The sequence below is a fragment of the Burkholderia sp. JKS000303 genome (assembly GCF_002563755.1).
GTDB classification, from domain to species: domain Bacteria; phylum Pseudomonadota; class Gammaproteobacteria; order Burkholderiales; family Burkholderiaceae; genus Burkholderia; species Burkholderia anthina_B.
Map to the genome: position 1 here is coordinate 340,780 of NZ_PDBZ01000003.1, position 459,522 is coordinate 800,301.

Below are 459,522 nucleotides of genomic sequence, written 5' to 3' on the forward strand. Positions count from 1 at the left end.
GCGTGCCGCGCAGCGCGGCGAGCCGCGCGGCTTCGGTCTCGAGCATCCCGCGTACCTCGAACAGGTCGTACAGCGTGCGCGGCTGCGAGCCGAGCAGATGCATCATCGGCGAGACTTCGCGCTGCGGGGTCAGGCTCGCGACGAACGAGCCCTTGCCGTGCGTCGTATCGATGATCCCGCGCGCACGCAGCAGTTTCATTCCTTCGCGCACGGCCGTGCGCGACACGCCGAGCTTCTCGGTCAGCCGCCGCTCGGACGGCAGCGCCTGGCCGGCCTTCAGCACGCCGTCGACGATCAGTTGCTCGATCCGCTCGGCAACGACGTCGGCCACATTGCGCGCGGGCGCCTGTCGATCCTGCATTTCCATACTGGTATGACCACTTCGGACGAATTGCGTCGATTTTCGCACAAGCCCTTGTCGTTGTTATGTTTTTCGACTTCATCGAGATCTGCTTCCGGACCCTGTTCCAAAAACTGGTATGACCACTCGCGCGACGTCTGGACACGCCCGCACGTCCCGCCAAGAATGCCGTCCATCCGGCGCGCCGCCACCCACGCGGCTGCCTGCATGGTGGAGACGGAGACACACGATGAGTTTCACCTACGACGAACGGATCGACGGCCCGCTGGCGACGGTCGATCGCGACACGCTCGTCGCCGCGCTGAACGCGGCGGCGCCCGGCCTCGACGTGCTGCACGAGCGCGAGGCGCTGAAGCCGTTCGAGTGCGACGGCCTTGCCGCGTACCGCACGGTACCGCTCGCGGTCGTGCTGCCCGATACGGTCGAGCAGGTGCGCGCGGTGCTGCGCGTCGCGGCCGCGCTCGGCGTGCCGGTGGTCGCGCGCGGCGCGGGCACGGGGCTGTCGGGCGGCGCGATGCCGCTTGAAAAAGGCATCCTGCTCGTGATGGCGAAGTTCAACAAGATTCTCGACATCGACGCCGATGCCGGCATCGCGCGCGTGCAACCCGGCGTGCGCAACCTCGCGATCTCGCAGGCGGCCGCGCCGTACGGCCTCTACTACGCGCCCGATCCGTCGTCGCAGATCGCGTGCTCGATCGGCGGCAACGTCGCCGAAAACGCGGGCGGCGTGCATTGCCTGAAATACGGGCTCACGGTGCACAACATCCTGAAGGTCGAGATCGTGACGATCGACGGCGATACGCTGACGCTCGGCGCCGACGCGCTCGACGCACCTGGCTTCGATCTGCTCGCGCTGTTCACCGGCTCCGAGGGGATGCTCGGCATCGTCACGGAAGTGACCGTGAAGCTGCTGCCGAAGCCGCCGAGCGTGAAGGTGCTGATGGCGAGCTTCGACGACGTCGCCGAAGCGGGCGGGGCGGTCGCGCGCATCATCGGCGCGGGCGTGATTCCCGGCGGCCTCGAGATGATGGACAACCTCGCGATCCGCGCGGCCGAGGACTTCATCCACGCGGGCTACCCGGTCGACGCGCAGGCGATCCTGCTGTGCGAACTCGACGGCGCGGCGACCGATGTCGAAGAAGACGCCGAACGCGTCGCCGCGCTGCTGCGCGACGCCGGCGCCTCGGAGATCCGCGTCGCGCGCGACGAAGCCGAGCGCCAGCGCTTCTGGGCCGGCCGCAAGAACGCGTTCCCGGCGGTCGGCCGCATGTCGCCCGACTACTACTGCATGGACGGCACGATCCCGCGCCGCGAGCTGCCGCGCGTGCTCGAAGGCATCGCGGCGCTGTCGGCCGAATACGCGCTGCCGGTCGCGAACGTGTTCCACGCGGGCGACGGCAACATGCACCCGCTGATCCTGTTCGATGCGAACCGTCCCGGCGAACTCGACCGCGCGGAAGCGCTCGGCGGCAAGATCCTCGAGCTGTGCGTCGCGGTGGGCGGCAGCATCACCGGCGAACACGGCGTCGGGCGCGAGAAGATCAACCAGATGTGCGTGCAGTTCAACGCCGACGAAATCACGTTCTTCCACGCGGTGAAGGCCGCGTTCGATCCGCAGCGCCTGCTCAATCCCGGCAAGAACATCCCCACGCTGCATCGCTGCGCCGAATTCGGCGCGATGCACGTCCATCACGGCAAGCTGCCGTTTCCCGAACTGGAGCGCTTCTGATGCGACGCGAACGCGAAATCGAATCGATCGACGACAGCGCGGCGCTCGTCGCCCAGGTCGACGCCGCGATCCACGATTGCCAGCCGCTGCACATACGCGGCGCGGGCACCAAGGCCTTCGTCGGCCGCGCGGTCGAAGGCCGCACGCTCGACGTGCGCACGCACCGCGGCATCGTCGCGTACGACCCGACCGAACTCGTCATCACCGCCCGCGCGGGCACGCCGCTCGCCGAACTCGAAGCGATGCTCGACGCGGCCGGCCAGATGCTGCCGTGCGAGCCGCCATCGTTCGGCGGCACGGCGACCGTCGGCGGGATGTTCGCGGCCGGGCTGTCGGGGCCGCGCCGCCCGTGGGCCGGCGCGGTGCGCGATTTCGTGCTCGGCTGCCGCGTGATCACCGGCCACGCGAAACACCTGCGCTTCGGCGGCGAGGTGATGAAGAACGTCGCGGGCTACGACGTGTCGCGGCTGCTCGCCGGCAGTTTCGGTTGCCTCGGCGTCGTGACCGAGGTGTCGCTGAAGGTGCTGCCGAAACCGCGCTCTACCGGCGATCTCGCGTTGCCGCTCACGGCGGCCGAAGCCGTGCAACGCATTGCCGGATGGCGGCGCGCCGGGCTGCCGCTCGCTGGCGCCTGCCACGCGGACGGCGTGCTGCGCGTGCGGATCGAAGGCGGCGAGGGCTCGGTGAAGGCCGCGCGCGACACGATCGGCGGCGAGCGGCTGGACGATCGCGACGACCGGTTCTGGGCGCGCCTGCGCGACCTGTCGCTGCCGTTCTTCGACGATCCGCGCCCGCTGTGGCGCGTGTCGGTGCCGGCCGCCGCGCCGCTCGACGCGCTGCCCGGCGCGCTGCTGGTCGACTGGGGCGGCGCGCAGCGCTGGCTGAAGAGCGATGCCGCGCCGGCCGACGTGCAGCGGTTCGCCGCGCAGTGGGGCGGCCACGCGACCTGCTTCACGCCGGGCGTCACGCCCGAGCCGTTCCAGCCGCTGCCGGCCGCGCTGTTGCGCGTGCATCGGCAGTTGAAGGCCCAGCTCGACCCGCATGCGATTTTCAATCCCGGCCGCCTGTACGCGGACGTCTGACGCCACCCGATTCCGAACCGCCGATGCAAACCAATCTCAGCGAAGCCAGCAAGGCCCTCGACCGGGCCGACGAAGCGGAAGCGATCCTGCGCGCATGCGTGCACTGCGGCTTCTGCAATGCGACCTGCCCGACCTACCAGGTGCTCGGCAACGAGCTCGACGGGCCGCGCGGACGCATCTACCTGATCAAGCAGATGCTCGAAGGCGAGCCGTGCGGCGAACGCACGCAGCAGCATCTCGACCGCTGCCTGAGCTGCCGCAACTGCGAAACGACGTGCCCGTCCGGCGTGCGCTATCACACGCTGCTCGACATCGGCCGCGCGGAAGCGGAAAAGCGCGCCCGCCGCCCGGCGCGCGAGCGCCTGCTGCGCGCGGGCCTGCGCCACGTCGTGCCGAGGCCGGCCACCTTCGCCGCGCTGCTGAAGGCCGGCCGCGCGTTGCGCCCGCTGCTGCCGGGCACGCTGCAGGACAAGATCCCTGCCGCCGTGCCCGCGGCCACGCCGCGCCCGCCCGTGCGCCACGCACGGCGCGTCCTGATGCTGGAAGGCTGCGTGCAGCCTTCGCTGTCGCCGAACACCAACGCAGCCGCCGCGCGCGTGCTCGACCGGCTCGGCATCAGCGTCACGCCGGCGCGCGAAGCGGGCTGCTGCGGCGCGACCGAATATCACCTGAACGCACAGGACGCCGGCCTGGCCCGCGCACGCCGCAACATCGACGCGTGGTGGCCCGCGATCGAGGCGGGCGCGGAAGCGATCGTGCTGACGGCGAGCGGCTGCGGCGCATTCGTGAAGGAATACGGCGACCTGCTGCGCTCCGACCCCGTCTATGCGGACAAGGCGCGACGCGTCAGCGCGCTCGCGCGCGACCTCGCGGAAGTGATCGCGGCCGAGCCGCTCGACGCGCTGGCCGATGCCGCGCCGCGCCGCGTCGCGGTCCATTGCCCGTGCACGCTGCAGCACGCGCAGCGGCTCGGCGGCGCGGTGGAGCACATCCTGACGCGGCTCGGCTTCGATCTGACGAATGTCGCCGACGGCCATCTGTGCTGCGGCTCGGCCGGCACCTATTCGCTCACGCAACCCGAACTCGCGACGAAACTGCGCGACAACAAGCTCGATGCGCTCGAAGCCGCACGGCCAGACCTGATTGTCACGGCCAATATCGGCTGCCAGACTCACCTGAACGGCGCGGGCCGCACGTCCGTGCGCCACTGGATCGAGCTCGTCGACAACCGACTCGTCAACTGACCGCTGATTCCGGAGGATTTTCATGAAAACGAAACCCGAACTCGAACTCGCCGACGTCGAACGCATGCTCGCCGCGGCCCGCGCCGAAGCCGAACGTCACGGCTGGGCCGTGTCGATCGCCATCGTCGACGACGGCGGCCACCTGCTCGCGTTCGCGCGCCTGGACGGCGCGTCGGCCGCCAGCACGTACATCGCGCAGGACAAGGCGCGCGCAGCGGCGCTCGGCCGTCGCGAGACGAAGGCGTATGAGGATATGATCAACGGTGGCCGCACGGCGTTTCTGAGCGTGCCGCTGACGGGGTTGCTCGAAGGCGGCGTGCCGGTGACGGTGGACGGCCGCATTGCGGGCGCGATCGGTGTGTCTGGCGTAAAGTCCGAGCAGGACGCGCAGATCGCCCGCGCCGGCACACAAAGCGTCGCGGGATAACCAGCCAGGCCACGCGCGCGCATTTTTCCCCGGGAGGATTCACGATGATCGACCAAGCAGGACTGCAAGTCGCGCCAGCGCTCAGCCAGTTCATTGAAAACGAAGTACTGCCGGGCACCGGCATCGACAAGGCCGCGTTCTGGAGCGGTTTTTCGGCCCTGGTGCACGACCTGGCGCCGCGCAACCGCGAACTGCTCGCGGAACGCGACCGCCTGCAACAGGAACTCGACGCGTGGCACCGCGCGCACCCCGGCCCGGTGCGCGACCATGCCGCGTATCGCGCGTTCCTCGAAAAGATCGGCTACCTCGTGCCGGCCCCGTCGAACGTCGCGGCAGCCACCGCGAACGTCGACAGCGAGATCGCCACGCAAGCCGGCCCGCAGCTCGTCGTGCCGCTGTCGAACGCGCGCTATGCGCTGAACGCCGCCAACGCCCGCTGGGGCAGCCTGTACGACGCGCTGTACGGCACCGATGCGCTGCCCGAAGACGGCGGCGCCGAACGCACGTCGGCCTACAACCCGACGCGCGGCCAGCGCGTGATCGACTACGCGCGCAACGTGCTCGACAACGCGGCGCCGCTCGCGAGCGGCTCGCACCGCGACGCGCTGCGCTACCGCGTGCAGGACGGCCAGCTCGCCGTCGAAACGGGCAAGGGCGTCACGCACCTCGCGCAGCCGGCGCAGTTCGTCGGCTACCAGGGTGCGGCCGATGCGCCGTCCGCGATCCTGCTGAAGCACAACGGCCTGCACCTCGAGATCCAGATCGACGCATCGACCCCCATCGGTCGCGCCGATCTCGCGAACGTGAAGGACGTCGTGCTCGAAGCCGCGGTCAGCACGATCATCGACTGCGAGGATTCCGTCGCGGCCGTCGACGCCGACGACAAGGTCCAGCTCTACCGCAACTGGCTCGGCCTGATGCAGGGCACGCTGGTCGAAGAAGTCGCGAAGGGCGGCAAGCACTTCACGCGCCGCCTGAACGCCGATCGCGAATACACGACGCCGGCCGGCGGCACGCTGTCGCTGCACGGCCGCTCGCTGCTGTTCGTGCGCAACGTCGGCCATCTGATGACGATCGGCGCGGTGCTCGACCGCGACGGCAACGAGATTCCGGAAGGGATCCTCGACGGCGTCGTCACGACGCTGTGCGCGCTGCACGACCTGAAGGCCAAGCGCAACTCGCGCACGGGCTCGATCTACATCGTGAAGCCGAAGATGCACGGCCCGGTCGAAGTCGCGTTCGCCGATACGCTGTTCGCGCGCATCGAGGATCTGTACAACCTGCCGCGCAACACGTTGAAGATGGGCATCATGGACGAGGAGCGCCGCACCAGCGTGAACCTCGCCGCCTGCATCGCCGCGGCCGCCGCGCGCGTCGCGTTCATCAACACCGGCTTCCTCGACCGCACCGGCGACGAGATGCACACCGCGATGGAAGCGGGCCCGATGATCCACAAGGGCGACATGAAGTCGTCGGCGTGGATCCAGTCGTACGAGCGCAACAACGTGCTGGCGGGCCTGTCGGCCGGCCTGCGCGGCCGCGCGCAGATCGGCAAGGGCATGTGGGCCATGCCGGACCTGATGCACGCGATGCTCGAGCAGAAGATCGCGCATCCGCGCGCCGGCGCGAACACCGCATGGGTGCCGTCGCCGACCGCCGCCACGCTGCACGCGCTGCACTACCACCTGGTCGACGTGCAGGCCGTCCAGCAGGAACTCGAGAAGACGCCGTACGCGAGCGAGCGCGACACGCTGCTCGAAGGGCTGCTGACCGTGCCGGTCGTCGAGCGCGCCGCCTGGAGCGAAAGCGAGATCCTGAGCGAAGTCGAGAACAACGCGCAGGGCATTCTCGGCTACGTCGTGCGCTGGGTCGAACAGGGCGTCGGCTGCTCGAAGGTGCCCGACATCCATGACGTCGGCCTGATGGAAGACCGCGCGACGCTGCGCATCTCCAGCCAGCACATCGCGAACTGGCTGCGTCACGGCGTGATCACCGAAGCGTTCGTGCTCGACGTGTTCAAGCGGATGGCGCGCGTCGTCGACCAGCAGAACGCGGGCGATCCGAACTATCGCCCGATGGCGCCCGGCTACGACCAGTCGACCGCGTTCAAGGCCGCATGCGCGCTGGCGCTGCAGGGCACGTCGCAGCCGAGCGGCTATACCGAGCCGCTGCTGCATCAGTTCCGGCTCGCGTTCAAGGCACAACAGCACGGCGGTTAAGCCCGTGCATGCGGGACTTCCCGCATGCCGGCTTCACTCGAAACGGGCGGCCATCACGGCCGCCCGTTTTTCATATCCGGTTCACGCGAACGCTGAAACGGATAATCGGTGCGTATCGCACGACTTCGCCGTCCGGGTTCATCCGAGGTTAAAGCGTGAAAATCGGTGGGTGGGCCGCGCGCATCGCGCCCGCGATGGCGCCGGCCCTTGCGCTGCAACGCTTTGCCGGTTATCCGCAAGTATCGGACAACGCGATAATTTGATCCGGATCAATGAGTCGCAACATTTTTCGCGCGCGCGAATACGCGCGCTATACTCGGACCAATTCGCGCCGCCCGGTTCTCCGGATCGTCGAATCGCGGCAGATCTTGCCGGTGAACAGGTGATTTAACGGTTTATCCGACCCGCAATTACCGATAATCGGCGCCCGCTTTCCCGGTCGGTCGGGCGAAATCCGCACGGGAGAGCCGCGTACCGGATCGCCGCCAGCGAATCATACGAACAATCGCATCGGCATGCCGCCCGGCGACGATGCCACACGATCCTCGGACCATGGCAGAAACCGACTACGCAATGCCCGGCGAATCCGGCCTGTCAGGCCGTACCGCCGCTCGGCTGCGCCGGCTCCTGCTGCCGCACCTGATCTTCTACTCCGGGCTGCTGATCGCGCTGCTGCTCCTGCTGCTGTGCGGCATCGTGCTGTACGAGGGCCGCATCGACGCTCTCGACCGCGCGCGCACCACGCAGCAGAACATCGCGCTGATGGCGTCCTGGGATATCGAGCGCAACATCGAGCTCTATTCGCTGTCGCTGGATGCGGTCGTCGAAGGCGAGAACGACCCCGAGGTCGTCCGCCTGCCGATGGCAATGCGCCGCCAGGTGCTGTTCGACCGTGCGACGACAGCCAAATATCTCGGCGGCATCTACGTGCTGAACGCGAAGGGCGACATCTCGGTCGACGGCAAGAGCGACGTGCCGCGCAAGGCCAACTTCGCCAACGAGCCGTACTTCGCCGTGCATCGCGACCACCCGGACATCGGCCTGTACGTCAGCGATCCGTATCATTCGCGGCTGCGCGGCGGCTCGCCGAGCATCGCGCTCAGCCGCCGGATCACGCGGCCCGACGGCTCGTTCGGCGGCGTCGCCGTCATGTCGATCCGGCTCGAATACTTCCAGAACCTGTTCTCGCGCCTGACGCTCGGCGATCGCGGCTCCGTCGCGCTGATCAATACGGACGGCCTGATGCTCGCGCGCCAGCCATACGACCCGACGATCGTCGGCCGCGACATCAGGCGCGCCAGCACGTTCCGGCAGTTCATGACCGCCAACGATGGCAGTTTCCTCGATACCGCGTCGATCGACGGCGTGCAGCGCATGTACGTGTTCCGGCACCTCGACCACCTGCCGCTGATCATCATGGTCGCGCGCTCGGAAGCCGACATCTTCGCGGCATGGTACGACCGTGCCATTCCGATCGGCTCCGCGATGGCCGTGCTCGCGCTCGGCTTCCTCGGCCTGTCGCTGCTGCTCGACGTGCAGTTGCGCAAGCGTCACCGCGCGGAAACCGAGCTGCAGGCGCTCGCGCGCACCGACGGCCTGACCGGGCTCGACAATCGCCGGATGCTCGACGTCACGCTCGCGCGCGAATGGCGCCGCGCCGCGCGCTCGCAGCACGCGCTGTCGCTGCTGTTCGTCGACGTCGATCACTTCAAGCGCTACAACGACACGCAGGGCCACCAGGCCGGCGACGACGCGCTGTCGGCGGTCGGCCGCTGCATCGCCGGGTGCCTGCGCCGGCCGGCCGACTACGCGGCCCGCTACGGCGGCGAGGAGTTCGTCGTGGTGCTGCCCGACGTCGACACGAACGGCGCCGTGTCGATCGCCGAGACGATCCGCACGGGCATTCTCGATCTCGGCATCCGGCACGATGCGGACACGTCCGGCCGCCTGACCGCGAGCATCGGCGTGACGACCTGCTATCCGGAACGCGACGACAGCATCCAGGCCGCGCTGAAGCTCGCCGACGATGCGCTGTACCGTGCGAAGGAGCGCGGCCGCAACCAGATCGTCGTGCAGAACGACGCGGGCGCCGAATCCGGGGCGCGCCGGGCCTGAGCGCCGGTCGACCTGCCGCGGGGCGCCGCCGTCCGTACGCGAAATCGCCGACAATGTCGGCTCGCCGCGCCCCTCGCGCGGCGCCCGCCCGCCGGGTCGCGCCCGCCACACCACCATGAGACTCAAGGCAAAGATCTTCCTTCTGGCCATCGTGCCGTTCCTGCTCGCGATCGCCGGCATCGGCTTCGGCGTACGCCAGCAGGCGACGTCGCTCGCGCGCACGCAGCACGCGACGATCCAGGCCGCGTACCTGTCGAGCAAGGAAGTCGAGCTCAAGCACTATGTCGAGCTCGCAACCAGCGCGATCATGCCGCTCTACGACGCGAGCGGCCGCAACGCGCGCGACGACGGGATGCTGCGCACCCAGGCGCTCGCGATGCTGCAGAAGATGGATTTCGGCCCCGACGGCTATTTCTTCGTGTACGACCTGCACGGCAATTCGCTGATGCATCCGCGCGAGCCCGAGCGCGTCGGTCACAACTTCTGGTCGATGCGCGATCCGAAGGGCGCGCTGACGATCCAGCAACTGATCGGCGCCGCATCGCACGGCGGCGGCTTCGTGCGCTACACGTGGCAGCGGCCGTCCACCGGCAAGCCCGCGCCGAAGCTCGGCTACGTCGTCGCACTCGAACGCTGGGGCTGGATGGTCGGCACCGGCATCTATCTCGACGACGTCGACACCGCGCTGCAGCGCATCGACACGCGTGCGTCCGCGAACATCGAGCGCACGATGAGCTGGCTCACCGCGATCGCGCTGACCGGCGCCGCGGCGATCGCGGTGTGCGCGCTGGTGCTCAACGTCAGCGAGTCGCGCAGCGCCGATGCGAAGCTCAAGCAGCTCGCGCAGCGCGTCGTCGAATCGCAGGAGCAGGAGCGCGAGCGGCTGTCGCGCGAGTTGCATGACGGGATCAGCCAGATGATGGTGTCCGCGAAGCTGATGCTCGAATCCGCGCTCGCGCGCTTCGAGCGCGGCGCGACGCGCCTGCCCGACGCCGAGCAGGCGCTCGCGTCGGGCGTCGGGCGGCTCGGCGACACGCTGCGCGAAGTGCGGCGCATCTCGCATGCACTGCGTCCGGCGATGCTCGACGATCTCGGCCTCGCCGCCGCGCTCGAACAGCTCGTGCGCGAGCTCGGCGCCGAAAGCGGGATCGACATCGGCTATACGCAGGTTGCGCACAGCGGCGCGCGGCCGTTGCCCGCCGCCGTCAACACGGCGCTGTTCCGGATCGCGCAGGAAGCGCTCAGCAACATCGTGCATCATGCGCAGGCATCGCGCGCGGCCGTCACGCTCGACGTCGGCGCGCAAGCCGTCACGCTGACCATCGCCGACAACGGCTGCGGCTTCGACGCAGAACGGTCGCAGACCGATGCGCGGCGTGGCATCGGCCTGCGCAACATGCGCGAGCGCCTCGATGCGCTCGGCGGCATGCTGACGATCACGTCGCAGGTCGGCCACACCGTCGTGGCCGCGCGCGTGCCGCTGCGCGCCGCCTGACGACGCCCCCATCACCGGAGACCTTTGCCCATGAGCGCCCCCGATACGACCCGGCCCGCCGCCCGCCTGCTGCTCGTCGACGACCACCCGCTGGTGCGCGACGGCTTGCGGATGCGGCTCGAAGCGGCCGATCTGTCCGTGGTCGGCGAGGCCGGCAACGCCGACGAAGCGCTCGCACTCGCCGCGTCGCTCGAACCCGATCTCGCGCTGATGGATGTCGGGATGAACGGCATGAACGGCATCACGCTCGCCGGCGTATTCCACGAGCACTTTCCGGGGATACGCGTGCTGATGCTGTCGATGCATGACAACATCGAATACGTGACGCAGGCCGTGCGCGCCGGCGCGAGCGGTTACCTGCTGAAGGATTCGCCCGCGAGCGAGATCGTGCGCGCGATCGGCGCGGTGCTGGCCGGGCAGACGTTCTTCAGCGAAGGGCTCGCCGTGCGGATGATCCAGGCGAGCGCGGCCGCGTCGCCGCTCGACCGGCTGACGCCGCGCGAACGCGACATCCTCGACGCGCTGGCCGAGGGCTTGTCGAGCAAGCAGATCGCGCAGCAGACGGGGCTGTCGGTGCGCACGGTCGAGACCCATCGGCTCAACCTGAAGCGCAAGCTCGAGATCGAAGGGCAGGCGGAGCTGATCAAGTTCGCGGTCGAGCATCGGCGGCGATAGGGCGGAGCGGCGACATCATTCCGGCCGCGAAGCCGCCACGCGCGACACCTGCTCGAGCCCCGGCCGCTTCCGCTTTTCACGCCGCAGCACCAGCATCGCCGCAATCGCCATACTGAGGATCCCGGAACATCCCGTCGCGATCGAGAACCCGTGCGACATCGCATCCCGATATGCGCCGAGCATGTCCGTCCGCCCCGCCGCGAACACATGTTCCATCACCGCCTGCCGCGCCAGCGTACCGGCTTCGGCATGACCGGTCGCCTGCATCGCCGCCGTCATCCGGTGCACCGCGCCGACGCTCATCAGGCTGCCGAGCACCGCAATCCCCATGCTCATCCCGGTCTGCCGCAGCGCGTTCATCGTCGCCGATGCCATGCCCGCGCGTTCGGCCGGCGCCAGGTCCATCACGGTCATCCCGGTTGCCGGCACCGCGAGCCCCATGCCGATGCCAAGCAGCGCCAGCGCGAAGCCGACCGGCACGTAGGGCGTGCCCGCACCCAACCCGGCCATCACCGCGAGCACGATTCCGGTCAACCCATATCCGGCCACCATCAGCCGATGCAGCGGCACGCGCGCCGCAATGCGCCCGAACAGCATCGACGTGATCGCCGTCATCACGAACTGCGGCATCAGTTGCCAGCCGGCTTCGGCCGGCCCGCGCCCCTGCGCCTGCTGCAGAAACAGCGACAGGAAAAACAGGCTGCTGTACCCGGAAAAGCCGAGCACGAACGAGGCGAGATTGGCCCGCACCAGCCGCCGGTCGTGAAACAGCCACACCGGCAGCAGCGGTCGCGCGACACGCATCTCGACGCGAACGAACGCGACGAACGCCAGCGCCGCGCCCGCGAGCGGCGCGAGCACCTTCGTGTGCGACACGCCGGCCTCGCCGATACCGATCAGCCCGTAGGTCAGCAGGCCGAGCCAGATCACGCTGAGCGCCTGTCCGAGCGGATCGAACGCCGCGTGCTCGGGATGCCTGCGCTCCGGAATGCCCCACGCGCCGAGCAGCACCGCCCCGATGCCGATCGGCACGTTGACGAGGAAGATGTTCTGCCAGCCGCCGTGCTCGACCAGCAGGCCGCCCAGCAGCGGCCCGAGGATCAGCGCGAGCGCACTGAACGCGGACCAGCCGCCGATCACGCGAGCCCGCTCGCGAGGGTCCGGAAACGCATGCGTGAGGATCGGCATCGCGCCGGGAATCAGCAGCGCGCCCGCCAGCCCCTGAATCGCGCGCCCGACGAGCAGCGGTTCGAGCCGGCTCGCGCACGCACAGACCACCGACCCCGCCGTGAACAGGACCACGCTGCCGAGCCATACGCGCTTGTGCCCGTAGCGGTCGCCGAGCGGCCCCGCCGACAGCATGAACGCCGAGAGCGCCAGCGCATACGCGTTCACGACCCACTGCAGGCCGCCGATGTCGGTGTCGAGCGCGGTCTGCAGCGTCGGCAGCGCGACGTTGACGATGCTGATGTCGAGCGTGGCAAGAAACGTCCCCAGACAAGCGGCCAGGACGAGGGCGGCGCGGCGAGAGCGAGGCATGGCGGTCGGCCCGCAGTGGGCATATTGATGAGAATGATTCTCATCTTATATTTCGACTGACCGTCGGTCAATGGATTGAATTGGCTGCGCCCGAGTCGCTGCCCTAAACTGCGGGCTTTGCATGAACGGGCGTTGAGCCACGCGATGACGGACAGGACCAGCACCAGGACCACGACGACACAAGACGATGCCCCCGCGGGCAAGACGCCGCGCACGAAGCCGGCGGAAGTCCGCCTCGAGGAGTTGATGGCCGCGGCCGAAACGCTGTTCCTCGCGCAAGGCGTCGACGCGACGACCATCAGCGAGATCGTCGAGCACGCGCAGGTCGCGAAAGGGACGTTCTATCACTACTTCGAATCGAAGTCCGACATGCTGGCCGCGCTCGCGCAGCGCTACACGACGTCGTTCCTCGAGCGGCTGCAGCAAGCGGTGGACGCATGCGCGGAAGGCGACTGGCTCGGCCGCCTGCGCGTATGGATCCGCACCAATATCGAGACGTACGCGGCGACCTACCGCACGCACGACATCGTCTACGCGAACCATCACCACCACGATCGCACGAATGCCGACCGGAACGCGATCGTCGAACAGCTGCGCGCGATTCTCGAAGGCGGCGCACGGGCCGGCGCATGGCGGCTCGCGCATCCGACGGTCACCGCGCTGCTGATCTACGCGGGCGTGCACGGCGCAACCGATCACATCATCGCGGCGCCGGACACCGATCGCGCGACCTTCATCGAAGCCGTCGTCGCGGACTGCCTGCGGATGCTCGGCATCGACGCATAGCGCGCGGCACGGCTGACAGGCCGCGAACCCGCAACGAAAAAGGGCGCCGCGAGGCGCCCTTCATGCGTGAACCACGGACCGCCCGACGGCGATCAGTTCGTCCGCGAGTTGTGCTTCTGCAGATACGTGATCAGCCCGTCGATGCCGCCCGACGCGAGCTGGCTCTTGAACTGGCCCTGGTAGACCTGGATCAGCCACGCACCCGACATGTCGATGTCGTAGATCTTCCAGTCGTTGCCGACCTTGCCGAGCCGGTAACCGACCGACTGGCTGTCCCCCGGCGTCGCCACCGTCGACTGCACCAGCGCATCGGCACCCGACGCGCCGCCGGCCTTGAACGAGAACTTCGCGTCCTGGCTGCCGAGCTGCGCGAGCGACGCGGCATAGGTACGCGTCATCAGCAGCTTGAACTGCTTGTACAGCTCCTGCTGCTGTTGCGGCGTCGCCTGTTTCCATGCATCGCCCACGGCGATGCGGGTCGTGCGCTCGAAATTGGTCGCCGGCAGGAAGCGCTGCTCGACGACTTGCGTGACCTTCGCCATGTCGCCGCCACGCGCGGTCGGATCGGCCTTCATCGCGTTGACGGTGCCTTCGACCGCATTGCGGACGACGTCGACCGGCGCGCTCTGCGCGAAAGCGGAAACCGACACGGCGGCCGCCGCGACGAAAGCAAACAGATGACGTTTCATACGGATATCGCACTCGATGAGAAAAAACGGCCGGCGGATTGCATCGGCCGGTGGGTCGAAGTATAGCGGCCCCGACGCCGGCCTGCCGTGCAGTGACCGACTGTTACCTTTGAGCCCCTTTTGTCACAAGGCCCGCCGCAGCGCGGTCCCGGCCGATTATGTAAATATCCCCATACAAATCGCCAGCCGCTCCGCACCGATTCCTGCGCTGCAGAGCAAATATCCTTCCCGCCCCATAACGCGCCAACGTCGCGACCGACGGCACGTTGCGCCGGTATACTTGTTCCTTTGTCCCTTCCCAGCCCCCACCCGCACCGCCACATGGTGACCTCTCTCATCGTCCGACTCGTTGCATGGTCGGTACGTCGGCCCGTCTGGGTCGTCGTGCTGTCGTTCATCATCGCCGCCTTCAGCGGCGTCTATGTCGCGCAGCACTTCAAGATCAATACCGACATCAGCAAGCTCGTCGATGCCGAGCCGCAATGGGCCGCGCTCGGCCAGGCCGTCGACAAGGCGTTCCCGCAACGCAACGGCACGATCCTCGCGGTAGTCGAGGCGCCCGCGCCCGAGTTCGCGACAGCCGCCGCGCAAGCACTCACCGACGCACTGCAGAAGCAGGCCGACGCCGGTCGCATCGGTCAGGTCGCCGAACCGGGCGGCGGCCCGTTCTTCGAGCACAACGGGCTGCTGTTCCTGTCGCCGCAGGAAGTCTCGGATACGACGTCGCAGCTCGCGAGCGCGCGTCCGCTCGTCAACGAACTCGCGAAGAACCCGAGCCTGACCGGCCTCGCGACCACGCTGTCCACCACGCTCGGCCAGCCGCTGCTGACCGGCCAGGTGAAGCTGCCGGCGATGGCCAAGCTGCTCGCACGCAGTGCGGCCACGGTCGACGACGTGCTGGCCGGCAAGCCGGCCGCGTTCTCGTGGCGCGCGCTGGTCGACGCCGATGCCGCGCGGCAACCGGCGCGCGCATTCGTCACGGTGCAGCCGGTGGTCAACTACGGCGCGCTGAAGGCCGGCGCCGAAACGACCCAGGTGATCCGCGACACCGCGAAATCGCTCGGCCTCGAGCAACGCTACGGCGCGGTGGTGCGCCTGACCGGCGAACAGCCGCTCGCCGACGACGAATTCGCGTCGGTGGAAGACGGCGCGGCACTCAACGGCGCGCTCACGCTGCTCGTCGTGCTCGGCATCCTGTGGCTCGCGCTGCGCTCGAAGCGGATGATCGGCTCGGTGCTGGTCACGCTGTTCGTCGGCCTCGTCGTGACCGCCGCGCTCGGCCTCGCGATGGTCGGCTCGCTGAACATGATCTCGGTCGCGTTCATGGTGCTGTTCGTCGGCCTCGGCGTCGACTTCTCGATCCAGTACGGCGTGAAATACCGTGAGGAACGCTTCCGCGATCCGCGCATCGATCACGCGCTGATCGGCGCCGCACACTCGATGGGCATGCCGCTCGCGCTCGCCACCGCGGCGGTCGCGGCGAGCTTCTTCTCGTTCATCCCCACCGCCTATCGCGGCGTGTCGGAGCTCGGCCTGATCGCGGGCGTCGGGATGTTCGTCGCGCTGCTGACCACGCTCACGCTGCTGCCCGCGCTGCTGCGCCTGTTCGCGCCGCCGGGCGAATCGAAGACGCCGGGCTTCCCGTGGCTCGCCCCCGTCGACGACTTCCTCGACCGCCATCGCAAGCCGATCCTGATCGGCACGCTCGCGGTCGTGATCGGCGCACTGCCGCTGCTCATGTTCCTGCACTTCGACTTCAACCCGCTGCACCTGAAAGATCCGCACAGCGAATCGATGGCGACCCTGCTCGCGCTGAAGGATTCGCCCGAAGCGGCCGTCAACGACGTCACGCTGCTCGCGCCGTCGCTCACCGATGCCGACGCCGCCGCGAAGCGTCTCGATGCGCTGCCGGAAGTCGGCCGCACGACGACGCTGTCGACCTTCATCCCGCCCGACCAGCCGGCCAAGCGCGCCGCGATCGCCGCGGCCGCGAGCGACCTGCTGCCCGCGCTGACGCAGCCGGCCGCGCCGCCGGCAACGGACGCGCAGCGCGTCGCCGCGCTCAAGCGCGTGTCGGACCTGCTGGGCTACGCCGCGGAAGATCACCCGGGCTCGGGCGCCGCCGCCGCGCAACACCTGTCGGCGTCGCTCGCGAAGCTCGCGGCCGCCGACAGCACGACGCGCGACCGCGCCGAGCGCGCGTTCTCCGACACGCTGCGCATCGCGCTGAACCAGCTCGCGACGCTGCTGCAGCCGCAGGACGTCACGCGCGAATCGCTGCCGCCGCAGCTCGTGCGCGACTGGATCGCGCCGGACGGCCACGCGCTCGTGCAGATTTCGCCGAAGGTGCCCACGGGCGTCGACCCGAACGACGACACGATGCTGCGCCACTTCGCGAAGGCCGTGAAGGCAGCGGAGCCCGGCGCGATCGGCGGCCCGATCTCGATCCTGCATTCGGCCGACACGATCATCAACGCGTTCCTGCACGCGGCGCTGTGGTCGATCATTTCGATCACGATCCTGCTGTGGGTCACGCTGCGCCGTTTCGGCGACGTGCTGCGCACGCTGATACCGCTGCTCGTGTCGGGCATCGTGACGCTCGAGATGTGCGTCGTGCTCGGCATGTCGCTCAACTTCGCGAACATCATCGCGCTGCCGCTGATGCTCGGCGTCGGCGTCGCGTTCAAGGTGTACTTCGTGATGGCGTGGCGCGCAGGCCAGACGGGCCTGCTGCATTCGAGCCTCACGCACGCGGTGCTGTTCAGCGCCGCGACGACGGCGACCGCCTTCGGCAGCCTGTGGCTGTCGCATCATCCGGGTACGTCGAGCATGGGCAAGCTGCTCGCGCTCGCACTGACCTGCACCCTGATCGGCGCCGTGGTGTTTCAGCCCGTCCTGATGGGCAAACCGCGCGTCAAACGCGCCAAGAACCAATCGCAAGGAATCAATGAATAAGGTGCGAATCATTGCGGCGACCGTCGCTGCCAGCGCAATGCTGAGCGGCTGCGCGACGGGCCCGAACCGCAACCCCAACGACCCGCTCGAGCCGATGAACCGGGCGATGTACAAGTTCAACGACACGGTCGACACGAACATCGCCGTGCCGATCGCGAAGGGCTACCAGAAGATCACGCCGACGCCGATGCGCACGGCGATCAGCAACTTCTTCTCGAACCTCGGCGATCTCGGCAACATGGCGAACAACCTGTTGCAGCTGCGCATTACCGATGCGACGCAGGATCTGATGCGCGTGGCGATGAACTCGCTGTTCGGCGTCGCCGGCCTGATCGACATCGCGACGCCGGCCGGGCTGCCGAAGCATCACCAGGACTTCGGGCTGACGATGGCGCGCTGGGGCGTGCCGTCCGGTCCGTACCTCGTGCTGCCGGTGTTCGGGCCGAGCACGATCCGCGACGGCGTCGGCCGCGCGGTGGACGTCCGCTTCAACCTGCTGAACTACATCGAGCCGGCCGCGCGCAACCCGATGTACATCGCGCAGTTCATCAGCGCGCGTTCGGACCTGCTCGGCGCGACCGACCTGCTGAAGCAGGCCGCGCTCGATCCGTATTCGTTCGTCCGCGATGCGTACCTGCAGCAGCGCAAGTCGCTGACGTATCACAGCCAGTCGTCGTCGGCCACGCTGCCGAACTACACCGAGCCGGGCGAATCGGGCGCGGTGCCGGCGGCCACGCCGGCCGTGCCGGGGCTGCCGAACTACGAGGATCCGGGCGAGTCGGGCGGCGCATCGGGCGCGACGCCGGACAATGCACCGGCCGCGCCGGGCTTGCCGCAGTACGACGATCCGGGCGCGGACAGCGCGGCGCCCGCGAGCGCGCCGGCGGCACCTGCCGCGGCCTCTGCAGCCTCTGCGGCCGCCCCGGCGTCTGCACCGGCCGGGGCGACGACGGCGCCGGCCGCCAACGGCGCGCCGATCGCGCCGGCCATGCCGACGCTGCCCGCGAGCACGCCTGCCGCGCAGTAACGCGGCACGGCACCCGCGAGCAGGACCAGGAGCGCTGCATGATGCAGCGCTCTTTTTTTGCGCAGTCGAAAAAGAAAGGGAAAGGGGAGTAGCGGCGAACGCCGCTCAGACGATCCGCAATGCGCCCGCACGCTCGAATGCGTGCCGCGCCTGGATCAGCGTCGTGCGTGCCGCACGCGCGTCGCTGGCGACCTGCAGCAGCGGGCCGAGTTGCGACGGCTGCTTCAGCAGCTCGCGCAGGATCGGCAGGATGGCCGTGCTGCCGTCGTCACGCAGGCCGGCCGTCGCCGCACGCGGCAGCGTGCGCCACGCCGGGTCGACGATCGCGCGGCATACCGCGAACGGCACGCCGCGCGCCGCCGCGAACGCGGCCGCGATGTGCGATTCCATGTCGACCGCGAGCGCGCCTTTCGCACGATGCAGCGACGTCTTTTCCTGCTCGCTGATCACCGGCGCGCCGACGGCCGCCATCGTGCCGCGCGTGACGCGCGCCCACACCGGCGTGTCCTGCAGCGCCGCGACGAGCCGCGCGCTCCAGCCCGTGTCCGTCTGCACGCGGCCGAACGGCCCGTCGACCGCATCCGCGATCACGAGCGCGCCGGGCGCCAGATCGGGCGCGAGCCCGCCCGCCGTACCGAAGCTGACGATGCCCGCGCAACCGCGTGCGGTCGCTTCGGCCAGCGCCCGTTCGAGCCGGTCGGCCCGCGCGGCGAACACCGCCTCGACGCCGTGACCGCGCGCGATGCGCGCCTCGAACGCCATCCCCGTGACGGCGATGACGGGCAACGTGCCGTTGTGCTGCGTCGCGGCCACGCGTCAGATCCCGACCGTCACGCGCGTCGCGTTCGCGCGCTTCAGGTTGCGATAGCGCGCGAGCGCCCACAGCGGGAAGAACTTGCGATAGCCGTGATAGCGTAGATAGAACACGCGCGGGAAGCCGGTCGCGGTGAAGCGCGTCTCGTCCCACAGGCCTTCGTCGTTCTGCTGCGCGATCAGGTAATCGACGCCGCGTGCAACGGCCGGGTTGTTCACCTCGCCGGCCGCCATCAGGCCGAGCAGCGCCCAGGCCGTCTGCGACGCCGTGCTCGGCGCCTGCTCGAAGCCGCGGTAGTTCAGCTTGTAGCTGTCGCCGTCCTCGCCCCAGCCGCCGTCCTTGTTCTGGATCGACAGCAGCCACTGCGCGCCGCGCTTCATGCGCGGGTCGTCCGGCGTCAGGCCGGCCGCGTTCAGCGAGCACAGCGCCGTCCACGTGCCGTACACGTAGTTCATCCCCCAGCGGCCGTACCAGCTGCCGTCCGGCTCCTGTTCCTTCAGCATGTAGTCGAGCGCGCGGCGGGCCGGATCGCTGTTCAGCGGCGTCTCGCCGAGTTGCGACAGCATCGACAGGCAGCGGCCCGACACGTCGGCCGTCGGCGGATCGAGCAGCGCGCCGTGATCCGAGAACGGGATGTTGTTCAGGTAGTACTGCGTGTTTTCCGGTTCGAACGCGCCCCAGCCGCCGTCGCTGCTCTGCATGCCGACGACCCATTCGCGCGCGCGCGCCATCGAATCGCGATACGTGTCCGTGTGCCGGAGCTTCTGCGCGCGGTCCATCGCCATCACGACCACGGCCGTGTCGTCGACGTCCGGATAGTGCGCGTTCGCGTACTGGAATGCCCAGCCGCCCGGCCGCACGTGCGGGCGGCGCGAGATCCAGTCGCCGCGCACGTCGAGGATCTGCAGCGGGCGCAGCCAGTCGAGGCCGCGCATCACCGCGTCCTCGGCACGCGCGTCGCCGGTTTCGAGCAGCGCATGCGCGGCGAGCGACGTGTCCCACACCGGCGACAGGCACGGCTGGCAATACGCTTCGTCGTCGTTCACGACGAGCAGCTTCTCGACCGACTGGCGCGCGATCGCGCGATTCGGATGATCCTCCGCATAGCCGAGCACGTCGTACATCATCACCGAGTTGGCCATCGCCGGATAGATCGCGCCGAGGCCGTCCTCGCCGTTCAGGCGCTCGTCGACGAACGACACGGCCTGACGGATCGCACGCTCGCGCGTGTAGCTCGGGAACAGCCCGTCGGCCGCGCGCAGCGCATGGTCGACCACGCGGAAGAACGCGAACCAGCCGGGGCTCTGGTGGCCCTGGCGCGGCAGCAGCCCGGCGTTGACGGGCGGGTCGATGAACAGCTCGTCGATGCGCACGCCGCGCGGATTCTTCGCGAGCGGGCGCTTCGCGTTCAGCACCAGCAGCGGCACGATCACCGTCCGCGCCCAGTACGACACCTTCGACAAATGGAACGGGAACCACTGCGGCAGCAGCATGATCTCGACCGGCATCATCGGCACCGCGCGCCACGGAATCGCACCGTACAGCGCGAGCTGGATGCGCGTGAACACGTTCGACATCTCCGCGCCGCCCATCGCGTGGATCGCACGGCGTGCACGCTGCATGTGTTCGGCGTTTTCGTCGTCGCCGATCACCTTCAGCGCGAAATACGCCTTCACGCTCGCGCTGATGTTCGGCGCGCCATCGGTGAACAGCGGCCAGCCGCCGTCGGCCTGCTGGATGCGGCGCAGATAGCGGCCGATCTTCTGTTCGAGCTCGAGGTTCGGCGTCTCGCCGAGATAGTGGACGAGCAGCACGTATTCGGCCGGAATCGTCGAATCGGCCTCGAGTTCGTAGACCCAGTGTCCGTCCGCTTTCTGTGCGGCCAGCAGCGCGTCGGTTGCGCCGGCGACGGCCGCGTCGAGCCCGGCCGGCGTGGTGCCGGCGGACAGGGTAGCCATATCGGTGAGATCGTTCATCGGTCCCTCTGTTGCTTACTGTGTCTGGAGCACGTCCGCGGCCAGATGGCCGGAACGGATCGCGCCCTCGATCGTGGCGGGCAGGCCGGTGGCAATCCAGTCGCCTGCCAGCACGAGATTGGTCCAGCGCGTTCGCACGGCCGGGCGTTTCATTTCCTGCGACGGCACCGCCGCAAAACCCGCGCGCGGCTCGACGACGAGCTGCCACGCGGGAAGGGTGTCCGGGTTCGCGCCGCTCACGCGCGCGACGTCTTCCCAGATGCGCCGCGCGAGCTCGTCGCGCGGCATGTCGAGCCAGCGGCCCGCGTCCCGGATCGTCGCCGCAAGCGGGCCGCCACCGGTACGCACCGCGTCGACCACGCCGTTGACGACGCTCGTCTGCAGCGGGCTGCCGGCCGGCGTGTCGACCGCGAAATAGGCGGTCACGACCGCGCCGAACGTGTCGGGTGCGGTCAGATCCGGTACGAGCGGCTGCGCGACCTCGGGCGGCACGGCCAGCACGACCGCGTCGCCCGGCGCGAGATCGATGCGCTCGCCGCCGATCGCAACCGCATCGACCGCGTTGCCGTGCGCGCCGAATTCGAGCGCGTCGAGCCGCGAGTTCAGCCGGATCTGCGCGCCGCCATGCTGCAGCATCCGCAGCGCCGGTTCGACGAACGCGCTGCCGAGCCCGTGGCGCGCGACGAGCGGACGGCAACCGGCGCCGCCCGCGGCGAACGTGCCGCACAGCGCCGCGCGCGCGAGCTCGGCGCTCGCGTGACGCGGCTCGACGTTCAGCACACCAAGGAAAAACGGCCGCAGCCAACGTTCCCACAGCACGCCGTCGCATCGCATCGTCTGTGCGAGTGAGCGGCCCGTGCGCGCGAACGCGAGCGACGCGAGCACGAGGTAGTCGAGCGGCGTCGTACCCGGCGCGCGCGATGCCGCGTCGAACAGCCACGACGGCCAGCGTCCGTTGCCGAAGCGCAGCGTCCAGCGCTGCTGCGACGCGACGTCGACCATCGCAAATTCAGGCAGCGCGGGCCCCGCGAGCTGATCGGCCGCACCGATCGCGCGCAGGTAGCGCTGCATGGCGGGTTGCTCCGCGAAAACCTGGTGCAATCCGCTGTCGAGCGTCGTGTTCAGCGTCCCGTCGAACCATGAGCGGCAGCGGCCGCCCGCGTGCGCATGCGCGTCGTGCAGCACGATGCGCCGCCCGCGGCGTTGCAGCTCGACGGCAGCCGACAGGCCCGCGAGTCCTGCACCGATCACGTGGACGGTTCTGGGCATCGGCTCAGAACAGCGCGTAGCGCGCGGCGATCATCAGCATGCGCGCCTTCGGCTTGCGCAACGGCGCGCGTGGCGCGGCGAAGCCGCGCGCGATCGCGGCGTCGAGAATGCAGCGATACGCGCCCGACATGATGCGCGGCGCCTTCACCTGCGCACGCGTGCAGGTGTCCATCACCGCGTCGGCCTGGCGGAAGTGCTCGATGGCACGCTCGACCAGCGTCGCGCACACGCGCGGCAGCGCCGGATCGCGCACGATCGTGGCCGGATCGGTGATCGCGATGCCTTCGCGCGCGAGCAGTTCGCGCGGCAGGTAGCAGCGGTTGATCGCCGCGTCGTCGTCGATGTCGCGCAGGATGTTGGTCAATTGCAGCGCGCGGCCGAGGTGGTGCGACAGCGTGATTCCTTCCGCTTCCGGGATCCCGAAAATCCTCACCGACAGACGACCGGCCGCGCTCGCCACGCGATCGCAGAACAGGTCGAGGGTCGGCTCGTCGGGCGCGCAGATGTCTTCGGCGGCGTCCATCGCCATCCCGTCGATCATCGCGTGGAAGTCGTCGCGCTGCAGGTTGAACGCGCGGATCTCGCGCTCGAGCGCCACCAGATGACGCGGCGGCTGGCCGGCGAAACATGCGTCGATGTCCGCGCGCCAGCGATCGAGGCCCGCGTTGCGCTCGGCGCGCGGCAGGTCGCTGTCGGCGATGTCGTCGACCGCGCGGCAGAACGCGTAGACCTGGAACATCGCGTCGCGCTGCACGGCGGGCAGGATGCGCATTGCCAAATAGAAAGAACTGCCCGATGTGACGGCAGCGGCGTCGGTTTCTTGTTCGTCCACGACGAGATTGGAAACGGCCAAGACGAGCTCCACGGAGACACCCACGCGGGGCGATTGAAGAAGCCATGCCCGGCTGGGTTGGTCAGGGCGTCAAATGCGTGCGAGATATGCTAACGATCGACGCAGACAGGCACAAATTACCGGCCGGAAGCCGGAATTGGGCGAAAGTATAGCAATCTTTGAAGTTCGATGGCGGACACGCACCACGCCTGGCGGGCCGCTCAAGGCTGCTCGGTGCCACTCGGGGCAGCGCCGGGTCGGCAGGGCGGGCCGCGGCGGCGAACGGCGTCGCGCCGCCCGTCAGCCGTAGACGATGTCGCCCTGCAGATCGAGCGCGATGAGCCCCATTTCCCGGGTCAGCTGAAGCATCGAGCGGCGTTCGAGACGCGAGCCCATGAAGCTCGTCACATGCCCGTCGGATTCCGCCGTGAACTGGAACGACGGGCCGCCGGTGCCGAACCATGCGCCCGGCACGTCAGGTGACTCCTGCCAGTCGATCTGCTCGAATACGCGCGCGATTCCGGCACGCACCGCGTCGCTCAGGCCGATCGGCGGCGCGATCTCGCCCAGGTCGTCGAGGGAATAGGGGCCGGGCTTGTCCGGCTTCCGATAGAAGAGGTAGTCGACGTTCATGGGCGCAATCGTGAACAAAGCGTCAAATTAACGCGCTTCCGCGCAAAATCAAATCAGATCCGGACGAAATGTGGCCTGTACGAGACAAAAGGGCGCGATCGTGACAGCCGGTACGAACGTGCGCGGCATCGGGCCGCCGCGTTGATGCTTGAACGCGCGCAGCATCGTCTAAGATGAACGTCTTTCTCAAAAAAACACGGACACCATGGAGACGAACGTAACCGCCACCCCGCAGTCCGGCCATCCCGTTTTCGTGCTGGTGCACGGCGCATGGCACGGTGCGTGGTGCTACGCGCACGTCGCGGCCGCACTGGCCGCGCGCGGCTATCTGTCGATCGCGCGCGACCTGCCGGCGCACGGCATCAATGCCCGTTTTCCCGCGTCCTATCTCGAACGACCGCTCGACAAGGAGGCGTTCGGCGCCGAGCCGTCGCCGGTCGCGAACACGACGCTCGACGACTACGCGTCGCAGGTGATGCAGGCCGTCGACGACGCTTACGCGCTCGGCCACGGCAAGGTCGTGCTGGTCGGCCACAGCATGGGCGGCCTCGCGATCACGGCCGCGGCGGAGCGTGCGCCGGAGAAGATCGCGAAGGTCGTGTATCTCGCGGCGTTCATGCCCGCGTCCGGCGTACCGGGCCTCGACTACGTGCGCGCGCCCGAAAACAAGGGCGAGATGCTCGGTCCGCTGATGCTCGCGAGCCCGCGCGTCGCGGGGGCGCTGCGGATCGATCCGCGCAGCGGCGACGCCGCGTATCGCGAGATGGCCAAGCGCGCGCTGTACGACGACGTGTCGCAGGCCGACTTCGAAGCGGTGGCGAACCTGATGACCTGCGACGTGCCGGCCGCGCCGTTCGCGACCGCGATCCCGACGACCGCCGCCCGCTGGGGTGCGATCGACCGTCACTACATCAAGTGCCTGCAGGATCGCGTGATCCTGCCCGCGCTGCAGCAGCGCTTCATCGACGAAGCCGACGCGTTCGCGCCCGGCAACCCGACGCACGTGCACCAGCTCGACAGCAGTCATTCACCGTTCGTGTCGCAGCCCGCCGTGCTGGCCGGCGTGCTCGCGGACATCGCGAAAAGCTGACCGCCACCGCCCTCGCGAAGCAGCGGCGCGACGCTCACGCGTACGCGATCGACCGGTCGCGCCCGAGCCGCTTCGCACGATAGAGCGCGGTGTCGGCGTCGTTGACGAGCGCGTCGCTCGCGGGCGCGCCCGCCGTCGCGCATGCGGCGCCGACGCTCGCCGTCACCGGCACGCTGACGCCTTCCGCGTCGACCGGCGTGCTGCCGATCGCATCGCGCACCTTGTCGGCCACCCGCACCGCCTCGTCGAGATTGGTACACGGCAGCAGCAGCGCGAATTCCTCGCCGCCGAAACGGCCGAACGTGTCCTGTGCGCGCACGACCGACGCGACGCGGCGCGCCGTCTCGCGCAACACCGCATCGCCGACCGCGTGCCCGAACCGGTCGTTGATCGTCTTGAAGTGGTCGAGATCGAACAGCAGCACCGACAGGTCGCCGCCGTAGCGTTGCCAGCGCGCGAACTCGTCGCCGAGCCGCGCCTCGAAGAAACGCCGGTTCGCGATGCCGGTGAGGCCGTCGCGATTCGCGTGTTCGCGCAGCTTCGCAACCGCCTCCTCGCGCTCGCGCTGCATCACGCTCACGTGCGTGACGTCCGAGATCGTCACGCACACGGCTTCGACTTCGCGGCCGCGTGTGAGCGGCATGAACGTGCAGTCCTGCTGCATGTAGTCGACGCCGCCCGTGATCGGCCGGTCGTGCTCGAAGCGAAACAGGTAGGGCCGCTGCTCCCACGAGCTGAACGCGAAACTGCCGAGCTGGAACACGCTCTCGAGCTTGCGTTCGAGCCATGCGCGCGGCAGGTCCGGGAAGCAGTCGAACAGGTTGCGGCCGATCACGTCGTCGGCCGCAATGCCGCTGTGGTCCTGCATGAAGCGATTCCACATCAGCACGGTCATCGCGCGATCGAGCACGAACAAGCCGAAGCCCACCCGCTCGATCACGAGATCGCTCAGCGACGCAGCAGCGGTGGTGGTGGCGGTCATAGCGCGGACAACAACGCGTCGAGCGCGTCGCCCATCAACCGGATCGAATCCTCGGCCATCAGCATCACGAAATGTGCGCGAAACGCGCGATCCTCGAGCCCGAAATTCACTTCGAGCAGCAGTGCGACACTCCACGCGAGCGCGTTCGGCTGGAACACGTCGTCGAACGACACGTTCGCGCCGAGCAGCCCCGGCGGGAAGAACACCGGCTTGCGGCCGAGTTCGTCGAGGATCGACGCGACGCATGCGCTCATCAGCACGTTGGCGACGTCGAACACGAGTTCGTCCTGGGTCGCCATGCCGCCGTATACGCCGTCGCCGAACGTGCGATCCATCAGCGACATCAGCCGCGCGACGCCCGCGCTTCGGCACAGCACGATCGCCTCGCCCTTGATGTCGGAACGGAATCCCTGGCGCACCGCCGTCACGTTGTCGTGAATGCCGGTCATGTCGCGCAGCGCGGCGCCCGCGTCGGCGGCCTTCACGACGCGCACGCGCGGTACCGACAGCTCGATGAAATGCCCGAGCAGCAGCGCGAGCCGCGCGGCGGCGCGGCCCATCGCGAGGTTGGCGATTTCCTGCAACGCGTCGCGTTGCTCCGCCGTGAACACCGATTCAGGCATACAACCCATACTCCTTGAGAATGGGCAGCAATGCCTCCGACGTCACGGGCTTGGCAACGAATGCGATCGCGCCCAACTCGCGCACGCGGACTTGCGCCTGCGGCTGGATATCGGCGGATACCACGATCACGAACGTGTTCAGATCTTCGTGGCGCAGTGTCTCCAGGACCTGATAGCCCGTCATGTCGGGCATCGTCAGGTCCAGAAACATCACGGAAGCCTTGCCGTCACGATAGAGCGCCAGCGCCTCAAGACCATTCGCCGCATACGCGACGTCGACGTCCCAGTCTCCCGGCAGCGCCTTTGTCAGAAGTTTGCGAGCGAGCAGGGAATCGTCGGCAATCACAATCGGCAAAGGCATGGCGTGCAGCGGTATACGGAATGGTCTCTCTCGCGTTAACGACCGCACGGCGCACTTCTTGAGCCGTGCTGCAATCAAGCGCGGGCAACCGCCGGGCGGCCGGGCGCGGGCGCCGCGCACGAACACGCGACGCACCGCGCGGCAAACGCCGGCGGGCGCATATATCTGTCATAGGGAAAGCAACGCGCGATTCTCTGAGTAAACCGGAGGCGGTGCAACTCGCCATTTTCACCATTTCGAACAAAATCGGTCCGATCCCCCGACATTCCGAAAACAGCCGCGCCTGTTTTAAAGATAAGTACGCAAAATTTTTCTTTGTGTACGTTTGCGCTGCCGGATTTGTCGCGTTTTCAATCTTTCATTTAGCCCCTGTCGGAATCGTCAGGTCGGGCACGCGTGCGGCGGCGCGGCGGGCGCACGCAACTCGTTTATGATTGCATGCACCTTTGCTTCACCCGCTTCCTTCGATGACGTCCGAACGGCCTGCCGACTCCCGCACACCCGCCTCTCCGCCCGCCGATGACTGGCAGGACGACGGCAGCTATGCGTCCGGCGCACCCGAACACGATTTCGCGGTCCGGCGCGTCACGCTGATCGTGCTGCTCGTCGCGGCGATCGTGCTGCCGTGCATCTACGTGTCGGTCATGGCATACAACGACCTGAAGGCGCGCGAAGCCGCGGCGAGCGACGTGACGATGCGCACCGTGCGCGTCGCCGAGGAACATGCACTCAAGGTGTTCGACCTGACCGAAAGCCTCGATGCGCGCATCGTCGACCTCGTGCAGGACATGGACGACGCCACCGTGCGCCGCGACGAGTCCGACATTCACGACGCGCTGAACACGATCGGCGGCGGCTATCCGCAGGTCGCGGCCGTGTCGATCTTCGGCGCGAGCGGGATGCTGCTCGCGAACAGTCTCTACTATCCGGCGCCGTATGCGTCGATCGCGAACCGCGACGACTTCGCCGGCATCCGCGACGGCAAGGTGATCGAACACATCTCGCGGCTGATGATGGGGCCGCTCAAGCTCGAGAACATCCCCGTGTTCAACACCGGCGTCGCGCGACGCCACAGCGACGGTTCGTTCGCCGGCATGGTGTCGATCGCGTTGAAGTCGTCGTATTTCAACGCGTTCTACCGCGACCTGCTCGGCGGCGTGAGCACGCCGATGACGATGGCGCTCGCGCGCTCCGACGGCGCGGTGATCGCGTCGTATCCGCCGCCGCCGGCGCTCGCGCACACCGATCGCCTCGCCACCTTCGGCAACCCGCACAACGACCCGCGAGCGGGCGTGGTGCGGGTGCGCCATGAAGGCGCCAGCAGCGAGATCGTCGCGTACCGCCAGGTCGGCAGCTATCCCGTGTACGTGACCTGCGCATACCGCACCTCGGCCATCTGGCGCGAATGGTACGAACACCTGAGCGTGCTGTTCATTTCGATGTTCGCGCCGTCGATCGCGCTGTGGTCGGTGATCTGGCTGTCGCTGAAGCGGCTGAAGGCGGAAGAGCAGGCGTGGGACCGCTGGCAGGCGGAAGCGTCGATGCGGCGCTCGATCGAATCGGCGTACCGGCAGTCGCGCAAGATGCAGGCGCTCGGCAACCTGGTCGGCAGCGTCGCGCACGACTTCAACAACCTGCTGATGATCATCTCGAGCAACGTGCAGATCGTGCGGCGGCGCGAAGTCCAGCATCTCGACAAGGAGCTGGGTGCGATCGAGCGCGCGCTGAAGAACGGCCAGTCGCTCACGCGCCAGCTCCTCGGCGTCGCACGTAAGCAGCCGCTGCACAACGAGACGATCGACGTCGGCCAATGGGTCGGCACGTGCCGCGAACTGCTGAAGACGTCGCTCGGTTCGAAGTCGTCGCTGGTCGTCGCGATCGAGCCCGGCGTGTGGCCGATCCGTATCGACGTGGCGGAGCTCGAGCTCGCGGTGATCAATCTCGCGGTCAATGCGCGCGATGCGATGTCGACCGGCGGCCGCTTCACGGTCGGCGCGCGCAACGTGACGCTGCGTCGCGAGGACGGCTTTCCATTGACCGGCGATTTCGTGCAGATCTCGCTCGACGATACGGGCTCGGGCATGGCGCCCGACGTGCTCGCGCGCGCGTTCGAGCCGCTGTTCACGACGAAGGCGCACGGGATGGGGACGGGGCTCGGGTTGCCGCAGGTGTTCGCGTTCTGCGAACGCTCGGGCGGCCTGGCGACGATCGACAGCGCGGTCGGCGCCGGGACGTCGGTACGCCTGTACCTGCCGCGTGCACGGGTCGAGGACATCGTCGCGCGGCCGCAGCCCGTCGCGCACGATACCGGCGCGCTCGCCGGGCTGCACGTGCTGCTCGTGGAAGACAACGGCGAAGTCGCGGCCGGCACCGAAGCGCTGCTCACGCTGCTCGGACACCGCGTGACCTATGCGCCCACCGCCGACGACGCGTTGCGCCTGATCGAAGGCGCGGCCGCGAACGATGCGTTCGACCTGGTGATCTCGGATATCCACATGCCGGGCCGCCTGAACGGCATCGACCTCGCCGAAGCCATTGACCAGCGGCCGGGGAAGCTGCCCGTGATTCTGGTCACGGGTTATGCGGAAGAACTCGACCGCACGCGGACCGTCAACGTGCGCGTGCTGTCGAAGCCGTTCGACATCGCGCTGCTCGACGAGATCCTGCTCGGGATTCGCGAAGCGCGCGATGCGCGGCATGCCGGCGCCTGAACCGCAGCGCGCGAGTCAGGCACCGGCAGCGTGCTGGAGGCGGCGATCAGGCCGCCTTCAGCACGCGGACCCAGTCGACGTAGCGATCGACGAAGCCCTGCAGGAACTTGCGGGTGTCCTCGCTGACGATCTGGCCTTGATCGTCGATGCGGGCCGGGTCGTGCTTGATGAACATCTCGGGCTGGCCGAGCGTCTTCACGTCGAGATACGCGAGCACGTTGCGCAGGTGCTGCTGCGCGAGCGCCGTGCCGACCGCGCCCGGCGACGTGCCGAGCACCGCCCCCGGCTTACCCGACCACGAGTTGTGGCCCCACGGACGCGAGCCCCAATCCAGCGCATTCTTCAGCACGCCCGGAATCGACCGGTTGTACTCGGGCGTGACGAACAGCAACGCATCCGCCGCTTCGATCGACTGCTTGAAGCGCTTCGCGACTTCCGGATAGTCGGCGTCGTAGTCCTGGCTGTACAGCGGCAGTTCGCCGATCTCGACGAATTCGAACGAGAAGTCGGCGGGGGCGAGCGAAACGACGGCATGCGCGAGCGCACGGTTCGTGGAACCGCGACGCAGACTGCCGACGACAACCGCAACACGATAGGACATGGCTTTCTCCTTCCGGTGAGTGAGGAATCGAATTGATTGATTCCGGACAAGCGACAAAGGTCTGTTTATAGGCAAGCCAGCCCGTGAGCCGCCCCACGGGGCCACCCGGCCGACTTTCCACAAGGTTTTCCACAGAAATTGTGGATAACTTGACCGTTATGATCTGACGTTACAAACCGCCCGCGTTGCGATTTCGCGGCGCGCGGCGCGGGGTTCCGGCAAGCATAGCGCAGCGCACCGGACGCGTTCGTGAATTCGCGACGGAACATGCGTTGCGGGCCGACGCGGCGCCCAGTAAGCTGCTCGCACGGCGACGCGCCCGCCCTGTGGCGCACTCGCGATCGCTTCATGAGGCTTCCGATCCACCATGCCGTCCGCGTACGACGACCCTGCCTACCTGGCGCAACTGCGGCGCGACCTGCTGCGATTCGCGCGACTTCAGCTCCGCGACGCCGACACCGCAGAGGATGCCGTGCAGGAAGCACTGACCGCCGCGTGGTCGCACGCCGGGGAATTTGCCGGACGGTCCGCGCACAAGACCTGGGTATTCGGCATCCTGCGCAACAAGCTGATCGACGTCCTGCGCGCACGGCAGCGGATGGTGAGCCTGTCCGCGCTCGATGCGGAACTCGACGGCGAAGCTGTGCTCGATCGCGAGTTGTTCAAGGAAAACGGACACTGGGCCGCGCATACGAAGCCTCGACCGTGGCCGCGCCCCGAGACGCTGTTGCAGCAACAGCAGTTCTGGACGCTGTTCCAGGCCTGCCTCGACCATCTCCCCGAGCAAATCGGACGCGTGTTCATGATGCGCGAATTCCTCGATGTCGAGATCGCGGACATCTGCAGCGAATTGACGTTGACGACCAATCATTGCAGCGTGCTACTGTACCGGGCGCGCACGCGCCTGCGCACCTGCCTCACCGAACAAGGACTGACGACCGAAGATGCTGCCTGGGAAATGTAGCGACGTGACGCGACTGCTGTCGGATGCGCTCGATCGGCGTTTGACGCTGCACGAGCGGATGCAGGTGCGTGTGCATTTGCCGACTTGTAGCGGATGCCGGGCTTATCGCGGACAGATCGGGATGCTGAGGGTTGCCGCGCACGTGGCGGCGGGGCGGGATGGGGTGGACGCGATGGGGGATGGTTAGGGGTGTCGCGTGGATGTCGTTCCGGCCGGGTGGTGAGGGGGCGCTCGGTGACGATGGTGATGTGGGTGGGGTGGTTGCTGCTTTGCGCTGCGGCTGGTTTGCGCGGCGTGCGGTGATGGTGGCTGCGTGATGTGAGCGGTGGATGGTCCGTGGTCTGCGGACGTGCTCGGGTAATCCGGTGCGCTTGGCTGTTGTAGCTTGTGCGTTGCCGGCGGCTGCGGTTTTCGAGCTGCGGGAAGGGCGGTGTGGTGAGGTGTCAGCGGTGCGCGACTTCGGTTGGCTGATCCGGTGCGTTTTTTAGGTGTCGCGGATAGGCGATGTCCGGGCGGTGCGTCGCGCAGAGCGATCCCAACCGATCAACCCGGTGCTCATGCGCCGGGCTGATGCGATGCGATCAGAAAAATACGCCGAACAACAATTATTCGAACAGCGCGCGCACCGATTCAGGCGGTCGCCCGATGGCTGCCTTGCCTCGATACACGACGATCGGACGCTGCAGCAGAATCGGATGAGCGGCAATCGCTTCGTATGCCTGGGCATCGGTGAGATCCGCGCGAGCCAGATCCAGCGTCTTGTACGGCTCCTCGCCATCGCGAAGCATGTCGCGCACCGGACGCCCCAGCTGACGATGCAGTGCTTCAAGCTCCCCAACGGTCGGCGGCGTCTTCAGATACTCGACTACGTTCACCGGCGTGCCAGTCGTGTTCAGCGTATCGACGAGCGCGAGCGTCTCGCGAGACTTCGAGCATCGGGGGTTGTGATAGATCGTGATCATCTTTCAGGCCTGGATGGTAGAGGCCCGTATTGTAGCCAGTCTGATTGTGGGTGTTTCGGCGGGGTGGGAAAGAGGTCGCGCGGGGGCAGGGGTTCGGCGGGATCGAGGCGCGAGTCGCCGGGCCCCGTACGAGCGAAGCGTGTTTGAAATGTTTATGCGCATAAAGCGTGTTGCGCAGTCGAGCACCAAGACGCTCGAGGCCGGCGAAGGAACGTGGCTAACAATGGCTCCGCGCTATGGCACACCGAGAGCGGCAAAAGCGGACAGCCTCGCCGCGCACGAACGCATCTCGCAGGGCGGCGGCTACACCATGCGGATACGGCCGCCGGCCAGGATCGTGTCGAACATGAAGATGGCCAAACGCGCTCTGCCTCGTTGAGTTTATGCGCATAAAGCTGCGCGCATTCGGGCAGGTCTAGTGGCGCGCTCGTCGCGTGGCCTGCGCCTGAGTCCTGCAGCAATCAGCGGGGCAGCGCTCGATAGCATCCCGATGCGGCGGCGCTCGTCGCCCCTATGTTCACCGTCAGCGCGCGACCCTTGCGGTCGCCACCTTCGACGGGTTTATGCGCATAAACGTTGGGGGGGGACAACATGCAGCGGCCGCGCTATCCCGAGCATCCCGAGCATCCCGAGCATCCCGAGCATCCCGAGCATCCCGAGCATCCCGAGCATCCGCGGCAGTCTGCGCAGAGCAAGCGTACCCGTCCAGACGCAAGATCGAGTGGTGCCCCTCTGGCGAATACCCGCCGCAGCGCCGAAGTTTATGCGCACAAACTCGCCCTCGAAGGCAGCAAGCATCCTGAACAAGCGAGAGGGCAGGTGCCTCCACATCGCGGCGAGCAACCGACTTCTTCCGACGTGAAACCGCCCCGTCTGCGGGTCCACTACCCAGCCAATCATCGACCGTTCATAGCCGCACAACTGCGGCGCCTCAGCCACCCGATATTCGCCGCCTCGTTTATGCGCATAAACCGATATCCCGAATGGCTAACGCGTAGTTGGTGAACGACAATTTCATTGAAATATAAATATCGTCCTGTAGAATTCCAACGACCAAAAACAGGAGTGAAAATTGGCCGCAGAAATCATTGCAGTCACTCAACAAAAAGGTGGCGTCGGCAAAAGCACGATTGCCATGCACCTCGGCGCTGCATTCCACGAGAAAGGAAAGCGCGTCCTCGTCATCGACGCTGACGGTCAAAACACACTGGTTCACTGGTCGAGCGCGTCTGGCGATAGCGACGCCGGCATTCCTTTCCCGGTCGTCAACCTCGCCGAAGCCGGCGGCCAGATCCATCGCGAGATCAAGAAGTTCATCAACGACTACGACATCATCGTCGTCGATTGCCCGCCGTCGATCACCGAGAAGGTGTCCGGCGTCGTACTGCTGGCCGCATCGATTGCCGTGATCCCGACTTCGTCGTCGCCGGCCGATTACTGGTCGAGCGTCGGGCTGGTCAAGCTGATCCAGCAGGCGCAGGTGATGAACGAAGACCTCCGCGCCGTCTTCCTGCTGAACAAGACCGAAGAGAAGCGGATGCTGACGCGCGAACTCAAGCGCGCGCTCGAGGAACTCGGCTTCCCGCTGTTGAAGACGCAAATCCCGACCCGGGAAGCGTACAAGCAGGCGATGGCACTCGGTCAGACCGTGCTGCAGATGAACGATCGTGGCGCCAAGCTGGCCGCTGCGGAAATCCGCGCATGTGCCGACGAAATCGTCGCCATGCTGCCCTGACTTTATGCGCATAAAGGAGTCACATGAAGCCCTCCCAATTTGCAAAAGGATTCCAAGCGCGCCCGGATATCACGACGAGCGAAAAACGCACGGCACTTGATCGGCTGAATGCCATCGACGGCATCGTCAAGTCCGAGACGGCTACGCCGGCCCCGACGAAGTCGGCGAAGAAAGACATCGCACCGCCGCCCGTTCCGGAAGTCCTGCTCGATCCGTCGACCGACGAGTCGGCGCAATACCGCGCGTGGCGTCTCGAGAACCGCTATGCACCCGGTCAGGTGATCGAGCTGCCGCTGAAGACGATCAAGCATAGCCCGTTCAACCCGCGGCACTTCTATCTGAAATCGTCGATTGCCGAGCTCGCGGTCAACCTCGCGAAGCAGGGGCAACAGCAGGCAATTCACGTGATTCCGGACTACGACAATCCGGGCACGTATTTCGTCAGCGACGGCGGCCGCCGCGTACGTGCACTGAAGGAAGCGAACAAGGAATCGGTGAAGGCGATCGTGATCGACGTGCCGATCGGTATCCAGAGCTACAAGCTCGGTTACGACCTGAACGTGCAACGCGATTCGCAGACGGTATTCGACAACGCCGTCGTATGGCGCCGCTTCCTCGACGACAAGCATTTCCAGAGCCAGAAGGAGCTGTCCGAACATCTTGGCCTCGACGAGTCGACGGTCGCCGTTGCGCTGTCGATCGGCAAGCTGCCGGAAACCGTCATGCAGGAGATGGTCGCGCGTCCCGATCGCTTCGGTTCGAACATGGCGTATCAGGTCGGCCGTTATCACAATGCGCGCGGCACCGAGGCCACGCTGCGACTGATCAACAAGATCGTGTCGGACGACCTCAGCACGCGTCAGGTGTCGGACATCGTCAAGGGCCGTGTCGCGGCACAAGAGACGCCGAAACCGGCGGGGCGGCAGCGCTATGCGCAACGTCTGGAGATCAAGCTCGGCGGCAAGTCGGTCGGCGACCTGAAGTCGTATGGCGAAGACCGCATCGAACTGCGCCTGCGCGGGCTTCCGAAGGAAAAGCGCGACGCGATCCTCGAGCAGCTCGAGCGGATGCTGTTGTCGGAGTGAGGGAAGCGGCCGGCAGGGCCTGGCGATGCGCCGGGCCCGCCGATCAGGCGGGCGGCCGGCGGCGGCCCGTCAGAGGGCCTGAGCGGGCCTCAGGCGGCCCGCGATTGATTCAGGGTGAACGACAGCAGGTCGCCGTCGGTCGGCTCGCCCCAGGTCTTCCGGGCCAGCCAATCGAAAAATGCCGTCTCGGCCAGCTTGGACTCGAGGCCGCGCTTGCGCCAATCGTCACGCAGGTGCGAGCCCATCGTCGGCAACACCTCCGACTCGAACGACTCGCGCGCCACTTCGCGCTCGGCGTCACCCTGCTCGTCGTACAGCACCTTCGCTTCCTTGCGGCGGAACGCCGCGAATTCGCTCAGCAGACGCGCCTTCAAATCGTCCGGCTGCGCCGCGACGACCTTCGCCGACGGCGTGCCGGCCGGCAGCGCATCGACGGACTCGACCGGCGGCGCATAACCCTTCTTCAGCGCGTCCTTGAACAACGCCGGCGCACTGCGCACCGGCGGCAGCGTCGTGCTGCGCAGCCGCTGCTCGGTCATCTGCAGCGCCGCGCGAATCCGGTTTTCCTCACTGTCCGCGTAGAGCGTCTGCGCTTCCTTGAGCGGGATCCCGAGCTTCACCATCCGGTCGACCAGCGTGCTGTCGAACACGTTCGGGTGCTCGTCGAGTGCGAGCATCGGCTGCTTGCGCTCGGTCACACGGAACTGGATCTCCGCGACCCGCCGTCCTTCACGATGCTCGATCAGCTCGACGAAGATGTTGGTGACCGCGTTGACCTCGGCGATCGCCGGACGCAGATAGTCGCGCTTGAAGTACTTGTACTCGCGCTTCGCCTCGTCGCCGGCTTCCGTGTCCGGCGTGCCCGACAGAATCGGACGCCACCATTCCCACGGCTCGCGCATCGTCAGATGGCTCGGGTTCGTCAGATAGCGCACGCAGATTTCGTACAGCGCCAGACCGGCGCTGCTGCGCAACTGGCTCTGGAACTGCAGGCTCAGGCGTGCGTACTGGACCGGGTCGAGCAGCTTCTTCTTGATCTTCGGTGCGAACGAGAATTCGACCCACACGCGGCGGGTGGCCGGATCCTCGAGAATTTCGGCATCGGCGATCAGCGTCGAGATGCCCCACTTGCGGCCCGGCTTCTGGCTCGACGTGCCCGTGCTCCATTCGACCTGGACCGACACCATGCGGCGCAGGTGTTCCTTCACCAGCGCGGTGTCGTTCGAATCAAAAGCGGAGTTGGCGACGATGTCCGACAGCAGCGCGCGATAGGTATCGCCCGAGTCGTCGGCCTGCTGCGCGACGGCGAGCAGGACGTTGAACAGCTTGCGGGTCAGGAGCGTGATCTTGCCGCTCTTCGGCTGAATTGCGATCGCCTCGACGGCCTTACGCAATTCGGCTGAACTGGCACTCACCACATCCACATCGGTTTTCTTGGCGCGCTTCGTGGCCATGCGTCGGGTCGGAGGAGAAGTTTCCCGGAAGGATAGCGCCTGTGGTGATGTGCGTCCAGAACGACATACTCACCATAGCCGGTGAAGCACGCGTGCAAAGCGGCACTCACCCCAACGGCCTCCCGAAAACGCTCACCGGTCCGAAATCCGGGCGTTCCGGACTCTTCCAGACGTGTCGCGGGATGCGCCGGCTCACAGATTTTTGCCTGTGCACGACACGTGCGAAACCGGCTCCCGTATCACCTCACCTTTCGATTTGTCGTAATTTTACGACTGCCTCGACGTGCACCGGTCACAGCGTCGCCACTGCATGTCACGGCATCGCTTCGGCAGCCCTGTGCGAGCCTGTATGCATGTACAGGCGCGGCTGTCCGGCCGATCGCGATCATGTCCGGCATCCGGAAACACAGCCCGAAAAGCGGCTCCGAAGCGTGAAGCGAGCCTGCTTCACAAGCCCGGGCGCGCATTGTACAGCGCACAGAACCCGTTCGGTCCCGAAAATCCTCACCCGACCAACCCATAATTCTGTGACCCGCATGTCGACGAATCCCCGACACACGCGGGATTGGCCGCCAAGACCTCCCGAAAAGTCTCACCTTATTGAAAAAAACGGCGCTGCAACGGACGCAAAAGCGACTCCCGAAAAACCTCACCGTAACCGTCGCGGTATCAAAAATCTCAATGCCATCCGATACTTAGGTGAAACTGGCGTTCCGCTGTGTCCGGCGATCGCCCCCCGAAAAGCCTCACCTTTCAGGCAGCGAAGCGAATGCGACAGCTGTGTGTCGACCCCTGAAAAACCTCACCTGTGCCGAAAAGTGGCACAGAAAAAATCGGATTTCGGCCAGTCCTGGCGGGCTTTTCAGCGAATTCGTCGGATCACAGGTCCTGAAAAGCCTCACCTTTGACCATTTTTCGGGCAAACAGGGATCCCGAAAATCCTCACCTGTGAGTACGATCGCCGGCTGTGATTTAGCCCCCGAAAAACCTCACCTCAACGGGATCCGGGCAGGAAAACCCGGATTTCCCTCCCGAAAAGCCTCACCTTTCGGACTTCACAGGCCCCACAGGGCACTTTTGCTGTGCAAAATGGCGGCCGGTTCCCGGAAATCCTCACAGCAAATCCGCTGCGAGTCCCGTGAAACCTCACCTTTCGGGAAAAATGCCTAAAAGATGGGCAGAATCGGGGCAGGAAGAAGGTCCCGCAAAATCTCACCTATGTCTGCACAGGCAGAAATCTGTGCATGTAGGCACCGCGCGGGTTCTGTGGCTGTGTGGCCCCGAAAAGCCTCACCTTTGGGAAAACGCGCGTTTCACTGTGATCCCGAATCCGCTCACGACCTTTCCTGCATCGGCTCACGCAGTTCCCCGAACCCCATCACTTCTGCTCCCGCAAAAGATCACCTTGGTTCCCGTAAAACTTCACCTTGTCGTCCGGAAAGCCTTGCTACATAAGGCTGTGCCGTGGCGTTAACGTTTTTAACTAAGGGTTCAAGGGTGTTTACTTCTAATACTCTCAAGACATTCGTTCCCGAGTTTTCCACAGACACCCCAACCCCTGAACACCCACAGGCTCCGGTGTCCGTTGTCATGTGAAACAAATGCCCTTTTTCGTGGGATGCAGGAAAACACTTGCAATACAATGACTTGACGGACCTTCTTCGCTTTGTTTCACGGAATTTGAAGCATGGATCGCCTGGAACGGCTCACAGACCCGATTTCTGTGCGAAGCGACGTAAATTCGCGACGGTCGACGAAAACAAGTATCAAAAAATACGTATTTCGTTATGATCGCAACATATCAATGTCTGTGAGCCACGTCATGACGCTGGATGAAATTCGTCACGCCATCCGGGAAGAACTCGAATCACTGCGTGCGAGCGGCGCTCGACGTCAGGAATTGTCGCTGCATGCGTGCAAGCGTCTGTTCTTCGATCTCGGCATTCGGCCGTCAGCCGCCAATGTCCGGGATCTGACCCAGACCGGCAGCGCCAGCGACATTCCGAAGGACATCGATCACTTCTGGGAGCGCATCCGCTCCGCGTCCAAGGTCAGGCTCGACGGTGCGGCGATTCCAAAAGCTGTGGAGGAAAAGGCCGGCGCGCTGCTCGGTGCCCTTTATGAAGAAGCGCTGAAAGCCGCCCGGGAAAGCCTCGACGTCGACCGCGAGCAAGTTCGCGCGGGCGTGACCGACGCCGAGCAGCGCCTGCGCGACGCCACGGTTCGCCAGGAAACGCTCGAAGGCGCACTGGCCCGCAGCGAAACCCGCAACGACCAGCTGCAGACGCGTGTGACCGAACTCGAAGTGCAGCTCGTGTCGCAATCGACACACGGTTCGGCAAACGAAGCGACGCTGCTCACCACAGTCGCCCGACTCGAAAAGGAATTGGCTGCAATGGCTGGCCGGGTCGACGCCGAACAGACACAGAACGCGGCGCTACGCGATCGCATCGATACGCTGCAGGCCGAATTGCAGCAGCGCACCGAACACTATGCGCAGCAGATCAAGGACGCGGTGGCCGAAGCCGAACGCCGCGTCAAACCGATGCTGGTCGAACTCGATTCGCTGCGTAGCATGGCATCGACTTACCAGAGCGGCCTGCGCGACGTGCAGCGCAAGGAATTCGATTTCCTTCAGCAATTGAGTTCGGCCAAGGCCCGTGCAGACCGGCTCGAAGAGCAGTTGCGCACCCAGAGCGACGAACTGGAGCGCGCAACGCGCGATGTGAATACGCTGCGTGCGAGCCGCGGGATGAATCCGGAAATTTCGGCACTGATTCGGCGGCTGGCCGAGGCTGGCCAACTGGACGCAGACGCGTTTTCCGCGATCGGGACATCGCTGGATCACGAGATTCCGGTCCCGAATCAGTGCCCGCATTGCGACGGAGAGCCGGAGCTGTCACACGGCGACGACGGTTTCGAAGTGTCGTGTCCCGAATGCGAGCATGCGTCGGGGCCATGGCCTTCCCGATTCGAGGCGGTCGCGCGCTTTGCGCGAAGCTGAGCCGTCGACTGCCGGCGCGGCATCACAGGTGAGAGTGTCCGGGAAGCTTGAGGTGAGGTTTTTCGGGAGCTGTGAAACGGTGAGGCTGCGCCACACAAGGCTGCTCACGGATCATGTCGCGTGAGCAGCCAGTTCCGAATCAGTGAGTTTCGTCCTGCTCGGACGCATCACCGTTGGCAAGATCGTCGCGCCAGTTTTTCCATGCGCGATGCAGGCGGTTCGACGAGATCGGGCGCATGAAGCCCAGCCATTTGCCGACCCGCTCGGGCGGGACGTCGTGTTCGAACAGTTCGGCCGCATAGGTGTTGCGCAGCGTTTGCGGACTCGCACGCGCGGTGCGCGACGACGTGAGTCCGGCGGATTCGACGATCGCGTCAATCGCGCGCAGCATCGTCGCCTTGTGCATCGGCCGCCCGGCATGCGATGCGGGGAACACGAGTTCGCCCGGAATTTCCTGACGCTTGCGTTCCACGAGCCATGCTTCGAGCAACGCGATTGCGAACGACGCGAGATGGGTTTCGCGCGCGAAATCGGGATGCGTCGACTGGATCTGCAGCGAGGTGCCGCTCGTATTGATGCAACTAATCGTAAGCGCACGCGCTTCGCCGGTTTTCACGCCGGCGCCCAGAAATGCGGCAACGAGCGCGCGATCGCGCCGCTCCTTCCAGTACGCGGAACCGGATACGCCGATCGGCGAAAACAGGTAAGCCAGCAACTTCGCGCGTTCGGTCGGTGTCAGGAAACCAGTCGGCTCGTTGTCACGGGCCTTTCGCCAGGTCGCTTCGCCATCCTGAGCGATGAAGCGCGCAGGGTTGGTCGATGCGAACTCGGTGCGCCGGATGTGATCGAGTACGCGCTCGATCAATCGCAAATAGCGCATTCGTTGCGTTTTCCGGATCGGAAGTTCACCGACGAAGTGAGCGATCGACGCGGTATCGACCGTGGCGAGGTTTTTCTGATGAATACGCAGCCAGGTGAGAAACGCGCCCCATTGCGCGCGATAGACATCGGCCGACGAGCGACGGTAGTCCTGCATGGCAAGCCATGCGTCGAATGCGGTTTCGGGCGAGAGGATCCAGTCGGACGCGCCGCGGTCGAACAGGTCCTTTTCTTCAGGCCGTACGGGGATGTCGGGGGGCGTGGGAAGAGACATGTTATTTATTCCGTTAGTTGCGTGTATGGTAGCCCTTTCCGCAACGTCTCGGGCAGTAAGCAGGATGTTGGAGCAGGTCAGCCATGCTGGACGGCCGGGCCTGATGTCAGTCGCCCCAAGCCTTCGACGGACGGGGAGCGCGCTCGCGCGGCGACGCGTTCTGCGACGCTGCCGCTGCTTCATATGCGAGCACCGCGAACGAGAAGACGGCGGGGAGTGCGTTCGATCGGCCGAAGTCGATCGGATCGTCCGTTTCGGGAAAGGTCATGTCCGACGGGCGTTCGAACAACTGACGCATGCCGACTTCATGCCGGCTGGCAAAGCCGAGATCGGCGAGCGCCTCTGCTTCGATGGCGTGCAGCAGACGCCACGACAGCGGGACACGCTGCCGGATATAGCGCCCGGCAATATGGTGGACGATCAGCTCGAGGTCGTGCGCGGCAGCCTTGAAGCTGAGCGCGGCCAAATCTTGTTCTTCTGTCATCGCAGGCTCCTGTCGACCGAAGCAGGCGCCTCGGTGCGCCGACCCCGGCCATGCATGGCGGAATGTCCGTATACTGTACAAACATACAGTATTTTCCGCAACTGGCCTTTTGGCCAGCTACACGCATCGTCAGCGATGAATCACGATCAGTAGTGCGCGTGCCTCGGCCTTGCCGGGGTTGCGGATGGCGTGCGGCGTGTCGGCCGGATAGCGGGCGGTGTCGCCCGCTTTCAGGCGGCGGCTCGCGTCCGCGGCTTCGATTTCCATCGCGCCCTGCAGCACGGTCAGGTGTTCGCGCGTGCCGGGTTCGTGCGCGTTCGAGACGAGCGCGCCGCCGCCCGGCAGCGTCAGCTCGTACCACTCGAACTTGCCGGCCAGGTCGATCGGGCCCCATACACGCAACTGATAGCGGCCGTCGTGGCCGGCGAGCGTCGGAATGTCGTGCGGGCCGTCCACACGGATCGTCTCGGGGGCTTTGGGTTGCGAGAACAGTTCGTCGAGCGTGATGCCGAGCGCGTTCGTGAGCCGCCACGCCACCGCGATCGTCGGATTGGCCTTGTCGCGCTCGATCTCGGAGAGCATCGATTTCGATACGCCGGCGGCTCGCGACAGGTCGTCGAGCGTGAGCTTGCGCTCGTTGCGCAGGCGCTGGATCTGCTCGCCGACGCGCGGCGGCGTCACGGCCGGCTGCTGCGGTGTGGCGTCGGCACGCGTGCGCCGCGACGCGGAGGAACTTGCCATTTGGTTTCCGTTCGCTTAGAGTTGTTCGGTATTTCGAATTCTAGTTCGGAATATCGGATAAATGCGGTCAACCGAACGACCGACTATAACAGTAGCAGGCCGTTGCGCTGCCGCCACGAGTGGCGCGCGACGGAATGCGAAACCCTGTCAGGAGCTTTGCGATGCGTGATGCCTTTCTCGCCCAGGTGCGCGGGACGCTCGACCAGATCCGCGCGGATGGTTTTTACAAGACCGAGCGCGAGATCGCGAGTCCCCAAGCCGCGGCCGTGCGGCTCGCCGGCGGTGCCGGCGTGCTGAATTTCTGCGCGAACAACTATCTGGGTCTGGCGAACGATCCGCGCCTGATCGCCGCGGCGCAGGCCGGTCTCGATCAGGACGGCTTCGGCATGGCGTCGGTGCGCTTCATCTGCGGCACGCAAACCGTGCACAAGCAGCTTGAAAGTGCGCTGTCCACGTTTCTCGGCACCGAGGACAGCATCCTCTATTCGAGCTGTTTCGATGCGAACGGCGGCCTGTTCGAGACGCTGCTCGACGAGAACGACGCGGTGATCAGCGACGAGCTGAACCACGCGAGCATCATCGACGGCGTCCGTCTGTGCAAGGCGAAGCGGTTTCGCTACAAGAACAACGACCTGTCCGACCTCGAGGCGAAGCTCAAGGAGGCCGACGCAGCGGGCGCGCGCCACAAGCTGATCGCGACCGACGGCGTGTTCTCGATGGACGGCATCATCGCCGACCTGAAAGGCATCTGCGACCTCGCGGATCGCTACGGCGCGCTCGTGATGGTCGACGATTCGCACGCGGTCGGCTTCATCGGCGCACATGGCCGCGGCACGCCCGAGCATTGCGGCGTCGACGGCCGCGTCGACATCATCACCGGCACGCTCGGCAAGGCGCTTGGCGGCGCATCGGGCGGCTACGTCGCGGCCCGTCGCGAGATCGTCGAGCTGCTGCGTCAGCGTTCGCGCCCGTACCTGTTCTCGAACACGCTGACGCCGAGCATCGCCGCAGCGTCGCTGAAGGTGCTGGAACTGCTCGGCAGCGACGAAGGCGCGAAGCTGCGCGAGCGCGTGCGCGAGAACGGCGTGCGTTTCCGCGAACAGATGACGGCCGCGGGCTTCACGCTCGTGCCGGGTGCGCACCCGATCATCCCGGTGATGCTCGGCGACGCGCAGCTTGCGACGAACATGGCCGACCGGTTGCTCGCCGAAGGCATCTACGTGATCGGCTTCTCGTTCCCGGTCGTGCCGCGCGGTCGCGCGCGCATCCGCACGCAGATGAGTGCCGCGCACACCCCCGAACAGATCGATCAGACGGTCGCCGCGTTCGTGCGCGTCGGCAAGTCGCTCGGTATCGTCTGACGGAGGCGCGATCATGAAAGCACTGGCAAAGCTCGAACGCGGCCCGGGCCTCACGCTCACGCGCGTGAAGCGTCCCGAAGTCGGACACAACGACGTGCTGATCAAGATTCGCCGCACGGCGATCTGCGGCACCGACATCCATATCTGGAAGTGGGACGACTGGGCGCAGAAGACGATTCCCGTGCCGATGCACGTCGGACACGAATACGTCGGCGAGATCGTCGAGATGGGACAGGAAGTGCGCGGCTTCGCGATCGGCGATCGCGTGTCCGGCGAAGGTCACATCACCTGCGGTTTCTGTCGCAACTGTCGCGCCGGCCGCCGACATCTGTGCCGCAACACCGTCGGCGTCGGCGTGAACCGCGAGGGCGCATTCGCCGAGTATCTGGCGATTCCCGCGTTCAACGCGTTCAAGATTCCGCCCGAGATCTCCGACGATCTCGCGTCGATCTTCGATCCGTTCGGCAACGCGACGCATACGGCGCTGTCGTTCAACCTCGTCGGCGAGGACGTGCTGATCACCGGCGCAGGCCCGATCGGCATCATGGCGGTCGCGATCGCGAAGCACGTCGGGGCGCGCAACGTCGTGATCACCGACATCAACGACTACCGCCTCGAACTCGCGCGCAAGATGGGTGCGACACGCGCGGTCAACGTCGCACGCGAGTCGCTGCGCGACGTGATGGCCGACCTGCGGATGACGGAGGGCTTCGACGTCGGTCTCGAAATGTCGGGCGTGCCGAGCGCGTTCACGAGCATGCTCGAGGCGATGAATCACGGCGGCAAGGTCGCGCTGCTCGGCATCCCGCCCGCGCAGACGGCGATCGACTGGAACCAGGTGATCTTCAAGGGGCTCGAGATCAAGGGCATCTACGGTCGCGAGATGTTCGAGACCTGGTACAAGATGGTCGCGATGCTGCAAAGCGGCCTCGATCTGTCGCCGATCATCACACATCGCTTTGCAGCCGACGATTTCGAGAAAGGCTTCGATGCGATGCTGTCCGGCGAAAGCGGCAAGGTGATTCTCGACTGGACCGTCTGAGCGCCGGCGGGGCCGTCCGCGTGTTTTCCGGCTGTCCTGCCGGTGTTTGCTCGAGCGTTCGTCGAGGCCGGTTGGCTTCGACGAACGCGTAAGGTGAGAATATTCGGGAGCTGTGTTTGGGTGCCGAATGGCAACTCGATCACGCTTTCGCGGCACACGTGGACGCTGAATTCAACGGCTACACGCAGCTTCCCGGCTGCGATGCGAGGACGAACGCTTCGATTCCTTGGGCCGCTTCGGTGACATGCCGTCACACATGCACCTCACCCATCAGAGTCGCCCTTCTGTCACGCCGTTCGGTGTGCGTCTTTCTTCCTATCCTTCCGTTTTTTGTCTGCGCGTTCACATGCGGGTTTGAGTGGCTGCCCCAGGCTGGATAACTCGCGTGCCGAGGCTTGAGTCATGTTCCCATGACAACCTTGAGCGTGAGGCGAGCAACCAGAGGCGAACTCACCGTTCAACCTCTCACTCGACATTGATCGGTGCGCCGCCCGCTATTCGATCCACTCACCGCTCAACCATCGCGGTTCGAGTAGCAGACATCCCAACATCCAGACATGTCCTGAACACCACCAGGGCCTTTTCACACGGACGTTGACGACGGAGAACGATCGTTCTACCGTAAACGCATGAACACACCCCATGAACTCTCCGGCGAACCGGCCGTTCGCGACCGGCTGCTCGATGCGGCCGAAGCGCTGATCTACTCGGGCGGGATCCACGCCACGGGTGTCGATGCGATCGTGAAGCGGTCGGGTGCGGCGCGAAAGAGCTTTTATTCGCATTTCGAATCGAAAGAGGCGCTGGTCGTCGCTGCCCTCGAACGTCGCGACGAGCGCTGGATGCGCTGGTTCGTCGAGGCGACGCTGGCGCGCGGCAAGTCTGCGCGCGCGCAACTAATCGGCATGTTCGACGTACTGCGCGACTGGTTTTCACAACCCGATTTTCACGGCTGTGCGTTCCTGAACGCGTCCGGCGAGATTGCCGACGCGCACGATCCGGTGCGGGTCGTTGCGCGCGAGCACAAGGAACGCTTGCTGATGTTCGTGCGCGAACGGTTCGACGCGTATGCCGACGAAGCCGGGATCGAGCGTCGCGGGCTCGCCCGCCTCGCGCGTCAATGGCTGGTACTGATCGACGGCGCGATCGGCGTGGCGCTCGTCAGCGGCGATGCCAATGCCGCGCGCGACGCGCGCGCAACCGCCGAGCTGCTGCTCGACACGGCGTCCCGATCATCGAAGTAGTCCGTCCCGACGGCCGCGCTCGTGCGCGGCCAGAACCCTGAACAGGAGCATCCCATGTCCGCTTCCCCGGAAGTTCGTCCGCCCGTTCCGCCCTTCACGCTCGAAACGGCGCGCCAGAAAGTGCGCGCCGCGGAGGATGCATGGAACACGCGCGATCCGCAGCGTGTGTCGCTTGCCTATACGCCGCAAAGCCGGTGGCGCAATCGCGCGGAGTTCGTGACGGGCCGCGACGAGATCGTCGGCCTGCTGCAGCGGAAATGGACGCGCGAGCTCGACTATCGGCTGATCAAGGAGCTGTGGGCGTTCGGCGGCAATCGCATCGCGGTGCGGTTCGCGTATGAATGGCATGACGATGCCGGCAACTGGTTCCGGTCATACGGAAACGAAAACTGGGAGTTCGACGAAAACGGACTGATGGCGCATCGCCACGCGAGCATCAACGATTTGCCGATCCGTGAAGCGGATCGTTTGTATCACTGGCCGCTTGGTCGTCGTCCGGACGATCATCCCGGTCTGTCCGATCTCGGGCTGTGACAAACACGATGATGTCGCGCCCGATCGCACGTCGAGCGCGATGCCTGTGTTCAAAGGTGAGGAAATACGGGGCAGCGCGTTGAGGTGAGGGTTTTCGGGAGAAGGCGCTTTCCGTACCTGCGGTGTGACGTTTTACGCGCCGCACCTCACCGATCGCTTGCGCGGACAGAAGTACGAACGCACGCGCATTCGCAAAACGCACGGTGAGGTTCGATCGGTGGGTATCGACACCTGATGCAACTCACCGACCGCCTTCAACGCGATACAACCGTGTGTGCCATCGAATCACATCGCTCACCGTTCGACATCGAAACGCATGCACTGACACACACGCACCAAAATCGCCTGGGTGCGCAGCGGCATGTCGTGTCGCTCACCGCTGAACACGACATGCATCGACTCGGATTCAACTGCGCACCGCCCGCCGCGATCGATCAGCCGGCGATCCGCGCCGCGATTGCCTCGCCCACTTCCCGCGTCCCTGCCTGACCACCGAGATCGCGCGTGCGCGGCCCCGTGCGCAGCAGGTCCTCGATCGCCGCGACGATCGCGTCGTGCGCTTCGCGTTCGCGTCCCGCGCCGTTGCCGAGGAAGTCGAGCATCATCGCCGCCGACCAGATCATCGCGATCGGATTCGCGACGTACTGGCCCGCGATGTCGGGCGCGGAGCCGTGCACCGGTTCGAACAACGACGGGAACGTGCGATCCGGATTCAGGTTCGCCGACGGCGCGATGCCGATCGTGCCCGTACAGGCCGGGCCGAGGTCGGAAAGAATGTCGCCGAACAGGTTCGATGCAACGACCACGTCGAAGCGGTCCGGCTGCAGCACGAAGCGCGCGCACAGGATGTCGATGTGCTGCTTGTCGACGGCGATCTCGGGATAGCGTTCGGCCATCTCGGCCGCGCGCGCATCCCACCACGGCATGCTGATCGCGATGCCGTTGCTCTTCGTCGCGACGGTCAGGCGTTTCGCCCGACGCTGCGCGAGATCGAACGCGAACTTCAGCACGCGCTCGGTACCGTGACGCGTGAAGATCGACTGCTGCATCACCACTTCGCGCTCGGTACCTTCGAACATCGTGCCGCCGACCGACGAATATTCGCCCTCGGTGTTCTCGCGCACGATCATGAAGTCGATGTCGCCCGCCTTGCGACCGGTGAGCGGCGACGGCACGCCATCGAACAGGCGCGCGGGCCGCAGGTTGATGTACTGGTCGAATTCGCGGCGGAATTTCAGCAGCGAACCCCACAGCGAAATGTGATCGGGCACCGTCGCGGGCCAGCCGACCGCGCCGAACAGGATCGCGTCCATGCCCGACAGCTGCGCCTTCCAGTCGTCCGGCATCATCTTGCCGTGCTGCGCGTAGTACTCGCAGCTGGCCCACTCGATCTGCTCGAACGCGAAGCGGATGCCGAAACGCGCCGTGACGGCGTCTAGCGCGCGCAGCCCCTCGGGCATCACTTCACGGCCGATGCCGTCACCGGGAATCACGGCAATCTTGTAGGTTCTGTCGCTCATGCAAGTCTCCTTGGCTGGTCGGGCCGCTGGCAGCATGCGCAGCGGAACATGACGCCATTCTATTTATTTCCATTCGGATTAAAATCCCGCGAAAGGTTAATCGACTTTCCACGAATCGTGAACAAATCGCCGAATCTCGACGACCTGCGCGTGTTCAGCCTGGTCGTCCGTCTGACGAGCTTCAGCGCGGCCGCCGAGCAGCTCGCGGTGTCGCCTGCCTATGTCAGCAAGCGCATCGCGCTGCTCGAGGCGCAACTCGGCACGCGGCTGCTGCATCGGTCGACGCGTCGCGTGACGGTCACGGAAGCCGGTGAGCGCGTATTCGCGCGCGCCGAGAAGATTCTCGACGACGTCGACCATCTCGTCGAAGACGTGTCCACCACGCGCACGGTGCCGCGCGGCACGCTGCGAATCTCGAGCAGTTTCGGCTTCGGCCGGCATGTCGTTGCGCCGGCGCTGCTCGACTTCTCCGCGCGCTACCCGCAACTGAACGTGCGGCTCGATCTGTTCGACCGGCTCGTCGACGTCGCGGGTGAAGGCTACGACCTCGATGTGCGCATCGGCGACGACATCGCCGATCACCTGATCGCGCGCCGCCTCGCGGCGAACTATCGCGTGCTGTGCGCGTCACCCGACTATCTCGCGCGACGCGGCACGCCGCGCTCGCTCGCGGATCTCGCGTCGCACGACTGTCTCGCGATCAAGGAGCGGGACCATCCGTTCGGTGTCTGGCGGCTGAACCTGCGCGGCGAAACGGCAACCGTGAAGGTGGGCGGCGCGCTGTCGACGAACCACGGCGAGGTGGCCGTGCAATGGGCGCTGGCCGGGCGCGGGATCGTGTTGCGTTCGATCTGGGAAGCGGGGCCGCTGATCGAACGCGGCGCGCTGTGCCGCGTGCTGCCGGAAGCGCACCAGCCGGCGAACATCTGGGCCGTGTATCCGGAACGCGTCGCGGCATCGGCGAAGGTGCGCGTGTGCGTCGATTTTCTGGCCGAGACGTTCACCGGTCTGAATGCCGCGGCGAACGACGATGCGGGCTGAAATCGGCTAAAGGTGAGCTTTTACGGGGGCGGGTTCCGGGCATCGGTTGATGCGCGCTTGCGGCTCGCAACAGCGTCGTGAGCCGTAAACGCGATGGCACTGCCGATCTGTTTGCCGAGGGCAGGCCCGCGACGATCTCCACTGGCGGCTTACGCCGCTTCCGCGACGTTCGTTGCACCGAGCATCAGATCGAGATTCTGTACAGCCGCGCCGGATGCGCCTTTGCCGAGATTGTCGAACACGGCGGACAGCAGCACCTGACCGTGCTCGTCGTTGACGAACACGCTGAGCCGCAGGTCGTTCGTACCGTTCAGCGCCTCGGGATCGAGATGCGTGATCGTGCGCGCGTCCGCGAGCGGCGTGACGTCGACGTGGCGCGCGCCGGCGTAATGGTGCGCGAGACATGCATGCAGCAACTCACCGGTTGTGCCGGCCGGCAGAAGGCGCAGGTCGATCGGCACGGTCAGCACGATGCCTTGCCGATAGGCGCCATAAGCCGGCACGAACAGCGGACGGTGCGCGAGCCCGGCATGCAGCTGGATCTCGGGCACGTGCTTGTGCGCGAGCGCGAGGCCATAGACCTGCAGCGGTTTCGCGCGAGTGGCACCGTTCGACTCGAATTCGTCGACGGCGCTGCGTCCGCCACCCGAGTAACCGGACACGGCATGGATGCTCACCGGGTAGTCGCGCGGCAGCAGGCCCGCCTGTTGCAGCGGCCGAAGCAGGCCGATCGCGCCCGTCGGATAGCAGCCCGGATTGGTGACGCGCCGTGCGCGTGCGATTTTCTGCGCGTGCCCCTCCACCATCTCGGGAAAGCCGTAGACCCATTCCGGGTCGGTGCGGTGGGCCGAGCTCGCGTCGATCACGCGTACCGCCGGATTGCGGATGAAGCCGACCGCTTCGCGCGCGGCTGCGTCGGGCAGGCACAGAATCGCGATGTCGGATGCGTTGATCGCTTCGGCGCGCCGCACGGGGTCCTTGCGTTCCGCGTTCGGCAGCGTGACGAGCCGCAAGTCGGTGCGATCGCGCAGGCGCTCGTGGATCTGCAATCCGGTTGTGCCTTGATTGCCGTCGATGTAGACAGTGGGAAAGCTCATGATGGTCGCGCTCCTTGCTTCGGACGTCGGGAAAACCGTATCGTCCGTCGAACGCCTAGAATAGGAAAAGTTGAATTTCCTGATTGCTGGATTCAGTTTTCCTGAATGAGAGGTAGGCATGCGCGAGATCAGCCTGGACCGGCTGCGTACGCTGGTCGCCATCGCGGACCAGGGATCCTTCGTGGCTGCGGCGCAACTGCTTCATCTCGCGCCGCCGACCGTTAGTCTTCACGTCGCCGAACTCGAAAGCCGCATCGGCGCGCCGTTGCTGTCCCGCACGCGCGGCAACGTGCGGCCGTCGACCATCGGTGAAGTGCTGGTGGAGCGGGCGCGCCGTCTGCTGGCCGAGGTCGAGTCGACACTCGACGACGTGCAGCGGCAGGTGCAGGGGCTGACCGGACGGGTGCGCCTCGGTGCGTCGACCGGGGCGATCGCTCATCTGTTGCCGCAGGCGGTGGCCCGGTTGCGCGAGCAGCATCCGGATATCGATGTCCAGATCGCGGTGCTCACGTCGTCCGATACCCTGGCGCGCATTGCGCAGGGCACGCTCGACGTCGGGCTGGTTGCGCTGCCGCAGCCGGCGGTCGCGGGGTTGTCGATCCGCGCATGGCGGCGCGATCCGGTGCTGGCCTTTCTGCCCGTGGACTGGCAGCTCCCGGCGCGCGTGACGCCGGCCTATCTGGCCGCGCGTCCGCTGATTCTCAACGATGCGACCACGCGCCTGTCGCGGCTCACGACCGAATGGTTCGCGCTCGGCGGCCACCGGCCCGAACCGCGTATCGAACTCAACTACAACGATGCGATCAAGAGCCTGGTTGCCGCGGGTTACGGCGCGACGCTGCTGCCGCACGAGGCGGGCGCGCCGCCGCCCGACGCGCGGATCGTGACGCGGCCGTTGCGTCCGGCGTTGTGGCGCGAACTGGGCATCGCGCATCGGGCCGGGCCGGTCGAGCGACCGACACAGCACGTGCTCGACGCGTTATGGGCGCTCGGCGCGCGATAGGGAATGGTGGTGTGGGAGGTTCGCTCGCCATCGTGCGTGAGCGGGGGGCGTTGTGTGGAACATGCGCCGCAGGTGAGGCGCGGCCGGACGCATCATGCGTCGCGCGGGGCCGTGCCGGTGCCCGCCCGCTGCCGCAGTCCGTTACAGCCGGTTGTCCTTCGCGAGCATCAGCACGCGCGCCCAGCGCTGCGCGTCGCGCTTGTCCATCATCGGCAGTTTCCATTCGCCGCGCACGCCATCGCGTACGCGCACGACGAGATGCCAGCGGCCATCGATCGGCGCGGCCTCGCAGCCGTCGAGTTGCGACAGCGTATAGCGGCCGTCCGCGCCGTCATGCGACAGCCACAGCAACCCCTGCGTCGCGGACACGCGCAACTCGCCCCACGCGCGATGCACGATGTGGGTCCAGCCTTGTTCTTTCGTGTTCGGTGCGATGTCGCGGCGGCGTTTGATCCACCACGCGATCAGCGCGATCAGGATCGCGGCGGCGAGCACGGCGGCCGCGATCGCGACCGGCTGGCCGAACTGCGCTGCGATGACGTGAAACAGGTGAACGGCGCCCCATCCCAGGGCGATGAGCGCGAATAGCGCAATGAAAATCGGCATGTCGAATCGATAAGAAAGGCGGCCCGGCGCATCCATCGCGCCGGGCCGTCGCACACGGCATTACCGGCGGCGGTGAATGTCGTGCGTCACGAAGCCCGCGTCGTTCACGGGCAGCGCGAGGCCGTCCTTGACTGCGAGCGTCTTGCGGATGTCGTCGAGCCCCGCGGACCAGTGGTCGCGCATCGTCGACAGACCGAACTGATAGTCCTTGTAGTGGTGCTCGTACGCCTTCTGCTGATAGATCAGATGCTGGATGTTGTACTTCTTCCCGCTCGACATCGCATCAGCCTCGATGCACCACGGGTCGTTCTTGCGCTGCTCTTCCGGCACCTGATCGAGCACGTGGCGCAGCACGTTGCGATAGCGCTGTTCGCGCTGCAGCGTGTCGGTGACGAAACGCGTGCGGCTCGAATACTGCACGTCCTTCGTGCGTTCCGCGACGTCGGCCATCGTACGCGGCAGCGGCCCGCGTGCGCTCCACAGATCGACCTGGAACGCGAGCGTGTCGCGGCGCGGACGCGCGCGCAGCACTTCCATCAGCGGCGTGTTCGACACGACGCCGCCGTCCCAGTAATACTCGCCGTCGATCTCGACCGGCGGGAACGCGGGCGGCAGCGCGCCGGACGCCATGAAGTGCTCGGGCGCGAGGCGAACGCGCGAGTTGTCGAAGTACACGAAGTTGCCGGTGCCGACGTTGACCGCGCCGACCGATACGCGCGTCTCGCCCGAGTTGATCCGGTCGAAATCGCACAGCTTGAGCAGCGTCGCGCGCAGCGCGGACGTGTCGTACCAGCTGATCTTTTCCGGATGATCGGCGACGCCCGGCAGCGGCGGCGGGAAGCGCGGCACGAAGAACCCTTGCTGGCCCTGCATCATCGCGCTCGCGGCCTGCGACGCGGTGAAGAACGTGCGGACCTGGTCGATGCTGTTGAACAGCGCGAATTCGAAGGCGGCCGGAATCGCGGGAAAGAACGCCGGCTGACAGATCGTTTCCCAGAATTCGCGCAGCCGTTCGACGCGATGTTCGGGGGCATTGCCCGCGATCAGCGCGGTGTTGAGCGCGCCGATCGAGATGCCGGCGATCCAGTCGAGGGGAACGCCCGCCTCGTGCAGACCTTCGAACACGCCGGCCTGATACGCGCCGAGTGCGCCGCCGCCTTGCAGGACGAGCGCGATCGTTTCGTACGGCAGCGACCGCGCAGCGGCCGGCGCACCGGCTTCGTGATGCAGGTCCGCCGCATCGACGGCCTGCTTTTCTGTACGCGCGTGCGGTTTCATCAATGACTCCGAGAAATCCCGCCATGGATGGCGGAGAGGAACGGAGTGACGCCGATCGGCGGCACTCCACGTTCCATCGTGACAATGAGCGGTGATGCGGGAATCGCCTCCCGTCCGGGAGGCGGGGGCGTTACTGCATGAACCAGCCGTGGCTGACGACGAACGACTGGCCGGTGAGCGCAGCGCTCGGGAACGCCGACAGGAACAGCACCGTCTGCGCAACGTCCTGCACCGTCGTGAACACGCCGTCGACCGTGTTGCCGAGCATCACCTTCTTGATCACGTCCTCTTCGCTGATCCCCAACTCCTTCGCCTGCTCCGGAATCTGCTTGTCGACCAGCGGCGTACGCACGAAGCCCGGACACACCACGTGCGAGCGCACGTTGTGCTTCGCGCCTTCCTTCGCCAGCACGCGTGCCAGGCCAAGCAGGCCGTGCTTGGCCGTCACGTACGCCGACTTCAGCGGCGACGCTTCGTGCGAGTGCACCGAACCCATGTAGATCACGACGCCGCCGCGATCGTCCTTGTACATGTGCTTGAGCGAGGCCTTGGTCGTCAGGAACGCGCCGTCGACGTGGATTGCCTGCATCTTCTTCCAGTCGGAGAACGAGTAGTTCTCGATCGGGTTGACGATCTGGATGCCGGCGTTCGACACGAGGATGTCGATCGAGCCGAACGCTTCGGCCACCTTGTCGATGCCGCTGTTGACCGCGTCCTCGTTGGTCACGTCCATCGCGACGCCGATTGCCTTGCCGCCTGCCTTGTTGATCTCGTCGGCAACCGCGTTCGCGCCGTCCTGGTTCAGGTCGGCGATCGCGACGGCCGCACCCGCTTTCGCGAGTTCGAGCGCGATTTCCTTGCCGATGCCGCTTGCGGCGCCCGTGACGACTGCGGTCTTGCCATTCAGGTTGCTCATTTCGAATTTCCCGTGGTGAAAGGATTGACAGGGAGAAAGGACTGCGGACGTGTTACTGAGCCAGGTAATCGTAGACGACTTCGCCCAGGCCGAGTGTCAAATCTGCTACGAGGTGGCGTGCTTCGACGATCTCGAGGACCGGCAGATCGGCCACCGGCGCGAGCGCGTGCGGCGCCAGTTCGAGCGATGCGGGGCCCGTCCACGCGCCCTTCATCTTGATGTCCTGCATGTAGTAGCGCACCAGTTCGCACACGCGTGCGGTGCCGTCGACGTGCGGGATGATCTTCAGCAGGAAGTTCGGGCCGGCGAGACGCTTCAGCTGCTCGTCGATGTCGAGTTCCTTGTGCTTGTAGCCCATCGTGCCGGTCGCGACGCGCACCTTGCCGTAGTCGAGCGTGCCCAGGATGTGATCGGTGTTCACGTGCAGCGTGGGCGATGCGAGCTTCTTCGGGAAACCCCACAGCTCGCGGCCGCCGGCGATCGGCGGGTGATCGTCGAGATACATCGCGAGCGTATAGCCGCCGGCCTGGCCGTTGTATTCGACGGGGATCACCTGGCCGCTTTCGGTGTAGTCGCCGAAGCCGGTCGAATCGGCCATGCGAATGAATTCGTAATGAACGAGCGGCTCGGTGATCTTCAGCGGCTCGGGGACAATTTCGCGGAGGCGATCCGGATCGGTGCGATACGTGATGATCAGAAACTCACGATCGACGAAACGGTACGGGCCCATCGGGAACGCGGGGCTGGTCAACGGCATCGCAAACGCTTTCGATCGGACATCGCTGGGTTTCATGCGGACTCCTTGTTGTTGATCGCTTCGTGGATGAGTGGTCGTAATCGTATGCCTGTGCGTTGCCGTTGTGCGATGCCGCATTTGGAATTAATTGTTGCCGATTTCGATGTATCAGCGATGTAAATGTTGAGGCGAGCGACACAAACGGCGCGGATTGCGCCCGGCGGCCCGATATTCGCACATGTGAATGACGCCACGATGTGAAAAAGGTGAGCCTTTACGGGATGGGCGGTGAGGTTTTACGGGAGACAGTCGCGCGGGAGTGTGACAATTGTGTGAACTTATGTTGCAGTGCAGGCTCTAAGTGCGTTCGCCGCGGCGAACTGGCGTCGGTTCAGGCTACCCGAACACCGGCGCAGGTCGCCCGGCGCATTAAGCACCACTTAAGCGAGTGAGCACTAGCATCGTTCGCATTCGACCGGCACGACCGGTCCCCCACTCACGTTCCACCCAACCGGATTCATGCAGAACCTCAATCTCACCCTGTTTTCCGCCATCAATGCCGGCGCCGCGCCGAACCCCGGCGTGGCCCGCCTCGCGATCTTCGCCGCCGACTGGCTCGTCTATGCGCTGCCCGTCATGCTGTTGCTGACCTGGATCTTCGGCGAGCGGCCGACGCGGCGTCAGGCGATCGAAGCCGGCGTCGGTACTTGCCTGGCGCTCTTGCTCGCGCAGGTGCTCGGACATTTCTGGTTCTCCCCGCGGCCGTTCATGGCCGGCGTCGGCACGCAACTGATTTCGCATTCGCCGGACAGCTCGTTTCCGAGCGATCACATGACGTTCGCATGGAGCCTCGCGGTCGGCATGCTGCTCGCCGGTACGACGCGGCTGACCGGGTTCGTGATGATCGCGCTGGCCGTGGCGATCGCGTGGGGCCGTGTGTATGCGGGCGTGCACTGGCCGTTCGACATGGCGGGCGGCGTGCTGGTCGGCACGGCCGGCGCGCTGGCCGCGCACCTGTATGGGCAACGTGTGGTCGAGCCGCTCGAACGGATCGGTGACGCGGTGCACGCAGTCATGATGGGGCGCGAGCGCGCGCCGTAAGCGGGACAAGCAGGAGAAGTACGGGCCGGACGCCGTCAGCCAGGCGTCCTGGCCGATTCGGCCGAAGCGGAGGTGCCGCCGCCGGCTTCGTGCAGTTCGGGCGTCTCGCCCGGGTGTTGCGCGGCGTCGCGTTCGAGCGAGCTTTCCTTCAGGATCGCGCACATCGCGACGAACAGCGCGAGCACGACTGCGGCCAGGCCGCAATATCCGACGATCTTCAGGTTGCGAAGGAAAGGCGACGCGTGGCTTTCTTTTGTCATGACCGGGCGCTCCTGTACGGGCTGCGGCGGCTGTCGTCCGACAGCGGCGTCGCAGACATACATATATACCAGCCGCGCCGCCGATGCCAACCCCGCCGGCGCGCGCCCTTTCCCGGTCAGTCTTCCAGCGTCTCGTGCACGGCCGCCGCGCCGCGCTTCCAGTATGCCGCCGCGCGGATTCGCGACTTGTGGACCCCGCGCTCGCCGGTCAGGTGCAGGCGCACCGCGCGCATTGACTGCGCTTCGCCCGCCGCCCACACGTAACCGTCGCCGGACGACGGCAGCGGCAGCTCGCGCACGGCGGTCAGCAGCACGTCTTCGTCCGCAACATCCGCTTCGGCGCGAAAGCGCCAGATTTCATGCACGTCGGCGCGCGTATCGAACGCGATCTGCGCGGTGCGATCCGCGACTTCCAGCACCACCGCCGCACGCGAGCCGGCCGGCAATTGCTCGAGACGCCGCGCGATCGCCGGCAGCGCCGTATCGTCGCCGATCAGCAGATGCCAGTCGAAATCGATCGGGACCACGAACGAACCGCGCGGGCCGCCGATGCCGAGCCACTGGCCGACGCGTGCCTGCGCGGCCCACTGCGAGGCGGGGCCCGGATGGTTCAGCACGAATTCCAGATCCAGTTCGCAGGCGGCGCGGTCGAAGCGGCGCGGCGTGAAGTCGCGCGCGACGGGTTTCGGTTCGCCTTCCGGAAACTCGGGACCGTTCTCGCCGAGGGTCGGCAGCGCCGGTCGATCGGCGCCGGGCTGCGGGAAAAACACCTTCACGTGATCGTCGAACGACGACGATTCGAAATCTGCGAGGTCGGGGCCGCCGAGCGTGACGCGCAGCAGGTGCGGCGTCACCGCGTGCACGCGCACGACCTGCAGCAGGCGGAACTTGAGGGTATGGCGCACGCGGGTGACGGCGCGTTCGGATGTGTTTTGCATCAATCCGTTCTCCTGGGGTTGTGACGGGGCGGCGCGGGTTACGCGCCGGTGCCGCCTTCGATTTCGGCCGTCGCGCGGCGCATGATGGCCGCGATGCGACGCTGTTCGTCGGCATCGGCGGCGCTCTTGTGCAGCAGCGCACGCTTCAGGGCGAGCCGGGCTTCGACGAACTCCGGCAGCCAGCCGGGCTGTGTTTCGTCCGGTGTTTCGCTGCCCGCCGCTTCGCCGGCGAATGCGCGGCGCATGAATTCCATCTTGCGCGCGAGATGCGTGAGCCGCGCGAACAGGGTGTCGACGCGTTCGCGCTGCGCATCGAGATGCGCGCGGCCGGCGTCGGTGAGGGCGTAGCGCTTGCGGTTGCCTTCCGCCTGCGACGCGACGAAGCCGACTTCCTCGAGATACGTGAGGGCCGGGTACACCATGCCGGGGCTCGGGCTGTAGAAGCCGTTCGAACGCGTGTCGAGCGCCTTGATGAGCTCGTAGCCGTGGCTCGGCTGCTCGGCGACGAGCGCGAGCAGCAGCAGTTGAAGATCGTCGGAGCTGAACTGGCGGCCGCGCGGCATGCCGTCGTCGCCGAAATCGCCAAAGCCGCCGCGTCCGCCACGGCCACCGAACGGGCCGCCACCGAACGGATCGTGGCCGCGCCGATGGCGGCCGATCGCGTGCCAGAGACCGGCGAACCATTCAGGGCCTGCATGCGCACCATGACCGTCGCATCGGGCATGGCCGCGGGAGGAGTTGTGTCGCATGATCGTGTCCTATATGTCGTAAAACATATCTAAAGATATATATCGAAAGATAGGGTGTCAAGGGGGATTATTTGGGGTTGGATGATTGCGCAACGAGCCAGGATTCCCCTGCCGCTTCCCCGTATCGAACTGTCCTTCCGGCTCGATATGCCGAATGCGCCGGCATAGGGGTCAACCCTCAAACACCCGAACTCCCGGGGTTCGGCGGCCGGCATTCTGCGCTGTTCCGCACCCTGCTGCTGGAACACTGCATATTTAGACAGCCGCTAACCCCCGGTTTCGCACAATCAAATTCCGAGCCGTTTTTGGCGTAGGCAACCTGCGTTCACTCGTGCCTGGCATGGGTGTCTCACGACGGTGGCGGCCAATGACCAAGGCATGCCCCACATCGAAGCCTGCTCTTGGAGATGGTTATGAATGGCCGGAAAAAATTGAAAGGGATGAGTGCGGCAATCGGCGTCGGCGGAGCGGCGCTGCTTTATGCCGCATCGGCAAGCGCGAGTCTCAACGTTGCGGTCGCGGGACCGATGACGGGCGAGTACGCATCGGGTGGCGAGCAGTTCAGGAAGGGCGCCGAGCAGGCGGTAAAGGACATCAACGCGGCCGGCGGCGTTCTGGGCCAACAACTGAACCTGATCGTCGGCGACGACGTGTGCGATCCGAAGCAGGCGGTGTCGGTCGCCAACGACTTCGTCAACAAGAAGGTCGCATTCGTCAACGGCCACTGGTGTTCCAGTTCGACGTTGCCGGCGTCCGATGTGTACAACGACGCGCAGATTCCCGAGATCACCGTTTCGACAAACCCGAAGATCACCGAGCGCGGCATCAAGGGCTTGTTCCGCATTACGGGGCGCGACGATCAGCAGGGCTCCGTTACGGCCGCGTATATCGCGGACCACTTTAAAGGCAGGAAGATTGCCGTCATCGACGACAAGACCGCATACGGCGGCGGTCTCGCCGACGAAATCGCCAAAGGGCTCGCGGCAAGGCAGACGCCTGTCGCATTGCGTCAGTCCATCACTGCGGGCGAGCGCGATTACTCCGGGTTGATCAGCAAGATGAAGGTGGCCGGCGTGCAGGTTCTGGCCTACGGCGGCTACTACCAGGAGGTTGCGCTGATCCTGCGTCAGGCCGCGCAGACCGGTCTCGATCTGACGGTAATCGGCGGCGACACGCTCAGCAACAACGAGCTGGTCAATGCGGCGGGCCCGCAGATCAACAAGGTGCTGTTCACGTTCCCGCCCGATCCGCGCAAGAGCGCGGCAGCATCGAAGGTCGTTGCCGCCTTCCGCGCGCAGAAGATCGAGCCCGAAGGCTACATGCTCTATTCGTACGCGGCCATGCAGGCATACGCAGACGCCGCGAAGCGTGCGAAGAGCACCGACTACGCCGCCGTCGTGAAGCAACTCCATGACGGTACGTTCGACACCGTCGTCGGTCAGCTGAAGTTCGATTCGAAAGGCGATCTGAAGAATCCGGGCTACGTCGTCTACAGATGGAACGGCAACAGCTACGACTACGTCAAGTGATGCGGACGGCAACGCATATCGCATGAAGGGCGCGGCGGGCCGCACCGGGCGGGCCGCCGTGCTGCAACGAGATGTATCGGAGAAGCTATGAGTCAGGCGCTACAGCAGCTGATCAACGGTTTGACCCTGGGGGCGATATACGGTCTGATCGCAATCGGCTATACGATGGTCTACGGCATCATCGGCATGATCAACTTCGCTCACGGAGACATCTACATGGTGAGCGCGTTCATTGCCGTGACGTGCCTGACGCTGCTCGGTTCAGGCGGCGTTTCTTCCGTGGTGCTCGCGATCGGCGTGACGCTGATGGTCACGATCGTACTGACGTCCGCGTTCGGCTGGACGGTCGAACGGGTGGGCTACCGCCCGCTGCGCGGCTCGAATCGTCTGGCGCCGCTGATTTCGTCGATCGGCCTGTCGATCTTCCTGCAGAACATGGTGCAACTCACGCAGGGCGCACGCGTCAAGTCGGTTCAACCTGTCGTGACGGGCGGCATCAATATCCCGATGGGCAGTGCGGGTCACGATGTCTATCTGTCGAACATCCAGATCCTGATCGTCATCGTGACGATTGCGCTGATGGGCGCATTCACGTTGTTCATCCACAAAACCTCGTTCGGCAGACAGCAGCGCGCGTGCGAACAGGATCAACGCATGACGCGATTCCTGGGCTACGACGCGGACCGCATTATTTCGGTAACCTTCATGATCGGCGCCGGACTTGCCGCAATCGCCGGCGTGATGGTCACGCTTTATTACGGCGTTGTCGACTTCTCGATCGGCTTCATTGCCGGCATCAAGGCGTTCACGGCGGCGGTGCTCGGCGGCATTGGCTCGATTCCCGGCGCGATGCTGGGCGGCGTCATTATCGGCCTGATCGAGGCGTTCTGGTCCGCTTACCTGTCGCCGGAATACAAGGACGTGGCAACGTTCGTGATTCTGATCGTGTTCCTGATGTTCCGGCCGTCCGGGCTGCTCGGCCGCCCAGAGGTGGAGAAAGTCTGATGAGTACGACGATGTCCAAGCAAGTCAATCTTCCGTTTCGCATTCGCGACGCGCTGGGCGCGGCGATCGTTGCCGCGGTTGTCGGGCTGCCGATGCTCGGGCTGACGACGCACGACGGCTCGGGTGGCCTTCAGGTGCAGACCCGCTGGCCGTTGCTCGGTGCGTTCGTGATCGCCGCGTTTGTCGGGCGCATGGCGCTGCAGTGTCTGCTGGAATATGTCGCGACTATCCGGAAGAGTCGCATTCAGAAGGGCAAACAGGCCACGGCGTCTTCTTCGAGACTGACGTGGATCGGGACGTGCGCCGTCGCCTTCGCGATCGTGCTGCCGGCGATGTTCTCCGGCAATCGCTACGTGGTCGACACGGCGACGACGGTGCTGATCTACGTGATGCTCGGCTGGGGGCTGAACGTGGTGGTCGGCCTCGCGGGCCTGCTCGATCTGGGATACGTCGCGTTCTATGCGGTCGGGGCTTATTCGTACGGATTGCTATCGACTCATTTCGGTCTCGGATTCTGGGAAGTCTTGCCGATCGCGGGCGGTCTCGCCGCCGCTTTCGGGATGATCCTCGGCTATCCGACGCTGCGGTTGCGAGGCGATTATCTCGCGATCGTCACGCTCGGTTTCGGCGAGATCATCCGGCTCATACTGATCAACTGGGGCGACCTGACAGGCGGGCCGAACGGTGTCTCCTCGATTCCGAAGCCGACGTTTTTCGGGCTGCCGATGCAGGCGTCGGCGGACGGTCCGACCTTCTCCAGTCTGTTCGGCATCGAATACTCGCCGCAGCAGCGGATCGTGTTTCTCTACTACCTGATCCTCGGCATGGCGCTGCTGACGAACCTGTTTGTTTCCCGTCTGCGCCGGCTGCCTATCGGCCGGGTGTTGATTTCCACCGAGTCTTAACCCACCGATTTCATCTAAATCTGACCCACCCTGAGACAGCGTAGTACATCTATTCCGGTGTGGATAACTCTTCGTTACCCGCTGGTTTTGCTGCTCTTTTTCTTGTTGTCTTTGCCTTGGCAGAACTGGTCCTGAAGCGCCACGATTCATTGCCCGTTTCGACGATGTGGCAGTGATGGGTGACGCGGTCCAGCAGCGCTGTCGTCATCTTTGCATCCCCGAACACGCTCGCCCACTCGCCGAAGCTGAGATTGGTCGTGATCGCGACGCTCGTGTGCTCGTAAAGCTTTGAGAGCAGATGGAACAGCAATGCACCGCCGGTCTGGCTGAACGGCAGATAGCCCAGCTCATCGAGAATCACCAGATCGACGTACATCAGCTTGTGGGCGATCTGGCCTTGTTTGCCGATGGACTTCTCCTGCTCCAGGGCGTTGGTCAGCTCGACGGTCGAGAAGTAGCGCACACGCTTGCCGTGGCGCTGTACGGCTTCGATTCCGATCGCTGAGGCGAGGTGCGTCTTGCCAGTGCCCGGACCACCGATGAACACGACGTTGTGCGCGCTTTCGAGGAACGACAGCTCGCTCAGTTCGCGCACCAGCGCTTCGTCGACGTGTGCCTGCGCGAAGTCGAAGCCCTTCAGGTCGCGGTGGGCCGGGAAGCGCGCAGCGGTCATTTGATAGGCGATCGAGCGCACCTGCCGTTCGGCGGTTTCAGCCATCAACAGCTGCTTCATGAAGCGCTCCGGCTCGAAGTCAGTGTGGCGCGACTGCGCGAGCAGCTCCGGCCACGTGCTCGCCATGCCGTGCAGTTTAAGACCCTTGAGCTGGGCCGCGATATCGTTAGACATGACGATCCTCCGGTGGGTTGGCGCGCAGCGTCTCGTAACGGCTCACGTCGGCCGCGGGCTCTTCCTTGAGCTGGAGTTTCGTCGTGGCGAGGCTGCCATTCGTGACGGGCGCCTTCAGCCGGCTCAGCACGTTCAGGACGTGCTCTGCGCTGGGGCGTCCTGAATCCAGCGCAGCCTGTACGGCGAGCAGCACCGCATCGAGCCCGTGTTCGCGCACCGCAGCGAGCACCTGCGTCATGACGCGATCGCCGCCCGGGTGTTTCAGCAGATGCCGCTGCAGCAGTTGCAGCGGCTGCGGCATCGTGATGAACGGTGCGCCGTTGCGCAGTGCGCCGGGTTTGCGCTCGACCAGCGTGACGTAGTGGCGCCAATCGTAGAAGGTCATGTGCCGCTCGAAGCTGCGTTCGTGGCGTGCGATCTCCTGGGCGTTGGCGACGACGCTGAGATATGCCGGATAGCAGCGCACGCTCACCAACTGGTTCGTGTACTCGGTGGGCACGCTGTAGCGGTTGCGTTGGAAGTGAATCAGGCTGGTCGACGAGACTCGCAGGGTCTGCTCGATGTAGCCGTCGAACGGCCGTGGATTGGGCATCAGCCGGGTACGCTCGTCCTGCAGCACATCCTCGACTGTCAGCTCAGGCCACTGCGGGTGCCGCATGTGCCACGCCTCACGACACTGACCAGCGACCCATTCGTTCAGGATCTCCAGCGTTTCCCAGCGCCGTAGCGCTGCTTCGTGCCAGATCTGACGTCGCCGGTCCTGAACGTTCTTCTCGACGATGCCTTTCTCCCAGCCTGCAGCCCGGTTGCAGAACTCCGGCTCGAACAGGTAGTGACTGCACATCGCTTCGAAGCGCGCGTTGACCGCACGCTCCTTGCCGCGGCCAACCTTGTCCACGGCGGTCTTCATGTTGTCGTAGATGCCGCGCCGCGGCACGCCGCCGAACGCGGCGAATGCGCGGGCGTGCGCATCGAACAGCATCTCGTGACTCTGTGTGGGATAGGCGACGAGCCAGAACGCGCGGCTGGAGTTAAGTTTGACGTGGGCGACCTCCAGGCGTCGCCGTAGCCCGCCAACAAACGCGTATTCGCAGCTCCAGTCAAACTGGAAGGCTTCGCCGGGTTCGAAGGCGAGCGGCACGAAGGCCTTCCTGCGAGGCGCCTCAGCCTGCTCCTCGTGCCAACGCCTCACGAACGCGCTTACGCGGCCGTAGCTGCCGGCGTAACCCTCGGCGCGGATCGCCTCGAACATGAACCGGGCGGTGCGCCGGTCACGCTTCGGGCGATGACTGTCGGCACGCAGCCAACCTGTCAGCTGTGCGGCCCAGTCGTCGATGACGCTCGGGCTGACGCGCTTCGGATACTTCGGCTCGACAGCATCAGTCTGCCGCAGCCAGCGGCGCACCGTGTTTCGGGACAGGCCCGTACGCCGCGCAATCTCGCGCAGTGGGACCTTCTCGCGGAAATACATCCGCCTGATCTTGGCCAATATGCCCACCGTGATCACCTTTGTATCCCCTGCTCAAAGATTGAGCAGGGCATTCAATCACGTGGGTCAAAATTCGATGAAAATTTTCAGCTCTAGTGGGTCAGTTCTGTGCGGACATCAACAATCCAGCGGTTGCGCCTCGAAAAGTGCTACGAGGTGCTGTCGCAGACCGGGGCCGACGGTGCGAGCATTACGCGCCTCGCGTTGCAGTCCGGCTTTTCCGATCCCGCGTATTTCGCGCGGCTGTTTCGCCGGCGCTTCGGTGTCACGCCGTCGCAATGCCGCGATGCGGCGATGCAGGGCGTAGGCGGCGCGGCGTCGATGCGCTAATCGTCGACCGGTGCGTCGCGTTTCGGCGGTACCGCGCAATGGCGCGCGTCACTCCCCCGGCATCGTTCGGTATGCGACACGATAAGCCCTTGGACTACACCCGAACCGCGCCTTGAACGCTCGCCCGAAATGCGTGATGTCCGAAAACCCGCACGCGATCGCGAGTTCCAGCAGCGTGCGGTGGGTATCGGCCGGATCTTCCAGCGCGCGCCGGCTCGCCTGCAACCGGTATTCCTGAATCAAACTCCGTGGCGTCCGCTCGGTCGCGGCCAGCGCGCTGTACAACGTGCGTCGCGACACGTTCAGCGCGCTCGCCAGCTTGTCTGGCGACAAATCGGGATCGCTGTAGTGGTGCGACAGATAGCGTTCCGCATTCATCCGCAGCGTCGCGCTGCGCGCATTGGCGCCGGTCAGCGAATCGCTCGCCTCGCGGCGGATCACCGAATCGAGCAGCATCAGCGTCGACTGCTCGAAGCCGAACAGGCTTTCCGGATCGTTCGGCACCTGCCCGTCCATCAGGTAATGGATGGATTGAAGCGCCAATTGCGCATTGCCGACGGTTCGACGCACCTGCACGCCCGCCCGCTCCACGAACCAGCGCCACATCGTGCTGCTTCTCGGCGGCGTCAGTGCGGCGACGAAGCGCGACGCGTTCGCCGATTCGATCATGTACGGCTGCGTCGCATCGTAGATCACCCACTCGCCGGGATTGACGGTCGACGTCGCGTTGCGCTGCGTGACGCGGCTTTGTCCGGCGATCTGGAACAGGATCTTGTAGCAGTCGCTGTCGGCGCGCGATGCGAGCGAGCGGTCGCGATCGACGCGGATCGCGCTGGTGTCGACGTCGGCCATTCGCAGGCCGCCCACGGTCGCCACCCGCACCGACATCCGGAACTGCGGGCCGGTGTCGTGAAAGATCAGCGGCAGGAAGCTGTCCGCGATCAGGGCGCGCAGGTTCGTGTTGCTGTTGCTGGCGTCGACGACGAGTTCGTGTGCCATTGCCGGAAGAGGAAGTGGGCCGGGGAGCGCGTCAAGGGTAATGCAAACGGCCGCGACGCGGGTTCAGACGCCGCCATTGTCGGGAGCCCGGCCCCACGGCGTCAATCGTGGTTTCTCCACGTTTTGCCGTGCTGCCGCCATACGGCCTCGATCTGCACGCTGAGGCCAAAAGTGTGCACGCAACGCCGATCGGCGCGCGCGGCGCGTCCCTAGAATCGAACAGCGGTCGGCACGCGGTCCTGTCGAATCGCACCGGCTGGCTCGCGCCACGAAAAACCACCCCCTCTTCAAGGAGACCCTGCCGAAGGCCGGCGACGGACGCATGCGGCGGCAGCGCACGCCGGCGACCGTGGCGCGGCCGACCGCGGGCGCATATCAGGATGTCCGATAGAACTTTCGACTACATCGTCATTGGCGCCGAAAAGGCGTCGGACCTGATCGCCCGCGCGGCCTGATCGGGCCTTTCACACCCACCTTCACATTCAACGGAATTTCCGGAGGAACACAGATGGCACTGGTTCGGATGCAGGACGAAGTCAAAACGTTTCTCGCGCGCGAACACGGTCACTACATCGACGGCCGCGCGGTGGCCGGCCGCGGCGAACGGATCGACGTGCGCGATCCGTCGACGCGGGCGGTGATCGGCTCGGTCGCGCAGGCGACCGACGACGACGTCGAAGCCGCGATCGCGTCGTCGCATCGCGCGTTTCGCGGCGAATGGGCCAGCCTGACGCCGGCCGATCGCGAGCGCATCCTGTTGCGCTTCGCCGACCTGATCGACGCGCACGGTGAAGAGATCGCGCAGATCGAAACCGCGCAGTCGGGCAAGCTGATCGGACTGTCGCGCGTGATCGAGGTCGGCTGGTCCGCGCGCTGGCTGCGCTATTACGCGGGCTGGGCCACGAAGATCGCGGGCGAAACGCTCGCGCCGTCGTTTCCGAGCATGAACGGCGAGCGCTACACGTCGTTCACGCTGCGCCAGCCGCTCGGTGTCGTGTTCGGCATCATTCCGTGGAATTTCCCGGTGATGATCCCGGTGTGGAAGTTCGGCGCGGCGCTCGCCACCGGCAACACGGTGCTGATCAAGTCGTCGGAGTTTACGCCGCTCACGATGCTGCGCATCGCCGAGCTGGCGACCGAAGCCGGCCTGCCGCCCGGCACGCTCAACGTGATCAACGGCACCGGCCAGGTCGGCGCGAAGGTGATCCGCGATCCGCGCGTGGCGAAGGTGTCGTTCACGGGGTCGGTGCCGACCGGCCGCATCATCGGCGAGGAAGCCGTCAACGCGAACTTCACGCGCTTCACGCTCGAGCTGGGCGGCAAGAATGCCGCGGCGTTCCTGCCGGATACGCCGGTCGACAAGATTCTCGATGGCATCGTCGAGGCCGGTTTCCTGCACAGCGGGCAGGTGTGCGCGTCGGCGGAACGCTTCTTCGTGCATCGCTCGACGTTCGACGAGGTGGTCGAGAAGATGAAGGCACGTCTCGACAGCTTCCAGCCGGCCGACCCGATGGACGACGCGGGGATGATCGGCCCCGTCTGCAACGAGCCGCAGTTCCGCAAGTGTCTCGACGCGTTCGAGCTCGCGCGCACGGAGGGCGACACGATCGTCACCGGCGGAGGCGCGTATGCGCGTGACGGCTTCTACGTGAAGCCGACGATCGTGCTGCCGCGCTCGCTGGAATCGGCATCGTATCGCAAGGAGATCTTCGGGCCGGTCGGCGCGTTCGTGCCGTTCGACGACGAGGAAGCGCTGATCGCGATGATGAACGACACGCCGTTCGGGCTCACCGCGAGCCTGTGGACGAACGATCTGTCGAAGGCGCTGCGCTACGTGCCGCGCATCGAAGCCGGCACCGTGTGGGTGAACATGCATACGCTGGTCGACCCGGCCGTGCCGTTCGGCGGCGCGAAGGGGTCCGGTATCGGACGCGAATACGGTTCGTCGTTCATCGACGCTTATACCGAACCGAAATCGGTGACCATTCGCTTCTGAGCGGCGTAGCGCCAATGGAAATGCCCGCCCGGGACGACCCGGGCGGGCATTTTCGTCAAAGGGTGCGGCGCGTCAGAACCGCGTACTGAACCCGATCCGCGCGATCGACTGCGCCGTGCCACTCGCCGCGCCATCCGCATCCATCACGCCATTGATCTGCGCATTGCTGCCGTGGCTCGCGCGCTGATGCACGCCGGCCACATACACCATCGTGCGCTTGGACAGCCAGTACTGAACGGCGGCCAGGAACTGGTGCGCGTGCGCGTTGTCGAGCGTGTCGTTGCCCTTCATGTACGTGTAGCTCGCGCCGACCACCCAGGCCGGCGACGGATGCCACGCGGCGCCGGCTTCCGCCGACCACGCGCCCGCGCCGTTCCACGCGTTGTGCACGGTCGTGAAGAGCGCCTTCGCGGTGACCGTGCCGAGCGTGTAGTGCGCGCCCGCGCCCCAGTTGCGCACGCTCGTGGCCGGCATCCCGTCCGCCGCGCCGTATTTCTGGTTCGTATAGGCAGCGCCCGCGCCGAACGGGCCATTGTCGTAGCTCGCGCCGACGCTGACCGTGTTGTTCGCGCCGATCGACCCCGCGACGTTGCCGAAGCCGTACAGCGCACCGAAGGTCAGTCCCGAGATCGACGCGCTCGTGTACTTCACGGAATTCGCGACGCGGTTGCTGCCCGCGACGCGATCCCAGTCGAAGGCGCCGGTCGGGTTGTTCGGCAGCGCGAGCTTGTCGAACGGCCCGTTGCGAAAGCCGTACAGCCCGACGAGATCCTGCGCGATCTCGTTGCCGCTCGCGGCCAGCGAATCGACCATGAACTCGTACTGGTTGCCGAGCGTCAGCGTGCCGTAGCGGTCGTTCTGCAGCCCGACGTAGGCCGTGCGCGCGAACAGCCCGCCGCCGATCATCGACCCGTTCGCCAGCGAGAATTGATTGACGAGCCGGAAGATCGCATGCGTGCCGGCGCCGAGGTCTTCCTTGCCTTCGAAGCCGAGCAGGTTCGGGAAGAATATGTTGTCGTCGAATTTCGCGTTGCCGTGGCCGCCTTCGTTGCTGACATAGCTGATGCCGGCGTCGAGCAGCCCGAACATCGTCACGCTGCTCTGCGCGAACGACACGGCCGGAATCGTGCAGGCCGCGAGGGCCAGCAAGGTCTTTTTCGTCATCTCCAATGTGCTCCTCACATGCTTCCGGTCATGCCGGAATATTTTTGATGGGACTACTGATTTATATGAAGATAAGATGTTGCGAAGCGACCGATTCGATCGCGCCCGGAACGGAATCGGTCGATCCCGCGGGCGTCGGCGATGTCGATCGCTCGCCGATGCCCGCGGGTACTGCGTCGGCTAGACCGTCGAATACCCGCCGTCCACCGGTACGATCGCGCCGGTGACGAACGACGCGGCGGGCGAGCACAGGAACAGGATCACGTCCGCGACCTCGTCGGCCGAGCCCCAGCGCCCGAGCGGCGTGCGCTCGAGAATCCGCTGCGATGCCTGCGTGTCGGCCATCAACCCGCTGCTGAGCGGCGTGTCGATCCAGCCGGGCGCGACCGCGTTCACGCGGATGCCGCGTTCGGCCCACGCCTGCGCGAGCGAGCGCGTGAGCTGCGCGATGCCGCCCTTGCTCGCGCTGTACGCCGGGCGATCCTTGCTGCCGAAGTACGTGTACATCGACGCGACGTTGACGATGCTGCCGCCGTTTGCCGACAACGCCGGCAGCGCGGCATCGGACGCCCGCATCACCGACGTCAGGTTCACGTTCAGCACGAGCTCGAACTGGTCCATCCGGTATTCGTCCGCGTGCCGGCTGATGCCGACGCCGTTGACGAGCGCATCGACGCGCGGCAGCGTGCCGATCGTGCGCGTCAGTGCGGCGCTGTCGGTCACGTCGAGTTCGATGCAGCGAACGCCCGGATGGACCGGGGCATGCGGGCCGGCAGCATCGAGCCCGAGCGAGACGACCGATGCGCCCGCTTCCGCGAACCGCAACGCGGTGCGCGCGCCGATGCCGGACGTGCCGCCCGTCACGATGATGGTCTTGCCGTCAAACGACCACTGGCGGCTCATGTTCGATACTCCCGATGGTGTGAAGGGGCCGCGCCGGCCGGTGCGACGGCGCAACGAGGATCTTGATCTGCGCGCGATCGGCGAGCAGCGCATCGAAGCCGTCGGCGACGGCGTCTTCGAGCGATACGGTTCGCGTGACGATCGACGTGAGGTCGAGCGCGCCCGAGCCGATCAGCCGAAGCAGGTCTTCGTACACGTGCCGGTAGCCGACGCTGGCCGTGAAGGTCAGCTCGTCGTTGACCGCGCGGAATGCGTCGAAGCCCACATGCGGCATCAGGCCGACCATCACGAGACGGCCGCCCTTGCGCAGCCCCTGCATCGCCGCTTCGAACGTGGCCGGCAGGCCGGCCGCCTCGAAGCTCACGTCGACGCCGAGCCCGCCCGCGGCTTCGTGGATTGCGTCGCGCAGCACCGGCGCGTCGAGCGCGCGCGCATCGAACGCATGCGTCGCACCGAAGCGCGTGGCGGCCGCGAGCCGTTCCGGCGACACGTCGACCGCGACGATCGTCGTCGCGCCCTGCAGCTTCGCGAGCAGGACCAGCAGCAGGCCGATCGGCCCGAGCCCGAACACCGCGCAGGTGTCGCCGAGGCGCAGCTCGCCGCGCCGCAGCGCGTGCAGCGCGACGGCGGCCGGTTCCATCACAGCCGCCTGTTCGAGGCTCACGTCGTCGGGCAGCCGGTGCAGCATATAGGCCGGCACCACCGCGAAGTCGGCCATCCCGCCGTCGCCCATCAGCCCGGCGAAGCCCATCGACACGCACAGGTTGTACGACCCGGAGCGGCAGTATGCGCACTGGTGGCAGCGATACTCGGGTTCGATCGCGACGCGATCGCCCGGGACCAGCGTCGTCACGCCCGCGCCGACCTCGACGACGGTGCCGCTGAACTCGTGGCCGAGCGTGAGCGGTGCGGTACGGCCCGACAGCGGATGCGGCGTGTCGACCGGAATCGCGTGCGGGCCGTCCGCATATTCGTGCAGGTCGCTGCCGCAGATCCCGCAATAGGCGACCGCGATGCGTACCTCGCCGGGCCCGGCGCGCGGCGTGTCGAGATTGACCAGGCGGATGTCGCGCGGGCCATGCCATTGAAGTGCACGCATGTCAGCGTCCTCCGAGGTTCTGGGTATCGAGGCGGGCGCCGGCACCGGCCAGCGCGCGCTTGCGCAGCACGGCCGGCGCGGTTTCGACGAGACCGAACGACAGCACGCACGCGAGGATCGCGCCGGCGGCCGACGTCCACATCGCGAACTGCAGGCCGTACTTGTCGGCGGCGAAGCCGGCGACGGTCGGCGCGACGAAGCCGCCGATCAGCTCGCCCGCGCCCATGATCAGGCCGAGCGCGCTGGCGATCGCGCGCGGCGGCACGGTTTCGGCCGGGATCGTCGCCATGAACAGCGTGAAGCAGCCGAGGCCCGTGTACGTGACGAACACGAGCACGCCGAGCGCCCACAGCGCGTTGACGTGGATCAGCACGATCGGGCAGGTCGCGGCGATCAGCGCGAACGCGATCATCGTCGGCTTGCGGCCGATCCGGTCGGAAATCGCCGGCACCGCGAAACCCCAGAACACCCATGCGGCACCGAGGCAGGTCATCACGACGCCCATGTCGGCCGGCGACAGGTGGCGGCTCTCGACGAGGAAGACCGGCGCGAACGAGATGATCACGACGAACCACGTGAGGAAGAAGCAGCTGATCAGCATGCACAGCAGGATGTTGCGTTCCTTCAGCAGTGCCCAGCGGCTGACCTGCGCGCCGGGCAGGGCCGCGCTGTCGGCCTGGGCATGCCGTACGCCGCCGGGCGGCACTTCGCGAACCCAGCGCCAGATGCAGAACGCGATCAGGAAGCCGGGAATGCACGACACGTAGAACGCTTCGCGCCAGCCGTACGTGGTCGCGATGCCGATCACGACCGGCGGCCCGATCATCGCGCCGAGCAGGCCCGCGGCCGAGCCTTGCAGCAAGCCCATGTTCAGCCCGCGGCGGCTCGGCGTCGAACTCTCGACCATCAGCGATTGCGACAGCGGCAGCACCGGGCCTTCGGCGATGCCCATCAGCGCGCGGAACGCGATCAGGCTCGCGAAGCCGCCGACGAGGCCCGACAGCGCCGAGCAGACGGAAAAGCCGAGCACGGCCGCGATCAGCAGCGGCTTGCGGGTGCCGCGCGCGTCGGACCAGGCGCCGGTGGCGGCGCCCGACAGCGCCCACGTCAGCGCGAGCGCGGACGACACCATGCCGAGCTGCGTATTCGACAGGTGCAGCTCGGCCGACATGAACGGAAACAGGAACGACAGCGCGAGGCGGTCGAAGAACACGAAGCCGAACGTCATGAACAGGATCAGCAGCAGCCTGTTCTCGTACGTCCATGCGCGTTGGGGGGAGGGGTGGGATGTCATGGGCGGCCTCGTCGCGCGTCAGCGGAACAGCTTCTCGATCGCGTCTGCGCCGAGGCCGACCTTCTCGTAGTGCGCCTTGCACATCGCGATGTACGAATGCACGTCGAAGTAGCCGTCGGGATTGCCATCTTCGTCGAGCCAGATCAACGGACCCTTGACGATGAAGAACGCGCGCATCGGTTCCGGATGATCGAACGCGACGAGCGTATGGCCTTCGCCCGGCGTCTCGTACACGAAATCGCCGCGCGTCGCGGTCCATTCGTGCTCCAGATAGCCCCACTTGCCGGACAGCGTGTACGCGAACACCTCGTGCGGGTGATAGTGCCGGTTCACGAGCCCGGCTTCCTTCGCCATCAGGATGTCGCACCATTTGTTCTGCGACGGCGAGATCCACAGCGGCCGCGATGAAACCGTTTCGGTGAACGGAACGTAATAGCGCTCGTCCTCGGTGGCCGCGTTCGGGATGTAAGCTTCGGGCAGCGCATCGGGCTTGAACGGATTGGCAATCGGCGCGATGTTTTGCCAGAATTCGGATACGGCTTTGTCGACCACGGTTTGTCTCCTTGCAGGTTGGTGTCGTGGGGACGACTTTAGCCAGCCGGTGCGCGGCGCTCTTGACTGGGCTGGACGAATTGCTTGACCGGGCCGGACATCGCACCGCACCAACGACAAGACGCACCCTTCCCCAATCCGTGCCGCTCCGCACGACAGGCGCCCGCAGGAGGCGACGTGACGAATTCGACCGTTTTTTCACGCACGCGAGGCTCGACGGCCGACGTGCCGGTGCGCGACCGGATGGCGTACTGGGATGCGTTCAACGCCGCGACGCTGGTCGGGTTGCGCTGTTCGTCGCTGTCGCCGGCCGGGCTCGAGGTCGAGAAAACCAATCTCGAGCTGCCGGGGCTCGGCGTCGCGGACATCAGCGGCCGCGATCACGTGATCGAGCGCAGCCCCGCGCTGGTGCGCCAGTTGCCGAAGGAGTCGCTGTTTGCGTGCCAGATCCTGAGCGGGCGTGCGTATTTCATCCAGCGCGACCGGTGCCTGCTCGCGGAAGCCGGCGACGTGGTCGTGTACGACACCCGTGTGCCGTATCTGTTCGGATTCCTCACGCCGATGCGGCAGCTGCTGATCGACATGCCGGTCACGACGTTCGACGACCGCTTCGATGCGGAGCTGGCGGCGCTGCCGCTGCGGATCGCGCCGAAGCCAGGGGCGGGCGCGATGCTCGGCGCGACGCTGCGCGCGAGCGTCGAGCGCTTCATGAAGGATCCGGTCGAGGGTGATGCCGCGCGCTTCGCCGAGCGCACGCGCACGCTGGTCGCCGAACTCATCGACGTGGAAGTGAACGGTGCGGGCGCGTCGCGCGCGTCGCTGTCGTATCTGCTGACCGCGAAGCAGTACATCGCGACCCATCTCGGCGACCCGGAGCTTGGGCCGCAGGCGGTCGCCGATGCGGTCGGGCTGTCGTTGCGGCACCTGAGCCGGCTGTTTGCCGCCGAAGGCAAGTCGATCACGCAGCACATCTGGTCCGAGCGGCTGTCGCATGCGCATCGCGAGCTGACCGATGCGCGGCTGCGCAAGACGAGCATCGGCGAGATCGCGTTTCGCTGGGGCTTTTCGAGCCAGGCACACTTCAGCCGCGCGATTCGCGAACGCTACGGCGCGTCGCCGATGGCGCTGCGCAGTGCCTGTTGAGGCTGCGGAATCGACGTTGAAACGGCGCGTGGCTTACGCGCCGTTTTCATTTTCATTGCCGCGCAACGTGCGCCGTCAATCCGCCAGCATGAATTCGGCGCAGCGCTCCGCGATCATGATCGTCGGCGCGTTCGTGTTGCCCGACACGATGCGCGGCATCACCGACGCATCGCAGATCCGCAATCCGTCGATCCCCTGCACGGCGAGACGCGGCGTCACGACCGCGTTTTCATCGCTGCCCATCCGGCACGTGCCGGCCGGGTGGTAGACGGTTTTCGCGCGGTGCCGCACGTAGTCGGCCAGCGCGTCGTCGGTCAGCGTCTCGGCTTCGCGCACGACGCGCGCGAGCGACGGCGCACGCAGGATCTGCCGCGCGAGCGCGACGCCGCGCACGAGGCCGTCGACGTCGGCGGGGTCGGAGAGCGCGCCGCTGTCGAAGCGGATCGGCGCGGCGGGATCGTTGCCGCGCAACTGCACCGAGCCGCGCGAGCGCGGCCGCAGCAGGCACGGGTTGATCGACAGGCCGTGGCCGGGCAGCGGTTCGCGATCGACGTCGCCGACGAGCGTCGGCAGCACGTGGAACTGGATGTCCGGGCGGCCTTCGCCCGTCGTATCGACGAACGCGCCCGATTCGACGACGTTCGACGTCAGCAGGCCCGTGCGGCTCAGCATCCACTGCACGCCGTGGCGCAGCGCCTTCAACCCGCGATCCTCGCCGAACAGGCTGATCGGCGCGTGGCTGTAGCCGTAGATCGACACTTCGAGATGGTCCTGGTAATTCGCGCCGACCTCGGGGCTGTCGTGCAGCACGTCGATGCCGTGCGCATGGAGATGCGCTCCTGGCCCGATGCCCGACAGCATCAGCAGCTTCGGTGTACTGAGCGCACCGGCGGCCAGCACGACGTCGGCACGCGCGGCCGCCGAACCGGTCGCGCCGCTTTCCGTGCGCCACTCGACGCCGGTCGCGCGCCGGCCGTCGAAGCGCACGCGCGTCACGCGGCAGCCGGTCAGCACGCGCAGGTTCGCGTGGCCGAGCACGTCGGCGAGATAGGTCGCCGACGTGCTGCCGCGCTGTCCGTTGAAAATCGTCGTGTGATAGAAGCCGGCGCCGTGCTGCGCGGCGCCGTTGAAATCGTCGTTGTACGCGATGCCGGCTTCCTGCGCGGCCCTCACGAACGCGAGGCTCAGCGGATGCCGGAAGCGTGTGTCGCCGACCTTCAGCGGCCCGTCGGTGCCGTGGAACGGCTCGGACAGCCGCAAGTGCGATTCGGCGCGCTTGAACACCGGCAGCACGTCGTCCCAGCCCCAGCCGGCGCAGCCGAGCGCGGCCCATTCGTCATAGTCGGCGCGCGTGCCGCGCACGTACAGCATCGCATTGACCGAACTGCCGCCGCCGAGCGTGCGGCCCTGCGGCACGTAGGTCTTGCGCCCCGCCGCGCCGGCTTGCGGCTCGCTTTCGAACGTCACCGTGCGCTGCGTACCGAGCACGCGGATGAACGTCGCCGGAATCCGGATGAACAGGCTGTCGTCCTTCGGGCCGTCCTCGAGCAGCAGCACGCGTTTGCCCGCCTTCACCAGTCGATGTGCCACCGTGCAGCCGGCCGAACCGCCGCCGACGACGATATGGTCGTACGTCTCCATCCCGCTTCTTCTCCTTGCTGTCGGGCGGCGGAACGAGTGCCGCCGCACAAGAAGCCAGCTTATCGACGGGGATGCGGACCTATTTGACCGGGACGGCCGCCGTGCTTGCCTCGCATGGACACGGCGGCGGTGCTTGCGGGGCACGCTGATAGCGGGCTTGGTTCCCCAACGGGACTTCGTCCAGGCGCATGCCACGACGAACGACGCCGCAATGCGACTGGAAAGGTGCGCTTTCCTGTCCTGGAAAAGTTATTCGTGGCCCACGCAATCCCGCTATCAGCGTGAACTGGCCCTAGCGTGCTTCGGCCGGCGCGCGCGCGTCGCTCGGCGTTTCGCCGAAGCGCGCCCGATAGCTGCGGCTGAAGTGCGCGCTGTTGTTGAACCCCCAGCGGAACGCGATCTCGCTGACCGTCAGGTGTTTCAGCGACCGGTCGCGCAGGTCGGCGCGGCAGCGTTCGAGACGCCGCGCGAGGATGTAGCGCGTGAGCGGCATTCCTTCGATCTCGAACACGCGCGCGAGCTGGCGCGGCGACAGGTTGAGCGCGCGGCTGACCGACTGGCTGTCGAGATCGTCGTCGGCGAGATGGCTGTCGATGAACGTCTTCGCGCGGGACAGCGTATGGACGGTCGATTTGGACGGCGACGCGTCGCCGTCGCGCAGCCGCAGCATCGACTGCATCACGTCGAGCATCGTCGCGGCGCGCCGTTCGCGCGCATCGGGCGTCGCTCCGTAAGGCTCGGCGAGCAGCGCGTACATCCGCTGCACGGCCCACGACGTGACGCCGTCGCCGCGGTCGATCTTGACGACGCTGCGGTAGCGCCACGGGCCGACGCGCGCCTCGAAGATATCGCGCGGCACGTCGAGCACGGTCATCGCCATGTTGGCCGGGAAGCCGTGGCCGTACGGCATCGACGTGTCGTACAGCACGATGTCGCCGGGCGCATGCTGGATGCATTCGACGTCCTGGAACGTATAGCCTTGTCCTTCGTGCATCAGGCAGATGAATACGGCGTCGCGCTGGTCCGCGTGGATGTTGTGCGGCGTGCGCACGACCGCGTGCCGGTTCGCGACGATGTCGCACACGCCGAGCAGGCCCAAGTCGCGCTTGCGCAGCGTCGCGTCGATGCCTTCGGACGATTTTCCGCTGCACTCGATGCGCACGAGCGAGCGGGCGACGTGGTCGACCCAGAAGTCGACGCGTTCGTCGCCGCGTACGGTACGCGTCGAGATCGTGACGCTTCCCGTGCTGATGTCCGGCATGACGTTCTCCCAATGACCGCCTGAGCGGCGCAGTCTCGGGTACGTCGACGGGCGCGGTCAATCGGTAAAAGACCCGGGGCCGGGGCAGGAGGCGCGAGGGGCGGCGGGTTGCGGGCGGATGTCCGTCTGAGTCAACGATGGTGGCCGTTGCAGGCAAAACAGGTGAGCGTATTCGCGCTAGGTTGTCGGGTTGACGCGGGCTTACTTCGACGAACCGGTCGGCAGTCCGAGCGAAACATCCTGCTCGTAGCCCATTTTGCTGTCGCGGAACTCGACGGTCACGTGGCCGGCACGCTGCGCATCGGTGACGTTTGCGTAGATCGACGTCATCACCATCCCCGCATCGCAGCCGAGCGCGATCGTGCGATCGGTGCGACCCGTCGCGATGTTCACCGCGCGCAGCGATCGCATGGCGATGCCGCATTGGCCGGACAGCGTGTAGACGCCGACCAGCATGTGCGTCTTCGTACGGGACCACATCGGGACGTCGACGGTGCCGTCGAGCTGAAGGTGATCGCGATCGTTGTCGTTCAGGCGTCCGACTTCGTTCAGCGTGACCGGAAGCGTCTTGCGGCCATCGTCCCAGAGGCCGGTTGCCGTTTTGCCCGTGACGGTGATCGTGATCGGGCAAGGCTTCGGCCGCGACGGCGATGCGGGCGGCACGACCGGCGATTCGGCAGCCGATGCGGGTGGCGACGCTTCGCACAGCGTCATGCGGCCGTTGGGTTCGCGATGGCCCTGCAGCGGAATCGGCTTGCGATGCGCGTCGTAGTAATAACTGCCGTCGACGCGCCAGCGGCCTGCGTCGTTGTGGTCGAGCGCGTCGTAGGTCTGCAGCGACACGTGGACGGGGGCACTGCCGATCGTGCCGGTGTAGTTCACGACTTCGTACCAGCCGGCATGCGACACGACCGGCGCGCACGCGAGCAGTGCGGCGACGGTTGCGGAGAACGGGTGGACGTAGCGGGGGCGGCGGGTGTTCCGGGGCATGGGTGGTTCCGTGCGTGGTGTTCGTCCGGTTTCACGGATATCGGTTCGACCGGGTCGAGCCGCTCAGCCGTCGGGACGCACGCCATTGTATCGAGCCGCCACGCGCGAATTTCATGCGTCCGCGAATGCGGCAACACCGGAACGCAGATGACGCAGGCCGGTCGGTGGAACCGCTGCACGACGCGATTCCACCGACCGGCCTGTGCTGTTGCAGGCGACGTCAGGCCGCGCTGGCCTCGTCGATCTTGCGGATATCGTCGTTGTCGAGCTGCACGCGGATCGCTTCGCCGAGCAGCGCGAGCTGATCGAGCGACGTCGCACTGGCGATCGGCGCGGTGATCGTCGGCCGTGCGATCTGCCAGGCGAGCGCGATCGCGGCCGGCTTCGTGCCGTGCTTGGCCGACACGTCGTCGAGCGCCTTGAGAATGCGCAGCCCGCGTTCATTCAGATAGCTGGCGACGCGATCGCCGCGCACGCTCTTCTTCAGGTCGGCTTCGCTGCGGTACTTGCCCGACAGGAAGCCGCTCGCGAGCGCGTAGTAGTTGACGACGCCGAGCTTCAGGTCGCGCACGACCGGTTCGAGATCGCGTTCGTACTCGGCGCGGTTGATCAGGTTGTATTCGGGCTGGATCACCTGATATGCAGGCAGGCCGTTGCGCTGGCTAATGTCGGCGGCTTCGCGCAGGCGCGCGCCGCTGTAGTTCGACGCGCCGATGATGCGGACTTTGCCCGCGTCGATCAGCGTCTGGTACGCGGCGAGCGTTTCTTCGAGCGGGGCCGTGTCGGCGAGATCGCGGTGCGAGAAATACAGGTCGATGTAGTCGGTCTGCAGGCGGCGCAGCGAATCGTCGGCGGCCTTCAGGATGTTGTCCTTGGTCAGCCCCGCGCGCGCGGCGAGCATGCCGACCTTGGTCGCGATCACGACCTGTTCGCGCTTGCCGGAGCGCTTGAGCCACTTGCCGATGATCGTTTCCGATTCGCCGCCGCTGTGGCCGGGCGCCCAGGCCGAATAGACGTCGGCCGTGTCGATGAAGTTGATGCCGGTGTCGGCGAGCGCGTCGAGTAGCGCAAACGACGTGGGCTCGTCGGCCGTCCAGCCGAACACGTTGCCGCCGAAGGTGAGTGGTGAAACCTGGATGTCCGACGTGCCGAGGGTGCGTAGTGCCATGCTTCTCTCCGAAATCTGCGAGGTGACGGGATCGAACTACGGGATGGGACGAGATGACGGCGACGAGACGGCGCGGGGGCGACGTGTTTTCGCCGTTGTCGCGGGACTCGGGACATTCTCGCCGATCTCCCGGAATCGTGCAGTCGGCACGCGGCCGTGGCGGCGGAGGAATCGCACGGATAGCGGACGTGTCGTCCGTTGCGTGGTGATCCGGTCGGTTGCGTTCGATCTGGAACCAAATGTTGCCGCGGATGCTGGCGGGAGGAACGGGGAAGAAGCGGAGGGAGGGCTGCTGCGCGCGGGCGGCACGCTGCTGCCCGCGCTTCGATCGGCGAACGTGTTATCGCAACTGCACGGCCGCCAGGAACAGCACCATCCCGCCGATCGCGCCGTCCAGCACGCGCCACGCCACGGCCTTGCGGAACCACGGTGCGAGCAGTCGCGCACCGTATCCGAGACCGAGGAACCATACGACGCTGACCGACATCGCGCCGACGGCGAATGCGAAGCGCGCGCCTTCCGGCTCGCGTGCGCCGGCCGTGCCGATCAGCAGGAACGTGTCGAGATACACGTGCGGGTTGAGCCACGTGAACGCGAGCGTCATCAGCACGATCGCGGCCGCGCTTTGCGGCGGCGGCGCGACTGCGTCGCCGCGGACGTCGAGCGTTGCGTGCCCCGGCTTGAACGCGCGGCGCAGCGCGTTGATGCCGAACCACGCGAGATACGCGAGACCGACGTACAGCACCGCGTGGACGAAGGTCGGATAGCGCTCGACGAGCACCGACGCGCCGCCGACGCCCGCGCCGATCAGGATCATGTCGGACAGCGCGCACAGCAGCACGATCTTGCCGACATGCGAGCGCATGATGCCTTGCCGAAGCACGAACGCGTTCTGTGCGCCGATGGTGACGATGAGCGACGCGCACAGGGCCACGCCGTGAGAAAAAGCGATCCAGTTCATGATGGGGAATTGACAGCAGTAGACGGGTGAATCGGTTAGCGCTAGTCTGCGGTCAGCCTTGGAATAAGAGAAGCTAATTCACCTAATGTCGATTAAGGAAATCTAATGCTGGACTACGCGTTGCTCGACGCCCTCGCGGCGGTGATCCGGCACGGCTCGTTCGAACGGGCGGCCAAGGAGCTGAACGTCACGCCGTCGGCGGTATCGCAGCGCGTGAAACTGCTGGAGGAGCGCGTCGGCAGCGTGCTGGTCAAGCGCGGGCAGCCGTGTGTCGCGACGACGTCGGGTGCGCTGCTGTGCCGGCATACGGAGCGCGTGCAGTTGCTCGAAGCCGAGCTGGGCGGCCGGATGCCCGCATTGCCGGGCCAGATCGCGAGCGCGTGGCCGACGCTGCGCGTGGCCGTGAACGACGACAGCGTCGCGACGTGGTTCATCGACGCGGTCGGGCCGTTCTGCACGGAGCGCGAAACGCTGCTCGACCTCGTGATCGACGATCAGGACTACACAGCTGCGCGGATTCGCGACGGCAGCGTGCAGGGCGCGGTGACCGCGCAGGCCGAGCCGATCCAGGGATGCCGGTCGACCCGGCTCGGGCACATCCGCTATCGCGCGGTGTGTACGCCGGCGTTTCACGAACGCTATTTCGGCGCGGGCATCACGCGCGACGCGCTGCGCCGCGCGCCGTGCGTGATGTTCAATCCGAAGGACGGGCTGCAGGCGCGTTTCATCCGGCGCGTGACGCGTGCGGATCTCGATCCGCCGCAACACTGGATACCGCACGTCGCCGGTTATCTGCGCGCATGCGAAACGGGGCTGGGATGGGGAATGTGCCCGGACCGGATGGTCGATCGCCAGCTGGCAGCGGGCGAACTGGTCGACATGTCGCGCGGACGGACGGTCGACATCGAGCTGTACTGGCAGAGCTGGCGCCTGTCGATCGGCTGGCTCGACGATTTCAGCGCGGCGCTGAAGGCGCGCGCCGCACTGTTTCTCGACTGATCGGGGGCAGGGAAGGCGGGCGGCGCGTCTTGCACGCGCCGCGCCGGGTCAGACGTGATGCAGGCCGTCGAAGTCGACGATCTGTACGAGGCGGCCCTGCATTTCGATCAGGCCGCGCTTCTGGAACTTCGACAGCGTGCGGCTGACCGTTTCGAGCGTCATGCCGAGGTAGCTGCCGATGTCTTCACGCGTCATCCGCAGGTTGAATTCCGACGGCGAGTAACCGCGCTTCAGGTAGCGCTGCGACACGTCGAGCAGGAACGCGGCGACGCGCTCTTCGGCATTCAGCGAACCGAGCAGCATCGTCTGCGACGTTTCACGCACGATCTGCTCGCTCATCAGCTTGTGCATGCGCAGCTGCATCGTGCCGGCTTCCGAGCACAGCGACTTGAGCGCGCTGTACGGAATCACGCAGACCGAGCTGTCTTCCAGCGCGACCGCGGTGCGCGGGTGGGAGTCGTCGCAGATGCCGTCGAGGCCGAGCGCTTCGCCCGCGAGGTGCAGGCCGGTGACCTGCTCGCGGCCGTCATGGCGCGTGGCGACGGTTTTCAGCGAACCCGAGCGCACGGCGTACAGGTTGTCGAACGCGTCGCCTTCGCGGAACAGCGCTTCGCCGCGCTTGACCGGGCGAGCGGCGCAGATGACCGATTCGAGGCGGCTGAGCGCTTCGGGGGCGAGGCCCTGCGGCATGCACAGATGACGCATCGAGCACGACGAGCAGTGAGGGGCCTGGCGGGGCGCCCAGCTGGCTGCATGGGAAGGGGCGGCGGGCCGTGTGGCGACGGGCGTCAGCATGATCGTTTACTCCGGCGTTGAATCGACAGAATCATTGTCCCACCGCAAGTTGGCGCTGTCGGGTGACAAAACGTCGCGACCGCGCGCGCATGCCGCGGCGCGTCGAACCGGCATGCGTGCATGCCGGTCGTTGCGGGTGCACGGTGCGCGCGCCGGCATGTTCAGCCCTCCTGCTCATCTGTTTGCGAGGCAGCCGGGATCAGCAGCACGGGCAGCGTCGCATGGCGCACGCACTGCTCCGCGATGCTGCCGAGCACGAGGCGGCGGAACCCGCGGCGGCCGTGCGTGCCGAGCACCAGCAGATCGGCGCCGAATGCCTTCGCGCCATCGAGGATCAGTGTCGATACGTCGTTGAGCGACGACGCTTCGCTCATCAGCGCTTCGCCCTTCACGCCCGCCGCCTGCATCAGCTTCGTGAAATCCGCCGCGAGTGCGTTGCCCTGCGCGACGAGCTGGTCGCGCAGCACGGACGGATCGTAGCCCGGCACGTTGTAGTAGATCGCGGCGTTCTCGACGACGTAGAACGGCTGCAGTTCCGCGCCGTGCTCTTTCGCGAGTGCGAGTGCGGCATCGAATGCATGGCGGGACGTGTCGCTGCCGTCGATGGCAACCAGAATGCGCTTGTACATAGTGTCTCCGAGTGGCGGGTTGAACGGAAGTCGGCCGAACGGCCAAACGGCCGAGCAGGCCGTACGTTGCTGCGAGGCAGAGTAAACGAACGGCAGGGACTTTGCAGCGACGTGCCGGTTGTCGCGATCGCGACGCTTGCGTCGTTGCGGCGGTGTACGACGCTCGCGCGTCATGCGCGCATCGCATGTTGCACTGCGTGACGGGCGAGGCAGATCGTGCGTCGCGTCGGCCGTCCGGGCGGCGCGTGGCGGCAAGCCGCGGCGCGACGACGGCGCACATGCACCGTGCGGATACCGCATCGTCACCGGCAGCGGCCGCACCGGCGTCAGCGGTGCCGTCCGCCGCTGCACGACACCGTCCGCATCGGCGAACCTCGCGCGCGCACCCCCCATTGAATCGCAACCGCGTCGCGAACGTCCTGATTTCGATCAACATCGATGCATTCACATCGATCGACATTCGCGGCGCACCCGCGCGTCGTCACAAACCGGCGCCGGTAGCGATACCGATACGCAAGCGTACCCGCGTGCGCACCGAACACAAGTCGGGCGCACGCGGACCATCGGCCCGCGCGTCACGCCGGCAAACGAACGATCGATTCAAACGCCGCGCGCTACTTCGGCACCGCGGCGATCTCGATCACGCGTTCGGGGCGGCGTCCGTGTCCGGGCCAGTACGCACTGCCGTACATCCGGTGAACCGGGCCGAACAGTTCGTCGCCTGTGGGCGGCGGTGCATCGAAACCTTTCTCGATCACCGTGTAGCCGGCCCGCAGCGCGAACGCCGGGTGATTGCCGCCGGGGCGGCTGTCGAACCCCGCGAAGCCGTCGCCGGCTTCGGGCATGGCGTTGACGAGCGACGCGTTGCTGCGCGTGATCTGGTCGGGCGAGATCGCGCCGCCGCCTGCCAGACGCGCCGCCTCGCGATGCTTGCCGTCGGTGTCGACGGTGCTGTCGTGCGTGTCGTCGTTGTCGAGTTCGATGCTGCGTGGATGCGCGGTGTGCGCTTGAGCTGACGATTCCATCGCGGTTCTCCTGGCGGCGAAGCGCTCCGGATCGAAGCAAGTCCCGTTCCGGGCACGACGGGAAAAAGGCGCGCGGGCGATCGCCGCGGTCGCGCGACGCGCACTGATTTGTCATGATTTATTTCAGCTAGAACACGCGTTTTCTACAGAGTATGATTCTTTTCCTGCGAAGCGGCGACAGGGGAAGTGATCTCGCCGTCTCTGCCCGCGCCGGGGCCGCAGCACCCTTAAAGACGGGTAGTGAACAACAAAGCAAGGGACTAGAGGTGGCGGATTCATGCAAGCGACTACTGCCTTCACGCACCGCGGTTATCTGTTGAATTGCGCGCCCGCGCGCGCCACTGACGGGTCGTTCAAGCCCTATGTCGTGATCTCCCGATCGAGCGACGGGGAACTCGTTGCCAATCGTTTTTTCCCGATCGAACTCCAGTTCAACGACGAAGGCGACGCGATCGCGCACGCGCGCGACTGGGCCGTGCGCTGGATCGACGCGAGCAGCATCACGATCTGACGCCGTTGCGCACCGGCAGCCTTGGCCATCCGGCCGATCCGCAGCGGGCCGCTGCCGGACGAAAAACGCGGTAATCTTGCGGAACCCGTCACTTTATTAGCGGCCGTGCGACTGCGCGCGGCTGCCCGCATTGGCATATGTCGACATCACCCGCCCGTCAGTGGGGCCTCGAAGAAATCGTCTCCGGTTTGCGCGAGTCGCGCGAGGAACTCCATCGCACGCGTCATCCGCGCGGCATTCGTGAGCTGCCGTCGCGCGACGCGATCTGCAAGATTGTCACCGGCCTGCGCGCGTCGATGTTCCCGACGCATTACGGCGCGCCCGATCTCACCGACGAAAGCGTCGACTATTACGTCGGCCATACGCTCGAAAGCACGCTGCGCGTTTTGTCCGAGCAGATTCGCCGCGCGCTGCCGTTCCTGCCCGAGCATGTGGACACGCCGTTCGCGGAACTCGACGAGCGCGCGTTCGAGATCGCGCGCGAGTTCGGGCGGCAGTTGCCGTCGATTCGCGCGCTGCTGGTCAGCGACATCCAGGCTGCGTATGCGGGCGATCCGGCCGCGCAGCACATCACCGAAATCCTGCTGTGCTACCCCGGCGTGCTGGCGATGATGCACCATCGGCTCGCGCATGCGTTGCACGGGCTCGGTGTGCCGCTGCTCGCCCGGTTCATCAATGAAATCGCGCACTCGGCTACCGGCATCGACATCCACCCGGGCGCGCGGATCGGCCCGAGCTTCTTCATCGACCACGGCACCGGTGTCGTGATCGGCGAAACCGCGATCATCGGCGAGCGCGTGCGCGTGTACCAGGCCGTCACGCTCGGCGCGAAGAGCTTCCCGGCCGACGGCGAAGGCACGCTGGTCAAGGGCAACGCGCGGCATCCGATCGTCGAGGACGACGTCGTGATCTACGCGGGCGCGACCATTCTCGGTCGCGTGACGATCGGGCGCGGCTCGGTGATCGGCGGCAACGTGTGGCTCACGCACAGCGTGCCGCCCGGCACGAGTGTCGCGCAGGGCAAGGTTCGGGAAGGCGGGAGCGGCGAGAAGCCGTAACGCGGCGTGCGAACGCGCGGGCGTCGCGCTGCGCCACGCAGCGGATGACGCAGGATGGATCGGCGGCCGGGCCGCCGTCGGGCGCTATCGTGCGTGGGCGGCGCGCAGCCCGGTCGACCCGGCGCACGTGGGCGGCGCGCAGCCGCCTTCGTTTATCGAAGCCTCAGTGCTTGCCGGCCGGCGAGCGATGCTTGTACAGCACGTCCTGATCGACGCGGATCAGGTTCTGCCCCGCATCGACGACGAAATCCACGCCGTTGTACGCGCTGCCCGTGAGCAGCAGGATCGCGCTCGCGACGTCGTCGGGGCCGGCGATGCGCGCGAGCGGCGTCGAGGCGCGGCTCGCGTGTTCGAAGTCGGCCTGCGTCTGGTCGTCGCTCGGCAGCATCAGACCGGGGAACACCGCGTTCACGCGCAGCACCGGCGACGACGACAGCGCGAGCATCTGCGTGAGGTTGCCGAGCGCGGCCTTCGCGACCGTGTAGCTGAAGTGGTCGCGGTGGAAGTTTTCCTTGATCTTCTGGTCGACCACGTTGACGACCACGCCCTGCGTGCCGGCCGCGCGGGCCCGCTCGTAGAACGCACGCGTGAGCAGGATCGGCGCACGGCAATTGACGGCCCACGCCTGGTCGAACGCCGCGAGGTCGAAGCTCGGGAAGTGGTCCTGCCAGAACACCGACGCGTTGTTGACCAGCACGTCGAGGCGGCCGAAGCGCGCATAGACCTGATCGATCAGCGCGGCGATCTGCGCGGCATCCGACAGGTCGGCCTGCAGCGCGACCGAATCGTGCCCGCGTTCGGCGATCGCGCGGGCCGCTGCCTGCGCGGCATCGGCCGAGCGGTCGTAGTGCACCGCGGTGCGATAGCCGTGCGCGGCGAAATACTCGGCGAACGCGCGCCCGGCCCGGCGCGCGGCGCCGGTCACGAGCACGACGGGCGCGTGCGCCGCTTGCGTCGTAGACTGCATTACGTATTCGTCAGGTTGACTGAAGAAGGATTCGCGACGATCGACAGGAATTCGCGCCGCGTCGACGGATCGCTGCGGAACGTGCCGAGCATGCGCGACGTGACCATTTCGACGCCCGGCTTGTGCACGCCGCGCGTCGAGATGCACTGGTGCGCGGCTTCGAGAATCACGCCGACGCCCTTCGGCTGCAGCACGTCGAACAGCGTGTCGGCGATCTGCACGGTCATTTTTTCCTGGATCTGCAGGCGTTTCGCGAACGCGTCGACGAGGCGCGCGAGCTTCGAGATGCCGACGACGCGATGATTCGGCAGATACGCGACGTGCGCGCGGCCGATGATCGGCACCATGTGGTGCTCGCAGTAGCTCTCGAAGCGGATGTCCTTCAGCACGATCATCTCGTCGTAGCCGTCGACTTCGCTGAAGGTGCGCGCGAGGATGTCGCGCGGGTCGAGCGCGTAGCCGGCGAAGAACTGTTCGTACGCGCGCACGACGCGTGCGGGCGTGTCGTGCAGGCCTTCGCGGGTGGGATCGTCGCCGGCCCAGCGCAGCAGCACGCGAACGGCATCCTCGGCTTCTTCCCGGCTCGGTCGGGATGCGGCCGGCTCGGGCCGCGCGGATTTTTTACCCATCAGGTCGCTCCATCGAATTCAGCCGCCCGCGGCGGCGCGATCCGGCCATTGTTTCATGCTTTCGCGGGTCGTGCGTGCGGCCGGCCGCTCACCCGGCGTTCACCTTTCCTCACTTCGGCCATTCGTCCTGTTCGTCGTTGAACAGCGACGCGACGACCCCGCGCAGCCACGCGGTGCGCGGGTCGTTGTGGAACTTGCGATGCCAGTGCTGCTTCAGGTCGAAGCGCGGCAGCGGCAACGGCGGCTCGACCGGCACGATGAACGCGTGCTCGGCCGCATACGCATAGCCGATCGCGTGCGGCACCGTCGCGATCAGGTCGGTGCGGCTCAGGATGAACGGCAGGCTCATGAAGTGCGGCGTCTCGAGCACCGCGCGGCGCTGCATGCGCTGCTTCGCGAGGTATTTCTCCAGCACCTCCTGGCTGCGTCCTTCGGCGCGCACCACCGCGTGCCCGCACGAGAGGAACTGCTCGGCCGTGAACGGGCGCGCCTGTTCGAGCGGATGGCCGCGCCGCATCAGGCAGACGAACCGGTGCGTAAACAGTCGCTGCTGGAAGAAGTTGTTGCCGTCGAGATCGGGGAAGTAGCCGACCGCGAGATCGATCGAACCCGCTTCGAGACCGCGGCCGACTTCATCGTGCGCGAGCGAGACGGAGCGCAGGTTCGCATACGGCGCACGTGTCGCGAACGCCTGCAGCAGCTTCGGCAGGAACACGATCTCGCCGACGTCCGACAGCGCGATCGAGAACGTGTGCGTGCTCGCCGCCGGGTCGAAGTCGTGCGGCGCGACGAGGCCGCGCTCGATCTGCGCGAGCGCGTCGCGCGCGGCCGGCAGCAGCGCGAGCGCACGCGGCGTCGGCTCCATCCCGCGCGACGTGCGCACGAACAGCGGATCGCCGAAATAGTCGCGCAGGCGGCCGAGCGCCGTGCTCACGCGCGGCTGGCTCACGCCGAGCAGGTCGCCGGCGCGACTCACGTTGCGCGTGTCGTCGAGCGCGACGAGGTAGGGAATGAGGTTCAGATCGAGGGCATCCATCGCCAGGCCAGTATCCGGAAAACGTATACAACTTATCTCCTAAATCGCGTTGCCGCATAGTCGGGAAAGCGATCAAATGCATTACACGATTCGAATTAATGTTCAGGAGACGAACAATGCGTACCCAAGTCGCCATCATCGGCGCCGGTCCGTCCGGCCTTTTGCTTTCCCACCTGCTGCGCCTGCAAGGCGTCGATGCCATCCTCGTCGAGGCGCGTTCGCGTGAATACTGCGAGAACCGCATCCGCGCCGGCGTGCTGGAACAGGGCACGGTCGACACGCTGAACGAAGCCGGCCTCGGCGAGCGGATGCGTCGCGAAGGGCTCGAGCATCACGGGATCGAACTGCTGTTCTCCGGCCAGCGCCATCGCATCGATCTGAGCGCGCTCACCGGCGGCCGTGCGATCACCGTCTACAGCCAGCATGAAGTCGTGCGCGACCTGATCGCGGCCGGCGACGCGCATGGCCACCCGATGCATTTCGACGTCACGGACGTCGCGCTGCACGACGTCGAAAGCGAGCGCCCGTTCGTCACGTTCAAGCACGCGGACGGCCGCGCCGACCGCATCGACTGCGACTACATCGCCGGCTGCGACGGCTTCCACGGCATCGCGCGGCAGACGATTCCCGCCGAGCGGCTGAATACGTTCGAGCGCGTGTACCCGTTCGCATGGCTCGGCATCCTCGCCGACGCGGCGCCGTCGCTCGATGAACTCGTCTATGCGCATCACGAGAACGGCTTCGCGCTGTTCTCGATGCGCTCGCCGACGGTCACGCGCCTCTATCTGCAGTGCAAGCCCGATGAAAACCTCGCCGAATGGTCCGACACGCGGATCTGGGATGAACTCCACACGCGTTTCTCGAACGACACCGGCTGGACGCCGACCGAGGGCCGGATCACGCAGAAGAGCGTGACGCCGATGCGCAGCTTCGTGTCGGAGACGATGCAGCACGGGCGGCTCTTCCTCGCCGGCGACGCCGCGCACATCGTGCCGCCGACCGGCGCGAAGGGGATGAACCTCGCGGTCGCCGACGTCCGCGCGCTGTCCCGCGCGCTCGGCGCACGCTACCGCAACGGCGACGCGACGCCGCTCGAGCGTTATTCCGCGACCTGCCTCGAGCGCGTGTGGCGCGCCGAGCACTTCTCGTACTTCATGACGAACATGCTGCACTCGTCGCCGGACGACACGCCGTTCGTCAATCGCCTGAAGTTTGCCGAACTGAAGTACGTGACGCGCTCGCGCGCTGCCGCGCAGTCGCTGGCCGAAAACTACGTCGGGCTGCCGTTCGACGACCAGACGACCCCCGAGGCATCCCGCCTTGACAACGCGCTGTGCACGACTCTATGATCGGCCCATCGTTCGCTAATCGAATCTAGGTTCGAATAGCGAACAAATGCCGAAGGCCGACGATGGTCTTCGGCGCGGCACGCGACACGCGCGTGTCCCCTCGACAGGCCGCGCATCGTGCCGCGGGTTCGTATCAGGAAGAGACATGGTCAACAAGATTTTCGAATCGCTTCAGTCGGCCGTCGCCGACGTCCACGACGGCGCGACAATCATGATCGGCGGTTTCGGCACGGCAGGCATGCCGTCCGAGCTGATCGACGCGCTGATCGAGCAGGGCGCGCGCGGCCTGACGATCGTCAACAACAACGCGGGTAACGGCGAGACCGGTCTCGCCGCGCTGCTCAAGGCCAAGCGGGTGAGCAAGATCATCTGCTCGTTCCCGCGCCAGAGCGACTCGCAGGTGTTCGACGCGCTGTACCGCGCGGGCGAAATCGAGCTGGAGCTCGTGCCGCAGGGCAACCTCGCGGAGCGCATCCGCGCGGCGGGCGCCGGCATCGGCGGCTTCTTCACGCCGACGGGCTTCGGCACGAAGCTCGCGGAAGGCAAGGAAACGCGCGTGATCGACGGCAAGTCGTATGTGTTCGAGACGCCGATCCACGCCGATTTCGCGCTGGTCAAGGCGTACAAGGGCGATCGCTGGGGCAACCTGGTGTATCGCAAGACCGCGCGCAACTTCGGGCCGATCATGGCCAGCGCCGCGAAGGTCGCGATCGTGCAGGTGTCGGAAGTCGTGCCGCTCGGCGGGCTGAACCCGGAGCACATCGTGACGCCGGGCATTTTCGTGCAGCGCATCGTCGAAGTGCCGCAGGCCGCGCATGCGGCCGAGCTGGCCGCCGAACGTGCCGCATCGCAAGCCGCCTAAGGAGACCGACATGAAACGACTGACCCGCGATGAAATGGCCAAGCGCGTCGCCCAGGACATCCCCGAAGGCGCGTACGTGAACCTCGGCATCGGTGTGCCGACGCTGGTGGCGAACCACCTCGATCCGAGCAAGGAAATCTTCCTGCACAGCGAGAACGGCCTGCTCGGCATGGGCCCGGCGCCCGCGCCCGGCGAGGAAGACGACGAGCTGATCAACGCCGGCAAGCAGCACGTGACGCTGCTCACCGGTGGTGCGTATTTCCATCACTCGGATTCGTTCGCGATGATGCGCGGCGGCCACCTCGACTATTGCGTGCTCGGCGCGTTCCAGGTGTCGGCGAACGGCGACCTCGCGAACTGGCATACCGGCGCCCCGGATGCGATTCCGGCCGTCGGCGGCGCGATGGACCTCGCGATCGGCGCGAAGCAGGTGTTCGTGATGATGGAGCACCTGACGAAACAGGGCGAGAGCAAGATCGTCGCGGCGTGCTCGTATCCGGTGACCGGCGTGCAGTGCGTGAGCCGCATCTATACGGATCTCGCCGTGCTCGACGTGACGGCCGACGGCCTCGCGGTGAGCGAGATCTTCACCGACCTGTCGTTCGACGAACTGCAGAAGCTGACCGGCGTGCCGCTGATCGACGCGACGCGCAAGGCTGCGGCCTGACCCGCGAGCGTGCCGGCCCGCTCGTTCGAGCGCATGCCGGCACGCTTGGGTAGACAATAGGCGCACGCCGTTTCCCTACTCTGATGCCATGCTCGAAGACAGCGCCCGCCTGACCTCCCTGATCTGCGGCACCGAGCCGCTCAACCGGATCTGGTCGCCCCGCGCGACGATCCAGCGCATGCTCGACGTCGAAGCCGCGCTTGCGCGTGCGCTCGCCGCGCAGCAGGTGATTCCCGCCACCGCGGTTGCGCCGATCGAACGCGCATGCGACGCCGATCGGCTCGATGCCGACGCGCTCGCGCATGGCGCGGCGCTCGGCGGCAATCTCGCGATTCCGCTCGTCAAGCAGCTCACCGCGCAAGTGAAGGCCGACGACCCCGAGGCGGCGAAGTTCGTGCACTGGGGCGCGACGAGCCAGGACATCATCGACACCGCGACCGTGCTGCAGCTGCGCGATACGCTCGACGTGCTCGAGCCGTTGCTCGACGAAGCGTGCGCGTCGCTCGCGACGCTCGCGCGCACGCATCGCGCGACGCCGATGATCGGCCGCACGTGGCTGCAGCAGGCGTTGCCGATCACGCTCGGTCTCAAATTCGCTCAATGGCTCGATGCGCTGCTGCGCCATCGCGCGCGCTTCGCCGAATTGCGCGAGCGCGTGCTGGTGCTGCAGTTCGGCGGCGCCGCCGGCACGCTCGCGAGCCTGCGCGAACGGGCATCCGGCGTGACCGCCGCGCTCGCCGCCGACCTGAAGCTCGCCGTGCCGGCCGTGCCGTGGCATACGCAGCGCGACCGCATCGCGGAAGCCGCGTCGTGCTTCGGCATGCTGACCGGTACGCTCGGCAAGATCGCGCGCGACGTGTCCCTGCAGATGCAGACCGAAGTCGGTGAGCTCGGCGAACCGGCTGCCGCCGGCAAGGGCGGCTCATCGACGATGCCGCACAAGCGCAACCCGGTCGGCTGCGCGGCCGTGCTGACCGCCGCGGTGCGCGCGCCGAACCTCGTCGCGACCGTGTTCGCGGGGATGGTCCACGAGCACGAGCGCGCGCTCGGCGGCTGGCAGGCCGAATGGGATGCGTTGCCCGATCTGGCTCGCCTGACCGGCGGCGCGCTCGCGCAGATCGCGCAGATCGTCGCGGGCCTCGACGTGAATACCGAGCGCCTCGCCGCGAACCTCGACCTGACGCACGGGCTGATTCTCGGCGAAGCCGTGATGCTCGCCCTTGGCGACCGGATCGGCCGGCTCGATGCGCACCATGTCGTCGAGCACGCGTCGAAGGAAGCCGTGCGCACGGGCGCAACGCTGTTCGACGTGCTCGCGGCCGATGCGACCGTGTCTGCCCACTTGTCGCGCGATGCGCTCGCGCGGCTGCTCGATCCCGCACATTACGTCGGCGAGGCGCAGGCCTACGTCGACGCCGTGCTCGCGCTTCACGCGCGCGCGCAATAACCAGGAGAACATTGATGCCCTTCGCCACTGTCAACGGCGTGAAACTGCATTACCGGATCGACCGTGCCGCGCGCGACGACGCGCCGTGGCTCGTCTTCTCGAACTCGCTCGGCGCCGACCTGCAGATGTGGGCGCCGCAGATTCGTCCGCTCACGCAGCACTTCAACATCCTGCGCTACGACACGCGCGGCCATGGCCATTCCGAAGCGCCGGCCGGCGCGTACACCGTCGACCAGCTCGCGGGCGACGTGATCGGCCTGCTCGACCACGTCGGTATCGAGCGCGCGCATTTCTGCGGGATTTCGATGGGCGGCCTGACCGGCGCCGCGCTTGCCGCGCGCTTCCCGTCGCGCATCGTGCGCGCCGTGCTGTCGAACACCTCGGCCAAGATCGGCTCGCCGGAATTGTGGGGGCCGCGTGCGCAGAAGGCGCGTACCGAAGGGATGGGCGCGCTGGCCGACGCCGTGCTGCCGCGCTGGTTCACCGACGCGTTCGTCGGGCGCGAGCCGCGCCTGTTCGACGCGATCCGCGACACCTTCGTGCATACCGACAAGGACGGCTATGCGGCGAACTGCGACGCGCTGAGCGCGGCCGACCTGCGCGAGGAAGTGAAGGGCATCGCGCTGCCGGTGCTCGTCGTGACCGGCGAGAAGGACATGTCGACGCCGCCCGACCAGGGCCGTGCGCTGGCTGCCGCCATTCCCGGCGCGCGTCACGTCGAATTCGACGCCGCGCACATTTCGAACATCGAGTGCACCGACGGTTTCAACCGCGCGCTGCTCGAATTCCTGACCGCGTGAGGCACCGACGATGGATGATCAGCAACGTTACGAAGCAGGGATGAAGGTGCGCCGCGCGGTGCTCGGCGACGCGCACGTCGATCGTTCGATCGAGAACCGCACCGAGGTCACCGAGGAATTCCAGAACCTGATCAGCCGCTATGCGTGGGGCGAGATCTGGACCCGCGACGGCCTGCCGCGCCATACGCGCAGCCTGCTGACCATCGCGATGATGGTCGCGCTGAACCGCGGCGAGGAGCTCGCGCTGCACCTGCGCGCCGCGCGCAACAACGGCGTGACGCGTGACGAGATCAAGGAAGTGCTGCTGCAGACCGCGATCTATTGCGGCGTGCCGGCCGCGAACTCCGCGTTCCATCTCGCGGACAAGATCTTCAAGGAACAGGATGGGGCCGCCTAGGTGGGGCTGCCTAGGTGCGGCTGAATAACACGACCGGCTCGCGCCGGACGTGACCCGATCGCGACGCCTGCCGCAGCCGGCAGGTGTCGACGATGCATGACGCGCCGGCGGCGAATCGGCGCGCGAACAAGGAAAGACGCGGCCAAGAGGCCGCGTTGTTCATATCAGCGTTACATGGGACCGGGAGCGCGCGGAAGCGCCACCTCCGGTCGACAAGGAGACTCGCGATGAATCGCGCACCCGTGGTCGATGTCCAGACCTTCATCAACGAGCAGCCGTTCGGCGGCTTTCAGTGGCTCGTGTTTCTGATGTGTTTCGTGATCGTGCTGCTCGACGGCTTCGATACGGCCGCGATCGGCTTTATCGCGCCGTCGCTGCTCGGCGAATGGAACCTGACCAAACCCGATCTCGCCCCCGTGCTGAGCGCCGCGCTGTTCGGCCTCGCGTGCGGCGCGCTGGTGTCGGGTCCGCTGTCCGATCGACTCGGGCGCCGCTCGCTGCTGATCGGCTCGGTGCTGCTGTTCGGCGTCGCGTGTTTCGTGTCTGCATTCTCGACGACCATCGGACACCTGACGATCCTGCGTTTCGTTACCGGCGTCGGCCTCGGTGCCGCGATGCCGAACGCGGTCACGATGATGGGCGAGTTTTGCCCGGACAAGCGCCGCGCGACCGTGATCAACCTGATGTTCTGCGGCTTCCCGCTCGGTGCGGCGTTCGGCGGCTTTCTCGCCGCGTGGATGATTCCGCATTTCGGCTGGCGCAGCGTGCTGATGCTCGGCGGCGTGACGCCGCTGCTGCTCGGCGTGTTGCTGCTGCTGAAGATGCCCGAATCGGTGCGTTTCATGGTGGCGCACGGGAAGAGCGTCGACCGGATCCGCGCGACGCTCGCGCGCATCTCGCGCGATGCGATGAACGCAGGCTCGTTCGCGATGACCGAAGCGGCGCCGCAGACCGGCAGTCAGGGCCTCGGCGTCGTGCTGTCGCGCTCGTACATCGTCGGTTCGGTGATGCTGTGGATCGCGTACTTCATGGGCCTCGTGATCTTCTACGCGTCGATCAACTGGATGCCGATCCTGCTGAAGGATGCGGGCCTGACGCCGAAGAGCGCGACGCTGATCTCGGCACTGTTCCCGCTCGGCGGCGTCGGCGCGGTGCTGTGCGGCGTGCTGATGGACCGCTTCAACGCGAACCGCGTGATCGCCGTGTGCTATGCGCTGACCGCGATCAGCGTGTATGCGATCGGCCAGGCTGCGGGGAACGTCGGGCTGCTCGTGCTGGTCGTGTTCGTGGCCGGCGTGCTGATGAATACCGCGCAATCGTCGATGCCGGCGCTTGCCGCCGCGTTCTATCCGACCGAAGGGCGCGGCACCGGCGTGGCGTGGATGCTGGGTGTCGGCCGCTTCGGCGGGATCGCCGGCTCGTTCCTCGTTGCGGAACTGACGCGCCGGCACTTCTCGTTTGCCGGTGTGTTCGCGACGATCGCGGTCGCCGGCCTGCTCGCATGCGTTGCGTTGCTGATCAAGCAGCGGGCACGCCCGCACGGCGTCGCGCAGGTGGCCGGCAAGATCGAATCGCTCGGGCATTGAGCGGGAGCGGGGCCGGGGCGATGCGCCGGCCCCGTGTGGATGGACGTTGCCGCGGTGGGTCGCAAGACGGCTGACACGCAACGACGGGACGGGCTGCTTCGGCGGCCCGTCGTCATTTTGGCCGTCGCGCCGTTACTCCTCTGCGTCGTGTTCCTTGACGAAGTTGCGCAGATACGCGCGCAGCGCGGCTTCCTGGCTGCGATGATCGGCATGATTCGCGGCGCCCATCTCTTCCTCGTCGCCGAACAGCGTGGGCGGCGCGCAGTAGGTGCCCACTTCGACGTTTTCGCGCAGGACGCGGATGTCGTGCGTGAGCGGGTGATACTCCGCCATCCAGTGCATGCCCTCGATGTGTTCGCCGGCTTTCAGCATTGGCTTCATCGACACTCTCCATGCAGCGACGGTGCAACCGCCGAAGCGGTTGCACGCGCCCGTACCAAAAGGGTACGCCTGCATGGGGCGAAGCTCAACGGGTGCGCTGTGAGTGCCTACTGCGGGAGCAGGTGCGCGATGAGCGGATACAGCGACAGAATCAGCAGCACGGCCATCGTCACGTTGAAGATGCGCAGTGCGCGGGTGTTCGACAGGAAGCGGCGCAGGCCGAGGCCGAACGCGGCCCACAGGCTGATGCACGGAAACCCGATCAGGATGAAGACGACGGCCATCCACGCGGCGTTCATGCCGTAATCGGCGGACAGGCGGATCGTCGTCGCGGCGGTCAGTACCATCATCCACGCCTTCGGATTGACCCACTGGAACGCGGCGGCTTCGAGGAACGTCATCGGCCGCGGCTTGGCGCCTTGCGCCTTCACTTCGCCCGACGTGCCGATGCGCCACGCGAGGTACAGCAGGTACGCGACGCTCGCGATTTCGAGGATCGTGTACAGCACCGGTACGCGGCGGAACGCTTCGCCGAGGCCGAAGCCGACGCACAGCATCAGGATCGCGACACCCGTGCTGATGCCGAACAGGTGCGGCATCGTGCGGCGGAAGCCGAAATTGACGCCGGATGCGAGCAGCATCGTGTTGTTCGGGCCGGGCGTGATCGACGTGACGAGCGCGAACAGCATGCCGGCGGGCAGCGCGCTCAGGGTGAGGAATTCCATCGCGGATTCTCCATTCGTGTTCGGGACTGGGATGGAGTCAGTGTAGCGACGGTTTTCGGTACGGTACCGGTACAGTTGGTTTGACGATTACCGGTACGGGGTGGGGGTGGCTGGGGCGGGGTGGTTTCTGTTTGTGGTCCCCAAACCGCAGAGGCTAGTTGATCACTATCGTTCAAAGTTTATTGGCAGGGACGAGACGGCGCGTGCGCAGTGACGGAACGCTAGCGTCTTGGCGCTTCCTTGGATCCTGCCGGCCGGCTAGATTCTCTTCACCGGGCCGCTGGTGGTTCCCATCTTGTGCTCTGGAATCCAGAACCGCTGCGAATGTTCCGGGGAGGGGACACGTCGTCGACTGGGAGGGCGTCCCGCAAGTATTTATCGCCAAACTTTCTGCCGGGATATGTGGACGTGGAAGGACGATGCTCCGAAAGATGACTTTTCCGAGAATTTCCGTGACCCAAGCTCCCTTTTCGGAGAGCCCGCAATCAGTCGTTGCATATCCATGGCAAGGCGTGTGGCATACTCCGAATTCTGTCAATTGCCCTACAGCGTCACTCCCGGACAACTGACGCAGAGCGAGAGACCGGCATTCAGGCGAATCGCCGTCGATGGTTCGCGAGACGAGTAAATCTGGACCTAACTCTGGGGGCGGCTACAGGGTATCCGTCAACAGAACGACAAGATGATCGGGGAGCGACGTTGTGTTGAACTCGGTTCAATTTCGACGCGCGATGGATGCCGTCGAGCGGATCACCGATGACGTGCCGCCGTGGCAAGACATTCTCGTGACGGCACGCGAACTCATCGGTGCGGATAGCGGGTCGCTCGTCATGGTGGACGGCTTGGGAAACCCGCTGGACATCAATCAAGTCGATGCCCCGGCCGCGGCGATGCAGGAATACCAAACGCGCTTCCACAAGCTCGACTTCATGGTGCACGCCGCCTCCAACTTTCCTGTCGGTACTTGGTTCGACAGCAACGAAATCGTTCCCAAGGCTGCCCTGCACCGCACCGAGTACTACGCGGATTTTCTTCACAAGCATCGTTTTGCTCAGGTCTTCGCGCTGGTTCTCGAACGCGGCCCGAAGCGCATGATCGGACTCAGCTTTCAACGATCGTCGATCGTTGAAGGCGTGACGAAGCATCTGTCCGACGGTGCTGCCGGTGCGTATATCCACAGTTTCAGAGCCGCCGTCGAGCGACGACGTCAAGCGACGGCCCACCATCTCGACTTGATCGAAGCGACATTCGGTGCGATGGGCGAGGCAACGTTTCTTTTGTCGAATTCGGGCATCGTCGTGCATGCCGCCGCCCTTGCGAAATCACTGCTCGATGACTCGCGTGGCCTTTGCATCAAGCAGGGCAAGCTATGGCATCCGAGCACGGCCGTCCTGGACCGTTTATCCATGAACGTCGCGGCGACACTCCGAACCGGACGGCGCTCCACCATGACGGTTTCGCGCTCATGGGGCGAGACCTTGCGTCTGGATATGACGGTAGCGGATCCGCGTATTCGCCTCTCCAACGAGACGATGGTCTTTGTCCGGATGCGCCGCAACAGCGCGTTGAATGAAGCGAGCGCCGAGAATCTGGTTACGACATTCGATATCACCCAAGCGGAAGCCAAAGTGCTCGTCGCTCTAGTCGCGGGACTTGTCCCCTCGGAGCTTGCCGTCCAGAACGGCGTCTCGGAGAACACGGTGCGCACGCAGATAGCGAGCTTGAAAAGGAAGATGCACTGCAATCGGATCGTCGACCTTGTCAGGCTCGCCTTGCAGGCGCAAACCTAAGACTCCCGTCCATGCAACGCGCCGCCAGACCGGCCGGTTAGATCGACCTCGTGATTTTGCGGGCGACGTCACCAAAATTGATGACGTATCTGTAATGAAATTCCCGCATGCTGGTTACGGACGAAAGCAGGTGCCGCGTTTCTACGGGATCCTGTCACGGATTGAGCGTGGCGGGTTGCGTGGCATTTCATCAGCCATGAGCGTCAGCACAAGTTGGACATCCAAATATGAATAAGATGTTTCTGAGAATCATTGGAATCGCGCTCCCGCTGAAGATGCTTGTTATAGCGTCAGCAATTCTGAGCGGCTGTGCGCTTTCTTATAAGTCACCATACTTTTATTCCGGCCAGGTGACGGTTGAGACAGTGGAAGATTGCAGGCTCGAATCGGTAGTTTACAAATATAGCAGCAGCGATTCGTCATATGACGAAAAGCGCGATGCCGAGAAGGTGCAGGAAGAACAGGCTCGTCGCTACTCGTGGTCTGGCGCCTGCGAAGGCGGATATATCAGCGGTCCGGGCTACCTGAGTTACGACGTGATTTTCCCCAACGATAAGGTTTTTCATATAAAGAAATTTGCGGTCATGAAGCCGCGCAAGCCCATGGTGTTCTTCATGTATATCGGGGAAAAAGGCGCCTCCGGGTATTCGCAGCAATTCATTGGATCCCTCTCCGCCGGGCGTGACCGCTTTGAGAAAAGTTTGACCGAATCCGAATGCGTCGCCATGGAGGACTGCAAGCGTATGCACGACGCCTATTTCGCATTGGTAGGCGTCGAGCAGCAAGCCAAAGTCAATACCAACGCGAGCGATCTTGCGGAAAGAGAGCGGGCGCAGATCGAGAAGCAGGCTGAAGCAGACGCCGCTGCGAAGCAGCGTATTGACGCGATGGAGCGCCAGTTCAAAGAGGAGACTCGTGCCAAGGAGCGGCAATGGCTTGCCGAGAAAGAACAGGCTCGCAGCGCAGACACGTCGTCCGGCACGTTGGCGATGCTCGGCTCCGTGGTCAAAGGTGTGGCTTCGATTAGCGGAAAAAACGCGACACAACTTCAGGCGCTGGGCGCGGCGATGCAAGGCGATACGCAGGGGGCGTCACGCTATATCGCCCAATCGGCCGCGCAATCTGCGCAGTCGCCAGCGGCAAGCTCAGGTGCGTCGGCGTCTTGTCGCAATACGATCAATCAAGCAGAAGCGTGCTGCCGGAAGGAAGGGGGCGTACCCGCCAGATCGGCAAACAACGATGGAACGGAAAGTCTGTATTGCAGAGTAGCTGCGACAGGACCTGGAACGGGAGTCCAATGGGGCTGTCGGTATAGCGGCGGGGTTTTGCAGGGTTCTTGCGCGGTACGGTAGTTGAGAATCGCGACGTACCGATGCATGTGGACCATTCAATCATGCGACATCGGCGTGCTGCGGTATGAAGTCCAGTTTTCGACCACCTTGAAGAAGAGAAAGATGAGAGCGCGTAGCACTCTCGCGTTTGTCGTGCTGCACATGCTGTCGTTATCGGATCGTGCCGCCCACGCCTTCTTCCAGGCGTGACCGACGGCCAAAGCGCAACCAGGACGGGAGCGCTTGTGGCCTGTACGCATGCCCACGTGGGACGCTGATCGCGAAGTCCCGCCAGCACGCTCGGACACGGCCGCGATTTTCCGGGAGTTCCGGTACCAAAGGACAAGCACACCGATAATGCCGGCGAGAGCGAACGCGCCAATCGATGCATGTAAGCGGTCACTGAGCAACGCCGTTTTCGTGGCGGAGCTGAATGGCGGGAGCTAGTCTTAAAAGCTCATGGGGTTGTCTTTTCTGTGCAAGCTATTGTCGATTGAAAATAGAGTAGTAAAGCTAAGATAACGCGCATGCCATCGGGGCTGAAGCTGTCCGAATGGAGACCACATGAAACTGCATGCAGCCGCAGGGGCGATACTGCTCGTTGGTATATTTGCGAGCGGATGCTCGACCGATGGCGAAGTAAGTCGAAAGTGGTCGAGCAATATGCGGGAACTCGGAATTTATCCGATCTTTCCGCCGAGCGCGGACTATCGCGTCGGGGATGTCAGAACGCTTCCGCTTTGTGAGTTCGACGATCGGAAGAGCAAGTATCCAGGCATTGGCCTATTGACCGGCTCGCTCGAGCCGTTTCTTTTGGATACCTCGACGTCGGGTTCGGGGCCGGAACTCAGCCAGCGCCTCACGCAACGCAACGTCAATCACGCCGCGTTGCCGGACTATCCGCAACCCGTTGCAGGCGCGAGCGGCGTCAGTGCAACCTACGTCGCAGCAACGGCGCCCCGAGCAGGTTCAAAGGAGCTTCCACTGGCGCAGGTCGCGTTCCCGGGGTTCGTGAATGTCACTGCGCACGGCGGCGAAATTTCTGCGTTGCTTCCCATCGGCAATTTTCCGTTGCCGATGGGAACCACCTTCTCGAGAAACGCGTCGGCAAACGTCAACATCAGTGTTGCGGATTCCTATTCGATGCCCGCGAGTTCACTTCTCAAGCTGTTCGAGGCCAGGAAAGCCGATATCCTGCTTTCGCAGCTATTTTATGGGAGCGATGCCTACGAGGGGCGGCCGTGCAACGGGAAACTGGTCGTGACGCTTATCAACGAGGTTTTCTACGGAAGAGTGTTCGACGTTACCTTGAATGAGGAGGCTGCGGTGGCGCTCAGCGGTGCGGCCAAGCGTGCGGTGCTTCACTCTGCAGAGCTGCCGATTGCCGCTACGACTGCCACCGCCGCATCCGGGCCGCAGGCAACCAGCGACGCGATTGTCGCCGCGAGGGACGCGGCAGCCTCCGCTGCGTCCGGCATCGCGGCCAATCTGTGGAGCGGAGCCGCAACTTCCATCGCATTGAGGCGCACATATCAGCAACCAATCGCGGTCGGCTACCGTGGGGTACGGCTGATTTACGAGTGGAAGGGAACGGAAGCACGGATCGTCGGTTCGGTCGAATCCAACAGCCGGAATAGCGCACATCCCGCCGGCGCATCGAGCGGCACTCGACCTGCGCCGAAAGAAAATGGCAACGGTCCGGCGAGTGGTGGTGCGCCGTGACGGATCATAGAACCGAGCGAGGCTATCGCGCCGCCGCATCCGCATCGGCTCGAACACGCAAGAGGGGCTTCGCGCTCGATCGACGCGCGGGATGCATCATCGGCTTGGTCGTTTCGATCGCGGCACCGTGGTTTTCCTGCGATGCTGCCCGCGCCGCAGCCCAGGGCGATCAAAGCGCGCCGGCGTTCGGCTATCCGGTGTCCGATGGCAGAACCACAACGCTCGATTTGCCGGAATTGGCGCCCTCCAATCCGGCCACACGGCGTCGGCTTTTTCAAGACCCAAATGGGCCACTGCTCGATCCGGCGAAGCAGTCCGGGATTGACGATCGGTTTTCGGCGCTGATGAAGCGATTGCACGACGATGAGTTGACGCTTCCCGGAACCGATGTGCCGGGCGCATTTTTTGAAAGTGAGGGCACCCGCAGGATAGCGACAGCTCGTGAGTTGGCTGCAAAGGCGGTATCGACGGCGAGGCTGGGCGCGCTATATGACTCACTCGGTTTTCAGGAGGCCGTCTATTTGTTCGGTGGCGACGAGTTGCCGAATTGCAGTGGCGTGCTGGTGGATCGTTCGTGGGTACTGACATCCGCACATTGCCTCGAAAAATGGCAAAACGAATATGAGTTGCTGGTAAGTCTGAGTCAAACCGTTCTGGATCGCCATGCGAGCGCCGGAAAGCAATGGGAAGCGGTGGTCGATCGAGTCGAGATACCGGACGAGTATCGAAATCGACAATCGGATCTTGGCCGGAACTCGACCGAACTCGCAAGATACGACATCGGGCTCGCACATATTGCTCAACCGCTCGATGTCGAGTCTCGCGCTACTTTGAAGGGTCCGGATACATTGCCGCCTGTATTTAAGGCGGCGATCGCGAGCTTCGGCGCCAACAGGGATACGCGGCCAGTCGGAGCGGGCGCATCGCTAGATGTCGGCTGGAGCAACGTGACCGCGAATTCGGATGTACTGAGGTTGGAGCCTGTCGATGCGAACGCGGCTGGCGCGACGTCTACGGGAATTTGTCCCGCCGACTCGGGAAGCCCGGTTTATCTGAACGCGAAGATCGATAACGGTACTCCCGTGTGGTTGCCGCAAGTGGGCGCAATCGGCGCAAAGATCGAACACCGCCGCGTCGTAGGCATCGTCTCCCGTTACGTGCTCGTCGAGGGAGCGTCGATCGACAATGTCTGCGCATTGAAGACTGAAGGTTACGCGACACGCCTTTCCGGTGATCGCCTTCAGTGGATCTGCGCGCGGGTTGCAGCAGCCTGCAAATGAATCGCGACGAATGCTCGGAAATCGCAGGCATACGAGTACGGAAGGATCCGGATTTAGCGCGGCTAACCGGGGCCGCGTAGTCCGCATTGCCCGGATACCGGAGTGGATTGGCACCGCACCGGTTGCCGCGACTTTTTGTCGAACGCGTTGACGGTAAGTCATCGCCGCTCGGTTGGTTGGAGCATTTCTACGTGCTGTCGAAATCGGGGAGATCAGCGATGTTGTGTAAAAAGCATGGATACGCAGTGGCTGGGATGGCTATAGCAATATTGCTCGGGGGCGCAGCCGCTCGCGCGGCTGAGTTGCGCGGAGAAGCGATCTCGGAAGAATATCGTGCGAAGTTTCGTGGTTGCGACGAAACCGATCAGTTCGGCGACGTGAAGTTGCCGATCAAGAAGAACGGCAGGACCATCTGGTACGCGTGCAGGACGGACCCGAGCCGCCTCGAACGTCTGGAAAGGATTGGCGCTACGGGGAATGCGCCTGAAGCGGTTCTATTCGAGGCCAAACTCGCACATGACCTCGACGGCTCGCCAAGAGCATGCACGACACCCGGAAAGACCGATCAATGTGGCACGTCTCTCATGCTCAAGCCTACCCGCGATCAGCCTTGCCCGGCTGCGTTGAAGAAGACGAGCGGCAAATACTGCCTGCCGATCGACGCGTCGAAAATTGCGTACATCGCTGTACCCGGATTTGGGCCCCGCGGCATGGATGGAAAGGCATTCGGGAAAAAGACGAACATCGCGTTGGGCGACCTCGGCGTCGTGATCGCGAACGGAAAGGTGGTGCCCGTCATCGTTGCCGACTACGGTCCGGCGTACAAGATTGGAGAGGGGTCGACCGCGCTGTTGAGCAAACTGTCACAGGGTGGCGACCCCAGGACCATTGATGCGGGTGTGAAGTACATCGTCTTTCCAGGCACTTCAATGGGCAGGAATATGTCAGCCGACACGCTTGCCGATGACATTGCGCAGAAGGGGATGGCACTCTACGAGCGACTCGGCAAATAGCGTATGCGTTTCGACGAGGTCGTCATTGACGCGCATGTTCGATCGCCGAGCGAACGCTGACGACCTCGCCTGCGCCGACGCGGTCACACGTTCGTCCACGTTGACTCCCGTGGCGAACGTGCCGCCACGACACAGTCGATCGCCACGGCGGGTGCGAACGACCCCGTCACCGACGAACTCGCGGAAGCGATCGACTGTATCCGTCGACTGGCTCACTCGACGACATACAGGCAATGCGCAAGACAGCTATACGCAGGTGTGGAGATTTGCGCTCCAACGGAAATCGACGGTGCATGCGAGCTTGTCGAATGGTGCCTGGAGAACACCATAAACAGTAATTCCTGGGGCACTCGTCACCATTCGACACAGCTCCAAATTCATCCGCAATTTCAATTCCGGTATCTTGCTGCAATTTTTTCTTGAAGGTCAGTTACTCGACACTTCGATCTGCAAAAAGTCGCTTAAACTACGGTAGGCCCTGGTGAATGTGCCCGATTTAGGCGCGGGATTTGCATTCTCGCCGATTGAGTCGAGGGCCTTATCCGTAATGTCGGAGATCATTCCGAAAACGCGGTCTGATTCCTGCAGATTACGTGTCAGGTATGCGGTCAAGCGTATTTTTCGAATCTTGCCGTCTGATCCGATGATTCTGAACTCGCTGAAGTACTCCAGCCTGGAGACCGAAGGCCCTTGGGTGATCGACGTTACGCAAACCGTTTGCTGTATGTCTTCGGGGTGAACAAGCGCGCCGAGGTCACCAATTGATCGGGAGTCGTCCGTGGGGTTGAGAGACAGGATTTTGTGGCAATGGTCGTCAAGGGTGATCTGCTTTGTTTGAACATCGCATTCAAAAAAACCAATATCGCCAAACCGCGCCACAATATCCAGCCGATCTCGAAGTTGATGATTTTCATTTCGCGATTCGAGTTCCCCGGTCACTTCCCGTGAAATACAGAGAATCGTTGTTACCTGGCCGGCAGGACCGATTACAGGGGTCAACATATTATCCCAGTGCTGGACCCGACCATTGGAATCTACGCTGCGTCCCGGGAATCGGCCGGACTTCCCATCCTTTGCCAGACTCAATGCAACCCTGCCGGCAGGTTGAATATCCGCAGGCAACAAATCTAACCAGGGCATGCCAAAAGCAGAATTTTCCGGAATACCCAGTGCCTGGCAGCCAGCCTTGTTCATATGCAGCAACATGCCATCGGTCGCGACCAGCTTGATGCAGTCGACGCTGATGTCCAGCATGTCGCTCTGAATGGATGCTCGTCTCTCCAGGGAAATCTCCCGGGTCTTTAATTCATCGATATCGAAGAAAATGCACAGCCACTCCAGGTTTTTAGTCGGCTGAAGGGTTGCGATATACCAGCGTTTGCTGTCGATGTCGCTGCCGTTCAATCTGCATTCGAACGAAATGCAAGTTCCCTTCACCAGCGCTGCGCAGAAATTGGAGACTGCGCGATATCTGTCCGAAGGATTGATTAACTCGGCCCAGGGGTTGTATTTTTTGCGGATCGATGGACGGATTTATCAATTTCCGCCATGGATCATTCAGCGAAACAACATAGCCTCGGCCATCGATAATGCATGCCGGCAGGCAGATCGTGGACAAAACCACCTTCGGGTCGGAAACGGGTTTGTCTTTGGGTTTGTTGTTTTCTATGTTTTTGATGTCACTTATCGTATCTGCAATCATGGGTGTCTTCTCCATTTGATGCTCGATCGTGAAAATTTTATCGATGGATGTCGGAAAATACGAGGTATTGCCTTCGTTGTGCACCGGTCCGACTTGTGGGATGGAGAAACACTTCGTATTCGCATTCTGAGGTTAGAGCGCGGGTGATCGTTCTTTTGAGAAGCAGATTAAATAATCCTGATCGACTTGACTGTAAATAAATTGAAGGGGTTGCCTGAATTGTTAATACATTCAGGCTATTTGGGTGGAATGTCAAGTGGCGCGCAGTAATTTGCGTTTATATCGAACGTGTCTTTATCACGAGTCCGTATAATAATCAGACAAATGCCGTGATTGACGAACTATTGATGACTTGTGGTTGATAATAGGCGCGAGAATAAAGCCCCGGTTGATATTTTCTATGCGGGTGCCGGAGGGGGGCGTGTTGGTTATTGCGCCTCTGGCCGTCAGTAACGGATGGGCAAGCTATAGCCCCGCGCATTGCAGGCGGACATGTGCTCAATTTACCGGCACCGTCCTCGGCACGATCTCGGTGCCATTGCTGAACTGCTTGCCGCGGGCATGCCGGCGAGCTCATATCCGTCTCTCGGTTTTGCGTTCGCCAGATGCTGCGAACTGTGACCGGTTATGGGGCTGCAGAGCGCACCGCTGTCAACGAAAGCAGTGCGATCGGCAACAGGTATGGGGCCGGATATTCGCTATCCGGTCTTCGACGAGGGGCGAGGCGCCGCTCGACACGTCCTCACCGCCCCTCTCACATGCCCGGCCTCCCGTCCGTGACATTCGCCGAGAACACCGGCCGGGCCGGCACCTCACTCGTCGTCGTCGTTCCCTGGACGCGTCGCTTCATCCAACTGCTTCATGTTCTCGAGCAGTTTCAGCAGGTAATGCAGCGCATGCGTGACGTCGTCGGTCGAAAAGTCCTGCAGGACATGCTCGTAATAGTCGTGAATCTTCGGCGTCACCTGATGCAGCCACAGCTCGCGACCGGACGGCGTCATCGTGATGAGTCGCGAGCGCCGGTCCTGGCTGCTGGCGACGGCGACCACGTGCCCGTCACGTTCCATGCGGCTGATTAATCCAGACAAATTCTGTCGGCTCACCATCAGGTAGCGGGCCAGGTCGCCCACGCTCATCCCCTGTTCGACCTGCGATCGGGACAGCGCGCCCAGGACTGCCCACTGCTGTGTCGTCAGTCCCTCGGCTTCGACCGCCCGTGTCCCTGTTTTATGCAACATATTTGCGCATTGATAGAGGCGAAAGAATAGCCGGTTCGCGAGCTCCATTCGTGCGTATTTGCCTGTATTTTCCGCTTTTACCAAGGGATTCTCCTAGTGTCGTCGTTCTTGTTTCCGAAGCGGTGCCCGCCTAGTATACGTCAATACATTGACATATATGGGTCCCTGAAACGGTGCGGGAAAAAGGGCAATGGTAACGCTTGCAACTGATGGAGACGATTGTGCAAAGACTCGAAGGCAAGACGGTCATCGTGACCGGTGGCGGCGGCGGTATCGGTGGTGCAACGTGTCGTCGCTTCGCGGCAGAAGGCGCGCGGGTGGCCGTGCTGGATCTATCGATCGAGGCGGCCGGAAAAGTGGCGGACGAGATTCAGGCGGCGGGCGGCATCGCCCGCGCCATCCGCTGCGACATTACTGACCGCAATGACGTCGACGGGGCGGTGGCCGCAACCGAGGCAGAACTCGGTCCTGTCGACGTACTGGTCAACAACGCCGGCTGGGACGTATTCAAACCGTTCACGAAGACGGCGCCGGCCGAATGGGCGCGCCTGATCGCGATCAACCTGACGGGCGCGCTTCACATGCACCACGCGGTGCTGCCGGGCATGGCGCAGCGCAAGGGTGGCCGAATCATCAACATCGCATCCGATGCCGCGCGTGTCGGCTCGTCCGGCGAGGCGGTGTACGCGGCATGCAAAGGCGGACTGGTGTCGTTTTCCAAGACGATCGCACGCGAGCATGCGCGTCATGGAATCACGGTGAACGTCGTCTGCCCGGGCCCGACCGACACGGCGCTGTTTGCCGAATACAAGGAAGGGGCGGGCAATCCGGAAAAACTGATGGAGGCGTTCCAGCGCTCGATTCCGCTCGGGCGGATCGGCCAGCCCGATGATCTGCCGGGCGCGATTCTCTTCTTCGCCAGCGGCGACGCCGGCTTCATCACGGGGCAGGTATTGAGCGTGTCCGGTGGCCTGACCATGGCGGGCTGATCCCGCTTTCTGCAAGGAATCAATCATGAACTACGAAGACATTCTGTTCGAAGTACGAAACGGCGCGGCATGGATCACGATCAACCGGCCCGACAAGATGAACGCATTTCGCGGGCGCACCTGCGACGAGTTGATCCATGCGATCAACAAGGCCGGCTACTCGCGCGAGATCGGCGTGATCGTGCTCGCGGGCGCGGGCGACAAGGCGTTCTGCACCGGCGGTGACCAGTCGGCCCACGAAGGGCAGTACGACGGTCGCGGAACGATCGGCCTGCCGATGGAGGAGCTGCACAACGCGATCCGTGACGTACCGAAACCGGTGATCGCTCGTGTCCAGGGCTACGCGGTCGGCGGCGGCAACGTGCTGTGCACGATCTGCGATTTCACGATCGCGTCGGAGAAGGCGATTTTCGCGCAGGCGGGGCCGAAGGTCGGGTCGGTCGACCCGGGCTACGGCACGGCGTTCCTGGCGCGCGTGGTCGGCGAGAAGAAGGCGCGCGAGATCTGGTACCTGTGCCGTCGCTACCCGGCATCGGAGGCGCTCGCGATGGGCCTCGTGAATGCGGTCGTGCCGCACGACCAGCTCGACGCGGAAGTGCAGAAGTGGTGCGACGAGATCATGGAGAAGAGCCCGACCGCGCTCGCGATCGCGAAGCGCTCGTTCAACATGGACACGGCACACCAGGCCGGCATCGCCGGGATGGGCATGTATGCGCTGAAGCTCTACTACGATACCGAAGAGTCGCGCGAAGGCGTCAAGGCCTTCCAGGAGAAGCGCAAGCCCGAGTTCCGCAAGTACGCGAAATAACCGCACAGCCCTGACAGCGCAGCCCGCGCCGGCACGTTGCGGCGTGCGCGGGCTCGCCCGATCACCGGAGACGACATGAATCCCTATCTCGATGAAGACCTCGTTGCGCTCGGCGAACATGCGCGACGTTTTGCTGAAGGGCGCATCGCCCCAGGCTTTCTGGAGCGCGACCGCTCCCGCGTGCTCGATCGCGAGCTGATGCTCGAGATGGGGCAGATGGGGTTCATCGCACCGGAATTGCCCGAGCAGTACGGCGGCCAGGGGCTCGGTTGCATTGCGGCGGGCGTCATCCACGAGGAGATCGCGCGGGCCGATCTGAGCCTGTCGTACATCAACCTCCTGGCGTCGCTGAACGGACAGATTCTCGCGCAGCACGCCGCGCCGGAAGTCGCCAGGCCGTGGCTGGAACGATTGACCCAGGGCAACGCGCTGCTTGCGATCGCATTGACGGAGCCGCGCGGCGGCTCGGATGCCGCGAACCTGCGTCTGCGCATGGAGCGGGTCGGCGACCACTACGTGCTGAACGGCGAAAAGACCTCGATCTCGGCTGCCGATCAGGCGGACGCGGCCGTGGTGTTCGCCCGCACGGGCACGGTCGAGGCCGGCGCGCGCGGGGTTTCCGCGATGCTGGTGCCGATGGACCTGCCGGGGATCACGCGTAGCCGCTTCGATTGCCACGGTCAGCGCGCGATCGGCCGCGGGTCGATCTTCTTCGAGAACGTGCGGGTGCCCGCCGATCACCTGCTGGGCGAAGAAGGAAAAGGTTTCGTGCAGGTGATGCAGGGCTTCGATTTCTCGCGCGCGCTGATCGGCTTGCAGGTGCTGGCCGTCGCCAAGGTCAGCCTCGAGGAGACGTGGGAATACGTCGCGCAGCGCGAAGCGTTCGGCAAGCCGCTCGCGGCATTTCAGGGGGTGTCCCATCCGCTGGCCGATTTCGAGACCCAGGTGGCGGCCGCACGCCTGCTCTGCCTGCAGACGCTCTGGCTGAAGGACCGACACCTGCCGCATACGGCCGAGGCGGCGATGTGCAAGTGGTGGGGGCCGAAGTTGGCCTATGACGTGGTGCACCAGTGTCTTCTGTCGTTCGGCCATGGCGGTTACGACCGCGGGCCGATGGAACAGCGCCTGCGCGATGTGCTGGGTTTCCAGATCGGCGACGGCACGGCCCAGATCATGAAGACGATCATCGCCCGCACGCGGGCCGGACGCGATGCCGTGCCGGCATAAGCACGGTATCGACGCACCAGACAATTTCGGAGACACGACATGGAGTTCGACGCCGTTCTGATCCCCCCGCGACGATCGACGAGTATCGCCCGCGGATGGTGGCGGGACCGGACCATCAACGACGCGCTTGACGCATGTGTCGCCGCGTGCCCGGACAAGATCGCGCTCATCGCGACTTCCGTCGAGGACGGCGCGACGACCCGCTTCACCTACCGCGAAATGGCGACGCTGGCGGACCGGATTGCGGTCGGGCTCACGCGCCTCGGCGTCGGCCGTAACGATGTCGTGTCCGTGCAGCTGCCGAACTGGTGGCAGTTCACGCTGACGTATCTGGCCTGTTCGCGCATCGGTGCGGTCATGAATCCGTTGATGCACATCTTCCGCGAGCGTGAGCTGTCGTTCATGCTGAACCACAGCTGCAGCAAGGTCATGATCGTGCCGAAGCGGTTTCGCGGCTTCGATTTCGAACGGATGATGCTTGGCCTGAAAGGCGATCTGCCGCACCTGCAGCACGTGGTGGTGGCGGGCGGCGAGACCGACGGGCAGCCGGGCGCGAACAGCTTCGAAGCCTTGCTCTCCGGTCCCCGGTGGGAGCAGGAGTCCGACGCCGGAACGATCCTGGGCCGCCATCGGCCCGGGGCCGACGACGTCACGCAGTTGCTCTATACGTCCGGCACGACGGGCGAGCCGAAGGGCGTCATGCATACGGCGAACACGTTGCTGTCCAATATCGTTCCGTATGCCGAAGCGATGCGACTCGGTGGCAGCGACGTCGTGATGATGGCTTCGCCAATGGCACATCAAACGGGCTTCATGTACGGGCTGATGATGCCGATCGTGTTGCATGCGACGGCTGTCCTGCAGGACGTATGGCAACCGAAGACGGCGCTCGAAGTCATTCGCGCCGAGCGTGCGACCTTCATGATGGCATCGACGGTATTCCTGACCGACCTCGCCAATACGGCGAACGAGACCGGCGAAACGGTGCCGACGCTGCGCACGTTCCTGTGTGCCGGTGCGCCGATCCCGGGCCCGTTGGTCGAACGCGCGCGCAAGGCGCTCGACGTGAAGATCGTGTCGGCCTGGGGGATGACCGAGACGGGGGCCATCACGCTGACCGGGCTCGACGACGAAGACGAACGGTCGATATCGACCGATGGCCGTCCGCTGCCGGGCGTAGAAGTGCGGATCGTCGACGAGAACGATGTGCAACTGCCTGCCGATACGGTAGGTCGACTCATGGCGCGCTCCTGTTCGAATTTCGCCGGCTATCTGCGCCGCCCGGAACTCAATGCAACCGACGCCGATGGCTGGTTCGAGACGGGCGATCTCGCGCACGTCGACGCCCGCGGCTACATCCGCATCGACGGGCGCAGCAAGGACGTGATCATCCGCGGTGGCGAGAACATTCCGGTGGTCGAAATCGAGGCGCTGCTGTACCGCCATCCGGCGATTGCGGCGGCGGCGATCGTGGCCTATCCGGACGAACGTCTCGGCGAGCGGGCCTGCGCCGTGGTCGTGCCGCGGGAAGGCGAGTACGTCGACCTGCCGGGCATCGTCGATTTCCTGAAATCGCACAAGGTCGCGATGCACTACATCCCCGAGCGCTTGCTGGTGCTGGACGCGATGCCCGTCACGCCGGCCGGAAAGATCCAGAAATTCAGGCTGCGCGACGCGCTGCGGGAAGCCGGGACATCGAACTGACGCGGTGTCGCGCACGGCACCGATCGCAACGGAACAGGATACGTAAGCCATGGAAGACCAACTGGTTGTGACCGAAACCGTCAGGCGGGTCGGCATCATCTCGCTGAACCGGCCGAGGCAGATGAATGCACTGAACGATGCTCTGATGGATGCGCTGGGCGACGCGTTGCTGCTTTTCGACGGCGACGACGACATCGGCGCAATCGTCGTGACAGGTAACGCACAGGCTTTCGCCGCGGGCGCCGACATTGCCGCGATGGCGGACTGGGACTACATGGATGTGTACCGCGGCGATTTCATTACCCGCAATTGGGAGACCATCCGCCGGGTGCGCAAGCCGGTCATCGCATCCGTGGCCGGCGTGGCGCTCGGTGGCGGCTGCGAGTTGGCACTGGCATGCGACATCGTGATCGCGGCCGACGATGCCAGGTTCGGCTTGCCGGAAATCAGGTTGGCACTCCTGCCGGGCGCGGGCGGCACGCAGCGCCTGCCGCGTGCGATCGGCAAGGCCAAGGCGATGGACATGTGCCTGAGCGGACGCCTGATGAGCGCGGCCGAAGCGGAGCGCAGCGGCCTCGTGTCGCGCATCGTCGCGGCCGATGCGTTGCGAGACGAAAGCATCGCGCTTGCGACGACGATTGCCGGCTACTCGTCGCCGGCGTTGATGGCGATCAAGGAGTCGATCAACCGCGCGTACGAAAGTGCGTTGTCGGAAGGCGTGCTGTTCGAGCGCCGGCAATTGCATGCGCGATTCGCCAGTCAGGATGCCCGGGAAGGGATGAGGGCATTTCTCGACAAGCGCAAACCGGTCTTCGGGCATCGCTGAACCGAAATCGGCGAGAACGATATACAGGAGAACTTAAATGGCGCTCGATAAAGAGTCGTTCGATTTGCTGCTGGCATCGGTCCAGCGCTTCATTGCCGAACGGCTGGTGCCGGCGGAGGATCTCGTCGAAGCGCTCGACGACGTGCCGGTCGATATCGTCGAAGACATGAAGCGGATGGGGCTGTTCGGTCTGTCGATTCCGGAGGAATACTGCGGCATCGGCCTGTCGATGGCGCAGGAATGCGCGGTGGCTTACGAGTTGGGTCAGACCGCACTGGCGTTCCGCTCGGTGTTCGGCACCAACGTCGGGATCGGCTCGCAAGGGATCCTGATGGACGGTACCGAAGCACAACGGCGCGAGATTCTGCCGCGTGTCGCGAGCGGGGAATTGATCATGTCGTTTGCATTGACGGAACCTGATGCCGGCTCGGACGCAGCGGCGCTCCGGACCCGCGCCGAATTCGACAAGGACGGCGACTGCTACGTCCTCAATGGTTCCAAGCGCTTCATCACCAACGCGCCACGCGCCGGCGCCTTCACGTTGATGGCGCGCACCGGTGACGAAGGGGCGAATGGTATCTCGGCGTTCGTCGTGCCGTCGGACCTGGCCGGCATCAGCCTGGGCAAGCCGGACCGGAAAATGGGGCAGCGCGGGACCAAGACCTGCGACGTCATTCTGGAGGACGTACGGGTGCCGGCCGGCAACATCATCGGCGGTACGCCGGGCATGGGCTTCAAGACGGCGATGAAGGTGCTCGACCGCGGGCGTCTGCATCTGTCGGCACTCGCGTGTGGCGTCGCGCAGCGGGTGCTGAACGAGTCCGTCGGGTATGCGCGCGATCGCAGGCAGTTCGGACAGCGCATCGGCGATTTCCAGCTGATTCAGGCGATGCTGGCCGACAGTCAGGCCGAACTGTATGCGGGCTGGTCGATGGTGCAGGACTGTGCGCAACGCTACGACCTGAAACCGTCGGGTCAGAGCGATCCGGACGTCAGCATGCGCGCGTCGTGCGCGAAGCTGTTTTGCAGCGAGATGGTGGGCCGCGTGGCGGATCGTGGCGTTCAGATTCACGGCGGTGCCGGCTATATCGCCGAATACAAGGTCGAGCGCCTGTACCGCGACGTGCGTTTGCTGCGTCTGTATGAAGGCACGACACAGATCCAGCAGCTCATCATCGGTCGTGCACTGATGCGTGCCGACTGACGATTCCCTTCCTGTTCCGCAAGTCGATTGGAAAATCATCATGAATTCAGCCACCCAGCATCCTGCGTTTCAGTGGAGTGATCCGTTGTTGCTCGATCAGCAGCTCGACGAAGACGAGCGGCAGGTACGCGATGCCGCGCGGGCGTATTGTCAGGAGCAGCTTGCGCCGCGCGTATTGCACGCGTTTCGCCACGAGCAGACCGATCCGGCGATTTTTCGGGAAATGGGCGCGCTCGGCTTGCTGGGTTCGACGATCCCCGAGACCTATGGCGGCGCGGGCCTGAACTACGTCTGCTATGGCCTGGTGGCACGCGAAGTCGAAATGGTCGACTCCGGCTACCGGTCGATGATGAGCGTGCAGAGCTCGCTCGTGATGGTGCCGATCCACGCATTCGGCAACGAAGCGACGAAGCAGAAATATCTGCCCGGGCTCGCACGCGGCAAGTTGATCGGTTGCTTCGGCCTGACGGAGCCAAACCACGGTTCGGATCCGGGCGGCATGATCACGCGCGCGAAGAAGGTGGCAGGCGGCTATTCGCTGACGGGCGCGAAGATGTGGATCACCAACAGCCCCATCGCAGACGTATTCGTCGTGTGGGCCAAGGATGACGAAGGCCTGATTCGCGGCTTCGTGCTGGAAAAAGGCTGGAAGGGGCTGTCGGCGCCGGCCATTCACGGCAAGGTCGGGTTGCGCGCGAGCGTGACCGGCGAGATCGTGATGGACGAGGTGTTCTGCCCGGAAGAAAACGCGTTCCCGGATGTCAGGGGCCTGAAGGGGCCGTTCACCTGTCTGAATTCCGCGCGCTACGGGATCGCATGGGGCGCGCTGGGCGCCGCCGAAGACTGCTTCCAGCGCGCACGCCAGTACGTGATGGATCGTATTCAGTTCGGCAAGCCACTGGCGGCGAACCAGCTGGTCCAGAAGAAGCTGGCCGACATGATGTCCGAGATCGCGCTCGGTCTGCAGGGCTGTCTTCGTCTGGGCCGTATGAAGGACGAAGGTCCGGCGGCCGTCGAGATCACGTCGATCATGAAGCGCAACAACTGCGGCAAGGCGCTGGATATCGCCCGCACGGCGCGCGACATGCTCGGCGGCAACGGCATCAGCGACGAGTTCGGCATCGCGCGTCATCTCGTGAACCTCGAGGTCGTGAACACCTACGAAGGGACCCATGACGTGCACGCACTCATTCTCGGCCGCGCGATCACCGGCATTGCCGCGTTCTGAGCGGGCTGGCGCGACCGCTGCATCATCCACAGGGGACAACACGTGAAGGCAGCGTTCATCACCGGGCATGGCGGCAACGAGGTGGTCGAGGTCGGCGAGCGGCCACGGCCGGCGCGAAGTGCCGGCAACGTGCTGATCAGCCTGAAGGCCGCGACGCTCAATCGGGTCGATCTGTACATGCGCGACAGCGGCGCGGGGATTACGCATCGTCTCCCGCAAATCATGGGCATCGATGGCGCCGGGACGATCGAGGCGGTCGACGAGTCGGAAACCCGGCTGTCGCCGGGGCAGCACGTCGTCGTGCATCCCGGTATCGGGTGCGGGCGCTGTGAATATTGCCTGCGCGGGGAGTCGGTGTTGTGCATGTCGATCCAGTATCTCGGCGAACACCGCGACGGCACGCTGGCCCAATACGTCAGCGTGCCGGCGACGAACGTGTTTCCGATGCCTGCGGCGCTGGATTTCGCAGAAGCGGCGGCGTTGGGTGTCGGTCACCTGACGGCGTGGCGGATGCTTTTCACGAAAGCGGCGCTCAAGCCATGGGAAACGGTGCTGATCTTCGGGGTCGGCGGCGGCGTGTCGCTGGTGACGCTGCAACTGGCGAAGCTGGCTGGTAGCCGCGCGATCGTCACGTCGCGCGACGATACGAAGCTGCAGCGTGCGGTGTCGATGGGCGCCGACCATGCGATCAACGGCGCGACGCAGGACGTCGTCAAGACGGTCATGGCGCTGACGGATGGCCGCGGCGTGGATGTCGTGATCGAGAACGTCGGCGCGTCGGTGTGGGCGAGCGCGTTGAAGTCCGTCGCGCGAGGTGGCCGGATCGTGACGTGCGGCGCGACGACTGGCGATCAGCCGCCAGCGGATCTGCGCCGGATCTTCATCCGGCAGTTGCAGATATTCGGTTCGACGTTGGGCACGCTCGATGAATATCGCGATTTGCTCGCGCTGACGGCGCGCGGCGGATTACGCCCGGTGATCGATTCGCGCTATCCGCTGGACGACGTGCACGCGGCGCTCGACCGGCTTGCATCCGGTGCGCAGTTCGGCAAGGTCGCGATCGAGATCGACGCATGACGGCGAACCGGTCGACATTCCATTCAATGAAAGGGAGGGGCACATGAAATTACTGGTCGCAGTCAAGCGGGTGGTCGACGCGAATGTGAAGGTCGGTGTGAGGTCCGATCAATCGGGCGTCGACATCGCGAACGTGAAGATGTCGATGAACCCGTTCGACGAAATCGCGGTGGAAGAAGCCGTGCGCCTGAAGGAAGCGGGCGTGGCGACTGAAGTGATCGCCGTGTCGGTGGGCGTTGCGCAAGCGCAGGAAACGCTGCGTACGGCGCTGGCGATCGGTGCGGATCGCGCGATCCTCGTCGAATCGAACGACAGCGTCGAACCGCTGGCCGTCGCGAAGATCCTGAAGGCGCTGGTTGACAAGGAGCAGCCGCAACTGGTGATCCTCGGCAAGCAGGCGATCGACGACGATTCGAACCAGACGGGGCAGATGCTGGCCGCGCTGGCTGGCCTGCCGCAAGCGACGTTTGCGTCGAAGGTGACGATCGCCGACGGTAAGGCAACCGTTGCACGGGAAGTCGACGGGGGTGCGGAAACGTTGTCGCTTCAACTGCCCGCGGTCGTGACGACCGACCTGCGCCTGAACGAGCCGCGCTATGTGACGCTGCCGAACATCATGAAGGCGAAGAAGAAGCCGCTGGAAAACGTGAAACCGGAAGACCTCGGTGTGGATGTGACGCCGCGTCTGAAGACGCTGAAGGTGGTCGAGCCGCCGAAGCGGGCGGCCGGCGTGAAGGTGCCGGACGTGAAGACGCTGGTCGAGAAGCTGAAGACCGAAGCCAAGGTGCTGTAAGAGGGAGCGGAAAGAAATGACGATTCTGGTGATTGCAGAACACGACAACGCGTCGATCAAGGCCGCGACGCTGAACACGGTGGCAGCGGCGGCGAAGATTGGCGGTGACATTCACGTGCTGGTGGCAGGCCACAACGCGCAAGCGGCTGCGGACGCAGCGGCAAAGATCGCAGGCGTGTCGAAGGTGCTGCTGGCCGACGCACCGCAACTGGCCGCAGGCCTGGCGGAAAACGTCGAAGCGACGGCGCTGAACATTGCGAAGAACTACTCGCACATCCTCGCGCCGGCGACCGCCTACGGCAAGAACATCACACCGCGTATCGCTGCGAAGTTGGACGTCGCACAGATCTCGGACATCACGGCGGTTGTATCGGCCGACACATTCGAGCGTCCGATCTACGCGGGCAACGCGATCGCGACGGTGCAGTCGAGCGACCCGATCAAGGTCATCACGGTGCGTGCGACGGGTTTCGATCCGGTTGCGGCAGAAGGCGGCAGCGCATCGGTCGAGAAGATCGAAGCGGCAGCAGACGCAGGCAAGTCGCAATTCGTGAGCCGTGAAGTGACGAAGCTGGACCGTCCGGAACTCACCAGCGCGAAGATCATCGTGTCGGGCGGCCGTGGTCTGGGCAGCGGCGAAAACTACACGAAGGTGCTGGAGCCGCTGGCGGACAAGCTGTCGGCAGCACTCGGCGCATCGCGCGCGGCAGTCGACGCGGGTTACGTGCCGAACGACTACCAGGTTGGCCAGACCGGCAAGATCGTCGCACCGCAGCTGTACATCGCGGTGGGCATCTCGGGTGCGATTCAGCACTTGGCCGGCATGAAGGATTCGAAGGTGATCGTCGCGATCAACAAGGATCCGGAAGCGCCGATCTTCAGCGTGGCCGACTACGGTCTCGTCGGTGATCTGTTCGCGCTCGTGCCGGAGCTGGCCGACTGCCTGTGATCGCAGGGTAGAACGTCTGCATCGGCATAGGCCGATTTCGGCATCCAGAAATGCCGACCACGCGGGTGGAGCCGGCAGGGTTAAAGGCGGCACCGCGCAAGGTTGAATGCATCGGGATCAGACGTTCCACACGCGACGATTCCGATCCGGAAGAACTGCTGCATATCCAAAAATTGTTGGGCTGAAATCAGCCATGAATCGAGCAAAAAATCAGCAATTTAATTCGGATTCCTGTTTTGAAATGAGGTTGCGAGATTTGCAGTATCCGTGCTGGCCGATCTGGCTGAGCGGCCGATCAGTGCGTTGATCGAGAGCAATCAAGATGATAGCCGGCGCACCTTGAGCGCATCTGAAGAGGAAGGGGGCGCGTTGCTGGTGGATGCGGGAAAGCGAGTTGAAGATCCGTTTTATAAAGGTAGTAATACTAATTATGTGAATGCGTCTGAATGGAGTCGCATAAAACCTGGAGCAGCACATGAAATCGAACCAAGTATTAAGAAAAGTTCTGACCGGCCTGGTGTGTGCGTCATCTGCCTCCTGCATGGTTCCCCTCGCACACGCGGGCTCGCAGCTACTGCCGGGGATTTCGACCGGCTTGCCGCTGGGCGCGCCGCTGCCGCCGGGTATCTATAGCGTCACGCAGCTCAACTACGGCTGGCGCGGCAGCTCGCCGACGGTCGGCGTCGGTGTCGGGATCCCGAGCTGGCTGATCTGGTCCACGCCGTGGACGGTGGCCGGCGGCCGCTTTCTGCTCGATACGGTGACCGCGGTCGCGGACGTCGACGTGAAGGGATATCACAGCTATACGGGGGTTGGTAACACCTATATCGACGCCCAGCTCAAGTGGGATCTCGGCGGCGGTCTGTCGGCCGGCTTGCAGAGCGGCGTGTTTCTTCCCGTGCGCAACGACCTGACTGCGCTTGGCGTGACGCGCAATTTCTATTCGTTGATGGAAATCGCGGCCTTGACCTACGAGCGCAACGGCTGGGAGTTCGATGCGACGGGTATTTACGGTACCGGCAAGCATGGCACCGAGCTGGGCGAGAACGCGGCGCCGCAGTGGAGCAACTTCGATCTGACCGCATTCAAGCGGGTCGGCAAGTGGGAAGTGGGCGCGATCGCGTTTGGCTCGAACGACCTGACCTCACCGGTGGCCGGTTACCAGAAGCAGTCGCAGGTCGCGCTCGGCGGGCTGGTCGGCTACAAGATCGGCCACGACACGCTGCAACTCAAGGTGTCGCGCGACGTCACCGAAACCGGCTATACGGGACACGAGACGCGGGTCTGGATGAATCTGATCGTGCCGTTGTGGAGCCAGAAATAAGGCGACGTGTCGGGTGGCGGGCGCATCGGCGCGTGCCCGTCACGGTAGAGCCCGGTGGCGAAGAAGCTGTCGAGTGTTCGCAGGAGCGTGATCCCATGACTTTACTCGATCAAATGCGCGTCGCCAGACAGGCTGCCGCGCAAGCGGCCAATGCCGTCGATGCGGATATCTGGAGATGGTTCTCGACGATGGTGGAGGACCGACGCATTCGCTGGTGTTTCGCCGGCAATGCGTGGCTGGTCAGTGTCGATCATCGGCACGTTGCAACCGACCCGTGCTTTGACAGCGCTATTCGTGTCGCCAAGAGTGAGTCCGAGCGTCGCGGGCTGCGTTTGGTGCGACGTCGTAACGAGCCCCAATACGCCGACGCCCCGTCGTCCCTGTGCACCTGAGCGGCTCCGCGCACTGAGCGACGGTTCAGGATTTGAATGCGCGGTTGACAGCCGTTCACGCATTGACTAGATTCGTCACATGAGCGCACTTTTCGTCACGACTGCCACCACCACCACGACCGCCCATGGCGGGCCGGGGGGAGGTCGCACGTCGTAGGTCAGTGCCTCGAGCGATCCCCAGGCCCCGCCGGAAACGGACGGGGCCTTTTTCATGCTCCGTTCGACCGGTACCCCACGTCAACGGAGAGCAGCATGGATGATTTCGATCACCGCGTACTCGGTAACAAACTCGATTTGTTTCACCAGCAGGATGAAAGTCCGGGCGCCATTTTCTGGCATCCGCGCGGCATGGCCTTGTATCGCGTCGTCGAGGAATATATTCGCGTCCGGATGCGTCAGGCGGGCTTCTCCGAAGTGCGGACGCCACAGATCGTCGCGCGCGAGCTTTGGGAGCGGAGCGGCCATTGGGAGAAGTTCGGGCGAAACATGTTTTCGCTCGAGAGCGACGACCATCCGTACTGCCTGAAGCCGATGAGTTGCCCGTGCCACGTGCAGGTCTTCAAAAAGGGCACGCGCTCGTACCGCGATCTCCCGATTCGCTATTCGGAATTCGGCGTGGTCCACCGGGCCGAACCGTCCGGCGCGCTGCACGGCCTCATGCGTGCCCGTGCGTTCACGCAGGACGACGCCCATGTGCTTTGCATGCCCGATCAGGTCGAGGTTGAAGTCGCGCGATTCTGCGTGTTGCTGAAGACGATCTACGTGGATTTCGGATTCGGCGCATTCGACGTGGCGCTGTCGACGCGACCCGCGATCCGCGCCGGCGACGATGCGGTGTGGGATCGCGCGGAAGCGATGCTGGCGTCTGCCGCGCGGGCGGCCGGGCTGGACTTCGCGATCCAGGCGGGTGAGGGCGCGTTCTATGGCCCGAAGCTCGAATTTCATCTGCGCGACCGTCAGGGCCGGACGTGGCAGTGCGGGACGATCCAGCTCGACTTCGTGCTGCCCGAGCGGCTCGGCGCCGCCTATGTCGCCGAGGACGGCGCGAAAGCGACGCCCGTGATGTTGCACCACGCGGTGCTGGGCAGCCTCGAACGGTTCATCGGCATTCTGCTCGAACACTACGCGGGGTGGTTGCCGACGTGGCTCGCGCCCGACCAGATCGTCGTGGCGAACATCGGGCAGGACGTCCGCGCCTTTGCCGAGGAGACGGCGTTCGCATTCGAAGACATCGGGTGTCGCGTGCTGCGGGATTTTCGTGCCGAGCGCTTGCCGCGCAAGATCTTCGATGCAAGGGAGCTGGCCGCGCCGATCGTCGCCGTGACGGGGCGGAAGGAGGCACTCGCCGGCGAGGTGTCGCTGCGCATGAGGAACGGGGAGCAGCACGTGCTGACGATCGACGATGCGCTCGTGTACCTGAAGCAGCATGCGCGGGCGCCGTCCGCGACGCGGGTATCAAGCAAGCCGCAAGCGTAAGTGACCATTCACTCTCGCGCAGTCGCGTGCGCCGTCGGCCGGCCGGGCCTGCAATTTTTTTCGATTTAAATAACGCTATTCTCGGCGATGCCGATGATCGAATGCACGTCCGATGTAATACCGACCGCGCCGGATGATTCAGCGGAAGTATTGACGCATTGCCGATTTCAAACCATCCGGCCGTCCCTCATGTGAATGATTCCACCATTCAGGAGAGCATCAGCCATGGTCGCCAGACAACCGATTCAGGCCGTGCTGCTCGCCGCCGCGATCGCTGCGATTGCGCCGGCCGGATACGCGCGCAACACCACCGACTGGATCGCGAACACCTACGGCACGCTCGCCGCGCACGTCGGCAACGTCGCACGCTCGATGTGGGTCGCGCCCGAAGGCGTGATCTACACGTCGTCGATGTGGGACGAGGATGAAGGCGGCGTCGCGATCTACCAGAACGGCAAGAGCCTCGGCTCGATCGGCACGCATTCCGAATTCCAGGGCAGCGCGATCACGGGCAACGCGACGTCGCTGTTCGTCGCGCTGCAGCCCGGCAGCGGGTACGGCAGCGGTGCGGTCGGGCGCTACAACCGCGCGACGCGGTTCCGCGACAAGCTCATTCAGGTCACCGCGGCGACGAACCAGCCGCGCATCGACGTCGTCACCGGGCTCGCGACGGCCGGCTCACTGCTCTATGCGAGCGATTTCTACGGCAACCGCGTGCGGGTGTTCACGACCGACGGCGTCTGGCAGCGCGACCTCGGCGTGACCGCGCCGGGCGCGCTCGCGGTGGATGGCGCGGGCAACGTGTGGGTCGCGCAGAAGGGCGCGGGTTCGATCGTCGAATTCAGCGCGACCGGTGCACTGCTGAACACGATCCGGATGGCGGCCGGATCGCAGCCGTCGGCGCTCGGTTTCGATGCGGCGACGGGGCAGCTGCTGGTCGGCGACGAAGGCCCCGACATGAACATCAAGCGCTATGCCGTGTCGGGCCGGCCGGCGCTGGTCGACACGTTCGGCGTGCGCGGCGGCTATCTCGACACGACGACGGGCATCAAGGGGCAGGTGGGCGCGAAGCGCTTCACGCGTGTCGTCGGCCTCGGCAAGGACAGCGCCGGCAACCTGTACGTGCTCAACAACCCGTGGGGCGGCAGCTGGGATCTCGGCCGCAACGGCGCGACCGACCTGCACGCGTACAGCAGCGCGGGCAGCCTGCGTTGGACGCTGCAGTCGCTGAACTTCGAAGGCATCGCCGCGCCCGACCCGGTGACGGATGGTTCGCTGTTCTACAGCGCCACGCACGTGTACGGCGGCACCGCGGGCGGCACGTTCGTCGCGAACACCGTCGATCCGTTCGCGTATCCGTCGGACCCGCGCATCGACATGAACGATCCGCAGCGCGACGAGCACTTCGGGCTGCTGACATCGGTCGGCGCAAACCGGATCCTCGTCGCGGCGGGCCAGAATCCGCCGGTCTACTACTTCTTCCACTTCAACGCGGCCAATGGTTACGTGGCGATTCCCGACGGCTCGATCCCGGGGCCGGCGTTCGACACGACGCGGCGCGTGTCGGCCGGCTTCAGTCTCGACAGCAAGGGCGGCGTATGGGCCGGGCTCGACAAGACCGGCGCGATTTATCACTACCCGCTGACCGGTTTCGATGCGAGCGGCAAGCCGTCGTGGGGGCCGGGCGTGCCGACGCCGGTGCCGGCCAGCATCCTGCCGCTCACGCGCATCGTCTATCTCGCCGACAGCGACACGATGGTGCTCGCGCAGGGCGTCGTCGGGAGTACCGACTGGACGTCGATCGGCACGCGCATCGAGGTGTATCACGGCTGGCGCGCGGGCAACACGACGAAGCCGAATCCGGTGATCACGCTGCCGCACGGCGGCGCGAAGTCGATCGACGCGGCCGGCAATCATCTGTTCGTCGGCTACTGGTTCAGCAGCAGCGGGCCGCTGTGGCCGAACATCGACGCATTCAACCTCGACACCGGCAACCTCGACACGACGCTCGTCAACGCGAGCCCCGCGACGGTGGACACCAGCAGCGCGATCGACGCGATGTACAGCGTGCGCGCGTATCGCCGCTCGAACGGCGAGTACGTGGTCACGAAGAACAACGTGAAGGGGAACAGCATCACCGTTTATCGGTGGACGCCTTGAGGGCCGGCGACGCGACCGTTCGCGGGCGGCGGTCGAGACCCCGGCATCGTCGCGGATGTCCCGCTCGCCCGACGCGTCAGTTCAGCTCAGCCCGCTTGCGCGTGACGCGATAGCGCATCTTCCCGTTGCGCAGATGCCCGGTCGTGGTCACGAGCCAGTCGCCGTCGGCGGACAGGCTTTCGTCCCAGTTCGCGATCTCGACGAGATGGCCGCCTTCGTAATGCCACGTTTGCGACGAGTGGCTGCAGCAGCTGTTGCGTTGCGCGGAAGTGACCTGTTTCCTGCGTGCGTCGAAGCCGATCTGCGGCAGGTCGGACAGCGCCTGGTCGAAGACGAAGCGCCGGGTCTTCGGGTCGAACAGGAAGAAGTTGTCCGTGCTGTTCGGCCCTGCGCCGCCGGAGCTGCCACCGATCATCAGGTCCGGATGACCGTCGAAATTGGCGTCGACCAGCGTGAGGCTCGTATCGCTCTCGCCCCATGGGTCCGCGTAGAAATCGCGGATGACCTGCACCCGTTTGCCGGTCGCGCGATCGAGCACCTCGATGGCGACCGCCGTCGCGGGATCATTGTCGCTAGCTCCCGCCGTGAAGGCGACGCGGAAGCGAAACTGCTTCGTCTGAGCCTGCTGATCGACCCATTTGACGTCCTCGAGATCGTCGCGATCGATCCAGCCGCGCGTGGGCGTGCCGTCCTGCGCGAAGCGCTCGACTTCTTCCCATTCCGAACCTGACGCGACGACGGCCACGTAGCTGCCTGCGGGCAGCACGCCGGGCGATGCGCTGCGGCTCGCATTCGGGAAGAACGGCACGTCCTTCGTCAGGTACTGCACGCCCTGATATGCACGCGGCGTCGCGAGTTCGAAGCGATCGCCATGGTGCGTGATCGCGTAACGGGGATGCGACTCGCCCTTGTCGTCGTAGTCGGTGCGCAGGTACTTCCTGTCGCTGCCCCAGCTGACCGTGAAGGTGTCGGTCGTCCAGCGGAATGCCGCTTCGTCGCCGGAGATGTTGGTGCGGCAGAACGGTTGCACATCGGAGTAATCGTTCCAGCCGGGAAACGCATACGCAGGGCAGAGCCTGTTCGGGCTGTTGACGTCGTAGCGATACCGGCCGTCGACGAGGAACAGCACGCGATTCTGCGTGCGACCCGGATCGCGGGCGACCACCGCGTAGCTGATCCGGGCCGCCGGCGGCAGCGCGCGCTCGAACGTGTCGTCGTCGATCTCGCCATAGCTTGCCGGCTGCGCTTTCGGCATCTCGCGGTAACCGTCCGGATCGAGCCGGTAGATGCCGGGTTCGAGCAGGGTGGGCGTGGCTGCGCCGGCGTCAGCGCAGAGGAATGGGGCGGCGAGCAGAAGCGCGAGGATCGAGGACTTCACGGCGTCGGGAGGGCGGGCATGAACTGTGAGAGGAATGGCCGGCGATCGATGCGGGACGACATCGCCGTCGCCGAAGCAGGTCGGGTGCGGCAGGGTCATCCTCACGCGCGCCAGATCATGTTGGTTCCGGTGCCGGTTTCCGTTTCCGATACGAACCGGAACCCGAGCCGTTCGTAGAGCCGCCGCGCCGGGTTGCCGTGGAGGACGCCGAGCGAGACGGCCATGTTCGCGCGCGTCGCTTCGGCCAGCAGTTCGCTCAGGACCGCCTGGCCGATGCCCTGGCCCTGTCGGTCGGGGAGCAACTGGATCTGGTGGACGTGCCATTCGTGCGCGGCGCGCGTCACCTTGAGCAGGCCGATTTCGGTGGCGTCGGCTCCTTCGCAGATGATCGATGCGTCTTCGAAGTGCGCGCGGATGCGCTGGTCGTGCGTATGGTCGTCGGTGGGCACGCCGGCCCGCTGCAGGTGCGGCGTCATCGTGAGCCGACGGAGTCGCAGCAGGAAGGGCAGATCGGCCAGGGAAGCCGGGCGCAGGCGGATGATGGGTCTCATGATCGGCGATCGTTCGCGGGGGAAGGTTGGGCCACGAAACGCATGATTGCCGAATTCGCGGCGCGAATCAAAGGCCAGGCCGCCGAATCTGCAGGCCGGGCGATGCGCGAGGACGCCCGTGACCGCGTATTCGGTTTTGGCGTCGCCCCGTCATCCGTGACGCGCAACGGTTCATGGCGTCGAGGCTGGCCGAGCCGGCGCTGTTACCGGGTATCGCCGAGCGGATGCGCGCGAGGAAGGCGACCCGTTCGGCATCAAGAACGCGACGATCCGCGCGATCGTGAAGAAGAAGTTACGCCGCTTCCGGCTTTCGGGCGATCCGCTCGCGAATCTCCGGCGATGCCAGGCACGTCGTCACGGCTTCATAGCCGGGCGCACCAGGGTACGGCGCCACGCGGGAAGGCGGACTGTGATTCGCCGGACACAGGATGATCGCTTCATCGGACCCGACCGTCGACAGATCGAGGATCGCCGATGAGCGCGTCATCAGGAACAGCGGCCGCGCGCCGGCCCCGGCGCGTTCACGCAGCCACGCGATCAGCGCCTGTTGCGTGGGCCGGTCGAGATCCTGTTCGATCATGTCGACGACCCGCGCGCCTGGACCATCCGCTGCGAGGCTGGCAAGCAGCGCGGTCAGCGCCGGCGAGCGCGTCGCGCCGGCGTCGGCAAGCGATGCCGATGCGCGCTCGACACGCGCGTTCAACGCCGGGTCGGCATGCAATGCGTCCAATGCCGCGGCAGCACCGTTTTCCAGCCGGTCGAGTCCCACGAACACCGCGCCGGGCAGCGCGTCGGCGAGCCGCATCGCGAGCCGCGTCTTGCCGCTTCCCAGCGAGCCGATGATGTAGTTCAACGGCCGGATCTCGCGAAACTCGAACCATTCGCCGCCCCACGGCCACGGCAGGCTGAACGCGATCCCGGCACCGCCATCGTCGAGCAGCCGCGTCAGTTCGCCGCCGTCGGGCAGCCGGCCGCGCGCCAGGCCGGCGCGGATCGCGCGCACGCGGTCGAGCTTGCGGACGAGATCCTGAATGCCGTGGTCGAGCGCCGCTTCATGAGAGGCGAGCGCGTCATCGAGGCTGCGCGGGGCGCCGTCGAGCACGCTTGCGACCTGCGCGACGCTCAGGCCGAGCGCGCGCAGCGCGACGATGTCGGCCGCGCGCGCGAGATCGTCGGGGCCGTACATGCGGTATCCCGCCGGCGTCCGCTCCGGCGCGACGAGACCGTGCTGCTCATAGAGCCGCAGCGCCTTGACCGATACGCCGAGCCGCGCGGCGGCGGCCGACGCGCTCAAGCGAAGCGTGGACGTGCCCATTCGTCACCCCTGTCTGCTGTCGATTCGTTGCGTCCAGCATAAAGGCGACCCCAAGGGCCGGGTCAAGCCCGTTCACGCAATCCGGTACACGCGCATCGCGTTGTCGTGCCAGATCGCGTCGCGCGCGACGTCGTCGAGGTCGGCCATCGCGCGCGCGAACGTGCGCAGCAGCGCCGGATACGACACGCGCAACCCCGCCACCGGAAAATTGCTCGCGAACAGGCAGCGCGCCCAGCCGAAGATCGCGATCGTGTCGCGGATGATCCGCGCGTTGTCCGCGTCGTTCCACACGGCGTCGCGCAACCCGAGTTCGGAGATCTTCACGCTCACGCGCGGCAAGGCCGCGAGCGCTTCCATCCCGCTGCGCCAGCGCGCGAGCCCGGCGTCCGACCGATCCCACGGCAGCCCGGTGTGTTCCAGCACCACGTCGACGGCGGGCGCATCGGCCAGCAGCGCGGCCGCTTCGCCGAGATGCCAGAACGGCACGCGCAGATCCCAGCTCAGGCCGTGCGCGGCTAGCCGTTCGAGCGCGGCCGGCCAGCGCGGGTCGCGCAGCGTGCCGGGCCCGTCGACGGCTGCATCGGCCGATGCAGCGGTGCGCGGCTTGAAGCGCACGCCGCGCACGCGCGGCCACGCGGCCTGTTCGGCGAGCCGCTCCTGCGCGTCGCCGGCGAGCAGGTCGACCCACGCGACGACCGCCGACGGCAGCCCGTGCGCGGCCGCGACCTCGTGCAGCCAGCGCGTTTCCGCGAGCGCCTCGTCATGCGCGCGTTCGGCCTCGACGTGCACGCTCGCGACGATCGGCGCCCCTTGCGCCGCGTGGCGCAAATCGGCCACGCCGAAATCGCGGCGCAGCGCCGCGTAGTCGCCGAACATGAAGCGCGCCGGATCGTACTGCTCCTGCAGCCACGGATAGTGCGCCCCCGTGCCGAGCTGCCACAGGTGGTGATGCGCGTCGACGAGCCTGGCCGGCGGCGCGTCGCCGTGCCGCTCAGCGCGGGCCTGCTGCGAGCACATACGACGCATCCGGTTCGCGCAGCGTCGGCAGCGCACCGACGAAGCGCCACGCATCGAGATCGAGTTCGCGGACGTAGTCGTCCTGGAACGACACGTACGCGACGCGCCGCGACGGATGGAACGACAGCGCGGTCGGATTCGCGGGCAGCGCGACACGTTCGATCTCCTCGAGCTGCCGCGCGTCGAACACCGAAATCGACCGTTCGCCGGAATTGGTCAGCAGCAGCAGGTCGCGGCCGTCCGGCGCGGTGGTGCGGTAGATGCGGTTCGGATCGCTGCGCGTCTTCACGCGGCGGCCGCAGGTCATCGTGTCGGTGTCGATCTCGACGAGCGTGTCGTCGCCGCGATTCGCGACGAACAGCGTGCGCTCGTCGCTCGACAGCGCATTGCCTTCCGGGCGCGGGCCGGGCATCACCGCGCGCGGCGCGACGGTCGCGTCGCGCGGATGAAACTGCGTGACGGTGTTCGACAGCAGGTGCACGCCGTAGGCGCGGCTTGCATCGCGCGTGAGCGTCACGAGGTGCGTCTTCACGCCGCCGGACGGCACGGCCAGGTTCGGCACCGGCTGCCGGGTCGGCTCGTCGAACACGAGCAGCATGTCGTGCGCCTCGCTCATCGCGTACAGCCGGCCGTCGCGATCGCTCGCCATCCCGTGCGGCCGGTAGTACGGCCACAGGTCGAGCATGCGCGTGTGGGTGCGCTCGACGAGATCGATCTCGGCGATCCGGTGATCGCCTTCATGGCCGCGCGACCACGCGGTCTCGATCCCGAAGATGCCGACGTACGCGTAGCGGTTGTTCACGTCGACGGTGAATTCGTGCGGGAAGTTCGGCAGCACGACATGCTTGAGCGCGGCTTTCGTTTCGAGGTCGTAGAAGCTGAAGGTATGGGCGCATTTCTGCACCAGCAGCAGGATGTCGTTCATGGTGAGTCTCCGTCGTTTCGTGCGCGTGCCGGCTTTCCGGTGCGCGCGTATCAGATCAGTCTTCGCAGCGCTTGGGCAGCGTCAGCGCGAGCAGGCCGGCCACCGCGAGCGTGATCGCGAGGCTGTACACGCCGGCCGCGGCGCTCACGTGCTGGGTCAGCACGCCGACCGCATACGGGCCGCAGAAGCCGCCGAGGTTGCCGAGCGCGTTGATCAGGCCGCGGGCGCTGCCGGCCGTCTCGACGCTGCACAGCTTCGGCGGAATCGCCCAGAACACGCCGGCCGCCGCCTGCAGGAAGAAGCCGCAACCGATCAGGAACGCGAACGACACGATCATCGACGCGTGGGTGAGCACCGACAGCGCGAGGCACGCGGCGAAGCCGACCAGCGGCAGCAGCACGAACAGGCGGCGCTTGCCGGTTCGGTCAGACAAATACGACGTGCCGAACATCCCGATCATCATCGCGACATACGGCAGCATCGCGAGCAGGCCGACCTTCCCCATCCCGCCGTGCGTGAGGTTTTTGAGCAGCGTCGGCAACCACATCGTATAGCCGTAGATGCCGACCTGATAGCAGAAGTTGATCGCGATCAGCAGCCAGATCGTCGGGTTGCGCAGCATCGCGCCGAACGACGCGGCGGCCGGTGTGCCGGCGGCCTGCTTGCGCGCCTGTTCGTCGCGCAGCGCGTCGAGGATGTACGCCTTCTCGCGCGGCGACACCCAGCGTGCGGTCTTCGGGCTGTCGTCGGCGAACAGCATCCATGCGACCAGGCACAGCACCGACAGTGCGCCCGCGATGAAGAACAGGTGACGCCAGTCGTATGCGGCGAGGATGAAGCCGGACAGCGGCGCGGTGATCATCCCGGCGAGCGGCACGAACATGATGACCATCGCGTTGGCGCGGCCGCGTTCGCGGTCGGGAAACCAGTGGCTGACCATCGTCAGCACGACGGGCAGCATCCCGCCTTCGGCCACGCCGAGCAGGAAGCGCAGCGTCAACAGTTGCCACGTATGGGTGACGAGCCCGGTCAGCACCGACAGCATCGCCCAGCTCACGAGCGACCACGCGATGAATGTCTTGCCGCTGCCGAGCGCGGCGCGCCGGCCGGCCGGAATCTGCAGGAACAGGTAGCCGAAGAAGAAGATGCCGCCGGCAAGGCCGGCCATGGTCGCGTCCATGCCGAGATCGGCATTCATCCCGCCCGGCATCGCGAACGCGATGTTCACGCGGTCCATGTACGAGATGATGCAGGCGAGCAGCAGCGGCGGGATGACGCGCAGCCAGCGGCGGCGCGGAATGGCTTCGCCGGCATCGTAGGCCGGGTTGGCGGGGTTCAGCAGGTTCATGGTGTCTCCAGTCCATGTGATGAGCGGCGGCGGCCTTCTGTCGGGCCGCCGTCACGCCGATGCGCAACGCACGCACGCGCGTTGCGGGTGCAAACCGGGGTCTAGCGTCCCCAGCGCAGCACGAGCGGATCGAGCCGCCGCGCCGCGTCGAGCAGGCCCGCGCGCACCTGCGGGTGCAGGTCGGGCCACGGCGCGCGCGGCCGGTCGCACGCGATCACGCCGCCTTCCTTCATCAGCGCCTTCGCGGTCAGGAAGCCCGACTGGCGATTCTCGTAGTTGATCAGCGGCAGCCAGCGCGCGTAGTGCTCGCACGCTTCGTCGCGACGTCCGGCGAAATACGCGTCGGTGATCCGGCGAATGCCGTCCGGATACCCGCCGCCCGTCATCGCGCCGGTCGCCCCCGCATCGAGATCGGCGAGCAGCGTGATGCCTTCCTCGCCGTCCCACGGCCCTTCGATCGCGTCGCCGCCGAGCGCGATCAGCTCGCGCAGCTTCGACGCCGCGCCGGGCGTCTCGATCTTGAAGTACGACACCGCGTCGAGTTCGCGTGCGAGCGTCGCGAGCAACGACGCCGGCAGCGCAACGCCGCTTGCCGGCGCGTCCTGGATCATCAGCGGAATGTCGAGGCCGTCGGCGACATCGCGGAAGAACGCGCGCACCTGCGTTTCCGGCACGCGGAAGGTCGCGCCGTGATACGGCGGCATCACCATCACCATCGCGGCGCCGAGCGCCTGCGCGTGGCGGTTGCGTTCCGCGCAGATCCGCGCGCTGAAATGCGACGTCGTGACGATCACCGGCACGCGGCCGGCGACGTGTTCGAGCGTGGTGCGCGTGATGAGGTCGCGTTCGTCGTCGCCGAGCGCAAACTGCTCCGAGTAGTTCGCGTGGATGCAGATGCCGTGCGAGCCGGCGTCGATCATGAAGTCGAGGCAGCGGCGCTGGCCGTCGAGGTCGAGCGCGCCGTGCGCGTCGAAGATCGTCGGTGCGACCGGAAAGACGCCCTGGTAGCGTGCGTTCATGGCGTCCCTCACTCGACGATGTCGAACTGGTCGAGGAATTCGGTCTTCAGCGTGAGGCCGAGACCCGGCACGTCGTCGCGCAGTTGCAGGAAGCCGTTCTCGGCCACCGGCTCGCCGTCGAAGATGTAATAGAACAGTTCGTTGCCGACTTCCACGTCGAACATCGGGAAGTACTCGCTCATCGGCGACGCGAGCGTGCTCATCGTCAGGTGATAGTTGTGCATCTGGCCCGCGTGCGGAATCACCGGCACGCTGTAGGCCTCGCACAGCGCGTTGATCTTGTGCGCCATCGTGATGCCGCCGACGCGGTTCGTGTCGTACTGGACGACCGACACGGCCTTGCGGTCGAGCAGCTGCTTGAAGCCGTACAGCGAGAACTCGTGCTCGCCGCCGGAGATCGGGATGTTCGTGAGCTGGTTCAGCTCCGCGTAGCCGTCGATGTCGTCGGCGATCACCGGCTCCTCGAGCCAGCGCGGCTGGTATTTCTCGAGCTTCGGCAGGATGCGCTTCGCATACTCGAGGTTCCAGCCCATGTAGCACTCGAGCATCAGGTCGTTGTCGTAGCCGATCACCTCGCGGATCGCCGCGACCGATTTCAGGTTCTCCATCACGCCCTGCTGCCCGTGCGCGGGCCCGTAGCCGAAGCGCATCTTGAACGCGCGGAAGCCTTCCTTCAGGTACTTCTGTGCTTCCTCCTGCATCGCCTTCAGGTCGGTGCGATACAGCTTCGAGTAGTAGCAGGGGATCTTTTCCTTGGTGCGTCCGCCGAGCAGCTTGAACACCGGCTTGCCGACGCTCTTGCCGAGGATGTCCCAGATCGCGATGTCGACGGCCGAGATCGCCGCCATGCCGATGCCCTTGCGGCCCCATGCGTGGGTCGCGCGGTACATCCGCTGGTTCAGGTATTCGTAGTCCCACGGATCCTGGCCGATCACGAGTGGCGCGAGGTACTGGTCGATGATCGCCTTCGCGATGTGCGGCGCGAGCGCGACGTTGCCGAGGCCGACGATGCCGTCGTCGGTCTCGACTTCGACGACCGTCCACGCGTGGAAACGGAACGTGCTCATCGTCTCCTGCGGCGCGTACAGCAGGTCCATCGCGTTCGAGCAGAAATTGCCTTGCGGCGGGACGGTCTTGCCTTTCCACTGGAATACGCGGGCGCGCACGGAACGGATCTTCATGATGGTGTCTCCGGAATGGATGGTGTCGTGTGTAGAAGGCGTGCGGGGGTCACGCTGAAACGGTGGACGTGCGGCGCGCGGCGCCCATCCGGCACGCGATCTGCAGTGCCTGCCAGGTCGCGCCGACGTCGGCGCTGCCGCGGCCCGCGATGTCGTACGCGGTGCCGTGCGCGGGCGTCGTGATCGGCACGGGCAGCCCGCCCTGCACGGTCACGCCGCGCGAGAAGCCGAGCAGCTTGATCGCGATCTGCCCCTGGTCGTGGTACATCGTGACGATCGCCTGGTAGTCGCCGGCCTGCGCCTTCAGGAAGATCGTGTCGGCCGGGAACGGGCCGTGGAACGGCGTATCGGTCGGCCACGCGCGCGCCTGCAGCTTGCGCACCGCCGGCTCGATGATGTCGACTTCCTCGCGCCCGCAGCTGCCGCCGTCGCCGCCGTGCGGGTTGAACGCGGCGATCGCGACCTTCGGCGCGGCGACGCCGTTCGCGAGCAGCGACCGGTAGATCAGTTCGGATGCCTGTTCGATCCGCTCGACGCTCAACTGGGCCGCCGCATCCTTCAGCGGGATATGCGACGAGATCCGTGCGGTCCACAGCTCGCCGAGCGTGTTGAATTCGCAGAAGTAGCCGGTCACGCCGAGCGCGGCGGCGAAGTGGTGCAGCTCGTCGTCGTGCTTCAACCCGCCGAGCTTCATCGCGTACTTGTTCAGCGGCGCGAAGCAGATCGCGTCGATGTCGCCGGCGAGTGACGCGTCGAGGCACTGGTCGAGCACGGTGAGCGTCGAGTGGCCGCCGGCCGCGCCGGCCTGGCCGACCGTGACCTGCGCGGGATCGATCGTGTCGACCGCGACGAACGCGGCGCGCGCGGTGGACGGCCGGCCGCGCACGGCGGCGAGCGACGCGACGGGTTCGACGTCGACCGTCACGCCGGCCACGCGCTGGCCGGCTTCCCACAGCCAGCGGTCGCCGATCAGCACGAGATTCGCGCGGGCGGTTGCGTCGGGCCGTGCGAGCAGTTTCGCGATCAGTTCGGCACCGATGCCGGCGGGGTCGCCGAGCGTCAGCGCGACGACGGGCAGGGGGGCGGCGGGCGATGGCGTGTTCATTGCAGTGTCTCCGGTGGCGGCGCGTGGCCGTTCGTGTATGGGGTTCATGCTAGGTAGACGGAATGAGTCGGTAAATTGAAAACTCTTGATGAATTGATAACCTGGAGTAATCGAAATGGGCTCGATTGATCGACGAGACTCGACTCCCCAATTGCTGAACCGGTTGCGGATGCGGCAGATCGCGCTGCTGCTCGCGGTGGACGAATGCTCGACGCTGCGCGCGGCCGCCGGCCAGCTCGGCCTCACGCAGCCCGCCGCGACGAAAATGCTGGCCGAACTGGAAAGCGCGCTCGGCCAGCGGCTGTTCGACCGCGTCGGGCGCGGGCTCGTGCTGAACCCGGCCGGCGAGCGCGTGCTGGGCTATTTCCGCGGGATCCGCGGCAGCGTGGAGGCGCTCAATCGCGAGCTGGGCGAACTGCAGCTCGGCAGCGCGGGGCGGCTTGCGATCGGCAGCATCATGGCGGCGTCGCCGGGGCGGCTCACCGAGGCGCTGGTGCAGCTGAAGGCGCGCTATCCGCTGCTCGCGATCGACATCGCGGTCGACACCAGCGACCGGCTGATGCCGCAGTTGCGCGAAGGGGTGCTCGAAGTGGTGATCGGCCGTAACGTCGGCACCGACTGCGATTTCCGCGTGGTGGACGACGAGGCGCTCGCGATCATCGCGGGCCGCGACCATCCGCTCGCGGGCGCGGGGCCGGTCGGATTCGATGCGCTGCTCGATTACGCGTGGATCCTGCAGCCGGCCGGCAGCCCGGCGCGCGAGGTGGTCGAGCGCGAATTCCGCGCGCGTCACCAGCCGATGCCGCGCGGGCTCGTCGAAACGGGCTCGATCCTGACGACGATGAACCTCGTCGACCGCTCGCACATGCTCGGCGTGATTCCGCTGACCGTCGCGCAGCGCAACGCCGAGCACGGGCTGGTGGCGATCCTCGATTACGTGCTCGACCAGAAGCTGCCGTCGTACGGCAGCCTCGTGCGGCGCGACCGGCCGCTGAGCATTCCCGCGCAGCAGTTTCTCGCGCTGTTCCATCGGGACGGGGCGGGGGATGACGGCGATGCGTAATGGCGCGGTTTGTCAGCCGAGGCGGCCGAGCCAGCCGAGCCAGCCGCGCCAGCCACGCTGGCCGAGCAGGCCGGTCAAGCCGTTCAGCCCGAACAAGCCGGTCAGCCCGAACAAGCCGATCAAGCCGATCAAGCCGATCAAGCCGATCAAGCCGATCAAGCCGATCAAGCCGATCAAGCCGATCAAGCCGATCAAGCCGAACCAGCCGAACCAGCCGAACCAGCCGAACCAGCCGAACCAGCCGAGGCGGCCGAACCAGCCAAGCACGCCAAGCACGCCAAGCACGCCAAGCACGCCGAGCCGAGCCACCACCATCACGGAACGCGGTGAAGCGTGACGGCGACGCCGGCGAGGCGGCTGAGGCAGGCGAACCCGACGCGAGCCGCTTCAGCGCGCCGACGGCGCGGCCGGCGCTTCGGCGAGCGACGGCGCCGATTCCGACAGCGTGCGCTCGGGCCGAATCCGCAGCGCGGCGACGATGCCGATCAGCAGCATCGCGACCGACCCGATGAACGGCACCGTCCAGCTGCCGGTGTGGTCGACGAGATAGCCGAACAGGATCGGCGACAGGATCCCGGAGACCGCGGAACCGGCATTCATCATCCCGCTCGCGATGCCGGCGTGTTTCGGCGCGATGTCGCTCGGCACCGCCCAGATCGGCCCGATCGTCAGTTCGAGACACAGGAACGACCCAGACAGGCACAGCGCGACGCCGGCCGTCGAATGCACGAACGCGAGCGGCAGCAGGCAGGTGAGCGCGCCGGCGAAACTCGCGACGATCACGCTCTGGCGCGACAGCGCGAGGTTGCCGGTCTTGCGGTAGATGCGATCGCACAGCCAGCCGCCGACCGTGTCGCCGACCACGCCCGCGAAGAACACGCCCGATGCGAACAGCGCGGTCGACTTCAGGTTCAGGCCCTGGCCGTTCAGGAAGAACGTCGGCAGCCACGTGAAGAACAGCCATGCGGTCCAGCCGTAGCAGAAGTACACGAAGATCGTCGGCGCCATCCGTCGGAACAGCGGCCCCCACGGCGTCGGGCCGGACGGCGGCGCGGGCCGTGCGACGGGGCGCGTGCCGCCGTCGTCGCCGAGCGGGTGTTCGCGGAAGCTCACGATCCACCACGCGAGCCACACCAGCGTCACCGCGCCGATCACGAAGAACGCCGCGCGCCACGACAGCCACGTCATCAGCGCGGCGACGATCGGCGGCGTGACCGCGTTGCCGAGCCGCGAGAACGAATGGGTGAAGCCCTGCACGACGCCGCGCCGTTCGCGCGAGAACCAGTGCGTGATCGCGCGGGCCTGCGCGGGCAGCGTCGCGCCTTCGCCGATCCCGAGCAGCAGGCGCGCGGCGAACAGCAGCGCGAGGCTGTGCACGAGACCCGTCATGAAGGTCGATGCGACCCAGATCAGCCCGCAGCCGATCAGCGTGATGCGGGCGCCGAAGCGGTCGGCGATCCAGCCGCCGAACACCTGGCAGACGGCGTACGAGTACGCGAAGGCGGAGAAGGCGACGCCGAGTTCGGTGTTCGAGAGTCCGAGTTCGGACTTGATCGCACCGGCCGCGGTCGCGAGGTTCACGCGGTCGACGTAGAGGATGAACGAAAGCGCGCACAGCAGCCACAGCGTGTGGCGCCGTTGACGATGATCGGTAGTCATGTGTCTCGCTCCAAGGTCGTGCGCGGCGTTGCAATGACGCCGCGTTCACGGGCCGGGCCAGCATCGCGCGCCGGAGGAGGCATCGTCTATTGAATCTTTTGGATCAATTGATAACCTGAGGTGTTCGGTTTCGCCGCACCCGGGCGCAGGCGCGGACGGGCTGCGGGTTTTCCGCGAGCGCTTGCGGCATGATGCGGGAGGGTCGTGCAGCGATACCGGTGCAGCGATGATGAAGTGACGAAGCGGTATCGCATCGTCGGGAATGGACGGACATGGAACAACAACTTTCACGCCACCGGGACAGCCGCTTCTGGCAACTGCCGCCGGTGCAATGGTGGATCCAGGGGCACGGCCGCGACGGCTATTCATTCCGGCTGCTGCTGGTGCCGCTCGTTACCGTGTTCGTGCTCGAATTCGTGTGCGTGATGCTGGGTACGCTGTCCGGCGCGCTGCTCGTGAGCGGCGCGATGACGCTGTTGCTCGGGTTCGCCGGGTTTCATGGCGCGAAACGCGAATGGCTCGTGCCGTCCGCGACGGCGCGCGCGCTCGTGAAGGCGCGTACCAAGCAGGCGGCCGAGCGCTTCTCGTCGCTCGGCGCGGGCGCGACGGTGCTCGCGATCTTCGTCAGCGCGACGTCGCTGTCGCTCGTGCTGTCGGGCCAGCCGATGCTGGACAGCGTGTCGAAGGACACGGTGTCGATCTTCATCGCGCTGGTGTTCCTGCCGGTGTACGTGTCCGGCGCGGTGCGCAAGCTGGCGATCGCGCGCGTCGAGGAGCTGGAAGCGCTGCGTCAGGCGACGGTGGGCACGCGGCTGAAGTTCGACCGGGCCGGCGCGGTGCGGGCGGTCGTCGTGCAGGGGCCGGCAGGGAAATCGACCGTGTCGGTCGCGGAGTACACGCTGCTGGGTTTCGAGCCGCCGCTCGAGCGCGTGGGGCGCGAGACGGGCGCGTGACCGTTCGACGGCACGCGCCTTCCCGCCTGGATGCGACCCGGCGACACCCGTATCACGACGAGGATGACGATCATCCCGACGGCGCTCGATGGCCAGTAGCCCCGGCTTCGGCTGTGCGGCCATGAAGGAAATGCGCCGATGAGCATCAGAATCAGGATGATGATCAGGCTCGTACCGAGCATCGCCCCCCTCCTGGACGTGTTCGACATGACGGTGGTTGCGCTCGCAATCCGCGTGCCGCGAAGCGGGGCGGGCGAAAGCCGGCGCAAGCGCACTGTCTGGTCAGGTGGAATTCACGCAATGAATACCGACTGATTCAAAAAATAAATTTCAAAAATGCAGGCCCGGTCGCTATGCTGGGCCTTCGGTTTCACTCGGGCGGACAGGGCACGCAATGGCTGAACTCTTTCTGGTACGGCACGGGCAGGCGTCGTTCGGCACGGACGACTACGACCGGCTGTCCGCCGCGGGCGAGCAGCAAGGCGTCTGGCTCGGCGAATACTTCGCGCGGCAGGGCCTCGCATTCGACCGCGTGATCTGCGGCACGATGAACCGGCATGCGCAGACGGTCGATGCGATCCTGCGCGGGATGGGCCGTGAAGGCGCGCCGGTCGACCGCCATCCCGGCCTGAACGAATACGACTTCCACGGGCTGTTCGCGGCGGCGGCCAGCGACTATCCGGAGATCGCGCGGCTCGCGGCCGGCTCGATGAAGGAACACTTTCGCGCGCTCCGGCAGGTGCTGTACCTGTGGGCCGACGACAAGCTCGGCGACGCGGCTCCCGAAACCTGGACGCATTTCCAGCAGCGCGTCGCCGACGCGCGCGCCGCGATCCGCCACGGCGGCGCGCAACGCGTGCTCGCGGTGAGCTCCGGCGGCCCGATCGCGGTGACCGTGCAGCAGGTGCTTGCCGCGCCGCCGTCGAGCGCGATCGCGCTGAACCTGCAGATCCGCAACAGCAGTCTTTCGCAGTTTTTCTTCAACGCCGAAGCGTTCCACCTCGCGTCGTTCAACGGCATTCCGCATCTCGAGGATCCCGAACGACACGCATGGCGCACCTACGGCTGACTCCACGAACGATCGCGACGATGACGAACCCTTCCCAGCCCCTCGACGTAGCCCGCCTCACGCGCTATCTGGAAGCGCACGTACCGGGTTTCGAAGGCCCGCTCGACATGGAGAAGTTTGCCGGCGGCCAGTCGAACCCGACCTTCCTGCTGCACGCGAAGAGCGGCCGCTACGTGCTGCGCCGCCAGCCGCCCGGCGAGCTGCTGAAATCCGCGCATGCGGTCGATCGCGAATTCCGCGTGCTGAGCGCGCTGTCGGGCACCGCGGTGCCGGTCGCGCATCCGTATCACCTCTGCGAAGATCGCGACGTGATCGGCAGCCTGTTCTACGTGATGAGCTTCGAGGACGGCCGGATCTTCTGGGATCCGGCGCTGCCCGAACTGCCGAAGGACGAGCGCGCGACCTGCTACGACGCGCTGCTGCGCACGATGGCCGCGCTGCACGATGTGGACGTCGACGCGGCGGGCCTCGCCGACTACGGCCGCCCCGGCAACTACTTCGAGCGTCAGATCGGCGTGTGGACGAAGCAGTATCGCGCGGCGGAAACGGAACGCCTCGACGCCATGGAGACGCTGATCGACTGGCTGCCGAAAGCGTGTCCCGAGGACACCGGCCGGCCCGCGCTGGTCCACGGCGATTTCCGGATCGACAACCTGATGTTCGCGCGCGATGGCTATCGCGTGCAGGCCGTGCTCGACTGGGAACTGTCGACGCTCGGCAACCCGCTCGCCGATCTCGCGTATTTCTGCATGTGTCTGCGGCTGCCGACGGGCGGCCAGGTGCGCGGGCTCGCGGGCCAGGATCGCGCGGAACTCGGTATTCCCGACGAAGCGGCGATCGTCGCGCGCTATTGCGAACTGCGCGGGATCGCGCCGATCCACGACTGGCATTTCTATCTGGCCTTCAGCTTCTTCCGGCTCGCGGCGATCGCGCAGGGTGTGAAGGCGCGCGCGCTGCAGGGCAATGCGTCGAGCGAGCAGGCGTTGCGCGTCGGCGCGATGACCGGCCGGCTGGCCGAACTCGCCGTGGACGTGATCGGCGCGCATCGCTGAACACCGGTATCGCCGCAGCCGCCGCGCAGCGGCACGGTTAAACATATCAATGGAGGAGCACAGCAACATGGCAACGAACCTGTTCGACCTGACGGGCAAGATCGCACTGGTGACGGGCGCAAGCCGCGGCATCGGCGAGGAAATCGCGAAGCTGCTGGCGGAGCAGGGCGCGCACGTGATCGTGTCGAGCCGCAAGATCGACGACTGCCAGACGGTGGCGGACGCAATCATCGCGGCAGGCGGCCGCGCCGAAGCGCTGGCGTGCCACGTCGGGCGGCTGGAGGATATCGCGGCGACGTTCGAGACGATCCGCGGCAAGCACGGCCGGCTCGACATCCTCGTGAACAACGCGGCCGCGAATCCGTATTTCGGGCACATCCTCGACACCGATCTCGCCGCGTACGAGAAGACGGTCGACGTGAACATCCGCGGCTACTTCTTCATGTCGGTCGAGGCCGGCAAGCTGATGAAGGCGAACGGCGGCGGCGCGATCGTCAACACAGCGTCGGTGAATGCGCTGCAGCCGGGCGACCGCCAAGGCATCTACTCGATCACGAAGGCCGCGGTCGTCAACATGACGAAGGCGTTCGCGAAGGAGTGCGGGCCGTTCGGCATCCGCGTGAACGCGCTGCTGCCGGGCCTCACGAAGACGAAGTTCGCCGGCGCGCTGTTCGCCGACAAGGACATCTACGAAACCTGGACGGCGAAGATCCCGCTGCGCCGCCACGCGGAGCCGCGCGAGATGGCCGGCACGGTGCTGTATCTGGTGTCGGACGCGGCGAGCTACACGAACGGCGAATGCATCGTCGTCGACGGCGGCCTGACGATCTGAGCGCGCGATGAAACTCGACAGCTATGCGGGGCAGTCCGTGATGATCACCGGCGCCGCGAGCGGTTTCGGTGCGCTGCTCGCGAGCGAGCTGGCCGCGATGGGCGCGCGGCTCGCGCTCGGCGACCTCAACGAAGCGGCGCTGGAGCGCGTAGCCGCGCCGCTGCGCGCGGCCGGCGCCGACGTGATCGCGCAGCGCTGCGACGTGCGTGTCGAAGCCGACGTCGCGTTGCTGGTCAAGGCGGCGGTCGCGGGCTTCGAGCGGCTGGACGTCGGCATCAACAACGCCGGCATCGCACCGCCGCTGAAGGCGCTGATCGATACCGAAGAAGCCGATCTCGACCTGAGCTTCGCGGTGAACGCGAAGGGCGTGTTCTTCGGGATGAAGCACCAGATTCGCCAGATGCTCGCGCAGCGCGAAGGCGTGATCCTGAACGTCGCGTCGATGGCCGGGCTCGGCGGCGCGCCGAAGCTGGCGGCCTATGCGGCGTCGAAGCACGCGGTGATCGGGCTCACGAAGACGGCCGCGCTCGAATACGCGCGCCACGGCATTCGCGTGAACGCGGTGTGCCCGTTCTACAGCACGACGCCGATGGTCACCGACAGCGACCTCGGCGAGCGCCAGGACTTTCTCGCGCAGGGCTCGCCGATGAAGCGGCTCGGCCGTCCGGAAGAAATCGTCGCGACGATGCTGATGCTGTGCGCGAAGGACAACACCTATCTGACCGGGCAGGCCGTCGCCGTCGACGGCGGCGTCTCGGCCTTCTGAACCGAACGAACGGAAAACGCAATCTCGAGGAGTCGATCATGGACTTTGGCTACACCCCGAAAGTGGAAGAACTGCGCGAACGCGTACGCGCGTTCATGGATGCGCACATCGTGCCGCGCATCCGGCAGTGGAACGAGGAAGTGCATGCGGGGCAGTACCCCGTGTCGTTCATGGAAGCGCTGAAGGAACGCGCGAAGGCCGAAGGGCTGTGGAACCTGTTCCTGCCGCACCTGAAGGACGACGAGCCGGGCGTGGGCCTGACCAACCTCGAATATGCGCCGCTCGCCGAGATCATGGGGCGCGTGAGCTGGGCGTCGGAAGTGTTCAACTGCAATGCGCCGGACACCGGCAACATGGAGCTGCTGCACATGTTCGCGACGCCGGAGCAGCGCGAACAGTGGCTGCTGCCGCTGCTGCGCGGCGAGATCCGTTCGGCGTTCGCGATGACGGAGCCCGACGTCGCGTCGTCGGACGCGACCAACATCACGACGCGCATCGAGCGCGACGGCGACGACTACGTGATCAACGGCCGCAAGTGGTTCATCACGAACGCCGCGCATCCGAACTGCAGGATCTTCATCGTGATGGGCAAGACCGACCCCGATGCGGAATCGCACCAGCAGCAGAGCATGATCCTCGTGCCGCGCGACACGCCGGGCCTGACGATCGTGCGCAACATCACGGTGGTCAACCACTACGCACCGGAAGGGCACTGCGAGATCACGTTCGACAACGTGCGGGTGCCGGCGCGCAACCTGCTCGGCGAGGAAGGCAGTGGCTTCGCGCTCGCGCAGGCGCGCCTCGGCCCGGGCCGCATTCACCACTGCATGCGCTCGATCGGCGCGGCGGAGCTTGCGCTGGAGCTGATGATCGACCGCGCGCAGTCGCGCGAGGCGTTCGGCAAGCCGCTGAACCGGCACGGCACGATCGGCGAATGGATCGCGCGCTCGCGCATCGAGATCGACCAGGCGCGCCTGCTGGTGCTGAAGGCCGCGTGGATGATCGACAAGGTCGGCGCGAAGGCCGCGCGCAAGGAGATCTCGATGATCAAGGCGCTCGTGCCGACCGTCTATACGGACGTGTGCGACCGCGCGATGCAGGTGTTCGGCGCGATGGGCCTGAGCCCCGATACGCCGCTCGCCGATCTGTGGACCTGGGGCCGCGCGCTGCGCTTCGCCGACGGCCCGGACGAGGTGCACCTGCAGGCGATCGCGCGCATGGAGATCAAGGACGCCGTGCGCGGCTCGACCGAGCCGTACCTGACGCGCCCGCCGCGCGGTTGAGCGGCGCGACGTGGACGAACGAACGGCGCGCGCCGTAAGATCTCGGCAAGGAGATCCGGCGATGCGCCTTTCGAAGATTGATCTGAACCTGTTCGTCGTATTCGAGGCGATCTACAACAAGCGCAACCTGACGCGTGCGGCGGAGGTGCTGAACCTCACGCAGCCGGCCGTCAGCAACGCGCTGGCGCGGCTGCGCAAGACGCTGAACGATCCGCTGTTCGTCAGCACGCCGGCCGGGATGATGCCGACGCCGATGGCCGAGAACATCGTCGGCCGCGTGCGCGAGGCGTTGCAGTTGCTCGATTCGAGCGCGCACGAAGGGGACGTGTTCGACCCCGCTTCGTCCGAACGCGTGTTCCGGCTCAGCATGAGCGACCTGACCGAGGCGCTGCTGTTGCCGGCGCTCGGCGAACTGCTGCAGACGCATGCGCCTGGCATGCACGTGCGCAGCTATACGATGGACCGCCGCGAAGTCGCGACCGCGCTCGCCAACGGCTCCGTCGACATCGCGATCGACGCACCGCTGATCGCCGATCCGCACCTGCACCAGGCGCTGCTCGTGCGCGACCGCTATGCGTGCATGATTCGCGACGACCACCCGTTCAAGGGCGATACGCTGACCCTGGACGACTACCTGTCGATGGGGCATATCCACGTGTCGAGCCGCCGCAAGGGCAGCGGGCACGTCGACGCGGAACTGACGCGGCTCGGGCTGCGCCGCAACATCCAGATGCGCGTGCAGCACTACATGGTCGCGCCGCTGATCGCGATGCGCGGCGATCTCGCGCTGACGGCGCCGCTGCGGCTGCTGCAGCGCTATCCGGCGCGGATTCTCGAACTGCCGTTCGAGATGCCGGGGCTCGAATACTTCTGCTACTGGCATCGCAGCGCCGATCAGGATCAGGGCAGTCAGTGGCTGCGGGAGCAGTTGATGACGCTGATGGGCGGGATGGGGGAGGTGCAGTGATGCAGCCGCGGCGGGCGGCGGTCATTTCGACGTGAGCCAGACCCCCGCAACGATCGCGCCGATGCTGGCGAAGCGCGTGATGTCGAGCGGCCGCGTCATCGCGCCGAGCCAGCCGAAATGATCGAGCATGGCCGACACGACGAACTGCGTCGCGACGATGATCGTAAACGCCGTCGTCAGGCCGAGCTGTGACGCCGTATAGCCGATCGCGCTCGACAACATCGTGTCGAGCCGCCGGATCGACGCATTGATGGCCGATTTCTACCGCCACTTCGACAACGTCGAGCTGATCGTGCGGATCGAGGTGTTCAACGGCGTGTGGGAAGCGCTTGCCACCGGGCGCGCGGATATCGCGATCGGCGCGACGACGGCTGTGCCCGTCGGCGGCGAATTCCGCTTTCGTGACATGGGCGCGATCGAATGGGCCTTTCTCGTGAGCCCCGATCATCCGCTTGCCGGCGCCGACGCGCCGTTATCGGCCGACGTGCTCACCGCGTTCCCGTCGATCTGCCTCGAAGACACGTCGCGCGACATTGCGCGCCGCGATACGTGGCTGCTGCCGAATCAACGGCGGCTCGTGGTGCCGGACTGGCAGCGCGCGATCAACTGTTTCGTCGAAGGGCTCGGCATCGGCTACATGCCGCTGCATCTCGCGCGCCCGTTCGTCGAAACCGGGCGGCTGGTCGAGAAGACGCTGTGCGAGCCGAAAACGCCGAGCCCGTGCTGTGTCGCGTGGCATGCGCAGAAGACGGCGCCGGTCATGCACTGGGTGCTCGACTATCTCGGCGACAGCGAACAGCTGCACGCCGAGTGGATTTCGTGAATGTGTGGGTGACGATCAGGGTTGCAACGCCTGCGCCAGCACGCGCGCCACATGCAACGCGTGCGTCTGCGCGCCGTCGTGGATCTGGTGCCGGCAACTCGTCCCGTCCGCGACGACGATCGCGCCTTCGGCCCGCGCACGCACGGCCGGCAACAGCGACAGTTCGGCCATCGCCTGCGACGCGTCGTAATGCTCGGCTTCGTAACCGAAGCTGCCTGCCATCCCGCAGCACGACGACTCGACCGGCGACACCTTCAGCCCCGGGATCCAGCCCAGCACGGTCTGCACCGGTGTGAATGCGCCGAATGCCTTCTGATGGCAGTGGCCGTGCACCAGTGCCTCGGTGGCTCCGTCGAGCGCACGCAGCGGCAGCGACAGCCGGCCGGCCGCTTGCTCGCGAACCAGAAACTCCTCGAACAGAAAGGCATGACTGGCGAGGCGGGCCGATTCGTCGCCGTATCCATACGCGAGAAACTCGTCGCGCATCGACAGCAGGCACGAAGGCTCCAGCCCGACGATCGCGATACCGCGTTCGAGATACGGCCGCAGCGTATCGAGCGTGCGTTTCGCTTCGGTCTTTGCTTCGTCGACGAGCCCGGCCGCGAGGAACGTACGCCCGCAGCACAGCGGCCGTTCGCCTTCTCGCACGTTGACATGCACGGTGTAGCCGGCGGCTTCCAGCACGGCCTGCGCGGCACGTGCGTTGTCCGGCTCCTGATAGTTGCTGAACGTATCGACGAAGAGCAGCACGTCGCGGGTTGCCGAACCGGCCTGAGCGTCCGGCGCCGACATCGCGCCCGCACCCGCATTCGCCAGAAACGGCCGCGCAAAACCCGGCAGCGCGCGTTGCGGCGCGAGACCGATCCACCGCTTCATCACCGACGCAACGACCGGCACGCCGTTCGCGAACGCGATTGCACCGCGCATCCTCGAAGCCCACGGCGCATAACGCGGCAGATAGGCAATGAGCCGTTCGCGCAGTGTCGTCCCGTGCTTGCGGTTCCACGCCTGCCGCGCCTCGATCTTGAAGCGCGCCATGTCGACGCCGGTTGGGCAATCGCGCTTGCAGCCCTTGCACGACACGCACAGGTCGAGCGCGGCTTTCACGTCGTCGCCGGCGAGGCCGTCGGCACCGAGCTGGCCCGTCACCGCAAGCCGCAGCGTATTCGCGCGGCCGCGGGTCACGTGCTGCTCGTCGCGCGTCACGCGATAGCTCGGACACATCGTGCCCGCGTCGAACTTGCGACAGTGGCCGTTGTTGTTGCACATCTCGACGGCCGACGCGAGCCCGTGCGTGATGTCCGTGCCGCTACCCGGTTCGGTTTCCGCTCCGGTCAGCGGGTTGCGCGTGACGTTCCAGGCCGACCAGTCGAGCGCGGGTTGCAGCGGCAGCGCCGCATAGCCGGGTGCGAAGCGGAAGTGTTCGCGCGCATCCATGCGCGGCGGATTGACGATCTTGTCCGGGTTGAAACGGTTGTCGGGATCGAACAGCTGCTTGATCTCCGCGAACGCCGCGTTCAGGCGCGGGCCATACTGCCACGCGACCCATTCGCCGCGGCACAGCCCGTCGCCGTGCTCGCCCGAATATGCGCCCTTGTACTCGCGCACCAGCGCGGCCGCTTCGCCGGCGATCTCGCGCATCCGCGTCGCGCCGTCGCGCCGCATGTCGAGGATCGGCCGCACGTGCAGCGTGCCGACGCTCGCATGCGCATACCACGTGCCCTCGGTTTCATGCTTGTGGAACACCTCGGTCAGGCGGCGCGTGTATTCGGCGAGATGTTCGAGCGGCACCGCGCAATCCTCGATGAACGACACCGGCTTGCCGTCGCCCTTCATGCTCATCATGATGTTCAGCCCGGCCTTGCGCACGTCCCACAGTGCCTTCTGCGCGCCGGCGTCGGTCATCTTCACGACGCTGCCGGACAGGCCGAGATCGGCCATCAGTTCGACGAGCCGGTCGAGTTGCGTCAGTTGCGCATCGCGCGATTCGCCGGCGAACTCGACCAGCAGGATCGCCTGCGGCTGCCCGACCAGCGCCTGTTCGATCACGGGCCGGAACGCCGGGTTCTCCATGGATAACTCGATCATCGTGCGATCGACGAGTTCGACGGCTACCGGCTTCAGCTTCACGATGTGCTGCGCGGCATCCATCGCCTGATAGAAGGTCGGGAAGTTCACGACGCCGAGCGTCTTGTGCGCGGGCAGCGGCGCGAGCTTCAGCGTGATCTGCCGGCTGTAGGCCAGCGTGCCTTCCGAGCCGACGAGCAGGTGCGCGAGATTCGCATGGCCGTCGTCGGTGTACGCACGCGGGTTCTGGCAGTCGAACAGGTCGAGGTTGTAGCCGGCCACGCGGCGCAGCACTTTCGGTACGCGCTCGACGAGCTCGTCGCGCTCGCGCGTCGCGATCCGTTCGACGTCGTGCAGCAGGTCGAGCGTGCGGCGGTCGGTGACCGGCTGCGCGAGCGAGCCGAACCGGCACGCGCTGCCGTCGGCGAGGATCGCGTCGATTGCGAGCACGTTGTGCACCATGTTGCCGTATTCGATCGAGCGCGATCCGCACGAGTTGTTGCCGGCCATCCCGCCGATCGTGCATTGCGCGCCGGTCGATACGTCGACCGGGAACCACAGCCCGTGAGGCTTCAGCCACGCGTTCAGGTGATCGAGCACGATGCCGGGCTCGACGGTCACGGTGCGCGCCTGCGCATCGAATTCGACGATCCGGTTCAGCCACTTGCTGTTGTCGACGACGAGCGCCTCGCCGACCGTCTGCCCGCACTGGCTCGTGCCGGCGCCGCGCGCGAGCACCGGAATCTTGCGGTCGCGGGCGATGTCGAGCGCGATCCGCAGGTCGTCCTGGTCGCGCGGCACGACCACCCCGAGCGGCATGATCTGGTAGATCGACGCGTCGGTCGCGTAGCGGCCGCGGCTGGCGCGGTCGGCATGGACGTCGCCGCGCAGTTCGGTGCGCAACTGCGCGAACAGCGGCGACAGCACGGCGCCTTGCGACGGCACGAGATGGACGGGGCGAACCAGCGAAGGCGAGACGGCGGATTTCATGGCGGCGGTCGGTATCGGTTGGGAACGGATCGGGCGACGATCAGGCAAGCGTGACGCTCACGGGCGGCAATCCCGGGAGATGGCCGACGGCCGTGCCCGCGGCCGGCGGGAAAAACATGCCCGTGTACGAGCCGGTCGTGACGACGGTGCCGGCCGGCAGCGCGATGCCGCGCCGCGCCGCGTGATTCACGAGCCACGGCAGCAGGCGGCGCGGATCGCCGGCCGGGTTCGTGCCCGCCGCGGTGTCGACGATGTCCTGCCCGTCGAACGCGAACGCCGGGCCGGGCGCGACGAACGGGAAATCGGCGCGATAGCCGGCCATCTCGCCGAGCACGAGCGCGCCGTGGTTCTGCAGGTCGGCGAGCTGGGCGGCGGGCGCGACGTGCGGCCATTCGCGATAGCGGCTTGCGACGATCTCGATCGCGGCGCCCATCTGCGCGATGCCGTCGAATACTTCATCGTCGGCATACGGGGCGGCGCGCGGTGCGAATGCGCGGCCGAAGCGGAACGCGATTTCCAGTTCGAGCCCGAGCGGCCGGAACGCGTCGCGTGCCAGCGTGACGCCGCTCGCGTGCCGGCAATCGTCGGGCAGCGATGCGCACTGGATCGGTCCGTCGGGCTGCTTCGCGCCGACTTTCCACGCGCCGATCGCGGCGCCGCGTTCGGCGAGGATGTGCGCCTGCACCGCATAGGCCGCGTCGGCGCTGGCGGGGACCAGTTCGGGCGGCAGCGCGGTGAACGCGATGCCGTGTTGCCAGCCGGCGACGAGCCGGGCGGCCAGATCATGGGTAGCGTGCTGGGTCATGGATGACGAGAAGGAAGAGGCGGGCGCCGTGATGCCGGCAGCGCCCTGGCAGGCATCAGGCCGGCGACCGCTTGGCGGCGGGTTGCTCGGTGCTCGATTCGGTGAAGCGGCTGTCGGGCTGCATGCGGAACGCGAGCAGCACGCCCACGCCCATCAGCACCATGCTGCCGATGAACGGCAGCTCCCAGCTGCCGAAGCGGTCGATCACGTAGCCGGAGATCACCGGCGACAGGATCGCGGCGAGCGCGGAGCCGGAGTTCATCATCCCGCTCGCGGTGCCGGAATGTTCGGGCGCGATGTCCATCGGCACGGCCCACATCGGGCCGATCGTCATCTCGGCGAAGAAGAAGCCGGCCGCGAGGCACGCCATCGACACGTACAGGTGGTGCGTGAACAGCAGCGGCAACAGCGCCAGCAGCGTGAGCAGCATGCAGATCGACACCATCCAGCTGCGTGCGCGCTTGAGGCTGCCGGTGCGCGTCAGGATGCGGTCGGTGACGAGGCCGCCGAGCGTGTCGCCGATCACGCCCGCGAAGAACACCGCCGACGCGAAGATCGCCGATTTCTTCAGGTCGAGGTCGTAGCTGTGCAGGAAGTACTGTGGAATCCAGCTCAGGAACAGCCACAGCGTCCAGCCGTAGCAGAAGTAGACGATCGTGACGGGCATCATCCGGCGAAACAGCGGACCCCACGGCACCGTCGCGGGCTTCTGCTTCGGCGGCGGCAGCGCGTCGAGCTCGGCCTGCGTGATGCGCGGGTGATCCTTCGGATGTTCGGTGTAGACGAGCGCCCAGATCGCGACCCACACGATGCTGATCACGCCGCAGATGTAGAACGATTCGCGCCAGCCGTACACGGCCATCACCGCGACGACCGCGGCCGGAGCGACCGCATTGCCGACGCGCGAGAACGCATGCGTGATGCCCTGCGCGAAGCCGCGTTTCTCGCGCGGCACCCAGCGCGACATCGCCGAGGTCGCGGCCGGGAACGTCGCGCCTTCGCCGAGCCCGAGCAGCAGCCGTGCGGCGAGCAGCGACATCAGGCCGCCGGCCATCCCGGTGAGCAGTGTCGCGACAGCCCACAGCAGCCCGCAGGCGAGCAGCGTGCGGCGCGCGCCGAAGCGGTCGCTGACCCAGCCGCCGATGATCTGGAATACGAGGTACGGATACGCGAACGCGGAGAACACGAGGCCGATCTCCGTCCGGTTCAGCCCGAACTCCCGGCTGAACCCGGCGGCGGCCGTGCTCACGTTCACGCGATCGAGGTACGTGATGAAGTACATCACGCACAGCATCACCAGCACGATGCTGGTCGCTCGGAACAGCTTCATGTTGCGTCTCCTTGATGTTGTCTGGCTTGCCACTGCGGCCGCGCCGGCTCTGGGTCCGGCTTGCTGCGGCCGCAGCGCGGCCGCGCATCGTGCGCGGGCCGCAACGGGGAACGGGCGGCGTGCCGGCGGCGAGGCGCCGGCGCGCGCGATCAGGCCGCCGCGCGCAGCGCGGGCGTGTGGGTGCTCGATGCGATGAAGTCCATCGCTGCGACGATGCCGCTGCCGGCAAGCGGCACGCCTGCGAGCTTCAGCCCCATCTCGCAGCCGGCGAGCGTGGCCATCAGCGTGAGGTCGTTGCAGTCGCCGAGATGGCCGATGCGGAACATCCGGCCGCGCATCTTGCCGAGCGCCTGGCCGAGCGACATGTCGAAGCGCTCGTAGATGAGCTTGCGCACCGCATCCGCGTCGACGCCGTCGGGCATCATCACGCCCGTCAGCACCGGGCTGTAGACGGCCGGATCCGCGCACTGGATCTCGAGGCCCCACGCGCGCACCGCGCGGCGCGTTGCTTCGGCAAGCCGCTGGTGGCGCGCGAACACGTTGTCGAGCCCTTCGCCGAGGATCATGTCGAGCGCTTCGGCGAGCCCGTACAGCAGGTTCGTGTTCGGCGTGTACGGCCAGTAGCCGTTCTTGTTCGCCTCGATGATCTCGTGCCAGCCCCAGAACGCGCGCGGCAGCGTCGCATGTTCGCTCGCCGCGAGCGCCTTCGGCGACACCGCGTTGAAGCTGATGCCCGGCGGCAGCATCAGCCCTTTCTGCGAACCGGAGACCGTTACGTCGACGCCCCATTCGTCATGGCGGTAGTCGGCCGACGCGAGCCCCGAGATCGTGTCGACCATCAGCAGCGCCGGGTGGCCGGTCGCGTCGATCGCGCGGCGCACCGCGGCGATGTCGGACGTGACGCCCGTCGACGTCTCGTTGTGCACCACGCACACGGCCTTGATGACGTGCGCGGTGTCCGCGCGCAGGCGCGCTTCGATCATCTCGGGCTGCACGCCGCGGCGCCAGCCTTCGATGCCCGGCAGGCCGAGGAATTCGGGCTTCAGCCCGAGCGCCTCGGCCATCTTCTTCCACAGCGTCGCGAAGTGACCGGTCTCGTACATGAGCACCGTGTCGCCGGCGCTCAGCGTATTGGTCAGCGCGGCTTCCCATGCACCCGTGCCCGAGGCCGGATAGATGACCACCGGCTGCGTGGTCTTGAAGATCTTCCTGATGCCGGCCAGCACCTTCAGGCCGAGCGCGCCGAATTCGGGGCCACGGTGATCGATGGTCGGATAGCTCATCGCCCGCAGGATGCGGTCGGGCACCGGGCTCGGCCCCGGAATCTGCAGGAAGTGGCGGCCGGACGGATGGAAGTCGAGTTGCAGCATGGCAGTTCTGTCTCCTTGGTTGCATTTTGAATTTTGCATGCAAAATACTTTAGCAGAGCGATCGTCACAGAACCAAGTGCTGATTTCGCCGAAAATGCCGGTGTTTACCCGACATTCGTGGCGTGATATTCGGGTCGGGCGAGTTGCAGTAGAATCGCGTGAAGCAAGAAGGAAGGACTTTGCATGCAAGATTTGAACGAACTGGAGCATGCCGGCGGCGCGCCGGCACTGCCGAAACTCGAGCGGCAGCGGTTGCACGACACGGTGGTCGAGCACCTGCGCAAATTCATCGTCGAGGGCGTGCTGACACCGGGCATGCGGCTGAACGAGCGCGAGCTGTGCGAAACGCTGGGCATCTCGCGCACGCCGTTGCGCGAGGCGTTCAAGGTGCTGGCGGCCGAGGGTTTGCTCGTGCTGTCGCCGAACCGCGGCGCGAGCGTGTACCGGATGAGCGAATCGGAGATCCGTGAGACCTTCGAGCTGATGTCGGGGCTGGAGGCGTTTTCAGGCGAGCTGGCGTGCGAGCGCATCACGCCGGCCGAGCTCGCGGAGATCAAGGCGCTGCATTACTCGATGCTCGCGTGCCGGATGCAGAACGACCTGCCCGGCTACTACAGCCGCAACCAGGAAATCCACGACCGCATCAACGAGGCGGCGCGCAACTCGGCGCTGCGCGCGACGTATCAATCGATCAATCGCCGGATCATGTCGATGCGGTTCCGTTCGAACCAGCACGTCGAGAAGTGGGATCGCGCGGTGCACGATCACGAGGAGATGATCAAGGCGCTGGAAGCGCGCGACGGCAAGGCGCTCGCCGCGATCCTGCGGCGGCATCTGCTGGAGAAGCGCGACGCGGTGTTGCTGCTGCATGGGGAAGTCGACGCGTAGTGGTCGTGCGTCGCATGCGGCCGCCGTCGCGTCGCGCCGGCGCGCGCCGCTCAGAATGCGGTGCGCAGGCCGAGTCCGGCCGAATCGCCGTTTCCGTAGCCGCTCGCACGGTCACGCATGAACGCGACGTAGACGTCGGTCCGTTTCGACAGCCGGTAGTCGTAGCCGAGCGCCCAGGTCGTGCGTGACGGGCGATCGCGGCCGTGACTCTTCGCGGCCATGACCGACGCGAGCAGCGTACCGAAGCCGAGCGGCACCGCCGCGCCGACCTGCCCGCTATGCGTGCCGAGCCCACCGCCGTCGATCGCGTCGTGCACGTACTGGTAGAACGCGGTGAACTTCACGAACTTCAGGTCGTAGCCGACGCCGGCCAGCACGGCGTCCTGCTGCGTGAAGCCGGCGATGGACGTGGTCAGGTCGCCTGGCGCACGGTCGTACTTCGCCTGTTGGAACGCGAGCGTCGCACTGAACGCTTGCTGCCGGTCGTACGTGACGCTGCCGCCCCACTGGTTCGCCCCGGCATGGCCCGGTGCATTGCCGGTCGCATAGATCAGGCTCGCCTGCAGTGCATGCGCGCCGGGCGTCGAATACAGGACCGAATTGCTCCAGCCGTTGTCGCCGACGAGGCCTTGGCCCGCTACGCCCTTGTACATCTGGTTCAGCGCCGGTGCAAAACCGAACGACGTCGAGAACGGGTTGAAGCGCACGACGGAGATGTAATACGGCGTCGTGTTGCGTCCCGCGCGCAGCACGCCGTATGGCGTCGCAACGCCGACATACGCGTTGCGCCCGAAGAACGTATCGCCGCCGAAGCGGCCGGCGCCGCCGTTCGACGGTCGCATGAATGCCTCGAGCGCGAACTGCAGCGCATAGCCGCCGCCGAGATCCTCGCGTCCGCCGATGCCCCAGAAGCTCGTCGTGAAGCCCCCCGAATTCATCGCATACGCGCGCGGGTTGCCGAGGCTGCGTTGCGTGCCGACGTAGACGTCGGCGAGCCCGTATAGCGAGACGGACGACTGGGCCGCCGCATCGTCGGCGATCGCGCAGGCGATCAGCGCCGTGCCGACGGTCGATATCAGGTGTTTGCGTCGGTGGTTATTCCGGGTCGAATATATAGTCATACTGATCAAATGTCATGAAGTAACAGATTGAAAGATGGGGCACTGCCTCGTCGAACGGCGCGTGACGAACGAAAGTCAGCCGTCGCGAACGTCAGAACACGTGCCGGATCCCCGCGCGCCCGACCGCCTGCTCCCGGTTGCCCGACGGATTGAAGCCGGCGATCTGCGCGACCGGCGCGTCGCCCGCCGCCTTCTGGAACGCGCCCATCACGTAGACGCTCGTGCGCTTGGACAGCGCGTACTCGACGCTCAGGTTGAACTGGTGGTATTTCGGCTCGGCGTTGGTCGCGTGGTCGCGGCCCGTCGTGTACGTATAGCCGGCGCCGATCGTCACGAAGGGCGTCGGCGTGACGAGTGTCGACAGTTCGTAGTTCTGGAATGTCGCATCGTGCCCCGCGCTGCCCTGCTGGAAGTTCGTGTTCGTGAAGTCGGCGAGCAGCTTGAGCCACGACACGGCCTGATAAGACGCGCCGACGCCGAACACCTTCTGCGCACGCGCCGCGTCGAGGTAGTTGCCGTAGATCGCGTTCGTGAATCCCGGATAGTTCTGGTAGCCCTGCGTCGACACGCCGGGGTTGTTGATGCGCAGATAGCCGATACCGAACCCGATCGGGCCCGCCGCGTAGCTCGCGCCGACGCTGAACGTCGCGTTGTCGGAGAAACGGCCGGGCTGCCCGCCGAATGCATAGAGACCGCCGAACGTGATGCCCGCGATCGTCGGGCTGCGATACTTGACCGCGTTCGAGATCGGGAAGCCGTTGTCGGTGTTGTCCATGTCGTTCGGGTGCGCGAAGTAGTAGCCGCCGATGTTGCCGTTCAGCGTGAACGGCTCGACGTAGTCGACGATCGAGTCCCACTGGCGGCCGAGCGTGAGCGTGCCGAGCTTCGTGTCGTTCAGCCCGACGTAGGCATTGCGCGAGAAGGCGAGGCCGCTGCCGAGCCGGCCGGAGTCGAGGTCGAAACCGCTTTCGAGCCGGAAGATCGCGCTCAGGCCGCCGCCGAGATCCTCGGTGCCGCGCACGCCCCAACGGCTGCCGGCCGTCACGCCCGACGCGAGCTGCACGAGATGCTTGCCTTGCACGTTCGATACGTAGTCGACGCCGTCCTCGACGATGCCGTACAGCGTGACGCTGCTTTGCGCGTGGGCGGTGGCGGCCGCGGCGAGCGGCAGCGCGAACAGGATTTTTTTCATGATGAGGGTCCGTGTGGGGTGGGGGTGAGACGGCGAGCGAGCGGTGCTTCGATCCGGTTGCATACGGGAACGTAGGGACGTGCGTGCCCCGCGCCGCGATCGAGCGACGATCGCGGCGGCGGGCGGGACAACTGACGGGTGAAACGCGGGAAGGGGCGGTGCGCCGCTCAGTCGCGATAGGCGCGCAGCAGCGTATCGGCGGCGCGGAAGTCCGGCGTGAGCGGGCGGTCGCGCTCGAGGAACGCGACCTTCGCGCGCAGTGCGCGATAGAGCGGCTGCGTGGCCGGCGCGATCGTGAACGACGGCTGCTTGTGCTGGCGCAGGTCGATCGCCTGCGCGGCTTCGATCAGCTCGAGGCCGAGCAGCGTGTAGCTCGCGTCGATCTGCTTCTGCACGCGCTGCACGACTTCGGGCGCGTTCGTCGCGACGTCTTCGATGCCGCCGGCGACCGGCAGGTAGTCGAGCGACACCGGCATAGCGAGCGACTTCACCGTCATCGCGAGCGCGGTCGGCGGCTTCTCCATCGCGCCGAATGCGTGCACGGTCTCCTCGGTGCCGAGGAAGCGCGACAGGCCGGTGAGGTGCGGGTCGTTCAGCTTGACGATGCGCTGCGCGGACGCGAGCGCGTTGTGGCCGAGCGCGAGCCCGAGCTGCTCGAACGCGAGCACCCACGGCAGCGGCTCGAAGTTCGCGCTCGGCAGTACCGCACCACCGCCGTCGACATAGCCGGCCGCGTCCTGCGCGCGGTTCGACTTCGGCGTGACGCCGACCGCGACGCCCGGGTTGTCGTCGCTGGAATTGAGCTGGATCTGCAGCAGCGCGCGCGCTTCGTCGTAGGTGCGATCTTCTTCACCGAGCAGATAGACGCCGGAGCGGAAGCTGAGCGGATCCTGCAGCGGCCGGTCCGGATCGCGATTCCACAGGCTGCTGCCCGCGAGCAGCGTGCGCAGCGTCGCGCCCGCGCGCAGCGTGGCCGGGAACGGCCGCAGCGCCAGCGTGTCCTCGCGGAACGGCGACACGTTGCCGTTCAGCCCCTGCAGGCTCAGCGCGAACACGACCTTCGATACCTGCGCGAGACGCGCCATGTCGGTGAGCGCCAGCGCCGCCATGCCGGCCGAATACGCGTTGGAGCTGAGGATCGCGAGCGCGTCCTTGCCGTACGGACGGATCGTCGCGATGCCGGCCGACTTCAGCGCGTCGGCGGCTGCGAGCTTGCGGCCCTGGTAGTACACGTCGCCTTCGCCGAGCATCGCGAGCCCGACGTGGCTGAGGATCGTGATGTCCGCTTCGCCGATCGAGCCGTCCGCGGGCATCGCCGGCGTGACGCCGCGATTGAGGAACTGCGCGTACGCATCGACGATCGCCGGTTGCACGCCGGCCCCGCCGTCGAGCATCGCGTTCAGGCGTGCGGCCATCGCGGCGCGGGCCACGCGCACGCTCATGTCGGGGCCGACGCTGCCCGAGTGCGCATGGATCAGCCCGATGTTGAAGCGCGTCGACGCATCGATCACCTCCTGCGACAGCTTGCCGTGCGCATCGACCATCTCGCGGTCCTTGTTGAGGCCGACGCCGACCGTCAGCCCGTAGATCTGCTGGCCGGCCGCGGCGGCCTTCAGCAGCACGTCGTGCGCGGCCACGACCCGCTGGCGGGCGGCCGGCGCGATCGACACGGCTTCGCCGTCGGCGATGCGCGCGATCGATTCGGGGGTGACGGAGCGGCCGTCGAGCGTGACGTCCGCGAAGGCCGGGACAGCAGTGAAAAGCGCGAGCGCGAGCGCGCTCCGCATGAGGAAGCGTTGCATGAAGCAGTTCTCCGGTTTCAGGCGTGACGTGACGTGGAAGACAGCGCGGCGATCGATATGAGGGCGATGACGCTGGCGGCCATCACGTACCAGGCAGGCGCGAACGGGTTGCCCGATCGTTGCGTGAGCCAGGCGAGAATCGCCGGCGCGAAGCCGCCGAAGATCGTCGTGGCGATGTTGTAGGACAGCGACATGCCGGTTGCGCGCACGCGGGTCGGGAACAGCTCCGACAGCGCGGCGGGCGCGACGCCGGTGAAGATCGCGACCATCACGCAGAACGCGCTTTGCACCGTGACGAGTGCGGCGAGCGTGTGCACGTCGGCGAGCCAGTGCAGCAGCGGATACACCGACACGAGCATCAGCGCGGCGCCGGCCGCGAGTACCTTGCGCCGGCCGAAACGATCCGACCAGCTGCCCGCGCACACGCAGGTGACGGCCATCAGGCAGTTGCCGACCAGCGACGCGATGAACGCGTCGCGCCCGTCGAAGTGCAGTGCACGCTGCACGTGCGTCGGCATGTAGATCACCAGCGCGTACACGCACACGGCCCACAGCACCGAGAATCCGGTCCCGACGGCGAGCGCGCGCGGATAGTCGCGCACGACCTGCAGCAGCGGCGTCTTGCGCTCGGCCGGCGCATGCGCGGCACGCGCCATCTCCGCGCGGAAATGCGGCGTTTCGTCGAGCGTCTTGCGCAGCCACAGGCCGACCGGCGCGATCGCGAGGCCGAGGATGAACGGAATCCGCCAGCCCCAGTCGCCGATCTGTTCGCGCGACAGCGTGAGCGTCACGGCGGTCGCGACCAGCGCGCCGAGGATGTTCGACGCGGCCATGCTGGCCTGCAGCCACGATGCGTAGCGGCCCTTGCGATCCGCCGGCGCGTGCTCGATCAGGAACGCCGCGGCGCCGCCGACTTCGCCGCCGGCCGAGAAGCCCTGCAGCAGGCGGCCGCACAGGATCAGCAGCGGCGCGCCGACGCCGATCGCGGTGAACGGCGGCGCGAACGCGATGATGCCCGTGCCGGCCGCCATCACGAGGATGGTCAGCGTCAGCGCGGCCTTGCGGCCCGCACGATCGCCGTATACGCCGATCGCGAGCGCGCCCAGCGGCCGCGCGATGAAGCCGATCCCGAACGCCATGAAGGCCTCGACCAGCTCGGTGCCCGTGTCGCCGCGATGGAAGAAGTTCTGCGCGATGTACACGGCAAAGAACGCGTAGACGGAAAAGTCGTACCACTCCAGCGCGTTGCCGATCGACGCCGCGGCGATCGCGCGCCCGGCACTCGATGCGGGGGGCGACACGGCGTCGGCCGTGTCGAGGGGAACCGCGGTTTGCTTCACTTCGATCTCCTGTCCTGTTGTCGTGCGGGCCGGCCGTTACAGCCGGATGTGCGGAATCTGCTTGCGTTCCGCTTCGTCGAGCGCTTCTTCGTAGCCGGCGTCCGCGTAGCGGATCACCCCGAGCGCGGTGTCGTTGGTCATCGACAGCGTCAGGCGTTCGTTTGCCGCCGCGCTGCCGTCGGCGACGACGGTGACGCCCGCGCTCGTCATGTAGCCGCTGTAGCCGCCGCCGCCCGAATGGATCGCGACGAGATCGGCCATCGACGAACAGCTCATCATCGCGTTCAGCAGCGGCCAGTCGGCCACTGCATCGGAGCCGTCGCGCAGGTTCTCGGTCATGATGTTCGGGTGCGCCATCGCACCCGCGTCGAGGTGGTCGCGCGTGAACGCGATCGGGCCGGCCAGCACGCCGTTGCGCACCATCGCGTTGACGGCGAGCGCGAGCCGCGTGCGCTCGCCATGGCCGAGCCACGCGATGCGTGCGGGCAGCCCTTCGAACGGCACGCATTCGCGCGCGCGCTGGATCCAGTTCGTGACGATCCGGTTGTCCGGGAAGTGTTCGAGCAGGTAGTCGTCGATGATGCGGATGTCGTTCGGGTCGTTCGACAGTGCAATCCAGCGGAACGGGCCGATCGCGCGGCAGAACAGCGGGCGCAGGAACGCCTCGGTGAACACCGGGATCTCGAACGCGCGCGCGACGCCGCCGTCTTTCGCATGCGTGCGGATCAGGTTGCCGTTGTCGAACACGATCGCGCCGCGATCCTTGAAGCCGAGCATCGCTTCGACGTGACGCACGATCGACGCGCGGCTTGCATCCATCAACCGCGTGCGGTCGCTGTCGCGCAGCACGCGCACGTCGTCGAGGGTGTAGCCCGACGGCACGTAGCCGTACACGAGATCGTGCGCGGCCGTCTGGTCGGTGACGATGTCCGGTACGACGCCGCGCGCGAGGATCGCCGGGAACACGTCGGCGGCGTTGCCGAGCAGGCCGACCGAGATCGGCTCGCGCCGCGTCTGCGCGTCGCGGATCAGTGCGAGTGCCTCGTCGAGATCGCGCGCCTGCCGCTCGAGAAAGCCGATCTGCAGCCGCTTGTCGATGCGTGTCTGGTCGATCTCGACGACGAGCGTCGCCGCGTTGGCCATCCGCCCCGCGAGCGGCTGAGCGCCACCCATGCCGCCGAGGCCGGCCGTCAGGATGAAGCGGCCGCGCAGGTCGTTGTCGAAATGGCGCTCGGCGATCCGCGAGAAGATTTCGTAGGTGCCCTGGATCACGCCCTGCGAGCCGATGTACTGCCAGTCGCCGGCCGTCAGCCCGCCCCAGCAGATCAGGTTGCGCCGCTCCAGTTCGTAGAAGTGCTCGGCCTTCGCCCACTGGCCGATCAGGTTGCAGTTCGCCATCACGACGAGCGGTGCGCTCGCATGCGTGCGCAGCAGCGCGACGGGCTTGCCGGACTGGACGACGAGCGTGTGGTCCTCGTCCATCGTCTTCAGCGTGCGCACGATCGCGTCGTGCGACGGCCAGTCGCGTGCCGCGCGCCCGAGCGCCGCATAGACGATCAGCTGATCGGGGTCCTCGCCGACGGCGAGCACGTTCTCGAGCAGCCGCAGCAGCGCCTCCTGGCGCCAGCCCTTGCAGCGCAGCGTGTTGCCGGACGTGACTTCGAAGGTACGGGTGGTCTGGTTCATCGTCGTGCCTCCCGTTCAGCGCGCGAGCGCATAGTCGGCGATCGCGATGCCAAGCGCGGCTTCGACGGGCGGGTAGACCGCGGGATCGAACACCGACGACGACAGCGGAATGTGTGCCTTCGCGACCCGCAGCACGTGGATTTCCATCCCTTCCTTCAACTGGCCCGCGCTGACGGGGCGGCCTTCTGCGTCGAGCGTCGTGATCACGTCGGGGTAGGTCGCGATCCGTTCGCCGTGCGCGTCGTCCACCGCCATGTGTTCGTTCATCACGTGAATGACGGCGCGTTGCGCGCCGCTGCCGACGTAGACGAGCCCGACGTCGAATGCTTCGTGCGTGTATTCGAGCGTATTGCGCTCAACCTTGCCGCTCGCGATGATCTCGCCGTGCGTGGCCGCGCAGATCGCATCGATCACCGCGCTGCCGCCGCGCCGTTCGGCGTCGATGATCGCTTCGCCGAGTGCCAGCGCACGGCTGATGCCGCCGAGCGCCGCATGCTGGCGCACGTACGACGCGCGAATCGGGTTGCGGCAGCTCGCGATGAAGCCGCCCGCCATGTCGGCCGCCTTGCGCAGCACCGGCGACACCTTCGCGGTCGCGCCGCGCACGACCACTTCCATGTATGCGTGCCGTTCGCGGTTGCCGCCGGCCGCGGCCTGGATCATCGGCGTCGTGCTCGACGCAAGGCCGAGCGAGCCCATGTCGCCGGTCGGATGCGCGCGAATGTCGCCCACCGCGTCGACCACCTTGGTGCCGAGCAACGCGGACGGCAGCCACGCGTTCAGCGTGCTGGACATCCCGTTCTGCCCGATGATGAGCCCCGCGAGCGGCGCGCCGAGCGCGTCCTGCACGAGCTGCGCTGCTTTCACGTAGTCCGAACCGAGCATTTGCCAGTCGGTGAGGCCGCCCGGCGCGCCGATCGCTGCGGCGGTGGCGATCCACGCGTCGTCCTGCAACTCGTCGATGCTCACCAGTTCGGGGCGGCCGATCGTGACCGCGAGCGTGCCGAGTTCACGGCCGTGGTCGGCCCAGCCGCCGCCGCCGCATGCGAAAACCGAACCGCCCTTGACGGCGGCTTCAACGTCCTTCGAAGACAGAATGCGTCCCATGTGTCGTTTGTCCTGAGAGGGGAAAAGGGCTGTACGCGCCGGCCGGAAAGCCTTGTGTGGCGGTACTGTCCAAACGATTCTAGGGACGCCGAATATTGAGCGTTATTGCTATTTTATGGAGACTTCATAACGCAATGTTAAGGCTAGGGTAATCCCGTGATGGCGTGCTAATGACGGAATTCATGCGTCTGCGGAAAGCGCGTGCAGCGTGTCGATGAACTCGTGCGCGAGGCGCGACAGCGGCGCGAGTACCGGGTGCAGCACGCTGACGGGGGCGGAGATGGTCGGCACGATCGGCTTCACGACGATCTGCGGCCACACGGGCCCGGCGACCGTCAGCTCGTCGATCAGCGCGATGCCGGTGCCGGCCTGCGCGAGCGCGCACGCGACGTGCGCCTGCTGCACTTCGATCTTGACCTGCGGCACCAGCCCTTCGTCGCTGAACAGCCGGCGCACCAGTTGTCCGAGCGGAATGTCGCTGCCATAGCCGATCAGCGGCTGGTTCGCGAGATCGCGCACGGCCAGCGTCTTGCGCCGCGCGAACGGGTGCGATGCGGGCACGGCCGCGACCATCCGGTTTTCATTGAGGAGCTGGCTCTCGACGTTCGGGTGTGTGTCCTGCAGGAACGCGATGCCGAGTTCGACCTGTTGCGTGAGCACGGCCTGCAGCAGCACGCTCGGGATCATCGTGTGCAGGATGATGCGCACGTCGGGAAAGCGCTCGTAGAACGCCGCGATCGCGCGCGGCAGCAGCGATTGCCCGAGGTTGGGGCTGCATGCGATGCGCAGGTGGCCCATCCGGTTCTCGATCAGATCCTCGGCGATTTCGTTCACGCGCTGCACGCCCTGGTACACCGCATTGACCTCGACGAACAGCCGCTGCGCTTCCGGCGTCGGGTAGAGGCGCCCCTTGATGCGCTCGAACAGCGCGAGGCCGAGCCGTTGCTCGGCATACGAAATGAGCCGCGAGACGGCCGGCTGCGACACGTGCAGCAGCTTCGCGGCGCCGCTGATCGAGCCGGTCAGCATGATGGCGCGAAACACCTCGATCTGGCGCAGGTTCAGACGCACAGCCTTAACTCCATGTTATGTGGGAACGATAAATCGGCATGCGACATTCTGGCAGAGCGCTGCCTAAACTGCTCGTGATCAAAAAAGCAGGAGGCGAAGATGAGCGAATTCGAACAGGTCGTACGCGGCCGGCTGGTCGATGCGCACGAGGTGGTCGACGACGGCTGGCTCGCGATCCGGGACGGACGGATCGCCGCGCGCGGCACGGGCGTGCCGCCGGTGGCGCGCGACACGGTTGATGCACGCGGGCGGTGGGTGCTGCCGGGCGTCGTCGACGGGCAGGTTCATGCGGCCAGTCAGGCGAACCAGGAGGGGCTGGGTCACGCGTCGCGTGCGGCCGCTGCGGGTGGCGTGACGGTGATGGTCGACATGCCGTACGACGATCCGGAGCCGGTCGCGTCGCGCGCGCAACTCGACCGCAAGATCGCGGAAGCGGAGCGCGACTGTCACGTCGACGTCGCGCTGTACGGCACGCTCAACGCGAAGCACGGCCTCGAAGCGGCGGCCGGGCTGATCGACGGCGGCGTGTGCGCATTCAAGTTCTCGACGTTCGAGGCGACGCCAGGCCGGTTCCCGCGCGTCGAGGAAGACGTGCTGTACGACGCATTCCGGCTGATCGCACCGTCGGGTCTCGCGTGCGGCGTGCACAACCAGATGCAGGACATGACGCGCAAGAACGTCGCGCGGATGATCGAGGCCGGCGATACCGGCTGGGATGCGTTCCTGCGCGCACATCCGCCGCTGATCGAGAACCTCGCGACCGCATTGATCTACGAGATCGGCGCGGAAACGGGCGCCCGCGCACACGCGGTGCACGTGTCGACGTCGCGCGGCTTCGCGCTGTGCAACATGTTCCGGCAAGCCGGCCATCGCGCGAGCATCGAGACCTGCGTGCAGTACCTGATGCTCGATCACGAGACGCATACGAAACGCTTCGGCGCGAAGACCAAGCACTATCCGCCGATCCGGCCACGCGCCGAACAGGAACGGCTGTGGACGCACATCGCGCGCGGCGAATGCACGTTCGTGTCGTCGGATCACGTGAGCTGGGGGCTCGAACGCAAGGGCGATCCGAACGTGTTCCGCAACGCATCGGGCGGCCCAGGGCTCGAAACCCTGCTGCCGGCGTTCTGGACCGGCTGCGAACAGCACGGCGTCACGCCGACGCGGGTTGCCGAGCTGCTCTCGACGAACCCGGCACGGCACTTCCTGCTCGACGATCGCAAGGGCTCGCTCGACGTCGGTGTCGATGCGGACTTCGTGATCCTCACGCCGGAGCGTCATGCGTACGATCCGTCGCACAGTCTGTCCGCCGTGCAGTGGAGCGCGTTCGAAGGCATGGAGTTCACGGTGCGCGTTGCCGCCACCTACTGTCGCGGCGCGCTCGTGTACGACGGCGAGCGCATCGTCAACCCGGCGGGCTCGGGCCGCTTCCTGAAGCCGCACGGCAGCCGGTCGATCGCCACGCAACAGGAGCACCACGCATGAAGCAGACGGATTTCCCGCCGCTGAACGCCGAGCGTTTGAATGCACGCGTCGAGCAACTCGCACGCTTTACCCGGCCCGACGTGCCGTGGACGCGCCGCGCCTTCTCGCCGCTCTTCACGCAAGCGCGTGCATGGCTTGCCGCGCAGTTCGCCGAAGCGGGGCTTGCGGTGTCGATGGACGCGGGCGGCAACCTGATCGGCCGTCGCGCAGGCAGCGGCCGTTGCGCGAAGCCGCTCGTCACGGGGTCGCACTGCGACACGGTCGTCGGCGGCGGCCGCTTCGACGGCATCATCGGCGTGCTCGCCGGCATCGAGGTCGCGCATACGCTGCACGAACAGGGGATCGTGCTCGACCATCCGTTCGAGGTGATCGACTTCCTGTCCGAGGAACCGAGCGACTACGGCATCTCGTGCGTCGGCAGCCGGGCGCTGTCGGGCGTGCTCGACGCCGGCATGCTGCGCGCGACGAACGCCGAAGGCGAAACGCTCGCCGATGCATTGCGCCGTATCGGCGGCAACCCGGACGCGCTGCGTGAACCGCTGCGCGTGCCGGGCAGCACGGCCGCGTTCGTCGAGTTGCATATCGAACAGGGGCCCGTGCTCGAGACGCGCGGCTTGCCGATCGGCGTCGTGACCAACATCGTCGGGATCCGGCGCGTGCTGATCACCGTGACCGGGCAGCCCGACCATGCGGGCACCACGCCGATGGACATCCGTCGCGACGCGCTCGTCGGCGCCGCACACCTGATCGAGGCCGCGCATGCGCGTGCGTCGGCGCTGTCGGGCAACCCGCACTACGTGGTGGCGACGATCGGGCGGATCGCGATGACGCCGAACGTGCCGAATGCGGTGCCGGGGCACGTCGAGCTGATGCTGGAAGTGCGCAGCGACAGCGACGCGATACTCGACGACTTCCCCGAGACGCTGCTGGCCGGTGCGGCCGCGCGGCTCGAGGCGCTACGGCTGAGCGCGCGCGCCGAGCACGTGAGCCGCGCGCGGCCGACCGACTGCCAGCCGCTCGTGATGGACGCGGTCGAGCAGGCGGCCACGCAGCTCGGCTATCCGAGCATGCGGCTGCCGAGCGGTGCGGGGCACGATGCGGTGTACGTCGCGCCGACGGGGCCGATCGGGATGATCTTCATTCCGTGCTTGGGCGGCCGCAGCCATTGTCCGGAGGAGTGGATCGAGCCGCAGCAACTGCTCGACGGGACGCGCGTGCTGTACCAGACGCTCGTGGCGCTCGATCGCTCGCTGGCAGGCACGGCATAACGGCCGCAGCACGGGCAGGCCGCACCCGGTGGGTGCGGCCTGCTTCGCTCAATACGAATCGTCGTCGAAGCGGGCCGATACCGGCCGCCGCTTCATGTCCTTCAACCAGTCCCGGACCTTGTCCGGATCCTCGAACTCGCGCAGCGCGACGGTCAGATCCTGGTTGCTGCGCTGCATGCCGGCGATGTCGCGCGTGAGTATGCGGATGACGGTGTCGGGCGCGACCTTGGTCGACGAAGCGATGCCATACGTGCGCCGGAAATCGCGCTCGACGTGCTCGATCTCCTGATCGAGTTCGCGCAGTTGCTCCTCCAGGATGCCGTTGTAGCGCGTGAGCCGCGCTTCGCTGAGCCCGTCGATCGCACGGCGGTCGATCTGTTCGATCTCCAGCTGCAGTTCGAGCAGTTGCAGCAGATTGCCCTTCTCATAAGCGCGGTTGACTCGCTGCATCAACACGGTCTTGCGCTGCTGTTCCTGCGGATCGGTTTCGCGATCGGGATGCAGCGCGCTGGCGAGCTTGCGATAGATCTCGCGGATCGACTTGCTCGATTCGGCCTGTTCGGCTTCGCGTTTCGCTTGCGCGGCCGACTGCTTGGGCGCTTTCTTGCGCTTCGCGCGCTGGGCTTCACGAGCCGCGTGAGCGGCCATGTCGCGCTCGAACTGCGCGTCGAGTTCGGCCTGCATACGCTCGGCGAGTTCTTCAGGCGACAGCGCGTCGAGATCTTCCGACGGCTCCGGTTTGGGATCGGGTTCCGGTTTCATCGGCTCGGGCGCGGCCGCCGCATTGCCGACGTTCGCGGAGGCGCGGTGCCGGGCGTAAATGGCCTTCAGCCCGGCGTCGTCGCTGACGTTCAGCAAATCGCCGGCCATATCGGCGATCAAGTCGGACAGCGTCCGTTGTTCGGCCTTGCTCAAGCCCTTCTGCAGGAACGCATCGTCGAGCAGATGGATCAGCTGGATCCGCAGCGCCGTCGATTCCTGTTCGAGCGGCAACAGAGCGTCGACGAATTTCTTCTGGAACGCCGGCATGACGGCTTCCCATGCGCCGAGCCGCTCGCGTCGCTTTTCGATCTGCTTGACGAGCGTATTGAACGTTTTCTGGGCTTTCGACAGGCTGGCTGTCTCGTGACCGGGCGCAATGGCGACCTCGGCACCGCGACGTGCGGTCATGATGAATATCCTCCGGCCGCGGCGGATGGCGCGGCAGGCCGGTATTCTAGCCGGACGGGCGCGTGCGTTCCGGCGAGCGATGCACCGATGCCGCTGCGTTACAGCACCGCCATCGATTCCGTCATGTTCTGCTTCATGTAGTCGAGGAAGCGCTTCTGGAACAGCATCGTGTGTTCGTGCGCGGCCCGCTCGGCCGCATCGGCATCGCGCCGCGCGATCGCGTCGATCAGTTCGTCGTGGTCGCGGCCGAGCTTGGCTGCCGTCGGCGAGCTCACCGTGAAATCGAAGTGCAGATGGAGCAGGCGCTGCCCTTCGCCGAGCAGCCGCTCGTAGTAGCCGATGAAGTACGGATTGTTCGCGGCGTGCGCGATCGCCATGTGCAGCGCCTTGTTGGTCTCCGACATTGCCTGGAAGTCGCCGCTTGCGACGGCTTCCATGTAGACGTCGTCGGCCTTGCGGATCTTCGCGAGGTCGGCGTCGGAGCGCTGCGTGGCCGCGAGCCGCGTGACCGCGCGCTGGATCAGGTCGAGCGCCGAGATGTATTTCGGGAATTCCTCGATTTCGAACGGCGTGACGAGCGTCGTGCGGTTCGGCAGCACCGTGACGAGCCCCTCGCTGCTGAGCCGCGCGATCGCGTCGCGCACCGGCGAGCGCGACAGCCCAAACTGCGCGGCCAGCGAGATTTCGTCGAGCTGCACGCCGGGTTTGAGCTTGAGCGTCAGGATCTGCTTGCGCAATTCCTCATACACATATCGCCCGCCGTGCCGGCGGCCGCCACCTTCGGTTTCAACGGCCTCTTTGCTCATCTCGCCACCCTTCCTGTAATCGACCCGGGTCGCCGGGCGCGCTCTGGAGTTTAGCATCGCGCCCTCACGTCCCCGCCGGCCCGAACCCGTCGCCCCACGTATCGCTCAGCATGAAGCCGGCGGCGAGCGGGTCGTCCGGATCGACGCCGAGCTGCTGGAACCCGAACACCCACGCGCGCCCGGTGACGCGCGGCAGCACGGCCGGCCGGCCGCCCACTTCGGTCGTGCCGAGCAGTTCGACGCGGAATTCGCCGCCGATCGTCGAACGCGACGTGAGGCGGTCGCCCACCTGCACGCGCCCGCGCGCCGCGAGGGTCGCGAGGTTGGCCGAGCTGCCGGTGCCGCACGGCGAGCGATCGACCCGGCCGGGCGGCAGCGTCGTGCAGGTCTGGTACACCTTGTCGTCGACGCGATTGCGGAACATCACGTACGCGACTTCGTTGATTTCCGGGACCAGCGGATGCTGCACCGCGACCTGCCGGTTGATGATCTCCTTGAGCCGCACGCCGTGCGTCGCGAGCTGGCGCGCATTGTCGGGCGCGATGTCGAGCCCGATCTGGTCGACGTCGACGAGCGCGTAGTACACGCCGCCGAACGCGATGTCGGCCTTGATCGTGCCGAACTCCGGCGTGTGCACGTCGACGTCCAGCTGTTCGACGAACGACGGCACCATGTCGAGCGACACGCCGACGCAGCGGCCGTCGCGGCACGCGGCCCGCGCGGTGACGAGCCCGGCCGGCGTATCGAGCACGACGGTGGTCTCGGGTTCCTGCATCGGCACCATCCCGAGTTCGAGCAGTGCCGTGACGACGCAGATGCAGTTGCTGCCCGACATCGGATGCGCCTTGTCGGCCTGCAGCACGATGAAGCCCGCATGGGCTTCCGGGCGCGTCGGCGGCAGCAGCAGGTTGACCGACATCTGCAGGCAGCCGCGCGGTTCGAGCACGACCAGGCGCCGCAAGCTGTCGTCGGTCTCGTTGATGTGGTTCATCTTGTCGAGCATGGTCCTGCCCGGCACGTCGAGGACGCCGCCGGTGATGACCTTGCCGATCTCGCCCTCGCAATGCACGTCGACGAGTTGCAGCGTTTTGTTCCAGCGCATGATCGATTCACCTTCCTACTTGATGTACCAGCCCCACGGCTTGTCGCTGTCGTAGCGCGTGATCTGCTTGATCTCGAGGTAGTTGTTCAGCCCCCATTCGCCGAGTTCGCGCCCGATCCCGCTCTGCTTGTAGCCGCCCCACGGCGCCTCCGTGAACGTCGGCTGCGAGCAGTTGATCCACACGATGCCCGCGCGCATCGCGCGTGCCACGCGCTCGCAGCGCGGCAGGTCGGCCGACATGACCGCCGCCGCGAGACCGAAGCGCGAATCGTTGGCCGAGCGTACCGCTTCGTCTTCCGTATCGAACGGCCGCACGCAGACCACCGGCCCGAAGATTTCCTCGCGCCAGATCCAGCTGTCTTCCGGCACGTCGGCGAACACGGCCGGTTCGATGAAGTAACCGCGCTCGAGATGCGCGGGCCGCCCGCCGCCCGTGACGAGCCGCGCGCCTTCGTCGCGGCCGCGCGCAATGGCTTCCCGCACCTTGTCGTACTGCCCGCGGCTCACCAGCGGGCCGAGCAGCACGCCGTCGTCGCGACCGTTGCCGATGGTGATTTTGCGCGCTTCCTGCGCGAGCCGCTCGACGAGCGGCGCATACAGCGGGCGTTCGACGAGCACGCGCGACGTGGCCGAACACACTTCGCCCTGGTTCCAGAAGATGCCGAACAGGATCCATTCGACGGCCGCTTCGAGATCGCTGTCGCCGAACACGATGAACGGCGACTTGCCGCCGAGTTCGAGGCTCACGTTCTTGATGTCGCGCGCGGCGGCCTGCATGATCCGGCTGCCGGTCGGCACGCTGCCGGTGAATGCAAGCTTGTCGATGCCCGGGTGCTCGGCGAGCGGCGCGCCGGCGTCCGCGCCGAGGCCCGTCACGACGTTCAGCACGCCGGCCGGCAGCCCGGCCGCATCGGCGATGCCGGCCAGCTCCAGCGCGGTGAGCGGCGTCAGCTCGGACGGCTTCAGTACCATCGTGCAGCCGGCCGCGAGCGCGGGCGCGACCTTCCACGCGGCCATCAGCAGCGGAAAATTCCACGGGATGATTGCGCCGGCCACGCCGATCGGCTCCTTGCGCACGACGGTGCTGAAGCGTTCGTCCGCGAGCGGCACGGACGTTTCCGTACCCCTGTCGAGTCGTTCGGCGAGCCCCGCGTAGAAGTCGAAGCAACCGGCCGCATCGCCGAGATCCCACAGCGCTTCGGGCAGCGGCTTGCCGTTGTCGCGCACTTCGAGCTCGGCGAGTTCGGGCAGACGGTCGCGGATGCCTTGCGCGATCGCGCGCAGCACGGCGGCCCGCTGCGCGCCGGTCATGCGCGGCCACGGGCCTTCGTCGAAGGCGCGCCGCGCGGCCTTGACCGCCGCATCGATGTCTTCCGCCGTGGCGGCGGCCACTTTCGCGATCACGGTTTCGTCGCCCGGATCGAGCGTGTCGAAGGTACGGCCCTGAACGGGCGCCACCCAGCGGCCGTCGATGAAAAGTCGTTCGTAGGAGTGCATGAAGGTCTCGAAAGTCAGGCGAAGCGATAAGCGCTGAATGGCGCAAGGTCCTGCCGCGTCGGGCGGCCGGCGGCGAGGTCAGCGACCAGCCGCCCGGTCGTTGCGCCGAGCGTGAGGCCGAGCTGGCCGTGACCGAACGCCATGACCACGTTCGGCAGCCGCTTCGAGCGGTCGATCACCGGTTTCGTGTCGGGCAGGAACGGCCGGTAGCCGACGCCGTACTCGACGTGCGTCGTCTGCAGCTCGGGCAGGATGCGTTTGGCTTTCTCCAGGATGATGTCCGCGCGGCGGAAGTTCGGCGCCGCATCGCGGCCGGCGAACTCGATCGTGCCGCCGATCTGCAGCCCGCGCGTCATCGGGCTGAAGCAGAAGCCGCCGTCCGCATAGATGACGGAGTGACGGAACTCGACGCCCGGATCGGCGACGAGCGCCTGATAGCCGGCGATGCCTTCGAGCGGTACGCGTACGCCGAGCTGGCCGAAGAATGCGCGCGAGCCGATGCCGGCCGCGACGACCACGTGATCGGCCGCGAGGCGCTCGCCGTTCGCGAGCGTTACGCCCGTCGCGCGTCCGGACGCCTCGTCGACGCGCGACGCGTTCGCGCGGATGCGGCGGCCGCCTTGCGCTTCGAAGCTGGCCGTCAGCGCCGCGACGAAGCCTTCGGTATCGTTGACCGCGCGCCAGTCGGGAAACAGCAGCCCGTGCCGGAACTTCCCTGCGAGCGCCGGTTCGAGGTCGCCGATGTCCGCGGCCGACAGTCGCTGCGATTCGAATCCAAGCGACTGTCGCAGGTCCAGATGCGGCTCTTCGTGCGTGATGCCGGCCGGATCGTCGAAGACTTCGAGCACTGGCCGCTGGCCCATCAGCGCGCGGTCGCCGCACGCGTCGAGCAGCGGCGCGTAGTCGGCATAGACGTCGTGCGTGAGCGTGGCCATTGCCTGCGCGATCGACACGATCTTCGCGTGACGGGCCGACGCGACGAACCGGAAGAACCACGGCAGGATGCCCGGCAGTGCGCCGGGCCGCAGCGCGAGCGGCCCCTTCTGGTCCATCAGCCAGCGCGGCACTTTCATCAGGATGCCGGGCTTCGACAGCGGGATGATCTCGCTGACGGCCATCTGCCCGCAGCTCCATTTCGCGGTGCTGTCGCCGGGCGCGGCCGGATCGATCAGCGTGACGGCGTGGCCGTCGCGCTGCAGATAGAGCGCGCAGCACACGCCGACGATCCCGCCGCCGATCACGACGGCGGTTTCCTGCCGGGCCGTACCGGGCGCCGCGGGAGCGGGTGGTCGCGGAATCGCATTCAATTGACGAACTCCTGCAGGCTGAAGCCGTGCGCATACGGTTGGGACGCATCGACGCGATACTGCGCGCGCCCGGTGACCCACGCGCGCCCTTCGATGCTCGGCCGCACGGCGTCGAGCCCGCTGTCGAGGCGTGTGACCGATTCGACGCGGCCGATGAAGCGGCTGCCGATCAGGCTCTCGTGGCAATACGCGTCGCCGGCCTTCAGCCAGCCGCGCGCGAAACGCTGCGCGACGCGTGCCGAGCTGCCGGTGCCGCATGGCGAACGGTCGACGAGGCTGTCGCCGGCGATCACCACCGCGCGCCCGTGCGCATCGTCGGCGATCGGCTTGCCCGTCCACATGCAATGGTGCACGCCGCGAATCGCCGGATGATCGGGGTGCACGACGTCGAGCGCCGCGTTGACCGCGCGCTGCACGTCGCGGCCCCACGCCAGCAGTTCGTCCGGCGTGAAATGCTCGCAACCGGGGAAGTTCGGCTGCACCTCGACGATCGGGTAGAAGTTGCCGCCGTACGCGATGTCGACGGCCAGCGTGCCGAGCGCGGGAACGTCGATCTCGACGTCGCGTGCGAGCAGGAAGCTCGGCACGTTGGTGAAGCGCACCGAGCTCACGCGCGCGCCGTCCATCTCGTAGCGCGCGACGATCTGCCCGGCCGGCACGTCGACCGTCACCATGCCCGGCTGCTTCGGCACGACGAGCCGCTCCTCGATCGCGAACGCGATCGAGCCGATCGTCGCGTGGCCGCACATCGGCAGGCAGCCCGACGTCTCGATGAACAGCAGGCTGAAATCGGCGTTGTCGCTGACGCTCGGGTAGAAGATCGTGCCCGACATGTGCGCATGGCCGCGCGGCTCCAGCATCAGCGTGCGGCGCACCCAGTCGTGATGCGCGACGAAGTCCTCGCGGCGTGCGTTCATCGTCGCACCCTGCAGCGCGGGCGCACCGTCGATCACCATGCGCACCGGCATGCCTTCGGTATGGCCTTCGATGCAGGTAAAGCTGTGAATCGTCATGTTGGGATTCCTCGGTCGGCGTACCGGCGCCGCGCGACGCCGGTACGGGTGCGCGTTATGCCTGCGATGCCTCGAAGATCGCGCGGAACGCCGCTTTTTCGTCGTCGGTCAGCGGCTGCAGCGGCATGCGCGCGTTGCCGACCTTGAAGCCGGCCAGCTCGCAACCGTACTTGACCTTCTGGATGAACTTGCCCGACTCCATGCTCGCCATCACCGGGAACAGCGAACGCATCACGTTCTGCGCGCCCGCGATGTCGCCGGCCGAGAATGTGTCGTAGAAGCGCACGACCTGTTTCGCGAAGCAGTTTGCGGGCCCGCAGATCCAGCTCGTCGCGCCCCACAGGAAGAAGTCGAGCGCCTGGTCGTCCGAGCCGCACGACAGCTGGTAGTGGTCGCGGTACTTTTCGCCGATCTCGATCGCGCGCAGCAGGTTGCCGCTGCTTTCCTTGATGCCGATCACGCGCGGATGATCCTTGAGCGCGTCGAGCACGCCGAAGCCGACCTCGACGTTGGTGCGCACCGGGTAGTTGTACAGAATGACGTTCACGTCGGTCACCGCGGCGAGGATCGCTTCGTAGTGGCCGGTCAGTTCGTCCTGCGACGGCAGCGCGTAGTACGGCGGCGCGATCAGGATGTTCGTGTAGCCGGCGTCGCGCGCCTGGCGCACCTGCTCGATCACTTCGCGCGTCGACGAGCCGTTCGCGCCGGCGATCAGCGTGCCGCGATCGCCGACCACTTCGCGCACGGTCTTCATCACCGCGCGGCGCTCGTCGTTCGTGAGCGCGTAGTACTCGCCCGTCGAACCGAGCGGCACGAAGCCGCTGACGCCCGCGGCGAGCTGATATTCGAGGATCGACGCGAGCGTGTCGTGATCGACGGCGCCCGATGCATCGAACGGCGTGACGAGGGCGGGCAGAATGCCTTTCAGTTGCATGAGTTTTCTCCGGCTTGACGAGCGTTGAGGGTTAATAGGCATAGCGCCTGAGCATCCTGGACTCCACTACGCCGACCATGCGGGTCAGCGGAAAGGCGACGAGGAAATAGATGACGGCGACCGTGGTCAGGAACTCGACGGGTCGTGCGGTGCTGTTCGAGATGTTCTGGCCGACGAACATCAGGTCGGCGATGCCCACCGACGAAATGAGCGCGCTCTCCTTGAACAGGCTCACGACGTTCGACAGCAGCGGCGGAATCGCGCGCAGCAGCGCCTGCGGAAAGATCACGTAGACGATCTTCACGTGCGGCGACAGGCTGAGCGCGATGCATGCGTCGTGCTGCTCGCCGGCGATCGACTTCAGCGAGCCGCGAAACGTCTCGCTCGTGATCGCGGCCATGTACAGCGTCCACGAGATCAGCACCGACAGGTACGGCGGAATCGGCAGCCGCAGCACGACCGGGAAGCAGAAGAACACCCAGAACAGCTGGATCAGCAGCGGCGTGCCGCGGAAGAATTCGACGAACGCGGTGACGGGCCCGCGCAGCCAGCGCGACGGCGACATCCGCAACAGGCTCAGCGCGAAGCCGAGCAGGCTGCCGACGAGCGCGCAGGTCACGGTGAACGCGAGCGTCAGCCCGAGGCCCTTCGCGAGCACGAGCCAGTACGGCCAGACGACGGAAAAATCGAGGTTCACGGCGGGCTCCTCAGCGCTGGACGGCAGCGTCCTGACGACGCTCGATGACATTGACGAGTTTCGCGATCGGCAGCGACAGCGCGAAATACACGAGCGCGACCACCGAGTACGTTTCGAGCGGCCGGTACGCCTGCGTCGCAACGCTCTTGGCGACGTACATCAGGTCGCCCACCGCGACGATCGCCACCAGCGCGCTTTGCTGCAGGCTGCCGATGCCGTTCGTCAGCAGCACCGGCATCGCGCTGCGCAGCGCCTGCGGCAGCACGACGAACATCGTGCGCTGCCACGGCTTGAGGCCGAGCGCCACCGCGGCGTCGAGATGCTCCTTTGGCACGGCCTGCACGCCGGCGCGGTACGCTTCCGCGTTGAACGCGGTCAGGTTCAGCCCGAGCGCGAGCACGCCCATCGCGACCGGATCGATGAACACGTCGACCATCATCGGGATGCAGTAGAAAAACCAGATGATCTGCAGCAGCGCCGGCGTGCAGCGGAAGAATTCGATGAAGAGCTGGGCCGGCCAGCGCACGAGCGTCCAGCGGCTCATCGCGAGCAGGCACAGCACGAAGCCGAGCACGAGACCCATCGCGTTCGCGGCAACCGCGAGCACGACGGTCACCCGCAGCCCGTCGAGCAGCGCGCCGATGCTGCCCAGGAGGAAACTGAAATCGAAGTGGTAGTTCATGGCTTCGGCCTCAGTCGAGATGCAGGACTTTCTCGAGGAATTCCCGCGTGCGCGCTTCCTTCGGACACTTGAAGATCTGGTCCGGCGCGCCTTCCTCGACGATCTTGCCGTTCGCGCAGAACACCACGCGCGTGGCGATGTCCTTCGCGAAGTGCATGTCATGCGTGACGATGATCATCGCCATCTTCTGCTCGGCGAGCTGCAGCATCACGTTCTGCACTTCGACGACCATCTCCGGATCGAGCGCGGACGTCACTTCGTCGAACAGCATCAGCTTCGGTTCGAGCATCAGCGCGCGCGCGATCGCCACGCGCTGCTTCTGGCCGCCGGAAAGCTGGCTCGGGTACGCATGCAGCTTGCTTTCGAGGCCGAGGCGCGCGAGATACATGCGGGCACGCTCGGTGGCGTCGGCCTTCGACAGCCCGCCGACCCGCACGGGCGCGAGGATCAGGTTGCCCAGCACCGACAGGTGCGGAAACAGCGTGTAGTGCTGGAACACCATGCCGACCTGCTTCTGCAGTTTCGCGTCGATGCGCCAGCCGCCGCGCGCATCGCCGCCGCGGATGTACGACGCACCCTGGAACGCGATCTCGCCGCGCTGGATGCCTTCGAGGCCCATCATCACGCGCAGCAGCGAGCTCTTGCCGCTGCCGCTCGGGCCGATGATCACGAGCCGGTCGTCGACGCGCATGTCGAGACTCATGCCGTCCATGACGACGAGGTTCGGGCCGTACGCCTTGTGCACGTCGCGCAGGCGGACGAAATCGGCGGACGGCGCGGACGCGGCGAAGCGCGTGGTCGAAAGGGGATGCATGGCCGACCTGACGGCCGTCGTTTGAGGCGACAACATGACTGTCTCTCCAGGGGCGCCCGAGTTCGGCGCGCCAAGTACGTATCGGAAAATCGACGCCCGCCGGCGAGCGGCCGGGCCCGTTTGCGCGGCCGGCGCTTACTTGCCGGGGACGAGCATCGCCTGCACGGACGTCTTGATCAGGCGGTTCATCGCGCCCGACTTGACCTGCTGGGCGAGGTAGTCGTTGAGCACGTCGAGGTCGGCCTTCGGCGTGTCCTTGCGCAGCCCGAACGCGACTTCCTGCTGCGCGAGCGGCGGCGCCGGATTGAAGCTGGCGGCCCAGTCGGGGTGCGCTTCGGTCAACAGCATGTTGGTGATGTTCGCGTCGGCGAGCAGGTCGGCGCGCTTCGAGATCAGCGACAGGCGCGTCTCGTCGTTGCCCGGCAGCCGCATGATCCGCGCCTGTTTCAGTTCGGCCGAAATCGCCTTGTCCTGCGACGTGCCGGACATCACCGCGACCGTGACGTTCGGCTTGTCGATGTCGGTGATCGAGCGGAGGTTCTTCGGCACGCGCGGATTGTTCTTGTTGTAGACGAACGAGACGTTGTAATCGGTCGCCGGCGCGGAGAACGCGACGGCCTTTTCACGCTCGGGCGTGTCGTTCAGCGCCAGCGACAGATCCCATTTGTCCGATTGCAGGCCCGCCACGATGTTGTCCCAGCTCGTGTCGACGAATTCGACCTTCACCTTCAGCACGTTCTGCCCGAAATCGCGGCACAGATCCGAGAAGAAACCGCTGTAGGCGCCCGTTTTCGGGTCGCGCATCACGTACGGCGGCGCGACCGCCGCGCCGCAGCGCAGCACGCCGGCCTTCTTCACGGCGGCCCAGGCATCGGGCCCGGCAGCGTACGAGGGCGCGGCGGAAAGCAACGACGCCGCCGCCACGGCGCACGCGGCGATTTGACGGGTGAAACGGGACAGTCGATTCATGGTGACCTCACTCGATATGGGTAAACCCGGATCCTGCTGTTTGTTCCACACAAGGATGTGTGTTTTGTTGTGTTCAACGTTGTGTGCATATTAGAAGGGCAAAAATCGCTGTGTCAACGAGAAGTTGCGCTGTGACGTGGTCGGGTTTTCCCCGGGGCGAGGGCGGCGGCCGGCCGTATCCGGTTCGGGATGGCGGACGCTGGCGTGCCGGGAAGGGAGGCGCGACGCGGAGCCGGCGGCGGCTACGGACGGTCGGCGACGGAAAGATCGGAGCGGTTCGGCGGGTGTCCGGGCGGACCGGTGCGCGCGTTCGGCGCAAGAAGCGGCTTGATGGAGGTGCGGCGGTGTCAGGACGCCGTCGTACTGGCCGACGACGGCGTCGTTGTTTCAGGCGGCGAGCGGTTCGGCTCGGGAAGTCATGCTTGCCGCAGCGCGTGGCGGCGCGTTATCGCTTCACCGCGGCGACTGCCGGTGCGCCCGAAAACGTGCCCGGCGCGCCGGTCGGACCATAGGCGGCTTCGCTGCTCTTGTGCTCGGCGAGGCGCTTCGCGGCCAGGCGTTCCTGGGCGGCGATCAGGTCGTCCGGATAGTTGTCGCTTTCGCCGGTCGACGGATCGTAGCCGACCGATTCGAGGTCGAGCAGTTCCTGGCGAACCTGTGCGCGCGTGAGCGTCGAGTGCGACGACTGCGCGTAGGACGCGGTCGGTGCGGCGAGCAGAACGGTGGCGGTAGCGGCGACAGTGGCGATGGTGACGATGATGGATTTCACGATTTCCTCAGAAGGTTTCGTTGCGGTTCGGCGCGAGTGCGATGGCCTGAACCGACGTGACAAGTTTAGGAACCCGGATCGCCGGGATATACGGCCAATCCTGGCGAGCTCTGTTCCAGATCGAGTGAAAGTGGGCGGCGCGCGACGCGGCGTTCACGCATCGGCAATCGCCGCATCGGCGACCCTCGCGTTGACCGCACCGACGGCACGCGGCGCGCTGATCGACGGCAACCTGAATCGTTCGGCCGCGAGATCGACGAACGCGCGCACCTTGCCGGGCAGGAACTCGCGGCCCGGGTACACGAGCGACACGGTCACGCCGTCGTTCACGATCCGGTAGTCGCCGAGCACGCGCGTCAGCGTGCCGATGCGCAGGTCGTTGGCGACCGCGTATTCGGGCAGCAGCGCGATGCCGCTGCCGGCCAGCGCGAGCTGGCGCTGCATCAACGCGCTGTTCACGGTAACCGGCGCATCGAGCTGGAGCGCATCGAGCGTGCCGTTCGGGCCGGCCCACCGGCAGGTTCTCGGGCCGGTCGCGAGGCTGATGATCCGGTGGCCGTCGAGGTCGGCTGGCCGCCGCGGGGCTGCCGCTTCGAGCAGGTAGCCGGGCGACGCGACCGCGACGAGCGGTGCATGCACCAGCGTGCGCGACACGACGGACACCGACGTGATCATCGAGTCGGCGACGATGCCGGCGTCGAAGCTGCCGCCGAGCAGGTCCACTTCCGCTTCGGTCAGCGTGATGTGCAGCGACACGTCCGGATGACGCGACTGGTATTCGGCGAACAGTCCGGCCAGCTCCGTCGACATCAGGCTGTGGAGCACGACGACGTTCAGGTCGCCGGCAATCTGGCTCGATGCCTGCGTGGCGCGCGACTCGATTTCGGACAGATCCATCAGCAGCGCGCGGCATCCTTCCGCATAGCGGACGCCGACTTCGGTCAGCACCGTCTTGCGCGTCGACCGTTGCAGCAGCTTCACGCCCAGGTGCGCTTCGAGATCGCCGACGTAACGCGTGACCAGCGACGGCGAAAGATTCAACTGGTGCGCGGCATGGGAGAAATGATGCGTGTCTGCGACCTTGAGAAAGACCCGCATCGCACTGAACAGATGGTTCACGACGATTCCTGTGGCAGGGGCGTTGGAGGCGGTGCGATCAGCTGCCGAAGTAGACGTTGCAGAAGCTCACGGGGCCGACGCAGTCGGCATCCGTAGCGGGCTGGCGGGTGGCCGGCGCCGGGCGAAGCGGAACGATGGCCTTCGTCGCGGCGGTGGCGCGCACGCTGCTGCCGTCGTTCGAGCGGGCGGCGAGTTGCGCGGTGTAGGCGGGGGCGGCTGCTTGCGATGCCGGTTGTTGTTGTTGTTGTTGTTGTGCGTATGCGCTGGTGGTTGCGGCGACGCCGGAAAATGCGATGAGAACGGTCACGACGGGGGTAATGAAAGAATTAAACATTTAGGATTCCGATAATATAGGTATGGATTTTTTCATGTTCGATCCGGTATGTCCGCGCATCACGGAAAGATCGTGCGGTTGGGGTTCTGGCGCCCGCTGCGTCGGGATTCGGTGCGGTTGGATTACCTTGAATCGATGACGAAAGGATGAAGGAAAACCCTAGTCGTGTCCAAGGCGAATTTCCGATGCGGTCGATAAGACAAATAGATTGTCGATCGACGAAGGGGATTACACGAATACAGGGATAAAAATTCGGAATTCGAAATGAAGGCGGCGCCGACGCATGCGCACGATCGCCGCGCCCGTCATGGGGGCGCGGCGTCGGGTCGACTCGGCGATTCGTGCGGGTTTCGTCGCCCGTCGGGCGACGAAACGGCGGTCACGCGTGATCGCGTGGTGTCAGTGTGCGCAGCGACGACAGGCTGCCGTGTTCGAGCATCTCGCGCACCAGCTCGGCGAACGCGGTCGACGCGACGGTGCGGTACGCGCCCTTGCGACGCAGCAGCGCGACCGTGCGGACTGGAAACGGCGGATCCAGCGGCACGTACTGCAGGTCGCGATGCTCGAACTCGATCGTGCCGGGCAGGATCGTCGCGATCTTGCCGCGGCTCACGATCTTCAGCACCGCGCTGATCGAATTCGCCTGCAGCGCGACGTCGGGCTGCATGTCGTACGACTGGAAATAACTGTCGACATAGAAGCGCGACACGAAGCTCGTCGTCAGCAACGCGAGCGGCGTGCCGGCGAGCTGCGTCGGCGTGACGGGCTCGCGCTGCGCGGTCAGCGGATGCGTGCGGCCGACCACGAGCATCAGTTGCTCGGGAAACAGCGCCTCGGCCTCGATTTCGTCGGAGCGCACGTCGACGAAGCCGAATGCGAGATCGACCTGATCGTCGCCCAGCGCGGTTTCCACCGCATCGAGCGACATCTCGGTGATCTCGATCACGATGCCCGGATAGCGCTCGTGGAACTGCTCGATCACGGGCGCGACGAGGTATTCGGTGAAGGTCGGCGTGAAGCCGATCCGCAGTTGCCCGCGCGACAGGTCGTGCACGTCGTGCAGCGCGCGCTGCGCGGTCAGCAGGTCGTTGTGCGCGCGGCGCGCGTATTCGAGGTAGACGCTGCCGAAATCGGTGAGCTGGACCATACGCCCGCTGCGGTCGAACAGTTGCGCGCCGAGTTCGTCCTCGAGCTGGCGCACCTTCTGCGATAACGCCGACTGCGACACGCTGAGCGCTTCGGCGGCTCGCGTGAAGTTGCGGTGCTCGTCGATCGCCAGCAGATAGCTGATGTTGCGAAGGAGGGGGCTGCGTTGGGTGAACTTCATCTTCCGCGGATTGAGTCGCTGGTCGCGTGGATCGGGCATGGCGACATTATGCGCTGGTTGCGACGCGGCGGGCCGCGCTCGCACGGTGCGCGGGAAGACGTCGGCAAGCGTGGCAACGCCGGTGTCGGGCGCGGTTGTCGTGACCGATGCGGGCGCCGCATCGCGTTCGATCGTCAGGTCGTCGGGTACGCTCATTGCCAACCGCCTCCGAGCGCCAGGAACGTCGAGATCTGGTCGTTGTTCACATCCTGCTGTGCGGCTGCGACCGCCGTTTCGGCGGCCAGCCACGTGCGCTGCGCATCGAGCGACGCCAGCCCGCCGACCCGGCCGCCGCGCCGCAGCTCGTCGGTCCGGTCCATCACGTTGCGCGCCGCGTCGCGCGACGCTTCAAGGCGCTGCAAGCGGTCGAGCGCACCCGCATAGGTATCGAGCGACGTTTCGGTTTCGCGCAGCGCGGTGAGCACGGTCGAGTCGAAATGGGCGAGGCTCGCGCGGCTGTCGGCGTGCGCGGCTTCGATGCGGTCGCGGATCGTGCTGCGATGCAGGTCCCACGTGACCATCGGGCCGATCGCGAAGCGGTTCGTCAGCGGTGTGAAGAACGCGGCGGCGCCGCCGGTCGAGCCGATGCTCGCGCCGAGCTTGATGTCCGGATAGAGCGCGGCCGTCTCGACGCCGATGCGCGCCGTCGACGCCGCAAGCCGGCGCTCGGCCGCCCGCACGTCGGGGCGGCGTTTCAGCAGCGCACGCCCGTCGCCGGTCGGAAGCGGCTTCGACAGCTGAAGCGGCGTGCTGCACGTCAGCAGCGTGCGATCGTAGTTTTCCGGCGGCTGCCCGGACAGCGTCGCGAGCCGGAACGCCGCGTTCAGCCGGCGTGCCTGCCACGGCGCGAGCTGCGCGCGGCTGTTCTCGATGCCGCCCTGGTCGCGCTGCTGCTCGAACGTCGGTGCGCGGCCGTTCGCAATCAACTGGCGCGTCAGCGCGAGGCGCTGCTGCTGGATCGCGATCGAACGTTGCAGCACGTCGATCTGGTTGCCGGCATTGCACAGGTCCGAATACGCGCGCGTCACTTCGGCGGCGACGTTCACGCGCACGAGATCGCGCGCCGCGGCGACGGCCTCGTTGTCGGCCGACGCCGCCTCGATCCCGCGCCGGATGCCGCCGAACAGGTCGAGGTCGTAGCTCATCGTGAGCCCCATGTTGTAGATCTCGTGACGCGGCGGCTCGACGTGCGACAACACCGAGGCCGCCGACTGCTGCGTGTAGTTCGTCGACGCGTCGACGCCGACGCTCGGCTCACGCGCCGTGCGTGTCGCCGCGAGCAGCGCGTTGCTGCGCTCGAGGTTCGCCTGCGCGGCGCGCAGGTCGACGTTGCTCGCCAGCGCTTTTTCGACGAGCCCGTCGAGCACCGGATCGTTGTAGAGACGCCACCAGTGATCGGGCAACGGATCGGTCGACGCGACCGCTGCGCCCGCAACGAACACGCCGTTCGCGGCCGGTGCGTTCACGAGCGCGTTCGACGGAACGCGATAGTCGGGGCCGACCTCCGCGCACGCGGCGAGCGCGATGCACAGCGCGGCGAGGGCGGTCGTTCGCAGGCTCACCATGGCAGGCTCCTGCGTACCGTCACGTCGCCGGCCCGCGAGTGAATCTCGACCGATGCGGTTTGCCCCGGCACGAGCCGCACGCCGGGCGGCACCGCATCGATCACGACGCGCACCGGGATGCGCTGCGCGAGCCGCACCCAGGTGAACGCCGGGTTCACGTTCGCGAGCTGCGCATCGCCGCCCGCGCGTTCGCGGTCCTCGACGCCGCCGGCGATGCTCTGCACGTGACCGCGGATCTCGGTGGCGACACCCATCAGGTAGATGCTGGCCGGATCGCCGACATGAATGGCCGGCAGCTTGGTTTCCTCGAAGTAGCCTTCGACGCGCAGCGACGCGTCGTTCACCAGCGCCATCGCGCCCTTGCCGGCGTTCAGGTAGACACCCGGCAGCAGCCCGACGTTGGTCACGGTGCCGTCGATCGGCGCGCGCACCAGCGTGCGCGCCAGGTTCAGCGCGGCAAGATCGCGCGCGGAGTGCGCCTGCGCGAGCGCGGCGCGCAGTTTCTCGACGCGCGTCGTGCCTTGCTGCGTCGATTCTTCGGCGACGACGTCCGGCATCGCGCGATTGCGGCGGTCTTCGCGCACCGCTTCGTCGAGTTCGGCCTGCTCGCTTGCGACGTTCGCATCGGCCTGTTCGAGCGCGATGCGGTAGCGCGACGGATCGATCACGAGCAGGATCTGGCCTTTCGTGACCTTCTGGTTGTCGTGCACGCGCACGTCGGTGACGAGGCCGCTCACGTCGGGCGCGATCGGCACCACGTCGGCGCGCACCTTGCCGTCGCGGGTGAGCGGTTCGATCTGGTAGCGCACCCACAGCCCGTAGATCGCGCCGAGGATGCCGAGGATGATCGCGACCGTCAGCACGGTGCGCAACAGGGGGATGATTCGCTTCATGTTCAGGAAAGGAGGCGATACGGGAAATAGGCGTCGGCGAGACGGGCGATGCCCCACCACAGCACGAAGAACGTCGCGAGCTCGACGAGCGCCGGTTGCCACAGCAGCACGCGCAGCGGCAGGCGCACCAGCACGCCGCGCAGCAGGAACGTGACGGCCAGCGCGACGACGGCCCACGCGAGTGCGGATGGCATGTAGATGCCGAAAATATGGATCTCTTCGATCATCGGGTCGCTCCTTCGACGAGTTGGACATGCGGAAACAGGTTGCAGCGCATGCCGACCAGCGCGAGCAGCGTGGCGTCGTCGCGGCCGGTGGTGTTGCGCGAGGCGGCGCCGATCGCGCGGTTCAGCGTGCGCATGAGCGCCGCCGTGGCCGGGATCGGGTGATGGGCGTCGGCGCGTGCGCGGTACAGGTTCGACACCTCTTGCAGCGCGGCTTCGATCGCGACGCGCGTCTGCGCATCGCCTTTGTCGAGACCTTCGCGCACCTGGATGATGTTGCGGCCGATGCGCAGGTCGCTCAGCCCGTCGACGGCATGCAGCGCGTCGCCCGGGTTCGCGAACGCCATGCGCGCGGCCACCTGGCCGAGCCGGTCGACCGCGCGCGCGGTCCACGTGGGCGCATCGAGCGGCCGGTGCGGGTCGGCCATCTGCGCGAGATCGGCCCAGTTCTGGCGCACGATCCGGTATGCGGTCCAGCGCGTGCTGGCCGAGCGGAAGAGTTTGGTCACGACCAGTGTCGTGACGATGCCGCCGACCTGTGCAAGCCCCGTGTTGAGGAACAGCGCGAAGTCGGCCTGGAAACGATCGAGAAAGCCCATGGCGACGATGAAGCAGGAGAACATCGGAAGCGCGCGTGCGGTGCGCGCGGGATCGGCCTGGATGTAGCCCATCCAGATGAAGGCCGGTGCGAGCGTCAGGATCAGCATCCCGGCGCCGTCGACACGCGGCAGGATCACGAACAGGTACAGCGCGGCGAGCGGAAAGGTGACGAGCGTCGACACCAGGTAGCGGCCGATCACCGGCGCGGGATCGTCCTGCGCCGCGAACGAGCAGGTGATGAGCGCGGCGAACGCGGCGGTGGCTGAACCGTTCGGCCACGCGAGCAGGATCCACACCGCGCAGTAGATGATGATCGCGGTGGTCGTCGCGGCGCCTGCCAGCAGCGCGAGCCCGTGGTCGCGCGAGAGCCGGAAGCGCTGCGCGCCGTCGACCGGCGGCAGATGGCGTTCGAGTTCGGCATCGCTTTCCGCGAAGGTCCGCACGAGTCCGCGCGCGGCGTGCAGCGTGTCGATGAAATCGGCGGTGCGGTCGAACAGGTTCGCGGCGAGCAGCGACGTCCAGGTCGGATCGAGCAGGCGCTCGGCCGCCAGCGCGCGACAGCGCGCGGCGAGGCCGACGTCGAGTGCTTCGCCGACTTCCTGTGACGCCTTCAGGTCCTCGACCACCGCGTCGACCAGTGCGGCGGTTTCCGCATCGACCGCGTTCAGCGCGCGCAACTGGTCGAGCCGGTTCGCGGCGGCCGACGCGATCGACAGCAGCGCGGCGAGGCGGTGCTGCAGCGCGGTGACCGTGTCGCGCGTCGCGAGCGCGAAGCGCTGGTCGAACGGCAGCGTCGTCGCGATCATCCCGAGCTCGGTCACATCGGCCGCGAGCTTGCGGCGATGCTCGTGTTCGAGCCGCGTGTGCTGCGTGCCGAATGCGTCGACCGTCCAGCGGCACGCGTCACCCAGAAACGACAGCGCGCGTTCGTGAATCACCGGCCGGCTGTTCGCGGGCTTCAGCAGCATGTGCGTGATCGTCACGCACAGGATCGCCACCGTCATTTCCTCGACGCGCGACACCGCGGTGATGAAGATGTTGGTCGGATCGTCGAGATACGGGAAGCAGATCACGGCCGAGCTGAATGCGGCCATCTGGAACAGGAACGCACGTGGCGTGCGGTCCAGCACCGCGAGATAGATGCAGAAGCCGATCCACAGCGCGAGGCACAGCACCAGCAGGGCCGGCGAGTTCTGCAGGTTGGGCGCGACCACGACCGTCACCACCGCGCCGGTCGCGATGCCCGCGAGCCGGTAGATGACCTTCGGGCGGAACGCGCCGGCCATCGGCTGCGCGGTCACGTACACGGTCAGCAACGCCCACCACGGGCGCGGAAAACTGACGGTAAACGAGATCAGCAGCACAAGCGCGGCGGCGATAAAAGTGCTGATCGAGAAAAGGAGCTTTCTCGGATCAATAGAGAATGGATCGCGCGGCCGTAGCGGCGCGACGGTGGCTTGCGACACGTCGGTTTCCTTGGGCGAGACAGGCGGAGAGCGTTGCTGCGGCTGCGTTACGGCGTCGGAGGCGGGGTGCCGCACGTCATCTGCTGCAGCGCCGGCTTGCGGCATGCGCGGCGGCGGAGGGCGGTGGGGTGTGCGGGAACAGGAGACCGCACGAAAAGGGGGGGTGTTGCAGGCATTTCAAGCACGGCGTGCGCGCCTTTTCCTTTTTATTCAAGCGTATGGCGACGCCACGTCGATTGCCGCGGGCGCCACGAAAACTCGGTTGCGAAGGATCAGGGTTTCATTCGATTGCGATGGACGAAATTGTGCGCTGCGGCGCGCGCGGCGTCCAAGTCGGATTTCTGACCGGGTCGATCGGTTTTACTTATCGCTCGGCGCAAGAGCCGACATGAATGCCGATCATGGGGCGCGAAGCGGTTGCGAGTGCAACCCTATGACGATATCGGCGGACGCGATGCCGCCATCCCGTCAGTCGCCGAACAACTGTCCCTGCCCTGAAATCACGCGTTCGAAGTCGTCCCGCAAAAACGGCAGGATCGCATCGGCGACCGGTTGCAGCTGGCGGCTCACGTAGAACGCGTAGTCGATCGGCGAGCGCATCGTCTCCAGCGGTTCGGGGCCGGCCGTCGTCATCACGTAGCTGATCCAGCCGCCGCGTTGATACTGGAGCGGCCGGCCGCGCGCCTGGTTGAATTCGTCGGCGATCCGCGCGGCGCGCACGTGCGGCGGCACGTTGCGTTGATATTCGCTCAACGGCCTGCGCACGCGCTTGCGATAGATCAGTTGCGCGTCGAATTCCCCGGCGAGCGTGCGGCGCACGTAGTCGCGCACGAAGTCCTGGTACGGCTCGCGCTTGAACACGCGCCGGTAGAGTTCGCGCTGGAATACCTGCGCGAGCGGCGTCCAGTCGGTGCGCACCGTTTCGAGCCCCTTGAACACGAGGTCTTCGCCGCCGTTGGCCGCGCGCGCGAGGCCCGCGTAGCGCTTCTTGCTGCCTTCCTCCGCGCCGCGCACGGTCGGCATCAGGAAGCGGCGGTAATGCCGCTCGTACTGCAGCTCGAGCGCGCTCTCCAGCCCGAAGCGATCGTGCAGGTGCGTGCGCCACCAGCGGTTCACGTGCTCGACGAGCGCGCGGCCCTTGCTGGCGGCTTCGTCGTCGTCGTGCGCGTGGCCGAGCCACACGAACGTCGAATCGGTGTCGCCGTAGATCACTTCGTATCCCTGAGCTTCGATCAGCTCGCGCGTGCGATGCATGATCTCGTGGCCGCGCATCGTGATCGACGATGCGAGGCGCGGATCGAAGAACCGGCAGCCGGTCGAGCCGAGCACGCCGTAGAACGAGTTCATGATGATCTTCAGCGCCTGCGACAGCGGGGCGTTACGCTGCCGTTTCGCTTCGTCGCGGCCTTCCGACACGCGCCGCACGATGTCGGGCAGGCAATGCGCGGTGCGCGAGAAGCGCGCACCGAGAAAGCCGGGCACGGAGGTGTCGTCGCCCGGATGCGCGAGCCCTTCGATCAGCCCGGCCGGGTCGATCAGGAACGTGCGGATGATCGACGGATAAAGGCTCTTGTAGTCGAACACGAGCACCGAGTCGTACAGGCCGGGCCGCGAATCCATCACGAAGCCGCCGGGGCTGTTCTGCCCCGTCACGTCGCCGAGGTTCGGCGCGACGTAGCCGAGCCGGTGCATGCGCGGCAGGTACAGGTGCGTGAACGCCGCGACCGAGCCGCCGGTGCGATCGGCCGCGAGGCCCGTGACCGTCGCGCGTTCGAGCGCGAAGGACAGCAGGTCGGCCTTGTCGAAGATGCGCGTGACGAGCTCGCAGTCCTTCAGGTTGTAGTGCGCGAGCGCGGGCTTGTCGTGATCGAAGCGGCGCTGGATCTCGTCCATCCGCTGGTACGGATTGTCGATCGACTTGCCTTCGCCGAGCAGCGATTGCGACACGTATTCGAGGCTGAACGACGGGAACGTCCACGTCGCCGATTTCAGCATGTCGATGCCGTCGAGGATCAGCCGGCCGGCCGCGCCCGCGAAGAAGTGGTCGGGCTGCTGGCCGTGCGCGCGCCAGTCGAGCACGCTGCCGCCGCGGCCGAGCTTCAGCGGCACGCCGAACTGCTCCGCGTGCGCGTGCAGGATGCGCAGGTCGAACTGCACGAGATTCCAGCCGATCACCGCATCGGGATCGTGCTCGTCGAACCACGCGTTGAGCCGCGCGAGCATCTCGGGCCGGCTGTCGCAGTAGTCGAGCCGGAAGTCGAGCGCGGGCGCGGGCGCATCGCCGTTCGGCAGCCCGAGCATGTAGACCTGCCGCTGTCCGCAGCCTTCGAGCGCGATCGAATACAGCTCGCCGTGGATGCTCGTTTCGATGTCGAGCGACACGCAGCGCAGCACCGGGCGATAGCCGGTCGCGCTTTTCAGTTCGCCGTCGGCCAGCGTGCCGTCGCGGCCGGGCACGCCGCGAAACTGCACGGGCGCGGTGATGAAGCGCTCCATCGTGTAGCGGTCGGGCGGCTGCACGTCGGCTTCATAGACGTCGACGCCGGCCGCGGCGAGGCGCTTCTGGAGTCCGGACAGATGACGGTAGCGCCGGCAGTAGAGGCCGACGACCGGGCGTTGACGGAAGTCGCGCAGCGCGAGCGGGCGCAGCTCAGCCTCGCGCTCGCCGGCCAGCGTGCGTTCGGCGAGCGCCTGCTGCTCGGCCGGCACGAACGCGACGGCTTCCTGCGGGCGCAGCCGCACGCGGCGCGGGCCGTGTTCGGTTGCCAGCCAGAACTCGATCTCGATGCCGGACGCGGTGTCCCGCCAGTGGCGGGTGAGGATGAAACCCTGCTCGAACGCCGTCAAAACGCTTGCTCGTCGTGGATGCCCAGGCGGCGGATTTTAGCGCTGTCGCGCGGTTCCCGCCGGAGTACGTGCCGATGGCGTCAGGTGGCAGGAAGCCCTCGCGCGACCCGCCACGCGGTGCGTGTCGCGTCGACCGGATGCCGCAGCCAGCGTCGCGCGCCGAAAACCGTCGCGGCGCCATGGACGGATGCACGGTCGCACGGCGAGCGGAGTCGCGAAGAGAATAGCCGCTCGGTCGCGCCGGCGCGTGACGTCGTGTTCGACGTGGTTCGGCGCGATGCCGGTGTCGGCCCGGCATCGGCGACGCGGGGCCGAAGCCCGGCCCGCATGCGATGCGCCGGCCGGCGCTCAGGTCGCCATCGACGTGAAATCGCGCTTCAGGTTTTCCGGCCGCTGCGGGTGCTGATACAGATAGCCCTGCGCGTACTGGATCCCGACCGCGTGCAGTGCTCGATGCTGTTCTTCCGTTTCCACGCCCTCGGCAATGAGCTTCAGGTCGTAGTGGTGCGCGAGCGCCGCGATCCCTTCGATCAGCCTGGCATTGCCCGTCTTCAGCGGCGAGATGAACTGACGGTCGATCTTCACGTAGTCGAACGGAAAGCGGGACAGCAGGTCGAGATTGCTGTGATGCGTGCCGAAGTCGTCGATGGCGAACTTCGCGCCTTTCGCGCGCAGCGCGAGAAACATCGCGGTGGTGCGCGGGTTCTTTTCGAGCAGGAGGCGCTCCGTCACTTCGAGCACCAGCGTGAAGCCCGGCGGCAGCTGGCGGATCGTCTCTTCGACGATGGACACGAAGCGCGGGCGTTCGAGATCCTTCGGCGCGATGTTGACCGCGATACGCAGCGGCATCGAGGGCGTCAGGCCGGTCAGTTCCGCTGCGGCCGTGCGCACCACGAATTCGGTCACCTTCGGCAGGATCGAACTCGACTCGACTTGCGGGATGAACACCGCCGGGCTGATGGCCCCCCATTTCGGATGCTCCCACCGCAGCAGCGCCTCGACGCCGACGGTCCTGCGGGTCTGGACGTCGACGATCGGCTGGTACACCACATGGAATTCGTTGCGCCTGAGCGCGTTGCGCACCGCCTTCAGCAACAGCCGCCGCGGCGCCATCGCGAGCAGGTACGCCGCCGCGACCAGGCCGTCCATCAGCAGCGCGATCGTCACGACGACCAGCCGATAGCGCCACTGCACCTGCGATACGTATCGTTCCGACGAGTTGACCCGGACCGTGAACGGCCAGCGGTTCGACGTGATCGCGCTGCCGTTCGCCGGCATGGCGGCGGATTGCGGCACGAACGTGCCCTGCTGATCGAGGCCGCCCGCACCCTTGACCGACAGCGTGGCCGTCTCCGCGCCGAAGCGGGTGCCGTGCGCCAGCACATCGGATAGATAGTCGCCCTCGACCAGATACAGCACGCCCGATCCCGGCCCGGTCGAGCGCAGTGTCGCGAGCACGGGGACGCCGTGCTGAAACGGCGTCTGCGGCAGCAGCGTCGTGACCGTCGTGCCCGGCTTCGACGCGGGCATGTACGCGTCGAGCGGCAGGTCGATCGCGCCCAGCGCGGACGAGCACGACACGCGGCCGTCATTGACCAGCGCGACGGCGCGAAGGTAACGCAGGCGGGTGCTCACTTCGGCCAGCGTTCTGAAAACCGCCGAGCACGGCTGCCCGACGAGCGCCAGCAGTTCGTCCGGGTTGCGCGTGCGGATCCCGTCCAGGATGCGGTCCACCGAGAACACGATGTCGTTCGCGACGACGCGTTCATGCCGGGCAACTGCTTCGCGCGCGAGCCGATCGGCCACGACGATGCCCAGCACGAGCACGACCACGCAGACGATCAGGACAATGGAAAAGACAATGTGGGGCCACGCGCCGCTGCGCTGGAACGCGGGCTTCGGGCCCGGTGCGGGCGGCGGCGTTCCTCGGGTCGCGTCTGTTGTTGTATGCATGGGCATGCCTGTCGAACCGGTCGATGAACTGGCGCGGAGTATTCATCTTGCTCGGCCGGGACACGGCGGCACGCGCCGATATCGGGACGCAAAGCGATTCTACGCTGGCGACGTGCATGCCACGGCATCGCGGCAGGGTCGCTGGATTCGAGGCGTTTCTCCAGAACATACATTGATTGCGCATGTATATTGAAGTCGCGCACCCAAAAAACCCCCGACCGCATCATGGTGCGGCCGGGACAGAAGACACCTTCTCTTGGCACGAGGATGGTGCGCGGCAAGTATAAGAGGTGACGCGCGATTGCGAAATATTGTTACTCAACAAATGGTGCAATTTTGTGATTGACGCTCAACGTGAAATATTTGAGTAGTGCGACGGCATCGGGATTGACCGTCAATCTGCCGCGAATGTCGTCCAACCCGCATCGTGCGGGTTTCTTTTTTCAGGATCGGGAGATACCCGAAGGCGGCGGATGCGCACGATGCGTGCGTCGGGCCGCCCGCGCGTCAGAAATCGTCGCGCATCTTGTGGAGCAGGTCACGTGGCGACTGGTGCGTGTCCACTGCGGTCAGGACGTCGGTCAGAAACCAGGGCAGGTTCAGTTGCGTATCGGCATCGCTGACGCACACGCGAATCGGCGGAGCTTTCGACGTGGCGCGGGAGCTGGAGGACGGGACGCAATTCCGCGTTTGCCGGGCCACCGGTGCCGCGGCGTTGCCCGCGCCGGTATCGGCGGCGGCCGCCGGCAGGCTGGCCGCGGCGAACAGGATCAGGGCGATGAGAGGGGCGGTGCGTTTCATCTGAATCTCCGGCGATGTTCGTTCGACATCGCCGGTCAAGCCGAGTTCGGGGATCTCCCGTGCCATCGGTCATCTGTCCCTGTCTGCCCGCCTCGTCATCGACACGGCTTCATCCGCGCGCGACGTTTGCGGCCCGTGCCGGCTGGCGGCTGCGCCACTGCTGTGGCGATTCGCCCGTCCAGCGACGAAACGCGCGCGTCAGCGCGCTGTGTTCCGAATAGCCGAGCAGCCACGCCACTTCCGCGAGCGTCAGGCGCGGATCGTTCAGGTAGTCGATCGCGAGTCGCCGCCGCGTGTCCTCGCGCAGCGTCCGGAAATTGAGCCCGAGTTCGGCGAGCCGCCGATGGAGCGTGCGCGACGACACGTGCATGTCCGACGCGACCTGTTCGATGCCTACTTCGCCGCGCGTGAGCAGCCGCGCGACGGCCTCGCGCACCGACTGTTCGAGATCGTCGGTCTGTCGCAGCTCGGCGAGCAGCGCGCTCGCCTGCCGTTCCATCATCTGTCGCAGCGCGTCGTCGGGCTGGCGCAGCGGTTGCGTGAGCAGGTGCAACGGAAACGCGAGCCGGTTGACTGGCTGCCCGAACCGCACCGGGCAGCCGAAGTAGTCGGCGTAAGGCTGCGTGTCGACGGGCTGCGGATGCACGAAGCACACTTCGGCCGGGCTGTCGTGCGTGCCGGTGATGTTCCGCGCGAACTGGACGATCGCCGTGAGCGCCACTTCGTCGACGAGCGCGCCGAGCGGCTCGGGCGCATCGTGCCATTCGATCGCGACCGCCGCCGCTTCGACGCGCACTTCCATGCGCGCGACGTTCGCGATCAGGTGTTCGTATTGCTGCCAGCGCGCGAGCGCCGCACCGGCGTCGCGGCACGCATGCAGCGCATAGCCGAGCGCGCCCAGATGCGCGGGCGAGATCCGCTGGCCGACGTGCAGCCCGAGCAGCGCATCACCGAGCGCGTCGGCGGCGCGTTCGAGCAGGCGCCGCCAGTGCGCGCTCGCGTACAGCGTGAGCCCGCGATCGTCCTCCGGCGGCCGCGCTTCGCCGAGCACGCGCGCCGCATCGCGCCCGTGCTCGGACAGATAGTCGAACAGCAGCCGGACGTAGGTGCTCGAGTAGTAGACGCGCTGTGTCGGGATCGGGGAGGCGGCGGGCATGGCGGAAAGTGTCAAAGAATCGTCCGCAAGTGTCAACGCGGGCCGACCCGTGCAAGACCATACTGCCCGTCAATTCCCGACAGAGGCGATCGATATGCCGGCAGAGTGGATGACGTGGCTGCAAGCGTTCATGGGCCACGACGTGGACTGGAAACAAGTGCTGCTCATCGGCATGACGCCCGTGTTCCTGATCGCGTTCATGATCGAGTTCGCGATTGCGACGCGGCGCGGCCGGCGCGAGCAATTTCGCTGGAAGGAGATCGTCGCGAACCTGTCGCTCGGCGCCGGCTACCAGGTCGCGGAGACCGTGATGGGTATCCTGTTCACCGGGGCGATCTTCGCATGGGTGTATCGGCATCGCCTGTTCGACGTGCCGGTGAACGGCTGGACGATCGTGCCGATCTTCGTTGTTGTCGAGTTCTGTTACTACTGGTTCCACCGCACGTCGCATCGCGTGCGCTGGTTCTGGGCCGCGCATGTGCCGCATCACAGCGGCGAAGTGATGAACTTCACGACCGCGATGCGGCAGTCGCTGCTCAACGCGTTCGTCGGCGTGTTCGTGTTCTACCTGCCGCCGGTGTGGCTCGGCATTCCGCCTGCGGTCGTGCTGTTCCTGCTCGCCGTCGATCTCGCGTACCAGTACTTCGTGCATACCGAAGCGATCGGGCGGCTGCCGCGCTGGTTCGAATACGTGTTCGACACGCCGTCGAATCATCGCGCGCACCACGGTCGCAATCCGCGCTATATCGACAGGAATTACGGCGGCGTGCTGATCATCTTCGACCGGATGTTCGGCACGTATGTCGAGGAAACCGAGCCGGTTGACTATGGCATCACGCAGCAGATCCGTTCGTACAACTTCCTGGTGCTGAACCTTCACGAGTTCGTCGACATGTGGCGCGACGTGTTCGCGCCGGGGCCGTTCGCGCAGCGGATCCGGCATCTGTGGATGCCACCCGAATGGGAACGTCCCGGACATCGGCCGATTCATACGTGGAGCGTCGAGCGCAAGGGCGACGGGGAAGACGATGCGCTCGAGGTGGGCGACGTGGCCGACGTAGTCGAACATCGAGCATGACCGCGATTTGCGGCGGATCGGCGCGCGAAACGTTAAGAATCGTTTGAATCGCTGGTCCGATGCTTGCGATGCGCCATGCGCTCCTTTACTGTGCCGCCACGACGACGCCGATATCGGGCGTCAAGCCAGATCGCAAGGAGCATTCGTCATTACCGCATCGAATCGTCGCACGCATGTCCGTGCATTTCTCGTGGCGTCGGTCGCCTATTTCAATCTCTCGCACCCTGCGTCGGCGGCCTATACGGAGTCGTGGATGAGCGACCAGGACGTGAAGGCGTACTCGCGGCAGGTCAAGCAGGCACCCGTTGCGGCGAGCCGCTCGACCGCGGCGAAGCCGGTGCACCCGCCCGCTCGTTCGCAATCGACCGCGCCGGTTGCCGCGAAGGCCGACGCGAAGCGTGCGTCGAAGGCGCCGGCGGCTGCCGCTGCCGCGAAGGCCCGGAAGGTGCAGCATGCGGGCCAGGCCGAGCCGAAACAGTCAGTCGCTGCGAAGCCGAAGGTCACGCGAGTGGCACGCACGGGCGCAGTGACCGTCCATTGATGCACACGTGCCGCGCCGAACGTCGCGGCATTGAACGGATGCGGAGCACATCATGTCGCTGATGGACCGCCTGTTGTCACGCGGCGTGCAGCAACCGTCGTCGCGACGGCGCGTGATCGTGCGGGTCTGGCTCGACGAGCACGGACGTGTCCGCGATCTCAAGGTCAGGCACAGTTGCGGCGACCCGGCGCTCGACGAGAAGGCGCTCCACGCGATCGCCGTGATGCGCTTCCCCGCCGGTCATCTCGGCTCCGGCGGGAAATCCGCGAAGCGCTGGCACGATCTCGATTACGCGGTGGACTGACGCCACTGCGCGTCACTGATATCCGTAACAGCGCTTCAGCGCCGCGTAGTCGTAGAAGTGACTCGCCGGTGCGAGCTTCGCGCCGTCGCACGCCGCCTGGAAATCCGTCTCGCGCTCGTTGTACAGCATCTTCACGATGAGTCGCGAGCCGTTGCGATATACGTCCCACTGCATGTTCGCGGCCATCGGCGACACCTGGTCGCCGCGCCACGGGTTGTTCGCATACGTGTAGGTCTGCGCCTGCGGCGTGGGCACGAACACGTTCTTCAGGTTCATGATCGACGCGAACGGAATCACGATTTCCGCATGCGTGAAGCGCAGCTTCGCGGCACGCGTCAGGTCGCCGCGCGCGATCGCGTCGACTTCGTTGAAGAAGTCGTCCTGCAGCACCTTCGCCATCCGGTACGTGACCGGGTTCGCTTCCTGGATGCCGGGCCCCTTCTGGTAATAGTCCTCCGCGTCCTGCAGATAGGCGAGCGTCTGCGCCTGCTCCGCGCCGATGTACTTCTCCATCGTGACGCCGCCCGTTTCGGCCGTCATCGCCGGTGCGACCTGCAGCAGGTTGTACAGCACGTTCACCGCATCGACGGCCGATGCGATCTTCGTCTTGCCGTCACCCTTGAGCGTATTGGTGAACTTGCCGTCCGACGACGTGAACGCATAGGTGCCCGTGTTCGCGAACGTGTATGGCGTCTTCGTCTGGTAGTAGGTCGCGGGTGTCGGGGTGGGCGTCGGCGTGGGCTGCGGTTCGGTCGGGGTGCCGCTGTTGTCGGTCGACGTGGCGGGCGGGTTCGACGTCTCGCCGCCGCACGCGGCAAGCAACAGGCAGGCAAGGGCGACGGCGGAGGCGGTGCGGGAAGGGCGTGTCATCGTGGCTTGAAACGGGCGCCACGGCGCGGATGCGCGCCGTCGCGGTTCCGGGAGGAATCGGTCGAGCCCGGAAGTGTCGCAAGCGACTTTGACAGCACAATGTCAGGATTTGGTCGGGTAATCGTCGGTATGCCGACGGATTGGGATTGTCGGCGGTGGCCGGCCGCGAGCCTATAAAGCGCGGCACTCGCCGGTGCAATGAGTGGCACGATGACCGTCGGATGGGTGCCGTCGTGCATCAGGCTGCCGGGTATCGCCAACATTCTCGGTTCATGCGCGATGACGGTAATGCGTCGTCTTTGATAAACCGGCGCCGCGTATCGCCGACTTGGCCGGAGCCGAGTTTCGCGCACCATCCATCGTCTTCCGGGCACGGTTGACCGTGTGCGCGACCGTACCTAACGGCAAGCGGGATGCGATGCTTTCAGGTTATTCGGCCGGTGACGTCTTGTTCGCCGTGCCCGGAACGGGCAGTCCCGTCGAGGGATCGAGATGTCTGGCCCTCGCCATCCCGGTGATGAGTTCGTCAGACGGCTTCGCGGGTGGCGTGGCCGCGTCCTGTTCCTTTTTCCATTGGAATGTGCCGTCCCATGGTGGAAGTTTCGCCGGTGGCAGCGGAACGATCTTGTCGATGTCAGGAACCTTGGGACGGCGGCCGTCGTTGGCATCGAGAAACTTGCCAATCAAATCGTATCGCCGTGAACGCTCAGGATCGTTCGGCAGATCAAGATAGTCGAGTTGATTCGATGATGGCGGTCCCTTGAACCCATCTCGCAGAACGGAGGCCGACAGGCTGTCTCCTGCGCTCACGCCTTGTTGAAATGCTTTAATGGCTGCAGCGTAATCTGACCTGTCTTGCAGGAAAACCCCGAGCGTATTGGCGGCGTCACCATAGCCCTGATCCGCAGCGCATTGCCGCATCTGCCGGGCAATGTCAGGTGCTCGATCATGAGGCGCCAATTGTTCCGCAACATAAGCCTGTGCCTCCGGATTACCCAGATCGGCAGCCTTGCGTAAATAACGCAAGGAGGCTTCACCATCCGGCTTCAGGCCATAACCCGTCTCAAGGTAATGCCCAATATCATAGTAGCCACCCGGAACCCCCTGCTTGATCAGTTGTATCGCCAAATCAACAGCTTCGGTTGGTCCGTCAGGCGAGTTCGCCAATCCTTGCGAAATGAGCGATTGCAGGCTTTGGTTTGCTTTGTAATGATCGTATGCCGCTGCGATTCTGTAGTAGCGGGCGATGTCACTGAAATCCTTTTTCCCCTCATTGTTCCGGAGGTATCGACCGTACAGAAAAAGCTTGTCCGCTTCCGGATCGAGGGGCGGCAAATGCTCGGCTTCATGCGTGCAGGTGAATGCAAGGTTCGGACGTACTGCACGCACGTCAGGTAACGGATGCATGGCTTTTTCGCTCTTCGAGCAAGCTGCCAGCAGGCATGAGATGAGGAGGGCGACAGGTGCTCTACGCATCATCAATCACGCCTGCTTCGCGTGTCGTAGCCACGAGAGCAGCATTGCGCACGAGTCGATCAGGTCTGGTCAAGATACGCAACGAGTTCCCACGCAACTTGTTCGACGTGCTGACGTGTACCAATCATGCTGTCGAGCATTGCCAACTTTCTCGGTTCATGCACGACGACAGAGGGCAACGCGTCGCCCTTGATAAACCGGCGCTGCGTATCGCCAACCTGGCCGGTGCCAAGTTTCGCGCACCATACTCCGTCTTCCGGACAGGATTGACCCGTGTGCGCGACCGTACCTAACGGCAAGCGGGATGCGATGTTTTCAGGTTGCTCGGTCTGTGATGTCTGGTTTGCGGAGCCCGGAAGGGGGAGTCCCGTCGCGGGATCGAGATGCTTGGCCTTCGCCATCTCGTTGACGAGTTCGTCCGAGGGCTTCGCGGGTGGCGTGGCCGCGTCCTGTTCCTTTTGCCATTGGAATGTACCGTCCCATGGCGGCAGTTTCGCGGGTGGCAGAGGAACGATCTTGTCGATGTCGGGAACTTTGGGGTTTCTGGTTTCGTTGTCGGTCAGGAATTTCCAAATTGCTTCGTAACGCTTGGATCGCTCCGGATCGTTATCGAGTCCGAGATAATACAATCTATCCGATGGCGGCGGCCCTTTGAATCCATCTTTTAAGAATGAAGCCGCTTGAACATTTCCCGCGCGAACACCTGATTGAAATGTCCGAATCGCCTCTGTCGGATTTTCATTGTTTTTTTGATCAATGCCTAATCTGCTCGCAGCACTCCCATATCCCTGATCAGTCGCACATTTCAGCATCTGCCTGGCGATATCGGGGGCTCGGTCATGCGGCGCAAGCTGCTCGGCAACGTAGGTTTGTGCCTCAGGACTTCCCAAGTCAGCTGCTTTCCTGAAATACCGCAAAGCCATCTCGGTATCTTGCTTTAAGCCGTAGCCAACTTCGAGATAGTGCCCAATATCGTAATAACCGCCCGGGACCCCATCGTCGATTAACTTCTTTGCCAGATCAATGGTTTCTCTTGCTCCATCTGGGGAGTTGGCAAGCCCTTGCGAAATCAGCTTTTGCGCATTGGTGTTTGCTTTGTAGTGACTATACGCTGCAGCTATTCTGTAGTATCGAGCGATTTCATTGAAATTCTTTGGCCCGTCTGAATTTTGCAAATATCGCCCATACTGGAACAGTTGATCTGCTTTCGGATCTAGCGGCGGAAGATGCTCGGTTTCGTGTGTGCAAGTGAATGCGAGATTGGCCCGTACAGCCGACATATCGGGGAGTTTCGATTCCACGGAATCTTCCTTGTGAGTACACGCACCGGCGAACAGCACAGCCGAAAAAACTATCAATAGCCGTCTCATTTCTTAGTCTTTGTAGGTGCGCTCATTGGACGTGCGCATAAAGCGAACAATCGATGCATAGGGTGATTTCTTTCCGTCTGCCTGAAGGCTTTCATTGTTGCTAATTATGTCAGACCAGGTATTGAATGCTTCGGCCGGATTATCCGATGCACCTCGCCCGCCGGTATGCAAACTCCACAACTGCTGGCGTAGCCGCTTGGTCACGTCACCATTTTCGTGGCAGACGTTGAGCTCGCTATCTGCCTCCATACTACGCGTGTTGATGTTCGCAGACCCCAACGTCGTAAACACGTCGTCGATCGTCATCAATTTTGCATGAACATAGATGGGTACCCAGTTTCCCGGCGGCGAATCCGGGGCCACCAGCGTACAGACATGGGTTTTAAGCCCATCGTAGTCCTTATTCAGAACAGGTTGCGGCGCGCTCTTCATTTGCGACGCAATCGATTCCTGCCGCTGCTTCAATTGCTCGATTCTAGCTTTCGCATCGGCAACCCGCTTTGCCGAGTCGGGGGAGTCGACGATGCCTTGCACTTCGAGCGCCCCGAGCAACGCTTGGTTTGCCTGTGACTGCTGATCTCCAACCGCCGCCATCTGTTTCTTTAAAGCAGCCTGACGTGCATCTTCTTGCTCCAGGGTAGCGACGCCCGGAATGCTCTGCGCCTTCCCCAACGCGTTCAACATCCGGTACGTGTTGACGGTCCCCGTTCCGACTGCTTCTTCACTTGAATTCGTGATGGCAAAAAGATACAGCGGGCCATGTGTCGCAACGCTGCGCCCCCAACTGACGTGCGTTGCGGCAACCGCTTTGATTGCATTCGCCAGCGGTGGCCATCGGAAATATTGATTCTGAATAAAGATGTGCTGGGTTGCATTGTTCACGGCTTGCAGATAAAGCTTTTCGATGTCGCATCGCCCTTTCTGGGACTGTGTGCGAACAACCTGGGCCATCAATGGCGTATCAATGCCCGGATCGTATCGAACCTTCAGGCGGTCCTTAAGGCTGTCTCGCGCTTTCCCAAGTCCTTGGCCGGTTGCGTCGTCCCACGCTTCGCAAAAGTTCGCATTCAGATACTGCAGTACCGGGCCGGTCACATAGCTGGAAATGTCTTGCCACGGCGTAGGTCCGCTGCGCCCCGTCGAAGGCGTCTTGGGCTTGTAACTGTGATCGTTCGTATCCCAGTATTGATCGAGCATGTTATGCCCCATTACAAAGCCTACAGCGCTCTCCGGGGCCTCATAGTCGACAAGCACCATCTTTTGATGGTGCGTCGGAATCGCGACACCCATGCTACCGCTGTTGATCGTCTTTGTCTCGAGGTCACGCCCCTTGTCTTCTCCATGCCAGAAGGTACGCCATGCAATTTCGGCCCGATTGGCAGGACTGAAGCCCCGGGTGGCGAAGTCAATATTCTTTAGCGCGTGCTCTCTGTAGTACAGCGCATGTGCTTTCTCGTAAGCAAGTTTCGCCAGAGGTGTCAGCAGTGAAGCGCTTGTTACGTTATTCAGGTCAGCGCGCCAATACCATTCCGTGTCGAATTTTCTTTCTTGGTTTGTCTGATAGTCGCGAGTCAGCATCGGGTGCCGACGATAGGTGTCATCAGATAGACGCTGTTTCAACCCGGTTATCATGTCGTAGCCAGGCATGTTGTTCTCGCCCAACTCAGTAAGATACAACGGGTCCCGCCAACACAGTAATCGGACTTTGACGCCTTTCTGCCCCTTCTGCTCAAGCAGCTCTCCGATCCGAAGCGAGCCACCCTCGCGCTTGAAATACATTGACGGCTGAAACCCCCAGCAAATGATGTCGATAGTGTGCTGGGCCCTCATGAGCGCGTCGTAGAGCGTCCCAAATGCCTCTTCACCATTCACCAAAGGCCTGAATGTCGCCTTCTTCGCCGAGTATTCGGTAAATTGTAAGAACCATGGCAGCGTCGCCGTCGCATTCGACGTGTGATTCAGAGCCAGCGGCGTGGTGAAAACATTGTTCGTCATTGCCATGAGCTATGCGTCCGAAGAAGGATTGAGCAGATCGTTGTACTGTTGGCGATGGACGGCCCGGTCGGGAGCGACTTCGTCGTCAGGTGAACTCTCGAGAAACTGAAACCCCTGATTCGCGAGTTTTCCGTTTGCCGCATCCCGATACTCTCCCGGAACCGGAATCTCGTGCTTCACCCCGTTCGCCATTTCCAGTGTGTACTTCTGCGTCGTGACCTGATGATCGATCGGCAACTGCCCCGTCTTGTCGAACACGCCTTGCTTGACCAGTGCTCCGTCCGCATAAAGCTTGTAGGGCATGCCCACCGGAACGACGCTGGTTGCCGACGGCGATGCCATGGTATTCAGCATCAGGCGTCGCGTCGGCAGATCCTTGAACGCAGGATTGGTGACATCCATTTGCGCAGGACCACTGAACGCATGCTGTGCCCCCTTGATGTCGATCTTGCCGGGCGCATGAATCTCGATGTCACCGCCCTTGAGCCGGATGTACGCGCCACCCGACGTCAACAGGATTTCCTGCTGGGCCGATGCCTGGACCTTCTCGGTCACGGAGGCAAGCAACAGCGACTTCTGCGCCGTCACTTCGACGTTGTCCGCATGGGTCTGAACCTCGATCTTCCCCTTCGCAGCAAACAGTTTCATCCCGGCGTTCTGGACGAACAGGCTCAGTTTCTCCGTAATGCTGGCGACAAGCGACTTGCCGGTCGCAACGTGGGTGCTTTGCCCGCTGACGATATTGACGTGCTGATCCGCGGCAACGTGCGTCGACTGCTGCGTCGACAGACCAATGCCGGCAGGCGCAGCAACCAGAATCACGGGGCGCGTGAACGCGCCGGCATTGCCAGTCCCGCCGCCCGCGGTCACGCCGCCACCACTGGCCGCACCTGATTCGTTGTGCTGCGTCGCCTCGGCAAACGCCTTGAACGCGTCGTGGCCATCCTTCAGGCTTTCCGCCTTCGACGTTTCGCTCGCCTGTGACAAGCCGTCGAGCACGTTCGCCGAGCCGCTCAGCTGACGTGTCGCCAGGCTGGCATCGAGGGGTTGACTGGCGACGGGGTGTGTCGTCACGAGCAGTCCTCGTCCTGCTCGCAACGCCCCGTAGGCCTCCGAACTCAGATCGAAGCCCCTACCCAGATAGCTGCCGCGCGCATTATCGGTTTGATCGACCAGGTAGCCCAGGTGCAACGCGGCGTTCGTACTGCTGCTATACAGGTGCACGCGGTTCTGCCCCGTCGAATCGTCCATCACCATCTGGTTGTAACCACTTCCCGAAAATTCCTGGGACCGGTAACCCGACAGAAGAGCATTCGAATGCCATCGTGGCTTGGAGGTCCCGTTGTACACCCGGTGCAATGCAATCGGACGATCGATGTCGTTCCCGATATGGCCGATCAGCAGTTCCTCGCCGGCTCGCGGCATATGAACACCGCCGTACCCGTCGCCAGTGTCGGATTGCGCGACACGCACCCAGCACGAAGCCCGCTCGTCGCCTTCGTTGTGCCTGTCCCAGATGAACAGCACCTTGATGCGGTTCAGCTCGTCGGTATACGCTTGTTGCCCTTTCGGGCCGGCCACGATGGCTGATTCAAGCTTTGCTTCGGGTTTTCCATGTTCGAGAGGGCTGTGATAAGGAACCGACGTACGCTGCGCTTCGATGGCGATTCGATAGAAGCCCGTCGAGCCGTCGATATGCGGTACGGCGAACGACTTCTCGGTGTCGTCCGCATCGGCCTGCTTCACGGCCTGATAGAGGCTATGCGGGTAATTCGCTTCGTGACCGGAAAGAGGAACGTTGTTGACGATGATCCACTCGACCTCGATCACTGCGAATTCCCGGTGATCCGCCGCATCCTGATCATGCTCGGGATGACCCGTCAGCGTGAATCGCCGCCCCGCATCGATTCGGCGGACGCCACCGACACCGTCGTAACGTTTCGCGCGAGATTCCCACTCCTCCATGCGGATCTTGCCGAGATGATCACCACGCTCCTGTTCGGGGTACGTATAGCCGCCGGTGTATTCATACACTTCGGTCTGCGACGGGAGGTCGCCCTGATTCGCCATCGTGGGCACCGATGTCGCCTTCGGATTGGCCGGCGTCGATGGATTCTTGTAGTCGAACGTTCGAGTCGACAACAGGACGGATTGCAGCGTCCGGGTTCCTGCCCACTGCGTGAATGCATCCACTTCACCTTGAGCGCTCGCGCGGGAAAAGTCGACCGTCGCCGGAGCAAGCGGCTCGAGCGTCTGGAGATGGTCGGTGATCACCAGCGTATGCGATTTTCCGTCCTGGGCCTGTTGCCAGATTCCATACAGCCCCTCGGATTCGAGAAGCCGATGCACGAAGTTCCAGTCGGTTTCGTCCTGACGGCAGTATGAACGGGAAGGCAGCGGTTGGGACAATTCGAAACGATACATCCCGCGTGCCTGGGGATGGTCATTGAATACGTCGGTAACGATCGCGTCGACGCTCTTGTCTTGCCAGTGGCGCTGGTCCCGTCGGAACTTCAGGAAATGCAGCCACGACGAGAAACTGAGCTGATAACAGGCAAGGCCACCATCCACGCCGAGTTTTCTGGCGGTATGGACGTAGCCGTGGTGAGGAAGATAGGTTTTGTCGGTTTGCTGAATCCACAGCGTGATGGGCTGCGAAATCAGTGCCTTGAGCTGGACATCGTTCGATGTCGACACGCAGTCGATCATGAACAGGTAATCTCGACCGATGCGAGACTGCCCCAACACCCGGTGGGGGATCAGAACGTTGCTGCCGAGCGGGGTATCGAGCTTGAGAAGCCGTTCCCGCTGTGCCAGCCCTCCCGTGATCGTCCCGATCATGCTGTGCGCATCCATAGCGCCTCTCTCAGAATTATGTTGTTCTTGATTCGGGATTCTACGAATGACGATTCTGTGACGTCAATCGGGCGGGATTCAAATAATGAAAAACGTAATGATTAATTTATGTAGTTGAATGGCGTTAGTAATTGTGTGCTGCCGCACCGTCACTCGCACCTGTACCCGGCAGTACCGTGACGCTCGACAGCGACGTATCTCGCGCCACGAAGCGATACCCCGCCGTGATCGAATTCCCCGGCGGATCAGCCGCCGCGATCCCACCCCGTGCGTCGTGCCACGCTCATTTACCGCACACCCGTTGTCGGCCCTGTGTGAAAAGAGTGCCGGAACCTGCGCCACGCTCGCATAAACGCGGTGCAGCAATCAAGCAATGCAAATGAGAAACCACGGGAAGCCCCGTCGGTACCGGCTACGTCTTTCCGCTCCGGCCGTTCAGAATTCGAGCCGCCATCAGGAGATGTGGCAATGAATTTCATCTTGTTCGTACGACGTCGTGAACATCATTGCTGGGGGGATGGAGACTGAAGGGCCGCGTCGCCCACTGCATGTGGTCGGGATTCAGTATGCGCAGGGCGAGCGGTATCAGTACCCGCAACGGTGGGGAATCCGCAGCGGGGATTTCGAGTGGGTGCTGATTTAGTGAGTCGTTCGTACGATATCCGAGTCGTGCGGACATCGTCCAACGACCTTCAGAATCGTGTCGTACAGTCAGCCAGCAGACGTCACGCGACAGCGGGGCGCATTAAGCCAGAGGACCAGACATGAAGCTGAAACAGGCCACCAGCCGCATTCGGGTGGCCTCATGCTGGTCCCGATGCCATTCGGCGCGCACACACACGTTCGCACCGACGGCGGGAAATACCTCGACTCCGTTTACCAACGGCCTGATCGTCCTGCCGGCGCGATCGACCGCACCGTGTCGGTGATGCGCACGCAGCGCGACAGGCCGAAGACTTCAGCTTCGCGGCGTTCCGGTTCGCTGCTCGCAACGGCGACCGCACGTTCCGGCGGCACGCCGAGCGCCTGCAGCGCGACGTCGAACGGATGCTGATTTGATACGGAGTCCTGCTGGTTGGCGTCGCTCACGACGACCGAGAAGCGGTCGAGGTTCGCGCGGCCGAACTGACCTTCGAACATGTCGCTGAGCCGGTCGGCCGGCAGCGTCGTGACGAGACCGAGTCGATAGCCTTGCTCCGATGCGCTGTCGAGCCACTGGATGATCGCATCGCGCTGGTTGCGCGATTCATGTGAATCCGGTGTCGCTTCGATCTGCGCAAAGGCGGCGTCGAGACGGGTGACGATAGCTTCGATGACCACGGTGATTCCTCTCCTGAGACGTGAAGATCCGTTCGCGGACGGGAATGCCACACACCTTAGCGTCCACCCGGAATACGCGACCAATTAATATTTATATGTGACTCATACGATTTGGCTAATGAATCGGGCAGCAGGCCAGAGCCGGCGGGGGATGCATGCGATGCGGGCCGCGCGCATGAATTGCATCGTATCGACCGGCTTCAATGTGATGCACCAAACACGTGCCCGATTCGAATGCACCGGTTGTGTGCATGTAAAAAAACGGCGTACCGGGCGATCGGCCCGATACGCCGTCATGCAACGTGCCCGCGAGCGATCAGTGCAGCTTGATCGACGGCTGGTTGCGGCTTTGCAGCCAGTGGCTCAGCGACTGGAACAACGCGCGCTTCAACCCGTACACGCTGAACAGGTGCTTGCGATACAGGAACTTGTACAGGCCGATCGCAGCGAGCCCGTCGACGATCAGCGAGCGCGAGCGCACGCCGAGGTCGCCCTGGTACACCGCACCCGCCTGCCCGAGCGACACGACCGTGCCCGCGTCGCGGAACGTGAAGCCCGTCACCGGCTTGCCGGCAAGCCGCCGCACGAGCGCTTCGCCGAGATACACGGCCTGCTGGTGCGCGACCTGCGCGCGCGGCGGCAGGAACCCGCCCGCATCGGCCGACGGGCATGCGGCGCAGTCGCCGAACGCATACACGTGCGGATCGTCGGGCGTCTGCAACGTGTCGGTCACGATCACCTGGTTCGACCGGTTCAGCGCGATGTCGCCGAGTTCGCGCAGGATCGCGGGGCCCGCGACGCCGGCCGCCCAGATCGTGATGTCGCTCGCGAGGCGCTCGCCGGCCGCGGTCGTGACCGCGTCCGCGCCGACTTCCGCGACGCGCGTATCCGTCAGCACGTCGACGTTCAGCGTGCGCAACTGCGCGTGCATCTTGCCTGACAGCCGTTCGTCGAGCGCGGGCAGGATGCGCGGGCCGCCTTCGATCAGCCGGATGTGCACGTCGCGTGCGGACACCAGCGCCTTGAAGCGATACGTCGTCAACTGCTGGATCGCGTGCCGCAGCGCCGCGGCCAGCTCGACGCCGGTGGCGCCCGCGCCGATCACGTTGATGCAGATCGGCGCCGCACGCCGCGCGGGCTGCTGCTCGGCCAGGTGATTCGCCTTCGTGCACGCGGCGAGGAACTTGCGGCGGAAATCCTCGGCCTGATCGAGGTTTTCGAGCGGCAACGCGTGGCGCGCGGCCCCCGGCACGTTGAAGAAGTTCGTCACGCTGCCGACGGCCAGCACGAGATCGTCGTAGTCGAGTTCGCGCTGCGGCAGGATTTCCGTGCCGTCCGCATCGTGCACGGCGGCGATCGTCGCCGTGCGGGCCGCGCGGTCGACCCGCTGCAGCGCGCCCTGCACGAAGCGAAAGCCGTGACGCTTCGCCTGCGCCGCGTATTCGATCGTGTGCGATGCCGGATCGCGATGGCCCGACGCGGCTTCGTGCAGCAGCGGCTTCCAGAAGTGCGTCGGGTAGCGGTCGACGAGCACGACGTCGGCTTGCCCGCGGCGCCCGACCGTGTCGCCGAGGCGCGTGGCGAGGTGCAGGCCGCCGGCGCCGCCGCCGACGATCACGATGCGCGGCACGCGCGGTGCGCGATCCGTTGCAAGGATAGGCGTGATGTTGTCCATGTTGTGGCTCCCGCTGATGACGATTCGGATGACATTGCTCAAGAACCGACGATATAGTTTCGAACCCACTCGAACAATTTAATGTTTATAAGCGACTCATATGTATTCACTTATAGGAAAGACCGCGACATTCCGGCAGCTGAAGGCACTGGACATGATTGCGCGGCTCGGCAGCGTGTCGCGCGCGGCCGAGGAGCTGAACCTCACGCAGCCGGCGGTATCGCTGCAGGTTCGCCTGCTCGAGGAGGCCGTGGGCGCCGCGTTGCTGCAGCGGGTGGGGCGCGGCGTGCAGCTGACCGCGGCCGGAGAGATCGTGTCGCGCTATGCGCGCGAGATCCTGCATCTGTGGAGCGAGGCCGGCGACGAAGTGGCCGCGCTGACGGGCGATCTCGGCGGCACGCTGCGGATCGGCGCGATCACGACGGCCGAGTACCTGATCCCGCCGCTGCTGGTGAAATTCACCGCGACGCGGCCGCACGTGAAGACCTATTTCAAGGTGGGCAATCGCGACGACATCATCCGCATGCTCGCCACGCATGAAATCGATCTCGCGGTGATGGGCAGCGCGCCGAAGGAGCTGCGCACGCACGCGGTCGAGTTCGCGAAGCATCCGATGGTGTTCGTCGCGGCGCCGGGGCATCCGTTGATGCAGCGCAAGCGCGTCGCGCTGAAGGATCTCGAATCCGCGCACCTGCTCGTGCGCGAACGCGGCGCGGGCACGCGCTCGACCGTCGAGAGCCTGTTCAAGACGGCAGGGCACCGCTTCCATGTGGGCTCCGAACTGTCGAGCAACGAGGCGATCAAGCAGATGGCCGAAGCCGGGCTCGGCATCGCATTCCTGTCGTTGCACGCGTGTGCACTCGAGCTGCGCACGGGGCTGCTCGGGCAACTGCCGTTTCCGGGCAACCCGATCGTGCGCGAGTGGTACGTGATCACGCTCGCCGACCGACGCATCTCGCAGGTGACGGGGCTGTTCCGCGACTTCCTGATCAAGCAGGGCGCGCCGGTGATCGACGGCGCGACGGTGGCGCCGCCCGAACGCCGGCGCAAGTAACGCAGATCATGACGGCTGGTCAGCCGATTCCGAAGTCGTCGTTGCTGTCGGGAATCGACGCGAGCAGCCGTTCGAGCCCGTACCAGCCGAGCACGCGCAGGCATTGCGTGGCAATTGCGGTTCGGAGGTTGCCCAAGCGGGAATCGGAACGGGGCAGGGAGGCAACGCGGGCGGCGCCGGACGGCGGCGCGGCAAACGTCGTGCGAGGCGGGCAGCAATCGGGCATGACGGGCTCCGTAGGTGTCGGATGAGGCGATCGTAGGCGTCGCCGCGCCCGCTGGCGCGCACGCAAGGATGGGCCGGAGCAGAAACGGATGATCTTTTTCTGCAACGTGCGGGAATGGCTGGCCAGACCCGGCAAGCGTCCCGAAAAAGCGTCACAATGCGCGTTCGACACCGATCGGGTGGAGGGACACCATGAGCGATCCGATTCTCGCCGCGCCAACGGACAACGGCGTGCCGGTCAGCCTGCGCTCCAGCCGCGGCCTGGGCTGGCACGGCTTTGGCGCAGCGCTGCTGGAGATCCGCGCGGGCACATACCGGATTCCCGCTGCCGATCATCACCGCATCGGCGTGCATATCGGCTCGCCCGTTCGCGCGGATTGCGTGTGCGACGGCGAGCGCGTGTCGCGCATCCAGGCGCATGGCGACGTCGACGTGATTCCGGCCGGCCTGCCGGGCCGGTGGACCGACAGCGCCGACTGCCGGATCCTGCACATTGCGCTCAGCGACACGTTCGTGCGGCGCACGTTCGAGCAGCTCGAGCTGAAGCCGTCGCAGGCGCGGATTCGCCGCCGGCTGCAGGTGCGCGATCCGCGTCTGCAACACATCGCGTGGGCGATGGCCGCCGAACTCGAGGCGGAGAATGCATCGGATCCGCTCTATGCGGAGAGCCTGTGCACGGCGCTCGTCGCGCGGCTGGTCGACAGCCAGCCGGCGTTCCGCGAGCGTCGGCGCATGCTCGCGCCGAAAGCGGCGGCGCGCGTGATCGACTATGTCGAGGCGAATCTCGAACGGCGGATGACGCTCGTCGAGCTCGCGGCGCTCGTGTCGATCAGCGTGCCGCATTTCAAGGTGCTGTTCCGCGAGACGCTCGGGATGCCGGTGCACCAGTATGTGGTGCGGCGTCGGGTCGAGCGCGCGAAGGCGCTGCTGCTCGAAGGGCGGCTGAGCATCAGCCAGATCGCGCTCGAAGCCGGGTTTGCGCATCAGAGCCACATGGCGAACTGGATGAATCGCGTGCTGGGGGCGACGCCGACGGAGATCGCGCGGTCGGGGGCGCGGGGCGGGTTGAGGCTTGCACATGACGGTGAGAGCCGTTGAGCAACCGCGGCAACAGGCTGGTGCTCCGCGCGGGCCGGCGGTCGGTGAATCCGCTGGCCGTCGGGCATGGGCATGCCAACAAAAATCACGCTGTTCGACAATGACAGCGCCTGCCATGCAGCGGACGAACCCGACAGCGGCCTAAGCCGCCATCCTTTCCTGTTCCGCCTCATCCATCCCTGCGCGCCCTCGCGGCCGCGAGCGCCGACAATCACCCCACCTTCATCCCCCAGGAGCGGATCGTGTTCGTGATTTTCGGAGCATCAGGCAACGTCGGCTTGTCGACCGTGACGACCCTGCGCCATGCAGGCCACCCCGTGCGCGCGGTGCTGCGCGACGCACACCGGCGCGATCGCTTCGCGCAACTCGGCTGCGACGTCGCGATTGCCGACCTCACCGACGCACGCTCGGTCGCCGCGGCGATCGACGGCGCGCAAGCCGTGCAGATGCTGTGTCCGGTGCCCGTTGCCGACAGCGACCCGGCCGCGACGATGGAGCGGACGATCGACCTCGTGACCGGCGCACTCGCCGCGAATCCGCCGCCGGTGCTGCTCGCGTTGTCGGACTACGGCGCGGAACGCGACGGCAACACGGGCATCACGCGGCTCTTTCATCGTCTGGAAGCAACGCTGAAGACGGTTCCGACGCAGCTCACGCTGTTGCGTTCGGCCGAGCATCTGCAGAACTGGACGCGCATCCTGCCGGTCGCGCTCGCAACCGGCGTGCTGCCGAGTTTTCATCATCCGGTCGACAAGAGGTTTCCGACGGTCTGGGCGCCCGACGTGGGTGTCGCGGCGGCGCGGCTGCTGCTCGATCGGACTGAATTCGGTAACGGGCCGCGTATCGTCAGCATCGAAGGACCGCAGCGTATGAGTGTGCTCGACATCGCGGAGATGCTCGGTGCGGCGGCTGATCGTCAGATCGTCGCGCGTGAACTGCCGCGCGATGCATGGACTGCGACGCTGTTACGCGCAGGGCTCAGCGAGCGTCATGCGCAACTGATCGTTGATTTGTACGACGTGCACAACGCGGGGCAGATCGATGTGGAGGACGGCGTGTCGGAGCGTGTGTATGGCGTGACGGCACCGGAGGAGGCGCTCGCTGTGCTGGTGCGCGAGCAGGCGGCGCCGGTGTGATGCGAGCAGCCGCTATCCGGGGTTGATGTTGATGGACCGGGTTGGCAAGTTACGAAACCCGGTCCGGACTGCAGGGCGCACTTTAACCGTGCCCCGAAGTCCTGCGCTTCAGCCACATGCGCCCGGGCGGCTCGAAGTACGTCCCGAGCCGCACGAGTCCGGCCTTCTTCAGATGGCAGGTCATTTCAAAACTCACCAGCACGCCAGGATCATCATTTTCGAGGATGTCGACGTCGATGGAGCGGATGCGAGGCTCATATTTCAGGAGCGTCGCCTCCATCTGCTGCTTGAGCATGTGGGCTGATGCGGGCAGCGCCTTGTAGATGTTCGTCAGATCCGGCAGACCATATCCGCCGACGGACGACCGGTTCCAGTGGCGTGTACTGTCGCATCTTGCGCCGAATTTCCTGTCGATGATGGGCGCGGAAGTGCTGCATGCGGCGCCTGGCAGTCCGTCTCGGACACCTCTTCCAGCGCATATCGCGCGGTGTTCTTCAAGCAGGTGAAGGTGCTCAACGTCGATCTGTCCGCTCGGGAGGCATTGAACCCCGACGACGCCGGTCGAGCGACATCGGTCGCGGTGCGCGTGTATCAGTTGAAGGACCGCAAGATGTTCGATGGCGCATCCTACGAGGACCTGCTGAAGAACGACCGGACGGTCCTTGCACAGGACCTGCAGGCGAACCTTGCCGCCGTGCTGAACCCGGGGGCGTCGGCGAGCCTTTCGCAGCCGATGCAGGCCGATACGAAATACATCGCGATCGTGGCGTTCTACCGCAACCCGGGCAACGGTGACGGGTGGAAGTACGTGATCGAAAAGAAGAAGCTCGATGCGGACAAGCCGTTGAAACTCGAGCTTGTCGATCAGCTTCTGCTGGCCAGCGGCGCTCCTCGCAACACCTCGAGGTAGTGCCTGACTGGCCGGTCGTCGTTACGATCCCCGCAATGCGAAGGACACGACCCGACCTGATTCGCGCGCTCGATGAACTGAACCACGACATCCGGCGAACCCGCGCCCGGGAAGGCATTGCATCGAGTGATCGAGGGCGGCACCGTGCGCCTGCTCAAACGTCCCGACGCCCCCGCGTCCTGCTCGTCACCACATACGCCACCGACCCGATCACGATCCCCCAGAATGCCGACCCGAGCCCGAGCCACGTCATCCCCGACGCGGTCGCGAGGAACGTGATCACCGACGCTTCGCGGTGCGCCTCGTCCTCGAAGATCCCGTGCACGTTCGACCCGATCGCGCCAATCAGCGCGAGCCCCGCGAGGATCGCGACGAACGCCTTCGGCAGCGCGAAGAACAGCGTGACGATCGTGCCCGCGAAGAGCCCGCCGATCAGGTAGATCACGCCGTTCGCGATGCCGGCGATGTAGCGCCGGTCCGGATCCTCGTGCGAATCCTTGCCGGTGCACAGCGCCGCGGTGATCGCCGCAACGACGATCGTGATTCCGCCGAAGCACGCGACGACGAGCGACATCACGCTGGTCGCGGTGATGATCGGCCGCGCGCTCGTGTGGTAGCCGGACACGCGCAGGATCGCCATGCCCGGCAGGAACTGGCCGGTGAGGCTCACGACGACGAGCGGCAGCGCCAGGCTGAGCGTCGTGCCGAGCGTCCATTCGGGCGCGATGAAGATCGGCCGCGCGATGCTCGGCGACACGTTGCCGAGATGCGTCATCCCGAGCAGCGTCGCGAGCGCGGCGCCGGTGAGCAGCACGAGCACGATGCTGTAGCGCGGCAGCACGCGCTTGAAGATCACGTACGCGGCGATCATCCCGAACCCGAGCACCGGCTGCGCGGTGGCGGCGGAGAACGCGTGCATGCCGAACGGCAGCAGGATGCCGGCCATCATCCCGCACGCGATGCCGCGCGGAATGTGGCGCACGAGCCGGTCGAAATAGCCGGTGATGCCGATCACGAGGATGATCAGCGCAGCGGTGATGTACGCGCCGACAGCCTGGTTCAGCGTCAGTTGCGGAAACAGGCCGACGAGCAGCGCGGTGCCGGGCGCCGACCAGGCAGTGATCACCGGCACCTTCAGCTTCCAGCTCGCGAACAGGCCCGACACGCCGGCGCCGATCGAGATCGCCCAGACCCACGACGACACCATTGCATTGGACGCATGCGCGGCCTGCGCGCCCTGGAAGAAGATCGCGAGCGGGCCCGCGTACGAAATCAGGACCGCGAGAAAGCCCGCTGTAATCGCGGAGATGGACCAGTCGTTGCCGATCGAGCGGGTCGCGCCGGGCGAGGTGTTCGGTTGCATCGTCGTAGGGGTAGCGCGCGCGGCCGGGGCCGGATCCGCAGCGGAGGGTTGCCTGATAGCCCGGAGGAGCCGACATTTTCGGCGTTGTCGGTGGAATTGACAATTCATCGCCGGATATCAACACTGTTTACTTTCGATAAACAGTCCGGGCGAACCAGATGGACAGATTGCTGGCGATGCGGCTCTTCACGTGCATCGTCGATTCCGGCAGCTTCACGCGCGCCGCGCAACAGCTCGGCATGCAGCGCGCGTCGGCGACGCAGATCATGAAGCAGCTCGAGTCGCACCTCGGCGCGCGGCTGCTGGTGCGCACGACGCGGCACGTGAGTGCGACGGTCGACGGCACGGCGTACTACCGGCGCTGCGTGGATATCCTGGACGGCATCGACGAGGCCGAAGCGTCGTTCTCGCACGCGGCGCGCCATCCACAGGGCGCGCTGAAGGTCGATCTCGCGAGTTCGTTCGCGCGGCTCGTCGTGATTCCGGCGCTTCCCGAATTCTTCATGCGCTATCCGCAGGTCACGCTCGACATCAGCGTCGGCGACCGCCGCGTCGACCTCGCGCGGGAAAGCGTCGACTGTGTCGTGCGGATCGGCGAGCTGACCGATTCGTCGCTGGTCGCGCGCCGCGTCGGCATGCTCGAGCAGGTCACGTGCGCGAGCCCGGGCTATCTGGCCGAGCATGGCCGGCCGCGCAATCTCGCCGATCTCGCGAAGCATCGCGAAGTCGCGTACGTGTCGGCGTCGAGCGGCAAGCGCGTGCCGCTCGTGTTCGGCACGGACGACAACGCTCAGACGACGGAGTTGCCCGCATCGGTGTCGGTCAACAACGGCGACGCGTACGTGACGGCGTGCGAGGCCGGGCTCGGGATCATTCAGGTGCCGCGCTATCACGTGGTGGAGAAGCTGCGCGGCGGCACGCTGACGGAGATTCTCACGCGGCTGCGTCCGCCGCCGTTGCCGTTGTCGGTGCTGTATCCGCATCGCGGCCATCTGTCGCCGCGGCTGCGGGTGTTCATCGACTGGATCGGCGAGCTGGTGCGCGAGCGCGCATGGTGACACCGGCGATGCAGGCCCGGCGAGCCGTCACGTACTGATCCGGGGATAGCCGTCGACGGCCGCTACTTTCGCGCTGCTTCCGGCCGATAGCGACGCCGTGCCGCGATCGAACGGGTGCACGGGTGTGTCGGTTGGCGTCCATGCATGGCGTGTCAGCAGCGTGCGATAGCCGCCGCGAATCACGAAGCCGCCGTTTTTTTCCGCATATGCCGTGCGCCGCATCCGGTAGGCGCGCGGCAGGTCGTACCACGGCAGCTTCGGCAGGTCGTGATGGACGAGGTGATAGTTGTTGTTCAGGTACAGCAGTCGCATCGCGAAGCCGGCTTCGTTGATCGCGATGCGTGCCTTCGGATGCGGCGCGGCGCGATGCTCGAACAGCGAGCGGATCATCGCGAGCGACAGCGCGGGCCACGTGACCGCCAGCAGGTAGTACCACCACGGCACGCCGATCGACCACTGCAGCCATGCGAGCAGTGCGGCCACGCACGCCGCGTGCGTCAGCCACATCGGCAGATAGTGGAAGTCGCCGCGCCGAAACGCGTCGAACGCGTCGACGCACACCGCCGCGACGCTCGTCGGTGGTCCGAATACCAGCCGCCCGATGAAGGTCGTACGCGCAACCGTGAGGGCGCGACGCCAGCCCGGCAGCTGCACCCACCGGTCGTGCGAGACGTAGTTGGTTTCCGGATCGACGCCCGGCACGGTCAGGTCTTCGTCGCGGTGATGGTCGAGGTGCGTGTCGCGATACAGCGTGTACGGATACCAGACCGTCAGCGGCGGGTAGCCGAGCAACCGGTTCACGAACCTGGAGCGCGTCGGATGGCCATGCAGCAGCTCGTGCTGCAGCGACATATGCCACGCGCCGAGCAGGATCAGCGGCGGCGTCGCGGCCGCGAGCGACAGGCGCTCCGCGCGCACGAGCAGCAGCACGGCAAGCCAGCCGCCGTAGATCGCGACGACGAGCAGCCAGGTCGGCCACTCGGTGCGGGCAGTGAAGCGGGCGTCCAGCGCGGCAATGGCGCGCGCGTGGTCGACGTCGAAGTATTCGGCCATGTGCTGACGGGGACGGAACGGGGGCGATGCGGGACGCGGAGGGTCGAGCAGGGGCCGGATCGGGCGCGCTCGCCGGATTTGCCTGCCGGCTCACGGCGCGACGCGTATTCGAACGATATCCGGCCGGCATCGTGAGCCAAACCAATGGATTCGGATTTGCTTATCGCTCCCGCGCCGATAAGCATTGGCGCCCGGCATGCCGGGTTCGGTGTCCATTACGGTATGCGAACCGGTTTACGCCGGAGGCCTGACGATGCGTAGAATGCCCGCATGAGCCAATGGATCGCCGCATTGCCGATGTACAACGTGACGCTGCGCCACGCCGCACTGTGGCGCGCGTTGTTGCGCGACGCACTCGCGCATACCGGCGACCCTGCCAGCGTCGCGCTGCCCGACGAGCCGTTCGGCGATCTGCACGCGTTGTGGCGGCGCGGCGACCTGCTGCTGTCGCAGACGTGCGGCTATCCGTACCGGATGCTCGGATTGCGCGAAGCCGTGCAGTTGATCGCGACGCCGGCCTTCGATGCGCCGGGTTGCGACGGCGCGCACTACAGCAGTGTGCTGGTCGTGTCGGCACGGGTGCATGACGGCGGCGCGACGACGCTGGCCGGCTGTCGCGGGTTGCGCGCGGCATTGAACGGCCGCGATTCGCACAGCGGGATGAACGCGTTCCGGCATGCGGTCGCGCCGCATGCGCATGACGGGCGATTCTTCGGTTCGGTGCAGACCTTCGGCTCGCACCTGCGCGTGCTTCAGGCACTGGCCGCGGGCGACGCCGACTGTGCGGCGATCGACTGCGTGACGTTCGCGTATGTGCGCGATGCGCTACCCGAGCGGTTGAACGACGTCCGGGTCATCGGCACGACGGCGAGCGCGCCGGGGCTGCCGTTCATTGCATCGAAGGCGCTCGACGGAACGCGGGTGCGTGCGTTGCAGGCGGCGCTCGATCAGGCCGTCGCGGCCGATCCGCAGCGCGCGAGCGCGTTGCGGCTGACCGGGTTCGAGCGGCTGTCGCCCGACGCGTACGACGCGATCGCCCGCTTAGAGCAGGACGCCGCCGCGCACGGCTATCCCGCGCTGGCGTGAGCGGGGCGTCGTCCTAAAACGGCAACGCACCGGGCGGCGCATTGCGCACCACCGCGAGCGTCGTGCCGATATGGTCTTCGAGCGCGAGGGCGGCGCGCGCATCGGCACGGCGCATCGCGGCTTCGAACAGGCACGTGTGTTCCGCATGCACGTCGCGCTTCGAATCGCCGAGTCCGATGCACACGCGCCGGTAGCGTTCGCTCTGCTGCGACAGCATGCGCAGGATCAGGTAGGTCCACGGGGTCGCGGCTGCCGAGATCAGCGCTTCGTGAAAGCGCCGGTTGCACGCTTCCCACGCGGCGCGGTGCTCGATCGACACCGGCTGCTCCCAGGCCGACAGCATGTCGAAGCTCTGGCGCACGCGCTGCGCCCACGCGTCGTCGCCGCGCCGTACCGAGTCGCGCAGCGCATCGACCTCGATATGAATGCGCAGCCGCGTGATCGCTTCCAGATCGTCGACCGACATCGGCGTGACGCGAAACCCGCGCTGCCCTTCGGCCACGACCAGCGCATCGCTGACGAGCCGCGTGAGCGCCTCGCGCAGCGTGCCGGCCCCGACGCCGTATACGTCCTTCAAGTGTTCGACGCGCAGCTTCGCGCCGGGCGGGTAATGCCCTTCGATGATGTGCTGCCGGAGCTGGTGATACGCGTGCTCGCTGAGCGTGCGGGCGTGCGGTTCGGTATCGTCGGCGGCAGCCGGTTCGAGCGCGGGCGACGCGTCGTCGAACGGATGGGCGGGCAGGATGGTGTTCATGTCACGCGTCCTCCTGATCCTGTTTGCGGTTGAGGCGATAGCTGAGCTGGGCGCGCGTCAGGCCGAGCAGGCGCGCGGCGGCCGACAGGTTGCCGTTCGCGCGGTCGACGGCTTCGTGCAGCAGTGCGCGTTCGAGGCCGTCGAGCCCGCCGCAGCCCTGCAACTGGTCGAGGATCGCCGTGCAGTCGATCGACATCGCGGTCGCCGGCCGGATCTGCCCGGCGCGGTCGACCGTTGCGCCGCCGGGCGAGCCGACGCCGGGGAACAGGTCCTTCGCGTCGACCGGACGGTTCGGGCGCGCCAGGATCACCGCGCGCTCGATCAGGTTCTCGAGCTCGCGCACGTTGCCGGGCCAGCGGTAGCCGCGCAGCGCGTCGTATGCGTAGTCGGTCAGCGTCGGCGCGGGCTTGCCGTGCAGTGCCGCGAAGCGTTCGAGCATCGCGTCGGCGAGCGGCGCGATGTCGTCCTGCCGTTCGCGCAGCGGCGGAATCAGCACCGGGTACACGTTGATCCGGTAATAGAGATCGGCGCGGAAGGTGCCGTCGCGCACGGCCTGTTCGAGATCGCGGTTGGTCGCTGCGACGACCCGCACGTCCACCTTCCTGCCGTCGGTCGCGCCGAGCCGTTCGACTTCGCCCTCCTGGAGCACGCGCAGCAGCTTCGCCTGCACGTCGAGCGGCAACTCGCCGATCTCGTCGAGAAACAGCGTGCCGCCGTCCGCCCGCTCGAAGCGCCCGGCGCGCGCGGCTTGCGAGCCGGTGAACGCGCCTTTCTCCGCACCGAACAGCTCGGATTCGATCAGCGCATGCGGAATGGCCGCGCAGTTGATCGCGACGAACGGCTTCGCCGCCCGCGGGCTGAGGCTGTGCAGCGCGCGCGCGAAGCGCTCCTTGCCGACGCCCGTTTCTCCGGTGAGCAGCACGGCGACCTTGGTCGGTGCGGCCGTCTCCAGCAGCGCATAGGCGGCGCGAAACGCGTCGGAACGCCCGACGAGCCGGGTCCGGCCGTCGTCGGGCGTCATTTCCAGGCGCAGCGATTCGACCTCGGTCTGCAGGTCGCGGATCGTGTTGATCAGCGAGTCGGCCTTGAACCACGACGAAATCTCTTCCGCGTCGGGCCATTCGTCGGCCGGCTTGCCGACGATCGTGCAGTGCGGGTCGTGCATGCCTACGCAGGACGTTTCCTTGAACAGGATCGTCCGGCCGATGAAGGCGCTGGTGTAGCCGGTCGCATACCCGATCAGCATCCAGCACACCGGTTCGGGCTGCGGCCCGAACGTGCGGCGATGCACGTCGGCCTCCCATGAATGTTCCCAGCGGTATTCGCAGTAGAACGCGCCGGTCGCGGGATCCGCCTCGAAGCGCAGCGGCGTGACCTGCACCGCGCCTTCGAGCATGTGCAGCTGGGGGCCGACATGGAACATGTCGAACAGCGACGCGCCGCTGCGGATCTCGCGGGCGAGCGCCGCGTCCCGTTCGCCCGCGGCGAAGCCGACCCGGGTGAAGAAGCGCCGGGTCTGCGCGGGCCCGACGCTTTCCATCAGTTCCTGGCGCAGCGTCGCCAGTGCGCCGGCATGCAGCAGCACCATCCGCTGTCCGGCCAGCCAGATGCGACCGTCGCTCGCCGAAAAATGGATCAGCTTGCGCAGGTCGGTGTCCGGCGGCAAAGGGGGCAGGCTGGGCCGCGTCATGTCTCCTCCATCGAGATTTCTCGTGATTTCAATAATTTTCGCGACCGGCGCCGCGGCGGATCCATCCATTTGATCATTTCATCAAATGCACCAGAGCGGGTTGCTCAAATGATGAAGAGGGCCGTCGGATATGAGGTTTGGCGCGGTCGCCAGCGCCCGTTTACCGTTCTGGTTAACCGCTATTGTGGGTCGCGAAATTCAACTTCGCGTCAGGGCTTTCCCTGAATTATCGAGATTTTTTGCTGCCCTGGCCGAACGTGGCACGGATGCTGCATTGAAGTCCGGCATGGAGGCGACCCCGATCATGAATCAGCACCCCACCGATCTTTCCCTGCTCGATCCCGGCCGCAAGTGCGTCCGCGTGACCGGCACGAACATCCGCGGCTTCGTCGAATTCGAGTTGTCGATCGGCGGCGCGCCGGAACTGTTCGTCGAGCTGACGTTGTCTCCTGCCGCCTTCGATGCGTTCTGCCGCGAACAACGGGTGACGCGGCTCGACGTCGAAGCGAACCCATGACCTTGAGGAGCAAGAAGTGACCATCGAGCTGAAGACAGTCGACATCAAGCCGCTCCGGCACACCTTTGCGCATGTCGCGCAGAACATCGGCGGCGACAAGACGGCGACGCGCTACCAGGAAGGCATGATGGGCGCGCAGCCCCAGGCGAACTTCCATTACCGGCCGACCTGGGATCCGGACTACGAGATCTTCGATCCGTCGCGTTCGGCGATCCGGATGGAGAACTGGTACACGCTGAAGGATCCGCGCCAGTTCTACTACGCATCGTGGGCGACGGCGCGCGCGCGCCAGCAGGACGCGATGGAGTCGAACTTCGAGTTCGTCGAATCGCGCCGGATGATCGGCCTGATGCGCGACGACGTGGCCGCGCGGGCGCTCGAGGTGCTGGTGCCGCTGCGTCACGCCGCGTGGGGCGCGAACATGAACAACGCGCAGATCTGCGCGCTCGGCTACGGCACCGTGTTCACGGCGCCCGCGATGTTCCATGCGATGGACAACCTCGGCGTCGCGCAGTACCTCACGCGTCTCGCGCTTGCGATGGCCGAGCCCGACGTGCTGGATGCGGCCAAGGCGACCTGGACGAACGACGCCGCGTGGCAGCCGCTGCGCCGCTACGTCGAGGACACGCTGGTCGTGACCGATCCGGTCGAGCTGTTCATCGCGCAGAACCTCGCGCTCGACGGCCTGCTGTATCCGCTGATCTACGACCGCTTCATCGACGAACAGATCGCGCTCGAAGGCGGCTCGGCGGTCGCGATGCTGACCGCGTTCATGCCCGAATGGCACACCGAGTCGAACCGCTGGATCGACGCGGTCGTGAAGACGATGGCCGCGGAATCCGACGACAACCGCGCGCTGCTCGCCCGCTGGACCCGCGACTGGTCGGCGCGCGCCGATGCGGCACTGGCACCGGTCGCGGCCCGCGCGCTGCAGGACGCCGGCCGGGCCGCGCTCGACGAAGTGCGCGAGCAGTTCCACGCACGCGTCGCCAAGCTCGGCATCGCACTCTGACGACGGGAATCCTCCCTTAACCCAAGGAACGCCAGCATGTCCAACGTATTCATCGCCTTTCAGGCCAATGAGGACTCCAGACCGATCGTCGATGCGATCGTCGCCGACAACCAGCGCGCGGTGGTGGTCGAGTCGCCCGGCATGGTCAAGATCGACGCGCCGGACCGGCTGACGATCCGCCGCGAAACGATCGAGGAACTGACCGGCACGCGCTTCGACCTGCAGCAGCTTCAGGTCAACCTGATCACGCTGTCCGGCCACATCGACGAGGACGACGACGAGTTCACGCTGAGCTGGTCGCACTGAACGCCGCGCAACGCGCACCGACAACACCGGAGACACGAATGGACACGCCAACGCTCAAGAAAAAACTCGGCCTGAAGGACCGCTACGCGGCCATGACGCGCGGCCTCGGCTGGGAGACGACCTATCAGCCGATGGACAAGGTCTTCCCGTACGACCGTTACGAGGGCATCAAGATCCACGACTGGGACAAGTGGGTCGACCCGTTCCGCCTGACGATGGATGCGTACTGGAAATACCAGGGCGAGAAGGAAAAGAAGCTGTACGCGGTGATCGACGCGTTCACGCAGAACAACGCGTTCCTCGGCGTGAGCGACGCCCGCTACATCAACGCGCTGAAGCTGTTCATCCAGGGCGTGACGCCGCTCGAATACCTCGCGCACCGCGGCTTTGCGCACGTCGGCCGGCACTTCACGGGCGAGGGCGCGCGCATCGCGTGCCAGATGCAGTCGATCGACGAGCTGCGGCACTACCAGACCGAAACGCACGCGATGTCGACCTACAACAAGTTCTTCAACGGGTTCCATCACTCGAACCACTGGTTCGATCGCGTCTGGTATCTGTCGGTGCCGAAGTCGTTCTTCGAGGATGCGTATTCGTCGGGGCCGTTCGAGTTCCTGACCGCGGTCAGCTTCTCGTTCGAATACGTGCTGACGAACCTGCTGTTCGTGCCGTTCATGTCGGGCGCCGCCTACAACGGCGACATGTCGACCGTCACGTTCGGCTTCTCCGCGCAATCGGACGAATCGCGCCACATGACGCTCGGCATCGAATGCATCAAGTTCCTGCTCGAACAGGATCCGGACAACGTGCCGATCGTGCAGCGCTGGATCGACAAGTGGTTCTGGCGCGGCTACCGGCTGCTGACGCTGGTCGCGATGATGATGGACTACATGCAGCCCAAGCGCGTGATGAGCTGGCGCGAGTCGTGGGAGATGTACGCGGAGCAGAACGGCGGCGCGCTGTTCAAGGATCTCGCGCGCTACGGCATTCGCGAGCCGAAGGGCTGGCAGGACGCATGCGAGGGCAAGGATCACATCAGCCACCAGGCGTGGTCGACGTTCTACGGCTTCAACGCGGCATCGGCGTTCCACACCTGGGTGCCGACCGAAGAAGAAATGGGCTGGCTGTCGGCGAAGTATCCCGACTCGTTCGATCGCTACTACCGCCCGCGCTTCGATCACTGGGGCGAGCAGGCGAAGGCCGGCAACCGCTTCTACATGAAGACGCTGCCGATGCTGTGCCAGACGTGCCAGATCCCGATGCTGTTCACCGAGCCGGGCAACCCGACGAAGATCGGCGCGCGCGAATCGAACTACCTCGGCAACAAGTTCCATTTCTGCAGCGATCACTGCAAGGAAATCTTCGATCACGAGCCGCAGAAATACGTGCAGGCGTGGCTGCCGGTGCACCAGATCTACCAGGGCAACTGCTTCCCGCCCGATGCGGACCCAGGCGCGGAAGGCTTCGATCCGCTCGCCGCGGTGCTCGACTACTACGCGGTGACGATGGGCCGCGACAACCTCGATTTCGACGGTTCGGAAGACCAGAAGAACTTCGCGGCCTGGCGCGGCCAGACCACGAGCAACTGACCCGCAACCGACAAGCAATCTTGACGAGGGCCCGCGCAGCGCCGAGGCGCGAACGCGGGCCGACAGGAGACAAACATGGCCGTCATCGCGCTCAAACCCTACGACTTCCCGGTGAAGGATGCCGTCGGGAAGTTTCCGGCGCCGCTGCTTTACGTGTGCTGGGAAAACCATTTGATGTTCCCGGCGCCGTTCTGCCTGCCGCTGCCGCCCGACATGCCGTTCGGCGCGCTGGCCGGCAACGTGCTGCCGCCCGTCTATGGTTATCACCCCGACTTCGCGAAGATCGACTGGGATCGCGTCGAGTGGTTCCGTTCGGGCGAACCGTGGGCGCCGGACCCGGCGAAGAGCCTGGCCGACAACGGCCTCGGGCACAAGGATCTGATCAGCTTCCGCACGCCGGGCCTCGACGGCCTCGGTGGCGCGAGCTTCTGACCGCCACGCGGACGAGCGAACCATCATGAGCCACCAACTTACCATCGAGCCGCTGGGCGTCACGATCGAGGTCGAGGAAGGACAGACGATGCTCGATGCCGCGCTGCGCCAGGGCATCTACATTCCGCACGCGTGCTGCCACGGGCTGTGCGGCACCTGCAAGGTCGCCGTGCTGGACGGCGAGACCGATCTCGGTGACGCGAACCCGTTCGCGCTGATGGATTTCGAGCGCGAGGAAGGCAAGGCGCTCGCATGCTGCGCGACGCTGCAGGCCGACACCGTGATCGAGGCCGACGTCGACGAGGAGCCGGATGCGGAAATCATCCCGGTCAAGGACTTCGCGGCCGACGTCACGCGCATCGAACAGCTCACGCCGACCATCAAGTCGATCCGGCTGAAGCTGTCGCAGCCGATCCACTTCCAGGCGGGCCAGTACGTGCAGCTCGAGATCCCCGGCCTCGGGCAGAGCCGCGCGTTCTCGATCGCGAACGCGCCGGCCGACGTCGAGGCCACCGGGGAGATCGAGCTGAACGTGCGGCAGGTGCCGGGCGGGCTCGGCACGGGCTACCTGCACGAGCAACTGGCGACGGGCCAGCGCGTGCGCCTGTCGGGCCCGTACGGCCGCTTCTTCGTGCGCCGCTCGGCCGCGCTGCCGATGATCTTCATGGCCGGCGGGTCGGGGCTGTCGAGCCCGCGCTCGATGATCGCGGACCTGCTCGCAAGCGGCGTCACCGCGCCGATCACGCTGGTCTACGGTCAGCGCAACGCGCAGGAGCTCTACTACCACGACGAATTCCGCGCGCTGGCCGAGCGCCATCCGAACTTCACGTACGTGCCGGCGCTGTCGGAAGGCGCGCCGGACGCGGGCGGCGACGTCGCGCAAGGGTTCGTCCACGACGTCGCGAAGGCGCATTTCGACGGCGACTTCTCCGGGCACCAGGCGTACCTGTGCGGGCCGCCCGCGATGATCGACGCGTGCATCACGACGCTGATGCAGGGGCGCCTGTTCGAGCGCGACATCTATCACGAGAAGTTCATTTCGGCGGCCGACGCGCAACAGACGCGCAGCCCGCTGTTCCGGCGGGTGTGACATGGACGCGGGCCGCGTATGCGGGACGGTCACGATCGCGCAGACCGACGAGCGCTATGCGTGCGTGTCCGGCGAGTCGCTGCTGGCCGGCATGGCGAAGCTCGGCCGGCGCGGCATTCCGGTCGGCTGCCTGAACGGCGGATGCGGCGTGTGCAAGGTGCGCGTGCTGCGCGGTGCGGTGCGCAAGCTCGGGCCGGTCAGCCGCGCCCATGTGAGCGCGGAAGAAGAGCACGACGGCTATGCGCTCGCGTGCCGCGTCGTGCCGGACGGCGACGTCGAACTCGAAGTGGCCGGCCGGCTGAAGAAGCCGTTCTTCTGCGGCGCGGCGTGTGCCGGCACGACGGCCATCAACAAGTAACCAGGAGGAGACTCACCATGGGTGTGATGCGTATTGGTCATGTCAGTCTGAAGGTGATGGACATGGAAGCGGCGCTGCGTCATTACGTGCGCGTGCTCGGCATGCAGGAAACGATGCGCGACGCGGCGGGCAACGTCTACCTGAAATGCTGGGACGAATGGGACAAGTATTCGCTGATCCTGTCGCCGTCCGATCAGGCGGGGCTCAAGCATGCCGCCTACAAGGTCGAGCACGACGCCGACCTGGATGCGCTGCAGCAGCGCATCGAAGCGTATGGGATCGCGACCGAGATGCTGCCCGAAGGCGCGCTGCCGGCGGTCGGCCGTCAACTGCGGTTCCAGCTGCCGAGCGGCCACGAGCTGCGGCTGTTTGCGAAGAAGGAACTGGTGGGCACCGCGGTTGGCTCGCTGAACCCCGATCCGTGGCCTGATGACATTCCAGGCTCGGCCGTGCACTGGCTCGACCACTGCCTGCTGATGTGCGAACTGAACCCGGAGGCCGGCGTGAACCGCGTCGAGGAGAACACGCGCTTCATGGCCGAGTGCCTCGACTTCCATCTGGCCGAGCAGGTGATGGTCGGCCCGGGCAACACGATCCAGGCCGCGACCTGGATGTTCCGCAGCACGACGCCGCACGACATCGCATTCGTCGGCGGCCCGCGCAACGGGCTGCATCACATCGCGTTCTTCCTCGACGACTGGGCCGACGTGCTGAAGTCGGCCGACGTGATGGCGAAGAACAAGGTGAAGATCGACGTCGCGCCGACGCGGCACGGGATCACGCGCGGCACCACCATCTACTTCTTCGATCCGAGCGGCAACCGCAACGAGACGTTCGCGGGGCTCGGCTACCTCGCGCAACCCGATCGCCCGGTCACGACGTGGACCGAGGAAGAGCTGGGGCGCGGGATCTTCTTCCACTCCGGCGAGCTGAACGAAGCGTTCACGACCGTCTACACCTGATCTCGCAAGGAGCACCGCGTCATGCATCAGAACGATACGAACCGGAGCGTCGACATGCGCACGATCGACTGGCTCGCCGCGGCGCGCGCGGCGCAGGCGGCGGCCGAGGCAGCCGAGCGGCTCGGCGTGCGCGTGAACGTCGCGGTCGTCGATGCGGCCGGCCTGCTCGCGGCATTCGTGCGAATGCCCGGCGCGCCGCTGCATTCGATCGACATCGCGATCGACAAGGCGTACACGGCCGCGAGCTTCGGCTTGCCGACCGGCGCGTGGCACGACGCGCTGGCGACGCACTCGGACGCGGTGCGGCAGGGCCTCGTGCTGCGCGCGCGCTTCGTTGCGTTCGGCGGCGGGCTGCCGATCGTCGACGACGGCGCGTTGATCGGCGGCATCGGCGTATCGGGCGGCAGCGAGGCGCAGGACGAGCAATGCGCGCATGCAGGGCTCGACGCAGCGGGCTTCGGCGGCCCGTGACGCGCGGCGCACGAAACGCGAACGCTTCACGAACCCATCGGATCACGGATTCACGACCATCGGCAGACACATCATGTACGACACGGAAACTCTCGCCGCGACACGCGGCCCCGCCGGCGGGCAGCCGGAACCGCGGCTCGTCCGCAACTTCATCGACGGCGACTATCGCGCGGGCGAACGCTGGTTCGACAAGCGCTCGCCGCTCGACAATGCAGTGATCGCACGCGTGGCCGAAGCGAGCCGCGCCGACGTCGACGCCGCGGTACAGGCGGCGCGCGCGGCGCTGGCCGGGCCGTGGGGCGGCCTGAGCGTCGCGCAGCGCGTCGAGATCCTGTATGCGGTGGCCGACGGCATCACGCGCCGCTTCGACGATTTTCTCGAAGCGGAAGTGGCCGACACCGGCAAGCCGACGAGCCTCGCGAGCCATATCGACATCCCGCGCGGCGCCGCGAACTTCAAGGTGTTCGCCGACGTCGTGAAGAACGTGCCCGGCGAAACGTTCGAGATGGCGACGCCGGACGGCGCCGGCGCGCTCAACTACGCGATCCGTCGGCCGGTCGGCGTGGTCGGCGTGATCTGTCCGTGGAACCTGCCGCTGCTGCTGATGACGTGGAAGGTCGGGCCGGCGCTCGCATGCGGCAACACGGTGGTCGTGAAGCCGTCCGAGGAGACGCCGCAAACGGCCGCGCTGCTCGGCGAAGTGATGAACGCGGCGGGCGTGCCGCGCGGCGTCTACAACGTCGTGCACGGCTTCGGGCCGGGCTCGGCCGGCGAATTCCTGACCACCCACCCCGGCGTGAACGCGATCACGTTCACCGGCGAGACGCGCACCGGCGCGGCCATCATGAAGGCCGCGGCCGACGGCGCGCGGCCCGTCAGTCTCGAGATGGGCGGCAAGAACGCGGCGATCGTGTTCGCCGACTGCGATTTCGATGCCGCCGTCGAAGGCACGCTGCGCTCGTGCTTCGCGAATACGGGGCAGGTCTGTCTCGGCACCGAGCGCGTGTATGTCGAGCGTCCGCTGTTCGAGCGCTTCGTCGCCGCGCTGAAGGCCGGCGCCGAGCGGTTGCGGCCCGGCCGCCCGGAAGCGGAGTCGACCGGCCTCGGCCCGCTGATCAGCCAGGAACATCGCGACAAGGTGCTGTCGTATTACCGCCAGGCCGTCGAGCTCGGCGCGACGGTCGTGACGGGCGGCGGCGTGCCCGACATGCCGGACGACCTGCGCGACGGCGCGTGGGTGCAGCCGACGATCTGGACCGGCCTCGGCGACGATTCGCCGATCGCGCACGACGAGATCTTCGGGCCGTGCACGCTCGTGATGCCGTTCGATTCCGAAGCCGAAGCGATTGGCCGCGCGAATGCGAATGCGTACGGGCTGTCGACCGCGATCTGGACCAGCAACCTGTCGCGCGCGCATCGCGTCGCGGCGTCGATCGACGTCGGCATCGCGTGGGTCAATTCGTGGTTCCTGCGCGACCTGCGGACCGCATTCGGCGGCGCGAAGCAATCGGGCATCGGCCGCGAAGGCGGCGTGCATTCGCTCGAGTTCTACACGGAGCTGCGCAACGTCTGCGTGAAGCTCTGACTCCCCGTCACCGACCGGAAAACTCCTATGGACTCCACGTTGATTACCACCCTGGGCGACCGGCTGTACGACGCGATGACATCGCGCACGCCCGTCGCGCCGCTGACGTCGCAGCACGAAGACCTGTCGGTCGACGATGCGTACCGGATCCAGCAGCGCTTCGTGCAGCGCCGCCTCGATGCCGGCGAGACCGTCGTCGGCAAGAAGATCGGCGTCACGTCGAAGGCGGTGATGGACATGCTCGGCGTGTACCAGCCCGACTTCGGCTACCTGCTGTCGGGCATGGTGTATGGCGAAGGCGAGTGCATCGCGCTTGACACGCTGATCCAGCCGAAGGCCGAAGGCGAGATCGCGTTCGTGCTGAAGCGCGACCTGCTCGGCCCGGGCGTGACGAACGCGATGGTGCTGGCCGCGACCGAATGCGTGATGCCGTGCTTCGAGATCGTCGATTCGCGCATTCGCGACTGGAAGATCCGCATTGGCGACACGGTGGCCGACAACGCGTCGTGCGGCGTGTTCGTGCTCGGCGACCGCGCGGTGAGCACGCGCAACGTCGATCTGTCGACCTGCGGGATGGTGCTCGAGAAGAACGGCGACGTGATCGGCACCGGTGCCGGCGCGGCCGCGCTCGGCTCGCCGGTGAATGCCGTCGCGTGGCTCGCCAATACGCTCGGCCGCCTCGGCATTCCGCTGAAGGCTGGCGAAGTGATCCTGTCCGGCGCGCTCGCTGCAATGGCGCCGGTCGGACCCGGCGACAACTTCCGCGTGTCGATCGGCGGGATCGGCGCGTGTTCGGTGCGGTTCGCGTGAGCGTCGCACATTCCCCATTTCAGTCAAACGAGGCATTCCCCATGACCCGAAAGATCCGTTGCGCGCTGATCGGCCCCGGCAACATCGGCACCGACCTGCTCGCCAAACTGATGCGCAGCCCCGTGCTCGAACCCGTGTGGATGGTCGGCATCGATCCCGATTCGGACGGCCTGAAGCGTGCGCGCGAACTCGGCCTGAAGATCACCGCGGACGGCGTCGACGGCCTGCTGCCGCACGTGCAGGCCGACGGCGTGCAGATCGCGTTCGACGCGACCAGCGCATACGTCCACGCGGAGAACAGCCGCAAGCTGAACGCGCTTGGCGTGCTGATGATCGACCTGACGCCGGCCGCGATCGGCCCGTACTGCGTGCCGCCCGTCAACCTGAAGGACCACATCGGCTCCGGCGAGATGAACGTCAACATGGTCACGTGCGGCGGCCAGGCGACGATTCCGATGGTGCGCGCGATCTCGCGCGTGCAGCCGGTTGCGTACGGCGAGATCGTCGCGACCGTGTCGTCGCGCTCGGTCGGCCCCGGCACCCGCAAGAACATCGACGAATTCACGCGCACGACCGCGGCGGCCGTCGCGCAGGTCGGCGGTGCGAAGGAGGGCAAGGCCATCATCGTGATCAACCCGGCCGACCCGCCGCTGATCATGCGCGACACCGTGCATTGCCTGACGGAAGGCGCACCCGACGAAGCGCGCATCGTCGAATCGGTGCACGCGATGATCGCCGACGTGCAGCGTTACGTGCCGGGTTACCGGCTCGTCAACGGGCCGGTGTTCGACGGCAACCGCGTGTCCGTCTATCTCGAGGTCGAAGGCCTCGGCGACTACCTGCCGAAATACGCGGGCAACCTCGACATCATGACGGCCGCCGCCGCGCGCACCGCCGAAATGTTCGCCGAGGAACTGCTGGCCGGCCGCCTGACGCTGGCATCGGCCGCGCCGGCAGCGGCCTGATGCCCGCCGACGCGAACTCCACGACCGCACGAAAAGGAACGGCTATGAATCTCAAAGGCAAACGCATCACCGTCCACGACATGACGCTGCGTGACGGCATGCACCCGAAGCGTCACCAGATGACGCTCGACCAGATGCGCTCGATTGCGACCGGGCTCGACGCGGCCGGCGTGCCGCTGATCGAGGTCACGCACGGCGACGGCCTCGGCGGCTCGTCGGTCAACTACGGCTTTCCCGCCCACACCGACGCCGAATATCTCGGTGCGGTGATCCCGCTGCTCAAGCGCGCGAAGGTATCCGCGCTGCTGCTGCCCGGCATCGGCACCGTCGATCACCTGAAGGAAGCGCATGCGCTCGGCGTGCATACGATCCGCGTCGCGACGCACTGCACCGAGGCCGACGTGTCCGAGCAGCACATCGCGATGGCGCGCCAGCTCGACATGGACACCGTCGGCTTCCTGATGATGAGCCACATGAACAGCCCGGAAGGACTGGTGAAGCAGGCGAAGCTGATGGAGTCGTACGGCGCGAACTGCATCTACATCACCGATTCGGCCGGCTACATGCTGCCCGACGACGTGAAGGCGCGCCTCGGCGCGGTGCGCGACGCGCTGCAGCCCGAAACGGAACTGGGCTTTCACGGCCACCACAACCTCGCGATGGGCGTCGCGAACTCGATCGCCGCGATCGAGGCCGGCGCGAACCGGATCGACGGCGCGGCGGCCGGGCTCGGCGCCGGCGCGGGCAACACGCCGCTCGAAGTGTTCGTCGCCGTGTGCGAGCGGATGGGCATCGAGACCGGCATCGACGTGTGGAAGATCCAGGACGTCGCGGAGGATCTCGTCGTGCCGATGATGGACTTCCCGATCCGCATCGACCGCGACGCGCTGACGCTCGGCTATGCCGGCGTCTACGGGTCGTTCCTGCTGTTCGCGAAGCGGGCCGGCGAGAAGTACGGGATTCCGGCGCGCGACATTCTCGTCGAGCTGGGCCGGCGCGGGATGGTCGGCGGGCAGGAGGACATGATCGAGGACACCGCGCTGACGCTCGCGAAGGCGCGCGCCGCGCAAGCGAAGCGGGAGGCGGCATGAACCTGTCGATTGACACGATCGAGTCGCTGGCCGCACATCTCGACGACTGCATGCGCGAAGCGCGCGATACGCCGAAGATCACCGACCGTCATCCGGAGATGGACTGGGACGACGCCTACGCGGTGCAGGATGCGATCCGCCGCCGACAGCTCGCGCGCGGCGCACGCATCGTCGGCTACAAGGCCGGCCTGACCTCGCACGCGAAGATGCGGCAGATGGGCGTCGACACGCCCGTCTTCGGCTTCCTGACCGACGTCTACGACTTGCCCGACGGTGGTGAATGCGACACGTCCGCGCTGATTCATCCGAAGGTGGAGCCGGAGATCGCGTTCGTGACGAAGGCCGAGCTGAAGGGGCCGGGCTGTCATGTCGGTGCGGTGCTCGCCGCGACCGACTTCGTCGTCGCCGGGATCGAGGTGATCGACAGCCGCTACCGCGATTTCAAGTTCGACCTGAAGAGTGTGGTGGCCGACAACACGTCGGCCGCGCGCTTCGTCGCGGGCGGCCGCCCGCTGGCGGTGGACGGCGTCGACTTGCGCACGCTCGGCATCGTGCTCGAGAAGAACGGGCAGCCGGTGGCGTTCGGCGCCGGCGCGGCGGTGCTCGGGCATCCGGCCGCCGCGATCGCGATGCTCGCGAACCACCTCGGCGCGCGCGGCGAATCCATTCCCGCGGGCAGCCTGATCCTGTCCGGCGGCATCACGGAGGCGGTGGCGGTTGCGGCCGGCGACAACGTGACGCTGCGCGTGCAGGACATCGGGTCGGTCGGCCTGCGCTTCATCTGAACGAAACAAGGAGGCCATCGTGCCGGTAGCGCATCTGTACATCCTCGAAGGCCGCGACGACGACAAGAAGGAACGCCTGATCGCCGAAGTCACCGAAGCCATTCACCGCTCGCTCGATGCACCGATCGAATCGGTGCGCGTGATCATCACCGAGATGCCGAAAGGGCATTTCGGGATCGGCGGGCAGAGTGCGAAAAAGCGCGGACGCTGACACGGCGTGCGCCACGTAAATCGACTGGAGGAGCGTCATGTCAAGCAACCCTGAAATCGGCCGCCGGATCGTCGCGGGCGGCCTCGATACCAACTATCACGACGTCGGCGACGGGCCGCCCGTGCTGCTGATCCACGGCTCCGGGCCGGGCGTCACGGCCTATGCGAACTGGCGGCTCACGATGCCCGCGCTCGCCGGGCAGTTCCGTGTGATCGCGCCCGACATGGCCGGGTTCGGCGAAACGGAACGGCCGAGCGGGTACACCTATTCGATGGACAACTGGGTCGACCACGCACTCGGCCTGCTCGATGCGCTCGGCGTCGAGCGTGCGCACGTGGTCGGCAATTCGTTCGGCGGCGCACTGGCGCTCGCGCTGGCGATCCGCGCACCCGAGCGGGTTGGCCGGCTCGTGCTGATGGGCGCGGCGGGCACGCGCTTCACGCTGACCGAAGGGCTCGACGCCGTCTGGGGCTATACGCCGTCGATCGCGAACATGCGCGGCCTGCTCGACATCTTCGCGTTCGATCGCACGCTCGTGAACGACGAGCTGGCGAAGCTGCGCTACGACGCGAGCGTGCGGCCCGGCTACCAGGAAGCGTTCGCGAACATGTTCCCGGCGCCGCGTCAGCGCTGGGTCGATGCGCTCGCGAGCGACGAGGCGAAGCTGCGCGCGTTGCCGCACGACACGCTGATCGTCCACGGCCGCGAGGATCGCGTGATTCCGCTCGACAGTTCGATGAGACTGCTGGAGCTGTTGCCGAACGCGCAGCTGCATGTGTTCGGCCGCTGCGGACACTGGACGCAGATCGAGCACGCCGCGCGCTTCAACCGTCTCGTGATCGAGCACTTCAACGAATAGGCGGAACGGCGGGGCGATCAGGGCGGACACAAAAAAATCAATTCAGTAGAACGAATATTGGAGACATAGATGAAACGGAAGGCTGCATTCGGACTGGTCTCGCTCGCCGCGTGCGCGGGCATGGCGCTGAGCACGGGAGCGCGGGCGACGGAGGGGGGCGGCGATACGATCGGCGAGGGCGCGGAGGCGTTTTTCGCCGGCGCGTTGCCGCCGGCCGGGCTCTACGGATTGCTGTATTACACCCATTACCATGCATCGCACTTCAACGATTCCCACGGCAACAGCTCGGTGCCGGGCTTCAAGCTCGATGCCGACGTGCTGATTCCGCGCGTCGTCTGGATGTCGAACCTGTCGGTGCTCGGCGGGCGTTACGGCGCGTATGCGGTGTTGCCGATGGAGCATCTGGCGCTGGATGCGGGCGGCGCGTCGTTCGACCGCACCAATCTCGGCGACCTGATCGTCAGCCCCGCGCTGATCGCATGGGGTTCGGGCGCGCTGCGCACCGTCGCGGCGATCGAGTTCGTGTTCCCGACCGGCCAGTACGACATGCATGCGGCGCTGAACACCGGCAAGAACTACTACACCGCGCGGCCGGTGTTCGGCGTGTCGTGGTTGCCGAACGACAAGGTCGAGGTGTCCGCGAAGATCACGTACAGCTTCAACTCGCCGAACAACGACACGCACTACCACTCGGGCAACCTGTTCCACGTCGACTACTCGGCGAGCTATGCGGTCACGCCGAAGGCGCGGGTCGGCCTGTCGGGCTACTTCATCGAGCAGACGACCGACGACATGCAGAACGGGCAGGCGGTCGGCGGCGACGGCTTTCGCGGACAGGCGTTCGCGATCGGCCCCGGGTTCCGTTACCAGTTCAGCAAGGTCAGCCTGGAAGCACGTGTCGTGAAGGAGTTTTTCGTGCGCAACCGGCCGGCCGGCGAGGCCGTGTGGGCGAAGGCCGTCATTCCGTTCTGACGCGCCGGCGCAAGCCGGTATGGTGTGGGACGCCGCCGTCGCGGGGCGTCAGGTTGCGCTGGCTCGTGCGTTAACGCGCGATCGAGGCGAGGCGCGGGAACAGCGGCAGCGCGTTCGCATGGTTGATCGCGGCGTGCTGGTCCGGGCCCAGCGCGGCATGGGCATCCTGCGCCGCGGTGAACGACGTGCTGACCGACGGCGGCGCGTACGGGAAGTCGCTGCCGTACAGCACGCGCTCGGGGCGGGCGAATGCCGTGAGGCTCGGCAGCGCGGACGGCGACGACAGCGCGGTGTCGAAGTAGAACGTGCGCAGCAGGTCGAGCAGCCCGTCGCGATCCGGCACGTCGTTGCGCACGCCCGGTGCGAGTTCGGCGAAGCGGTACGCGGTGTACGGCAGGAAGCCGCCGGCATGCGACAGGATGATGCGCACGTTCGGGTAGCGCGCGATCACGCCGTTGAGCACGAGCTGCAGCGCGGTGCGCGTCGTATCGAACGGGTAGTCGAGCAGCGGGCCGGGCATGCCGGGCAGCACGTCGATCGCGGGCTTGGCCGGATGAATGAACACCACCGCGTGACGGCGATCGAGCGCGGCCCACACGGCGTCGAACGCCGCATCGCCGAGATACGTGCCGCCGTAGTTGCTGAGCAGCACGACGCCGTCGGCTTTCAGCGTGTCGAATGCGTGGTCGATTTCGGCGAGCGTGCCGTCGACGTCGGGCAGCGGCAGCGTCGCGAAGTTGCCGAAGCGGGTCGGCCATTTCGCGACGAGGCCGGCCACGTATTCGTTGACCTGACGGGCCATGTCGCGCTTGGCCTGGCCGTGCCAGCCCTGGACGCCCGGTGCCGTCAGCGACAGCACGCCGGTCTGGATCTCCAGCGAATCCATGAACGCGAGCGCGGCTTCCGGGCGCCACGCGGGGCTGCTCCAGCCGGACGGGTCGCCGCCGTGGGCGGGCAGGGCGTCGGCCCAGAACGGCGGGACGACATGCTGGTGAACATCGATGCGGTTGCGGTCTGTCATGATCGGCTTCCCTTGAACGTTCGCTGCGGCGCAGCGGATGTTCATCAGGATGCGCGCGGTTGATTTTTCGTTCCAATAGATTAAATTTCGAGATTAATCGTTCCGAGTGATCAATCGACCGTATGGACCTTCGCCATTTGCGCTACTTTCTCGCGGTTGCCGAAGAAGGGCACTTCGGCCGCGCGGCGGAGCGGCTGCACATCGTGCAGCCCGCGTTGAGCGCGCAGATTCGCGCGCTCGAAGAGGAACTGGGCGCGACGCTGTTCGAGCGCAGCACGCGCAAGGTGCTGTTGACCGATGCCGGCCGGCTGCTCGTGACCGAGGCGCGGCACACGCTCGAGCAGGCCGAGCGCGCGAAGACGGTGGTGCGGCGCGCGGCACGCGGCGAGACGGGCGTGGTGCGGATCGGCTTCGTCGGCAATGCGGTCGCGACGGGGCGGCTGTCCGACGACCTGATCGCGTTTCACGCGGCGTGGCCGGAGGTGGCGCTCGACCTGCATGAAATGGCGCCGGCCGCACAGCAGGACGCGATCCTGGCGGGCCGGCTCGACATCGGCTACTGTCCGGCGTTCGGCACGGCGTTCGATCCGAAGCTGGCCGTGCGAACGGTCGGCAGCTGGGCGTGGGAGGTGATGATGAGCGACCGGCACGCGCTCGCGAAGCGGCGCTCGGTGAGTGTCGCGGCGCTCGTGCACGAACCGTTCATCCTGTACGCGGCCGACGGCGACGACGAAGGGCAACTGGCGATTCTGCGACAGGTGCTCGGCGAGGCGCCGCGCATCGCGCACAAGGTGAGCAGCACGCTGTCGGTGCTGGCGTTGACGGGGGCTGGCCTCGGGGTGGCGCTGGTGCCCGCGCCGTTGAGCCGGATCGCGGCGCCGAACATCGTGTACCGGAAACTCGCCGGCCGCGTGCCGGGGTCCGAACTCGTCGCGCTCAGCCGGAGCGGCGGGGAATGGGGTGCGGTACAGCAGTATCTGGCGATGCTCGGCGCGCGCACCGCATAAGGGGCGCGCGCCGAGCATCGAACCGTCACTCTTCGTCCATCAAGCGGACTTTGACCCGCTTGCCTTTGATCTTCCCCGCATTGAGCTTGCGCAGCGCGTCGTGCGCGACGCCGCGCTCGATCGCGACGTAGGTCGAGAACTCGGTCACGTTGATCTTGCCGATCTGCTTGCCGTCGAACCCGGCGTCGCCGGTCAGCGCGCCGAGCACGTCGCCCGGACGGATCTTGTCCTTGCGCCCGCCGAGGATCTGCAGCGTTTCCATCGGCGGCAGCAGCGTGCCGTCGCCGGCCGGCTTCAGTTCCGCGAGCGGATGCCATTCGACGTCACGCTTCTGCGCCTGCTCGATCGCGCCGACGCGGCCCATCTCGTCCATGCTGGCGAGGCTCAGCGCCCAGCCTTCCTGGTCCGCGCGGCCGGTGCGGCCGATGCGGTGCACGTGCACTTCGGGGTCGGGCGTCACGTCGACGTTGATCACCGCTTCGAGTTGCGCGATGTCGAGCCCGCGCGCGGCGACGTCGGTCGCGACCAGCACCGAGCAGCTGCGGTTCGCGAACTGGATCAGCACTTGATCGCGCTCGCGCTGGTCGAGCTCGCCGTGCAGCGCGAGCGCGTGGAAGCCCTGCGCGTGCAGCACGTCGAGCAGGTCGCGGCATTGCTGCTTGGTGTTGCAGAACGCGATCGTGCTGACCGGACGGTAGTGGTTCAGCAACTGGCCCACCGCGTGCAGCCGGTCCGTTTCCGCCACTTCATAGAAGCGCTGGCGGATCTTGCTGTCGTCATGGCGCTCCGCGAGCTTCACTTCCTTCGGATTGCGCAGGAACTGCTGGCTCAGCTTCGCGATGCCATCCGGGTAGGTCGCCGAGAACAGCAGCGTCTGGCGCGTCGTCGGGCACATCCGTGCGACCTTCGCGATGTCGTCGAAGAAGCCCATGTCGAGCATCCGGTCGGCTTCGTCGAGCACGAGCGTGTTCAGCGCATCCAGCTTCAGGTTGCCGCGGTCGAGGTGATCCATGATCCGGCCCGGCGTGCCGACGACGATATGCGCGCCGTGCTCGAGGCTCTGTGTCTGCGGACGCATCGGCGTACCGCCGCACAGCGTCAGCACCTTCACGTTTTCCTCGGCGCGCGCGAGGCGGCGCACTTCCTGCGTGACCTGGTCGGCAAGCTCGCGCGTCGGGCACAGGATCATCGCCTGCACGTCGAAGCTGCGCGTGTCGAGACGCGCCAGCAGCGCGAGCGAGAACGCGGCGGTCTTGCCGCTGCCCGTCTTCGCCTGGGCGATCAGGTCATGGCCGGCCAGCGCGATCGGCAGGCTCGCGGCCTGGATCGGCGTCATGTCGACATAGCCGAGCTGCGCGAGGTTCGCGAGCGCGGCGGGCGTCAGCGGCAGCGCGCTGAACGGCGTGGCGGTCGGTTGGGTCAAGAGAGGTCTCCGAGGTAGGGGCGGCCTTCCATCTGCTCGTAGGCGACGTTGCCTTCTTCGTCCTCGAAGCGTTCGAGATAGTTGCGGGCGCCGCACAGCGGGCAGCGGAACAGCAGCCCCTGGCCTTCGTCCTTGATGACGACGTCGGACGTCTCCCACTGCGTGCCGCAGCTCTGGTTTCGGCAGGTAAACACGGTCTTTCTCCAGCTGAATTCGGTTGGTGACGCGCCCGGGCGGGCGCGGCAACGCCAGGCGGCACGCGCGCGGCTTGAGGCGCGGGCCGTACCGGCGGTTGCTCGGATTGCGTCGATGCGGGTCATGGATCGGGCGGCGACGAGGTCGCGCGTGCCGCAATTCTAGCGGAAGCGGACCCCGGCGAGGGCGTCGCCGCCGTTGCGCATCATGAAAAACGGCCGCCCCGAAGGGCGGCCGTGCGATGCGGTGAACCGGCGCCGGGCGTGTTACAGCGCCATGTCGGCGGATGCCTTCGCGGCGCGTGCCGGGGCCGTGCCCGTTGCCTGCGACGGCACGTTCACGTCGATCTGCGGCGGCGGCGCGAGCTGCAGCACGTCGCTCGTGTAGGTCCATTCGGCGACGACCTTCGCCGGGCTGTCGTTCAGCTTCGTGCCGTAGCTCGGCACGATCTGGCGGATCTTCTGCTGCCACTCGGGCGTCGCGACCTTGTCCTTGAACACCTTCTGCATCAGGTTCAGCATGATCGGCGCGGCGGTCGACGCGCCCGGCGACGCGCCGAGCAGGCCCGCGATGCTGCCGTCCTGCGCGCTGACGATCTCGGTGCCGAGCTTCAGCACGCCGCCCTTCTTCGGATCGCGCTTGATGATCTGCACGCGCTGGCCGGCCTGCCACAGGCGCCAGTCTTCCTTCTTCGCGTTCGGGAAATACGCCTTCAGCGCGTTGAAGCGGTCGTCGTCCGACAGCATCAGCTGGCCGGCCAGGTACTCGACCAGCGGGAACTCGTCGACGCCCACGCGCATCATCGGCGCGACGTTGTGCAGGTTGGTGCTCTTCGCGAGGTCGAAGTACGAACCGTTCTTCAGGAACTTGGTCGAAAACGTCGCGAACGGCCCGAACAGGATGATCTTCTTGCCGTCGATGATCCGCGTGTCGAGGTGCGGCACCGACATCGGCGGCGAGCCGACCGACGCCTTGCCGTACGCTTTCGCGAGGTGCTGCTTCACGACGTCGGGGTTGTCGGTCACGAGGAACGAGCCGCCGACCGGGAACGCGCCGTAATCCTTCGCCTCGGGGATGCCCGACGCCTGCAGCAGGTGCAGCGCACCGCCGCCCGCGCCGATGAACACGAACTTCGCGTCGACGGCCTGCGGCGGGTCATCCGAATGCAGCTTGACCCACGACACGTGCCACGTGCCGTCCGCGTTGCGCGAGATCTCGCGCACTTCGCTCGACAGCGACAGCGTGAAGTTCGGCTGCGTCTTCAGGTAGCCGACGAACTGGCGCGTGATCTCGCCGAAGTTCACGTCGGTGCCGATCGGCGTCCAGGTGGCGGCGACCTTCTGCGTGCGGTCGCGGCCTTCCATCATCAGCGGCACCCATTGCTTGATCCGGTCGTAGTCTTCCGAATACTGCATCCCGCGGAACAGCGGGCTCGCCTGCAGCGCTTCGTAGCGCTTCTTCAGGAAACGGACGTTGTCGTCGCCCCACACGAAGCTCATGTGCGGCGTCGAGTTGATGAACGAATGCGGGTTCTTCAGCACGCCCTGCTTGACCTGCCACGCCCAGAACTGGCGCGAGATCTGGAACGACTCGTTGATCTCGATCGCCTTCGAGATGTCGATCTTGCCGTCCGCCTTCTCCGGCGTGTAGTTCAGCTCGGCCAGCGCCGAGTGGCCGGTGCCCGCGTTGTTCCAGCCGTTCGAGCTTTCCAGCGCGACGCCGTCGAGGCGCTCGACCATCGTCATCGACCAGTCGGGCTGCAGCTCGTGCAGCCACACGCCGAGCGTCGAACTCATGATGCCGCCGCCCACCAGCAGGACGTCGACCTTCTTCGTATCGGCGGCATGCGCGGACGACGCGGCGACGCACAGCGCGAGCGCCGACAGTATTACCCGTAACGTTTTGATCACAGCAGATCCTCTTTTTTCAACTTGGATGCATCGGCTTGCCATCCCGCCCGGTGACGCTCGATCGCGATCGGCTCACCCATCCGGAGATCCGGACCGCGAATCCGGAATCCCGGATCGACCCGGTTCGACGTTGTATTTGCGCACGCGAAATCATTGCGAAGGACACCTTCGGATCGGTGCCAGCCGGTCATGCCGTTGCGCGCGTCACAGGCGTGCGCGGCGCGCCTCGGCCCTTGCCGCAAGCCTCGCCGTTCGACGTTTCAGGCTGCGTGGAAGGAGGCCGCGCGCGACGCGTCTAGCGGGGGCGGAATGGAAAGGGGCGCGTAATGTAACCGAACTCGATTGGCGTGTCGCCCGTGCCAAATAGCCTTGGTTTTCGTGGGGATTTTTGCGTGTCCGGGTTTCCGGAATGACGCTGCGCGGGACGGGAAAATGTGCCGCCGTGACGGGGCGTCGCGCGCACCGTCGGTCCTGCATCCGGTCGCGGCGTTGCACCGCGGCCGGCTACCGCATTACTTCCCGCCGCCGTTCCGGCAGAACTGCTCGAACACCTGCGCGGAATTTGCGATGCCATGCGCCTTCGCGAGCTCCCACGGACGCTCGCATTGCTGGGTGCGTTCGCACCATGCGTAACCGGCCGAGCCGATGCAGCCGTGCGCATCGCGGTCGCCGCCGACGATCGGCGGAGCGGCCTGCGCGGTCTGTGCGTCCTGCGTGTCCTGCCCGGCGACATTGGCCGGAAGTGGGGAAGGCGGTTGCGTCGCGCATGCGCTCAATGCAAACGCGACGGCGATCGCGGCGGCAATCGACGCGGAAGGAATGAAGTGTTTCATTACGTAGCGCTCCATGGGATGACGATCGACGGCGGATGCCCGTGCACGGGCGGAGGGCGTTCACGCATCCGGTATGGGCACGCGCGACGAGAACTTGATTTCGCGTAACGCGAGGCTCGACTGGATCGACGACACGCCGGCCTGTTTTCTCAGCACGTGTTCGACGAATTCCGCATACGCGTCGAGATCGGCCGCGACGACCTGCAGGATGTAGTCGGCCGCGCCGGTGATCTTGTGGCACGACGTCACTTCGTCGTGCCGCCGCATCACGTCCTCGAAGTGATCCGAATCCTGGCCCGAATGCATGTTGAACGTGACCTGTACGAACGCGAACACGTTCATGCCGAGCGTGCGGCGGTCGAGGTTCGCCTGGTAGCCGGTGATCACGCCTTCGTCCTCGAGGCGCTTGCGCCGCCGCCAGCACGGCGTGACGCTCAGCGACAGCCGCTCGCCGAGCGTCGCGTTCGACAGCGCGCCGTCTTCCTGAAGCAGGCGCAGCATCGCGCGATCGACGCCATCCAGCTCCGCTGAAGCGCGATTTTTGCTCATTCCAGGGTCTCCGTAGGCGATTTTCTCAAAATTGTACGAAACCGGGATCTGAAAAGCAAAGCTATTGCCGGTCGGCGTCAATAGACTGTTGCCACCCCTCACAGCCCTCACTGCAACGGTCAACCATGCTCACGGTCTACAGCAGCGATCATCATCTGCATCGCGGCGTCGAACTGAAAGACGGCGCGATCACCGAATCGTTCGAGAATCCCCTTCGTGCCGAAACGGTGCTCGCGCAGGTTCGCGCGGCCGGCCTCGGCGACGTGATCGCGCCGCGCGCGTTCGATCGTGCGAACTATGCCGGCGCGCACAGCGCGCGCTATGTCGACTTCCTCGCCGGCGCGTGGGACGAATGGGCCGCGACCGGCCGCACCTGCCAGGCGCTGCCGCTCGTCTGGCCGGTGCGCGCGATGCCGGCGGCGACGACGCTGCCCGGGTTCATCGACGGCAAGCTCGGCTTCTTCGCGATGGATGCCGGCGCGCCGATCAACGCCGGCACCTGGGACGCGGTGAGCGCGAGCGCGAACTCCGCGCTGACCGGCGCCGACCTGCTGTCGAACGGCGGCGCGCGCGCGGCGTTCGCGCTGTGCCGCCCGCCCGGCCACCATGCGGGTCGCGAATACATGGGCGGCTACTGCTACCTGAACAACGCGGCGATCGCCGCGCAGCACGGCATCGCGAGCGGTGCGGCGCGCGTCGCGGTGCTCGACGTCGATTTCCACCACGGCAACGGCACGCAGGACATCTTCTACGACCGCGCCGACGTGCTGTTCGCGTCGATCCACGGCGAGCCGCCGGTGTCGTACCCGTACTTCTCCGGCTACGCGGACGAGCGCGGCGCGGGTGCGGGCGAAGGCTTCAACCTGAACCTGCCGCTGCCGAAGGGCACGCAATGGAGCACCTACGCGACGGCGCTCGACCAGGCGGCGGCCGCGATCGCCGCGCATACCCCCGACCTGCTCGTCGTGTCGCTCGGCGTCGACACGTTCGAGCACGACCCGATCAGCCATTTCCGCCTGCGCTCGCCGGACTATCTGCGCATCGGCGAAACGCTCGCGCGCCTGAACCTGCCGACGCTGTTCGTGATGGAAGGCGGCTACATGGTCGACGAAATCGGCATCAACGCGGTGAACGTGCTGCTCGGATTCGAAGGGCGCGCGTGAGCGCCGCTTGCCTTGCATGAACGACGGACCTGATCACGAACGAAGAGCGACAACGAAGGAGACGAACATGAATCGGCATCAGAAGAAGACGGCATGTGCGGCCGCAGTCGGGCTGGCGTGCGCACTGTCCGCGTTTTCCGCGCGGGCGGATGAAATCGTGCGCATCGGGCACGTCGCGCCGCTGACCGGCGCGATCGCGCACCTCGGCAAGGACAGCGAGAACGGCGCGCGGCTCGCGGTCGAGGAAATCAACGCGAAGGGGCTGGTGATCGGCGGCAAGAAGGTCACGCTGCAACTCGACGCGCAGGACGACGCGGGCGATCCCCGCCAGGCCACGCAGGTCGCGCAGCGGCTCGTCGACGACAAGGTGGTCGGCGTGGTCGGCCACCACAACTCGGGCACGTCGATTCCAGCGTCGCGCGTCTATCGCGACGGCGGCATCGTGCAGATCTCGCAGGCCGCGACCAACCCGATGTACACGCAACAGGGCTTCAAGACGACCTATCGCGTCGTCGCGACCGATGCGCAGCAGGGGCCCGCGCTCGCCAGTTACGCGGCGAAGAACATGGGGATCAGGACGGTCGCCGTGATCGACGACTCGACCGCCTACGGGCAGGGCCTCGCGACCGAATTCGAGAAGGCCGCGAAGGCGTCGGGGATGAAGGTCATCTCGCACGACGCGACCAACGACAAGGCGATCGACTTCCGCGCGATCCTCACGAAGATCAAGGGCGAGAACCCCGACGCGATCATGTACGGCGGGATGGACGCCACCGGCGGCCCGCTCGCGAAGCAGGCGCGCCAGCTCGGCCTGCGCGCGAAGGTGCTGGCCGGCGACGGCGTGTGCTCGACCGACCTGCCGAAGCTCGCGGGCCCGGCGTCGGACAACGTCGTGTGCTCGGAAGCCGGTATCGCGCTCGAGAAGATGCCCGGCGGCGCGGCGTTCGTGAAGCGCTACGAAGCGCGCTACCACCAGCCGATGCAGGTGTATGCGCCGTTCTCGTACGACGCGGTGAACATCATCGTCGACGCGATGAAGCGTGCGAATTCGACCGACCCGGCGAAGGTGCTGGCCGCGATGCCGGCGACCGACTATCACGGCGTGATCGGCGAAACGAGCTTCACGCCGCAGGGCGACCTGAAGCACGGCGCGATCTCGGTGTTCACCTACAAGAGCGGCAAGAAGGCGCTGCTCGACATCGTCAGGATGTAACGAACGGCGACGGGGCGTGCCGCGCCCCGTTGCATCACGACGCCTGTGTGCGGCGCGGTTCGGCCGGCGGCCGCTGCTGCTGCTCGACGTCGTGCACGATATGCAGCTCGCGCGTGCGGATCGGCAACGCGCAGTCCGCCTCGGCGAGCGTCTTGCGCACCTGGCGCGCGAGACGCCAGCGCATCGCCCAGAACTTGTCGGTATGCGTCCACACGCGCACGTTCGCGATCGCCGTGCTGTCGTCGAAGCGCATCACCATCACGTCCGGCGCGGGTTCGTGCAGCACGTCGGGATCGGCCGCGGCCAGCGCGCGTAGCGCGTCGAGTGCGCGATCGATGTCGTCGTGCACCGACACTTCCACTTCGAGATCGAGACGACGCGTCGGATTGCGCGTGTAGTTGCGGATCGCGCTGCCCCACAGCGCGCTGTTCGGGACGTACTCGCAGATGCCGTCCGGCTTCGTGAGCCGCGTCATGAAGAGCCCGACCTCGTCCACCGTCCCCGCGACGCCCGTGCCGCCGTCGATGTAGTCGCCTACCTTGAACGGCCGCAGCAGCAACAGCATGATGCCGGCCGCGATGTTCTGCATCGTGCCCTGCAGCGCGAGCCCGATCGCGAGGCCGGCCGCGCCGAGCACCGCGACGATGCTCGCGGTCTGGATGCCGAGCTGCGACAGCGCGCCGACGATCGCGACGATGCGGATGCCCCACACGGCGACGTCGCAGAGAATCGGCCGCAGCGTGTCGTCGACGCGCTCCTTGTTCGCGAGCAGGCGGCTCAGCCAGTTGCCGATGCGCTTCGACAGCCACCAGCCGGCGACGAGCAGCGCGAGCGCGCCGCAGAGCCTGATCGAGAGCGTGGACAACGCGGTCCACAGGAACGTCCAGCGTTCCGGATGAAGATGATCGAGAAACATGACGGAATTCCGGGTTGAAGACAAAGGGCGCGACACGCAGCGTGTCGGCAGCCCTCGACTGTACACGGCACGCCGAGTGTCGCGCGAGCACACGAGGCCGGATTGCCGCGCGTTCCGGCGATGAAATCGCGATTTCGTTAATGTACTAAGCCGATATCAGAACAAATAGGATCTGTCCTATTCAGCGGTACGGGGCGCGTCGATACACTCGATTCCTCATTGCCGGATCGCGAGGATCGTTCCTCCGCGAGATCCGGCGCTTTCCCGATTTTTCATTGATAGCGAGCGACGACGCGATGCGGTTCGACCTGTGTTTACGTCTCGCACGCGAACGAGGTCGTTGTGCGCCACGCGGTGCCATCCGCTTGCCGAATCGCCGCGCGCTGCTGCGCGGCATTGTCGCGGCGGTGTGGCTTGCCGGCGCGCAGGGCGCGGTGGTGCAGGCGTCATCCGGTGCCGCACCGTTCACGCCCGCAGTGGCGCAGGCGGCCGATCTCTTCGACGTGCCCTTTTTCAATTCCGCGCGCACCGTCTGGGGCGGCCTGCTCGCCTCGACGACGGTGCCGCGTATCGTGCACGCGCCGGACGCGGCCGGTGCGCGGACGGACGATCGACCTCGCGCATTCGTCGTTCGCGCCGGCGCATGCGCGCCGTACATCGTGCTCTGCGATGCCGCGCGCGATGCGATCGAGCGTGATTACGCGGGCCGCTTCGACTACGGTTTTGCATCGTCGTTGCCCGCGATTGGCATGCCGTTCGCATTCGCGTCGCGCGATGCCGGTCTGGCATCGGCCGAGCCGTTCATGCTCGCGGAGCCGGCGGGCGGCGCGCGGGTCGGCGCGATCGCCGGCAGCCTGCGCGCCTCGCTCGCGCGTGCGAATCTGTCGGCCGGCGTCTCCGCACAGGTCACGCGCATGCTGGCCGATCGGCTCGACCTGAAGCAGCAGGGTGCCGTGGGCGATACGTTCCGCGTGGCCTTCGAACCGGCTGACGACGCATCGTTATCCGGCGATCCGCGCGTGACTGCGCTCGATATCCGCTTTCGCGGCCAGCGCGTCGCGGCGGTGTGGTTTGCCGCCGATGCGCGGTCGCCGGGTGCTTACTACGATCTCGACGGCGTGCCGCTCGCCGGCACCCGGTTCGCGCTGCCGGTCGGCGCGACGCGCACCAGTTCGCGTTTCGGCACGCGCGTGCATCCGGTGACGGGTGCGCGTCATGTGCACTCCGGCGTCGATCTTGCCGCACCGACGGGCCGCACGGTCCGTGCATCGGAGCGCGGCGTCGTGTCGTTCATCGGCACGGAGCCGGGCGGCTACGGCAAGTACGTGGTGGTGCGGCACGACGGCGGCTATGCGTCGTATTACGCGCATCTGTCGGCGTTCGAACCGACGCTGCGTACCGGCATGCGGATCGCGCGCGGGCAGCGCGTGGGTGCGGTCGGCAGCACCGGAACGGCAACCGGGCCGCATCTGCACTTCGAGGTGCGGCGGCACAATCGCCCAGTCGATCCGGTCGCGCTGGTGCAGGCCGCGAAGGCGGACGTGCTGAAGGGGCCGCAGCGCGTGGCGTTCGAGCGTGTCGCGAAGGGCGCACGTACGCAGCTCGCGTCGGCTGCGTGGTCGCAGCCGACGGCGGCCGCGCAGCGGGGCGCGTCGCCGGCCGGCTGACTGCTTTCCCCGGGATGGGCCGGCAACGGGCCGGTTAAATGAAAAAGCCGCCGAACTTCGAGCGCGCGTGCCGCTTGCAGCGGTACTCCTCATCTCCAAATTGAGTGGCTGTCAGGTGTATCAGGCCAATGCAGTGCGATATTGGCTGCAAGAATCAGTCTCGTCCGATAGGCACCGCGGCAACGGGTCACTATGCTTGCGCGGGTGCGGTGCCGGTGAGGTGCCCTGTTCATGTTCGGAGTGAGTCGGTCAACGATCTTCACCGGCGCCGCACCTCCTCCCAGTTGCGATCCAGTTTCGGCGTGGGCGTTCGGTGGTGGCCGGTGGGCGCGGCCACGACAGAGAAAGACGATGTTGAAACAGCACGCTGCCATATGCGAGCGCCGTTGACCGCATCCATAACGCATATCTACGAATACATAAAAGATAGCTACTCCTTCAATGATGGAAAGTCGCCGTCAATCAGTCGGTATTTGGGGGGGATAAAAGTAGCATGATTATTATGAATGGAGGACGGATTGGAGGGTTTCCGTATCGGAGTCGTGTCAACTCGAATTTTGGCGATTCTCTCAATATTGAGTCGACGATTAACTGGAAATATCTGATTGACGATTTTCTTGGTAAACCGATAGACGCACGAAAAGGCGTTGTTAAGAAATTTGGGGCGTACGATGTGCGCCACCGCGTTTAAAAAAAATCTATAGTGATTGGAGGATCAAGCATAATCGCGGAGAGGACTTTGTCATATCTTCCGATTTGCGATATCTTAAGTTGACCACCCCCATCAAACTCAGTCTGGGTGAAATATGCAGATCGCCAGAAAAAATGTAATCGCGATCGCGTTTGTTTTGGTGTCGATAATTTCGACTCTCGCGTTGCGGAGCTCATATGAGGGCTGCGCAAGTTATACGCAGGATCTTAACGGCGGAATGAGAGAGTTCGGTGGCGAGAAGTATAAAATTGAACTATGTGGCACGCGCCGCTTTCTTGGCGACGGCGATGAAATTCGACTTCAGGTATTGGGTCCGGCAGGGGATGTTTTGGTCGAGAGATTTTTTGCGGTGCGCACAATTAACGATGCAGCACCCAGGGAACTGGAGTACGGGGACGACACTATTTTCTACTACGATCAATCGAAGTCGTCTCCGTTGCGCTTCATTGCCATGCCGCCATCCAGGATGAACTGGTTGACGGCGAGAATACCCTTGCTGCAACGGCTGATCGCGGTCTTTTCATAAGATGGAGAATCAGAAAGCAATGGATTGAACGGTGAAGGCGCTCCCCATCATCCTCGGGACTGCCGCAGGTGTTGTCGCTGTGTTCTTGGCCGGTGCCATCGCATAAGCGGATTCCCCCGCCATTCCCGCCTACGGGGCCTGCCCGCTATTCAAAAAATCACTCGTCACGCCGTCCCTCCCACGGGCCCCGGGGGGCGCCCGGCAAGAACGATCAAATGCGTGCGCCGCCGATGACATATAGTCCGGCCGACACCTTCATGGGCACGCTGACGGTCACGCCTTCCGTCGCGGGCGGCAACACGTATTCCGGCGGTACGACGATCACGAAAGGTACGCTGTCGGTAGCAGCCGATAGTGCAGTCGGCAGATCAGAAGGAAAGCTGAATTTAAATGGCGGAACGCTGCAACTCGACGGCGAGCATCAGCGCACGATTACCGGGAATGCGGGCGGTAGGCATGGTGATCGGATGGCTGCGAAGGCAATACATTGACCGGCCGATCGGAGCGGGCATTCGATCGTTCTTGCAGGGGCGCGCCCCCGGATTGCCTCCGAGCGATCGATGCAAGCGGAACGGATGACTTTGTTGCCATCCTGCGCTACGCTCCAAACTCCGATACCCTGAGTCGCAATATCATGTCGTTCATCAGCACCGGCGTCGAGTATGGCCTGCATTGCCTGCTCTATCTCGCCGACACTTCCACCGGCGTGCGCGATGCGAGCGTGCGCGATCTGGCCGAGATGCAGGGCGTGTCCGTCGATTACGCGGCGAAGCTTTTCACGCGTCTCGCGAAGGCCGGGATCGTCGTCTCCAGCGAAGGCATTCGCGGCGGCTTCACGCTGGCGAAGCCGGCGCGCGATATCTCCGTGCAGGACGTCGTTGCGGCGATCGACGGTGACAAGCGATTGTTCGACTGCCGCGAGGTGCGCGGCCAATGTGCTGTGTTCGAGGGCGACGCGCCCGCGTGGGCCACGCGTGGCACCTGTTCGATTCACGCGGTGATGCAGGTGGCGGAGCAGGCGATGCGCGCGGAGCTCGAGAAGCAATCGCTCGCCGATCTCGCCGCGCGCGCCTGGTCGAAAGCGCCGGCCAGCTACGGCCCGAAAGTGATCGACTGGTTCGCCGATCGCGCCGCGAGCCGCGGCGGCGAGCGCTGAGTCGCGCCGTGGTGGCGCGGGATGGCGCGACAACCCGCGGGGAGCGCCTGTCGCCCCCCGCGCATCGACGGCACCGGCGCGCCACTCAGGCCACGACGATCCGCAACGGATCCGCGGCCGCGAGCGCTTCCGCGCGATCCGCACGCGGCGGATAGATCCACTCGGAATTGATCTGGTGCTTGAGCTTCTTTGCTTCCGCACCCGCCAGCTTTACTTCGCGGTCCCAACCTTCGGTATAAACCGCGCCCCACGGGCCAAGATCCAGGCACGTCACGTATTTCGGCTGGCTGTACGGAATCTGTTCCAGACCCAGCAGGTCCGCCGCCGCGTTGTGCCCCGCCGAGCGGCCCAGGTTCATCGCGTGCTGGCACGACATCATCGTGTGATTGCCGTCGTCGTCGGTTGCCGCATACGCGACGTCGCCCGTCGCATAGACGCCCGGCACGCCGTCGACCGCGAGATTGCGATCGACGTGCAGGCGCCCGGCCGCGTCCCGGCGCCCCGGAACCTGTTCGGTCAGCGTGCTCGCGCGCAGGCCGGCCGTCCAAATCACCGTGCTTGATTCGATGCGCTCCCCGTCTGCCGTCGTGACGCCACCCGCGTCGACCGACGCGACACCCGAGCCGAGCTGCCACGTCACGCCGAGCGTGCGCAGCGCTTCCTCGATGACGGGGCGCGGGCCCGCGCCCAGGTCAGGGCCGATTGCGTCGCTGCGCTCGACGATCACGACCCGCACGTCCGTCTCCTCGCCCAGCGCGGCGCGCAGGCGCGTCGGCATTTCCGCCGCCGTTTCGATGCCCGTGAAGCCGCCGCCCGCGACCACGACCGTATTGCGCGCCGTCGACGCCGGCTGTCGCGCCAGGGTGCGAATGTGCGTTTCGAGTTCGACGGCTTCGTCGGTCTGATCCACGCTGAACGCGTGCTCCGCGAGACCCGGAATCGCCGGGCGGAACAGGCGGCTGCCGGCGGCCAGCACGAGGCGGTCGTAGTCGAGCGTCGACGCGTGACCGTTCGTGCCGAGTACGTCGACCGTCCTGCGCGTCACGTCGATGCGCTCGACCGTGCCCTGGACGAACTTCACGCCGACCGCATCGAAGATCTCGCCGAGCGGCGCGCGAAAGTTCGCCGGGCCTTCCTCGTAGAGGCGCGGACGGACATGCAGGTGCGCATCTGGCGCCACCACGGTAATTTCCACGTCGATTCTGCCTTGCTCGTCGAGCAGGCGCGCCGCGCTCAATGCACTCCACATGCCGGCAAAGCCGGCCCCGATCACAAGAATTCGCTTCGTCACTGTTCCACTCCGGTTGATGGATGCGCGGAGTCGACGGAACGTCGACGTTGTCCGCAGCATCGCTGCGCTTCATAACTACGATTCTATGAGTCGTAGTTATGAAGCGCAAGTCCCGCGATGTGGATGAAGCGCCGAAAAATCAGGGAGCGACCGACGAAGGCATGCGCGGGGAGGCGGGACATCGCATGGGTACGAACGGCCCGATGCGCAATCGCCACGCCGGATGGCGTGGCGAGGCGGGGCGGGATGCCGCTGCTTAGCCCAGCGGCCAGTTCAGGATCGCGATGCCGTCGTTGTAATCGCCATCGGTGCCGTCCTCCGAGCCGACGAGCCCGAAGTAGGTCTTCTTGAAGATGTCGACCTGACGCGAACCGATCTTCGACGGCTTGCCGTTCGCCGTCACGACGACGCGCACCTTACCCTTGCCCGAATTCAGGATCTGCGTGTTCAGGTTCGCGTCCTGCGTGCCGGCGCCCTGGAACGTCGCGGCCGGCTTCGCGTTGTCGTCGACATAGACGTCGATCGTCTGCTGCGCGGACGAATTGACGAGCGCCGTCACGCCGAACGCGATGTTCGGCGGCAGGTTGAAGACGCCGTCGCGTTCGCCACCACCGGTGGTGGCGGGATCGGGCTGCACGGGTTGCGGCGTCGCCTTCAGAAAGTAAGTGACCACTGCGCCGACACCGAACTTCGCCGCGGCGGCGGGCAGCACGCCGGGCGCGCCGGCCCACGTTACCGTGCAGGCGACTACCTGTCCCGCCGCATCGGTCTTCACCTTGTTCTGCCAGTTGCTGACGTCGAAGCTGTACGGAATCGTCGCGATGTCGACGAATACGTCGTACTGCGGCAGCTTCTCGACGAGCTGCGCGGTCATGAACTGGCGCATCCGGTCGAGCACCACCTGATCGCCGTTCGATTGAACGGCGGTGGCGTCGTTGCCGGCGAGTTGCAGCAGTGCGTACAGATCGTCATGGGTAAACGGTTGTTGCATGTCGTCCTCGTCTTGATGGAATGTCCGTCTGCGTGCGGCCGGTGAACGCGTTCACCGCGTCGCGTGTGCGGAAATACGTGGAGCAGCACTCAATCGGCGATACGTTGGCCCCGTCGCCACGGCGATGCCGGCCGCGGGGCTAGCGCGCCCCGGGAGGCCGGCATCGACAGGTTGTTTAGCCGATCGGCCACTGCAGCACGACGATGCCGTCGTTGTAGTCGCTGTCGTGACCGTCTTCCGATACGACGATCCCGAAATTGACCGTGTATGCCGAGCCGTCCGATTTCTTGCCGGTGATCGGCGCGAGCCGTGCGTCGGTAGCCGACGTCTTGCCGTTCACCGTCACTTCGAAGCGCAGCTTGCCGTTACCCGAATTCAGCGTGGCTTCGCGCGGGCCGTCGCGCGTGGTGAGCTTGTGATAAGCCGCCGGTTCCTTGCCGTCGCCGATGAACAGCTTGATGTGCTGCTGCTCGGCGGCATTTGCAAAGAAGATCGCGCGGAAATCGGTGTTCGGCGGAATCGAAAACTCGCCGGCACGGTTCGAGGACGTTTGAGAGTCGGCCATGCATGTCTCCTGAAGGTGGGTCAATAAGGCGCGTTGCCGCGATGCGCAAACGTTTGCTGTTTCAAACGCGGCGGAGCCAGCATGGCAAGAAATAAATGGAAAAATATTCGGTCCGAAATGGAAATTTCCCAGTAAATCGAAAAGCGAAACAGTCCGATTTAATGGCGCAAATTCAATGGCTTGTTGGTCGATATATTCGTGAAACTATATCGAGATATGACGCGCTTTTTTGAATAATGGGCAGGCACGCAGGGGGGATGGCGGGGGGGAATCCGGCTTCGGGGCGGACGCTCGGTGTTCGCATGTGGCAGCGTGTTGCTTCAACGTCGTCTTTCTCTGTCGTGGCCGCGCCCACCGGCCACCACCGAACGCCCACGCCGAAGCCGGATCGCGGCCGGGACAAGGCGGGGTGCGGCGCCGACGGCGATCGTTGACCGGCTCGTTCTCCCGAACTTGAACAGGACACGCCACTGGCACCGCACCCGCGAAAGCATAGCGACCGGCGCTCGTCGCGCCTATCGGACGAGACTGATTCTGCGCGTGTTTCTGCGCATGACTTCGCGCAGCGCCCATTGACAGCCCGCGCTGCGTTGTGATTTGATTCCGGCCATGCAAGCCGCCCAGCCCCTCTTCTCGCTACGACTACTAGCCCGTTCTTCCGGGCTGGGTCTGCGGCTGCGCGCTTTCCATCTGCTTCTTTCCTGAAGCGCCAGATTTCCCCCGTATCACTGACCTGGCCCCGGTTATCGACCGGCGCCTGAGTTCGTCCTTCTTCCGTATCGCTCCGCTCCGTCCCGGTCGTTCAACCGCCAAGGCCGTCGTTCGCCGTACCGCTTTGCCGTTGTGCCGCCTTTTTGCCGTTTTTACCGCTGCGCGCGCAGCCGGCCGCCATCCGTGACGGCTGCCGCGCGGCGGTGACCCGACCCACCGACCGAGGACTGACCATCATGATGCTGAAGCACCCCGCGACGAAGTACCGAGCGTTCACGCCCGTCAACCTGCCGAACCGCGCGTGGCCGTCGCGCACGATCACGCACGCGCCGATCTGGATGAGCACCGACCTGCGCGACGGCAACCAGGCGCTGTTCGAGCCGATGGACGCCGCGCGCAAGATGCGGATGTTCAAGACGCTGGTCGCGATCGGCTTCAAGGAGATCGAGGTTGCGTTCCCGTCGGCGTCCGAGACCGACTTCAACTTCGTGCGCGAACTGATCGAAGGCGGCCATATTCCCGACGACGTGACGATCGAGGTGCTCACGCAGGCGCGCGACGACCTGATCGAGCGCACGTTCGACGCGTTGCGCGGCGCGAAGCGCGCGATCGTGCACCTGTACAACGCGACCGCGCCGGAATTCCGCAAGATCGTGTTCGGCCTCGAGCGCGACGGCGTGAAGCAGCTTGCGGTGAACGCGGCGCGCACGATCAAGCGCTTCGCCGACGCGGCGACCGATACGCAGTTCACGCTCCAGTACAGCCCCGAAACCTTCACGGCGACCGAACTCGATTTCGCGAAGGAAGTATGCGATGCCGTGTTCGACGTCTGGCAACCGACCCCCGAGCGCAAGGCGATCGTGAACCTGCCGGCCACCGTCGAAGTCGGCACGCCGAACTTCTATGCGGACCAGATCGAATGGATGCACCGCAATCTCGCGCGACGCGATGCGTTGATCCTGTCCGTGCATCCGCACAACGACCGCGGCACGGCGGTCGCGGCGGCCGAACTCGCGGTGATGGCCGGTGCGGACCGTATCGAGGGCTGCCTGTTCGGCAACGGCGAGCGCACCGGCAACGTCGATCTCGTGACGCTCGCGCTGAATCTGTACACGCAGGGCGTCGATCCGGGCCTCGATTTCTCGCAGATCAACGAAGTCGCGCGCACGGCCGAGGAATGCACGCAGTTGCCGATCCATCCGCGCCATCCGTACGTCGGCGACCTGGTGTTCACCGCGTTCTCGGGCTCGCACCAGGATGCGATCAAGAAGGGCTTCGCGGTGCAGCGCCCCGACGCCGTGTGGGAAATGCCGTACCTGCCGATCGACCCGAGCGACCTCGGCCGCACCTACGATTCGATCATTCGCGTGAACAGCCAGTCGGGCAAGGGCGGCATCGCGTACCTGCTGGAGCAGGGTTATGGCATCGCGCTGCCGCGTCGTCTGCAGGTCGATTTCAGCGCGGCCGTGCAGCGCCTGACCGACGACAGCGGCCACGAGGTGACGAGCGCGCAGATCTGGTCGCTGTTCCAGCAGGAATACGTGGAAGGCGATGCGCCGCTGCGTTACGTCGGCCATGAACTGACCGAGCGCGACGGCCGCGAGACGATCGTGCTGACCGCTGACGTGCACGGCGAGCGCCGCGTGCTGCGCGGCGAAGGCAACGGCCCGCTCGACGCGCTGATGCACGCGCTGCGCACGCCGCTGCGGATCCAGCACTACGAGGAGCGCGCGCTGTCGCAGGGCGCCGATGCGAAGGCGATCGCGATCGCCGAGCTGGCCGGCGCGGGCGTGCACGGCAGCGCGTTCGGCGTCGGCATCGACGCGAACCTGACGACGGCGTCGATTCGTGCGGTGATCAGCGGCGTCAATCGCGCGTATGTGCGTGCGGACGAGGCGGCGCAGGCGACGTTTTTTGCCGCGCAACCCGCGGTGAAGGCCGTCGCGTAAGCGTAGCGGTGGCGGTCGTGCCGGTGTGTTCCGGCGCGGCCGTTTCGCCGGGTTTGCTGCCTGCAAGCGTGCGACGAGCGCAATCGCGAAGCGGTTCGCGCACCGCCGGCCGTGCGCATGCGGCGGCGTTCGTATTGAAGGGGAAGAAGACATCGTGATGGGGACGGACGCCCGATATCGCGCCTGATATACCTGACAGGGGAACAATGTCGGCGATGCGCGTATCGTTCCCCCGGCGCAGGCGGAACGAATCGTCTGCCGATATCATGAGCCGTGCCGCGCGCGTGTCGCCGGCATGTCATTCGCGGCGGCCTGGTTGCCGGCTGCTTGCGCTCCGTGGCTCTTCCATTCAATCGGCCCGTTGCCGGGCCCATCGCGAGGAAAGCATCATGACGAAACCCGATTCCCTGAAAGGCGAGGTGAAGGAGCAGGCGCAACAGGCCGACCGCCACAACCTGGCACGGCCGAACGTCAACGGCGCATTGTGGGCGCGCGGCCTGACGACGCAGCGCGTGGCCGACCTGTTCAGAACGCTGCCGGGCCTGCCGGGGCACTGGATGCAGTTGCAGAACGAGGTCAACGCCGGCAATCGCTACTTCTATGGCGTCCAGAACGGCCACCAGACGACCGACGAAGGGAAGGAACTGATCCGCTGGATCGCCGATGCCGTGGTCGGCGCCGCGCAGAAGGCCGGGTTCGATTTCCCGCTGCAGCAGCTTCGGTTTACCGCCGACACGGGCTGGCTGAAGCTCCAGCGCGTGTCGGGGCGCGTGATGGTGTTGTCGCGGCCTTGAGGCGAACGAGGTACGCGAGACGTCGAATTCACCTCGCCGCATGACCGAACAGTCTCGGATCCAGCGTGAAAGGTTCGGTGCGAACGACCTTGACGGCGCTCATGTCAGGATGCGTCGGATCCAGCGGCAGATTGCCGTCGGTCGGACATACGACCGATGGCACGCGCATCACCCGTTGCTGGCCTGCCTCGAGCCATTGCCGACCCAATTCCGTCGTGGATTCACGATCACACGTCAGGTCCGCCCAGTCATCCGGTAGCGAGAGCGTGACGTACGTGTCGTCAGGGCCCGACACGCTGTGCCAGCGCATCCTTCAGCCGCGCAGCCGTGATCTCGCCCATGTGCGACTCGACGAGCTCGCCGTTCGCGTTGAAGAACAGCGTCGTCGGCAAACCGCGCGACCCGTACGCGTGCATCGCATGCAGCGAAGGATCGAGCAGCACGTTGTCGAAGCGCAGACCCTGCTGCTCGAGGAACGTGCGCACCGCTTGCGCGTTTTCTCCCTGGTTGAGCATCAGCACCGTGATGTCCGGATGATCGTGCTGCGCTTGCTCGAGGATCGGCATCTCGCGCCGGCACGGCGCACACCACGTTGCCCACAGGTTCACGACGACCGGCTTGCCGGCATAGCGCTGCGGCAGCACGGGCGTCGCATCGAGCGCTTCGAGCTGCATCGCGGCGAACGGCGGCGCGTTGCGCTGCAGCGTCGCGAGCGTGCCCTGCACGATGCCCCATGCGGCAAGCCCCACGAGGATGCCGGCCGCCACCGGGCGGCGCAGCGCCGGCAGACGACGCAGCCGCCATGCGGCGAACACCAGCGCGGCCGCGATGCCGATGCGCCAGTCGAAGCCGCCGTCGCCGAGCGCGACGATCGAGCGCGGCGCGGCCGCATAGTCGCGCCACCACTGCGCGACGTAACCGACACGCGCGGCGATCAGCCCGAGCAGCAGCACGTCGAGGATCAGGCTCGACGCGCTCTTGTGCTGGCCGTCCGGCGGGCGGCGTTGCATGAAACGCGCGACGAGCCACGCCAGCAGTGCGGCGGCGGCTACCGCGACGACGCGGATCGAAAAGGGACCGATGCTCAACATGGGAAGGAAAGGCTGGAGGAGGGAGGATCGGCCGGCGCGGGCGATGTCGTCGCCGGTCATGTCGCGTTTCGACCCCGCATCATGCGCACGGGTTCCCGGTTTTTCCTGCGCCGGCGGGCGGCGCGCATCGTCGGATGGATGAAGCGTGCATACGCGGCGCCGGCGTTCAGGCGTTCAGGCGTTCAGGACGACGTCGCGTTCATGCAGGCATCCAGCGTATCGGGCCGAACCCAGGATCGTGCACGCGCGCGCCGGTTACTTCCCGTTGCTGCCGAGCCGGTACGCGGTGAAGAACTCGGCCCACGGCGAACCGGTGGCAACCGACACGTGCAGCGCCGACGTTCGCTGCTTCAACGCGGTAAATACGTCGTTGATGCGCGCCGTCTGCGCGGGATCGCTGAACGGCCGCGGCCGCACCCGGCCGGCTGCGAACGCACCGTACGCGATCGCGAGCAGGCGCGCACTGTCGTCGACCGAGAAGATCGAGCCGTTGATCGCTTCGACGAGGCGCGGCCGGTCCTCCTCGCGCGACGCGGCGAGGCACTGATACACGATCGCCGACACCTCGTGCAGATCGTTCGCGCGCAGCAATGCCGGCAGCTTCGACGCGATCCGGTCGGCCGGTTCTTCCTGTATGGCCTTGCCGAAGTCGAGCACGGCGGCCATCGGATTGGTGTCCTGCTTCACGCGATCGAGCGCCGACACCTGCGCAGCGATCGCCGCTTGCGCGTCGTCGGCGGGCGCGGCTTGCAGTACCGCGGCCACCTGCTGTTTCCATTCCGGAAAAATCATCCGCACGTTGCCGAACTGCTCGCCGCCCTGTGCTGCCGGGTCCCACCGATAGAGGATCGTGCCGCCGTGAATGAACGGCGAATACAGATGCTCGGGCGTTTGCGGCAGCGGCCGCCGGTTGATCGCCAGCCACGCGAGCGTCAGCCAGTCGTAACGGCCGGTGGCCGGCACCGACGGGCTCGAACTCGCGACGACCTGCCACGTGCCGCGATTCGCATAGCGGCGGCGTGCATCGGGCACCGCGACGGTCTGCTGTTTCGCGGTGTCGAAGTAGGTATTGCCGGTGACGATCTCGCCGCTGTCCTGCGCAGGGGTGATGGCCGCGATGACCCACGACGCGCCGTCGGGCGAACGATAGTCGGACGGCTGCAGCGTGGCGACGTCGTGCACCATGCGCGTTTCGGCGGCGACGGCGCTCGGCGGCAGATTGGCGGGACCGGAGACGATACTCGGCATGGACTTTCCTCGAAATCGGGTGCGTATCGCCGAGCCGCGACGACGCGCGATGAAGCACGGGATTTTCTCGTAACTGTAGAACGTCGCCGCCGGAAACGGAAACCGGCCGGCGCCCGGGCCGTGCTCACGCGCGTGGCCGTTTCGGCTTACCATCGCCTTCCGGGCCGACACGCCGCACCTCGAACGAACGCCGAACCGACGCGCAGATGACCGACACGAAAACCATCACCGAACACTGGACGTATGTTGCCGACCAATGGATCGACTGGGCCGGCAGGCCGGGCCACGATGCGTTCTGGACGTATCGCGAGGGGCTTGCCGCGTATCTCGGTCGCGGAACCGGCGGCGCACTGGAGATCGGCTGCGGCGAGGGCCGCGTGAGCCGCGAACTGAAGGCGCTGGGGTATGACGTGACGGCGAGCGATGCGGTTCCCGCGATGCTCGACGCCGCGCGTCGCGCCGATTCCGCACACCGCTATGCGCTTGCGGACGCCGCATCGCTGCCGTTCGATCCGGCCAGCTTCGATGTCGTGATGGCGTACAACGTGCTGATGGATCTCGACGACATGCCGGCTGCGCTGCGCGAGGCGCGTCGCGTGCTGAAGCCGGGCGGGCTGCTGTTCGTGTCGCTCGTGCATCCGTTTCGCGATCGCGGGCGCTTCGCGGGGCCGCAGCCCGATGCGCCGTTCGTGATCGACGGCACGTATTTCGGCCGCGAGCATTTCGAGGGCGTGGAGACGCGCGACGGGCTGTCGATGCATTTCGCGGGCTGGTCGCTGCCGCTGCAGGCATACATGGATGCGCTCGAGGCGGCCGGCTTCGCGATCGTGTCGCTGCGCGAGCCGCCGCCCGATCGCGCGGATACGGACCCGTTGAAGCAGTGGTCGCGCGTGCCGCTGTTTCTGTGGATCAAGGCACGGCCGCTGGATTGAATTTCCCGCGGCCATGATCGTGGCCCCGCAGCGTGCTGCGTGATCAGCGCGGCAACACCTTCCGATAGATCACGAATCCGGTTTTCTCCGCGATGGTGTCGTAGAGCCGCATCGCGGTGTGATTCGTTTCGTGCGTCTGCCAGTACACGCGTTCGGCGCGATGCGCGCGCGCGGCGTCGTACACGGCTTCGATCAACGCGCGGCCCACGCCTTTGCCGCGCTCGCTGTCGAGCGTGAAGAGATCCTGCAGATAACAGGTCGGGCCGGCGAGCGTCGTGCTGCGGTGATACAGGAAATGCACGAGCCCGACCAGCCGGCCGTCGCGTTCCGCGACACGCGCATGCACGGGCTCGTAGCCGTCGAAGAAGCGCGACCACGTGAGCTGCGTGATCTCGCGCGGCAGCGCGGTGTCGCCGAAGCGGCCGTAGAAGCGGTTGTAGCCGTCCCACAGCGGCAGCCAGTTGTCGAAATCGTCTTCCCGCACGGGGCGTACGGTCAGGCCGGTGTCTGTCGCGTTCATGGTCGTGAACCTCTCGAAGGGATGGATGAAGCGTTGCCGGCGCGGCCGGAAACGGAAACAGGCATCTACGATAGAAAGTTCGTGGCACCATGTGTAGACCCATGACATTGATCATTTCTGGAGCCACGATGGATTACGCGGTGCTGCTGTCGACCTTCGAGCGCGAAGCGGGGCCGCACGCGGTCACGCGGATGTCGCAGCAGCAGCAGCGGCTGTACGCCTGTTTGCGCGACGCAATCCTGGGCGGCCGGATCGCCGAAGGCGCGCGGCTGGCCGCGTCGCGCACGCTGGCCGGCGAGCTCGGCATCGCGCGCAATTCGGTGCTGTACGCGTACGAGCGGCTCGCGTCGGAAGGGTTCGTGGCCGGCACGCGGCAGGGTACGGTGGTGGCGCGGATGGGCTTGCGCGGGTCGCAGGCCGCTGCTGCTGCGCCCGCCGGCGATACGACGGTGCTGTCGCGGCGCGTCGCGCGGACCGAGCGCGCGACGAGCGGCCTCGACGAGTCGCTGCCGTTCATGCCGGGTGCGCCGGCCGTCGACGAATTTCCGCTCGCGCAATGGCGACGCTGCATCGAACGCGCATGGCGCACGGCCGGGCCGGCGCAGCTCGGCTACCAGCCGGCGGAAGGCGATGCGGTGCTGCGCGACGCGATCGCCGGCTATCTGCGTGCGTCGCGCGGCGTGCGCTGCGATGCGGAGCAGGTGATCGTCACCGACGGCACGCAGGGCGCGCTCGACCTGTGCGCCTGCGCGCTGGCCGATGCGGGCGATGTCGCATGGATCGAGAACCCCGGCTACCACGGAGCACGCAACGCGTTTCTCGCGGCCGACCTGCGCGTCGAGCCGATCGGCGTCGATGCGCAGGGGCTCGCGCCGCATCCGGACGACTGGCGCGATCGGGCGCCGAGGCTCGTCTACATCACGCCGTCGCACCAGTATCCGCTCGGCGCGGTGATGAGCCTGGAGCGGCGGCTCGCGCTCGTCGCGCACGCGCGTGCGGCCGGCGCGTGGATCGTCGAAGACGACTACGACAGCGAGTTCCGCCACCACGGCACGCCGCACGCGGCCGTGCAGGGGCTCGCCGACGACGCGCCGGTGATCTACCTCGGCACCTTCAGCAAGGTGATGTTTCCCGCGTTGCGGCTCGGTTTCATGGTCGTGCCGCCCGCGCTCGTGCAGCCGCTGCGCGACGCCGCGGGCGCGATGATGCTGCACGGCCGCGCGGTCGAGCAGCGCGCACTGGCGGACTTCATCGACGCCGGGCATTTCACGCGGCATCTGCGGCGCATGCGCCGCGTGTATGCCGAGCGGCGCGACGCGTTGCACGACGCGCTGGCGTGGCGGCTGAGCACGCGGCTGACGGTGTCGGGCGGCGCGGGCGGCATGCATCTGTCCGCGCGGCTTGACGTGCCGGTGGCCGACACGGCACTGAGCCGCGTCGCGCAGGCGCACGGGCTGATCCTGCGGCCGCTGTCGTCGTTCTGCCTGCCGGGCAGCGCGCACGGTTACAACGGGCTCGTGCTCGGCTACGGCGGCGTGCCGGCCGAGCGGATGGACGCGCTCGCGCGCCGGATCGGCGAGATGATCGACCGCGTGCTGGCCGGGCGGTGATGACTGGCGCGCCGCGCCGGCGTGCAGCCGCGGCGCGTGCGGGCCTTGATCGAACGGTTGACGCACGCGTTGACGACGGCTTGATCGCACACCGGTCGCGCCGGATCCGGCGCGCGCCAATGCCGGTTTCGACGCCGCGGCGTCGAATGCAATGCATCGACGGATGGCTCGGCCCGGACACGACGACGAATGCACCCGTCGCCCGCCAAATCCGTTGCCCACATTTCGTCATTTAGCTAATATTCAAAACGTTAAACGAGACCGAACCCATGGACGACGTCACCCGCATCAGCGCACTGGCCAACGAAAGCCGCCTGGCCGTGATGCGCTGGCTCAAGCAGCCGCGCAAGCATTTCCCGCCGCAGCCGCATGGCGACTTCGACGAACTCGGCGTGTGCTGCACCTACATCACCGAGAAGCTCGGCATCGCGCCGGCGACGACCACGCGCCACATGCGCATCCTCGCGGATGCCGGGCTTGTCCGGGCGACGCGCGTCGGCAAGTTCACGTATTACAAGCGGATCGACGATGCGCTGCATCGCCTCGGTCGCGACCTCCTGCAACTCTGATCGTCACAGAGGCAATCGACATGGATGAACTCGCTTTGCTGGCCGACGCCGACCGGCGTGCGCATGACTATCTCGCATCGACGGGCGAACGGCGCGTGTATCCCGACGCCGCCGCGCTGGCCGGCCTGAGCGCATTCGACGAGCCGCTGCCCGATGCGGGCCGCCCGGCCGACGACGTGCTGCGTCTGCTCGACGAGCGAGGCACGCCCGCGACCGTCGCATCGAACGGTCCGAACTACTTCGGCTTCGTGATCGGCGCGACGCTGCCCGCGGCGGCCGCGGCCGAGCGGCTGATGCTCGCGTGGGACCAGTGTGCGTCGTCGTTCGCGAATTCGCCGGTGGCTGCGACGATCGAGCGGCAGGCCGCGCGCTGGGTCGTCGACGTGCTCGGGCTGCCGGAAGACAGCGCGGTCGGCTTCGGCACGAGCGCGACGGCCTGTACGCTCGTCGCGCTGGTCGCCGCGCGGCGTGCGCTGCTGGCGCGCAAGGGCTGGAACGTCGACGAGGACGGCCTGATCGGCGCGCCCGAAGTGAAGGTCGTGCTCTCCGAGCTCGCGCACATCACGGTGAAAAAGGCGCTGCGCGTGCTCGGTTTCGGGATGAAGCGCCTCGTCGTTGCGCCGGTAGACACGCATGGCCGGATCGATCCCGCGGAATTGCCGTTGCTCGACGACATGACGATCCTGTGCGTGCAGGCCGGCGAAGTGAACACCGGCGAGTTCGATCCGTTCGCCGCCCTGATTCCGCGTGCGAAAGCCGCAAACGCATGGGTGCACGTAGACGGCGCGTTCGGCCTGTGGGCGCGCGCATCGTCGAAACGCGCGCTGACCGACGGCATCGACGGCGCGGACAGCTGGACCACCGACGGTCACAAGTGGCTCAACACGCCGTACGACGGCGCGATGGTGATCTGCCGCGACGCGGCGGCGCTCGCGACCGCGATGAACAGCGACGCCGTCTATCTGAGCGGCGCACAGGACGCGCAGAAGAACCTGAGCCTCGAATTTTCGCGGCGCGCGCGCGGCATTCCCGTGTGGGCTGCGTTGCGCTCGCTCGGCCGCGCCGGCGTGGCGACGATGGTCGAGCGGCATTGCGCGCAGGCGTCGCGTGTTGCGGACGGGCTGCGCGCAGCCGGCTACGACGTGCTCAATCGGGTGGTGCTGAACCAGGTGCTCGTGCGCGCCGGCACCGACGACGAGACGCTCGCGATCCTGCAGGCCGCGCAGGATTCGGGCGACGTGTGGTTCGGGCAGACCGTGTGGCAGGGGCGGCCGGCGTTCCGGATCAGTGTGTCGTCGTGGCGCACCGAGGACGAGCATGTCGACCGTCTCGTCGCACTGCTGACGAAGCTGCGCGGCGTACACGTGGGTTGAGCGGCGGCGGTGCGTATGTTCCGGGCGCGGCGTTTGCATCGCGCTTGGGCTGATTACGCGCCGTCGTCATCTTTCCCCGGCACGTTCGCCGACGCCGCTTTCAGGCAGTCGATCAGATGCAGCGCGGCCGGCGTCAGCAACGCATGCCGCCGCATCACGATCGCGACGGTCAACGCCGGCAGCGGCTCGGCGAGATCGAGCGCGACGATTCCGCGCGACTTGCGCTCGACGTCCGCGAGCGGTCGCGCGAACACGCCGAGCGCGTCCGTCTGCGACACGAGCCCGAGCGTTGCCGCAAACGACGGACAGTGCAGCACCCGCTTCGGTATCTCGAGCCCGTGCGGCGTGAAGATCGAGCGCACCAGATCGTCGCCACCTTCCCCATAGCGCGGCACACACCATTGCGCGTCGCCCAGCTCGCGCAGCGAGCGCGCCCGCACGAGCCGATGCCGGCCTCTCGCGACGACCACGAACGCCGTGCGGAACAGCGCAATGCTCGCGAATTCGTCGGGGTCCGGCAGCGCGTTCGACAATTGATGGGTAACGATGAAATCGAGCGAACCGTCGCGCAGCCGCGCGAGATCGGTTGCGGTCAGTGCATCGTCGACGTTCACGGTCGCGCCGGGCAGCTTGCGCGTGAACGCGTCGAATGCACGCGGCAGGATGGTGAGCGCGACGGTCGGGCTGACCGCGATCGACACCGATCCGCTCGTGCCGAGCCGCAACTGCTCGATTTCGTCGTGCGTACGCTGGATCTCCTCGACGATCAGCCGCGCGCGAATCGCGAACGCGCCGCCGTAGTCGGTCAGCGCGACGCCCTTGACGCTGCGCATCACGAGCGGCACGCCGAGCTCCGCTTCGAGCTCGCGCACGATGCTGCTGATGGCCGGCTGCGTGACGCCGAGCGCGCGGGCCGCGCCGCGGATGGTGCGGTGTTCGGCGACCGCGAGAAACGCATTGAGCTGCTTGAGCTTCATGGGGTGACAAGAGAAAGTTATCGCATGTAACGAAATCTTGGATTTTTCTTATCGGATCGAGTGTATATGCTCGGAGCTTTTCAGGAGCGGTCACGATGATTCTCGTAAACCAGCAACGGCTGTGGGATTCGCTGATGGAGATGGCGACGATCGGCGCGACCGCGCGCGGCGGCAGTTGCCGGCTCGCGCTGAGTGCCGACGAAGTGCTCGGCCGGCAACGTTTCATCCGCTGGTGCGAGGAAGCCGGATGTGACATCCGCATCGATCCGATCGGCAACGTGTTCGCGCGCCGGCCCGGCACGCAGCCCGACGCGCCGGCCGTGATGTGCGGCAGCCATCTCGACACGCAGCCGCTCGGCGGCCGCTTCGACGGCGTCTATGGCGTGCTCGCGGGGCTCGAAGCGATTCGCACGCTGAACGAGCAGGGTGTCGTCACGCGTCATCCGATCGACGTCGTCGCGTGGACCAACGAAGAAGGCTCGCGCTTCACGCCGGGCATGATGGGTTCGGCCGTCTATGCGGGCACGCTCGATCTCGACTACGCGCTGGCCCGGCCGTGCATGCAGACGGGCGTGCTGCTGCGCGACGAACTCGCGCGCACCGGTTTCGCCGGCCGCGAGCGCGAGCGGCAGATGCCGAAGGCCTATTTCGAAGCGCATATCGAGCAAGGCCCGGTGCTGGAGAGCGCCGGTTTGCCGATCGGCGTCGTGACCGGCGTGCAGGGCATCTACGAGCTCGACGTCACGGTGACCGGCTTCGAGTCGCATGCGGGCACGACGCCGATGAGCGTGCGCAAGGATGCGATGGGTGTGGCGGCCGCGATGATCGCCGCGATCGTCGAGCATGGGCACGCATTCGATGCCGATGCGCGCGTGACCGTCGGCCACGTCGCGTGCCAGCCGAATTCGCCGAGTACGATTCCCGGACTGGTGCGCTTCAGCGTCGACGTGCGCCATCCGTCGCAGCCGGCGCTGCAGCGGCTCGTTGCCGATATCGACGCGATCTGCCGTGAGCGCATCCCGCTGCGCGGCACGCAGGTGGAGGTGCAGACCATCGCCGAATACGAGCCGGTGGTGTTCGATGCCGATTGCGTCGCGCGCGTGCGGGAGGCGACGCTGGCCGCCGGTTATCCGTATCTGGAGATGTGCAGCGGCGCGGGCCACGATGCGGTGAACCTGTCGTACGTCGCGCCGAGCGCGATGGTGTTCGTCCCGTGCAAGGCCGGGTTGAGCCACAACGAGGCCGAGGATGCCGATCCGCAGCACCTCGCGCAAGGCGCGTCGGTGCTCGCGAACCTGCTGGCCGATTGCGCGCGGTAGCGGTGCGCTCCGGCCTGCATGACTGCGTTTCGCGTCTGCGTGAAAATGTCGGACAATAGCGCGGCATGCATGCCGCGCTGGCCCGGGCGGCGCGTTCAACCGCTGCATTCACGCTGACGAGATCCCCATGTCCACGACACCTCCCCGGGAACTGCTGAAAGCCGTTGACATCGCGAAGATGGAACCGACGCGCGCGGTGCATTCGCTGAATCCCAATGCCGTTCGCCTCAAAAGGCCACTCAGCGACCTCACGGGTCTTACGCAAATCGTTACCCATCTGCTCACGCTGATGCCTGGTCGCGAATCGTCCGAGTATCACCGTCACCTGTACGAAGAAGAATGCGCGTACGTGCTGTCCGGCACGGGCACGGTCACGATCGGCGAGCGCCGTCACGACATCGGCGCCGGCGACTTCCTCGGCTTCCCGCGCGGCGGCGAAGCACACGTGCTCGAGAACACGGGCGATGCGCCGCTGGAACTGCTGATCGTGGGCCAGCGCCTCGAACACGACGTGTGCGAATACCCGCGGATCGGCAAGCGGCTGCATGTCGCCGGCGAACTCGAAGACTTCGTCGATTTGCCTGCGCAGTCCTGAGCGCAGGTTCGCGCGCGCTTGCTTGCCCGGCGCACGCGTGGCGCTTCCGGCGCGATCCCTTCCGGGCGATCCGGATGGCGGTTGCCGTCAGGTTCGCGCGTGGGTGCGTCGTCGCGCTTATGATGCAGGAACGCCACTGACAGGATTCCACGCCATGGACGCGCCGCATCCGCCGATGAATGCCCCGATTGCCGAAACGGAACCCGACACCGAAACCGTCGCCGAGCCGCGCGCGTCACGCGTGCAGCGGCCCGTCGCGCTCGTCACCGGATCGACGTCGGGGATCGGCGCGGCCATCGCACGACGTCTGGCCGCCGACGGCTATGCGGTGATTCTGCATTCGCGCAGCTCCGCCGACACCGGCCGCGCGATGGCGCGCGAATTCGGCGCGGCCTACGTGCAGGCCGATCTCGCGGACGATGCGCAGCGCGTGCGGCTGATCCGCGATGCGCTCGCGGTGCACGGGCGGCTCGACGTGCTGGTCAACAATGCGGGCGTGAGCCGCGTGATTCCGCACGACGACCTCGCCGCCGCGACGCCCGACGTATGGCGCGAGATGCACGAGATCAACGTGATCGCGCCGTTCCGGCTCGTCGCCGAAGCGCAGCCCGCGCTGCTCGAAGCGGCGTCGAGCGGGCGCGCCGGGTGCGTGATCAACGTCAGCTCGCATGCGGGCGTGCGGCCGAAGGGTGCGTCGATTCCGTATGCGGCGGCGAAAGCCGCGCTCAATCACACGACGCGCCTGCTGGCGCGTACGCTCGCGCCGGCGATACGCGTCAATGCGGTCGCACCGGGGCTCGTCGATACGCCGCTCACCGCCGACTGGACCGACGCGCAGCAACTCTGGCGCGAGCGGGCACCGATGCGCCGCGCGGCGACACCGGACGACGTCGCGCAGACGGTGGCGATGCTCGTTGCGTCTGATTACGTGACGGGCGAGATCGTGATGCTCGACGGGGGAATGAACCTGACGTGACGGGGAGGGTTCAGGCGATCGGTGCGATCGGGCTGGTGGATGCGACGCGGCGGCCGCGTGCCCGGGGGCATGTACGCCGGCGGCGAAGCCGCCCGGCGGTTTCACCGATCACCGGGCCCGCGGTCAGCCGAGATTCGACTGCAGCCGCGCGAGCGCGTGGTCGTGCGTGCGTTCGAACTTCAGCGGCGTGACCGCGATATAGCCTTCGCCGAGCGCGACCGTTTCCGAATTCGCATCGTCGTCGCGCGGCCCGCGGGCCAGCTTCAGCCAGTGGTATTCGATGTCGCGCGGATCGCGCCCCGACACGATCTCGACGCCCTGCAGCGTGCCGGTGCCCTGGTTCGTCACCTTCAAGCCGCGCACGTCGTCGGCCGGCCGCGGCGGGAAATTCACGTTCAGGCACGCGTCGCTGTCCCAGCCGGCCGCGACGAGCCGGCGAATCACATCCGGCGCATGCGTGAGCGCCGTATTCCACGGCACCGCGTTGCGATCGGTGAACGCCTGGCTCAGCGCGATCGCCGGCACGCCGACCAGCATGCTCGTCATCGCGGCGCCGACCGTGCCGGAGAACACGGTTTCCGTACCGAGGTTCGCGCCGCGATTCACGCCGGACAGCACGAAGTCGGGCCGCGCGTCCTTCATCAGGTGGCTGACCGCGATCGCGACGCAATCGCCCGGCGTGCCGCCCACCGCGAAGCGGCGCTCGCCCTTGCGATGCGCGCGCAGCGGCTCGTGCAGGCTCAGCGAATGCGACGTGCCGCTCTGGTCTTCCGCCGGCGCGACGATCCACACTTCGCGCGCCAGTTGCGTGGCGACCTGTTCGAGCACTTCAAGGCCGGGGGCGTCGAATCCGTCGTCGTTGGTGAGCAGGACGCGGTCGAACAGCGGGCGGGTTTCTTGCATCGGGATGATCCTCGCGGGTAGGCAATGAGAGGGGACAGGCATCGCGGGTACATCCGCAAGGCTAGCATCCCGTCGCGACGCGTGTCGTGTCGAGCGTGGCCGCACGCGGCGCGCACACGTGAAAACGGGCGCATGGCGCGCCCGTTTCCCGATTCGAAAACCGCCCGTGTAGCGGGGCGGAACGACGTTTGCCGCGCTACCCGAGCAAATGCCGCAGCAGGCCGGCCGATGCGACGCCGACGATCACGGTCGGCAGGATCGACAGGCGCGTGGCCGCGAGCAACGTGATGGCGAGCGCGAGCAGGTCGGCCGGGCGCGTCGACACGAAGGCCGGCGCGATCACCGAGATCAGCACGCAGCCCGGCACGTTCTCCATCACCGACGCCATCCGCGGGCTCAGCGTACGGTTGCGCAGCAGCACGTAGCCGAGCACGCGCGACAGGTAGGTCGTCGACGCCATCAGCACGATGGTCGCCACCGTCGCGAAATCAGGCAGCATCGCGCGGCTCCCACAGCAGCGCGGCGATCAGGCCCGCGCATGCGCCGGCCGCGACGTACCACGCGCCGGGCACGGCCAGGTGCGTGGCGGCGGCGACGACGAGGCTCACGAACCACGGACGGCTCGCGCGCATGCCCTTCCACATTCCGCGCAGCAGCACCAGAAACACGGCCGTGAACGCCATGTCGAAGCCGTACTGCTCGACGTTGCCGATCGTCGGGCCGACCGCCGCGCCGAGCGTCGTCATCGAGATCCACGTCAGGTAGAGCCCGGAACACACGCCTGCGTAATACGGGACGCTGATATGCGTGGCCGAGCGCGAGCGCGCGTCGGCGAGCGACATCGCCCAGCTCTCGTCGCACATGAAGAACAGCGCGGCGAACGCGCGGCGGCGCGGCAGGCGCCGGATGTACGGCTCGAACGCCGCACCCATCAGGATGTGGCGCGAATTCACGAGGAACGACATCGCGACGATCAGCGCGATGTGCGGCGGCGACGTCCACAGATGGATCGCCGCGAATTCGGAGCCGCCGCCGAAGTTCAGGCCCGTCATCATCGGCACCTCGAACAGGCTCAGCCCTTTTTGCGCGGCCTGCGCGCCGAGCACCAGCGCGAACGGCACGAAACCCAGCATGACGGGCAGCGCCGCGCGCAATCCGCGACCCATCTCGGCGACATAGGCGGGCTTGTCGCGAAGCCCGGACGACGTTGAAACGCTACTGCTCATTACTCCTCCTTCGGGGGACGAGGATTGTCTGCTTTTTTGACTCGAATCGGGTTGCGTTGTGGCCAGATATTCTTGAGAATTTGGCATCGAACGTGCGATTTCTGATTTTTTTGGAATTGGGTGCCAATGAAGCTTGACGCTATCGACCGCCGGATCCTGAGCGCGCTCCAGCGCGACGGCCGCATGCAGAACGTGGAACTCGCGCACGAGGTCGGGCTGTCGCCGTCGCCGTGCCTGCGCCGTGTGCGGCTGCTCGAGGAAGCGGGCGTGATCGAGAAATACGTGGCCGTGCTGAATCCGGCGAAGGTCGGCAAGGGGCTGACGATCTTCACGCGCGTGTGGCTCAAGGGGCAGGACGCGGGAACCGTGAACCGCTTCGCCGAGGCGGTCCAGCAGATGCCGGAAGTCGTCGAGTGCCATCTGATGGCCGGCGACTGCGATTTCCTGCTGCGCGTGGTGGCGGCCGACATCGACGACTATCGGCGCTTCCAGATGGAATACCTGACGCGCATTCCGGGCGTGCTGAGCGTGAAGACCGACATCCCGATGCAGAAGATCAAGCTCACGTCGGCGCTGCCGACGTAACGCGATCTACGGGCGGATGGCGAAGGTGGCAGGAAGGGTCATCAGCCGGTGACAATCGCCCGATAAACTGGCGGAACAAGCCGCTTCGCCGCACACCGGATGCATCGCATCCGGCGTTCCACGCGCCAAGCAACTAACGGTCAACCGCGAAGCGATCGGACGGGCGCGAGGCGCGACGTTCTTCGCAGGTCGGTGCGTTTTCTCGTCGGGTCGCGCATGCAGCCATTCAACAATCCGTGGAATTCGCTGGAAATCGTCAAGCTCGTGCTCGGCGTGCTGACGCTGTTGTCGGTCGCGTGTCTCGGCTGGCTCGTCGCGCGCCGGCTGAAGCGGCTCGAACTCGTGCAGTGGACCAACCAGCGGCTGATCGAGAAGCGGCTCACGCTGTACGACACGGTTGCGCCGCAGCTCAATGCGCTGCTGTGTTTCTACACGTGGATCGGCTACTGGAAGGACATCTCGCCGGACGACGTGATCCGCGCGAAGCGCGAGCTCGACCGCACGTTTCACATCTATCGCTACCTGTTCGACGACGACGTGTACGACGCGTATCACACGTTCATCCACGCGCTGTTCGAGATGCATACGGGGCCGGGCCGCGATGCGCGGATCCGTTCGCTGATCCAGGCGCCGGACGGCGACCGCAGCGTGCACGGCACGTATGAATGGAAGCCGGCATGGGCCGAGCGTTTCTCGACCGTGAACGTGACGGACAAGGCCGACGTGCTGGAGCACTACACGCGGTTGATGGAGCGGCTGCGCGTCGCGCTCGGCGCGAATCGCTGAATGCTGCTTGCTCGGTGCCCGTCGTCTGTTACCGGTTGCTTGTCGCACGCCGGTATCGGAAGCCGCTGCCTGGCGGCGCGGATTGAGCCTCTCTCGCATGCAGCAGAGGCGCGATGCGGCTGCGGCTGACACGCTCGCGGTCATCACCGCTCGCGCGAGGTTCGCATGCGTGTCGACCCGGAGGCTTCGTCGTTCGTGATTCGCCGGCCGGGTGCGGCGAATCAAGCGAACGAGATCACGAGTTTCTTGCCACAAGCGGCCGCGTACTTGCGCAATGTCGTGATGGACGGTGAATGCTGGCCCGTTGCGAGCGCGCGTTCGAGGCGCGTCACTGCTGGTGCCTTCGTGCCCATGCGCTCGGCGACATCGGCTTGCGACAGCCCGGCGTCGCGCCGCGCAGCCAGCATCACGTCGAGCAGTGCGAGGTCTTCGCGGTTCAGTCGTTCGTATTCGGCGCGCACCTCGGGGTCGGACAAAGCGCGCTCACGCAGTGCCTTATACGTTGCCATCTTGAACCTCCTTCAGTCGGCGGCGCGCGATTTCCAGTTCTTTCCGTGGTGTCTTGTGCGTCTTCTTCACGAAACAATGCAGCATGACGATACGCCGGTCGACGATCGCGCAGTAGAACACTCTGGCGATGGCTTCGGCGCCCTTGAGCCGCATTTCGTACAGTCCGCTGCCCATCGACTGGGTGTGCGGCTCGCCGAGGTTCGGGCCGTATTGCTCCATGCGGTCAGCGAGCGCAAAAAAACGGGCGAGCAGCGTCTTCGGTAACGTGACGACGCCCGTCTCTACGCGCGCATCGAAGAACTGAATCTCATACGCAGTGGCCATAATGGTAACAAATATGTTATTTCGACGCAAGCGCGATTTCCGGCCGCGGCTGCGAATGCAGGCGGCCGGTCGCGTTCGCGATGTCATTGCGTCATTCGGGGGTTCTCGACTGGAGAGGAAAGCCCGACTGCATCCGGGCGGGCCGAAGCGCGCGTGGCGCGTCGCGGTGTCAGCGTAGACTGCGCACGTTGAAAGAGCCGCGGGGGGCGATTGCCGCCGTCAACAGCGTCAATTCCGCCCGGCCACCGCAAGCCGCGCGGCCAGCCCCACGAACACCGTGCCGAGCAGATACTGCGGCAGCTTCGACGGCCGGCGGCGTGCGCCGAGCCGCTGGCTCAGCCGGCTCGCGGACAGAATCACCACACCGTTGACGACGATCCCGATCAGGTTGAGCACCGTCGCGAGCACGAGAATCTGCACGGCGATCGACCCGTGCTCGGGCCGCACGAACTGCGGGAACAGCGCGAGCACGAACAGCGCCATCTTCGGATTCAGCAGGTTCGTCGTCAGGCCCTGACGGAAAATCGCGATGGTCGAGTGGCGACGTTGCGATGCGACGGGCGACAGCGCGGTCGCATCCGAGCGGAAGGTCTTCCATGCGAGATACAGCAGATAGGCTGCACCCGCGAAGCGCACGGCGTCATAGGCGATCGGCACCGCGACGAAGAGCTGCGACAGCCCGAGCGCGGCCGCGAGCGCGTGGCAGTACGTGCCGGCCTGGATGCCGGCGAGCGTGGCGAATCCCGCACGGCGGCCCTGGCTGACGCTGCGCGACGCGATCAGCAGCATGTCGGGGCCCGGTGTGGCGGTCAGCGCGAGACATGCGCCGGAGAAGAGCGCAAGCGTGGAGAGGTCGATCATCGGAGTCCCTTTTGGCTGGAGAGGCGTGAAAGGGAGGCCAGTCTAGGTGCGTCGGCGACACGGGTCAATCGACCGAACGGTCGATGATTCGACATCCCGGCACGGCGGGCGCCCGACGGATTCGGGGGATTGCCCGCACAACGCCGGCCCGAGCGCCCGCGCCGGCTACTGCTTCCGGCACGCCACCTGGTAATCGATCACGGTATTCGCGGACGGCGTGTCCGGCTCGCCGCCGACCGTCGTCACGCCGAGCACGCCGGCCGCGCTTCGATATCGCAGCGCGCAATAGCCCATGCCGGTGCCCGAGCACGCTTCGGCTTCGATGATTCCGTGTTTCGCGAGCGTCGCCGCGCCGTCCATCGCGTCCGGCTTTTCATGCGGCCGCAGCGGCTGCCAGCCGTGCGCGATCAGGATCTTGCGCGCCGCGTCGAGCGGCTTCCCGTACACGTTGGGCACGACCGCCCGCCCATGACAGTACGTCCGTTCGGCGGCGACCGTGGTCAGCCGCAAGCCGCCGTTCTCTTCTCGCAGCTCGCCGACGGGCGGCGCCGGGCCGTCGCCGCCCCAGACCAGCAGCGCGCCGCTTTCGAGCCGATCGACCGAGCCGAGTTGCCAGCGGGCCGCACGCGCCGTGTAGCCGAGCGCGACGAGCGCCGTGCCGTCGAACACGCCGATATTGGCGTTGCGCGCATAACAAATCGCGCTCGTGCCGGCCTGGAACCCGCTCGCGAACGTGACGACCGTGTAGCGGCCGAGCGGCGCTTCGGACGTCACGAGCCAGCCGAGCTTCGCGACGTCGCGGCCGGCCGCGGTGGCGGCTTTCACGCGATATCGCGCGCAAAATTCGTCGAGCGAGCCGTTCTCCGGCGAGCGCGGCAGCGCGCCGAGCGGAACCAGCGACGCGCCCGCGATATCGGACGCCGTCCGCAGCGTATCGGCCGATACCGCGCCGCTGAATGCGACGCACGCGAGCGCCGCGATCGATGTGATGCGGCGGGCAAACGGTCGGGCATGGATGCGGGGCACGGGATCTCCGGGAAAAGCGGGCGGCGGCGCGCCTGCCCGTCGCGTACGACTCAGTCCTTTGCGACCACGTCGATCCGCAGCGCTTCGCCGCCGTCGACGATCGCCTGCAGTCGATCGACGTTCGGGTGCGCGCCGGGGCGGTTGCGGGCGTCGGCGGTGTGTTCCGCGAACACGGCGAGGCCGTGCTCGGCCGCTTTCGCGTCGAGCGTGCCGAACGCCTGCTTCAGATAGTGGTACACCGCGAGCGAGCCTTGCTTGCCCGGCTGGTTCTCGATGCTGGCGACCACGTCGCCGTTGGCGCCGACGAGATCGATGCGCGCGATGCCGTCGATGGCCGGCAGTTGCGCGAGGTTGTCCTTGAATACTTGGGTCGGTTGAATCACTGGAAACGCTCCGTCGGTTCGGTCATGGGCCAATCAGCATGGCCGGCCGTATCTTATCCGATGGCGTTGCGGACCGTGCCGCGCAGCGTTCCGCCGGCGGGCGTCATTGCTGCGCGGCATCCATCGACATCCCCGCGTCGCGCGAGCATTCGACGTCGGAACTGCGATACGCGCGCTCGGGAATCTCGGCGAGTCGCGACGGATGCACCTGATGCGGCGCGAGGCCGTAGAACTTCTGGAAACTCATGATCAGCGGCGACCATTTGTCGGGATCGACGCGGTCCGGATGGCCGTCCATCAGCAGGTCCGGATGCACGTGCACGCGCTGGATGCGCACCTCGAACACGCGAATGCGGTCGCGCAGGTCGGGCACGTCGTCGCCGATGCCATGCGTGGCGGCGACCACCGCTTCCAGATGCACCGGGCATTCGAGCGCACGCGGCGGCGCGACGGTCTGCGACGCCGTTTCGGTGAGCCCGGCCGTGCCGAACTTGTCGGGTTCGTAGACATAGCCGCGCGCCCGCTTCGATTCGGGCACCGGATCCGTGCCCGTCGTGCGCGCGATCCGGTCGACCGCATGCGCCTGCGCCGACGACGGCAGGTTCAGCACGCACTCGCCGGTGCGCAGCAGGTTCCGGGTGGTTTGCGAACTGGCGGCGAGCCCGAGCATGCAGCGCCAGCCGAGCCAGAAGGCGGACGACATCGGCGCGAGATTGGCCGTGCCGTCGGGGTTGAGCGTGCTGATCAGCACGACGGGTGTGCCGAAATAGAGGATGTTCGGTTCGGTGACGCGATGCGGAGCGTTCATGATCGGTCCTTCGTTGACGGGATCAGTCCGCATGCTGATCCCGTCGCGCCCGCGCGGCGCTCCGAATCTTGTCGTGTCATTCGACTGGCACGGCGCGAGTCGGCGCTGTCCGCGCCCGCCCGCCGTCGGCATCGCGCGTGCTTTTCCGCTAGAGTAGGAGATCACCGGTCGCGCACGCCGCCCGCACGGGCGCGCAGCGGCCACTCCGTCATTGCACACGAGGGCCCGATGGACATTGAGCAACGCTACACCGCCAACGCACCGACACGTGCGGAAGTCGATGCACTGGCCGGTGCCACCGTCATCGAATTCGGCGCGAACTGGTGCAGCATCTGCGCGGGCACGCAACCTGCGATCGTCGCGTCGTTCTCCGCGCATCCCGCCGTGCGGCACCTGAAGATCGAGGACGGCCCGGGCCGTCCGCTCGGCCGTTCGTTCGGCGTGAAGCTGTGGCCGACGCTGGTGTTCCTGCGCGACGGGGTCGAAGTCGCGCGCGTGGTGCGCCCGGCCGATGCGAAGCAGATCGAAGCCGACGGCTTCGCGGCGCTCGCCTGAGGTCGCGATCATGCAACAGGCCATCACGCACGTCGGCGTCGATACGCGCGGCAGCGGCCTTGTCGAGTTCACGCAGCAGGTGCGGGCATTCGTCGAGCAGCAGGCGATCCGCACCGGCCTGCTGACCGTGTTCTGCCGCCATACGTCCGCGTCGCTGCTGATCCAGGAGAACGCCGATCCGTCGGTGCAGCGCGATCTCGAACGCTACTTCGCGACGCTGGCGCCCGAGGACGATACGCGCTACGAGCACGACACCGAAGGCGCCGACGACATGCCCGCGCATCTGCGCACGGCGCTCACGCAGGTGCAGTTGTCGATCCCGGTCGAGCATGGACGCATGGTGCTCGGCACCTGGCAGGGCCTCTACTTGTTCGAGCATCGCCGCGCGCCGCACCGCCGCGACATCGTGCTGCATCTGATCGGCGAGTAGGCGCGGGGCTGAAGCGTGCGCGGCCGACGCCGCACGCAACCATGCCCGCGTCGTTCAGCCGAGCAGTTTCTCGACGAGTGCGCCGAGTTCGCTCAGGTGAACCGGCTTCGGCAGGAATGCGTCGAATACGCGCCGGTTCTGGCGCAGCGCGGCCGACTCGTAAGCGCTGACGCCGAGAAGCGACGGGAACCGCCCGTCGTTGTCCGGCTGCGCGACCATCCGGATCCGCTGCGCGACTTCGAAGCCGCTCAGGTCCGGCAGTTCGAGATCGAGCACCACGAGATCGTAGTGTCCTGCCTCGAAGCGCGCGATGCCTTCGTGCCCGGTGCCGCATAGATCGGCGTCGAGGCCCAGCGCGGACAGCATCGCGCCGAGCGTCTCGCGCGCGTTGTCGTTGTCGTCGACCACGAGCGCGCGCCGATGGCGATGCGTGGCGACGGCGCCCCATTCGGGCGCGTCGCCGGTCGTTTCGGGGACATCGGGCGCATCGGCCGGCAGCGTCACGACGAACTCGCTGCCTTCGCCGACGACACTGCGCACATCCACATGACCGCGTAGCGTCGTCACGATTTCGCGCACGACGGCGAGCCCCATGCCGATCCCGTCCACATGCAGGCCGACCGCATCGTTCGCGCGATAGAACGGCTCGAAGATTTTCGGCAGATGCTGCTTCGCGATGCCGGCGCCGGTATCGCGCACGGCGAGCTTCAGTTGCCGGCCGGCCGGCGCATCGGCGAGCGCGATCGACACGTGGACCGATCCGTCGAGCGTGTACTTGACCGAATTCTCGATCAAGTTCGACAGCACCTGCCGCAACAGCTTGCGATCGGAGCGGATCGCGAGGTCATGCGGCTCGACCTGCTGCACGACCTCGATCCGCCTGGCCGCGATCTTCTCGCGCAGCGGATCGAACACCTCGGCGAGCAGCGACGCCATCCCGACCGTCTCCGATTGGGCAAGGCGCTTGGTCGAGCGCAGCTTGATGTAGTCGGTCAGGTCCTTGACCAGCGCTTCGAGCGACGACGCGGAGTTCTGCAGTCGCCGGATCGTCTTCAGGTTCGCGTCGGACTGCGGTCGCGCGAGCAGGATCTCGATCGACCCGCAGATCGCCTGCAGCGGCGTGCGCAGTTCGTGGCTGACCATCCCGAGGAACGCGTTCTTCGCCTCGATCATTTCGAACGCGCGATCGGACGCCTTGCGTTCCGCGTCGAGCGCCGCGTCCTGCCGCTCGAGCAGGTCGTCGCGCGTACGCATCGTATAGAACAGCAGCAGGAACAGCGCGCACAGGATCACGCCGAGGATGATGCCGAGCGACAGGATCGCCCGCTGCTTTTCCTTCAGCTGATGGAACGTGAAGTCGCGCTGCGCCATCTCGATCGCGCGGAAGTAGTTCGCGAGGCCGTTGACCTTCGGCCAGTACCGGTCGACCTCGTCCATCACGCGCGGCGCACCCTTCGGCGCGTCGCGCAGTGCTGCCACGTCATGCTTCAGGCGCGTCATGAATTCGCCGAGCACAGCGATTTCGTCGCGCGCGCGCGGGATGCGCAGCCAGTATTCGGACACCTCGGACGGCCGCTGCAGGAACCCGAACGACACCGACAGGCTGTCGAGCTGCATCTGCACGTGATCGAAGTTGTCGTCCACGTGCGTTGCGTAGAGGATCAGCTGGCGGTCGAAGCGCGTATAGACGTTCCGGTATTGCGCGGCAGTCCAGAACACGCCTTCACGCGGCCCTTCGAGCACGCCCTCGTTGACCGAGGTCGCGAGCAGGTCCGACAGCAGGAACGCCCACGCCGCGAATCCCATGATCCACAGCGTTCCCAGAACCACGATGATTTTCTGGTTTTTCCAGCGTCCGCGCCTCAGCCTCATGTCGCGCGCTTACTTGACGGTCAGGCCGATGATCTGCCATGCGAACTTCGCTTCGCCGAGCGGCGTCTTCAGCTCGTCGGGATACTGGTCGCGCGGATACATGACCCACAGCGGGCCGTAGTTGTCGTTGTCGAGCACCTTGCCGTTCATCGTGCGCGCGAGGATCACGCCGTACTTGTCGGCGTCCGAGACGGGGATCGTGAACGTGTATTCGTCGATGCAGCGGAATTCGATCTCGGTGCCGTGCGCGTCGACCGTCTTCAGCACGTCGGACAGGCTCGGGCCGGTGAAGGTCGCCGTCGGCGTCCAGCTCGTCGACGTGACGATCGTGTGCTGCGGCAGCGCCATCAGCGCCTGCTCGGAAAAGACGAACGTCGTTTTGTCGGGCTGGTTGCTGCGGCCGATGCTGCCGTCGACGGTGAACGTGAAGGATGCTGCCCAGCTCGCTGCGGCCATGCCGAGCAGGGCCGCAGCGGTCACGCTCTTGATCCACATCGTCGAAACTCGCATGTTTTTTCCTCGTGGTTGTAATGGTTGGTTTTCGTTGGGGCGTCAGCTTGCCGCAGCGGCGGCCGGCAGCGCGATCTTCAGTTCGCGCGCCACTTCGGCGAACAGGATCGGCAGGCGCACGGGCTTTTCCTCGCAGCGCGCGTTGTAGTGCGACACGACGTGCGCGATCTCGTCCTCGCTCGCTTCGCCGGTCGAGATCTTGCCGGTCAGCAGGAAGATCGGCGCGCCGCCGTTCTCGCTCGAGCGGATGCCGCGCACGAGATCGGCGGCCGTCTGGTCGCCAAGCATCCAGTCGAGGATGTAGCCGTCGAAATCCTCGACCTCCAGCGCCTTGCGGAACGATGCGCCGTCATAGTACGGGATCGCGTTCACGCCTTTTTCGATGAAGTATTCGCAGAGGGTTTCGGCGACGTCCTGCGAATCGTCGACCACCGCGATGCGCGCTGCATACACGTTCGGCTGGCTCGAGCGCAGCTCGACGACGTCGACCGGATACGTGCGCCCTTCGCGCGCGTGCTGGCGTTCGGTGATGATCCATTCGCCCTGCCACTGCAGCGCGACGAAATCCGTTTCGATCTGGCTGCTGGCCTTCGTGGAGATCGCCGCGCGGCAGCGAAAGCGACGCGATTCGATCACGAGCGTCGCGTCGATCATCTCGGCGGCGGCGGGCTGCGCGGCCTTGTCGTCGAGCAGGAACGCGGGCGGCACGCCGAAGTGCGTCGCGATGTCCTGCAACTGCGACAGATTCCACGGGATCAGGCCTTTCATCTTGCGCGTGACGACCGAGAAACTCAGGCCGAGCACGTTCGCGATCGTCGTGTTGTGACTGCGCGGCGGAATGCCGTTGCGCGTCAGCAAATCGCGCACCTTGGTGGCGGTGATGAGATCGACGTTGGCCTGCTCGCTATTGGACATCTTGAAGGGGTCTCCCGGGTTTCAGCGACGACGAGGATATTCAAAAGTGACGCGATACGCAAACTTTGAAATCGCAAATCACCTTGACATGCTAAATTTCTCCATTATTATTGCTCACCACGTCACTATTGTTTGTCGCGTCAGGTTTGAAAGCCAATGTCGGCAACAGTCGGCACAGCGAAAAGCGGCTGCGACGAAGTGACTGAACGATTCGAAAGAGAACCTGAGAGAGCCTTGGACTGCGTGTCGGCGTTGGCGAATTGTATTCGCCTCGCCGCGCGCAAACCGGGTGCGCGCTCGCGGGGGGGATAGCGCGAAGCAGTGCGGCGCAAATAAAACGTGGGGAAGGCAAAAAAGATGGTTCGCCGTTTACTTGCACCGGGGCTGCTGTTGCTATTGACCGCGTGCGCGCAGGATCCGTCCGTCACAAGCAACACGGTACGGATCTGCGACGAAACCGGTTGTTTTGATCGCCCAAAAGATCAGGTCTCCTATCAAAAAAGGGACGATTCGGACGACCGTGAAGATCCGCGCATCGTCTCGCTGAAGCAGACCGCGAAGACCCAGCCGAAGGCCGCCTACGACCTCGGCCTGCGTTATTTCCGCGGCGACGGCGTACGCCAGGACAGCTATCAGGCACTCAAGTGGATGCGTGACGCAGCCGAGCGGGGCGACCTGCAGGCGCAGAAGGCGCTCGGCAGTTTCTATCTGTTCGGCCTCGAGGAGATGGGCTCCGATCCGCGCGAAGCGGACAAGTGGCTGTCGATCGCGGCGGCCCGCGGCGACCAGGAATCGAAGAAGCTGCTCGAGCTCGCCCGCAAGGCCAAGAAGGAAGACGAAGAAGACTGGAAATGGCGCACGCAGTGGCGTGACGTCTATTCCGGCTATTGGAATTCGGGCTATCCGTACTACGGCGTCTGGCATCAGACGTACTGGTACTACTGACCGGACCGACAGCAACGGGGGCTGCAGCGGGGAGACCACCATCGCGCGCCGCGCCGGGGGCTTATCGAAGTTCGCACGGACACATAAGCCGAACAACGACTCTATCGAACGACAACGACATGAAGACCATCCTTTCCCAACGTCTTACTCAAGGTGCGCTGGTTGCAGCGCTTTGCGCGTCCGTCGCCGGCTGCGGCGGCATGGTGACGCCCGGCGGCCAGAATGCCGGGGTGACGGGCGCCGCCGCGGGCGGCACCAGCGCCGGTGCCGATTCGGGCCTGGAGCGCTGCACGTCGCCGCTCGGCACGATCGCCGTCGACGACGGCCGCAATGCCGACTGGTGGGGCCCGTTCGGCAGCGCGACCAAGATGACGACCATCGACCCGCTGCTGCGGCTGGCCGTCCAGCAATCCAACTGCTTCGTGATCACGTCGATCGGCAACCAGAAGAGCGACGCACGCCTGTCGCGCATCACGCAGATGCAGCGCAACTCGGGCGAATACCGCGCGGGTTCGAAGCAGCACAAGGGCCAGCGCGTCGCGGCCGACTACTACATGGAACCGCAGATCGTCATCAACGATTCGCCGATCGGCGGGATCGGCAGCATGATCGGCGGGCTGATCGGCAACAGCGCCGTGGCGGCGGTGGCCGGCCACCTGCAGACGAAGGCATCGGTCGTCACGCTGACGCTGTTCGACGTGCGCTCGGCCGTACAGATCGCGGCGTCCGAAGGAAGCTCGACGGCGACCAACTACGGCGCGGCGCTCGGCGGCTTCGGCGGCGGCGTGGGCGGTGCGCTCGCCGGCTTCTCGTCGACGCCGGAAGGCAAGGCGACCGTCGTCGCGTTCATCGACGCGTACAACAAGATGGTCGTCGCCCTGCGCAGCTACAAGGCGCAGGACGTCAAGGGCGGCCTCGGCCGCGGCGGCCAGCTCCAGGTCAACTGACGTTCCCGGGCCGGCGGTGCGCCGCCGGCCGGTTCCTGATTCGTGATTCGTGACCGTCCGTGCGCGCGGCGTGATCCGCGCGTACCGGCTTCGTTCGTCCTTTTTGCATTGAGGTGATCCCGATGAAAGCCGTTGCTCTGATCGCATTGACCTGTCTGGCGCTGACCGCTTGCGGCGGCGACGATTCCTCGCCCGCGGCATCCGGTGGATCGGACACGAGCAACAACGGTGGCACCGGCGGCACAGGGTCGGGCGGCACGGGAAGCGGCGGCAGTGGCGGCTCGGGCGGTTCCGGTGGCTCGGGCGGCGGCACGCTGACGTGGCGCTACGAGGCGCAACCTGTCGCGGCCGACAAGGCGAGCTTCCTCACGCTGGTCAATAGCGAAGGCGCGAAGGGTTACCGCTATCTGGGCGACTACTACTACAGCGCGAGCAACGGCGGGACGCAATCGATCTTCGTGAACGACGGCACCGCGCAGACCTATACGTACCAGCTGCAGACGGCGCCGGCCGACATGACGTCCTTCGTCAACACGGCCAATGCGCAAGGGTCGAGCGGCTACCGCTACGAAGGGCCGCTCACGTTCGGCGATCTCTACCGCAAGGATGGCGGCTCGTCGGCCACTTACACGTACACGACGACGGGCCTGCCGGCCGATGCCAATGCGTTCCTCACGCAGGTGAACGGCCAGGGCCAATCGGGCTACTGGTTCCTGGGGCCGATCGCGGTGGCGTCGGTGCAGGCGAACATCTACATGAAGAACAACGCGTCGAGCGCGACCTATACGTACGACGCGCTGGCGCCGACGTCGACCGTCAACGACTTCATCGCGCAGGCCAACAGCGAAGGGGCGAAGGGCTATCGCGCGAAGGGCGCGATGGCGTTCGGCATGGCGATCTCGTGGATCTACGTGAAGGACCAGACGCAGTCGCCGACCTTCACGTACCAGTCGGCCACGATCCAGTCGACCGGCGCGAGCTTCGTCCAGCAGGCGAACACGTTCGGCGGGCAGGGCAGCGCGTATCTGAGCGACATGGCGCTGGGCACCACGCCGCCGCTTGCGATGGCATCGTTCTATTTCACGCCGAAGAACTGCACGGGCTTCCTGTGCACGACGCTGAATCCGCTCACGCAGAACTGAGCGAACGTCTCTGGCGCAACGGCGTCGCGCGGGTCGTTCGCGGCTGAATGCCCCGCCCGTGCCGAATCGAGTGCCTCAGGCGCGTCACGTTGTCCGTGGACGCGCCTTCTGCCGCCGGCTTGCCGGCGGCGTTTCGTTTACGCGTGCGCGCGCCGCGGATCGACGGCAAAACTTGTCCTATCGGATCGGGCACGCTGTGGGATTGAGCGTCCAGGCTTAGGTCAAGTTCAAAAATGATGTTCAATCAAATCGGACGTGTACTAAAAGGATAATGCACGACCGATTTTCGCCGTGTCGTTTGGCATGATCGGGAAACCTCGATCCCGAGTATTTCCATCATGACGTCCATTCCGGCAGGGAATTCGCCGGATTCCCGCACTGCGGGGCGGCGTCACGCCAGGCCATGCCAGACAGCACGCTTCAATCCATCCGTCGCTACCAGAGCATTTCGATGTTCGGGGGCGGCATCGTCGTCACGATCCTGATCCTGATCGCCTGCGGGCTCGGGATCACGTCGATCGTCTACGGCTACCTGGACGGCGAGCGGCGCAATTTCCTGAACGGTGCCGAGGAAGCCAGCGACGAAGTGCAGGTGGCCGAGACGTCGTTCCGCAACGGCGTCGCGAATACGCAGTTGATCTGGCGCGAACTCGGCGCGGCGCCGCCCGACGTCGTGAACGCGTTCTTCGACAGCGGCCAGCAGTTCGCGATCAAGCCGTATCCGTCGCTCGTGGTCGGCGTGCCGGGGCACACCGCGCAGCGCGACGAGGTGGCGCGCTATCTCGCGCTGTCGTTCATGCTGTCGCGCATCTGCGCGGCCAGTTCGCTCAATCGCGGGCGCACGCTCGAGGGCTACCACTACAGCACGCGCACGGGGGTGTTCGGCCTCGTGCCGCACCTGGCGCGCGACAATCCCGCGCTCGCGACGGCCGAAGCGCGTGCGCAGGTCCTCGCGGCCCTGCACATCGATTTCGACGGCCTGGCCCCGAACGACGGTCGGCCGCACGTTCGCTGGCTGCCGCCCTACACCAATCCCGTGACGGGCCAGGTGCGTATCCGGATCGCTGCCGAAGCGCGCGCGGGCGGGCTGCCGTTCGCGGTGCTTGTCACCGAATACGCACCGGAATACCTGCTGTCGTGGCTGTCCGGGCGCAGCACGGCCGGCGTATTCTTCATCACGTCGGCCGACAACCGGCTGATCGCGATCGATCCCGGCGTCGAGCGGACCGACGCGTTGACCGAGCGCCTGTCGAGCCTCGATGTCGCGCAGGGCGATCAGGTCTCCGGCGAGCGGCTCTTTCGAGACGGCACAATCGTGTTCCGCACCCGGCTCGCGGCGACCGGCTGGACGATCGCCTATGTGCTGACGTGGGCCGACGTGGCGGCCGGCGTCGGCGTGCGGGCCGGCGCGCTGGCGGCGTCGACGCTCGTCGCGATCGCCGTGATGTGGCTGCTGCTCGTGCGATTCCACCGGCGCGTGCTCGTGCCGGTCTACGCGCGTTCGGCGCGCGTGTTCGAGAGCGAGGCGCTGTGCCGCAGCGTGATCGCGATGGCGCCGGTCGGTATCGGCCTCGTGTCGCTGTCCGACCGCCGCGTGATGCTCGCGAGCGACGTGCTGGAGCAGATGCTCGTGCCGCACGGCGGCGATCACCACGCGCTGACAGCACAGGTGCTGGCGCAATACGACGCGTTCGTCGCGCACGGCGGGGCGGGTCGGACGATGATGACCGAGCTCGTGCTCGACGCACACGATGATGCACCGCTGCATCTGGAGGTCATCGCGCACAGCGCGCGCTACCAGGGCGAGGACGTGCTGATCGCGGCGTTCGCCGACACGACCGCGCAGCGCAGGCTCGTGCATCAGCTCGAGGAAGCCGTGCGCGCGGCCGATTCGGCGAATGCGGCCAAGTCGTCGTTTCTTGCCGCGACGAGTCATGAGATCCGCACGCCGCTCAACGTGATCCTCGGCAACCTCGAACTGCTCGGGCGCACGGCGCTCGATGCGTCCCAGCAGAGTCGCGTGCAGACGCTGCGCGCCTCGGCCGAGGGCCTGCTCGCGATCGTCAGCGACATCCTCGATTTCTCGAAGATCGAAGCCGGTGCGATGTCGGTCGAGTCGATCGAGTTCGACGTGATTGCCGTGATCGAGCGCGAGCTGGCGGCGTTCGCGTCCGTCGCAAAGGCGAAAGGATTGCCGCTGTTCGCCGATATCGATGCGAGCGGCGGGCAGCGGATGCGCGGCGATCCGACGCGGCTGGCGCAGGTGGTCGGCAACCTGCTGGGCAACGCGATCAAGTTCACCGGAACAGGGCGCATCGTCGTGCGCGTGGCGGTGGGGCGGAACGCGCACGGGGCGCCTGAGCTTGCGATCGGCATCGAGGATACGGGCATCGGAATCGATCCCGCGCAACAGGCGAGGTTGTTCAAGCCGTTCTCGCAGGTCGACGCATCGATCACGCGGCGCTACGGCGGCACGGGGCTCGGGCTCGCGCTGTGCGATCGGCTGGTCGTGGCAATCGGCGGGACGATTGCGGTCGACAGCGCACCGGGCATCGGCAGCCTGTTCACCGTCCGCGTGCCGCTGCACATGGGCATCGCGCCGAAATCCCCGGCCGGTGCCGGTATCCGCACCGGCGACGGCCGGACGCTGATCGTCGTGTCACCGGAGGACGCGTGGCGCGCGTTCGCCTTTCCGCATTTCCGCGCATGGGGTTTCGATGTCGCGATGCATCCGAGTCCGATCGGGATTGCCGCCGGGTGCCTCGTGCGTGCTCACGCGATCGTGCTCTTCGGCGATTCCGACCAATGGCGGCGCGAGGAACTCGACAGTCTCGGCGGCGACACGCCGGTCGTGCTCGCGACACCGGACGGCCCGCTGCAGCCGGACGTCGTGGGCCGCACGATCCGCGTGTCGAGCTATTCGCTGAGCGGGCTGCGCACGGCGATCGAGCAGGCGCGCGTGGCGATTGCGGAACAGCAGGGGCAGCCGGCCGGCGAAGCCGATGACGATCGGCCCGCAGCGGCTTCCGGCGTGCGTGTGCCGCGCGTGCTGGTCGCCGACGATGCTTCCGTCAACGGGTCGATTTTCCGCGAGCAGCTTGACGTGCTCGGCTGCGCGGTCCGGTGCGTGTCGTCCGGCGGCGCGGCGATCGACACGCTCGCCAACGGTGCGTGGGACGTGCTGCTGCTCGGCGCCGACCTGCCCGACATGCCGGCCGGCGAGCTGGCGGAAGCCGTCCATGCGCGTGCGCTGCCGTGCGACATGATCGTCGTGGCATCGCATCTGTCGCCCGACGATGCCCGGCGTTACGCCGCCTCGAACGTCGAGTGCGTGCTAACCAAGCCGGTGACGCTCGCCGACTTGCGCCGCGCGCTGGCACGCATCGCGCGGCAGCGCGGGATCGCGTTTTCCGCCGGGGCAGAGGATGAGCGGGCGGCGCCGAGGGCGATGGGGGCTGCGGCGGCACACTGGCCGGGACGATAGGAAAGCGACGCCACGGCGGCATAGATCGCCAGCGTAAGAACAGGGAAGGCAGACACGCCACAGCGTACCGATGTTGCGTGATTTCGACTGAAGAAGGAAGGGTAAGGCCGTGCGCTATATGGGAAAGGTGTTCGGACTGCTGCTCGGATTTGCGACGCTGCCGGAGAAATCCAGACGGGATTTCCTCACGAAGCTGAACGAGTTCATGATGATGTCGCCGTCGCAGAAGCGGCGGGCCATCACCGAGTGGCAGCATGTCGCGGAAGACGGGGCGAGTGAACCTGGCAAGTCCGAGGCCAAACGCTAGGCAGCGGCTCAGGCCGCTTCGCGGGACGGGATGGATCGACGGCGTTGGGGGCGCCGTCGATCGGGGGTGCGTGGGCGACGGATTGCCGAAGGTACCCGTCGTCGCGACGTCGTGTCCGGCCCGATGGGCGGCGCGCCGGCGGGGGCGCCGAACCGCGGCGGGCGTGGGCCTGTGGCGGCGACCGCACCCGATTGCGTCGCGGCGACGCAGACCCTGCCGATTATCTTAAAATTACATCGCGCACCGCCCGGTTCGCTGATCTTCGCAATACGGCCGTGTTGCGAGATCGCTTCGAATCCCGGCGCGTCGCACAACATGGCGCGTCGGGCCGCGTGTATCGGGAGAAGAAGAGAGATGGATGAATTTTTTGTGCGGGTGATGGTGGCGGACGATCATCCTTCGTCCGCGCTCGGGATGTCGCAGGCACTCGCGGGGAGCAGCACGATCAGGCTGCTGGGTACTGTCTCGAATTCGACCGATCTGGTGGCGATGCTCGACGAGCAGCAGAGCGACGTGCTCGTCGTCGACTACGTGATGCCGGGCGGCAAGTATGGCGACGGTCTCGCGTTGTTGTCGTTTCTGCAGCGCCGTTATCCCGCGCTTCATCTCGTGACGATCACGATGATCGACAACCCGAGCGTGCTGCATGCGATTCAGCGGCAGGGCGTCGGGTGCATCCTCAGCAAATCCGACGCGATTTCGCATCTGGTGGGTGCGGTGCATGCGGCTTACGTCGGCGCGAATTATCTGTCTCCGTTCGTCAAGCAATTGCTGGAGGGCGCGGAGGCATTGCCGGGTACACGGGTGCTGACGGCGCGCGAGATCGAGGTCGTGCGACTGTACGGCGCCGGCCTGACGGTGGGCGAGATCGCCGTTCAGCTCCACCGCAGCAAGCAGACGATCAGCTCGCAGAAGTCGAGCGCGATGAAGAAGCTCGGTATCGTCCGCGACGCGGACCTGATCCGCTATGCGAGCGAAGGCCGGTTGCCCGACGTGTCGGCCGCCGATGCGGCGGCGCGGCGCGAGTAGCCGCACGCGATGCGCGACCCCACTCCGTTTCCTGCGGCGAGCCGCCGCCGGCCGTGCGCTTCCCGGCGCCGACGATAATTCATGCCCGCCAACCTGAAGCGATTCGCCACCCTCGCGGCCGTGGCCGGCCGCAAGCCTTTCGATCCCGGCCGCGTGCGCCGTCAGCAGCAACTCCTGCTGTATGGCGGAGGGATCGCGGTCACGCTGTTCATTCTGATTTGCGCCGCGCTGGTCGTGCGGCTCGACGTGCAGGAGTATCGCTCGCAGGAGCGTTCGACATTCCTGCAACGTGAAGCGCGGTTCAATACGAGTCTGAGGGCGGCCGACACGGCGCTGATGACCTACGGGGACAGGATGGAGCGGCTCTGGAATCAGGGCGCGCAACCGTCGCCCTCCGTACTGGAGGCATTCTCGGTCGAGGGCGGGGTGCTGACCCCGCGCAACGGCAGCACGTCGATACTCGCGTTACGCAGCGTTGAGCCGGATCACCCTGCCGCATCGTACGCGAGATATCTCGGGGTGCTGGCCGGTCTTGCTGCGCGGGACGGCCGGTCGCCGTCACGATCGCCTGCGGCGGACGCCGAGCCGGTCGGTGGGTATCTGATCGGGCTCGACAGCCCGTTTCTCGCCGTACTGGGGGCGCCGCTCGTGGCGCGCGCACGTGCGCTTGCGCCGGGCGCCGATCCGAAAGCGCTGATCGCGCAGTTGATGCCGACCGGGGTCGCGAAGCGGAAGCTGGACGTGCAGAACCGCCCGTTCATGCTTGATCGTCGTTTTGACCCGTTGTCCGGCCGGACTGTCGTGCGGTACGCCCGTCGTCTGGACGACGCGGACGGGCGACCGTTCGGTTGGTTCGTCGTCAACGGGTTGTTTCGGATCGACGACATGCTGGTGCCGCGTTCCGACGACGAGGACATCGCGGTCATCGACGCGCAGCGGAACATCGTCGTCGGGCGGCAGCGCGATCCGGCGATGATCGAACGCGCGCTGCGCGACGCGCGCGATTCGTCGGGCGAACACGTGTTCGTGCGGCGGGTCGGCACGCACTTCATCATCAGCGATCGCCTGCCCGACAGCAGCCTCGTCATCATGACGACCTTCTCGTGGCGCAGCCTGGTGAAAGCGACGATCGTCAGCGTGAGCGCGACGCTCGGCGCCGCGCTGTTCGGCCTCGTGTTGTTGTGGTCGACGATCGTGTTGTTCGACCGTCGCGCGCTGCGTCCGGCGAACCGGCGTGCGATCCGCCTGATCGAGAGCGAGGCGCTCAACCGGACGTTGATCCGCCATGCGCCGGCCGGGCTGCTGCTGCTGTCGGTGGCGGACGGCGAGACGATGGTGCGCAACGACGCCGTGCTCGCATACGACGGCGATGAAGCCGGGCTGCCGCTCGGCAAGCGCATCTGGCAGGCCTATCGTGAGCACCGGGCAGGTAGCGGCGACCGGCGCGGCGCCGTGCTGCAGGAGCTGGAGATCGAGCGTCAGGGCCACGGCACGGCCTACCTGGCGGTGCATGTCGTGCGAACCAAGTTCCGCGGTGTCGACGTGCTGCTCTGCACGTTGACCGACGTCACCGCCCGCAAGCTGACGGAAGACAAGCTGAAGGAAGCGCGCACGGCCGCGGACGACGCGAACAAGGCGAAGTCGACGTTCCTCGCGACGATGAGCCACGAGATCCGCACACCGCTGAACGCGATCGTCGGCAATCTGGAGTTGATGGCGCGCGCGCCGTTGCCGGCCGAGGAATTGCGACGCCTGCAGACGGTGAGGTCGTCGTCGGATGCGTTGCTGCACGTGATCAACGACGTGCTCGATCTGTCGAAGGCCGAATCGAACCAGATGGTGCTCGAAGCCGTGCCGTTCGATCTGCGCGCCGTACTGCACGACGTCACGGCGATTTTCCACCCGCTCGCGCAGGCGAAGCAACTCGGGCTCGAATGCCGGATCGCCGCGGAGCTGGCCGACGGTTACGTCGGCGATCCCACGCGCTTGCGCCAGGTCGTGTCGAATCTCGTCAGCAATGCGATCAAGTTTACCGGGCACGGCAGCGTGACGATCGAAGCGCGCCGTGCGAGCGGGGCCGGCCACGCGCGCGGTGTCGAGATCGTGGTGCGCGATACCGGGATCGGTATCGCGCCGGAGAGTGTGCCGACGCTGTTCGACGTGTATGTCCAGACCGACGCGTCGATCTACCGGCGCTTCGGCGGAACGGGGCTCGGGCTGCCGCTGTGCCGGCGTCTGGTGCGGCTGATGCAGGGCGATCTGACGGTCGAGAGCCGGCCGGGTATCGGTACGACGTTCGCGGCCGTGCTACCGCTGGCCGACGCGCCGCGCGGGTGGCGCACCGCATTCGACGAGCCGGAACCCGAGGCGCCGGCGCTGCCGATGGTCGCGGACGACGATGCGCCGCTCCGCGTGCTGGTGGCGGAAGATCACCCGGCGAGCCGTGCATTGTTGCGCGATCAGCTCGACGCGCTCCGTTGCGACGCCACGCTCGTCGAGAACGGTGTCGAGGCCATGCGTGCGTTCTTCGCGTATCCGTTCGACGTAGTGCTGACCGATCTCGGCATGCCGGAGCTCGACGGCTTCGCGCTCGCGAATTTCCTGCGCGAGCAGGGCGCGAAGGTGCCGGTGATCGCGATGACCGCGCACGCGACCGACGAGGATCGGCGCCGCTGCGCGCAGGCGGGGGTTGTGGAAGTCGTGCTCAAGCCGCTGTCGATCGATGCGCTCGAGGCCGTGTTGCGCCGGCACGGGATGCGCGGCGCGGGGGCGGAGACGGCGGAATCCGGCACGCGGGAGAATGTGCCGGCCATGACGGACGAGATCCGGCGAACCTTGCGCGACGCAACGCTGAACTCGCTGCGCGCGCTCGACGCGGCGCTGTCGAACGGTGCTGTCGATGCGATTGCGGTCGAACTGCACTCGATGCGCGGCGGTTTCGCGATGGCCGACAATGCGCAGGCGCGGGACGCCTGCGCAGCCATGGAGCGTGTCGTGAACGAAGGCGGGGCCGAAGCGTTCAGAGAGCACTGGCCGGCCTTCCGGAACACGATCGCAAGGGCACTGGAGCGCTGAAGTTGCGTGTGCGTCGATGCGCGCATGTACGTGGCATTGAGCCCTCGGGCCGCGCCTGCCCGCGTTATTGATAACTCATCGTGAAAGTGGCGACGGCATCCGCGGTACCCGCTGTTACGTTACCGGTCCGGACGTAATGTGCGGTGAGCGGAATGTCGACGCTCCGGTTGCCCGTTTCCGTGACGAACCATTGATTCGGGTTACCGGCTGCGGATGAGTCGGGGCCGTAGGAGACGGGCGTCGACTGGTTCATGATCCGTACACCCACCCCTTTGGCCGTGGAACTCGGCGTGAGGCCGAGCACGTCGCTCCGGTTACCGGTATTGGTTGCATCGGTCAGCGTGGTGAACATCCGCGTGGATGCGCCTTGCGTGCCGCCCGTGCACTGCAGATTGATCGCAAAGCTTTGACCGGGCCCGATGCCGTCCCGGTTCAAGGTCGCGATCGCGACACTGCCCATCGGAACGGCGATCTTCTTGGTGTTGACCGTGCAAGTCGGAACCAGGGGTTTGACGGCCAGGGATCCGCTCAGGCGCACGACAACCGCAATTTGATTGTGAGAGGGGAGCGTTATCTTGCCGATTTCGCCGCTCAGCGCTCCGGCAGCTGTAATAGGGCCCGTTTTCACGAGCTCGGCTACAAACTCAAATGTGGGGTAGAAGAAAAAGCCGCTAACGCCGGAATTGTCGACGGAGTAATTGGCCCACCACTGGACGCTGCTCCCGGTGGTTGAGCCGACCCGAAGTCCTACGCCGGCGACACTGGTCGGATAGGTCTGGAAGCGAGCGTCCAGCGCGCCGATTCCCGAGTAGTTCATCATGCCGATGGTGCTGGGGTTCGAGCAGCCGTTGATGGTGGTGCTACTGTCCCCCATTTTGCTTTGTACTCTGCCGAGCACCGCGCCGTCCGGCACTGTGGGATCGAAGCTTGGCAACGCACCGAAACTCACCGAGTAGTACGCCGTCGTGACATCACCGACGAACTGTTGCGAGATTTTGCATTTTGCCTGCGCGTGGGATTGCCACACGAGCGCGACGAGCAACGCCGCGCAGACTTTGGCGATCGATATCAAACGATTCGGGATTCGAAATCGTGTCAGGGGCGGTATCGGATATGGCTTGCTCATCTTCGATTGCGGGCTTGTCGGGTTGAAGGCTCGATGCATCGCGCCCGGCATTCGGCCATGGCGCGCTGGATGGAGTTCGATGGAGTACGTCTCGCGGCGATGCCGCTGTTCGATCCAGTCACCCGGCAAATGCGCGACAGAGGGCCGACGTTTGCTGTGACGCATGCGTCGGCTTTTCTTTGAAATGAGCTGGAATGAGTGCTGGGTGCTTGATCGTTTTGAATGATATCGTCGCGAGAGGGTGGCCTATATGAGACAAGTACTAACATTTATTTAATTAATATAAGACAAGTACTATTTTCAATAATTTTGTCTGATCGTTTGCTTTGAGTGCCGAGGTTTCGGCTGCGTCGCACGAGGACCAAGACTGCTGGCGAACGCCCGTATACCCGTACTTCCGACTCATCGCGCATGCCGCGACGCCGGTTCCCCTCGTGTCTTGATCTCCTGCCCACTGTTTGAGCCGGAGATCCAATCTCGCTTGTCGCCGTGCAAGTCGCCGGCCACGCTGGAGGTCGCATTCAAATGCGACCCACTGCTCATCGGGCGATGCGGACGGACTCGATCTGAAAAGCGGGAAATTACAAATATTTTTAATACTTCAACGATGGTTGCAGTCCGAATATACGTATGAAGATTAAATTGTTCGTACTTGTACTAGCTGAATTTAAATCAATATCGGTCACGAACTAGATACTAAATGACGCCGAATTGGCATCATGCATCTCGCTCTGTAAGGAGTTTTTAATCACGTTTCATTCGGAGAAAATCGTGGCTTTCAACAAGAAAATTCTGGTACTCGCAGCAGTCGCAGGCATGTTCGCAGCAGGTTCGGCGATGGCGGCCGACGGCACGATCAATTTCACGGGCAACATCACCGCGGCGTCGTGCCTGATCACCGGCGGCGCAGGCACGAGCGTGACCGGCGAGAAGGGCAAGCAGGACATCGCGGTCAACCTCGGCACGGTCAGTGCGGATTCGATCGGCGGCACGGCAGGTCACAGCATCGCGGGCGGCACGTCGATCAGCCTGAACCTCGACTGCGGCAACACTGCCACTGACCTGACGCTCGTGAAGATGAAGTTCGACCCGCTGGCCGGTTCGGGTATCGACGGCAAGAACAACAAGCTGCTGAAGATTTCGGGCTCGGCGGTAGGCGTCGGTATCGGTCTGTATGACGACAACAACAACCTGCTGAACCTGGCGGCGAACGAGACGATCAACGCGCCGCTGGTCAAGGGCGGGACGGACGAGAAGCCGACTTACACCGCTGCGCTGAACATGCGTGCGGGTTACGTCGCGAATGGCGACAAGGTGGCAGCAGGTACGGCCAACGGCACGCTCCCGTTCACGCTGTCGTACGAATAAGCATCGTCAATCGAGCGGCGAAATGGCACGTGGTGCCATTTCACCGCCGCCTCCAGGTTCGAATCCGCCATGAAGAAATCGCTCATCGCCGGGCTGGTTGCGGCCGGCTCGATGTTGTTCCTGTCCATTCCATCGCATGCCGGCATTTCGTTGTCCGGCACGCGTGTCGTTTATCCGGCGCAGAGCAAGGAAGCGTCGGTCGTCGTCAAGAATCAGTCGAAGGACGACGTGATGATCCAGTCATGGATCGAGTTGCCGGATGGCGCGAAGGGCGACCTGCCCTTCGCGATCACGCCGTCGCTGAGCCGCCTCGGCGGCGACAAGCAGCAAATCCTGCGGATCTTTTATGCGGGTACCGGGCTCGCGGCCGACCGTGAATCGGTGTTCTGGCTGAGCGTGCAGGAGATTCCGCAAAAGGCCAAGGACGACAACTCGCTGCAGATCGCGGTGCGGCAGCGGATCAAGTTGTTCTACCGGCCGGCCGATTTGTCGGGCAAGCCCGACGATGCGCCGGGCCAACTGAAGTGGCATTGGAGCGCGGGCAGCGGCAAGCCGGCGCTGGAAGTCGTCAACGACACGCCGTATTTCGTGTCGCTCGGCCACGCGAGTCTCAAGGCCGGCGCAAGCGCGTATCCGATCGCGACCGAGATGATCGCACCCAAGTCGCCGAAGCGTCTTGCCGTGAAGGATTATTCCGGCAGCGCGCTGCCGGCAAACGCCAAAGTCGAATTTACGTCGATCAACGATTTCGGCGCCACGGCCGATACACAGGCCGACGTCACGAAGTAACCCGTCCGTGATGCGGAGTCGGCCGAATCGCCAATGACACATAGATACGTTGTACTAACTAAAACCATATAAAGAGCGCGCATTCAGGACATGAACACAACTGTCAAGAAAATTGTAGAGGCTTGCCAGCTCGCGTCCTGTTTGATGGCGCTCGGCGCCATGTTTGCGCCCAGCCAGGCACAAGCTGCGGAATTCAACGAACTGTTCCTCAAGAAGGGGGACGGCCCGGTCGAGCTTTCCTATTTCGAGAAAGGTAATTCGGTGGCGCCCGGCATCTACGATGTCGACGTGTCGCTGAACGAGCGGCGCGCGAAACGCGAATCGATCCTGTTCAAGACGGATACGTCGGGCGACGTTCGCCCGGTGATCACCTACGGTCTGCTGAAGACGCTCGGCGTGGACGTGAAGCGTCTCGAGCGCGAGCACAAGCTGGAAGCGGGGCTGGCGGACGACGCGCCGGTCGAGCTGGGTTCGCTGGCCGATGGCGCGTCGACGAGTTTCGACGTCGGTACGCTGGCGCTCGATATCAGCGTGCCGCAAGCCTATGCGCCGATGCAGACGCGCGGCTATGTCGATCCGTCGCTGTGGGACGAAGGCATCACGGCTGCGTATTCGAACTATCAGGCGAACTTCAGCCACGACACGGATTCCGGCTATCGCAGCGACTATGCGTATCTCGGGTTGCGCAACGGCCTCAACATCGGCGCATGGCGGCTGCGTAACGAATCGGCACTGTCGTGGCGACGCGGCAGCCCGTCGGATCTCGCCGCGAATCGCAGCTACGTGGAGCGGGACCTGCAACGCATCCAGGGGCGCCTCTCCGCGGGCGAGGTGTATACGCCTGGCGAGATCTTCGACAGCGTGCGTTTTCTCGGCGCGCAGGTCAGTTCCGATACGGGGATGCTGCCGGACAACGAGGTCGGCTATGCACCTGTCGTGCGCGGCATCGCACAAAGCAATGCGGTAGTCGAGGTGCGTCAGAACGGTTACGTGATCTATTCGGCGTCCGTGACGCCCGGCGCGTTCGAGTTCCGGGACATTTACCCGAGCGGCTCGAACGGCGACCTCGAAATCCGGGTCATCGAATCCGACGGCAGCGTGCGCACGTACCGGCAATCGTATTCTTACCTGCCCGTGATGATTCGTCGCGGCACGATGCGCTATGCGTTTTCGGCGGGCCAGTATCGCGGTTTTGGTCAGTCGCGACCCAAGTTCGCGCAGGGCACGCTGATCTATGGCGTGTCCGACAACCTGACCGGCTACGGCGGCTTCATCGGCGCGGAGCGATACGCGGCTATTGCGCTCGGGCTCGGCTACAACTCGCGGCTCGGCGGCGTGTCGTTCGACATCACGCACAGCCAGTCGAATGTCATGGGCCGCAAGACCAGCGGGCAGAGCTTCCGGTTCCTGTATTCGAAGACGCTGACGGCGACCGAGACGACCTTCACGATGGTCGGCTATCGCTATTCGACCGACGGCTATCGCACGTTCAGCCAGCACGTCGACGATCTCGATCGCCAGTGGGGCAACGGGTCGTTCCGCCAGAAGAGCCGGGTCGACCTGAACATCAACCAGTCGCTGGGCTCGGGCGGGTCGCTATACGCGAGCATCGGCGATACGAGCTACTGGAACCAGGGCGGATCGAGTCGCAACATCCAGCTCGGCTACAGCGGCGCGCTGAAGAATCTCAGCTATAGCGTGGCGGTGGCGCATACGCGCGATTCGGGGCCGTTCGGGGGCGCCGATACGCAGTTCACCGCATCGGTCAGCATCCCGCTGGGCGGCGGCACGCGTTCGCATCGCCTGTACGCGAACACGGTCGCGTCGACGAGCGGCGACGTGAGTTCGCAGGTCGGTGTGAACGGGTTCCTGAACGATGCGAACACGGTCAACTATTCAGTGCAGGGCGACTATCGCAAGCATGCCGGCGGGTCGGGGGGCGTGGGCCTCGGCTGGGATACGCCGCTGGCCAAGCTGGCGACGAACTACAACCAGTCGGGCAGCGGCAAGCACGTGGACGCCAGCATCGCCGGCTCGGTGGTCGCGCACAGTGGTGGCGTCACACTGGGCCAGACGGTCGGCGAGACGTTCGCGATTGCCGAAGTGCCGGGCGTGCGCGGCGCGCGTTTTTCGTCGTCGACGAGCATCAGCACGGATCGCCGCGGCTACGCGATCCTGCCTTATGCGCAGCCGTATCGCTACAACTGGCTCAACGTCGATACCGAGAGCCTCGGCTTCGATACCGACCTGACCGACAACGCGAAAGCGGTGGTGCCCACGCGCGGCGCGATCGTGAAGGCGAAGTTCGCAGCCGAAACGGGGCGCCGCGTGCAGTTCGGCGTGAAGACGTCGGCTGGCGGCAACGTACCGTTCGGCGCAACGGCTTACGACGAGAGCGGCAAGGTGCTCGGCATGGTCGACGACGCATCTCGCGTGCTGGTGTTCGGCATCAAGGACCAAGGGCGCCTGTCGATTCGCTGGAGCGACGGATCGTGCGAAGGCGACTATGCGCTGCCGGCGCGGAAGCCGGCGGTCGCGTACGAGCGCGTGGCGATGGTCTGCAAGATGGCGGGGCAGTGAATTTGATTGACAGCCGACGGGCCGATTGTCCGTTCGGCTCGATGGCGCTTAAGCCCATCTGCTTCTCGACGACCAGTAGTTTTATCGCGATAACGATCTGGTCGAGTACCTGCTGGATATCTCGAATCTATCGCCATTGGTTTTTCCCGACGCAAGCCGAACGCAGCCGGCGGCATCGTGCGCGCCCATGTCGAGGGCAACGCCGGCTCCGACGAACTGTTGCGCCTGTCCAGCATCGGCACGCGCGCTGTCGCTGAAGTGCGGCCGGTCGGTGTCGACCTTTTCGATGGCCGGCGCAATGGCGTGCCGCGCAGCCGATTCGATCGTGCGCCTGCCGCGTTTCACCGGCGTGGCAGCGGTTGTCGCGCGAGGGAATAGCCAATTGAAAGCTTGAATTTTCTTTAACGATCAGCGGCATACATCCAGATCGGTAAAAAATTCGTACTGGAACGAGTTGATTCTGGCGATACTCGCATAATTGTCCTATCGAATGCATCGAGCAGATTGTCGAAAATTTCGTCAGTGGAATTCAGTGTTCCACACAACGAAAGTCGCCAGTGTCACTGGCATTTTTTCCGCAATCTCAATTAAGGCAGGATCATTCGATGACGCTCAACAAAATCATTCTCGCACTCGGCATGTCCGCGGCGCTGGTCGGCATGGCTCAAACGGCGCAAGCCGATCCGGTGTCGAAGAAGATCACGCTGACGGCGCAGATCAACGACGGCATCTTCGTGTCGAAGCCGGACGGCTCGACCTGGTACAGCACGGAAGAGCTCACGCCCAACGATTACACTCAATCGAAGTTCTCGAAGTCGCTGCCGGTTCGCGTGTGGACGAAGAACCCTGACTTCAACATCTCGCTCGCGCAGCCGCTGAAGCTGTCGAACGGCAACTACGAAATGAAGAATACGAAGATCATGATCGGCAGCGCCGCGGGTGATTCGGAAGTCAAGTTCGGCGCGGTTCAGAAGGTCACGCAAACGGTCTCGGGCAACGGCGGCTACGACGAAGTCCACAACCTGAAGATCAACGTCGACGCACCGACGATGGTCGGTTCGAACAGCACCAACGGTAGCTACAGCGGCGATCTCGTGATGGTGTTCGAGCCGGTCGCGGCAGCAGGTGGCGGCGAGACGCCGGCCACGAAGTAACCCCACCGTAGTTCCCTCGCGAAGCCCCACCTCCGGGGGCTTCGCTCCCCGCTTCGTCCCTGCGCCCAGACGGCATCGCTGATCTGGATTCTGATTTCGTTCCTGTCGCAAAGAGAATAGCGTGTTGACCTATCGAGCTCCGTTTCCGTTCAATAGGCTGTGGCTCGGTGCATTCGTGTTCATCTCGTCGCAGTCGTTTGCCGAAGTCAAGGTGTCGTACGGCGTGCCTGAGGGCTTCAGTGCCGTTGAAATGGACGACAGCGCGCATTATGTCGCGACGTTCAACGGGAAGACGTTGCCGGGTTTGGTGCGGTATTCGGCGACAGAGGCGGCACTCGATTTCGATGCCGCTAAATACGCGGCAAACGGCGTTTCGCCGGACGATGTCGATATTATCCGCAAGGTCCTCGCCAAGATCGACTACAAGCGTTGCAGCAAGGGCTGCGACATCGAGGTCGACGGCTATTACGTCACGGTCGACAAGCTCAGGCGCTCGATATCGATTCGCGATTCACGCGAGGATTACTTCGCCCCGGAAACAGGCTTCGGGCTGGTCAACAACCAGTCGGTCGACTTTCGCGCGTCGTCGAACGGTTATCGCGCCGCCAACGTGAATGGCGCGACCTGGGTCGGCCTGCCTTCGCGCAGCTTCGGCTACGTCAGCTGGTACGCGAACCACACGGCAACGCGCGGCACGAGCTACGACTCGCAGGGCGTCTCGTCGTATTACCTGCAGAAGAACTTCGCACGAACCTATGTGCGGGCCGGCAAGCAGAACAGTATCGACTACGCGTCCGGTTCGGTCAGCACGCTGCTGTCGCCGAGTTTCGATCAGTTCGTGACAGTCGGCAGCCAGACGAACCTGCAGGTCGATCGCAATGCGGGTTCGCTGGTGCTGTACGCCACAGCGGAAGGCAACTACGAGTTTTACCGGAATGGCCGCCTGATCGCGAAGCGCCCGGCCATGCTCGGCCGCAACGAGATCAGCTTCGCGGATCTGCCGGGCGGCTATTACCCGGTACAGGTGCGCCTGGTCGACCGCAACGGCAACGTGGTCACGCAGGAAGTTCGCGAGATCAACAACGTCAACTTCGGTGCGGCCAGCGGCAACGCGTGGCATTTCACGGTCGGCAAGGAGATGAGCGAGCGCGGCGGCTTCCTGATGGAAGCCGCGATGAGCCGGAACTTCCGCCAGTTCTACATGAACGCGTCGACGCTTGTCGGCCGCGGTGGCGACTGGGCGGGGGAAGTGAACGTCACGCGCCCGACGCAGATCGGCGACGTCGACATCACGCCGACGCTCGGTGTGCTGGCGGGCGAGCGCAAGGCCGGCGGCTACGTCAGCCTGGCCGCGTCGAGCGAAGCGCTCGGCAGCCTTTCCGCCAGCCATTATCTGAACAACGACGTGTCGCGCTTCTATACCAGCACGTCGAGCACCAGCGTGTCGTACAGCCGCATGCTGCGCAAGGCGACCGTCGGTTACAACTATCAGCAGTCGGGCTTCGGCGCCACGCACCAGGCGGAAGTACGCTGGAACTATCGGCCGAACGGCTTGTGGGCAACCTTCGCGCTCGGTGTACAAAAAGGCAGCTTCAGCCGCACGAGCGCCGGATATGGCGTGTATTTCAACATGACCATGCAGCTCGACAAGGTTCAGGCCAGCTTCAGCGCCGCGCGCTCGGGCGGCCAGACGCAATTGAGCGGCGATTACCGGAAGGATTTCCAGGACGGTTTCGGTACGACGACGCTCGGGGTCACGGGCAACCGCATCAATTCCGACTACGGCATCAATGCGTATGGCTCGCGTTCGGGCACGCGTGGCGACGCGTCGCTGAACATCGGCTACAACGGCGATGCCAGCAACGCCGATTTCAACTATCGCGGCATGGTTGCGGCCAGCAAGGATGGCGTTGCGTTCGGTCGCTACAGCAATGGCGGTAGCGCGATGCTGCTGCGCACGCCGAAGCTCGACGGAATGAATTACGGCTTCAACGTGGAGGGCAATCCGGTCGGTGGCGGCAGCACCTATGCGGTGCCGTTGAATACGTATGCCGACGTGGCATTCGCGCGCGTGTACAGCAACAACGACAAACTCGACATGAATATCGAAGTGCCCGCCAACATCATCCGCGCGCATCCGGGGCAGGTCTATGCGGCCAACGCGAAGGTCGACATCAACATGATCTACAGCGGCTTCCTGAAGGATGCCGACGGCAAGCCGGTCAGCGGCAAGATCGTCGAGACCGGCGACGTCGCGCATCGCAACGGCCTGTTCTCGATCGTCAGCAAGACGATGCTGTCGCAGATCACGGTAGACCGCGACGGGCTTCGGTACACCTGCAGCCTGAGGGAGGCGAGCGGCAGCAATTTCCGCTGCGAACCGCCTGGGCTCAACGCATCAAAGGAGTAAGCACGTGAATTTCAAGATGAAGCATTGGGTATTCGCTTTCGTTGCGCTGGCGTGCGCGACCGTCCAGACGGCGCAGGCCGAGGGCGAACTGATGGTGATGCCGGCCGCGACCCGCGTGTACGCCACGCACGATGAGAAGGTGACCGTGCGGAACATGGGCGATGCGCCGCTGTACCTGTCGATCACGCTGCAGAAGGTCATGAATCCGGGCATGACGCCCGAGAAGAAAGTCGATCTCGGGCAACTGGACAATCCGGGCATGCTCGCGAGCCCGGACAAGCTCACGCTCGGCCCCGGCCAGAGCCGGCAGATCGAGTTGAAGTCGTTGACCGAACCCGCGCAGGAAGAGCTTTACCGGCTGTACGTGGTGCCGATCCGATCGCTGAAGGTGGAAGACGCACCGAAAGACAAGATCACCGCACCGATGTCGGTGGCGATCGGCTATGGCGTACTGGTCCGGCATTTGCCGCCGCCGGGCAAGCTGAAGGCGGCATGGGCCCATCGCTGCGACGATGGCGGCATCACGCTGGAAAGCACCGGCAACGTGCGCACGGTGTTCTCGAACGTGTCGTATGACGGCACGAAGCAGCCGCAGACCGTCGCGGTATTTCCCGGCACACCGCAGCATTTTGCGACCAGGCGCATGACGCTCAGTGTCGACGATGCGCCCACGGCGCTGCAATGTCCGTGATGAAGCGCCTGCCGCGCTGGGCATTGGGGGCGTTGACGCTGCTGTGCTGCAGCGGCAGTTTTGCCGCCGGCATCCTGAAGTTGTCTCGCACCGAGTTCACGCTGTCGCCCGACAAACCGGCCAATGAGCTGTGGGTCGAGAACGTTGGCGATACGCCGTTGTATCTCGATGTCACACAGCAGCGGGTGTCGAATCCGGGGCACGTGCCGGAGGACCTCGTGCCGGTTGAGGACGTACCGCAGCCGACGTTGCTGGTCCAGCCCAGTCGGCTGGTGCTGTCGCCGGGGCAGAAATACCGGATGGTGTTGAAAGAGCTTTCCGGACCCGACGAGCCCCAAGTGTGGCGGGTGACATTCCGGCCCCGTGAGCACATCGTCATTGACGCGGATCGCGATGGCGACACGACAGCGCCGCTGTTCGTCAGTATCGGCTATGGCGTGGTGATTTATCAGTTACCTGATGCAGAAAAATGACGGCGCGAGGCGATGGGGATTCGTGGAAATGAATTTCTGAATCTGCTGGGCCTGGCATATCTGATTGGTGGGCAGTTGTGAATCCGTGCGATGTTTTCGGAGTTTTTAAATGATTAAGATGGATTGCAGGATCGGTCTGTTTCGAAAGTGGTGCGGATTTGTATTTATTGTGCTTATTTCGATGTTTTCCGTAAGGGCGCATGCTCTTGCCAGTCTGATTCTCGAGAGTATGAGTACGGGCTATAGCTCGTGTTCGTGGACGGATAACGGGGATGGAACCAGCACTCTCGGTCTCACAATTAGCTTTAAAGAAGCCAAAGGGCATACGGCTGGCAACATATTCAGAACGAGAGGGTTGCTTGTTTATACCTATAAAGAAGGTGGTGTCCTTAATCCAAGTGAAAAGATAGTGCACGTTGCAACAATGAACGGTGAGCGGGCCTTGTCCAACTATACTGGAACTCAATATGTCATGTATCACCACTGGCAGAGTTCTTTCAAGACGCCATGGGAAAATGAGGAGCCGATGGTGGCATATGTTACCGTGAAGATATCGAATTCGACCATTACCGATTGGCCTGCCATTGGCATTCGTGCGGGGAATTACACCACGGGTGACGACGTTGGAGAAATTTCCGGGGTCGCATATATTCGCCAAGGAGAGAACCAGGGAAATTGCTCCATTGTGGTGGATCCCGGAGTGCCGCCACCGTTAGAAATCTCGATCAAGATGACTGCGCCGGACTGGAACCTGGGCGATTTGCAGCGAGGAGAATCGGAGAAGACGTTCACCGATGCGGCGAACCAGCTTTGCTTCACCTATTCCGGCTCGGCAGTCAACGGCAAGCGCTTTGTCATCAACGCAGGGAGCGCCAATGGTGTCGTCTCAAACCGCTACAGGCTCAAAAATGTCGACGGCGCGTCGCAGTTCATTCCGTACAGCATCACGCTGAACGGTGGTACGTCGCCGCTGTCTTTGCCGAATACCTCGAGCGTCCCGGTGCCGTTAAATAGTTCGGGGAAGACGTGCTTCGTGCCGACCTTCAAGACCACCGTCGATGACAATGTCAAAGACGGCGACTACAACGACGTGCTCACGTTCACCGTCGTCACCAAACCGTAGAGGAATCCACGTGAAGGACGTTTTGGCAAAATGCCTGATTGTCTCGCTGATGCTGCCGGTCGTGTCGTTCGCGGAGACGGTGAAGCTGACCGGCAAGACGACGAGCAAGGTGACGGCGCATGTTGCACGGCCGAACAATTTGTTCGTGACGGACGACAAGGGCGGCTGGTTCGATCAGGGGCTGCAAATGCAGCAGCTTGGCGGCTGGGAAACCCCGTACGAGGCGCAGGCTCGACTGAAGGTCGTGTCGACCAGCGGCGTGTTCCAGGTCCGCCTGGATTCGCCGTTGACCATCACGCATCAATCCAATCCCGCGTTGGCGTTTCGAACGCCGACAGTCAAGCTTGCCCCCGAAGGCGGCGTATCGAAACCGCTGCTGGTTGGCCAGGGCACGGAGTTTCAGAATCCGGCCGCATCGGGCACCGGGAACGATTCGGTGGGCTACTACAAGCTCGACATCGCCGCTTATCCTCCGGCCGGCGACTTCAAGAGCACTACCGGCACGTACAAAGGGATGTTGTCGATGACGTTCGAACCGGTGGTCAAGGCGCCTTGATGGTCATCATGCAATCGAGCGTCGATCAAGCCCGATCGTCGATGCGCAAACGGGGCGCGAGGGAATCGGTTGAAGGGGATGCCGGCATGAAGCGGATGTTGTCGAGGTTGACACGTGCCGCATGCGTGGTTGCGCTGGCTGTTCCCGTGTCGGCGGCGGCCGCGATCGACATGATGCCGAAAGACATCACGCTAAATGGCGAAGTCACGTCGGTACAGGTGATCAACCATGGAGATCACGCCGAGTACGTCAGCGTGTCGTTGTCGCGCCTGTTGAATCCCGGCGTGCCACTGGAAAGCGAGCGTCTTGAACCGGTCGTTGACATCGGGCAGCCGTCCCTTTATGCGTATCCGTTCCGCATGACGCTGGCGCCCGGTCAAACGAAGACCATCACGATCAAGGCATTGCGTCCCGTCGAGACTGAGACGGTCTACCGACTGGACGTGAAGCCGGAGACCAAGGTGCTCGGCACCGGCCAGACGAAGCCATCTGCCAGTATTGTCGCCAACCTCGCGTTCAGCGGGATCGTCCATCAGTTGCCGTCCAAAACGCGGGCGACGCTCGCTGTCGCGTGCGAAGCATCCGGCGCACGACTGACGGCGACCGGCAATGTCCACTATCTCGTGGAAGGCGCCAAAGCGGATGGGCAAAGCCTCGACGCTTTCAACGTGTATCCGGGCACGCCGCTCCCGGTGTCCGGGCACACTGTCGAGATTCCCGGCCATACCGTTTGCAACGGGGCTGCCGCGAAGTCGCTCCGTCCTGATTGAAGACGCATGTGCGGTGCCGGTGGAGGCTCGCGGTCGCGTACCGGTGCTTCCACCGGTCGACGTGACGATGCTTCTGACTCCACCTTCGCTGTTCTCTCTCCCCGTTGTTTGATGTTGCCGCCTGGATCGCCCGGTAGAGCCCGATGTGGCAGGAGCGGCTGACGGACGTACGCTGCGGAGATGGATTTCGGATTCCGTCGCAGCACGTCGACGCGCTGGCCCCCAACCTGCAATTCGGCGGTAAGCGGCGCGAAACGCAGATACCCCAAGGCGGGTTCATTTTCCAGCTACGCTGCTTTTGCAGTCCCGGCTGGCGGCTTCGATGAAGCCGCCAGCCATCGAATGTCGCGCTTTGGGTGGACGCGACGAGCCCGCCGATGTTGACTTGCGCGCCGGAGCCGAACAGCACGCCGTTCCGGTTGACGAGGAACACGTGGCCGTTGGCGCCGATCTGGCCGTCGATGCGGCTGCCGTTGTTGCCGATCACGCGGTTGAGTGCGAGCGACTGGCTGGTCGGCTGATGGAACGACACGCGCTCGCCGCCGGCGACGCGGAAGTCCTGCCAGTTGGTGATGAGCTTATCGGTGTGCTGGTTGACGGACATCGTGCGGTCATCGTCGGAGCGCGGGGTTTCCCCGACCGCGGCCCAGCAGCGCTGGGCCTAGTTCCACATCAGTGCATAGGTCTTGTTCATGATTTTTGATGTCCTCATTGAAAACCAGGATGTCCTGTCGAATTGCGTGTCTGACCGACCGGCTGTATGAGCCCAGTAGCCGGGAGGCTACCGGGCGAGCACAGCCAGATTACCCGCAACGTGCGATGGCGTCCGGGCAGCCGTGCGAATCGGTGGCACCGGACGCCAGATCGGTCAATGCTTAGTCCTCTACCTGACCGACATTGAGGCCGACGAGCGGACCGGAGATCTGTCCATGGCCAGGCACGGTTTCGACGCGGCCGCTGGTCGACGAACCAGAGATGAAACCGAAGTTCCCGCCGGCGAGCCCGCCCAGCATTGCGTAGCGGCCGCCGGAAACCACTCCTTCCGACATTGAATTGGTGATGGTCCCGCCGTTGTAGCCGACGAGGCCGCCGACGAAGCTGTAGTCGCCGCCCTCGACATTTCCCCACGCATACGATCGGTCGATGGTGCCACCCAAGTTTTCTCCGACGAGGCCGCCAGCAATGGATTGAGCGCCCGCCTTCAAGGTGCTTCGAGCGTGGGTCGTGGAGTGGACAATGCTTCCGGTATTGCGACCGACGAGACCGCCGACTTTGCTGCCGAGCCCGGACAGCACGTCGAAGCCGGAGCGCACCATGTCGATGACGCCTCCGTTTTCGCCAGCAACACCGCCTATGATGCTGCCGATGCCGCCGGTGATATTACCGAATGATGAGGATCCTCCGCCGATGCTGCCGGTGTTGCGGCCCGCGATGCCACCAAGCGTGCTTTCGTTTTTGCCCGTCACCGTCGCTACGACCCACATGCTTTGTACGGACCCTTCGTTCACACCGACTACGCCGCCGGCCGTCGATTTGTCTGCGACTGTCACGTTGCCTTCCGCGCGCGAGTTGTGGATGGTGCCAAGCTTGTCGTTGTGCCCGGCGAGGCCGCCTGCCACGCTGTTCGTACCGGCGATGACGTCGCTTGCTGAGGCCGATTGGTAAATGTCCCCTCGGTTGTAGCCGACGAGGCCGCCCGCGATGCTGCCCGTGTCGGCGATTACATTGGCTGCCGCGGTCGATCCATAGATGTTTCCCTGGTTGTGGCCGACGAGACCGCCGACAATAACGCGGCCCTTGGCCGTGACGGTCACTTCCTTGGCTGTCACGTCCTCGATCGTGCCGAGGTTGTAGCCGGCCAGGGTCCCGACGGAGACCGGCGAGCTGTACGGTTGACCCGACGCGAGCGTGATGATGTTCCGCAGGTTGAGGTTGGCGATGTAGCCGGCGTTCACCGCGAACAGGCCAACGAAGTTGTAGCCAGCATTGGAAATTCTCAGGCCGCTGATCGTATTGCCGAGACCCTCGAGCACGCCGGAGAACGGCGAATGTCTGCCGATGCTGCGGAATTCCCCGCCGGCCCCGTCGATCGTGTTGCCGAGCGCGTAACGGCCTCCCAGGTTCGCGTCGATATTGCGTAGATCGTCGACGGTGTGCAGCAGCTTGTAGTTCTCGCCATTCCAGCGGAACGATGCATTTTCGCCGGACGGCATCAGGGCGGCTTGGTCATGCATGAAACCGAGGTATTTCGTGGTCAGCTCAAGATGAGCATTGCGACCGGTGAGCTTCACTGTATCCTTCACGCGGAGGTTGTAGGCGTTGACCGTCAGGCTGGCGTTCGTGCCGGTTGCCAACATCGCGTGCCACAGCGAGACGTAGGTCCCGGTCAGCGTGAGCGCGTTGTCGCTGTTCCACACGACCGGGCCGCCGACCATCAGTTCCGGGCCGCCGGCCATCAGTCCGGGCTGCGTGTTCGTCAGCGCGACGTTTGTCGTGCCGAGATTGCGCGACAGCGTGTCCGCGTCGATCGAATTGCCGGTGACGTTCGTGCCGTTTACGCCACCGTTGGCTGCTTCGATGGTCCACTTGCCGGCGGTGTTGCCAGCACGCGTATCGACGATCGTGTCGTTCGCGATGTCGACACGTTCGCCGCGCGTCGTGACTGAGCCAATCGGTGCGCCGGCTTCGGCCGCGCTCGCATCGAGCTTGCCCGCGACCTCGACGGTGCTGCCGTCGAGCGTGATCTTGCCGCCGCGTGAGCTGAGGCCGAGCGCCTCGATCTTGCCGGTATTGTTGACCACGGCATCGAGCAGGTTACCCGCCGCGCGCGCGGTCATCAGCACTTCGCCGCCGTCGGCTTTGAGCAGGCCGCCGTTGTTGGCCTGTGCGTCGACAGCGCCACCTTCGACCTGCAGGCTGAGCAGGTCGTTACCGTCGAAGTTGACCTTGAACGCATTGCCGGCGCTGAGCGCAATTCGCCCCATCTTCGCCTGTATCACGCCGTTGTTGGACACGCGCGCGCCGAGCAGCGCAACGCTGCCGCCGTCGGCGGCGGTGATGTGGCCGTCGTTGACGATCGACGCGGTGGAGTTGCCCGAGAAGTGGTAATTGCCGGCGAGGAAGTCGGCGTCGGCGATGTTCTGGGTGGACGCGACGAGGCCGCCGACGTTGATCTGTGCGCCGGAGCCGAACAGCACGCCGTTCGGGTTGACGAGGAAGACCTTGCCGTTGGCGTCGAGCTGGCCTTGAATCTGGCTGCCGTTGTTGCCGACGACGCGGTTCAGCGCGATCGACGTGGTGCCGGGCTGATGGAACGACACGCGCTCGTTGCCGGCGATGTTGAAGTCGTTCCAGTTGGTGATGAGCTTGTCGGTGTGCTGGTTGACGAGCATCGACTTGCCGTCGTTTTCGCGAATGATGTCGGCCTTGCCGGCGGTGATGTTCTCACCGGTGGGCAGCGCGAACGCGGGCAGCGAGGTGAGGCCGAGCAGCGAGAGGGCGGCGGCGATGCGCTTGGCGCTGCCGGGCTTGGCGCGCCGGCGCGCCGTTTCCCCGACGGCGCTCCAGCATCCCTGGGCCTGGTTCCAGACTAGGGCGTAGGTTTTGTTCATCTTTGGTCTTCCTGGTTGATTGTCGGAAGTCCGGCCGACCTTGAAGGCCGATCGGCCGGAGGGTGGCTGCCGGCGGCCTTGCGGCCGCCGGCTACGAGCGGGCAGGCCGCTCGCAACAGGTAACGGAATCCGGTGTGCCGCTCAGGCGGCGAAGCCGGAACCGTCCAGGCTTAGGTCAGGGCTTCACCAGACCGTAGTCCACGCCGACCAGCGCGCCGTAGGACTGGTCGTAGCCAGCCTTGACGTCGACGCGGCTGGTGCTCGACGAGCCGTAGACGCGGCCGAAGTTGCCGCCGACGAGGCCGCCCAGTCGGGCGTAGCGGCCGCCGGATACGGTGCCGCTCGACGACGACGCGGTGATCGTGCCGCCGTTGCTGCCGACGAGGCCGCCGACGTAGCTGGCGTCGCCGCCCTTGGCGGAGCCCGTCGCATGCGACTGGTCGACTGTCCCGGTCATGATGCCGACGAGGCCGCCGACCTTGCCCTGCGCGCCGGCTTCGACGTCGCCCGACGCCGTCGACCGCGCGATGGTCCCGTACTCGTTGCTGCCGACCAGGCCGCCGGCCGACGAGAAGTCGCCGGCCTTCACCGCGCCCGTGGCGCGGGAATCGGCGATCGTCCCGCTGTTGCGGCCGGCGAGGCCACCGGCGTAGCTCGATTGCCCGGCCAGGACCTTGCCGTTCGCGCTCGACGTGCGGATGAGACCCTGGTTGAGCCCCACGAGGCCGCCTGCCGTGCTGTTGTTGCCCGTGGCCACGTCGCCGGTTGCGTCGGATGCCTCGATCGTGCCGGCATTCGTGCCCGCAAAGCCGCCGGCCGTGCTGTTGTTGTCGCCGGCTACGTTGCCGCTGGCCAGGGACGTCTCGATGAAGCCGTCGTTCGAGCCGGCGAAGCCGCCGAGCGTCGATTTGCCCGTGGCACGGACGTTGCCTTGCGCGTCGGACGCATGGATGCGGCCCGCGGTGCCGTTGCGCCCGGCGAAGCCGCCGATGACGCTGTCGGCGCCCGCGACGACGTTGCCCGTCGCGGTCGACTTGTCGATGTCGCCGTCGTTGTAGCCGGCGAAGCCGCCGGCCACCGCGTTGCTGCCCGCCGTCACGTTGCCGTTGGCCTGCGACTTCAGGATCCGGCCGCTGTTGGTGCCGACGAGCCCGCCGATCGTGCTCGAGGCGGCCGCGAACACGTCGCCGTCGGCCGTGGACGCGTCGATCTCGCCCAGGTTCACGCCCGCGAGGCCGCCCGCGACGCTGTGCTCACCGACGCTCACCTTGCCGCTGGCGCGCGAATCCGTGATGGTGGCCAGGTTGAGGCCGACGAGCCCGCCTGCGATGGCGTTGTTGCGCGCAGTCACGCTCGCGGACGACGAGGACTGCTTGATGATGCCGTTGCCGTCGTTGAAGCCGACGAGCCCGCCGACCATCGGGTTGGCGCCCGTCGCGTTGATGCGCCCCGCGCTCGACGAGCGCTCGATCAAGCCGGTGTTGTGCCCGACCAGGCCGCCCGTGGGGCCGTCGTGCGCGGCGTTCACCTCGACGTCGGCCTGGCTGTCGCGGATGGTGGCCGATACCGGCGGCTTGTTCAGCAGCGTCAGGTTCTCGCCGACGAGGCCGCCGATCGCTTGCGCGTAGCGATCACCGTCGATACGGCCGGTGACCTTCGCGTGCTCGATCGTGCCGCCATAGTTCGACCCGACGAGACCGCCGATGATTGCCGAGCCCGTGGCCGAGACCGTGACGTTGTTGGCCGTCACGTTCGAGATCACGCCCGAGTTGCTGCCGGCGAGCGTGCCGACCGAAGTCAGCCAATACGGCTGACCCGATGCGGTCGTCACGATGTCACGCAGGTTGAGGTTGGCGATGCGGCCGGCGTTGTGCGAGAACAGGCCGACGTCCGACTGGCCCGGGTTGGAGATGCGCAGGCGCTCGATCGTGTTGCCGAGGCCGTCGAATACGCCGTAGAACGATTGGTTGCCGCCGATGCTGCGGAAGTTCGTGTTCGCGCCGTCGATCGTGTTGCCGATCACGTAGCGGCCGCCGCGGTTTGCATCGACGTTACGCAGGTCGGCTACGGTATGGAGAACCTTGTAGTCCTCGCCGTTCGAGCGGAACGACGCGTTGTCGCCGGACAGCGTCACGGCGGCGTTGTTGTTCAGCGTATGGCCGTTCTTCGAATTGAGTTCGAGGTGCGCGTTGCGGCCGGTGAGCTTCACGGCGTTGTTGATGCGGATCTTGTCGGCGGCGTTGACGTTCAGGCTGGCATTCGCGCCGGTGGCCGACAGCGTTTGCTGCAGGTCGACGTTGCCTTTCTGCGACGTGAGCGTGAGCGCGCGATCGCTGTTCCACGCGACCGGGCCGCCGACCGTCATGTCGCCCTGCGTGTTGGTCAACGCGACGTCGGTGGTGCCGAGGTTGCGCGACAGCGTGTCGGCGCCGATCGAACGATCGCCGTTGACGCCGGCGTTGGCGGCTTCGATGGTCCAGGTGCCGGCGTTGTTGCCTGCACGCGTGTCGACGCGGGTGTCGGCCGCTACGTCGACGCGTTCGCCGCGCGTGAGGATCGAACCGCCAGATGTGTCGGCGTCGGCCGCGCTCGCGTCGAGCTTGCCGGCGACCTTAACGGTGCCGCCATCGAGCGTGATCTTGCCGGCGTGGTTGGCGAGGCCCTTTGCTTCGATCGTGCCGGTGTTGTTGACCACGGCGTTCAGCAGGTTGCCGGCCGCACGCGCGGTCATCAGCACTTCGCCGCCGTCGGCCTTGAGCAGGCCGCCGTTGTTGGCTTGCGCATCGACGGCGCCGCCTTCGACCTGCAGGCTGAGCAGATCGTTGCCGTCGAAGTTGATCTTGAACGCGTTGCCGGCGCCGAGCGCAATGCGGCCCATCTTCGCCTGGATCACGCCGTTGTTGGACACGCGCGCGCCGAGCAGCGCGACGCTGCCGCCGTCGGCGGCGGTGATGTGGCCGTCGTTGACGATCGATGCGGTGGAGTTGCCGGAGAAGCGGTAGTTGCCGGCGAGGAAGTCGGCGTCGGCGATGTTCTGGGTGGACGCGACGAGGCCGCCGACGTTGATCTGTGCGCCGGAGCCGAACAGCACGCCGTTCGGGTTGACGAGGAAAACCTTGCCGTTGGCGTCGAGCTGCCCCTGGATCTGGCTGCCGTTGTTGCCGACGACGCGGTTCAGCGCGATCGACGTGGTGCCGGGCTGATGGAACGACACACGCTCGTTGCCGGCGATGTTGAAGTCGTTCCAGTTGGTGATGAGCTTGTCGGTGTGCTGGTTGACGAGCATCGACTTGCCGTCGTTTTCGCGAATGATGTCGGCCTTGCCGGCGGTGATGTTCTCACCGGAGGGCAGCGCGAACGCGGGCAGCGAGGTGAGGCCGAGCAGCGAGAGGGCGGCGGCGATGCGCTTGGCGCTGCCGGGTTTGGCGCGCCGGCGCGCCGTTTCCCCGACGGCGCTCCAGCATCCCTGGGCCTGGTTCCAGACCAGTGCGTAGGTCTTGTTCATGAGAGTTCTTTCCTCTGGAAAAGTACAGGGTGATTGTTTCGTATCGGTACGTATACCTAATGAAACGGGAAAGGCCGAAAACACGCAGGATGCATGCCTTCGACGAGGCGGGCGGCGACGCCGCCCGTGCTGCTTGCGGCCCGCCCTGCCTGGCGGGCCGCTCGCCGCGTACCGCTCAGAAATACTGGGCGGCTTGCAACCAGACACTCGGTGACCGCGTGGGCGACGCGACCGGATCGGCGTAACCGACCGGCAGCGCGGCGGTGAGATTGATTTGATGGCGCGCGCCGAACCAGCTCGCGCCGATGCCGAGCGACGACAACTGCACGGTATTGCGTTCGCGCGACCACCGCTGCTTGCTGAGCTGGATGCGGCCGGTGTCGGCGAACACGCTCAGTTGCAAGCTGGGCGCGGCGAGATAGCGCAGCTCGGCCGTGGCCTGCCAGCCCTGGTCGCCGCTGCCGGCGCCGAGCGCGAAGGCGCGCACGCCGTACGGGCCGCCGAGGCTGAATTTTTCCGATGCATCGAGATTGCGCGACGACAACTGCGCACTGAATTGGGTATAGAGCTGGAATCGCGAGCCGAGCGCCTGCAGCCGCAGCGCGCTGACATTCAGCTTCGCGAACTGGCCCTGCGTATGGACGTAGTAGTCCATGTCGAGCGGATCGTTGCCGCTCAGGTGGCCGATGCCGAGCGTGGCGGAGAAGCCGCTCCTGCCGCCGCCGCCGAAGGTGTCCTGGTGGTTGCCGCTTACGCCGAACGACCACAGATCGACGGTCTTGTCGGTGACCACGTCGAACGCGCCGTACACGTCGCGCAAATGCTTGTTCTCATAGACCACTTGTGCGTCGAGGTTCGTGCGCCTGCTGCGCAGCAGCGGCTGCGTGACGAACGCGGAGCGAACGTCGGCGCCGCCGTGGAAGCGCAGGTCCTTGAGGCTGCCGCCGATCCGGTAGTTCATGTCGGAATACGCGACGCCGACGCGCGTCGACGCGGGGCCGACGGGCAGTTGATACGACGTGCGGAAATAGCGCTGGTTCGTATTGCTCGTCAGTCCGCGCAGCGAGAAGCGATCGCCGACGCGCAGCGGCGCGTTGACGTCGACGCTGCCGGTTGCGCGGTAGCGGCCGGTCAGCGGATCGCCGAAGTTGTCGAGTTCGATCGAGCCGGTAGCGAAGCGGCTGCGTTCGGCGTCGATCACGAGATCGGTCGTGCCGGGTTCGGGGCCGGGCCGCAGCGTGCCCTTCGCATCGACGCCGGGCATCTCGTTCAGCAGCATGAGGCTGCGCTCGAGACGGTTCCCGTGCGCAATCTCTCCGGGCTGCAGCGACGCAAGCGGTTGACGCAGCGCGCGATCGAGCACGCGCGAGCGGTTGTGCAATTCGATCTGCCCGTAGCGGCCTTCGACGACGGCGATACGCACGACGCCGTGTTCGATGTCCTGGCGGGGCAGATACGCGCGGGCGAGGACGTAGCCGTGTTCGCGGTAGTACGTCGTGACCCGGCTGGCGGCCTGCTGCAGATCACCGAAGCTCAGGTCGCGGCCGACGAGATCGGCGAGCAGCGGGTCGAGCCGTGTGGCGGGAATGGCCGCATTGCCTTCGATGGCGAATGCGTTGACCGTGACGCGCGGGCCGTCAGCCGTGGCAGGCGGGGGCTCCTCGGCCGGCGCAGGCATCGCGAGATCGGGCGCGGCGGGGGCGGGCAGTGCAGGGCGGAGTGTTTCGACGTCGCGTAGCGACTGTCCCGCATTGGGGACCTGGACTTGTGCTTGCGCGAAACCGTGAATCGATAGCGCGAGGCCGGTCAGGCACGCGACGCGGAACGGGCCGGCCAGCTTTCGGGCAAAAGATCCCGATTGGCGCAACGGCTGGGCACAGTGCGGGGATGCAGGTGTGGTGCGAGGAAAAGCAGGTGCGTGCACGGGCGTCGGAGGCGGCCAGGGCACGGCGATGAAAGAACGAACGGAGCGAATTTTTGACCTCGAACGGATGGTCCTGTCAGCCGATGCGTGATCCCTCGCCCGGCTGTTTGGAATGCCGACGATGTTACGAAATGATTTTCTGGGTGAATATGGAACAAGTACGAGCGGCGCAGGCAGGGCATTCGGTTCTGTCAGATTTTTGCCGCGATCGGGTCGGTAATACGTGTTTCTTGAGACCTGGAATATCTTGAAAATTCACATCGGCCAATTTCTGAACGACGGACCGTGGCAGAGAAAAATAAAACAGGGAACTGCATGCCGTCTTCACTCGCGCGAACTTTCGATGCGATGGGGTGATTCTGAAGTGGATCGAAGAAGAAGGTCTGTCAGACCGGTCGCATGGTCAGATGCTTGACGATCGATCTGCCTTTGAGTAGGCGCGTTTTTCTCTCGAAAGATTGGGACAAGACCAGTTTAAAAGCAACCATATTTAGTACGTGTCCGATTTTTCGAGTGTGCCCATGATGGCAGTATTCGTACTTCACCATGTCGATGGACGATAAATCTGAGGAACGTTCTGAGTGGTGACCCATTTCGAATCTCTGAGTTTCATTGTCTAGATTGACTATTTGATGATGTTTTGTGTTGATTTTTGACTCTTTGAAACGATATCAATTTCCAATCCTAAATATTGTGGAGTGATTTTCTTTCGAGCGTGGCATGAACATGGGCCGTGACGGTGCGAGGCGTGCGGTTGATTGCGCGGGTGCCGTCGATCCGCTTCGACTGGAAATCGACCAAGTGTTATGTATTCGTTCGATCATGGTCGGAATACCCGATTCATCACTAGAAGCGCCATCTGGCATCGGCTGATCGATGTGTGTTTGCTCGTGGCCGCTGCGGTGGCAGCGAAGCAGTGGATCGATGGCGCGTCGTATTCGCAATCCGATGCGATGCTGATCGCGCTGTTGATGCCGTTCATGCTGATCCTGTTCTCGTCGAAAGTCTCGCATGGCGAATCCGCGAGACGCGTGATGCGACATCGCGTGCGGTTGGCCGCTGCAGGGTCGCTGGCCGGTGGTGCGGCCTTTGCGACGTTGATCGGCTGGCATGGCATATCCATGCCGGGCTGGTTGGCGGGCTGGTTCGTCTTGGCGGCGATCGGATGTGCGACGTCGGTCGGGGTACAGCGCTGGCTCGGCGGCCATGCAGCGGCGCCGCGCGTGATGCGTCGACCGGTGGCCGTCGTCGGGCAGGGCGAGCATGGATTCGAATATGCACGACGCGCCGAGCAGGACACCCACTCGTGGGTACGCGTTGCCGCGATATTCGACAGGGCACCGGCGTCGGGGCCCGAGGCAGGCACTGCGAAAGTTCACCGCGATCTGACGCGCTTCGTCGAGTGCGTGCGTCGCGAGCGTGTCGAGGAAGTCTGGATCGTGTTGCCCCTTTCCGCGGCCGATAGCGTCGGTGCGATCGTTCGCGCGTTCAGCAAAGATCTCGTGGACATCCGCTTCATGCCGGATCTGACGGAGATGGCGCCATTCGGTCCGCACCGGACGAATCCCGCGTTTGCACCTGCGCTCGATCTTGTCGTGCGTCCGCTGTCGCGGCAGGCGCTGGCCGGCAAGGCGATCTTCGATCGCACCTTCGCCTGTTTCGCGTTGCTCGCGGTTGCGCCGTTGATGGCGGTCATCTCGATCGCGGTCAAGCTGTCGTCACCAGGCCCGGTGCTGTTTCGGCAACAGCGGATGGGTGCCTACGGGCGTCCGTTCACGATCTACAAGTTCAGGACGATGCACGCGCACGACACGGGTGCGCCCGGGGAAATCCGGCAGGCGACGCGAGGCGATCCGCGCGTGACGCGTGTCGGTGCATGGCTGCGACGGACGAGTTTCGACGAGTTGCCGCAGTTCATCAACGTGCTCAAGGGCGACATGTCGGTGGTTGGGCCGCGTCCGCACGCGGTTGAGCACGACATCTTCTATCAGGACCTCGTCGATGGCTATATCCAGCGATACCGGGTCAAGCCGGGCATTACCGGCTGGGCACAAGTGAACGGCCTGCGAGGCGAGACCGACCGTATCGAAAAAATGCAGCGGCGTGTCGAGCACGACTTGTATTACCTGCGGAACTGGTCCATCGCGTTCGATGTGCGCATCGTGCTGGCAACGCTGTTTCACGTAAAGGCACACAGCAATGCATATTGAGCGATCTCTTTCGGCGCGCCCGCGCGTCGCGGCCATTGCCCGTGTTCGGCCGATGTCCCGCTGCGCGACCGTGTGGCTGGCTTGTGTCGTGCTGGCCGGGTGTGCCTATGCGCCCGGCATGCGAATGACCGCACCGGCCGGCGCGGGGATGCCGCAGGTGGCCTATGTCGACACGGACAGCAACGGCGCGCAAGCCGATCGGCATGCGCCGATCGTCGAACTCGATCTCGGTCGTGTTCGGCAGATGCGCGCTCAGGCTGCGCAGGGCGCGCTCGACGTGTCGCGTTCGCTCGCCGGCACGGCACCGCCCTACGCGATCGGTCCCGGTGACGTGCTACGGATCGTCGTCTGGAACCATCCCGAGCTGGCGGCCGCGCAGGGACCGCAGCAACAGGGCGCCACGCGCGACGCCGATCCAGTTGCCGGCTTCGTCGTCGATCAGGACGGCGCGCTGTCCTTTCCCTATGCAGGACGGATCGAGGTCTCGGGGTTGCGGCCGGAGCAGGCGCGCGAACGCGTCGCGGCGGCGTTGTCCCGTTACTTTCGCGATCCGCAAGTCACGCTCGGCATTGCGTCGTTCCGGTCGCGCCAGGTGTTTGTCGAGGGCGAGGTGCGCAATCCGGGCGTGTTGTCGTTGAACGACGTGCCGACGACGCTTTACGACGCGATTGGCCGTGCGGGCGGGCTGAACGATTCGGCCGATCGCAGCAGGATCGAGCTGATCCGAGGGGGCGCGTCCTATACGCTCGACCTGACACAACAGGCGGCCGGGCATGGCGGCGCCGCGCGCATTGCGTTGAAGCCGGGCGACCTGTTGCGCGTGGCATCGCGCAACGACAGCTTCGTCTACGTGATCGGCGAGGTCGGCAAGCCGGTCGCCGCGACGCCGGATCGCAACGGGCGCATCACGCTGGCAGACGCGCTGGTGCAGGCCGGTGGCCTGAATCCCGGCTCGGCCGACGCCGCGCAGATGTACGTGATCCGTGGTTCGCTCGACGAGCAGCCGCAGGTGTTTCACCTCGACGGCACGTCGCCGGTCTCCATGCTCGCCGCGAAGGAATTCGACCTGCAACCGAAGGATGTCGTCTACGTCGACGCAAACAACCTGGTGCGCGCGAGTCGCGTGCTGAACCTTCTGTTGCCCGCCATCAATGCCGGCATGACCGCCGGACTGATTACGAAGTGACACGTGGCGCCCCCGTCCGCACTTCATGACAGTTATTACGTATTACTAATTCATGATCTCTCGCGTTCTCTTTGTCTGCAGCGGCAATGTGTGCCGCAGCCCGATGGCCGCTGGCCTGTTCGCCAGCTTGCTGCCCGGGGTGGCGGTGACGTCGGCCGGTCTCGATGCACCGGTCGGCCATCCGGCCGCGCCGGAAGCGGTCGCGGTGCTGCGATCCCATGGCATCGATCTGTCCGGTCATCTCGCGGTGCGTCTGTCGGACGCGATGTGTCGAGCCGCCGACCTGATTCTCGTGATGACCGCGGCGCAACGCCGCGAGCTCGAAACGCGTCATCCGTTCGCGCGCGGCAAGGTGTTCCTCGTCCGTGAGTTCGATCGCGTCGACGTGTTCGACCCGGTCGGCGAATCGCGCGCACGCTTCGACGCGTGCTACGCGTTGCTCGCGACGGGCCTGACCGACTGGGTCGCCCATCTCGGCTATGCGGGCCGGCGCCGTGCGGGAGGATGGCAATGACGAGGACCGTTGCACCGGAAGGCGGGTTCGACTTCGCCGCGTTGCTCGATACATTCCTGATTCATCGCCGGACGATGACGGCAGTCTTCGCGTCGGTCGCGATCGCAGGCGGCGGTTGGGCCGTGCTGTCCGCACCGGTCTATCAGGCCGATATTCTCGTTCAGGTCGAGGACAGCAGCACGGATTCGATGGCGCGTTCGGCGTTCGGCGATCTGTCGTCGATGTTCGGCGTCAAGACGTCCGCCGAGACGGAAAAGCGCGTGCTCGGATCGCGTTTCGTCGTCGCGCGCGCCGTCGACCGGCAGCGCCTGTTCATTGATGCGCGGCCGGTACGTTTCCCGGTGGTCGGCGATGCTCTGGCGAGAATGAGCGGGCCCGGCGCGTCGTCCGGCGGGGCCGGATGGGGCGGATATGCGTGGGGCGACGCGCAGGTCGCGATCGACGTGTTCGACGTGCCGGCCCGGTTCGAAGGCGACCGGTACGACCTCGTCGTGTTGCCGGGGGGGCGTTATGCGCTGTCGGGGCCGGGGCTTGCAGGGCAAGTGACCGGCGACGTCGGGCAGCGCATGCGGTTTGAAGGCGCGGGCGGGCCGGTTGCATTGAAGATCGATGCGCTGGAGGGGGCGCCGGGCACGCGCTTCGAGCTTGTCCGGCATGCGCGGCTCGACGCGATCGTGCGCTTGCAGAATGCGCTGCGCGTGGCCGAAGCCGGCAAGGATTCGAATGTGCTCAGCGTTCGGCTGAGGGGAACCGACGCACACCGGATCACGGCGACGCTCAACGAAATCGCCGGGTTCTACGTCGAGCAGAATGCCGCGCGCAAGGCGGCCGAGGCGGCACGATCGCTTGATTTTCTCGAGCGGCAGCTTCCGGAACTGCGACGCACGCTCGACGATTCCGAGGCGCGGCTCGCGGCGTTGCGCAGCAAGCTGGGATCGGTCGACGTCGTGGGTGATGCGCAGGCGATCCTGCAGGCAGCGGCCGACAACGAAACGCAGCTCGTGCAGTTGCGCCAGAAACGTGCGGAGCTGTTGAGCCGTTTCACGGCGGAACATGAATCCGTCGTCGCGCTCGACAGGCAGATTGCCGTGCTCGACGCGCAGGCGCATGAAATTGGCACCCGGATCGCGCAATTGCCGAAGCGGCAGGGCGAGCTCGTGCGGCTCGAGCGCGACGTGAAGGTGAACAGCCAGCTTTACGTCGGCTTGCTCGACAACATCGAGCAACTGAAGCTGCTGCGCGCGAGCCGGATCGGCAACGTCCGCGTGCTGGACCTGGCCGAGGAGCCGCAGCGACCGATCCGGTTCCGGCGTGTACTCGGCATCGCGGGCGCCTGCATGCTCGGCGCACTGCTGGCGATGGCGGTTGCCTACGCGCGCGGGCTGCTGTGCCGGGCGCCGTCCGATCCGACGGAGCTCGAGGACGCGACCGGCCTGCGGGTGGCGGCCGCCGTACCGCGCGTAAGCGGGCGGCGCGGCTTGCGTGTCGCTCGTGGCGCCGATCTGCGGCCGCTCGCGAGTCGCGATCCCGACGATCCGGCGATCGAGGCATTGCGCAGCCTGCGGGTCGCCTTGCAGTTTGCGATGCGCCGGTCGGGCAACAACGTCGTGCTGATCACGGGGCCCACGCCCGGTGTCGGCAAGTCGTTCGTATCGGCCAATCTCGCGCTGGTGATCGCGGCGGTTGGCCAGCGCGTGCTGCTCGTCGACGGCGACTTGCGGCGCGGTCGACTCGACGCGATGTTCGGCGCCGCGCAGGCCAGCTTTGCCGACGTGCTCGCGGGCGATTCGGTGATCGATGACGCGATCCACACGACGCGCCATTCCAATCTCGATTTCATGGCGTCCGGTGTCGGCCGGCGCAATGCCGCGGACCTGCTCAACGCCGGAACGCTGCCAGCCGTCATGGCCGAATTGGCGGGCCGCTATGACGTCGTCGTCATCGACAGCCCTCCGCTGTTGCTGGTGTCCGACGCAACGCTGCTGGCGCCGCTTGCCGCCGGCAATGTGTACCTGGTTGCACGCGCCGGTCGTACCGAGCGTGGCGAATTGCAGGAGGCGGCGCGCCGTTTGCGTCAGGTCGGCGTCGAGATGGCCGGCGTGATCCATAACGGCATCGATCCGCATGCCGGCCGGTTCCGCTACGGCATGAAGTACGCGACCTATCGCTATGGGGCGTCGAAGGGTCGCGATCCCGAACCCGAGCAGGAGGTGCTGCCATGAGCGGCGCAACGAGACGGGACGCGACGGCGCTCGCGATGCTCATGCTGAGCGCGGGTGGCGCGGCGGTGCTGGCATTTGCGGTGCAGGCCGTGCTCGCGCGCGCATGGGAGGTGGAAGCCTATGGTCATTTTGCGACGGCGCTGGCCGTCGTGACGGTCGCCGCGCCGGCGATCGGGTTCGGCGTACCCGCATTCTGGCTGCGTGCATACGGAATGGAGGGCGCGCGCGCGGCGCGCTGGGTGCCGGCGTCGCTGCACTTCATCTGCATCAGTGCGGTCGTGACCACGGCAGCGGTCGCCGCTTGGGCATGCGTGGGCGTCCACGAACGCGACACGGCGAACCTGTTGCTGTGGATGCTGCCGGTGTTGCTGGGCCAAAGCGCGATCGAGCTGTGTGGCGCGCGGTATCAGCTCGAAGGCAGGTTTGCTCGGGTGAGCGTATGGCAGGTCGCCCAGCATGCGGCACGGCTCGTCGTCGTGCTGCTGGCCGCCTGGCTGCACGCGGGAGGGATGCCCGTCGCCATCGCGTTCGGCGCGATTGCCCTCTGCATGACGATCGGCGCGTGGCGCTCGATGCGCGTGCTGCGCGACGGGACGGCCGTGCTCGACGGTTACGGCGGCCGGAGCGAGACGGGCAGTCCGGTCGAACCGGTACCCGGTGTCGCGCAGATTGCGCGGCAGGCGTTTCCGTTCGGCATGGCGAGCCTGTTGTATTTCGCCTATGCGCAGGGTGGCCTGATCGTCGCGGCCATCGTGCTCGGGCCACGCGATGTGAGTGCGTACAACGTCGCGGTCACGACGCTGGCCGCGGTCTACCTGCTGCCGTCCGTGCTGTTCCAGAAACTGTTGATGCCGCGCCTGCACCGCTGGGCGGCGACGGACCCGGCGCGCCTGCGGCATGCGTTTCGCGTCGGCAATCGCTGGATGGCGCTGGTGGGCCTGGCGGCGGGCGCGGTGCTCGCCGCAGCGGCACCCTTCGTCGTTCCGCTCGCGTTCGGCGAGCGCTATCGCGACGTGGTCCCGATCGTGCAATGGATGGCGCTTTGCACACCATTTCGATTCGTGACGACCAGCGCATCCTCGGTGATGACCACGCGCGATTTCATCTCGATCCGGAATCGGTGTGCGTTCGTCGCGCTCGTCGTCACCATCGGGCTCGGCGTGGCGTTGATGCCGATATGGCGATTGGCCGGCGCGGCGGTCGCGGCGATCGCCGGCGAGGCGCTCTGGTGTGTGCTGGCGCTGGCGATGGGACGACGTTGCGTGGCTTCGGCGCGGCATCCGTTGGTCCCGGCCGGATCCGCGGAGGGGCGAGACACCGCGTGCGGTGTTTCGGACCGATCCGACCGCCCGCCGGTCGCGCCGGTCAGCGTGATCGTGCCGTGTTATCGCAGCGTCGCGACGCTCGAGCGGGCAGTGGCGTCGGTCTATGCGCAGACCTGGCGGCCCGCCGAGCTGATCCTGGTCGACGATGCGAGCCCCGACGACACGCTCGCCTGCATCGAACGCTTGCGTTCGAGATATGGCGACGACTGGATTCGCGTGATCGCGCTGCCGCACAACGGCGGTCCGGGTGTCGCGCGCAATGTCGGCTGGCGTTGCGCGACGCAGCGCTTCATCGCGTTTCTCGATGCCGACGATACGTGGCATCCCGACAAGATCGCGCGCCAGTGCGGCTGGATGGATGCCAATCCCGAAGCGGCAATCACGGGGCATCCGGTGCAGCAGCTTGCGGAGGGCGCTGCACCGCGGGCCGATCGTGCGGCGTATCGCGCGCCCGTGCCGGTATCGCGGCGCGCCGTCCTGTTCTCGAACGGCTTTACGCCATCGAGCGTGATGGTGCGTGCCGACATCGCGGCCCGTTTCGATGAGCGCAAGCGTCACGCCGAAGACTATTTCATGCTGCTGCAACTCGTGCTGGTCGAGCGCGGCGGCGCCTATCTGTTCGACATGCCGCTGTCGCATGTCTACAAGGCGCAATTCGGCGCTGGCGGCTTGAGCGGCCAGCTGTGGAAGATCCAGCAAGGCGAGCAGCACAACTATTGGCACTTCTACCGAACCGGCGCGATCGGGCGTGGTGAGTGGTGCGTCTATGCGGTGCTGAGCTTCGCGAAGTACCTGCGGCGATGCGCGTTGTCGGGCCGGTTCGTATGAGCGGGCGCGCGCTGTCGAAGCGGAGCGTTCGATGATTCATTACCTCGTTCCGCTCGCGATCTTCTATTTCGGCATTGCCCTGTGCGCGACCTATGGCGGCACGAGCCGGGCAGTGCTGCTGGCAGCGGCATTGCCGATGGTCGCGCTCGTCGCGCTGCGCGGGCACGCCGGTACCGATACCGCGGCTTACTACGCCGCATTTTCCGGACTGGAGACGGGTGTCGGCTACGGATCGGAGCCGATCTTCCTGGCGCTGACCGGGTTGCTGTGGTCCATCTGGCCCGATCCGCGCTTCGTCGTCAACGGCATCTCGCTGCTGATCGCGCTGATCCTGCTGTGGGCACTCGGCGGCGCACGGTACGGCGCGTGGTTCGGCGGTCTGCTGATCGTGCCCGGCATGTTCTACGAACTCTCGATGAACGTGATGCGGTTCGGGCTCGCGGCCGCGCTATTCCTGGTCGCGACGCGCGTGCCGGCACACGAGCGGCCCTGGCGCTACGTCGTCTTCACCGTGCTGGGCGCGGGCATGCATTACTCGTCGGTCCTGCTCTTCGTCCTGTTTCCGGCCGTCACGCGCCGCGGGCAGGGCCCGGTGCTCACGTTCGGCGTGTTGTGTGCATGCGTGGCGGCGTTCGCGATGCCGGCCTACTTCGGCGACAAGACCGATCTGTATGCGGGCATGGCTGCGCCGAATGCGTCGTCGGGCTTGCTGTTCGTACTGCTGCAGACGGCCATGCTGGCCACGCTCTGGCGCTTTCGCACCGAATTCGCCGTGCCCCGTGCGGGCTTCTGGCTGCTGGCCGGGCTGGAGGCGGCGTTCTACGGCCTCACGCGGGTCAGCTATGCCGGCATCCGCTTTCAGTTGCTGCTCACCTTCCTGATGGCCGTGGTGATGCTGCGCCAGTACCGGCCCGCGAACGGTCGCATGTCCCAGGCACTTGCCGTGTGCCTTTTCCTCATCGGCCTCGTCGCGCTGGCGGGCCGGTTCAACAACATGCTCGACGAAGCCGGGCGCGGTGCCTCTCCATTCTTGCCGTACCGCGTGCTGCCGGCGCTCGAAGCGATCTATCGATAAACAGAAGACCTGGCCCATGAAATCCTGTCCCAGAAAAATCGTGCACATGACGGAGGCGCTCGGCGGTGGCGTGCTCCACTGCATCGCGCTGCTCGCGAACGCGCAGGCCGCGGCCGGCGATCAGGTGATCGTCGTGCATTCGGTCCGGCCGGATACGCCGTCGTCCGACGTCCTCGATACGTGGTTTGATTCACGGATCGAGCGTCGCGTGCTGCCGATGTCGACCTCGATCGGGCCGCGCGACGTGCTCGCGCTGTTCCGGGTCGCCGCCTGCCTGCGGCGCTTGCGTGCCGACGTGATCCATCTTCATTCGTCGAAGGCGGGCGCACTTGGCAGGATGGCTGCGCGCCTGCTTGGCAGCACGCATCGAACCCTGTACTCACCGCACGGCTTTGCGTTCCTGCGGAGAGACATATCGAGCCGGCGGGCGCGGCTGCTGATCGGGATCGAGCGGATCCTGCACGCCATCGGCGGCCAACTGGTCGCATGTTCGCGCAGCGAGGCGCGTTATGCGGCGATGCTGTTGTCGCGCCAGCGCGTGCGTGTCGTGGACAATGCCGTCGATCTGAGCCGCTTCGTCGAAACGGAAGACATGCCGGTGCGCACGACCGCGGTGGTCTGCACGTCCGGCCGCGTCGTGTATCAGAAGGCGCCCTGGCGGTTCGCGCGGCTTGCGCAATCGCTGGCCGGTCGGCACGACGTGCGGTGTGCATGGCTGGGCGACGGCGCTGCCGATCAGGTTCGACGGTGGCTTGGCGGCGCCCCTGTCGAGCAGTCCGGCTGGATCGGCCCGGATGCGATTCGCGCTGCGCTGGCGCGCAGCGACGTGTATGTCCTGCCGTCGCTGTGGGAGGGTATGCCGATCGCGTTGATCGAGGCGCAAGCGATGGGGTTGCCGGCCGTGGCGAGCCGCATCGTCGGCAATCGCGACATCGTCGAGCATGGCGTGACCGGTTTCCTGGTCGACGACGATGACGAATTGCTGCATTACACGGAACTGCTGTTGCGGGATGGCGCGTTGCGGCGGCGTATGGGCGATGCCGCACGCGCACGCGCATTCGCGCGCTTCGGCGCCGCGCGGTTCGTGCGGGGATTCGACGCGCTCTACGACACCGCAAGTGGACGCAGTGCGCCGCGTGCGCCGTTGCGACGCGGCTGGCGCGAGGAAACGCCATGAGCGAAGCGACACGATTCACGCAGACGGAAGGGCGAGTCCGCACGACGCAGCGGCGTGCCGTGCGAATCGCGTTCTTCGGTTTTTACGGACGCCGCAATTTCGGTGACGACCTGTTCGGTTATGTGTTGCAGCGGATGGCCGAGCGCCTGGGCGGTGTGCGACCGATGCTCGTTGGCGCGCCGGTTCGGCCCGAGCTGAGCGCCGCATGGCGCTGGAAGCCGGTGGCGCGCTACTTCGGGCGCAATGGCCGGACCGGAACGATTGCGCGCTTTGCGACCTATTGCGCGGCTTTGGTGCGGGCAGATGTCGCTGCGTTCGGCGGCGGCTCGCTGTTCGGCGCGCACGCGTCGCTGGCATTCGCGCGGCTGATCGTTGTCGGGGGCGCGCTGATGCGCAAGCCGGTCGCCGCGCTCGGTATCTCGTTGGGGCCGTTCGACGACAGCGGGCGGCGAGGGCAGTTCCTCCGCCTCGCGGCGCGGCTCGACGCGCTCGCGGTGCGCGATGCGGCGTCACTGAAGGAACTGCACGGTTCCGCCGTCAGGCACCCTGCGGCACTGCTGGGTGACCTTGCGTTCGCGTTGCCGGCGCTGTATCAGCCTTCGTGTGCTGGCGGGCCGCGCACACTGATCATTGCCGTACACCTGATGGGTTATGTCGAGCATGCGGCGTCGATCCTGCGCGACGCAGATCGGAGCGGCCGTTTCGACCGTGTGCGCTTCGTCGCGCTGGATGAGGCCAGTGCGCGAGTGGCCGACGCGATACGCGGGCGCTATACGCCGCAGACGCTGCAATTCGACGACGTCCGCTATGCCGATTCGATCGAGTCGATGGTCGATGTCCTTGCATCGGCGTCATGCATCGTGACATCGAAGTTGCATGGGGCGATTGCAGGGCACGTCTACGGCGTACCGGTACTGCTGTTCTGTTATCAGCGCAAATGCGCGGATTTTCTCGACGACCATCGCTTGCCGGGGCCGCGCGATCCGATGCCGGCCCCGGGCGATTGCGTGGCTGCGGTCCGTGTGCTGAAGGGGGCGCCGGGCGATGGGGTCGACGAATCGTGCTACCTGCGTGCGGAACGGTATCGCCGCGTATTCGCCGGTTTCATTCGTGCCGTGGCTGGACTGCACGATTGACGACGAGTCGGGGGCTCGGGTTCGGCAGGGACATGATTTATCCCTGCCGAGCCGGCTCGATTGTCCGGGACCCCTCAACCATTCCGGAAAATCTCGCTATACGCGCTCAACGCCGGCACGCCACCGAGATGCGCATACAGCACCTTCGACCCCGGTTCGAATTCCCCGAGCCGCACCTTGTCGATCATCCCATGCATCGACTTTCCTTCGTAGACCGGATCGGTCAGCATGCCCTCGAGACGCGCGCACAGGCGAATCGCTTCGAGCGTGCCGTCGTTCGGCAGCCCGTATTCGGGGCCGGCGTAGCGTGTGTCGAGCACCACGTCCGCCGCGGTGATCGGCCGGCCGAGCTCCACGATCTCGGCAGTGTGCCGCGCAATGCGCGTGATCTGTTCGTGCGTGCGCTCGGGCGTCGCCGATGCGTCGATGCCGATCACGCGATCCGCGTGCCCGTCGGCCGCGAAGCCGACGACCATCCCCGCCTGCGTACTGCCCGTGACCGAGCAGACCACGATGTAGTCGAACTTGAACCCGAGTTGCGCTTCCTGCTCGCGCACTTCTTCCGCGAAACCGACGAACCCGAGGCCGCCGAGCGGATGCTCGGAACACCCGGCCGGAATCGGATACGGCTTGCCGCCGGCCTGCCGCACGCTCTCCATCGCTTCTTCCCAACTGCGGCGAATGCCGATGTCGAAGCCGTCCGACACGAGCCGCACGTCGGCGCCCATCATCCGCGACAGCTGGATATTGCCGACGCGGTCATACACCGGATCCTCGTAGTTGACCCAGTGCTCCTGCACAAGCACGCACTTCATCCCGAGATGGGCAGCGACGGCCGCGACCTGGCGGGTCTGGTTCGACTGAACGCCGCCGATCGACACGAGCGTGTCGGCGCCTTGCGCGAGCGCGTCGGGGACGAGGTATTCGAGCTTGCGCGTCTTGTTGCCGCCGAACGCGAGGCCGCTGTTGCAGTCCTCGCGCTTCGCGTACAGCTCGACCTTGCCGCCGAGATGCGCGCTCAGGCGCTTGAGCGGCTGGATCGGCGTCGGGCCGAACGTGAGCGGATAACGGGGGAAACGTTGCAGATTCATCGACAAGCTCCGAAGGGCGGTGGGCGGGAAACCGGATCGGTCGGGCGCGGTGTGCGGCCCGTGTCCCGATGGAAAAATGATAGGCAGGACCGCGAGAAATGAGCTTGCGAAATAAATCGTGAGGACCTACGTTATCGATGAGATAGGGATGAGCTGAATAATTTTGATTCGTAAAATTGACAGGGAACGCAATGAAATTAGATCGCGGTAACGCGGCGCCGGCCGACGCCGCGCCGGCGCTCGATCGCATCGACCGCGCGATCCTGAGGCAACTGCAGCAGGACGCGTCGATCTCGAACGTGAGTCTCGCCGCGAAGGTGAAGCTGAGTGCGCCGGCGTGCCTGAGGCGCGTCGAGCGATTGAAGGAAATGGGGCTGATCCGCGGCATCGTCGCGCTGCTCGATCCGAAGCCGCTCGGTGCGGGGATGCTGGTCGTGATCGGCTTCGTGCTCGATCGGTCGACGCCGGAGGCGTTCGCCGAATTCGAGAAGGCCGCGCAGAAAGTGTCGGGATGCGTCGAGTGCCACGTGGTGACCGGCGAGTTCGACTACTTCATGCTGGTGCGCACGCGTGACAACGAGAGCTTCAACCGGCTGCACGCCGATCAGTTGCTGTACCTGCCAGGCGTGCGGCAGGTGCGCTCGTTCATGGTGCTCAAGGAGATTTTGTCGACGCATGCGCTGCCGTTGTAGCGCATGGTGATGGGGCAGAGCGTGTTGGACGTGGTGGACGGTGTGACCCGTGACGACTCGTGTGGTTTTTATTTGCCACGTGCGACTGCGGTATTGCTCCAACCTTCCGCATGCGCCGCGCGGGCGGCGCTCGCAACAGGGTCCGGGCGCTTTGTCGACGACGCATCGCACGGGATTCGCGCAACGGCTTCGCGCGATCGGCACACGGGGCGCGTCGGTGTGACCCGGGGCGAGTCTCAACGCGTTCGAATACGGCAGGACAGGCATGGCCCCGCGCGTCGCCGTGATCAATCGACTCGCTACCGCTTGCGCCGTCTCGGGTCGATGCCGTTTTGTTCCAGTAGCTTTCGCAGTCGTGCGTTATCGCCCCACAGCGTAGCGAACGCGATCAACATCATCAGGGTGGGAAACCATTCGCCGGTCGCGGCGATGATGGCCCATCCGACGGCCGCGCAAATCAGCGCCGTGACGATGAGAAGCAAGCGATCCACGATCCACTTCATCGCACACCCCGGATTGCCGTGTTTGCCTTCAACCCGAGATAGCTATGCGGGCCGGGTGCGAGAACTTCGGGATGCCGCAGGATTTGCGCCATGATCACCGGATGCACCGAAAGGCCGTAGCGCGAGCCCCATTGCGCGACCGCCAGGGACAGGTTGCTTCCGCGTTTGCCGATGCCGCATGCCGACACGGCATCTGTCGCCACCATCAGACTACCGATGACCGCACCCAGATAGACGCTGCCGAGAATCGCCCCGACGACGGTTGCCGCTTCGAGTTTTGTGGTCGCGCCAAGCAATTCCGCGACCGTCGCGTCCGGACCTAACGTCTTTAGCGCGCCCATCATCGTGCTGACACTCGCTACCGCTGTTTACAGGGTCGCGAATAGCGTCGTGGGAACGGGCATATGCAGTGCGGCCATGTTTGCTTGAAACGCTTCTGAAAAGCTCGAACATCTCGGTGTTGTCATGGGTAAATCTCTTGACGAATGGATTTATTCTACCTATTCGTCTTCGCCCTTCATCTCAAATATGGGCGTTGCTTTATCCGCTCATGCTTCGTGACTGGCCTTGCAAGATCGCTTCGACTTTCTTCCATACGGTGTCACTCGTGGTGTTCGAACTGTCCCGTCCCGCATACACAAAAGACAGGCTGCAAGCAGCGTCGGGCGCGTCGTCAGCGTTGCCACGGCGCCGCCCCCGGCTGCTGCTGCGCCGTCTTGCCGAGCCGCTCACGCGCCGTGCGCAGGATAACCGCATCGATCTCGCCGTCATCCGCAAGCGCCTTCAGCGCGGCGAGCACGATGCTCGCGCGATCCACTTCGAAGAACGCGCGCAGTGCATCGCGCGTGTCGCTGCGACCGAACCCGTCGGTGCCGAGCGTCACATAGCGGCGCGGCACGTAGGCGCGGATCAGCTCGGGCACCGCGCGCACGTAGTCGGTTGCGGCAACCACCGGGCCGCGCGTTCCTTCGAGCCGCCGTGCGACATACGACGCGGCCGGTTCGTCGCCGAGCCGCGACAGCCGCTCGGTTTCCATCCCGTCGCGCTGCAGTTCGCTGAAGCTCGTGACGCTCCACACGGCCGCGTCGATGCCCCAGTCGTCCTTCAGCATCCGCTGCGCGGCGAGCACTTCGCCGAGAATCGCGCCCGCGCCGAGCAACTGCACGCGCGCGGCGTCATTCGATGCGCACGGCAGCCGGTGCATGCCCTTCAGGATGTCGTCGCGCCGGGCGGCCGGATCGTCGTCGGGCATCGACGGCTGCGCGTAGTTCTCGTTCGTGACCGTCACGTAATAGAACACGTCGCGCTGCTGCTCGACCATCTCGCGCATGCCGGCATCGACGATGGTCGCGACTTCGTACGCAAACGCCGGATCGTACGCGCGGCAGTTCGGAATCGTCGACGCGGCGAGATGGCTGCTGCCGTCCTGGTGCTGCAGGCCCTCGCCGCCGAGCGTCGTGCGGCCCGAGGTCGCGCCGACCAGAAAGCCGCGCGAGCGCTGGTCGGCGGCGGCCCAGATCAGGTCGCCGATGCGCTGGAAGCCGAACATCGAGTAGTAGATGTAGAACGGCAGCATCGGCAGGTCGTGCACGCTGTACGCGGTCGCGGCGGCGATCCACGACGACACCGCGCCCGCTTCCGAAATGCCTTCCTCGAGAATCTGCCCGCGCGTGTCCTCGCGGTAGTAGAGCATCGAGCCGAGATCCTCGGGTTCGTAGCGCTGGCCGAGCGGCGAATAGATGCCGACCTGCCGGAACAGGTTCGCCATCCCGAACGTGCGCGCTTCGTCGGCGACGATCGGCACGACGCGCGGGCCAAGCCCGGGATCCTTCAGCAGCGCGCCGAGCATGCGCACCAGCGCCATCGTCGTCGACATCTCGCGGCCCGCCGCATCCAGCGCGAACGCACCCCAGGCCGGCTTCGGCGGGACGGTCAATCCCTTCGACGCCGCCATCCGCCTTCTGGGCAGATAGCCGCCCAGGGCAGCCCGGCGAGCATGCAGGTAACGCATCTCGGGGCTGTCTTCGGCTGGTTTGTAGAACTTGAGCTGCTCGACGTCGAGATCCGACAGCGGCAGCCGGAAGCGGTCGCGGAACGCCTTCAGGTCGTCGACGTCGAGCTTCTTTTGCTGGTGCGTCGTCATCCGCCCCTGACCGGCCGTGCCCATCCCGTAACCCTTCATCGTCTTCGCGAGGATCACGGTCGGCTGGCCGCGATGCGCGAGCGCGCGCGCATACGCGGCGTGCAGCTTGCGTGCATCGTGGCCGCCGCGGCGCAGGCGGTCGATCTGAGCGTCGGTGAGCTGCGCGGCGAGCGCTTCGAGCGCCGGGTCGCGGCTGAAGAAGCGCGTGCGGTTGTAGGCGCCGTCGTTCGCGGAGAAGGTCTGGAACTGGCCGTCGACAGTGTCGGCAAACGCACGCGCGAGCGCGCCGGCGTGATCGCGCGCGAACAGCGGATCCCAGTCGGAGCCCCACAGCACCTTGATCGTGTTCCAGCCGGCGCCGGTGAACAGCGCCTCGAGCTCGTCGATCACGCGGCCGTTGCCGCGCACGGGGCCGTCGAGCCGCTGCAGGTTGCAGTTGATCACGAACACGAGGTTGTCGAGCCCTTCGCGTGCGGCGAGCGACAGCGCGCCGAGCGATTCGGGTTCGTCCATTTCGCCGTCGCCGAAAAAGCCCCACACGGTGCGGCCGCCGGTGTTCGCGAGCCCACGATGCTGCACATAGCGCATGAAGCGCGCCTGGTAGATCGCGTTGATCGGGCCGATGCCCATCGAGCCGGTCGGGAACTGCCAGAAGTCCGGCATCAGCCATGGATGCGGATACGAACACAGCCCGGGGCCGGCGATCTCGCGGCGGTAGTGCGTGAGATGCGCTTCGCCGAGAAAGCCTTCGAGATACGCACGCGCATAGACGCCCGGCGACGAATGCGGCTGGAAGTAGACGAGATCGCCGCCGGCGCCGCTGCGGTCACCGGCGTCGTCGCTGCCGGCCGGCGCCGCGCGGAAGAAATGGTTGAAGCCGACCTCGAACAGGTCGGACGCCGACGCATAGCTCGCGATGTGGCCGCCGAGTTCTCCGTATGCCCGGTTCGCACGCACGACCATCGCGAGCGCATTCCAGCGCAGCGCGGCGGACAGCCGTTCTTCGAGTTCGACGTCGCCCGGGTAGGGCGGCTGTTCGTGCGCGGCGATCGTGTTCACGTACGGCGTGACGGGGCCGCGCGGCGCCGCGAGCCCGCGGCCGTGCGCATGCGCGGCGAGCCGGTCGAGCAGGTATTGCGCGCGCGCTTTGCCGACGTGTGCGACGACGGCATCGAGCGACTCCAGCCATTCGGCGGTTTCTTCCGGGTCGGCGTCGGCGTGGGCGAGGCCCGCGCGCCGCGTGGCATCCATACCGTTGGACAGGTCCGTCATCGCAGGTCTCCCGCACACCGCTTCGGGGCGGCGCGCAATCAGTGGCAATCGGTCGAATCATGCTACCCGCCGATCTGCAAAATATGCGTCTGATTTCATTGGGATTTCGCGAGCGGATAGTGTAAATATTCCGGTTGTAGCCACTCTTCCGGAATATTTCGACCATGAGCAGCAACCCCAGGCGGCTCGACCGCATCGACATCGGCATCCTGAACCAGCTTCAGCAGAACGCGCGGATCACGAACGCGGAGCTTGCGCGCGCGGTGAACCTGTCGGCCACGCCATGCTTCAACCGCGTGCGCGCGCTGGAGAAGCTCGGACTGTTCCGCCAGCAGGTCACGCTGCTCGATCCCGAGCCGCTCGGGCTGCGGATCAACGTGTTCATTCAGGTCAGCCTCGAGAAGCAGGTCGAGGACGCGCTGCAGCGTTTCGAGGAAGCGATCTCGCAGCGCCCGGAGGTGATGGAGTGCTACCTGATGTCGGGCGACGCCGACTATCTGCTGCGCGTCGTGATGCCCGACATGCGCACGCTCGAGCGCTTCATCATCGAGCGCCTGACGACGATTCCCGGCGTGTCGAACATCCGGTCGAGCTTCGCGCTGAAGCAGGTGCGCTACAAGACCGCGCTGCCGCTGCCGGCGGCGGGGCTCACGCTGGTCGACCCGGACGAGTCGGCGTCCGACTGGAGCTGAAGGGCGGCCCGGGTTTCAGATTGCGGACGAAGTGCCGACGAAATGGCGACGAGACGGCGACGAGACGGTGACGAATCGCCGACGATTACCCGACCGTGCCGAAAGGGGCGAACGATCGCGCGGCGGGCTGCCGCCGCAAGGCTGCACATGATGTCTGCGTCGTCACGACACGGCGCGGGGCGATCGCGTATGCTCGTTCCGTCAGCGGCGACGGTGGCTGCCGTGGCCGGATCAATCGTGTGACGACGCATCAACGAGCGAGGGCATCATGGCAAGACCGACGATGGCGGAATACCTGGCGAAGACGCTGGCGGCAGCGGGCATCGAACGCATTTGGGGCGTGACGGGCGACAGCCTGAACGGCCTGTCGTTCAGCCTGAGCCAGCTTGGCACGATCCGCTGGATGCATACGCGGCACGAGGAAAGCGCCGCGTTCGCGGCCGGCGCCGATGCCGCATCGACCGGGCGGCTCGCCGTGTGCGCGGGCAGCTGCGGCCCCGGCAACCTGCACCTGATCAACGGGCTGTACGACTGCCACCGCAATCACCAGCCGGTGCTCGCGATCGCCGCGCACATTCCGTCGACCGAGATCGGCCTCGGCTATTTCCAGGAAACCCATCCGCAGGAGCTGTTCCGCGAATGCAGCCATTTCGCGGAACTCGTGACCAATGCGTCGCAGTTTCCGCGCGTGCTCGCGCGCGCGATGCGCACCGCGATCGAGGCGCGCGGCGTCGCGGTGATCGTGCTGCCGGGCGACATCGCACTCGGCGATGGCCCGGAAGAAACGCCGGCGTGGAGCGAATCGTCGCCGCCCTCGATCCTGCCGGCGGACGCCGATCTCGACCGGCTCGCGGCGCTGCTCAACGGCTCCGATGCGGTCACGCTGCTGTGCGGCAGCGGCACGCAGGGCGCGCACGACGAAGTGGTCGCGCTGGCCGACACGCTCGGCGCGCCGGTCGTGCATGCGCTGCGCGGCAAGCAGTTCGTCGAATGGGACAACCCGTTCGACGTCGGGATGACCGGGCTGATCGGCTTCAGCTCGGGCTATCACGCGATGGAGTCGTGCGACACGCTGCTGATGCTCGGCACGGACTTTCCGTACCGGCCGTTCTATCCGACCCACGCGAAGGTCGCGCAGATCGACTGGAAGGGTTCGCAGCTCGGCCATCGCGCGCCGCTCGCGCTCGGGCTCGTCGGCACCGTGAAGGAAACGATCGCGGCGCTGCTGCCGCGCCTCACGCGCAAGACGCAGCGGCGCTTCCTCGAGAACGCGCTGAAGCACTACGCGGCCGCGCGCAAGGGGCTCGACGATCTCGCGGTGGCCGAGCCGCCGGGCCGGGCGATTCATCCGCAGTACCTGACGAAGATCGTCGACGAAGTCGCGGCGGAGGATGCGATCTTCACGGCGGACGTCGGCACGCCGACGCTATGGGCCGCGCGCTACCTGACGATGAACGGCAAGCGCCAGCTGCACGGTTCGTTCAATCACGGCTCGATGGCGAACGCGATGCCGCAGGCGCTCGGTGCGCAGGGCGCGCATCCGGGGCGGCAGGTCGTGTCGCTGTCGGGCGACGGCGGGCTGTCGATGCTGCTCGGCGATCTGCTGAGTGCCCGCCAGCTCAACCTGCCGATCAAGATCGTCGTGTACAACAACAGCCTGCTCGGCTTCGTGTCGATGGAGCTGAAGGCGGCCGGCTATCTCGATACGAACGTCGACCTGAGTCCGACCGATTTCGCGGCGATCGCGAAGGGCGCGGGGATCTTCAGCGTGCGCGTCGAGCATTCGGAGAATGTGGAGCACGCATTGCGTACCGCGTTCGCGCATGACGGGCCGGCGGTCGTCGACGTCGTCACGTCGAAGTACGAACTCGCGATGCCGCCGAAGATCGAGATCGCGCACGCGAAGGGCTTCAGCCTGTTCATGCTGCGCGCGATCCTGAGCGGGCGCGGCGACGAGATCGTCGAGCTGGCGCGGACCAATCTGCGGTGAGGGTGCGGGGCGGCGGCGCGTCAGTCGTGCAACGCGTCGCCCGCGCCGGCCGCCCATTCGCGAACCGCTTCCACGAACAGCCGCAGCGCGGCCGGCGGATGCCGGTTCGCCGGATAGTACAGACACAGGCTGTCGAATGCCTGCTCCCATTCGGGCAGCACGCGCACCAGCCGGCCGGCGGCCAGATGCTCGGCGACCCGTGATTGCGTGACCCACGCGATGCCGATGCCGGCGAGCGCCGCTTCGACCATCAGGCTCAGGTTGCCGAGCGTCATCGGCCCGTCGACGTCGACGCTGACGCGCTTGCCGTCGCGCGTCAGGTCCCAGCGATAGAGCGCGCCGCTTTCGAACCGGAACCGGATGCATCGATGGTGCGGCAGGTCCTGCGGGGTAGCAGGCGCAGGATGCCGCGACAGATAGTCGGGCGACGCAACCGCGACGAAGCGGACCGCGTCGCCGTAGCGCACCGCGATCATGTCGCGCGGCACGTCCTCGCGTACGCGGATGCCCGCGTCGAAACCGTGTTCGACGATGTCGATCAGCCGCGAATCGACGATGAACTCGACGTGAATGTCCGGGTAGCGCGCGACGAAGCCGGGCAGCACATGGCGGATCAGCGGCTGCGCCGCGGATTCCGACGCGCTGATCCGGATCTGGCCGGACGGCCGGTTGCGGGCGGTCGCGGCGTCGTTCATCGCGTCTTCGAGATCGGCGACGGCAGGCCGCACGCGCAGCAGCAACTGTTCGCCGGCTTCGGTCAGCGCGACCGAGCGGGTCGTGCGGTTGAACAGGCGCACGCCGAGCCGCGCTTCGAGATGGCGGATCGCATGACTGAGCGCCGACGGCGACACGCCGAGGATGCGGGCCGCGCCGCTGAAGCTGCGCTGTTCCGCGATCGTGATGAAGGTGGTCAGCTCGCCGAGGCCAGTGCGCAACATTGATGAAATTTCCTCAATAACGCATGAAATGGTACGCCGATTGTTGAGTGGAAGCCATCAACCTACACTGGTTTCCGCAACATCCGTCAATCGTCATCCACTTTCAGCAGGAGAGATCCATGCAAACACGCAAGCTCGGAAAGAGCGGCCTCGAAGTCTCGGCAATCGGGCTCGGCTGTATGGGATTGAGCTACGGCTACGGCCCGGCCACCGACAAGGCGAGCGGCATCGCATTGATTCGCGCGGCGTTCGAGCGCGGCGTGACGTTCTTCGACACGGCCGAAGCGTATGGCCCGTTCGTCAACGAGGAACTGGTCGGCGAGGCGGTTGCGCCGTTTCGCGACCGGGTCGTGATTGCGACCAAGTTCGGTTTCGAGAACGGCGAGGCGATGAAGGGCGTCGACAGCCGTCCGTCGCATATCCGCGAAGTGGCCGATGCGGCGCTCAAGCGGCTGAAGGTCGATCGCATCGACCTGTTCTACCAGCATCGCGTCGATCCGAACGTGCCGATCGAGGACGTCGCGGGCACGGTCAAGGACCTGATCCGCGAAGGCAAGGTCGCTCACTTCGGGCTGTCGGAGGCCGGCGAGAAGACGATTCGCCGCGCACATGCGGTGCAGCCGGTGGCGGCACTGCAAAGCGAGTACTCGCTTTGGTGGCGTGAACCCGAAGAGCGGATCCTGCCGACGCTCGAGGAACTCGGCATCGGCTTCGTGCCGTTCAGCCCGCTCGGCAAGGGCTTCCTGACGGGGGCGATCGATGCGAACACCACGTTCGACGCGACCGACTTCCGCAACGTCGTGCCGCGCTTCTCGGAGGAAAACCGCAAGGCCAATGCGGGCCTCGTCGACCTGCTTGGCCGGATCGCGGCCGACAAGGGCGTGACGCGTGCGCAGATCGCGCTCGCATGGCTGCTGACCCGCAAGCCGTGGATCGTGCCGATTCCGGGCACGACGAAGCTGCATCGGCTCGATGAGAACGTCGGCGCGGCCGCGGTTGCGCTGACAACCGACGAGTTGTCGGCGATCGAGGTGGCGCTGCAGCAGATCACGATCGTCGGCGAGCGCTACCCCGCGCATTTTCAGCAGCGCGTCGATCGCTGAGCCGGCGCCGGTGCGGATCTGCGGGAAATCTTCACGTCATCTTAAGTTTGCGTTTCCTAGAATCGTTTCATCGCCGCGTTTTCTGCGGCGGAACGATTCGTCGGGAGGATGGGCATGAAAAAGACCCGTATGGCCGTTGCATGGCGCGGCGAAGTCGTCGGCACGTCGACGCCGGACGTGCGACAGAGCACGGAGGCTCGATGACCTGGCCGAACGCGTTGCGAGTCTCGGCGCTGTTCGTGCGCGAGTGGGTGGGCCGTCCGGCCTCGGTGGGTGCGTTATGTCCCAGTTCGCGGCAGCTTGCGCGCGAGATGGCCGACGCCGTGCCGGATGGCGACGGGCTCGTCGTCGAACTCGGCGGCGGAACCGGCGCGGTGACGGCGGCGTTGCTCGAACGCGGCATCGCGCCGCAGCGGCTGGTCGTGGTCGAGCGTTCGCCGGCGTTCGTGCGGCACCTGCGCACGCGCTTTCCGGGCATCACGATCGTGTCGGGCGATGCGCGGCAGCTCGAGCGGCTGCTGCCACCGGCCGCGCGGGTCGACGCGATCGTATCGTGCCTGCCGTTGCGCACGCTGCCGCGTGACGCCGTGACGGCGATCGTCGAGCAGTGCCGGCGCGTGCTGTCGGACGACGGTGCGATGATCCAGTTCACCTACGACTTGCGACCGCCCGATCGCCACCCGCTGGGCAATTCGGGCTTGGCCGCCGCCGACAGCCGCATCGTGTGGGCCAACATTCCGCCCGCGCGAATCGTAACCATGCGCCGGGCCGAGGTCGGGCAGACAGCGTGATGGCGATACAGCGAACCGCTTCTTTTTCTTTCATTTTGCCTTCGGACGCTTGCGGCTGACGGTCATGCCGCGGCGTCCGGCATGCGCGCCGATGCCGCTCTCAATGCGGCAGACGACGCAGCCGCACGAGCTTGCCGTCACCGTGCAGGAGCGACGGCGGACCCGCGGACCGGATGGCATGCAATGCCGGCCGCGGGTACGGCAGCACCGACGCTGCTCAACTGACGAAAAAGGCGTGGTAGATCCCCATGGCCGCATCGCCGACGAGCAGGAGCCCGATGACGATGAACGCGACGCGACCGATGCCGCGCACGCGCATCGCGCCGACATACAGGCAGAGCAATCCGAAAAAAAGCGTCAGTGGCCAGTAGATGGCGCCATAGATCACCGGGAAGATCCAGAACGGCAGGTCGATGCTGATCTGAATGCGCGTCAAACCTCGTTTTTCAGGACGAGGAAGGATAGCGCGGACGCCGTAGGCGTCCTTTGCGGCTGCTAATGCGTTTTTTTGCTGTTCGATGTATTGGCGGACGATTTCGATAGGCGCTCCGCCACAATTTCCCGCAAAGCAAGACGGAGACCACAGCGCCCCGCCCCACGACTTTTTCCGAATGCGGGCGCATTCTGCCGGTTCATGCGACTTGAGACGCCGTTGAAGCTGTTCACCAGCGACGACACGACGGATTCGAAGTCCAGACAGACACTGGCGAAGATGCTGCGCATGTCGTTCGGCATCTCCGTGGTAAGCACATTGCGCCGGTGCTTGTGGTCAGGAAGACCACATGCACACGGATCAGAAAGACGCAATGGCGACCACGTCGAATGGCTTGACTCTCGCTTGTGGGCCACGCATACAATGGCCCGATCTACCTGCACAAAGCCACGACCACGATCAGCCAAAACCACGCGATGGTGTGCATCGAGGACTTGCAGGTACGAAACATGTCGAAGACGGTGGCTGGCAGCCCCGATGCGCCGGGCAAAAACGTTCGGGCCAAGTCCGGCCTGAACAAAGCCATCCTCGATCAGGGCTGGTTCGAATTTCGTCGTCAGCTGGACTACAAGCTGGCGTGGAACGGCGGCTGGCTCATTGCCGTGCCGCCGGCGAATACGAGTCGCACGTGTCCGGCCTGCGAATACGCGAGCGCGGAAAACCGGCAGACGCAGGCCGCATTCCGCTGCGTCGCGTGCGGTCATGAGGAGCATGCCGATGTGGTCGGTGCGATCAACATACTGGCGCGGGGACACCGCGTTGCAGCCTGTGGAGAGCCGGTGCAGTCAGGCCGCTCCGTGAAGCAGGAACCCGCCGAGGCGCTCTGAGATAAGCATCATCGTCTCAGACGCGGCAGGAATCCGCCGCCTTCAGGCGGCGGAGGATGTCAAGTCGCTCATTGGGCGGACGCCTCAGCGGCGTCGGGCGTCGCGGCCCATTCGGCAGGTGACCGGCTCATGAAAAACTGCTTTCGCCACGTCGCGATGCCGAGGCTGACCGCGCGCACGCTTACCACGGTGACCCGATCCTGCGTCTTCAGCCATGGCGATGCGGCAAGCGCCGCATGCGCGACGGCGGTGGTGCCGGTCTTGTTCAGCAGCGTTGGCGTGCTCGCGCTCACGGTGATGGTGGTGAGGGTGGTCGACGTGTCGCCCGCCGGTGTCGCCGCGCGCATGTTGCCGATCCAGACACCGCTCTGGAGCACGCCCGGAACGGCGGAGACCGCGCGCTGGATCCGCTGGACGTCGGCGAGGTGATCGGTCGCGGCGAACCGCGTGGTGGCAACACGGCCGCCGACGATCAGCAGCACGCCAACGACAGCCAGGATCGCCCAGTGCTTCCGGCCGACCGGCGCGGCATGCTCGACGTCGCCCCCGACATGCAAGACCCGGGTGGCGGTCAGCAGGTCCTGGACGGACTGGCGGCTCGGCCGGTTGAACGCGAGCAGATAAAGCAGCGCCACGCCCCAGAAGAACACGATCACGCCGTTCGCGGTGGTCAGCCACGCCATGCCCGGGTCCTGAAGCGCGGGCAGGTCGATGAAGCCGATGCCGCCGAGAATCAGCGGAACGGCGATCAACGCGTACCGCGCCCACGCGCGCAGGTATCCCGGGCCGGCATGGCCGGGGCCGGCGTTGTCGGCAACGCGGATCTTCATCACCCGCTTGCCGAGCGACTGATGCCGACGCCCGCCTTCGAGCAGGGCGAAGTAAATGGAGCCGATCGCGAAGCCGATCAGCCTTCCCCATTCGCCGATCGCCGACAGGACATCGAAAAACAGGATCGCGAGCGCGAGCCCGATCAGTCCGATGACGATCGAGTCGATCGCAAAGGCGGCGGTTCTCCGCCAGAAGCCGGCGGTGCCTGGCGATTTCAAGTCTTCGTTGCGCTCCATGGCAATGGCCCCCGAATGCATCGTGTTGGTCGAATCGTTGATGTTTGGTTGTCGCGGGCGGGATGACACAGGCCGATCCCGGTGCGACGGCGACCGGCAAATCATAGCGATCGACCTGACGCGTCATTGCAAACGATTGTGAGTCGTGACGCGGTCATCCCGGAATCAGAACCGCACGCCGTCGGGCACACGGGCCGATGGACGCATCCCCGCGCGCTTGACGACGCGTTCCAGCGGCGCCGCAATCCCGCGCGCGATCGCCGCGCTCAAGGCAGCCGACAGCAGCAGATACGCGATCAGCAACAGCAGCTTGTGGTCGCCATGCGTGGCCGACGGCGGCCAGAACGTGCGCAATGCACCGAGCACGATCAGGTGGAACAGATACAGCTCGTAGCTGAGCCGGCCGCTCCAGCGCAGCGGCGCCAGTGCGCGGCCCGGCGTGTTCGTGCCGTTGGCGTGCGCGCCGATCAGCAGCACCGCGGTGCCGAGCGCCATCGCGGACACGCCGACGACATGGCTTTCCGAGATCGGCCATGCGAGATAGAGCACGCTCATCGCAAGCGCCGCCAGCCATTGCACGGGCGCTGCGGCGAGAATCTGCCAGCGGGCGCGCGCTGCAAGCAGCGCGGTGCAGCAGCCGATCGCGATGCCGTCGAAGCACGCGAAATACGCATAGAGAAATCCGCCTTCGTCGCCCGCATGCGTGAAGCGGTACACAGGACCGATCGCGATGACCACCGCCCAGAACGCGAACAGCCGCGCTTCGCGGCGCAGTGCGAGGCACAGCAGCGGAAACGACAGGTAAAACACTTCCTCCACCGACAGCGACCACAGCACGCCGAGCGCGTAGTTCACCCATCCGGCCGCGCCGATCAGCACGTTCATCCAGAACGTGAGCGACGCGAGATTCACGAGCCAGAACGACACGGTGACGCCCTGCGGCGCGTGATTTTCGAAGATCGGCACGCCGGCCGCGGCCAGCCCGTTGACGAGCGCGAGCAGCAGGAGCAGGCACGGGACGATGCGTGCGATGCGCGACACGTAGAACGCGCGCACGTCGAGCGCGTCGAGGCTGCCCCAGCGGCGGCGCGCATTCGACGTGATCAGGTAGCCGGAGATCACGAAGAACATCGTCACGCCATAGTTGCCGTTGCGGACCACCGCATGCACGGCGTCCCAGCCAACCCCGCGCGCGACGGACGTGTCGCGCAGCGAATACGGGATGTTGAAGTGATGCAGCAGCACGAGCAGGATCGACACGCCGCGCAGCATGTCGATCCGCGCGTTGCGCGGCCCGGTACTCATTGCGGGCGGCCTGGTTGGGCGAACGCGGGCAGCGCCGGGAGAAGTGCGTCGCGCGAGCGCAGGCTGGCGTTCGGTTGAAAGTCGGGCAGCGTGATGTGCGAGTGATTCAATCTCAAGCGAAACTCCATCGGATCGGGGCGGGCCGCCCGGAAGCGGCCGATCGTATGCGCCATGAAAGCAACGTCCGGCAGCGTGAATGCCGGAGGTCGAGATGGCTCACAGTGTATCGGCGGAGCATGGGCGGTTGTCCTGTCATCGTTGACGGGGCGTGCACGGCCCGGCGGCCCAATCACCTGAGCGCGCCCCGAAACAAAAAGCCCGCCGGCAGGCATGCGCCTGCGAGCGGGCAAAGACACCGCGGCAGACCGCGCGGGGTGTCGCGTGAAGACGGCGAAACCGCGTCAGAACTTGTGACGCAGCGCGAGACGCACGGCCACCTGATTCGACGTCGACGACGGCGCGTCGGTGCCGGGGATGAAGGCCTGGTCGAGGATCGAATCCGTCTTGTCGCCGGCGATGTGCTGGTACGCGGCCTGCACGTACACGTCGGTACGCTTCGACAGGTTGTAGTCGGCCATCAGCCCGACCGAGTGGATCTTCGGCTTCGCGTCGCCGGTCGACGCGTCGTATTTCTCGAGCGACAGCACGTACTGCGCGCCGACCATGAACGCCGGCGTGATCTGGTATGCGCCGTTTACTTCGAAGTTCTGGTACTTGATTGCGCTGACCGTCGCCCCCGGCGCGATGATCGCGCCCGGCGTGCCGAGATAGCCGTTGCCGGTCGGGTTCTTGTAGTTCGAGTTCGTGTATGCGAAGCCGACCGTCGCGGGCCCGAACGTGTAGTTGATGCCCGCGCCGAACACGCGCATGCGCTCGGCGATGTAGCTCGCGTCATTCGACGTGATCGCGCCGGCGGAGCCGTCTCCCGGGTGGTTCGCCTGCAGGTACGCGGCGGCAATCAGCAGCCCGTTGTTCTGGTATTGCGCGCCGAAGCTGTACGCGCGGTTGTCCGAGAAACCGGTGCTGTTGCTGAAGCTGTATGCGCCGCCGAACTGGAAGCCCGCGAAGTTCGGGCTCGCATACTTCACGGTGTTGTCGAGCCGGAACGAGTTGTCGGTGTTGTCGTTGTCGAACGGGTGCGCGAGCAGGTAGCCGCCCCAGTTGCCGTTGGCGGTGGTCGGCGCGAGATAGTCGACGACGGAGTCGTACTGGCGACCGAAGGTCAGCGTGCCGTACTGCGTCTGGCTCAGGCCGACGTACGCCTGGCGGCCGAACATGCGCCCGCCCTGGCCGAGCCGGCCGCTGTTCACGTCGAAACCGTTTTCGAGCTGGAAGACCGCTTTCAGGCCGCCGCCGAGATCCTCGTTGCCCTTCAGGCCCCAGCGGCTGCCCTGCGCGTAGCCGCTCGCCATTTCGTAGACGTGGCCGGTGCCGACGTTGTTCGTGTAGTTCAGGCCTTCGTCGATCACGCCGTACAGCGTGACGCTGCTCTGCGCGAATGCGGGCGACGCGAAGGCGGCGGTCACGGCGAGCGCGGTCAGTGTCTTGTTCATTCAGATCTCCGGGTGTCCAGCTTGTATCGGTTGTCGTGAGCGCGCCCGGTGCGGCGCGTCCCGTCATCCTGGGCGAAGCGGCGCGGCGCGCGCGGCGCCGGCCCGCGGGTGCGGTGGCGTGGCGGCGGGCGGCGTCCGGTCCGGTCTCCTCCGATGACACCGCGCATTGTTCCCAAGCCGAAACGGAATCGAAAGCGAGTAATTTCGATGGATGGAATCGGGTTCGCCGATGGGGCGCGCGACGGGCCGCCTCGGCCGCCGGAGCCCGGATCGGGAAAGATTGGCGAACCCGATCGAAATGATCGGAATTACTCGTTTCCCTAAACAAATTGGCGGTTGAAACATGCAGGCTGACCGGACGTGGACGCGGGACATGCACACGTTTTTCGGCCGCCGCGCGCATGCCGCGACGCACAAACAACAGATCAGACTGGAGACGACCCATCATGCAGATTCGACGACTGAAGACAGTCCTTCTCGCCGCCGCGGCGATCCTGTCGGCGCCCGCGGCTCATGCGGCCGCCGGCGCGTGCGCGGACGGCAAGACGGTCCATTTCGCCGGCGTCACGTGGGAAAGCGGGTCGTTCTCGACCGAAGTGCTGCGGCAGATCATGGAGAAGGGCTACGACTGCAAGACCGATGTCGTGCCCGGCAGTACGGCCGCGACGGAAACGGCGCTCGCGCGCAACGATCTGCAGGTGTGGTCCGAGCAGTGGACGGGCCGCAGCGAAATTGTCGCGAAGGCGGTTGCGGCCGGCACCGTCAAGCTCGTCGGCGATACGTTGCCGGGCGGCACGAAGGAGGGCTGGTACGTGCCCGAGTACGTGGTGAAGGGCGACCCGGCCCGTAACCTCAAGCCGGTGGCGGCGGGCCTCGCATCGGTGGAGGATCTGCCGAAGTTCAGGCAGGTGTTCGCGGATGAAGAGGAGCCCGACAAGGGCCGCTTCCTGAACTGCCCGACCGGCTGGGATTGCGAGCGCGTGAATACGCGCCTGCTGCGCGTGCTGAAGCTCGATGCGTCGTATACGAATTTCCATCCGGGCACGGGCGCGGCGCTCGATGCGGCGATCGCATCCGCGTACCAGCGCGGCGCGCCGATCCTGTTCTACTACTGGGGGCCGGCCGCGCTGATGGCGAAATACCGGTTCGTCGCGCTGAAGATGCCCGCGTACAACGAAGCATGCTGGAAGACGCTGCGCGAAGAGCACGCGACGAACCCGTGCGCGTCGGCGTACATGGTGTCGCACCTGAAGATCGGTGTGTCGAAGCCGTTTTACGACGCGAATCCCGCGCTCGTGGCGGTGTTCGAGAAGGTCGGCTTCCCGATGGATTTCCTGAACCAGACGATCCTCGACATGACGACGAAGAAGATCGACGGCGCGGCCATGGCGACGCAGTTCCTGAAAACGCGTCCGGACATGTGGAAGCAGTGGGTGCCGGCCGATGTCGCGCAGAAGATCGCGGCCGGCCTGAAGGGCGCGTAACGCGGGCGGCGGCATCATGCGCGCCGTCGCGGCGCGCCGGAGAACGAACATGAACGGCTTCTTCCTGCACCTGTCGATCGCCGACTGGGTGAACGGCGCGGTCGAAACCTTCGTCGCGCGATACGGCGACAGCTTTCACCACGTCAGCGCGCTGCTGCTGCGCTATCTGCTGGTGCCGCTCGAGGGCGTGCTGCGCGTGGCGCCGCCGTGGCTCGTGCTGCTCGTGGTCGGCGCGATCGCGTGGAATGCGACGCGCCGTGCGGGCCTCGGCGCGTTGTTCATGCTGCTGCTCTACGCGATCGGCTGCTTCGGCCTGTGGGACAAGCTGATGCAGACGCTCGCGCTGATGCTCGTCGCGACGGTGCTGTCGGTCGCGATCGGCGTGCCGCTCGGCATTCTCGCGTCGCGCAGCGCGTGGTTGCGCCGGCTGTTGCTGCCGGTGCTCGACGTGATGCAGACGCTGCCGAGCTTCGTCTACCTGATTCCGGTGCTGATGCTGTTCGGGCTCGGCAAGGTGCCGGCGATCCTCGCGACCATCATCTATGCGCTGCCGCCGCTGATCCGGCTGACCGACCTCGGCATCCGCCAGGTCGATCCGGACGTGACCGAGGCCGCGCGCGCGTTCGGTACGACGCGCTGGCAGTTGCTCGTCAACGTGCAGTTGCCGCTCGCGCGGCCGAGCATCATGGCCGGTATCAATCAGACGACGATGATGGCGCTGTCGATGGTCGTGATCGCGTCGATGATCGGCTCGCGCGGGCTCGGCGAGGACGTGCTCGCGGGTATCCAGACGCTCGACGTCGGCAAGGGCACGCAGGCCGGCATCGCGATCGTGATCCTGGCGATCGTCATCGACCGCATCAGCCAGGGCTTCGGCCAGGAGCGGCGCGCGCGGCGGCGGCTTGCGCAGCAGCGCCGGCAGAAGGGCGCGTCGCGCGTGCCGTACCGTCTGCCGCGCAAGGCGGCGCCGTCCGGCACCGAGTCGAACCCGCCGGCGCAATCGTCGCGCGCATAGCCACGGAGGCACACATGGCAACCATCGACGTCAGGCACGTATACAAGCTGTTCGGGCCGGAGGCCGCGCATCCGCGCGTGCTCGACCTGTTGCGGGCGGGCAAGCGCAAGGCCGACGTGCTGTCGGAAACGGGCTGCAACGTCGGACTCAACGACGTGAGCCTCGGCATCGCGTCGGGCGAGATCTTCGTGATCATGGGGCTGTCGGGCTCGGGGAAATCCACGCTCGTGCGTCACTTCAACCGGCTGATCGAACCGACGGCCGGCGAGATCGTGATCGACGGCAACGACGTGATCAGGCTCGATGCGAACGGATTGCGGGAATTGCGCCGCTACAAGGTCAGCATGGTGTTCCAGAATTTCGGGCTGCTGCCGCACCAGACCGTGCTCGACAATGCCGCGTACGCGCTGCGCACGCGCGGCGAGAACCGGCACGACGCGCTCGATGCCGCGCGCGACTGGCTGACGAAGGTGGGGCTCGACGGGTATGGCGAGCATTACCCGGACGAGCTGTCGGGCGGGATGCGGCAGCGTGTCGGGCTCGCGCGTGCGCTGGCGGCCGACACCGACGTGCTGCTGATGGACGAGGCGTTTTCCGCGCTCGATCCGCTGATTCGCACCGAAATGCAGGATCAATTGCTCGAGTTGCAGGCGACGCTTTCGAAAACGATCGTGTTCATCACGCATGATCTCGACGAGGCCTTGCGCATCGGCGACCGGATCGCGATCCTGCGCGATGGCACGCTCGTGCAGGTCGGCACGCCGGACGATATCCTGTCGCGGCCGGCCGACGAGTATGTACGGCGGTTCGTGGAGAAGCGGACCGGCGTGAACTGACCGGTCGGGTCGGCTCGCGGATGAAACGCGGCGCATCGCGACGAGCGGTGCGCCGGTTTTTTACCGGACGCCGGCGATACGAACCCGCGCGGCATGCCGGCGTTTCGCCGTCAGCCCTGACGCGGTGAGTTCGCGTCCACGTACACCCACGCCGATGCGCCCGACGCGAGCACGACGAGATCGCGGCGGTATGCATCGACTTCGTAGTCGTCCGCGTGCTTCAGTTCCTCGGGCGTGATCGCGAACACGGTGCCGCTGACCTTGTCGCCGGGATTACCGGTATAGGTCACGACCGGGTGATGCGTCTTCCCGCTGGTCGCGACGACCTCGGGATCCTTGATTTCCAGCATCGCGAGCGAATAGCCGGGCATGTGATCGGCATGACCGCCCAGCAATCGGCCGAACGTTGCAAGCTGCACCTGTTCGAGCTGAAGCGTGCCGTACGAGAAAAGGTTTTCTGAAAGCGTGGAATCGACGTTCGACATGACGGATATACGTGGAAGCGGAGTCGTCGATTCTATAACCTCATACGGATGCCTGCAGGGAAGCCGGGCTGCGGTGTGCGATTCGTACCGACGCGCCCGGCCGCCGGATCAATGTGCGACGGTTTCCCGCGCGCCGGCCGGCACGCCGCCCGCCTCGCCGCGCAACGCATCGGCCAGGATCAGATCCGCGCCTTTTTCCGCGACCATCATCGTCGGCGCATTGATGTTCCCCGACGTGATGTTCGGGAACACCGACGCATCGACGATGCGCAACGCCTTCAGCCCGTGCACGCGCAGCGATGCGTCGACGACCGACGTCGCCGCATCCGGCCCCATCGCGCACGACCCGCACAGGTGGTAGATCGAACCCGACTGCTCGCGGAAGTACTGCCGCATCGCTTCGTCGGAATCGACCTGCGGCCCCGGCGAAATTTCCTCGACCGTCATCGCCTTCAGCGCCGGCGCCTGCATCAGCGCGCGGATCACCTTGCTGCCCTGCACGGCTTCGTCGAGATCCTTTTGCGTGGTGAGTGCATTGATGCGGATTTTCGCGGCATCTTCCGCGCGGTTCGATGCGATCTCGATCGTGCCGCGGCTCGTGGGCCGGCACGGGTTGAACGCGATCAGAAAACCGGAGTAGGGCTCGGGCTTGATGCTTGCGCGATCGCTCTTCGGGATCCGGTACGACAGCGGGTTGAAGTAAAGCTGCAGGTTCGGCTCGTGCGTGTCCGCCGTGCCGCGGAAGAACCCGCCGGCCTGGTTCACGCTCATCGCGAGCGGGCCGCGCTTCGTCAGCAGATAGCGCAATCCGATCTTCACCTTGCCGAGCAGCGTCCCCATCTCGTTGTTGAGCGTCGGCCGGTTCGCCTTGAAATAGAAGCTCACGCACAGGTGGTCCTGCAGGTTGCGGCCGACGGCCGGCAACGCATGCACGAGCGGCACGCGATGACGCGCGAGCAGCGCCGGATCGCCGACGCCCGACAGTTGCAGCAGCTTCGGCGTATCGACCGCGCCGGCCGCGAGAATGACTTCGCGCGCGGCGCTCAGCGTTTCGTCGCCGCGTTCGCCCGCGACGATCACGCCGGCCGCACGCGTACCGTCGAACGTCACGCGGCGCACGAGCACACCGGCGCGCAGCGTGAGATTCAGCCGGCCGAGCGCGGGTCGCAAATAGGCGAAACTGCTCGAACAGCGTTCGCCGTGCTTCGTGTTCAGGTCGTAGATGCCCGCACCTTCGAACCGCGCACCGTTGAAATCGTCGGTGCGCGGCAGGTTCAGCTGCTCGCAACCCTTCAGGAATTCATGGACGATCGGATGCACGTCGGCCTTCATCGACGTGATGTGGATCGGCCCCGACGTGCCGTGATGCTGCGGATCGGTTGCGCCGGCCGCGTGCGTTTCGAGCTTGCGGAAGTACGGCAGCACGTCGTCGTAGGCCCAGCCGGCATTCCCGGCCGCGGCCCAGTCGTCGTAGTCGCTGCGCTGGCCGCGCACGTAGACCATCGCGTTGATCGAGCCCGAGCCGCCGACCACCTTGCCGCGCGGGCAGTACAGGCTGCGACCGCCGAGCTGCGCTTCCGGTTCGCTGTAGTACATCCAGTTGTAGCGGCGGTTGTAGTAGGTCTTCGTGAAGCCGACCGGCACCTTGAACCAGAACGACGCGTCCTGTTCGCCCGCTTCGAGGAGCAGCACCGAGTGCCGGCCCGATTCGCTCAGGCGGTTCGCGAGAATGCAGCCGGCCGATCCCGCGCCGACGATGATGTAGTCGTAGGTCATGTCTCGTCCTTCGTGCTCAGCCCTTCGCGGGCGCGAGATCCTTCACGTCGACGGGTTTCTCGCCCATCTGCAGATGCAGCCGCTCGCCGGTGTACGGCGTGTGCCGGCGCACGACGTCCATGTCGAGCTCGATGCCGAGGCCCGGCTCGTTCGACGGGATGATGTAGCCGTCTTCCCAGCGGATCGGGGTCTTCACGACCTCCGCATGGAAGCCGCCCCAGGTCATGATGCTTTCCTGGATCAGGAAGTTCGGCGTGCAGGTCGCGAGCTGGATGCTCGCGGCCGCGCCCACCGGTCCGTTGTACAGGTGCGGCGCGATCTGCGCGTAGTGCACTTCGGCGAGGGTCGCGATTTTCTTCGCTTCGAGCAGCCCCCCGACACGGGCGACGTTCAATTGCAGGATCGACGCGCCGCCCGCCTGCAGCAGCTTGTGGAATTCGTATTTGGTCGTCAGGCGCTCGCCGGTCGCGATCGGAATCGACGTGTGCTTCGCGACGTCGGCGATCGCCTCTTCCTGACCCGGCGGCACGGGCTCCTCGAACCACAGCGGGTCGTATTTCTCGAGCCGCTTCGCGAGCCGGATCGCCGACGACGGCACCATCTGACCGTGCGTGCCGAACAGCAGGTCGGCCTTGCTGCCGACTGCTTCGCGTACGCGGCGGCAGAACAGCTCGCAGCGATCGAGCACTTCCAGCGACAACTGGTGGCCCGAATAGGCCGTGTACGGGCCGGCCGGATCGAACTTGACCGCCGTGAAGCCGCGCTTCACGTTCTCGGCCGCGCATTCGGCGGCGAGATCGGGATCGTCGTAATCGTATTCGCCGTTCGCGTTCTTCGGGTACAGGTACGTGTACGAGCGCAGCCGTTCGTGGATCCGGCCGCCGAGCAACTCGTACACGGGCTTGCCGGCGGCCTTGCCGACGATGTCCCAGCACGCCATCTCGAGCCCGCTGACGACCCCCATCATCGTCAGGTCGGGCCGTTGCGTGAAGCCGCTCGAGTAGGTCTCGCGGAACAGCCGCTCGACGTGGTGCGGATCGTGGTTCAGCAGGTAGCGGTCGAACACGTCGTCGATGATCGGGCCCATCGCCTTCGGGTGGAACGTCGCCGAGTAGATCTCGCCGACGCCTTCGATGCCGCAGTCGGTCTTCAGCTTCACGAAGATCCAGTACATCCCGCCAATATGCGGCGGCGGGACGGCGACGATGTGGGTTTCGAGCGAAACGATCTTCATGCGGACTCCTTGAGGCGGTTGACGCGATTGATGCGGTTGAGACGATGTTTGAGGCATGCCGCGGCGCCCGCGCCACACAGAGCGATGGCCGCGATATAGCCGAAATAGAGCTGATAGCCGTGTGCGCCGGGCCAGGTCTGCGTCACGTAGCCGTTGATCAGCGGCACGAACACGTCGGGCGAATAGCCGAGCACCGAGATCAGGCCGATGGCGAGACCCGCGCAGTGCGTGGGCACGCGGCAGTCGTCGAGCAGCGACCAGTAGAGGCCGCGTATCGCATAGGTGAGGATGCCGATGAACAGCACGAGCACGACGAGCATCGCTTGCGGGCTGTGCGGCGGCGCGGCGATCAGCCCGACGAGCGACAGCGCCGCGAGCACGAGTGCCCAGAACAGCACGGACACCTTCGACACGCGGTCGCCGAGGAAGCCGCCGCCGATCCCGCCGACGGGGCGCATCCACAGCTTGAGGGTCGTGATGAAGCCGGCCGCGGTCGCGCTCAGCCCGAAATTGCCTTCGTGCAGGTAGGCCGAGAAGCTGTAGGTGGCCCAGAACACCTGATAGCCGCAGAACACGATCGCCGCGACGAGCCACAGCTCGGGAATCGCCGCGAGCGTCTTCAGATCGGTCAGCACATTGGTGCGGCGGTCGTTACCGCGGAGGTCGTCACTGCAGCGGTGCCGCGCTGCCTGGCGCCCGTCGGCGCGCGGTCGATCCTTCACCAGCGCAAGCAGCACACCGAGCGCGATGCAGAAGCACGCGTACAGATGCACGACGAGCGTGAAGCCGGCCGCGTCGGTGCCGCCTCGCGCCTGCGTCACGTACGCGAACAGCGTGATCGCGATCGTCGCGAGCAGTGCCTCGACGAGCCCGCGCCCGCCGTCGAGCAGCCCGAAGAAGCGGCCCTGTTCGTCGGGGCCGGCGATCATGTTCACGCGCTTGATCACGGCCGCCCAGAACGTGAGGCCCGTCGTCAGCCCCCAGCCGCCGAAGATCAGTACGAGCGCGTCGAACGACGGTCCGGTCGCGTAGACGAGGCCGAGCGCGCCGGTCGCGAGCAGCGAGAAGCAGATCAGCCAGCGCGGCGACAGACGGTCGGCGAGCCAGCCGCTCGGCAGGTAGCTGAGCAGGAAAATCGTGCCGAGCGACGAGTACAGATAGCCGAGTTGCACGTCGTCGATCCGGAAGAACTGCAGCATCGTCGGCTGGTACACCTGCCGCAGGTACAGCATCGGGTAGATCGCGCCGGCGGCGATCACGAGCAGCAGCAGCTGCAGGTAGCGCTGCGCGCGCGACTCGTGCGCGGCGCCGGACAATGCGAGCGACGCGGCGGGCGTCGACGGCTGGGTGGGCATGATGTCTTCCTCCATCAGGCGCCCTGGAAGCGGGCGTCTGCAGATTTGTTATGTGCAGGTCGATCGTGGGAACGGCACGTGCGACGGGGGCCGTTGCCATGCGCGCCGGAAAATGGCACCGGGAAATGGCGCCGGGGCGTGCGTCAGTGTCAGTACTTCATGACGACGAGGCGCGTCTGCGTGAATTCGAGCATGCCGTGCTTGCCGTCGTCGCCGCCGAGCCCCGAGCGTTTCCAGCCCGCGTGAAAGCCCTGGTACGGATCGGCCGGCGTGCGATTGACGTACAGCTCGCCGGCTTCGATCGCGTTCGCCACCTTCATCGCGGTGCGGTAGTTCTCGGTGTAGAGCACCGACGACAGCCCGAACTGGTGATCGTTCGCGAACGCGATGGCCTCGTCGATCGTCGTGTAGCGCAGCACCGGCATGATCGGGCCGAAGGTTTCCTCCTGCACGATTTCCATGTCCTGCCGGCAGCCGGTGAGCAGCGTGGCCGGGTAGAAGAAGCCGGGGCCGTCGGGAATTGCGCCGCCCGTTTCGAGCGTCGCGCCGGCCGCGACCGCGCGTTCGACCATTGCATGGATGTGCGCGCGCGCCGATGCGCTGACGAGCGGGCCCATGTTCGACGGATCGGCTGCGCGATCGCCGCTGCGCACCGCGGCCATCTTCGCCTTCAGCAACGCGACGAAGCGGTCGTATACGCCGTCATGCACGTACACGCGTTCGACGGCGGTGCAAAGCTGCCCGCAGTGCGTGGTCTTCGACGCGACGAGCGCCGCGGCCGCGCGTTCCAGATCGGCATCGGGCTCGATGATCGCGGGTGTCTTGCCGCCGAGTTCGAGCGACGGCTTCGCGATGTTCGCCTTGCAGTAGTCGAGCACCTTGCGGCCCGCGTTCACGCTGCCCGTGAGCGTGATCATTCCGACCGCCGGATGCGTGCACAGCGCCTCGGCCGTCGCATGATCCATCGTCAGGATGTTGACGACACCCGGCGGGAAGCCCGCGTCGTCGACGGCTTTCGCGATCTCGAATGCCGACACCGGCGTGTGGTTGCTCGGTCGCACGACCACCGTGTTGCCGGCGATCAGCGCAGGCGCGATTTTGCGCAGCAGCGTGTAGACCGGATAGTTGAACGGGATCAGGCACGCGACGACGCCGATCGGCTCGCGTTGCAGGAACAGGTTTTCGTCGGGCGTGTCGCTCGGAATGATTTCACCTTCGATCCGGCGCGCCCATTCGGCGTGATAGCGCGTGATCTGGCCCGCGTAGACGGCTTCGTTCGACGCGTCCTCGACGCTCTTGCCGGATTCCCGAGCCAGCGCCGCGCCGATCTGCGGGGCGCGTGCGGTGAGCGCATCGGCGAAACGATGCAGGTACGCCGCGCGCTCGGCGCTCGGCAGCGTGCGCCAGCCCTTTTGCGCGGCGGCGGCCGCGTCGGCCGCGGCGAGCGCGTGGGCCGGCGTCGCGGCGGGCACGCGCGCGAACGGCGCTTCGGTGGCGGGATCGTGGACGACGATGAACGCGTCGCTTTCCGGGACGACGAAACGGCCGTTCACGTAGTTGCGTTCGGTTCGCATGAAGAGGCTCCTCCAAGGGGGGGCGGGCGGATCGCTTCGGATGGCGAAACGCGCGACAACAGGACAGGAGCCATTCTGTTCATGCGTTTATTGCACGACAAACGACTTATTTTCGCGCCGAGCATGAGAAAAACGCACGTTACTCGGCCGGGCAACCGGAATCGCCCGTCAGACAAGGCCACCGCGGCGACCGGGACGGCGGGCGGCGGCGGCACCGGCGGGGGTATTCCCCGACTGATTTGCGTGTGTCGGGGCGCGGGAGCCGGCAGGGCGGCGCCCGCCAGCCAGGCGACGCGTGAACAGGCCCCAGGGCCTGTTCACGCTAATAACGGGCCCTTCTGGTGGCCAGCCCCACGAATGAATTTTCCAAAACAGGGGAACGTGCCTTTCCGCCCGCATGTCGGCGTCGTTCGTCGTTGCAATAGCTACGGCTATTGCGCCTCCTCTCTCCTTGCCCTACGGGCGGAAAGGCACGTTCGCAAGCCCGTTATTAGCGTGAACAGGCCCTAGCGCAGCGGCACCTGCGGCAGCGGCGATGACGGTTCGAGGTGGCGTTTCGCGAGCCACACTTCCTGTTGCAGCCAGTCGCGGAACTGCACGATGTGCGGCAGGTTCGTCTGTTCGGGGCGCGTGACGAACCAGTACGACTGATGGCCGTCGACGTGTACGTTGAGCACCTGCATCAATTGCCCGGTCGCGAGCTCGCGCGCGACCATGTGGCGGTCGGCGATCGTGATCCCGAGGCCGTCGATCGCCGCGCGGATCGCGTGGTCGAGCAGGTCGAACTCGTAGCCGCCGCGCGTATCGACATCGGCGATGCCGGCGGCTTTCAGCCAGTGCTGCCAGGTCAGGTAGCGCTGGTCGTCGGTCGCGAGCACGTGCAGCAGCGTGAAGCGGTTCAGGTCGATCGGCGCGCCGTCTTGCCGCAGCCGTGCGTAGAGCGCGGGAGCGCAGACGGCGATATGCTGCTCCTGCATCAGCAATGCGTTGTCGAAGCCATCCCATTCACCGTCGCCGAAGCGGATCGCGCAGTCGAGCACGCGCGATTCGCCGAGGCTGTCGTGGATCCGGGTCGTGAGGCTCAGCTCGAATTCGGGATGTGCGTCGCGCAGCCGGCCGAGGCGCGGCATCAGCCAGCGCGCGGCGAAGGTCGGCGGGACGTTGGCGCGCAGGCGGTTCAGATGGGTTTTCTCCTGCAGGCTGCGCACGGTCAGCTCGATCTTGTCGAACGACTGTTGCAGCGCGCGCAGCAGCACGCGCCCGGCCGCCGTCAGTTCGAGCTGGTGATGGCGGCGCTCGAGCAGCGTTTCGCCGAGCTGGCCTTCGAGCTGGCGCACCTGCCGGCTCACCGCGCTCTGCGTCACGTTGAGCAGTTCGGCCGCGCGTGTAAAGCTGCCGGTGCGGCCGGCCATCTCGAAGGCTTTCAGCGCATTCAGCGCCGGCATCTTGCGTCTCACGGGGCGGTGTCGTGTTTGGTGCGGGATGCTTATTGTAGGCGGGTGGACGGCGCGGCGGGAACGACGAATGACGCGGCCGGCCGATGGGCCGCGCGCAACGGATATCGGGGTTTTCACGACCTGCCGGGCGGCGCGTTTTTCTGCGATAAAGCTGCGCGCAAGATTGCCGGCGGCCTGGCCGGCAGCCAGACGAAAGACGGAGAGGAAACACATATCATGCGACGCCTGCCATCGTTGATCGCGTTGCGATTTTTCGAAGAAGCCGCGCGTCATCTGAGCTTCAACCGCGCGGCGGTTTCGCTGTGCGTGACGCAAGGCGCGGTGAGCCGGCAGATCCGCTTGCTCGAGGAGGCGCTCGGCGCGCGGCTGTTCGAGCGCGATCACAAGGGCGTGCGTCTGACGGATGCCGGCGAGCGGCTGCTGCCGTTCGTCGGGCAAGCGTTCGACACGATCGAGCGCGGCGTCGGCGAGATCGCCGCCGCACGGCCCGGCGCGAAGCGGCGCCTTACGGTGTCGCTGCCGCCGACGTTCGCGACGCAGTGGTTTTCGCCGCGGCTCGGCACGCTCGCGGAGGTGCTGCCGGATGTCGAGCTGTCGATCCGCACCGAGCCGGCCGACGATTGCCATTGCCACATCCGCTTCGGGCGCGTGGCGCGGCCGGGCATGCAGTCGGAGCTGCTGATGATGGAGCGCCATGCGCTGGTTGGCGCGCCGCGCTACCGCGGCGACGCGCTCGATGCGCTGCTCGGCCGGCTGCCGTCGCTGCACGTGCTGCACGAGGGCAAGCGCCTGACGTTGTGGGCCGACTGGTGCGAGCAGGCAGGGATCGCGGTCGAGCGGATCGGCGACGGCATCGAGTTCTCGACCCTCGAACAGGCGATCCGCGCGGCGCGCAAGGGCGCCGGGCTTGCCGTGGTCGACCTCACGATGATCGAGGAGGAGATCGCCGAGGGCAGCCTCGTGGAGCTGTCGCCGGTGCTGCCGATCGGGCCGTTCGGTTATTGGCTCGACATCGCGCCGGAGAACGTCGCGATCGAGCCGGTGCGCGCGTTCGCCGCGTGGCTGCGGGAGCAGGCGGCGAGGCAGGGGTAGGGGCGACGATGCGACGCGGCTGATCGGGACGTTGGAAAACCCGAGCCTCGTCCTAATCCGGCACGCATGGTCTCCGCGTTGTTATCCGTTAAAGATGGTTACCGTGCCGGCTGTGGGTCATTGGGTCATTGATCGGGGTCCTGGCCGAAATGGAGAAGGGTTTTCCGGCGCCCGACGGCCCTTGCTTCAGCTTCCGAAATGATGGGCAACTGACTCTTCGAGTGATCGATGCGCCCCGTATCGAAGACTTTTCTTGGTGGCCGTGATACGGGCTGGCTGGCGGGGCGCAGGCCGTGCTCCGCGGCAAAGCCGCGCATGACGCGCGCCAGGCTGTCATGGAGTGCGTTCGCGATGAACGTACCGATGACCTGCATGGTTTCTACGCGGTGCCCGATTGTCGAGCGATCTCGCTTCGCCGCAGTGCGTGCGATCCGGAATCCCGTGATGCGACAGCGCTTGACAGTCATTCGTAAATCTCCTTTTCAATCAGGTATGCGCGCAGCGCCCGCACGGACTCGCGATGCGGTGCGACGTCGAATGTCATCCACCGGTGCGACCCGGCTACTCGCCAGAAGTCGCGACCGGCTCTCGTCGCGTAAAGTGCCCGCAGCGATCGAAGGGACCCGTCGGCCAGCCCGATCGGGTATCCGCGGAAGTACTGGAACAGCGCTGCTTCGTCATCGTGCTCGCCGGGAATCGGTGCATCGAAGCCGAATCTCGGCCACGCGTAGTATCCGTAGAGTCGTGGGCCGCCGGGTTTCGGCGCAGCCTTTCGACCGCCCACGGCCAGTGCGACGATCCGAGGGATGCCCAAGGTAGCGCACGCTCGAGCGATTCTCCAGAGCATGGCCGCGCCGAGTCCGACGACCGCGCTGTCGGAAAGATCGATGGTCTCTAGTTCGAGTACGGACGCGTCCGTGCTTCGAAGGACGGATATCCGATTCTCGGATCGGATCAACGCCGGGTGGGTGACGGCGAAAGTCAGCCTGCCTGAACTGTCGAGATAGCTCTCGATATCCGATTCGGCCGGCGCGCCGCACAGGGACACGAGCAACTCGTCGGTGACTTCGCCTTCGATACCAAGCAGCGCGGGAATGTCCAGATCGTTTCGCTCGACCGTCAGTCGATCGTCGAAGTAAATCGCTTCGTACGGGAGAACATGACTGAGATCGACATGAAGGGCCGGCATGGTCGTGCACAGGAAACGGAAAGCCCCAGCATATCGCCGCGAATCCGGCGGCCCCAGTCTGCCGAACAGCCAGCTCGAACGTGCCGCAGCGGGGCGTCCTGCCGGGCTTCCGCCCGGCTCGTACCGATACACACGATGTCGCGTCGCGCCTGCCGGCGGGCCCGGCCCTTCCGGCAAGCGCGCCGCGCATCGGTCCTTCAGTGCCCGGCCGCCTCCTCCAGCGTCAGGTGCTTCGTCTCCGGTGCCCAGGCGATCGACACGATCATCCCGACCAGCAACACGCCGGCCAGCGCGAACATCGTCGCGTGAAAACCGAGCGTCGCGATGCCGACCGGCAGCAGGAACGTGCCGATCGCCGATCCGAGCCGGCTGCACGCGATCGCGAGGCCGACGCCGCTTGCGCGTACTTCGGTCGGGAAGCACTCGGGTGGAAACACGCCGACAAGATTGCTGAATGCCGACATCGTCAGCGTGAACACGGCAAACGCAACGATCATCGCGATGGCCGCCGACGACGGCAGCAGCGCCAGCGCGACGAGCGACGCGCACGTTACCGCGAACGACCCGATCAGGAAGCCGCGCCGCGACAGCCGGATCGTGAGCCAGATTCCGATCAGCGCGCCGAGCACGAGGAAGCCGTTCAGCATCAGGTCGGCGCCGAAGCCTTCGGCGAGGCCGATCGTCTTCAGGATCGTCGGCAGGAACGTGTAGATCGCGAAGTACGGAATCACCAGGCACACGAAGAACGCGCAGTTGAAGATCGTGCGGCGAATCAGGTCGCGCTGGAACAGTCGGGCAAAGCCGCCGTGCGCGTGCGGTTCGGTGGCGCCGTCGAGCATCACGTGCGGCCCGAAGTGCTTTGCGACGATCGCGCGCGCTTCGCGCTCGCGGCCCTTGCCGAGCAGCCAGCGCGGCGATTCGGGCGTGCCGATCCGCAACACGAGCACGACGAACGCCGGCAGCGCGGCCGACGCCAGCAGCCAGCGCCATGCGTCGGGCGCGACGTCGCTGTAGGCGAGGCCGAGCACGTTCGCCGCGACATAGCCGATCGTCCAGATCACGCTGAACGAACCGAGCAGCGCGCCGCGATGCTTGCGCGGCGAGAATTCGGCGAGGATCGCGTGGCCGACCGTGAAGTCGCCGCCCATCCCGAAGCCGATCAGCACGCGCAGCAGGCACAGTTCGAGCGGCGACGACACGAAGAACTGCGCGAACGCGGCTGCGGTGATGATCACGAAGCTCGTCAGGAATATTTTCTGGCGACCCATCCGGTCGGACAGCCAGCCGAACACGAGGCTGCCGAAGAAGATGCCGACCAGTGCCGAGCTGCCGATCATCCCCATCCAGAACGCATCGAGCGGCATCTGCTTGCCGAGCGCGGCCAGCGCGTAGCCGATCGTGCCGAGCGTATAGCCTTCGGTGAAATGCGCGCCGAACGTCAGCCCCGCGATCTTCACGTGGAAGCGGTTGAGCGGCACGTCGTCGAGTGCGACGGGGTGGTGCGGCACATCGGCGCCGCGCGACGGCGGCAATGCGCGCGCCGTGCCGGATTGAAGGTTGGCTTGATTCAAGCTGTCTCCTGGATTGTTGTGCGTCCGGCATGCGACGTGCGGGCATCGAACGACGCCGGGAAGCCGTGCCGGGCGCCGCGCGGCCGGATGGCGCGCGGCGCATGTCGAGCGTCGGGACCGCCGGGCGCGGTCAGCGGCCGAGACCGGCCATCAGCGTGTACTTGAGCTCCACGTACTCGTCGAGGCCGTACTTCGAGCCTTCGCGGCCGAGCCCCGATTGCTTGACGCCGCCGAACGGCGCGACCTCCGTCGAGATGATCCCGTCGTTGACGCCGACCATCCCGCTTTCGAGCGCGCCGGACACGCGCCATGCGCGGCCGAGGTCGCGCGTGTAGAAGTACGCCGACAGACCGAACGGCGTGTCGTTGGCCGCGGCGACGGCTTCTTCCTCGGTCGTGAAGCGGAAGCAGCCGGCCACGGGGCCGAAGGTTTCCTCTTCGGCGATCAGCATGTCGGGTGTCATGCCGGTCAGCACGGTCGGTTCGTAGAAGGTGCCGCCAAGCGCGTGGCGCTTGCCGCCGGTGAGCACGCTCGCGCCTTTCGCGGTCGCGTCGGCCACATGCCGCTCGACCTTGCCGAGCGCCGCTTCGTTGATCAGCGGCCCCTGGTCGACGTCGCCCGCGAGCGCGTTGCCGACGCGCAGTGCGCGCACCGCGTCGGCGAGCTTGCGCGTGAAGGCGTCGTACACGCCGTCCTGCACGAGGAAGCGGTTCACGCACACGCAGGTCTGCCCCGTGTTGCGGAACTTCGATGCGATCGCACCCTGCACGGCCGCGTCGAGATCGGCGTCGTCGAACACGATGAACGGCGCGTTGCCGCCGAGTTCGAGCGACAGCTTTTTCAGCGTGTCGGCCGACTGCTTCGCGAGCAGCTTGCCGACGCGTGTCGAGCCCGTAAACGACAGCTTGCGCACGACGGGCGAATGCGTGAGCGCCTCGCCGATGGCGACCGCGTCGCCCGACACGACGTTGAACACGCCGGCCGGCACGCCCGCACGCTCGGCGAGCACCGCGAGCGCGAACGCCGACAGCGGGGTTTCCTCGGACGGCTTCAGCACCATCGTGCAGCCCGCCGCGAGCGCGGGGCCGGCCTTGCGCGTGATCATCGCGAGCGGGAAATTCCACGGCGTGATCGCCGCGACGACACCGACCGGTTCGCGCGTGACGACGATCTGCGCGTCGGGCTTCGGGCTCGGGATCACGTCGCCGTACATCCGCTTCGCCTCTTCCGCGAACCATTCGAGAAAGCTCGCCGCGTACGCGACTTCGCCGCGGGCTTCCGCGAGCGGCTTGCCCTGTTCGCGCGTCAGCAGCTCGGCGAGCGCGTCGCGATGTTCGAGCATCAGTTCGCCCCAGCGTTTGACCCGGGCGCCGCGCGCCTTCGCGGTCAGCGCGCGCCAGCCGGGCAACGCGCGCGCCGCGGCGTCGATCGCGCGCTGGGCGTCGTCTGCGCCGCCTTTCGCGACTTTCGCGATGGTCTCGCCGGTCGCGGGGTTCAGCACCGCATAGGTCGCGTCGCTCGCGCCATGCGGTTCGTGCCATTCGCCGCCGATGTAGTGGCCGGTTCTGAGAAATTCGGTCATCGTGTGTGGTTCCTTCAATCCGTGAAGCTGCCCTGCGCCGGGCGCGACGCGCGCGCGATGCGCCGGCCGGCCGTGTAGTCGTTGATCAGGTCGCACGGCGTGTAGTTGCGTTCGAGCTCGTGCAGTTCGTCTTCGCCGAGTCGGGTTTCGAGCGCGCCGAGCGCGCTGTCGAATTGCGCGACGGAATCGGCGCCGACCAGCATGCTGGCAATGCCGGGACGGCTCAGCACCCAGGCCTGCGCGATTTGCGCGGGCGGCACGCCGCGCCGCTTCGCGACCTTCGCGACCGATTCGGCGATCGCGAGCGATGCCTCGTCACCGTACATCTGCGCGGTGAAGAAGTCGGTCTGGTTGCGCGTCGATTGCGACTCGCAGGTCAGCAGGCCGCGTGCGAGCGGGCTGAATACCGACACGCCGACGCCCTGGTCGATGCAGTACGGCACCATTTCGCGCTCTTCCTCGCGATATGCGAGGTTCAGCTGCAACTGCATGTTGATCGGCTTGTCCCAGCCGTTGCGCTCGCACACCTGCATGATCTTTGCGAATTGCCACGTATACATCGTCGACACGCCGATATAGCGGGCCTTGCCCGCGCGCACGATGTCGTGCATCGCGCTCATCGTTTCCTCGACGGGGGTGTTCACGTCGAAGAAGTGCAGCATGAAGATGTCGACGTAGTCCATTCCGAGACGCTTCAGCGACCCGTCGATGCCGTCCAGCACGTGCTTGCGCGAATGGCCGCCGGCGTTCGGATAGCTGCCCATGTCGTAGCCGACCTTCGTCGTGACGACGAGCTCCTCGCGGCGCGCGTTGCGCTTCAGGATGCGGCCAACCACTTCCTCGCCGACGCCTGTCGAATAGAAATCCGCGAGATCGATGAAGTTGACGCCGGCATCGAGCGCGCGGCGCACGATCGGTTCGCTCTGCGCTTCGTCGAAGATCCACGGCTTCCATTCGGGCGTGCCCATGTTCATCGTGCCGAGGCACAGCCGGGACACCTTCAGGCCGGACTGGCCGAGGCGGACGTATTCCATGCTTCCTCCTGATTCGGCCTTGCCGGCCGTTCGTTGTCGGTCAGTGCTTGTTCGGCGTGTAGAACGGGTTCGATACGTCGCGCGCGGCGGCGAACACCGCGTCGCGATGCGGCAGCCCCTCCATCGCGGCGACGATCGCGTTGCGGCACGCGCGGTAGTTGTTCTCGAACACGGCGTCGAGATCGTCGGTCTTCGGGTTCACCCAGTTCGCCGACACGACGACCCAGTCGTTCTCCGCTTCGGGCGGCAGCGTGCCGTTTTCGAGCGCTTCGGCGACCGCCTTCGCGATGCCGGCCTGCGAGGCGCCCCACGTCGCATTGCCGTGGAAGTCGCCGTCGATCTGCGCCTTGTTCACGTACAGCGTGAGCGGCTTGGTCGGTATGCCCGGCTGCGCGATCACGACGAACGGCGCATGGCCGGCCGACGGCGTCGCGAGTGCGGTCGCGAACGCCTGCCCGGCGGGACCGTTGCGCGGGCCGATCAGCACGTTGATGTGCGCGAGGTTGACGCCGGGGCCTTCGAAGCCTTCGCCGATGAAAAGCTGTCTGGGTTGCAGTGCGGTCATTGCTGTGTCTCGTCGATGAGGTGGGTGTGAGGCGATTGTCGGGGGCCGCGGCGCGGCCGGTGAATCGATGTTTTCTGATCGAGGTATGAGTTTTCGTCGTCTCCGGGAAAGCCCTGAACGCCGCGCGCGAACGCCCGCCGGCCGGGCGGCCGGTGCTTCGGGACGGTGTCGCGGAACGGGCGGTGCGGGCGGACGGCTGCCTGCCGGCTCCGGGTTTGTCATACCCGGGCAGGGGTTGGAGGGCCGTGCGGGTCTGGACAACAATCGGCATCGCCAGTCCCATCTTTCGTCGCCCCGTCCTTTTTCGAAAGCGAGTAATTCCGATGGCAGCCATTCAGAAGCCCGATTGGTCGAAGCTGAGTTCGCTCGACCCGGAGCTGATCCGCGCATTCGTTGCCGTCGTCGAGAGCGGCGGCTTTACCGCGGCGGCCCGGCAACTGCATCGCACGCAGTCGACCATCAGCCTGCGGATCCGGACGCTCGAGGAGCGGCTCGACACGCACTTGTTCATGCGCAACAGCCGGCGGCTCGAACTGTCGCGGGACGGCGAGAACTTCCTGATTCACGCGCGGCGGATCATCCAGGTGCAGAACGACGCGATCATCGCGCTGAAGCAGACGAGCAGCGACCGCGGCGTCGTGCGTTTCGGGTTGCCCGAGGATTACGCGGAGTTGTGGTTGCCCGACCTGCTGAAGTCGTTTTACGCGCTGCGGCCGGGTGCGCGCCTGCACGTGCATTGCCGGATGTCGCTCGAACTGGTCGAGCGGCTGCAGGCAGGCGAGCTCGATGTCGCGCTGGTGGTGCGGCATGGGCCGAATGCGGGCGGGCGGTTGCTCGGCCGCCACGACGTCGTGTGGGCCGCGCATCGAGACTTTGCGCTCGACCCGCTCGCCTCGGTGCCGCTCGCGCTGTTTCCTGAAACCTGCTGCTACCGGCAGCGCGGGCTGCAGGCGCTCGCGACCGCCGAGCGGCCGTATCACGTCGTCTATACGAGCCAGAGCCCGACCGGCATCAAGATCGCGGTGAACCATGGCGCGGCCGTCACGATGATCGACCGCTGCACGCTCCCCGGGAACTGGCGCGTGCTGGACGACGCAGACGGTTTGCCGCCGTTGCCGCCGGCCGATCTCGAGTTGCATCGCTCGCCCGGCATCTGCGATCCGTTGACCGACGATCTGGTCTCGCTGATCGAGGCGATGGTCGACGAACGGCGGCGGGCGTCGCTCGAGGCGTTCGCGTAGTCGAGCGCCCGGCGCGCGGATGCCGGGGCGGCAGGCCGGCACTCCGTCGAGCCGGGAGTCCCGGAATCGGGAAGGCCGGTGGACGGCGCGGGTGCTGCCGCATGCCGTTTTTTGCACCGCAATGCCGTTTTTTTGCACGGCGTTTATATCTCTTCTTCTAAGCTCGGGATGTGTTGAACAGCCGCGACGGCCTCCGTCCGTTCCATGACCTTCATCCATCCTGTCCCCGCTTTCGATGTCGCCGGCCGCCAGTTGCGCACCGGTGAGCGCCGCAGCGTCATTCCGCTTCCTTTGGTGCGCCGGCGCCCGCGCCTGCAACTGCCCGTCACGCTGACGGCCGGTTCCGCCGCGCTCGCCCACGCCCGGCTCGCGGCGCTCCTGCATTCCCCGCTCGGCGTCCATGTCGTCAGCGCGCGCACCGTGCGCGACGTGATCCACGTGCAATTCGACATCGCGGCGGAGGATCTGGACTTCACGCTGCGCATGCTGATCGCGCTGCAGGCCGACGCGGTGATCGGCCCCGTCGCCCGCCGGTTGCATGTCGGATCGCAGCACCGCCAACCCGGGGCGCGCTGATTGCTTGTTCGGTCCGCCACCTTTTCTCCGGTTGCCGTGTTGTCGGTGAACCGGTCGAGGTGGACGTTCGTGCGCCGCGTCGTACGCGGCGCCGGCCCTCGACAGGGAGGATTCATGTATCTCACGGAAGAAGTGCGCATCGCGCGGCCGGCAGGCCGGCGCGTGCGGGGCGCGACGCTGCCGTCGGGCAGGCAGCTCGCCCGGCAGTTGATGGTGACGGTTCGCGCGGCGGACGTGCTGCTGCGCCAGGCGATCCGGATGCCGGATCGGCATCAGTGGTCGGTCGACCTCGAGCGGGTCGACGCGGCCGGCGGCCCGTTGGCCGCATGGGATTCGCACGTGACGTTCCGCATCGCCAGGGTGTTCGAGCCGGCTGTCGACGCGAACGCGCGGGCCGGCGATCCCGACCAGGTCGCCGTCGACATCCGGTTGTTTCTGCCCGAGCAGGCCTATCTGGGCGAACAGCGTGTCGGCATTTTCGGCCGGCGGCATGGCAACCGGTTCGGCGCGACGCTGTCGGTGACGGCCGGGTCGCAGTGGGGCGGCGGGCGCAACGAATGCATTCCGCCCGCCGGGCGGCACGTGCATGGCGACACGCTCGAGGCGCTCGTCGACACGGTCGCGGGCATCGTCAACGCGGCGCTGCCGGCCGCGGGCCATCCGCGAGCGGGCGAGGCGTGACGCCGCACGCAGCGGCGCCTGATCGCGTTCAGGCGTCGCCGGTCTGGCCGGTCTGGCCGGTTTGCCGCTGCAGGTCTTCCATCAGTTGTTCCGCGAGAAAGTCGCACGGCGGGCGCTTCGATTTCGTGCTGCGCGCGAGGATCAGCTCGAGCGGCGGCAGATCGGGCAGCCCGTGCGAGCGGCCGAGCATCGACAGTTGCGCGGGAATCGCGCAGCGCGCGAGCGGCGCGACCGCGAGGCCGGCTTCGACCATGCTCAGCAGTCCGAGCAGGCTCGGGCTTTCGTAAGAGGTCCGGAACGGCAGCTTCGCGCGTTCGAGGCTGCGGATCGCGTTCTCGCGCGCGACGCTGCCCGGCATGAACACCGCGATCGGCAGCGGCCGTTCTTCCCATACGCGCGGCCCGTTCGTCATCGCGGCCCACGCCATCGGCTCGTGGCGGATGAAGTCGCCCGACAGCCCCTTGATGCGGGTGCCGCACACGAGATCGACGGTGCCGTCCTTCAGCAGCGGCGCGAGCGCGCTGCTCGGCAGCCCGATCACCTGGATCTCGACCTTCGGATAGGTCGCCGAGAATTTCTTCAGCACCGACGGCAGCAGCGACGACGCATAGTCGTCCGGCACGCCGATCACCACCTTGCCGGTCACTTCCGGGCGCACCACGGCCGCCCACGCTTCGTCGCGCAGCGCCAGCATTCGTCTGGCGAATCCCAGCAAGACCTCGCCTTCGCGCGTAAGCACGATGCTGCGCGGCTTGCGCACGAACAGCGGCCGTCCGATTGCGTCCTCGAGGCTCTTGATCTGCATGCTCACGGCCGACTGCGAGCGGTTCACGGCCTCGGCCGCACGGGTCATGTTGCCGGTTTCCGCGACGGCGACGACGGTGGCCAGCACGTCGTGATCGAGCATCTTCATCGGTATCAGGAAAACTGAATGTAACGATCAGCATTATGCGTTTTTATTGTCGCAATGTGTCTGCCATAGTGGAATCACACCGGCTGCATCGTTCGATGCCGTGCGGCAATGGCGCCGGCGTGGCCGGCATGCAGTGTTGAACAGGGAAAGTGGTACCGATGATGGATCATCCATTGCGCGCCGCACTGGCCGCGGAATTGCATGCCCGGCCGTTCCTGCGGCTCGCCGAAGCCGTGTCGCTCACCCACTATGCGATCTACGCGGACGGCCAGCCCGATCTTCACGAAACGCTGCTGCACGCGCTGTGCCGCGATACCGGCATTGATGCGCCGCACGAGGGCGCGACGCACTATGCGGTGCAGTCGCCGTCCGGCTGGCATCTGAAGTGGGAACGCCACACCGAATTCTCGACCTTCACGTTCGTTGCGCCCCGCCGCGACACCGGCTATTTCGACGATCTCGCGATCGAAGGCATCCCGGCCGCGTGGTTCGCGCGGCTCGCCGGGATCCGTTTCGTCGCGGTGCGCATGGAGTTGCTGTCGGGCGACGCCGCGCGGCTCGTGTGCGGCGACCTGCGCCGCTGGATCGACGGGCCCGCGCTCGTCGGCAGCCGCGTGCTCGGCGGCGGCAAGGTGTTCTGCGACTGGCATGTGCGTGCCGACGGCTTCATGCGCTTTCTCGTCGTCGACGAGGATTTCCGCGAGGAGCAGGGCGGCCGTTTGCTGCAGCGCCTCTATGAGATCGAGACGTACCGGATGATGGCGCTGCTCGCATTGCCGGTTGCGCGGCAGATGAGCCGCGAGCTCGACGAAATTCATGCGGCGCTGCATGCGCTGATGCAGCGGATGGACGCGAGCGGCGCGGCCGGCGACGACGCGGCGCTGCTCGTGAAGCTCACGCATCTCGCGGTGCGCGTCGAGGCGCTGTCGGGGTCCGGCGGGCGTTTCAGCGCGTCGCGCGCGTACGAGAAGCTCGTGCTGGCGCGCATCCAGGAACTGCGCGAGGAGCGCATCGAAGGCATGCCGACGATCGCCGAGTTCATGGAGCGGCGCTTCGCGCCGGCAATGGAAACCTGCCGCAGCGTGTGGGCGCGTCACGAGCAGATCGCCGCGCGGATCGCGCGTGCCGTCGACCTGCTGCGCACGCGCGTGAATCTCGCACAGGAAAAGGACGTGACGCGATTGCTGGCGGGCATGGAGCGCACCGCCCGCAACCAGCTTCATCTGCAGCACGCGGTGGAAGGGCTGTCGGTGGCGGCTATTTCGTACTACGTGCTGTCGCTTGCGGCCGCGGCGTTCAAGGCGCTGCACGTGATGAACCTGCCGGTCGATCCCGAACTGGCGGAGGGCCTGCTGATCGCGCCGGTCGTGTTCGCGGTGATTCACATCACGCGGCGCACGCGCGCGCAGCTGGCGCGCTCGGAGGCCGCGCATGACGGTGCGCCCGTGCATGCGGCGGCGTTGAAGCAGGCAAGCTAGAACATCAATGACATATCAAAGGAGTGGAGATGAATCATATGCAAACGCAACCTCGATTCTTCAGCGGCCTCGACGCGTTCGACGAGCCGGTTTGGGACGAAACGGGTGCGCCGAAAGAGGCGCACGTGACGTCGTATCAGGCCGCGATGCTGGAGCCGACGACGTCGCTGGTCGGTGGCACGCTCGATCGGCCGGATGTCGCGGCCGTGGCGATTCTCGGGTACAACTGACGCGGCGTTGAACGTGGTGAACACCCGGTCGTGTGTGCGCCGGGCGGGTTTGTATTGTTTGCCGGTGCGACCGACCGTGACTTGCGGTGATGCTCAGTCGCCCGACTGGTCGTTGGCCCGCATGCGCGGCATCGTCGGATACTCGACCCACTGGGCTTCGATCTTGCGGTCGGGCAGAAAATGAAACTCGATATAGCCGTCGCGCTTGTTCGGCAACTGCGGGACGGCGATGTCCGTCTCGTAGATTTCCGGCGACATGTGCTTCGCATCTTCGTCGGGTGTCAGGTCGTACGTGATCTTGAGGTGCCAGGACTTCTTGTTGCGCGGCACTTCCATGCAGCAGACTGTACCGCCGCCACCGCCGAACTGGCGGGCGTGCACGCTGCCCGCGCCGAAGCCGTCGACGACGAAGTTGTAGACGCCACGGCTGGTGTAGTTGAAACCCACCACGCGATAGGGGCCGTAGCTGGCGGTCTGTGCATGCAGCCACCATGCGCCGCCTAATAGCACGACGGCGACGATGAGCGGGTTGCGAATGAGGCGGTGCATCACGCCCAACATGTCCATGACTCCATCGTTCGAGCCATCACGTTTGTCCGTCTAGCGGGCGTCCGGAACATGCGCGTCGATCCGACGGCCACGCCGACTCCCCACCACCCCCCAGCTTCGATCATCGCGCGCGTTTGCCCGCGCCGGCGTGCTGCGCGAGCGCCAGCTCGACGAACGCGCGCGCCGCGGCGCTCCGATACGCGCCCTTGCGCTGCAGCAACACGGCGGTGCGCCGCAGCACGGCCGGATCGAGCGCCACCGCGACGAGATCCTCATGCTCGATGGCTATCGTCGCGGGCAGCAGCGTCGCGAGGTGGGTGCGGCGCACGATCTCGATCACCGCGCCGATCGAGTTGGCCTCCATCAACACGCGCGGCTGCACGTCGTGCTCGCGGAAATAGCGGTCGATCTGACCGCGCGTCGCGAATTCGGCGGTGAGCAGCACGAGCGTCGCATCGCGTAGCGCGCGCTGGCCGGCGGCGCGTTTTTTCGCGAACGCATGCCGGCGGTTCACGACGAGCGCGAGCGTCTCGACCAGCAGCGTCTGCACTTCGATGTCCGCGCTCTGCACGTCCTCGAACGCGATGCCGACGTCGAGCTCGTCGTCGACGAGCAGCGCCTCGATCCGTTCCTGCGACATCTCGCACACGGACAGCGACACGTCCGGATAGCGGCTGTGGAACGCGTCGACGAGCGGCCCGACGAGGTAGGTCGTGAAGGTCGGCGTGACCGCGATGCGCAGCGAGCCGCGGCTCAGGTCCTGCACGTCGTGAATCGCGCGCCGGCCTTCCGCGAGATCGTGCAGCGCCTGCCGCGCATAGCGGAAATACACGTCGCCCGCATCGGTCAGCCGCGTGACGCGGCCGGTGCGGTCGAACAGTTGCGCGCCGAGGGTGTCCTCGAGCTGGCGGATCTGCTGCGACAGCGCGGGCTGCGACACGTGGAGCGCGGCGGCGGCGCGCGTGAAGCTGCGATGCTCGGCGACGGCCAGGAAGTAGTTGATATGGCGCAGCAGCATGTCCGCTCCTATAAGTGGCACTTATGCCATGGATCATAAATCAGTCTTTTACGTTATCGGAAGCGGGGCGTAACCTGCCCTTCATTGATCCCGCTCGTACCGGAGGCCACGCGATGAAGGACATCATCGACGGATTTCTGAAGTTCCAGCGCGAAGCCTATCCGGAGCGCGCCGCGCTGTTCCACGATCTCGCACGCCGGCAGAACCCGCGTGCACTGTTCATCTCGTGCTCGGACAGCCGGCTCGTGCCGGAACTCGTCATGCAGCGCGAACCGGGCGACCTGTTCGTGATCCGCAACGCCGGCAACATCGTGCCGTCGTATGGCCCGGAACCGGGCGGCGTGTCGGCGTCGGTCGAATACGCGGTCGCCGCGCTGCGCGTGACCGACGTCGTGATCTGCGGACACTCCGACTGCGGCGCGATGACCGCGATCGCGACGTGTCAGTGCATGGACCACATGCCGGCCGTCGGTCACTGGCTGCGCTATGCCGACTCGGCGCGCGTCGTGAACGAGGCGCGCACGCATCGCAACGAGCGCGAGCGGATCGACTCGATGGTGCGCGAGAACGTGATCGCGCAACTCGCGAACCTGAAGACGCATCCCGCCGTGCGGCTCGCGCGCGAAGAGGGCCGCCTCGCGCTGCACGGCTGGGTCTACGACATCGAGTCGGGCTCGATCGACGCATACGACGGCGCGACCGGCCGGTTCGTGTCGCTCGCCGAGCATCCCGGCGTCCGCGCGACGCCAGCGGCGCTGTCCGCCGCTGCCTGAAACCTGTTTGCCCACTCACGAGGTATTGCCATGATCCAGTCCCAGCACAGCCAGAGCGCACGCCATGCGCTTGCCGAAACCGTCGTGCTCGCGAAGGCGCGCAAGAACCTGTCGTTCGCGCAGCTCACCGAAGGCACCGGCCTGAGCGAAGCGTTCGTCACGGCCGCGCTGCTCGGCCAGCACGCGCTACCGGCCGATGCGGCGCGCAGCGTCGCCGACAAGCTCGGCCTCGACGACGACGCGGTGCTGCTGCTGCAGACGATTCCGCTGCGCGGCAGCATCGACGATCGCGTGCCGACCGACCCGACGATCTATCGCTTCTACGAAATGCTGCAGGTGTACGGCACGACGCTGAAGGCGCTCGTCCACGAGAAGTTCGGCGACGGCATCATCAGCGCGATCAATTTTCGGCTCGACGTGAAGAAGGTCGACGATCCGGAAGGCGGTTCGCGCGCGGTGATCACGCTCGACGGCAAGTACCTGCCGACCAAGCCGTTCTGATGCGGTTGCCGCGCCGCGGCTTCGTCTGACGCACGCCGGCTGCCGGCCGGCGCGCGATTCCGCCAATCCGTTTCAACGAGGACACAGCCATGGATTTTGTGAAACGCACGATCGATCTCGCGATGAAGAACGTGGAAGAGGGCGGCCGCCCGTTCGCGACGGTGATCGTCCGCGACGGCGAGATCGTCGCGGAAAGCCCGAACCTCGTCGCGCAGACGAGCGACCCGACCGCGCACGCGGAAATCCTCGCGGTGCGCGATGCGTGCCGCAAGCTCGGCACCGAGCACCTGACGGATTGCGAGATCTACATTCTCGCGAGCCCGTGCCCGATGTGCCTCGGCTCGCTGTACTACTGCAGCCCGAAGCGCGTGATCTACATCACGACGCGCGAGGACTACGCGCCGTTCTATCGCGACGACCGCAAGTATTTCGAGCTTGATACGTTCTATGCCGAGTTTGCGAAGCCGGTCGAGGCGCGGCGCCTGCCGATGGTGCAGCAAAAGCACGGCGACGCGATTCGCGTCTACCAGCGCTGGAAGGAACTGAACGCCAGGTAATGCAGGCGGCGCTCCGCCGCGACTGCTCGTTTTCCCCACCCCTTCCCGTCGCCCGGCGGCCATCGTGCCGGCCGGGTTTTCCGCATGGCCGCGCGTGCGCTTGCCGCGCCCCGTTTTCCGGCCTTTTCCCGCCCTTTCTCACATCGATTCCGTTCAATGTCCGGAACGGAAATCCGCGATCCAAAAAGTTTTTGACGGGTTTAAAAATTCGCTCTGGAGACGACAGATGCGAGCAGAAAGCCCGATGAAAACCGATGAAATCATCATGACAGCCAGCATGGCGAACGAAGCCGACGGCGTGCCCGAGCGGCCGCTGACGATCGCCGTGCGTCATGTGCCGGTGCCGTTCCGTGCGCCGGCCGGATGCCGCCGCCGCTGATCACCGCGCCTTATCCCCGATACCCGATTTCTTGCGCCACACGATCCGGATGAGGAATCGCTCGATCCCTCTCCGCCGGCACCGCGCGACCGCACGACCGGTCGCGCCTGACACCCGACATTCGTTTACTTTTTCAACACGGACCATCATGAAACGGGAATCATTCAGTATACCTGAAGCAGTGCGTCGCGACGCGACGACGGACATGCTCAAGCCGAACGACGCGTTCGTGCGCATCGAAAACGTCGTGAAGAAATTCGGCGACAGCACGGCCGTCGACAACGTGAACCTGACGATCGCGAAGAACGAACTGTTCGCGCTGCTCGGCAGCTCCGGCTGCGGAAAGTCGACGCTGCTGCGCATGCTCGCCGGGCTCGAGACGGCCACCTCCGGCAAGATCTTCGTCGACGGCGAAGACCTCGCGTCGCTGCCGCCGTACCGCCGCCCGGTGAACATGATGTTCCAGTCGTACGCGCTGTTCCCGCACATGTCGGTCGAATCGAACGTCGCGTTCGGGCTGAAGCAGGAAGGCACGCCCAAGAACGAAATCAAGGAGCGCGTGGCCGATGCGCTCGCGCTCGTGCAGATGAGCAAGTACGCGAAGCGCAAGCCGCATCAGCTGTCGGGCGGCCAGCAGCAGCGCGTCGCGCTCGCCCGTTCGCTCGTGAAGCGCCCGAAGCTGCTGCTGCTCGACGAGCCGATGTCCGCGCTCGACAAGAAGATCCGCCAGAAAACCCAGCTCGAACTCGTGAACATCATCGAGAAGGTCGACGTGACCTGCGTGATGGTCACGCACGACCAGGAAGAGGCGATGACGATGGCGAGCCGCCTCGCGGTGATGAGCGAGGGCAAGATCGTGCAGATCGGCTCGCCCGGCGAAGTGTACGAATACCCGAACAGCCGTTTCTCGGCCGAGTTCATCGGCTCGACGAACCTGTTCGAAGGGCGCGTGGTCGAGGACGAGCCCGACCACATCTTCGTCGAGAGCGACGATCTCGAAGCACGGATGTATGTGAGCCACGGCGTGTCCGGCCCGCTCGGGATGCCGGTCGGCATCTCGGTGCGCCCGGAGCGCGTGCAGGTGTCGCGCGACAAGCCCGGCTCGCAGCACAACTGGGCGCGCGGCGTGGTGACCGACATCGCGTACATGGGCAGCTACTCGCTGTATCACGTGCGCTTGCCGAGCGGCAAGACGGTCGTGTCGAACCTGTCCAGCTCGCACCTGATGCACGACAGCGCGCCGTCGTGGAACGACGACGTGTTCGTGTCGTGGTCGCCGGCCAGCGGCGTCGTGCTGACGCAGTGAGGACGACATGATGAGAACTTCCGCTTCCACTCCGTCCGCGCCGGTATCGACCGGCGCCGCAAGCGCCGGCTCGGGCCGCGCTCGCCCGGGCCGCTTCGCGCTGCTGTCGCGCTTCCTGCCGTCGGGCCGCAGCGTCGCGATCGGCGTGCCGTTCCTGTGGCTCACGGTCTTCTTCGCGCTGCCGTTCGTGCTGGTGTTCAAGATCAGCTTCGCCGACCAGGTGATGGGGATCCCGCCGTACACGTCGCTCGTCGAGTTCAAGGACGGCGTCGTGCACTTCGCGCTGCAACTCGGGCACTACGCGTTCCTGCTGCAGGACGACCTGTATATCGCGACCTACCTCAGCTCGCTGAAGATGGCCGCCGTGTCGACGCTGCTCTGCTTGCTGATCGGCTACCCGATGGCGTACTACATCGCGCGCGCCGAGCCGGCGCGACGCAACGTGCTGATGATGGCCGTGATGCTGCCGTTCTGGACGTCGTTCCTGATCCGCGTGTACGCATGGATCGGCATCCTGAAGGATGACGGCCTGCTGAACCACGCGCTGATCGCGCTGGGCATCATCCACACGCCGCTGCGGCTGTATCACAGCGATGCGGGCGTCTATATCGGCATGGTCTATTCGTACCTGCCGTTCATGGTGATGCCGCTCTACGCACACCTCGTGAAGATGGACCTGACGCTGCTCGAAGCCGCGTACGACCTCGGCGCGAAGCCGTGGGTCGCGTTCACGCGCATCACGCTGCCGCTGTCGAAGAACGGGATCATCGCCGGCAGCCTGCTGGTGTTCATTCCGGCGGTCGGCGAGTACGTGATTCCGGAGCTGCTGGGCGGCGCCGACACGCTGATGATCGGCCGCGTGATGTGGGACGAGTTCTTCAACAACATGGACTGGCCGATGGCGTCCGCGGTGACGGTCGCGATGGTGCTGCTGCTGCTGGTGCCGATGGCGCTGTTCCAGTACTACCAGGTCAAGGAACTGGAGGAAGCGAAATGATCAAGCCGAGCAAACCGCTGTCGACGGGCGTTCTCGCCTTCGGCTTTCTGTTCCTGTACATCCCGATCATCAGCCTGATCGTGTACTCGTTCAACGAGTCGAAGCTGGTGACGGTGTGGTCGGGCTTCTCGCTGAAGTGGTACGCGGCGCTGTGGCAGGACGACGAGCTGCTGACCGCGGCGTGGCTGTCGCTGAAGATCGGCCTGCTGACCGCGACCGCATCGGTCGTGATCGGCACGTGGGCCGGTTTCGTGCTCGCGCGCTTCGGCCGCTTCAGGGGCTTCACGCTGTACACGGGGATGATCAACGCGCCGCTGGTGATTCCGGAGGTGATCCAGGGGATCTCGCTGCTGCTGCTGTTCGTGGCGCTGGAGCAGATGTTCGGCTGGCCGAAGGGTCGCGGGATGGTGACGATCTGGATCGGTCACGTGATGCTCTGCGTGTCGTACGTGGCGATCATCGTGCAGTCGCGCGTGAAGGAGATGAACAAGTCGCTCGAAGAGGCCGCGCTGGATCTGGGCGCGACGCCGCTGAAGGTGTTCTTCGTGGTGACGCTGCCGCTGATCTCGCAGGCGCTGCTGTCGGGGTGGCTGCTGTCGTTCACGCTGTCGATCGACGATCTGGTGCTGTCGGCGTTTCTCTCCGGGCCGGGGTCGACGACGCTGCCGCTGGTGGTGTTCTCGCGCGTGCGGCTCGGGCTGAACCCGGAGATGAACGCACTGGCGACGCTGTTCATCTCGGCCGTGACGATCGGCGTGATCGTCGTGAACCAGGCCATGATCGCGCGCGAGCGTCGTCGTGTGGCTGACTTGAAGGCGGCGTTCGCGGTGGCCTGAGCGGGCGCGGCGGGTGTCGAGGCGGCGGGCGCATGATGCGCCCGCCGTTTGCGCTTTTGTCATGAAGTGCGTCAGGAGTCTCGTTCGGCGCCCGTCGCGCAGCGTGCGGACGCGCTATAGTCGTGCGACGCCCGTTCACTCATGCCTTGACTACATGACCGCACATCCCGACGTCTCCTTCCAACTGACCGATACCGAACAACCGGCCGCACGCGACTTCATCAGCAGCAAGCTCGGCGAATTCAACCACGCGATGACGGGGCGTGCCGACACGGCGGCGCTCGACGTTTACGTGACCGATCCCGCGACCGGCGAGGTATTGGGCGGCCTCACGGGCCGGACGTCGCTCGGCCTGTTCTTCATCGACCTGTTCTACCTGCCGGATTCGCTGCGCGGCGGCGGCTTCGGCAGCCGGCTGCTGCGCGAGGCCGAAACGGAAGCGAAGCGGCGCGGCTGCGCCCGTGCGGTGCTCTACACGATTTCGTTCCAGGCGCCGGATTTCTACCGCAAGCAGGGTTACGAGGTGTTCGGCGAAGTGCCGTGTGAGCCGGAAGGCGCGGCGCGCGTGTTCATGGTCAAGACGCTTTGACGGAGGTCGTGCGGTGGCGGAAGGGGGATGCAGCGCCCGATAGCGGCATCCTCTCGACATTCACCGACATCGAGCAATCGCGCGGCGAGGCACCGAAGCATGCGACGCCGTTGACTGTCCGCGACGGCTGCCACGCCTGAAACATCCCGGCAACACGCACGATCACCGCCCCGGCGTCGCGCGCTCCACGATCATGTCGTACAACGCCCGCGCCGCGGGCGACAACTGCGCAGCCTTGCGCGTCACCAGCACGAGCGTGCGCGACACCGACGGTTCGACCAGCTCGATCGTGCGGATCATCGGATACGCATTCTTCTGAATCGCGAGCTTCGGCACCACGGCTGCGCCGAGCCCTTCGGCGACGAGCCCGAGCGCGGTCGAACTGCGCTGCACCTCGTAGAACGAATGCAGCGACACGCCGCTCGTCTTCAGCGCACCTTCGAGCAACCCGCGATTGCCGCTCACTTCGCCGGCGAAGATCAGCGGATGCGGCTGCAGCGCCGCCCAGCGAATCCGCCGCCGCTTCGCGAACGGATGATCGTCGCGACACACGAGCACGTACGGGTCATCGGTCAGCGACACGCTGACGAGTTCGGGGTGCTGATCGCCGGCGATACCGATCCCGAATTCCGCCTCGCGGCGCAACACGGCCTGCAGCACCGACGCCGATGCGTGATCGAGAATCTTCACGCGATCGTGCGGCCGGCGTTCGGAGAACGCGCGCAGAATGCGCGGCAGGTATTGCACGCCGACGGTCGGCACGCACGCGATCGTCACGTCGCCGCGCTGGCTCAGGCCCGTTTCGCGGATTTCGGTCAGTGCATCCGACAGCTCGTTCAGCAGCCGGCGCGCCTGCGGCAGGAAACGCAGGCCGATCTCGGTGAGCGTCGTGCGGCGCGTCGTGCGCTCGACCAGCGCGACGCCGAGAAACGATTCGAGCTTGCGCAACCGTTGCGTGATGGCCGTTTGCGTCACGTGCAGCGTATCGGCGGCCTGCCTGAAGCTGCCGCCGTCGGCGATCGCGACGAAGGCCTGCACACCCAGCGTATCGATTTTCATCAGAATTTTGAATCAATAACGATATTAAATTCATTTTACTGAAGCTGAGCAGGATCGCAGAATGCGTTGCATCGACGGCTGCCCGTCCCCGGCACCGTCCACGCCGACCCGGAGGAATATCGTGACGACCCCACTCGACCCATACGCGAACCAGTACGTGCAATTCGAGCGCGAACGCACGCGGCCTGTCCGCGATCTGCTGGCTGCCGTGCCGGACACGCCGATCCACACCGCGATCGACATCGGCTGCGGGCCAGGCAACTCGACCGAGGCGCTGATCGCGCGCGCACCGGACGCGACGGTGCGCGGGATCGACGCGTCGCCGGACATGATCGCGGCCGCGCGCAAGCGCCTGCCCGCGCTGCGCTTCGATCTTGCGGATGTCGCCACGTGGGACGATCCGGGCGGCTACGACCTGATCCTGTCGAACGCGGTGCTGCAATGGGTGCCCGCGCACGACACGCTGTTTCCGTCGCTGGTCGGCCGGCTCGCGCCGGGCGGCCATCTCGCGGTGCAGATGCCGGACAACCTCGATGAACCGGCGCACCGGCTGATGCGCGAAGTCGCGGCTGCCGGGCCGTGGGCGGAGAAGCTGAAGCAGGCGGCGCGCACCGAGCGGTTCGATGCGCGGTACTACTACGCGCTGCTGTTGCCGTTGTGTTCGCGCGTGGACGTGTGGCGCACGACCTACTACCACCCGCTGAGCGGTGGCGCCGATGCGGTGGTCGAATGGTTCAAGGGCAGCGCATTGCGGCCGTTCCTCGCGGCGCTGGACGAAGGCGAGCGCGATGCGTTCATCGCACGCTACCGCGACGCCATCGCGGGGCCGGACGGCTATCCGGTGCTCGACGACGGCACGGTGCTGCTGCCGTTCCCGCGCCTGTTCATCGTCGCGACGCGGAAGTAACGAATCGGTCATCCCGGCGCCGGGCGGCGGCCGGAACCCGGTCAGGCCGGCGGCCGCACCGATTTCGGGTCGACCGTCCGGCTTGTCGCGCGCTGCCCGTCGCGCAGGTCCTTGTACCAGAAGAGCGCGACTTCGCCGTCGTGCGCGCCGTCGGCGTACAGGAAGCGGTCGTGCCCGCCCACGACGAAGCCCGCGCGGGCATACGTGCAGCAGGCCGCGACATTGTTCGCCTGTGTCTCCAGCCGCATGAAGCCGAACCCGCGGCTGCGCGCCCACGCTTCCGCCGCGGCCAGCAGCAACTGGCCGATGCCTTGCCGCCGGCAGGTCCGGTCGACCGCGAGTTCCGCGATCTCGGCCATCCCGTTCCAGCTTTCCGTCATGGCGACGAATCCCGCGAGGCGCCCGCCCGCGGTCGCCCGAAACAGCGCGGTGCCGCCGGAGGCGTCGAGTGCGTCGCTGGCCGGGTCGAAGTCATAGTCCTTGCGCTGCACGGGCACCGCGCGCAGGTCGAGCAGATCCTGGTACGGCGCATTCAACTCCCACGCGATCTCGAACGAGAAGTCGCATCCGTTCAGTTCGCCGGCGGGAAGATCGACCACCTGTTCGATGCTGATGTGCTCGGCTCGGTCCATGTGTCGGTGTCCTGTTTTCCGTTCCTGTCTCGAATGGCTGTGCTCGTACCTTGCTTCCCCACGCGGCGTGGGTTCAACGCCCGATTATGCGGGATATCGGCGCGGTTTCTGCTGCGCACCGGTTATCCCCGCCGGATTGACATGGATCACGGGTGCTGCGCGACGCCTGTGGAAGAAAGGCGACAGGAACCCGAATAATTGTTTACCGCTTGATGACAACTCGATATATTTCGCAAGATATATCGAAGGTCGTGATGCCGACAGGCATCGCGCCGTCCATCTGCTCCACGAAAGCCGGAAGAGATTCTGGCCGGCATCGTCGGGGCAACGCGTCGTGATCGCGTGCGTATCGAAGCGCACGCGCCGCGGCGCTGCAAGTCGAGCGACTGCCCTTGCGGCATGCCGCTTCAGCAAGTTCATACCGGCATCGTTTCCGAACATCGTGCAGCGCGCATGAGGCGTTCGTACGTCCGGCCGATCCGGTGCGGCTTGCCCCCGTTCGTCATCGTTTTTCGTCAACTCGCCGCGCGTTCAGCAGCGATGCAAACGCGTGCGCTCACAACAAAAGGAAGCACCATGAAGAAGACCATCGCGGCCGCGGCCGCACTCGGGATGTTCGGCGCCGCACACGCGCAAAGCAGTGTCACGCTCTACGGGTTGATCGATGCGGGTGTCACGTACTCGAACAAGGTGGCGACGTCGACGGGGCACGACAAGCTCGTCAAGTACGGCGACGGTGTCGCATCGGGCAGCCGCTGGGGCATCCGCGGCACCGAGGATCTCGGCGGCGGGCTGAAGGCATTGTTCGTGCTGGAAAGCGGCTTCAGCAGCGGCGACGGCACGATCGGCCAGGGCGGTGCGATCTTCGGCCGTCAGGCATTCGTCGGCCTGTCGAAGAACGGCATCGGCTCGCTGACGTTCGGTCGCCAGTACTCGTTCTCGACCGACTACATCGGCGGCAACTACACGATGGGCAGCCAGACGCCGGCCGGCAACTACGCGTACCACATCAACGACCTCGACCAGCTGACGTCGAGCCGCATCAACAACGCGGTGAAATTCCAGAGCGCGAATTTCGCGGGCCTGACGTTCGGCGCGATGTACGGCTTCTCGAACTCGACGCAGTTCGCCGGCACGCCGACCACCACCGGCGCGAACGGCACGCAGGGCTCGTCGAGCGCGTACAGCTTCGGCGCGAACTATGCGCAGGGGCCGTTCGGCATCGGCGCCGCATACATGAACATCCGCTTCCCGAACGGCGCGTCGCCGGCGTTCGGCGTGAGCATCGCGAACATCAACACGCTCGGGTTGCGCGACCTCGAAACGTTCGGCATCGGCGCGCGCTACGCGATCGCGGCGGGCCTCGTGTGGGCGAACTGGACGCATACGACGTTCAAGCCGCTGTCGGGCGATTCGTCGAAGCTGAACAACTACGAAATCGGCGGCCGCTACGCGTTTACGCCGGCATGGAGCGCGGGCCTCGGCTACACGTTCTCGAAGCTCGACGATCGCTTCGAAGGCAAGTGGCACCAGGTCAACGCGGCCGTCGACTACGCGCTGTCGAAGCGCACCGACGTGTACGTGAGCGCGGCCTACCAGAAGGCGTCGGGCAGCAACACGATCAACGGCCGCGTGGTGCCGGTGCAGGCGGAGATCGGTTCGTCGGCGTCGTTCATCGGCAACGCGGGCGCGAACACGCAGTTCGTCACGCGTATCGGCTTGCGTCACAAGTTCTGATCGACACGCAGCACGGATGTCGTCGAAGCCGGCGATGTCCGCAGGGCGGGCGCTCCGGTGGGGCGCCCGTTTTGCCGTGACGGCACGCAACACCGCAGCCACGCGACGCATCGGCGCGGAACGCGCTATATTCAACGGCGCATATCGAAACGATAGTCGAACGCACGAACCCACATTCATTGGCACGGGAGCACCATTTTGAATTCGACGCACCGGGAAGCCGTCGGCGAAGCCTTTTCGCTCGACGCGATGCAGCATGCAAGAACCATGACGTGGCAAGCCGTCGACGCGATCGCGGCCGGCATCCGGCCCGGCATGCGGGAATCGGAGGCCAACGCGCTCGGGTTGCGTGTGCTCAAGGAACTCGGGATGGACCGCATCTGGCATCCGATCCTCGTGCGCTTCGGCGAGAACACGCTGCGCACCTTCAAGGAGCGCTCGATCGACGACCCGGTACTCGCGGCCGACGACATCTTCTTCATCGACCTCGGCGCGGTGTGGAGCAAGCACGAGGGCGACGCGGGCGCGACCTTCGTCTGCGGCGACGATCCGGACATGCAGGCGTGCGCGCAAGCCGCGCGCGTCATTTACGACGAAGTCGAGCACCACTGGCGCAGCACCGGATGCGCGGGCATCGCGCTGTACGAATTCGCGGCGCAGCGCGCCGACGCGCACGGCTTCCGGTTGAACGTCGACATCAAGGGCCATCGCGTCAGCGATTTCCCGCACGCGATCTACAAGGCCGGCAATCTCGGCGATTTCGACGGCGCGCCGGCTGCCGGGGTGTGGATCCTGGAAATCCAGATCGCACACCCGACGCGGCCGTTCGGCGCGTTCTACGAAGACCTGCTCGTATAGGCGTGAGCAGGGCGCCCGGCGACGCGCAGCAAACGCGCGTCGCCGGGTGGACAGCGCACCTCAGATGCTGATCGCGACGGGGCCCGCCAGCGGCGTATAGCCGTCGTCGAACAGAAACCACGCATCGTACTGGCCCGACGCCAGCGAACTGTTGGCGGTCGACGAGAACAGCAGCGAGCCGGTGCTTTTCGGCAGATACGCCCACGACTTGTAGCCGCCCTTGGTCGGCTGCGCACCGCGTGCATAGATGCCGACCCAGTTCTTCGGGCTGTGGCGCCACGGCGGCACGACATAGTCGAAGCGCAGCGTGCCGTAGGACGCCCCCTGCGACGACAGCACCGGGACGAACTTGCCGTTCGTATTGCCGATCGCCGAATCGGTCAGCAGCGCGCCGGATTGCGCCTGCACGCAACCGGCCACGCGACGCAGGAAGTTCGGATCGTTCGCGTCGCGGATGCTCGCGTCGTACCAGCCGGCGTCGCCGTACCACGTGATGGCCTGCGTCGCGCCGGCCGGCACGCTGACCGACTGCGCGGCGTTCATCCCGTACGCGTTGTCGACGAGCTGGAACGTCGTCGCGCCCGATCCCGCGGTATTGTCCAGCGTGATCTGCACGTTGCCGTTCTGCACGTCGTAGCAGAGGCTCACTTCGGCCGATGACCCCGTATTTCCCGACGCGCCGATGCTGCCGCGGAACGTCTGCAGGAATCCGTTCGGTCCGTAGACCGAATAGTCGTAGCCGCCGGTCGAATTCAGCGCAAGCGTATCCGCCAGGTTCGTGCACGCGTTCGCACCGGCGCCGATCGTGTATTGACGCGGAATCGTGCTGGTGCCGTCGACCCACGCCTGCAGATGCACGCCTGCCGTGCCGGTGTTGGTCATCGTCAGCGCGAGCGTCTTGCCGGACCGGTTCACCTTGCCCTGCACGAAGAACTCGTACGGCAGCCGGCATGCGGCGTTGCGGCCGGCTGTCTGCGCAGGCACCGCGGTGGTGGTGGCCGGCGGGATGATGACCGTCAGGCCGTTCGGGTTCATGTTGCTGGCCGGGCTCGGGATCGCCGGAATCGTCTGGTCGGGGTTCGTGAAGTCGAACGCCGATGTGAGATCGCCACACACGCTGCGCCGCCACGGCGTGATGTTGGTTTCCTGCAGCCCGAAGCGCGCTTCCAGAAAGCGGATCACCGATGTGTGATCGAAGACCTGCGAATTGACCTTGCCGCCTTTCGACCACGGCGAGATCACGAACATCGGCACGCGCGGGCCGAGACCGATCGGCACGTCGCCGCTCGCCGAACCGTCGGACGCCGCACCGCTGCTGCCGACGAATTCGGCGGCCGTCGACACGGTCGACTGGCCGGTGCCCGCCGACGCGCTCGACGGTACGGCAGGCGGCACGTGATCGAACAGCCCGTCGTTCTCGTCGTACATCACGAGCAGCACCGTGCTGGCCCAGACCTTCGGGTTCGACGTCAGCGCATTGAGCACGTTGCTCACATACCATTCGCCGCCGCTCGCGGCCCATGACGGATGCTCGCAGTACGCGTACGGCGCGGCGATCCACGATACCTGCGGCAGCGTGTCGTTCGCGACGTCGGCCTGCAACTGGCTGAACAGGCGCGTGTCGTATTCGGTGCCGCCGCCGCTCGGGTCGATCTGCGTGCCGTCGAGCGCGGGCGCGAGCGGATCGTTCGCGCCGAGGTTCTGGTACTGCCTGAAGTTGAGAATCACGTTGTCGCCGTAATTCCCGTTCCACCAGAGATCCTTGCTCGAGCCGTTGTATTCGCCGTAGCCGTGGCCCGAATCCAGCCCGTTGCCTTTGTCCTGGTAGAACTTCCACGTGACGCCGGCTGCATTCAGCCGCTCGGGCATCGTGGTCCAGCCGGTGCCGGTCATCGTGTTGGTCGTGTACGGCGCGTAGCCGGGAACGTTGCCGCAGCAACCGGTCCACAGATACAGGCGGTTCGGGTCCGTCGGGCCGAGCATCGAGCAGTGGTAGCCGTCGCACACGGTGAATGCGCTCGCCAGCGCGTAATAGAACGGGATGTCGTTCTGCGTGAAGTAATACATCGTGCCGCTGGTCTTCGCGTCGGCCCAGTTGTCGTAGCGGCCGTTGTTCCATGCGCTGTGCGTGCCGCTCCAGCTGTGGTCGAGGTCGCCGTAGTAAGTGTCGCCGTTCGCGACGCCGGCCGGCGGCGACGGGTTGAACGGGAACACGTAGGACAGCAGCCACGGCTGGCGCCAGACCGGATAGCCGCTCGAAATCACGACCGGGCGCGGGTCGCCGAAGCCGCGCGCGCTGCGCAGCGTGCCGAGGTAGTGGTCGAACGACCGGTTTTCCTGCATCAGGATCACGACGTGCTTCACGTCCTGAAGGGTGCCGGTGACGGTGGCTGCCGGGATCGACTGCGCGCGCAGGATGCTTTCGGGCAGCAGGCCGGTAACCGCGGTGGCGCCCGCGAGCTTCAGCGCATCGGCGAGGAACTGACGTCGTGTCGTGGAGGTGTTTTGCATGATCGCTCTTTGTCGTGAGTGACCGCTCGGACCGGCCGGGCGCTGCCGCGCATCGTGCGCGGCGCATGGCGACGGCCGTCGTGCGGACGTGGGCGTGCGCCCGTCAGTGGCAGGCGGTGGCGCAGTGCAGGACCGGCGCGGCGGCCGGGCTCGACACCGACGCGTGGTTCGCGGCGAGATTGCCGGGTGCGCTGGAGTCGCCATCGCCGCAACCGGCCAGCGTGCAAATGAGCGCGATCATGACGACACCGCGCCAGTGCGGAACGCGGTGTTCCGTACCTGGCAGCGGTGCGGTGCCGCACCGACCCGATTCGAGTCGGATTCCTGAGTGATTGAAATCCGTCGTACCTGTTCCTGATTTCATTGCCCCTCCTGACATGAAATGAACAGCCGAGAATATCGCCCGAATCAGAACAACTTCATGACAGGCCAGCCGCGCGTGTCGGCGACGTCCGACAGCCGCGCATCGGGATTGGTCGCGACCGGATGCGTGACGTAGTCCAGCAACGGCACGTCGTTGATCGAGTCGCTGTAGAAGTAGGTCCGTTCGAAATCCGACGGCGCGTAGCCGAGCGAATTCAGCCATTCGGTGGTGCGTACGATCTTCCCTTCGCGAAAGCTCAACACGCCGGTGCTGCGCCCGGTGAACTGCCCGCCGGGCGTGCCGTCGTCGGTAGCGAGTTCGATGCCGAGCAGGTGCTCGATCCCGAACTCGGCCGCGATCGGCCCCGTCACGAACACGTTGGTCGCGGTGACGATGCAGCAGAGATCGCCGTTCTCGAGATGGCGATCGACCAGCGCGCGCGCCTGCTGCGTGATGGCCGGCCGGATCACTTCGTCCATGAACTGCGCGTGCCAGCGCTCGAGCTGCGCCCGCGGATAGCGGGTGAGCGGCGCGAGCGTCACGGCCAGATACGCGTCCATGTCGAGCGTGCCGGCCGCGTAGTGGCCGTAGTGCTCGTCGATCAGCGCTGCGTGCTCGTGGTCTTCCCGCCAGCCGACCCGGGTGATGAAGCGGCCCCAGGCCTGATCGCTGTCGAGCGGCAGCAGCGTGTGATCGAGATCGAACAGCGCGAGATTCTTGTGCATGTAAAAGTCCTTGTATTGCGGGCTTACGCGCCGATCAGCTTGTCGATCGCGTCCTTGGCGTTCTTGCCGTCGATGGTCGTGACACCGTCGAGCCACTTCGACAGCACGCCGGGGTTCTTCTTCACCCAGTCCTTCGCGACCGCGACCGGATCGGCGTGATTCATGATCGGCACCATCAACTGGTTTTCTTCGTCGGTCGTGAACTTGAGGTTGGTCAGCAGCCGGCCGACGTTCGGGCAGTGTTCGAGGTAGCCCGGCGTGACGAGCGTGTAGACCTTCGCCGATCCGTAGTTCGGGCCGAACACGCTGTCGCCGCCTTCCAGATAGGAAATCCTGTAGTTGATGTTCATCGGATGCGGTTCCCACGCGAGGAACACGATCATCCGGTGTTCCTGCACGGCACGCGTCACCTGGACCAGCATCCCGGCCTCGCTCGATTCGACGAGCTTGAAGCCGCCCAGGCTGAACTCGTTCTTGTCGATCATGCGCTGGATCAGCGCGTTGCCGTTGTTGCCGGCGCCGATCCCGTAGATCTTGCCGTCGAGCTGGTCGCGGAATCTGGCGATGTCGGCGAAGCTCTTCAGGCCCTTGTCCGCCGCGAATTGCGGCACGGCCAGCGTGTAGCGCGCGCCGACGAGGTTCGGCTGCGGCAACTGGTGCACGGCGCCCGCATCGACGAACGGCTTCACCGTCGGCGTCATGCTCGGATCCCAGTAGCCGAGGAACGCATCAATCTGCGCCTTCTTCACGCCGGCCAGCACGATCGGCGGCGACGCGATCGTCTTGCTGGTTTCGTAGCCGAGCCCGTCGAGCAACATCATCGCGACACCGGTGGTGGCCGCGATGTCGCTCCAGCCCACATCGCCGAGCGTCACCTTCTTGCAGACGTCGCCTTCGGATGCGTGAACGGGAGCCGTCGCGATCGACGCGACCAGCGTTGCGGCCAGCATCCATACCTTGTTCGTCATGTTGGTCTCCTAAGCAAGTATTCCGGATCGTGTTGTGAGAGAGGTCCGACTTCGATCGTATTGATCGGATGAAACAAGCGAATCTGGGTCTAGCTGTGTTGTGTTTCGTACCGTATATTAGAACGCACAAAATCGCAAGTTCACACAAAAATACAACTTGCGATGAGGCTGGCTCGTCAGGAAAACGAAAGCAGGCGAAGTCGTACGGCATGCCGCGCGGCCCGCGATTCATCAAGTTGGGTAAAGGAAGGAGACCTCGAATGATCAGTCAGATGGAAATCATTTCCCGGCTGCTGCTGGCCGCATTGCTCGGCAGCATCATCGGTATCGAGCGCGAGCGGCTGTCGTGGGCGGCCGGGTTGCGCACGCACATGCTGGTGGCCGTCGGCGCTGCGCTGGTGATGGTGGTGTCCGCGTTCGGCTTCGCGGACATCCAGAACGCGAAGAACGTGTCGCTCGATCCGTCGCGGGTCGCCGCACAGGTCGTGTCGGGCATCGGCTTTCTCGGCGCCGGGTCGATCATGCTGCGCGGCGAGATCATCCGCGGCCTGACGACGGCGGCGAGCCTGTGGGTCGTGGCGGCGGTCGGGCTCGCGGTGGGCGGCGGGATGTACGTCGCCGCGATCGCCGCGACGGCGATCGTGCTGGCGATCCTCGCGGGCCTCAAGCCGATCGAGAAACGCTTCTTCGCCGCGCGGCAGCGCTGGGGTGTGCGCATTCTCGCGCGGCGCGGCGCGGTGAAGCTGACGTCGCTGCAGGCGATGCCCGGGATCGATCAGGCGCGCATCGTCCAGTTCATCATCGAGCAGGACGACACGACGCCGGACGACGACCGGATCCATGTGGTGTTCTCGAAGATGACGAGCAGCGAGTTCCAGGCGGTCCGTCAATCCCTGCAGACCCTCGTCGGCATCAAAAAGATGGAGGAGAGCGCCGCGTAGACCCGGTTCGAATAATATTGACGTTCATTTCCGAGGACATTTCATGTGGCAAGAAGAGCGATATCAGAGGATCCGGCTTCTGTTATCGAAGATGCAGCGCGTCTCCACCGACCGGATCATGGCCGACCTGAACGTGTCGCGGGAAACCGTGCGGCGCGATCTCGTCGACCTCGAGGCGATGGGGGAGCTGAAGCGCGTGCACGGCGGCGCGGTGCAGGTGGGCGACGAAGCGCCGATCGCCGAGCGCGCGCAAACGCACGTGAAGGCGAAGCTCGCGATCGCGCGCGCCGCGGCCCGGCTCGTCACCGGCTCGCAGACGCTCTTCATCGACGCGGGCACGACCACCACGCTGCTGGCCGAGGAACTGTCGAAGCTGTCCGGCCTCACGATCGTCACGAACTCGATCGACGTCGCGCTGAAGATGCGCTCGAGCGACCCCGGGCAGGCGAAGAACGAAACGATCCTGCTCGGCGGGATGATCGGCAGCCGCGCGGCCGCGACGGTCGGCGACGGGACCATCACCGAGATCTTCCGCTACCGGGCCGATCTCGCGCTGCTGTCGCCGGTCGGCGTCGATCACGTGCGCGGCGCGACGAACTACGACCGGATGGAAACGGAAGTCGCGCGCGCGATGGTGACCAACGCGGCGGACGTCGCGATCCTCGCCGACTTCAGCAAGCTCGGCACGACGAGCCGGATCGGCTTTTGCGAACCCGCGCGGATCGGCACGCTGGTGACGGACCAGAAGGCGGAGTCGGTCGACAGCTACAAGCACATCAGGAAGGCCATCGGGAACATCGTGCTGTCGTGATCCAGACCGGCGTGCGGGGCCCGATCCGCGCGGTTATTCCGCCCATGCGGGCAGCCTTCTGTCGCGCGGCCGTTTCCCGGCGTAATATATCCGTCGATACAACGATGGTGCCGCCCGGCGGCGCCGGCACGGAGGCGGGCGATGGAGATGGCAGGCACGATGGCGCCTTCGGCGCATGAGGCAGCGGTGGGTTCGATCGCGCTGGCCGGCGCATTCGAGCGGCCGATGACGGTCACGCTCGACGACTTGCGGCGCCACGCGTGCGTGAACGCCGAGCCGTTCGACCTGCGCTGCTTCACGACGAACCGTTTCATCCGCTCGGTCGAACCGTATCGCGGCGCGCGGCTGAAGGACCTGATCGACGCGGCCGGGCTGCGCAACGACATGCCGGGCGACTTCAAGCGCATGGTGTTCATCGCGTATGCGCACGACGGCTACGCGGTCACGTTTTCCTGGCACGAACTGTTCAACACGCCGGTCGGCGAACGCGTGATCGTCGCATTCGAATGCGGCGACACACCGCTGTCGATCGACGACGGCGCGCCGCTGCTGTTCTCCGGCGCGGACGTCATGCCCGCGCCGCGCCACGTGAAGCGGCTGGCGGGGATCGTCGCGCGCGTGATGGCGCTCTGAGCCGGCGCTGCGCCGGGCCTGCCTTCGTGTATGCTTGCCCGCATCGTTCAACCGGCAGACAACATGAAGACTTCGGCACACCCCAAGCCAGCGGTGCGGTTCAGAATGCGCATCCAGCAGGGCGACACGATCGCGCTCGGGCCTGGCAAGGTTGCGCTGCTCGAGGCGGTGCGCGAGCACGGGTCGATTTCGGCGGCGGCGCGCAGTCTGGAGATGTCGTACCGGCGCGCGTGGCTGCTGATGGACGAACTGAACCGGTCGCTGAAGTCGCCGGCGACGATGTCCGAGCACGGCGGCCAGAGCGGCGGCGGCAGCGTGCTCACGCCGGTCGGCGAAGAAATCATCCGCCTCTATCGCGAGATCGAGGAGCGTGCCTACGCGGCGTGCGCGGACGAAATCACCGCGCTGACGAAGCTGGTGCGCCGCTGAGGATTGCGCAGTCGCGCGGTGCCGGTGGCCTAGCCGTGCCGCAGGCAGAAGCGCGACGCTTCGCCCGCCTGCGCATCCGGCGGCATGACCTCGCGCGCATGCGCATCGAGCCGCCCGATCAATTCGACGAAACTGGCGACGCTCGCGGTTCGTAGCGGGTAGTACGCGATCTGGTGACGCTCGCACATCCGCTTGAGCAGGTTCACCGAATCATGGTCGATGCAGTCGACCGGAAACACGACGAGGTTCGCGCCCGGCAACGCCGCGGCCAGCAGGCCCTTGCGGTCCTCGATGCCGCCGTCGTGCAACGTCATTGCGCCGCCCGCCGTTTCGACGATCCGCCGGATCACCCGGTTCGAGCCGGGCCGGCCACCGACATAGACGACCCGCTTGTGCTGCAGGATCGACAGCGATTCCGCCGCGGGGGCGGCCGGATCGTCGTTCGACGCCTGCACCGCCTGTTCGATCGCGCTCGCTTCGGCGCGCAACGTCTTCACCATCGCCATCAGGTCGTCGAGCCGCGCGCGCATCGCGCGGGCACTCGCCTGTTCCGCGGCGATCCGCTGTTCCGCGGCCTCGCGGCGGCTCGTGTGCAGCGCAAGACGTTCGTCGCGCGCGGCCAGCGCTTCGCGCAGCTCGCGGACTTCGTCGCGCAGCACGCTTTCGGCGCTCATCGGCTGCGCGCTCTCGCGTGCGCGGCACGCATCCAGTTCCTTCAGCGCCGCGTCGCGCTCGACGCTCATCTCGTGCAGGCGCGCCTGCTGCCGTTCGATCTTCGCGTGCAGCGCCGCATTCTCTTCCTCGAACGCGACCAGCCGGCGGATATCCGCCCGATTCGCCGCGCCGACCAGATGCGACAGCATGTGCAGGTCGCCGAACGCGGCCTGGCGCACGCTCATCGTGGTGCGCGGATGCGTCATCAGCGCCCAGTACGCGGGCGGGATGTCGCCGCTTTTCAGCGCGTCCTGCCACAGCGCGATGAGTGCGTCCGCATCCTTTGCCTTGTCGAACGCACGGATCGCGCCCGCATAGCGTTCGTCGAGCGCCTTGTGCAGCGCCTTGCCGCCGGCCGCGCCCTCGATCGCAAGCTCGACGGCCGCGTGGTGGATTTCCAGGTCGGTGGCGCGCTGACGGTCCAGATCGGTGAATTTCGGCACGAGCTTGCGCAGCTCGTGCGTGGTCAGGCAAGTGCCGATGATCGAGCAGTGCAGGTTCGAATCGAGCTCGGACAGGCGCGTGCGGCGCTTCAGTTCGACATGTTGCGCTCGGGACGGCGCGCAGCAGGCGTCGATTCGTGCGGCGTCGGCGGGCGAAGTGCCGCCGGACGACGGCAGGCCCGCCGTGCGGGCCAGGCGAAAGGGCGGAGCGTGCATGTGGACCTCGATCCGGGCCCGGTGGGCCGGAGACGGATGCGCGAAAGATTGGCGAAATATACCACGGAATATAACGCACGAAATTCCGGGGAAACGCCGGGTGCGCGGCTCAGCAGGGCACGGCGGACTCGGGGTGCGACGCGTGGCGCGCGCCGGGCGACGGCGGCTGCATATGGCGTTCCATCACGTGTTCGACGCACAGTCCGACCAGCAGCACGTCGACGCGCTCCAGCGCGGCCACCGCGTTGCGCATCGCGGCCGGGTCGTTGCTGAACGCGTCGGAGAACACGTCGTCGCGGGTGCGTTCGAGGCTGCGGGCCTGACCGATCGCCCGTTCGAGCGCGGGCAGGCGTGTGAAGCGTGCGGCGCGTGCGTCGCTTTCGAGCGTCGCCAGCAGTTCGCGCAGGCTCAGCGCGGACAGCGTGTCGTCCGTCGTGGCCGAGAACAGCCGGATGAAGCGCATGACGCTGCCGCGCAGGCGCCGGAACGCGTCGACGACGTCCGTGACCTGCTGCGCGCGACCGTCGCTCGGCAACGGTCTGAGTGCGCTGATGCCGCGCGTCAAGGTCGGCGCAGGCGCGTGGGCGCGTGCGGCGCGCAACGGGGCGCGATCCGTCGGCGTGCGGGGCATGGTGGTTCTCCGGTGGTGCTGATGTCGATATATTCTACGGAATATATCGCTAGTGTAAAAAAAACGGCGCCGCCCCACCGGGCACGGCGCCGCCAACGGCCTGAAAGGCCGCCCTGGTCAACCGATCGCGCGCATCGCGTGGCGCAGTTCCTGGTAGCTGCGCAGGCCCGTCACGCCGAGTTCGCGGCCGATCCCGCTCAACCCGAAGCCGCCCCAGCACACATGCGGATAGATGAGCTGCGGCGCGTTGATCCACACGAGCCCGGCACGCACGCGCGACTGGAACTGCTTCGCGACGTCGGCATCTTGCGTGACGATCGTTGCGACGAGCCCGTAGCGCGTGTCGTTCGCGAGCGCGATCGCCTCGTCGTCGGTGCGGAACGACTTCACGCACGCGACCGGGCCGAATACCTCGTCGGTCCACAGCAGGTTGTCGGCGGCCGGTTCCGCGACCACGACGGGCGCCATGAAGAAGCCGTCGCCGCCGCTGTCGGCCACGCGGCCGCTGAACGCGACGCGCGCGCCCGCCGCGATGCCGCGTTCGAGCATCGCGTCGACGCGGGTGCGCTGCGCGGCCGAGATCATCGGCCCCATCGCGACCTGTCCGGTGCCCGGCGGCGCGACGACGAGCGCGCGCACGGCCGTCTCGAACGCGGCCATGAAGCTGCGATAGACGCTGTCGTGCACGAGGATGCGCGCGGTGGCCGAGCACATCTGGCCTGCGTTGGTGAAGGCGCCCGCGACGGCGAGCGACACCGCGACGTCGAGATCGGCGTCGTCGCGCACGATCAGCGACGACTTGCCGCCGAGTTCGAGCGTCACGCGCTTCATGTCCTCGGCCGCGGCCTGCATGACCTTGCGGCCGGCGGCCGTGCTGCCGGTAAACGAGATCTTGTCGATCAGCGGATGCGCGGTCAGCGCCGCGCCGACGTCGGCGCCGCCGTTCACGACGTTGACGACGCCGTCCGGCACGCCGGCTTCGGCGATCAGGTCGAGCAGCGCGTGCTCGGTCGGCGACGTCAGCTCGGACGGCTTCAGCACGACGGTGCAGCCGGCCGCGAGCGCGGGCGCGAGCTTCCACGCGGTCGTGACCATCGGGAAGTTCCACGGCATGATCAGCGCGGCGACGCCGACGGCGTCGTAGAAGCGCTCGGCCGCGACGGCGTCGCTCGGCAGTGCGACGGACTCGGCGGCGAACAGCGCCGGGTTGTCGCACAGCTGCGCGTAATACGCGAAGGTTGCGACGACGTCGCCGACGTCGGCATCGGCTTCGAACGGCGGCTTGCCGCTCACCTGCATCTGCAGCGCGGCGAGTCGCTCGCGGTCGGCTTCGACGCGCTCGGCGATTTTCGCGAGCAGGCGGCCGCGCTCGGCGGGCGGCGTGTCGCGCCAGCCGGCGAACGCGTCATGCGCGGCGCGAACCGCGGCATCGACGTGCGCGGCCGTCGCGAATTCCTGCCAGCCGATCGTCTCGCCGGTCGATGCGTTGAAGATCGGCGCCCCGGCTTCATCGGAATGCGTGCGCACGGGCCGGCCGGCGATACGCGCGGCGGGCAGCACGCGCGTCGCGGCGGAAGGGGAAAGCTCAGCGGTGGACATGACGGTTTTCCTGTCGGTCGGATGGGCGGATCAGCGGTAGGCGACGCCCGGCATCACGCAGAGCATTTCGAACGCGAGGTTCGCGCCGACGAGCGCGGTGGTGCCGGTCGGATCGTACGGCGGCGACACTTCGACGAGATCCGCGCCGACGATGTTCAGCCCCTTCATCCCGCGAATGATCTCGAGGCCCTGCTGCACCGACAGTCCGCCGATTTCCGGCGTGCCGGTGCCGGGCGCGAACGACGGATCGAGGCCGTCGATGTCGAAGCTGAGATACACCGGCGTGTCGCCGACGCGCTCGCGCACGTGCGCCATCAGCGGCGCGAGCGACTTGTTCCAGCATTCCTCCGCCTGCACGACGGTGAAGCCCTGCTGGCGGCACCAGTCGAAGTCTTCGGCGTGGTAGCCGGTGCCGCGCAGGCCGATCTGCGTGACCTTGTCGCATTGCAGCAGGCCGTCTTCCACCGCGCGGCGGAACGGCGTGCCGTGCGCGATCTTCTCGCCGAACATCGTGTCGTTCACGTCCGCATGCGCGTCGATGTGGACCACGGCGACCTTGCCGTATTTCTTGTGCAGCGCGCGCAGGATCGGCCACGCGATCGTGTGGTCGCCGCCGAGCGTGATCGGCCGGCAGCCGTTCGCGACGATCTCGTCGTACGCCTCTTCGATGCGGCGCACCGAATCCTTCAGGTCGTACGGGTTGGTCGCGACGTCGCCGATGTCGGCGACCTGCAGCGAATCGAACGGCGCGGCGCGCGTGGCCATGTTGTACGGGCGCAGCAGCACGGATTCGGTACGGATCTGGCGCGGGCCGAAGCGCGAGCCCGAGCGGTTCGACGTGCCGAGATCGAGCGGCACGCCGACGAAGCACACGTCGAGGCCGTCGGTCGTGTTGGCTTGCGGCAGGCGCATCATCGTGGCGATGCCGCCAAAGCGAGGCATCTCGTTGCCGCCCATCGGTTGGTTCAGTTCGCGGTGCATGGTGCCGTCTCCTCTTTCTGGTGAAAAACGATCGGCCGATGGTAGAGGAGAACGCGGGCCCGAAGATTTTGAAGTCGCAACGTTTACATCGACGGGTCTCGATGCGAGTGGCGCTGCGGCATCGACGCGGCGCGAGCGATCAGCCGGCGATCGCGGGCGGTGCGTCGTGGTCGTCGTCGGCAGCGATGGCGGTGCCGTGGGAAGCGGCGGAGGGGAACGCCGGCACGGCCGAGCCCCATGCGGCGAGCTCGCGCTTGGTGCGCACGCCGAGCTTCTGGAATGCCCGCTTCACGTACGACTCGGCCGTCGCGACGCGCACGCCGAGGATGTCGGCGGTTTCCGGCACGGTCTTGCCGGAGAGCAGGTGCTTGCAGGTTTCGTATTCGCGCCTGGACAGCTTCACGCCGTCGGCCGCGATCCGCGCATCGAACTGCGCGAGCGGATGCACTTCGGGCGTCGGATGCGCGACGCGACGCGCGGCGGTGGTCGACGCGTGCAGTTCGAGCAGCGGGAACAGCACGTCGCTGATGCTGCGAAAGCGGTTCATCTCGGCGAGCGTGAACGGCGGACGGTCGCGGCCGCGCTCCAGCGCGATCGAATGCTGCGCATAGCGGGTGCCGCGCGCGAGCACGCATTCGTGGCCGATCTGCACGTCGTCGTAGATCCGCTGGCGGAATTCGCCGGGCGGAATCGCCGCGATGTCGCGCACGACCAGCATCGTGCCCGTCTTGCCGCGCAGCCCCGCGAACAGCGGATCGCTGTCGAGAAAGCGCTCGTAATAGAGCGTCATCACGTCAGAGATTTCGGCGGCCTCGGTGCCGATGCCGCTGCTGCCGATCCATTCGCAGCGGTAGCCGGTGGGCATCGAGCCGTCGACGCGCGAACGTTCGACGTGCGCGACGTCGAGCGGCACCACGTCGTTCAGCAATTGCGTGAGGCGCGGCACGAAGTGCGGCGTGCCGACCGTCTCGATCAGCTCGCCCAGCGCCTTGAACGACACGTTGAAGCGGTCGGTGTCGCGGTGGAAGGGGTTCACGTTGAGCAGCATGCGGTTCCCAAGGGCCTGTTCCCGCTCATAACGGGCTTGCGAACGTGTGTTGCCGGTCGTAGTGCAAGGAGTGAGGAGCGCCGTTTGGCTGAGCCAAACAAGCGACGATCGACGCCGCAATACGGCCGGCAACGCACGTTCCCCTGATATAAAAAATACATTCGTCGGGCTGGCCATCAGCAGGGCCGGTCGCTGCGTCATGCTCCTTGCGAATACGCTCGGTATTCGCTTCGTCGCAGTCCTTGCGCTCGGCCCTGCTGATGGCCAGCGCAAGCCCGTTATGAGCGGGAACAGGCCCTTAAGGCGGCGCGATTTTAGCGGGTGCAACGGAAAACGTCAGTAGGGGGAAATACGGTACGGAGTCCTGCCACCCCTGCGCACCCGGAAAACGCGGTTTGTCCCCCCCGAAGGGGGGCATACCGGGGCAAGGTAAATGAGTAACTTTGTCTCTGCTTTTTTCAATCAAGAGACGAAAGATTCAAATGACCAAATTGATCAAGGACATCCTGCCGCTCGGCGCAGGCATCGGCGAATTCACGAAGCTCGACTTCGGGATGGACGAAAGCGACTGGCGCGCGGCCGAAGGCAAGAGCGGCAACTACCTCATCGGCTGGTGGGAAGGCAAGGTCGGCTCCGTGGAGTTTCCCGAAACCGCCGCCGACGAAGCCGTGTGGCTGGTCGAGGGCCGGATCGCGCTGACCGACGTCGAAGGCAACCGCAAGGAATTCACGCCGGGCCAGGGCTACCTGCTGCCGGCCGGTTTCGCGGGCCGCTGGGAGACGATCGAGGACGCGAAGAAGTTCTACGTGCTGCTCGAGAAGTCGTGATGTGAGCAACCGCTGCCGCGGCGTCGTCGTCAGGTTGACGCGGGCCCGGCGGCGGTTGTGTTTTCGATCGACCGCAAGCGACGTCCGTCACGCGCGTTCCGCCGGAACGGGTCGCGGCTTGCGGCGCCTGCGCCGATCATCGCTATCGGCGAAATCGGCACGCCGCGCATGCATGACGGGCGCGGGCCGCGTTTCACGTGGGATGGCTGGGATCATGGAAATGGAAGTCAACGAAGCAACACAAGCCGCACCGGCTCACGCACACGCCACGCGCGGCGCACCGGTCGCACTGAGCGCCGCCGACGCGCTCGCGAATACGAAGCTGTTCCCGTACTGGCTCGACAACCCGGCCGCGCCGGCCACCGAGCCGGAACTCGTCGGCGACGTGACGGCCGACCTGCTGATCGTCGGCGGCGGCTTCACCGGGCTGTGGACGGCCGTGCAGGCGAAGGAACAGATGCCGCACCTGAACGTGGTGCTGATCGAGGCCGGCAAGGTCGCGCACGGCGCATCGGGCCGCGCGGGCGGGATCATCTCGACGTCGGTGATGCACGGGCTGCCGAACGCGGTGCGCGTGTTCCCGAACGACATCGCGCAGCTCGAGGAATTCGGCCATCACAACCTCGACGGTTTCGAGGAAACGCTGAAGCGCTACGACATCGACGCCGACATCGAGTGGAACGGCGAAATGACGGTGGCGGTCGACCCGGAGCACATCGCGCACCTGAAAGGCGACTACGACCTGCATCGCGAATACGGGCACAACGTCGTGCTGCTCAACCGCGACGAAACGCTCGAACAACTGAACTCGCCGCTGTTCGCAGGCGCGCTGTGGTCGCGCAATCGCAGCGGCATCGTGCACCCGGCGAAGCTCGCGTGGGGGCTCAAGCGCGCGGCGCTGCAGCTCGGCGTGAAGCTGTACGAGCACACGCCGCTCACGACCGTGACCGACGAAGGCAGCACGGTGTTCGTGAAGACGCCGAAGGGCAGCGTGCGTGCGCCGCGCGTCGTGTTCGGCAGCGGCACCGCGAAGGTCGGCATTCCCGACATCAACCGCCGCGTGATGCAGGTGCGCGACCACGTGCTCGCGACCGAGCCGCTCACCGACGAACAGCTCGCGCGGATCGGCTGGAAGAATCGCCAGGGCGTGTACGACACGCGCACCCAGCTCAACTATTTCCGGCTGACGAAGAACAACAACATCATCTTCGGCGGGCTGGTCAGCTATCACTTCGACGGCGATCCCGAACCGCATCAGGACGGCCAGCGCGACACCTACCTCCGGCTCGCGGAAGCGTTCTACCGCACGTTCCCGCAACTGGGCGACGTGCGCTTCTCGCACGCGTGGGGCGGCCCGATCGACTACTGCTCGCGCGGCTCGGTGTTCGCGAAGCGCTATCTCGGCGACAAGGCGGTGTTCGTCGCCGGCTACACGGGCTTTGGCGTCGCGGCGAGCCGGTTCGGCGCGTTCATGGGACTGAACATCCTGTTCGATCGCGACAGCCCCGAGCGCAAGCTCGACATCGCGAACCAGAGCCCGAGCTACATCCCGCCCGAACCGATGCGCTGGGTCGCCGCGAAGATCACGTTCCATGCGTTCGACGGCGCCGATGAAGAAGGCGGCTGGAAGCGCGCGTGGATCAACGGCATCAAGGCGATGGGCTTCCCGATGTAAGCGACGCGGCGGCGCAGGTGCGGCCGCCGCGGCACGACAACAACCCCTCGAGGGGACGGTCCGCACCGCGGACACGGAGAGAGACACGGAATGACTGGTGTAAATCTGCAGGATGAAGCGCGACAGGAACGCGCGCTGTTCGTCGTCGTGATGCTGCTGCTCGGCATTCTCGGGCCGACGGTATTTCTCGGCCTGCCGGCGATCGTCGGGCAGGTCGAACGTCATTGGGGCTTCGGCGAAGCGGCGCTCGGGCTGTCGAGCTTCGTCGAGGTGCTCGGCGAATCGACCGGCACGCTGCTCGTCGCCTTCGTGCTCGGCCGCCAGCCGGTGCGGCTCGTGCTCGCGGGGGCGGTCGCGCTCGCGGCCGGCGCGAACCTCGGCACGCTCGCGACGCACGGGCTCGTCGCGTATTCGGCGCTGCAGTTCATCGCGGGCGTAGGCTCCGGCGGGCTGAACGGCATCGCGCTGCGCTACCTGTCGTATTCGCGTGCGCCGGAGCGCAATCTCGGGATGATGTTGATGGGGCAGGTGCTGTGGAGCATGGTGCTGCTCGCGTATATCTTCCCGATGCTGAGCGACACGTGGGGCGCGCATGGCGTGTTCGGCTTCGTCGCGATGGTGCTTGGCGCGTTCGTGCTCGCGACGCCGCTGTTTCGCCGCGGCGAGACGCTGGCCGCGCCGACGCCGGATGGCGCGAGCGGCAGCATCGACCGCAACGGCGCGATGCTGGTGCTGTGCGCGCAGCTCGCGCTGTACGGCGGCGTGGGCGTCGTGTGGACCTTCCTCGAGAAGATCGGCACCGATGCGGGCCTGAGCGGCAAGGCGGTATCGCTCGTGCTCGGCATCGCGAACGTCGCGAGCCTCGTGATCTGCGCGGCGATGCCGAAGCTCGGCGCCGGCGCGGGGCTGCGCCGCTGGACGCTCGTGAACCTCGGCGGCTGCGCGGTCGCGGCCGTGCTGCTGGCGATGCCGGCATCGGTCGCGACCTTCACGCTCGGCGCGATCGTGTTCATCGGCTGCTGGACGGGCGGCGCGCTGCTGATCTACGCGACGATTCCGCAGTACGACCTGATCGGCAAGTCGGCCGCGTTGTCGCCGGGCTGTGTCGCGCTCGGCTACGGCGTCGGCTCGGTCGCGGGCGGCTCGCTGATCGAGCGCGTCGGCACGCAGTCGGCGCTGATCGCGGCGATCGTGCTGTGCGCGGTGGCGTTCCTCTGCTACGTGCGGCTGCGGCCCGCGGTGTTCGGCATGGAGCGCGTGCTCGTGGCGACGCCCGAGTGACGGACGCGGCGCGCGTCGCTGCCGATGGCGGCGCGCGACCGATTCGGTTCATCGGCGAAGGCGGCCGGCGGGGCGCGCGATGCGCGTCGTGCCGTGCCGGCCCGGCAACGCGCGCATGCGCAGTGGCTTGAAGCATGTTCTCGAATACCACCGATCTCGATCTCCGGCTCATCCGGGTCTTTCTGGCCGTCGTCGACGCACGCGGCATCACGGCCGCCGAGGCGTCGCTCGGCGTGCGGCAGTCGACGATCAGCACGCAGCTGTCCGCGCTCGAAGCGCGGGTCGGCTTCAAGCTGTGCGATCGCGGCCGCGGCGGCTTTCGCCTGACGTCGAAGGGCGAGCGCTTCGCGGCGACCGCGCGCACGCTGGTCGCGGCGACGTCGGAGTTCGTCGCGCGCGTGCGCGACATCGACCGCAAGCTGGTCGGCACGTTGTCGATCGGGCTGATCGGCCAGGCGCCGCTCGTCGAGAATGCGCGCCTCGCCGACGCGATCGGCGCGTTCCGCAAGCGCGACCAGGCCGTCACGTTCGCGATGAAGGTCGCGTCGCCGCAGGAGCTGGAGGAAAGCCTCGTCAACAACCAGCTCGATCTCGCGATCGGGTATTTCTGGCATCGCGTGCCGGGGCTCGACTACACGCCGCTGTTTACCGAGGAACAGGTGATCTACTGCGGGCGTGGGCATCCGCTGTTTCATGCGTCGCGACCGGTGTCGGCCGACGACCTGCAGGCGCACGACTGGGTGTGGCGCACCTATCCGGTGCCGGAGGAGCAGTATCCGCTGCCGGAGCGGCGCGTGACCGCGAGCGCGGACAGCATCGAGGCCGCGACGATCCTGATCCTGTCGGGCGGCCATCTCGGCTACCTGCCCGCGCATTACGCGGAGCCGTTCGAGCAGCGCGGGCTCGTGAAGGCGGTGGGCCGCTCGACGTTCAGCTTCGACGTGCCGCTGCATCTCGCGATGAAGCGCAGCGCGAGCGACAAGCCGATCGTCGATGCGTTCTGCGACGACCTGCTGCGCGCGTTCAACATCAAGGTGGTCGCGCTGGCCGCGTAGCGCGCGCGGCGTCGCTTCAGCAGTCGACCATCACCCAGTCGAACAGCTCGCGGCGCGTGCGCACGCCGAGCTTCGCGAACGCGCGCTTCACGTACGACTCGGCGGTCGACAGCTTCACGTCGAGCTGCTGCGCGGCCTCGGGCACCGAACGCCCGCACAGCAACAGCTTGCAGATCTCGTGCTCGCGGCGCGACAGCTGCACCTGCTGCCGTTCGAGACGCGCATCGAAACCCGCATACGACACCGCATTCGCCGACATCGACGCGACCCGCCGTGCGCCGCACGAGCGTGCATGCAGCTCGAACATCGGGAACAGCAGGTCGACCATCTGCCGGAAGTGGAACAGCTCGTCGGTCGCGAACGCGGCCTGCCCGTCGGTGCGCGCGAGCCCGAGCGCGTACTGCACGTGCGCGGTGCCGTGCACCAGCACGCATTCCTGCGCGATGCGCGGCTCGTCGAAGATGCGGCGGCGGAAGTCGCCCTGCGCGAGCCCGTCGATATGACGCTGCACGAGCAGCGTGCCGGCCTTGCCGCGCAGCGGCGCGAACAGCGGATCGACGTGGCAGTAGTCCTGGTAGTACGCATCCATCACGCGCAGCGTGTCCGACGCATAGCGCGTGCTGCCGCTGCCCAGCCACTCGACGACGTGACCGGACGCGCTGCCCGTGTCGGCGCGCCAGCGTTCGAGATGCACGGCGTCGGCCGCGATGCTGTCGTTTACGAACGCGGTGATCGCGCCGATGAAGTCGGGCGTGCCGACCGCGCGCAGCGTCGCGCCGAGCGAGCCGGGCCGCACGCCGACCAGATAGTGGCCTGGCGTGGCGGGATCGGGATGGAGAAGTCGCATGGTGGGCGGAGTCGAGCGGATGACAGCGCGACGTTACGCGAAGCCCGCGTGCGCGTCTGCCGGGAATTCACCGGATTTTGCGGCCCGTGTCGCGCGTTGTCCCCACATTGACGACAAGCAACCCGCCGCGCACCGCCCGATTCCGCGCAAGCCCCGGCGCCGGGGGGGCAGACCCGTGCATATCGTCTGCCTATAGTGAAAGTACTTCGAAAACCGGAAAGGACAGGCAATGCAGAATCAATCGACGCACCCGGCCGCGGCGCCGGCGGATTTCGTGCTGACGCACGCGAAGGTCTACACCGTCGATCCGCACCGCCCGTGGGCGCAGGCCGTCGCGGTGCGCGACGGCCGGATCGTCTACGTCGGCGATACCGCGGGCGTGCACGCGCATGTCGGCGCGGCGACCCGGGTCGTCGATGCGGGCGGGCGGCTGGTGCTGCCGGGCTTCGTCGAATCGCACTGGCACTTCGAGACGACCGCGTTCGCGTTCCAGGCGTTCGTCAACTACGAGGATCCGCAGAAGGTGCTCGGCGCGCTGCGCGCATACGTGGAAGCGCATCCGGACGAGCCGGCGATCACCGGGATGGGCTGGGTGCAGGCGACGATCCCGCCCGAGCTGCTGCGCAAGGAAACGCTCGATGCGATCTGCGCGGATCGCCCGGTGTGCCTGCTGTCGACCGACTTCCATTCGATGTGGGTGAACTCGAAGGCGCTGGAGATCGCGGGCATCGACGCGTCGACGCCGCCGGTGCAGGAAGGCGCGAGCTGGTTCGAGAAGGACGCGGTGACGGGCGAGCCGACCGGGCTGGTGGTCGACGGCGCCGCGTATTCGATCCTGATGCAGCGGATCAGCGCGGCCGGGCTGCTGCCGACCGGCATGGATCTGTACCTGAAGTCGATTCCGCCGTGGCAGAAGAAGCTGTGCGCGGCCGGCGTGACGACCGTGTTCGATGCGGGCTTCTTCGATGCGAGCGGCGACCAGTCGCTGCTGTACGAGACGCTGCAGACGATGGAGCGCGCGGGCGACCTGAAGCTGCGCGTGGTCGGCAGCGTCGCGGTGATCGGCGAGATCGACGATCCGGTCGGCACGCTGGTGAAATATCGCGAGCAATACGATTCGCCGCTCGTGAAGGCGCGCGCGCTGAAGCTGTTCCTCGACGGCACCGAGGCGAACCACACCGCGTATCTGCTGGAGCCGTATGCGGACCGCCCCGACACCTGCGGCGCGCCGACGATGCCGGCCGACACGTTCAACCGCTACCTCGTCGAAGCCGATCGCGCGAACGTGAACGTGATGGTGCACTGCGTGGGCGACGCGGCCGTGCGGATGGCGCTGGAGGGCTTCGAAATGGTCAACCGCGACAACCCGCCGCGCGATCGCCGCCACGTGATCACGCACGCGTTCCTCACGCATCCGGACGACATCCCGCGTTTCCGCCGCGCGGGCGTGATGGCGAACACGCAGCTGCAATGGGGCGTGGTCGATGCGTACACCGAGCAGTTGCGCGATCACTACGGGCACGAGCGCTGGAGCAACATGTACAAGTTCCGCACGTTCGTCGAGGCGGGCGTGACGGTGTCGATCGGGATGGATGGCCTCGCGTGCCAGTGCCGCTGCCAGCACAAGCCGCTCGAACACATCGAATCGGGCCACACGCGCCAGCTCGCGGGCGAGCCCGACGCGCCGGTGTTCCCGGACATCGCCGAGCGCCTGAGCATTCCGCAGCTGATCGCCGCGTACACGATCCACGGCGCGTATCAGCTCGGGATGGAGCACGAGGTCGGCTCGCTGACGCCCGGCAAGCGCGCGGATCTCGTCGTGCTCGAGAACGACCTGTTCGAGGTCGGCCAGTACGACATCGGCCGCATCGACGTCGCGCTGACGATGATGGGCGGCGGCGTGACGCACGTGGGCGAGGATTTCGGCGCGCGCACGGGCATCGGCGCGCGCTGAGCGGGGGCGGAAGCGGCGGCGATGCGACGACGACGCGGCGAAGCGGCGAAGCGGTGACGGGATGGCTTTCAAACCGCTTGCGCCGCGCGCCGATTGTGCGGCGTGTCCCCCTGTTGGCAGGGCAGACCGGCCAATTTCCTCTGGCTACATTTTCCTGACCGAACGAAACACCGTTCGTGATGAACGGCTCATGATATCGACGGAGGAAAACATGGCAGGAGACTGGAACAACACGTTGCGTACGGCATGCGCGGCGCTCGCGCTGGGCGGGCTCGCGTGGTTCGGCGCGCCCTCGGCGCACGCGGCGGATGTCGTCAACGTGTACAACTGGGGCAACTCGATCGGCAAGCAGACGGTCGCGAACTTCGAGAAGGCGACCGGCATCAAGGTCGTCTACCAGGAGTTCGATTCGAACGAGACGCTGCAGGCGAAGCTGCTGTCGGGCACGTCGGGCTACGACGTCGTCGTGCCGTCCGACATCTTCTGGGCGCGGCAGCTGCAGGCCGGCATCTACCGCAAGATCGACAAGGCCCAGGTGCCGAACTACGCGCTGCTCGATCCTGAAATCATGAAGGTGCTGTCGAAGGACGATCCGGGCAACCAGTACGGCATTCCGTGGACGTGGGGCACCGACGGGCTCGGGATGAACGTCGAGAAGGTGAAGGCCGTGCTCGGCAACGGCGCGCCGCTCGACAGCTGGTCGCTGCTGTTCGATCCGAAGTACGCGAGCAAGCTGAAAAGCTGCGGCGTGTCGGTGATCGATTCGCCGGTCGACGCGTTCGGGATGGCGTTCGTCTATCTGAAGAAAGATCCGAACACGACGAACCCGGCCGACTACCAGGCCGCGTACGAACTGCTGAAGACGGTCCGGCCGTATATCACGCAGTTCAACTCGACGAGCTACATCAACGATCTCGCGGGCGGCGACATCTGTCTCGCGCTCGGCTGGTCGGGCGACGTGAACTCCGCGCGCATCGCGGCCGCCGCCGCGAAGAAGCCGTATCACATCAAGTACGTGATCCCGAGCGAAGGCAGCGCGATGTGGTTCGACATGATGGCGATCCCGAAGGATGCGCCGCATCCGGACGCCGCGCAGAAGTTCGTCAACTTCGTGCTGTCGGAGAAGGAGAGCGCGAACCTGACCAACGACACGTCGTATCCGTCCGCGGTGCCGTCGTCGAAGCATCTCGTGCGTGCGGAAGTGACGAGCGATCCGGCCGTGTTCCCGCCGGCCGACGTGATCCGCAAGCTGAGCCTCAGCAAGCCGGTCCCGCCCGAGCTGATGCGCCTGCAGAACCGGCTCTGGACCAAGCTGAAGACCGAGTAAGCCGACCCCGTTCCCCGCTTTCGTTTGCGCGCGCCCCGCCGCCCCTCGCGGCGGGCGGGGGCGCGCTCGTCCCGACGATTCCCACACGACATGAAAATCAAACACATGACGGCGCTGTGCCTGCTCGCGTTCGACGCGGCATCGGCATTCGCACACACGCCGCGCGATGCGACCGACTCCGGCAAGATGAAGGCGCTGCAGGCGCAGGTCACCGCGCTGCAACAACAGGTGACCGAGCTGCGCGCGAGCATGCTCGCGGCGAAGGCGCCGGCGACCGCAAGCGCTGCCCCGGCATCGGCAGGCGGCGCGCCGATCGGCACGATCAACACGGCGGCGGCCGCCACCCCGGCAGCGGATGCCGCGCCCGCGTTCACGAACGACGACCTGCAGCAGATGCGCGAGCAGATCGCGAACGCGTCGCTGAAGGTCGACTCGCTGCAGGAAGCCGCGACGACCGGCCCGCTCGCGGGCCTGAGCATCACCGGCTACATCGATCCGGTGTACCTGTTCAACCGCGCGCAGCGCACGTCCGGGTTCCAGTTCCTGAACCACGATCCGGGTGCGTACGACTACTTCAACAGCACGATCGGCGACGTCTACCTCGACATCAAGAAGACCTTCGGCGTCGGCCCGATGGCGCCGTCGGCCGAGATCGTGATCCAGCCGAACCGCGGCTTCGGCAACGTGTTCAGCAACGCGCACGGCGGCATCGGCAACAACATCATCACGCAGGCGCAGGTCAACGTGCCGCTCGGCACGACGAAGACCTTCGAGGCCGGGATGATGACGAGCCTCGCCGGCTACGAAGTGCAGCCGTCGAACCAGATGCTCACGCTCACGCATGGTTTGCTGTACGACTTCAGCGAACCGGGCAATCTGGTCGGTATCGGGTTGAAGGGCTCGAACGACGCGATGACGCGCTTCTGGCAGGTGATCATCGGCAACGAGGTGCTGCGCACGGCCGGCGCGATCGCGAACGCGGCGAACAACACGACCAAGACCAACTGGACACCGACCATCACCGCGCGCTTCGACAACGCGACGTCGACCGCATTCGACTTCGGGATTTCCGGCATGCTCGGACGGCAGTCGCTGTTCTCGCCGTGCGCGGATGCGGGCGGCTACGGTTACCAGTGCAACGGATCGTCGCCGACGGGCCTCTACAAGTACGTGGAAGCCGACATGACCTATACGCACGACAAGACGCAGATCAACGCGCAGGTCGACTACGGCGAACTGCAGAAGGGCGCGTGGAACGGCGGCACCGCGCGCTGGTACGGGATGTCGCTGCTCGGCCATACGAAGTGGACGTCGGCGTGGGTCGGCCGGATGGGCGCGACGCTGCGCGTCGACTACCTGAACAACACGGCGAACGGCGGTGGCGGCACGAACATCCAGTACGGGCTCGCGGGCGGCAATCCGTCGGTGAACGGGTCGAGCGGCTTCGGCATCGACCCGTCGTGCTTCCAGGGTTCGGCGACGAACGGCACCGAGTGCAAGGGCGCACAGCGCTATGCGATCACGGCCGACCTGCTGTTCTATCCGACCCAGCAGATCACCGTGAAGGTCGAGTATCGCCACGACGCGGCGAACCATCCGGTGTTCCTGAGGAGCAACGGCACCTACGGGCGCAGCAACGACCTGGCCGGGATGCAGTTCATCTACGCGTTCTGATCGAGGCCATCGCCTGCCGTCGCCTGTCGTCGCCGCGCGAGACAACCCGGTCCGGGCCGGATGCGCCCGGACCCTATTCAATCCAGGAGAATTCATCTTGAAGCTGCACACTTTCGCGACCGACCTCACCGATCCGCGCGAGCGCGGCCGCCGTATCGGCGAGCGTTTCGCGCCGGAGATTCGCGAGACGGTCGCGCGCTACCTCGCATTCTTCCCGAAGCTCGGCATCGAGCCGCAGCGCGCGCGGGAGATCGGCGAGGCGAGCCTCGCGTCGCTTGGGGCATGGTGCCCGGCACTGGCCGACGAGGTCGATGCGATCGCGGATGGTGTCGACCTGCCGCGCTGGCAGCTCGCGTGCCTGAACGCACGCACCGAGATTCTCGCCACGGCGCCCGCATCGGCCGAAGGCGAATGCTCGACGACCGTCTACGCACCGGCCGGCCCCGACGCGCCGCGCACGCTGCAGACGTGGGACTGGCACGACAGCCTCGCGCCGCAAGGCCTGCTGATGCAGTTCGGCACGCGGCACGGCCGCGCTGTGAAGCTGTTCTCCGAATTCGGGATGCTCGCGAAGCTCGGCGTGAACAGCGCGGGGCTGGGGCTGCACTTCAACATCCTGCACCACGCGAGCGACAACGACAGTGCGGGCGTGCCGGTGCACGCGATCGCGCGGCGCATGCTCGAAGAAGCGACGACGGTGCAGGACGCGATCGACCTCGCGCGCAGCGCGCGCGTGAGCGCGTCGACGGTGCTGACGGTATTCACGCGACAGGACGGGCATCCGCGCGCGGCGAGCATCGAGCTGAGCCCGTCGGGCGTCGGTGTGGTCGTGCCGCGTCCGGACGGCTGGCTGCTGCATACGAACCACTTTCTCGATCGTGCGTTGAGCGGCGGCGAATGCATGCCGGACAGCTCCACGACGCGCGAGCGTTTCGCGCACCTGAACGATGTCGTGACGGGAATGACGAGCGCCGACGTGCGCGAGCGTGCGGCGGCGATGTGCGGCGCGGCCGGCGACCAGGCGGTGGTGTGCTTCCATCCGGACCTGTCGATGCCCGACACCGAGCGCTGGGAAACGCTGCTGACGGTCGGCATCGACACCGACGCATGCGCGCTCGACTACGTGGCGGGCAATCCGCACGACCTCGCGCGCGACGGGTTCCTGCGGTTCTGATCCGCGGCGGGCGGGGAATGCGGTGCGGCACGCGCGTGCCGCACCGCGTTGCACTCAGGCGTCGATGCGCTCGACCTTGCCGACCAGCAGCCCGTACGACAGGCTGCCGGCGAGCGCCATCGCGGCGATGTAGGTGATCGCGCGCGAGAAGTCGGCGCCGTCGACGAGCAGCCCGATCACGATCGGCGTCGCGATCGCCGACAGGTTGCCGATCAGGTTGAACATGCCGCCCGTGAGGCCGAGCAGCCGCGCGGGCGCGAGCCCCGACACGAGCGACCACGTGATCGACGCGAAGCCGTTGCCGAAGAATGCGATCGTCATGAACGCGATCACCCAGCCGGTCGAGCTCACGAAGTTCGCGCCGATGATGCAGGTCGAGATCAGCAGCCCCGAGATGATCGGCAGCTTGCGCGCGAAGCCCTGCGACGCGCCGCGACGCATCAGCCAGTCCGACAGCAGGCCCGAGCACAGCACGCCGACGAATGCGGCGAGAAACGGCAGCGACGCGAGAAAGCCCGACTTGATGAAGTCCATCCCGCGGTACTTGACGAGGTAGGTCGGGAACCACGTGAGGAAGAACCACAGCGTCGAGTTCAGCGCGAACTGCCCGAGATAGATGCCCCACAGCTTGCGCCGGCCGAGCACGACGCCGAGGTCGCGCCACGTCGACGGCGTGCGTTCGCTGCGCGCGGCGATGCGGTCTTCCAGATCGACGAGGCCGCCGCCGTCGCGGATCAGTGCGATCTCGGCCGCGTTGACGCCGGGGAACGCACGCGGCTCGCGATACACCGCATACCAGATCGCGGCCCACGCGATGCCCGCGACGCCCGTCGCGACGAACACCATGTGCCAGCCGAGATGCACCTGCAGCCACGCGAGCACGGGCGTGAGGAACGCGAGGCCGACGAACTGCCCGGACGTATAGCCGCCGATCGCGCTGGCGCGCTCGCGGGTCGGGAACCACGTCGTCACCACGCGGTTGTTGATCGGGTAGGCCGGCGCTTCGAGCGCGCCCACCGCGAGACGCAACACGATCAGCCCGACGAACGAACCGGCGAAGCCGAGCAGCAGCGTCGCGGCCGACCACAGCGCGAGCGCGCCGGCATACAGCACGCGCGGCGATACCTTGTCGACGAGCCAGCCGCCGGGAATCTGCATCAATGCATAGGTCCAGCCGAACGCGGAGAACACGAGGCCCGCGCGAACCGGGTCGATGTTCAGTTCCTTGAACAGCGCGGGAGCGGCGATCGACAGGTTGCTGCGGTCGAGATAGTTGATCACGACCGTGACGAACAGCAGGATCAGGATCAGCAGGCGCTTGCGGCTCGGCGGCGCGGTAAAGGCGGCGGCCGCGCGGGCGGCGGTATCGGGTGCGGTGTCGCCGCGTGTGCGCGGCTGCTCCGGCGGGTTGGCGTGGGTGCGTGACGCGGATTGGGCCACGGTTGTCTCCTGTGTTCTGTGCCGGCCTGCACCCGCGTGGCGGGGCGGCCGTGTCCAATGGCATTGGGGCGAACGTTAGAGCCGTGGAGCGACGTGCGTCAACATTTGAACAGGCATCCCTATTAATGGGACGCTTCGCGCTCAATATGTGGGAAAGCCGCGTGAACGTGCGGGATTTTGCCGTCCGGACTGCCGTGCGCTATTTGCCGCGTTCGACGAACGTGGTGCCGTCGTAGCGATATTCACGCGTCGCGGGGCCCGCGTGGCCGATGTAGGTCCACGCGATTCTGAAGCCCGGCGGATCGTCGAGCCACTCGATCGCGCCGTACGGCGACCGGTTGTTCACGCCGGTGTCGAGTGATATGTCGTTCAGGCAGCTTTGCACCGGCATCGCATAGCGCGAGGTCGCGACGTTCCCGCTGACCTGAAGTGCGTACAGCGTACCTTCCTCGCCGGCGCCGCAGTAACCCATCGGGTTGTCGCTCGACGATTGATTGACGAGGACCAGGACGAACTCCTTGCCGTCGATGACTTTCGAGCTTGCCGACGGGAAGCCGATGCTCGACGCCGACGCGACGGCCCGACGCAGTGCTATTGGCAAGCGCACGGTGGTCGTGCGGCGATGCGCGGCGTCGACCTCCACCAGGCGTTTTCCGTCCTGTTGCAGTGCGTGCCCGTTGGATAGCCGGACCGACGCAGGCGCGTCGGTGTCGGCGAACGCGCTCGCGGCAATTGCGAGGGCGGCGGCGCAGACGCACCACGTCGTGAGCGAAGATGTGACCGACATGAAAGATTCCTGACTACCTTCGGCGATGGCGCTTGTCCGGACCTGCCCGTAAAACTAGCGGGTCGCTTCTTTCGCCGCGACCCATCCCTGCGTCGTGCCGCCGCGCGGATTGCGGTACAGCACCTTCAGCCACTGGAAATCGGCACTCGCATCGACCAGTTCCAGCGTATCGCCTGCGACGACATAGCGGCGCGTCGGCGCATCGTTCATCGCATCGTGCAGCGGCAGGCGGGCCGCGCGCACCTTGAACGTGACCTTGCCGCCGCCGTACGCATCGGGGCGGCGTGAGACGCGCTTGCCGTGCTCGTCGTAGGTCAGCAGCATCGACGACGGGCCCGCGTCGCCGTCGAGCAGGTCGCGAAGATCGTCGGGAATCGCTTCGCTTGCCTGATAGAGATACATCCGGCCGTTGCCGTCGAAACGATACGCATCGGTGTACCAGATCGGGCCGCCGCGGCACGAACTGTACAGCGTGCGCTCCTTCGGTTTCGCCTGCACGTTGATCAGCTCGTCGCAGTTGCCGTGCGGCATGTCGGCTGCCGGCATTTTCAGCGGCTCGAACTGCTGGCGTGCGGCGTCGTACAGAAAGATGCCGTAGCTCTCGTTGACCATCCCGAGCAGCGCGTGCGCGGCGAGATCGCGGTGGCCGTCGAAGTTGTAGTCGTCCGACGCGAGCCGGTAATGACCTTCCTCGTCGGTGACGCCGACGTCGAGCGTCTGCGTTTTCCCGCTCGGCAGGAAGCGGATCGTGACGCGCGTGCCGTCCGCGCGTTCGACGCGGGCCGTGACGGTGTCGTCGACCTTGAACGTGAGCAGCGGTTTGGCCGCGTGCGCGGCGGCAATCGACGCGCAGCACGCGATCAGCAGCGCGCAGCGACGGAGCAGTGGTTGGAATCGCGAGGGGCGTGTCATGAGCGGTGTTCTGACGCTTGGCGTGACATGGCCGGCTTACGCGCTTGCGCTGTCGTCGCGATAGCCGCTCTTGCCGTCGAAGATTTCCTTCAGCGCGGCACGCAGCAGGACGGGATCGTGTTCGCCGGGCGCGAGATGGATCACGTAATGCGTATGGCCGTCCAGCCGCGCGGCGGTGCGTTCATCGAGCTCGACTTTGATCGTGTCGCCCGTCAGGCGGACCGTCAGATCCTTCACGTGCGCGGTGAGCTGGTCGTGCACCATCACCTCGATCGACGCTTCCTCCGGAAAGCGCAGCAGCGAGAAGCAATAGTCTTGCTGCGCGTCGTGGCAATAGATGTTCGCGCAGCTTTCGTCGTCGTCGATGTCGGAGGTGGCCGCGCCGACGGTGGCGTGTAGTTCCATGATGGTTCTCTTGATGTGGGGGTTATCGGGGCAGGGCGGTTTCCGCGTCGGCCTCGCATTGCGCATCGCGCGCCTTCAGCCACAGCCCGAATGCGCGCATGACTTCGACGACGGGCCGCAGCCGGTCGCCGTCCGCGGTGAGATCGTACTCGACGCGCACCGGCACTTCCGGATACACGGTGCGCCGCACGAAGCCGGCGTCTTCGAGCGCGCGCAGATCGAGCGTCAGCATCCGCTGCGAGATGCCCGGCATGTCGCGGCGCAGGTCGCTGAAGCGCTTCGGCCCGTCGAGCAGGTACGACACGAGCAGCAGCCGCCAGCGACCGCCGAGCATGCGCATCGCTTCTTCCACGGAACATCCTGTCGCACTCGTTTTCATCTTGCGGATCCTGCCCGGTAACTTTTTTGTGACTACGGCACAAACGACTGCCGTCTTCTCATCGCTGCGGCGATGCGAGATATTAGCGCCCGCGTCGCGGCGAATCGAGATACGAACCCACCCACCAAGGAAACGCATGAAGCTCTACCACGCTCCCGGCAGCTGTTCGCAGGCGATCTGCATCGTGCTGCGCGAAGCAGGCCTCGACGCGGAAATCGTCGTAGTCGACGCGCGCAAGCATCGGGTCGAGGACGGCCGCAACTATTACGACGTGACCGAACTCGGCTACGTGCCGCTGCTCGAACTCGACGACGGCACGATGCTGCGCGAAGGCCCGGTGATCGCGCAGTATCTCGCGGATCGACGGCCGGAAGCGGGGCTTGCACCGGAATACGGCACGCTCGCCCGCTACCGGCTGATGGAATGGCTGAACTTCCTCGGCACCGAAATCCACAAGGGTTTCATTCCGCTGCTGTATGCGGTGCAGGCCGGGAAATATGTCGAGCCGGTGCGGCAAAAGCTCGACGGCCGCTTCGCGTGGATCGACCGGCAGCTCGACGGCAATCCGTACCTGACGGGCGAGACCTTCACGATCGCCGATGCGTATCTGTTCGCGCTGACGGGCTGGGGCAAGGCCGACTGGATGCGCTCGGTGTACAACGCGGACCTCGACCTGAGCCGGCATGCGAACCTGCGCGCGTGGTACGAGCGGGTGCGGGCACGGCCGGCCGTGCAGCACGTGCTGCAGGCCGACGCGCGGCCGAACGCGTCGTGATGCTTCCGGACCCGCCCGGCGCAATGCCGCGCATTCAGCGTGTCAGCGTCACGAACAGATAGCCGGCATAGCCGACGCCGTTCACCAGCAACGCCCCGATCGCGAGCCCGCGTGCGCGCACGTTGACGCGCAGCCAGGCCGCCGCCGCGAGCGTGACGATCACGCCGGTCAGCACCTCGGGGCGCGGCTCCCACGGCGTCAGCATGATGCCGATTGCCGGCAGCAGCGTGCCCTGGAACACCATCGCGCCGGTGATGTTGCCGAACGCGAGCGTGTCCTTGCCGCGGCGGATCCACAGCACGCTGTTGACCTTCTCCGGCAATTCGGTCGCGATCGGCACGATGATCAGCGACAGCAGCAGCGCCGAGATGCCGAGCAGGTGCGACACGCCTTCGACGCCGTGAATGAAGCCCTTCGCGCCGCCGACCAGCAGTGCGACGCCGAGCGCGAGCTGCAGCGCGATGGTCGCCAGGTTGGTCGGCAGCCCGATGCGCGACAGGAACATCGCGTGCGGCGCTTCGGTGCCGTGTCCGGCGTCGACGAGCCGGGTCGACGCGCGGAACGTCATCACGACGTACAGCACGTAGATGCCGACCAGCATCGCGGCGAGCAGCGCGCGCACCGCCCACACGTGATGCGGGACGAACATCGCGGCGGTGGCGAGCGCGAATGCGGCTATGAAGCAGTTCAGGTCGCGCACGAAGCCGCTGCGTTCGGGCGCGATCGCGCCGCCCGGCCCGCGCGAACGGATCACGGCGCACGCCATCAGGAACGTGGTGAGCGTCGCGAGCATCAGCGGCGCGCCGAGAATCGCGCCGACGCCGATCTCCTCGTTCACGGCGGCATTCGACGTGCCGCCCGCGAGCGCGAGCAGCGGCACCATCGTTTCGGGCAGCGCGGTGCCGACGGCCGCGAACAGCGACCCCGTCACGCCTTCCGAAATCTTCAGCCGTTCGCCGAGATGTTCGAGTGCATTGGTGAAGAGTTCGGCGGCAACGAGGATGACGATCAGCATGAACGCCAGTTCGACGAGCATCAACGTCATGCGGCACCTCCGCAGGCAGGCGTGCGGGCAGCGGCAGCGAAACGGAAACGGGAGGGGAAGGGCGGGACGAACATGGGAACTCCGGGGCCGGACGTAGACGAACCATGACGCATCTGCCGACGTCCGACCAGGAACGACGTGATGCGTCGATGGTCTCGCCAGACCGATTCGGCCGAACGCGCCACGGCCGCAGGCCGAGTGTGTTGACGCGTTCGCTTTCCGGGGATGGAAAGCAGGCTACTCCCCAAAGACGAATGGCAGTCTAGCCGAGCCGAATGCTTTCGGCAAGCATGCAGAGGCGGCCGCGGATCCGGCGCGACAGCCGCCCCCGCGATGCATATCCCCCTTCGCGCGGGGCGCCGGGACGACGCGCCACACGACGGCCGCCACCCGCACAGGCCGCTGCGGCGTGCCCGGCGCGGCGGGCACACCTGCGTTCGGCAAGCATCGCGAAAATTACATCGGACTGTCCGATCATTACCGGAAACTGTCATTAAGCGCCGCTAAGCTTTCGCCACCCTCACAACCGGGATTTCCCGTCATGCGCTCGACAATCCGCCTGTTTGCCCCGCTATTGCTGCTACCCACGCTCGCCGCACCGGTATTCGCGGCCACGGCCGCGCCCGTCAGCCCGAACTGCGGCGGCAGCACGACGCCGATCGCCGACATCCAGGGGCCGGGCGCGCCGTCGCCGCTCGCCGGCCAGAACGTGTCGATCGAAGCGGTCGTCACCGCCGATTTCGGCGGCACGGACGGCTTCGGCGGCTTCTTCGTCCAGCAAGCCGACGCGCAGCGCCGCAACCAGCCGGGCGTATCGGAAGGGCTGTTCGTCTATGCGCCGAAGGCGCGCGCGCAGGCCGGCGATCTCGTGCACGTGACGGGCAAGGTCGAGGAAAAGTACGGGCAGACGCAGCTCACGCTGGCCGGTGCGATCGCGGTGTGCGCGAACGGCCAGACGGTCACGCCCGCGACGCTCACGCTGCCGGTCGACAACGCGAACGCGTTCGCCGCGTATGAAGGGATGCGCGTGCGCCTGCCGCAGACGCTGACCGTCACCGACAACTACGAGCTCGGCCGCTACGGCAGCGTGATGCTCAGCAACGGCCGCCTGCGCACGCCGACGAGCGTGGTGCTGCCGTCGCAGGCGCAGACGCAGATTGATGCGAACGCGCGCAACCGGCTGATCCTCGACGACGGCTCGAACAAGCAGAACCCGGGCACCGTGCCGTATCCGGCGCCGGAGCTGTCCGCCGCGAACACGCTGCGCTCGGGCTACACCGTGCGCAACGTCGAAGGCGTGCTCGAGGTGCGCTACGGCGCGTGGCGCGTGCAGCCGCTGCCCGGCGCGGCCGTGCCGGCGTTCGACAAGCGCGAGAACCCGCGCACCAATGCGCCCGCGCGCGATCCGAAATCGAACCTGCGCGTCGCGTCGTTCAACGTGCTGAACTACTTCAACGGTAACGGCGTCGGCGGCGGCTTCGACGATCCGAACAACCGCGGTGCGAAGAACTACGAAGAATTCCAGCGTCAGGAAGCGAAGATCGTCAGCGCGCTGAAGGCTCTGAACGCCGACGTGATCGGCCTGATGGAAATCCAGAACAACGGCTACGGCGAACTGAGCGCGGTGCGTCAGCTCGCGGCGAAGCTCGGCAGCAACTGGCGCGTCGTCGATCCGGGCGTGTCGCGCCTCGGCGGCGATGCGATCACCGTCGCGATGATCTACGACAGCCGCGCGGTCGAACCCGTCGGCCGCGCGTCGACGCTCGCGATCGACGACAAGAACCGCCAGCCGCTCGCGCAATCGTTCCGCCGCATCGGCGGCAAGCAGGCGCTGACGATCGCGGTCAACCACCTGAAGTCGAAGAACTGCCCGGACGCGACGAACGACGATCTCGACCAGGGCGACGGCCAGGGCTGCTGGAACCCGACGCGCACGCGCGCGGCGGCGAAGGTGGCCGACTGGCTCGCCGGCACGCCGACGGGTGTCGCGGGGCAGGGCGTGCTGATGATCGGCGACTTCAACAGCTACACGCATGAAGACCCGATCCGCCTGCTCGAGTCGCGCGGCTATCGCAACCTCGTGTCGCGCTGGATCGGTGAGAACGCGTACAGCTACGTGTACAACGGTGAAGCCGGCTATCTCGACCACGCACTGGCATCGCTGCCGCTCGCATCGCACGTGAAGGCCGTGCACGAATGGCACATCAACGCGGACGAGCCGCTCGCGCTGCAGTACACGCTCGCGTACAAGTCGGCGGATCAGCAGAAGACGTACTACGCGCCGGATGCCTATCGCTCGTCGGATCACGATCCGGTGCTGATCGACATCGCGCTGCCGGGCGGCGGGAACTGATCGCCGGCCGAACACGATCGAAGACACGCGTGCGGCGTAGCCGCACGTCGTCGCGCGAGCGGTGGCGATGACGCAGCATCGCGCACTGCCGCTCGCGCGGCGCCTCTCCCCATGCATCACGTGTCCGGCGCAGGATTGCCCGAGCGCAATCCGAAATGCGCGGAACGAATGATCGCCTCTTCATTGCAATACCGCGCGTATTGCATCTCGATGCCGCCCGGACCGGACGGCCGATTTATTCGGACGGCATGTAAATAATTCCGTATTTCGATTTGGTGAATTATTCGGATCGGTATTTTGTGGGTGGCGATGGATTTTATTCGCCGTGCCGGGCTAATCGAAATGAGATAATTAAAATGAAAGAAAAATCAGCTCGATTCGATGCGGCTGCCGACCCGGCGCACCGGCCTGAAAAGCATTGCGCGGCATGAGGGAAAGTGCGTGAATTCCAGCGCATGGGGCGGATATGACGCATCGAATTCGAACAAACGTTTTTCTTTCAAATTCAATACACTGGCCGCCGTTTGCATCATAAGAGAATTTTTAATATCAGAATGATCTTTGACAACGCGGCGCAGCACCGCCTATTTTTGTCATGTCGTAAATTTTGGTAATAAAAAAGTCGTCAGAACTGCAAGGGGGCGGCGTCCACGCATCATTCTCCGCCAGCAGTTTGCTGTCTCTGTATCAAGTTCAGTCTCTCGAAGAAGTCCCATCCCCAACCGCCGTCTGCCGACCGTGCAACGCGAGTGGCGGGTACGCCTGCGCGCGTTGCGCCGGCGATGGCGGCCTGTGTGAAGCGGTATCCGACCCAACACAAGGATAGAGGCATGAAACCAGACAGGAGCAGTACCGGCAGCCGCCGCGAACGTCGCGGCCGGCTGGCCGGGCTAGGCGCATTGACCGTCATCACGCTGGTGCTCGCAGGCTGCGGCGGCGACGATTCGTCGTCCGTCGGCGCGTCGAGCCTCGCGCAGACCACCGCCAGCCAGCAGGCGAGCGCGCAGGCGGCCGGCGGCCAGACGCCGGCGGCCAACCAGCCTTACGTCGACCCCGTCGCCTATTCGATGAATGCGACCGACAGTCTCACGGCCGCGCAGGTCTCGGAGAAGGCGGCCGTGATGCATTACCAGTGGAAGTCCGGCGGCACGACGGTCAACTACACGACCACCACCGGCCACCTGACCGCGCAGGATGCGAGCGGCAATGCGGAAGCGTCGATGTCGTACGTCGCGTACACCGCGCCGAGCACGAACGGCAAGCCGCGCCCCGTCACGTTCGTCTATAACGGCGGCCCCGGCTCGTCGTCGATCTGGCTGCGGCTCGGCTCGTTCGCGCCGACGCGCGTCGCCACGCCCGATCCGCTGTTCGGCAACAACTGGCCGAACTATCCGCTCGTCGACAACACCGAAAGCCTGATCGACACGACCGACCTCGTGTTCATCGACCCGCCCGGAACCGGGCTGTCGGAAGCCGTCGCGCCGAACATGAACCAGAAGTACTGGGGTTCGGATGCGGACGTCAACATCATGCGCGACTTCATCCAGCGCTACCTGAACGTCAACAGCCGCAACACGTCGCCGATCTACCTGTACGGCGAGTCGTACGGCACGCCGCGTACCGACATGCTCGCACTGGCGCTCGAATCGGCCGGCGTGCATTTGACGGGGATCGTGCTGCAATCGTCGATCCTGAATTACTTCGCGGACGCAACGGAAGCGGTGGCGATCACGCAGTCGACCGAAGGGTTGCTGCTCGACACCGATACCGTGGCCGGCTATCTGCCCGGCTATGCGGCGGTCGCGGCGTACTTCAACCAGGTGTCGCCGGCGCCGGTCAACCAGGATCTGTATGCACTGCAGACCGAGCTGGTCACGACGCTGATCTACAACCAGCTGCAGAAGTACTCGCAGTCGTGGGTGTTGAGCCAGCTCGGCATTCCGGATGCGCTCGGCACGCCGGTCTTCCCGAGCGATGCGACGCTGAAGCTGTGGTCGTTGCCGTCGGGCATGACGCTGCAGGCGCTGCGCGGCTACTTCAACGCGAATCCGTTCGGCACGAGCCTGCTGCCCGGCACGACGATCGGCCGGTACGACGGACGCGTGTCGTTGCCGAACGCCGATCCGCGGCTGCAAACGGACGGCGATCCGTCGGACATCCTGATCTCGCAGCCGTTCACGAACGCGCTCGCGACGCAGATGCCCGATTACCTCGGCTACACCGCGCCGAACGCGACCTACGTGCCGTTGAACGACAACATCATCGGCCTGTGGGACTTCTCGCACGACGGCCAGCCGATGCCCGACACGATCCCCGATCTGCTTGGCGCGCTGCAGCTGAATCCGAAGCTGCATGTGCTCGCGGAAAACGGCTTCCACGATCTGGCGACGCCGTTCTTCAACACGGAGAAGCAACTCGCGCGGCTGCAGACGGTGAAGGGCCTGAACCCGAAGCTGCAAGTGAACTTCTTCCAGGGCGGGCATATGATTTATCTGGATGACGTGGCACGTCCGCAGATGAAGCGCGACCTGAAGACGTTCTACCAGGGCCGCCGGATTCCGACCGCGCTGACGCTGCGCACGCTGCCGCCGCCGTGGCCGGACGAGAATCCGGCCGGCACGCCGACCGGCAGCATTCCGGGCGCGACGGCCGCGACGACGCTGGCAACGGCACCGTAAACGACGGACTCCTTGTCAAAGGAACCCTCTATTCATCCATTGAATGCGAGCGATCATGTCCCTAATCCAATTGATGCGGCGTATGTCCCCGTTGATCGTCGTCGGTGCCGTGATGAGCAGCGCCTACGCACTACCGCCGCAGGCGGTGGCGCCGGTGAAGCTGCCACACGGCGGGCACGGCGTCGACGGTCCGTTCTTCCCTTCGACCCGCGTGGCGCCGGTGTTGCCGTCGACCGGCGCGACATTGCAGCAGCAGGCGCAACAGCGCGTCGACGCCAGGCTCGGCGGCAATACGGTGTTGAGCAATGGCGCGGCGGTGACGAAGGCGCAGGCGCAGAGCAACGGGCTGGGTTTCGTCGCGAAGCACTTCGACGAGATCGATGCGAAACACACCGGTCGCGTGACGATGAGCGATGTGAAGCAGTTCATCCAGCAGCGGCAGGTGCAGGCGCAGCAGGAACAGCAGGAGTGACGATGTCGTGGTGCGGCGTCGGGCGTGTGCGGACCGCACGGCCCGATGCCGCGCGATGATGAAAAAAACGGGCTGCCGAATGAACGGCAGCCCGTTTTTCATGCGCTCGCCCCGACACCGGATGAAGCCGGTCGCGGGGCGTCGCGTGTGACGCGTTGCGCGATCAGCCGTAGACCGGGAACCGCTTGGTCAGCTCGGCGACGAGCGTGCGCACGCGCTCGATCGTCGCTGCATCTTCCGGCGCTTCCAGCACGTCGGCGATCAGGTTGCCGACCGTCTCGGCTTCCGCCGGGCCGAAGCCGCGCGTCGTCATGGCCGGCGAGCCCAGACGGATGCCGCTGGTGACGAACGGCTTTTCCGGATCGTTCGGGATCGCGTTCTTGTTCACCGTGATGTGCGCTGCGCCGAGCGCCGCTTCCGCTGCCTTGCCGGTGATGTTCTTCGCGCGCAGGTCGACCAGCATCACGTGGCTTTCCGTATGGCCCGACACGATGCGCAGCCCACGCTTGACCAGCGTTTCCGCCAGCACGCGTGCGTTCTCGACGACCTTCTGCTGGTATTCCTTGAACTCCGGCGACAGCGCTTCCTTGAACGCCACGGCCTTCGCCGCGATCACGTGCATCAGCGGGCCGCCCTGGATGCCCGGGAAGATCGCCGAGTTGATCGGCTTCTCATACTCGGACTTCATCAGGATCACGCCGCCGCGCGGGCCGCGCAGGCTCTTGTGCGTGGTGGTCGTCACGAAGTCTGCGTGCGGCACCGGGTTCGGGTACACGCCCGCTGCGATCAGGCCGGCGTAGTGCGCCATGTCGACCATCAGGTAGGCGCCGACCGCCTTTGCGATCTTCGACAGACGCTCGAAGTCGATCTTCAGCGCGAATGCCGATGCGCCCGCGACGATCAGCTTCGGCTTGTGTTCGTGCGCGAGCTTTTCAGCGGCTTCGTAGTCGATGTCTTCGTTCTCGTTCAGGCCGTAGCTGACGACGTTGAACCACTTGCCCGACATGTTCACCGGCGAACCGTGCGTCAGGTGACCGCCGTGCGCGAGGCTCAGCCCCATGATCGTGTCGCCCGGCTTCAGCATCGCGAAGAACACGCCCTGGTTCGCCTGCGAACCCGAATTCGGCTGCACGTTCGCGGCTTCCGCGCCGAACAGTTGCTTCACGCGGTCGATCGCGAGCTGCTCGACGACGTCGACGTACTCGCAGCCGCCGTAGTAGCGCTTGCCCGGATAACCTTCCGCGTACTTGTTCGTGAGCTGCGAACCCTGAGCGGCCATCACGGCCGGGCTCGTGTAGTTTTCCGACGCGATCAGCTCGATGTGATCTTCCTGGCGGCGGTTTTCCTGCTCGATCGCTGCAAAGAGTTCGGGATCCACATTTTCGACGGTGCTGGTGGAGCGGTTGAACATGTCGTATTCCAATGGCAGATTGAGAAATGCCATGCCGGACGGCGTCCGTCATGGCGGGGGAATCTTGTCTTGCAAGGGATTCAGCGGGGCCGGATGCGGCATCGCGGCGGCCCGGCGGACGACGGCGGCGATCTGTCTCCCGGCGTCATATTTGAAAAGAGCGGCCCGGTTTGCGCAAGAACGATTGCGACAAATCGGTAGAACGCCGTCGGCACCAGCGGGTGTGGAATGGGCGAGGGGGATGCGGCGGTCGCGGGTGCGGGATTTGGGCGACAGACCGGATCGGCGAGGGGGCGCGGCTGGCGGGCACCGCGCGCCCGAGCGGGTCATGCGGTCAAGGAACCGATTCCGGCGCAGTGATGCGCGGCGCCGGCGAAGCTGGATTCGTCAGACGCAAGGGGGCCGCCCGGCCGCCGTCGGCCGGGCGCGTGGAACGGCAGGGCGGCCCGGTTCAGCGCGTGTCGCGCCGTTCGTTCGCCTGCGCCAGCCAGCGTTCCAGTGGATGTCTCGCCAGCAGCGATGCGAGGTCGATGGCGATTCCGGGCAGCCGCGGAAGTAACGCTTTCCATTTTGCCAACATGCGTTGCTCCTGAACGGTGCCGCGTGGGCACCTTGCCTGAACCGGGCCGCGCCCGAACCCGCGACTACAGCCCGAGCGCGGCCTTCGCCGCTGCCGGCCCATTGCCGCCGTCGAAGCTCGTCACGCCGCGCAGCCAGCCGTCGAGCGTGTCCGGATGCTGGCGCAGGTAGTCCCTTGCCGCGTCGGCGGGTTTGGCGCCGTTCACGACGGCCAGCATCATCCGGTTTTCCATCTCGGTCGTGAAGCGCAGGTTCGATACGAGCCGTCCGGCGTTCGGGCAACGCTGCGCATACCCGGTCGCGGTCAGCGTATAGACGCGCGCTTCCCCGTAGTTCGGGCCGAACGACGCGTCGCCGCCGGCGAGATACTGGATCGGCACCTGGATGTTCATCGGATGCGGCGCCCAGCCGATGAAGACCACCCATTTCTTCTCGCGCACCGCGCGCTGAACCGTCACCAGCATGCCGGCCTCGCTCGATTCGACCAGCTTGAAACCGCGCAGCCCGTACTGGTTCGTATCGATCATCTTCTGGATCGTCGCGTTCGCGCTGCTGCCCGGTTCGATGCCGTAGATGCGGCCGTCGAGCTCGGTCCGGTGCTTCGCGATGTCGTCGAACGACCGGAGCCCGCCCTGGTACGCATAGTCGACGGTGGCGAGCGTCTCCTTCGCGCCGGACAGATTCGGCGGCTCGAGCTTCACGAACGCATGCGCGTCGAGGAACGGCTGGATCTGCTTTTCCTGGATCGGCCACCAGTATCCGAGCGAGATGTCGATCTGCTTGCTCTTCAGCCCGGCGAACGAAATCGGCACCGACGAGATCGTCGTGGCCGGCCGGTAGCCGAGACTCTCGAACAGCAGCGACGCGACGGCCGTGGTTACCGTGATGTCGGTCCAGCCGATGTTCGACAGCCTGACGTCGCGGCACGTCGCGTCGTCGCGGGCCGATGCGACGGCGGGCAGCGTACAGGCAAGCGCCAGCATCCCGGACGCGTAGACGTTCTTGAGCCTCATGCGTGAACCCCTGTTCGTGTGTTGTCGAGAAGCGACCGCGTCGTGCGGATCGCGCAGTCGATGCATGCCCCGATGCTAGCGAGCCGAATTGCGCCGCATTCGTCCAAAAGCGACATCGAGATAGCGGATCCGGACACCCGTGCAGGCGTCGCGGGGCCGCGCTCGCTTGCCCCAGTTTTTTCGGCCCATTTGGCTTTTATTTCATCGTTTGCGACGTCATGCACCGATGCGTAGATTTCGCATCAGAGCAGATTTCTCCCGCTTGAATCCCTAGTTCAACCCTTCAGGAGCGCGTCATGAGCGAATGCCTTGCGCAAACGGATATCGACCTCGCCGGCCACGGGTTCAGGATGCACGACGTCGCCGCATCGTCCACCCTCAATGCCAGGTGCTATACGGATCGGAAGTACTTCGATGTGGAAATGGCGTCCGTCTTCCAGCGCAGCTGGCAGTGGGTGTGCCACGTCGAGAAGGTCCGCGAGCCCGGTGCGTACTTCGTCGCCGATGTCGCGGGCAGAAGCATCGCGATCGTGCGCGACCGGAGCGGACAGTTGCGTGCGTTCTACAACGTCTGCAAGCACCGCGCGCATCACCTGCTTTCCGGCGAAGGCAAGGCGCGGGTGATTACGTGCCCGTACCACGCCTGGAGCTACAACCTCGACGGCGGGCTCCGGAACGCGCCGATGACGGAAACGCTCGTCGACTTCCGGAAGGAAGAGATCTGCCTGTCGCAGGTGCAGGTCGAGGAATTCTGCGGCTTCGTCTACGTCAACATGGACCCGCATGCCGCGTCGCTCGCGTCGCAAGGCGGCGACCTGCAGGCGGAGATCGAACGGTTCGCGCCGGACGTCGGCGAGCTGACGTTCGCGCGCCGGCTGCAGTTCGACATCAAGTCGAACTGGAAGAACGTGGTCGACAACTTCCTCGAGTGCTATCACTGCCCGACGGCGCACAAGGATTTCGTCAGCCTGCTGCAGTTCGATACGTACAAGGTCACGACGCACGGCATCTACTCGAGCCACATGGCCAAGGGCGGCAATGCCGGCAACACGGCCTACAGCGTCGAGGGCGCGACGTGCGACGACCACGCCGTCTGGTGGGTCTGGCCGAATACGTGCCTGCTGCGCTATCCGGGGCGCGCCAACTTCCTGGTGCTGAACATCATCCCGGTGGCGCCCGACCGCACGATCGAGACCTACGACTTCTACTTCGCGTCGGCGGAGCCCACGCCGCAGGAAATCGAAGCGATCAACTACATCCGCGACGTGCTCCAGCAGGAGGACATCGATCTCGTCGAGAGCGTGCAGCGCGGCATGTCGACGCCGGCATTCGAAAGCGGCCGGATCGTCAGCGATCCGCAGCAATCGGGGATGAGCGAACACGCGCTGCATCACTTTCACGGGCTGGTGCTGCAGGCGTACCAGACCGTGCTGAAGTGACGCGCCCGTCGCACAGCCGCATCCGCAGCTTCAACCATCCGCATTCACGAGGTTCCTGACATGTCGAACAGCATCATCATCACTTGCGCGGTGACGGGCGGCATCCATACGCCGACGATGTCGCCGCACCTGCCGATCACGCCCGCGCAGATCGCCGCCGAATCGATCGCCGCTGCGGAGGCCGGCGCATCGATCATCCACCTGCATGCGCGCGATCCGGAGACGGGGCGGCCCACGCCCGATCCGAAGGTGTTCATGAAGTTTCTGCCGGTCATCAAGGCGAACAGCGACGCGATCATCAACGTGTCGACGGGCGGCGGTCTCGGCATGACGCTCGAGCAGCGTCTCGAAGCGGCGCTCGTCGCGAAGCCGGAGATGGCGTCGCTGAACTGCGGGTCGCTGAACTTCGGCATCTTTCCGATGCTGCAGAAGCACGACACATGGCAGCACGACTGGGAGCCGGCGTTCCTCGACATGACGCGCGACTTCGTGTTCAAGAACACGTTCAAGGACATCGAGTACACGCTGCGCGAGCTCGGCGAAACGCATGGCACGCGTTTCGAGTTCGAGTGCTACGACCTCGGGCATCTGTACAACCTCGCGTACTTCGTCGACAAGGGGCTGCTGAAGCCGCCGTTCTTCATCCAGATGATCTTCGGGATCCTCGGCGGCATGGGCGCGGACACCGACAACCTGAGCCATCTGCACAGCATCGCGCAGCGCCTGTTCGGCGACGGGTTCGAATGGTCGGTGCTGGCGGCCGGGCGCAACCAGATGAAGTTCGCGACGCAGTCGGCCGTCATGGGCGGCAACGTGCGCGTCGGGCTCGAGGACAACCTGTACATCGATCGCGGGCAACTGGCCGCGTCGAACGCCGATCAGGTGAGGAAGATCCGGCGCATCGTCGAGGAGCTGGGCTTCACCGTCGCGACGCCGGCCGAGGCGCGGGCCCGTCTGGGGCTGAAGGGTAAAGACCAGGTCGGGTTCTGATCGAGCCGACGCTATCGGTGAACATTCACGAGGTCGAGCAGTCATGCAAACGAAGAACCTGATCCACGGCGAACTGGTCAGCGGCGACGGCGAACCGCTGCCGGTCGTGAATCCCGCAACCGGCGACGTCATCACGCACATCGCCGAGGCGACGCGCGAGCAGGTGGACGCGGCTGTCGCGGCGGCCGCCGCTGCGTTCCCGGCGTGGTCCGCGACGCCGCCGGGCACGCGCGCGGCGTGCCTGCTCGCGCTGGCCGACGCGATCGACGCGCACGCCGACGAATTCGCGGCGCTCGAAGCGCTCAATTGCGGCAAGCCGCTGCATTCCGCCAGGAACGACGAACTGCCGCTGACCGTCGACGTCATCCGGTTCATGGCCGGGGCGGCCCGCTGCGTGTCGGGGTCGAGCGCGGGCGAGTACGTCGCGGGCTTCACGTCGATGATCCGCCGCGACGCGGTCGGCGTCGTCGGGTCGATCGCGCCGTGGAACTATCCGCTGATGATGGCCGCGTGGAAGCTTGCGCCCGCGCTGGCCGCCGGCTGCACGGTGGTCCTGAAGCCGTCCGAACTCACGCCGCTGACGACGTTGCGCGTCGCGGAGCTGGCGGCCGGCATTTTCCCGAAGGGCGTCGTCAACGTCGTCGTCGGGCGCGGCGCGACGACCGGCAATGCGCTGATCGACAACCCGCGGCTCGACCTCGTGTCGCTCACCGGCGGGCCGGCGACGGCCAGCCGGATTCTCGAGGCGTCGTCGCGGCACCTGATGCATACGCACATGGAACTGGGCGGCAAGGCGCCGGTGCTCGTGTTCGACGATGCGGACCTGGACGCCGTCGTCGAAGGGGTGCGCGGCGGGTCGTTCTTCAATGCGGGGCAGGACTGTGCGCAGCCGTGCCGGCTCTACGTCGAAGACGCGGTGTACGACCGGTTCGTCGCCGATCTCGCGAGCCGCGTGTCGTCGATCCGGCTCGGCGGCCCGAACGATCCGGCCACCGAAATGGGCCCGGTGATTTCCGAGCGGCATCGCCGGCACGTCGCGGGTTTCGTCGACCGTGCGCGCGAACTGCGTCATACGGAGATCGTCACCGGCGGGCAAGCGGTCGACGGCGACGGCTTCTTCTACGCACCGACGATCGTCGCGCATGCGCGGCAGGACGACGAGATCGTGCAGAACGAGGTGTTCGGCCCGGTCGTCTCGGTCACGCGCTTCAGCGGCGCGGAGCAGGCGATTCGGCTCGCGAACGACAGCAAATACGGCCTCGCGTCGTCGATCTGGACGCGCGACGTCGGGCGCGCGATGACGATCGCGTCGCGCCTGCGGTGCGGGATGACGTGGGTGAATGCGCACGGCATCGCGACGGCCGAGATGCCGCACGGCGGGATGAAGGCGTCCGGGTACGGCAGCGACATGTCGGTCTACGCGCTTGAAAACTACACCACCGTCCGTCACGTGCAGATTTCGCACGCGTAGACGAACAGGGCCGTGCGCGGATATCGAGCATCCACAGGGAGTCACCATGCAACATCGCACTGGAACGCTGGACCGCCAGCCGCTGATCGTGCGCGCGCTCGCCGACGAGGCGAACGGCATCCGCAGCTACGAACTGGCCCGCGAGGACGGCGGCGTGCTGCCGCCCTACGAGCCCGGCGCACATCTGGCGGTTCACCTGGGCAACGGCATCACGCGACAGTATTCGCTGTACGACGCGCCCGGCGCGCATGACCGCTACCGGATCGCCGTGCTGAAGGATCCGGCCAGCCGCGGCGGCTCGCGCTTCCTGCACGACGCAGTGGCGGTCGGCGAGCGGCTGCAGGTGAGCGGGCCGTACAACCATTTCCCGATGTCGGCGGACGCGACTTCGGCGTTGCTGATCGCGGGCGGAATCGGCATCACGCCGATCCTGTCGATGGCGTACCGCCTGCATCGGGACGGCCAGCCGTTCGAACTGCACTACTGCGCGCGCCACGAAAGCGATGCCGCGTTCGTCGCGCTGCTGCGCGACACAGTGGCGTTCCGCGATCGCGTGAACCTGTGGTTCGACGGCGGCGATCCGCGCAACGGTCTCGACGTGAAGGCGCTGCTGGCCGACGCGGTGGCCGGGCGTCACGTGTATTGCTGCGGGCCCGGCGGCCTGATGAACGCCGTCGAGCGGGCTGCCGCGCACTGGCCGGACGGTGCGGTTCATTTCGAGCGCTTTTCGGCGGCAACGCCGGCAGACGCGGAGAACACGGCGTTTCGCGTCGTGCTGCAGCGCGCCGGCGTCGAGCTCGACGTGCCGGCCGACCAGAGCATTCTTCAGGTGTTGAAGCACGCGGGCTTCAGCGTCGAGACGGTATGCGAACAAGGGATCTGCGGTGCGTGCCTGACCGATGTGGTCGACGGCGTGCCGGAGCATCGCGATCACATCCTGACCGACGACGAGAAGTGCGCGAACGACGTGATCGCGGTCTGCTGCTCGCGATCGAAATCGCCCCGGCTCGTGCTGGACCTTTGACTGGCCGGGATGGCCGGCGTGACCCACACCCGGCAAACGGCATTTCTATTCAGGATGGTGGAGAGCAATGAGCGATAAGCATGACATTCCGCACGGCATCGACGTCGTCGGCATTCTCGGGGCCGGCACGATCGGCGCGAGCTGGGCGGCGCTGTTTCTCGCGTCGGGGCTGGAAGTCGACGTGTACGACCCGTCGCCGGACGTCGAGGCGTTCGTGCGCGACTACGTGCGCCATGCATGGCCGAGCCTCGAGCGTCTCGGGCTCGCCGAACGCGGCAACCCGGACCGGGTGCGCTTCCTGCGCACGCCGGAAGAAGCCGTCGCGCGCGCGCAGTTCGTGCAGGAAAGCGTGCCGGAGCGCATCGAGATCAAGCACGAACTGTACGGCCGGATCGAGCGTCATCTCGACCCGCGCGCGATCGTCTGCTCCAGCGCGTCGGGCCTGCTCGTGAAGGAAATGCAGAACGGCTGGCAGAATCCGGGCCGCTTCATTCTCGGTCATCCGTTCAATCCGCCGCACCTGATTCCGCTCGTCGAACTGCTCGGCAACGAGCGCACCGAACCCGGCGTGCTGGAGCTGGCGGAGCGGTTCTACGCCGCATGCGGGAAGACCACGATCCGGGTCAACAAGGAAGTGCCCGGACACGTCGCGAACCGGTTGCAGGCGGCGCTGTGGCGCGAGGCGATCCATCTCGTCGTCGAAGGCGTGGCGAGCGTCGCGGACGTCGACAAGGCCGTGCATGCGGGGCCCGGGCTGCGCTGGTCGGTGATGGGGCCGCACATGCTGTTCAACCTCGGCAGCGGCGGGCATGGCCTCGGCGTGTTCTGCGAGCGGTTCGCGCCTTCGTTCCATCGCTGGTGGGACGATCTCGGCAACCCGAAGCTCGACGCCGAGACGATCCGGATCCTCGTCGAAGGCATCCGGTCGGAAGAGGACGACCGCAGCTTCCACGAGCTGGCGGCCGAGCGCGACCGGAAGATCGTCGAAGCGAGCCGGGCGATCAACGCGGCCGAGCATCCGTCGCGCGCGCTCGACGTCGTCGGCAACCGCAAGGTCGCTGCCCGGTGAGCGAGGCGGCGCGCGCCGGGCGTGGCGCGCCGCGCACGCCCGGCAGGTTGCGTGAAACCGCAAAGGATGAAGCCAGATGAGCGAAGAACCCGTCGTGTACGAAGGGACGGTGCTGGACGAGTGGATCGACTACAACGGGCACATGAACGAAGCGTGTTACGTGCGCGTGTTCAGCGAGTCGATCGACGGCCTGATGGACCATCTCGGGATCGATGCGGCCTTCAGGGCGCGCGAGAACGTGTCGATCTATACGTTGCAGACCGTCGTGCATTATCTGAAGGAGCTGCGGGCCGGCGAGCCGCTTGCCGTCACCGCGCGCGTGCTCGAATACGACAGCAGGAAGGTGCGGGTTTTCCTGACCATGTGCGATCCTTTGCGGCTGCATCGCTTTGCTACGATGGAAGCGCTGTTGCTGCACGTCGACATGGCGTCGCGGCGCAGCGGCGCGTTCCGCGCGGCGACGCTCGACGCGATCGACGCGCTTCACGCGGCCAGGCGACATGCGCCGTGGCCCGCGTGCGCCGGCGAGGGCATCGCGTTGCGACGCGAGCGCCGGCCGGCGGCATGAACGGCAGTATCCCCCCGAATTCGACGGAGAACGCGGCTGCCGGACGGCGAGGCGCGCCGTCGGAGCGGCCCGAATCAGACGTATCGGAATCGAGATGATCAATCGCACCAAGCATCTTCCGCCGCTGTCGTACCTGGCCGCCTTCGAGGCGGCGGCCCGGCACGAAAGCTTCACGAGCGCCGCCGACGAACTCTGCGTGACGCAGAGCGCGGTGAGCCGGCAGATCCGGCTGCTCGAGGAAACGCTCGGTTGTGCATTGTTCGTCCGCTCCCACAAGGCCGTTGCGCTGACCGACGCCGGCCGCAAATTCCAGCGGACCGTGAACGCGGCATTCGAACTGCTGGGCGCCGCCGCTTACGACCTGCGCGTGCAGGCGGGATCGTCGACGGTCACCGTGTCGACGGATCTCGCCTTCGCGTCGCACTGGCTGATTCCTCGCCTGCCGAAGTTCCGTTCCGAGCATCCGGAAATCGTGATTCACGTCGATGCGTCGGATGAGGACACCAAGCAGATCCGCAAGGGCGCGGATCTCGCCATTCAGTTCGGCGACGGCTACTGGCCGGCATGCAACGTGCGGTTCCTGCTCGAGGAAGAGATCTTTCCGGTCTGTGCGCCGGCCTATCTCGCCCGGCTCGGGCCGATGGCGGACGCGCGCGACTTGCTCGGCGCCACGCTGATCCATCTGGAGACCCGGCACTGGGACTGGATGGACTGGGCGACCTGGTTCGGGCACAACGACATCGTGCTGACCGAGCAACGGCAGGACCTGTACATCAACAACTACCCGGCCGTGCTTCAGGCGGCGATGGGCGGGCAGGGCATCGCGATGGGCTGGCGCTACCTCGCCGACGACATGCTCGCGTCCGGCGTGCTCGTGCGGCCCATCGAGACCTCCGTGCGTACCGGACGCGGCTTTCACCTGCTGCATCCGAGCGACCGCATGCTGACGCCGGAAGCGCGGGTGTTCTGCGACTGGATCGTCAGGCAGTGCGAGGGCTGACGCCCTCACTCGAACCATCTTGCACACACAGGATCGAGCGAATGAAAACGTCATTCAAAACATTCGGATTCCTTACGTTGGAAAAGTATTCGATGATCGCATTGACGAGCGCGATCGAGACGCTGCGAATGGCGAACCAGCTTCGCGCGGCCGAGCTTTATCACTGGTGCGTTTATTCGATCGACGAACGCGCGGTGCTCGCCAGCAACGGAATCGCAGCGGGCCCGGCGCGCGTGCTGGATGGCGCGCAGCCGCTGCCGGACGTGTTGTTCGTGTGCGGCGGATGGGACGTGCGCGATGCGGTGGACGGCCGGGTGACGGCCTTGCTTCGGTCGCTGGCGGCTCGCGGCGTCACGCTGGGCGGCCTCTGCACGGGAGCTTACGCGTTGATGGCGAGCAATCTGCTCGACGGCTACCGCTGTGCGGTGCACTGGGAAGTGCTGTCGGATCTGCATGCCGAATTTCCTGACGTGCGCTTCGTCGACGATCTGTTCGCGATGGATCGCGACCGTATCACGTGCACCGGCGGCACGGCGCCGCTCGACATGATGCTGTACCTGATCGCGCGGGATCAGGGCAAGGTCATGGCCCGGAACATCTCCGAGCAGTTCTCGGTCGATTGCGTGCGGGAGGTGTCCGATCCGCAGCCGATTCCGGTTGCATCGCGGGTCGGGTTTTCGCGCGAGGAACTGGTCGAGACGGTCCGGCTGATGGAGGCCAACATCGACGAGCCGCTATCGATGCCGGAGCTGGCGCGGCTGGCCGGCGTGTCGATGCGCCATTTGCAGCGCGTCTTCAGGGATTCGCTGGATACGACGCCCTACGAGTACTACATCGGCATTCGCCTGCGGCAGGCACTCAAGCTGATCCGCTATTCGAACCTGCCGATTGCGAGCGTCACGAAACGATGCGGCTTCCAGAGCACCACGCATTTCAGCCGCGCGTTTCGCTCCTTCTTTGGCCATGCGCCAAGCCACGAACGCCGAACGGGTGATCCTGCTCCTTGAGGGCGACTCGATTCCGGTCATTTCAACGACACAACCAGGGGTACTTATGAATCGCGCAAGTTTGGCAGGGCTGGCGGCTGCGGTGTTGTTCCCGATGATGGGTAGCCATGCGCATGCCGCGGAACCGGCAACCTGCCGGAATGTCCGAATGGCGGACGTCGGCTGGAGCGACATCGCGGCAACCACCGGGATCGCCTCCACGGTGCTGTCCGCGCTCGGCTACGCGCCGTCGAAGACCATCGCGTCGGTGCCGATCACGTTTGCCGGCGTCAAGAACAAGCAGATCGACGTGTTCCTCGGCTACTGGTCGCCGTCGATGGACCCGATCATCGGGCCGTTCGTGAAGAGCGGCGCCGTGCGCGTGCTGCCCGAGCCCAACCTGCGCGGCGCCAAGTTCACGCTCGCGGTGCCCGACTATGTGTACAAGGCGGGGCTGCGCACGTTCGCGGACCTGCCGAAGTATGCGGACAAGCTGCAGAACCGCATCTACGGGATCGAGCCTGGTAACGACGGCAATCAGCTGATCGACAAGATGATCAAGTCCAACAAGGACGGCATCGGCAAGTTCAAGCTGGTCGAGTCGAGCGAGGCCGGCATGCTCGTCGAGCTGAACCGGGCGGTGCGCGACAAGCAGTGGATCGTCTTCCTCGCGTGGGAGCCGCATCCGATGAACGCACAGTACAAGATCGACTACCTGTCCGGCGGCGACGACGTGTTCGGGCCGAATTACGGCGAAGCGCGCGTCTATACGGTGGAGCCGCCCGACTATGAGGCGCGGTGCCCGAACGTCGCGAAGTTCGCGTCGAACCTGAAGTTCACCACCGACATGGAAAACCACCTGATGATCCCGATCATGGACAAACAGGATCCGAACAAGGTCGCAGCCGACTGGCTGAAGAAGAATCCGTCGGTGCTCGATAAGTGGCTGGCCGGGGTGACGACGTTCGACGGCAAGCCCGCGGGCCCTGCGGTGAACGCATACCTCGCCGCGCACTAGACGCGAGGGGAACGCTCCGCGTGGTCTCGCGAGCGTTCGTTCTCCTGCTTGTTCACGCCTGCGGGGTTTCGCGTGTATCCGCCGACGCCGGCCGTCCGAACCGTGCACGATAGTCGCGCGGCGATACACCGACCCGCTTCGCAAATGCGCGCTGCAACGCATCCACGCTGCCGAATCCCGCCTGTTGTGCGATCCGTTCGAGCGGCCAGTCGGACCGCTCCAGCAGCGCCTTCGCACGCTCGACGCGCGCGGCCAGCACGAACTGCGCAGGCGACAACCCGGTCTCCTTGACGAAGTTGCGCGAGAACGTCCGTTCGCTCATGTGCATGCGCGCGGCCAGTGCGGCTACGCCGAGATCGCCGGTCGGATCGTCGGTGATGCCGGCGAGCAACGTGCGCATCTGCGGCGTCGCGTTCGCATGAACGTCGAGCCCGACGCTGAACTGCGCCTGTCCGCCGGGGCGGTGCATGAAGAGCACGAGTTCGCGAGCGACCGCCAGTGCGGTCGGCGCACCGCAGTCCGCCTCGACGAGGGCGAGGCACAGGTCGATGCCGGCCGTCACGCCGGCCGACGTATGGAACGGCGGGTCGCTCACGTAGATCGCGTCCGGCTCGATCCGCACGTTCGGGCACAGCGCCTGCAGCGTCGAACACTGGTTCCAGTGCGTGGTCGCGCGCTTGCCGTCCAGCCATCCCCCTGCCGCGAGCACGAACGCGCCCGTGCAGATGCTCGCGATTCGCCGCGTGTGGGCGATCCGCGTGTGCAGCCACGGCAGCACGCCGGCGTCCGACGCCGCGTGCCGCAGCGCCGCTTCGCTGCCGCCGGCGACGATGAGCGTGTCGATGCGCGCGGGCAGCGCCGCGAGCGCGGTCGGGCCGGCGAGGCGCAGGCCCGCATGCGTGACGATGTCGTGGCCGTGCTGCGACGCGAGCGTCAGTCGATACGGCGCGACATGGGCGGGAAGGTGACGGTTCGCAACCGCGAACACCTCCATCGGGCCCGTGATGTCGAGCGACTGGACGCCTTCGAAGCCGACGACCACGATGTCGCGTGCCGGACAGGTTGACTGGGACATGGCTGAAAGTGCGGTGGAATTGTCCTTGTGACCGCGTGCATGATCCTTGTAATTTTCCGGACGTGCAATCGAGCGACGCGGGTGAGCGATGCGGGAACGGAAGAGAAGCGGGGTCATGCGCGCGATGGCGGCGCTGTTCGTGTGCGTGGCGTTGGGCGCCTCGGTGCCGGGGCGATCCGGGCAGGCCGTCGCGGACGGCGCGCAGCCCGTCACGCAAACGCTGACGATCGGCGCACCGAAGGACGGCCGCAAGCGGCCGCTCGTCGCGATCGTCGCGGACAACGCGGGCACGGAGACGACCGATTTCATCGTCCCGTATGCGATTCTGAAGACGTCCGGCGCAGTGGACGTGGTCGCGGTGTCGAGCGAAGCGGGTGCCGTCGACCTGATGCCCGCGCTGCGGATGCTGGCCGATACGACGTTCGACCGGTTCGACGCGAGCATGCCGTCGGGAGCCGATGTCGTGATCGTGCCCGCGCTGCACCGCGCAGACCAGCCCGCGGTGCTCGGGTGGCTGCGCCGACAGGCCGCTGCGGGCGCAACGATGGTCGCAATCTGCGATGGCGCGGAGGTACTCGCGAACGCGGGGCTGCTGCGGCAGCGCACCGCGACGTCGCACTGGTATTCGCGCGACGGGCTGCGTCGGCGTTTTACCGATACCGCGTGGGTCGACGATCGCCGCTACGTGATGGACGGCACCGTGATGACGACGACCGGCGTGTCGGCGTCGATTCCCGCGTCGCTCGCATTGGTGAGTGCGTTAGCCGGGCCGGCAGTCGCGCACGAGACGGCCACGGACGTTGGTGTGCAAGGATGGCGTGACGTTCACGACGGCAGCCGCTTCGGGTTGAGCGCGCGAGCGGTGGCCACTGCACTGACGAATCGCATGGCGTTCTGGCGGCATCAGACGTTCGATCTTCCGGTCGGGAACGATTTCGACGAATTGCCGGTAGCGTTGACCGCCGATGCATGGGCACGCACGTGGCGCAGCGATGTCGTCGCGACGGCGGATGCGCGCGTGATCGAATCGAAGCACGGGTTGCGCCTGCTGGTGCAGCCGGCCGATGCCGGGCACGCGCGCTTGACGATTCCGGACGGGCGGCGCGGCGATGCGGTGCTGCCCGGCGTGCTCGCGGACGTCGCGGCGCGTTATGGCGATGCGACGTCCGACTGGGTTGCGCTGCAACTGGAGTATCCGAAGTAGCTGGCGCCGGATTTACGCGTCGCCCGACGCGAACAGCGCTTCCCAACCCAGAAACGGCCCGAGCGGAATGATGTCCCAGTCGATGAGCCCGGCCTTCGCGAGCGGAAACGCGCGCAGCGCTTCCCGCGCGCTGTCCACCGATTCGCATTCGGCAATGATCGCGACGCCCGGGCGATCCTGACGCAGATAGATGTCGCGGACGATTCCGCGCGTCAGCAGTTGCCAGCCGTAGCGCACTTCGTCGAGCAGATGCGGTTGATACGCGGCGGGGCTGGCGCCGGGCAGCGGTACGTCGAGGCACAGCAGTTTCATGTCGATCTCCTGTCGCGGCGCGGAGCGGGCAGTGCTCCGCATGCCGATGCTTGCTGCGTCGATTGCACGCGTTACGCCGTGGCCTTGAAGCGCGCGGCCAGCTCGGCGACGCGCTGCCCCAGATGCGCGGCGGTTTCGAGGTCGCTGCCGATCGGCGACAGTTCCGGCGACACGTCGTCGGACTGCGCCATCGCGCCGAGCCACCCGCCGATCCGGTTGTGTTCGTCCGCCGTGCGTCCGGCGAACAGGTCGAGCCCGACCCAGATCATCCCGTGCTGCGCGGCGAACAGCGCCATCGTCATCAGCGAGTTGAGCTTGTCGCCGTGCTGCGCGCCGGAGTTGGTGAAGCCGGCCGCGATCTTGTTGCGCCACGTTTGAGGAATCCACGCGGCCCGCGTCGAGTCCTCCATGAACTGCTTCAGCCGTGCGCTGATCGAGCCGTTGTAGGTGGGCGAACCGAAGATGATCGCGTCGCTGGCGGCCAGCGTGTCCCACGGGATCTCGCCGTCGGCGACCGCGACGAGCCGGACGTCGGCCCCCGGTACGCGGCGAACGCCTTGTGCGACGGCTTGCGCCTGTTTTTCGGTATGTCCGTAGCCACTGTCGAAAACGATGGTTGCCAGCATGCGAGGTCCTTTGCAGTCCGTTGAGCGATGGCGCATTGTCGGCAACGCGGGTCGCAACCGGAAGTTGGGTTCGGGTTGAGTCGCCTTCAACTCGAGGTTGATAATCGGCGCAGCGGGACGGCGTACCGTTCGACGTGGTTACCGATGGAGGATGCCTTGGATTTGTCACAACGCACGCGCGCCATTCTGTCGTTCGTTCACGCGGCCGATGGCGGCAGTTTCGCGGCGGCGGGCCGCATGCTGGGCATCACGTCCGCGGCCGTCAGCAAGAACGTCGGCGGCCTCGAGAAGGCGCTCGGGGTGCGGCTGATGAACCGCACCACGCGCACGCTGAAGCTCACCGACGAAGGCAGCGCGTTTCTTCGCCAGGCGCGTATCGCGCTGGACGCGCTCGATCTGGCCGTCGACAGCGTCGTCGCGCAGCGCCTCGGCCCGCAGGGGCGGGTGCGCATCTCGACGAGCTCGGCGTTCGGCCGCGAGCAATTGCAGCCGGCGCTGCCCGGGTTGCTGGCCCGGTATCCCGGCTTGTCCGTGGAGGTGGATTTCGACGACCGGATCGCCGACGTCGTGCGCGACGGCTACGACATCGTGATACGCGGCGGCAACATTCACGACTCGGCGCTGGTGTCGCGGCCGATCTTCCGGATGAGTGCCGTGCTGGTTGCGTCACCCGCGTACCTGGCCGAACACGGCGTTCCGCGCACGCCCGCCGATCTCGGCGCGCATCGGCTGATCGCACGCCGGTTCCTCGGCGGAGAAGTGACGACGTGGGGATTCAGGGCAGGCGGCGACAGTATCGTCGCGTTCGATCCCGGCAAGTCGGCGCTGTTGACGTTCTCGGCGCCGGAGGCGGGGGTGCAGGCCGCATGCGACGGTTTGGGCATCGCGCAGGTCGGCGTGCATCTCGCGTGGCCGCACTTGCGTGCCGGGGCGCTGAAGGTGGTGCTGCGTCGCCATCACTTGCCGGGCAACTACGAGATGACGATGCAGTATCCGCATCGTGCGTTGAAGGCGCCGCGCGTGCAGGCGACCGTCGACTATCTGCTCGACGCGTTCGCCGCGAACGAGCGCCTGCATGTGCCGCTGAAGGCACTGGATGCGTACGGCGCGTGATGACTGCGGCGCGTTGCCGTTGCGGGTCGCGTTTCGTTACCCGCGGATTACGCTCAGGCCGTCGCCGTGCGGCGGGCCATCAGCCGGTTCCACAGCATCCCCGCCCGGCTCCCGCTTCGGCAATACGCGAGCACCGGCTTCGGCAGCGCATCGACCAGCGCGCCGAATGCGTCGACTTCCGCATCGCCGATGCGATCGCGTTCGACCGGCAGATAGTGCGCATCGAGCCCGAGCTCACGGGCCGCGGCTGCGATTTCGTCGAACGCCGGTTGATCGGCGTCTTCGCCGTCGGGGCGGTTGCAGACCACCGCGCGGAATCCGGCATTGCGGATCGCTTTCAGGTCTGCCACGCAGATCTGCCGCGAGGCCGTGAACCCGGTCGTTGCCGCGATCCGGCATTGTTCGATCGCGCGCTCGAAACACGCGATCGCGAAATCGACGTCCTGCTCCGTCGTGAAGCGCCCGAAGCTCACGCGCACGGTGCGGCTCGCGGCATTTGCGTCGAGACCGATCGCGGTCAGCACGTGGGACGGCGCGCCGCTCATCGAGTTGCAGGCGGACGTCGACGACACGGCCAGCGCATCGCCGAGCATGAACGGGAAGAAGCCCGGCGCGTTCACCGTCAGGCTCAACGTGTGCGGAATGCGTCGCGCCGCTGCGGCGTTGTGCGTGACGTCGCCGAGCGCGAGCAGCGCGTCCGTCAGCCGCGCGCCGAGTGCCGCGATCCGCACGGCTTCGCTCTCGAGCTTCCCGGCGGCGACTTCGCACGCGACACCCATGCCGACGATCTGATGCGTCGCGAGCGTGCCCGAGCGCAGGCCGCGCTCGTGTCCGCCGCCGTGGATCTGCGGCGCGATCTGCGCGGCGATGTCGCGGCGCACGAACAGCGCGCCGATGCCTTTTGGACCATACACTTTGTGCGCGGACATCGACATCAGGTCGATGCCGAGCGCGCGCACGTCGATCGGCGTCTTGCCGAGCGCCTGCGCGGCGTCGACGTGCAGCAGCGCGCCGGCGGCGTGCACGATGCGGGAGATCGCGCCGATGTCGGTCAGCGTGCCGAGCTCGTTGTTCACGAGCATCAGCGACACGAGGCCCGTATCGGGGCCGATCGCGGCGGCGACCGCGTCGACCGTGATCTCGCCGTCGGCGGTGGGCGACAGGTAAGTCGCCGTCATTCCGCGCTTCGACAGGTTCGCCATCGTGTCGAGGATCGCCTTGTGTTCGATGCGGCTCGTGATCATGTGGCGCTTGTCGGCCGCATTCTCCGCATAGCCCTTCAGCGCGAGGTTGTTCGACTCGGTCGCACCCGACGTCCACACGATCTCGTCGGCATCCGCACCGATCAGCGCGGCGACCTGCTCGCGTGCACGCTCGACTTTCTCCTTCGCCAGCCGGCCGGCCGCATGCGAACTCGATGCAGGATTGCCGAAGACGCCGTCGGCGCCGAGGCAGGCCGTCATCGCTTCGATCACGCGGGGATCCGCAGGGGTGGTGGCTGCGTAGTCGAGGTAGTGCAGCGGGGTCGTATCGCTCATGTCCTTCTCTGATCTTTCTCTTCTGAATGGGAGAAATGATACGAGGTCAGGCGGGGAAAAAGGATCCAAAGTTGGCTGGTGATTCAGCTTGATGTGGAATAATGTTTTGTCTATTCGGCTGTATGTGGAAATTATTTTTGTTCGGCCTGGCTGGCCACGGTGGCAGATCGTTCATGCGGACGCCCGCATGGCTGTCGGCTGCCTTGATCGGGCAGGGTGGACGATCTCAGTGCATCTCGCACCCAGGCGTGCAGCGCGTGCTCATAGTTCGCCGGGATTGTGACCGTGAGCGTGACGAGGCGCGTGTCGGTGCCTGATCGCTCGAGATACCGCTGCCAGGCCTTGCGCACGAGTTGCGACATCGCGGAGCGCGTCATGCCGAGTTCGGCGGCCAGCGCCCGCTGTGACCGGCCCTTCACGAAAATCTCGTGCAGGGCCCACTGGTTCAACGGCTTGATCCGCGTGTCCTGCATCCGCAACAGCCGGAACTGCTCGGCAGTCATGCGTCGGGGCTCGAGCATTCAGATGCGCCCCGAATTCGGAAGTGAAGAAATCAGCGCCGCACCGCATGACGTCTCGTGACCGTTGAACGCGGCGGCCCGGCCTTCGACGTTGAATTGCGGATCGCCTTGGGCGATGGTGCACGTGCCGTGGATCGGACACGAACACGTGTCGCCGACGCGCGCGACTGCGTGACCCATCACCTTGCTTGTTGCCGCGCCGGTTTCGACCTGGCCGCCGTGGGTATGGGTGTCGCCTACCCGGATGATTCCTCGCATATATGCTCCTCTGAATGATTCATGTGGCGGTTGCTTGCGTGGGCAGCGCGATCGCCGCGCCGGGTTGCATCACCACGAATAACCCTGCATGCCGTAATCGGTGTCGTATCGGCGCCCCCACCACGGCAGGTACGCATTGTTTCCGCCGCGTGCGCGGAACCAGTCCTTGGTCGGATCGATAGGCGTGAGCTTCGACGGCGGCCTGACGATTACCGCGACGGGATGCTCGGGATCGGTCGTCCCGGCGACGAGCGCGTTGCCGCCGTAGTGATTGACGCGGCCGATCGCGAGCGCCACGTTGGTCAATGCGCTACCGGTTCCCATGTCGCCAAGCAAACCGGCCGTGTTGAAGGTCTGCTTCATGTAGTCGTATTCCGGAAGGGTTTCGGTCAACGTTCGTGTGAGCGAAACAAGGCGTGACGACGATGTGTCGCTGGGTTTACCAGCGTCGTGGAAGATGTAGTTGATGTCCGGAACGGCGATGCCGGTGTTGCGAGCGGCCTGGTCGATGGCGACCTTCCACGCTTCCACGGCACGGGTGGTGCCGACCTTCCGCTCAAACGCCTGTGTATTGCCGGTTGCGGCCTTGCCAATCCACGCGAGCGGTTCGCGCTCGGTGTTGAAGTTCGGGCCGGCGAGGAACAGCACGACGAGGTTTTCGTTGATCTGGGCGTCCGTGGGCGGGAAGTTTGGTGCGTCCCAATTCATCACCCATACGGTCTTGTCTGGGTTTGCCTGCAGGTAGTCCAATGCCAGGTTCAGCGATGTAAAGCCGGCGTTCGCACCGCCTTGGGTGATGTGCACACGTGTCCATGAACGTGTCGGATTTGTTCGGACCGTCTGCGTTTGCGAAGCTGTACGGCGCATTTGCCAGCACATAGGCGTCCGCGACGCAGTGGCCGGTGCGACCCCACGGATCTTCAACATCGGGGAATGCGTCGCCGAAGAACGCCGCCGTGAGGCCGACGATGTTGCCCTGGCTGTGGCATACGACGGTGATCGGTACGTCGGCCTGCATCTGGCGGATTGACTCGATCAATTTGGCCAATCGCAAGGCCGCGAGCACGCCATACGCACGGGGCGGAGCACGATACAGCGGCCGATTGGTTGGATTGATGCCTTGCACGGTCATCCATCCCATCGTCCGATCATCCAGACCGCCATGCCAAAGATCGGGCAGGCTCGAACAGCCGTTCGTGAACGGACCACCACCCCAATAGTCCTTCTCGTTCAGAAAGATCTTGTCGCCATACTCTTTGAGTTCTTCGCCAGTGGCCCGATAACCCCACCGAAAGTGAATGACAGGCGAAAACGACGGATCCGGTTTGATGTAGTTGTCTGCCAGCAAATCCGGATTCAAGAACCCGTCCGGCGTCACGCTCTCCGTATACTTCGCCGGCGTCAATTGCCCGGCTTCGATGCCGTGATACATCAATTGATCGTCGAGCCGCCCGATCCGGCGATTGAGGCCTTTGCACAGCCCGTCCTCCGTCGCATCGAACCATTCGCCCTCCGAGTTCACGCCATGCACGAAGATGACGACACCGGGCAAGGGCATCTGCCTGACGCAGATAAGCGGTATGCCCTTCACGAACCTCGTCACCCCTTCGACGCGACCGACGATGATCGGCGGCGGTTCGGGGCGTGACTTAGGTGCGTCGGGCGTATTGACCTGAGTAGTGGGTTCGTTGGCGGGTGTGTCTGCTACCGGTCGCAGACCGGGAGGTGAATCGGTCATCCGGGCTCCTGCATGTGATTAGAGATGCTTATTGAATCTCATCGTATTGTTATAAATTCGGATTTGTTAGAAATAGAATGATTGTTTAAATAAGGGGTGAGGCTGGAAGATGTGCGGCGAAGAATATCAAACTTGCCTGATGAGATAAATGGATTTGTATTTTGAGATGATGTGATTGTTTTTGTTTTATTTTTTGAAAAGTCTTGTATTGGAGCGCGATTTTTTTTGCGAAAATCTGTTTTATTTGAATTTTTTAAATATGACGGTGATTGTTGATTGGGTTAAATTGAATGGAGATATTAAAAAGCGAGATCCGTCCCATATCGAACCGACCATTGACCCGTTGCCGTATCGACACGATCACACGCTCAAACCCGCACTGAGCCCACCGATTCGTCCCCGATTACCCGGCCGGGCAAACGCCGAATGCCCCGCGCCATATACCCGTATCGAGCATCCCAAGCAGCCGAGCACACGCGCCTACGATGTCTATGAGGGATTCCCCCGTAACCCGCGATCGAGCACCCGATCGACGCTACATCCCTTCCCGCAGCGCTTCTCCACCCGCATTCCCCGCCTGCCCGTCCCGATTATTTGCATTTCGCGAATGGCGCGTTCGCCGGTTGTTCCATACCCGATCCGCATCCACACACCTATCGTTCGGGGCGTCGGCTGATTGAATTCGACGCCTGCAACCGGAAAGGCGGCCGTCACATCCTCGCGGCTCACGTCGCATCGCATACAAAAAACATCGGAACCGGCTCACGCACGTACGCCCCGGCGCGCGCAGGGGGGCCAATCCACGGAGACAGACATGAAATCAAACGAGTGGGATACCGCCTACGAGTGGAAAGCGGTGACGCTGCTGGCGCTCGGCTTCGGCCTGGTCGGCCTCGACCGCTGGCTCATCGCGCCGCTGTTCCCTTCGATCATGAAGGATCTGCACCTGACCGCGCAGGACGTCGGCAACTGCATCGGCGTGCTCGGCCTGTCGTGGGGGATTTTCGCGGCGCTGATGGGCGGTATCTCCGACAAGATCGGCCGCCGCAAGGTGCTGATTCCGGCGATCGTCGCGTTCTCGCTGCTGTCGGGCTTCTCGGGGCTTGCGGGCGGCCTGCTCGGTCTGATCGCGATCCGCGGGCTGATGGGCGTCGCGGAGGGCTCGTTCTGCCCGACGAGCTTCGCGGCGACGGCCGACGCGTCGCATCCGCGGCGGCGCGGGCTGAACCTCGGGCTGCAGCAAAGCGGCTTCGCGCTGTTCGGGCTCGCACTGTCGCCGATCATCGCGACGCAGCTGCTCAACTTCGTGTCGTGGCGCTGGGTGTTCGCGCTCGTCGCTGTCCCGGGCCTGATCCTCGGCGCGATCATGTTCTTCGTCATCCGCGAGCCGAAGCGCACGAAGGAGGTCGCGTCGGAACACGCGCCGGCCTCGCTCGGCCACGTGCTCAAGAGCCGCAACATCCTCGTCGCGATGGCCGCGCTGTGCTGCGCGATGACGGGCGTGTTCGTGCTCGGCGCGCTGCTGCCGCTGTACCTGACCGACTACCTCGCGCTCGGCACGCAGAAGATGGGCCTCGTGGTGTCGGCGATCGGCTTCGGCGGCTTTCTCGGGCAGTTCGGGTTGCCGGGCCTGTCCGACCTGGTCGGGCGTCGCATCGCGAGCATCGTCGGTTTCGCCGGCACGGCGGTGATGCTCTACATTTTCCGAGGCCTCGGCCCGCAGCCGGTCGTGCTGTTCGCTGTCCTGTTCGTCGCGTCGTTCTTCACGCTCGGCCTGGTCTCGCTGCTGTCCGGCCCGGTGGCGACCGAAGCCGCCCCCATCGGCCTCGTGTCGACGTCGATCGGCGCGGTGGTCGGCGTGGGCGAAATCTTCGGCGGCGGCATCGCGCCGGCGATGGGCGGCTACGTCGCCGCGCACTTCGGGATCCAGAACATCCTGTGGCTGCCGATGTGCGCGGTGATGCTCGGCATCGTGGTCAGCATGCTGCTGCGCGAAACCGCACCCGCCGTGCTGCAGCGCCGCGTAGCCGTGCAACCGGAGCTGACGGCGGGCAAGCAGCCGTAATGCGCTGCGCAGCCATACCGCGCCCGGCGCCCTGTGAGATTGACACCCGTCAGGTGACACAGTGACGCTTTTCGCATGACCCAACCGGCCGGCAGGTGCGGTTAGACTGCCAGTTTCGCTTTCGGGAAGGGCGCGGTATGGACCGGTTTCTGAGCATCGAGGCATTCGTCAGGGTCGCGGAGGCGAGCAGTTTTGCGGAAGCCGCGCGACAGCTCGGCGTGACCAGTTCGGTGGTGACGAACCGCATCCAGCAACTGGAGAAGTTCGTCAACGCGCCGCTGTTCCATCGCAGTACGCGCCATGTTCGGCTGTCCGAAGTGGGCGAGACCTTCTACCGCGAGTGCGCCGAGGTCGTGGGGCGCGTCAACGAACTGACGGACCAGATGCGCGAGCTGCGCGCGACCCCCACCGGGCGGCTGCGCATCCAGATGCTGCCCGGCTTCGCGCTCGATCACTTCGGCGTACCGCTCGCCGAATTCCATCGCCGCTACCCGGGCATCCAGCTCGACATCATCGTCAATGACCGTGTCGTGGACCCTGTCGAAGAAGGGTTCGACATCGCGTTCCAGATCTTTCCGCCGATATCCGAATCGCTGATCGAGCGGCGCCTGTTCGTCGTGCGTCGCCTCTTCTGCGCGGCGCCCGCCTACCTCGAAGCGCATGGTGCGCCACAACATCCGCGCGAATTGCTGCAGCACACCACGGCGCTGTATTCGGGCTATCCGTCGCGCAATCGCTGGACGATGACGCGCGGCGACGAGGTCGTCGAAATGGAGTTGCCGGGCATGATCCGCTCGAACTCCGTGCACCTGCTGCGCGAGTACGCGCTGACGGGCGGCGGTGTCGTGTGCCTGCCCACGCTGGTCGCGAGCGACGCGCTCGTCGCGGGCCGGCTCGTGCCCATCCTCACCGACTTCGAGATCGCGCCGCTGAGCTTCGCCGCCGTTTATCCCGCAACGCAGCGACAGGCGTTGAAGGTGAAGGCACTGGTCGAATTCCTCGTCGAATACATCGGCGACGAGTCGCCGTGGGATCGTCCGTTGCTGGAGCGCGGCTGGGTCCGCTGACCCGGCGATTATTCGCGAAACGCAAATGCCGTAGTCGCGGTCCGTTACCTTGTTGAGGGGCGCCCTCGCCCCTAAAGTTGAATCCAACAAGCGGTTCAACTCAGGAGACAAGCAATGACCGACACGGCATTCCACACCGTCTTTGGTTCGCTCGACGGCTACACGAAGGGCGAGATCGAAATCACCAGCGGCAGTGCGCAGCACTACGCGTTCTCGAACGTCTTCGAGGTGGCATCGAAGTCCGCCCCCTACGAAAAAGTCGTCGCCGGAAAAAACCTCGAATACGTCATCGAAGTGTTGCGCACCGACGGCCAGTCGCCGTGGTTTGCCTGCGCGCACGACGAGTTCGCGATCCAGATGGATGGCGAAGTCCGCATCGACTTCATCAAGCTCGACAATCCGCCGACCACCGGCCGCGGCACCGTGAGCGCCGGCACGCAGCCGGTCGGCCGCGAGATGGGCTACGTCGTGCTGCGCAAGGGGCACCAGGCGCTGCTGCCGGCCGGCTGCGCGTATCGCTTCGCCGCCGGCACGCCGGGCGTCGCGCTCGTGCAGACCGTGCTCGGCGAGCTGTCCGTCGAGAAGTGGGCCGATATCTGCCTGCACTGATCGTTTCGATCGCCCTCATTCGAACATTCCAGGAGACACGTTATGGCCACTCTCGACACCCTCGATCATCCCGCGAGCTTTGCAGCCGATCTCGTCCAGGTCACGCAACCCGATGCCGTGACCGGTTACTGCCGCTTCCAGCTCGGCGCGTTCGAATTCCAGCGCGACGAGTATTTCGTGAAGATCTGCTGGCCGGCAAAAGGCCAGACCCGCACCCATGCGATACCCGCCGACGCCTTCCTGCGCGCGATGATGCGCGACGTGGCATGGGGCTTCTTCTACGGCTGGGTGAATTTCGATCACGTGTTCGGCACGCGCAATCACTACGGCAAGGTCGACATGTATGCGGGCACGTTCAACGGCATCCTGAAGGATGCCGGCGTCGACTACACGGAGACGTTCGACACGCCGACCATCATGGCGACCTTCAAGGCCATGCTGCACGACTGGACCAACGAAGGCTTCGATCCGTTCGCGGCGCCCGAGGAAACGGGCTCGGCATTCGGGCGCAAGCATGGCGAGAACGGCTCGGCGATCGAGCGCACGCGCATCGCGACGCGTCGCATGCCGGGCCTCGAAGGCGACTCGCCGCTGCGCGACGAGCTGCCGGTCAACCGCGCTTTCCTCGATGTCGCGCAGGACGAGCCGGAAGTGCATGCCGCGCCGGGTTTCGAAGGCGAGCTGCATGCGTTCAACCTGTTCAAGTACCTGTCGCGTTCGGACGTCACGTGGAATCCGTCGGTCACCTCCGTGTGCGGCCGCAGCCTGTTCTGCCCGACCACCGAGGAATTTATCCTGCCGGTGTTCCATGGCAACGACCGCGTCGAGTGGTTCCTGCAGCTGTCCGACGAAATCGTGTGGGACATCGGCGACAAGAACACCGGCGCGCCGCGTGCGCGCATCACGATGCGGGCCGGCGACATCTGCGCGATGCCCGCCGACATCCGGCATCAGGGCTATTCGACGAAGCGCTCGATGCTGCTGGTCTGGGAAAACGCGACGCCGGACCTTCCGCAGCGATACGAGAGCGGCCAGCTTGCGCCGTATCCGATCGAGTTCTAAGCAGCGCTTCAGCAAAAAATCGAGGACGATTCATGCAAACCCAACTCTTCATCGACGGGCGCTTCGTTGACGCCGTCGACCGCGGCACGATCGACGTGCTCAATCCGCACGACGGCTCGCTGATCACGAAAATCGCCGCCGCCACCGCGGCGGACGTGGACCTGGCCGTCGAAGCCGCCACCCGCGCGTTTCCGAAATGGTCGGCCATGCCGGCGGCCGAGCGCGGTCGGCTGCTGCTGCGCCTCGCCGACGCGATCGAGGCCAATGCCGAGGAACTCGCGCAGCTCGAATCGCTCGACACCGGCCATCCGATCCGCGATTCGCGTTCGCTCGACGTGCCGCGCACGGCCGGCTGCTTCCGCTACTTCGGCGGGATGGCTGACAAGCTGCAGGGCTCGGTGATTCCGGTTGAAACCGGCTTCCTGAACTATGTGCAGCGCGCGCCGATCGGCGTCGTCGGCCAGATCGTGCCGTGGAATTTCCCGCTGATGTTCACGAGCTGGAAGATGGGCCCGGCGCTGGCCGCGGGCAACACCGTGGTGCTCAAGCCGTCGGAAATCACGCCGCTGTCGACGTTGCGCATCGTCGAGCTGATGGCGGAGGTCGGCTTCCCGGCCGGTGTCGTCAACATCGTCCCCGGTTATGGGCACACGGCCGGCCAGCGGCTCGCCGAACATCCCGGCGTCGGCAAGATCGCGTTCACGGGGTCGACCGCGACGGGCCGCCGGATCGTCGAAGCATCGCAGGGCAACCTGAAGCGCGTGCAGCTCGAGCTGGGCGGCAAGGGCGCCAACATCGTGTTCGACGATGCGAACCTCGACGCGGCCATCAACGGCGCCGCATGGGCGATCTTCCACAACCAGGGGCAGGCGTGCATCGCGGGCTCGCGTCTCGTGCTGCACGAGCGCATCGCCGATGAATTCCTCGAGCGCTTCGTGTCGCTGGCTTCGTCGATCCGTGTCGGCAACCCGCTGGACCCGAACACCGAGATGGGCCCGCTGACGTCGAAGCAGCACCTCGACCGCGTGCTGTCGTTCGTCGACGTCGCGCGCGAGCAGGGCGGCCGTGTGCTCGCCGGCGGCAGCGCGCCGCAGGACGCGGCACTCGCCAACGGCTACTACGTGCGCCCGACCGTGATCGAAGCGAAGAGCTCGGCCGATCGCGTCGCGCAGGAGGAAGTGTTCGGCCCGTTCGTCACCGTGCTGCGCTTCGGCAGCGACGAGGAAGCGCTGTCGATCGCCAATGCGACCGAATACGGGCTCGGCAGCGGCCTGTGGACCAACGATCTTTCCCGCGCACACCGGATGGCGTCGCAGATCGACGCGGGCATGTGCTGGATCAACTGCTACAAGCGCGTGAATCCGGGCAGCCCGTTCGGCGGCGTCGGGAAGTCGGGCTACGGCCGCGAGATGGGCTTCGAGGCGATGCACGACTACACGGAAGCGCGTTCGGTGTGGGTCAACGTCGACGGCAAGGTGCCGCCGCACTTCAAGCGTTGAGGCTGCGATGGAGCGCTTCGTCTATCAGGGAACGCCTTCGCGCGTCGTATTCGAATGGGGCGCGCTCGAACGTCTGCCCGACGAGCTGTCCACGCTCGGCGCGCAGCGGGCGCTGATCCTGTCGACGCCCGAGCAGCAGGCGCTCGCCGAACGCGTGAGGGACGTGCTCGGCGAGCGGGCCGCCGGCGTGTGCGCGCAGGCCGTGATGCACGTGCCGGTCGAGGTTGCACGCGCCGCACGCGAGACGGCCGCCGAGCTGGGCGCGGATTGCTGCATCGCGATCGGCGGCGGCTCGACGATCGGGCTCGGCAAGGCGATCGCGCTCGAATCGTCGTTGCCGATCCTTGCCGTGCCGACGACGTATGCGGGCTCGGAGATGACGCCGATCTTCGGGATCACGGAGGGGCGGCTCAAGCGCACCGGGCGCGACGCGCGCGTGCTGCCGCGCACCGTGCTGTACGACCCGTCGCTGACGGTGTCGCTGCCGCCGGCGATCTCGGCCGCTTCGGGCGTCAATGCGATGGCGCACGCGGTCGAAGCGCTCTATGCGGAAGATGCGAACCCGGTGATCAGTCTGATGGCCGAGGAATCGATTCGCGCGCTCGGCGAAGCGCTGCCCGGCGTGGTTCGCGAACCGGCGGACCGGGAAATGCGCAGCCGTGCGCTGTACGGCGCGTGGCTGGCGGGCACCTGTCTCGGCGCAGTCGGCATGGCGCTGCACCACAAGCTCTGCCATACGCTCGGCGGCACCTTCAACCTGCCGCATGCGCAGACGCACGCCGCGATGTTGCCGCATACCGCCCACTACAACCATGCCGCGGCGCCCGACGCGCTGCGACGTGTCGCACGGGCGCTGGGCGGCACCGACGCGGCCGACGCCGGCCCGCTGCTGTTCAGGCTGAATCGGCAGCTCGGCATTGCGCCGGCGCTCGCCGACATCGGGATGCCGGAAGCAGGCCTCGACGAAGCCGCGGACCTCGCATGCCGGAACCCGTACGCGAACCCGCGGCCGATCGAGCGTGCAGCGATTCGCGAATTGCTTCAGCATGCGTGGGAAGGGCGCGAGCCGCATTGAGCGGCCGGCTGGATCCAAGGAGACGAACGTGACGAATGATCATCAAGACGGCGACACCCGGCTGACCGAACAGGTCGTCGCCAGCTTCGACGGTACGCCGAACCCGCGCCTGCGCGTGCTGATGCAGAGCCTCGTGCGGCATCTTCATGCGTTCGTTCGCGAGACCGAGCTGACGGAAGCCGAATGGATGGAAGCGATTCGCTTCCTGACCGAAACCGGGCAGATGTGCGACGACGTCGTGCGACAGGAATTCATTCTGTTGTCCGACACGCTCGGGGTGTCGATGCTGGTCGATGCGATCAACCATCGCTTCGCCACCGGCGCGACGGAAACGACGGTATTCGGCCCGTTCTACATCAAGGGCATGCCCGATCGCGCGTATGGCGAGAACATGGCGTTCACGCCCGGCACGCCGGTCGTCGTGCACGGCCGGGTGCTCACCACCGACGGCGCGCCCGTGGCGGAGGCCGTGCTCGACGTGTGGCAGACCGCGGACAACGGCATGTATTCGGGGCAGGACACCGAACAGCCTCACGGCAACCTGCGCGGGCGCTACCGGACCGATGCCGAAGGCCGGTACGCGATCACGACGATTCTGCCGGTCAGCTATCCGATTCCGACCGACGGCCCGGTCGGCAGGATGCTCGACGCCACCGGCCGTCATCCGTGGCGGCCCGCGCATCTGCATTTCATGATCGACGCGCCCGGCTATCGCACGCTCGTCACGCATCTTTTCGATGAAGACGACGAATACCTGAAATCGGATGCCGTCTTCGGCGTGAAGCCGTCGCTGATGGTCGCGTATCGCCCGCGCGCCGCGGATGAAGGGATCGCTCGCCACGTCGGCCTGAACGGCCCGTATCGCGAAGCGACGTACGACTTCGTGCTCGACCGGAGCTGATCGACATGGCGCGCTTTTTTGCGGTGTTCGCCACCGACCAGCCCGGGATGCGCGAGGTGCGCGACCGCGTGCGGCCCACGCACCGGACCTACCTGCGTTCCGCCGCGCAGCACGGCGTGTATGTGCGGCTCGGCGGCCCGACGCTCGATCCGCAGGGCGATGCGATGAACGGCACGTTGCTCGTCGTCGAGGCGGACGACATCGACGCCGTGATGCAGTTCGTCGGCAACGATCCGTACGTGAAGGAGGGGCTGTTCTCGCGTGTCGAGGTGCGTCCGTGGGACTGGAGCCTCGGCAACCCCGAACGGAGAGTGTGAGTCATGGATGCCACGCAACTCTGTCGCTTCTCCGACGTGCCCGATGGCGGGGCACGGGTCGTCGACGAAGCGTGCATCGGACGCCCCGTCGTCGTCGTGCGGCGCGGTGAGCAGGTGTGGGCGTACGTGAATCGTTGCCCGCATTTCTCGGTGCCGCTCGATTTCATTCCGGGCAACGTGTCCTGCTATCGGTCGCAGGTGCTGATGTGCGCGCATCACAGCGCGCTGTTCCGGTTCGACGATGGCGTGTGTATCGACGGGCCGTGTTCGGGAGCCGGGCTGGAAGCCGTGGCCGTCGAGGTGGACTCGGCCGCGTGGGTGGTGTGTCGACGCGCCTGAATCGGTAGACGGGGCGATCGCCCCGGGTTGGATGAAATCGGGAATCGGCGGGATTTCATCCATTCAATTGGATCAGTATTACTAAATAAGTTTCAGTGTGCCGGCCGGGATGAAATTCTGATCCGGGCAGGGGAAGGTGTTGTTTCTCGAAGCACCGGGCGAGTGCTCGCGACATGGCGGGTGTCCGCCCGAATTTCAAAAAATAGACGGAGACAAAATGAAACTGAGGTTTGGCGTATTCGCGATGGTCGCCATCGCGCAGGGTGCGTACGCGCAGAGCAGCGTGACCATGTTCGGTCTGATCGACAGCGGCATTTCGTATGTCAGCAACGAGGGCGGAGGGAAGAACGTCAAGTTCGACGACGGCATCTTCACGCCGAACCTGTTCGGCTTGCGCGGCACGGAAGATCTCAGCGGCGGATATCGCGCGACGTTCGCGCTCGTGAACCAGTTCTCGATGGCGAACGGCAGCATCGTCGGCACCGGCCTCTTCGGGCGTAACGCATACGTGGGCATCGAAAGCGACCGGTTCGGCAGCATCCGGCTCGGCAATCAGTACGACTTCATGGTGGATTCCCTCTTTGCGAAGGACAATGAAATCGCGATGGATCTCACGGGGCTGTACGGCTTTCGCAACGGCCCGTTCCAGCGCCTCGCGCTTCCGGACAACCCGACCGGCGCGTTCGACTGGGACCGCACGGCAGGCAGCAAGCCGGTCGCGAATTCGGTCAAGTACAGCTCGCCGACGATTGCGGGGTTGTCGGGCGGCGTGATGTATGCGTTCGGCGGCGTGGCCGGGTCAGTCGGTGCGGACAATACCGTGAGCGCCGGATTGAACTACGAGCTTGGCGCGTTCGGCATCGGCGCGGCCTATACGAACGAGAAGTACGGGCCCGCGCCGGGCACGCCGTCGACCAGCGTGCGCAACTGGGGCGTCGGGATGCACTATGACTTCGGGGCCGTGACCGCGAAGGCGTTGCTGACCACCGTGCACAATTCGTTCAACGGTGCCGGGGTGTGGATGGCCGAAGCCGGCGGCCTCTGGCGCATCAGGCCGGACGTCTTTTTCGGCGCGAAGTACATGTACATGAAGGGCAACGAAGCCGTGAACGACAACCACGCGCATCAGGTCAGCGTCGCGCTTCAATACCTGTTCACCAAGCGGACGATGGTTTATGTGTCGGCGGACTATCAACGCGCGAACAGCGGCGCGAATGCGCAGATCAACGGCGTGCTCGATCCGAACGGGGCGTCGAGTTCGGCGAGCCAGGCGGTCGCGCGGATCGGGTTGCACACGATGTTCTGATCGAGCGCTGCGTGGCCGGTGTGCAGACGGCGGCAGGCGGAACTTGCGTTCGGCCTGCCGCCGTTCGAATTACGACCCGGCCGTTGCGGCGGCTTCCTTGGCCTTGTCCTGCTCTGCCGCCAGCGCTGCATCGGCCGCCTGTGCGCGCTGGATGGCCGGGCGGGCGAAGACGCGATCGATATAGGCTCGAATGAGCGGCGTCTCGGGCACCAGCTTGAACATCGTGGTCCAGTTCAGTGCCGAGGCCCACAACACATCAGCCGCCGTAAAGCGCTCGCCCAGCAGATAGGGGCCGTCGGCCAGTTGCGCGGCGAGCGCGTTGACGACGGCATCGAAGTCGCCATAGGGCGATGTCGAGTATGCCGCTGGCGCGCGGTTCATCGAACGATCGACGAGCGCCGGCTCGAAGCACGAACCGTAGAACGTCATCCAGCGCAGATAGGGGCCGCGCAGCACGTCGCCGGGCGCCGGCGACAGGCCGGCTTCCGGATACAGTTCGGCCGCGTACAGGTAGACGGCGGCCTGCTCGGTGACGATCGCGTCGCCGTGGCGCAGGGCGGGAACCTTGCCTAGCGGATTGATCGCGAGGTAGTCGGGGTCGTGATGTTTGCCGGTGGAGAGATCGAATGCGTGCAGCTCATAGTCGGCGCCCAGTTCCTCGAGCAGCATGCGGGCGCCGGCCGATCGGCTGCGCGGGGAGTGGTACAGGGTCAGGTGACGGTCTTGCGGCATGTTGATGGCTCCGGTATGCGGTCGGCGGCAGGAATTCAAATGTAGGGCGTTCGCGTAGCGCTGTCTTGGAAAAATCCGCTGCGGCGGTGCATCATCACGCAATCCTCTTCCTGGTTCGTCACCATGGCCGACTTGCGTAACGTGACCGACACGCCCAAAGGCGTCGTCGGCCCGAAAGCCTTCAATCAGCGGTTTCGCCTGAATCGCTATCATCCGTGTGCCGAGCTGGCCGGTGTGCTGGATCACCACTGGATCGTCGAATGGGATCTGCGCGACCAGCCGCCGTATGTGCAGCGCACGCTGCCGTATCCGTGCGTGAATCTCGTGTTCGATCGGCGGCGGACGGGCGTTTTCGGGGTGGTGTCGGGGGCGTTCGAGACGACGTTGGCCGGGACAGGGACGGTGATCGGGTTGCGCTTTCGGCCGGGCGCGTTTCGGGCGTTCTTCGGCAAGCCGGTGCATTTGGTGACCGACAAGGTGTTGCCGGTGTCGACGCTGCTCGACTGTGACGATGCGCAAGCCGAGGACGCCGTGCTCGGTGCCGGGGATGACGCCGGGATGGTCGCGGCGGCGGAGGCGTTGCTGTTGCGCGTGCTGCCGCCGGCCGATCCGCAGGTCGAGCGGATTCATGGCATGTTGCAGATGCTGCAGCAGGATATCGGGCTGACGCAGGTGCGGGATCTGGCCGAGCGTGCGGGGTTGAGCGAGCGCACGCTGCAGCAGCTCTTTTCCAATTACGTGGGCGTGACGCCGAAGTGGGTGATCTGCCGATACCGGTTGCACGAGGCCGCGGACAAGCTTGCGGGCGGCGAGCCGGTCGATCTCGCGGAACTGGCGCATGCGTTGGGGTACTTCGATCAGGCGCATTTCACTCGCGATTTTCGCAAGCTGGTGGGGAAGGCGCCGGCGGAGTATCGGCGGGAGGATGGGCAGGGATGAGGGGCCGGATTGGTATGACCATTGACCTGCTGCGGACCGGCAATGAACGGACGATGAGGGCGCCGGTCAACGGTGAATTTCAGGTAGCAGGTGCGTTGCCGATCAGTCCCGCCTATAGTGCTCGTCGTTGACCGATCTGCAAGAGAATCAGGAGTTCGTCGTGTTTCACCGGAAATCCAAGTTGGGTCGTTCGAACTTCGCATGCGTCGTCGCGTTGACGATGATGCTGGCGCCGATCGTGGCGCATGCAGAGGCGGAGGCTGTCGCCGGCGCGACGCACGTTGCGCACGCGGTCAGTCACGCCGCGTCGCCTGCACGGCCGATTGTCGGCGACGACCCGGTTGCCATTCGGGATGCGCTGAAGAAGCTGCACATCACCACCGTCCAGCCGTCGCTGAGCGACCGGGTTCGCGGTCTGGTCTCCAGCGTTGCGGACCGGCATGGCCCCAATCCCGACCTGGCGGCCGTCGATCTGGATCGCGACGTGACGTTCGTGATGCCGGTGCGGTACGGGCTGAGGTATTCGACGCGGCGGCACCTGTTGACGCTGGACGTCGACCTGTTCGACGCAGAGCGCACCGACCGGACGGACATCCTGCTCAGAAAGGTCACGACGGGGCCACGTGGGCGAGGGCTCGTGATTGCCCCCGAAGCGAAGGCGAAAGGGTACATCCAGCAGGTCGACATCATCGAAATTGATGCCGGGCAAGGTCAGAAGACCTCGGTTCGCAGCCGCATGCGGCTTTCGCCTGCCGTGTACGCTCAGGCGCATGGCGATTTCGCGCTCGTCTTTTCAGGGCGTCTGGTTCGGCCTTATCTGACTGAACAGAGCGAGCATGTCGATCCGAGTATTGATGAGCCGACGGACATTACGACGAGGATCTCCACGTTGCATATGGATATCCGTTCCATCGCGCTGGTGAGTCCGTCGACCGGCGTCGTGCTGTCGAAGAAGCTGCATTTGTCGAAGTAGATTGTTTCTCGCGCAGGCCGGAACATCTCGAACGTGCGGGCCGACCCCGCGTCGTTTTTCGCCGAATTCCCGGCGCATGCGCTCACGCGTGGCGTCGCAGCGGTTCCTACACTTCATCGTGCGGACGATACGTGCAAAGCGTGTCGTGTGTGCATTGAAAGATCCTGCGGCGCGCACACGCCGATCGTCCGACGCCGACAACCTCGAGTGGGGAAGCGAACGTGTCATTCGATCTGGATCATCCGGATTTCGCACATAAGGCAAACCCTGTGCGCAGGCTGGTGGCGGCGCGCCGGGCCGGCTTCAGTCTCGACGCGTCGTTCTATCTGAGCGACGCCGTGTTCGACGTGGACATGCACGCGATCTTCGGACGACACTGGATCTTTGTCGGTGTCGAAGCGTCGATTCCGGAGCCTGGGGATTATTTTCTCGCGGACTTCGGACCGTATTCGATCATGGTCAGCCGGGGCGACGCGTTCGAGCTCAACGCATTTCACAACGTCTGCCGGCATCGTGGTGCACGGATCCTGCACGAACAGCGAGGTGCGGTCGCGAACATCGTCTGCCCTTATCACCAGTGGACCTACGCGCCGACGGGCGAGCTTCTGCACGCGGAACTGCCTGCCGGTGCCGACAAGGCGTGCTACGGCCTGAAGCGCGTGCACGTGCGCAGCCTCGGCGGCCTGATTTTCGTCTGCGCGGCCGATGAGCCACCGGGCGACTTCGACGCGCTCGTCGAAGCGGTCGGTGCGTATGTCGACCCGCACCGGCTGCGCGACTGCAAGGTGGCGCAGCAGATCGACATCGTCGAGGACGGCAACTGGAAGCTCACGATGGAGAACAATCGCGAGTGCTATCACTGCACGGGCCATCCGGAACTGCTGCAATCGACCTTCGGCGTGTTTGGATATACGGAGGACGATGTCAATCCTCGCCGCCGCGAGGCGGTGCGCGAGCACAACGCGGCGCTGGCGGCATCGCGCGACATCTGGGCACGCAACGGCTTGCCCTGTGAGCCGGTCGAGCATCTCGACGATCGCGCGACCGCGTTCCGGATTCAGCGCGTGCCGCTCACCGGCCCCGGCGAGTCGATGACGCTCGACGGCAAGGCCGCATGCAGCCGGCTGATGGGGGATTTCACCGAAGCCCGGCTCGGCCGCCTGCAGTTCCACCTGCAGCCGAATTCGTGGCATCACCTGCAGGCCGATCATTCCATCCATTTTTCGGTCTTGCCGATCAGTGCGGGCAAGACGCTGGTGCGAACGACGTGGCTCGTGCACCGGGACGCCGTCGAGGGACGCGATTACTCGCTCGACAACCTGACCCACGTGTGGAAGACCACCAACGAGCAGGACAAGTTCTACGTCGGCCTGACGCAGCAAGGCGCGCTCAACCCGGCCTACGAGCCGGGGCCTTACGCGCCTTCGGAATGGCAGGTCGAAAAGTTCTGCAACTGGTACATCGGACGCCTGCGTACCGCGCTCGGCGAGCGTTGAGCTTCGGAGCGAGGATCGCGGCAGCCGGGCGGCACGCGCCAGGACGACGTATCGGCCGCTCCCCGATCTTCATGCGTCGCGCACGGAGCCATGCGGTGGCGCGATGCGTTATCCGGCACTCCGCCGTCGCTTGGTGTCATGCCGATGCCGACACGACACGTGAAAATGAACGACACGTGTGCGGCTTGCCGGGTGGCGAGCCGACACGCCTGCCTGTTTCCCGCCGGTCGAACCATGGAGCGAGTATGAATCTGTCGCAATCCGGAAGCGTGACGTACGATCCGTTGTCCGCCACGATTCCGGAGATCGATTTCGCGAATCGCGAGGAGACTGCGCTCGTCGTCGTCGATGTCCAGTACAACGACGCAGCGGCGGATCGTGGCTGGGTGAAGGCGTGCGAGGCGGTGTCGCCGGGCTCGATGCGCTACTACGTCGATCGGCTCGAACACACGACGCTCCCGGCGATCCGCGCGCTGCTCGACGCGTTCAGGCAGACCCGTCGTCCGGTGGTGCATCTCGCGATCGGATCGGCTTATCGCGACATGCGGGATTGTCCTGCGCGCTTTCGCGCATGGACACGCACGCTGGAAACCGCGGCGGGCATCGAGGACATGTGGTGGACCGGCAATCCCGACTATGCGTTCCGCGATGAAGTCGCGCCGCTGGAGGGCGAGACGGTGATACGCAAGACGACCCAGGGCGCGTTCAACGGCAGCGAGATTCAGAACGTCCTTGATCGCATGGGCGTGCGCAATTTGGTATTGACCGGCGTCGTCACGAGCTGCTGCGTCGAGACGACGGCACGGGATGCTGCTGATCGCGGCTTTGGCTGCGTCATGGTTTCGGATGCTTGTGCTGACACCGATGAAGCGATGCACGACGCGGCACTGACGAACTTCGCGCTTTATTTCGGCAAGGTGGTGTCGCAGGCCGATCAGATCGTACGGTCGGTGATCGATGGCCACACAAAGGCACCTTGAGGTGTTTGCGTGTAAACACTTCTAATTCGCTTTGCCATTTCGCCGCCCGTGCCGAACGCCCCTCACTCCACCGTCACCGACTTCGCCAGATTCCTGGGCTTATCAATATCCGTCCCCCGCGCCAACGCCGCGTGATAAGCCAGCAACTGCATCGGCACCGTATGCAGAATCGGCGACAGCGGCCCGTAGTATTCATTGAGCCGAATCACCTCGATCCCTTCACCCGGCATCAACCCGCAGTCCACATCCGCGAACACGAACAGCCTGCCGTTTCGCGCACTGACCTCATGCATGTTCGACCGGAGCTTTTCCAGAAGCGCATCGTTCGGCGCCACCGCGATAACGGGCATCTCGTGACTGACCAACGCCAGCGGCCCGTGCTTCAACTCCCCCGCGGGATAAGCCTCCGCATGGATATACGAAATCTCCTTCATCTTCAGCGCGCCTTCCAGCGCGATCGGATAATGCATCCCGCGCCCGAGAAACAGCATGTTGTCGCGTCGCGCGAGCAGTTCCGACCAGCCCATGATCTGCGGTTCCAGCGCGAGCACCTTCGACATCGCATCCGGCAGATGCCGCAGCGCGCGCAGATGCGCCTTCTCCTCGTCGTCGCTCAACCGCCCGCGCACCTGCGCCAGTGACAAGGTCAGCAGGAACAACGCCACAAGCTGCGTCGTAAAAGCCTTCGTCGACGCCACCCCGATCTCGATCCCCGCCCGCGTGACGAACTGCAGCGCGCATTCGCGCATCAGCGCACTCGTCGCGACGTTGCAGATCGCGAGCGTATGCCTCATCCCGCTGCGTTTCGCGACATGTACCGCCCCGAGCACGTCGGCCGTCTCGCCACTCTGCGACACCGCGACGACGAGCGTGCGTGGATTCGGCACGCTGTCGCGATACCGGAACTCGCTTGCAATCTCGACGCTCGCGGGCAGCTTCGCGATGCTCTCGATCCAGTACTTCGCGGTCAGCGCCGCGTGATAACTGCCGCCGCACGCGAGCAGCAACACCGAATCGACGTCGTTGAACACGCGCCACGCACCGTCGCCGAACAGCTCCGGCATGATCGACCCGACATCGAGCAACGTATCGGCCACCGCCTGCGGCTGCTCGAAGATTTCCTTCTGCATGTAGTAGCGATACGACCCGAGGTCGGCCGCGCCGCTATGCGCGGCCACGCGCTGCACCGCACGTTCGACACGCTGGCCGGCCGCATCGACGATCCAGTAGCGATGGAGCTGGATATCGGCGACATCGCCGTTCTCCAGATACGCGATGCGATCGGTGATGCCCGACAACGCGATCGCGTCCGACGCCAGAAAATGCTCGCCGTCGCCGACACCGACGATGAGCGGCATCCCGTCGCGCGCGCCGACGATCCGGTGCGGCTCGTCGCGGCACATCACGGCGATCGCGTAGCTGCCGCGCAGTCGCGCGACCGCGCGGCGCACCGCGTCGAACAGGTCGCCGTCGTACAGATGGTCGATCAGGTGCGCGATGGCCTCGCTGTCGGTCTGGCTCGCGAACACATAGCCGTGCGCCTGAAGCTCCGCGCGCAGTTGATCGCAGTTCTCGATGATCCCGTTGTGCGACAGCGCGATGCGGGCCTTGTCGTCGCTCGGCGAGAAGTGCGGATGCGCGTTGAGCGTGACGGGCGCGCCATGCGTCGCCCAGCGCGTATGCGCGATGCCGGTGTAGCCGGACAACGCATGTTCCGCGATCTCGCGCTGCAGGTTCGCGACGCGGTCGACACTGCGTGCGCGGGCCAGCGCGCGGTCACGGTAGACCACGACGCCGCACGAGTCGTAGCCGCGGTATTCGAGCCGCTTCAGCCCGTCGACGAGGTTCGGCAGGATGTCCCGCTGGGCAACCGCCCCGACAATTCCACACATATCGCGCTCCGTAAATGTCCTGTCTGGACCCGTGACAGCGATGGTAGAGGCGGTCAGGTGGAATTAAATTTCAAAATACTTCAATAAATGAAACAGACAGACAATCAGCTATCATGTTGAAATTAAATTTCACGCCTTGACCGGAAGGAGCCGCCGATGGCCGGCATCACGCTCGACGAGCTCGACCTGCGCATTCTCGCGATCCTGCAGGACGACGCGTCGGTATCGAACCTTGAACTGGCCGAGCGTGCGTTGTCGTCGCCGCCGACCTGCATGCGCCGCGTGCGCCGGCTGACGGACGCGGGCGTGATCCGCCGGCAGGTCGCGGTGCTCGATCCGGTGGCGATCGGCACGGCCGTCACGGCATTGATCGAGATCAGCCTCGACCGGCAGACGGCGGAAGACTACGACGCGTTCGAAGCCTATGTGTGCGCGGAGCCGGCGGTCACGCAGTGCTATCGCGTGTCGCCGGGGCCGGATTTCGTGGTGGTGGCCGATCTGGCCGACGTCGCCGAATACGACGAATTCGCGCGGCGGCTGTTCACCGGTGCATCGAACGTGCGCAACGTGCGGACGTTCTTCTCGACGCATCGCGCGAAGTTCGAAGCGAACGCGCGGGTCGCGCATGCGATGCGCAAGCGTGGCGGCTAGCGCGAGCGACGCTCGCCGAATCGCACCGGGGCGACGTCAGAACGCGAGCGACTGCTGCATCGCATGGCGCTCGCCGCGCTGAAACCCCGCCCCTTCGAGCGACAGCAACGCGCGCTTGCGTTCGATCCCGCCCGCATACCCGGTCAGGCTGCCCGACGCGCCGATCACGCGATGGCACGGCACCATGATCGACACCGGATTGCGGCCGACCGCGCCGCCGACGGCGCGCGCGGCACTCATCGGCAGCCCGACGCGTTCGGTGATGTCGCCGTACGACACGAGCTCGCCGAACGGAATCGCGAGCAGTTGCTTCCACACGCTGCGCTGAAACGCGGTGCCGCGCAGGTGAATCGGCACCGAGAAGGTTTCGCGCGTGCCGGTGAAATACTCGGCGACTTCTTCGGCGACCTTGCGTGCGAGCGGCGATGCGGTGCGTGCGTCCGCATTCGCATCCGACGCGATCGCGAGCGACGGATAGTATTTCTGGCCGACGAAAAAAAGGCCCGTCAGCGCATCGTCCTCGATGCGGATGGCGATGTCGCCCAGCGGGCTCGGAATCAGATGGGCGGGAGTCATCGCGACGCTTCTCCATGAAGGCGCCACACATGCAGTGCGGCATACGCGCGCCACGGTGCCCAGCGCGCGGTGTGCGATTCGGTTGACGTGATGCGCGAACGCCCGGCGCGCGCGGCGGGAAGCCACGCGTCGTCGGCGGGAAACGCGTTCGGCCAGCCCATCGCGCGCATCGCGACGTACTGCACCGCGCGTTCGTCGAAACCGGGCAGCGCGCGCAACGCGGCGAGCGTCGCATCGAGCGGCGCCATTGGTTCGAGCGCGAGCGTGCCGTCGGCGACCGCACGGGCCAGCGACACGATCGCGTGCGCCGCATCGCGTGAGACGCCGATCGCGTCGAAGGCTGCCGGCGGTGCGCAAGCCAGCGTCGCGGCGCAAGGCAGCGCATGCGTGAGGCCGGGCGGTGCGTGCTCCACCGGCGTGCCGAAGTGTTCGGCAACGCGCGCGAGCAGCGCGGCGGCGGGCGTTGCCGTTAACTGCTCGCCCGCGATCGCGCGGATCGCAATCTCGAGCCCGTCGAATGCACCGGGCACGCGCAGGCCGGGCGAGCCGTCCGCGAGTTCGCCGAGATGCGCGTCGATCACGTCGGGCCGGCTGTCGAGATCGAACAGCCGCCGCACGCGCGCGAGCACGGCCGGCACGACGGGCGTCAGCGCGGGCGACACGGTGACCGCGAGCGCGAACCGCTGCGGCACGTGCGCGACGGACAACCAGCCGGTTACCTCACCATCGCCATGTCCGTTCGGCACCGCGACGACTCGCGCATAACCGTTCGCGTCGATCCGCTCGACGCCGTCGATCTGCCGCTGCGCGAGAAACTGCATCAGCTCGGCCCACGCGAACGGCGGCCGGTACGGCAGCGGGAACGTCATGTCGCCGCCGGCCGTTGCACCGGCGCCCTTGCGCAGGCGCAGCGGATTGAGGCCGTAGCGTTGCCGGAACAGGTCGTTGAAGCGCCGCACGCTGCCGAAGCCGGCGGTCGACGCGACGACGGCCACCGGTAGCGCCGTGTCGGTCAACAGCCGCTTGGCCATCAGCAGCCGGTGCGTCTGCGCGAATTCGACCGGCGACACGCCGAACTGCGCGGCGAAGATCCGCCGCAGATGGCGCTCGGTCACGCCGACCCGCTGCGCGAGCGCATCGACCGCGTGTTCGTTCAGGAAACCGTCCTCGATCAGCGTGGCGGCCGCGTCGGCGAGATTGCCGGACAGGTCGAGCAGCCCGTGACCGGGCGCGAGCTCGGGCCGGCAGCGCATGCACGGCCGGAAGCCGGCTTTCTCGGCCGCGGCGGCGGTCGGGTAGTAGCTGCAGTTCTGCGCCTTCGGCGGCTTCACCGGACAAACGGGGCGGCAATACACGCCCGTCGTCGACACGCCGACGAAGAACCAGCCGTCGAAGCGGCGGTTCCGCGAGAGCAGGGCGTCGTAGCAGGTGTCGGGATCGAGGCGCATGCGACGACTGTAAACCATCCTCGCCACCGATTCTGGCTGAAATCGGACATGTGTATCGGCGGGCGCTCCCGCGTCATGACCCGGTTCACGCCCCGTTTCCGCGCGGGGAAATCCCGGAAAAACGATTAATGCCAATCTGCGAAACAGTCGTCTCTTTTTGCGTGGGCCGATTTGAGATGACTCATCGAAATCCCCGACTGACATGCCAGCGGCACCCGTCCTATTCTCTGAAAAACGTTTTCCAGACATCGACAGGCGACCGGCCGTGCTACCACCGTGGCGTGCCGCCGCCCGCCCGGCGCCCGTCGCCGGTCACGGACACGCATCATCCAGCGGCGCGACGGGCGCGGCCGCGCATCGGAGACACTCATGCAATCTGCCGTCGTCGGCGCCGTGCGCGCCGCGGCCAGCCGCTATCGCTGGACCGTCTGCGCGCTGCTGTTCTTCGCGACCGTCATCAACTACATGGATCGGCAGATCCTCGGCCTGCTCGCGCCGATGCTCCAGCACGACATCGGCTGGAGCCAGGTGCAGTACGGCCGCATCGTGATGGCGTTTTCCGCGTTCTATGCGATCGGGCTGCTCGGCTTCGGCCGCATCGTCGACTGGCTGGGCACGCGCATCTCGTACGCGGTCGCGATGCTGGTGTGGAGCATTGCCGCGGTGCTGCACGCGGCGGTCGGCTCGGTGATGGGCTTCGCCGCGGTGCGCGCGCTGCTCGGGATCGGCGAGGGCGGCAACTTCCCGGCCGCGATCAAGACGACGGCCGAATGGTTTCCGCGCCGCGAACGCGCGCTGGCAACCGGCATCTTCAACTCGGGCGCGAACATCGGCGCGGTGTTCGCGCCGGCGATCATCCCGGCGATCGCGGTGGCCTACGGGTGGCGCGCGGCGTTCGTGATCATCGGCGCGATCGGCATCGTGTGGCTCGTGGTGTGGCTGGTGATGTACCGCACGGCCGACACGCGCGCGCTCGCCGCCGAATACGACGAGCCGCGCGACGAAGCCGAAGCGCTCGACGCGGCGAACGCGGACGCCGGCGCGCCGCGCTGGGGCGAGCTGATCCGCAAGCGCGAGACGTGGGCGTTCCTGATCGGCAAGTTCCTGACCGACCCGGTGTGGTGGTTCTACCTGTTCTGGCTGCCGAAGTGGCTCAACGAGTCGCGCGGGATGGACATGCAGCATATCGGCCTGCCGCTCGTGTGCATCTACGCGCTGACGACGGTGGGCAGCATCGGTGGCGGCTGGCTGTCGTCGGTGCTGCTGCGCGCGGGCTGGAGCGTGAACGGCGCGCGCAAGACGGCGATGCTGATCTGCGCCTGCTGCGTACTGCCGATCGCATTCGTGTCGCAGGTGCAGAGCCTGTGGATCGCGGTGCTGATCGTCGGCCTCGCCGCGGCCGCGCACCAGGGCTGGTCGGCGAACCTGTTCACGACCGCATCCGACCTGTTCCCGCGCCGCGCGGTCGCGTCGGTGGTCGGCATCGGCGGGATGGCCGGCTCGATCGGCGGCGTGCTGTTCTCGGAAGTGATCGGCCAGGTGCTGCAACGCACGGGCCACTACTGGGTGCTGTTCGCGATCGGCGCGCTGGCCTACCTGCTTGCGCTGGCCATCATGCACGTGCTCACGCCGAAGATGAAGCCCGCGAAACTCGACGCGTAAGCGCGGGTCCGCAAACGAACGCGCCGCCTCGAAGGCGGCGCGTTTGCTTTGGCGCGAACGGATGCGGTGCGACGCGAGCGCGATGCGCGTCAGCCGGCCTCGGCCGTCGATGCGCGCACGATCAGCCGCGGCTCGAACGTCGAATAGCTCGCGTCGGTGCGGCCGGCGAGCGCGTCGATCAGCTTCTGCATCGCGAGCTCGCCCATGTTCTCGCTCTGGATGTCGATGGTGGTCAGCGCGGGCGCGGCGTACTGGCCGTACGGCACGTTGTCGATGCCGGCCACCGACACGTCCTGCGGCAGCCGGAACCCGAGCGACGCGGCTTCCTTCATGAAGCCGAGCGCGATCAGGTCGTTGTAGCAGATCACGGCCTGCGGGCGCTGCGGCCCGAGCATCACGCGCGAGCACGCGCGCTCGCCGGCTTCGGCGGTCGGCGCATGCGCATCGTGCACGTCGAGCGTGAGCCCCGCTTCGGCGAGACAGTCGCGCGCGCCCTGGATCCGTTCGTCGTTCGGGCGGGCCTGCCCGAAGCCGAGATACGCGATGCGCGTGTGGCCGAGATTGAGCAGGTGACGCGCGAGCATGTAGGTGGCGAGCCGGTTGTCGATGCCGACGCTCGGAATCGGCAGGCCGGGGCTGCGCCGCAGCAGCACGAGCGGCTTGTGCAGGTCGAGCATCCAGCCGGCTTCCTCGTCGGGCATCCGCGTGCTGACGATCAGCCCGTCGACGCGCTGCGCGAGCGCCTCGATCAGCGAGCGTTCGCGCGCCTGGCTCTCTTCGGTGTCGACGAGCAGCAGCGTGTAGTCGTGCTGGAGCGCGACGCGGTTCGCGCCTTTGACGACGTTCGTGAAGTACGGGTTGCTGATGTCGAGGATCACGACGCCGATGGTGCGCGTGCGCCCGGTGATCATCGAACGTGCGAGCGGGTTCGAACGGTAGCCGAGCCGCTCGATCGCCTCCTTGAGCCGCGCTTCGACGGTCGGCGAAAAGCGCTGCGTGCCGTTCACGTACTTGGACACCGTCGCGACCGACACGCCGGCGTCCGCGGCCACGTCGCGGATCGTCGGGGAAACTTTTTTCATCGAAAGGGTAACGTTTTCGTTAGCTTGCTCCGGATTGTGGCAGAAAAAGCCGGCGTCCGGCCACCGGCCCACATCGGGAAAGTGCGGATGGCCGGGAGCAGCTTCGACCATTGACGTTCGGCTTTTTTACCGCGTATAGTTGGAAAACGTTTTCCATTTTTCGGTACACCCCGCACAGATTCAAGGAGACACACTCGATGAACGCCTCATCCACCGGTGCGCGCAAGCCGTTCGGGCGCCTGCTGCTGACCGGCGCGGCCGGCAACCTCGGCCGCCAGGTGCGCGGCGCGCTGGCGAACTGGGCCGACGTCGTGCGCGTGAGCGACATCGCGGCGCTGGACGACGCGGCCCCGCACGAAGAAACCCGTGTCGTCGACCTGGCCGACCGTCCGGCGGTGATGGACCTGGTCGACGGCGTCGACGCGATCGTCCACCTCGGCGGCATTTCGATCGACGCGCCGTTCGACGATCTCGTCGGTGCGAACATCACCGGCACGTACAACCTGTACGAAGCCGCGCGCAAGCACGGCGTGAAGCGGATCGTGTTCGCGAGCTCGAACCACGCAATCGGTTTCCATCCGGTCACGGAAGTGCTCGATGCCGATTCGCCGCTGCGTCCGGACAGCCTGTACGGCGTGACGAAATGCTTCGGCGAGTCGCTGTCGCGGTACTACTTCGACCGCTTCGGCATCGAGACGGTGTGCCTGCGGATCGGCTCGTCGTTCGAGGTGCCGAAGAACCCGCGCATGCTCGTGACGTACCTCAGCTACCGCGACTTCATCGAACTCGTGCGCTGTTCGCTGCTGACGAACCGCGTCGGCCACGCGATCGTCTACGGCGTGTCGGACAACCCGGTGAAGTGGTGGGACAACACGAAGGCCGGCTTCCTCGGCTTCCGGCCGCAGGACAGCTCCGAGCAGTTCGCCGGGCTGTTCCCGGTAACCGCCCCGACCGCCGAGTACGACGACGCCACGCAGCAGTATCAGGGCGGCGGGTTCGTCGTCGGCGAACCGATGGTGCGCAAGGCGACGTAATCGCCGCAGCGCCCCATGCGGCGTGGCTCAGCGCAGGATGTCCGTCGCGTTGTGCCGCTCGTCCACGCCGTCGATCAGGATCACCGGGCCGCTCGCGTGTCGCGTGCGCAGCGGCTGAATCTGCTGGTACGCATCCGATTCGTACCAGGCGCGCGCCGTGTCGAGATCGGGGAACGCGATCGCGATCAGGTCGCCGTGCCACACACCTTCGCGCACGTCCGGCCGCGCGCCGTGAATGACGAAATGGCCGTCGAACGGCGCGAGCGTGCCGTCGATGCGTTCGAGGTATTCGACGATGTCGTCGCACATCTTGACGTCGTGCAGGTGAGCGAGGGCGTAGGCGGTCATGGCGGGCTCCGTGGTGTCGATACGGCCGGTTGATCGGTCAAGCCATGATCGTCGCGCGTGCTGCGCGCGTCGATTACCTGCGACGTAAGCGAATTCCCTCCAGCCTCGCGCCACCCCGCGCGCACGGCGCAGCTTGCCAGCCGGCCGCGCGTCGGTAAGAATGCGGCGAGACCACACGCGACCGGGCGACGAAGCCGCATTCCGACGGCACCCGTCGATACGCGTGAACACAATCGAACAAATACGGCGGCCGCTGCAGGCGTTCGCCGCTCACGCACACGCTATCCGCCATGATCCGGCGCGCTTCCCGCCATCCGCTCGCGATCGCCGCGATCGTCCTGACGCTGCTGCTCGGCGTCACGCACCTGGTCGTCGTCGAACTCGACGCACGCGCCCGGGCCGCCGCCGACCTGAAGTTCGGCGAATTCGTCACCGACACGAGCAACAAGATCCAGGTTCAACTGCTGCGCTACGTGGACGTGCTGTCCGGCGTGCGCGGGCTGTGGTCGGTCGTCGGCGAACCGACGCGGCGGCAGTTCCGCGACTACGTCGCGTCGCTGCACGTGGCGCAGCGTTTTCCCGCGCTCGAAACGATCAACTACTGCGACTACATCGCGACCGCGGATACGCAGTCCTACGAGGAAGCGATGCGGGTGCGGCTGCATCGGCCCGATTTCACGGTGTTTCCGGCCGCTACGCCGCACGCGTACCGGATGGTGCTGCGCTACAGCGTGCCGTACAACGCGGTCTACGTCGGGCGCGACATTGCGGCGAACTTTGGCTGGAACGTCTGGCGAGACACGAACCGGACGGGGGAGCCCTATACGTCCGGCGTCGGCGTCGCGCAGCTCGACGGGCACGTCGGCCCCGGCCTCGGCATCCGCCTCACGGTGTATCGCGGCGGCGAAGTGCCGCCGCCCGCCGAGCGCCAGTCGCGCGCGATGGGCTCGGCGGGCATCTTCGTCGACGTGCGTTCGCTGATTCGCGAGGCGATGCCCGACGACGACTGGCAATTCGTGTCGTTGCGGCTGCATACGGTCGCGAAGCCCGGCGAAATCGCCGACGTGCGGCGCCGGATGCTGTTCGCGTACGACAACGCCGCGTTGGCCGGCGCGGCGACGATGACCGAACGCCGGACCTTCACCGTCGCCGGGCGGCAGTTCGTGCTCGACATCGCGGTGCCGGCCGACCACTTCCAGGACGCGATCGGCCGCCATATCCGCGCGCTCGGCTATGCGCTCGGCGGCGCGATCAGCCTCGCGGCGGCCTGCATCATCTATCTGCTGCTGGTCGCGCAGCGCCGGCTCGCCGACACCGTCTCGCAGCAGTCGGCATCGCTTGCAAGCACGCAGCTTCAGGTGTCGACGCTGCTCGATGCGCAACTGCACGCCGAGCGCGAGCTCACGCGGCAAGGCGAGCGCGAGCGCCAGCAGATCGGTCGCGAACTGCACGACGATCTCGGCCAGAAGCTGACCGGTGCGTCGCTGATGCTGAGCACGCTCGCGCAGTCGCCCCGCGACACGGCGGACGATCGTCAGCTGGTGATCGACAGGATTTCGGCGATCGTCGAGGATGGCATCCAGACGATCCGCACGCTGTCGCGCGGGCTGTCGCCGTTCGACGGTTCGCCGCACGATCTCGCGGCCGCGCTGCGCGAGCTGTGCGGCGACGTCGACCGGCTCGTTGCCGACGGCTGCCACCTGAGCGTCGAGTACGATACCGAGCTGCTGTCGCCGGATGCGTCGCTGCATCTATACCGGATCGTGCAGGAGTCGGTGTCGAATGCGCTGCGGCACGGGCGCGCCACGCGGATCGATGTCGTGTTGCGCGACATCGACGGCCGCGTCGCGCTGGCGATTCACGACAACGGCTCGGGCTTCGCGGCCGGCATCGATCCGGCCGCGCAGCCGGCGTCGCGTCTCGGGCTGCGCAGCATCCGTTCGCGCGCCCAGCTGCTCGGCCTGCGCGCCCGCTTCCTGACCAATGAAACCGGCGGCACGACCGTCGAAGTGGACTGACGATGAACCAGACCATCGTGCTCGTCGACGATCACCCGATCGTTCGCGAAGGGCTCGCGACGCTGCTGCATGCGGTGCCCGGCTATCGGGTCGTCGCGCAGGCCGGCAACGCGCGCGACGGCCTCGACGCCGTGTGCGCGCACCGGCCCGACATCGCGGTCGTCGACCTGATGCTCGGCGACACGCTCGCGCTGCGGCTCATCGAGGAGATCGCGCAGAGCTGCCCCGACACGGCCGTCGTGTGCATCTCGATGCATTCGGACGTGGCGTATGCGGAGCCGGCCGCGCTGGCCGGCGCGCTCGGCTACGTGAACAAGGCGAACGTGAGCCGCACGATTCTCGACGCGATCGACTCGGTGTTGCGCGGCGTGCCGTATTTCCCGCCGCAAGTGCAGCAGAACCTGCTGCGCCGCGCGCGCGGGCAGGCCGCGAAGCCGACGACGCCGCTCGCCGCGCTGTCGCCGCGCGAGATCGAGATCCTGCGGATGATCGGCGAGGGGCTGACGAAGCAGCAGATCGCCGAGCGGATCGGCCGCAGCGCGAACACGGTCGAAGCGCATCGCACCAACATCAAGCGCAAGCTCGGCCTCGACAACAACGCCGAGCTGATTCGCTTTTCCGCGCTGAACCTGTTGCCGGCGCCCGCGCGCTAAACCGTGAAGCGAGGGCGCCTCGCTCACGGGTTGAGGCCGGTGCCGATCCGTCGAGCGATTGCCGGGCCCGTGCGCCGGCCCTACGATCCCGACCAATACGACAACAACGCCGCGGGGTCTCCATGTCATTCCGATTCTTGCCCGCCCGGCCCGGCATTGCCGGCCCGTCGAACCCACGCGGCCTGACTCACTGAACGACCCTCGCGCGAACGGCAAGTGCCTGCCGTCGCGCGCGCGGCCATTCGTCGTTCGCGACCTTCAAACCACAAGAGAGAGACCACATGAAACAACAGACCCTGGCTGGCCTGCTTGCCGGCGCGACCGTGCTCGGCGCGCTGTCCGGATGCGGCGGCGGCGATGGCGGTTCGCCGTCGAACAACGGCGGCAGCAACAACAGCAACGTGACGACGTCGTTGAGCGGCACGGTCGCGACCGGCGCGCCGCTCGGCAACGTGACCATCACGGCCTACGAGGCGAACGGCAACCAGTGCGGCTCCGCCGTCAGCGCGGCCGACGGCACGTACCTGATGAAGAACATCCATTGCGCGTCGCCGTTCCTGATCGAGGCGCAGACGGCCGACGGGCTGCTGGTGTCGCCGTACGTCGGCTCCGGCATCGTGGCGAACATGAACCTCACGCCGATCACGACCGGCCTCTTCTTCGGCACGATCGCGAAGAGCGGCATCACGCGCACGCTGACCGATTCGCTGCAGGCGCTCGACGCGGCGACGCTCAAGGGCTACTACGCGAACGTCACCGCCGATCTGGAGACGATGTTCCCGCCGTCCGCGTACGGGGTCGACTGGTCGAGCATCGATCCGGTGACGACGCCGTTCGAGGCGAATCACCAGCTCGTCGACGCGGTGCTCGACCATCTCGGGCTGATTCGCCCGACGGCCGACAACCCGTCCGTCACGTACGTGAACACCAGCACCAACCAGCAGTTCTCGACGACCGCGTCCGACAACGGCGGCGCGGCGACGGTCGGCAGCGTGGCGACGCAAACGCCGCTCGCGTCGTCGGTGGCGCCGGCGAACACGACGGTCAACTATCTCGACTTCAACTACCGGCAGCCGCTGGCGTCGACGACGAGCCTGACCGGCTCGATCCTCGATGCGGGGGCATCGGGCAACGGTATCGCCGGTACGGTGTCGTTCGGTAGCCCGCAGGTGTCGTCGCCGTTCACGAGCGTCGACGGCAACTACACGTGGGGCGCGAAGGTCGCGGCCGGCAACGGCTTCGATTCGAACGCGAGCGACTTCAACCTGCCGGCCGCCGCGATGGTGTGCCAGTCGCTGTCCGGCGGCACGGGCCCGTCGAACCTGAAGTCGACCGACGTGCTGGTGCCCGCGAACGCGGTGCCGGTGACGCAGGCGTCCGATCTCGTCGGCGTGTCGTTCACGCGTTACTACGAGGACTGCCTGCAGGGCGGCACGAGCCCCGCGACGACGACCGGCAACTATCTGTCGTTCGACGGGCAGGGCGGCGCGACCTTCGTCGTCGCGAATGGCGGCTCGGCGTCGCAGACGATCACGGTGCCCGCCACGCAGGTGACGGGCGCGCTCACCGGCACGCCGCTCGTGTCGCTCGGCGGCCAGCCGGGCAACACCGTGCTGTCGGCGTACCGCTATCAGACCGCGTACGGGCTCACGCGCTACGTGCTGGTCGAGCGCGGCAGCGCGGATGCGTCGTCGGGGTACGTCGGCATCTGGCTGCAGTAACCGGCTGCATCGAACGGGCGGCGCGGGATGCTTTACCGCGCTGTCCGTCGATGGGTCGGCTGCGGGCACGGGCGGCTTCGCTGCGTGTGCCCGTGCACATCCGGACGAGGTCGGCGTGCGAGCGCCATCGTCCGGATTTTTTTGATCGAGCGTTTCGGCAAAGTGTTGCCGATGCAGTGCGCGTGCGACGCCGCGTTGCGTACCGTCCGATCATTCGTCGACAGCATGGCAGGCCAATGACGGTCGCCCGTGCCGACGCCCTTACGCGCGCTTTCGTACCAGCCGTGGCGGCGATGCCGGCACGGGCGCCGGTTCCGACTCCGCCGCTTCCTTGCACAGCTTGTCGAGCATGCGCTGCGCGGCGGCCGCGCAATCCTCGCCCGCCGGCTTGTTCGCGATCTCGTCGATCAGCGCCTGCAGATTGCGCCGGTTCAGTGCGAGACGCTGCTCGAGCAGCGCGATTTCATCGACCTTGTGCCGCAGCGCGTGCAGCAGCTCGTCGTGCGGCCATGCGCCGAGATCGGGCGGCAGCAGCGCGCGGATCTCGTCGAGCGCGAAACCCGCGCGTTGCGCGCGGTCGATGATCGCGAGCCGCGTCAGCGCATCCGACCCGTATTCCCGATAGCCGTTCGCCTGCCGGCGCGCGGGCTCGAGCAGCCCGCTCGCTTCGTAGAAGCGGATGCGCGATGCCGCGAGGCCGCTGGCCCGTGCCAGTTCGCCGATTTTCATGCTGTGCTCCAAAAGGGGCTTGACCTTGAAGCTAACTTTAAAGTTATGGTTGGGCATCGTCAATCGAGGAAGTCCACCATGAACCTGTTTGCGCCCCTGACACTGCCCAATGGCGCAGTGATTCCGAATCGGCTCGCCAAGGCCGCGATGGAAGAGAACATGGCCGATGCGGATCACGCACCGTCCGATGCGTTGCTGCGCCTGTACCAGGCGTGGGCCGACGGCCGGGTCGGCCTGATCCTGACCGGCAACGTGATGGTGGACGGTCGCGCGATGACCGGCCCGAACGGCGTCGTGCTCGACAGCGCCGCCCATCTCGACCGCTTCCGGCGGTGGGCGCAGGTGTCGCGTTCCGGCGGCGCGCAGGTGTGGATGCAGATCAACCATCCGGGGCGCCAGATGCAGGCGGCGCTCGGCCAGACGACGCTCGCGCCGTCGGCCGTGCCGCTCGCGCTGGGCGCGCTGTCGAAGCAGTTTCCGGTGCCGAAGGAGATGACGGAGGCCGACATCGCCGACGTGCAGCGGCGCTTCGTGCGCGCCGCGCAGCTTGCCGAGCAAAGCGGCTTCACCGGCGTGCAGATCCACGCGGCGCACGGTTACCTGCTGAGCCAGTTCCTGTCGCCGCTCACCAACCGCCGGCAGGACGCGTGGGGCGGCGGCATCGAGCATCGCGCGCGGCTGCTGCTCGACATCGTGCGGGAGGTGCGCGCGACGGTGTCGCCCGCGTTCGCCGTGGCGGTGAAGCTGAATTCGGCCGATTTCCAGCGCGGCGGCTTCAGCGCGGACGATGCGAAGCGCGTGGTCGAACTGCTGAATCCGCTCGGCGTCGATCTGGTCGAGCTGTCGGGCGGCAGCTACGAAGTGCCGGCGATGCAGGGCGAGGCGCGCGACGGGCGCACGCTGGCCCGCGAAGCATATTTCCTCGAATTCGCGCGCGACATCACGGCCGTCGCGCACATGCCGCTGATGGTCACGGGCGGGATTCGCCGCCGCGCGGTGGCCGAGCAGGTGGTCGACAGCGGGGTGGCGATGGTCGGCATCGCGACCGCGCTGTCGATCGAGCCGAACCTGCCGCGCGACTGGCAGGCCGGCAAGGACAGCGCGCCGGTGCTGCAGCCGATCCGCTGGAAGAACAAGGCGCTGGGCGCGCTGGCCAACATGGCGGTGGTCAAGTTCCAGCTCGCGCGCTTGAGCGGCGGGCGACGCACGCATCCGGGCGTGTCGCCGCTGCGCGCGCTGGTGTCGCAGCAACTGGCCGCGCAGTGCCAGACGCGGCGCTACCGGAAGTGGATGGCACGCCGCGCGGCCGCCCCGCGCGCGTGACGTGCACGCGTGTCCGGCCGCAATATCGGGCCGGATGAAGCGTCGCCCGGCGCACCGTCCGCCGGGCCGATTCTTTCGGATTACTGTCCGAAATATCGCATGCGTTTACAGCGAAATTCAGGCACGGGATCGTGATTGCTGCGTGGCATAATCCAGCACCCTGATTTCACGCCTTCATCCTGCGCGTCATGCACGCCACCCGATTCCGCAGACCCGGCAGCTTCATCGGATTGATCGCAATCCTGATGATGGCGCTCGCGCCTGCGGTGTCGCAGATGATGGCGTCGCGTCACCGGCTCGTCGATGCGTTGGCCATCTATTGCACGGCCGGCGTCGACGATACGCTGGCCGCGCACGACGACAAGCCGGCGCACGGCGCACACGCGCACTGGCAGGCGTGCCCCTATTGCAGCTTCGTCGCGCATGCGGCCGCGCTGCCGGGCCGTCCCGCCGCGTTCGCCGCGCCGCGTTCGGGCTCGCAGAGGCCGGTCGTGTCGGCGTCGATCCCGGCGCGCATCCCGGTCGTTCATACCGTCGCGCAATCGCGCGCACCCCCCGCGTTCTCCTGATTCCGTCCGGCTTTTCCCGTGACTTGCCGTCGCTTCGCCACCGGAGCGCGGCCGTTCGTCGCGCGCGTGCGCGACGGCATCGAACCGCAATCGGAGAACACCTTCATGCCCCGCTTTACCGAACGGCGTGCGCCCCGCGCATGCGCCGCGCTGCTGGCCGCCGCTGCCGGCCTGTCCCATGCGTCTTTCGCGCACGCGCACGCCGTGGTCGGCGACCGCGTCTTTCCTGCCACGATGACGGTGGACGACCCCGGTGTCGGCGACGAATTCGACATGCAGTTCGGCCATGTCAAGTCGCCCGACGGCAATGGCGACGACATGAACGTCAATACCGTGTCGTACGAGTGGGACAAGCTGATCACGAAGAACCTCGCGTTCAGCGTCGCGAGCCAGTACGTGTCGCAGAACGACCCGAACGGCGGCTCCGCGAAGGGCTGGGACAACGTGACGCTCGGCCTGAAATATCTCGTCTACGCGAATGCGGCGCACGAATTCATGGCGTCGGTCGGGCTGCTGACCGAGGTCGGCGGCACCGGCGCGAAATCGATCGCGAGCCCGTACTCGACGTTTACACCGACCGTCTATCTCGGCAAGGGTTTCGGCGACTTGCCGGCGTCGCTCGGCTATCTGCGCCCGTTCGCGCTGACGGCCGAGATCGGGCCGAACCTGACCACGGCCTCGTCCGACCAGGGCCCGAACTCGCTCGGCTGGGGGCTGACGCTCCAGTACAGCATCCCGTACCTGCAGCAGCAGGTGAAGAACCTCGGCCTGCCGCAACCGCTCAGCAACATGGTGTTCGTCGTCGAGGCGCCGATGAGCACCTGTACGGCGGGCGCGTGTTCGGGCCAGACGACCGGCACGATCAACCCCGGCGTACTGTGGCTCAATCGCTACGGGCAATTCGGCGTCGAGGCGCAGATTCCGGTCAATCGGGCATCGGGCAACCACGTCGGCGTGATCTTCGATGCGCATCTGTATTTCGACGACCTGTTCCCCGGCTCGCTCGGCAAGCCGCTGTTCTGATCCACGGAGAAACCGCATGAACCTTTCGACCACGATGCGCGCGGCGGCTGCCGCGCTGCTGCTCGCCGGCGCGCAACTCGCTCACGCGCATGCGTATCCGACGCATCAGGATCCGTCCGCGGGCGAGACCGTGACCACGTCGCCGAAAACCGTCGCGATCGATTTCGACGACGCGCTCGAACCCGCGTTCAGCTCGATCGCCGTCACCGATGCGCAGGGGCACGCCGTCACGAGCGGCAAGGCCGAAGTCGACGCGTCGAACAAGACGCACATGTCCGTCGCGCTGAATCCGCTGACGCCGGGCGTCTATGCGGTCGCGTGGGTGGCCGTCGCGGTCGACGGCCACCGCACGCAGGGGCATTACGCGTTCACGGTGAAGTGACGCTCGATGGCCCGTCGCCGCGTGAGCATCGACGGGCCATCGTGCCGCGCGGGTCAGAACCGGTAGTTCGCGAGCACTTCGACGCGGCGGTCGTTGCCGAGCAGATACTGCGTCTCGTTGTAGTACGCGGACTGCACGTAGCGCCGGTTGAACACGTTGTAGGCGCGCGCGGTGATCGTCGTGTCCTTGCGCGGCTTCCACGCGAGCCCGAGGTCGACGTTCGTGTACGACGGCATCACGAGCGTGTTGGCCGTATCGGCATAGCGCTTGCCGACGTACTTGATCCCGGCGATGCCGGTCCAGTCCGGCGCGAAGCGCCAGCTCACCCACAGGTTCGCGAGCCGCTGCGGCACCGACACCGGCACGTTGCCCGCACGCGAGACCGTCGTGCCGCCGGACGCCTGCTGGAAGTCGTCGTATTTCGCGCGCAGGATCGACACGTTCGCGTCGACGCGCCAGTCTGTCGCGAGTGCCGCGCCGACCGTCGCTTCCACCCCGCGCGACGATTGCCGGCCGACCTGGATCGACTGGTTCGGGTTCAGCGGATCGGCCGTCACGAGGTTGTCCTTCACGATCCGGTAGGCGGCCAGCGTCCATTCGGCCTTGCCGTCGAGGAACGACTGCTTCACGCCGATCTCGATCTGCCGGCCGGTCGCGAGCGTGAAATTCGCCTTCGACGCATTCAATGACAACAGCGACGTGACCGGATCGGCCGCGACCGAATACTGCCCGTACACGGCGAGACCGGGGCGCACGTCGTACACGGTGCCGATGCGCCAGCCCGTGTTCGCGAACACTTTCGCGAGCGCGCCGCCGTTCACGAGATCGTCGCGGTTCACGCTCGCGTGGTCGTAGCGCAACCCGCCGATCACCGACCAGCGCGGCGTGATTTCGAGCCGGTTCTCCGCGAACAGCGCGTACTGGTTCGCCTGGCTGCGGTACTTCGGATACGTGCCGGCCGCGTTGATGAAGCTGCCCGGGTCGAAGCGGAACGGATCGACCGTCGACGTGCCCGAATACGGCGAATTGTTGTCGTGCTGGAACGTCGTGTGGTTGAACTCCGCGCCCGCCGAGAACGTGTTGCGCATCCCGAGCAGCATGCCGGTCGCGGTGGCCGTCGTCACGTTGCCGTACTGCTGCTGGTCGTGGAAGATTTCCGTGTAGCTGCTGCGCTGGACCTGCGCGCTCGACGGCAGGTACGTGTAGTACTCCGCATCCTTCCAGTGGCGATTGCTCTGCATCCGGTACAGCATGCTCGTCACGTTCAGGCCGTCGCTCGGCTGCCAGTTCGCCGATACCGTTGCCCAGCTGTCGCGGAACGCGATGTCGCTGTCGCCGACGTTGTAGTTCTTCCGGTCGAGCGCGCGATCGCGTGCGCCGTTCACGAGCGGCACGCCGAAATACTGCATCGGATGCTGGAAGCCCTGCGCGTACGACGCCGTCACGTACAGGTCCGGCGTCACGTCGTAGCGCAGCGCCCCCGAGACCGACAGGTTGCGCGAATCGCCGCGGTCGACCCAGTTCGCCGAGCGGTTGCCGCTGATGTCGAAGCGGTACGACAGCGCGTCGTTGATCGCGCCGCCGCTGCCGAACGCGACGCGCGCCGTGCGTTCGGTGCCGCCGCCGACCTGCAGCTCGTTGCGGATCGGCGTGCGGGTCGGCTTCTTCGGAACGATGTTCACGACGCCGCCGATCGCGCCTTCGCCGTAGATCACCGAAGCGGGGCCGCGCAGCACGTCGATATGGTCGACCGACCACGTGTCGAACGGAAAGGTGACGCCGATCGCGCCATACGGGCGCACGCCGTCGTAGAGCTGCGTGACCGACGACGCGCCGACGAAGCCGCGCGCGCCCAGCTCCGAGTCGCCGTTGCCGGGGTGCGGCGAGGCGCTGATGCCGGCGGCGCGGCTCACCGCATCGACGATCGAACTGTCGCCGCGCGTGTCGAGCGTCGCGCGGTCGATCTGCTCGACGCTCGCGGGCGTTTCGAGCGGCGACAGGTCGAGGTGGCTGCCGGTATCGAGCGGCCGCTGCAGCGGCGCGACCCTGCGTGCATCGACGCGGATCGGCTCGAGCGTCGTGCCGGCGCCGTCGGCGCCGCTTTCCTGTGCCTGTCCGAGCGGGGCAAAGGCCGCGAGCGCGGCGGCGGGCAATATCAATCCGAACTTCATGTTTCGGTATCCTTGGAATGGGGTGCTGTCCGACGATCAGGCGGCCGCGCGCGTCGCGCGGCCGAACAGCAGGCGGTCGATCGACCACACCGCGACGATCGTCAACCCCGTCAGCGGAAACACGATGCCGAGCAGCACGAGCCCCGCGATCCAGCCGCGCATCGGCGGCGCCCCGCGTTCGCGCGATGGCGCGCCCAGCGTTCCGGCCGGACGACGCTTCCACCACATCACCGTGCCGGTGACGGCCATCGCGGCCAGCCCGAGCGACAGCACCGCACAGAGGATCTGGTTCGCGAGCCCGAAGTAGCGACCCATGTGCAGCGACGTGCCGTACGACACGGCCTGCGATATCGCGCCGTAGTCCGCGTAGTGGATGTCCTGCAGCACCGCGCCGCTGTACTGGTCGATGGCGATCGTGCGCTCCGCCTGCGGGTCGGCCGGGAAGTACGACGCGGTGAAGACGCCGTCGGGGCCCGACGGCAGCGCGAGCGTGTAGCCGCTCGTCACGCCGAGCCCGGCGACGATCGCGATTGCGCGCGCGAGCGGCAGCGGTGTGGACGATGCCGACGTCGATGCCGAAGGCGACTCCGGCACGGGTACGTTGCCGATCGCCCACGGCGTTTGCGGCAGCGGCAGGTCGTCCATCACCATGCCCGGCATCGACTCGCCGCCGTCGTGATGATGATGGCCGGCCGGCACCGCCCCCGGTGCCGGTGCAGCCGCCGCAGCCGACGCCGCGGCGCCCGGCCGTGTCGAGCGCAGCGATCCGCCGCTCCATGCGCCCGGCGGCGCGCCGAGGTTCACGGTCGCGGCCAGCGCCTTGAAGTTCTTGCCCCATGAGCCCGACCACGGCAACCCGGTCAGGATGAACGCGACCGTGCCGGCCGCGAGCCAGATGCCGGCCGTCGCGTGAATGCTCTTCCACAGCGGCCTGCCGCGCAGCGACAGGTCGGGCCGCAGTGCGCGGCCCACGCGCGTGGCGCCGCGCGGCCACCACAGCGCGATGCCGGTGCCGATCATCACGAACGTCCAGCAAGCGGCAAGCTCCATCAGCAGCTCGCCGGTCTTGCCGAGCAGCAGCTTGCGATGCAGCATCCGGTCGACCTGCATGAAGCGTTGCTCGACGCTCAGCGTGCCGAGCACGCTGCCGTCGTACGGGTTCACGTACACGCTCTCGCGGCTGCCGTCGCGCAGCCGGAACACGTATTCGGCGCTGCGCGCCGGCGCGGTGGAAACCTGCACCGAAACCGGCGTCGCACCGGCCGGCATCGCAGTGCGTGCCTTCGCGAGCAGCGTGTCCGGATCGAGTCGCGGCGTTGCGCGCGGTTCGACGATCAGCCGGTGCGGATACAGCAGCGGCTCGATTTGCGGCTGGAAGCAGTAGAGCGTTCCCGTGATCGCGAGGATCACGAGAAACGGCATCACGAACAGGCCGGCATAGAAATGCCAGCGCCAGAGCGTCCGGTAACCGGCGCTGGCGGAACGGGCGGGCGACAGGGCCCGCTCGACGGTGGTCGACATGGTGTCAGCTCCTCGTGTGCGTCGATCGGTCGGGCCGGCATGGGCCGGCCGCCGCCGACGCGCGGCGCACCCGCGTGCGCATGGCGGCGGAACGGACGACGGCACGTCATGCGCGGACGGTCATGGCGCGCATGGCGACGTCGCCCGAGCGGCGGGCGCAGTCGGGTGATC

General features: G+C 66.0%; 426 protein-coding genes, 8 pseudogenes and 1 riboswitch (1 of these 435 only partly in view). Of the genes and pseudogenes, 227 read left to right on the forward strand and 207 right to left on the reverse strand.

The genetic code is table 11. From position 1 onward, the window contains the following. A protein-coding gene (gene glcC, locus BX604_RS29435; protein WP_098554359.1) for a transcriptional regulator GlcC crosses the window boundary here: on the reverse strand, positions 1–367 show its beginning. It extends 404 nt beyond the left edge of the window; 367 of the gene's 771 nt are visible here — the first part of the coding sequence; it begins with the start codon at positions 365–367; the stop codon falls past the left edge of the window. 223 nt (positions 368–590) lie between these two features. On the opposite strand from glcC, the gene glcD reads away from it, so the two are divergent. From glcD to BX604_RS29475, 8 genes are all read left to right on the forward strand, one after another. Continuing rightward, positions 591–2,090: a glycolate oxidase subunit GlcD gene (glcD, locus tag BX604_RS29440; RefSeq protein WP_098554360.1), complete on the forward strand. Its 1,500-nt coding sequence runs from the start codon at positions 591–593 to the stop codon at positions 2,088–2,090. Further along, positions 2,090–3,172 carry a glycolate oxidase subunit GlcE gene (gene glcE / locus BX604_RS29445; RefSeq protein ID WP_098554361.1) on the forward strand — a complete coding sequence of 361 codons (1,083 nt, stop codon included), beginning with the start codon at positions 2,090–2,092 and terminating at the stop codon, positions 3,170–3,172. Before glcD ends, glcE begins: the two co-directional genes overlap by 1 nt. A 23-nt stretch (positions 3,173–3,195) precedes the next feature. Next, positions 3,196–4,416 carry a glycolate oxidase subunit GlcF gene (glcF, locus tag BX604_RS29450; protein ID WP_098554362.1) on the forward strand — a complete coding sequence of 407 codons (1,221 nt, stop codon included), beginning with the start codon at positions 3,196–3,198 and terminating at the stop codon, positions 4,414–4,416. A 22-nt stretch (positions 4,417–4,438) separates the two neighbouring features. Then, positions 4,439–4,843 (forward strand): GlcG/HbpS family heme-binding protein, encoded by a 405-nt coding sequence (locus BX604_RS29455; protein ID WP_098554363.1) that lies wholly within the window; start codon positions 4,439–4,441, stop codon positions 4,841–4,843. A 44-nt stretch (positions 4,844–4,887) separates the two neighbouring features. Then, complete coding sequence (locus BX604_RS29460; protein ID WP_098554364.1) at positions 4,888–7,062, forward strand: malate synthase G; 2,175 nt, start codon at positions 4,888–4,890, stop codon at positions 7,060–7,062. 552 nt (positions 7,063–7,614) lie between these two features. Then, positions 7,615–9,177 (forward strand): sensor domain-containing diguanylate cyclase, encoded by a 1,563-nt coding sequence (locus tag BX604_RS29465; protein ID WP_098554365.1) that lies wholly within the window; start codon positions 7,615–7,617, stop codon positions 9,175–9,177. Between the two features lie 115 nt (positions 9,178–9,292). Continuing rightward, positions 9,293–10,672: a cache domain-containing protein gene (locus tag BX604_RS29470; RefSeq protein ID WP_098554366.1), complete on the forward strand. Its 1,380-nt coding sequence runs from the start codon at positions 9,293–9,295 to the stop codon at positions 10,670–10,672. A gap of 30 nt (positions 10,673–10,702) precedes the next feature. Beyond that, positions 10,703–11,347: a response regulator gene (locus tag BX604_RS29475; protein WP_098554367.1), complete on the forward strand. Its 645-nt coding sequence runs from the start codon at positions 10,703–10,705 to the stop codon at positions 11,345–11,347. Positions 11,348–11,362: 15 nt separating this feature from the next. Here the strand turns inward: BX604_RS29475 and BX604_RS29480 are convergent, their stop codons facing one another. Then, positions 11,363–12,886 carry an MFS transporter gene (locus tag BX604_RS29480; RefSeq protein ID WP_098554368.1) on the reverse strand — a complete coding sequence of 508 codons (1,524 nt, stop codon included), beginning with the start codon at positions 12,884–12,886 and terminating at the stop codon, positions 11,363–11,365. Positions 12,887–13,030: 144 nt separating this feature from the next. On the opposite strand from BX604_RS29480, the gene BX604_RS29485 reads away from it, so the two are divergent. Then, a complete protein-coding gene (locus BX604_RS29485; RefSeq protein WP_098554369.1) occupies positions 13,031–13,672 on the forward strand; it encodes a TetR/AcrR family transcriptional regulator in 642 nt (213 codons plus the stop codon). A gap of 92 nt (positions 13,673–13,764) precedes the next feature. Here the strand turns inward: BX604_RS29485 and BX604_RS29490 are convergent, their stop codons facing one another. Further along, a complete protein-coding gene (locus BX604_RS29490; RefSeq protein WP_098554370.1) occupies positions 13,765–14,361 on the reverse strand; it encodes an MlaC/ttg2D family ABC transporter substrate-binding protein in 597 nt (198 codons plus the stop codon). A 321-nt stretch (positions 14,362–14,682) separates the two neighbouring features. Between BX604_RS29490 and BX604_RS29495 the strand changes: the two genes are divergently transcribed. Together BX604_RS29495 and BX604_RS29500 are read left to right on the forward strand one after the other, a co-directional pair. Further along, entirely contained in the window at positions 14,683–17,316 is a 2,634-nt protein-coding gene (locus tag BX604_RS29495) for an MMPL family transporter (RefSeq protein ID WP_098554371.1), read from the forward strand. Next, positions 17,309–18,343, forward strand: coding sequence for an MlaA family lipoprotein (locus BX604_RS29500; RefSeq protein WP_098554372.1), 1,035 nt, complete (start codon positions 17,309–17,311; stop codon positions 18,341–18,343). The genes BX604_RS29495 and BX604_RS29500 overlap by 8 nt, the downstream gene beginning before the upstream one ends. Before the next feature lie 105 nt (positions 18,344–18,448). Here BX604_RS29500 and BX604_RS29505 read toward each other — a convergent pair whose 3' ends face one another. The 5 genes from BX604_RS29505 to BX604_RS29530 all read right to left on the reverse strand — a co-directional run bounded on the left by BX604_RS29505 (position 18,449) and on the right by BX604_RS29530 (position 23,867). Further along, positions 18,449–19,156, reverse strand: coding sequence for a phosphorylase (locus tag BX604_RS29505; protein WP_098554373.1), 708 nt, complete (start codon positions 19,154–19,156; stop codon positions 18,449–18,451). A 3-nt stretch (positions 19,157–19,159) separates the two neighbouring features. Continuing rightward, complete coding sequence (gene shc, locus BX604_RS29510; protein WP_098554374.1) at positions 19,160–21,133, reverse strand: squalene--hopene cyclase; 1,974 nt, start codon at positions 21,131–21,133, stop codon at positions 19,160–19,162. 15 nt (positions 21,134–21,148) lie between these two features. Next, the gene (gene hpnE / locus BX604_RS29515) at positions 21,149–22,402 is read right to left on the reverse strand and encodes a hydroxysqualene dehydroxylase HpnE (RefSeq protein ID WP_098554375.1); all 1,254 of its coding nucleotides are present in this window, start codon (positions 22,400–22,402) and stop codon (positions 21,149–21,151) included. Positions 22,403–22,406: 4 nt separating this feature from the next. Further along, positions 22,407–23,255, reverse strand: a complete 849-nt coding sequence (hpnD, locus tag BX604_RS29520) for a presqualene diphosphate synthase HpnD (protein ID WP_098555079.1) — start codon at positions 23,253–23,255, stop codon at positions 22,407–22,409. Between the two features lie 279 nt (positions 23,256–23,534). Then, positions 23,535–23,867 carry a hypothetical protein gene (locus tag BX604_RS29530; protein ID WP_098554376.1) on the reverse strand — a complete coding sequence of 111 codons (333 nt, stop codon included), beginning with the start codon at positions 23,865–23,867 and terminating at the stop codon, positions 23,535–23,537. Between the two features lie 205 nt (positions 23,868–24,072). On the opposite strand from BX604_RS29530, the gene BX604_RS29535 reads away from it, so the two are divergent. Further along, positions 24,073–24,957, forward strand: a complete 885-nt coding sequence (locus BX604_RS29535; protein WP_098554377.1) for an alpha/beta fold hydrolase — start codon at positions 24,073–24,075, stop codon at positions 24,955–24,957. A 34-nt stretch (positions 24,958–24,991) separates the two neighbouring features. On the opposite strand, the gene BX604_RS29540 is transcribed toward BX604_RS29535, so the two are convergent. Genes BX604_RS29540 through BX604_RS29550 form a run of 3 tightly spaced genes read right to left on the reverse strand, consistent with a single transcriptional unit; the run spans position 24,992 to position 26,923 of the window. Further along, entirely contained in the window at positions 24,992–25,939 is a 948-nt protein-coding gene (locus BX604_RS29540; protein ID WP_098554378.1) for a sensor domain-containing diguanylate cyclase, read from the reverse strand. Continuing rightward, positions 25,936–26,562 (reverse strand): chemotaxis protein CheC, encoded by a 627-nt coding sequence (locus tag BX604_RS29545; RefSeq protein ID WP_098554379.1) that lies wholly within the window; start codon positions 26,560–26,562, stop codon positions 25,936–25,938. Before BX604_RS29545 ends, BX604_RS29540 begins: the two co-directional genes overlap by 4 nt. Further along, positions 26,555–26,923, reverse strand: coding sequence for a response regulator (locus tag BX604_RS29550; protein ID WP_098554380.1), 369 nt, complete (start codon positions 26,921–26,923; stop codon positions 26,555–26,557). Before BX604_RS29550 ends, BX604_RS29545 begins: the two co-directional genes overlap by 8 nt. A 467-nt stretch (positions 26,924–27,390) precedes the next feature. Here BX604_RS29550 and BX604_RS29560 point away from each other — a divergent pair, with 467 nt between their 5' ends. Next, positions 27,391–29,634 carry a hybrid sensor histidine kinase/response regulator gene (locus tag BX604_RS29560; protein ID WP_098554381.1) on the forward strand — a complete coding sequence of 748 codons (2,244 nt, stop codon included), beginning with the start codon at positions 27,391–27,393 and terminating at the stop codon, positions 29,632–29,634. Between the two features lie 46 nt (positions 29,635–29,680). Here the strand turns inward: BX604_RS29560 and BX604_RS29565 are convergent, their stop codons facing one another. Then, on the reverse strand, positions 29,681–30,235 hold the full coding sequence (locus BX604_RS29565) for an NADPH-dependent FMN reductase (RefSeq protein ID WP_098554382.1): 555 nt from the start codon (positions 30,233–30,235) through the stop codon (positions 29,681–29,683). Positions 30,236–30,602: 367 nt separating this feature from the next. Here BX604_RS29565 and BX604_RS29570 point away from each other — a divergent pair, with 367 nt between their 5' ends. After that, positions 30,603–31,199, forward strand: a complete 597-nt coding sequence (locus BX604_RS29570) for an RNA polymerase factor sigma-70 (RefSeq protein ID WP_098554383.1) — start codon at positions 30,603–30,605, stop codon at positions 31,197–31,199. Further along, positions 31,180–31,386 carry a zf-HC2 domain-containing protein gene (locus BX604_RS29575; RefSeq protein WP_098554384.1) on the forward strand — a complete coding sequence of 69 codons (207 nt, stop codon included), beginning with the start codon at positions 31,180–31,182 and terminating at the stop codon, positions 31,384–31,386. The genes BX604_RS29570 and BX604_RS29575 overlap by 20 nt, the downstream gene beginning before the upstream one ends. Before the next feature lie 418 nt (positions 31,387–31,804). Here the strand turns inward: BX604_RS29575 and arsC are convergent, their stop codons facing one another. Then, complete coding sequence (gene arsC, locus BX604_RS29580) at positions 31,805–32,161, reverse strand: arsenate reductase (glutaredoxin) (RefSeq protein ID WP_098554385.1); 357 nt, start codon at positions 32,159–32,161, stop codon at positions 31,805–31,807. 139 nt (positions 32,162–32,300) lie between these two features. Here arsC and BX604_RS29585 point away from each other — a divergent pair, with 139 nt between their 5' ends. From BX604_RS29585 to BX604_RS29595, 3 genes are all read left to right on the forward strand, one after another. Beyond that, on the forward strand, positions 32,301–32,540 hold the full coding sequence (locus BX604_RS29585) for a hypothetical protein (RefSeq protein WP_143748145.1): 240 nt from the start codon (positions 32,301–32,303) through the stop codon (positions 32,538–32,540). 693 nt (positions 32,541–33,233) lie between these two features. Continuing rightward, complete coding sequence (parA, locus tag BX604_RS29590) at positions 33,234–33,896, forward strand: ParA family partition ATPase (protein ID WP_040138954.1); 663 nt, start codon at positions 33,234–33,236, stop codon at positions 33,894–33,896. Between the two features lie 23 nt (positions 33,897–33,919). Continuing rightward, a complete protein-coding gene (locus BX604_RS29595; RefSeq protein WP_098554387.1) occupies positions 33,920–34,981 on the forward strand; it encodes a ParB/RepB/Spo0J family partition protein in 1,062 nt (353 codons plus the stop codon). 89 nt (positions 34,982–35,070) lie between these two features. On the opposite strand, the gene BX604_RS29600 is transcribed toward BX604_RS29595, so the two are convergent. Next, positions 35,071–36,435: a replication initiation protein gene (locus BX604_RS29600; RefSeq protein WP_098554388.1), complete on the reverse strand. Its 1,365-nt coding sequence runs from the start codon at positions 36,433–36,435 to the stop codon at positions 35,071–35,073. 1,822 nt (positions 36,436–38,257) lie between these two features. Between BX604_RS29600 and BX604_RS29605 the strand changes: the two genes are divergently transcribed. After that, on the forward strand, positions 38,258–39,439 hold the full coding sequence (locus tag BX604_RS29605) for a DNA-binding protein (RefSeq protein ID WP_098554389.1): 1,182 nt from the start codon (positions 38,258–38,260) through the stop codon (positions 39,437–39,439). A 139-nt stretch (positions 39,440–39,578) separates the two neighbouring features. On the opposite strand, the gene BX604_RS29610 is transcribed toward BX604_RS29605, so the two are convergent. The 3 genes from BX604_RS29610 to BX604_RS29620 form a co-directional block, all read right to left on the reverse strand. After that, positions 39,579–40,592 (reverse strand): tyrosine-type recombinase/integrase, encoded by a 1,014-nt coding sequence (locus BX604_RS29610; RefSeq protein WP_098554390.1) that lies wholly within the window; start codon positions 40,590–40,592, stop codon positions 39,579–39,581. A 106-nt stretch (positions 40,593–40,698) separates the two neighbouring features. Beyond that, positions 40,699–41,076, reverse strand: a complete 378-nt coding sequence (locus BX604_RS29615; RefSeq protein WP_098554391.1) for a DUF2471 family protein — start codon at positions 41,074–41,076, stop codon at positions 40,699–40,701. 129 nt (positions 41,077–41,205) lie between these two features. After that, positions 41,206–41,817, reverse strand: a complete 612-nt coding sequence (locus BX604_RS29620; RefSeq protein WP_098554392.1) for a helix-turn-helix domain-containing protein — start codon at positions 41,815–41,817, stop codon at positions 41,206–41,208. 161 nt (positions 41,818–41,978) lie between these two features. Here BX604_RS29620 and BX604_RS29625 point away from each other — a divergent pair, with 161 nt between their 5' ends. From BX604_RS29625 to BX604_RS29645, 5 genes are all read left to right on the forward strand, one after another. After that, positions 41,979–43,178, forward strand: coding sequence for a glycine C-acetyltransferase (locus BX604_RS29625; RefSeq protein WP_098554393.1), 1,200 nt, complete (start codon positions 41,979–41,981; stop codon positions 43,176–43,178). A 13-nt stretch (positions 43,179–43,191) separates the two neighbouring features. Further along, positions 43,192–44,220 (forward strand): L-threonine 3-dehydrogenase, encoded by a 1,029-nt coding sequence (gene tdh, locus BX604_RS29630; RefSeq protein WP_098554394.1) that lies wholly within the window; start codon positions 43,192–43,194, stop codon positions 44,218–44,220. A gap of 629 nt (positions 44,221–44,849) precedes the next feature. Next, on the forward strand, positions 44,850–45,464 hold the full coding sequence (locus BX604_RS29635) for a TetR/AcrR family transcriptional regulator (protein WP_098554395.1): 615 nt from the start codon (positions 44,850–44,852) through the stop codon (positions 45,462–45,464). A gap of 54 nt (positions 45,465–45,518) precedes the next feature. Further along, on the forward strand, positions 45,519–45,998 hold the full coding sequence (locus BX604_RS29640) for a nuclear transport factor 2 family protein (protein ID WP_027781811.1): 480 nt from the start codon (positions 45,519–45,521) through the stop codon (positions 45,996–45,998). Between the two features lie 234 nt (positions 45,999–46,232). Continuing rightward, the gene (locus BX604_RS29645; protein WP_098554396.1) at positions 46,233–46,487 is read left to right on the forward strand and encodes a hypothetical protein; all 255 of its coding nucleotides are present in this window, start codon (positions 46,233–46,235) and stop codon (positions 46,485–46,487) included. On the opposite strand, the gene BX604_RS29650 is transcribed toward BX604_RS29645, so the two are convergent. Beyond that, positions 46,433–47,518, reverse strand: coding sequence for a tartrate dehydrogenase (locus BX604_RS29650; RefSeq protein ID WP_098554397.1), 1,086 nt, complete (start codon positions 47,516–47,518; stop codon positions 46,433–46,435). The two genes, BX604_RS29645 and BX604_RS29650, sit on opposite strands and share 55 nt — an antisense overlap. Positions 47,519–47,635: 117 nt before the next feature. On the opposite strand from BX604_RS29650, the gene BX604_RS29655 reads away from it, so the two are divergent. Continuing rightward, a complete protein-coding gene (locus BX604_RS29655) occupies positions 47,636–48,559 on the forward strand; it encodes a LysR substrate-binding domain-containing protein (protein ID WP_098554398.1) in 924 nt (307 codons plus the stop codon). Between the two features lie 149 nt (positions 48,560–48,708). Here the strand turns inward: BX604_RS29655 and argC are convergent, their stop codons facing one another. Next, the gene (gene argC, locus BX604_RS29660) at positions 48,709–49,656 is read right to left on the reverse strand and encodes an N-acetyl-gamma-glutamyl-phosphate reductase (protein ID WP_098554399.1); all 948 of its coding nucleotides are present in this window, start codon (positions 49,654–49,656) and stop codon (positions 48,709–48,711) included. A gap of 118 nt (positions 49,657–49,774) precedes the next feature. Here argC and BX604_RS29665 point away from each other — a divergent pair, with 118 nt between their 5' ends. Next, entirely contained in the window at positions 49,775–50,659 is an 885-nt protein-coding gene (locus tag BX604_RS29665; RefSeq protein WP_098554400.1) for a LysR family transcriptional regulator, read from the forward strand. 141 nt (positions 50,660–50,800) lie between these two features. On the opposite strand, the gene BX604_RS29670 is transcribed toward BX604_RS29665, so the two are convergent. The 4 genes from BX604_RS29670 to BX604_RS29685 all read right to left on the reverse strand — a co-directional run bounded on the left by BX604_RS29670 (position 50,801) and on the right by BX604_RS29685 (position 54,252). Next, on the reverse strand, positions 50,801–51,265 hold the full coding sequence (locus BX604_RS29670) for a hypothetical protein (RefSeq protein ID WP_098554401.1): 465 nt from the start codon (positions 51,263–51,265) through the stop codon (positions 50,801–50,803). Between the two features lie 60 nt (positions 51,266–51,325). Beyond that, entirely contained in the window at positions 51,326–52,543 is a 1,218-nt protein-coding gene (locus BX604_RS29675; RefSeq protein ID WP_175801742.1) for a patatin-like phospholipase family protein, read from the reverse strand. A gap of 130 nt (positions 52,544–52,673) precedes the next feature. Further along, positions 52,674–53,459 (reverse strand): 3-hydroxybutyrate dehydrogenase, encoded by a 786-nt coding sequence (locus tag BX604_RS29680; protein WP_098554402.1) that lies wholly within the window; start codon positions 53,457–53,459, stop codon positions 52,674–52,676. A gap of 52 nt (positions 53,460–53,511) precedes the next feature. Then, entirely contained in the window at positions 53,512–54,252 is a 741-nt protein-coding gene (locus BX604_RS29685) for an acetoacetate decarboxylase (protein WP_098554403.1), read from the reverse strand. Positions 54,253–54,714: 462 nt separating this feature from the next. Between BX604_RS29685 and BX604_RS29695 the strand changes: the two genes are divergently transcribed. Beyond that, entirely contained in the window at positions 54,715–55,296 is a 582-nt protein-coding gene (locus tag BX604_RS29695) for a phosphatase PAP2 family protein (RefSeq protein WP_098554405.1), read from the forward strand. Between the two features lie 35 nt (positions 55,297–55,331). On the opposite strand, the gene BX604_RS29700 is transcribed toward BX604_RS29695, so the two are convergent. The 3 genes from BX604_RS29700 to BX604_RS29710 form a co-directional block, all read right to left on the reverse strand. After that, entirely contained in the window at positions 55,332–55,556 is a 225-nt protein-coding gene (locus tag BX604_RS29700; RefSeq protein ID WP_098555085.1) for a hypothetical protein, read from the reverse strand. 116 nt (positions 55,557–55,672) lie between these two features. Beyond that, complete coding sequence (locus tag BX604_RS29705; RefSeq protein ID WP_098554406.1) at positions 55,673–56,494, reverse strand: siderophore-interacting protein; 822 nt, start codon at positions 56,492–56,494, stop codon at positions 55,673–55,675. A 38-nt stretch (positions 56,495–56,532) separates the two neighbouring features. Continuing rightward, a complete protein-coding gene (locus tag BX604_RS29710; RefSeq protein WP_098554407.1) occupies positions 56,533–57,243 on the reverse strand; it encodes a PadR family transcriptional regulator in 711 nt (236 codons plus the stop codon). Between the two features lie 413 nt (positions 57,244–57,656). Here BX604_RS29710 and BX604_RS29715 point away from each other — a divergent pair, with 413 nt between their 5' ends. From BX604_RS29715 to BX604_RS29725, 3 genes are all read left to right on the forward strand, one after another. Next, the gene (locus tag BX604_RS29715) at positions 57,657–58,772 is read left to right on the forward strand and encodes a branched-chain amino acid ABC transporter substrate-binding protein (protein ID WP_098554408.1); all 1,116 of its coding nucleotides are present in this window, start codon (positions 57,657–57,659) and stop codon (positions 58,770–58,772) included. Positions 58,773–58,847: 75 nt separating this feature from the next. After that, positions 58,848–59,777, forward strand: coding sequence for a branched-chain amino acid ABC transporter permease (locus BX604_RS29720; RefSeq protein ID WP_373562450.1), 930 nt, complete (start codon positions 58,848–58,850; stop codon positions 59,775–59,777). Continuing rightward, positions 59,777–60,682, forward strand: a complete 906-nt coding sequence (locus tag BX604_RS29725) for an ABC transporter permease subunit (protein WP_098554410.1) — start codon at positions 59,777–59,779, stop codon at positions 60,680–60,682. The genes BX604_RS29720 and BX604_RS29725 overlap by 1 nt, the downstream gene beginning before the upstream one ends. 49 nt (positions 60,683–60,731) lie before the next feature. On the opposite strand, the gene istB is transcribed toward BX604_RS29725, so the two are convergent. Together istB and istA are read right to left on the reverse strand one after the other, a co-directional pair. Beyond that, positions 60,732–61,529, reverse strand: coding sequence for an IS21-like element helper ATPase IstB (istB, locus tag BX604_RS29730; protein WP_060091270.1), 798 nt, complete (start codon positions 61,527–61,529; stop codon positions 60,732–60,734). Then, complete coding sequence (gene istA / locus BX604_RS29735) at positions 61,522–63,000, reverse strand: IS21 family transposase (RefSeq protein ID WP_217443306.1); 1,479 nt, start codon at positions 62,998–63,000, stop codon at positions 61,522–61,524. The genes istB and istA overlap by 8 nt, the downstream gene beginning before the upstream one ends. Positions 63,001–63,150: 150 nt before the next feature. On the opposite strand from istA, the gene BX604_RS29740 reads away from it, so the two are divergent. Then, the gene (locus BX604_RS29740) at positions 63,151–63,348 is read left to right on the forward strand and encodes a helix-turn-helix domain-containing protein (protein ID WP_257146459.1); all 198 of its coding nucleotides are present in this window, start codon (positions 63,151–63,153) and stop codon (positions 63,346–63,348) included. Positions 63,349–63,396: 48 nt separating this feature from the next. Here the strand turns inward: BX604_RS29740 and BX604_RS29745 are convergent, their stop codons facing one another. Continuing rightward, the gene (locus BX604_RS29745) at positions 63,397–64,347 is read right to left on the reverse strand and encodes a helix-turn-helix domain-containing protein (RefSeq protein ID WP_098554411.1); all 951 of its coding nucleotides are present in this window, start codon (positions 64,345–64,347) and stop codon (positions 63,397–63,399) included. A 508-nt stretch (positions 64,348–64,855) separates the two neighbouring features. Here BX604_RS29745 and BX604_RS29750 point away from each other — a divergent pair. Then, on the forward strand, positions 64,856–66,343 hold the full coding sequence (locus tag BX604_RS29750; protein ID WP_098554412.1) for an NAD-dependent phenylacetaldehyde dehydrogenase: 1,488 nt from the start codon (positions 64,856–64,858) through the stop codon (positions 66,341–66,343). 72 nt (positions 66,344–66,415) lie between these two features. On the opposite strand, the gene BX604_RS29755 is transcribed toward BX604_RS29750, so the two are convergent. The 5 genes from BX604_RS29755 to BX604_RS29775 all read right to left on the reverse strand — a co-directional run bounded on the left by BX604_RS29755 (position 66,416) and on the right by BX604_RS29775 (position 71,355). Further along, positions 66,416–67,507 (reverse strand): porin, encoded by a 1,092-nt coding sequence (locus BX604_RS29755; RefSeq protein ID WP_098554413.1) that lies wholly within the window; start codon positions 67,505–67,507, stop codon positions 66,416–66,418. Between the two features lie 180 nt (positions 67,508–67,687). After that, positions 67,688–68,410 (reverse strand): SDR family NAD(P)-dependent oxidoreductase, encoded by a 723-nt coding sequence (locus BX604_RS29760; protein ID WP_098554414.1) that lies wholly within the window; start codon positions 68,408–68,410, stop codon positions 67,688–67,690. Next, a complete protein-coding gene (locus BX604_RS29765; RefSeq protein ID WP_098554415.1) occupies positions 68,388–69,509 on the reverse strand; it encodes a 2,3-butanediol dehydrogenase in 1,122 nt (373 codons plus the stop codon). The genes BX604_RS29760 and BX604_RS29765 overlap by 23 nt, the downstream gene beginning before the upstream one ends. 1 nt (position 69,510) lies before the next feature. Then, a complete protein-coding gene (locus BX604_RS29770) occupies positions 69,511–70,803 on the reverse strand; it encodes an MFS transporter (RefSeq protein WP_098554416.1) in 1,293 nt (430 codons plus the stop codon). Positions 70,804–70,821: 18 nt separating this feature from the next. Then, positions 70,822–71,355, reverse strand: coding sequence for a 2,4'-dihydroxyacetophenone dioxygenase family protein (locus BX604_RS29775; protein ID WP_098554417.1), 534 nt, complete (start codon positions 71,353–71,355; stop codon positions 70,822–70,824). 177 nt (positions 71,356–71,532) lie between these two features. On the opposite strand from BX604_RS29775, the gene BX604_RS29780 reads away from it, so the two are divergent. After that, a complete protein-coding gene (locus BX604_RS29780) occupies positions 71,533–72,498 on the forward strand; it encodes a helix-turn-helix domain-containing protein (protein WP_098554418.1) in 966 nt (321 codons plus the stop codon). A 75-nt stretch (positions 72,499–72,573) separates the two neighbouring features. Here the strand turns inward: BX604_RS29780 and BX604_RS29785 are convergent, their stop codons facing one another. The 5 genes from BX604_RS29785 to BX604_RS29805 form a co-directional block, all read right to left on the reverse strand. Next, the gene (locus tag BX604_RS29785; RefSeq protein WP_098554419.1) at positions 72,574–74,139 is read right to left on the reverse strand and encodes a GMC family oxidoreductase; all 1,566 of its coding nucleotides are present in this window, start codon (positions 74,137–74,139) and stop codon (positions 72,574–72,576) included. Positions 74,140–74,431: 292 nt separating this feature from the next. Continuing rightward, entirely contained in the window at positions 74,432–75,400 is a 969-nt protein-coding gene (locus BX604_RS29790) for a helix-turn-helix domain-containing protein (protein ID WP_098554420.1), read from the reverse strand. A gap of 201 nt (positions 75,401–75,601) precedes the next feature. Continuing rightward, positions 75,602–76,390, reverse strand: a complete 789-nt coding sequence (locus tag BX604_RS29795; RefSeq protein WP_257146460.1) for a hypothetical protein — start codon at positions 76,388–76,390, stop codon at positions 75,602–75,604. Between the two features lie 220 nt (positions 76,391–76,610). Then, positions 76,611–77,558: an aldo/keto reductase gene (locus BX604_RS29800; protein ID WP_098554422.1), complete on the reverse strand. Its 948-nt coding sequence runs from the start codon at positions 77,556–77,558 to the stop codon at positions 76,611–76,613. 340 nt (positions 77,559–77,898) lie between these two features. Further along, positions 77,899–78,519: a LysE/ArgO family amino acid transporter gene (locus BX604_RS29805; protein ID WP_098554423.1), complete on the reverse strand. Its 621-nt coding sequence runs from the start codon at positions 78,517–78,519 to the stop codon at positions 77,899–77,901. A 105-nt stretch (positions 78,520–78,624) separates the two neighbouring features. On the opposite strand from BX604_RS29805, the gene BX604_RS29810 reads away from it, so the two are divergent. Next, entirely contained in the window at positions 78,625–79,518 is an 894-nt protein-coding gene (locus BX604_RS29810) for a LysR family transcriptional regulator ArgP (protein ID WP_098554424.1), read from the forward strand. 48 nt (positions 79,519–79,566) lie between these two features. On the opposite strand, the gene fnr is transcribed toward BX604_RS29810, so the two are convergent. The 3 genes from fnr to BX604_RS29825 form a co-directional block, all read right to left on the reverse strand. After that, the gene (gene fnr, locus BX604_RS29815; RefSeq protein ID WP_098554425.1) at positions 79,567–80,313 is read right to left on the reverse strand and encodes a fumarate/nitrate reduction transcriptional regulator Fnr; all 747 of its coding nucleotides are present in this window, start codon (positions 80,311–80,313) and stop codon (positions 79,567–79,569) included. 161 nt (positions 80,314–80,474) lie between these two features. Continuing rightward, entirely contained in the window at positions 80,475–80,942 is a 468-nt protein-coding gene (locus BX604_RS29820; protein WP_098555088.1) for a universal stress protein, read from the reverse strand. Between the two features lie 614 nt (positions 80,943–81,556). After that, on the reverse strand, positions 81,557–81,967 hold the full coding sequence (locus BX604_RS29825; protein WP_098554426.1) for a DUF3005 domain-containing protein: 411 nt from the start codon (positions 81,965–81,967) through the stop codon (positions 81,557–81,559). A 277-nt stretch (positions 81,968–82,244) separates the two neighbouring features. On the opposite strand from BX604_RS29825, the gene BX604_RS29830 reads away from it, so the two are divergent. Further along, positions 82,245–82,478, forward strand: coding sequence for a hypothetical protein (locus BX604_RS29830; protein ID WP_098554427.1), 234 nt, complete (start codon positions 82,245–82,247; stop codon positions 82,476–82,478). Between the two features lie 137 nt (positions 82,479–82,615). Next, positions 82,616–83,536 carry a serine O-acetyltransferase EpsC gene (gene epsC / locus BX604_RS29835; RefSeq protein WP_098554428.1) on the forward strand — a complete coding sequence of 307 codons (921 nt, stop codon included), beginning with the start codon at positions 82,616–82,618 and terminating at the stop codon, positions 83,534–83,536. Positions 83,537–83,699: 163 nt separating this feature from the next. Here the strand turns inward: epsC and BX604_RS29840 are convergent, their stop codons facing one another. The 3 genes from BX604_RS29840 to BX604_RS29850 form a co-directional block, all read right to left on the reverse strand. Continuing rightward, positions 83,700–84,503 carry an SDR family oxidoreductase gene (locus BX604_RS29840; protein WP_098554429.1) on the reverse strand — a complete coding sequence of 268 codons (804 nt, stop codon included), beginning with the start codon at positions 84,501–84,503 and terminating at the stop codon, positions 83,700–83,702. Then, the gene (gene folE, locus BX604_RS29845) at positions 84,503–85,132 is read right to left on the reverse strand and encodes a GTP cyclohydrolase I FolE (RefSeq protein ID WP_098554430.1); all 630 of its coding nucleotides are present in this window, start codon (positions 85,130–85,132) and stop codon (positions 84,503–84,505) included. Before folE ends, BX604_RS29840 begins: the two co-directional genes overlap by 1 nt. Before the next feature lie 109 nt (positions 85,133–85,241). Continuing rightward, positions 85,242–86,168: a LysR family transcriptional regulator gene (locus BX604_RS29850; protein WP_098554431.1), complete on the reverse strand. Its 927-nt coding sequence runs from the start codon at positions 86,166–86,168 to the stop codon at positions 85,242–85,244. 116 nt (positions 86,169–86,284) lie between these two features. On the opposite strand from BX604_RS29850, the gene pobA reads away from it, so the two are divergent. The 7 genes from pobA (at position 86,285) to BX604_RS29885 (ending at position 93,276) form a co-directional block, all read left to right on the forward strand. Continuing rightward, positions 86,285–87,517 carry a 4-hydroxybenzoate 3-monooxygenase gene (gene pobA / locus BX604_RS29855; protein WP_098554432.1) on the forward strand — a complete coding sequence of 411 codons (1,233 nt, stop codon included), beginning with the start codon at positions 86,285–86,287 and terminating at the stop codon, positions 87,515–87,517. A gap of 145 nt (positions 87,518–87,662) precedes the next feature. Next, positions 87,663–88,379, forward strand: coding sequence for a 3-oxoacid CoA-transferase subunit A (locus tag BX604_RS29860; protein ID WP_098554433.1), 717 nt, complete (start codon positions 87,663–87,665; stop codon positions 88,377–88,379). Between the two features lie 10 nt (positions 88,380–88,389). After that, positions 88,390–89,046 carry a CoA transferase subunit B gene (locus BX604_RS29865; RefSeq protein WP_098555091.1) on the forward strand — a complete coding sequence of 219 codons (657 nt, stop codon included), beginning with the start codon at positions 88,390–88,392 and terminating at the stop codon, positions 89,044–89,046. A gap of 88 nt (positions 89,047–89,134) precedes the next feature. Then, positions 89,135–90,493 carry a 3-carboxy-cis,cis-muconate cycloisomerase gene (locus tag BX604_RS29870; RefSeq protein WP_098554434.1) on the forward strand — a complete coding sequence of 453 codons (1,359 nt, stop codon included), beginning with the start codon at positions 89,135–89,137 and terminating at the stop codon, positions 90,491–90,493. A gap of 14 nt (positions 90,494–90,507) precedes the next feature. Next, positions 90,508–91,293 (forward strand): 3-oxoadipate enol-lactonase, encoded by a 786-nt coding sequence (pcaD, locus tag BX604_RS29875; RefSeq protein WP_098554435.1) that lies wholly within the window; start codon positions 90,508–90,510, stop codon positions 91,291–91,293. 10 nt (positions 91,294–91,303) lie between these two features. After that, positions 91,304–91,690: a 4-carboxymuconolactone decarboxylase gene (gene pcaC / locus BX604_RS29880; RefSeq protein ID WP_098554436.1), complete on the forward strand. Its 387-nt coding sequence runs from the start codon at positions 91,304–91,306 to the stop codon at positions 91,688–91,690. Positions 91,691–91,917: 227 nt separating this feature from the next. Next, entirely contained in the window at positions 91,918–93,276 is a 1,359-nt protein-coding gene (locus BX604_RS29885) for an MFS transporter (RefSeq protein WP_098554437.1), read from the forward strand. A gap of 132 nt (positions 93,277–93,408) precedes the next feature. On the opposite strand, the gene BX604_RS29890 is transcribed toward BX604_RS29885, so the two are convergent. Together BX604_RS29890 and BX604_RS29895 are read right to left on the reverse strand one after the other, a co-directional pair. Then, positions 93,409–93,657, reverse strand: a complete 249-nt coding sequence (locus BX604_RS29890) for a hypothetical protein (protein WP_096500944.1) — start codon at positions 93,655–93,657, stop codon at positions 93,409–93,411. A 107-nt stretch (positions 93,658–93,764) separates the two neighbouring features. After that, positions 93,765–94,382 (reverse strand): LysE family translocator, encoded by a 618-nt coding sequence (locus BX604_RS29895; protein ID WP_098554438.1) that lies wholly within the window; start codon positions 94,380–94,382, stop codon positions 93,765–93,767. A 731-nt stretch (positions 94,383–95,113) separates the two neighbouring features. Between BX604_RS29895 and BX604_RS29900 the strand changes: the two genes are divergently transcribed. From BX604_RS29900 to BX604_RS29920, 6 genes are all read left to right on the forward strand, one after another. After that, complete coding sequence (locus BX604_RS29900) at positions 95,114–96,172, forward strand: helix-turn-helix transcriptional regulator (RefSeq protein WP_257146461.1); 1,059 nt, start codon at positions 95,114–95,116, stop codon at positions 96,170–96,172. Between the two features lie 227 nt (positions 96,173–96,399). Next, positions 96,400–97,524 carry a hypothetical protein gene (locus BX604_RS29905; RefSeq protein WP_098554439.1) on the forward strand — a complete coding sequence of 375 codons (1,125 nt, stop codon included), beginning with the start codon at positions 96,400–96,402 and terminating at the stop codon, positions 97,522–97,524. A 24-nt stretch (positions 97,525–97,548) separates the two neighbouring features. Further along, the gene (locus BX604_RS39165) at positions 97,549–97,713 is read left to right on the forward strand and encodes a hypothetical protein (protein ID WP_175801704.1); all 165 of its coding nucleotides are present in this window, start codon (positions 97,549–97,551) and stop codon (positions 97,711–97,713) included. Positions 97,714–98,067: 354 nt separating this feature from the next. Beyond that, the gene (locus BX604_RS29910) at positions 98,068–99,225 is read left to right on the forward strand and encodes a hypothetical protein (RefSeq protein ID WP_143748146.1); all 1,158 of its coding nucleotides are present in this window, start codon (positions 98,068–98,070) and stop codon (positions 99,223–99,225) included. A gap of 104 nt (positions 99,226–99,329) precedes the next feature. Then, positions 99,330–100,505, forward strand: a complete 1,176-nt coding sequence (locus tag BX604_RS29915) for a trypsin-like serine protease (protein WP_143748147.1) — start codon at positions 99,330–99,332, stop codon at positions 100,503–100,505. 191 nt (positions 100,506–100,696) lie between these two features. Further along, on the forward strand, positions 100,697–101,518 hold the full coding sequence (locus tag BX604_RS29920; protein ID WP_175801701.1) for a glycoside hydrolase family 75 protein: 822 nt from the start codon (positions 100,697–100,699) through the stop codon (positions 101,516–101,518). A gap of 426 nt (positions 101,519–101,944) precedes the next feature. Here the strand turns inward: BX604_RS29920 and BX604_RS29925 are convergent, their stop codons facing one another. The 3 genes from BX604_RS29925 to BX604_RS29930 form a co-directional block, all read right to left on the reverse strand. Continuing rightward, positions 101,945–102,922 carry a PAS domain-containing protein gene (locus tag BX604_RS29925; protein ID WP_098554443.1) on the reverse strand — a complete coding sequence of 326 codons (978 nt, stop codon included), beginning with the start codon at positions 102,920–102,922 and terminating at the stop codon, positions 101,945–101,947. Continuing rightward, positions 102,864–103,235 (reverse strand): hypothetical protein, encoded by a 372-nt coding sequence (locus BX604_RS39170; protein ID WP_179894914.1) that lies wholly within the window; start codon positions 103,233–103,235, stop codon positions 102,864–102,866. Before BX604_RS39170 ends, BX604_RS29925 begins: the two co-directional genes overlap by 59 nt. A gap of 797 nt (positions 103,236–104,032) precedes the next feature. Next, positions 104,033–104,506, reverse strand: coding sequence for a MarR family winged helix-turn-helix transcriptional regulator (locus tag BX604_RS29930; protein ID WP_098554444.1), 474 nt, complete (start codon positions 104,504–104,506; stop codon positions 104,033–104,035). 173 nt (positions 104,507–104,679) lie between these two features. Between BX604_RS29930 and badH the strand changes: the two genes are divergently transcribed. From badH to BX604_RS30000, 14 genes are all read left to right on the forward strand, one after another. Continuing rightward, a complete protein-coding gene (badH, locus tag BX604_RS29935) occupies positions 104,680–105,447 on the forward strand; it encodes a 2-hydroxycyclohexanecarboxyl-CoA dehydrogenase (protein WP_098555097.1) in 768 nt (255 codons plus the stop codon). A gap of 25 nt (positions 105,448–105,472) precedes the next feature. Then, the gene (gene badI, locus BX604_RS29940; RefSeq protein WP_098554445.1) at positions 105,473–106,255 is read left to right on the forward strand and encodes a 2-ketocyclohexanecarboxyl-CoA hydrolase; all 783 of its coding nucleotides are present in this window, start codon (positions 105,473–105,475) and stop codon (positions 106,253–106,255) included. Between the two features lie 75 nt (positions 106,256–106,330). Next, positions 106,331–107,482, forward strand: coding sequence for a cyclohexanecarboxyl-CoA dehydrogenase (gene aliB, locus BX604_RS29945; protein ID WP_098554446.1), 1,152 nt, complete (start codon positions 106,331–106,333; stop codon positions 107,480–107,482). Between the two features lie 39 nt (positions 107,483–107,521). Next, positions 107,522–109,186, forward strand: coding sequence for a cyclohexanecarboxylate-CoA ligase (gene aliA, locus BX604_RS29950; protein ID WP_098554447.1), 1,665 nt, complete (start codon positions 107,522–107,524; stop codon positions 109,184–109,186). 49 nt (positions 109,187–109,235) lie between these two features. Beyond that, positions 109,236–110,012: an enoyl-CoA hydratase gene (locus BX604_RS29955; RefSeq protein ID WP_098554448.1), complete on the forward strand. Its 777-nt coding sequence runs from the start codon at positions 109,236–109,238 to the stop codon at positions 110,010–110,012. Positions 110,013–110,049: 37 nt separating this feature from the next. After that, positions 110,050–111,216: an acyl-CoA dehydrogenase family protein gene (locus tag BX604_RS29960; RefSeq protein WP_098554449.1), complete on the forward strand. Its 1,167-nt coding sequence runs from the start codon at positions 110,050–110,052 to the stop codon at positions 111,214–111,216. Positions 111,217–111,256: 40 nt separating this feature from the next. Beyond that, positions 111,257–112,444, forward strand: a complete 1,188-nt coding sequence (locus BX604_RS29965) for an acyl-CoA dehydrogenase (protein WP_098554450.1) — start codon at positions 111,257–111,259, stop codon at positions 112,442–112,444. A gap of 42 nt (positions 112,445–112,486) precedes the next feature. Then, positions 112,487–113,521, forward strand: coding sequence for a zinc-binding dehydrogenase (locus BX604_RS29970; protein WP_098554451.1), 1,035 nt, complete (start codon positions 112,487–112,489; stop codon positions 113,519–113,521). A 43-nt stretch (positions 113,522–113,564) separates the two neighbouring features. Next, on the forward strand, positions 113,565–114,314 hold the full coding sequence (locus BX604_RS29975; protein ID WP_098554452.1) for an electron transfer flavoprotein subunit beta/FixA family protein: 750 nt from the start codon (positions 113,565–113,567) through the stop codon (positions 114,312–114,314). 16 nt (positions 114,315–114,330) lie between these two features. Further along, positions 114,331–115,263, forward strand: a complete 933-nt coding sequence (locus BX604_RS29980; protein WP_098554453.1) for an electron transfer flavoprotein subunit alpha/FixB family protein — start codon at positions 114,331–114,333, stop codon at positions 115,261–115,263. A 541-nt stretch (positions 115,264–115,804) separates the two neighbouring features. Beyond that, positions 115,805–116,587, forward strand: a complete 783-nt coding sequence (locus BX604_RS29985) for a transporter (protein WP_179894915.1) — start codon at positions 115,805–115,807, stop codon at positions 116,585–116,587. A gap of 95 nt (positions 116,588–116,682) precedes the next feature. Then, complete coding sequence (locus tag BX604_RS29990) at positions 116,683–116,979, forward strand: hypothetical protein (protein WP_257146462.1); 297 nt, start codon at positions 116,683–116,685, stop codon at positions 116,977–116,979. 252 nt (positions 116,980–117,231) lie between these two features. Beyond that, on the forward strand, positions 117,232–118,455 hold the full coding sequence (thrS, locus tag BX604_RS29995) for a threonine--tRNA ligase (protein WP_098554455.1): 1,224 nt from the start codon (positions 117,232–117,234) through the stop codon (positions 118,453–118,455). Positions 118,456–118,680: 225 nt separating this feature from the next. Continuing rightward, positions 118,681–120,615 (forward strand): SMP-30/gluconolaconase/LRE-like region family protein, encoded by a 1,935-nt coding sequence (locus BX604_RS30000; protein WP_098554456.1) that lies wholly within the window; start codon positions 118,681–118,683, stop codon positions 120,613–120,615. 76 nt (positions 120,616–120,691) lie between these two features. Here the strand turns inward: BX604_RS30000 and BX604_RS30005 are convergent, their stop codons facing one another. From BX604_RS30005 to BX604_RS30045, 9 genes are all read right to left on the reverse strand, one after another. Next, positions 120,692–121,993 (reverse strand): XAC2610-related protein, encoded by a 1,302-nt coding sequence (locus BX604_RS30005; protein WP_098554457.1) that lies wholly within the window; start codon positions 121,991–121,993, stop codon positions 120,692–120,694. 101 nt (positions 121,994–122,094) lie between these two features. After that, positions 122,095–122,544 carry a GNAT family N-acetyltransferase gene (locus BX604_RS30010; protein WP_098554458.1) on the reverse strand — a complete coding sequence of 150 codons (450 nt, stop codon included), beginning with the start codon at positions 122,542–122,544 and terminating at the stop codon, positions 122,095–122,097. A 292-nt stretch (positions 122,545–122,836) separates the two neighbouring features. Continuing rightward, positions 122,837–123,859: a MerR family transcriptional regulator gene (locus tag BX604_RS30015; RefSeq protein ID WP_098554459.1), complete on the reverse strand. Its 1,023-nt coding sequence runs from the start codon at positions 123,857–123,859 to the stop codon at positions 122,837–122,839. 72 nt (positions 123,860–123,931) lie between these two features. Next, positions 123,932–124,876 carry an amidohydrolase family protein gene (locus BX604_RS30020; protein WP_098554460.1) on the reverse strand — a complete coding sequence of 315 codons (945 nt, stop codon included), beginning with the start codon at positions 124,874–124,876 and terminating at the stop codon, positions 123,932–123,934. After that, positions 124,851–125,801: a YncE family protein gene (locus tag BX604_RS30025; RefSeq protein ID WP_098554461.1), complete on the reverse strand. Its 951-nt coding sequence runs from the start codon at positions 125,799–125,801 to the stop codon at positions 124,851–124,853. The genes BX604_RS30020 and BX604_RS30025 overlap by 26 nt, the downstream gene beginning before the upstream one ends. Before the next feature lie 55 nt (positions 125,802–125,856). Further along, positions 125,857–127,149, reverse strand: coding sequence for an MFS transporter (locus tag BX604_RS30030; RefSeq protein WP_098554462.1), 1,293 nt, complete (start codon positions 127,147–127,149; stop codon positions 125,857–125,859). 101 nt (positions 127,150–127,250) lie between these two features. Beyond that, positions 127,251–128,168, reverse strand: coding sequence for a dihydrodipicolinate synthase family protein (locus BX604_RS30035; RefSeq protein ID WP_098554463.1), 918 nt, complete (start codon positions 128,166–128,168; stop codon positions 127,251–127,253). 8 nt (positions 128,169–128,176) lie between these two features. Continuing rightward, a complete protein-coding gene (locus BX604_RS30040; RefSeq protein ID WP_098554464.1) occupies positions 128,177–129,349 on the reverse strand; it encodes an L-rhamnonate dehydratase in 1,173 nt (390 codons plus the stop codon). A 49-nt stretch (positions 129,350–129,398) separates the two neighbouring features. After that, complete coding sequence (locus BX604_RS30045) at positions 129,399–130,454, reverse strand: 4-hydroxythreonine-4-phosphate dehydrogenase PdxA (protein ID WP_098554465.1); 1,056 nt, start codon at positions 130,452–130,454, stop codon at positions 129,399–129,401. A 115-nt stretch (positions 130,455–130,569) separates the two neighbouring features. Here BX604_RS30045 and BX604_RS30050 point away from each other — a divergent pair, with 115 nt between their 5' ends. Continuing rightward, positions 130,570–131,517, forward strand: coding sequence for a LysR family transcriptional regulator (locus BX604_RS30050; protein WP_098554466.1), 948 nt, complete (start codon positions 130,570–130,572; stop codon positions 131,515–131,517). 12 nt (positions 131,518–131,529) lie between these two features. Here BX604_RS30050 and BX604_RS39175 read toward each other — a convergent pair whose 3' ends face one another. Continuing rightward, positions 131,530–131,832 carry a hypothetical protein gene (locus BX604_RS39175; protein ID WP_179894916.1) on the reverse strand — a complete coding sequence of 101 codons (303 nt, stop codon included), beginning with the start codon at positions 131,830–131,832 and terminating at the stop codon, positions 131,530–131,532. 72 nt (positions 131,833–131,904) lie between these two features. Next, positions 131,905–133,176 carry an MFS transporter gene (locus BX604_RS30060; protein WP_098554467.1) on the reverse strand — a complete coding sequence of 424 codons (1,272 nt, stop codon included), beginning with the start codon at positions 133,174–133,176 and terminating at the stop codon, positions 131,905–131,907. Positions 133,177–133,448: 272 nt separating this feature from the next. On the opposite strand from BX604_RS30060, the gene BX604_RS30065 reads away from it, so the two are divergent. After that, a complete protein-coding gene (locus BX604_RS30065) occupies positions 133,449–134,129 on the forward strand; it encodes a hypothetical protein (protein ID WP_098554468.1) in 681 nt (226 codons plus the stop codon). A gap of 29 nt (positions 134,130–134,158) precedes the next feature. Here BX604_RS30065 and BX604_RS30070 read toward each other — a convergent pair. Then, positions 134,159–134,311, reverse strand: a pseudogene (locus tag BX604_RS30070) (DUF3309 family protein); the annotation flags it as partial. Between BX604_RS30070 and BX604_RS39180 the strand changes: the two are divergent. The 7 genes from BX604_RS39180 (at position 134,268) to BX604_RS30100 (ending at position 140,098) form a co-directional block, all read left to right on the forward strand. Further along, a complete protein-coding gene (locus BX604_RS39180; protein ID WP_179894910.1) occupies positions 134,268–134,444 on the forward strand; it encodes a hypothetical protein in 177 nt (58 codons plus the stop codon). The pseudogene BX604_RS30070 and the gene BX604_RS39180 overlap by 44 nt on opposite strands. Positions 134,445–134,523: 79 nt before the next feature. Beyond that, positions 134,524–135,198 carry a histidine phosphatase family protein gene (locus tag BX604_RS30075; RefSeq protein ID WP_098554469.1) on the forward strand — a complete coding sequence of 225 codons (675 nt, stop codon included), beginning with the start codon at positions 134,524–134,526 and terminating at the stop codon, positions 135,196–135,198. A gap of 20 nt (positions 135,199–135,218) precedes the next feature. After that, positions 135,219–136,250: a phosphotransferase gene (locus BX604_RS30080; protein WP_098554470.1), complete on the forward strand. Its 1,032-nt coding sequence runs from the start codon at positions 135,219–135,221 to the stop codon at positions 136,248–136,250. A 67-nt stretch (positions 136,251–136,317) separates the two neighbouring features. Beyond that, on the forward strand, positions 136,318–137,082 hold the full coding sequence (locus BX604_RS30085; protein ID WP_098554471.1) for an SDR family oxidoreductase: 765 nt from the start codon (positions 136,318–136,320) through the stop codon (positions 137,080–137,082). 7 nt (positions 137,083–137,089) lie between these two features. Continuing rightward, positions 137,090–137,848, forward strand: a complete 759-nt coding sequence (locus BX604_RS30090; protein ID WP_098554472.1) for an SDR family NAD(P)-dependent oxidoreductase — start codon at positions 137,090–137,092, stop codon at positions 137,846–137,848. A gap of 38 nt (positions 137,849–137,886) precedes the next feature. After that, the gene (locus BX604_RS30095; RefSeq protein ID WP_098554473.1) at positions 137,887–139,131 is read left to right on the forward strand and encodes an acyl-CoA dehydrogenase family protein; all 1,245 of its coding nucleotides are present in this window, start codon (positions 137,887–137,889) and stop codon (positions 139,129–139,131) included. Positions 139,132–139,192: 61 nt separating this feature from the next. Next, positions 139,193–140,098 (forward strand): LysR family transcriptional regulator, encoded by a 906-nt coding sequence (locus tag BX604_RS30100; RefSeq protein ID WP_098554474.1) that lies wholly within the window; start codon positions 139,193–139,195, stop codon positions 140,096–140,098. Positions 140,099–140,119: 21 nt separating this feature from the next. On the opposite strand, the gene BX604_RS30105 is transcribed toward BX604_RS30100, so the two are convergent. Beyond that, complete coding sequence (locus tag BX604_RS30105; RefSeq protein ID WP_098554475.1) at positions 140,120–140,320, reverse strand: DMT family transporter; 201 nt, start codon at positions 140,318–140,320, stop codon at positions 140,120–140,122. A gap of 1 nt (position 140,321) precedes the next feature. Here BX604_RS30105 and BX604_RS30110 point away from each other — a divergent pair, with 1 nt between their 5' ends. Continuing rightward, a complete protein-coding gene (locus tag BX604_RS30110) occupies positions 140,322–140,921 on the forward strand; it encodes a LysR substrate-binding domain-containing protein (RefSeq protein WP_257146463.1) in 600 nt (199 codons plus the stop codon). 15 nt (positions 140,922–140,936) lie between these two features. Here the strand turns inward: BX604_RS30110 and BX604_RS30115 are convergent, their stop codons facing one another. The 4 genes from BX604_RS30115 to BX604_RS30130 all read right to left on the reverse strand — a co-directional run bounded on the left by BX604_RS30115 (position 140,937) and on the right by BX604_RS30130 (position 147,483). After that, positions 140,937–143,978 (reverse strand): FAD-binding and (Fe-S)-binding domain-containing protein, encoded by a 3,042-nt coding sequence (locus BX604_RS30115; protein ID WP_098554476.1) that lies wholly within the window; start codon positions 143,976–143,978, stop codon positions 140,937–140,939. A gap of 40 nt (positions 143,979–144,018) precedes the next feature. Continuing rightward, positions 144,019–144,783: a 2-keto-4-pentenoate hydratase gene (locus BX604_RS30120; protein WP_098554477.1), complete on the reverse strand. Its 765-nt coding sequence runs from the start codon at positions 144,781–144,783 to the stop codon at positions 144,019–144,021. Positions 144,784–144,838: 55 nt separating this feature from the next. Continuing rightward, positions 144,839–146,113, reverse strand: coding sequence for an MFS transporter (locus tag BX604_RS30125; RefSeq protein ID WP_098554478.1), 1,275 nt, complete (start codon positions 146,111–146,113; stop codon positions 144,839–144,841). 149 nt (positions 146,114–146,262) lie between these two features. Further along, positions 146,263–147,483: a pyridoxal-phosphate-dependent aminotransferase family protein gene (locus BX604_RS30130; RefSeq protein ID WP_098554479.1), complete on the reverse strand. Its 1,221-nt coding sequence runs from the start codon at positions 147,481–147,483 to the stop codon at positions 146,263–146,265. A gap of 183 nt (positions 147,484–147,666) precedes the next feature. Between BX604_RS30130 and BX604_RS30135 the strand changes: the two genes are divergently transcribed. Beyond that, positions 147,667–148,371, forward strand: a complete 705-nt coding sequence (locus tag BX604_RS30135) for a GntR family transcriptional regulator (RefSeq protein ID WP_098554480.1) — start codon at positions 147,667–147,669, stop codon at positions 148,369–148,371. 50 nt (positions 148,372–148,421) lie between these two features. Here BX604_RS30135 and BX604_RS30140 read toward each other — a convergent pair whose 3' ends face one another. The 7 genes from BX604_RS30140 to BX604_RS30170 all read right to left on the reverse strand — a co-directional run bounded on the left by BX604_RS30140 (position 148,422) and on the right by BX604_RS30170 (position 157,690). Then, positions 148,422–149,492: a porin gene (locus BX604_RS30140; RefSeq protein WP_098554481.1), complete on the reverse strand. Its 1,071-nt coding sequence runs from the start codon at positions 149,490–149,492 to the stop codon at positions 148,422–148,424. Positions 149,493–149,583: 91 nt separating this feature from the next. Beyond that, positions 149,584–150,684, reverse strand: coding sequence for a porin (locus BX604_RS30145; protein WP_098554482.1), 1,101 nt, complete (start codon positions 150,682–150,684; stop codon positions 149,584–149,586). Between the two features lie 167 nt (positions 150,685–150,851). After that, the gene (locus BX604_RS30150; RefSeq protein WP_098554483.1) at positions 150,852–152,486 is read right to left on the reverse strand and encodes an HAL/PAL/TAL family ammonia-lyase; all 1,635 of its coding nucleotides are present in this window, start codon (positions 152,484–152,486) and stop codon (positions 150,852–150,854) included. 17 nt (positions 152,487–152,503) lie between these two features. Next, a complete protein-coding gene (locus BX604_RS30155; RefSeq protein WP_179894917.1) occupies positions 152,504–153,826 on the reverse strand; it encodes an MFS transporter in 1,323 nt (440 codons plus the stop codon). A gap of 36 nt (positions 153,827–153,862) precedes the next feature. Beyond that, entirely contained in the window at positions 153,863–155,512 is a 1,650-nt protein-coding gene (locus tag BX604_RS30160; protein ID WP_098554484.1) for a urocanate hydratase, read from the reverse strand. A 15-nt stretch (positions 155,513–155,527) separates the two neighbouring features. Continuing rightward, on the reverse strand, positions 155,528–156,619 hold the full coding sequence (locus tag BX604_RS30165; RefSeq protein ID WP_098554485.1) for a DUF917 domain-containing protein: 1,092 nt from the start codon (positions 156,617–156,619) through the stop codon (positions 155,528–155,530). A gap of 180 nt (positions 156,620–156,799) precedes the next feature. Further along, positions 156,800–157,690 carry a LysR family transcriptional regulator gene (locus BX604_RS30170; protein WP_098554486.1) on the reverse strand — a complete coding sequence of 297 codons (891 nt, stop codon included), beginning with the start codon at positions 157,688–157,690 and terminating at the stop codon, positions 156,800–156,802. A gap of 99 nt (positions 157,691–157,789) precedes the next feature. Here BX604_RS30170 and BX604_RS30175 point away from each other — a divergent pair, with 99 nt between their 5' ends. Continuing rightward, positions 157,790–159,178, forward strand: coding sequence for a dihydroorotase (locus BX604_RS30175; RefSeq protein ID WP_098554487.1), 1,389 nt, complete (start codon positions 157,790–157,792; stop codon positions 159,176–159,178). Then, on the forward strand, positions 159,175–160,446 hold the full coding sequence (locus tag BX604_RS30180; RefSeq protein WP_098554488.1) for a Zn-dependent hydrolase: 1,272 nt from the start codon (positions 159,175–159,177) through the stop codon (positions 160,444–160,446). The genes BX604_RS30175 and BX604_RS30180 overlap by 4 nt, the downstream gene beginning before the upstream one ends. 48 nt (positions 160,447–160,494) lie before the next feature. Here BX604_RS30180 and BX604_RS30185 read toward each other — a convergent pair whose 3' ends face one another. The 23 genes from BX604_RS30185 to BX604_RS30295 form a co-directional block, all read right to left on the reverse strand. Beyond that, positions 160,495–161,616 carry a J domain-containing protein gene (locus tag BX604_RS30185; protein WP_098554489.1) on the reverse strand — a complete coding sequence of 374 codons (1,122 nt, stop codon included), beginning with the start codon at positions 161,614–161,616 and terminating at the stop codon, positions 160,495–160,497. A gap of 98 nt (positions 161,617–161,714) precedes the next feature. Continuing rightward, positions 161,715–162,422 (reverse strand): GntR family transcriptional regulator, encoded by a 708-nt coding sequence (locus BX604_RS30190; protein ID WP_175801672.1) that lies wholly within the window; start codon positions 162,420–162,422, stop codon positions 161,715–161,717. A 64-nt stretch (positions 162,423–162,486) separates the two neighbouring features. Then, complete coding sequence (locus tag BX604_RS30195) at positions 162,487–163,524, reverse strand: proline racemase family protein (RefSeq protein ID WP_098554490.1); 1,038 nt, start codon at positions 163,522–163,524, stop codon at positions 162,487–162,489. A 15-nt stretch (positions 163,525–163,539) separates the two neighbouring features. Continuing rightward, positions 163,540–165,021, reverse strand: coding sequence for an aldehyde dehydrogenase family protein (locus BX604_RS30200; RefSeq protein ID WP_098554491.1), 1,482 nt, complete (start codon positions 165,019–165,021; stop codon positions 163,540–163,542). 14 nt (positions 165,022–165,035) lie between these two features. After that, entirely contained in the window at positions 165,036–166,328 is a 1,293-nt protein-coding gene (locus BX604_RS30205) for an NAD(P)/FAD-dependent oxidoreductase (protein ID WP_179894918.1), read from the reverse strand. Next, entirely contained in the window at positions 166,325–167,341 is a 1,017-nt protein-coding gene (locus tag BX604_RS30210; RefSeq protein ID WP_098554492.1) for a 4-hydroxyproline epimerase, read from the reverse strand. Before BX604_RS30210 ends, BX604_RS30205 begins: the two co-directional genes overlap by 4 nt. 55 nt (positions 167,342–167,396) lie before the next feature. Then, positions 167,397–168,275, reverse strand: coding sequence for a dihydrodipicolinate synthase family protein (locus BX604_RS30215; RefSeq protein ID WP_098554493.1), 879 nt, complete (start codon positions 168,273–168,275; stop codon positions 167,397–167,399). 31 nt (positions 168,276–168,306) lie between these two features. Continuing rightward, positions 168,307–168,972, reverse strand: coding sequence for an amino acid ABC transporter permease (locus BX604_RS30220; protein ID WP_098555111.1), 666 nt, complete (start codon positions 168,970–168,972; stop codon positions 168,307–168,309). A 10-nt stretch (positions 168,973–168,982) separates the two neighbouring features. Beyond that, positions 168,983–169,654 carry an amino acid ABC transporter permease gene (locus BX604_RS30225; protein ID WP_098554494.1) on the reverse strand — a complete coding sequence of 224 codons (672 nt, stop codon included), beginning with the start codon at positions 169,652–169,654 and terminating at the stop codon, positions 168,983–168,985. A gap of 10 nt (positions 169,655–169,664) precedes the next feature. Continuing rightward, positions 169,665–170,504 carry an amino acid ABC transporter ATP-binding protein gene (locus tag BX604_RS30230; RefSeq protein WP_098554495.1) on the reverse strand — a complete coding sequence of 280 codons (840 nt, stop codon included), beginning with the start codon at positions 170,502–170,504 and terminating at the stop codon, positions 169,665–169,667. 99 nt (positions 170,505–170,603) lie between these two features. Continuing rightward, the gene (locus BX604_RS30235) at positions 170,604–171,437 is read right to left on the reverse strand and encodes a substrate-binding periplasmic protein (protein ID WP_098554496.1); all 834 of its coding nucleotides are present in this window, start codon (positions 171,435–171,437) and stop codon (positions 170,604–170,606) included. Between the two features lie 445 nt (positions 171,438–171,882). After that, positions 171,883–172,206 (reverse strand): DUF4148 domain-containing protein, encoded by a 324-nt coding sequence (locus BX604_RS30240; RefSeq protein WP_098554497.1) that lies wholly within the window; start codon positions 172,204–172,206, stop codon positions 171,883–171,885. Positions 172,207–172,359: 153 nt separating this feature from the next. Beyond that, on the reverse strand, positions 172,360–173,304 hold the full coding sequence (locus BX604_RS30245; protein WP_098555113.1) for a LysR family transcriptional regulator: 945 nt from the start codon (positions 173,302–173,304) through the stop codon (positions 172,360–172,362). A 58-nt stretch (positions 173,305–173,362) separates the two neighbouring features. Continuing rightward, complete coding sequence (locus BX604_RS30250) at positions 173,363–173,632, reverse strand: hypothetical protein (protein ID WP_143748150.1); 270 nt, start codon at positions 173,630–173,632, stop codon at positions 173,363–173,365. Positions 173,633–174,038: 406 nt separating this feature from the next. Continuing rightward, on the reverse strand, positions 174,039–175,025 hold the full coding sequence (gene cynR, locus BX604_RS30255) for a transcriptional regulator CynR (protein ID WP_098555114.1): 987 nt from the start codon (positions 175,023–175,025) through the stop codon (positions 174,039–174,041). Positions 175,026–175,177: 152 nt separating this feature from the next. After that, a complete protein-coding gene (locus tag BX604_RS30260) occupies positions 175,178–176,590 on the reverse strand; it encodes an efflux transporter outer membrane subunit (protein WP_098554499.1) in 1,413 nt (470 codons plus the stop codon). Beyond that, on the reverse strand, positions 176,584–177,483 hold the full coding sequence (locus tag BX604_RS30265) for an efflux RND transporter periplasmic adaptor subunit (protein ID WP_098554500.1): 900 nt from the start codon (positions 177,481–177,483) through the stop codon (positions 176,584–176,586). The genes BX604_RS30260 and BX604_RS30265 overlap by 7 nt, the downstream gene beginning before the upstream one ends. A 2-nt stretch (positions 177,484–177,485) precedes the next feature. Then, positions 177,486–177,710, reverse strand: a complete 225-nt coding sequence (locus tag BX604_RS30270; RefSeq protein WP_098554501.1) for a DUF1656 domain-containing protein — start codon at positions 177,708–177,710, stop codon at positions 177,486–177,488. Next, positions 177,707–179,773 (reverse strand): FUSC family protein, encoded by a 2,067-nt coding sequence (locus BX604_RS30275; RefSeq protein ID WP_098554502.1) that lies wholly within the window; start codon positions 179,771–179,773, stop codon positions 177,707–177,709. Before BX604_RS30275 ends, BX604_RS30270 begins: the two co-directional genes overlap by 4 nt. A gap of 468 nt (positions 179,774–180,241) precedes the next feature. Continuing rightward, entirely contained in the window at positions 180,242–182,620 is a 2,379-nt protein-coding gene (locus tag BX604_RS30280) for a DNA polymerase II (RefSeq protein WP_098554503.1), read from the reverse strand. A gap of 348 nt (positions 182,621–182,968) precedes the next feature. After that, entirely contained in the window at positions 182,969–184,573 is a 1,605-nt protein-coding gene (locus BX604_RS30285; RefSeq protein WP_373562445.1) for an EAL domain-containing protein, read from the reverse strand. 507 nt (positions 184,574–185,080) lie between these two features. Beyond that, entirely contained in the window at positions 185,081–185,374 is a 294-nt protein-coding gene (locus BX604_RS30290; protein ID WP_098555117.1) for a hypothetical protein, read from the reverse strand. A 109-nt stretch (positions 185,375–185,483) separates the two neighbouring features. Continuing rightward, the gene (locus BX604_RS30295; RefSeq protein WP_098554505.1) at positions 185,484–186,530 is read right to left on the reverse strand and encodes an AraC family transcriptional regulator; all 1,047 of its coding nucleotides are present in this window, start codon (positions 186,528–186,530) and stop codon (positions 185,484–185,486) included. A 109-nt stretch (positions 186,531–186,639) separates the two neighbouring features. Between BX604_RS30295 and BX604_RS30300 the strand changes: the two genes are divergently transcribed. From BX604_RS30300 to BX604_RS30310, 3 genes are all read left to right on the forward strand, one after another. Continuing rightward, a complete protein-coding gene (locus BX604_RS30300) occupies positions 186,640–187,608 on the forward strand; it encodes a sterol desaturase family protein (protein ID WP_257146465.1) in 969 nt (322 codons plus the stop codon). 253 nt (positions 187,609–187,861) lie between these two features. Continuing rightward, positions 187,862–188,149 carry a transcriptional regulator gene (locus BX604_RS39805; RefSeq protein ID WP_257146466.1) on the forward strand — a complete coding sequence of 96 codons (288 nt, stop codon included), beginning with the start codon at positions 187,862–187,864 and terminating at the stop codon, positions 188,147–188,149. Positions 188,150–188,201: 52 nt separating this feature from the next. Next, entirely contained in the window at positions 188,202–188,453 is a 252-nt protein-coding gene (locus BX604_RS30310; protein WP_098554507.1) for an energy transducer TonB family protein, read from the forward strand. 12 nt (positions 188,454–188,465) lie between these two features. On the opposite strand, the pseudogene BX604_RS30315 reads toward BX604_RS30310, so the two are convergent. The 7 genes and pseudogenes from BX604_RS30315 to BX604_RS30345 all read right to left on the reverse strand — a co-directional run. Then, a pseudogene (locus BX604_RS30315) lies at positions 188,466–189,140 on the reverse strand (histidine-type phosphatase); the annotation flags it as partial. Between the two features lie 612 nt (positions 189,141–189,752). After that, the gene (locus BX604_RS30320) at positions 189,753–190,802 is read right to left on the reverse strand and encodes an SEL1-like repeat protein (RefSeq protein ID WP_306668247.1); all 1,050 of its coding nucleotides are present in this window, start codon (positions 190,800–190,802) and stop codon (positions 189,753–189,755) included. 56 nt (positions 190,803–190,858) lie between these two features. Beyond that, positions 190,859–192,169 carry an SEL1-like repeat protein gene (locus BX604_RS30325; protein ID WP_179894919.1) on the reverse strand — a complete coding sequence of 437 codons (1,311 nt, stop codon included), beginning with the start codon at positions 192,167–192,169 and terminating at the stop codon, positions 190,859–190,861. Between the two features lie 3 nt (positions 192,170–192,172). Beyond that, on the reverse strand, positions 192,173–194,170 hold the full coding sequence (locus tag BX604_RS30330; protein WP_098554511.1) for a phospholipase D-like domain-containing protein: 1,998 nt from the start codon (positions 194,168–194,170) through the stop codon (positions 192,173–192,175). Positions 194,171–194,173: 3 nt separating this feature from the next. Further along, on the reverse strand, positions 194,174–197,020 hold the full coding sequence (locus tag BX604_RS30335; protein ID WP_098554512.1) for a type VI secretion system Vgr family protein: 2,847 nt from the start codon (positions 197,018–197,020) through the stop codon (positions 194,174–194,176). 876 nt (positions 197,021–197,896) lie between these two features. Next, a complete protein-coding gene (locus BX604_RS30340; protein ID WP_098554513.1) occupies positions 197,897–198,340 on the reverse strand; it encodes a phosphatase in 444 nt (147 codons plus the stop codon). 316 nt (positions 198,341–198,656) lie between these two features. Further along, positions 198,657–200,015, reverse strand: a complete 1,359-nt coding sequence (locus BX604_RS30345; RefSeq protein WP_098554514.1) for an NAD(P)/FAD-dependent oxidoreductase — start codon at positions 200,013–200,015, stop codon at positions 198,657–198,659. 100 nt (positions 200,016–200,115) lie between these two features. Between BX604_RS30345 and BX604_RS30350 the strand changes: the two genes are divergently transcribed. From BX604_RS30350 to BX604_RS30365, 3 genes are all read left to right on the forward strand, one after another. Then, positions 200,116–201,069, forward strand: a complete 954-nt coding sequence (locus BX604_RS30350) for a LysR family transcriptional regulator (RefSeq protein WP_098554515.1) — start codon at positions 200,116–200,118, stop codon at positions 201,067–201,069. 417 nt (positions 201,070–201,486) lie between these two features. Further along, positions 201,487–202,392 carry an AraC family transcriptional regulator gene (locus tag BX604_RS30360; protein WP_098554516.1) on the forward strand — a complete coding sequence of 302 codons (906 nt, stop codon included), beginning with the start codon at positions 201,487–201,489 and terminating at the stop codon, positions 202,390–202,392. Between the two features lie 242 nt (positions 202,393–202,634). Beyond that, positions 202,635–203,528, forward strand: coding sequence for an NmrA family NAD(P)-binding protein (locus BX604_RS30365; RefSeq protein ID WP_098554517.1), 894 nt, complete (start codon positions 202,635–202,637; stop codon positions 203,526–203,528). A gap of 82 nt (positions 203,529–203,610) precedes the next feature. Here the strand turns inward: BX604_RS30365 and BX604_RS30370 are convergent. Further along, positions 203,611–203,880: pseudogene (locus tag BX604_RS30370) on the reverse strand (GPW/gp25 family protein); the annotation flags it as partial. A 135-nt stretch (positions 203,881–204,015) separates the two neighbouring features. On the opposite strand from BX604_RS30370, the gene tssJ reads away from it, so the two are divergent. Continuing rightward, positions 204,016–204,438 (forward strand): type VI secretion system lipoprotein TssJ, encoded by a 423-nt coding sequence (tssJ, locus tag BX604_RS30375; protein ID WP_279609333.1) that lies wholly within the window; start codon positions 204,016–204,018, stop codon positions 204,436–204,438. A gap of 154 nt (positions 204,439–204,592) precedes the next feature. On the opposite strand, the gene BX604_RS30380 is transcribed toward tssJ, so the two are convergent. Then, positions 204,593–205,801 carry a benzoate/H(+) symporter BenE family transporter gene (locus BX604_RS30380; protein ID WP_098554519.1) on the reverse strand — a complete coding sequence of 403 codons (1,209 nt, stop codon included), beginning with the start codon at positions 205,799–205,801 and terminating at the stop codon, positions 204,593–204,595. Between the two features lie 158 nt (positions 205,802–205,959). Between BX604_RS30380 and BX604_RS30385 the strand changes: the two genes are divergently transcribed. After that, positions 205,960–206,859 carry a LysR family transcriptional regulator gene (locus BX604_RS30385; protein ID WP_098554520.1) on the forward strand — a complete coding sequence of 300 codons (900 nt, stop codon included), beginning with the start codon at positions 205,960–205,962 and terminating at the stop codon, positions 206,857–206,859. A 27-nt stretch (positions 206,860–206,886) separates the two neighbouring features. On the opposite strand, the gene BX604_RS30390 is transcribed toward BX604_RS30385, so the two are convergent. Further along, on the reverse strand, positions 206,887–207,912 hold the full coding sequence (locus BX604_RS30390; protein ID WP_098554521.1) for a fatty acid desaturase: 1,026 nt from the start codon (positions 207,910–207,912) through the stop codon (positions 206,887–206,889). A gap of 270 nt (positions 207,913–208,182) precedes the next feature. Between BX604_RS30390 and BX604_RS30395 the strand changes: the two genes are divergently transcribed. Beyond that, entirely contained in the window at positions 208,183–208,998 is an 816-nt protein-coding gene (locus BX604_RS30395; RefSeq protein ID WP_098554522.1) for a phosphate/phosphite/phosphonate ABC transporter substrate-binding protein, read from the forward strand. Between the two features lie 13 nt (positions 208,999–209,011). Here the strand turns inward: BX604_RS30395 and BX604_RS30400 are convergent, their stop codons facing one another. Together BX604_RS30400 and BX604_RS30405 are read right to left on the reverse strand one after the other, a co-directional pair. After that, positions 209,012–209,752, reverse strand: a complete 741-nt coding sequence (locus BX604_RS30400) for a GntR family transcriptional regulator (RefSeq protein ID WP_098554523.1) — start codon at positions 209,750–209,752, stop codon at positions 209,012–209,014. Between the two features lies 1 nt (position 209,753). After that, complete coding sequence (locus BX604_RS30405; RefSeq protein ID WP_098554524.1) at positions 209,754–211,442, reverse strand: sigma-54-dependent Fis family transcriptional regulator; 1,689 nt, start codon at positions 211,440–211,442, stop codon at positions 209,754–209,756. Between the two features lie 130 nt (positions 211,443–211,572). On the opposite strand from BX604_RS30405, the gene BX604_RS39935 reads away from it, so the two are divergent. From BX604_RS39935 to BX604_RS30490, 17 genes are all read left to right on the forward strand, one after another. Further along, a complete protein-coding gene (locus BX604_RS39935; protein WP_306668248.1) occupies positions 211,573–211,959 on the forward strand; it encodes a phenol hydroxylase subunit in 387 nt (128 codons plus the stop codon). A 16-nt stretch (positions 211,960–211,975) separates the two neighbouring features. After that, a complete protein-coding gene (locus BX604_RS30415) occupies positions 211,976–212,971 on the forward strand; it encodes a phenol hydroxylase (RefSeq protein ID WP_098554526.1) in 996 nt (331 codons plus the stop codon). Between the two features lie 36 nt (positions 212,972–213,007). Beyond that, a complete protein-coding gene (locus BX604_RS30420; protein ID WP_098554527.1) occupies positions 213,008–213,277 on the forward strand; it encodes an MmoB/DmpM family protein in 270 nt (89 codons plus the stop codon). 38 nt (positions 213,278–213,315) lie between these two features. Next, positions 213,316–214,866, forward strand: a complete 1,551-nt coding sequence (locus tag BX604_RS30425) for an aromatic/alkene/methane monooxygenase hydroxylase/oxygenase subunit alpha (protein WP_098554528.1) — start codon at positions 213,316–213,318, stop codon at positions 214,864–214,866. Between the two features lie 75 nt (positions 214,867–214,941). Next, positions 214,942–215,298 carry a phenol hydroxylase subunit P4 gene (locus BX604_RS30430; RefSeq protein ID WP_098554529.1) on the forward strand — a complete coding sequence of 119 codons (357 nt, stop codon included), beginning with the start codon at positions 214,942–214,944 and terminating at the stop codon, positions 215,296–215,298. A 25-nt stretch (positions 215,299–215,323) separates the two neighbouring features. Then, entirely contained in the window at positions 215,324–216,388 is a 1,065-nt protein-coding gene (locus BX604_RS30435) for an NADH:ubiquinone reductase (Na(+)-transporting) subunit F (protein ID WP_098554530.1), read from the forward strand. A gap of 1 nt (position 216,389) precedes the next feature. Beyond that, entirely contained in the window at positions 216,390–216,746 is a 357-nt protein-coding gene (locus BX604_RS30440; RefSeq protein ID WP_098554531.1) for a 2Fe-2S iron-sulfur cluster-binding protein, read from the forward strand. A gap of 17 nt (positions 216,747–216,763) precedes the next feature. Beyond that, on the forward strand, positions 216,764–217,708 hold the full coding sequence (locus tag BX604_RS30445; protein WP_098554532.1) for a catechol 2,3-dioxygenase: 945 nt from the start codon (positions 216,764–216,766) through the stop codon (positions 217,706–217,708). A gap of 21 nt (positions 217,709–217,729) precedes the next feature. Continuing rightward, entirely contained in the window at positions 217,730–218,179 is a 450-nt protein-coding gene (locus BX604_RS30450; RefSeq protein ID WP_098554533.1) for a GlcG/HbpS family heme-binding protein, read from the forward strand. Between the two features lie 73 nt (positions 218,180–218,252). Further along, positions 218,253–219,764, forward strand: coding sequence for a 2-hydroxymuconic semialdehyde dehydrogenase (locus BX604_RS30455; RefSeq protein ID WP_098555120.1), 1,512 nt, complete (start codon positions 218,253–218,255; stop codon positions 219,762–219,764). Between the two features lie 27 nt (positions 219,765–219,791). Next, positions 219,792–220,574: a 2-oxopent-4-enoate hydratase gene (gene dmpE / locus BX604_RS30460; protein WP_098554534.1), complete on the forward strand. Its 783-nt coding sequence runs from the start codon at positions 219,792–219,794 to the stop codon at positions 220,572–220,574. 41 nt (positions 220,575–220,615) lie between these two features. Further along, positions 220,616–221,539: an acetaldehyde dehydrogenase (acetylating) gene (locus BX604_RS30465; RefSeq protein ID WP_098554535.1), complete on the forward strand. Its 924-nt coding sequence runs from the start codon at positions 220,616–220,618 to the stop codon at positions 221,537–221,539. Between the two features lie 44 nt (positions 221,540–221,583). Further along, positions 221,584–222,630: a 4-hydroxy-2-oxovalerate aldolase gene (dmpG, locus tag BX604_RS30470; protein WP_098554536.1), complete on the forward strand. Its 1,047-nt coding sequence runs from the start codon at positions 221,584–221,586 to the stop codon at positions 222,628–222,630. Beyond that, the gene (gene dmpH / locus BX604_RS30475) at positions 222,627–223,415 is read left to right on the forward strand and encodes a 2-oxo-3-hexenedioate decarboxylase (protein WP_096500756.1); all 789 of its coding nucleotides are present in this window, start codon (positions 222,627–222,629) and stop codon (positions 223,413–223,415) included. Before dmpG ends, dmpH begins: the two co-directional genes overlap by 4 nt. Before the next feature lie 19 nt (positions 223,416–223,434). Beyond that, positions 223,435–223,626: a 2-hydroxymuconate tautomerase gene (locus BX604_RS30480; protein ID WP_098554537.1), complete on the forward strand. Its 192-nt coding sequence runs from the start codon at positions 223,435–223,437 to the stop codon at positions 223,624–223,626. Between the two features lie 37 nt (positions 223,627–223,663). Beyond that, positions 223,664–224,485: an alpha/beta fold hydrolase gene (locus BX604_RS30485; protein ID WP_098554538.1), complete on the forward strand. Its 822-nt coding sequence runs from the start codon at positions 223,664–223,666 to the stop codon at positions 224,483–224,485. A gap of 69 nt (positions 224,486–224,554) precedes the next feature. Then, a complete protein-coding gene (locus BX604_RS30490) occupies positions 224,555–225,457 on the forward strand; it encodes a SphA family protein (RefSeq protein ID WP_098554539.1) in 903 nt (300 codons plus the stop codon). A gap of 70 nt (positions 225,458–225,527) precedes the next feature. On the opposite strand, the gene hndA is transcribed toward BX604_RS30490, so the two are convergent. Continuing rightward, the gene (hndA, locus tag BX604_RS30495) at positions 225,528–226,478 is read right to left on the reverse strand and encodes a 2-hydroxy-1-naphthoic acid nonoxidative decarboxylase (protein ID WP_098555123.1); all 951 of its coding nucleotides are present in this window, start codon (positions 226,476–226,478) and stop codon (positions 225,528–225,530) included. Positions 226,479–226,600: 122 nt separating this feature from the next. Here hndA and BX604_RS30500 point away from each other — a divergent pair, with 122 nt between their 5' ends. Beyond that, positions 226,601–227,485, forward strand: a complete 885-nt coding sequence (locus tag BX604_RS30500) for a LysR substrate-binding domain-containing protein (protein ID WP_098554540.1) — start codon at positions 226,601–226,603, stop codon at positions 227,483–227,485. 25 nt (positions 227,486–227,510) lie between these two features. Here BX604_RS30500 and dbpA read toward each other — a convergent pair whose 3' ends face one another. The 6 genes from dbpA to BX604_RS30525 all read right to left on the reverse strand — a co-directional run bounded on the left by dbpA (position 227,511) and on the right by BX604_RS30525 (position 232,395). Further along, complete coding sequence (gene dbpA / locus BX604_RS30505) at positions 227,511–228,908, reverse strand: ATP-dependent RNA helicase DbpA (RefSeq protein ID WP_098554541.1); 1,398 nt, start codon at positions 228,906–228,908, stop codon at positions 227,511–227,513. Further along, positions 228,905–229,102, reverse strand: a complete 198-nt coding sequence (locus tag BX604_RS30510) for a hypothetical protein (protein ID WP_098554542.1) — start codon at positions 229,100–229,102, stop codon at positions 228,905–228,907. The genes dbpA and BX604_RS30510 overlap by 4 nt, the downstream gene beginning before the upstream one ends. Positions 229,103–229,369: 267 nt before the next feature. Further along, the gene (mqo, locus tag BX604_RS30515; protein ID WP_257146467.1) at positions 229,370–231,055 is read right to left on the reverse strand and encodes a malate dehydrogenase (quinone); all 1,686 of its coding nucleotides are present in this window, start codon (positions 231,053–231,055) and stop codon (positions 229,370–229,372) included. Further along, positions 231,010–231,204 carry a hypothetical protein gene (locus BX604_RS38710; protein WP_143748151.1) on the reverse strand — a complete coding sequence of 65 codons (195 nt, stop codon included), beginning with the start codon at positions 231,202–231,204 and terminating at the stop codon, positions 231,010–231,012. Before BX604_RS38710 ends, mqo begins: the two co-directional genes overlap by 46 nt. A gap of 321 nt (positions 231,205–231,525) precedes the next feature. Then, entirely contained in the window at positions 231,526–231,846 is a 321-nt protein-coding gene (locus BX604_RS30520) for a hypothetical protein (RefSeq protein WP_098554544.1), read from the reverse strand. 60 nt (positions 231,847–231,906) lie between these two features. Next, positions 231,907–232,395, reverse strand: coding sequence for an Lrp/AsnC family transcriptional regulator (locus BX604_RS30525; RefSeq protein ID WP_098554545.1), 489 nt, complete (start codon positions 232,393–232,395; stop codon positions 231,907–231,909). Positions 232,396–232,520: 125 nt separating this feature from the next. Between BX604_RS30525 and BX604_RS30530 the strand changes: the two genes are divergently transcribed. After that, a complete protein-coding gene (locus tag BX604_RS30530) occupies positions 232,521–233,558 on the forward strand; it encodes a histone deacetylase family protein (protein WP_098554546.1) in 1,038 nt (345 codons plus the stop codon). 67 nt (positions 233,559–233,625) lie between these two features. Further along, positions 233,626–234,771: a branched-chain amino acid ABC transporter substrate-binding protein gene (locus BX604_RS30535; protein ID WP_098554547.1), complete on the forward strand. Its 1,146-nt coding sequence runs from the start codon at positions 233,626–233,628 to the stop codon at positions 234,769–234,771. Positions 234,772–234,805: 34 nt separating this feature from the next. On the opposite strand, the gene BX604_RS30540 is transcribed toward BX604_RS30535, so the two are convergent. Further along, complete coding sequence (locus BX604_RS30540) at positions 234,806–235,687, reverse strand: mechanosensitive ion channel family protein (protein WP_098554548.1); 882 nt, start codon at positions 235,685–235,687, stop codon at positions 234,806–234,808. 296 nt (positions 235,688–235,983) lie between these two features. Between BX604_RS30540 and BX604_RS30545 the strand changes: the two genes are divergently transcribed. The 5 genes from BX604_RS30545 (at position 235,984) to BX604_RS30560 (ending at position 239,748) form a co-directional block, all read left to right on the forward strand. After that, entirely contained in the window at positions 235,984–237,354 is a 1,371-nt protein-coding gene (locus BX604_RS30545; protein WP_098554549.1) for a M23 family metallopeptidase, read from the forward strand. Positions 237,355–238,098: 744 nt separating this feature from the next. After that, on the forward strand, positions 238,099–238,185 hold the full coding sequence (locus BX604_RS39810; protein ID WP_257146491.1) for a hypothetical protein: 87 nt from the start codon (positions 238,099–238,101) through the stop codon (positions 238,183–238,185). Continuing rightward, positions 238,161–238,592, forward strand: a complete 432-nt coding sequence (locus tag BX604_RS30555) for a hypothetical protein (RefSeq protein WP_179894920.1) — start codon at positions 238,161–238,163, stop codon at positions 238,590–238,592. Before BX604_RS39810 ends, BX604_RS30555 begins: the two co-directional genes overlap by 25 nt. 257 nt (positions 238,593–238,849) lie before the next feature. Further along, complete coding sequence (locus tag BX604_RS38715) at positions 238,850–239,083, forward strand: autotransporter-associated beta strand repeat-containing protein (RefSeq protein ID WP_257146468.1); 234 nt, start codon at positions 238,850–238,852, stop codon at positions 239,081–239,083. A gap of 143 nt (positions 239,084–239,226) precedes the next feature. Next, positions 239,227–239,748: an RrF2 family transcriptional regulator gene (locus BX604_RS30560; RefSeq protein ID WP_096500723.1), complete on the forward strand. Its 522-nt coding sequence runs from the start codon at positions 239,227–239,229 to the stop codon at positions 239,746–239,748. 85 nt (positions 239,749–239,833) lie between these two features. On the opposite strand, the gene BX604_RS30565 is transcribed toward BX604_RS30560, so the two are convergent. After that, positions 239,834–241,039, reverse strand: a complete 1,206-nt coding sequence (locus BX604_RS30565) for an NAD(P)/FAD-dependent oxidoreductase (RefSeq protein ID WP_098554551.1) — start codon at positions 241,037–241,039, stop codon at positions 239,834–239,836. 98 nt (positions 241,040–241,137) lie between these two features. On the opposite strand from BX604_RS30565, the gene BX604_RS39185 reads away from it, so the two are divergent. Further along, entirely contained in the window at positions 241,138–241,299 is a 162-nt protein-coding gene (locus BX604_RS39185) for a hypothetical protein (protein ID WP_179894921.1), read from the forward strand. Here BX604_RS39185 and BX604_RS30570 read toward each other — a convergent pair. Then, positions 241,296–242,030, reverse strand: coding sequence for a fucose-binding lectin II (locus BX604_RS30570; protein ID WP_098554552.1), 735 nt, complete (start codon positions 242,028–242,030; stop codon positions 241,296–241,298). The genes BX604_RS39185 and BX604_RS30570 overlap by 4 nt on opposite strands. 175 nt (positions 242,031–242,205) lie before the next feature. Further along, positions 242,206–242,595, reverse strand: a complete 390-nt coding sequence (locus BX604_RS30575) for a fucose-binding lectin II (protein ID WP_098554553.1) — start codon at positions 242,593–242,595, stop codon at positions 242,206–242,208. Positions 242,596–243,545: 950 nt separating this feature from the next. Here BX604_RS30575 and leuA point away from each other — a divergent pair. Continuing rightward, positions 243,546–245,255 carry a 2-isopropylmalate synthase gene (leuA, locus tag BX604_RS30580; RefSeq protein WP_179894937.1) on the forward strand — a complete coding sequence of 570 codons (1,710 nt, stop codon included), beginning with the start codon at positions 243,546–243,548 and terminating at the stop codon, positions 245,253–245,255. Positions 245,256–245,644: 389 nt separating this feature from the next. Beyond that, the gene (locus tag BX604_RS30585) at positions 245,645–246,049 is read left to right on the forward strand and encodes a peptide ABC transporter ATPase (RefSeq protein ID WP_098554555.1); all 405 of its coding nucleotides are present in this window, start codon (positions 245,645–245,647) and stop codon (positions 246,047–246,049) included. A gap of 28 nt (positions 246,050–246,077) precedes the next feature. Here BX604_RS30585 and BX604_RS30590 read toward each other — a convergent pair whose 3' ends face one another. The 3 genes from BX604_RS30590 to BX604_RS30600 form a co-directional block, all read right to left on the reverse strand. Next, a complete protein-coding gene (locus BX604_RS30590) occupies positions 246,078–246,359 on the reverse strand; it encodes an RES family NAD+ phosphorylase (RefSeq protein WP_098554556.1) in 282 nt (93 codons plus the stop codon). Next, positions 246,331–247,140: a TlpA family protein disulfide reductase gene (locus BX604_RS30595; protein ID WP_098554557.1), complete on the reverse strand. Its 810-nt coding sequence runs from the start codon at positions 247,138–247,140 to the stop codon at positions 246,331–246,333. Before BX604_RS30595 ends, BX604_RS30590 begins: the two co-directional genes overlap by 29 nt. Positions 247,141–247,395: 255 nt before the next feature. Beyond that, on the reverse strand, positions 247,396–248,388 hold the full coding sequence (locus tag BX604_RS30600; RefSeq protein ID WP_098554558.1) for a hypothetical protein: 993 nt from the start codon (positions 248,386–248,388) through the stop codon (positions 247,396–247,398). Between the two features lie 206 nt (positions 248,389–248,594). On the opposite strand from BX604_RS30600, the gene BX604_RS30605 reads away from it, so the two are divergent. Then, the gene (locus BX604_RS30605; protein WP_098554559.1) at positions 248,595–249,320 is read left to right on the forward strand and encodes a class I SAM-dependent methyltransferase; all 726 of its coding nucleotides are present in this window, start codon (positions 248,595–248,597) and stop codon (positions 249,318–249,320) included. A gap of 43 nt (positions 249,321–249,363) precedes the next feature. On the opposite strand, the gene BX604_RS30610 is transcribed toward BX604_RS30605, so the two are convergent. Next, positions 249,364–249,840 (reverse strand): GNAT family N-acetyltransferase, encoded by a 477-nt coding sequence (locus BX604_RS30610; RefSeq protein WP_098554560.1) that lies wholly within the window; start codon positions 249,838–249,840, stop codon positions 249,364–249,366. Positions 249,841–249,968: 128 nt separating this feature from the next. On the opposite strand from BX604_RS30610, the gene pdxR reads away from it, so the two are divergent. The 3 genes from pdxR (at position 249,969) to BX604_RS30625 (ending at position 253,392) form a co-directional block, all read left to right on the forward strand. After that, entirely contained in the window at positions 249,969–251,450 is a 1,482-nt protein-coding gene (gene pdxR, locus BX604_RS30615) for a MocR-like pyridoxine biosynthesis transcription factor PdxR (protein WP_098554561.1), read from the forward strand. A gap of 269 nt (positions 251,451–251,719) precedes the next feature. Then, positions 251,720–252,019: an ArsR/SmtB family transcription factor gene (locus BX604_RS30620; RefSeq protein ID WP_040139054.1), complete on the forward strand. Its 300-nt coding sequence runs from the start codon at positions 251,720–251,722 to the stop codon at positions 252,017–252,019. Positions 252,020–252,039: 20 nt separating this feature from the next. Continuing rightward, a complete protein-coding gene (locus BX604_RS30625) occupies positions 252,040–253,392 on the forward strand; it encodes a pyridoxal phosphate-dependent decarboxylase family protein (protein WP_098554562.1) in 1,353 nt (450 codons plus the stop codon). Positions 253,393–253,445: 53 nt separating this feature from the next. Here the strand turns inward: BX604_RS30625 and BX604_RS30630 are convergent, their stop codons facing one another. Next, on the reverse strand, positions 253,446–254,369 hold the full coding sequence (locus tag BX604_RS30630) for a LysR substrate-binding domain-containing protein (RefSeq protein ID WP_098554563.1): 924 nt from the start codon (positions 254,367–254,369) through the stop codon (positions 253,446–253,448). Between the two features lie 95 nt (positions 254,370–254,464). On the opposite strand from BX604_RS30630, the gene BX604_RS30635 reads away from it, so the two are divergent. The 3 genes from BX604_RS30635 to BX604_RS30645 all read left to right on the forward strand — a co-directional run bounded on the left by BX604_RS30635 (position 254,465) and on the right by BX604_RS30645 (position 257,259). Beyond that, positions 254,465–255,688 (forward strand): Zn-dependent hydrolase, encoded by a 1,224-nt coding sequence (locus tag BX604_RS30635; protein WP_098554564.1) that lies wholly within the window; start codon positions 254,465–254,467, stop codon positions 255,686–255,688. A 127-nt stretch (positions 255,689–255,815) separates the two neighbouring features. After that, the gene (locus tag BX604_RS30640) at positions 255,816–256,283 is read left to right on the forward strand and encodes a cupin domain-containing protein (RefSeq protein ID WP_098554565.1); all 468 of its coding nucleotides are present in this window, start codon (positions 255,816–255,818) and stop codon (positions 256,281–256,283) included. Between the two features lie 154 nt (positions 256,284–256,437). Next, on the forward strand, positions 256,438–257,259 hold the full coding sequence (locus BX604_RS30645; RefSeq protein WP_098554566.1) for an SDR family NAD(P)-dependent oxidoreductase: 822 nt from the start codon (positions 256,438–256,440) through the stop codon (positions 257,257–257,259). 123 nt (positions 257,260–257,382) lie between these two features. Here BX604_RS30645 and surE read toward each other — a convergent pair whose 3' ends face one another. From surE to BX604_RS30660, 3 genes are all read right to left on the reverse strand, one after another. Beyond that, positions 257,383–258,162 carry a 5'/3'-nucleotidase SurE gene (surE, locus tag BX604_RS30650; protein WP_098554567.1) on the reverse strand — a complete coding sequence of 260 codons (780 nt, stop codon included), beginning with the start codon at positions 258,160–258,162 and terminating at the stop codon, positions 257,383–257,385. Between the two features lie 196 nt (positions 258,163–258,358). Then, entirely contained in the window at positions 258,359–258,661 is a 303-nt protein-coding gene (locus BX604_RS30655) for an AzlD family protein (protein ID WP_373562446.1), read from the reverse strand. Continuing rightward, positions 258,651–259,388, reverse strand: a complete 738-nt coding sequence (locus BX604_RS30660; RefSeq protein ID WP_098554568.1) for an AzlC family ABC transporter permease — start codon at positions 259,386–259,388, stop codon at positions 258,651–258,653. Before BX604_RS30660 ends, BX604_RS30655 begins: the two co-directional genes overlap by 11 nt. 126 nt (positions 259,389–259,514) lie before the next feature. Between BX604_RS30660 and BX604_RS30665 the strand changes: the two genes are divergently transcribed. Beyond that, on the forward strand, positions 259,515–259,973 hold the full coding sequence (locus BX604_RS30665) for an Lrp/AsnC family transcriptional regulator (RefSeq protein ID WP_098554569.1): 459 nt from the start codon (positions 259,515–259,517) through the stop codon (positions 259,971–259,973). 216 nt (positions 259,974–260,189) lie between these two features. Continuing rightward, positions 260,190–260,759 (forward strand): hypothetical protein, encoded by a 570-nt coding sequence (locus BX604_RS30670; protein ID WP_098554570.1) that lies wholly within the window; start codon positions 260,190–260,192, stop codon positions 260,757–260,759. Between the two features lie 221 nt (positions 260,760–260,980). On the opposite strand, the gene BX604_RS30675 is transcribed toward BX604_RS30670, so the two are convergent. The 6 genes from BX604_RS30675 to BX604_RS30700 form a co-directional block, all read right to left on the reverse strand. Beyond that, positions 260,981–261,268, reverse strand: a complete 288-nt coding sequence (locus BX604_RS30675; RefSeq protein ID WP_098554571.1) for a helix-turn-helix domain-containing protein — start codon at positions 261,266–261,268, stop codon at positions 260,981–260,983. Further along, a complete protein-coding gene (locus BX604_RS30680) occupies positions 261,255–261,680 on the reverse strand; it encodes a type II toxin-antitoxin system RelE/ParE family toxin (protein WP_257146469.1) in 426 nt (141 codons plus the stop codon). Before BX604_RS30680 ends, BX604_RS30675 begins: the two co-directional genes overlap by 14 nt. Positions 261,681–261,821: 141 nt before the next feature. Continuing rightward, the gene (locus BX604_RS30685) at positions 261,822–262,454 is read right to left on the reverse strand and encodes a LysE family translocator (RefSeq protein WP_098554573.1); all 633 of its coding nucleotides are present in this window, start codon (positions 262,452–262,454) and stop codon (positions 261,822–261,824) included. Positions 262,455–262,619: 165 nt separating this feature from the next. Next, entirely contained in the window at positions 262,620–263,480 is an 861-nt protein-coding gene (locus BX604_RS30690; protein WP_098554574.1) for a hypothetical protein, read from the reverse strand. Between the two features lie 50 nt (positions 263,481–263,530). Further along, positions 263,531–263,863, reverse strand: coding sequence for a DUF2322 family protein (locus BX604_RS30695; protein WP_098554575.1), 333 nt, complete (start codon positions 263,861–263,863; stop codon positions 263,531–263,533). Between the two features lie 103 nt (positions 263,864–263,966). After that, a complete protein-coding gene (locus BX604_RS30700; protein ID WP_098555129.1) occupies positions 263,967–264,671 on the reverse strand; it encodes a flavin reductase family protein in 705 nt (234 codons plus the stop codon). 228 nt (positions 264,672–264,899) lie between these two features. On the opposite strand from BX604_RS30700, the gene BX604_RS30705 reads away from it, so the two are divergent. Together BX604_RS30705 and BX604_RS30710 are read left to right on the forward strand one after the other, a co-directional pair. Then, on the forward strand, positions 264,900–265,226 hold the full coding sequence (locus BX604_RS30705) for a thioredoxin family protein (RefSeq protein ID WP_098554576.1): 327 nt from the start codon (positions 264,900–264,902) through the stop codon (positions 265,224–265,226). Positions 265,227–265,236: 10 nt separating this feature from the next. Then, on the forward strand, positions 265,237–265,656 hold the full coding sequence (locus BX604_RS30710; protein ID WP_098554577.1) for a secondary thiamine-phosphate synthase enzyme YjbQ: 420 nt from the start codon (positions 265,237–265,239) through the stop codon (positions 265,654–265,656). Positions 265,657–265,710: 54 nt separating this feature from the next. On the opposite strand, the gene atsR is transcribed toward BX604_RS30710, so the two are convergent. Genes atsR through BX604_RS30725 form a run of 3 tightly spaced genes read right to left on the reverse strand, consistent with a single transcriptional unit; the run spans position 265,711 to position 268,953 of the window. Further along, on the reverse strand, positions 265,711–267,522 hold the full coding sequence (atsR, locus tag BX604_RS30715) for a hybrid sensor histidine kinase/response regulator AtsR (RefSeq protein ID WP_098555131.1): 1,812 nt from the start codon (positions 267,520–267,522) through the stop codon (positions 265,711–265,713). 15 nt (positions 267,523–267,537) lie between these two features. Next, positions 267,538–268,038, reverse strand: coding sequence for a molybdopterin-dependent oxidoreductase (locus BX604_RS30720; RefSeq protein ID WP_098554578.1), 501 nt, complete (start codon positions 268,036–268,038; stop codon positions 267,538–267,540). Positions 268,039–268,080: 42 nt separating this feature from the next. Further along, positions 268,081–268,953 carry a response regulator gene (locus tag BX604_RS30725; protein ID WP_098554579.1) on the reverse strand — a complete coding sequence of 291 codons (873 nt, stop codon included), beginning with the start codon at positions 268,951–268,953 and terminating at the stop codon, positions 268,081–268,083. Positions 268,954–269,310: 357 nt separating this feature from the next. Here BX604_RS30725 and BX604_RS30730 point away from each other — a divergent pair, with 357 nt between their 5' ends. The 7 genes from BX604_RS30730 to BX604_RS30760 all read left to right on the forward strand — a co-directional run bounded on the left by BX604_RS30730 (position 269,311) and on the right by BX604_RS30760 (position 279,882). Further along, positions 269,311–269,898, forward strand: coding sequence for a tetratricopeptide repeat protein (locus tag BX604_RS30730; protein ID WP_098554580.1), 588 nt, complete (start codon positions 269,311–269,313; stop codon positions 269,896–269,898). A gap of 119 nt (positions 269,899–270,017) precedes the next feature. After that, entirely contained in the window at positions 270,018–270,845 is an 828-nt protein-coding gene (locus BX604_RS30735; protein ID WP_098554581.1) for a hypothetical protein, read from the forward strand. A gap of 122 nt (positions 270,846–270,967) precedes the next feature. Continuing rightward, positions 270,968–271,987, forward strand: coding sequence for a hypothetical protein (locus BX604_RS30740; protein ID WP_098554582.1), 1,020 nt, complete (start codon positions 270,968–270,970; stop codon positions 271,985–271,987). A 403-nt stretch (positions 271,988–272,390) separates the two neighbouring features. Beyond that, positions 272,391–275,471, forward strand: a complete 3,081-nt coding sequence (locus tag BX604_RS30745) for an ATP-binding protein (protein WP_098554583.1) — start codon at positions 272,391–272,393, stop codon at positions 275,469–275,471. 118 nt (positions 275,472–275,589) lie between these two features. Next, positions 275,590–275,778, forward strand: a complete 189-nt coding sequence (locus BX604_RS30750) for a hypothetical protein (protein ID WP_179894922.1) — start codon at positions 275,590–275,592, stop codon at positions 275,776–275,778. Positions 275,779–276,132: 354 nt separating this feature from the next. After that, positions 276,133–276,807 carry a response regulator gene (locus BX604_RS30755; protein WP_098554585.1) on the forward strand — a complete coding sequence of 225 codons (675 nt, stop codon included), beginning with the start codon at positions 276,133–276,135 and terminating at the stop codon, positions 276,805–276,807. Between the two features lie 81 nt (positions 276,808–276,888). Then, entirely contained in the window at positions 276,889–279,882 is a 2,994-nt protein-coding gene (locus BX604_RS30760) for a hybrid sensor histidine kinase/response regulator (protein ID WP_098554586.1), read from the forward strand. Between the two features lie 64 nt (positions 279,883–279,946). Here the strand turns inward: BX604_RS30760 and BX604_RS30765 are convergent, their stop codons facing one another. Then, positions 279,947–281,173: a fimbrial protein gene (locus BX604_RS30765; RefSeq protein ID WP_098554587.1), complete on the reverse strand. Its 1,227-nt coding sequence runs from the start codon at positions 281,171–281,173 to the stop codon at positions 279,947–279,949. A 606-nt stretch (positions 281,174–281,779) separates the two neighbouring features. Between BX604_RS30765 and BX604_RS30770 the strand changes: the two genes are divergently transcribed. The 10 genes from BX604_RS30770 (at position 281,780) to BX604_RS30820 (ending at position 292,922) form a co-directional block, all read left to right on the forward strand. Continuing rightward, positions 281,780–282,376, forward strand: coding sequence for a fimbrial protein (locus tag BX604_RS30770; protein WP_098554588.1), 597 nt, complete (start codon positions 281,780–281,782; stop codon positions 282,374–282,376). 69 nt (positions 282,377–282,445) lie between these two features. After that, on the forward strand, positions 282,446–283,165 hold the full coding sequence (locus BX604_RS30775; RefSeq protein ID WP_098554589.1) for a fimbrial biogenesis chaperone: 720 nt from the start codon (positions 282,446–282,448) through the stop codon (positions 283,163–283,165). A 159-nt stretch (positions 283,166–283,324) separates the two neighbouring features. After that, on the forward strand, positions 283,325–285,745 hold the full coding sequence (locus tag BX604_RS30780) for a fimbria/pilus outer membrane usher protein (protein ID WP_257146470.1): 2,421 nt from the start codon (positions 283,325–283,327) through the stop codon (positions 285,743–285,745). 605 nt (positions 285,746–286,350) lie between these two features. Next, on the forward strand, positions 286,351–286,899 hold the full coding sequence (locus BX604_RS30790) for a CS1 type fimbrial major subunit (RefSeq protein WP_179894923.1): 549 nt from the start codon (positions 286,351–286,353) through the stop codon (positions 286,897–286,899). A 250-nt stretch (positions 286,900–287,149) separates the two neighbouring features. Next, on the forward strand, positions 287,150–289,309 hold the full coding sequence (locus BX604_RS30795) for a TcfC E-set like domain-containing protein (RefSeq protein WP_098555137.1): 2,160 nt from the start codon (positions 287,150–287,152) through the stop codon (positions 289,307–289,309). A gap of 4 nt (positions 289,310–289,313) precedes the next feature. After that, entirely contained in the window at positions 289,314–290,000 is a 687-nt protein-coding gene (locus tag BX604_RS30800) for a pilus assembly protein (protein ID WP_373562447.1), read from the forward strand. After that, positions 289,991–290,473 carry a hypothetical protein gene (locus BX604_RS30805; protein WP_373562448.1) on the forward strand — a complete coding sequence of 161 codons (483 nt, stop codon included), beginning with the start codon at positions 289,991–289,993 and terminating at the stop codon, positions 290,471–290,473. Before BX604_RS30800 ends, BX604_RS30805 begins: the two co-directional genes overlap by 10 nt. 109 nt (positions 290,474–290,582) lie before the next feature. Next, positions 290,583–291,596, forward strand: a complete 1,014-nt coding sequence (locus tag BX604_RS38720; RefSeq protein WP_143748154.1) for a hypothetical protein — start codon at positions 290,583–290,585, stop codon at positions 291,594–291,596. A 49-nt stretch (positions 291,597–291,645) separates the two neighbouring features. Next, positions 291,646–292,152, forward strand: coding sequence for a hypothetical protein (locus BX604_RS30815; RefSeq protein ID WP_098555146.1), 507 nt, complete (start codon positions 291,646–291,648; stop codon positions 292,150–292,152). After that, positions 292,152–292,922 (forward strand): hypothetical protein, encoded by a 771-nt coding sequence (locus tag BX604_RS30820; protein ID WP_257146471.1) that lies wholly within the window; start codon positions 292,152–292,154, stop codon positions 292,920–292,922. Before BX604_RS30815 ends, BX604_RS30820 begins: the two co-directional genes overlap by 1 nt. Before the next feature lie 349 nt (positions 292,923–293,271). Here the strand turns inward: BX604_RS30820 and BX604_RS40035 are convergent. The 4 genes and pseudogenes from BX604_RS40035 to BX604_RS30840 form a co-directional block, all read right to left on the reverse strand. Then, a pseudogene (locus BX604_RS40035) lies at positions 293,272–293,616 on the reverse strand (two-partner secretion domain-containing protein); the annotation flags it as partial. 181 nt (positions 293,617–293,797) lie between these two features. Further along, on the reverse strand, positions 293,798–296,533 hold the full coding sequence (locus BX604_RS30830) for a two-partner secretion domain-containing protein (protein ID WP_098554593.1): 2,736 nt from the start codon (positions 296,531–296,533) through the stop codon (positions 293,798–293,800). Positions 296,534–296,708: 175 nt separating this feature from the next. Beyond that, positions 296,709–300,038 carry a GLUG motif-containing protein gene (locus tag BX604_RS30835; RefSeq protein WP_098554594.1) on the reverse strand — a complete coding sequence of 1,110 codons (3,330 nt, stop codon included), beginning with the start codon at positions 300,036–300,038 and terminating at the stop codon, positions 296,709–296,711. A 175-nt stretch (positions 300,039–300,213) separates the two neighbouring features. Next, entirely contained in the window at positions 300,214–301,716 is a 1,503-nt protein-coding gene (locus BX604_RS30840; RefSeq protein WP_218926893.1) for a ShlB/FhaC/HecB family hemolysin secretion/activation protein, read from the reverse strand. Between the two features lie 1,052 nt (positions 301,717–302,768). On the opposite strand from BX604_RS30840, the gene BX604_RS30845 reads away from it, so the two are divergent. Genes BX604_RS30845 through BX604_RS30880 form a run of 8 tightly spaced genes read left to right on the forward strand, consistent with a single transcriptional unit; the run spans position 302,769 to position 313,635 of the window. Next, positions 302,769–304,172, forward strand: a complete 1,404-nt coding sequence (locus BX604_RS30845; RefSeq protein ID WP_098554595.1) for an undecaprenyl-phosphate glucose phosphotransferase — start codon at positions 302,769–302,771, stop codon at positions 304,170–304,172. Between the two features lie 52 nt (positions 304,173–304,224). Continuing rightward, on the forward strand, positions 304,225–305,358 hold the full coding sequence (locus tag BX604_RS30850) for a polysaccharide biosynthesis/export family protein (RefSeq protein ID WP_257146473.1): 1,134 nt from the start codon (positions 304,225–304,227) through the stop codon (positions 305,356–305,358). A gap of 52 nt (positions 305,359–305,410) precedes the next feature. Beyond that, on the forward strand, positions 305,411–305,872 hold the full coding sequence (locus tag BX604_RS30855) for a low molecular weight protein-tyrosine-phosphatase (RefSeq protein ID WP_098554597.1): 462 nt from the start codon (positions 305,411–305,413) through the stop codon (positions 305,870–305,872). Next, a complete protein-coding gene (locus BX604_RS30860) occupies positions 305,869–308,094 on the forward strand; it encodes a polysaccharide biosynthesis tyrosine autokinase (protein WP_179894924.1) in 2,226 nt (741 codons plus the stop codon). The genes BX604_RS30855 and BX604_RS30860 overlap by 4 nt, the downstream gene beginning before the upstream one ends. Next, entirely contained in the window at positions 308,091–310,247 is a 2,157-nt protein-coding gene (locus BX604_RS30865) for a glycosyltransferase (RefSeq protein WP_098554599.1), read from the forward strand. Before BX604_RS30860 ends, BX604_RS30865 begins: the two co-directional genes overlap by 4 nt. Before the next feature lie 31 nt (positions 310,248–310,278). Continuing rightward, positions 310,279–311,322 carry an EpsG family protein gene (locus BX604_RS30870; RefSeq protein WP_098554600.1) on the forward strand — a complete coding sequence of 348 codons (1,044 nt, stop codon included), beginning with the start codon at positions 310,279–310,281 and terminating at the stop codon, positions 311,320–311,322. Next, positions 311,264–312,499, forward strand: coding sequence for a glycosyltransferase (locus BX604_RS30875; RefSeq protein WP_143748155.1), 1,236 nt, complete (start codon positions 311,264–311,266; stop codon positions 312,497–312,499). The genes BX604_RS30870 and BX604_RS30875 overlap by 59 nt, the downstream gene beginning before the upstream one ends. A 59-nt stretch (positions 312,500–312,558) precedes the next feature. Next, positions 312,559–313,635, forward strand: a complete 1,077-nt coding sequence (locus BX604_RS30880) for a polysaccharide pyruvyl transferase family protein (RefSeq protein ID WP_179894925.1) — start codon at positions 312,559–312,561, stop codon at positions 313,633–313,635. 74 nt (positions 313,636–313,709) lie between these two features. Here the strand turns inward: BX604_RS30880 and BX604_RS30885 are convergent, their stop codons facing one another. Further along, on the reverse strand, positions 313,710–314,726 hold the full coding sequence (locus BX604_RS30885; RefSeq protein WP_098554603.1) for a 1-aminocyclopropane-1-carboxylate deaminase: 1,017 nt from the start codon (positions 314,724–314,726) through the stop codon (positions 313,710–313,712). A gap of 191 nt (positions 314,727–314,917) precedes the next feature. Between BX604_RS30885 and BX604_RS30890 the strand changes: the two genes are divergently transcribed. Next, positions 314,918–315,418, forward strand: a complete 501-nt coding sequence (locus BX604_RS30890; RefSeq protein ID WP_098554604.1) for an Lrp/AsnC family transcriptional regulator — start codon at positions 314,918–314,920, stop codon at positions 315,416–315,418. A 299-nt stretch (positions 315,419–315,717) separates the two neighbouring features. Here the strand turns inward: BX604_RS30890 and BX604_RS30895 are convergent, their stop codons facing one another. The 3 genes from BX604_RS30895 to mdeB form a co-directional block, all read right to left on the reverse strand. After that, positions 315,718–315,921, reverse strand: coding sequence for a hypothetical protein (locus BX604_RS30895; protein ID WP_098554605.1), 204 nt, complete (start codon positions 315,919–315,921; stop codon positions 315,718–315,720). Continuing rightward, positions 315,918–316,265 carry a hypothetical protein gene (locus BX604_RS30900; protein ID WP_257146474.1) on the reverse strand — a complete coding sequence of 116 codons (348 nt, stop codon included), beginning with the start codon at positions 316,263–316,265 and terminating at the stop codon, positions 315,918–315,920. Before BX604_RS30900 ends, BX604_RS30895 begins: the two co-directional genes overlap by 4 nt. Before the next feature lie 329 nt (positions 316,266–316,594). Beyond that, positions 316,595–319,336, reverse strand: a complete 2,742-nt coding sequence (mdeB, locus tag BX604_RS30905; protein WP_098554606.1) for an alpha-ketoglutarate dehydrogenase — start codon at positions 319,334–319,336, stop codon at positions 316,595–316,597. A 164-nt stretch (positions 319,337–319,500) separates the two neighbouring features. Here mdeB and BX604_RS30910 point away from each other — a divergent pair, with 164 nt between their 5' ends. Together BX604_RS30910 and poxB are read left to right on the forward strand one after the other, a co-directional pair. Next, positions 319,501–320,028 carry an Lrp/AsnC family transcriptional regulator gene (locus BX604_RS30910; RefSeq protein ID WP_098554607.1) on the forward strand — a complete coding sequence of 176 codons (528 nt, stop codon included), beginning with the start codon at positions 319,501–319,503 and terminating at the stop codon, positions 320,026–320,028. A 268-nt stretch (positions 320,029–320,296) separates the two neighbouring features. Further along, a complete protein-coding gene (gene poxB / locus BX604_RS30915; protein WP_098554608.1) occupies positions 320,297–322,018 on the forward strand; it encodes a ubiquinone-dependent pyruvate dehydrogenase in 1,722 nt (573 codons plus the stop codon). Between the two features lie 20 nt (positions 322,019–322,038). On the opposite strand, the gene BX604_RS30920 is transcribed toward poxB, so the two are convergent. Next, entirely contained in the window at positions 322,039–322,956 is a 918-nt protein-coding gene (locus BX604_RS30920; RefSeq protein WP_098554609.1) for a LysR family transcriptional regulator, read from the reverse strand. A 119-nt stretch (positions 322,957–323,075) separates the two neighbouring features. Here BX604_RS30920 and BX604_RS30925 point away from each other — a divergent pair, with 119 nt between their 5' ends. Both BX604_RS30925 and BX604_RS30930 read left to right on the forward strand, forming a co-directional pair. Further along, the gene (locus BX604_RS30925) at positions 323,076–324,059 is read left to right on the forward strand and encodes an aldo/keto reductase (RefSeq protein ID WP_098554610.1); all 984 of its coding nucleotides are present in this window, start codon (positions 323,076–323,078) and stop codon (positions 324,057–324,059) included. Positions 324,060–324,259: 200 nt separating this feature from the next. After that, complete coding sequence (locus BX604_RS30930; RefSeq protein ID WP_098554611.1) at positions 324,260–324,850, forward strand: class I SAM-dependent methyltransferase; 591 nt, start codon at positions 324,260–324,262, stop codon at positions 324,848–324,850. Between the two features lie 217 nt (positions 324,851–325,067). Here BX604_RS30930 and BX604_RS39190 read toward each other — a convergent pair whose 3' ends face one another. Further along, entirely contained in the window at positions 325,068–325,286 is a 219-nt protein-coding gene (locus tag BX604_RS39190; RefSeq protein ID WP_179894911.1) for a hypothetical protein, read from the reverse strand. Positions 325,287–325,355: 69 nt separating this feature from the next. Further along, positions 325,356–325,707 (reverse strand): annotated as a pseudogene (locus BX604_RS30935) (transposase); the annotation flags it as partial. Positions 325,708–325,717: 10 nt separating this feature from the next. Between BX604_RS30935 and BX604_RS30940 the strand changes: the two are divergent. Continuing rightward, positions 325,718–326,170 (forward strand): annotated as a pseudogene (locus tag BX604_RS30940) (RNA-guided endonuclease InsQ/TnpB family protein); the annotation flags it as partial. Positions 326,171–326,238: 68 nt separating this feature from the next. On the opposite strand, the gene BX604_RS30945 reads toward BX604_RS30940, so the two are convergent. From BX604_RS30945 to BX604_RS30955, 4 genes are all read right to left on the reverse strand, one after another. Continuing rightward, a complete protein-coding gene (locus BX604_RS30945; RefSeq protein ID WP_179894926.1) occupies positions 326,239–327,237 on the reverse strand; it encodes an RDD family protein in 999 nt (332 codons plus the stop codon). A gap of 165 nt (positions 327,238–327,402) precedes the next feature. Beyond that, positions 327,403–328,542, reverse strand: coding sequence for an acyltransferase family protein (locus BX604_RS30950; protein ID WP_098554613.1), 1,140 nt, complete (start codon positions 328,540–328,542; stop codon positions 327,403–327,405). After that, a complete protein-coding gene (locus tag BX604_RS39195) occupies positions 328,539–328,715 on the reverse strand; it encodes a hypothetical protein (RefSeq protein WP_179894927.1) in 177 nt (58 codons plus the stop codon). Before BX604_RS39195 ends, BX604_RS30950 begins: the two co-directional genes overlap by 4 nt. Before the next feature lie 228 nt (positions 328,716–328,943). Beyond that, the gene (locus tag BX604_RS30955; protein ID WP_098554614.1) at positions 328,944–330,095 is read right to left on the reverse strand and encodes a porin; all 1,152 of its coding nucleotides are present in this window, start codon (positions 330,093–330,095) and stop codon (positions 328,944–328,946) included. A gap of 446 nt (positions 330,096–330,541) precedes the next feature. Here BX604_RS30955 and BX604_RS30960 point away from each other — a divergent pair, with 446 nt between their 5' ends. Genes BX604_RS30960 through BX604_RS30970 form a run of 3 tightly spaced genes read left to right on the forward strand, consistent with a single transcriptional unit; the run spans position 330,542 to position 333,430 of the window. After that, on the forward strand, positions 330,542–331,579 hold the full coding sequence (locus tag BX604_RS30960; RefSeq protein WP_098554615.1) for an ABC transporter substrate-binding protein: 1,038 nt from the start codon (positions 330,542–330,544) through the stop codon (positions 331,577–331,579). A gap of 49 nt (positions 331,580–331,628) precedes the next feature. After that, positions 331,629–332,594 carry an ABC transporter permease gene (locus BX604_RS30965; RefSeq protein ID WP_098555155.1) on the forward strand — a complete coding sequence of 322 codons (966 nt, stop codon included), beginning with the start codon at positions 331,629–331,631 and terminating at the stop codon, positions 332,592–332,594. A 14-nt stretch (positions 332,595–332,608) separates the two neighbouring features. Further along, positions 332,609–333,430: a quaternary amine ABC transporter ATP-binding protein gene (locus BX604_RS30970; protein WP_098554616.1), complete on the forward strand. Its 822-nt coding sequence runs from the start codon at positions 332,609–332,611 to the stop codon at positions 333,428–333,430. 110 nt (positions 333,431–333,540) lie between these two features. On the opposite strand, the gene BX604_RS30975 is transcribed toward BX604_RS30970, so the two are convergent. From BX604_RS30975 to BX604_RS31000, 6 genes are all read right to left on the reverse strand, one after another. Further along, positions 333,541–333,915, reverse strand: coding sequence for a gamma-glutamylcyclotransferase family protein (locus BX604_RS30975; RefSeq protein WP_098554617.1), 375 nt, complete (start codon positions 333,913–333,915; stop codon positions 333,541–333,543). 108 nt (positions 333,916–334,023) lie between these two features. Further along, complete coding sequence (locus BX604_RS30980; RefSeq protein WP_098554618.1) at positions 334,024–335,691, reverse strand: GMC family oxidoreductase; 1,668 nt, start codon at positions 335,689–335,691, stop codon at positions 334,024–334,026. Positions 335,692–335,707: 16 nt separating this feature from the next. Beyond that, complete coding sequence (locus BX604_RS30985; protein ID WP_098554619.1) at positions 335,708–336,925, reverse strand: mandelate racemase/muconate lactonizing enzyme family protein; 1,218 nt, start codon at positions 336,923–336,925, stop codon at positions 335,708–335,710. After that, positions 336,922–338,280 (reverse strand): MFS transporter, encoded by a 1,359-nt coding sequence (locus BX604_RS30990; RefSeq protein ID WP_098555157.1) that lies wholly within the window; start codon positions 338,278–338,280, stop codon positions 336,922–336,924. Before BX604_RS30990 ends, BX604_RS30985 begins: the two co-directional genes overlap by 4 nt. A gap of 149 nt (positions 338,281–338,429) precedes the next feature. Continuing rightward, the gene (gene aldA, locus BX604_RS30995) at positions 338,430–339,854 is read right to left on the reverse strand and encodes an aldehyde dehydrogenase (RefSeq protein WP_098554620.1); all 1,425 of its coding nucleotides are present in this window, start codon (positions 339,852–339,854) and stop codon (positions 338,430–338,432) included. Between the two features lie 506 nt (positions 339,855–340,360). Next, positions 340,361–341,299, reverse strand: a complete 939-nt coding sequence (locus BX604_RS31000; RefSeq protein ID WP_096500608.1) for a LysR substrate-binding domain-containing protein — start codon at positions 341,297–341,299, stop codon at positions 340,361–340,363. Positions 341,300–341,527: 228 nt separating this feature from the next. On the opposite strand from BX604_RS31000, the gene BX604_RS31005 reads away from it, so the two are divergent. Next, positions 341,528–342,403, forward strand: coding sequence for a LysR substrate-binding domain-containing protein (locus BX604_RS31005; RefSeq protein WP_098555159.1), 876 nt, complete (start codon positions 341,528–341,530; stop codon positions 342,401–342,403). A gap of 125 nt (positions 342,404–342,528) precedes the next feature. Here BX604_RS31005 and BX604_RS31010 read toward each other — a convergent pair whose 3' ends face one another. The 6 genes from BX604_RS31010 to fae form a co-directional block, all read right to left on the reverse strand. Then, complete coding sequence (locus BX604_RS31010; protein ID WP_098554621.1) at positions 342,529–342,870, reverse strand: hypothetical protein; 342 nt, start codon at positions 342,868–342,870, stop codon at positions 342,529–342,531. Further along, a complete protein-coding gene (locus BX604_RS31015) occupies positions 342,867–343,592 on the reverse strand; it encodes a hypothetical protein (RefSeq protein WP_098554622.1) in 726 nt (241 codons plus the stop codon). The genes BX604_RS31010 and BX604_RS31015 overlap by 4 nt, the downstream gene beginning before the upstream one ends. 197 nt (positions 343,593–343,789) lie before the next feature. Next, on the reverse strand, positions 343,790–345,124 hold the full coding sequence (locus BX604_RS31020; protein WP_226278860.1) for an MFS transporter: 1,335 nt from the start codon (positions 345,122–345,124) through the stop codon (positions 343,790–343,792). Positions 345,125–345,293: 169 nt separating this feature from the next. After that, positions 345,294–346,745: an NAD-dependent succinate-semialdehyde dehydrogenase gene (locus BX604_RS31025; RefSeq protein ID WP_098554623.1), complete on the reverse strand. Its 1,452-nt coding sequence runs from the start codon at positions 346,743–346,745 to the stop codon at positions 345,294–345,296. Between the two features lie 14 nt (positions 346,746–346,759). Further along, positions 346,760–347,779: an aldo/keto reductase gene (locus BX604_RS31030; RefSeq protein WP_098554624.1), complete on the reverse strand. Its 1,020-nt coding sequence runs from the start codon at positions 347,777–347,779 to the stop codon at positions 346,760–346,762. 40 nt (positions 347,780–347,819) lie between these two features. After that, positions 347,820–348,344 carry a formaldehyde-activating enzyme gene (fae, locus tag BX604_RS31035; protein ID WP_098554625.1) on the reverse strand — a complete coding sequence of 175 codons (525 nt, stop codon included), beginning with the start codon at positions 348,342–348,344 and terminating at the stop codon, positions 347,820–347,822. 323 nt (positions 348,345–348,667) lie between these two features. Here fae and BX604_RS31040 point away from each other — a divergent pair, with 323 nt between their 5' ends. The 3 genes from BX604_RS31040 to BX604_RS31050 all read left to right on the forward strand — a co-directional run bounded on the left by BX604_RS31040 (position 348,668) and on the right by BX604_RS31050 (position 350,842). Beyond that, complete coding sequence (locus BX604_RS31040) at positions 348,668–349,585, forward strand: LysR family transcriptional regulator (RefSeq protein ID WP_096500594.1); 918 nt, start codon at positions 348,668–348,670, stop codon at positions 349,583–349,585. Positions 349,586–349,789: 204 nt separating this feature from the next. Then, complete coding sequence (locus BX604_RS31045; protein WP_098554626.1) at positions 349,790–350,161, forward strand: hypothetical protein; 372 nt, start codon at positions 349,790–349,792, stop codon at positions 350,159–350,161. Positions 350,162–350,275: 114 nt separating this feature from the next. Further along, positions 350,276–350,842 carry a hypothetical protein gene (locus BX604_RS31050; RefSeq protein ID WP_098554627.1) on the forward strand — a complete coding sequence of 189 codons (567 nt, stop codon included), beginning with the start codon at positions 350,276–350,278 and terminating at the stop codon, positions 350,840–350,842. A gap of 28 nt (positions 350,843–350,870) precedes the next feature. Here BX604_RS31050 and BX604_RS31055 read toward each other — a convergent pair whose 3' ends face one another. Next, the gene (locus tag BX604_RS31055; RefSeq protein WP_098554628.1) at positions 350,871–351,755 is read right to left on the reverse strand and encodes a LysR family transcriptional regulator; all 885 of its coding nucleotides are present in this window, start codon (positions 351,753–351,755) and stop codon (positions 350,871–350,873) included. Between the two features lie 158 nt (positions 351,756–351,913). Here BX604_RS31055 and BX604_RS31060 point away from each other — a divergent pair, with 158 nt between their 5' ends. After that, positions 351,914–353,233: a DUF3422 family protein gene (locus BX604_RS31060; RefSeq protein WP_098554629.1), complete on the forward strand. Its 1,320-nt coding sequence runs from the start codon at positions 351,914–351,916 to the stop codon at positions 353,231–353,233. Between the two features lie 29 nt (positions 353,234–353,262). Further along, positions 353,263–353,463, forward strand: coding sequence for a hypothetical protein (locus tag BX604_RS31065; RefSeq protein ID WP_098554630.1), 201 nt, complete (start codon positions 353,263–353,265; stop codon positions 353,461–353,463). 93 nt (positions 353,464–353,556) lie between these two features. Here the strand turns inward: BX604_RS31065 and BX604_RS31070 are convergent, their stop codons facing one another. Together BX604_RS31070 and cynR (BX604_RS31075) are read right to left on the reverse strand one after the other, a co-directional pair. Next, positions 353,557–354,024 carry a DUF3304 domain-containing protein gene (locus tag BX604_RS31070; RefSeq protein ID WP_179894939.1) on the reverse strand — a complete coding sequence of 156 codons (468 nt, stop codon included), beginning with the start codon at positions 354,022–354,024 and terminating at the stop codon, positions 353,557–353,559. Positions 354,025–354,133: 109 nt separating this feature from the next. Next, positions 354,134–355,030, reverse strand: coding sequence for a transcriptional regulator CynR (cynR, locus tag BX604_RS31075; protein WP_098554631.1), 897 nt, complete (start codon positions 355,028–355,030; stop codon positions 354,134–354,136). Positions 355,031–355,143: 113 nt separating this feature from the next. On the opposite strand from cynR (BX604_RS31075), the gene BX604_RS31080 reads away from it, so the two are divergent. From BX604_RS31080 to BX604_RS31110, 8 genes are all read left to right on the forward strand, one after another. Continuing rightward, positions 355,144–355,803, forward strand: coding sequence for a carbonic anhydrase (locus BX604_RS31080; RefSeq protein WP_098554632.1), 660 nt, complete (start codon positions 355,144–355,146; stop codon positions 355,801–355,803). Positions 355,804–355,833: 30 nt separating this feature from the next. Beyond that, positions 355,834–356,304 carry a cyanase gene (gene cynS / locus BX604_RS31085; RefSeq protein ID WP_098554633.1) on the forward strand — a complete coding sequence of 157 codons (471 nt, stop codon included), beginning with the start codon at positions 355,834–355,836 and terminating at the stop codon, positions 356,302–356,304. A gap of 89 nt (positions 356,305–356,393) precedes the next feature. Next, positions 356,394–356,861 carry a nucleoside deaminase gene (locus tag BX604_RS31090; RefSeq protein ID WP_098554634.1) on the forward strand — a complete coding sequence of 156 codons (468 nt, stop codon included), beginning with the start codon at positions 356,394–356,396 and terminating at the stop codon, positions 356,859–356,861. A gap of 244 nt (positions 356,862–357,105) precedes the next feature. Further along, positions 357,106–357,240, forward strand: a complete 135-nt coding sequence (locus BX604_RS39820; RefSeq protein WP_257146475.1) for a hypothetical protein — start codon at positions 357,106–357,108, stop codon at positions 357,238–357,240. A 205-nt stretch (positions 357,241–357,445) separates the two neighbouring features. Next, a complete protein-coding gene (locus tag BX604_RS31095) occupies positions 357,446–358,546 on the forward strand; it encodes an ABC transporter ATP-binding protein (protein WP_257146476.1) in 1,101 nt (366 codons plus the stop codon). A gap of 10 nt (positions 358,547–358,556) precedes the next feature. Next, a complete protein-coding gene (locus BX604_RS31100; protein ID WP_098552773.1) occupies positions 358,557–359,543 on the forward strand; it encodes an ABC transporter permease subunit in 987 nt (328 codons plus the stop codon). Beyond that, positions 359,540–360,379, forward strand: a complete 840-nt coding sequence (locus BX604_RS31105) for an ABC transporter permease subunit (protein ID WP_098554636.1) — start codon at positions 359,540–359,542, stop codon at positions 360,377–360,379. The genes BX604_RS31100 and BX604_RS31105 overlap by 4 nt, the downstream gene beginning before the upstream one ends. Before the next feature lie 154 nt (positions 360,380–360,533). Continuing rightward, positions 360,534–360,968 carry a GNAT family N-acetyltransferase gene (locus BX604_RS31110; protein WP_098554637.1) on the forward strand — a complete coding sequence of 145 codons (435 nt, stop codon included), beginning with the start codon at positions 360,534–360,536 and terminating at the stop codon, positions 360,966–360,968. 162 nt (positions 360,969–361,130) lie between these two features. On the opposite strand, the gene BX604_RS31115 is transcribed toward BX604_RS31110, so the two are convergent. Next, positions 361,131–362,027, reverse strand: a complete 897-nt coding sequence (locus BX604_RS31115) for a LysR family transcriptional regulator (protein WP_098554638.1) — start codon at positions 362,025–362,027, stop codon at positions 361,131–361,133. A 121-nt stretch (positions 362,028–362,148) separates the two neighbouring features. Here BX604_RS31115 and tam point away from each other — a divergent pair, with 121 nt between their 5' ends. After that, positions 362,149–362,934 carry a trans-aconitate 2-methyltransferase gene (tam, locus tag BX604_RS31120; RefSeq protein WP_098554639.1) on the forward strand — a complete coding sequence of 262 codons (786 nt, stop codon included), beginning with the start codon at positions 362,149–362,151 and terminating at the stop codon, positions 362,932–362,934. 41 nt (positions 362,935–362,975) lie between these two features. Here the strand turns inward: tam and BX604_RS31125 are convergent, their stop codons facing one another. Then, positions 362,976–363,566: a GNAT family N-acetyltransferase gene (locus BX604_RS31125; protein WP_098554640.1), complete on the reverse strand. Its 591-nt coding sequence runs from the start codon at positions 363,564–363,566 to the stop codon at positions 362,976–362,978. A gap of 576 nt (positions 363,567–364,142) precedes the next feature. Between BX604_RS31125 and BX604_RS31130 the strand changes: the two genes are divergently transcribed. Together BX604_RS31130 and BX604_RS31135 are read left to right on the forward strand one after the other, a co-directional pair. After that, a complete protein-coding gene (locus tag BX604_RS31130) occupies positions 364,143–365,303 on the forward strand; it encodes a porin (RefSeq protein WP_098554641.1) in 1,161 nt (386 codons plus the stop codon). 198 nt (positions 365,304–365,501) lie between these two features. Beyond that, positions 365,502–366,161: a M24 family metallopeptidase gene (locus BX604_RS31135; RefSeq protein ID WP_098554642.1), complete on the forward strand. Its 660-nt coding sequence runs from the start codon at positions 365,502–365,504 to the stop codon at positions 366,159–366,161. 60 nt (positions 366,162–366,221) lie between these two features. On the opposite strand, the gene BX604_RS31140 is transcribed toward BX604_RS31135, so the two are convergent. From BX604_RS31140 to BX604_RS31155, 4 genes are all read right to left on the reverse strand, one after another. Then, on the reverse strand, positions 366,222–368,672 hold the full coding sequence (locus BX604_RS31140) for a phosphocholine-specific phospholipase C (protein WP_098554643.1): 2,451 nt from the start codon (positions 368,670–368,672) through the stop codon (positions 366,222–366,224). 103 nt (positions 368,673–368,775) lie between these two features. Next, on the reverse strand, positions 368,776–368,913 hold the full coding sequence (locus BX604_RS39825; protein WP_257146477.1) for a hypothetical protein: 138 nt from the start codon (positions 368,911–368,913) through the stop codon (positions 368,776–368,778). 167 nt (positions 368,914–369,080) lie between these two features. Further along, positions 369,081–369,761: an HAD family hydrolase gene (locus tag BX604_RS31150; protein ID WP_098554645.1), complete on the reverse strand. Its 681-nt coding sequence runs from the start codon at positions 369,759–369,761 to the stop codon at positions 369,081–369,083. 23 nt (positions 369,762–369,784) lie between these two features. Continuing rightward, entirely contained in the window at positions 369,785–370,729 is a 945-nt protein-coding gene (locus BX604_RS31155) for a choline ABC transporter substrate-binding protein (protein WP_098554646.1), read from the reverse strand. Positions 370,730–370,989: 260 nt separating this feature from the next. On the opposite strand from BX604_RS31155, the gene BX604_RS31160 reads away from it, so the two are divergent. The 4 genes from BX604_RS31160 (at position 370,990) to BX604_RS31175 (ending at position 373,543) form a co-directional block, all read left to right on the forward strand. Then, on the forward strand, positions 370,990–371,670 hold the full coding sequence (locus BX604_RS31160; protein WP_098554647.1) for an MgtC/SapB family protein: 681 nt from the start codon (positions 370,990–370,992) through the stop codon (positions 371,668–371,670). A gap of 43 nt (positions 371,671–371,713) precedes the next feature. Continuing rightward, on the forward strand, positions 371,714–372,481 hold the full coding sequence (locus BX604_RS31165) for a DeoR/GlpR family DNA-binding transcription regulator (RefSeq protein WP_098554648.1): 768 nt from the start codon (positions 371,714–371,716) through the stop codon (positions 372,479–372,481). A 141-nt stretch (positions 372,482–372,622) separates the two neighbouring features. Beyond that, complete coding sequence (locus BX604_RS31170) at positions 372,623–373,114, forward strand: molybdopterin-dependent oxidoreductase (protein ID WP_098554649.1); 492 nt, start codon at positions 372,623–372,625, stop codon at positions 373,112–373,114. Positions 373,115–373,219: 105 nt separating this feature from the next. Next, positions 373,220–373,543 (forward strand): winged helix-turn-helix domain-containing protein, encoded by a 324-nt coding sequence (locus BX604_RS31175; protein ID WP_098554650.1) that lies wholly within the window; start codon positions 373,220–373,222, stop codon positions 373,541–373,543. Between the two features lie 29 nt (positions 373,544–373,572). Here the strand turns inward: BX604_RS31175 and BX604_RS31180 are convergent, their stop codons facing one another. The 5 genes from BX604_RS31180 to BX604_RS31200 all read right to left on the reverse strand — a co-directional run bounded on the left by BX604_RS31180 (position 373,573) and on the right by BX604_RS31200 (position 379,175). Then, positions 373,573–374,916 (reverse strand): DUF2325 domain-containing protein, encoded by a 1,344-nt coding sequence (locus BX604_RS31180; RefSeq protein WP_098554651.1) that lies wholly within the window; start codon positions 374,914–374,916, stop codon positions 373,573–373,575. Positions 374,917–375,025: 109 nt separating this feature from the next. Then, a complete protein-coding gene (locus BX604_RS31185; protein ID WP_257146479.1) occupies positions 375,026–375,547 on the reverse strand; it encodes a hypothetical protein in 522 nt (173 codons plus the stop codon). Positions 375,548–375,664: 117 nt separating this feature from the next. Further along, positions 375,665–377,146, reverse strand: coding sequence for an aldehyde dehydrogenase family protein (locus tag BX604_RS31190; RefSeq protein WP_098554652.1), 1,482 nt, complete (start codon positions 377,144–377,146; stop codon positions 375,665–375,667). A 30-nt stretch (positions 377,147–377,176) separates the two neighbouring features. After that, positions 377,177–378,127: an agmatinase gene (speB, locus tag BX604_RS31195; protein ID WP_098554653.1), complete on the reverse strand. Its 951-nt coding sequence runs from the start codon at positions 378,125–378,127 to the stop codon at positions 377,177–377,179. 139 nt (positions 378,128–378,266) lie between these two features. Then, on the reverse strand, positions 378,267–379,175 hold the full coding sequence (locus BX604_RS31200; RefSeq protein ID WP_098554654.1) for a helix-turn-helix transcriptional regulator: 909 nt from the start codon (positions 379,173–379,175) through the stop codon (positions 378,267–378,269). Positions 379,176–379,657: 482 nt separating this feature from the next. Between BX604_RS31200 and BX604_RS31210 the strand changes: the two genes are divergently transcribed. The 4 genes from BX604_RS31210 (at position 379,658) to BX604_RS31225 (ending at position 384,013) form a co-directional block, all read left to right on the forward strand. Beyond that, on the forward strand, positions 379,658–380,002 hold the full coding sequence (locus tag BX604_RS31210; RefSeq protein WP_027789860.1) for a cupin domain-containing protein: 345 nt from the start codon (positions 379,658–379,660) through the stop codon (positions 380,000–380,002). A gap of 214 nt (positions 380,003–380,216) precedes the next feature. Further along, positions 380,217–381,677, forward strand: coding sequence for an NAD(P)/FAD-dependent oxidoreductase (locus BX604_RS31215; RefSeq protein WP_098554655.1), 1,461 nt, complete (start codon positions 380,217–380,219; stop codon positions 381,675–381,677). A gap of 90 nt (positions 381,678–381,767) precedes the next feature. Then, complete coding sequence (locus BX604_RS31220; protein ID WP_098554656.1) at positions 381,768–382,958, forward strand: MFS transporter; 1,191 nt, start codon at positions 381,768–381,770, stop codon at positions 382,956–382,958. 134 nt (positions 382,959–383,092) lie between these two features. Then, positions 383,093–384,013 carry a LysR family transcriptional regulator gene (locus tag BX604_RS31225; protein ID WP_098554657.1) on the forward strand — a complete coding sequence of 307 codons (921 nt, stop codon included), beginning with the start codon at positions 383,093–383,095 and terminating at the stop codon, positions 384,011–384,013. A 16-nt stretch (positions 384,014–384,029) separates the two neighbouring features. On the opposite strand, the gene BX604_RS31230 is transcribed toward BX604_RS31225, so the two are convergent. Then, the gene (locus BX604_RS31230; protein ID WP_098554658.1) at positions 384,030–384,860 is read right to left on the reverse strand and encodes a helix-turn-helix transcriptional regulator; all 831 of its coding nucleotides are present in this window, start codon (positions 384,858–384,860) and stop codon (positions 384,030–384,032) included. Between the two features lie 229 nt (positions 384,861–385,089). Here BX604_RS31230 and BX604_RS31235 point away from each other — a divergent pair, with 229 nt between their 5' ends. The 4 genes from BX604_RS31235 (at position 385,090) to BX604_RS31250 (ending at position 390,989) form a co-directional block, all read left to right on the forward strand. After that, a complete protein-coding gene (locus BX604_RS31235; protein WP_098554659.1) occupies positions 385,090–386,814 on the forward strand; it encodes an amidohydrolase in 1,725 nt (574 codons plus the stop codon). 211 nt (positions 386,815–387,025) lie between these two features. Next, entirely contained in the window at positions 387,026–388,141 is a 1,116-nt protein-coding gene (locus BX604_RS31240) for a polyamine ABC transporter substrate-binding protein (protein ID WP_098554660.1), read from the forward strand. Between the two features lie 90 nt (positions 388,142–388,231). Continuing rightward, complete coding sequence (locus BX604_RS31245) at positions 388,232–389,815, forward strand: DUF3138 family protein (RefSeq protein WP_098554661.1); 1,584 nt, start codon at positions 388,232–388,234, stop codon at positions 389,813–389,815. A 97-nt stretch (positions 389,816–389,912) separates the two neighbouring features. Next, entirely contained in the window at positions 389,913–390,989 is a 1,077-nt protein-coding gene (locus BX604_RS31250) for a C45 family autoproteolytic acyltransferase/hydolase (RefSeq protein ID WP_098554662.1), read from the forward strand. A 54-nt stretch (positions 390,990–391,043) separates the two neighbouring features. On the opposite strand, the gene BX604_RS31255 is transcribed toward BX604_RS31250, so the two are convergent. The 5 genes from BX604_RS31255 to BX604_RS31275 form a co-directional block, all read right to left on the reverse strand. Then, entirely contained in the window at positions 391,044–392,429 is a 1,386-nt protein-coding gene (locus BX604_RS31255; RefSeq protein ID WP_098554663.1) for an MFS transporter, read from the reverse strand. A gap of 199 nt (positions 392,430–392,628) precedes the next feature. Continuing rightward, complete coding sequence (locus BX604_RS31260; protein WP_098554664.1) at positions 392,629–393,216, reverse strand: hypothetical protein; 588 nt, start codon at positions 393,214–393,216, stop codon at positions 392,629–392,631. Between the two features lie 54 nt (positions 393,217–393,270). Further along, positions 393,271–394,128 (reverse strand): XAC2610-related protein, encoded by an 858-nt coding sequence (locus tag BX604_RS31265; protein WP_098554665.1) that lies wholly within the window; start codon positions 394,126–394,128, stop codon positions 393,271–393,273. 36 nt (positions 394,129–394,164) lie between these two features. Further along, positions 394,165–394,533, reverse strand: a complete 369-nt coding sequence (locus BX604_RS31270) for a hypothetical protein (RefSeq protein ID WP_098554666.1) — start codon at positions 394,531–394,533, stop codon at positions 394,165–394,167. Positions 394,534–394,555: 22 nt separating this feature from the next. Further along, on the reverse strand, positions 394,556–394,912 hold the full coding sequence (locus BX604_RS31275) for a winged helix-turn-helix transcriptional regulator (protein ID WP_098554667.1): 357 nt from the start codon (positions 394,910–394,912) through the stop codon (positions 394,556–394,558). A gap of 136 nt (positions 394,913–395,048) precedes the next feature. Here BX604_RS31275 and gstA point away from each other — a divergent pair, with 136 nt between their 5' ends. Next, complete coding sequence (gstA, locus tag BX604_RS31280) at positions 395,049–395,687, forward strand: glutathione transferase GstA (protein WP_098554668.1); 639 nt, start codon at positions 395,049–395,051, stop codon at positions 395,685–395,687. A 34-nt stretch (positions 395,688–395,721) separates the two neighbouring features. Here gstA and BX604_RS31285 read toward each other — a convergent pair whose 3' ends face one another. After that, complete coding sequence (locus BX604_RS31285; RefSeq protein WP_098554669.1) at positions 395,722–396,732, reverse strand: sodium:calcium antiporter; 1,011 nt, start codon at positions 396,730–396,732, stop codon at positions 395,722–395,724. 82 nt (positions 396,733–396,814) lie between these two features. Then, a riboswitch (yybP-ykoY riboswitch) is annotated at positions 396,815–396,990 on the reverse strand. Between the two features lie 283 nt (positions 396,991–397,273). Between BX604_RS31285 and BX604_RS31290 the strand changes: the two genes are divergently transcribed. Beyond that, positions 397,274–399,085, forward strand: a complete 1,812-nt coding sequence (locus BX604_RS31290; RefSeq protein ID WP_098554670.1) for an ExeM/NucH family extracellular endonuclease — start codon at positions 397,274–397,276, stop codon at positions 399,083–399,085. 368 nt (positions 399,086–399,453) lie between these two features. Here BX604_RS31290 and BX604_RS38730 read toward each other — a convergent pair whose 3' ends face one another. Continuing rightward, the gene (locus tag BX604_RS38730; RefSeq protein ID WP_143748156.1) at positions 399,454–399,666 is read right to left on the reverse strand and encodes a hypothetical protein; all 213 of its coding nucleotides are present in this window, start codon (positions 399,664–399,666) and stop codon (positions 399,454–399,456) included. Positions 399,667–399,915: 249 nt separating this feature from the next. On the opposite strand from BX604_RS38730, the gene BX604_RS31295 reads away from it, so the two are divergent. Together BX604_RS31295 and BX604_RS31300 are read left to right on the forward strand one after the other, a co-directional pair. Next, complete coding sequence (locus BX604_RS31295) at positions 399,916–401,763, forward strand: S10 family serine carboxypeptidase-like protein (RefSeq protein WP_098554671.1); 1,848 nt, start codon at positions 399,916–399,918, stop codon at positions 401,761–401,763. Positions 401,764–401,845: 82 nt separating this feature from the next. Beyond that, a complete protein-coding gene (locus BX604_RS31300; RefSeq protein WP_244108659.1) occupies positions 401,846–402,235 on the forward strand; it encodes a 2-oxoglutarate dehydrogenase in 390 nt (129 codons plus the stop codon). Between the two features lie 163 nt (positions 402,236–402,398). Here BX604_RS31300 and glyA read toward each other — a convergent pair whose 3' ends face one another. The 3 genes from glyA to choX all read right to left on the reverse strand — a co-directional run bounded on the left by glyA (position 402,399) and on the right by choX (position 405,238). After that, on the reverse strand, positions 402,399–403,646 hold the full coding sequence (gene glyA / locus BX604_RS31305) for a serine hydroxymethyltransferase (protein WP_098555161.1): 1,248 nt from the start codon (positions 403,644–403,646) through the stop codon (positions 402,399–402,401). Positions 403,647–404,097: 451 nt separating this feature from the next. After that, positions 404,098–404,226 carry a hypothetical protein gene (locus tag BX604_RS39830; RefSeq protein WP_257146480.1) on the reverse strand — a complete coding sequence of 43 codons (129 nt, stop codon included), beginning with the start codon at positions 404,224–404,226 and terminating at the stop codon, positions 404,098–404,100. A gap of 64 nt (positions 404,227–404,290) precedes the next feature. Continuing rightward, entirely contained in the window at positions 404,291–405,238 is a 948-nt protein-coding gene (gene choX, locus BX604_RS31310; protein WP_098554673.1) for a choline ABC transporter substrate-binding protein, read from the reverse strand. A 296-nt stretch (positions 405,239–405,534) separates the two neighbouring features. Here choX and BX604_RS31315 point away from each other — a divergent pair, with 296 nt between their 5' ends. From BX604_RS31315 to BX604_RS31355, 9 genes are all read left to right on the forward strand, one after another. Continuing rightward, the gene (locus BX604_RS31315) at positions 405,535–406,677 is read left to right on the forward strand and encodes an aromatic ring-hydroxylating oxygenase subunit alpha (protein ID WP_098554674.1); all 1,143 of its coding nucleotides are present in this window, start codon (positions 405,535–405,537) and stop codon (positions 406,675–406,677) included. Positions 406,678–406,737: 60 nt separating this feature from the next. Further along, positions 406,738–407,667, forward strand: coding sequence for a 3-keto-5-aminohexanoate cleavage protein (locus BX604_RS31320; protein WP_098554675.1), 930 nt, complete (start codon positions 406,738–406,740; stop codon positions 407,665–407,667). A 43-nt stretch (positions 407,668–407,710) separates the two neighbouring features. Further along, entirely contained in the window at positions 407,711–409,138 is a 1,428-nt protein-coding gene (locus tag BX604_RS31325; protein ID WP_098554676.1) for a gamma-aminobutyraldehyde dehydrogenase, read from the forward strand. Between the two features lie 46 nt (positions 409,139–409,184). Beyond that, positions 409,185–410,162 carry a PDR/VanB family oxidoreductase gene (locus BX604_RS31330; RefSeq protein WP_098554677.1) on the forward strand — a complete coding sequence of 326 codons (978 nt, stop codon included), beginning with the start codon at positions 409,185–409,187 and terminating at the stop codon, positions 410,160–410,162. A gap of 67 nt (positions 410,163–410,229) precedes the next feature. Further along, the gene (locus tag BX604_RS31335) at positions 410,230–411,231 is read left to right on the forward strand and encodes a 3-hydroxyacyl-CoA dehydrogenase NAD-binding domain-containing protein (protein ID WP_098554678.1); all 1,002 of its coding nucleotides are present in this window, start codon (positions 410,230–410,232) and stop codon (positions 411,229–411,231) included. 76 nt (positions 411,232–411,307) lie between these two features. Continuing rightward, positions 411,308–411,799 carry a thioesterase family protein gene (locus BX604_RS31340; protein ID WP_098554679.1) on the forward strand — a complete coding sequence of 164 codons (492 nt, stop codon included), beginning with the start codon at positions 411,308–411,310 and terminating at the stop codon, positions 411,797–411,799. A gap of 94 nt (positions 411,800–411,893) precedes the next feature. Continuing rightward, on the forward strand, positions 411,894–412,799 hold the full coding sequence (locus BX604_RS31345) for a LysR substrate-binding domain-containing protein (RefSeq protein WP_175803164.1): 906 nt from the start codon (positions 411,894–411,896) through the stop codon (positions 412,797–412,799). 41 nt (positions 412,800–412,840) lie between these two features. Further along, positions 412,841–413,806 carry a GlxA family transcriptional regulator gene (locus tag BX604_RS31350; RefSeq protein WP_098554681.1) on the forward strand — a complete coding sequence of 322 codons (966 nt, stop codon included), beginning with the start codon at positions 412,841–412,843 and terminating at the stop codon, positions 413,804–413,806. A gap of 94 nt (positions 413,807–413,900) precedes the next feature. After that, on the forward strand, positions 413,901–414,803 hold the full coding sequence (locus BX604_RS31355) for a choline ABC transporter substrate-binding protein (RefSeq protein ID WP_244109181.1): 903 nt from the start codon (positions 413,901–413,903) through the stop codon (positions 414,801–414,803). Between the two features lie 52 nt (positions 414,804–414,855). Here BX604_RS31355 and BX604_RS31360 read toward each other — a convergent pair whose 3' ends face one another. Continuing rightward, positions 414,856–415,878, reverse strand: a complete 1,023-nt coding sequence (locus BX604_RS31360) for a GlxA family transcriptional regulator (RefSeq protein ID WP_098554683.1) — start codon at positions 415,876–415,878, stop codon at positions 414,856–414,858. 88 nt (positions 415,879–415,966) lie between these two features. Here BX604_RS31360 and BX604_RS31365 point away from each other — a divergent pair, with 88 nt between their 5' ends. After that, positions 415,967–417,082, forward strand: coding sequence for a DJ-1/PfpI family protein (locus tag BX604_RS31365; RefSeq protein WP_098554684.1), 1,116 nt, complete (start codon positions 415,967–415,969; stop codon positions 417,080–417,082). A 12-nt stretch (positions 417,083–417,094) separates the two neighbouring features. Here BX604_RS31365 and BX604_RS31370 read toward each other — a convergent pair whose 3' ends face one another. Together BX604_RS31370 and BX604_RS31375 are read right to left on the reverse strand one after the other, a co-directional pair. Beyond that, positions 417,095–417,394, reverse strand: a complete 300-nt coding sequence (locus BX604_RS31370) for a superoxide dismutase (protein WP_098555163.1) — start codon at positions 417,392–417,394, stop codon at positions 417,095–417,097. A gap of 71 nt (positions 417,395–417,465) precedes the next feature. After that, on the reverse strand, positions 417,466–418,020 hold the full coding sequence (locus BX604_RS31375; RefSeq protein WP_098554685.1) for a flavodoxin family protein: 555 nt from the start codon (positions 418,018–418,020) through the stop codon (positions 417,466–417,468). A 156-nt stretch (positions 418,021–418,176) separates the two neighbouring features. Here BX604_RS31375 and BX604_RS31380 point away from each other — a divergent pair, with 156 nt between their 5' ends. Next, on the forward strand, positions 418,177–419,133 hold the full coding sequence (locus BX604_RS31380) for a LysR family transcriptional regulator (protein ID WP_098555165.1): 957 nt from the start codon (positions 418,177–418,179) through the stop codon (positions 419,131–419,133). A 53-nt stretch (positions 419,134–419,186) separates the two neighbouring features. On the opposite strand, the gene BX604_RS31385 is transcribed toward BX604_RS31380, so the two are convergent. The 5 genes and pseudogenes from BX604_RS31385 to BX604_RS31405 all read right to left on the reverse strand — a co-directional run. Further along, complete coding sequence (locus tag BX604_RS31385; RefSeq protein ID WP_098554686.1) at positions 419,187–420,671, reverse strand: aminotransferase class V-fold PLP-dependent enzyme; 1,485 nt, start codon at positions 420,669–420,671, stop codon at positions 419,187–419,189. A 131-nt stretch (positions 420,672–420,802) separates the two neighbouring features. After that, complete coding sequence (locus BX604_RS31390; protein ID WP_098555168.1) at positions 420,803–421,174, reverse strand: TrfB-related DNA-binding protein; 372 nt, start codon at positions 421,172–421,174, stop codon at positions 420,803–420,805. Between the two features lie 18 nt (positions 421,175–421,192). Continuing rightward, a complete protein-coding gene (locus BX604_RS31395) occupies positions 421,193–421,450 on the reverse strand; it encodes a PAAR domain-containing protein (protein WP_098554687.1) in 258 nt (85 codons plus the stop codon). Positions 421,451–421,519: 69 nt separating this feature from the next. Continuing rightward, positions 421,520–422,251, reverse strand: a pseudogene (locus BX604_RS31400) (virulence factor); the annotation flags it as partial. Between the two features lie 37 nt (positions 422,252–422,288). Then, positions 422,289–423,188: pseudogene (locus BX604_RS31405) on the reverse strand (T6SS effector phospholipase Tle3 domain-containing protein); the annotation flags it as partial. 175 nt (positions 423,189–423,363) lie between these two features. On the opposite strand from BX604_RS31405, the gene BX604_RS39200 reads away from it, so the two are divergent. The 11 genes from BX604_RS39200 (at position 423,364) to BX604_RS31455 (ending at position 433,428) form a co-directional block, all read left to right on the forward strand. Then, complete coding sequence (locus BX604_RS39200; protein ID WP_179894928.1) at positions 423,364–423,864, forward strand: hypothetical protein; 501 nt, start codon at positions 423,364–423,366, stop codon at positions 423,862–423,864. Positions 423,865–424,002: 138 nt separating this feature from the next. Then, entirely contained in the window at positions 424,003–425,253 is a 1,251-nt protein-coding gene (locus tag BX604_RS31410; RefSeq protein ID WP_098554689.1) for an MFS transporter, read from the forward strand. Positions 425,254–425,390: 137 nt separating this feature from the next. Then, positions 425,391–426,320, forward strand: a complete 930-nt coding sequence (locus BX604_RS31415; RefSeq protein ID WP_098554690.1) for a LysR family transcriptional regulator — start codon at positions 425,391–425,393, stop codon at positions 426,318–426,320. 114 nt (positions 426,321–426,434) lie between these two features. Next, positions 426,435–426,929 (forward strand): hydroxyquinol 1,2-dioxygenase, encoded by a 495-nt coding sequence (locus BX604_RS31420; protein ID WP_098554691.1) that lies wholly within the window; start codon positions 426,435–426,437, stop codon positions 426,927–426,929. 42 nt (positions 426,930–426,971) lie between these two features. Continuing rightward, positions 426,972–427,991 (forward strand): hydroxyquinol 1,2-dioxygenase, encoded by a 1,020-nt coding sequence (locus tag BX604_RS31425; protein ID WP_098554692.1) that lies wholly within the window; start codon positions 426,972–426,974, stop codon positions 427,989–427,991. A 32-nt stretch (positions 427,992–428,023) separates the two neighbouring features. Then, positions 428,024–429,490 carry an aldehyde dehydrogenase family protein gene (locus BX604_RS31430; RefSeq protein ID WP_098554693.1) on the forward strand — a complete coding sequence of 489 codons (1,467 nt, stop codon included), beginning with the start codon at positions 428,024–428,026 and terminating at the stop codon, positions 429,488–429,490. 7 nt (positions 429,491–429,497) lie between these two features. Next, positions 429,498–430,565, forward strand: a complete 1,068-nt coding sequence (locus BX604_RS31435; RefSeq protein ID WP_098554694.1) for a maleylacetate reductase — start codon at positions 429,498–429,500, stop codon at positions 430,563–430,565. A gap of 28 nt (positions 430,566–430,593) precedes the next feature. Next, on the forward strand, positions 430,594–431,466 hold the full coding sequence (locus BX604_RS31440; RefSeq protein ID WP_098555171.1) for an intradiol ring-cleavage dioxygenase: 873 nt from the start codon (positions 430,594–430,596) through the stop codon (positions 431,464–431,466). A gap of 5 nt (positions 431,467–431,471) precedes the next feature. Beyond that, positions 431,472–431,783 (forward strand): YciI family protein, encoded by a 312-nt coding sequence (locus BX604_RS31445; RefSeq protein WP_098554695.1) that lies wholly within the window; start codon positions 431,472–431,474, stop codon positions 431,781–431,783. A 3-nt stretch (positions 431,784–431,786) separates the two neighbouring features. Continuing rightward, the gene (locus BX604_RS31450; protein ID WP_098554696.1) at positions 431,787–432,122 is read left to right on the forward strand and encodes a Rieske (2Fe-2S) protein; all 336 of its coding nucleotides are present in this window, start codon (positions 431,787–431,789) and stop codon (positions 432,120–432,122) included. Between the two features lie 217 nt (positions 432,123–432,339). Continuing rightward, positions 432,340–433,428, forward strand: a complete 1,089-nt coding sequence (locus tag BX604_RS31455; RefSeq protein WP_098554697.1) for a porin — start codon at positions 432,340–432,342, stop codon at positions 433,426–433,428. A 69-nt stretch (positions 433,429–433,497) separates the two neighbouring features. On the opposite strand, the gene BX604_RS31460 is transcribed toward BX604_RS31455, so the two are convergent. Continuing rightward, on the reverse strand, positions 433,498–434,160 hold the full coding sequence (locus tag BX604_RS31460) for a glutathione S-transferase family protein (RefSeq protein WP_098554698.1): 663 nt from the start codon (positions 434,158–434,160) through the stop codon (positions 433,498–433,500). A gap of 123 nt (positions 434,161–434,283) precedes the next feature. Between BX604_RS31460 and BX604_RS31465 the strand changes: the two genes are divergently transcribed. The 4 genes from BX604_RS31465 to BX604_RS31480 all read left to right on the forward strand — a co-directional run bounded on the left by BX604_RS31465 (position 434,284) and on the right by BX604_RS31480 (position 438,548). After that, positions 434,284–435,099, forward strand: coding sequence for a helix-turn-helix domain-containing protein (locus BX604_RS31465; protein WP_098554699.1), 816 nt, complete (start codon positions 434,284–434,286; stop codon positions 435,097–435,099). Positions 435,100–435,259: 160 nt separating this feature from the next. Continuing rightward, positions 435,260–436,072, forward strand: a complete 813-nt coding sequence (locus BX604_RS31470; RefSeq protein WP_098555173.1) for a hypothetical protein — start codon at positions 435,260–435,262, stop codon at positions 436,070–436,072. Positions 436,073–436,341: 269 nt separating this feature from the next. Next, positions 436,342–437,568 carry an aromatic ring-hydroxylating oxygenase subunit alpha gene (locus BX604_RS31475; RefSeq protein WP_257146481.1) on the forward strand — a complete coding sequence of 409 codons (1,227 nt, stop codon included), beginning with the start codon at positions 436,342–436,344 and terminating at the stop codon, positions 437,566–437,568. 269 nt (positions 437,569–437,837) lie between these two features. After that, positions 437,838–438,548: a cysteine hydrolase family protein gene (locus tag BX604_RS31480; protein WP_218926894.1), complete on the forward strand. Its 711-nt coding sequence runs from the start codon at positions 437,838–437,840 to the stop codon at positions 438,546–438,548. A gap of 62 nt (positions 438,549–438,610) precedes the next feature. Here the strand turns inward: BX604_RS31480 and glmS are convergent, their stop codons facing one another. Further along, positions 438,611–440,440 (reverse strand): glutamine--fructose-6-phosphate transaminase (isomerizing), encoded by a 1,830-nt coding sequence (gene glmS, locus BX604_RS31485; protein WP_098554701.1) that lies wholly within the window; start codon positions 440,438–440,440, stop codon positions 438,611–438,613. Between the two features lie 156 nt (positions 440,441–440,596). Between glmS and BX604_RS31490 the strand changes: the two genes are divergently transcribed. After that, positions 440,597–441,091, forward strand: coding sequence for an Lrp/AsnC family transcriptional regulator (locus tag BX604_RS31490; RefSeq protein WP_098554702.1), 495 nt, complete (start codon positions 440,597–440,599; stop codon positions 441,089–441,091). A 36-nt stretch (positions 441,092–441,127) separates the two neighbouring features. Here the strand turns inward: BX604_RS31490 and BX604_RS31495 are convergent, their stop codons facing one another. Further along, positions 441,128–441,667, reverse strand: a complete 540-nt coding sequence (locus BX604_RS31495; protein WP_098554703.1) for a methylated-DNA--[protein]-cysteine S-methyltransferase — start codon at positions 441,665–441,667, stop codon at positions 441,128–441,130. After that, positions 441,664–443,133 (reverse strand): DNA-3-methyladenine glycosylase 2 family protein, encoded by a 1,470-nt coding sequence (locus tag BX604_RS31500; RefSeq protein ID WP_098554704.1) that lies wholly within the window; start codon positions 443,131–443,133, stop codon positions 441,664–441,666. Before BX604_RS31500 ends, BX604_RS31495 begins: the two co-directional genes overlap by 4 nt. Before the next feature lie 351 nt (positions 443,134–443,484). Between BX604_RS31500 and BX604_RS31505 the strand changes: the two genes are divergently transcribed. After that, the gene (locus BX604_RS31505; RefSeq protein ID WP_098554705.1) at positions 443,485–444,777 is read left to right on the forward strand and encodes an MFS transporter; all 1,293 of its coding nucleotides are present in this window, start codon (positions 443,485–443,487) and stop codon (positions 444,775–444,777) included. Between the two features lie 89 nt (positions 444,778–444,866). Here BX604_RS31505 and BX604_RS31510 read toward each other — a convergent pair whose 3' ends face one another. After that, complete coding sequence (locus BX604_RS31510) at positions 444,867–445,970, reverse strand: LacI family DNA-binding transcriptional regulator (RefSeq protein ID WP_098554706.1); 1,104 nt, start codon at positions 445,968–445,970, stop codon at positions 444,867–444,869. A gap of 86 nt (positions 445,971–446,056) precedes the next feature. Between BX604_RS31510 and BX604_RS31515 the strand changes: the two genes are divergently transcribed. Beyond that, complete coding sequence (locus BX604_RS31515) at positions 446,057–446,893, forward strand: NAD-dependent epimerase/dehydratase family protein (RefSeq protein WP_098554707.1); 837 nt, start codon at positions 446,057–446,059, stop codon at positions 446,891–446,893. A gap of 27 nt (positions 446,894–446,920) precedes the next feature. Here BX604_RS31515 and BX604_RS31520 read toward each other — a convergent pair whose 3' ends face one another. Further along, positions 446,921–447,241: a DUF1330 domain-containing protein gene (locus BX604_RS31520; protein WP_098554708.1), complete on the reverse strand. Its 321-nt coding sequence runs from the start codon at positions 447,239–447,241 to the stop codon at positions 446,921–446,923. Between the two features lie 290 nt (positions 447,242–447,531). Here BX604_RS31520 and BX604_RS31525 point away from each other — a divergent pair, with 290 nt between their 5' ends. The 3 genes from BX604_RS31525 to BX604_RS31535 all read left to right on the forward strand — a co-directional run bounded on the left by BX604_RS31525 (position 447,532) and on the right by BX604_RS31535 (position 451,633). Continuing rightward, positions 447,532–449,259, forward strand: a complete 1,728-nt coding sequence (locus BX604_RS31525; protein ID WP_098554709.1) for a sensor histidine kinase — start codon at positions 447,532–447,534, stop codon at positions 449,257–449,259. A gap of 2 nt (positions 449,260–449,261) precedes the next feature. Next, on the forward strand, positions 449,262–449,912 hold the full coding sequence (locus tag BX604_RS31530) for a response regulator (protein ID WP_098554710.1): 651 nt from the start codon (positions 449,262–449,264) through the stop codon (positions 449,910–449,912). 281 nt (positions 449,913–450,193) lie between these two features. Then, positions 450,194–451,633 carry a hypothetical protein gene (locus BX604_RS31535; protein WP_098554711.1) on the forward strand — a complete coding sequence of 480 codons (1,440 nt, stop codon included), beginning with the start codon at positions 450,194–450,196 and terminating at the stop codon, positions 451,631–451,633. A gap of 261 nt (positions 451,634–451,894) precedes the next feature. Here BX604_RS31535 and BX604_RS31540 read toward each other — a convergent pair whose 3' ends face one another. Continuing rightward, the gene (locus BX604_RS31540; RefSeq protein ID WP_098554712.1) at positions 451,895–452,362 is read right to left on the reverse strand and encodes a MerR family transcriptional regulator; all 468 of its coding nucleotides are present in this window, start codon (positions 452,360–452,362) and stop codon (positions 451,895–451,897) included. Positions 452,363–452,440: 78 nt separating this feature from the next. On the opposite strand from BX604_RS31540, the gene BX604_RS31545 reads away from it, so the two are divergent. The 4 genes from BX604_RS31545 (at position 452,441) to BX604_RS31560 (ending at position 455,659) form a co-directional block, all read left to right on the forward strand. Continuing rightward, positions 452,441–453,685, forward strand: a complete 1,245-nt coding sequence (locus tag BX604_RS31545) for an NADH:flavin oxidoreductase/NADH oxidase family protein (protein ID WP_098554713.1) — start codon at positions 452,441–452,443, stop codon at positions 453,683–453,685. Positions 453,686–453,873: 188 nt separating this feature from the next. Continuing rightward, a complete protein-coding gene (locus BX604_RS31550; RefSeq protein ID WP_098554714.1) occupies positions 453,874–454,254 on the forward strand; it encodes a DUF2946 domain-containing protein in 381 nt (126 codons plus the stop codon). 105 nt (positions 454,255–454,359) lie between these two features. Then, positions 454,360–455,277, forward strand: a complete 918-nt coding sequence (locus BX604_RS31555; protein ID WP_098555178.1) for a hypothetical protein — start codon at positions 454,360–454,362, stop codon at positions 455,275–455,277. 16 nt (positions 455,278–455,293) lie between these two features. Beyond that, positions 455,294–455,659: a copper resistance CopC family protein gene (locus BX604_RS31560; protein ID WP_098554715.1), complete on the forward strand. Its 366-nt coding sequence runs from the start codon at positions 455,294–455,296 to the stop codon at positions 455,657–455,659. Between the two features lie 53 nt (positions 455,660–455,712). On the opposite strand, the gene BX604_RS31565 is transcribed toward BX604_RS31560, so the two are convergent. Then, positions 455,713–457,830 (reverse strand): TonB-dependent receptor, encoded by a 2,118-nt coding sequence (locus BX604_RS31565; RefSeq protein ID WP_098554716.1) that lies wholly within the window; start codon positions 457,828–457,830, stop codon positions 455,713–455,715. A 36-nt stretch (positions 457,831–457,866) separates the two neighbouring features. Next, positions 457,867–459,351: a PepSY-associated TM helix domain-containing protein gene (locus tag BX604_RS31570; RefSeq protein ID WP_098554717.1), complete on the reverse strand. Its 1,485-nt coding sequence runs from the start codon at positions 459,349–459,351 to the stop codon at positions 457,867–457,869. Positions 459,352–459,522: the final 171 nt, after the last annotated feature.

Coding starts and splice junctions, on each gene's coding strand:
- BX604_RS30920 (WP_098554609.1), bottom strand. CDS start 322,956: ATGTTGCGCACTGGCCTCGGCGAGCTGACCACCTTCATCACGATCGCG.
- BX604_RS30675 (WP_098554571.1), bottom strand. CDS start 261,268: ATGGCAACGTATAAGGCACTGCGTGAGCGCGCTTTGTCCGACCCCGAG.
- BX604_RS29895 (WP_098554438.1), bottom strand. CDS start 94,382: ATGGAATTCCTCACCCTGAGCGCGCTGCCCGCCGGCATGCTGTTCGCG.
- BX604_RS30760 (WP_098554586.1), top strand. CDS start 276,889: ATGCCCGCCAACCTGAAGCGATTCGCCACCCTCGCGGCCGTGGCCGGC.
- BX604_RS30590 (WP_098554556.1), bottom strand. CDS start 246,359: ATGCGCTGGCACAGCGTGTCGGGCCCTGACGACACGTACGTCACGCTC.
- BX604_RS31275 (WP_098554667.1), bottom strand. CDS start 394,912: ATGAAAACGAGTGCGACAGGATGTTCCGTGGAAGAAGCGATGCGCATG.
- BX604_RS31390 (WP_098555168.1), bottom strand. CDS start 421,174: ATGACTGCCGAGCAGTTCCGGCTGTTGCGGATGCAGGACACGCGGATC.
- BX604_RS31510 (WP_098554706.1), bottom strand. CDS start 445,970: ATGGTCGAAGCTGCTCCCGGCCATCCGCACTTTCCCGATGTGGGCCGG.
- BX604_RS31050 (WP_098554627.1), top strand. CDS start 350,276: ATGTATCTCACGGAAGAAGTGCGCATCGCGCGGCCGGCAGGCCGGCGC.
- BX604_RS30060 (WP_098554467.1), bottom strand. CDS start 133,176: ATGACTACCGATCATCGTCAACGGCGCCACACGCTGTGGCTGCTGTGC.
- BX604_RS30930 (WP_098554611.1), top strand. CDS start 324,260: ATGACCTGGCCGAACGCGTTGCGAGTCTCGGCGCTGTTCGTGCGCGAG.
- BX604_RS31015 (WP_098554622.1), bottom strand. CDS start 343,592: ATGCCGGCCCTTCATGTCGATCTCAGTCATGTTCTCCCGTACGAAGCG.
- BX604_RS30230 (WP_098554495.1), bottom strand. CDS start 170,504: ATGTTGTCGCCTCAAACGACGGCCGTCAGGTCGGCCATGCATCCCCTT.
- BX604_RS31200 (WP_098554654.1), bottom strand. CDS start 379,175: ATGCTGCTCAACGTGAACCCCTTCCACCGCGACACCGACCGCTTCAAC.
- BX604_RS30950 (WP_098554613.1), bottom strand. CDS start 328,542: ATGAGTACCGGGCCGCGCAACGCGCGGATCGACATGCTGCGCGGCGTG.
- BX604_RS30860 (WP_179894924.1), top strand. CDS start 305,869: ATGACGAGGACCGTTGCACCGGAAGGCGGGTTCGACTTCGCCGCGTTG.
- BX604_RS29565 (WP_098554382.1), bottom strand. CDS start 30,235: ATGTCCTATCGTGTTGCGGTTGTCGTCGGCAGTCTGCGTCGCGGTTCC.
- BX604_RS29715 (WP_098554408.1), top strand. CDS start 57,657: ATGAATGGCCGGAAAAAATTGAAAGGGATGAGTGCGGCAATCGGCGTC.
- BX604_RS30745 (WP_098554583.1), top strand. CDS start 272,391: ATGCCAGACAGCACGCTTCAATCCATCCGTCGCTACCAGAGCATTTCG.
- BX604_RS39825 (WP_257146477.1), bottom strand. CDS start 368,913: ATGATCGCGCTCATTTGCACGCTGGCCGGTTGCGGCGATGGCGACTCC.
- BX604_RS39170 (WP_179894914.1), bottom strand. CDS start 103,235: ATGGAGAAGACACCCATGATTGCAGATACGATAAGTGACATCAAAAAC.
- BX604_RS30555 (WP_179894920.1), top strand. CDS start 238,161: ATGCAGATCGCCAGAAAAAATGTAATCGCGATCGCGTTTGTTTTGGTG.
- BX604_RS30160 (WP_098554484.1), bottom strand. CDS start 155,512: ATGAACCAGACCACCCGTACCTTCGAAGTCACGTCCGGCAACACGCTG.
- glyA (WP_098555161.1), bottom strand. CDS start 403,646: ATGTTCAACCGCTCCACCAGCACCGTCGAAAATGTGGATCCCGAACTC.
- BX604_RS29795 (WP_257146460.1), bottom strand. CDS start 76,390: ATGCCCCGGAACACCCGCCGCCCCCGCTACGTCCACCCGTTCTCCGCA.
- BX604_RS30030 (WP_098554462.1), bottom strand. CDS start 127,149: ATGAACCTGCTGAACCCCGCCAACCCGGCCTACGATGCCGGCGAAGCC.
- BX604_RS30425 (WP_098554528.1), top strand. CDS start 213,316: ATGGACACGCCAACGCTCAAGAAAAAACTCGGCCTGAAGGACCGCTAC.
- BX604_RS29980 (WP_098554453.1), top strand. CDS start 114,331: ATGACGATTCTGGTGATTGCAGAACACGACAACGCGTCGATCAAGGCC.
- BX604_RS29680 (WP_098554402.1), bottom strand. CDS start 53,459: ATGAGCAACCTGAATGGCAAGACCGCAGTCGTCACGGGCGCCGCAAGC.
- BX604_RS31555 (WP_098555178.1), top strand. CDS start 454,360: ATGCCCCGCTTTACCGAACGGCGTGCGCCCCGCGCATGCGCCGCGCTG.
- BX604_RS29485 (WP_098554369.1), top strand. CDS start 13,031: ATGACGGACAGGACCAGCACCAGGACCACGACGACACAAGACGATGCC.
- BX604_RS31550 (WP_098554714.1), top strand. CDS start 453,874: ATGCACGCCACCCGATTCCGCAGACCCGGCAGCTTCATCGGATTGATC.
- BX604_RS30750 (WP_179894922.1), top strand. CDS start 275,590: ATGGGAAAGGTGTTCGGACTGCTGCTCGGATTTGCGACGCTGCCGGAG.
- BX604_RS31190 (WP_098554652.1), bottom strand. CDS start 377,146: ATGTCCACCGCTGAGCTTTCCCCTTCCGCCGCGACGCGCGTGCTGCCC.
- BX604_RS39195 (WP_179894927.1), bottom strand. CDS start 328,715: ATGGCGCATACGATCGGCCGCTTCCGGGCGGCCCGCCCCGATCCGATG.
- BX604_RS30050 (WP_098554466.1), top strand. CDS start 130,570: ATGGGCTCGATTGATCGACGAGACTCGACTCCCCAATTGCTGAACCGG.
- BX604_RS29475 (WP_098554367.1), top strand. CDS start 10,703: ATGAGCGCCCCCGATACGACCCGGCCCGCCGCCCGCCTGCTGCTCGTC.
- BX604_RS30400 (WP_098554523.1), bottom strand. CDS start 209,752: ATGAACACCATCCTGCCCGCCCATCCGTTCGACGACGCGTCGCCCGCG.
- mdeB (WP_098554606.1), bottom strand. CDS start 319,336: ATGACGGACCTGTCCAACGGTATGGATGCCACGCGGCGCGCGGGCCTC.
- BX604_RS29670 (WP_098554401.1), bottom strand. CDS start 51,265: ATGCCGATTTTCATTGCGCTATTCGCGCTCATCGCCCTGGGATGGGGC.
- BX604_RS31465 (WP_098554699.1), top strand. CDS start 434,284: ATGGCCGACTTGCGTAACGTGACCGACACGCCCAAAGGCGTCGTCGGC.
- mqo (WP_257146467.1), bottom strand. CDS start 231,055: ATGGCAAGCCGATGCATCCAAGTTGAAAAAAGAGGATCTGCTGTGATC.
- BX604_RS31245 (WP_098554661.1), top strand. CDS start 388,232: ATGAAAATCAAACACATGACGGCGCTGTGCCTGCTCGCGTTCGACGCG.
- BX604_RS30430 (WP_098554529.1), top strand. CDS start 214,942: ATGGCCGTCATCGCGCTCAAACCCTACGACTTCCCGGTGAAGGATGCC.
- choX (WP_098554673.1), bottom strand. CDS start 405,238: ATGAGGCTCAAGAACGTCTACGCGTCCGGGATGCTGGCGCTTGCCTGT.
- BX604_RS30525 (WP_098554545.1), bottom strand. CDS start 232,395: ATGAGCAAAAATCGCGCTTCAGCGGAGCTGGATGGCGTCGATCGCGCG.
- BX604_RS30180 (WP_098554488.1), top strand. CDS start 159,175: ATGAAGCAGACGGATTTCCCGCCGCTGAACGCCGAGCGTTTGAATGCA.
- BX604_RS30645 (WP_098554566.1), top strand. CDS start 256,438: ATGGACGCGCCGCATCCGCCGATGAATGCCCCGATTGCCGAAACGGAA.
- BX604_RS31340 (WP_098554679.1), top strand. CDS start 411,308: ATGAGCGAAGAACCCGTCGTGTACGAAGGGACGGTGCTGGACGAGTGG.
- BX604_RS30285 (WP_373562445.1), bottom strand. CDS start 184,573: ATGCATACAACAACAGACGCGACCCGAGGAACGCCGCCGCCCGCACCG.
- BX604_RS30260 (WP_098554499.1), bottom strand. CDS start 176,590: ATGGTGAGCCTGCGAACGACCGCCCTCGCCGCGCTGTGCATCGCGCTC.
- BX604_RS30545 (WP_098554549.1), top strand. CDS start 235,984: ATGCGGTTCGACCTGTGTTTACGTCTCGCACGCGAACGAGGTCGTTGT.
- BX604_RS31285 (WP_098554669.1), bottom strand. CDS start 396,732: ATGACGTTGATGCTCGTCGAACTGGCGTTCATGCTGATCGTCATCCTC.
- BX604_RS29665 (WP_098554400.1), top strand. CDS start 49,775: ATGCGCGAGATCAGCCTGGACCGGCTGCGTACGCTGGTCGCCATCGCG.
- BX604_RS30655 (WP_373562446.1), bottom strand. CDS start 258,661: ATGCTGCCTGATTTCGCGACGGTGGCGACCATCGTGCTGATGGCGTCG.
- BX604_RS30925 (WP_098554610.1), top strand. CDS start 323,076: ATGCAAACACGCAAGCTCGGAAAGAGCGGCCTCGAAGTCTCGGCAATC.
- BX604_RS29910 (WP_143748146.1), top strand. CDS start 98,068: ATGAAACTGCATGCAGCCGCAGGGGCGATACTGCTCGTTGGTATATTT.
- aliA (WP_098554447.1), top strand. CDS start 107,522: ATGGAGTTCGACGCCGTTCTGATCCCCCCGCGACGATCGACGAGTATC.
- BX604_RS31420 (WP_098554691.1), top strand. CDS start 426,435: ATGACCGACACGGCATTCCACACCGTCTTTGGTTCGCTCGACGGCTAC.
- BX604_RS31065 (WP_098554630.1), top strand. CDS start 353,263: ATGAATCATATGCAAACGCAACCTCGATTCTTCAGCGGCCTCGACGCG.
- BX604_RS31530 (WP_098554710.1), top strand. CDS start 449,262: ATGAACCAGACCATCGTGCTCGTCGACGATCACCCGATCGTTCGCGAA.
- BX604_RS30530 (WP_098554546.1), top strand. CDS start 232,521: ATGCTCACGGTCTACAGCAGCGATCATCATCTGCATCGCGGCGTCGAA.
- BX604_RS30065 (WP_098554468.1), top strand. CDS start 133,449: ATGGAACAACAACTTTCACGCCACCGGGACAGCCGCTTCTGGCAACTG.
- BX604_RS30215 (WP_098554493.1), bottom strand. CDS start 168,275: ATGCAACTGAAAGGCATTCTGCCCGCCCTCGTCACGCCGTTCGATGCA.
- BX604_RS39820 (WP_257146475.1), top strand. CDS start 357,106: ATGAAAACCGATGAAATCATCATGACAGCCAGCATGGCGAACGAAGCC.
- BX604_RS30500 (WP_098554540.1), top strand. CDS start 226,601: ATGGACCTTCGCCATTTGCGCTACTTTCTCGCGGTTGCCGAAGAAGGG.
- BX604_RS30585 (WP_098554555.1), top strand. CDS start 245,645: ATGACGAAACCCGATTCCCTGAAAGGCGAGGTGAAGGAGCAGGCGCAA.
- BX604_RS29825 (WP_098554426.1), bottom strand. CDS start 81,967: ATGGAATCGTCAGCTCAAGCGCACACCGCGCATCCACGCAGCATCGAA.
- BX604_RS31350 (WP_098554681.1), top strand. CDS start 412,841: ATGAAAACGTCATTCAAAACATTCGGATTCCTTACGTTGGAAAAGTAT.
- BX604_RS31490 (WP_098554702.1), top strand. CDS start 440,597: ATGGCCGGCATCACGCTCGACGAGCTCGACCTGCGCATTCTCGCGATC.
- arsC (WP_098554385.1), bottom strand. CDS start 32,161: ATGATCACGATCTATCACAACCCCCGATGCTCGAAGTCTCGCGAGACG.
- BX604_RS30665 (WP_098554569.1), top strand. CDS start 259,515: ATGAAGCTTGACGCTATCGACCGCCGGATCCTGAGCGCGCTCCAGCGC.
- BX604_RS39165 (WP_175801704.1), top strand. CDS start 97,549: ATGTGGACCATTCAATCATGCGACATCGGCGTGCTGCGGTATGAAGTC.
- BX604_RS30445 (WP_098554532.1), top strand. CDS start 216,764: ATGGGTGTGATGCGTATTGGTCATGTCAGTCTGAAGGTGATGGACATG.
- BX604_RS29460 (WP_098554364.1), top strand. CDS start 4,888: ATGATCGACCAAGCAGGACTGCAAGTCGCGCCAGCGCTCAGCCAGTTC.
- BX604_RS29700 (WP_098555085.1), bottom strand. CDS start 55,556: ATGACAAAAGAAAGCCACGCGTCGCCTTTCCTTCGCAACCTGAAGATC.
- BX604_RS30140 (WP_098554481.1), bottom strand. CDS start 149,492: ATGACTATATATTCGACCCGGAATAACCACCGACGCAAACACCTGATA.
- BX604_RS30345 (WP_098554514.1), bottom strand. CDS start 200,015: ATGGACAACATCACGCCTATCCTTGCAACGGATCGCGCACCGCGCGTG.
- BX604_RS31080 (WP_098554632.1), top strand. CDS start 355,144: ATGAAGGACATCATCGACGGATTTCTGAAGTTCCAGCGCGAAGCCTAT.
- BX604_RS31070 (WP_179894939.1), bottom strand. CDS start 354,024: ATGTTGGGCGTGATGCACCGCCTCATTCGCAACCCGCTCATCGTCGCC.
- BX604_RS30610 (WP_098554560.1), bottom strand. CDS start 249,840: ATGAACGCGACAGACACCGGCCTGACCGTACGCCCCGTGCGGGAAGAC.
- BX604_RS31560 (WP_098554715.1), top strand. CDS start 455,294: ATGAACCTTTCGACCACGATGCGCGCGGCGGCTGCCGCGCTGCTGCTC.
- badI (WP_098554445.1), top strand. CDS start 105,473: ATGAACTACGAAGACATTCTGTTCGAAGTACGAAACGGCGCGGCATGG.
- BX604_RS30870 (WP_098554600.1), top strand. CDS start 310,279: ATGATTCATTACCTCGTTCCGCTCGCGATCTTCTATTTCGGCATTGCC.
- BX604_RS29465 (WP_098554365.1), top strand. CDS start 7,615: ATGGCAGAAACCGACTACGCAATGCCCGGCGAATCCGGCCTGTCAGGC.
- BX604_RS30840 (WP_218926893.1), bottom strand. CDS start 301,716: ATGCCTGCGCCGGCCGAGGAGCCCCCGCCTGCCACGGCTGACGGCCCG.
- BX604_RS30700 (WP_098555129.1), bottom strand. CDS start 264,671: ATGAACGCTCCGCATCGCGTCACCGAACCGAACATCCTCTATTTCGGC.
- BX604_RS29965 (WP_098554450.1), top strand. CDS start 111,257: ATGAATTCAGCCACCCAGCATCCTGCGTTTCAGTGGAGTGATCCGTTG.
- glmS (WP_098554701.1), bottom strand. CDS start 440,440: ATGTGTGGAATTGTCGGGGCGGTTGCCCAGCGGGACATCCTGCCGAAC.
- BX604_RS31010 (WP_098554621.1), bottom strand. CDS start 342,870: ATGACTGTCAAGCGCTGTCGCATCACGGGATTCCGGATCGCACGCACT.
- BX604_RS30390 (WP_098554521.1), bottom strand. CDS start 207,912: ATGGCCGAATACTTCGACGTCGACCACGCGCGCGCCATTGCCGCGCTG.
- BX604_RS30210 (WP_098554492.1), bottom strand. CDS start 167,341: ATGACGATTCACAGCTTTACCTGCATCGAAGGCCATACCGAAGGCATG.
- BX604_RS30865 (WP_098554599.1), top strand. CDS start 308,091: ATGAGCGGCGCAACGAGACGGGACGCGACGGCGCTCGCGATGCTCATG.
- BX604_RS29530 (WP_098554376.1), bottom strand. CDS start 23,867: ATGAACGTCGACTACCTCTTCTATCGGAAGCCGGACAAGCCCGGCCCC.
- BX604_RS31225 (WP_098554657.1), top strand. CDS start 383,093: ATGTTCTCGAATACCACCGATCTCGATCTCCGGCTCATCCGGGTCTTT.
- BX604_RS29820 (WP_098555088.1), bottom strand. CDS start 80,942: ATGTACAAGCGCATTCTGGTTGCCATCGACGGCAGCGACACGTCCCGC.
- BX604_RS31385 (WP_098554686.1), bottom strand. CDS start 420,671: ATGAGCGATACGACCCCGCTGCACTACCTCGACTACGCAGCCACCACC.
- BX604_RS31445 (WP_098554695.1), top strand. CDS start 431,472: ATGGCGCGCTTTTTTGCGGTGTTCGCCACCGACCAGCCCGGGATGCGC.
- BX604_RS30105 (WP_098554475.1), bottom strand. CDS start 140,320: ATGTTGTCGAGCGCGATCGGCTATACGGCGTCACAGCTCGGCCTGACG.
- BX604_RS30855 (WP_098554597.1), top strand. CDS start 305,411: ATGATCTCTCGCGTTCTCTTTGTCTGCAGCGGCAATGTGTGCCGCAGC.
- BX604_RS31090 (WP_098554634.1), top strand. CDS start 356,394: ATGGATTTTGTGAAACGCACGATCGATCTCGCGATGAAGAACGTGGAA.
- BX604_RS30520 (WP_098554544.1), bottom strand. CDS start 231,846: ATGAAACACTTCATTCCTTCCGCGTCGATTGCCGCCGCGATCGCCGTC.
- BX604_RS31570 (WP_098554717.1), bottom strand. CDS start 459,351: ATGTCGACCACCGTCGAGCGGGCCCTGTCGCCCGCCCGTTCCGCCAGC.
- BX604_RS31265 (WP_098554665.1), bottom strand. CDS start 394,128: ATGACACGCCCCTCGCGATTCCAACCACTGCTCCGTCGCTGCGCGCTG.
- argC (WP_098554399.1), bottom strand. CDS start 49,656: ATGAGCTTTCCCACTGTCTACATCGACGGCAATCAAGGCACAACCGGA.
- BX604_RS31105 (WP_098554636.1), top strand. CDS start 359,540: ATGATCAAGCCGAGCAAACCGCTGTCGACGGGCGTTCTCGCCTTCGGC.
- BX604_RS31375 (WP_098554685.1), bottom strand. CDS start 418,020: ATGCTGGCAACCATCGTTTTCGACAGTGGCTACGGACATACCGAAAAA.
- BX604_RS29725 (WP_098554410.1), top strand. CDS start 59,777: ATGAGTACGACGATGTCCAAGCAAGTCAATCTTCCGTTTCGCATTCGC.
- BX604_RS31095 (WP_257146476.1), top strand. CDS start 357,446: ATGCTCAAGCCGAACGACGCGTTCGTGCGCATCGAAAACGTCGTGAAG.
- BX604_RS31430 (WP_098554693.1), top strand. CDS start 428,024: ATGCAAACCCAACTCTTCATCGACGGGCGCTTCGTTGACGCCGTCGAC.
- cynR (WP_098554631.1), bottom strand. CDS start 355,030: ATGCTGCTGCGCCATATCAACTACTTCCTGGCCGTCGCCGAGCATCGC.
- hndA (WP_098555123.1), bottom strand. CDS start 226,478: ATGACAGACCGCAACCGCATCGATGTTCACCAGCATGTCGTCCCGCCG.
- shc (WP_098554374.1), bottom strand. CDS start 21,133: ATGAACGATCTCACCGATATGGCTACCCTGTCCGCCGGCACCACGCCG.
- BX604_RS30730 (WP_098554580.1), top strand. CDS start 269,311: ATGGTTCGCCGTTTACTTGCACCGGGGCTGCTGTTGCTATTGACCGCG.
- BX604_RS30970 (WP_098554616.1), top strand. CDS start 332,609: ATGGCAACCATCGACGTCAGGCACGTATACAAGCTGTTCGGGCCGGAG.
- BX604_RS30350 (WP_098554515.1), top strand. CDS start 200,116: ATGTATTCACTTATAGGAAAGACCGCGACATTCCGGCAGCTGAAGGCA.
- BX604_RS31535 (WP_098554711.1), top strand. CDS start 450,194: ATGAAACAACAGACCCTGGCTGGCCTGCTTGCCGGCGCGACCGTGCTC.
- BX604_RS30290 (WP_098555117.1), bottom strand. CDS start 185,374: ATGAAACGCACCGCCCCTCTCATCGCCCTGATCCTGTTCGCCGCGGCC.
- BX604_RS31320 (WP_098554675.1), top strand. CDS start 406,738: ATGTCGAACAGCATCATCATCACTTGCGCGGTGACGGGCGGCATCCAT.
- BX604_RS29650 (WP_098554397.1), bottom strand. CDS start 47,518: ATGAGCGACAGAACCTACAAGATTGCCGTGATTCCCGGTGACGGCATC.
- BX604_RS30620 (WP_040139054.1), top strand. CDS start 251,720: ATGGACGACGTCACCCGCATCAGCGCACTGGCCAACGAAAGCCGCCTG.
- BX604_RS29905 (WP_098554439.1), top strand. CDS start 96,400: ATGAATAAGATGTTTCTGAGAATCATTGGAATCGCGCTCCCGCTGAAG.
- BX604_RS29490 (WP_098554370.1), bottom strand. CDS start 14,361: ATGAAACGTCATCTGTTTGCTTTCGTCGCGGCGGCCGCCGTGTCGGTT.
- BX604_RS31040 (WP_096500594.1), top strand. CDS start 348,668: ATGGCAGCCATTCAGAAGCCCGATTGGTCGAAGCTGAGTTCGCTCGAC.
- BX604_RS30200 (WP_098554491.1), bottom strand. CDS start 165,021: ATGCACTCCTACGAACGACTTTTCATCGACGGCCGCTGGGTGGCGCCC.
- BX604_RS30120 (WP_098554477.1), bottom strand. CDS start 144,783: ATGACCCAGCACGCTACCCATGATCTGGCCGCCCGGCTCGTCGCCGGC.
- BX604_RS31180 (WP_098554651.1), bottom strand. CDS start 374,916: ATGCACGCTCCGCCCTTTCGCCTGGCCCGCACGGCGGGCCTGCCGTCG.
- BX604_RS29860 (WP_098554433.1), top strand. CDS start 87,663: ATGGTCAACAAGATTTTCGAATCGCTTCAGTCGGCCGTCGCCGACGTC.
- BX604_RS31325 (WP_098554676.1), top strand. CDS start 407,711: ATGCAAACGAAGAACCTGATCCACGGCGAACTGGTCAGCGGCGACGGC.
- BX604_RS31185 (WP_257146479.1), bottom strand. CDS start 375,547: ATGCCCCGCACGCCGACGGATCGCGCCCCGTTGCGCGCCGCACGCGCC.
- BX604_RS30245 (WP_098555113.1), bottom strand. CDS start 173,304: ATGCGGGTCTTTCTCAAGGTCGCAGACACGCATCATTTCTCCCATGCC.
- BX604_RS29620 (WP_098554392.1), bottom strand. CDS start 41,817: ATGGCAAGTTCCTCCGCGTCGCGGCGCACGCGTGCCGACGCCACACCG.
- BX604_RS30165 (WP_098554485.1), bottom strand. CDS start 156,619: ATGGGACGCATTCTGTCTTCGAAGGACGTTGAAGCCGCCGTCAAGGGC.
- BX604_RS30130 (WP_098554479.1), bottom strand. CDS start 147,483: ATGCTGCAACTCGACTTCCATCCGTCCGGCCGCCACTTCCTGCAGATT.
- BX604_RS31140 (WP_098554643.1), bottom strand. CDS start 368,672: ATGCAAAACACCTCCACGACACGACGTCAGTTCCTCGCCGATGCGCTG.
- BX604_RS30790 (WP_179894923.1), top strand. CDS start 286,351: ATGACGCTCAACAAAATCATTCTCGCACTCGGCATGTCCGCGGCGCTG.
- BX604_RS31115 (WP_098554638.1), bottom strand. CDS start 362,027: ATGAAAATCGATACGCTGGGTGTGCAGGCCTTCGTCGCGATCGCCGAC.
- BX604_RS29960 (WP_098554449.1), top strand. CDS start 110,050: ATGGCGCTCGATAAAGAGTCGTTCGATTTGCTGCTGGCATCGGTCCAG.
- BX604_RS30960 (WP_098554615.1), top strand. CDS start 330,542: ATGCAGATTCGACGACTGAAGACAGTCCTTCTCGCCGCCGCGGCGATC.
- BX604_RS30150 (WP_098554483.1), bottom strand. CDS start 152,486: ATGCAACGCTTCCTCATGCGGAGCGCGCTCGCGCTCGCGCTTTTCACT.
- BX604_RS30910 (WP_098554607.1), top strand. CDS start 319,501: ATGAGCAGCAACCCCAGGCGGCTCGACCGCATCGACATCGGCATCCTG.
- BX604_RS29560 (WP_098554381.1), top strand. CDS start 27,391: ATGACGTCCGAACGGCCTGCCGACTCCCGCACACCCGCCTCTCCGCCC.
- leuA (WP_179894937.1), top strand. CDS start 243,546: ATGCTGAAGCACCCCGCGACGAAGTACCGAGCGTTCACGCCCGTCAAC.
- BX604_RS29830 (WP_098554427.1), top strand. CDS start 82,245: ATGCAAGCGACTACTGCCTTCACGCACCGCGGTTATCTGTTGAATTGC.
- BX604_RS31540 (WP_098554712.1), bottom strand. CDS start 452,362: ATGAAAATCGGCGAACTGGCACGGGCCAGCGGCCTCGCGGCATCGCGC.
- BX604_RS30225 (WP_098554494.1), bottom strand. CDS start 169,654: ATGAACTACCACTTCGATTTCAGTTTCCTCCTGGGCAGCATCGGCGCG.
- BX604_RS29900 (WP_257146461.1), top strand. CDS start 95,114: ATGGATGCCGTCGAGCGGATCACCGATGACGTGCCGCCGTGGCAAGAC.
- BX604_RS30605 (WP_098554559.1), top strand. CDS start 248,595: ATGACCGACACGAAAACCATCACCGAACACTGGACGTATGTTGCCGAC.
- dmpH (WP_096500756.1), top strand. CDS start 222,627: ATGAACCTGTCGATTGACACGATCGAGTCGCTGGCCGCACATCTCGAC.
- BX604_RS29790 (WP_098554420.1), bottom strand. CDS start 75,400: ATGCCGGACATCAGCACGGGAAGCGTCACGATCTCGACGCGTACCGTA.
- BX604_RS39935 (WP_306668248.1), top strand. CDS start 211,573: ATGAGGTTTGGCGCGGTCGCCAGCGCCCGTTTACCGTTCTGGTTAACC.
- BX604_RS30080 (WP_098554470.1), top strand. CDS start 135,219: ATGACGAACCCTTCCCAGCCCCTCGACGTAGCCCGCCTCACGCGCTAT.
- hpnE (WP_098554375.1), bottom strand. CDS start 22,402: ATGCCCAGAACCGTCCACGTGATCGGTGCAGGACTCGCGGGCCTGTCG.
- BX604_RS31330 (WP_098554677.1), top strand. CDS start 409,185: ATGCAACATCGCACTGGAACGCTGGACCGCCAGCCGCTGATCGTGCGC.
- BX604_RS30100 (WP_098554474.1), top strand. CDS start 139,193: ATGCGCCTTTCGAAGATTGATCTGAACCTGTTCGTCGTATTCGAGGCG.
- BX604_RS31210 (WP_027789860.1), top strand. CDS start 379,658: ATGACCAAATTGATCAAGGACATCCTGCCGCTCGGCGCAGGCATCGGC.
- BX604_RS39185 (WP_179894921.1), top strand. CDS start 241,138: ATGAAGCGCAAGTCCCGCGATGTGGATGAAGCGCCGAAAAATCAGGGA.
- BX604_RS30685 (WP_098554573.1), bottom strand. CDS start 262,454: ATGATCGACCTCTCCACGCTTGCGCTCTTCTCCGGCGCATGTCTCGCG.
- BX604_RS30450 (WP_098554533.1), top strand. CDS start 217,730: ATGCATCAGAACGATACGAACCGGAGCGTCGACATGCGCACGATCGAC.
- BX604_RS30000 (WP_098554456.1), top strand. CDS start 118,681: ATGGTCGCCAGACAACCGATTCAGGCCGTGCTGCTCGCCGCCGCGATC.
- BX604_RS29500 (WP_098554372.1), top strand. CDS start 17,309: ATGAATAAGGTGCGAATCATTGCGGCGACCGTCGCTGCCAGCGCAATG.
- BX604_RS31520 (WP_098554708.1), bottom strand. CDS start 447,241: ATGACCGCCTACGCCCTCGCTCACCTGCACGACGTCAAGATGTGCGAC.
- BX604_RS30265 (WP_098554500.1), bottom strand. CDS start 177,483: ATGAAGCGAATCATCCCCCTGTTGCGCACCGTGCTGACGGTCGCGATC.
- pobA (WP_098554432.1), top strand. CDS start 86,285: ATGCGTACCCAAGTCGCCATCATCGGCGCCGGTCCGTCCGGCCTTTTG.
- BX604_RS29750 (WP_098554412.1), top strand. CDS start 64,856: ATGGCACTGGTTCGGATGCAGGACGAAGTCAAAACGTTTCTCGCGCGC.
- BX604_RS30845 (WP_098554595.1), top strand. CDS start 302,769: ATGTATTCGTTCGATCATGGTCGGAATACCCGATTCATCACTAGAAGC.
- BX604_RS29605 (WP_098554389.1), top strand. CDS start 38,258: ATGACGCTGGATGAAATTCGTCACGCCATCCGGGAAGAACTCGAATCA.
- BX604_RS31355 (WP_244109181.1), top strand. CDS start 413,901: ATGATGGGTAGCCATGCGCATGCCGCGGAACCGGCAACCTGCCGGAAT.
- BX604_RS30595 (WP_098554557.1), bottom strand. CDS start 247,140: ATGTTGAGCATCGGTCCCTTTTCGATCCGCGTCGTCGCGGTAGCCGCC.
- BX604_RS31220 (WP_098554656.1), top strand. CDS start 381,768: ATGACTGGTGTAAATCTGCAGGATGAAGCGCGACAGGAACGCGCGCTG.
- BX604_RS29865 (WP_098555091.1), top strand. CDS start 88,390: ATGAAACGACTGACCCGCGATGAAATGGCCAAGCGCGTCGCCCAGGAC.
- BX604_RS30325 (WP_179894919.1), bottom strand. CDS start 192,169: ATGAGACGGCTATTGATAGTTTTTTCGGCTGTGCTGTTCGCCGGTGCG.
- BX604_RS30195 (WP_098554490.1), bottom strand. CDS start 163,524: ATGCGCTGGAACAAAACGCTGCAACTCGTCGACGTGCATTGCGAGGGC.
- fnr (WP_098554425.1), bottom strand. CDS start 80,313: ATGCTGACGCCCGTCGCCACACGGCCCGCCGCCCCTTCCCATGCAGCC.
- BX604_RS30435 (WP_098554530.1), top strand. CDS start 215,324: ATGAGCCACCAACTTACCATCGAGCCGCTGGGCGTCACGATCGAGGTC.
- BX604_RS30890 (WP_098554604.1), top strand. CDS start 314,918: ATGAAATTAGATCGCGGTAACGCGGCGCCGGCCGACGCCGCGCCGGCG.
- BX604_RS30175 (WP_098554487.1), top strand. CDS start 157,790: ATGAGCGAATTCGAACAGGTCGTACGCGGCCGGCTGGTCGATGCGCAC.
- BX604_RS30095 (WP_098554473.1), top strand. CDS start 137,887: ATGGACTTTGGCTACACCCCGAAAGTGGAAGAACTGCGCGAACGCGTA.
- BX604_RS30045 (WP_098554465.1), bottom strand. CDS start 130,454: ATGAACACGCCATCGCCCGCCGCCCCCCTGCCCGTCGTCGCGCTGACG.
- BX604_RS30270 (WP_098554501.1), bottom strand. CDS start 177,710: ATGATCGAAGAGATCCATATTTTCGGCATCTACATGCCATCCGCACTC.
- BX604_RS30725 (WP_098554579.1), bottom strand. CDS start 268,953: ATGTCCAATAGCGAGCAGGCCAACGTCGATCTCATCACCGCCACCAAG.
- BX604_RS30490 (WP_098554539.1), top strand. CDS start 224,555: ATGAAACGGAAGGCTGCATTCGGACTGGTCTCGCTCGCCGCGTGCGCG.
- BX604_RS29610 (WP_098554390.1), bottom strand. CDS start 40,592: ATGTCTCTTCCCACGCCCCCCGACATCCCCGTACGGCCTGAAGAAAAG.
- BX604_RS29760 (WP_098554414.1), bottom strand. CDS start 68,410: ATGAGCCGCCAGTGGTCGTTTGACGGCAAGACCATCATCGTGACGGGC.
- BX604_RS31005 (WP_098555159.1), top strand. CDS start 341,528: ATGCGACGCCTGCCATCGTTGATCGCGTTGCGATTTTTCGAAGAAGCC.
- BX604_RS30815 (WP_098555146.1), top strand. CDS start 291,646: ATGCTGCCGGTCGTGTCGTTCGCGGAGACGGTGAAGCTGACCGGCAAG.
- BX604_RS29890 (WP_096500944.1), bottom strand. CDS start 93,657: ATGAAGCCAATGCTGAAAGCCGGCGAACACATCGAGGGCATGCACTGG.
- BX604_RS29800 (WP_098554422.1), bottom strand. CDS start 77,558: ATGGCACTACGCACCCTCGGCACGTCGGACATCCAGGTTTCACCACTC.
- BX604_RS29545 (WP_098554379.1), bottom strand. CDS start 26,562: ATGCCTGAATCGGTGTTCACGGCGGAGCAACGCGACGCGTTGCAGGAA.
- BX604_RS30535 (WP_098554547.1), top strand. CDS start 233,626: ATGAATCGGCATCAGAAGAAGACGGCATGTGCGGCCGCAGTCGGGCTG.
- folE (WP_098554430.1), bottom strand. CDS start 85,132: ATGGGTAAAAAATCCGCGCGGCCCGAGCCGGCCGCATCCCGACCGAGC.
- BX604_RS30600 (WP_098554558.1), bottom strand. CDS start 248,388: ATGCCGAGTATCGTCTCCGGTCCCGCCAATCTGCCGCCGAGCGCCGTC.
- BX604_RS30625 (WP_098554562.1), top strand. CDS start 252,040: ATGGATGAACTCGCTTTGCTGGCCGACGCCGACCGGCGTGCGCATGAC.
- BX604_RS30145 (WP_098554482.1), bottom strand. CDS start 150,684: ATGAAAAAAATCCTGTTCGCGCTGCCGCTCGCCGCGGCCGCCACCGCC.
- BX604_RS30630 (WP_098554563.1), bottom strand. CDS start 254,369: ATGAAGCTCAAGCAGCTCAATGCGTTTCTCGCGGTCGCCGAACACCGC.
- aldA (WP_098554620.1), bottom strand. CDS start 339,854: ATGCGAACCGAACGCAACTACGTGAACGGCCGTTTCGTCGTCCCGGAA.
- BX604_RS31365 (WP_098554684.1), top strand. CDS start 415,967: ATGCGGGAACGGAAGAGAAGCGGGGTCATGCGCGCGATGGCGGCGCTG.
- BX604_RS30710 (WP_098554577.1), top strand. CDS start 265,237: ATGCAACAGGCCATCACGCACGTCGGCGTCGATACGCGCGGCAGCGGC.
- BX604_RS29870 (WP_098554434.1), top strand. CDS start 89,135: ATGCTCGAAGACAGCGCCCGCCTGACCTCCCTGATCTGCGGCACCGAG.
- BX604_RS30705 (WP_098554576.1), top strand. CDS start 264,900: ATGGACATTGAGCAACGCTACACCGCCAACGCACCGACACGTGCGGAA.
- BX604_RS31345 (WP_175803164.1), top strand. CDS start 411,894: ATGATCAATCGCACCAAGCATCTTCCGCCGCTGTCGTACCTGGCCGCC.
- BX604_RS30740 (WP_098554582.1), top strand. CDS start 270,968: ATGAAAGCCGTTGCTCTGATCGCATTGACCTGTCTGGCGCTGACCGCT.
- poxB (WP_098554608.1), top strand. CDS start 320,297: ATGGCAAGACCGACGATGGCGGAATACCTGGCGAAGACGCTGGCGGCA.
- BX604_RS31515 (WP_098554707.1), top strand. CDS start 446,057: ATGAACGCCTCATCCACCGGTGCGCGCAAGCCGTTCGGGCGCCTGCTG.
- BX604_RS29930 (WP_098554444.1), bottom strand. CDS start 104,506: ATGGAGCTCGCGAACCGGCTATTCTTTCGCCTCTATCAATGCGCAAAT.
- istB (WP_060091270.1), bottom strand. CDS start 61,529: ATGTCTAACGATATCGCGGCCCAGCTCAAGGGTCTTAAACTGCACGGC.
- BX604_RS30335 (WP_098554512.1), bottom strand. CDS start 197,020: ATGGATGCGCACAGCATGATCGGGACGATCACGGGAGGGCTGGCACAG.
- BX604_RS31165 (WP_098554648.1), top strand. CDS start 371,714: ATGTGGCAAGAAGAGCGATATCAGAGGATCCGGCTTCTGTTATCGAAG.
- glcD (WP_098554360.1), top strand. CDS start 591: ATGAGTTTCACCTACGACGAACGGATCGACGGCCCGCTGGCGACGGTC.
- BX604_RS29455 (WP_098554363.1), top strand. CDS start 4,439: ATGAAAACGAAACCCGAACTCGAACTCGCCGACGTCGAACGCATGCTC.
- BX604_RS31410 (WP_098554689.1), top strand. CDS start 424,003: ATGAAATCAAACGAGTGGGATACCGCCTACGAGTGGAAAGCGGTGACG.
- BX604_RS38710 (WP_143748151.1), bottom strand. CDS start 231,204: ATGACCGGCTGGCACCGATCCGAAGGTGTCCTTCGCAATGATTTCGCG.
- BX604_RS31370 (WP_098555163.1), bottom strand. CDS start 417,394: ATGAAACTGCTGTGCCTCGACGTACCGCTGCCCGGCGCCAGCCCCGCC.
- glcF (WP_098554362.1), top strand. CDS start 3,196: ATGCAAACCAATCTCAGCGAAGCCAGCAAGGCCCTCGACCGGGCCGAC.
- BX604_RS30465 (WP_098554535.1), top strand. CDS start 220,616: ATGACCCGAAAGATCCGTTGCGCGCTGATCGGCCCCGGCAACATCGGC.
- epsC (WP_098554428.1), top strand. CDS start 82,616: ATGTCGACATCACCCGCCCGTCAGTGGGGCCTCGAAGAAATCGTCTCC.
- BX604_RS30320 (WP_306668247.1), bottom strand. CDS start 190,802: ATGATGCGTAGAGCACCTGTCGCCCTCCTCATCTCATGCCTGCTGGCA.
- BX604_RS29495 (WP_098554371.1), top strand. CDS start 14,683: ATGGTGACCTCTCTCATCGTCCGACTCGTTGCATGGTCGGTACGTCGG.
- BX604_RS31270 (WP_098554666.1), bottom strand. CDS start 394,533: ATGGAACTACACGCCACCGTCGGCGCGGCCACCTCCGACATCGACGAC.
- BX604_RS30020 (WP_098554460.1), bottom strand. CDS start 124,876: ATGTGCTCGCAGCAGGCCCGCGCTGAGCGGCACGGCGACGCGCCGCCG.
- BX604_RS30035 (WP_098554463.1), bottom strand. CDS start 128,168: ATGAACGCACGCTACCAGGGCGTCTTTCCGGTCGCACCGACGATCTTC.
- BX604_RS29955 (WP_098554448.1), top strand. CDS start 109,236: ATGGAAGACCAACTGGTTGTGACCGAAACCGTCAGGCGGGTCGGCATC.
- pdxR (WP_098554561.1), top strand. CDS start 249,969: ATGGATTACGCGGTGCTGCTGTCGACCTTCGAGCGCGAAGCGGGGCCG.
- BX604_RS31455 (WP_098554697.1), top strand. CDS start 432,340: ATGAAACTGAGGTTTGGCGTATTCGCGATGGTCGCCATCGCGCAGGGT.
- BX604_RS29615 (WP_098554391.1), bottom strand. CDS start 41,076: ATGACAGAAGAACAAGATTTGGCCGCGCTCAGCTTCAAGGCTGCCGCG.
- BX604_RS29695 (WP_098554405.1), top strand. CDS start 54,715: ATGCAGAACCTCAATCTCACCCTGTTTTCCGCCATCAATGCCGGCGCC.
- BX604_RS29635 (WP_098554395.1), top strand. CDS start 44,850: ATGAACACACCCCATGAACTCTCCGGCGAACCGGCCGTTCGCGACCGG.
- dmpE (WP_098554534.1), top strand. CDS start 219,792: ATGGACTCCACGTTGATTACCACCCTGGGCGACCGGCTGTACGACGCG.
- BX604_RS29685 (WP_098554403.1), bottom strand. CDS start 54,252: ATGAAACCCAGCGATGTCCGATCGAAAGCGTTTGCGATGCCGTTGACC.
- BX604_RS30900 (WP_257146474.1), bottom strand. CDS start 316,265: ATGATGGGCGCGCTAAAGACGTTAGGTCCGGACGCGACGGTCGCGGAA.
- BX604_RS31460 (WP_098554698.1), bottom strand. CDS start 434,160: ATGCCGCAAGACCGTCACCTGACCCTGTACCACTCCCCGCGCAGCCGA.
- BX604_RS29470 (WP_098554366.1), top strand. CDS start 9,293: ATGAGACTCAAGGCAAAGATCTTCCTTCTGGCCATCGTGCCGTTCCTG.
- BX604_RS31425 (WP_098554692.1), top strand. CDS start 426,972: ATGGCCACTCTCGACACCCTCGATCATCCCGCGAGCTTTGCAGCCGAT.
- BX604_RS30330 (WP_098554511.1), bottom strand. CDS start 194,170: ATGGCAATGACGAACAATGTTTTCACCACGCCGCTGGCTCTGAATCAC.
- thrS (WP_098554455.1), top strand. CDS start 117,232: ATGGATGATTTCGATCACCGCGTACTCGGTAACAAACTCGATTTGTTT.
- BX604_RS30295 (WP_098554505.1), bottom strand. CDS start 186,530: ATGCCCGCCGCCTCCCCGATCCCGACACAGCGCGTCTACTACTCGAGC.
- dmpG (WP_098554536.1), top strand. CDS start 221,584: ATGAATCTCAAAGGCAAACGCATCACCGTCCACGACATGACGCTGCGT.
- BX604_RS31125 (WP_098554640.1), bottom strand. CDS start 363,566: ATGGACCGAGCCGAGCACATCAGCATCGAACAGGTGGTCGATCTTCCC.
- BX604_RS31170 (WP_098554649.1), top strand. CDS start 372,623: ATGGAGATGGCAGGCACGATGGCGCCTTCGGCGCATGAGGCAGCGGTG.
- pcaC (WP_098554436.1), top strand. CDS start 91,304: ATGGATGATCAGCAACGTTACGAAGCAGGGATGAAGGTGCGCCGCGCG.
- BX604_RS30805 (WP_373562448.1), top strand. CDS start 289,991: ATGTCCGTGATGAAGCGCCTGCCGCGCTGGGCATTGGGGGCGTTGACG.
- BX604_RS30640 (WP_098554565.1), top strand. CDS start 255,816: ATGTCCACGACACCTCCCCGGGAACTGCTGAAAGCCGTTGACATCGCG.
- BX604_RS31155 (WP_098554646.1), bottom strand. CDS start 370,729: ATGACGAACAAGGTATGGATGCTGGCCGCAACGCTGGTCGCGTCGATC.
- BX604_RS31435 (WP_098554694.1), top strand. CDS start 429,498: ATGGAGCGCTTCGTCTATCAGGGAACGCCTTCGCGCGTCGTATTCGAA.
- BX604_RS31235 (WP_098554659.1), top strand. CDS start 385,090: ATGCAGAATCAATCGACGCACCCGGCCGCGGCGCCGGCGGATTTCGTG.
- BX604_RS30955 (WP_098554614.1), bottom strand. CDS start 330,095: ATGAACAAGACACTGACCGCGCTCGCCGTGACCGCCGCCTTCGCGTCG.
- BX604_RS31500 (WP_098554704.1), bottom strand. CDS start 443,133: ATGGTTTACAGTCGTCGCATGCGCCTCGATCCCGACACCTGCTACGAC.
- BX604_RS29705 (WP_098554406.1), bottom strand. CDS start 56,494: ATGCAAAACACATCCGAACGCGCCGTCACCCGCGTGCGCCATACCCTC.
- BX604_RS30720 (WP_098554578.1), bottom strand. CDS start 268,038: ATGCGAGTTTCGACGATGTGGATCAAGAGCGTGACCGCTGCGGCCCTG.
- BX604_RS30980 (WP_098554618.1), bottom strand. CDS start 335,691: ATGACCTACGACTACATCATCGTCGGCGCGGGATCGGCCGGCTGCATT.
- BX604_RS30125 (WP_098554478.1), bottom strand. CDS start 146,113: ATGAAGCTGTTCCGAGCGACCAGCATCGTGCTGGTGATGCTGTGCGTG.
- BX604_RS30025 (WP_098554461.1), bottom strand. CDS start 125,801: ATGAACGACATCCTGCTGCTGGTGCAGAAATGCGCCCATACCTTCAGC.
- BX604_RS30670 (WP_098554570.1), top strand. CDS start 260,190: ATGCAGCCATTCAACAATCCGTGGAATTCGCTGGAAATCGTCAAGCTC.
- BX604_RS29755 (WP_098554413.1), bottom strand. CDS start 67,507: ATGACGAAAAAGACCTTGCTGGCCCTCGCGGCCTGCACGATTCCGGCC.
- BX604_RS31100 (WP_098552773.1), top strand. CDS start 358,557: ATGAGAACTTCCGCTTCCACTCCGTCCGCGCCGGTATCGACCGGCGCC.
- BX604_RS30185 (WP_098554489.1), bottom strand. CDS start 161,616: ATGACCGCACGTCGCGGTGCCGAGGTCGCCATTGCGCCCGGTCACGAG.
- BX604_RS30085 (WP_098554471.1), top strand. CDS start 136,318: ATGGCAACGAACCTGTTCGACCTGACGGGCAAGATCGCACTGGTGACG.
- BX604_RS30965 (WP_098555155.1), top strand. CDS start 331,629: ATGAACGGCTTCTTCCTGCACCTGTCGATCGCCGACTGGGTGAACGGC.
- BX604_RS29805 (WP_098554423.1), bottom strand. CDS start 78,519: ATGAACTGGATCGCTTTTTCTCACGGCGTGGCCCTGTGCGCGTCGCTC.
- BX604_RS38715 (WP_257146468.1), top strand. CDS start 238,850: ATGGGCACGCTGACGGTCACGCCTTCCGTCGCGGGCGGCAACACGTAT.
- BX604_RS29990 (WP_257146462.1), top strand. CDS start 116,683: ATGACTTTACTCGATCAAATGCGCGTCGCCAGACAGGCTGCCGCGCAA.
- BX604_RS31045 (WP_098554626.1), top strand. CDS start 349,790: ATGACCTTCATCCATCCTGTCCCCGCTTTCGATGTCGCCGGCCGCCAG.
- BX604_RS30635 (WP_098554564.1), top strand. CDS start 254,465: ATGATTCTCGTAAACCAGCAACGGCTGTGGGATTCGCTGATGGAGATG.
- BX604_RS30485 (WP_098554538.1), top strand. CDS start 223,664: ATGTCAAGCAACCCTGAAATCGGCCGCCGGATCGTCGCGGGCGGCCTC.
- BX604_RS30755 (WP_098554585.1), top strand. CDS start 276,133: ATGGATGAATTTTTTGTGCGGGTGATGGTGGCGGACGATCATCCTTCG.
- BX604_RS31260 (WP_098554664.1), bottom strand. CDS start 393,216: ATGTCGGTCACATCTTCGCTCACGACGTGGTGCGTCTGCGCCGCCGCC.
- BX604_RS30885 (WP_098554603.1), bottom strand. CDS start 314,726: ATGAATCTGCAACGTTTCCCCCGTTATCCGCTCACGTTCGGCCCGACG.
- BX604_RS30680 (WP_257146469.1), bottom strand. CDS start 261,680: ATGACATCGCGAACGCGACCGGCCGCCTGCATTCGCAGCCGCGGCCGG.
- gstA (WP_098554668.1), top strand. CDS start 395,049: ATGAAGCTCTACCACGCTCCCGGCAGCTGTTCGCAGGCGATCTGCATC.
- BX604_RS29850 (WP_098554431.1), bottom strand. CDS start 86,168: ATGGATGCCCTCGATCTGAACCTCATTCCCTACCTCGTCGCGCTCGAC.
- BX604_RS30300 (WP_257146465.1), top strand. CDS start 186,640: ATGACGTGGCTGCAAGCGTTCATGGGCCACGACGTGGACTGGAAACAA.
- BX604_RS30385 (WP_098554520.1), top strand. CDS start 205,960: ATGGACAGATTGCTGGCGATGCGGCTCTTCACGTGCATCGTCGATTCC.
- BX604_RS29595 (WP_098554387.1), top strand. CDS start 33,920: ATGAAGCCCTCCCAATTTGCAAAAGGATTCCAAGCGCGCCCGGATATC.
- BX604_RS31025 (WP_098554623.1), bottom strand. CDS start 346,745: ATGACCGAATTTCTCAGAACCGGCCACTACATCGGCGGCGAATGGCAC.
- BX604_RS29770 (WP_098554416.1), bottom strand. CDS start 70,803: ATGACATCCCACCCCTCCCCCCAACGCGCATGGACGTACGAGAACAGG.
- pcaD (WP_098554435.1), top strand. CDS start 90,508: ATGCCCTTCGCCACTGTCAACGGCGTGAAACTGCATTACCGGATCGAC.
- BX604_RS31495 (WP_098554703.1), bottom strand. CDS start 441,667: ATGACTCCCGCCCATCTGATTCCGAGCCCGCTGGGCGACATCGCCATC.
- BX604_RS29645 (WP_098554396.1), top strand. CDS start 46,233: ATGCAACTCACCGACCGCCTTCAACGCGATACAACCGTGTGTGCCATC.
- BX604_RS31360 (WP_098554683.1), bottom strand. CDS start 415,878: ATGTCCCAGTCAACCTGTCCGGCACGCGACATCGTGGTCGTCGGCTTC.
- BX604_RS30540 (WP_098554548.1), bottom strand. CDS start 235,687: ATGTTTCTCGATCATCTTCATCCGGAACGCTGGACGTTCCTGTGGACC.
- BX604_RS31290 (WP_098554670.1), top strand. CDS start 397,274: ATGCGCTCGACAATCCGCCTGTTTGCCCCGCTATTGCTGCTACCCACG.
- BX604_RS30570 (WP_098554552.1), bottom strand. CDS start 242,030: ATGCAACAACCGTTTACCCATGACGATCTGTACGCACTGCTGCAACTC.
- BX604_RS31450 (WP_098554696.1), top strand. CDS start 431,787: ATGGATGCCACGCAACTCTGTCGCTTCTCCGACGTGCCCGATGGCGGG.
- BX604_RS29885 (WP_098554437.1), top strand. CDS start 91,918: ATGAATCGCGCACCCGTGGTCGATGTCCAGACCTTCATCAACGAGCAG.
- BX604_RS31130 (WP_098554641.1), top strand. CDS start 364,143: ATGAAGAAGACCATCGCGGCCGCGGCCGCACTCGGGATGTTCGGCGCC.
- BX604_RS30090 (WP_098554472.1), top strand. CDS start 137,090: ATGAAACTCGACAGCTATGCGGGGCAGTCCGTGATGATCACCGGCGCC.
- BX604_RS29675 (WP_175801742.1), bottom strand. CDS start 52,543: ATGAAACCGCACGCGCGTACAGAAAAGCAGGCCGTCGATGCGGCGGAC.
- BX604_RS30795 (WP_098555137.1), top strand. CDS start 287,150: ATGGACGACAGCGCGCATTATGTCGCGACGTTCAACGGGAAGACGTTG.
- BX604_RS30850 (WP_257146473.1), top strand. CDS start 304,225: ATGTCCCGCTGCGCGACCGTGTGGCTGGCTTGTGTCGTGCTGGCCGGG.
- BX604_RS31160 (WP_098554647.1), top strand. CDS start 370,990: ATGATCAGTCAGATGGAAATCATTTCCCGGCTGCTGCTGGCCGCATTG.
- BX604_RS30830 (WP_098554593.1), bottom strand. CDS start 296,533: ATGAACAAAACCTACGCCCTAGTCTGGAACCAGGCCCAGGGATGCTGG.
- BX604_RS30975 (WP_098554617.1), bottom strand. CDS start 333,915: ATGTCGAACGTCGATTCCACGCTTTCAGAAAACCTTTTCTCGTACGGC.
- BX604_RS30115 (WP_098554476.1), bottom strand. CDS start 143,978: ATGAAATCCGCCGTCTCGCCTTCGCTGGTTCGCCCCGTCCATCTCGTG.
- BX604_RS29640 (WP_027781811.1), top strand. CDS start 45,519: ATGTCCGCTTCCCCGGAAGTTCGTCCGCCCGTTCCGCCCTTCACGCTC.
- BX604_RS31055 (WP_098554628.1), bottom strand. CDS start 351,755: ATGAAGATGCTCGATCACGACGTGCTGGCCACCGTCGTCGCCGTCGCG.
- BX604_RS31175 (WP_098554650.1), top strand. CDS start 373,220: ATGCGCATCCAGCAGGGCGACACGATCGCGCTCGGGCCTGGCAAGGTT.
- BX604_RS31060 (WP_098554629.1), top strand. CDS start 351,914: ATGATGGATCATCCATTGCGCGCCGCACTGGCCGCGGAATTGCATGCC.
- speB (WP_098554653.1), bottom strand. CDS start 378,127: ATGCACCGCGAACTGAACCAACCGATGGGCGGCAACGAGATGCCTCGC.
- BX604_RS29975 (WP_098554452.1), top strand. CDS start 113,565: ATGAAATTACTGGTCGCAGTCAAGCGGGTGGTCGACGCGAATGTGAAG.
- BX604_RS30235 (WP_098554496.1), bottom strand. CDS start 171,437: ATGAATCGACTGTCCCGTTTCACCCGTCAAATCGCCGCGTGCGCCGTG.
- BX604_RS30835 (WP_098554594.1), bottom strand. CDS start 300,038: ATGAACAAGACCTACGCACTGGTCTGGAACCAGGCCCAGGGATGCTGG.
- BX604_RS29785 (WP_098554419.1), bottom strand. CDS start 74,139: ATGGAGACGTACGACCATATCGTCGTCGGCGGCGGTTCGGCCGGCTGC.
- BX604_RS31395 (WP_098554687.1), bottom strand. CDS start 421,450: ATGCGAGGAATCATCCGGGTAGGCGACACCCATACCCACGGCGGCCAG.
- BX604_RS30380 (WP_098554519.1), bottom strand. CDS start 205,801: ATGCAACCGAACACCTCGCCCGGCGCGACCCGCTCGATCGGCAACGAC.
- BX604_RS30420 (WP_098554527.1), top strand. CDS start 213,008: ATGTCCAACGTATTCATCGCCTTTCAGGCCAATGAGGACTCCAGACCG.
- BX604_RS29625 (WP_098554393.1), top strand. CDS start 41,979: ATGCGTGATGCCTTTCTCGCCCAGGTGCGCGGGACGCTCGACCAGATC.
- BX604_RS29575 (WP_098554384.1), top strand. CDS start 31,180: ATGCTGCCTGGGAAATGTAGCGACGTGACGCGACTGCTGTCGGATGCG.
- BX604_RS30075 (WP_098554469.1), top strand. CDS start 134,524: ATGGCTGAACTCTTTCTGGTACGGCACGGGCAGGCGTCGTTCGGCACG.
- BX604_RS30015 (WP_098554459.1), bottom strand. CDS start 123,859: ATGGGCACGTCCACGCTTCGCTTGAGCGCGTCGGCCGCCGCCGCGCGG.
- BX604_RS31415 (WP_098554690.1), top strand. CDS start 425,391: ATGGACCGGTTTCTGAGCATCGAGGCATTCGTCAGGGTCGCGGAGGCG.
- BX604_RS29600 (WP_098554388.1), bottom strand. CDS start 36,435: ATGGCCACGAAGCGCGCCAAGAAAACCGATGTGGATGTGGTGAGTGCC.
- BX604_RS31150 (WP_098554645.1), bottom strand. CDS start 369,761: ATGCACAAGAATCTCGCGCTGTTCGATCTCGATCACACGCTGCTGCCG.
- BX604_RS30945 (WP_179894926.1), bottom strand. CDS start 327,237: ATGGAGCGCAACGAAGACTTGAAATCGCCAGGCACCGCCGGCTTCTGG.
- BX604_RS31295 (WP_098554671.1), top strand. CDS start 399,916: ATGAAACCAGACAGGAGCAGTACCGGCAGCCGCCGCGAACGTCGCGGC.
- istA (WP_217443306.1), bottom strand. CDS start 63,000: ATGTATTTCCGCGAGAAGGTCCCACTGCGCGAGATTGCGCGGCGTACG.
- BX604_RS30405 (WP_098554524.1), bottom strand. CDS start 211,442: ATGACGCGGCCCAGCCTGCCCCCTTTGCCGCCGGACACCGACCTGCGC.
- BX604_RS31545 (WP_098554713.1), top strand. CDS start 452,441: ATGAACCTGTTTGCGCCCCTGACACTGCCCAATGGCGCAGTGATTCCG.
- BX604_RS30310 (WP_098554507.1), top strand. CDS start 188,202: ATGTCGCTGATGGACCGCCTGTTGTCACGCGGCGTGCAGCAACCGTCG.
- BX604_RS31565 (WP_098554716.1), bottom strand. CDS start 457,830: ATGAAGTTCGGATTGATATTGCCCGCCGCCGCGCTCGCGGCCTTTGCC.
- cynR (WP_098555114.1), bottom strand. CDS start 175,025: ATGCCCGATCCACGCGACCAGCGACTCAATCCGCGGAAGATGAAGTTC.
- BX604_RS39830 (WP_257146480.1), bottom strand. CDS start 404,226: ATGTTGGCAAAATGGAAAGCGTTACTTCCGCGGCTGCCCGGAATCGCC.
- BX604_RS31525 (WP_098554709.1), top strand. CDS start 447,532: ATGATCCGGCGCGCTTCCCGCCATCCGCTCGCGATCGCCGCGATCGTC.
- cynS (WP_098554633.1), top strand. CDS start 355,834: ATGATCCAGTCCCAGCACAGCCAGAGCGCACGCCATGCGCTTGCCGAA.
- BX604_RS31000 (WP_096500608.1), bottom strand. CDS start 341,299: ATGCCGGCGCTGAATGCGCTGAAAGCCTTCGAGATGGCCGGCCGCACC.
- BX604_RS30990 (WP_098555157.1), bottom strand. CDS start 338,280: ATGCCCACCCAGCCGTCGACGCCCGCCGCGTCGCTCGCATTGTCCGGC.
- BX604_RS30775 (WP_098554589.1), top strand. CDS start 282,446: ATGAAGAAATCGCTCATCGCCGGGCTGGTTGCGGCCGGCTCGATGTTG.
- BX604_RS39805 (WP_257146466.1), top strand. CDS start 187,862: ATGAGCGACCAGGACGTGAAGGCGTACTCGCGGCAGGTCAAGCAGGCA.
- BX604_RS29535 (WP_098554377.1), top strand. CDS start 24,073: ATGGAGACGAACGTAACCGCCACCCCGCAGTCCGGCCATCCCGTTTTC.
- BX604_RS30395 (WP_098554522.1), top strand. CDS start 208,183: ATGAGCCAATGGATCGCCGCATTGCCGATGTACAACGTGACGCTGCGC.
- BX604_RS30135 (WP_098554480.1), top strand. CDS start 147,667: ATGCAAGATTTGAACGAACTGGAGCATGCCGGCGGCGCGCCGGCACTG.
- BX604_RS31240 (WP_098554660.1), top strand. CDS start 387,026: ATGGCAGGAGACTGGAACAACACGTTGCGTACGGCATGCGCGGCGCTC.
- BX604_RS29550 (WP_098554380.1), bottom strand. CDS start 26,923: ATGCCTTTGCCGATTGTGATTGCCGACGATTCCCTGCTCGCTCGCAAA.
- tdh (WP_098554394.1), top strand. CDS start 43,192: ATGAAAGCACTGGCAAAGCTCGAACGCGGCCCGGGCCTCACGCTCACG.
- BX604_RS30440 (WP_098554531.1), top strand. CDS start 216,390: ATGGACGCGGGCCGCGTATGCGGGACGGTCACGATCGCGCAGACCGAC.
- BX604_RS29540 (WP_098554378.1), bottom strand. CDS start 25,939: ATGACCGCCACCACCACCGCTGCTGCGTCGCTGAGCGATCTCGTGATC.
- BX604_RS30455 (WP_098555120.1), top strand. CDS start 218,253: ATGTACGACACGGAAACTCTCGCCGCGACACGCGGCCCCGCCGGCGGG.
- fae (WP_098554625.1), bottom strand. CDS start 348,344: ATGACCGCACTGCAACCCAGACAGCTTTTCATCGGCGAAGGCTTCGAA.
- BX604_RS31030 (WP_098554624.1), bottom strand. CDS start 347,779: ATGGAATACGTCCGCCTCGGCCAGTCCGGCCTGAAGGTGTCCCGGCTG.
- BX604_RS30575 (WP_098554553.1), bottom strand. CDS start 242,595: ATGGCCGACTCTCAAACGTCCTCGAACCGTGCCGGCGAGTTTTCGATT.
- BX604_RS31215 (WP_098554655.1), top strand. CDS start 380,217: ATGGAAATGGAAGTCAACGAAGCAACACAAGCCGCACCGGCTCACGCA.
- BX604_RS30985 (WP_098554619.1), bottom strand. CDS start 336,925: ATGAAGATCGTTTCGCTCGAAACCCACATCGTCGCCGTCCCGCCGCCG.
- BX604_RS29745 (WP_098554411.1), bottom strand. CDS start 64,347: ATGGCACACGAACTCGTCGTCGACGCCAGCAACAGCAACACGAACCTG.
- BX604_RS30895 (WP_098554605.1), bottom strand. CDS start 315,921: ATGAAGTGGATCGTGGATCGCTTGCTTCTCATCGTCACGGCGCTGATT.
- BX604_RS30820 (WP_257146471.1), top strand. CDS start 292,152: ATGGTCATCATGCAATCGAGCGTCGATCAAGCCCGATCGTCGATGCGC.
- BX604_RS31110 (WP_098554637.1), top strand. CDS start 360,534: ATGACCGCACATCCCGACGTCTCCTTCCAACTGACCGATACCGAACAA.
- BX604_RS38720 (WP_143748154.1), top strand. CDS start 290,583: ATGATTAAGATGGATTGCAGGATCGGTCTGTTTCGAAAGTGGTGCGGA.
- BX604_RS30735 (WP_098554581.1), top strand. CDS start 270,018: ATGAAGACCATCCTTTCCCAACGTCTTACTCAAGGTGCGCTGGTTGCA.
- aliB (WP_098554446.1), top strand. CDS start 106,331: ATGAATCCCTATCTCGATGAAGACCTCGTTGCGCTCGGCGAACATGCG.
- BX604_RS29480 (WP_098554368.1), bottom strand. CDS start 12,886: ATGCCTCGCTCTCGCCGCGCCGCCCTCGTCCTGGCCGCTTGTCTGGGG.
- BX604_RS30765 (WP_098554587.1), bottom strand. CDS start 281,173: ATGCGTCACAGCAAACGTCGGCCCTCTGTCGCGCATTTGCCGGGTGAC.
- BX604_RS31335 (WP_098554678.1), top strand. CDS start 410,230: ATGAGCGATAAGCATGACATTCCGCACGGCATCGACGTCGTCGGCATT.
- BX604_RS30040 (WP_098554464.1), bottom strand. CDS start 129,349: ATGAAGATCCGTTCCGTGCGCGCCCGCGTATTCCAGTGGAAAGGCAAG.
- BX604_RS30190 (WP_175801672.1), bottom strand. CDS start 162,422: ATGAGCAAAGAGGCCGTTGAAACCGAAGGTGGCGGCCGCCGGCACGGC.
- BX604_RS29710 (WP_098554407.1), bottom strand. CDS start 57,243: ATGCGACACAACTCCTCCCGCGGCCATGCCCGATGCGACGGTCATGGT.
- BX604_RS39175 (WP_179894916.1), bottom strand. CDS start 131,832: ATGGTGGTGGCTCGGCTCGGCGTGCTTGGCGTGCTTGGCGTGCTTGGC.
- BX604_RS39180 (WP_179894910.1), top strand. CDS start 134,268: ATGAGCATCAGAATCAGGATGATGATCAGGCTCGTACCGAGCATCGCC.
- BX604_RS30780 (WP_257146470.1), top strand. CDS start 283,325: ATGTTTGCGCCCAGCCAGGCACAAGCTGCGGAATTCAACGAACTGTTC.
- BX604_RS31230 (WP_098554658.1), bottom strand. CDS start 384,860: ATGCGACTTCTCCATCCCGATCCCGCCACGCCAGGCCACTATCTGGTC.
- BX604_RS31315 (WP_098554674.1), top strand. CDS start 405,535: ATGAGCGAATGCCTTGCGCAAACGGATATCGACCTCGCCGGCCACGGG.
- glcE (WP_098554361.1), top strand. CDS start 2,090: ATGCGACGCGAACGCGAAATCGAATCGATCGACGACAGCGCGGCGCTC.
- BX604_RS29985 (WP_179894915.1), top strand. CDS start 115,805: ATGGTTCCCCTCGCACACGCGGGCTCGCAGCTACTGCCGGGGATTTCG.
- BX604_RS31300 (WP_244108659.1), top strand. CDS start 401,846: ATGTCCCCGTTGATCGTCGTCGGTGCCGTGATGAGCAGCGCCTACGCA.
- BX604_RS30560 (WP_096500723.1), top strand. CDS start 239,227: ATGTCGTTCATCAGCACCGGCGTCGAGTATGGCCTGCATTGCCTGCTC.
- BX604_RS29570 (WP_098554383.1), top strand. CDS start 30,603: ATGCCGTCCGCGTACGACGACCCTGCCTACCTGGCGCAACTGCGGCGC.
- BX604_RS29840 (WP_098554429.1), bottom strand. CDS start 84,503: ATGCAGTCTACGACGCAAGCGGCGCACGCGCCCGTCGTGCTCGTGACC.
- BX604_RS29765 (WP_098554415.1), bottom strand. CDS start 69,509: ATGCGTGCACTTCAATGGCATGGCCCGCGCGACATCCGCCTGGTCAAT.
- BX604_RS31505 (WP_098554705.1), top strand. CDS start 443,485: ATGCAATCTGCCGTCGTCGGCGCCGTGCGCGCCGCGGCCAGCCGCTAT.
- BX604_RS30660 (WP_098554568.1), bottom strand. CDS start 259,388: ATGAGCAGTAGCGTTTCAACGTCGTCCGGGCTTCGCGACAAGCCCGCC.
- surE (WP_098554567.1), bottom strand. CDS start 258,162: ATGCAAGAAACCCGCCCGCTGTTCGACCGCGTCCTGCTCACCAACGAC.
- BX604_RS29810 (WP_098554424.1), top strand. CDS start 78,625: ATGCTGGACTACGCGTTGCTCGACGCCCTCGCGGCGGTGATCCGGCAC.
- BX604_RS30360 (WP_098554516.1), top strand. CDS start 201,487: ATGAGCGATCCGATTCTCGCCGCGCCAACGGACAACGGCGTGCCGGTC.
- BX604_RS30010 (WP_098554458.1), bottom strand. CDS start 122,544: ATGAGACCCATCATCCGCCTGCGCCCGGCTTCCCTGGCCGATCTGCCC.